General features: G+C 75.0%; 387 protein-coding genes, 5 tRNA genes, 1 other RNA gene, 1 pseudogene and 2 riboswitches (2 of these 396 cut by a window edge). Of the genes and pseudogenes, 215 read left to right on the plus strand and 179 right to left on the minus strand.

Annotated features, from left to right (window positions below; all coding sequences use genetic code 11):
• The 12 genes from FBY24_RS09340 to FBY24_RS09395 all read left to right on the plus strand — a co-directional run.
• Nucleotides 1–527, plus strand: partial view of an ABC transporter ATP-binding protein gene (locus tag FBY24_RS09340; RefSeq protein WP_142160036.1) — the 3' portion only. Its footprint begins 352 nt before the window's first position; only the last 527 of its 879 coding nucleotides appear in the window; its start codon lies off the left edge, out of view; the stop codon is at nt 525–527.
• Nucleotides 524–1453 (plus strand): ABC transporter permease, encoded by a 930-nt coding sequence (locus FBY24_RS09345; RefSeq protein WP_142160038.1) that lies wholly within the window; start codon nt 524–526, stop codon nt 1451–1453. The genes FBY24_RS09340 and FBY24_RS09345 overlap by 4 nt, the downstream gene beginning before the upstream one ends.
• Before the next feature lie 114 nt (nt 1454–1567).
• Complete coding sequence (locus FBY24_RS09350; protein WP_142160040.1) at nt 1568–2731, plus strand: ABC transporter substrate-binding protein; 1164 nt, start codon at nt 1568–1570, stop codon at nt 2729–2731.
• Between the two features lie 45 nt (nt 2732–2776).
• A complete protein-coding gene (locus FBY24_RS09355) occupies nt 2777–3886 on the plus strand; it encodes an LLM class flavin-dependent oxidoreductase (RefSeq protein ID WP_142160042.1) in 1110 nt (369 codons plus the stop codon).
• Nucleotides 3883–4566 carry a cysteine hydrolase family protein gene (locus tag FBY24_RS09360; protein ID WP_142160044.1) on the plus strand — a complete coding sequence of 228 codons (684 nt, stop codon included), beginning with the start codon at nt 3883–3885 and terminating at the stop codon, nt 4564–4566. Before FBY24_RS09355 ends, FBY24_RS09360 begins: the two co-directional genes overlap by 4 nt.
• Complete coding sequence (locus tag FBY24_RS09365) at nt 4563–5903, plus strand: NtaA/DmoA family FMN-dependent monooxygenase (protein ID WP_142160046.1); 1341 nt, start codon at nt 4563–4565, stop codon at nt 5901–5903. Before FBY24_RS09360 ends, FBY24_RS09365 begins: the two co-directional genes overlap by 4 nt.
• Nucleotides 5900–7171 carry an MFS transporter gene (locus FBY24_RS09370; protein ID WP_142160048.1) on the plus strand — a complete coding sequence of 424 codons (1272 nt, stop codon included), beginning with the start codon at nt 5900–5902 and terminating at the stop codon, nt 7169–7171. The genes FBY24_RS09365 and FBY24_RS09370 overlap by 4 nt, the downstream gene beginning before the upstream one ends.
• Nucleotides 7172–7204: 33 nt before the next feature.
• Nucleotides 7205–7301, plus strand: an RNA gene (gene ffs, locus FBY24_RS09375) — signal recognition particle sRNA small type.
• A 128-nt stretch (nt 7302–7429) separates the two neighbouring features.
• Nucleotides 7430–9118 carry a hypothetical protein gene (locus FBY24_RS09380; RefSeq protein ID WP_142160050.1) on the plus strand — a complete coding sequence of 563 codons (1689 nt, stop codon included), beginning with the start codon at nt 7430–7432 and terminating at the stop codon, nt 9116–9118.
• A gap of 103 nt (nt 9119–9221) precedes the next feature.
• Nucleotides 9222–11705: a DNA polymerase III subunit gamma and tau gene (locus tag FBY24_RS09385; protein WP_142160052.1), complete on the plus strand. Its 2484-nt coding sequence runs from the start codon at nt 9222–9224 to the stop codon at nt 11703–11705.
• 95 nt (nt 11706–11800) lie between these two features.
• Nucleotides 11801–12400 carry a recombination mediator RecR gene (recR, locus tag FBY24_RS09390; protein ID WP_142160054.1) on the plus strand — a complete coding sequence of 200 codons (600 nt, stop codon included), beginning with the start codon at nt 11801–11803 and terminating at the stop codon, nt 12398–12400.
• Between the two features lie 47 nt (nt 12401–12447).
• The gene (locus FBY24_RS09395) at nt 12448–13023 is read left to right on the plus strand and encodes a DUF5063 domain-containing protein (protein WP_140457757.1); all 576 of its coding nucleotides are present in this window, start codon (nt 12448–12450) and stop codon (nt 13021–13023) included.
• Between the two features lie 5 nt (nt 13024–13028).
• Here the strand turns inward: FBY24_RS09395 and FBY24_RS09400 are convergent, their stop codons facing one another.
• The 3 genes from FBY24_RS09400 to FBY24_RS09410 all read right to left on the minus strand — a co-directional run bounded on the left by FBY24_RS09400 (nt 13029) and on the right by FBY24_RS09410 (nt 15959).
• Nucleotides 13029–13538, minus strand: coding sequence for a GNAT family N-acetyltransferase (locus FBY24_RS09400; protein ID WP_255432313.1), 510 nt, complete (start codon nt 13536–13538; stop codon nt 13029–13031).
• A gap of 142 nt (nt 13539–13680) precedes the next feature.
• Nucleotides 13681–14823: an ABC transporter permease gene (locus FBY24_RS09405; protein ID WP_142160056.1), complete on the minus strand. Its 1143-nt coding sequence runs from the start codon at nt 14821–14823 to the stop codon at nt 13681–13683.
• A gap of 5 nt (nt 14824–14828) precedes the next feature.
• Nucleotides 14829–15959 (minus strand): ABC transporter ATP-binding protein, encoded by a 1131-nt coding sequence (locus FBY24_RS09410; RefSeq protein WP_142160058.1) that lies wholly within the window; start codon nt 15957–15959, stop codon nt 14829–14831.
• Between the two features lie 199 nt (nt 15960–16158).
• On the opposite strand from FBY24_RS09410, the gene FBY24_RS09415 reads away from it, so the two are divergent.
• Nucleotides 16159–17436 carry an aspartate kinase gene (locus tag FBY24_RS09415; RefSeq protein WP_142163362.1) on the plus strand — a complete coding sequence of 426 codons (1278 nt, stop codon included), beginning with the start codon at nt 16159–16161 and terminating at the stop codon, nt 17434–17436.
• A gap of 2 nt (nt 17437–17438) precedes the next feature.
• The gene (locus tag FBY24_RS09420) at nt 17439–18497 is read left to right on the plus strand and encodes an aspartate-semialdehyde dehydrogenase (protein ID WP_142163364.1); all 1059 of its coding nucleotides are present in this window, start codon (nt 17439–17441) and stop codon (nt 18495–18497) included.
• Nucleotides 18498–18527: 30 nt separating this feature from the next.
• Here FBY24_RS09420 and FBY24_RS09425 read toward each other — a convergent pair whose 3' ends face one another.
• The 3 genes from FBY24_RS09425 to FBY24_RS09435 are packed head-to-tail and all read right to left on the minus strand — an operon-like array spanning nt 18528 to nt 22469.
• Entirely contained in the window at nt 18528–19184 is a 657-nt protein-coding gene (locus tag FBY24_RS09425) for a response regulator transcription factor (protein WP_142160060.1), read from the minus strand.
• Nucleotides 19181–20443 carry a sensor histidine kinase gene (locus tag FBY24_RS09430; RefSeq protein WP_160158478.1) on the minus strand — a complete coding sequence of 421 codons (1263 nt, stop codon included), beginning with the start codon at nt 20441–20443 and terminating at the stop codon, nt 19181–19183. Before FBY24_RS09430 ends, FBY24_RS09425 begins: the two co-directional genes overlap by 4 nt.
• Before the next feature lie 25 nt (nt 20444–20468).
• Nucleotides 20469–22469, minus strand: a complete 2001-nt coding sequence (locus FBY24_RS09435; protein ID WP_142160064.1) for a serine hydrolase — start codon at nt 22467–22469, stop codon at nt 20469–20471.
• A gap of 586 nt (nt 22470–23055) precedes the next feature.
• Between FBY24_RS09435 and FBY24_RS09445 the strand changes: the two genes are divergently transcribed.
• From FBY24_RS09445 to FBY24_RS09500, 12 genes are all read left to right on the plus strand, one after another.
• Nucleotides 23056–23673: a GTP pyrophosphokinase family protein gene (locus FBY24_RS09445; RefSeq protein WP_142163366.1), complete on the plus strand. Its 618-nt coding sequence runs from the start codon at nt 23056–23058 to the stop codon at nt 23671–23673.
• Nucleotides 23674–23846: 173 nt separating this feature from the next.
• Nucleotides 23847–25391, plus strand: a complete 1545-nt coding sequence (locus FBY24_RS09450; protein ID WP_142160066.1) for an AAA family ATPase — start codon at nt 23847–23849, stop codon at nt 25389–25391.
• Between the two features lie 157 nt (nt 25392–25548).
• Complete coding sequence (locus FBY24_RS09455; RefSeq protein WP_142160068.1) at nt 25549–25941, plus strand: GntR family transcriptional regulator; 393 nt, start codon at nt 25549–25551, stop codon at nt 25939–25941.
• On the plus strand, nt 25938–26873 hold the full coding sequence (locus FBY24_RS09460; protein WP_142160070.1) for an ABC transporter ATP-binding protein: 936 nt from the start codon (nt 25938–25940) through the stop codon (nt 26871–26873). Before FBY24_RS09455 ends, FBY24_RS09460 begins: the two co-directional genes overlap by 4 nt.
• A complete protein-coding gene (locus tag FBY24_RS09465; RefSeq protein ID WP_142160072.1) occupies nt 26870–27610 on the plus strand; it encodes a hypothetical protein in 741 nt (246 codons plus the stop codon). Before FBY24_RS09460 ends, FBY24_RS09465 begins: the two co-directional genes overlap by 4 nt.
• A 17-nt stretch (nt 27611–27627) precedes the next feature.
• Entirely contained in the window at nt 27628–28371 is a 744-nt protein-coding gene (locus FBY24_RS09470; protein WP_142160074.1) for a hypothetical protein, read from the plus strand.
• 247 nt (nt 28372–28618) lie between these two features.
• Complete coding sequence (locus FBY24_RS09475; protein WP_142160076.1) at nt 28619–29647, plus strand: ABC transporter ATP-binding protein; 1029 nt, start codon at nt 28619–28621, stop codon at nt 29645–29647.
• 1 nt (nt 29648) lies between these two features.
• Nucleotides 29649–30455: an ABC transporter permease gene (locus FBY24_RS09480; protein WP_142160078.1), complete on the plus strand. Its 807-nt coding sequence runs from the start codon at nt 29649–29651 to the stop codon at nt 30453–30455.
• 295 nt (nt 30456–30750) lie between these two features.
• Nucleotides 30751–33297, plus strand: a complete 2547-nt coding sequence (locus FBY24_RS09485; protein WP_142160080.1) for a glycoside hydrolase family 48 protein — start codon at nt 30751–30753, stop codon at nt 33295–33297.
• A 185-nt stretch (nt 33298–33482) separates the two neighbouring features.
• Nucleotides 33483–34922: a histidine kinase gene (locus FBY24_RS09490; RefSeq protein WP_142160082.1), complete on the plus strand. Its 1440-nt coding sequence runs from the start codon at nt 33483–33485 to the stop codon at nt 34920–34922.
• Complete coding sequence (locus FBY24_RS09495; RefSeq protein ID WP_142160084.1) at nt 34910–35593, plus strand: response regulator transcription factor; 684 nt, start codon at nt 34910–34912, stop codon at nt 35591–35593. The genes FBY24_RS09490 and FBY24_RS09495 overlap by 13 nt, the downstream gene beginning before the upstream one ends.
• Nucleotides 35590–36516, plus strand: a complete 927-nt coding sequence (locus FBY24_RS09500) for a DUF4097 family beta strand repeat-containing protein (protein WP_142160086.1) — start codon at nt 35590–35592, stop codon at nt 36514–36516. The genes FBY24_RS09495 and FBY24_RS09500 overlap by 4 nt, the downstream gene beginning before the upstream one ends.
• Before the next feature lie 233 nt (nt 36517–36749).
• On the opposite strand, the gene FBY24_RS09505 is transcribed toward FBY24_RS09500, so the two are convergent.
• The 3 genes from FBY24_RS09505 to FBY24_RS09515 form a co-directional block, all read right to left on the minus strand.
• Nucleotides 36750–36823: transfer RNA gene (locus tag FBY24_RS09505), tRNA-Pro, on the minus strand.
• Between the two features lie 78 nt (nt 36824–36901).
• Entirely contained in the window at nt 36902–37864 is a 963-nt protein-coding gene (locus FBY24_RS09510) for a metallophosphoesterase (protein ID WP_142160088.1), read from the minus strand.
• A 4-nt stretch (nt 37865–37868) separates the two neighbouring features.
• Complete coding sequence (locus FBY24_RS09515) at nt 37869–40319, minus strand: penicillin-binding protein (protein WP_142160090.1); 2451 nt, start codon at nt 40317–40319, stop codon at nt 37869–37871.
• Between the two features lie 421 nt (nt 40320–40740).
• Here FBY24_RS09515 and FBY24_RS09520 point away from each other — a divergent pair, with 421 nt between their 5' ends.
• From FBY24_RS09520 to FBY24_RS09530, 3 genes are read left to right on the plus strand one after another with little or no spacing between them, the layout of a single operon-like run.
• On the plus strand, nt 40741–41046 hold the full coding sequence (locus FBY24_RS09520) for a WhiB family transcriptional regulator (protein ID WP_142160092.1): 306 nt from the start codon (nt 40741–40743) through the stop codon (nt 41044–41046).
• A 21-nt stretch (nt 41047–41067) separates the two neighbouring features.
• Entirely contained in the window at nt 41068–41229 is a 162-nt protein-coding gene (locus tag FBY24_RS09525; RefSeq protein ID WP_174243478.1) for a DUF4177 domain-containing protein, read from the plus strand.
• Nucleotides 41229–41720 carry a RidA family protein gene (locus FBY24_RS09530; RefSeq protein ID WP_142160094.1) on the plus strand — a complete coding sequence of 164 codons (492 nt, stop codon included), beginning with the start codon at nt 41229–41231 and terminating at the stop codon, nt 41718–41720. Before FBY24_RS09525 ends, FBY24_RS09530 begins: the two co-directional genes overlap by 1 nt.
• Nucleotides 41721–41804: 84 nt before the next feature.
• Here the strand turns inward: FBY24_RS09530 and FBY24_RS09535 are convergent, their stop codons facing one another.
• Nucleotides 41805–42482, minus strand: coding sequence for a Crp/Fnr family transcriptional regulator (locus FBY24_RS09535; protein WP_140457733.1), 678 nt, complete (start codon nt 42480–42482; stop codon nt 41805–41807).
• A gap of 200 nt (nt 42483–42682) precedes the next feature.
• Nucleotides 42683–43105 carry a hypothetical protein gene (locus tag FBY24_RS09540; protein ID WP_142160097.1) on the minus strand — a complete coding sequence of 141 codons (423 nt, stop codon included), beginning with the start codon at nt 43103–43105 and terminating at the stop codon, nt 42683–42685.
• A 138-nt stretch (nt 43106–43243) separates the two neighbouring features.
• Between FBY24_RS09540 and nth the strand changes: the two genes are divergently transcribed.
• On the plus strand, nt 43244–43957 hold the full coding sequence (nth, locus tag FBY24_RS09545) for an endonuclease III (RefSeq protein WP_174243479.1): 714 nt from the start codon (nt 43244–43246) through the stop codon (nt 43955–43957).
• A gap of 7 nt (nt 43958–43964) precedes the next feature.
• Here the strand turns inward: nth and FBY24_RS09550 are convergent, their stop codons facing one another.
• From FBY24_RS09550 to FBY24_RS09560, 3 genes are all read right to left on the minus strand, one after another.
• A complete protein-coding gene (locus FBY24_RS09550) occupies nt 43965–44900 on the minus strand; it encodes an alpha/beta fold hydrolase (protein WP_142160099.1) in 936 nt (311 codons plus the stop codon).
• Nucleotides 44901–44911: 11 nt separating this feature from the next.
• The gene (gene nhaA / locus FBY24_RS09555; RefSeq protein WP_142160101.1) at nt 44912–46252 is read right to left on the minus strand and encodes a Na+/H+ antiporter NhaA; all 1341 of its coding nucleotides are present in this window, start codon (nt 46250–46252) and stop codon (nt 44912–44914) included.
• Nucleotides 46253–46382: 130 nt separating this feature from the next.
• Nucleotides 46383–47111 carry a response regulator transcription factor gene (locus FBY24_RS09560; protein WP_140457729.1) on the minus strand — a complete coding sequence of 243 codons (729 nt, stop codon included), beginning with the start codon at nt 47109–47111 and terminating at the stop codon, nt 46383–46385.
• A gap of 207 nt (nt 47112–47318) precedes the next feature.
• Between FBY24_RS09560 and FBY24_RS09565 the strand changes: the two genes are divergently transcribed.
• The 3 genes from FBY24_RS09565 to FBY24_RS09575 all read left to right on the plus strand — a co-directional run bounded on the left by FBY24_RS09565 (nt 47319) and on the right by FBY24_RS09575 (nt 49164).
• Nucleotides 47319–48104, plus strand: coding sequence for a hypothetical protein (locus tag FBY24_RS09565; RefSeq protein ID WP_142160103.1), 786 nt, complete (start codon nt 47319–47321; stop codon nt 48102–48104).
• A 30-nt stretch (nt 48105–48134) separates the two neighbouring features.
• On the plus strand, nt 48135–48608 hold the full coding sequence (locus FBY24_RS19465) for a thioredoxin family protein (RefSeq protein ID WP_255432314.1): 474 nt from the start codon (nt 48135–48137) through the stop codon (nt 48606–48608).
• A gap of 94 nt (nt 48609–48702) precedes the next feature.
• A complete protein-coding gene (locus tag FBY24_RS09575) occupies nt 48703–49164 on the plus strand; it encodes a DUF4395 domain-containing protein (RefSeq protein ID WP_142160105.1) in 462 nt (153 codons plus the stop codon).
• Nucleotides 49165–49170: 6 nt separating this feature from the next.
• Here FBY24_RS09575 and FBY24_RS09580 read toward each other — a convergent pair whose 3' ends face one another.
• Entirely contained in the window at nt 49171–49572 is a 402-nt protein-coding gene (locus FBY24_RS09580; RefSeq protein ID WP_255432315.1) for a DsrE family protein, read from the minus strand.
• 252 nt (nt 49573–49824) lie between these two features.
• Between FBY24_RS09580 and FBY24_RS09585 the strand changes: the two genes are divergently transcribed.
• From FBY24_RS09585 to FBY24_RS09615, 7 genes are all read left to right on the plus strand, one after another.
• On the plus strand, nt 49825–50406 hold the full coding sequence (locus tag FBY24_RS09585) for an FABP family protein (protein WP_142160107.1): 582 nt from the start codon (nt 49825–49827) through the stop codon (nt 50404–50406).
• A complete protein-coding gene (locus FBY24_RS09590; protein ID WP_142160109.1) occupies nt 50403–51641 on the plus strand; it encodes a folate-binding protein YgfZ in 1239 nt (412 codons plus the stop codon). The genes FBY24_RS09585 and FBY24_RS09590 overlap by 4 nt, the downstream gene beginning before the upstream one ends.
• A gap of 6 nt (nt 51642–51647) precedes the next feature.
• Nucleotides 51648–52763, plus strand: a complete 1116-nt coding sequence (locus tag FBY24_RS09595; RefSeq protein WP_174243480.1) for an aromatic acid exporter family protein — start codon at nt 51648–51650, stop codon at nt 52761–52763.
• Between the two features lie 107 nt (nt 52764–52870).
• Nucleotides 52871–53215, plus strand: a complete 345-nt coding sequence (locus tag FBY24_RS09600) for a DUF2516 family protein (protein ID WP_142160111.1) — start codon at nt 52871–52873, stop codon at nt 53213–53215.
• Nucleotides 53212–54210 (plus strand): asparaginase, encoded by a 999-nt coding sequence (locus FBY24_RS09605; protein WP_142160113.1) that lies wholly within the window; start codon nt 53212–53214, stop codon nt 54208–54210. Before FBY24_RS09600 ends, FBY24_RS09605 begins: the two co-directional genes overlap by 4 nt.
• The gene (dtd, locus tag FBY24_RS09610) at nt 54207–54644 is read left to right on the plus strand and encodes a D-aminoacyl-tRNA deacylase (protein WP_142160115.1); all 438 of its coding nucleotides are present in this window, start codon (nt 54207–54209) and stop codon (nt 54642–54644) included. The genes FBY24_RS09605 and dtd overlap by 4 nt, the downstream gene beginning before the upstream one ends.
• Nucleotides 54645–54894: 250 nt before the next feature.
• Nucleotides 54895–55434 carry an O-acetyl-ADP-ribose deacetylase gene (locus FBY24_RS09615; protein ID WP_255432316.1) on the plus strand — a complete coding sequence of 180 codons (540 nt, stop codon included), beginning with the start codon at nt 54895–54897 and terminating at the stop codon, nt 55432–55434.
• Nucleotides 55435–55592: 158 nt separating this feature from the next.
• Here FBY24_RS09615 and FBY24_RS09620 read toward each other — a convergent pair whose 3' ends face one another.
• A complete protein-coding gene (locus FBY24_RS09620; protein WP_142160117.1) occupies nt 55593–56453 on the minus strand; it encodes an aldo/keto reductase in 861 nt (286 codons plus the stop codon).
• Nucleotides 56454–56490: 37 nt separating this feature from the next.
• Nucleotides 56491–57567, minus strand: coding sequence for an aminotransferase class V-fold PLP-dependent enzyme (locus FBY24_RS09625; RefSeq protein ID WP_142160119.1), 1077 nt, complete (start codon nt 57565–57567; stop codon nt 56491–56493).
• A gap of 81 nt (nt 57568–57648) precedes the next feature.
• Between FBY24_RS09625 and FBY24_RS09630 the strand changes: the two genes are divergently transcribed.
• A complete protein-coding gene (locus tag FBY24_RS09630) occupies nt 57649–58629 on the plus strand; it encodes a LysR family transcriptional regulator (protein WP_255432317.1) in 981 nt (326 codons plus the stop codon).
• On the opposite strand, the gene FBY24_RS09635 is transcribed toward FBY24_RS09630, so the two are convergent.
• The 5 genes from FBY24_RS09635 to FBY24_RS09655 form a co-directional block, all read right to left on the minus strand.
• On the minus strand, nt 58626–59489 hold the full coding sequence (locus FBY24_RS09635) for a Cof-type HAD-IIB family hydrolase (RefSeq protein ID WP_142160121.1): 864 nt from the start codon (nt 59487–59489) through the stop codon (nt 58626–58628). The two genes, FBY24_RS09630 and FBY24_RS09635, sit on opposite strands and share 4 nt — an antisense overlap.
• Nucleotides 59486–61567 carry an ABC transporter permease gene (locus tag FBY24_RS19765; protein ID WP_142160123.1) on the minus strand — a complete coding sequence of 694 codons (2082 nt, stop codon included), beginning with the start codon at nt 61565–61567 and terminating at the stop codon, nt 59486–59488. Before FBY24_RS19765 ends, FBY24_RS09635 begins: the two co-directional genes overlap by 4 nt.
• A 22-nt stretch (nt 61568–61589) precedes the next feature.
• Nucleotides 61590–62399 (minus strand): molybdate ABC transporter substrate-binding protein, encoded by an 810-nt coding sequence (modA, locus tag FBY24_RS09645; protein WP_222117226.1) that lies wholly within the window; start codon nt 62397–62399, stop codon nt 61590–61592.
• Between the two features lie 69 nt (nt 62400–62468).
• Nucleotides 62469–63068: an alpha/beta family hydrolase gene (locus FBY24_RS09650; protein WP_255432318.1), complete on the minus strand. Its 600-nt coding sequence runs from the start codon at nt 63066–63068 to the stop codon at nt 62469–62471.
• Entirely contained in the window at nt 63065–63787 is a 723-nt protein-coding gene (locus FBY24_RS09655) for a Sir2 family NAD-dependent protein deacetylase (protein ID WP_142160125.1), read from the minus strand. The genes FBY24_RS09650 and FBY24_RS09655 overlap by 4 nt, the downstream gene beginning before the upstream one ends.
• A 64-nt stretch (nt 63788–63851) precedes the next feature.
• Here FBY24_RS09655 and FBY24_RS09660 point away from each other — a divergent pair, with 64 nt between their 5' ends.
• Nucleotides 63852–64310, plus strand: a complete 459-nt coding sequence (locus FBY24_RS09660) for a thioesterase family protein (protein WP_255432319.1) — start codon at nt 63852–63854, stop codon at nt 64308–64310.
• A gap of 28 nt (nt 64311–64338) precedes the next feature.
• A complete protein-coding gene (locus tag FBY24_RS09665) occupies nt 64339–65028 on the plus strand; it encodes a YoaK family protein (RefSeq protein ID WP_142160127.1) in 690 nt (229 codons plus the stop codon).
• A 31-nt stretch (nt 65029–65059) separates the two neighbouring features.
• Here FBY24_RS09665 and FBY24_RS09670 read toward each other — a convergent pair whose 3' ends face one another.
• Both FBY24_RS09670 and FBY24_RS09675 read right to left on the minus strand, forming a co-directional pair.
• Nucleotides 65060–66340 (minus strand): glycoside hydrolase family 1 protein, encoded by a 1281-nt coding sequence (locus FBY24_RS09670; RefSeq protein WP_142160129.1) that lies wholly within the window; start codon nt 66338–66340, stop codon nt 65060–65062.
• Between the two features lie 34 nt (nt 66341–66374).
• Nucleotides 66375–67658: an MFS transporter gene (locus FBY24_RS09675; RefSeq protein WP_142160131.1), complete on the minus strand. Its 1284-nt coding sequence runs from the start codon at nt 67656–67658 to the stop codon at nt 66375–66377.
• A 156-nt stretch (nt 67659–67814) separates the two neighbouring features.
• Between FBY24_RS09675 and FBY24_RS09680 the strand changes: the two genes are divergently transcribed.
• Nucleotides 67815–68642 carry an IclR family transcriptional regulator gene (locus FBY24_RS09680; RefSeq protein ID WP_142160133.1) on the plus strand — a complete coding sequence of 276 codons (828 nt, stop codon included), beginning with the start codon at nt 67815–67817 and terminating at the stop codon, nt 68640–68642.
• Between the two features lie 13 nt (nt 68643–68655).
• Here FBY24_RS09680 and FBY24_RS09685 read toward each other — a convergent pair whose 3' ends face one another.
• Together FBY24_RS09685 and FBY24_RS09690 are read right to left on the minus strand one after the other, a co-directional pair.
• On the minus strand, nt 68656–69438 hold the full coding sequence (locus tag FBY24_RS09685) for an aspartate/glutamate racemase family protein (protein WP_142160135.1): 783 nt from the start codon (nt 69436–69438) through the stop codon (nt 68656–68658).
• Nucleotides 69439–69462: 24 nt separating this feature from the next.
• Nucleotides 69463–71103 (minus strand): NCS1 family nucleobase:cation symporter-1, encoded by a 1641-nt coding sequence (locus tag FBY24_RS09690; protein ID WP_142160137.1) that lies wholly within the window; start codon nt 71101–71103, stop codon nt 69463–69465.
• A 198-nt stretch (nt 71104–71301) separates the two neighbouring features.
• Here FBY24_RS09690 and FBY24_RS09695 point away from each other — a divergent pair, with 198 nt between their 5' ends.
• Nucleotides 71302–71943 carry a helix-turn-helix domain-containing protein gene (locus FBY24_RS09695; protein WP_222117227.1) on the plus strand — a complete coding sequence of 214 codons (642 nt, stop codon included), beginning with the start codon at nt 71302–71304 and terminating at the stop codon, nt 71941–71943.
• Nucleotides 71944–72065: 122 nt separating this feature from the next.
• Here the strand turns inward: FBY24_RS09695 and FBY24_RS09700 are convergent, their stop codons facing one another.
• Nucleotides 72066–73436 (minus strand): hypothetical protein, encoded by a 1371-nt coding sequence (locus FBY24_RS09700; protein ID WP_142160141.1) that lies wholly within the window; start codon nt 73434–73436, stop codon nt 72066–72068.
• Nucleotides 73437–73675: 239 nt separating this feature from the next.
• Nucleotides 73676–74149: a PPOX class F420-dependent oxidoreductase gene (locus FBY24_RS09705; protein WP_142160143.1), complete on the minus strand. Its 474-nt coding sequence runs from the start codon at nt 74147–74149 to the stop codon at nt 73676–73678.
• 151 nt (nt 74150–74300) lie between these two features.
• On the opposite strand from FBY24_RS09705, the gene FBY24_RS09710 reads away from it, so the two are divergent.
• Complete coding sequence (locus tag FBY24_RS09710) at nt 74301–76049, plus strand: ATP-binding protein (RefSeq protein WP_142160145.1); 1749 nt, start codon at nt 74301–74303, stop codon at nt 76047–76049.
• 16 nt (nt 76050–76065) lie between these two features.
• On the opposite strand, the gene FBY24_RS09715 is transcribed toward FBY24_RS09710, so the two are convergent.
• The 11 genes from FBY24_RS09715 to FBY24_RS09765 form a co-directional block, all read right to left on the minus strand.
• Nucleotides 76066–76713, minus strand: a complete 648-nt coding sequence (locus FBY24_RS09715; protein ID WP_142160147.1) for a vancomycin high temperature exclusion protein — start codon at nt 76711–76713, stop codon at nt 76066–76068.
• Nucleotides 76710–77495: an FHA domain-containing protein gene (locus FBY24_RS09720; protein WP_142160149.1), complete on the minus strand. Its 786-nt coding sequence runs from the start codon at nt 77493–77495 to the stop codon at nt 76710–76712. The genes FBY24_RS09715 and FBY24_RS09720 overlap by 4 nt, the downstream gene beginning before the upstream one ends.
• Nucleotides 77492–78769 carry a VWA domain-containing protein gene (locus tag FBY24_RS09725; protein WP_142160151.1) on the minus strand — a complete coding sequence of 426 codons (1278 nt, stop codon included), beginning with the start codon at nt 78767–78769 and terminating at the stop codon, nt 77492–77494. The genes FBY24_RS09720 and FBY24_RS09725 overlap by 4 nt, the downstream gene beginning before the upstream one ends.
• Before the next feature lie 74 nt (nt 78770–78843).
• Nucleotides 78844–79911: a PP2C family serine/threonine-protein phosphatase gene (locus FBY24_RS09730; protein WP_255432321.1), complete on the minus strand. Its 1068-nt coding sequence runs from the start codon at nt 79909–79911 to the stop codon at nt 78844–78846.
• On the minus strand, nt 79908–82247 hold the full coding sequence (locus FBY24_RS09735; protein ID WP_142160155.1) for a serine/threonine-protein kinase: 2340 nt from the start codon (nt 82245–82247) through the stop codon (nt 79908–79910). Before FBY24_RS09735 ends, FBY24_RS09730 begins: the two co-directional genes overlap by 4 nt.
• Complete coding sequence (locus FBY24_RS09740) at nt 82244–83374, minus strand: hypothetical protein (RefSeq protein WP_142160157.1); 1131 nt, start codon at nt 83372–83374, stop codon at nt 82244–82246. Before FBY24_RS09740 ends, FBY24_RS09735 begins: the two co-directional genes overlap by 4 nt.
• On the minus strand, nt 83371–84318 hold the full coding sequence (locus FBY24_RS09745) for a glutamate ABC transporter substrate-binding protein (protein ID WP_142160158.1): 948 nt from the start codon (nt 84316–84318) through the stop codon (nt 83371–83373). Before FBY24_RS09745 ends, FBY24_RS09740 begins: the two co-directional genes overlap by 4 nt.
• Nucleotides 84315–85589 (minus strand): hypothetical protein, encoded by a 1275-nt coding sequence (locus tag FBY24_RS09750; protein WP_142160160.1) that lies wholly within the window; start codon nt 85587–85589, stop codon nt 84315–84317. Before FBY24_RS09750 ends, FBY24_RS09745 begins: the two co-directional genes overlap by 4 nt.
• Nucleotides 85586–86923: an AAA family ATPase gene (locus tag FBY24_RS09755; protein ID WP_142160162.1), complete on the minus strand. Its 1338-nt coding sequence runs from the start codon at nt 86921–86923 to the stop codon at nt 85586–85588. Before FBY24_RS09755 ends, FBY24_RS09750 begins: the two co-directional genes overlap by 4 nt.
• Complete coding sequence (locus FBY24_RS09760; RefSeq protein WP_142160164.1) at nt 86920–87429, minus strand: hypothetical protein; 510 nt, start codon at nt 87427–87429, stop codon at nt 86920–86922. The genes FBY24_RS09755 and FBY24_RS09760 overlap by 4 nt, the downstream gene beginning before the upstream one ends.
• Before the next feature lie 43 nt (nt 87430–87472).
• Entirely contained in the window at nt 87473–88690 is a 1218-nt protein-coding gene (locus FBY24_RS09765; protein WP_142160166.1) for a toxic anion resistance protein, read from the minus strand.
• 307 nt (nt 88691–88997) lie between these two features.
• Here FBY24_RS09765 and FBY24_RS09770 point away from each other — a divergent pair, with 307 nt between their 5' ends.
• Nucleotides 88998–91577, plus strand: coding sequence for an ATP-dependent Clp protease ATP-binding subunit (locus FBY24_RS09770; RefSeq protein ID WP_142160168.1), 2580 nt, complete (start codon nt 88998–89000; stop codon nt 91575–91577).
• Between the two features lie 151 nt (nt 91578–91728).
• Here the strand turns inward: FBY24_RS09770 and FBY24_RS09775 are convergent, their stop codons facing one another.
• Nucleotides 91729–92202, minus strand: coding sequence for a MarR family winged helix-turn-helix transcriptional regulator (locus tag FBY24_RS09775; RefSeq protein WP_142160170.1), 474 nt, complete (start codon nt 92200–92202; stop codon nt 91729–91731).
• A gap of 130 nt (nt 92203–92332) precedes the next feature.
• Here FBY24_RS09775 and FBY24_RS09780 point away from each other — a divergent pair, with 130 nt between their 5' ends.
• Together FBY24_RS09780 and FBY24_RS09785 are read left to right on the plus strand one after the other, a co-directional pair.
• Nucleotides 92333–92794, plus strand: coding sequence for a redoxin domain-containing protein (locus FBY24_RS09780; protein WP_142160172.1), 462 nt, complete (start codon nt 92333–92335; stop codon nt 92792–92794).
• Nucleotides 92795–92907: 113 nt separating this feature from the next.
• Nucleotides 92908–95268 (plus strand): pectinesterase family protein, encoded by a 2361-nt coding sequence (locus FBY24_RS09785; RefSeq protein ID WP_142160174.1) that lies wholly within the window; start codon nt 92908–92910, stop codon nt 95266–95268.
• Between the two features lie 80 nt (nt 95269–95348).
• On the opposite strand, the gene FBY24_RS09790 is transcribed toward FBY24_RS09785, so the two are convergent.
• Nucleotides 95349–96494: a hypothetical protein gene (locus FBY24_RS09790; RefSeq protein WP_142160176.1), complete on the minus strand. Its 1146-nt coding sequence runs from the start codon at nt 96492–96494 to the stop codon at nt 95349–95351.
• 235 nt (nt 96495–96729) lie between these two features.
• On the opposite strand from FBY24_RS09790, the gene FBY24_RS19670 reads away from it, so the two are divergent.
• Entirely contained in the window at nt 96730–102540 is a 5811-nt protein-coding gene (locus tag FBY24_RS19670; protein ID WP_304515641.1) for a fibronectin type III domain-containing protein, read from the plus strand.
• Between the two features lie 76 nt (nt 102541–102616).
• Here FBY24_RS19670 and FBY24_RS09800 read toward each other — a convergent pair whose 3' ends face one another.
• The gene (locus FBY24_RS09800) at nt 102617–103135 is read right to left on the minus strand and encodes a PIN domain-containing protein (protein ID WP_255432322.1); all 519 of its coding nucleotides are present in this window, start codon (nt 103133–103135) and stop codon (nt 102617–102619) included.
• Between the two features lie 61 nt (nt 103136–103196).
• Nucleotides 103197–103577 (minus strand): helix-turn-helix domain-containing protein, encoded by a 381-nt coding sequence (locus FBY24_RS19770; protein ID WP_142160180.1) that lies wholly within the window; start codon nt 103575–103577, stop codon nt 103197–103199.
• Between the two features lie 297 nt (nt 103578–103874).
• Between FBY24_RS19770 and FBY24_RS09810 the strand changes: the two genes are divergently transcribed.
• On the plus strand, nt 103875–104141 hold the full coding sequence (locus FBY24_RS09810) for a YrhB domain-containing protein (RefSeq protein ID WP_160158480.1): 267 nt from the start codon (nt 103875–103877) through the stop codon (nt 104139–104141).
• Nucleotides 104142–104231: 90 nt separating this feature from the next.
• Here FBY24_RS09810 and FBY24_RS09815 read toward each other — a convergent pair whose 3' ends face one another.
• The 4 genes from FBY24_RS09815 to FBY24_RS09830 form a co-directional block, all read right to left on the minus strand.
• Nucleotides 104232–105551 carry an ABC transporter substrate-binding protein gene (locus FBY24_RS09815; RefSeq protein ID WP_142160184.1) on the minus strand — a complete coding sequence of 440 codons (1320 nt, stop codon included), beginning with the start codon at nt 105549–105551 and terminating at the stop codon, nt 104232–104234.
• Between the two features lie 149 nt (nt 105552–105700).
• A complete protein-coding gene (locus FBY24_RS09820; protein WP_142160186.1) occupies nt 105701–106042 on the minus strand; it encodes a hypothetical protein in 342 nt (113 codons plus the stop codon).
• A 94-nt stretch (nt 106043–106136) separates the two neighbouring features.
• Nucleotides 106137–107066 (minus strand): carbohydrate ABC transporter permease, encoded by a 930-nt coding sequence (locus tag FBY24_RS09825; protein WP_370510978.1) that lies wholly within the window; start codon nt 107064–107066, stop codon nt 106137–106139.
• Between the two features lie 7 nt (nt 107067–107073).
• On the minus strand, nt 107074–108018 hold the full coding sequence (locus tag FBY24_RS09830) for a carbohydrate ABC transporter permease (RefSeq protein WP_142160189.1): 945 nt from the start codon (nt 108016–108018) through the stop codon (nt 107074–107076).
• Nucleotides 108019–108237: 219 nt separating this feature from the next.
• Here FBY24_RS09830 and FBY24_RS09835 point away from each other — a divergent pair, with 219 nt between their 5' ends.
• Both FBY24_RS09835 and FBY24_RS09840 read left to right on the plus strand, forming a co-directional pair.
• A complete protein-coding gene (locus tag FBY24_RS09835; RefSeq protein ID WP_255432324.1) occupies nt 108238–110370 on the plus strand; it encodes a DUF6807 family protein in 2133 nt (710 codons plus the stop codon).
• A gap of 5 nt (nt 110371–110375) precedes the next feature.
• Nucleotides 110376–111638, plus strand: coding sequence for a Gfo/Idh/MocA family protein (locus FBY24_RS09840; protein ID WP_142160193.1), 1263 nt, complete (start codon nt 110376–110378; stop codon nt 111636–111638).
• Between the two features lie 72 nt (nt 111639–111710).
• Here the strand turns inward: FBY24_RS09840 and FBY24_RS09845 are convergent, their stop codons facing one another.
• A complete protein-coding gene (locus FBY24_RS09845; protein ID WP_142160195.1) occupies nt 111711–113999 on the minus strand; it encodes a cellulose binding domain-containing protein in 2289 nt (762 codons plus the stop codon).
• 230 nt (nt 114000–114229) lie between these two features.
• On the opposite strand from FBY24_RS09845, the gene FBY24_RS09850 reads away from it, so the two are divergent.
• Nucleotides 114230–115204, plus strand: coding sequence for a hypothetical protein (locus FBY24_RS09850; RefSeq protein WP_142160197.1), 975 nt, complete (start codon nt 114230–114232; stop codon nt 115202–115204).
• On the plus strand, nt 115201–116103 hold the full coding sequence (locus FBY24_RS09855) for a hypothetical protein (protein ID WP_142160199.1): 903 nt from the start codon (nt 115201–115203) through the stop codon (nt 116101–116103). The genes FBY24_RS09850 and FBY24_RS09855 overlap by 4 nt, the downstream gene beginning before the upstream one ends.
• Nucleotides 116104–116112: 9 nt before the next feature.
• Here FBY24_RS09855 and FBY24_RS09860 read toward each other — a convergent pair whose 3' ends face one another.
• Nucleotides 116113–119787 carry a glycosyl hydrolase 115 family protein gene (locus FBY24_RS09860; protein ID WP_142160203.1) on the minus strand — a complete coding sequence of 1225 codons (3675 nt, stop codon included), beginning with the start codon at nt 119785–119787 and terminating at the stop codon, nt 116113–116115.
• Between the two features lie 77 nt (nt 119788–119864).
• Nucleotides 119865–121076 carry an alpha-hydroxy acid oxidase gene (locus FBY24_RS09865; RefSeq protein WP_142160204.1) on the minus strand — a complete coding sequence of 404 codons (1212 nt, stop codon included), beginning with the start codon at nt 121074–121076 and terminating at the stop codon, nt 119865–119867.
• Nucleotides 121077–121227: 151 nt separating this feature from the next.
• On the opposite strand from FBY24_RS09865, the gene FBY24_RS09870 reads away from it, so the two are divergent.
• From FBY24_RS09870 to FBY24_RS09885, 4 genes are all read left to right on the plus strand, one after another.
• Nucleotides 121228–122541 (plus strand): ABC transporter substrate-binding protein, encoded by a 1314-nt coding sequence (locus FBY24_RS09870; RefSeq protein ID WP_142160206.1) that lies wholly within the window; start codon nt 121228–121230, stop codon nt 122539–122541.
• A 115-nt stretch (nt 122542–122656) separates the two neighbouring features.
• Nucleotides 122657–123550 (plus strand): carbohydrate ABC transporter permease, encoded by an 894-nt coding sequence (locus FBY24_RS09875; RefSeq protein ID WP_140458382.1) that lies wholly within the window; start codon nt 122657–122659, stop codon nt 123548–123550.
• Entirely contained in the window at nt 123547–124479 is a 933-nt protein-coding gene (locus tag FBY24_RS09880) for a carbohydrate ABC transporter permease (RefSeq protein WP_370510979.1), read from the plus strand. The genes FBY24_RS09875 and FBY24_RS09880 overlap by 4 nt, the downstream gene beginning before the upstream one ends.
• Nucleotides 124480–124572: 93 nt before the next feature.
• The gene (locus tag FBY24_RS09885) at nt 124573–125217 is read left to right on the plus strand and encodes a hypothetical protein (RefSeq protein WP_255432325.1); all 645 of its coding nucleotides are present in this window, start codon (nt 124573–124575) and stop codon (nt 125215–125217) included.
• Nucleotides 125218–125248: 31 nt separating this feature from the next.
• Here the strand turns inward: FBY24_RS09885 and FBY24_RS09890 are convergent, their stop codons facing one another.
• Together FBY24_RS09890 and FBY24_RS09895 are read right to left on the minus strand one after the other, a co-directional pair.
• Nucleotides 125249–125620 carry a DoxX family protein gene (locus tag FBY24_RS09890; protein ID WP_142160208.1) on the minus strand — a complete coding sequence of 124 codons (372 nt, stop codon included), beginning with the start codon at nt 125618–125620 and terminating at the stop codon, nt 125249–125251.
• Nucleotides 125621–125659: 39 nt separating this feature from the next.
• Nucleotides 125660–126562 carry an NADP-dependent oxidoreductase gene (locus FBY24_RS09895; RefSeq protein ID WP_142160210.1) on the minus strand — a complete coding sequence of 301 codons (903 nt, stop codon included), beginning with the start codon at nt 126560–126562 and terminating at the stop codon, nt 125660–125662.
• Nucleotides 126563–126674: 112 nt separating this feature from the next.
• Here FBY24_RS09895 and FBY24_RS09900 point away from each other — a divergent pair, with 112 nt between their 5' ends.
• The 6 genes from FBY24_RS09900 (at nt 126675) to FBY24_RS09925 (ending at nt 133316) form a co-directional block, all read left to right on the plus strand.
• Nucleotides 126675–127175: a MarR family winged helix-turn-helix transcriptional regulator gene (locus FBY24_RS09900; RefSeq protein ID WP_142160212.1), complete on the plus strand. Its 501-nt coding sequence runs from the start codon at nt 126675–126677 to the stop codon at nt 127173–127175.
• A gap of 99 nt (nt 127176–127274) precedes the next feature.
• Nucleotides 127275–128378, plus strand: coding sequence for a LacI family DNA-binding transcriptional regulator (locus tag FBY24_RS09905; RefSeq protein ID WP_142160214.1), 1104 nt, complete (start codon nt 127275–127277; stop codon nt 128376–128378).
• 213 nt (nt 128379–128591) lie between these two features.
• Nucleotides 128592–129569, plus strand: a complete 978-nt coding sequence (locus tag FBY24_RS09910) for an ABC transporter substrate-binding protein (RefSeq protein ID WP_142160216.1) — start codon at nt 128592–128594, stop codon at nt 129567–129569.
• A gap of 74 nt (nt 129570–129643) precedes the next feature.
• Nucleotides 129644–131182: a sugar ABC transporter ATP-binding protein gene (locus FBY24_RS09915; RefSeq protein ID WP_142160218.1), complete on the plus strand. Its 1539-nt coding sequence runs from the start codon at nt 129644–129646 to the stop codon at nt 131180–131182.
• The gene (locus FBY24_RS09920) at nt 131179–132270 is read left to right on the plus strand and encodes an ABC transporter permease (protein WP_174243481.1); all 1092 of its coding nucleotides are present in this window, start codon (nt 131179–131181) and stop codon (nt 132268–132270) included. Before FBY24_RS09915 ends, FBY24_RS09920 begins: the two co-directional genes overlap by 4 nt.
• Complete coding sequence (locus tag FBY24_RS09925; protein ID WP_142160220.1) at nt 132267–133316, plus strand: sugar ABC transporter permease YjfF; 1050 nt, start codon at nt 132267–132269, stop codon at nt 133314–133316. The genes FBY24_RS09920 and FBY24_RS09925 overlap by 4 nt, the downstream gene beginning before the upstream one ends.
• Before the next feature lie 61 nt (nt 133317–133377).
• On the opposite strand, the gene FBY24_RS09930 is transcribed toward FBY24_RS09925, so the two are convergent.
• Nucleotides 133378–134331: a glycoside hydrolase family 43 protein gene (locus tag FBY24_RS09930; protein WP_142160222.1), complete on the minus strand. Its 954-nt coding sequence runs from the start codon at nt 134329–134331 to the stop codon at nt 133378–133380.
• 92 nt (nt 134332–134423) lie between these two features.
• A complete protein-coding gene (locus FBY24_RS09935; RefSeq protein ID WP_142160224.1) occupies nt 134424–135962 on the minus strand; it encodes an alpha-N-arabinofuranosidase in 1539 nt (512 codons plus the stop codon).
• A gap of 367 nt (nt 135963–136329) precedes the next feature.
• On the opposite strand from FBY24_RS09935, the gene FBY24_RS09940 reads away from it, so the two are divergent.
• Together FBY24_RS09940 and FBY24_RS09945 are read left to right on the plus strand one after the other, a co-directional pair.
• Entirely contained in the window at nt 136330–137712 is a 1383-nt protein-coding gene (locus FBY24_RS09940; protein WP_370511024.1) for a Gfo/Idh/MocA family protein, read from the plus strand.
• Entirely contained in the window at nt 137709–138686 is a 978-nt protein-coding gene (locus FBY24_RS09945) for a PmoA family protein (RefSeq protein ID WP_142160228.1), read from the plus strand. The genes FBY24_RS09940 and FBY24_RS09945 overlap by 4 nt, the downstream gene beginning before the upstream one ends.
• A 42-nt stretch (nt 138687–138728) precedes the next feature.
• Here FBY24_RS09945 and FBY24_RS09950 read toward each other — a convergent pair whose 3' ends face one another.
• The 3 genes from FBY24_RS09950 to FBY24_RS09960 all read right to left on the minus strand — a co-directional run bounded on the left by FBY24_RS09950 (nt 138729) and on the right by FBY24_RS09960 (nt 142105).
• Nucleotides 138729–139940, minus strand: coding sequence for a PrsW family intramembrane metalloprotease (locus FBY24_RS09950; RefSeq protein ID WP_255432328.1), 1212 nt, complete (start codon nt 139938–139940; stop codon nt 138729–138731).
• A gap of 43 nt (nt 139941–139983) precedes the next feature.
• Nucleotides 139984–141705, minus strand: coding sequence for a bifunctional 3'-5' exonuclease/DNA polymerase (locus FBY24_RS09955; RefSeq protein ID WP_142160230.1), 1722 nt, complete (start codon nt 141703–141705; stop codon nt 139984–139986).
• A 76-nt stretch (nt 141706–141781) separates the two neighbouring features.
• The gene (locus FBY24_RS09960) at nt 141782–142105 is read right to left on the minus strand and encodes a hypothetical protein (protein WP_142160232.1); all 324 of its coding nucleotides are present in this window, start codon (nt 142103–142105) and stop codon (nt 141782–141784) included.
• Between the two features lie 215 nt (nt 142106–142320).
• Here FBY24_RS09960 and gnpA point away from each other — a divergent pair, with 215 nt between their 5' ends.
• Both gnpA and FBY24_RS09970 read left to right on the plus strand, forming a co-directional pair.
• The gene (gene gnpA, locus FBY24_RS09965; RefSeq protein WP_160158481.1) at nt 142321–144489 is read left to right on the plus strand and encodes a 1,3-beta-galactosyl-N-acetylhexosamine phosphorylase; all 2169 of its coding nucleotides are present in this window, start codon (nt 142321–142323) and stop codon (nt 144487–144489) included.
• Between the two features lie 84 nt (nt 144490–144573).
• Entirely contained in the window at nt 144574–146868 is a 2295-nt protein-coding gene (locus FBY24_RS09970) for a glycoside hydrolase family 3 N-terminal domain-containing protein (RefSeq protein WP_142160236.1), read from the plus strand.
• 191 nt (nt 146869–147059) lie between these two features.
• Here FBY24_RS09970 and FBY24_RS09975 read toward each other — a convergent pair whose 3' ends face one another.
• Both FBY24_RS09975 and FBY24_RS09980 read right to left on the minus strand, forming a co-directional pair.
• Nucleotides 147060–148178: a Gfo/Idh/MocA family protein gene (locus FBY24_RS09975; protein ID WP_142160238.1), complete on the minus strand. Its 1119-nt coding sequence runs from the start codon at nt 148176–148178 to the stop codon at nt 147060–147062.
• A gap of 93 nt (nt 148179–148271) precedes the next feature.
• Nucleotides 148272–149315, minus strand: a complete 1044-nt coding sequence (locus FBY24_RS09980) for a LacI family DNA-binding transcriptional regulator (RefSeq protein ID WP_142160240.1) — start codon at nt 149313–149315, stop codon at nt 148272–148274.
• Between the two features lie 206 nt (nt 149316–149521).
• Between FBY24_RS09980 and FBY24_RS09985 the strand changes: the two genes are divergently transcribed.
• From FBY24_RS09985 to FBY24_RS10020, 8 genes are all read left to right on the plus strand, one after another.
• The gene (locus tag FBY24_RS09985) at nt 149522–149956 is read left to right on the plus strand and encodes an L-rhamnose mutarotase (RefSeq protein WP_142160242.1); all 435 of its coding nucleotides are present in this window, start codon (nt 149522–149524) and stop codon (nt 149954–149956) included.
• Entirely contained in the window at nt 149953–151158 is a 1206-nt protein-coding gene (gene rhaI / locus FBY24_RS09990; protein WP_142160245.1) for an L-rhamnose isomerase, read from the plus strand. Before FBY24_RS09985 ends, rhaI begins: the two co-directional genes overlap by 4 nt.
• A gap of 5 nt (nt 151159–151163) precedes the next feature.
• Entirely contained in the window at nt 151164–153239 is a 2076-nt protein-coding gene (locus FBY24_RS09995) for a bifunctional aldolase/short-chain dehydrogenase (protein ID WP_142160247.1), read from the plus strand.
• A 22-nt stretch (nt 153240–153261) separates the two neighbouring features.
• Nucleotides 153262–154809 (plus strand): rhamnulokinase family protein, encoded by a 1548-nt coding sequence (locus FBY24_RS10000; protein ID WP_255432329.1) that lies wholly within the window; start codon nt 153262–153264, stop codon nt 154807–154809.
• Between the two features lie 283 nt (nt 154810–155092).
• Entirely contained in the window at nt 155093–156496 is a 1404-nt protein-coding gene (locus tag FBY24_RS10005; protein ID WP_142160249.1) for an endo-1,4-beta-xylanase, read from the plus strand.
• A 93-nt stretch (nt 156497–156589) separates the two neighbouring features.
• Nucleotides 156590–158599, plus strand: a complete 2010-nt coding sequence (locus FBY24_RS10010; protein ID WP_142160252.1) for a cellulose binding domain-containing protein — start codon at nt 156590–156592, stop codon at nt 158597–158599.
• 22 nt (nt 158600–158621) lie between these two features.
• Nucleotides 158622–159056, plus strand: a complete 435-nt coding sequence (locus FBY24_RS10015; protein WP_160158482.1) for a DUF4870 domain-containing protein — start codon at nt 158622–158624, stop codon at nt 159054–159056.
• A gap of 123 nt (nt 159057–159179) precedes the next feature.
• Nucleotides 159180–160112 (plus strand): diguanylate cyclase domain-containing protein, encoded by a 933-nt coding sequence (locus FBY24_RS10020; protein WP_142160256.1) that lies wholly within the window; start codon nt 159180–159182, stop codon nt 160110–160112.
• Here FBY24_RS10020 and FBY24_RS19775 read toward each other — a convergent pair.
• Entirely contained in the window at nt 160042–160359 is a 318-nt protein-coding gene (locus FBY24_RS19775) for a transposase (protein WP_142160258.1), read from the minus strand. The genes FBY24_RS10020 and FBY24_RS19775 overlap by 71 nt on opposite strands.
• A 1923-nt stretch (nt 160360–162282) precedes the next feature.
• A complete protein-coding gene (locus tag FBY24_RS10030) occupies nt 162283–163068 on the minus strand; it encodes an ATP-binding cassette domain-containing protein (RefSeq protein ID WP_142160259.1) in 786 nt (261 codons plus the stop codon).
• 203 nt (nt 163069–163271) lie between these two features.
• Between FBY24_RS10030 and FBY24_RS10035 the strand changes: the two genes are divergently transcribed.
• The 3 genes from FBY24_RS10035 (at nt 163272) to FBY24_RS10045 (ending at nt 165903) form a co-directional block, all read left to right on the plus strand.
• Nucleotides 163272–163928: a class II aldolase/adducin family protein gene (locus FBY24_RS10035; RefSeq protein WP_142160261.1), complete on the plus strand. Its 657-nt coding sequence runs from the start codon at nt 163272–163274 to the stop codon at nt 163926–163928.
• A gap of 109 nt (nt 163929–164037) precedes the next feature.
• Complete coding sequence (fucO, locus tag FBY24_RS10040) at nt 164038–165186, plus strand: lactaldehyde reductase (RefSeq protein WP_142160263.1); 1149 nt, start codon at nt 164038–164040, stop codon at nt 165184–165186.
• A gap of 87 nt (nt 165187–165273) precedes the next feature.
• Nucleotides 165274–165903 (plus strand): hypothetical protein, encoded by a 630-nt coding sequence (locus tag FBY24_RS10045; protein ID WP_142160265.1) that lies wholly within the window; start codon nt 165274–165276, stop codon nt 165901–165903.
• Nucleotides 165904–165909: 6 nt separating this feature from the next.
• Here FBY24_RS10045 and FBY24_RS10050 read toward each other — a convergent pair whose 3' ends face one another.
• Complete coding sequence (locus FBY24_RS10050) at nt 165910–166866, minus strand: AEC family transporter (protein ID WP_142160267.1); 957 nt, start codon at nt 166864–166866, stop codon at nt 165910–165912.
• Nucleotides 166867–167033: 167 nt separating this feature from the next.
• On the opposite strand from FBY24_RS10050, the gene FBY24_RS10055 reads away from it, so the two are divergent.
• The 4 genes from FBY24_RS10055 (at nt 167034) to FBY24_RS10070 (ending at nt 173296) form a co-directional block, all read left to right on the plus strand.
• Nucleotides 167034–167828, plus strand: a complete 795-nt coding sequence (locus FBY24_RS10055; protein WP_142160269.1) for a 3-ketoacyl-ACP reductase — start codon at nt 167034–167036, stop codon at nt 167826–167828.
• 56 nt (nt 167829–167884) lie between these two features.
• Nucleotides 167885–170005 carry an FAD-binding protein gene (locus FBY24_RS10060; RefSeq protein WP_222117228.1) on the plus strand — a complete coding sequence of 707 codons (2121 nt, stop codon included), beginning with the start codon at nt 167885–167887 and terminating at the stop codon, nt 170003–170005.
• Complete coding sequence (locus FBY24_RS10065) at nt 170002–171252, plus strand: GDSL-type esterase/lipase family protein (RefSeq protein ID WP_222117229.1); 1251 nt, start codon at nt 170002–170004, stop codon at nt 171250–171252. The genes FBY24_RS10060 and FBY24_RS10065 overlap by 4 nt, the downstream gene beginning before the upstream one ends.
• 487 nt (nt 171253–171739) lie before the next feature.
• Nucleotides 171740–173296, plus strand: a complete 1557-nt coding sequence (locus tag FBY24_RS10070; protein WP_160158484.1) for a M23 family metallopeptidase — start codon at nt 171740–171742, stop codon at nt 173294–173296.
• Nucleotides 173297–173496: 200 nt separating this feature from the next.
• Here FBY24_RS10070 and FBY24_RS10075 read toward each other — a convergent pair whose 3' ends face one another.
• From FBY24_RS10075 to FBY24_RS10095, 5 genes are all read right to left on the minus strand, one after another.
• Nucleotides 173497–174015, minus strand: coding sequence for a septum formation family protein (locus FBY24_RS10075; protein ID WP_142160272.1), 519 nt, complete (start codon nt 174013–174015; stop codon nt 173497–173499).
• Nucleotides 174016–174167: 152 nt separating this feature from the next.
• Nucleotides 174168–175109 carry a sugar phosphate isomerase/epimerase gene (locus tag FBY24_RS10080; RefSeq protein ID WP_142163399.1) on the minus strand — a complete coding sequence of 314 codons (942 nt, stop codon included), beginning with the start codon at nt 175107–175109 and terminating at the stop codon, nt 174168–174170.
• A 20-nt stretch (nt 175110–175129) separates the two neighbouring features.
• On the minus strand, nt 175130–176293 hold the full coding sequence (locus FBY24_RS10085; RefSeq protein ID WP_142160274.1) for a Gfo/Idh/MocA family protein: 1164 nt from the start codon (nt 176291–176293) through the stop codon (nt 175130–175132).
• A gap of 156 nt (nt 176294–176449) precedes the next feature.
• Complete coding sequence (locus FBY24_RS10090) at nt 176450–177937, minus strand: mannitol dehydrogenase family protein (RefSeq protein ID WP_142160276.1); 1488 nt, start codon at nt 177935–177937, stop codon at nt 176450–176452.
• Between the two features lie 65 nt (nt 177938–178002).
• Nucleotides 178003–179004 (minus strand): LacI family DNA-binding transcriptional regulator, encoded by a 1002-nt coding sequence (locus FBY24_RS10095; protein WP_142160278.1) that lies wholly within the window; start codon nt 179002–179004, stop codon nt 178003–178005.
• Nucleotides 179005–179196: 192 nt separating this feature from the next.
• Here FBY24_RS10095 and uxaC point away from each other — a divergent pair, with 192 nt between their 5' ends.
• From uxaC to FBY24_RS10110, 3 genes are all read left to right on the plus strand, one after another.
• Complete coding sequence (uxaC, locus tag FBY24_RS10100; protein WP_255432330.1) at nt 179197–180675, plus strand: glucuronate isomerase; 1479 nt, start codon at nt 179197–179199, stop codon at nt 180673–180675.
• Nucleotides 180672–181334, plus strand: coding sequence for a bifunctional 4-hydroxy-2-oxoglutarate aldolase/2-dehydro-3-deoxy-phosphogluconate aldolase (eda, locus tag FBY24_RS10105; RefSeq protein WP_142160281.1), 663 nt, complete (start codon nt 180672–180674; stop codon nt 181332–181334). The genes uxaC and eda overlap by 4 nt, the downstream gene beginning before the upstream one ends.
• A gap of 118 nt (nt 181335–181452) precedes the next feature.
• Entirely contained in the window at nt 181453–182556 is a 1104-nt protein-coding gene (locus FBY24_RS10110; RefSeq protein ID WP_142160283.1) for a sugar kinase, read from the plus strand.
• Between the two features lie 50 nt (nt 182557–182606).
• On the opposite strand, the gene FBY24_RS19115 is transcribed toward FBY24_RS10110, so the two are convergent.
• Entirely contained in the window at nt 182607–182780 is a 174-nt protein-coding gene (locus tag FBY24_RS19115) for a hypothetical protein (protein WP_174243483.1), read from the minus strand.
• Nucleotides 182781–182885: 105 nt separating this feature from the next.
• Here FBY24_RS19115 and FBY24_RS10115 point away from each other — a divergent pair, with 105 nt between their 5' ends.
• A complete protein-coding gene (locus tag FBY24_RS10115) occupies nt 182886–183089 on the plus strand; it encodes a hypothetical protein (RefSeq protein ID WP_142160285.1) in 204 nt (67 codons plus the stop codon).
• Nucleotides 183090–183128: 39 nt separating this feature from the next.
• Here FBY24_RS10115 and FBY24_RS10120 read toward each other — a convergent pair whose 3' ends face one another.
• Nucleotides 183129–184706, minus strand: coding sequence for a UxaA family hydrolase (locus FBY24_RS10120; RefSeq protein ID WP_142160287.1), 1578 nt, complete (start codon nt 184704–184706; stop codon nt 183129–183131).
• Nucleotides 184707–184836: 130 nt separating this feature from the next.
• Between FBY24_RS10120 and FBY24_RS10125 the strand changes: the two genes are divergently transcribed.
• From FBY24_RS10125 to FBY24_RS10135, 3 genes are read left to right on the plus strand one after another with little or no spacing between them, the layout of a single operon-like run.
• Nucleotides 184837–185862: a LacI family DNA-binding transcriptional regulator gene (locus FBY24_RS10125; RefSeq protein ID WP_142160289.1), complete on the plus strand. Its 1026-nt coding sequence runs from the start codon at nt 184837–184839 to the stop codon at nt 185860–185862.
• A gap of 4 nt (nt 185863–185866) precedes the next feature.
• Nucleotides 185867–186781, plus strand: a complete 915-nt coding sequence (locus FBY24_RS10130; protein WP_142160291.1) for a hypothetical protein — start codon at nt 185867–185869, stop codon at nt 186779–186781.
• Nucleotides 186778–187284: an HAD domain-containing protein gene (locus FBY24_RS10135; RefSeq protein ID WP_142160293.1), complete on the plus strand. Its 507-nt coding sequence runs from the start codon at nt 186778–186780 to the stop codon at nt 187282–187284. Before FBY24_RS10130 ends, FBY24_RS10135 begins: the two co-directional genes overlap by 4 nt.
• Here FBY24_RS10135 and FBY24_RS10140 read toward each other — a convergent pair.
• From FBY24_RS10140 to FBY24_RS10155, 4 genes are all read right to left on the minus strand, one after another.
• On the minus strand, nt 187263–187727 hold the full coding sequence (locus FBY24_RS10140; protein ID WP_142160295.1) for a TM2 domain-containing protein: 465 nt from the start codon (nt 187725–187727) through the stop codon (nt 187263–187265). The genes FBY24_RS10135 and FBY24_RS10140 overlap by 22 nt on opposite strands.
• A gap of 79 nt (nt 187728–187806) precedes the next feature.
• A complete protein-coding gene (locus tag FBY24_RS10145; protein WP_255432331.1) occupies nt 187807–188526 on the minus strand; it encodes a FadR/GntR family transcriptional regulator in 720 nt (239 codons plus the stop codon).
• On the minus strand, nt 188523–189389 hold the full coding sequence (locus FBY24_RS10150; RefSeq protein ID WP_142160297.1) for an amidohydrolase: 867 nt from the start codon (nt 189387–189389) through the stop codon (nt 188523–188525). Before FBY24_RS10150 ends, FBY24_RS10145 begins: the two co-directional genes overlap by 4 nt.
• Before the next feature lie 150 nt (nt 189390–189539).
• Nucleotides 189540–191333 carry a gamma-glutamyltransferase family protein gene (locus tag FBY24_RS10155; RefSeq protein ID WP_142163403.1) on the minus strand — a complete coding sequence of 598 codons (1794 nt, stop codon included), beginning with the start codon at nt 191331–191333 and terminating at the stop codon, nt 189540–189542.
• 154 nt (nt 191334–191487) lie between these two features.
• Between FBY24_RS10155 and FBY24_RS10160 the strand changes: the two genes are divergently transcribed.
• Entirely contained in the window at nt 191488–192099 is a 612-nt protein-coding gene (locus tag FBY24_RS10160) for an ATP-binding protein (RefSeq protein WP_142160299.1), read from the plus strand.
• On the opposite strand, the gene FBY24_RS10165 is transcribed toward FBY24_RS10160, so the two are convergent.
• From FBY24_RS10165 to FBY24_RS10175, 3 genes are read right to left on the minus strand one after another with little or no spacing between them, the layout of a single operon-like run.
• Nucleotides 192091–192606, minus strand: a complete 516-nt coding sequence (locus tag FBY24_RS10165) for a GNAT family N-acetyltransferase (RefSeq protein WP_255432332.1) — start codon at nt 192604–192606, stop codon at nt 192091–192093. The two genes, FBY24_RS10160 and FBY24_RS10165, sit on opposite strands and share 9 nt — an antisense overlap.
• The gene (locus tag FBY24_RS10170; RefSeq protein ID WP_142160301.1) at nt 192603–192785 is read right to left on the minus strand and encodes a hypothetical protein; all 183 of its coding nucleotides are present in this window, start codon (nt 192783–192785) and stop codon (nt 192603–192605) included. The genes FBY24_RS10165 and FBY24_RS10170 overlap by 4 nt, the downstream gene beginning before the upstream one ends.
• 52 nt (nt 192786–192837) lie before the next feature.
• Entirely contained in the window at nt 192838–193302 is a 465-nt protein-coding gene (locus FBY24_RS10175) for a tRNA (cytidine(34)-2'-O)-methyltransferase (protein ID WP_142160303.1), read from the minus strand.
• 96 nt (nt 193303–193398) lie between these two features.
• On the opposite strand from FBY24_RS10175, the gene FBY24_RS10180 reads away from it, so the two are divergent.
• The gene (locus tag FBY24_RS10180; protein ID WP_160158485.1) at nt 193399–195963 is read left to right on the plus strand and encodes a glycoside hydrolase N-terminal domain-containing protein; all 2565 of its coding nucleotides are present in this window, start codon (nt 193399–193401) and stop codon (nt 195961–195963) included.
• Between the two features lie 46 nt (nt 195964–196009).
• Here the strand turns inward: FBY24_RS10180 and FBY24_RS10185 are convergent, their stop codons facing one another.
• The 6 genes from FBY24_RS10185 to FBY24_RS10205 all read right to left on the minus strand — a co-directional run bounded on the left by FBY24_RS10185 (nt 196010) and on the right by FBY24_RS10205 (nt 203705).
• A complete protein-coding gene (locus FBY24_RS10185) occupies nt 196010–198259 on the minus strand; it encodes an RNA-binding domain-containing protein (RefSeq protein ID WP_160158486.1) in 2250 nt (749 codons plus the stop codon).
• Between the two features lie 517 nt (nt 198260–198776).
• On the minus strand, nt 198777–199823 hold the full coding sequence (locus FBY24_RS10190; RefSeq protein ID WP_142160310.1) for an NAD(P)-dependent alcohol dehydrogenase: 1047 nt from the start codon (nt 199821–199823) through the stop codon (nt 198777–198779).
• Nucleotides 199824–199963: 140 nt separating this feature from the next.
• Nucleotides 199964–201232, minus strand: coding sequence for a type II toxin-antitoxin system HipA family toxin (locus FBY24_RS10195; protein WP_160158487.1), 1269 nt, complete (start codon nt 201230–201232; stop codon nt 199964–199966).
• Nucleotides 201229–201492, minus strand: a complete 264-nt coding sequence (locus tag FBY24_RS18995; protein WP_160158488.1) for a helix-turn-helix domain-containing protein — start codon at nt 201490–201492, stop codon at nt 201229–201231. The genes FBY24_RS10195 and FBY24_RS18995 overlap by 4 nt, the downstream gene beginning before the upstream one ends.
• Nucleotides 201493–201612: 120 nt before the next feature.
• Entirely contained in the window at nt 201613–202596 is a 984-nt protein-coding gene (locus tag FBY24_RS10200) for an acetylxylan esterase (RefSeq protein ID WP_142160314.1), read from the minus strand.
• Between the two features lie 74 nt (nt 202597–202670).
• Nucleotides 202671–203705, minus strand: coding sequence for a LacI family DNA-binding transcriptional regulator (locus FBY24_RS10205; protein WP_142160316.1), 1035 nt, complete (start codon nt 203703–203705; stop codon nt 202671–202673).
• 255 nt (nt 203706–203960) lie between these two features.
• Between FBY24_RS10205 and FBY24_RS10210 the strand changes: the two genes are divergently transcribed.
• From FBY24_RS10210 to FBY24_RS10250, 9 genes are all read left to right on the plus strand, one after another.
• On the plus strand, nt 203961–206321 hold the full coding sequence (locus FBY24_RS10210) for a glycoside hydrolase family 3 N-terminal domain-containing protein (protein WP_142160318.1): 2361 nt from the start codon (nt 203961–203963) through the stop codon (nt 206319–206321).
• Between the two features lie 5 nt (nt 206322–206326).
• A complete protein-coding gene (locus tag FBY24_RS10215) occupies nt 206327–207382 on the plus strand; it encodes a sugar ABC transporter permease (RefSeq protein WP_142160320.1) in 1056 nt (351 codons plus the stop codon).
• On the plus strand, nt 207376–208308 hold the full coding sequence (locus FBY24_RS10220) for a carbohydrate ABC transporter permease (protein WP_222117231.1): 933 nt from the start codon (nt 207376–207378) through the stop codon (nt 208306–208308). Before FBY24_RS10215 ends, FBY24_RS10220 begins: the two co-directional genes overlap by 7 nt.
• A 71-nt stretch (nt 208309–208379) precedes the next feature.
• Nucleotides 208380–210023, plus strand: a complete 1644-nt coding sequence (locus FBY24_RS10225) for an extracellular solute-binding protein (RefSeq protein ID WP_142160324.1) — start codon at nt 208380–208382, stop codon at nt 210021–210023.
• Nucleotides 210020–211582: a xylan 1,4-beta-xylosidase gene (locus FBY24_RS10230; RefSeq protein ID WP_142160326.1), complete on the plus strand. Its 1563-nt coding sequence runs from the start codon at nt 210020–210022 to the stop codon at nt 211580–211582. The genes FBY24_RS10225 and FBY24_RS10230 overlap by 4 nt, the downstream gene beginning before the upstream one ends.
• A 5-nt stretch (nt 211583–211587) precedes the next feature.
• Entirely contained in the window at nt 211588–212424 is an 837-nt protein-coding gene (locus tag FBY24_RS10235) for a glycosyl transferase (protein WP_186343257.1), read from the plus strand.
• A 34-nt stretch (nt 212425–212458) separates the two neighbouring features.
• Nucleotides 212459–214567 (plus strand): beta-galactosidase, encoded by a 2109-nt coding sequence (locus tag FBY24_RS10240; RefSeq protein ID WP_142160328.1) that lies wholly within the window; start codon nt 212459–212461, stop codon nt 214565–214567.
• Between the two features lie 182 nt (nt 214568–214749).
• Complete coding sequence (locus FBY24_RS10245) at nt 214750–215811, plus strand: TerC family protein (protein ID WP_255432333.1); 1062 nt, start codon at nt 214750–214752, stop codon at nt 215809–215811.
• Nucleotides 215812–215920: 109 nt separating this feature from the next.
• Complete coding sequence (locus FBY24_RS10250; RefSeq protein WP_142160330.1) at nt 215921–216961, plus strand: aldo/keto reductase; 1041 nt, start codon at nt 215921–215923, stop codon at nt 216959–216961.
• Nucleotides 216962–216991: 30 nt separating this feature from the next.
• Here the strand turns inward: FBY24_RS10250 and FBY24_RS10255 are convergent, their stop codons facing one another.
• Nucleotides 216992–219169, minus strand: coding sequence for an alpha-glucuronidase (locus tag FBY24_RS10255; RefSeq protein ID WP_174243484.1), 2178 nt, complete (start codon nt 219167–219169; stop codon nt 216992–216994).
• Complete coding sequence (gene manD, locus FBY24_RS10260) at nt 219166–220455, minus strand: D-mannonate dehydratase ManD (protein WP_255432335.1); 1290 nt, start codon at nt 220453–220455, stop codon at nt 219166–219168. Before manD ends, FBY24_RS10255 begins: the two co-directional genes overlap by 4 nt.
• Before the next feature lie 173 nt (nt 220456–220628).
• On the opposite strand from manD, the gene FBY24_RS10265 reads away from it, so the two are divergent.
• On the plus strand, nt 220629–221630 hold the full coding sequence (locus FBY24_RS10265) for a LacI family DNA-binding transcriptional regulator (RefSeq protein WP_255432336.1): 1002 nt from the start codon (nt 220629–220631) through the stop codon (nt 221628–221630).
• Nucleotides 221631–221664: 34 nt separating this feature from the next.
• Here FBY24_RS10265 and FBY24_RS10270 read toward each other — a convergent pair whose 3' ends face one another.
• Together FBY24_RS10270 and recQ are read right to left on the minus strand one after the other, a co-directional pair.
• Nucleotides 221665–222618, minus strand: coding sequence for a TM2 domain-containing protein (locus tag FBY24_RS10270; RefSeq protein ID WP_255432337.1), 954 nt, complete (start codon nt 222616–222618; stop codon nt 221665–221667).
• Between the two features lie 368 nt (nt 222619–222986).
• Complete coding sequence (gene recQ / locus FBY24_RS10275; RefSeq protein WP_370511025.1) at nt 222987–224855, minus strand: DNA helicase RecQ; 1869 nt, start codon at nt 224853–224855, stop codon at nt 222987–222989.
• A gap of 431 nt (nt 224856–225286) precedes the next feature.
• Between recQ and FBY24_RS10280 the strand changes: the two genes are divergently transcribed.
• Both FBY24_RS10280 and pyrE read left to right on the plus strand, forming a co-directional pair.
• Nucleotides 225287–226066 carry an SDR family oxidoreductase gene (locus FBY24_RS10280; protein ID WP_142160336.1) on the plus strand — a complete coding sequence of 260 codons (780 nt, stop codon included), beginning with the start codon at nt 225287–225289 and terminating at the stop codon, nt 226064–226066.
• 28 nt (nt 226067–226094) lie between these two features.
• Nucleotides 226095–226670 carry an orotate phosphoribosyltransferase gene (gene pyrE, locus FBY24_RS10285; protein ID WP_142160338.1) on the plus strand — a complete coding sequence of 192 codons (576 nt, stop codon included), beginning with the start codon at nt 226095–226097 and terminating at the stop codon, nt 226668–226670.
• Between the two features lie 36 nt (nt 226671–226706).
• Here pyrE and FBY24_RS10290 read toward each other — a convergent pair whose 3' ends face one another.
• The 3 genes from FBY24_RS10290 to FBY24_RS10300 form a co-directional block, all read right to left on the minus strand.
• Complete coding sequence (locus FBY24_RS10290) at nt 226707–227735, minus strand: AAA family ATPase (RefSeq protein WP_160158489.1); 1029 nt, start codon at nt 227733–227735, stop codon at nt 226707–226709.
• Between the two features lie 97 nt (nt 227736–227832).
• Complete coding sequence (locus tag FBY24_RS10295) at nt 227833–228606, minus strand: HAD-IIA family hydrolase (RefSeq protein WP_140457617.1); 774 nt, start codon at nt 228604–228606, stop codon at nt 227833–227835.
• Entirely contained in the window at nt 228603–229442 is an 840-nt protein-coding gene (locus FBY24_RS10300) for a VTT domain-containing protein (protein WP_142160342.1), read from the minus strand. The genes FBY24_RS10295 and FBY24_RS10300 overlap by 4 nt, the downstream gene beginning before the upstream one ends.
• Nucleotides 229443–229541: 99 nt before the next feature.
• Here FBY24_RS10300 and FBY24_RS10305 point away from each other — a divergent pair, with 99 nt between their 5' ends.
• The 3 genes from FBY24_RS10305 to fbaA all read left to right on the plus strand — a co-directional run bounded on the left by FBY24_RS10305 (nt 229542) and on the right by fbaA (nt 232838).
• Nucleotides 229542–230252, plus strand: coding sequence for a TrmH family RNA methyltransferase (locus FBY24_RS10305; protein ID WP_142160344.1), 711 nt, complete (start codon nt 229542–229544; stop codon nt 230250–230252).
• A 416-nt stretch (nt 230253–230668) separates the two neighbouring features.
• Nucleotides 230669–231538: a hypothetical protein gene (locus FBY24_RS10310; RefSeq protein ID WP_142160346.1), complete on the plus strand. Its 870-nt coding sequence runs from the start codon at nt 230669–230671 to the stop codon at nt 231536–231538.
• 280 nt (nt 231539–231818) lie between these two features.
• Nucleotides 231819–232838, plus strand: coding sequence for a class II fructose-bisphosphate aldolase (fbaA, locus tag FBY24_RS10315; RefSeq protein WP_142160348.1), 1020 nt, complete (start codon nt 231819–231821; stop codon nt 232836–232838).
• Between the two features lie 103 nt (nt 232839–232941).
• On the opposite strand, the gene FBY24_RS10320 is transcribed toward fbaA, so the two are convergent.
• Complete coding sequence (locus FBY24_RS10320; protein WP_370510980.1) at nt 232942–233370, minus strand: STAS domain-containing protein; 429 nt, start codon at nt 233368–233370, stop codon at nt 232942–232944.
• A 115-nt stretch (nt 233371–233485) separates the two neighbouring features.
• Here FBY24_RS10320 and FBY24_RS10325 point away from each other — a divergent pair, with 115 nt between their 5' ends.
• Entirely contained in the window at nt 233486–235576 is a 2091-nt protein-coding gene (locus FBY24_RS10325; protein ID WP_255432338.1) for a SpoIIE family protein phosphatase, read from the plus strand.
• Nucleotides 235577–235599: 23 nt separating this feature from the next.
• Here the strand turns inward: FBY24_RS10325 and FBY24_RS10330 are convergent, their stop codons facing one another.
• Nucleotides 235600–235965: an STAS domain-containing protein gene (locus tag FBY24_RS10330; RefSeq protein WP_142160352.1), complete on the minus strand. Its 366-nt coding sequence runs from the start codon at nt 235963–235965 to the stop codon at nt 235600–235602.
• Between the two features lie 204 nt (nt 235966–236169).
• On the opposite strand from FBY24_RS10330, the gene FBY24_RS10335 reads away from it, so the two are divergent.
• Together FBY24_RS10335 and FBY24_RS10340 are read left to right on the plus strand one after the other, a co-directional pair.
• Nucleotides 236170–236586: a DUF3151 domain-containing protein gene (locus tag FBY24_RS10335; protein WP_142160354.1), complete on the plus strand. Its 417-nt coding sequence runs from the start codon at nt 236170–236172 to the stop codon at nt 236584–236586.
• Nucleotides 236587–236760: 174 nt separating this feature from the next.
• Nucleotides 236761–238047, plus strand: coding sequence for an adenylosuccinate synthase (locus FBY24_RS10340; protein ID WP_142160356.1), 1287 nt, complete (start codon nt 236761–236763; stop codon nt 238045–238047).
• A 27-nt stretch (nt 238048–238074) separates the two neighbouring features.
• Here FBY24_RS10340 and FBY24_RS10345 read toward each other — a convergent pair whose 3' ends face one another.
• Complete coding sequence (locus FBY24_RS10345; protein ID WP_142160358.1) at nt 238075–239337, minus strand: MFS transporter; 1263 nt, start codon at nt 239335–239337, stop codon at nt 238075–238077.
• Between the two features lie 77 nt (nt 239338–239414).
• On the opposite strand from FBY24_RS10345, the gene FBY24_RS19250 reads away from it, so the two are divergent.
• From FBY24_RS19250 to FBY24_RS10360, 3 genes are all read left to right on the plus strand, one after another.
• Nucleotides 239415–240017 (plus strand): transcriptional regulator, encoded by a 603-nt coding sequence (locus FBY24_RS19250; protein WP_222117233.1) that lies wholly within the window; start codon nt 239415–239417, stop codon nt 240015–240017.
• A 50-nt stretch (nt 240018–240067) separates the two neighbouring features.
• Nucleotides 240068–241372, plus strand: coding sequence for a phosphoribosylamine--glycine ligase (gene purD / locus FBY24_RS10355; RefSeq protein WP_142160360.1), 1305 nt, complete (start codon nt 240068–240070; stop codon nt 241370–241372).
• Between the two features lie 167 nt (nt 241373–241539).
• Nucleotides 241540–242868 carry an LCP family protein gene (locus FBY24_RS10360; protein WP_142160362.1) on the plus strand — a complete coding sequence of 443 codons (1329 nt, stop codon included), beginning with the start codon at nt 241540–241542 and terminating at the stop codon, nt 242866–242868.
• 18 nt (nt 242869–242886) lie between these two features.
• On the opposite strand, the gene FBY24_RS10365 is transcribed toward FBY24_RS10360, so the two are convergent.
• From FBY24_RS10365 to FBY24_RS10395, 7 genes are read right to left on the minus strand one after another with little or no spacing between them, the layout of a single operon-like run.
• Entirely contained in the window at nt 242887–244560 is a 1674-nt protein-coding gene (locus tag FBY24_RS10365) for an ABC transporter ATP-binding protein (RefSeq protein ID WP_142160364.1), read from the minus strand.
• Nucleotides 244561–244568: 8 nt separating this feature from the next.
• On the minus strand, nt 244569–245126 hold the full coding sequence (locus FBY24_RS10370) for a GbsR/MarR family transcriptional regulator (protein ID WP_140457603.1): 558 nt from the start codon (nt 245124–245126) through the stop codon (nt 244569–244571).
• Nucleotides 245123–246616 carry a serine hydrolase gene (locus FBY24_RS10375; RefSeq protein WP_142160366.1) on the minus strand — a complete coding sequence of 498 codons (1494 nt, stop codon included), beginning with the start codon at nt 246614–246616 and terminating at the stop codon, nt 245123–245125. Before FBY24_RS10375 ends, FBY24_RS10370 begins: the two co-directional genes overlap by 4 nt.
• 23 nt (nt 246617–246639) lie before the next feature.
• Nucleotides 246640–247551: an ABC transporter permease gene (locus FBY24_RS10380; RefSeq protein WP_142160368.1), complete on the minus strand. Its 912-nt coding sequence runs from the start codon at nt 247549–247551 to the stop codon at nt 246640–246642.
• Nucleotides 247544–248476 carry an ABC transporter permease gene (locus FBY24_RS10385; protein ID WP_142160370.1) on the minus strand — a complete coding sequence of 311 codons (933 nt, stop codon included), beginning with the start codon at nt 248474–248476 and terminating at the stop codon, nt 247544–247546. Before FBY24_RS10385 ends, FBY24_RS10380 begins: the two co-directional genes overlap by 8 nt.
• Nucleotides 248473–249879: a M14 family zinc carboxypeptidase gene (locus FBY24_RS10390; RefSeq protein WP_142160372.1), complete on the minus strand. Its 1407-nt coding sequence runs from the start codon at nt 249877–249879 to the stop codon at nt 248473–248475. Before FBY24_RS10390 ends, FBY24_RS10385 begins: the two co-directional genes overlap by 4 nt.
• A 5-nt stretch (nt 249880–249884) precedes the next feature.
• A complete protein-coding gene (locus FBY24_RS10395; protein WP_142160374.1) occupies nt 249885–251489 on the minus strand; it encodes an ABC transporter substrate-binding protein in 1605 nt (534 codons plus the stop codon).
• A gap of 287 nt (nt 251490–251776) precedes the next feature.
• On the opposite strand from FBY24_RS10395, the gene FBY24_RS10400 reads away from it, so the two are divergent.
• On the plus strand, nt 251777–252445 hold the full coding sequence (locus tag FBY24_RS10400) for an FMN-binding negative transcriptional regulator (protein WP_142160376.1): 669 nt from the start codon (nt 251777–251779) through the stop codon (nt 252443–252445).
• Nucleotides 252442–253926, plus strand: a complete 1485-nt coding sequence (locus FBY24_RS10405; RefSeq protein ID WP_142160378.1) for an amidohydrolase — start codon at nt 252442–252444, stop codon at nt 253924–253926. Before FBY24_RS10400 ends, FBY24_RS10405 begins: the two co-directional genes overlap by 4 nt.
• Before the next feature lie 21 nt (nt 253927–253947).
• On the opposite strand, the gene FBY24_RS10410 is transcribed toward FBY24_RS10405, so the two are convergent.
• Nucleotides 253948–255381, minus strand: a complete 1434-nt coding sequence (locus FBY24_RS10410) for an ATP-binding protein (protein ID WP_255432339.1) — start codon at nt 255379–255381, stop codon at nt 253948–253950.
• A gap of 99 nt (nt 255382–255480) precedes the next feature.
• Here FBY24_RS10410 and FBY24_RS10415 point away from each other — a divergent pair, with 99 nt between their 5' ends.
• Nucleotides 255481–256398, plus strand: a complete 918-nt coding sequence (locus tag FBY24_RS10415; protein ID WP_255432340.1) for a phosphoribosylaminoimidazolesuccinocarboxamide synthase — start codon at nt 255481–255483, stop codon at nt 256396–256398.
• A 20-nt stretch (nt 256399–256418) separates the two neighbouring features.
• Here FBY24_RS10415 and FBY24_RS10420 read toward each other — a convergent pair whose 3' ends face one another.
• Both FBY24_RS10420 and FBY24_RS19495 read right to left on the minus strand, forming a co-directional pair.
• Nucleotides 256419–256673 (minus strand): hypothetical protein, encoded by a 255-nt coding sequence (locus FBY24_RS10420; protein WP_142160382.1) that lies wholly within the window; start codon nt 256671–256673, stop codon nt 256419–256421.
• A 20-nt stretch (nt 256674–256693) separates the two neighbouring features.
• Nucleotides 256694–257524: a DNA/RNA non-specific endonuclease gene (locus FBY24_RS19495; protein ID WP_142160384.1), complete on the minus strand. Its 831-nt coding sequence runs from the start codon at nt 257522–257524 to the stop codon at nt 256694–256696.
• Nucleotides 257525–257690: 166 nt separating this feature from the next.
• Between FBY24_RS19495 and FBY24_RS10430 the strand changes: the two genes are divergently transcribed.
• From FBY24_RS10430 to FBY24_RS10450, 5 genes are all read left to right on the plus strand, one after another.
• Entirely contained in the window at nt 257691–259964 is a 2274-nt protein-coding gene (locus FBY24_RS10430) for a fibronectin type III domain-containing protein (protein ID WP_142160386.1), read from the plus strand.
• Between the two features lie 109 nt (nt 259965–260073).
• Entirely contained in the window at nt 260074–260361 is a 288-nt protein-coding gene (gene purS, locus FBY24_RS10435) for a phosphoribosylformylglycinamidine synthase subunit PurS (protein WP_140457595.1), read from the plus strand.
• Entirely contained in the window at nt 260361–261056 is a 696-nt protein-coding gene (gene purQ / locus FBY24_RS10440; protein WP_142160388.1) for a phosphoribosylformylglycinamidine synthase subunit PurQ, read from the plus strand. Before purS ends, purQ begins: the two co-directional genes overlap by 1 nt.
• A 4-nt stretch (nt 261057–261060) precedes the next feature.
• A complete protein-coding gene (locus FBY24_RS10445) occupies nt 261061–262059 on the plus strand; it encodes a GNAT family N-acetyltransferase (protein WP_142160390.1) in 999 nt (332 codons plus the stop codon).
• A gap of 171 nt (nt 262060–262230) precedes the next feature.
• Complete coding sequence (locus FBY24_RS10450; RefSeq protein ID WP_160158490.1) at nt 262231–262800, plus strand: LLM class flavin-dependent oxidoreductase; 570 nt, start codon at nt 262231–262233, stop codon at nt 262798–262800.
• A 63-nt stretch (nt 262801–262863) separates the two neighbouring features.
• Here FBY24_RS10450 and FBY24_RS10455 read toward each other — a convergent pair whose 3' ends face one another.
• Nucleotides 262864–264123: an O-succinylhomoserine sulfhydrylase gene (locus tag FBY24_RS10455; protein WP_174243485.1), complete on the minus strand. Its 1260-nt coding sequence runs from the start codon at nt 264121–264123 to the stop codon at nt 262864–262866.
• Entirely contained in the window at nt 264120–264557 is a 438-nt protein-coding gene (locus FBY24_RS10460) for a rhodanese-like domain-containing protein (RefSeq protein ID WP_142160395.1), read from the minus strand. Before FBY24_RS10460 ends, FBY24_RS10455 begins: the two co-directional genes overlap by 4 nt.
• Before the next feature lie 287 nt (nt 264558–264844).
• Nucleotides 264845–264958, plus strand: a riboswitch (SAM riboswitch).
• Between the two features lie 35 nt (nt 264959–264993).
• Between FBY24_RS10460 and FBY24_RS10465 the strand changes: the two genes are divergently transcribed.
• A complete protein-coding gene (locus tag FBY24_RS10465) occupies nt 264994–266448 on the plus strand; it encodes an aminotransferase class V-fold PLP-dependent enzyme (protein WP_142160397.1) in 1455 nt (484 codons plus the stop codon).
• Between the two features lie 156 nt (nt 266449–266604).
• Nucleotides 266605–267696, plus strand: a complete 1092-nt coding sequence (locus tag FBY24_RS19780; protein WP_370510981.1) for a GNAT family N-acetyltransferase — start codon at nt 266605–266607, stop codon at nt 267694–267696.
• Between the two features lie 81 nt (nt 267697–267777).
• Here FBY24_RS19780 and FBY24_RS10480 read toward each other — a convergent pair whose 3' ends face one another.
• The 4 genes from FBY24_RS10480 to FBY24_RS10495 form a co-directional block, all read right to left on the minus strand.
• Nucleotides 267778–268386 (minus strand): pentapeptide repeat-containing protein, encoded by a 609-nt coding sequence (locus tag FBY24_RS10480; RefSeq protein WP_142160399.1) that lies wholly within the window; start codon nt 268384–268386, stop codon nt 267778–267780.
• Between the two features lie 75 nt (nt 268387–268461).
• Nucleotides 268462–269340, minus strand: coding sequence for a MaoC/PaaZ C-terminal domain-containing protein (locus FBY24_RS10485; RefSeq protein ID WP_142160401.1), 879 nt, complete (start codon nt 269338–269340; stop codon nt 268462–268464).
• Nucleotides 269337–270737: a 3-oxoacyl-ACP reductase gene (locus FBY24_RS10490; protein ID WP_142160403.1), complete on the minus strand. Its 1401-nt coding sequence runs from the start codon at nt 270735–270737 to the stop codon at nt 269337–269339. The genes FBY24_RS10485 and FBY24_RS10490 overlap by 4 nt, the downstream gene beginning before the upstream one ends.
• A 40-nt stretch (nt 270738–270777) precedes the next feature.
• A complete protein-coding gene (locus FBY24_RS10495) occupies nt 270778–272118 on the minus strand; it encodes an acetyl-CoA C-acetyltransferase (protein ID WP_142160405.1) in 1341 nt (446 codons plus the stop codon).
• A gap of 269 nt (nt 272119–272387) precedes the next feature.
• On the opposite strand from FBY24_RS10495, the gene FBY24_RS10500 reads away from it, so the two are divergent.
• Both FBY24_RS10500 and FBY24_RS10505 read left to right on the plus strand, forming a co-directional pair.
• Nucleotides 272388–273161, plus strand: a complete 774-nt coding sequence (locus FBY24_RS10500; protein WP_255432514.1) for a TetR/AcrR family transcriptional regulator — start codon at nt 272388–272390, stop codon at nt 273159–273161.
• Nucleotides 273158–275239 (plus strand): acyl-CoA dehydrogenase, encoded by a 2082-nt coding sequence (locus FBY24_RS10505; RefSeq protein WP_142160409.1) that lies wholly within the window; start codon nt 273158–273160, stop codon nt 275237–275239. Before FBY24_RS10500 ends, FBY24_RS10505 begins: the two co-directional genes overlap by 4 nt.
• A gap of 23 nt (nt 275240–275262) precedes the next feature.
• Here FBY24_RS10505 and FBY24_RS19260 read toward each other — a convergent pair whose 3' ends face one another.
• The 3 genes from FBY24_RS19260 to FBY24_RS10520 form a co-directional block, all read right to left on the minus strand.
• Nucleotides 275263–276105 (minus strand): DUF2599 domain-containing protein, encoded by an 843-nt coding sequence (locus tag FBY24_RS19260; protein WP_222117236.1) that lies wholly within the window; start codon nt 276103–276105, stop codon nt 275263–275265.
• Nucleotides 276106–276181: 76 nt separating this feature from the next.
• Nucleotides 276182–276466, minus strand: coding sequence for a hypothetical protein (locus tag FBY24_RS10515; RefSeq protein ID WP_142160411.1), 285 nt, complete (start codon nt 276464–276466; stop codon nt 276182–276184).
• A 14-nt stretch (nt 276467–276480) separates the two neighbouring features.
• Nucleotides 276481–277563 carry a sodium-dependent bicarbonate transport family permease gene (locus FBY24_RS10520; RefSeq protein ID WP_142160413.1) on the minus strand — a complete coding sequence of 361 codons (1083 nt, stop codon included), beginning with the start codon at nt 277561–277563 and terminating at the stop codon, nt 276481–276483.
• A 124-nt stretch (nt 277564–277687) separates the two neighbouring features.
• Between FBY24_RS10520 and FBY24_RS10525 the strand changes: the two genes are divergently transcribed.
• Complete coding sequence (locus FBY24_RS10525) at nt 277688–277972, plus strand: winged helix-turn-helix domain-containing protein (RefSeq protein WP_142160415.1); 285 nt, start codon at nt 277688–277690, stop codon at nt 277970–277972.
• Nucleotides 277973–278103: 131 nt separating this feature from the next.
• Here FBY24_RS10525 and FBY24_RS19120 read toward each other — a convergent pair whose 3' ends face one another.
• Entirely contained in the window at nt 278104–279204 is a 1101-nt protein-coding gene (locus FBY24_RS19120; protein ID WP_186343258.1) for a hypothetical protein, read from the minus strand.
• Between the two features lie 301 nt (nt 279205–279505).
• Between FBY24_RS19120 and purL the strand changes: the two genes are divergently transcribed.
• The 5 genes from purL (at nt 279506) to FBY24_RS19000 (ending at nt 292586) form a co-directional block, all read left to right on the plus strand.
• Nucleotides 279506–281899 (plus strand): phosphoribosylformylglycinamidine synthase subunit PurL, encoded by a 2394-nt coding sequence (purL, locus tag FBY24_RS10535; RefSeq protein ID WP_142160417.1) that lies wholly within the window; start codon nt 279506–279508, stop codon nt 281897–281899.
• A 153-nt stretch (nt 281900–282052) separates the two neighbouring features.
• Nucleotides 282053–282868, plus strand: coding sequence for a M15 family metallopeptidase (locus FBY24_RS10540; protein ID WP_142160419.1), 816 nt, complete (start codon nt 282053–282055; stop codon nt 282866–282868).
• 69 nt (nt 282869–282937) lie between these two features.
• A complete protein-coding gene (gene rsgA, locus FBY24_RS10545) occupies nt 282938–284014 on the plus strand; it encodes a ribosome small subunit-dependent GTPase A (protein WP_255432341.1) in 1077 nt (358 codons plus the stop codon).
• A gap of 139 nt (nt 284015–284153) precedes the next feature.
• On the plus strand, nt 284154–285563 hold the full coding sequence (locus tag FBY24_RS10550) for a glycoside hydrolase family 6 protein (protein WP_142160421.1): 1410 nt from the start codon (nt 284154–284156) through the stop codon (nt 285561–285563).
• Between the two features lie 279 nt (nt 285564–285842).
• Complete coding sequence (locus FBY24_RS19000; RefSeq protein WP_160158491.1) at nt 285843–292586, plus strand: S-layer family protein; 6744 nt, start codon at nt 285843–285845, stop codon at nt 292584–292586.
• Between the two features lie 4 nt (nt 292587–292590).
• Here FBY24_RS19000 and trpS read toward each other — a convergent pair.
• A pseudogene (trpS, locus tag FBY24_RS10590) lies at nt 292591–293669 on the minus strand (tryptophan--tRNA ligase).
• 226 nt (nt 293670–293895) lie between these two features.
• On the opposite strand from trpS, the gene FBY24_RS10595 reads away from it, so the two are divergent.
• The 4 genes from FBY24_RS10595 (at nt 293896) to purM (ending at nt 297504) form a co-directional block, all read left to right on the plus strand.
• The gene (locus FBY24_RS10595; protein WP_142160423.1) at nt 293896–294279 is read left to right on the plus strand and encodes a sterol carrier family protein; all 384 of its coding nucleotides are present in this window, start codon (nt 293896–293898) and stop codon (nt 294277–294279) included.
• A gap of 9 nt (nt 294280–294288) precedes the next feature.
• A complete protein-coding gene (locus FBY24_RS10600; RefSeq protein WP_255432343.1) occupies nt 294289–294741 on the plus strand; it encodes a histidine kinase in 453 nt (150 codons plus the stop codon).
• Between the two features lie 85 nt (nt 294742–294826).
• Entirely contained in the window at nt 294827–296374 is a 1548-nt protein-coding gene (purF, locus tag FBY24_RS10605; protein WP_140457575.1) for an amidophosphoribosyltransferase, read from the plus strand.
• Nucleotides 296371–297504: a phosphoribosylformylglycinamidine cyclo-ligase gene (gene purM, locus FBY24_RS10610; RefSeq protein ID WP_142160425.1), complete on the plus strand. Its 1134-nt coding sequence runs from the start codon at nt 296371–296373 to the stop codon at nt 297502–297504. The genes purF and purM overlap by 4 nt, the downstream gene beginning before the upstream one ends.
• A 273-nt stretch (nt 297505–297777) precedes the next feature.
• On the opposite strand, the gene FBY24_RS10615 is transcribed toward purM, so the two are convergent.
• The gene (locus FBY24_RS10615; protein WP_140457573.1) at nt 297778–297984 is read right to left on the minus strand and encodes a DUF3073 domain-containing protein; all 207 of its coding nucleotides are present in this window, start codon (nt 297982–297984) and stop codon (nt 297778–297780) included.
• 681 nt (nt 297985–298665) lie between these two features.
• Here FBY24_RS10615 and FBY24_RS10620 point away from each other — a divergent pair.
• Nucleotides 298666–298878 (plus strand): BldC family transcriptional regulator, encoded by a 213-nt coding sequence (locus FBY24_RS10620; RefSeq protein ID WP_140457572.1) that lies wholly within the window; start codon nt 298666–298668, stop codon nt 298876–298878.
• A gap of 209 nt (nt 298879–299087) precedes the next feature.
• On the opposite strand, the gene FBY24_RS10625 is transcribed toward FBY24_RS10620, so the two are convergent.
• The 6 genes from FBY24_RS10625 to FBY24_RS10650 form a co-directional block, all read right to left on the minus strand.
• Nucleotides 299088–299393: a DUF3618 domain-containing protein gene (locus FBY24_RS10625; protein WP_142160427.1), complete on the minus strand. Its 306-nt coding sequence runs from the start codon at nt 299391–299393 to the stop codon at nt 299088–299090.
• Entirely contained in the window at nt 299390–299815 is a 426-nt protein-coding gene (locus tag FBY24_RS10630; protein WP_142160429.1) for a phage holin family protein, read from the minus strand. Before FBY24_RS10630 ends, FBY24_RS10625 begins: the two co-directional genes overlap by 4 nt.
• Before the next feature lie 130 nt (nt 299816–299945).
• Entirely contained in the window at nt 299946–300134 is a 189-nt protein-coding gene (locus FBY24_RS10635; RefSeq protein WP_142160431.1) for a hypothetical protein, read from the minus strand.
• Between the two features lie 267 nt (nt 300135–300401).
• Nucleotides 300402–300474, minus strand: a tRNA-Phe gene (locus FBY24_RS10640).
• Nucleotides 300475–300513: 39 nt separating this feature from the next.
• A tRNA-Asp gene (locus FBY24_RS10645) sits at nt 300514–300587 on the minus strand.
• Between the two features lie 55 nt (nt 300588–300642).
• Nucleotides 300643–300715 (minus strand) — tRNA-Glu (locus FBY24_RS10650).
• 139 nt (nt 300716–300854) lie between these two features.
• Between FBY24_RS10650 and FBY24_RS10655 the strand changes: the two genes are divergently transcribed.
• Nucleotides 300855–301199 (plus strand): metallopeptidase family protein, encoded by a 345-nt coding sequence (locus FBY24_RS10655; protein WP_142163427.1) that lies wholly within the window; start codon nt 300855–300857, stop codon nt 301197–301199.
• A gap of 75 nt (nt 301200–301274) precedes the next feature.
• Here FBY24_RS10655 and FBY24_RS10660 read toward each other — a convergent pair whose 3' ends face one another.
• Nucleotides 301275–302426 (minus strand): S1 family peptidase, encoded by a 1152-nt coding sequence (locus FBY24_RS10660; RefSeq protein WP_142160433.1) that lies wholly within the window; start codon nt 302424–302426, stop codon nt 301275–301277.
• Nucleotides 302427–302516: 90 nt separating this feature from the next.
• Complete coding sequence (locus FBY24_RS10665; RefSeq protein WP_142160435.1) at nt 302517–303428, minus strand: LysR family transcriptional regulator; 912 nt, start codon at nt 303426–303428, stop codon at nt 302517–302519.
• 126 nt (nt 303429–303554) lie between these two features.
• Between FBY24_RS10665 and FBY24_RS10670 the strand changes: the two genes are divergently transcribed.
• The gene (locus FBY24_RS10670; protein ID WP_142160437.1) at nt 303555–304499 is read left to right on the plus strand and encodes an LLM class flavin-dependent oxidoreductase; all 945 of its coding nucleotides are present in this window, start codon (nt 303555–303557) and stop codon (nt 304497–304499) included.
• 60 nt (nt 304500–304559) lie between these two features.
• Here FBY24_RS10670 and galE read toward each other — a convergent pair whose 3' ends face one another.
• Nucleotides 304560–305534 carry a UDP-glucose 4-epimerase GalE gene (gene galE, locus FBY24_RS10675; RefSeq protein ID WP_142160439.1) on the minus strand — a complete coding sequence of 325 codons (975 nt, stop codon included), beginning with the start codon at nt 305532–305534 and terminating at the stop codon, nt 304560–304562.
• A 153-nt stretch (nt 305535–305687) separates the two neighbouring features.
• On the opposite strand from galE, the gene FBY24_RS10680 reads away from it, so the two are divergent.
• From FBY24_RS10680 to FBY24_RS10725, 10 genes are all read left to right on the plus strand, one after another.
• A complete protein-coding gene (locus tag FBY24_RS10680) occupies nt 305688–306914 on the plus strand; it encodes a polyprenyl synthetase family protein (protein WP_160158492.1) in 1227 nt (408 codons plus the stop codon).
• Between the two features lie 111 nt (nt 306915–307025).
• Nucleotides 307026–307958, plus strand: coding sequence for a squalene/phytoene synthase family protein (locus FBY24_RS10685; RefSeq protein ID WP_142160443.1), 933 nt, complete (start codon nt 307026–307028; stop codon nt 307956–307958).
• On the plus strand, nt 307955–309622 hold the full coding sequence (gene crtI / locus FBY24_RS10690) for a phytoene desaturase family protein (protein ID WP_142160445.1): 1668 nt from the start codon (nt 307955–307957) through the stop codon (nt 309620–309622). The genes FBY24_RS10685 and crtI overlap by 4 nt, the downstream gene beginning before the upstream one ends.
• A 72-nt stretch (nt 309623–309694) precedes the next feature.
• Nucleotides 309695–310564 carry a prenyltransferase gene (locus tag FBY24_RS10695; protein ID WP_142160447.1) on the plus strand — a complete coding sequence of 290 codons (870 nt, stop codon included), beginning with the start codon at nt 309695–309697 and terminating at the stop codon, nt 310562–310564.
• 131 nt (nt 310565–310695) lie between these two features.
• Nucleotides 310696–311433 carry a LytTR family DNA-binding domain-containing protein gene (locus tag FBY24_RS10700; protein ID WP_142160449.1) on the plus strand — a complete coding sequence of 246 codons (738 nt, stop codon included), beginning with the start codon at nt 310696–310698 and terminating at the stop codon, nt 311431–311433.
• Complete coding sequence (locus FBY24_RS10705) at nt 311430–312791, plus strand: ATP-binding protein (protein ID WP_142160451.1); 1362 nt, start codon at nt 311430–311432, stop codon at nt 312789–312791. Before FBY24_RS10700 ends, FBY24_RS10705 begins: the two co-directional genes overlap by 4 nt.
• Nucleotides 312792–312957: 166 nt before the next feature.
• Complete coding sequence (locus tag FBY24_RS10710; protein WP_255432345.1) at nt 312958–315912, plus strand: glycoside hydrolase family 3 N-terminal domain-containing protein; 2955 nt, start codon at nt 312958–312960, stop codon at nt 315910–315912.
• 90 nt (nt 315913–316002) lie between these two features.
• The gene (locus FBY24_RS10715; protein WP_142160454.1) at nt 316003–318420 is read left to right on the plus strand and encodes a glycoside hydrolase family 3 C-terminal domain-containing protein; all 2418 of its coding nucleotides are present in this window, start codon (nt 316003–316005) and stop codon (nt 318418–318420) included.
• A gap of 35 nt (nt 318421–318455) precedes the next feature.
• Nucleotides 318456–319079 (plus strand): hypothetical protein, encoded by a 624-nt coding sequence (locus FBY24_RS10720; protein ID WP_222117238.1) that lies wholly within the window; start codon nt 318456–318458, stop codon nt 319077–319079.
• A complete protein-coding gene (locus FBY24_RS10725) occupies nt 319076–320146 on the plus strand; it encodes a glycosyltransferase (RefSeq protein ID WP_142160456.1) in 1071 nt (356 codons plus the stop codon). The genes FBY24_RS10720 and FBY24_RS10725 overlap by 4 nt, the downstream gene beginning before the upstream one ends.
• Here FBY24_RS10725 and FBY24_RS10730 read toward each other — a convergent pair.
• From FBY24_RS10730 to FBY24_RS10755, 6 genes are read right to left on the minus strand one after another with little or no spacing between them, the layout of a single operon-like run.
• Nucleotides 320139–320894 (minus strand): glucosamine-6-phosphate deaminase, encoded by a 756-nt coding sequence (locus tag FBY24_RS10730; protein WP_142160458.1) that lies wholly within the window; start codon nt 320892–320894, stop codon nt 320139–320141. The genes FBY24_RS10725 and FBY24_RS10730 overlap by 8 nt on opposite strands.
• Entirely contained in the window at nt 320891–321979 is a 1089-nt protein-coding gene (locus tag FBY24_RS10735) for an SIS domain-containing protein (RefSeq protein WP_142160460.1), read from the minus strand. Before FBY24_RS10735 ends, FBY24_RS10730 begins: the two co-directional genes overlap by 4 nt.
• Nucleotides 321976–323679 carry a hypothetical protein gene (locus FBY24_RS10740; RefSeq protein WP_142160463.1) on the minus strand — a complete coding sequence of 568 codons (1704 nt, stop codon included), beginning with the start codon at nt 323677–323679 and terminating at the stop codon, nt 321976–321978. The genes FBY24_RS10735 and FBY24_RS10740 overlap by 4 nt, the downstream gene beginning before the upstream one ends.
• Nucleotides 323680–323681: 2 nt before the next feature.
• Nucleotides 323682–324581, minus strand: a complete 900-nt coding sequence (locus FBY24_RS10745) for a carbohydrate ABC transporter permease (protein WP_142160465.1) — start codon at nt 324579–324581, stop codon at nt 323682–323684.
• Nucleotides 324571–325527 carry a carbohydrate ABC transporter permease gene (locus tag FBY24_RS10750; protein ID WP_142160467.1) on the minus strand — a complete coding sequence of 319 codons (957 nt, stop codon included), beginning with the start codon at nt 325525–325527 and terminating at the stop codon, nt 324571–324573. Before FBY24_RS10750 ends, FBY24_RS10745 begins: the two co-directional genes overlap by 11 nt.
• 58 nt (nt 325528–325585) lie before the next feature.
• Complete coding sequence (locus FBY24_RS10755) at nt 325586–326839, minus strand: ABC transporter substrate-binding protein (protein ID WP_142160469.1); 1254 nt, start codon at nt 326837–326839, stop codon at nt 325586–325588.
• A gap of 337 nt (nt 326840–327176) precedes the next feature.
• Between FBY24_RS10755 and FBY24_RS10760 the strand changes: the two genes are divergently transcribed.
• From FBY24_RS10760 to FBY24_RS10775, 4 genes are read left to right on the plus strand one after another with little or no spacing between them, the layout of a single operon-like run.
• On the plus strand, nt 327177–328334 hold the full coding sequence (locus FBY24_RS10760; protein ID WP_142160471.1) for an ROK family transcriptional regulator: 1158 nt from the start codon (nt 327177–327179) through the stop codon (nt 328332–328334).
• Nucleotides 328327–329283 (plus strand): BadF/BadG/BcrA/BcrD ATPase family protein, encoded by a 957-nt coding sequence (locus tag FBY24_RS10765; protein ID WP_142160473.1) that lies wholly within the window; start codon nt 328327–328329, stop codon nt 329281–329283. Before FBY24_RS10760 ends, FBY24_RS10765 begins: the two co-directional genes overlap by 8 nt.
• Nucleotides 329280–332213, plus strand: a complete 2934-nt coding sequence (locus tag FBY24_RS10770) for a glycoside hydrolase family 2 TIM barrel-domain containing protein (protein WP_142160475.1) — start codon at nt 329280–329282, stop codon at nt 332211–332213. The genes FBY24_RS10765 and FBY24_RS10770 overlap by 4 nt, the downstream gene beginning before the upstream one ends.
• On the plus strand, nt 332210–333463 hold the full coding sequence (locus tag FBY24_RS10775) for an MFS transporter (protein ID WP_142160477.1): 1254 nt from the start codon (nt 332210–332212) through the stop codon (nt 333461–333463). Before FBY24_RS10770 ends, FBY24_RS10775 begins: the two co-directional genes overlap by 4 nt.
• 71 nt (nt 333464–333534) lie before the next feature.
• Here the strand turns inward: FBY24_RS10775 and FBY24_RS10780 are convergent, their stop codons facing one another.
• On the minus strand, nt 333535–334836 hold the full coding sequence (locus FBY24_RS10780) for a family 16 glycosylhydrolase (protein ID WP_255432346.1): 1302 nt from the start codon (nt 334834–334836) through the stop codon (nt 333535–333537).
• A 176-nt stretch (nt 334837–335012) separates the two neighbouring features.
• Here FBY24_RS10780 and FBY24_RS10785 point away from each other — a divergent pair, with 176 nt between their 5' ends.
• Nucleotides 335013–337250 carry a bifunctional diguanylate cyclase/phosphodiesterase gene (locus FBY24_RS10785; protein WP_142160479.1) on the plus strand — a complete coding sequence of 746 codons (2238 nt, stop codon included), beginning with the start codon at nt 335013–335015 and terminating at the stop codon, nt 337248–337250.
• A gap of 68 nt (nt 337251–337318) precedes the next feature.
• Entirely contained in the window at nt 337319–338500 is a 1182-nt protein-coding gene (locus FBY24_RS10790; protein WP_142160481.1) for an RtcB family protein, read from the plus strand.
• A gap of 59 nt (nt 338501–338559) precedes the next feature.
• Here FBY24_RS10790 and FBY24_RS10795 read toward each other — a convergent pair whose 3' ends face one another.
• The gene (locus tag FBY24_RS10795; protein ID WP_142160483.1) at nt 338560–338994 is read right to left on the minus strand and encodes a VOC family protein; all 435 of its coding nucleotides are present in this window, start codon (nt 338992–338994) and stop codon (nt 338560–338562) included.
• A 133-nt stretch (nt 338995–339127) separates the two neighbouring features.
• On the opposite strand from FBY24_RS10795, the gene FBY24_RS10800 reads away from it, so the two are divergent.
• Nucleotides 339128–339526, plus strand: a complete 399-nt coding sequence (locus FBY24_RS10800) for a DUF4259 domain-containing protein (RefSeq protein ID WP_142160485.1) — start codon at nt 339128–339130, stop codon at nt 339524–339526.
• A gap of 21 nt (nt 339527–339547) precedes the next feature.
• Here the strand turns inward: FBY24_RS10800 and FBY24_RS19500 are convergent, their stop codons facing one another.
• Nucleotides 339548–339676, minus strand: coding sequence for a hypothetical protein (locus FBY24_RS19500; RefSeq protein ID WP_255432347.1), 129 nt, complete (start codon nt 339674–339676; stop codon nt 339548–339550).
• 147 nt (nt 339677–339823) lie between these two features.
• Between FBY24_RS19500 and FBY24_RS10805 the strand changes: the two genes are divergently transcribed.
• Together FBY24_RS10805 and FBY24_RS10810 are read left to right on the plus strand one after the other, a co-directional pair.
• Nucleotides 339824–340729, plus strand: coding sequence for a helix-turn-helix transcriptional regulator (locus FBY24_RS10805; protein WP_142160487.1), 906 nt, complete (start codon nt 339824–339826; stop codon nt 340727–340729).
• 98 nt (nt 340730–340827) lie between these two features.
• Nucleotides 340828–341814 carry an aldo/keto reductase gene (locus tag FBY24_RS10810; protein WP_142160489.1) on the plus strand — a complete coding sequence of 329 codons (987 nt, stop codon included), beginning with the start codon at nt 340828–340830 and terminating at the stop codon, nt 341812–341814.
• A gap of 16 nt (nt 341815–341830) precedes the next feature.
• Here FBY24_RS10810 and FBY24_RS10815 read toward each other — a convergent pair whose 3' ends face one another.
• On the minus strand, nt 341831–343477 hold the full coding sequence (locus FBY24_RS10815) for an MFS transporter (RefSeq protein ID WP_142160491.1): 1647 nt from the start codon (nt 343475–343477) through the stop codon (nt 341831–341833).
• Between the two features lie 210 nt (nt 343478–343687).
• On the opposite strand from FBY24_RS10815, the gene FBY24_RS10820 reads away from it, so the two are divergent.
• Genes FBY24_RS10820 through FBY24_RS10855 form a run of 8 tightly spaced genes read left to right on the plus strand, consistent with a single transcriptional unit; the run spans nt 343688 to nt 351431 of the window.
• The gene (locus FBY24_RS10820) at nt 343688–344926 is read left to right on the plus strand and encodes an RCCLKC-tail radical SAM protein (protein ID WP_160158493.1); all 1239 of its coding nucleotides are present in this window, start codon (nt 343688–343690) and stop codon (nt 344924–344926) included.
• Nucleotides 344927–344936: 10 nt separating this feature from the next.
• Complete coding sequence (locus FBY24_RS10825) at nt 344937–346214, plus strand: peptidogalycan biosysnthesis protein (protein ID WP_142160496.1); 1278 nt, start codon at nt 344937–344939, stop codon at nt 346212–346214.
• 1 nt (nt 346215) lies between these two features.
• Entirely contained in the window at nt 346216–347325 is a 1110-nt protein-coding gene (locus FBY24_RS10830) for a GTP-binding protein (RefSeq protein ID WP_142160498.1), read from the plus strand.
• A gap of 10 nt (nt 347326–347335) precedes the next feature.
• Complete coding sequence (arsM, locus tag FBY24_RS10835; RefSeq protein ID WP_142160500.1) at nt 347336–348058, plus strand: arsenite methyltransferase; 723 nt, start codon at nt 347336–347338, stop codon at nt 348056–348058.
• Nucleotides 348055–348837 carry an MIP/aquaporin family protein gene (locus tag FBY24_RS10840; RefSeq protein WP_142160502.1) on the plus strand — a complete coding sequence of 261 codons (783 nt, stop codon included), beginning with the start codon at nt 348055–348057 and terminating at the stop codon, nt 348835–348837. The genes arsM and FBY24_RS10840 overlap by 4 nt, the downstream gene beginning before the upstream one ends.
• Nucleotides 348834–349184, plus strand: a complete 351-nt coding sequence (locus FBY24_RS10845; RefSeq protein ID WP_142160504.1) for a helix-turn-helix transcriptional regulator — start codon at nt 348834–348836, stop codon at nt 349182–349184. The genes FBY24_RS10840 and FBY24_RS10845 overlap by 4 nt, the downstream gene beginning before the upstream one ends.
• A 19-nt stretch (nt 349185–349203) precedes the next feature.
• Nucleotides 349204–350295, plus strand: coding sequence for a permease (locus FBY24_RS10850; protein ID WP_142160506.1), 1092 nt, complete (start codon nt 349204–349206; stop codon nt 350293–350295).
• Nucleotides 350286–351431, plus strand: a complete 1146-nt coding sequence (locus tag FBY24_RS10855; RefSeq protein WP_142160508.1) for a GNAT family N-acetyltransferase — start codon at nt 350286–350288, stop codon at nt 351429–351431. Before FBY24_RS10850 ends, FBY24_RS10855 begins: the two co-directional genes overlap by 10 nt.
• Before the next feature lie 47 nt (nt 351432–351478).
• On the opposite strand, the gene FBY24_RS10860 is transcribed toward FBY24_RS10855, so the two are convergent.
• The 4 genes from FBY24_RS10860 to FBY24_RS10875 form a co-directional block, all read right to left on the minus strand.
• The gene (locus FBY24_RS10860; protein ID WP_160158494.1) at nt 351479–351733 is read right to left on the minus strand and encodes a PTS transporter subunit EIIB; all 255 of its coding nucleotides are present in this window, start codon (nt 351731–351733) and stop codon (nt 351479–351481) included.
• Entirely contained in the window at nt 351730–352596 is an 867-nt protein-coding gene (locus FBY24_RS10865) for a PRD domain-containing protein (RefSeq protein WP_140457535.1), read from the minus strand. Before FBY24_RS10865 ends, FBY24_RS10860 begins: the two co-directional genes overlap by 4 nt.
• A gap of 153 nt (nt 352597–352749) precedes the next feature.
• A complete protein-coding gene (locus FBY24_RS10870; protein WP_142160510.1) occupies nt 352750–354159 on the minus strand; it encodes a glycoside hydrolase family 1 protein in 1410 nt (469 codons plus the stop codon).
• 73 nt (nt 354160–354232) lie between these two features.
• Nucleotides 354233–356134 (minus strand): beta-glucoside-specific PTS transporter subunit IIABC, encoded by a 1902-nt coding sequence (locus tag FBY24_RS10875; protein ID WP_255432348.1) that lies wholly within the window; start codon nt 356132–356134, stop codon nt 354233–354235.
• A 303-nt stretch (nt 356135–356437) separates the two neighbouring features.
• On the opposite strand from FBY24_RS10875, the gene FBY24_RS10880 reads away from it, so the two are divergent.
• The 5 genes from FBY24_RS10880 (at nt 356438) to FBY24_RS10900 (ending at nt 361267) form a co-directional block, all read left to right on the plus strand.
• Nucleotides 356438–357142, plus strand: coding sequence for a histidine phosphatase family protein (locus FBY24_RS10880; protein ID WP_142160514.1), 705 nt, complete (start codon nt 356438–356440; stop codon nt 357140–357142).
• 195 nt (nt 357143–357337) lie between these two features.
• Complete coding sequence (locus tag FBY24_RS10885; RefSeq protein ID WP_142160517.1) at nt 357338–357610, plus strand: HPr family phosphocarrier protein; 273 nt, start codon at nt 357338–357340, stop codon at nt 357608–357610.
• A complete protein-coding gene (locus tag FBY24_RS10890; RefSeq protein ID WP_142160519.1) occupies nt 357607–359358 on the plus strand; it encodes a phosphoenolpyruvate--protein phosphotransferase in 1752 nt (583 codons plus the stop codon). Before FBY24_RS10885 ends, FBY24_RS10890 begins: the two co-directional genes overlap by 4 nt.
• Nucleotides 359359–359509: 151 nt before the next feature.
• A complete protein-coding gene (locus FBY24_RS10895; RefSeq protein WP_142160521.1) occupies nt 359510–360622 on the plus strand; it encodes a diguanylate cyclase in 1113 nt (370 codons plus the stop codon).
• A 99-nt stretch (nt 360623–360721) separates the two neighbouring features.
• Nucleotides 360722–361267 carry a YqgE/AlgH family protein gene (locus FBY24_RS10900; RefSeq protein ID WP_142160523.1) on the plus strand — a complete coding sequence of 182 codons (546 nt, stop codon included), beginning with the start codon at nt 360722–360724 and terminating at the stop codon, nt 361265–361267.
• Between the two features lie 39 nt (nt 361268–361306).
• Here the strand turns inward: FBY24_RS10900 and FBY24_RS10905 are convergent, their stop codons facing one another.
• Together FBY24_RS10905 and FBY24_RS10910 are read right to left on the minus strand one after the other, a co-directional pair.
• Entirely contained in the window at nt 361307–361900 is a 594-nt protein-coding gene (locus FBY24_RS10905) for an MOSC domain-containing protein (protein WP_142160526.1), read from the minus strand.
• 43 nt (nt 361901–361943) lie between these two features.
• Nucleotides 361944–362474, minus strand: coding sequence for a MarR family winged helix-turn-helix transcriptional regulator (locus FBY24_RS10910; protein WP_142160528.1), 531 nt, complete (start codon nt 362472–362474; stop codon nt 361944–361946).
• A 124-nt stretch (nt 362475–362598) separates the two neighbouring features.
• Between FBY24_RS10910 and FBY24_RS10915 the strand changes: the two genes are divergently transcribed.
• A complete protein-coding gene (locus FBY24_RS10915; RefSeq protein ID WP_222117239.1) occupies nt 362599–363885 on the plus strand; it encodes a Bcr/CflA family efflux MFS transporter in 1287 nt (428 codons plus the stop codon).
• 98 nt (nt 363886–363983) lie between these two features.
• On the plus strand, nt 363984–364421 hold the full coding sequence (locus FBY24_RS10920; protein ID WP_142160530.1) for a hypothetical protein: 438 nt from the start codon (nt 363984–363986) through the stop codon (nt 364419–364421).
• Between the two features lie 59 nt (nt 364422–364480).
• On the opposite strand, the gene FBY24_RS10925 is transcribed toward FBY24_RS10920, so the two are convergent.
• The 3 genes from FBY24_RS10925 to FBY24_RS10935 form a co-directional block, all read right to left on the minus strand.
• Nucleotides 364481–365923, minus strand: coding sequence for a hypothetical protein (locus tag FBY24_RS10925; RefSeq protein ID WP_142160532.1), 1443 nt, complete (start codon nt 365921–365923; stop codon nt 364481–364483).
• 141 nt (nt 365924–366064) lie between these two features.
• Entirely contained in the window at nt 366065–366316 is a 252-nt protein-coding gene (locus FBY24_RS10930; RefSeq protein ID WP_142160534.1) for a hypothetical protein, read from the minus strand.
• A gap of 108 nt (nt 366317–366424) precedes the next feature.
• Nucleotides 366425–367171: an SDR family oxidoreductase gene (locus FBY24_RS10935; RefSeq protein ID WP_142160536.1), complete on the minus strand. Its 747-nt coding sequence runs from the start codon at nt 367169–367171 to the stop codon at nt 366425–366427.
• A gap of 211 nt (nt 367172–367382) precedes the next feature.
• Here FBY24_RS10935 and FBY24_RS10940 point away from each other — a divergent pair, with 211 nt between their 5' ends.
• Together FBY24_RS10940 and FBY24_RS10945 are read left to right on the plus strand one after the other, a co-directional pair.
• Nucleotides 367383–368294, plus strand: a complete 912-nt coding sequence (locus FBY24_RS10940) for a helix-turn-helix domain-containing protein (protein ID WP_142160538.1) — start codon at nt 367383–367385, stop codon at nt 368292–368294.
• A 92-nt stretch (nt 368295–368386) separates the two neighbouring features.
• Nucleotides 368387–368869, plus strand: a complete 483-nt coding sequence (locus tag FBY24_RS10945; RefSeq protein WP_142160540.1) for a GNAT family N-acetyltransferase — start codon at nt 368387–368389, stop codon at nt 368867–368869.
• Here the strand turns inward: FBY24_RS10945 and FBY24_RS10950 are convergent.
• Together FBY24_RS10950 and FBY24_RS10955 are read right to left on the minus strand one after the other, a co-directional pair.
• Nucleotides 368841–369173 carry a PGPGW domain-containing protein gene (locus FBY24_RS10950; RefSeq protein ID WP_255432349.1) on the minus strand — a complete coding sequence of 111 codons (333 nt, stop codon included), beginning with the start codon at nt 369171–369173 and terminating at the stop codon, nt 368841–368843. The two genes, FBY24_RS10945 and FBY24_RS10950, sit on opposite strands and share 29 nt — an antisense overlap.
• Before the next feature lie 130 nt (nt 369174–369303).
• Nucleotides 369304–371103: a glycoside hydrolase family 6 protein gene (locus tag FBY24_RS10955; RefSeq protein ID WP_142160542.1), complete on the minus strand. Its 1800-nt coding sequence runs from the start codon at nt 371101–371103 to the stop codon at nt 369304–369306.
• A 111-nt stretch (nt 371104–371214) separates the two neighbouring features.
• On the opposite strand from FBY24_RS10955, the gene FBY24_RS10960 reads away from it, so the two are divergent.
• Both FBY24_RS10960 and FBY24_RS10965 read left to right on the plus strand, forming a co-directional pair.
• Entirely contained in the window at nt 371215–371562 is a 348-nt protein-coding gene (locus tag FBY24_RS10960; RefSeq protein ID WP_142160544.1) for a hypothetical protein, read from the plus strand.
• A gap of 111 nt (nt 371563–371673) precedes the next feature.
• The gene (locus tag FBY24_RS10965) at nt 371674–372876 is read left to right on the plus strand and encodes a Fic family protein (RefSeq protein ID WP_142160546.1); all 1203 of its coding nucleotides are present in this window, start codon (nt 371674–371676) and stop codon (nt 372874–372876) included.
• A 16-nt stretch (nt 372877–372892) separates the two neighbouring features.
• Here the strand turns inward: FBY24_RS10965 and FBY24_RS10970 are convergent, their stop codons facing one another.
• The 3 genes from FBY24_RS10970 to FBY24_RS10980 all read right to left on the minus strand — a co-directional run bounded on the left by FBY24_RS10970 (nt 372893) and on the right by FBY24_RS10980 (nt 376942).
• Complete coding sequence (locus FBY24_RS10970; protein WP_370511026.1) at nt 372893–373879, minus strand: RNA polymerase sigma factor; 987 nt, start codon at nt 373877–373879, stop codon at nt 372893–372895.
• A 331-nt stretch (nt 373880–374210) separates the two neighbouring features.
• A complete protein-coding gene (locus FBY24_RS10975) occupies nt 374211–376169 on the minus strand; it encodes an ATP-dependent helicase (protein WP_160158495.1) in 1959 nt (652 codons plus the stop codon).
• A 47-nt stretch (nt 376170–376216) separates the two neighbouring features.
• Nucleotides 376217–376942, minus strand: coding sequence for an MBL fold metallo-hydrolase (locus tag FBY24_RS10980; RefSeq protein WP_142160552.1), 726 nt, complete (start codon nt 376940–376942; stop codon nt 376217–376219).
• A gap of 83 nt (nt 376943–377025) precedes the next feature.
• On the opposite strand from FBY24_RS10980, the gene FBY24_RS10985 reads away from it, so the two are divergent.
• Nucleotides 377026–377556, plus strand: coding sequence for a TetR-like C-terminal domain-containing protein (locus tag FBY24_RS10985; RefSeq protein WP_142160554.1), 531 nt, complete (start codon nt 377026–377028; stop codon nt 377554–377556).
• A gap of 35 nt (nt 377557–377591) precedes the next feature.
• On the opposite strand, the gene FBY24_RS10990 is transcribed toward FBY24_RS10985, so the two are convergent.
• The 3 genes from FBY24_RS10990 to FBY24_RS11000 form a co-directional block, all read right to left on the minus strand.
• On the minus strand, nt 377592–377810 hold the full coding sequence (locus FBY24_RS10990) for a hypothetical protein (protein ID WP_142160556.1): 219 nt from the start codon (nt 377808–377810) through the stop codon (nt 377592–377594).
• A gap of 214 nt (nt 377811–378024) precedes the next feature.
• Entirely contained in the window at nt 378025–379563 is a 1539-nt protein-coding gene (locus tag FBY24_RS10995) for a non-reducing end alpha-L-arabinofuranosidase family hydrolase (RefSeq protein WP_142160558.1), read from the minus strand.
• A gap of 340 nt (nt 379564–379903) precedes the next feature.
• Nucleotides 379904–379976: transfer RNA gene (locus FBY24_RS11000), tRNA-Lys, on the minus strand.
• Nucleotides 379977–380187: 211 nt separating this feature from the next.
• Here FBY24_RS11000 and FBY24_RS11005 point away from each other — a divergent pair.
• From FBY24_RS11005 to FBY24_RS11015, 3 genes are all read left to right on the plus strand, one after another.
• Nucleotides 380188–382479, plus strand: coding sequence for a LuxR C-terminal-related transcriptional regulator (locus tag FBY24_RS11005; protein ID WP_142160560.1), 2292 nt, complete (start codon nt 380188–380190; stop codon nt 382477–382479).
• A gap of 95 nt (nt 382480–382574) precedes the next feature.
• Complete coding sequence (locus tag FBY24_RS11010) at nt 382575–383432, plus strand: class I SAM-dependent methyltransferase (RefSeq protein ID WP_142160562.1); 858 nt, start codon at nt 382575–382577, stop codon at nt 383430–383432.
• Nucleotides 383429–384022, plus strand: a complete 594-nt coding sequence (locus FBY24_RS11015; protein ID WP_142160564.1) for a carboxymuconolactone decarboxylase family protein — start codon at nt 383429–383431, stop codon at nt 384020–384022. The genes FBY24_RS11010 and FBY24_RS11015 overlap by 4 nt, the downstream gene beginning before the upstream one ends.
• A 40-nt stretch (nt 384023–384062) precedes the next feature.
• Here the strand turns inward: FBY24_RS11015 and FBY24_RS11020 are convergent, their stop codons facing one another.
• On the minus strand, nt 384063–384458 hold the full coding sequence (locus tag FBY24_RS11020; protein ID WP_142160566.1) for a hypothetical protein: 396 nt from the start codon (nt 384456–384458) through the stop codon (nt 384063–384065).
• 133 nt (nt 384459–384591) lie between these two features.
• Here FBY24_RS11020 and FBY24_RS19675 point away from each other — a divergent pair, with 133 nt between their 5' ends.
• Together FBY24_RS19675 and FBY24_RS11030 are read left to right on the plus strand one after the other, a co-directional pair.
• A complete protein-coding gene (locus tag FBY24_RS19675) occupies nt 384592–385539 on the plus strand; it encodes a cold-shock protein (RefSeq protein ID WP_174243486.1) in 948 nt (315 codons plus the stop codon).
• 69 nt (nt 385540–385608) lie between these two features.
• Nucleotides 385609–386445: a hypothetical protein gene (locus tag FBY24_RS11030; protein WP_255432350.1), complete on the plus strand. Its 837-nt coding sequence runs from the start codon at nt 385609–385611 to the stop codon at nt 386443–386445.
• 56 nt (nt 386446–386501) lie between these two features.
• On the opposite strand, the gene FBY24_RS11035 is transcribed toward FBY24_RS11030, so the two are convergent.
• Both FBY24_RS11035 and FBY24_RS11040 read right to left on the minus strand, forming a co-directional pair.
• The gene (locus tag FBY24_RS11035) at nt 386502–387539 is read right to left on the minus strand and encodes an N-acetyltransferase (protein WP_255432351.1); all 1038 of its coding nucleotides are present in this window, start codon (nt 387537–387539) and stop codon (nt 386502–386504) included.
• A 102-nt stretch (nt 387540–387641) separates the two neighbouring features.
• Nucleotides 387642–388082 (minus strand): helix-turn-helix domain-containing protein, encoded by a 441-nt coding sequence (locus FBY24_RS11040; protein WP_142160572.1) that lies wholly within the window; start codon nt 388080–388082, stop codon nt 387642–387644.
• A 119-nt stretch (nt 388083–388201) separates the two neighbouring features.
• Between FBY24_RS11040 and FBY24_RS11045 the strand changes: the two genes are divergently transcribed.
• The gene (locus FBY24_RS11045; RefSeq protein ID WP_142160574.1) at nt 388202–389071 is read left to right on the plus strand and encodes an oxidoreductase; all 870 of its coding nucleotides are present in this window, start codon (nt 388202–388204) and stop codon (nt 389069–389071) included.
• 472 nt (nt 389072–389543) lie between these two features.
• Here the strand turns inward: FBY24_RS11045 and FBY24_RS11050 are convergent, their stop codons facing one another.
• Nucleotides 389544–390131: a hypothetical protein gene (locus FBY24_RS11050; protein ID WP_142160576.1), complete on the minus strand. Its 588-nt coding sequence runs from the start codon at nt 390129–390131 to the stop codon at nt 389544–389546.
• Nucleotides 390132–390261: 130 nt separating this feature from the next.
• On the minus strand, nt 390262–390585 hold the full coding sequence (locus FBY24_RS11055) for a DUF2277 domain-containing protein (protein ID WP_142160578.1): 324 nt from the start codon (nt 390583–390585) through the stop codon (nt 390262–390264).
• 219 nt (nt 390586–390804) lie between these two features.
• Between FBY24_RS11055 and FBY24_RS11060 the strand changes: the two genes are divergently transcribed.
• Together FBY24_RS11060 and FBY24_RS11065 are read left to right on the plus strand one after the other, a co-directional pair.
• The gene (locus FBY24_RS11060) at nt 390805–392832 is read left to right on the plus strand and encodes a glucose PTS transporter subunit IIA (RefSeq protein WP_142160580.1); all 2028 of its coding nucleotides are present in this window, start codon (nt 390805–390807) and stop codon (nt 392830–392832) included.
• A gap of 37 nt (nt 392833–392869) precedes the next feature.
• The gene (locus tag FBY24_RS11065) at nt 392870–393712 is read left to right on the plus strand and encodes a PRD domain-containing protein (protein ID WP_142160582.1); all 843 of its coding nucleotides are present in this window, start codon (nt 392870–392872) and stop codon (nt 393710–393712) included.
• Nucleotides 393713–393770: 58 nt separating this feature from the next.
• Here FBY24_RS11065 and FBY24_RS11070 read toward each other — a convergent pair whose 3' ends face one another.
• Both FBY24_RS11070 and FBY24_RS11075 read right to left on the minus strand, forming a co-directional pair.
• Nucleotides 393771–394457 carry a hypothetical protein gene (locus FBY24_RS11070; protein WP_142160584.1) on the minus strand — a complete coding sequence of 229 codons (687 nt, stop codon included), beginning with the start codon at nt 394455–394457 and terminating at the stop codon, nt 393771–393773.
• A gap of 100 nt (nt 394458–394557) precedes the next feature.
• Nucleotides 394558–395016 carry a DoxX family protein gene (locus FBY24_RS11075; RefSeq protein WP_142160586.1) on the minus strand — a complete coding sequence of 153 codons (459 nt, stop codon included), beginning with the start codon at nt 395014–395016 and terminating at the stop codon, nt 394558–394560.
• 99 nt (nt 395017–395115) lie between these two features.
• Here FBY24_RS11075 and FBY24_RS11080 point away from each other — a divergent pair, with 99 nt between their 5' ends.
• Nucleotides 395116–395679 carry a TetR/AcrR family transcriptional regulator gene (locus tag FBY24_RS11080; RefSeq protein ID WP_142160588.1) on the plus strand — a complete coding sequence of 188 codons (564 nt, stop codon included), beginning with the start codon at nt 395116–395118 and terminating at the stop codon, nt 395677–395679.
• Nucleotides 395680–395715: 36 nt separating this feature from the next.
• On the opposite strand, the gene FBY24_RS11085 is transcribed toward FBY24_RS11080, so the two are convergent.
• The 3 genes from FBY24_RS11085 to FBY24_RS11095 form a co-directional block, all read right to left on the minus strand.
• A complete protein-coding gene (locus tag FBY24_RS11085; protein WP_142160590.1) occupies nt 395716–396180 on the minus strand; it encodes a hypothetical protein in 465 nt (154 codons plus the stop codon).
• Nucleotides 396181–396539: 359 nt separating this feature from the next.
• Complete coding sequence (locus FBY24_RS11090) at nt 396540–397529, minus strand: type IV toxin-antitoxin system AbiEi family antitoxin (protein ID WP_160158496.1); 990 nt, start codon at nt 397527–397529, stop codon at nt 396540–396542.
• Nucleotides 397530–397726: 197 nt separating this feature from the next.
• The gene (locus FBY24_RS11095; RefSeq protein ID WP_142160594.1) at nt 397727–399298 is read right to left on the minus strand and encodes a polysaccharide lyase family 1 protein; all 1572 of its coding nucleotides are present in this window, start codon (nt 399296–399298) and stop codon (nt 397727–397729) included.
• Between the two features lie 254 nt (nt 399299–399552).
• Between FBY24_RS11095 and FBY24_RS11100 the strand changes: the two genes are divergently transcribed.
• A complete protein-coding gene (locus FBY24_RS11100; RefSeq protein ID WP_142160596.1) occupies nt 399553–399774 on the plus strand; it encodes an SCO4848 family membrane protein in 222 nt (73 codons plus the stop codon).
• Nucleotides 399775–399870: 96 nt separating this feature from the next.
• Here FBY24_RS11100 and FBY24_RS19785 read toward each other — a convergent pair whose 3' ends face one another.
• Nucleotides 399871–402372 (minus strand): GatB/YqeY domain-containing protein, encoded by a 2502-nt coding sequence (locus FBY24_RS19785; RefSeq protein ID WP_370510982.1) that lies wholly within the window; start codon nt 402370–402372, stop codon nt 399871–399873.
• Nucleotides 402373–402600: 228 nt separating this feature from the next.
• Nucleotides 402601–402675: riboswitch (cyclic di-GMP riboswitch) on the plus strand.
• Nucleotides 402676–402690: 15 nt separating this feature from the next.
• Between FBY24_RS19785 and FBY24_RS19005 the strand changes: the two genes are divergently transcribed.
• The 7 genes from FBY24_RS19005 (at nt 402691) to FBY24_RS11135 (ending at nt 412101) form a co-directional block, all read left to right on the plus strand.
• Nucleotides 402691–402837, plus strand: a complete 147-nt coding sequence (locus FBY24_RS19005; RefSeq protein WP_160158497.1) for a hypothetical protein — start codon at nt 402691–402693, stop codon at nt 402835–402837.
• A 5-nt stretch (nt 402838–402842) separates the two neighbouring features.
• Nucleotides 402843–403724, plus strand: a complete 882-nt coding sequence (locus FBY24_RS11110) for a sigma-70 family RNA polymerase sigma factor (RefSeq protein ID WP_255432352.1) — start codon at nt 402843–402845, stop codon at nt 403722–403724.
• A gap of 168 nt (nt 403725–403892) precedes the next feature.
• Nucleotides 403893–405896 (plus strand): TPM domain-containing protein, encoded by a 2004-nt coding sequence (locus FBY24_RS11115; RefSeq protein WP_142160598.1) that lies wholly within the window; start codon nt 403893–403895, stop codon nt 405894–405896.
• A 202-nt stretch (nt 405897–406098) separates the two neighbouring features.
• Nucleotides 406099–410007 carry a Pls/PosA family non-ribosomal peptide synthetase gene (locus FBY24_RS11120; protein ID WP_255432353.1) on the plus strand — a complete coding sequence of 1303 codons (3909 nt, stop codon included), beginning with the start codon at nt 406099–406101 and terminating at the stop codon, nt 410005–410007.
• Nucleotides 410004–411335: a M1 family metallopeptidase gene (locus FBY24_RS11125; RefSeq protein WP_142160602.1), complete on the plus strand. Its 1332-nt coding sequence runs from the start codon at nt 410004–410006 to the stop codon at nt 411333–411335. The genes FBY24_RS11120 and FBY24_RS11125 overlap by 4 nt, the downstream gene beginning before the upstream one ends.
• An 86-nt stretch (nt 411336–411421) precedes the next feature.
• Nucleotides 411422–411787 carry a lycopene cyclase domain-containing protein gene (locus tag FBY24_RS11130; RefSeq protein WP_142160604.1) on the plus strand — a complete coding sequence of 122 codons (366 nt, stop codon included), beginning with the start codon at nt 411422–411424 and terminating at the stop codon, nt 411785–411787.
• Entirely contained in the window at nt 411784–412101 is a 318-nt protein-coding gene (locus FBY24_RS11135; protein ID WP_142160606.1) for a lycopene cyclase domain-containing protein, read from the plus strand. Before FBY24_RS11130 ends, FBY24_RS11135 begins: the two co-directional genes overlap by 4 nt.
• A 7-nt stretch (nt 412102–412108) precedes the next feature.
• On the opposite strand, the gene FBY24_RS11140 is transcribed toward FBY24_RS11135, so the two are convergent.
• Nucleotides 412109–414298, minus strand: coding sequence for an EAL domain-containing protein (locus tag FBY24_RS11140; RefSeq protein WP_142160608.1), 2190 nt, complete (start codon nt 414296–414298; stop codon nt 412109–412111).
• A 288-nt stretch (nt 414299–414586) separates the two neighbouring features.
• On the opposite strand from FBY24_RS11140, the gene FBY24_RS11145 reads away from it, so the two are divergent.
• Nucleotides 414587–417256, plus strand: coding sequence for a diguanylate cyclase domain-containing protein (locus tag FBY24_RS11145; RefSeq protein WP_142160610.1), 2670 nt, complete (start codon nt 414587–414589; stop codon nt 417254–417256).
• Here FBY24_RS11145 and FBY24_RS11150 read toward each other — a convergent pair.
• Nucleotides 417240–418259, minus strand: a complete 1020-nt coding sequence (locus FBY24_RS11150; RefSeq protein ID WP_142160612.1) for an NAD(P)/FAD-dependent oxidoreductase — start codon at nt 418257–418259, stop codon at nt 417240–417242. The two genes, FBY24_RS11145 and FBY24_RS11150, sit on opposite strands and share 17 nt — an antisense overlap.
• Before the next feature lie 47 nt (nt 418260–418306).
• Between FBY24_RS11150 and FBY24_RS11155 the strand changes: the two genes are divergently transcribed.
• Nucleotides 418307–418894, plus strand: coding sequence for a helix-turn-helix domain-containing protein (locus FBY24_RS11155; RefSeq protein ID WP_142160614.1), 588 nt, complete (start codon nt 418307–418309; stop codon nt 418892–418894).
• On the opposite strand, the gene FBY24_RS11160 is transcribed toward FBY24_RS11155, so the two are convergent.
• On the minus strand, nt 418895–419968 hold the full coding sequence (locus tag FBY24_RS11160) for an LLM class flavin-dependent oxidoreductase (RefSeq protein WP_255432354.1): 1074 nt from the start codon (nt 419966–419968) through the stop codon (nt 418895–418897).
• Between the two features lie 115 nt (nt 419969–420083).
• Between FBY24_RS11160 and FBY24_RS19520 the strand changes: the two genes are divergently transcribed.
• Entirely contained in the window at nt 420084–420335 is a 252-nt protein-coding gene (locus FBY24_RS19520; RefSeq protein ID WP_255432355.1) for a hypothetical protein, read from the plus strand.
• Between the two features lie 122 nt (nt 420336–420457).
• On the plus strand, nt 420458–420886 hold the full coding sequence (gene arr / locus FBY24_RS19525) for an NAD(+)--rifampin ADP-ribosyltransferase (protein WP_370511027.1): 429 nt from the start codon (nt 420458–420460) through the stop codon (nt 420884–420886).
• Nucleotides 420887–420913: 27 nt separating this feature from the next.
• On the opposite strand, the gene FBY24_RS11170 is transcribed toward arr, so the two are convergent.
• The 3 genes from FBY24_RS11170 to FBY24_RS11180 are packed head-to-tail and all read right to left on the minus strand — an operon-like array spanning nt 420914 to nt 426671.
• On the minus strand, nt 420914–421897 hold the full coding sequence (locus FBY24_RS11170) for a hypothetical protein (RefSeq protein WP_142160620.1): 984 nt from the start codon (nt 421895–421897) through the stop codon (nt 420914–420916).
• Between the two features lie 48 nt (nt 421898–421945).
• Nucleotides 421946–422425 (minus strand): isoprenylcysteine carboxylmethyltransferase family protein, encoded by a 480-nt coding sequence (locus tag FBY24_RS11175; RefSeq protein ID WP_142160622.1) that lies wholly within the window; start codon nt 422423–422425, stop codon nt 421946–421948.
• 4 nt (nt 422426–422429) lie between these two features.
• Nucleotides 422430–426671, minus strand: a complete 4242-nt coding sequence (locus tag FBY24_RS11180; RefSeq protein ID WP_142160624.1) for an AAA domain-containing protein — start codon at nt 426669–426671, stop codon at nt 422430–422432.
• Nucleotides 426672–427166: 495 nt separating this feature from the next.
• On the opposite strand from FBY24_RS11180, the gene FBY24_RS11185 reads away from it, so the two are divergent.
• Entirely contained in the window at nt 427167–428837 is a 1671-nt protein-coding gene (locus tag FBY24_RS11185) for a glycosyl hydrolase family 18 protein (protein ID WP_142160626.1), read from the plus strand.
• 75 nt (nt 428838–428912) lie between these two features.
• Here the strand turns inward: FBY24_RS11185 and FBY24_RS19160 are convergent, their stop codons facing one another.
• The gene (locus FBY24_RS19160) at nt 428913–430676 is read right to left on the minus strand and encodes a hypothetical protein (protein WP_186343260.1); all 1764 of its coding nucleotides are present in this window, start codon (nt 430674–430676) and stop codon (nt 428913–428915) included.
• A 356-nt stretch (nt 430677–431032) separates the two neighbouring features.
• On the opposite strand from FBY24_RS19160, the gene FBY24_RS11195 reads away from it, so the two are divergent.
• Together FBY24_RS11195 and FBY24_RS11200 are read left to right on the plus strand one after the other, a co-directional pair.
• Nucleotides 431033–432688, plus strand: coding sequence for a glycosyltransferase (locus tag FBY24_RS11195; protein ID WP_255432357.1), 1656 nt, complete (start codon nt 431033–431035; stop codon nt 432686–432688).
• Entirely contained in the window at nt 432630–433778 is a 1149-nt protein-coding gene (locus FBY24_RS11200; RefSeq protein ID WP_142160628.1) for a hypothetical protein, read from the plus strand. Before FBY24_RS11195 ends, FBY24_RS11200 begins: the two co-directional genes overlap by 59 nt.
• A gap of 258 nt (nt 433779–434036) precedes the next feature.
• On the opposite strand, the gene FBY24_RS11205 is transcribed toward FBY24_RS11200, so the two are convergent.
• Nucleotides 434037–434813: an aldo/keto reductase gene (locus FBY24_RS11205; protein WP_142160630.1), complete on the minus strand. Its 777-nt coding sequence runs from the start codon at nt 434811–434813 to the stop codon at nt 434037–434039.
• A 273-nt stretch (nt 434814–435086) separates the two neighbouring features.
• Between FBY24_RS11205 and FBY24_RS11210 the strand changes: the two genes are divergently transcribed.
• The gene (locus tag FBY24_RS11210) at nt 435087–435362 is read left to right on the plus strand and encodes an adhesin (protein ID WP_142160632.1); all 276 of its coding nucleotides are present in this window, start codon (nt 435087–435089) and stop codon (nt 435360–435362) included.
• Nucleotides 435363–435515: 153 nt separating this feature from the next.
• On the opposite strand, the gene FBY24_RS11215 is transcribed toward FBY24_RS11210, so the two are convergent.
• Together FBY24_RS11215 and FBY24_RS11220 are read right to left on the minus strand one after the other, a co-directional pair.
• Nucleotides 435516–436136, minus strand: a complete 621-nt coding sequence (locus tag FBY24_RS11215; RefSeq protein WP_142160634.1) for a CE1759 family FMN reductase — start codon at nt 436134–436136, stop codon at nt 435516–435518.
• A 64-nt stretch (nt 436137–436200) separates the two neighbouring features.
• Nucleotides 436201–437379 (minus strand): LLM class flavin-dependent oxidoreductase, encoded by a 1179-nt coding sequence (locus FBY24_RS11220; RefSeq protein ID WP_142160636.1) that lies wholly within the window; start codon nt 437377–437379, stop codon nt 436201–436203.
• Between the two features lie 198 nt (nt 437380–437577).
• Here FBY24_RS11220 and FBY24_RS11225 point away from each other — a divergent pair, with 198 nt between their 5' ends.
• The gene (locus FBY24_RS11225) at nt 437578–438264 is read left to right on the plus strand and encodes an FAD-dependent oxidoreductase (protein ID WP_142160638.1); all 687 of its coding nucleotides are present in this window, start codon (nt 437578–437580) and stop codon (nt 438262–438264) included.
• Nucleotides 438265–438281: 17 nt separating this feature from the next.
• Here the strand turns inward: FBY24_RS11225 and FBY24_RS11230 are convergent, their stop codons facing one another.
• The 4 genes from FBY24_RS11230 to FBY24_RS11245 form a co-directional block, all read right to left on the minus strand.
• Complete coding sequence (locus FBY24_RS11230; RefSeq protein ID WP_142160640.1) at nt 438282–438599, minus strand: hypothetical protein; 318 nt, start codon at nt 438597–438599, stop codon at nt 438282–438284.
• A complete protein-coding gene (locus tag FBY24_RS19680) occupies nt 438580–439308 on the minus strand; it encodes a signal peptidase I (RefSeq protein WP_304515642.1) in 729 nt (242 codons plus the stop codon). The genes FBY24_RS11230 and FBY24_RS19680 overlap by 20 nt, the downstream gene beginning before the upstream one ends.
• 30 nt (nt 439309–439338) lie before the next feature.
• Nucleotides 439339–440100: a TasA family protein gene (locus FBY24_RS11240; RefSeq protein ID WP_142160642.1), complete on the minus strand. Its 762-nt coding sequence runs from the start codon at nt 440098–440100 to the stop codon at nt 439339–439341.
• 112 nt (nt 440101–440212) lie between these two features.
• Complete coding sequence (locus FBY24_RS11245; protein ID WP_255432358.1) at nt 440213–442225, minus strand: bifunctional diguanylate cyclase/phosphodiesterase; 2013 nt, start codon at nt 442223–442225, stop codon at nt 440213–440215.
• Between the two features lie 252 nt (nt 442226–442477).
• On the opposite strand from FBY24_RS11245, the gene msrB reads away from it, so the two are divergent.
• The 3 genes from msrB (at nt 442478) to FBY24_RS11260 (ending at nt 444345) form a co-directional block, all read left to right on the plus strand.
• Entirely contained in the window at nt 442478–442897 is a 420-nt protein-coding gene (gene msrB, locus FBY24_RS11250) for a peptide-methionine (R)-S-oxide reductase MsrB (protein ID WP_142160644.1), read from the plus strand.
• A gap of 133 nt (nt 442898–443030) precedes the next feature.
• On the plus strand, nt 443031–443765 hold the full coding sequence (locus tag FBY24_RS11255) for a nuclease-related domain-containing protein (protein ID WP_142160647.1): 735 nt from the start codon (nt 443031–443033) through the stop codon (nt 443763–443765).
• A 136-nt stretch (nt 443766–443901) separates the two neighbouring features.
• Nucleotides 443902–444345, plus strand: a complete 444-nt coding sequence (locus FBY24_RS11260) for a MarR family winged helix-turn-helix transcriptional regulator (RefSeq protein ID WP_140457464.1) — start codon at nt 443902–443904, stop codon at nt 444343–444345.
• A 33-nt stretch (nt 444346–444378) separates the two neighbouring features.
• On the opposite strand, the gene FBY24_RS11265 is transcribed toward FBY24_RS11260, so the two are convergent.
• Nucleotides 444379–445986 carry an MFS transporter gene (locus FBY24_RS11265; protein WP_142160649.1) on the minus strand — a complete coding sequence of 536 codons (1608 nt, stop codon included), beginning with the start codon at nt 445984–445986 and terminating at the stop codon, nt 444379–444381.
• 267 nt (nt 445987–446253) lie between these two features.
• Nucleotides 446254–447690: a sugar porter family MFS transporter gene (locus FBY24_RS11270; RefSeq protein WP_140457462.1), complete on the minus strand. Its 1437-nt coding sequence runs from the start codon at nt 447688–447690 to the stop codon at nt 446254–446256.
• A gap of 161 nt (nt 447691–447851) precedes the next feature.
• On the opposite strand from FBY24_RS11270, the gene FBY24_RS11275 reads away from it, so the two are divergent.
• The 3 genes from FBY24_RS11275 (at nt 447852) to FBY24_RS11285 (ending at nt 450553) form a co-directional block, all read left to right on the plus strand.
• The gene (locus tag FBY24_RS11275) at nt 447852–448496 is read left to right on the plus strand and encodes a hypothetical protein (protein WP_370510983.1); all 645 of its coding nucleotides are present in this window, start codon (nt 447852–447854) and stop codon (nt 448494–448496) included.
• Nucleotides 448497–448922: 426 nt separating this feature from the next.
• Nucleotides 448923–449543: a DUF47 domain-containing protein gene (locus tag FBY24_RS11280; protein WP_140457461.1), complete on the plus strand. Its 621-nt coding sequence runs from the start codon at nt 448923–448925 to the stop codon at nt 449541–449543.
• Nucleotides 449544–449548: 5 nt separating this feature from the next.
• Nucleotides 449549–450553, plus strand: a complete 1005-nt coding sequence (locus FBY24_RS11285) for an inorganic phosphate transporter (protein WP_140457460.1) — start codon at nt 449549–449551, stop codon at nt 450551–450553.
• 58 nt (nt 450554–450611) lie between these two features.
• Here FBY24_RS11285 and FBY24_RS11290 read toward each other — a convergent pair whose 3' ends face one another.
• Nucleotides 450612–451628 (minus strand): LacI family DNA-binding transcriptional regulator, encoded by a 1017-nt coding sequence (locus FBY24_RS11290; RefSeq protein ID WP_239072729.1) that lies wholly within the window; start codon nt 451626–451628, stop codon nt 450612–450614.
• A 196-nt stretch (nt 451629–451824) separates the two neighbouring features.
• Here FBY24_RS11290 and FBY24_RS11295 point away from each other — a divergent pair, with 196 nt between their 5' ends.
• The 5 genes from FBY24_RS11295 (at nt 451825) to FBY24_RS11315 (ending at nt 460596) form a co-directional block, all read left to right on the plus strand.
• Nucleotides 451825–453858: a beta-galactosidase gene (locus tag FBY24_RS11295; protein WP_142160651.1), complete on the plus strand. Its 2034-nt coding sequence runs from the start codon at nt 451825–451827 to the stop codon at nt 453856–453858.
• A 103-nt stretch (nt 453859–453961) separates the two neighbouring features.
• Nucleotides 453962–455197 carry a maltose ABC transporter substrate-binding protein gene (locus FBY24_RS11300; protein ID WP_142160653.1) on the plus strand — a complete coding sequence of 412 codons (1236 nt, stop codon included), beginning with the start codon at nt 453962–453964 and terminating at the stop codon, nt 455195–455197.
• 113 nt (nt 455198–455310) lie between these two features.
• Nucleotides 455311–456927, plus strand: coding sequence for an ABC transporter permease subunit (locus FBY24_RS11305; protein WP_142160655.1), 1617 nt, complete (start codon nt 455311–455313; stop codon nt 456925–456927).
• Nucleotides 456927–457811, plus strand: coding sequence for a sugar ABC transporter permease (locus tag FBY24_RS11310; protein ID WP_142160657.1), 885 nt, complete (start codon nt 456927–456929; stop codon nt 457809–457811). The genes FBY24_RS11305 and FBY24_RS11310 overlap by 1 nt, the downstream gene beginning before the upstream one ends.
• 130 nt (nt 457812–457941) lie before the next feature.
• Nucleotides 457942–460596 (plus strand): glycosyl hydrolase 53 family protein, encoded by a 2655-nt coding sequence (locus FBY24_RS11315; RefSeq protein WP_142160659.1) that lies wholly within the window; start codon nt 457942–457944, stop codon nt 460594–460596.
• Between the two features lie 373 nt (nt 460597–460969).
• On the opposite strand, the gene FBY24_RS11320 is transcribed toward FBY24_RS11315, so the two are convergent.
• On the minus strand, nt 460970–461373 hold the 3' end of the coding sequence (locus tag FBY24_RS11320; protein WP_142160661.1) for a toll/interleukin-1 receptor domain-containing protein. The gene runs 2023 nt beyond the window's last position; only the last 404 of its 2427 coding nucleotides appear in the window; the start codon falls outside the window, past its right edge; it ends in the stop codon at nt 460970–460972.

A 461373-nucleotide genomic window follows, 5' to 3' on the forward strand; every position in this document is an offset into this window, starting at 1 on the left:
ACCGCGGGGCCGAGCGGCGCCGGGCCGCCCGGTACGGCATGGGCGGCCCGGCGCGCACCGAGGGCGGGGTGTCCACGGCGGAGCTGCTCGACCTGGTGGGCCTGGCCGACAAGGCCGACGCGCACCCCGGGCACCTGTCGGGCGGCATGCAGCAGCGCGTCGCGATCGCCCGGGCGTTCGGCCTCGAGCCGGACGTGCTGCTGATGGACGAGCCGTTCTCCGCGCTCGACGAGTTCACCCGTGAGGCGATGCGCCTGCACCTGCTGAGCCTGTGGCAGCGCATGCAGACCACGGTCCTGTTCGTCACGCACTCGGTGCGCGAGGCCGTGACGCTGTCCGACCAGGTCGTGGTCATGTCCGCCCGGCCGGGGCGCATCCACGAGGTGATCGACGTCGACCTGCCCCGCCCGCGCGACCGCGACGTGCTCGCCGACGCGCACCTGCACGAGGTCGAGGACCGCGTGCGCGACTCCCTGCAGGACGCCTGGGAGCACGGCGCCAAGCCCGCGGACCTGGTGCCCGCATGACGCTCACCCCGGCCCGCCCCACGGGCGCCGAGCCCCGCACCCGCCCCGACCGACCGAGAAGAGGTGGCCAGATGGTCGTCGAGACCGCCGCCCCCGGACCGCTGCTCGTGCGCGGCACGCCCGCACCCGCCCGGGTCGCCGTGCCGCGCCGCCTGCCCGCCGCCGTCCGCCCCGCCGTCTGGCTGCCGACCCTCGTGGCCGTCGCCGTCGTCGGTGCCGCGTGGCAGCTCGTCGCCGCCGGCAACCCGTACGTGCTGCCGGACCTGCGCGAGGTCGGCACCGCGCTCGTCGACGACCCGCTGCTGTTCGTCACCAACGCGTGGGCGACGCTGCAGATCGCGCTGCTCGGCCTGCTCTACGGGTTCGTCGCCGCGTTCGTGCTGGCCGTGCTGGTCAGCGAGTCCGCGCTGCTGCGCCGGGCGATCATGCCGCTGGCGAGCGTGCTCAACGTGACGCCGGTCGTCGCGCTCGCCCCCGGGCTGGTCGTCGCGTTCGGGTTCGGGCTGGCGCCGAAGATCATCGTCACCGCGATCATCACGTTCTTCCCCGTGCTGGCGAACGTCAGCACCGGGCTGCGGTCCGTGCCGCTGCCCGTGCTCGACGTGTTCCGCACCCTGCGGGCGTCGCGCCTGGAGGTGCTGGCCCGCCTGCGGGTGCCCAGCGCCATGCCGTACACGCTCGCCGCACTGCGGGTCACGCTGCCGCTGTCCGTGGTGGGCGCCGTCGTCGCGGAGTTCGTCGCCGCCGGCTCGTCGTCGGGCCTCGGCACGATGATCAAGACGTCCGCCGCGAACTCCCAGCTGCCGCAGATGTACGCGGCCGTGACCTGCCTGGCCCTGCTCGGGGTGCTGATGCTCGCGGTGATCGCGCTGCTCGAGCGGCGCCTGCTGTTCTGGCACGAGTCCCAGCAGCGCCCCCGCACCTGACACCACCGCCGCTCCCCGCCCCACCCACCGTCGGCCCGTCCGACCGCTGCCGCCTGCCCGCACGCCCACGCCGCACCCCGTCCGCTCCCTCCTCCCCGCACCCCTGGAGCCGTCATGCACCCCAGCACCGCCACCGCCCCGACCCGCACCGCCCCGACCCGCACGGCACCCGTGGGACGGGCCGGCCGCCGCGCCGCCCGCCGCGTCGGCCCCGTCGCCGCCGGCCTGGCCGCCGTCCTCGCGCTCGCCGCCTGCTCGTCCGCCGAGGCCGAGACCGAGGAGACCGCCGCCGCGGGCGCCAGCGAGATCTCCGCCGAGCGGTGCGCCGCCAACGAGGCCGCCGGCACGATCACCTACATCACCGGGTACCAGTACCAGTCGTCGGCGGGCATCCTCGAGGCCGTCGCCGCCGACGCCCTCGGCTACTTCGACGCCCTGTGCCTCGACGTCGAGATCCAGCCCGGCTCCGGCGACACCGCCGCCAACGCCCAGCTCGTCGCCGCCGGCACCGCGCAGGTCACGTCGCTGGGCAACGAGGCCGAGGTGCTCAAGGCCGTCGCCGGCGGCGTCGACATCACCGGCGTCCTCACCTGGGCGCACGTGCCGATCGCGACCCTCATGACCGGCCCGGAGATCACCGACCTCACGCAGCTCGAGGGCCAGACCCTCGGCCACAAGGGCTCCCTGCCGGCCCCGCTGCGCGCGATGCTCGTCGCCGAGGGCGTCGACGTCGACGCGATCGAGCTCGTCGAGGTCGGCTACGACCCCAGCGTCCTGCCGCGCGGGCAGGTCCAGGCCCTCACCGGCTACAAGTCCAACGAGCCCCTGACGCTCGAGGCCATGGGCGAGGACGTCACCGTGTGGAACCCGGAGGACGTCGACGTCGTCGGCTCCTTCGGCGCCCTCGCCGTGAACCCGGCCTTCGCCGCCGAGCACCCGCAGGCCGTCACCGACTACCTGCGGGCCGTGATCCACGCGTTCGACCACTGCGTGGAGAACGGCGAGGAGTGCGTCGGCTATGCCGCCGAGCTCGCCGAGTCCGGGTACGACGCCGAGCACAACGCGAAGATCTGGGCCACCGAGGCCGAGCTCGCCCTGTCGTCCACCCCCGACGGCGAGCCGCTCGGGTACCTCGACGCGGCCGCGACGGAGGCCGAGGCGCAGACCCTCGTCGACTCCGGCGAGCTGGGCGACGTGCCCGCCGTCGAGGACGCCTTCGACGCCTCGTTCCTCGAGGCGGTCTACGACGGCACCGAGCTGGTGTGGCCCGGCGAGTGACGCCCCGCCCCGCCCGCACCCGCCCCACGACCCCGAGGTGACCCCATGACGCAGACCACGACCGCACCCACCACCGCACCCGCGACCACCGCAGCCACCGAGTACGGCATCTTCCTGCCCATCGGCAACGGCGGCTGGATCATGTCCGAGACCGCGCCCCACCCGCAGGCCACGTACGACTACAACAGGACCGCCGCGGTGCTCGCCGAGGCCCACGGCTTCGACTTCGTGATGTCGATGGGCAAGTTCCGCGGCTACGGCGGCAGCACCGACCACTGGGGCCGCACCCTGGAGTCGATCACCATGATGTCGGGCCTCGCCGAGGCCACCGAGCGCGTGAAGATCTGGGCGACGATCCACACCAACCTGTTCAACCCCGCCGTCGCGGCGAAGATGTACACGACCCTGCAGGACATCAGCGGCGGCCGGGCCGGCATGAACATCGTCGTCGGGGCCTACGCCGACGAGTTCGCGCAGATGGGGGAGTGGGACACCGCCCGCGACCACGCCGCCCGCTACCGGTACACCGAGGAGTGGGTCACCGCCCTCGAGCGGCTGTGGACCGAGGACTCCGTGACGATGGACGGCGAGTTCGTCCACCTCACCGACTGCCAGTCCCGCCCCCACCCGGCCGTGCGGCCCACCCTCATCTCCGCCGGTCGCTCGCCCGCCGGCCTGGACCTGCAGGCCCGGCACTGCGACGGGTCGTTCCTCACCGCCGACGACCTGCCCGGCCTGCGCGCCGCGTCCGACGACGTCAAGGCCCGGGCCGCCGCGCTGGGCCGCAGCATCAAGACGTACTCGATGCTCACGGTCGTGCTCGACGAGACCGACGCCAAGGCCCAGGCCCGCCGCAAGGAGTACGGGCGCGGCGCCGACGTCGAGGCCATCGTCAACATGAAGACGTCCTGGGGCCTGCCCCTCGACCGCGCCCTGTCCATGACGGCCGAGAACCCCGAGGACGAGGCCTTCCAGACCGCGGTCGTCGACGGCTCGCCCGAGACCGTCACCGAGCGCATCACCGAGCTCGTCGAGGAGACCGGCGTCGACGGCCTCATGGTGATCTTCCCCGACTACCACGCCGACCTGCCCGTCTTCGGCGAGGCCGTCATGCCCGCCCTGCGGGCCCGCGCCGGTGCGGCGGTGGGCGCATGAGCACCGACCTCGTCCTCCTCGACGGCAGCGTCCGCCCCCTGCCCGGTCCGCTGGCCGAGGGCGCGCTCGTCGTGATCGACGTCCAGCGGTCGTTCGCCGACCCCGCCCACCTGCCCTGGCTGGACGCCGCCGCGCTCGGGACCGTCGCCGCGGCCGTCGCCGCCACCGCGCACCTCGTCGACGTCGCCCGCGAGCACGGCGTGCCCGTCGTCTGGGTCGCCCTCGAGCAGGACCCCGCCGCGCCCTGGAGCACGTCGCTGTGGCTGCGCGGCGTCCCCGCCGACGCCCCCTGGCCCGGAGCCGACGAGCCCTGCGTCGCCGGCACCGCCGGCGCCCGGTGGTACGGCGTCGAGCCCGCCCCCGACGAGACCGTCGTCCGCAAGACCCGGTACTCCGGCTTCGTCGGCACCACCCTGGAGGACGAGCTGCGCGCCGCCGGCACCACCTGGTTCGTCGCCGCCGGGCTGACCACTGAGTGCTGCGTCGGCACCACCGTCTGGGACGGGTTCCAGCGCGGCTTCCGCACCGTCGTCGCGTCCGACGCCACCGCCGCCTACGACGCGGCCGTGCACACCACGACCCTGCGCGCGCTCGCCGAGAGCGCCGCCCTCGTGGCGACGACCGACGCGCTCGCGGACGCGTTCACCGCGGCGCGCCGGGCCGAGGCGGTGCCGGCATGAGCGGGCAGATGCGGATCGCGTTCGACCTGTCGTTCACGCACACCGAGGGCCGCTGGGCCGCCCCCGGCTCGTGGGTCGGCGCCGACTACCCCGACCTCGGCGCCTTCGTCGAGCTCGCCCTGGCCGCCGAGCGCGGCGGCGTCGACATGCTGTTCTTCGGCGACGGCGTCGGCGTGCCCGACACCTGGCAGGGCTCCATGGACGCCGCGATCGAGTACGGCATCCAGTGGCCCCGGCAGGACATGAGCCCGTTCATCGCCGCGATGGCGCAGGCCACCCGGCACATCGGCTTCGGGCTGACCTACTCCTCGACGTACATGCACCCGTTCTACGTGGCGCGGCTGCTCAACTCCCTCGACCACGTCACCGGCGGGCGCGTCGCGTTCAACGTCGTCGCGTCCGGCCGTGTCACCGACGCCGCCAACTACGGCCTCGACGGGCTGCCCGACCACGACGGCCGGTACGCGCGCATGGAGGAGTTCGTCGAGGTCTGCCAGGCCCTGTGGGACTCCGTCGAGCCCGACGCGATCGTCCGCGACCGCGTCACCGGCCGGTTCGCCGACCCCGCCAAGGTGCACCGCGTCGACCACGACGGGACCTACTTCAAGGTCGCCGGCCCCCTGCCGTCGGTGCCCAGCCCGCAGGGGCGGCCCGTGCTCGTGCAGGCCGGCGCCTCCCCGCGCGGGATCGCCGCGTCCGCGGCCTTCGCCGACGTCGTCTTCGGCATGGGCGGGCACCTGCCCTCCCAGGTCTCGCACCGCGAGCGCCTGGACGCGGCGCTCGTCGCCGCCGGCCGCGACCCCGCCGACGTCGGCATCCTGTGGGCGATCCAGGCGATCGTCGCCGAGTCCGAGGACGAGGCGAAGTCCCGCAAGGACCGCATGGCGCAGATGCTGCCGCTCGACGCCGTCGGGGCGTACCTGTCGTACAACTCCGGGTTCGACTTCTCGACGCTGCCGTCGTCGTTCGCGCTCGCCGAGGTCGCCGACGCGATCGCGGCCGCGCAGGCCACGCAGGCGGGGTTCGTGCAGCGGCTCATCGCCCTGCGCGGCGACGACGCGACGATGACCCGCGACGAGTTCTTCGACGAGGGCTGGCGCTGGGCCACCGGGTACGAGCAGACCGTCGCCGGCACGCCCGGCCAGGTCGCCGACGACCTCGAGGCGCAGTTCGAGGCCACGGGGCGGCGCGGCGGGTTCATGATCTGCAACCCGTCGACCATGCCGGGCTCGCTGCACGACGTGGTCGGGCTGCTCATGCCCGAGCTGCGCCGCCGGGGGCTGGTGCGCGACGGGTACGCGGGCGCGACCCTGCGCGAGAACCTGCTCGGGCGGTGACGACGGCCGCCCCGGACCGGGTGGCGGGTGCGCCCTCCCGCACCCGTCACCTGCCGCCGTGGATGCGCGAGCAGGTCGTCCTCGTGTGCTGCCTCGTGGCGACCGCCCAGGTCACGTGGGGTGCGCTGGTGCCGGCCCTGCCGGAGGTCGGTGCCGCGTACGGGCTGAGCGCGTCGCTGCTGGGGGTCGTCGTGGCGGCGTTCGGCGTCGGCCGGCTGCTGACGAACGTGCCCGCGGGCCTGCTGGCCGACCGGGTCGGGGCGCGCGCCCTGCTGCTCGGCGGCGGGGCCGGGCTGGTGGTCGTGACCGCCGCCACCGCCCTCGCCGACGACCTCGCGTCGCTGCTCGTGCTGCGGGTGCTCGCCGGTGCGCTCGGCGGCACGGTCGTCACCGTCGGCCTGGCCCTGCTCGCGGCCCGGGCGCCCGGCGACGCCCGCGGGCGGGTGATGGCGACCGCGCAGGCCGCGCAGCTGACCGGTGCGGCCGTCGGGCCCGTGCTCGGCAGCGCGGCCCTGGGCGTGGGCGGGGTGCCCGGCGTCTTCGTGGCCGCGGCACTGCCCGTGCTGGTCTGCACCGTCGTCGTGGTCGTGCGGCACGACCGGGCCTTCTGGGGGCGCGTGCAGCGGACGGTCCCGGTGCCGGGCGGCGTCGGAACCGGCACCGGTGCGGGGGTGGCCCGGTCCGCGCTCAGCCGTGCGGCGCTCGCCGCCGTCGTGGGGGCGAACGTCGCGGGCGCCGCGGTGTTCGTCGCACGGTTCGGCGGGGAGCAGACGCTCGCGCCGCTGCTCGCGCGCGACGCCGGGCTCGACGCCCGCGGCCTCGGGGTCGCGATGGCCGTCGTCACGATCGTCTCGCTCGCCCTGACGCCGCTGGTCGCCCGGGCCCTCGACGCGGGCTGGCGGCGGCGGGTGCTCGTGCCGGCCGCGCTGGTCGGTGCCGCCGCGATGGTGGCGTACCCGCTGGTCGGCTCCCCGGCCGCGTTCGCCGCGCTCGTCGTCGTCGCCGGCACCTGCGTGAGCACCGCCGGCATCGTGCCCGGGGTGGTGCTGGCCGAGCGCGTCGCGCCCGAGCGGCAGGGACGCGCGACGGGCGTGTTCCGCACCGTCGGCGACGCCGGGGCGGTGGTCGGCCCGCTGGGGCTGGGTGCGCTGCTCGACCACGCCGGCCCCACGGTCGCCGCCGTCGCCCTGGCCGCCGTCGTCGTCGCGGCCACGGCGGCGACGGCCCTCCTGGTCCGCCCCGTGGTCCGGCGCTCCCCGCTCGGGTGACCCGGCACGGCTCTCGCCTGGGTTAAGGTGGTGCCAGACCCCTCGTGCGGCGTCATCTCGCTGAACTCCCCCAGGGCCGGAAGGCAGCAAGGGCAGGCGAGCTCTGGCGGGTGTGCGGGGGGTCCTTGCTTGCCCGGAGCCCGTCGTCGCGGCCCGCGGCGCCGGATCGGGCGCAGAGTGTGAGCGTCGTGTGAGAGCCGGGCGGCAGAACGGTGCTCCGGCGGACGAACCGGACACACGTGCGTAGCCTTTCGGCGCATGGTCGACACCCCCGCTCCCCGGCCCGCCACCCCACCCACGTCGTCCGTCTTCCGTGGCCTGACGACCTGGCAGCAGCCCCTGGTCGTCGTGGTGCTCCTCGCGCTGGCCCTGCCGCCGCTCGCGACCGTGTTCGCCGCCCTCGTGACCCTCGTCGTGCAGGCCGCCGGCGCCTGGCTCGTCGTCGCCGCGGCCTGCGTGCTGCTCACCTCGCTCGCCGTCGCGGGCGCGCGCGTCGTCAAGCACGCCCCCGACCGGCGCCCCATGCGGCTCATGGTCACGACCGCCGCCGCGACCACGGTCGTGACGACCACGCTCGGCGTGGTCCTCGGCCTCACCCTCACCGGTCCCGCGCGCGCCGGGGTCGGCGTGCTGCTCGTGCTCGCCGGCGCCTACGCCCTCGTGCTGGCCGTCGTCCTCTGGGTCGCCGGCACCACGCTGCCCGAGCCGCCCGCGGACCCGACCGCCCCGCAGGACGGCACGCGCCCCGAGGCCGCCTCGGACCGCGCCGCCGGTGAGACCTCGCCCGCCCCGGACGCCGGGGCGACGCCCACGGGCACCCGGGCGACCGACGCGCCCACTCCCGTCGCCGCCGCGCCCGTCGCTGCCGTGCCCACGCCCGCTGCGCCGGTCGCTGCCGCCGTGCCCGCCGCGGCCCCCGCTGTCGCCGTCCCGACCGCGCCCCCGTCGCCCGTCGCGGAGCAGGCCCGCGTCACCGAGCAGGACGAACCGGCCTCCGGCTGGCCGACCTGGTCCAGCGCCCGCGCGCGTCGCACCGGTGCGACGAGCGAGGCTCCGACTGCGCCGCCCACGCTCACGGTCGTCCCCGCGGCCGACCCGACGCCCGCCGGTGCCGCCGAGCACGCCCCGGCCCCCGCGCCGGCAGAGCCCGCCGCCGACGAGCCCGGCGCAGTCACGTCCGGTGCGGTCTCGTCCGACGGCACCGCCGAGCAGCAGGCGGACGAGACGGCTCCCGAGGCGTCCGTCACCGCTGAGCCCGCTACCGCTGAGCCGGTCACCGCTGAGCCGGTCAGTGCTGAGCCGGTCACCGCTGCGCCCGTCGTCGCTGCGCCCGTCGTCGCGACGGCTGCCGTGGTGGGCGACGCCGACGACGAGCTGCGTGCGGACGACCGCGACGCCGTGACGCCGACCGCACCCGAGGCATCTGGTGCGCCTGCGGGCGAGCCGGTGACGGTGGTCGCCGTCGAGCCCGAGCCCGTCGGTGCCGTGCCCGCGGAGGCGGAGGTCGTGGACGCGGAGACCCCGGGCGCGGAGACCCCGGGCGCGGAGACCGCGGCCGAGACCCGCGTGCTCGGTGAGCGGCCCACGCAGCCGCTGCCCGCCGACCCCGCACCGGCGGCGGCCGTCACGGCAGACCCGGCGCCGACGCAGCGGATGCCCCGGCAGACCGCACCGCGCGGTGCGGCGCGCACCAGCCCCAAGCCGCGGTCGGCGTCCTCCTCGGCCCGCAAGCGCGCGGTGGGCCCGGACTTCGAGCCGGCCCTGCACGCGGTGCCCGACCCGGCACCGGTCATCCCGTTCGACACCCCCGCGGCCAAGGCGCGGCGCACCGCACCGCGCACGGTCCGGGCGCGCCGCGTGACCGACCCGGGGCCCGCGACCGAGCGGATCCCCGTGACCACCGACGACGACGGCTCGGCCACGCAGATCATGCCGCCCACCCGCTGACGCGACCGGGACCACGGCCCGCACCGCACGACGCGGTGCGGGCCGCCGCGTGCCGGGGGACGGCCGGTGCCGCGGGTCGGTGGGGGCACGTAGGGTGCGGAGCGTGACGACTGCCCTGTACCGGCGCTACCGACCCGAGTCCTTCGCCGAGGTCATCGGCCAGGACCACGTCACCGCGCCGCTGCGCCAGGCGCTGCGGTCCGGGCAGTCCAACCACGCGTACCTGTTCAGCGGCCCGCGCGGCTGCGGCAAGACGACGAGCGCGCGCATCCTGGCGCGCTGCCTCAACTGCGCGCAGGGTCCGACCGACACCCCGTGCGGGGAGTGCGCGTCGTGCGTCGAGCTGGCGCGCGGCGGCCCGGGCAGCCTCGACGTCGTCGAGATCGACGCCGCGAGCCACGGCGGTGTGGACGACGCACGCGAGCTGCGCGAGCGGGCCACGTTCGCGCCCGCGCGCGACCGGTACAAGGTCTTCATCCTCGACGAGGCGCACATGGTCTCGCCGCAGGGGTTCAACGCGCTGCTCAAGATCGTCGAGGAGCCGCCGCCGCACGTGAAGTTCGTCTTCGCGACGACGGAGCCCGACAAGGTCATCGGCACGATCCGCTCGCGCACCCACCACTACCCGTTCCGGCTCGTGCCGCCGGACGTGCTGCTGCCGTACCTCGAGGAGCTCTGCGCGACCGAGGGCGTGCAGGTCGGCTCCGGCGTCCTGTCGCTGGTGGTGCGCGCCGGGTCGGGGTCCGTGCGCGACACGCTCTCCGTGCTCGACCAGCTCATCGCCGGCGCGGGCCCGGACGGCCTCGACTACGAGGGTGCCGTCGCGCTGCTGGGCTACACGCACACCTCGCTGCTCGACGACCTCGTCGACGCGGTGTCCGCCCGCGACGGCGGCGCCGCGTTCCGGGTCGTGGAGCGCGTCATCACCACCGGCCACGAGCCGCGCCGCTTCGTCGAGGACCTGCTGGAGCGGCTGCGCGACCTCATCGTCATCGCCGCCTCCGGCGAGGCCGCCGGTGCGGTGCTGCGGGACCTGCCCCCGGACCAGCTCGAGCGCATGCGCGCCCAGGCCACCCACCTCGGCGCGTCGGAGCTGTCGCGCTCGGCCGACCTGGCCAACGCGGCGCTGACCGAGATGGTCGGGGCCACGTCGCCCCGCCTGCACCTCGAGCTGCTCATGGCCCGCCTGCTCCTGCCCGCCGTCGACGACTCCCGCACCGGGCTCGGCGCGCGCGTCGACCGGCTCGAGCGCGGGCTCGCCGGCGGTGCGGTCGCGGTGCCGGTGGCGTCCGCGGCGCCGGTGACCGCCGCCGTGCCGTCCGTCGACCACGACGCACCGTCCGGCGCCCGGCCCGAGCCGACGGTCGCACGCCCCGAGCCCGTCGCCCCCGCGCGCACCGCCCCGGCACCCGTCGCGACCGCAGGACCGGCCCGCACCGCCGAGGCGCCCCGGCCCGAGGTCCCGGCGGACCCGCCGACCGCAGCCCCGGCGGCCGCCGTGACGCCCGAGCCCGGCACGCCTGCGCCCGTCCCCGCGACGCGCCCCGAGCGGCCCGCCGCCGAGGCACCCCGCGCGGCGGACCCGCAGCCCGAGCCGGCGCCCGTCGCGCCCCCGGTCGCCCCCGCGCCCCCGTCGGGCGGTGCGGGGGCTGCGGCCGCGGACACCGAGATGCTGCGCCGCCGCTGGCCCGAGGTGCTCACCACCGTGCGGCGCCTGCGCCTGCCGTCGTGGGCGCTGGTCAACCAGCACGCGCAGATCCTCGAGCTCGACGCGACGACGCTGCGCCTCGGGTTCGCCCAGCCCGGTCTGGTCTCCACGTTCCGCAACAGCGGTCACGGCGAGGTCGTGGCCCGCGCGCTGCACGAGACCCTCGGCGTGCAGGCCCGCGTCGAGGCGGTCCTCGCGGGCCCGGCCGCCCCGGCGCGCGAGCAGGCGGGGACGGCGGCCGTGCCCGACGTGCCCGCGACGATCACGCCCGAGCGCGCCGCCGCGTCCTGGGACCTGCCCGCCGGAGCGGGGGACACCGCCCCGCCGAGTCCGCGGGGCGCCACCTCCGACGCGGCGGAGCCCGCTCCCCCCACGTCCGCGCCCGGTCCCCGTGCCCCGGAGCCGGACGGCGCCGCGCCCGAGGACGGCCCGTCGGGTGCCGCGGCGCCGACCGGTGCGTCCGGACGGTCGACCGCGCAGGCGCCGGTCGCCGCGCCCACCGCCGACCCGGGCCCCGTGCCGGTGGCCGCGCCGGACGACGACATCCCCCCGGGCGACGAGCCCGAGGACCCCTGGTCCACCGCTCCGTCCCCGCGGCACCAGGCACCCGCGCGCACCGCCCGACCGGCCGACCGGCCTGCTCCGGCGACCGCACCGGCCGCCGGAGCAGGGTCGACGGGTGCCGCGCCCACGACGGCCCGCGAGCGCGGCATGGCCGCGGCCGCCCGTGCCGCCCAGCAGCGTCCCGCGGTGCCGTCCGAGCCGGACGAGCCCAGCCCGGACGACCCGCTGATCTCGTCGTCCGGCCTCATCGGTGTGCCCCTGGTCGTGCAGGCGCTCGGGGGGCGGGTCGTCGAGGAGATCGTCGACGGCGCCTGACCGGCTGCCACGCGGGTGCCCGCGGGCCTGACCGGGCACCGGGTACGGTCGGCCTGCCGGACGGCGGGCGCCCGGGCGGCGACTACGCTGGCGGGGTGTACGAAGGCGCGATCCAGGACCTGGTCGACGAGCTCGGGCGGCTGCCCGGGGTCGGCCCCAAGAGCGCCCAGCGCATCGCGTTCCACGTGCTCGCCGCGGACCCCGCGGACGTGCGGCGCCTGGCGGACGCGCTGACCGAGGTCAAGGCCCGGGTGCGGTTCTGCGAGGTGTGCGGCAACGTCGCGCAGGAGCCGCAGTGCCGCATCTGCCGCGATCCCCGCCGCACCCCGACGGTGCTGTGCGTCGTGGAGGAGGCCAAGGACGTCGTCGCGATCGAGCGGACCCGGGAGTTCCGTGGTCGGTACCACGTGCTCGGCGGCGCCATCAACCCGATCGCGGGCGTCGGTCCCGACGACCTGCGGATCGCGCTGCTCATGCAGCGCCTCGCGGACGGCACGGTCACCGAGGTGATCCTCGCGACCGACCCGAACGTCGAGGGCGAGGCCACGGCCACGTACCTGGCCCGGATGCTCGTGCCCATGGGTCTGACGGTCAGCCGGCTCGCGTCGGGCCTGCCCGTGGGCGGCGACCTGGAGTACGCGGACGAGGTCACGCTCGGGCGGGCGTTCGAGGGACGCCGCCGCATCAGCGCCTGACGGGTGCGGCGACGGCGCCGGCACCCACGACGAGGGGGAGGACACCGATGAGCGACGGACGACCGGTGGTCGAGGCGGACGTGCGGGAGATCGCCGAGGCGGTCGCCGCGGAGTCGCGCGGCTTCCTGACGACGGTGACCGAGGTGGCGGCGGGCTCCGCGCCGGAGGCGTCGATGCCGCTGCTGCTGCTCGCGGTCTCGGACCTGCTGGCGGCGGGCGCGCGGCTCGGCGCGACGACGGACGTGGTGCCGCCCTCGCGCTTCGAGCCCGATGTGGGCCCCGACGCGGACCTGGAGCCGCTGCGCGTGAACCTGGCGAACCTGTTCGAGGGCATCGACGAGTACGTCGAGGTCATCGACCCGATCCTCGGCCCGGAGGTCGAGGAGTCGACCATCTCCGGCGACCTCGTCGCGATCGTCGGGGCCCTCACCCAGGGGCTCGCGCACCACGACCGCGGCAACGTCCTCGAGGCCCTGTGGTGGTGGCAGTTCAGCTACCTGTCCGACTGGGGCGAGCGCGCGGCCAGCACCCTGCGCGCCCTGCAGACGATCATCGCCCACGTCCGCCTGGACGTCGACGACGACGTGGCCGCCGAGGCGGAGTACGACGCCCTGCAGCCCTGACCGGCCTACCGCAGATCCTTGACCAGCATGAGCGTGGCGTCGTCGTCGAGCGGGACGAGGGCGCCCGGGGCGACCGGGCGGTCGTGGTGCATGACGCCGCGCCCGTCCGGCACGTAGCCGCGCTGCACGTAGAGCCGCTGCGCGGCCCCGTAGTCGGCGTGGAGGCCGACGCCGATGCCGACGCGGGGTCCGTGCGCGCCGGCCTCGTGCTCGAGCTCGTCGAGCAGTGCGGTGCCGACGCCCCGGCGCCGGTACGGCGGGAGGACGTTGAGGTCCGCGACCTCGGGCACGCGCTCCTGCCGGAAGGGCGGGTAGTCGGACTCCCGGCGCAGCGTCCCGTACCCGGCGAACGTCCCGTCCACCTCGGCGACGACGCACAGGCGTGCACCGGCCCGCTGCTCGGCCAGGTAGCGCAGGTACTGCCCCTGCGGCTTGTGCCACCCGATCGCGGCGAACGCCGCCTCCAGTAGTTCCGGGTCGGAGTCCTGCAACGGCCTCAGCGAGACGTGGTCCATGCCGTTACCCTCCTGCGCCCCGCCGCCGGTGCGCCACGGCATTCCGACCGGGCCGACTGGCTCAGAGCTCTGCCGGACGACCGCCGGGTGTTCCCGGTCGCGCGCCCACCCCTCCAGCGGGCGCGCGACCGGTGCTCGGGGGTCAGGCGACCCGGGTGCCGCGGGCGAGGGTGCGCTGCGGGATCCGCAGGCGGCGGACCGCGACGGCGAAGCCGAGGCCGCCGAGCAGCAGGTTCACGGCCAGGCCCCAGGGCCACACGGGGCCGCCGACGGTGACCTCCGGCCGGTCCGCGGGCGTGGGCTCGCCCTCGCCCCAGCTCCAGCACTCGTCGATCGCGGTCGGCGGGGCGGCCAGGTCACGCACGCCGCGGCTCAGCTCGGCCGTCGGGTCGACGCGGTACACCGAGCTGCGCGGGTCGTTGGCCGGGCCGGTCCCGGCGCCGTCGGCGACGACGACGAACGGGTTCACCGTGAGCAACCACGAGGTGCGCTCGGTGTGCGCGACGTCGCGGACGTCCTGGAAGTACGTGCACTGCGGGTAGCCGCTCGCGTCGTCGAAGTCCTCCCACATCTCGTCGGTCACGCCGAAGACCGTGACCTCCTCGGTGGACGTGATCGCGGGGTACGTGATCGCGAAGAACACCGGCGTGAAGATCGTCAGGCCCGCGACCGTGAGGAACGTCAGGACCGTCGACCCGGCGGGCCGTGCCGCGATCGTCGACCAGCCGAGGCCGATGCCGCAGACGGCGGCCAGCAGCAGCGCGATGAGCAGCACCACGCGCGGCAGCGCGAGCACGGCGACGTCGCCCATCGCGACGGCCAGGACGAGGAACGGCAGGCTCACCGCGAGGAACGCCAGCGCGGAGAACCACGCCGCCAGCAGCTTGCCGAGCGCGATCTCCGCGGGCGAGAGCAGCGTGACCTGCAGGGTCGCGAGGGTGCCGGCCGCGCGGTCGCCGTTGACGGCCGTCGAGGTCAGCGTCGGCGTGACGAGCAGGCCCAGGCCGAGCACGAGGAACGTGACGATCATGAACAGCAGCGGGCCGCGCGACTGGTCGTCGCCCGTGCCGCCGAGCATCCACGACAGCGCGCCCGACGAGAGCAGCGTGATCGCGCCGACCACGACGACCCACACGACCAGCGCGGTCTTCCACCGCGACGAGCGCACGCGCTGGCGCAGCTCGAGCGCGACGACGGTCCGCACGCCGTGCCAGGTCAGGGACCAGGTCCGCACGCCCGCACCGTCGTGGTGCGCGGGTGCGACCGGGGGAGCGTCCTGCGACATGCCCGTCACCGCCGTTCCTCGTCGAGGGCCAGGTAGGCCTGCTCCAGCGCGCCGCCCGCGGGGCTGAGCGCGGTCACGGGCACGCCGGCGGCGACCGCGTCGGCCAGGAGGCGTGCCGCACCGGCGTCGCCCTCGACCTCGATGAGCACGCCGCCGGGCGCGTCGGGCGCGCCCTCGGCGAGCGCCCCCGTGCCCGGGTGGCCCAGGGCGTCGTCGGGGCGCCACGCGGCGCCGGTCGTGTCGAGCCAGGCGGTCAGCGCCGTGCGGGACAGGGCCCGCACGTGCCAGGTGCGCCGTGCGGTGGCGGCGTCGACGGCCTCGTGCCCCGCGACGGTGCGCCCGCGCGAGATGAACACCGCGTCGTCGGCCATCTCCTCCAGCTCGGACAGCACGTGCGACGACACCAGCACAGTCCGGCCCTCGTCCGCGAGGCGGCGCAGCAGCACGCGCAGGTCGACGCGCGAGCGCGGGTCCAGCCCGCTGGCGGGCTCGTCGAGCAGCAGCACCTGCGGGTCGTGCACGAGCGCGCGGGCCAGGCCCAGGCGCTGCTTCTGCCCGCGCGACAGCACCGCCGCGGGGCGGTCGGCGTACTCGGTGAGGTGCACGGTGGCGAGCAGCTCGTCCACGCGGGTGCGGACCTGCGCGCGGGGCACCCGGTACGCGTCGGCGAAGGTCGTGAGCACCTCGCGGGCCGTCAGGGAGTCCCACGTGCCGAACGCGTCGGGCATCCACCCGGTGCGGGCGCGGGCCGCGGCGCCGTCGGCCACCGGGTCGGCGCCCGCCATGCGCACGTGCCCGGAGTCCGGCACGAGCAGGCCGGCGAGCACCAGCAGCAGCGTCGTCTTGCCGGAGCCGTTGGGCCCGACGAGCGCGGTCACGGCGCCGGCACGGGCGACGAGGTCGACCCCGTCGAGCGCCTGCACGGAGCCGAACGCGCGCCGCACGCCGCGGGCCTCGATGCCCGGCACCGCGCCGGGGGAGGCGGGCGTCGGGGCGAGCACGGCTGTCGTCGCGGCAGCCGGGGCAGCCGGGGCAGCCGCGGCCGCCGGTGCGGTCGGGTCGGTCGTGGTCGGGTCGGTCGTGGCCCCCGACGCGTCGTCGGGGGGAGTGCTCGCGGGTGCGTCGTCGCCGGACATGGTCGTCACGCTAGGCCTGCGGCGGACGGCGCCGCGTCCCCCCGGGGTCTGACGTCCGCACCCGTCGCGTCCTCCGTCCGGCGGGGCCGCGGGGCGCCCGCGGTCTCCTGGCGTCCGTCATGCGAAACCGCGGAGGTCCGCATCCTGGGCCCGTCCTAGACTCGCCAGGTCCATGACCCGCGACCTCGGGAGCCGTCCGGTGGCCCTCATCGTGCAGAAGTTCGGCGGCTCGTCCGTCGCCGACGCCGCCAGCATCAAGCGCGTCGCCCAGCGGGTCGTGGCGACGACGAAGGCCGGCCACGACGTCGTCGTCGTCGTGTCGGCCATGGGGGACACCACCGACGAGCTCATCGACCTCGCCCGGCAGGTCACGCCGCTGCCCCCGCAGCGCGAGATGGACATCCTGCTGACCGCCGGCGAGCGGATCTCGATGTCGCTGCTCGCGATGGCGATCCACAGCCTCGGCGTCGAGGCCAAGTCGTTCACCGGCCAGCAGGCGGGCGTCATCACCGACGAGGTGTACGGCAAGGCCCGGATCATCGACGTCTCGCCCAGCCGCATCCGCGACACGGTCGCCCGCGGCGAGGTCGCGATCGTCGCGGGCTTCCAGGGCGTCAACCCGTCGACCAACGACGTGACGACGCTCGGCCGCGGGGGCTCCGACACCACGGCGGTCGCGCTCGCGGCCTCCCTCAAGGCGGACGTCTGCGAGATCTACACCGACGTCGACGGCGTGTTCACCGCCGACCCGCGGATCGTGCCGAGCGCCCGCAAGCTGGACCGCGTCAGCTACGACGAGATGCTCGAGATGGCGGCGAGCGGCGCCAAGGTGCTCATGCTGCGGTGCGTGGAGTACGCGCGCCGCTACCAGGTGCCGGTCCACGTGCGCTCGTCGTTCTCGACGCACACCGGCACGCTCGTGACCGACGAGCCCGACCCGACCAAGGACACCACCATGGAGCAGCCGATCATCGCCGGCGTCGCGCACGACCGCAGCGAGGCCAAGATCACCGTCGTCGGGGTGCCGGACGTGCCCGGCAAGGCCGCGCGCATCTTCGAGGTCGTCGCCGGTGCGGGCGTGAACCTCGACATGATCGTGCAGAACGTCTCGGCCGCCGCGACGGGCCTGACCGACATCTCGTTCACGCTGCCCGCCGCCGACGGCGCGACCGCGACGCAGGCGCTCACCGAGCACCAGCCGGGCATCGGCTTCACGTCGCTGCAGTACGACGACACCATCGGCAAGCTCTCGCTCGTCGGTGCGGGCATGAAGTCGCACCCGGGCGTGTCCGCGAAGCTGTTCTCGGCGCTGTCCGAGGCCGGCATCAACATCGAGATGATCTCCACGTCGGAGATCCGGATCTCGGTCGTCACGCGCGCGGACTCGCTCGACGACGCGGTGCGCGCCGTGCACACCGCGTTCGACCTGGACGCCGAGCAGGACGAGGCCGTCGTGTACGGCGGGACGGGGCGATGACGATGGCGGGCAACGGGCTGCGGGTGGCGGTCGTCGGGGCGACCGGGCAGGTCGGCGCGGTCATGCGCCGGCTGCTCGACGAGCGGGACTTCCCGGTCGCGTCGATCCGGTACTTCGCGTCGGCACGGTCGGCGGGCACGACCCTGCCGTGGCGCGGCACCGACGTGGTCGTCGAGGACGTCGCGACGGCGGACCTGTCGGGCATCGACGTGGCGCTGTTCTCCGCGGGCGGCGGGACGTCGAAGGAGCACGCGCCGCGGTTCGCGGCGGCCGGTGCGGTCGTCGTCGACAACTCCTCGGCGTGGCGGCGCGACCCGCGCGTGCCGCTCGTGGTGTCCGAGGTGAACCCGCAGGCGCTCGACGAGATCGAGATCGGCATCGTCGCGAACCCCAACTGCACGACCATGGCCGCGATGCCCGTGCTCAAGGTGCTGCACGACGAGGCCGGGCTGCGCCGCCTCGTCGTCTCCACCTACCAGGCCGTGTCCGGGTCGGGGCTGGCCGGGGCGCGCGAGCTGGACTCCCAGGTCCGCGCGGCCGTCGAGCAGGACACCCTCGGCCTGGTGCACGACGGCGCCGCGGTGGCGTTCCCCGCGCCGGAGAAGTACGTCGCGCCCATCGCGTTCGACGTGATCCCGCTGGCCGGGTCGATCGTCGAGGACGGCCTGCACGAGACGGACGAGGAGCAGAAGCTGCGGCACGAGTCGCGCAAGATCCTCGACGTGCCGGACCTGCTGGTGTCCGGCACGTGCGTGCGCGTGCCGGTGTTCACCGGGCACTCGCTGTCGGTCAACGCCGAGTTCGAGCGGGCGATCACGGTCGAGCGCGCCACCGAGCTGCTGGCGTCCGCGCCGGGCGTGCAGCTCGCGGACGTGCCGACGCCGCTGGTCGCCGCCGGGCAGGACCCGTCGTTCGTGGGGCGCATCCGTCAGGACGAGGGAGCCCCCGACGGGCGCGGCCTCGCGCTGTTCATCAGCAACGACAACCTGCGCAAGGGTGCCGCGCTCAACGCGGTCCAGATCGCCGAGGCCCTCGCGTCCCGGCGGTTCGGCCTGGGCTGACCCGGTCGCCCGCCCGGCCCGGCCCCACGGTCAGGGCCGGGCGAGCCCGGTGCGGTAGGCCCACACGACCGTCTGCAGGCGGTCGCGCGTGCCGAGCTTGGTCATCGCCCGGCCCAGGTGCGACTTCACGGTCGACGGCTCGACGACCAGCGCCGCCGCGATCTCCGCGTTCGACATGCCCTGCGCCAGCAGGCGCACGATGTCGGTCTCGCGCGGCGTGAGCACCGAGCCGGCGTCGTCGGGCGTCGGTGCCGGGCGTCGTCGGGCGAACTCGACGAGCACCCGCCGGGTCACCGACCGGTCGACCGTCGCCTCGCCGCGGGCCAGGGCACGGATCGCGTCGGCGAGCTCGTCCGGGTCGCAGTCCTTGAGCACGAACCCGCTCGCCCCGGCCTCCAGGGCGCCGAACACGTACTCGTCCAGGTCGAACGTGGTGACCACGAGGACCGCCGGCAGGTCGGCCTCGCCGCGGTCGGCGACGATCTGCCGGGTCGCGGCCAGGCCGTCGCCGCCGGGCATCCGCACGTCCATGCACACCACGTCCGGGTGGGTGCGGCGCACCACGGCCACCGCGTCCGGGCCGCTCGACGCCTCGCCGACGACCTCGAGGTCCGGGTGCTCCTCGATCAGCACGCGGAACCCCGCGCGCACCACCGCCTGGTCGTCGACCAGCACCACCCGGGTCATGCCGCTCCTCCGGGCCCCGAGGGGCCGTCCGTGCCGGGTACGCGCAGGTGCACGCGCCAGCCTCCGTCCGCCGTCGGCCCCGCGTCGAGCGTGCCGCCCACCAGCGCCGCCCGCTCCCGCATGGCGAGCAGACCCGTGCCGCCGCGGTCGTCCCCGCGCACGGGCGTGGACGCGGGGCCGTTCTCGACGTCGAGCAGGACCACGTCGCACGTGCGGGTGACCCGGACGTGCACCGGTGCGCCGGGGGCGTGCTGGCGGGCGTTGGTCAGGGCCTGCTGCGCGACCCGGTACAGCGAGACGTCGGCGAGCGGCGGCAGCCCCGTGGCGTCGTCGTCGCGGACCAGCGTCACGTCGTCGCCCAGGGCCTGCGCGGTGCGCACCAGGTGCTCCAGGGCGTCGACGCCCGGCAGGGGGCCGAGGCCGTCGCGGTCGTCGGAGCGCAGCAGGCCGACGACCTGCCGCAGGTTGTCGAGCGTCTCGCGTCCCTGGTCGCGCAGCCACACCGCGCCCGCGCGGGCCGCGTCGGGGTCGCGGCCGACGAGCCGCTCGACGGCCGCCGCCTGGACGACCATCCCCGACAGGTGGTGCGCGGCGACGTCGTGCAGCTCGCGGGCCAGGTGGGCGCGCTCCGCGGCGATCGCGGCGTGCACCCGGGCGTCGCGCTCCCGCTCGGCGGCGTCGGCCCGCTCGCGCACGAGCGCCAGGTGCGCCCGCCGCGTCGCCAGGTGCAGCCCCACCAGCAGCGACCCGCCCCACACCACGAGCCCCGACAGCGCGTGCTGCCCGCCCGCGAGCAGGCCGTCGGCCAGGAGCAGGGCGCCGGCGGCCTCCACGGCGGCGGCGGCACCCACGAGCCGTGCCGCCGACCGGGCCGGCAGGACCGTGGCGGCGCTCGCCCCGGCGACGAACGGGGCGAGCGACCGCACCGACGCGTCCGGCGCGAGCGCCACCAGGGTGACCTGGCAGGCGACCACCACGGCGACGCACGCGACCACCTGCACGCGGCGCAGCACCACCGCGAGGCTCTGGAGCACCACGACCACGACGACCCAGGGGGCGACCGCGGGCCGGACGAGGTCCTCGCCGGGCAGCAGCGCCACCGTCAGCAGCATCCCCGCGAGCATGACGGCCGCCAGCGTCACGGCCAGCAGCGCGTCCCGGGCGACCGGGCTCCGCAGACCCGCCCGGGTCAGCCGCGAGTCCCACCACGCCCCCGGCGACGCGAGGACGCCGGGGGCGGGGGACGAGGGCGCTGCCACGGGGGACATCCTCGCGCCGGTCACGTCAGTACGTCAGGTCGGGCGTCAGCAGGTGGGAGGTCGCCGCGACCCAGGTCACGCCCCCGAGCGCGACGAGCACCAGCGTCGCCGCCGCGGCCCGGGCCCACCCCGTGCGGCCGCGGACCTCCGCGACGACCCGCCACACCGCCGCGAGCACCCCCGCGGCCGCGACCCACTGCAGCGCCAGCGCGCCGACGAGGACGCCGGTCGGCAGGTCGGCGAGGCTCGTGATCGTCGTGATCGCGACACCCCAGCCGACGAGCGCGAGCACCGCGGCGAGCGCGGCGGTCCGGGTCAGCGTGCGTGCCGTGCGCAGCCCGCGGGTACCGGCGGCCGGGACGACGGCGGGCGCCCCGGGGCCCGCCTCCTGGCCCGTGCGGCGACCCCGCACCCGCCGGACCACGGCACCCACGGGCCACGCGACCAGCGCCAGGACGAGCACCACGGTGCCGGCGGCCAGCACCGGGACGACCGCCTGCCGTGCCGGGGTGAGCGGCACCAGCGACATCGCCGAGTCGTGCCCCACGAGCCGGACCTGCCCGGCGTCGTCGGTGCGCACGGCCAGCAGGCGGTCGCCGCCGACCTCCTGGTACACCCACGGCTCGACCTCCTCGTACAGCCCGGCGCCGAGCGCGCCGGGGCCGGGGGTGAAGAGCACGCGGTCGCCGTCGACGACCTGCGCGCGCACGGGCTGGAGGGGACCGGTGACGGCGAGGAACGTCGAGCGGAAGCCGCGCGTGCTCTCGTACGGCCCCGCCAGCGCGCGGGCGTGCGCGGCGCGGGTGGCGTCGTCGACCGTGCCCGCGGCGGGTGCGTCGGCGGGGAAGTAGCGGTCGGCGAACGCGGCCAGCAGGTCGTCGCGCAGCAGGTACGCGGCACCGTCGGTGCCCGTGCTGGTCAGCGAGAGGAAGATGCCCGCGTCGTCGTCGGGCCACAGCTGCAGGTGCGAGTGGAACGCGGTGGTGTCGCCACCGTGCCCGACGACGCGGTGGCCGTGGCGCGACTCGTCGAACCAGCCCAGGCCCATCCGCGGCCCGGCGGCCAGCGCGCCGAGCGTGCTCGCGTCGAGGGCCGGCTGCTGCATGAGGGTGCGGGCGTCGTCCGGCAGGAGGGCCTCCCCGGTCACGGGGCTGCCGAGGTGGGCGAGCATGAACCGGGCCATGTCGGTGGTCGACGCGCTCAGCGCCCCGGCGGGCGGCTGCCCGACGACCTCGAAGCCGACCGGCGCGTCGTCCGCGGTGCCGGCGTACCCCTGCGCGACGCGGCCGGCCAGGGCGTCCGGCAGCGGCTGCGCGAACGACGACGACGTCATGCCCGCCGGGGCGAGCACGTGCTCGGCGACGTACTCCTCGAACGGCTGGCCGCTGACGGCCTCGACGACGTACCCGGCGAGCGCGTTGCCGTAGTTGGAGTACGCGGGCGTGGTGCCGGGCGCGTACACCTGCGTGGGCGGGTCGGTGACGAGCGACGCGCGCAGGTCGGGGACCGTGCCGGCGTCACCGATCAGCCCGGCGACCCGCTCCTCGTACCCGGCGGTGTGCGTCAGCAGGTGGCGCAGCGTCACGGGCTGCGCGTGGCCGAGGTCGAGACCGGTGTACCGCTCGACGTCCGTGTCGAGGTCGACGTCGCCCTGCGCCACGAGCTGCATGACGGCGGTGGCGGTGACCAGCTTGGACACCGACCCGGGGCGGACGAGGGTGCCGTCGGCGTCGACGGGCTCGCCCGTGGCGACGTCGGCGACCCCGAACCCGCGGGCCGTGACGATCTCGCCGTCGGCGACCACGGCGACGGTCGCACCCGCGATCCGGCCCTCCTCGAGGGCGGCGGGCAGGGTGTCGTCGAGCCAGGCGTCGACGTCGGCGGTCGTGAGGCCGGCCGTCGACGCGGGGTGCGTCGGTGGCGGCTCGGGCACCGTGGGTGCGGCCGTGCACGCGGTGAGCGTGACGAGGCCGGCGAGCAGCACGAGGGCGGCGGACGTGCGGCGGGCGGTGCGGTGCGTGCGCATGGGGCCTCCTGCGCCACGAGGCCCGGGTTGTCCCCGGGGCGGTGCTCGTGACCTGCGTCCATGCTGCTCAGCGGCCTGCCCGCGCGTCTTCGCCCGCACCGCCCAACCCCGCTTGCGACCTCCGGTGGATGCCCCTCCACCCCCGGACCCACCCACCCGCCCCCACCCGCCGACCCCCACCCCCGTCGCCACCCCCACCCGCCCACCCCCACCCCCGTCCCCACCCCACCCCCCGCCGACCCCGTGATCGGTGGCGCCGCCTCGGCGGAGTGCGCGAGGGATGACGGGGTCGGCGAGGTGGGGTCCGTGGCGCCCGGTCGTCGAGACCGTCATCCCTGGCCGATGTCCCGGTGGGTGCGCCATCGATGACGGGGTCGGCGAGGTGGGTGGTCCGGCGGGGAGCCGGCGGCGGGGGCGGAACGGGTGGGTGGGGTGGTGCGTTGGGCAGCGTGTGGGTGACGGATCGGTGGACGTCGGGACTGCGCACGACCCCGAGGGTGCGGGCGGCGAGCGGGCGCTCGCCCAGATCGTGGCGCGCCGCGCCCCGGACCTGCTCGGTCAGGACCCCGCGGCGTTCGCCGAGCGCATGCGCGCCCTGCAGCGCGAGCTGACGCGGTTCCTGCTGCACTACCAGTTCGGGATCGACGAGGTGCTGACCAAGGTCAACATCCTGCGCGAGGAGTTCGAGCACACCCACGACCACAGCCCCATCGAGCACGTGAGCTCGCGGCTGAAGTCGATGGACTCCCTGCTCGACAAGGTCCGCCGCACCGGCTGCGACCCCACGCTGCCCGCGATCCGCGAGCGCATCCGCGACGTCGCCGGCATCCGGATCACCTGCTCGTTCGTCTCCGACGCGTACTGGGTGGTCGACATGCTGGCGCGGCAGCCCGACGTCGAGGTCGTCGAGGTCAAGGACTACATCGCGCACCCCAAGGCCAACGGGTACCGGTCGCTGCACCTGATCGTGCGGATCCCGGTGTTCCTGTCGGACCGCACGGAGCACGTGCACGTCGAGCTGCAGGTCCGCACCATCGCCATGGACTTCTGGGCCAGCGTCGAGCACCAGCTGTACTACAAGTACGACCGCGAGGTCCCGGCGCACCTGGTGGCCGAGCTCGACGACGCGGCGCGGGTCGCGGCCGAGCTCGACGCGCGCATGGGCCGCCTGCGCGACGAGCTGCGCGGCACCGACCCGCGCTGACCCGGCGACGAGGGGGCCGCCGGACGAACACGTGGAGGTCCTGTGTCCGGATGCTCCCGCTTTGCCGTGTTCGGCTAGCCTGCCGGGGGCGCCTCGGTCCGGTGCCCATCCTCGTGAGGTCGGCGTGCGCCGTCCCGCGGGCGAGCGGGTGAGGCGCGGAAGAGGTGGCAGCGGTGGGACGTCAGCAGCGTGGGTCGACGGTCGGGCGGACGGACGGGCTCGAGCACGGTGATGATCTCGCCGACCTGGTGTTCGGCCTCGCGGGCGGCCCCGACCCGGAGGGTGCCGACGAGACCGGGGCCCGGCCGGCCCGGCCCCTCGCCGGGGAGACCGTGGTGCTCGAGGCGGTCCCGCCGCTCGACGCGGACGAGCCCGACGGCGCGGGTGCGGCCGCCGACGAGCCCGCCGTCGTGACGCCGCCGCGCGGCACCCGCGTGCCGCGGAGCCGGTTCGTGGGCCCGTCGCTCGACCAGGTCGTCGAGCCGGGCGTCCCGGCGACGATGGTGGTCAGCCCGGTCCCGCTCGGCCCGGTGCCCGAGCCCGCGCCCGTCGTCGGCCCGCAGCTCGGCCCGCACGCGCAGGGCCGCACGGCGGCGACCGACCACCCCGAGCCGGTCGTCGTGCCCGGGTCGTCGGTGCCGCTCGAGCCGGTGGTGGTGCCCGGCTCGTCCGCGTCCGGGGCGCCCGCGGAGCCCGAGGTCGTCCCCCCGGTCGTCATCGAGCCCGAGCCGGTGCGCGTGGTGCGCCCGTCCGCCGATCTCGTCGTCGTCGCCGACCCGGCGCAGCGCCGCCCTGCGGCCACGGGCTGGCGCGGGTTCCTGCGCCGCGCGACCCGCGGCGTCATCGACCTCGAGCCCGGTCCCCGCGAGCGCGCGGTCATCGAGGCCGCGACCGCGGTGCGCACCCGCTGGCAGGGTCCGCGCACGGTGGTCGTCGCCAACCCCAAGGGCGGCTCGGGCAAGACGCCCACGGCGATCGGGCTGGCGGCGACCTTCGGGCACGTGCGCGGCGGCGGCGTGCTCGCGTGGGACGCCAACGAGACGCTCGGCACCCTGGGTCTGCGCACCGAGGGGACCGCGACGCCCGCGACGGTCGTCGACCTGCTGGAGAAGCTCGACGAGTTCGAGAGCCGCGGCGCGCGCCGCGGCGACCTCGGTGCCGTCGTGCGCGCGCAGGAGTCGGGCAACTTCCACGTGCTGCCGTCGGACGAGGACCCCCGCCGCATGTCGCAGATCGACGCGGCCGGGTTCGCGCGCCTGCACGACGTGCTGCAGCGGTACTACGACGTGCTGGTGGTCGACACCGGCAACAACCCGCGCGCGGAGGGGTTCATGGCGGCGCTCGCGGTGGCGGACGCGCTGGTGATCCCGGTGTCGTGGGCGGAGGACAAGGTCGTCACGGCGGGGCGCCTGGTCGACCAGCTGCGCGAGATGGGCCGGGACGACCTCGTCGAGCGGGCTGTCACCGTGGTCACGGGCCCGTGGGGCGCGGGCACGACGCCGGCGCAGGTGCGGTCGTGGAAGGCGTGGTTCGAGGAGCAGACCGCCGCGGTGGTGCAGATCCCCACCGACGCGCGGATCGGTGGCGGCGGCCCGATCGTGTACGACGAGCTCGGGGCGGCGACCCGGCGGTCGTACCTGTTCGCGGCGTCGCACGTCAGCGGGGTCTTCTCCGCGCTGGGTCCGGCGACGTCCGACCTGCTCTCCGCGGAGCGCTGACCCGCACCTCGCCCGATCGACGACGCCCGTCGGGGCGGTCCCTGCGACCGCACCGGCGGGCGTCGTCGTGCGTGCGGCGAGGTCGCTCTTGTGCCGCCTCGGGTTCTGTGGTTCATTAGTCATGTAATGAACCACAGAACACGCAGGGAGGGTCGCCATGTTCGACGGTCGTGACCCCGTGTACCTGCAGATCGCGGACCAGATCCGGCAGGACGTCCTGACCGGGGCCCTGCAGCCCGAGGAGCAGGTCATGTCGACCACCCAGTACGCCACGACGTTCCGGATCAACCCGGCGACCGCGGCCAAGGCCTTCGCCCAGCTCGTCGACGAGGGCGTGCTCTACAAGCGGCGCGGCGTCGGCATGTTCGTCACGGCGGGAGCCCGCGAGCAGCTGCTCGCCGAGCGTCGCGAGTCCTTCTTCACCGACACGGTCGACCCCGTCGCCGACGCCGCGCTCGTGCTCGGCATCGACGTCGAGGACGTCGTGGCCCGCCTGCGCCGGCGCGCCGCCGCCGGTGCCCCCACCCTGGACGAGGAGGCCGCACGATGAGCACGCCCGGCTACGGAGTCACGCTCCACGGCGTCACGCAGCGCTTCGGCCGCACCGTCGCCCTCGACGGCGTCGACCTCGAGATCCGCGCCGGCACGATCACCGGCCTGCTCGGGCGCAACGGCTCGGGCAAGACGACGCTCGGCTCCCTGCTCGCCGCGTTCCGCCGCCCCACGTCCGGGCAGGTCCGCGTCGACGGCGAGGACCCCTGGGAGAACGAGCGCACCGCACCCGGCGTCTGCCTCGTCCGGGAGTCCGGCGACGTGCTCGACGACGTGCGGATCGCCGACAACCTCGCGTTCTTCGCCGGGGCCCGGCCCACGTTCGACCGCGCGTTCGCCGCCGAGCTGGTGGACCTGTTCGAGCTCGACCCCCGCAGCAAGCCCGCCAAGCTGTCCCGGGGCAAGAAGTCCGCGTTCGGCATCACCCTCGGACTCGCGAGCCGGGCGCCGCTGACGGTCCTCGACGAGGTGCACCTCGGCCTCGACGCCCCCAGCCGCTACGCGTTCTACGACACCCTGCTGGCCGACTACCTGGCCCACCCCCGCACGATCGTGCTGTCCAGCCACCTCATCGAGGAGATCGAGCGGCTCGTCGAGGACGTCGTCGTGCTGGACCGCGGGAAGGTCCTGCTCGTGCAGGACGCCGACTCGCTGCGCGCCGAGGGCGTCTCCGTCACCGGCCCCGCCGACGCGGTGGACGCGTTCGTCGCCGGGCGCACCGTGCTGGGCACGCAGCGGCTGGGCCGCACGTCGCAGGTCACGCTCCGCGGCGCGCTGGACGCGACCGACGTCGACCGTGCCCGCGCCGCCGGCCTCGAGCTGGGCCCCGTGCCGCTGCAGGACCTCTTCGTGCACCTGACCGACCCGCGCCGCCGCGACGGCGCCGCGCCCGCCACCCGCACCGACGCACCCGCCGGGGGGACGCGATGACCACCGCCGTCGCCACGCCCCCGGTGGTCCGCCGGTCGCCCGTCGGGCACGCGCTCGCCCGGCAGCTGCGCACCGCCGCCGTCCTCGCGCTCTGGTTCTGGGCGATCGTCCTCGTGGCCGTCGTCATCGTGAGCGTGTCGATCCTGCGCTCCTCGGGCTCGGTGGACGTCTCGGTCGTCGCGTACGCCCGCCAGGCCGCCACGTGGTTCCCGTTCTCGCAGGCGGTCCTGCTGGCCTCCCTGGTGCGCGTGCACGTGGCGGCCGGTCTGACCCGCCGGACCTTCCTCCGCTCCACGGTCGTCGCCGCGGTCGCGACCGGGCTGGTGCACACCGTCGTGATGGTCGCCGCGCTCACGGTCGAGCGGCAGGTCCACGCCGCGCTCGGCTGGGGCTTCGAGATCACCGAGCGCGGCCTGCCCGGGACCGGCGCCACCGTCCTGCCCCTGCTGGTCGAGTACGGCCCCGGCTTCGTCGTCGCCAACCTCGCCGGTCTGCTCGTCGGCACCGTCTACCAGCGCGGCGGGAGCTGGTGGGGGACGCTCACCCTGCCGCTGACCGTCGGTCCGGTGCTGCTCACCCTCGGCATCTGGAGCGGCTGGTTCGGCCCCCTGCCGGTGGGCCTGTGGGCGCAGACGTCCACGACCACCCACCTCGTCGGCGCCGCCGTCGCCGCGGTCCTGGTCACCACCGCCTACGCCCTCGTGGCCCGCACGGCGCCCGTGCGCACGCCCCGCTGACCCGTCAGGAGCGCCCGATGAGCACCGTCGCCCCGTCCCTCCCGCTGCCCGCGCGCGTGCCGTCCCCCGCCCGCCACGCGCTGCGCATGCCGCTGACGCTCACGGTCACCCTGGGCGCCTGGTTCTGGGTCGTCGTGCTCGTCGGCGCCACGGTCGGCACGGTCGTCGCGGCCCGGGTCGCCGGCTCCGTCGACGTCGCCGTGATCGCGTTCGCCCGGCAGGGCGCCATCTGGTTCCCGTTCTCCCTGACGATCGCCCTCGTGGCGACCTACCTGCGGGTGCACGTCGCGGCCGGGATGACCCGCCGCTCGTTCGTGCGCGCCACGCTGGTCGCCGCGCTCGTCGTCGGCACCGGCCACACCGTCGTGATGACCGTGCTCGTCCTGGCCGAACGGGCCCTGCACGGCGCCCTCGGCTGGGACGCGCGGATCACGGACACCCTGCTGCCCGGCCCGCACGCCACGGTCGGCGCGCTCCTCGCCGAGCTCGGCCCCGTCCTCGTGCTCGCCAACCTGTCCGGCCTGCTCGTCGGCATCGTCTACCTGCGCACCGGCGGCTGGTGGGGCACCCTCGCCCTGCCGCTGACCGTCGGCCCGCTGCTGCTCGCCCAGGCCCTCAACGGCACCGACGACGGCCTGCTCCGCGGGCTGCCCGAGGCGTCCGTGGCCCCCGCCCACGTGCTCGGCACGGCCCTCCTCGGCGCCGCCGTCGCGGCGGCGTACGCCGTGCTCGTCCGCGGCGCCACCGTCCGCACCACCTGACCGCACGACCCGACAGCACGACCCGACAGCACGACCCCGAGCGCGCCACCCCGACCGCACCACCCGTCGCACGGCCCTCCCCGCGCAGCACCGCCGCACAGCTGTAGCACCCGTCCCCACGGAGCCGCACCCCCGGCCCCGCAGCACCCCGCACCCGCGCGCACCCTGCCCCACGAGCCCCGCCCCACGAGCCCCGCCCCGCGCACGGTGCCCACCCGGGCCCCGCGCCCGTCCTGAAGGAGGACGCATGAGCACCACCGACCCCGCCGGCCCCGTCGTCCGGGCCGAGCACCTGAGCAAGTCCTACGGCCGCACCCGCGCGGTGACCGACGTCAGCCTCACGGTCGGCCGCGGCGAGATCTACGGTGTCCTGGGCCGCAACGGTGCCGGCAAGACGACGACCGTCGAGATGATCGCCGGCCTGCGCACCCCCGACGCCGGCACCGTCGAGGTGCTCGGCCTCGACCCGACGCGCGACGCCGCCGCCCTGCACGAGCGCGTCGGCCTCCAGCTCCAGGAGAGCGCGCTGCCCGACCGCCTGCGCGTGCGCGAGGCGCTCGACCTGTACGCGTCGTTCTACGCCGACCCCGCCGACCCCGCGGACCTGCTCGACCTGCTCGGGCTGCGCACCAAGGCCGACGCCGCGTTCAAGGACCTGTCCGGCGGGCAGAAGCAGCGCCTGTCCGTCGCGCTCGCGCTCGTCGGGCGCCCCGAGCTGGCGATCCTCGACGAGCTCACCACGGGCCTGGACCCGCACGCCCGCCGCGAGACGTGGGCGGTCGTCGAGGCGATCCGCGACGCCGGCGTCACGATCATGCTGGTCACGCACCTCATGGAGGAGGCCGAGCGCCTCTGCGACCGGATCGCCCTCATCGCCGGCGGCCGCGTCGCCGCCGTCGGGACGCCCGCGCAGATCGTCGCGCTCGCCCACGGCGAGCAGGTCCTGCGCGCCCGCCCCGACGTGCCGCAGGCGGACGAGGTGCTGCTCGGCGCGCTCGCCGGCGTGCCCGACGTGACCGACGCCGCCGTCGCCGACGGCGTGCTCACCGTCCGGGGCGGGGGAGCGCTCGTCCAGGACGTCCTCGTCGCCCTCGACCGGCGCGGCGTGCGCGTCGCCGACGTCCACCTGGAGCGCGCGTCGCTCGAGGACGCGTTCGTCACCCTCACCGCCACCGACGGCGCCCCGCCCGCGGGCGGCGCCGCCCCGGCCACGACCCGTGGCCGCCGCACCCCCGCCGTCGCAGGCGCCCGCCGCACGACCACCCCGGAGGCCTGACATGTCCACGCCCGCCACCGCCCTGCGCCCCGCCGGCCCCCGCACCGGCCGCGCCCGCCCGCTCGCCCGCATGGTCGCCGTCGAGGCCCGCCTGTTCGTGCGCGACCCGTCGGTGCTGTTCTTCGCGCTGGTGTTCCCCGCGCTCGTCCTCACGGTCCTCGGCCTGGTGATGCCCTGGGCGGACGAGCCGCTGCAGCCCGACGACCCGACGCTCTCGCAGTTCACGGCCATCGCCGGCTACACGCCGACGGTCCTGAGCCTGGCGGTCGCCACCGTCGCGCTGTCGACCTTCCCCTCCGTCGTCGCCACCTACCGGCAGCGGGGCGTGCTGCGCCGTCTGTCGACCACGCCCGTCGGGCCCGCGCGCCTGCTGGTGGCGCAGGTGCTGGTCAACCTGGTCGCACTGCTCGCGGCCGCGGCGCTCGCGGTGGTCAGCGGCCTGCTGGTGCTGGGCATCGCCCCGCCGCGGCAGCCGCTGCTGCTGGTGGGCGTGCTGGTCCTCGCGGTCTTCGCGGCGTTCGCGCTCGGCTCGCTCGTCGCCGCACGGGCCCCGACGGCGGCGGCCGCCAACGGCTGGGGCATGACGCTGTACTTCGTGTCGCTGTTCTTCGCCGGGGTGTGGCTGCCGCTGCCGATCATGCCGGACGTGGTGGCGCAGATCGCGGTCCTCACGCCGCTGGGCGCGGCCACGCAGGCGATGACGGCGGCCTGGTTCGGCCTGCCGTTCCCCGGGCAGGAGGTGCTCGTCATGGCGGCCTGGGCGGTCGTGGGGCTGCCGCTGGCGGCGCGCCTGTTCCGCTGGACGTGACGGCGGCCCCCGCGCGGGCCGCCTGACGCGCTCGCCCCACGCACCGGGAGGAGGGGCCCGGTGCGTGGGGCGCCGTCGCGCATGGGCACGCTCCCACCAGTTGCGGCTCCTTAAACGCTTCGCCCCTGGACCACCTGTGCGCCCGCTGAGCATCGTGGGCGCGTCCAGACGCACCGGCCCGCAGCGACGCGAGCCGGTGCGTCGAGCGTCCTGCACGACCGGCGACGAGGCCAGGTCCGCGGCTGCACCGAGGCAGCCGCGGCGCGTGGGGCCGCGCGCCAGAAAGGTACGGAACATGTCCTCATCGACCCGACGGCGCGCCGTCCGGGCGGCCTGGGCCGTCCTGACCGCCGCGTCGCTCGTGGGCGTCGCGGCCGCCTCGACCGCGACCGCCCTGGCGGGCCCCGCCACGACGACGGTGCAGTCGTCGCCGGTGCGCGCCGCCCTCGTCTCCGACGAGTACGCCCAGCGCTTCCTCGCGCAGTACGACAAGATCAAGGACCCCGACAACGGGTACTTCAGCCCGCAGGGCATCCCGTACCACTCCGTCGAGACCCTCATCGTCGAGGCTCCCGACCACGGGCACATGACCACGTCCGAGGCCTACTCGTACTGGATCTGGCTCGAGGCGCTCTACGGCCAGGTGACCGGCGACTGGGCGCCGATCAACGAGGCCTGGGCGACCATGGAGGAGTACATGATCCCCCAGCAGGCGGACCAGCCCACGAACTCCTTCTACAACGCGTCCAAGCCGGCGACGTACGCGCCCGAGTTCAACCACCCGAGCAGCTACCCGTCGCAGCTCAACACGGGCGTCACCGTCGGCCAGGACCCCATCGCCGGCGAGCTCGCGGCCACGTACGGCAACCGGGACATCTACCAGATGCACTGGCTCGCCGACGTCGACAACGTCTACGGCTACGGCAACGCCCCCGGGCCCGGCTGCCAGCTCGGCCCGTCGCACGACGGCGTCTCGCTGATCAACACCTTCCAGCGCGGGGCGCAGGAGTCCGTCTGGGAGACCGTCCCGCAGCCCACCTGCGACGACTTCACGTTCGGCGGGCGCAACGGCTACCTCGACCTGTTCACGGGTGACGCGTCGTACGCCAAGCAGTGGAAGTACACGTCCGCGTCCGACGCGGACGCGCGTGCCGTCGAGGCCGTCTACTGGGCCAACCAGTGGGCGACCGCGCAGGGCAAGCAGGCGCAGGTGGCGTCGATCGTCGAGAAGGCCGCCAAGATGGGCGACTACCTGCGGTACACGCTCTTCGACAAGTACTTCAAGCAGATCGGCTGCACGTCGCCGTCGTGCCCCGCGGGCAGCGGCAGGAGCAGCGCGCACTACCTGCTGTCCTGGTACATGGCGTGGGGCGGCGCGACCGACACCAACGCCGGCTGGGCGTGGCGCATCGGCTCCTCGCACGCGCACTTCGGCTACCAGAACCCCCTCGCGGCCTGGGCGCTGTCGACCGACCCGGCCCTGACGCCGGACTCGCCGACGGCCAAGTCCGACTGGGCGGCGTCCAAGACGCGTCAGCTCGAGTTCTACCGGTGGCTGCAGTCCGCCGACGGCCCGATCGCCGGTGGCGCGACCAACAGCTGGGACGGCGCGTACGCCACGCCGCCCGCCGGGACGCCGACGTTCTACGGCATGGGCTACACCGAGGCGCCCGTCTACCACGACCCGCCGTCGAACCAGTGGTTCGGCATGCAGGCGTGGGGCGTCCAGCGCGTCGCCGAGCTGTACTACGCGTCGGGCGACCCGCAGGCCAAGGCGATCCTCGACAAGTGGGTCCCGTGGGTCGTCGACCACATCTCCACCGACGGTGCGAGCTGGAAGGTGCCGAGCGAGCTGACCTGGAGCGGCAAGCCCGACACCTGGAACGCCGCCAACCCGGGCGCCAACGCGAACCTGCGTGTCACCGTCAAGAGCTACGGCCAGGACGTCGGCGTGGCGGGCGACGTGTCCCGCGCGCTGCTGTTCTACGCGGCCCGCTCGGGCGACACGGAGTCCCGTGACGCCGCCAAGGGCCTGCTCGACGCCATCTGGGCCCACAACCAGGACCCCCTGGGCGTCAGCGCCGTCGAGACGCGCGGGGACTACCTCCGCTTCGACGACACGTACACCGCCGGCGGCAACGGCATCTACATCCCGTCGACCTGGCGGGGCACCATGCCCAACGGTGACGTGATCCAGCCGGGCGTCTCGTTCCTCGACATCCGCTCGTTCTACGAGGACGACCCGCAGTGGTCCAAGGTCGAGACCGCCCTGGCCACCGGGGTCGCGCCGCAGTTCAGCTACCACCGCTTCTGGTCGCAGACCGCGATCGCCGCGGCGCTGGCGGACTACTCGCGGCTCTTCGAGAACGGCGGCCCGACGCCCACCCCGACGCCGACGCCGACGGTCACCCCGACGCCCACGCCGACGCCGACCGTGACGCCGACGCCGACCCCGACGCCGACGGTCACCCCGACGCCGACGCCCTCCGTGACGCCCACGCCCACCCCGACGCCGACCCCCGGCGCGGCGTGCCGCGTGACGTACACGGCGAGCAGCTGGAACACGGGCTTCACCGGCTCGATCCGCCTGACCAACACGGGCACGTCCGCGCTGAACGGCTGGTCGCTGCGCTTCACCTTCCCGGGCAGCCAGCAGGTGACCCAGGGCTGGAGCGCGCAGTGGTCGCAGTCCGGCGCGACCGTGACCGCGACGAACGCCGCGTGGAACGGCACGCTCGCCCCGGGGGCGACCGTCGACATCGGGTTCAACGGCTCCCACCCGGGCCAGAACCCGGCGCCCACGGCGTTCACCGTCAACGGCTCGACCTGCACGGTCGGGTGACCCGGACGGCCCGGGAGGCACGACCCGGGCCGACGACCCCCGGCACGACCCCATGACGTGACGGGAGCAGGGGCCGGTCCCTCGACGAGGGACCGGCCCCTCGCACGTCCGGGGGGGTAGCCCTACCCCCGGCCCGTGGGGGTGCGCGGTGTTCCGGGTGCTGTCGCGGCACCTACGTTCGGGGTATGGCGACGACGACCACGCACGCACCGGGTGCCGCACCCGCGACCGGCTCCGACGACCCGCCGTCCGCACCGACGGTCCTGCGTGCGGACGCCGCGGTGGTGGCCCCGGCGCTCGTCTCGGCGCGGCACCTGCGGCGCGCACCCGTCGACCCGGCCTCGGGCCGTGCGCTGGCCCAGGTCGTCCTCGGCTGGATGTGGCTGCTGGCCGGAGGGCTGGTCGCGCTCTGCTGGACGGTGACCGCCGCGGGCCTCGTCGTCGTGGGCGTCGGCATCCCGATGCTCGTCGTCGGTCTCGTCGTCGGCAGCTGGTGCGCGTCCGCCGAGCGGGCCCGGCTCGCCGCCCAGACCGGTGCCGTCGTCGACGCGCCCGCGTACCGGCGCGCACCGCGGCGCGGCTGGTGGCGGTGGTCGACCTGGTGGTCGGTGCTGGCCGACGGGCGCCGCTGGGCGCACCAGGCCTACGCGCTGCTCGCGACGGTCGTCTCGACGGCCGGGTTCGTGGTCGTCGTGGCCGTGGGCGGTGCGGGCCTCGCCGCCGTCGCCTTCCCCGTCTACGGCGCCCGCTCGTCGCTCGCGGGCCTCGGCGGCGTGGGCGCACCCGTGCTCGCGGGCGCCGCGGTCGTGGCCGGCATCCTGCTGGTGTGGTGCGCCGCGCTCGCCGCGCAGGGCACGTCGCTGCTGCTCGTCGTCCTGGCCCGTGCGCTGCTCGGCCCGGGGCCCCGCGACGAGCTGCGCCGGGCCCGCGCCGCGACCCACGCGGCGCAGGACGAGGCCGTGCACGCCCGGGCGCGTGCCGACGAGCTGCAGGCCACCCGGTCCGCGGCCGTCGCGGCCGCCGACGCCGAGCGCCGCCGCATCGAGCGTGACCTGCACGACGGCGCGCAGCAGCGGCTCGTCGCGCTGGGCGTCGAGCTCGGGGCGGCCCGACGTCGCGCGTCCCGCGACCCCGACGCCGCGGCCGGTGCGCTCGAGCACGCGCACGCGGAGGTCAAGGAGACCCTCGCCGAGCTGCGCGACCTCGTCCGCGGCATCCACCCCGCCGTCCTCACCGACCGCGGGCTCGACGCGGCGCTGTCCGCCCTGGCGGCGCGCTCGCCCGTGCCCGTGAGGGTCGTCGTGCCGGACCCGGGTGCACTGGCGCGGGCGACGCCCGCCGCGCAGGCCGCCGCCTACTTCGTCGTCGCCGAGGCGCTGACGAACGTGGCCAAGCACGCCGCCGCCGACCGCGTGGTCGTCGAGGCGGGGCTCGTCGAGCACGACGGCCCCTGCCGGCTGCGGGTGGCCGTGGCCGACGACGGCACCGGCGGCGCCGACGCCGCACCCGGGGGCGGCCTCGACGGTCTGCGCTCCCGCGTCGCCGCCCTCGACGGCACGTTCGACCTCGACAGCCCCGCCGGCCGCGGGACCCGGCTCACCGTGGAGGTGCCGTGCGCATCGTGATCGCCGAGGACTCCGTCCTCCTGCGCGAAGGCCTGACCCGCCTGCTCGTCGACGAGGGCCACGAGGTGCAGGGCGTGCCCACGGCCGACGCCCTCGTGGCCGCGCTCGACCAGCCTGCCACGCCCCTGCCCGACCTGGTCGTCACCGACGTGCGGATGCCGCCGACGCACACCGACGAGGGGCTGCGCGCCGCCGTGCACCTGCGCAGCGTGCACCCCCGGCTCCCGGTGCTCGTGCTGTCGCAGTACGTCGAGCAGCGGTACGCCGCCGAGCTGTTCGCCGGTGACGTCCGCGGCCTGGGGTACCTGCTCAAGGACCGGGTCGCCGACGTCGACGAGCTGCTCGGGGCGCTGGCCCGCATCGCGTCCGGCGGCACCGTCATCGACCCCGAGGTGGTGGCCCAGATCCTCGCCCGGACCCGCAGCACCGGCCTGGAGCACCTCACGCCCCGCGAGCGCGAGGTCCTCGCGCTCATGGCGGAGGGCCGCTCCAACGCGGCCGTCGCCGAGCGGCTCGTCGTGGGCCTGCCCGCCGTCGAGAAGCACGTCACGTCCATCCTCGCCAAGCTCGGCCTGCCGCCCGACGCCGACGACCACCGCCGCGTGCTCGCCGTGCTGCGCTGGCTCGAGCACGGCACCACGCAGGTCCCGCCGAACGGAGCACCCCGATGAGCACGCCCACCACCGACGCGACGCCCGCCCTCGTCGACGGCCCGCCTGCCGCCCCGACCCGGTCGCCGCTGGCGCGGGCCCTGACCGTCACCGGCGCCGGGCTGGGCCTGCTCGTCGTGGGGCTCGGCGGCGTGCAGCTCGCGGACCACCTCACCGCCACGACGACGAGCGCCACGGCCTCGTACGGCGCCGCCCCGGTCGTCGAGCTCGTCGCGGACGGCGACGTCGACGTGGTCGGCGGCGCCCCGGGGGCGCGCGTGGACGTCGCGCGCACCGCGCGGGCCGGGTTCACCGGACCGTCGTACACGGTGCAGGAGGGCGCCGACCGGCTCGTCGTCGAGCACCGCTGCACCCCGGGGTTCTTCGGCGGCACGTGCAGCGGGTCGCTGGCCGTGCAGGTGCCCGACGGCACGCAGGTCGTGCTCCGGACGTCCGACGGCGAGGTCCGGGTCGCGGGCGTGGTCGGTGACGTCGAGGCCCGCACCGGGGACGGCGGCGTCGACATCTCCGACGTGGACGGTGCCGTGCGGCTGGACACGGGTGACGGGGACGTCACGGTCGCCGAGGTCACCGGTGCGGTCGTCGCGCGCTCGGGCGACGGCGTGCTGCGCGTGCTGGGCGCCGGTGGTGACGTGGAGGCCCGCACCGGCGACGGGGACGTCCTGCTCGACGGTGCGCGCGGCGACGTCGTGCTGCGCACCGGCGACGGCACGGTGGACGTCCGAGCCGTCACCGGCGACGTCGAGGCGACCTCTGGCGACGGCGACGTGACGGTGCACGGCACCGGCGAGCCCGTCGCGCTGACCACCGTCACGGGCGACGGCCGCGTCGTCGTCGACGCCCCCACGGACCCGACGGCTTCCCGCACGGTCACGATCCGCACGGGCGACGGAGACATCACCTACCGCAACCCAGCCCCCTGACCCACCCGCCCCAGCCCCACCCACCCCCGGTGGGTCCCACCACCAGGTGCCGACCCCGTGATCGGTTGCGCCACGCCGACCGGCAGGTGCACTGATCACGGGGTCGGCGGGCGTGGGGTACCGGCGGTGCGGTGCGGTGGGAGCGGTCGGCCGGGGTGGGCGGCCGGCATGGTGTGGGGGAACGGCGAAGGCCCGTGATCAGCGTTTCCGCTGATCACGGGCCTTCTCGTCTGTCGGGGTGGCGGGATTCGAACCCACGACCTCTTCGTCCCGAACGAAGCGCGCTACCAAGCTGCGCCACACCCCGGTGGAGCCTGGCAAGGATAGCCGACGTGCCGCCCGGGAGTGAAACCGGAATGCGGTGACCCCGGTCGCACCCGCCCGGTCAGCGCGGGACGAGCGTGAGGAGGGTGGCCTCGGGGCGGCACGCGAAGCGCACGGGCGCGTACGGTGACGTGCCGAGACCGGCCGAGACGTGCAGCCAGGACGAGCCGGAACCGCCGCGGGCGTCGGGGCGCGGGCCCGGCCAGCCGTGCAGGCCCTTGGCGCGACGGGTGTCGATGTCGCAGTTGGTGACCAGCGCACCCCAGAACGGCACGGCGAGCTGGCCGCCGTGCGTGTGACCCGCGATCGTCAGGTCCACCGCGTCGGCGTGCATCGCGTCGAGCACCCGCCGGTACGGCGCGTGGGTCACGCCCAGGTGCAGGTCGACCGCCGGGCGGCCGTCGGTGACTGTGCCGCGCACGTCGTCCGGGCCGCCGGCCGGCGGGAACACGTCCCGGTTCATGTGCGCGTCGTCGGTGCCGACGAACGACAGGCGCCGCCCGTCGACCTCCAGCGCGCCCCGGCGGTTGTCGAGGTCGAGCCACCCGGCGGACGTCAGGCGCGTCACCAGCTCGCGCCACGGCAGCTCGGCGGGCTGGATGCTCCGGGTCACGCGCGCATCGGGCAGCAGGTAGCGGGCCGGGTTCTTCATCGACGGCGCGTGGTAGTCGTTCGAGCCGAGGACGAACGCACCGGGCACGGCCAGGAGCGGCTCCAGGGCGTGCAGGAGCGCTGGCATGGCGTCCAGGTGCGCCCAGTTGTCGCCCGTGTCGACCACCAGGTGCGGGGCGAGCGTGGCCAGGTCCCGCACCCAGGCGACCTTGTCGCGCTGCGACGGCGTCAGGTGCAGGTCGGACACGTGCAGGATCCGCAGCGGGTCCTGGCCGGGCGGCAGCACGGGCACGGTGACCTCACGCAGCGCGTACCAGCGCACCTCGACGAGGGCGCCCCACGCCACGGCGGCGGCGCCGGCCAGCGCGACGGCACCGGCCGCGCGCGCGGCCGTCCGGGGGAGCGACGTCACCGGATCAGTCGTCCCCGCCGCGGCCCTCGCCGGGCCCGGTGTCGCCGTTGCCGGGGAAGCCGTCGCCGGGGTTCGGGGTCTCCGCCTGCTGCGGCTGGCCGCTCGAGAGGGTGAGGGTGATCGAGGAGCCGCGGACGGCGCGGCTGGACGGTGACTGCTCGGCGACCGACCCTGCCTGGTACTGCGACTCGACCGGCTGCGACGCGACGCTCACGCGGAACCCGGCGGCCTCGAGGCGGCTGCGGGCCTGGCTCTCGGACATGCCGAGCACATAGGGCACGCTGATCCGCTCGCCGTAGATCTCCCGGTCGCCTGCCGCCGCGAACCCGGGGTTGTCGCCACCGATGAGCACGCGGTCCATGTACCGCTTCCAGGTCGGGGCGGCGATGGACGCCCCGTAGGGGCCGCTGTAGTACGTGGTCCCGTTGATCGTCGAGCCGCCCATGGAGCGGAAGTTCTGGCTGAAGCCGACCCACACCGCCGTGGCCCGCTTCGGCGTGTAGCCGACGAACCAGTTGTTCTCGTTCTGAGAGGTCGTCCCGGTCTTGCCGGCGGCGGGATAGGCGGGCGTGCCGAGACGCTTCGCCGTACCCGTCCACACGTTGCTCAGCGCGTAGTTCATCGCCGCCGCGATCTGCGGCTCGACGGCGCCCGCCCGGCAGTCGGCGGACGGCACCGGGAGCTCCGTGCCGGTCGGGTCGACGACCGACGTGATGGCGATGGGCTTGCAGTAGGTGCCGCCGGACGCGAACGCCGCGTACGCGGCAGCCATCTGCAGCGGCGACGTCGACTCCGAGCCGAGCACGTTGCCCGGCGTCGGGTTGAACGGGCTGTCGGCCGGGTTGCCGAACTGGTCGATCTTGTTGGGATCGCCCGCCTGTGTCACGCCGAGGTCGGCGGCGCCGTTCATGATGTCGCAGAGGTTGAGCTCCTTGGCCATCGCGGCGTACGCGGAGTTGACGGAGTTCCGCGTCGCGTCGAGGACGGTCTGCGTGGTCGCGCGCCCTCCCTCGGAGTTGCCGAACTTCCAGTCGCCGACCAGGTTGATGCAGCTCGCGAACTCGTTCTGCTGGTAGCTCAGGCGCGACCCGTTCACGGTCTCGTTCAGGGCGTGGCCCTTGCGCAGCCACTCCAGCAGCGTGAACGGCTTGAACGTCGAGCCGGGCGCGAAGCCTGCGGAGCCGCCGTACTGGAACGAGGTGTTGAAGTTGACCGCCGTCTCGCGGTCGGCGGTCTCCTGGAGCGCGGAGTAGTTGCGGTTCTGCGCCATCACGGTGATCTTGCCGGTGCCGGGCTCGACCGACACGATCGCCGAGGCGACGCCGGACGGGTCGTCGACCGGCACGCCCGCCTTGACCTCGGCGTCGGCGATGGCCTGCTCGCTCGGGATGAGGGTCGTGGTGATCCGCAGGCCGCCGCGGTAGAGCAGGTCGCTGCGCTCCTGGCGCGTCTCGCCGAAGGCCGGGTCCTGGGCGATGACCTTGGTGACGTAGTCGCAGAAGAACCCGGAGCCGGGGACCACGTCGCCGGCGGCCATGCAGCCGGTCTTGATGGGGGTGAGCTTCAGGGTGTCCTCGACCGGCGTCTCGATGCCGGTCTCGTACTCCTCCTGGGTGATGTACCCGAGCTCGCGCATGTCCTTGAGGACGACGTTGCGGCGGAGCTGGTTGGCCTCCGGGTCGAGGGCCGGGTCCCACTTCGACGGCGACTGGGTGATCCCCGCGATCGTGGCGGCCTCGAGGTACGTCACGTCCTTCGCGGACTTGCCGAAGTAGTACTGCGCGGCCGACTCCACGCCGTACACCGAGGCGCCGAACGCCGCGATGTTGAGGTACTTCTCGAGGATCTCGTCCTTCGTCATCGTCTGCTCGAGGCTGATGGCGATCTTGGCTTCGCGCAGCTTGCGGGCGATGCCCTCGGCGCCCTCGGCCTCGCGCGCCGCGTCGACGAGGGCGAGGCGCTCCTCCTCGGTCTCGGCGTAGTTCGCGGCCTCGATCAGCACGTTCTTCACGTACTGCTGCGTCAGCGTCGACGCGCCCTGGGTCGAGCCCATCGCGGTCGCGATCGCCGCGCGCGTCATGCCGGCCACGTCGACGCCCGCGTGCTCGTAGAACCGCCGGTCCTCGACCGCGATGACGGCCTTCTGCATGATCTCCGCGATGTCCTCCAGCGGCACGACCACACGGTTCTGCTGGTAGAACGTCGCCAGCAGCGTCCCGTCGGCCGCGAGGATCTCCGACTTCTCGGGCAGCGCCCGCTGCTCGAGCTCGGTCGGCAGGTCGTTGAACGCCGTCACGGACACGTCGGTGACGGTGTTCGTGGCGGCGACGGCGGGCAGCACGAGGCCGGCAGCCAGCACGCCGCCGACACCGGCGACCATGACGAACGACAGCAGGAGGGCCAGCGCCTGGAAGGCGTTGACCTTGCGTCCGCGGGCGCGGGCAGGGGTCGGCATGCCTGCCAGGGTACAAGCGACGTCCGCGTCGTCCCACGGCGGACGCACGCCCCGCACCCGCCTCCACGGGACCTGCACACTGCCGACGCCGACGTCCCCCGCGCGTGTGCACGCGTGACTGCTCGCACCAGGGCACGAGGTCCCGCGTCGTCGTCAGGGCTGAACGGGTGTCCGACGGGTGAACGTGCAGGTGCACGCGCTGGGAGCGGTCCCGGCCGTGGGCGAATTGACACGATTGGGGGCTGGGCACCAGCACCCATGTCGAGATAACGTCCGGCACGTACTCACGCCGGTGCTGCCCTTCCGTGACAGGGGGGCATGACAGCACCCGACGGTCGGGCGCGGCCTGCGAGCCGCTCGCGAGGGGCCATCGTCGGGGGCGCGAGTACCCGCACGGGTGAACCAGGAGAGGCAGGGGTCGATGTTTCCGGGGCAGGACGCGCACTGGACCGCCGAGGCGTCCTGCGGGTCGGGCAAGCTCGCGCCCGACGCGCTGTTCGTCGAGGGGTCGGCCCAACGCGAGGCGCGCAGCGTGTGCTTCGCGTGCCCCGTCCGCCTCGAGTGTCTGGCCGACGCGCTCGACTCGCGGATGGACTTCGGCGTGTGGGGCGGCATGACGGAGCGCGAGCGCCGCGCGCTGCTGCGGCGCCGGCCCGACGTGACGTCCTGGCGCGAGGAGCTCGTGGACGTCGAGCCGACCCTGGCGGCGCTCTCGGCCCGCGCGTGAGGCGGCACTAGGGTGGGCCGCATGGCCATCACCACGTGGGAGTACGCGACCGTCCCCCTGATCATCCACGCCACCAAGGCGATCCTCGACCAGTGGGGCGCGGACGGCTGGGAGCTCGTGAACGTCATCCAGGGCCCGGACGCCGGGCTCGTCGCCTACCTCAAGCGCCCCAAGGACGCCTGATGGCCGGCGAGGTCGCGGCGCGCCTGGCCGCCGCCGGGCTGACGCTGCCCGAGGTCGCGGCGCCCGTCGCCGCGTACGTCCCCGCGGTGCGCTCCGGCGCCCACGTGTGGACGTCCGGGCAGCTGCCGTTCGTCGACGGGGCCCTGCCGGCGACCGGCAAGGTCGGCGCCGACGTCGACGCGGGCACGGCCACCGACCTGGCCCGGACCGCGGCGCTCAACGCCCTCGCGGCGGTCGGCACGCTGCTCGCGCAGGAGCACGGCGGCACGCCCGCCGACGCCCTCGACCGCGTCCGGCGCGTCGTCAAGGTCGTCGGCTTCGTGGCCAGCGACCCGGCGTTCACGGGGCAGCCCGGTGTCGTCAACGGTGCGAGCCACCTGCTGCACGAGGTCCTCGGCGACGCCGGCGTGCACGCCCGGTCGGCGGTCGGCGTCGCGGTCCTGCCGCTGGACGCACCCGTCGAGGTCGAGGTCGTCGTCGAGACGGACTGACCCGCACGCGCGGCACGACGCACCGACGAACCCGGCACGACGAAGGCCCCGGCACCACGTGCCGGGGCCTTCGTGCGGGTGGGGTCAGCGCGCGCGGCGCTCGAGCCGGTCCACGTCCAGCAGCACGACCGCACGGCCCTCGCGCCGCACCCAGCCGCGCGCGGCGAAGTCCGCCAGGGCCTTGTTCACGGTCTCGCGCGACGCGCCCACGAGCTGCGCGAGCTCCTCCTGCGTGAGGTCGTGCGCCACGCGGATGCCGTCCTCGACCTCCTGGCCGAACCGCGTCGACAGGTCCAGCAGCGCCTTGGCGACCCGGCCGGGCACGTCGGAGAAGACCAGGTCCGCGAGCGCCTCGTTGGTGCGGCGCAGCCGCTGCGCGAGGGCCTGCAGCAGGTGCTCCGCGACGCCCGGGTGCTCGCCGAGCCACCGGATCAGGTCGCTGTGACCCAGCTCGAGCACGACCGCGTCCGCCACGACCGTCGCGGTCGCGGTGCGCGGGCCCGGGTCGAACAAGGACAGCTCGCCGAACATCTCGCCCGGGCCGAGCACGGCCAGGAGGTTCTCGCGGCCGTCGTTGGAGCGTCGGCCGAGCTTGATCTTGCCGTCCCGGACGAGGTACAGGCGGTCGCCGGGCTCGCCCTCGTGGAACAGCACGTCCCCGCGCCCCACGTCGATCACCTTCATCGACGCGATCAGCGCGTGGGACGACTCGGCGTCCAGGCCGACGAACAGCGGGGCCGTCAGCACGTTGTCATCCGCCACGGCGGTACCTTCCTCTTGCGCACACCGATCCTGCGTCCCGGGAGCACCGGGCGTCCCGCGGCCGCCTGTGCGGAGGAGCCGTCGCTGCGGGCGTCACGGTCAGTCTGCCGCATCCGCGCCCCTGCGCGCGGCACGGGGCCGGTCCGACGCGGCGCGGCGGGGCGCCGACGGGCCGGTCGTGGGGCGCACGAGGGCCCTGCTCAGGCCGTCGCGTGGTCGCGGACGGGGACGAGGACGCCCGCCGGGTCGCGCGCCACGCGGTCGACGAGCTCGGCCGTCCGTGCCGCGAGCTCGCGCGCGACGCCGGCCTCGTAGCGGGCCAGCCGGCCGTCGAGGTCGCGCAGGCGCAGGACGTCGCGCACGGCTGCCTGCCGGTCGTCGCCCAGGCACGCGCCCAGCTCGGTGGCGCGCGGCACCTGCACCGACACGTCGAGCGGCAGGAGGAAGGCGACGTCCTCGCCGAGCGGCTCCGGCGGCACGGTGGTGGCCACGGCCAGGTCCAGGTGCGCGCGCACCGCCCGGCGCCACCGCCCCACCCGGGCGTGCTCGGCGCGCAGGGCACGGCGCGCGAGGCGCAGGTCGGCCACCGCGGGTGCGGCCACCGGGTGCTCGACGGGCGTCATGTGCACGTCGTCGGCCGTCCGGGCGCCGACCTTGAGCCCGGGCGGCGTCCTGGTGCGCCCGTGTCACCCCGGGGGAGCACCGGCGGTCACCGGGACGGCGCAGGGCGGCGCGTCGGCACGGGCACGTAGCCTGCGCGGGTGGCCACCCGCACCCCCGCGCCGATCACCGACGAGACGCCGCTGGCGCGCACGCGCAGGGCGCGGCGCATCGACCGCGCGCTGGCCGTGCGGTACCCGGACGCGCGGTGCGAGCTGGACTTCCGCGACCCCTTCGAGCTGCTGGTCGCCACCGTCCTGTCCGCGCAGACCACGGACGTGCGGGTCAACCTCACCACGCCGGCGCTGTTCGCCCGCTACCCCGACGCCGCGGCGCTGGCGGGCGCGGACCCGACCGAGCTCGAGGAGATCCTGCGCCCCACGGGGTTCTTCCGCGCCAAGGCCCGGGCGCTCACCGGCATCGGGCAGGCGCTGCTCGAGCGTCACGACGGCGAGGTGCCGGGGCGCCTGGAGGACCTCGTGCGGCTGCCCGGCGTGGGCCGCAAGACCGCGAACGTGGTGCTCGGCGACGCCTTCGGGGTGCCCGGCATCACCGTCGACACCCACGTCATGCGCCTGTCGCACCGGTTCGGGTGGACCACGAGCGACGACCCGGTGGTCGTCGAGGCCGAGCTGGGGGCGTTGCTCGAGCGGCGCACGTGGACGCACGCGTCGCACCGGCTGATCTTCCACGGCCGGCGCACGTGCTTCGCCCGCCGGCCCGCGTGCGGGGCGTGCCCCGTGGCGGCGCTGTGCCCGTCCGCGGGCGTCGGCGAGCGCGACCCCGTGCGCGCCGCCGCGATGCTCAAGGGCTGACCGGCCGTCAGGCGGTGACGGGCGCGACCTCCGCGAGCCAGTCCAGCAGGATCTCGGCGACGTGCCCCGGGGCGTGGTCGGTGAGGAAGTGGCCCGCGTCCCTCAGCACCTCGAGGCGGTACGGGCGCGCGACGTGGGCCGTCTGCGCGTGCAGCGCGGCGTCCTCCAGCGGGCGCAGCCCGTCGCGCGCACCGTGGACCTGCAGCACCGGCACGGGCCGGGCGGTCCGCAGCGCGGCGCGGTGGCGGCGGCCGTCGGGCCGGGGCGTCGAGCGGACCAGCCAGCGCAGCTGCTCGAGCTGGCTGTGCGCGGCGAACGGCACGCGCAGCGCGCGCCGGTACGTCTCGAGGGCCTGCCGGTCGGGCCGCGTCGGGACGCCGCCCCAGTGCGTGAACATCCGCGCCACGAGGTCGCCGTCGGTCATCGCGCGCTCGGGCAGCGACGGGAGCTGGACGTACGCGAGCAGGGCCGCGGACGCGACGGGCAGCGGGCGCCGCGGCACCGCGAGCAGGTCGAGCGGGTGCGGGGCGGCGAGCACCCCGACGGCTCGGACGACCTCCGGGTGGCGGGCCGCCACGGCCCACGCCACGTCGCCGCCCGTGCCCTGCCCCACGACGACCGCGCCCGGCGCGCCCAGGGACCTCACGACGCCGGCCGCGTCCGCCGCGAGCGTCGGCACGTCGTAGCCCTGCGGGGGCTTGTCGGACCCGCCGGTGCCCCGCAGGTCCATGGCCGCGACGCGGTAGCCCGCGTCGGCGAGCGCGGGGATCTGGTGCCGCCACGCCCACCACAGCTGCGGCACCCCGTGCAGGAGCAGCACCAGCGGCGCGTCGTGGTCCTGCGGGCCGGCGACGGCGACGTGGAAGCGCGCACCGTTGGCGGTGACGAACCGGTGCTGCCAGGGGCCGTCGAAGAGCAGCGCGGCGGAGTCGACGGTGGTCATCGGCTGTGAAACTACCCCTTCGCCGGGTGGTCCGGGGCGGCCGGTGCCACCTCGGGCTCCCCGGTGGCCGCCGCGAGGGCCGTGTGGACGCGTCCGCGCCAGGACAGCACGACCCCGCCGCCGGCGGCCGCGAGCAGCGACGCCGTGAGCACGGCGACCACCACGTGGTCGTCGTGCGGCGTGCCGGTGCCGAACGCCAGGCGCCCGACCAGCAGCGACACCGTGAACCCGATGCCGGCGAGCAGGCCGACGCCCGTGACGTCCCACCACCCGAGCCCGGGGGCCAGCCGGGCGCGCGTGAAGCGGGTGAGCAGCCACGTGGCCACGACGATCCCGACGGGCTTGCCGAGCACGAGGCCCGCCAGCACGCCGAGACCCACCGGGTCGGAGAACGTGCCGCCCAGGGTCGCCGGGTCGATGGTCACCCCGGCCGCGAACAGCGCGAACACCGGCACGGCGAAGCCCGCCGAGACGGGGCGCCACAGGTGCTCGTAGCGCTCGGCCAGGGAGTGGTCGTCGCCCTCGCCGTCGTCGTCGGCCTCGGCGGCCGCCGCCCGGCGGGGGTCGACGGAGCCCGGCGACGCGGGCACCGCGAAGCCCAGCAGGACCCCGGCGATGGTCGCGTGCACGCCCGCGGCGTGCAGGAGGCCCCACGCGACCAGGGCGAGCGGCACGAGCAGCCAGGGCGAGCGCACGCCGCGGCGCAGCAGCACCGCGAACACCGCGACGGCGGCGAGCGACCCGGCGAGCAGGAGCAGCGCCACGTCGTCGGTGTACGCGACCGCGATGATGACGATCGCGAGCAGGTCGTCGACCACCGCGAGCGTGAGCAGGAACGCGCGCAGCGCCACGGGCACGCCCCGGCCGACCAGCGCGAGCACGCCGACGGCGAACGCGATGTCCGTCGCGGTCGGCACCGCCCAGCCCTGCGGCGCGCCGCCGGCCATGGTCGTGTTGAACGCGAGGTAGATCCCGGCCGGGACGACCATCCCGCCGACCGCGGCCGCGGCCGGCAGGGCGGCGGTCGCGACGTGCCGCAGCTCGCCGACGACCATCTCGCGCTTCAGCTCGAGGCCGACCACGAAGAAGAAGATCGCCAGCAGCCCGTCGGACGCCCAGTGCGCCAGGTCGAGGTCCAGGTGCAGCGCCGCCGGGCCGACGACCGTGCCGCTGACCGCGTCGTAGGAGTCCGGCCACACGTTCGCCCACAGCAGCGCCGCCACCGCGCCCACGAGGAGCAGGATCCCGCCCGTGCGCTCGTCGCGCAGCGTGTCGTTCAGGTTGCGGCGCGAGCCGGGGGAGAGGGAGGCCAGCAGCAGGCGGGGCGTGCGGGGCTTGTCAGGTGCGCTCACGAGGGACCTTCCGGTGGGGTCGTCGACGACGTTGCCGACCAGACTTCCCGGCGCACCGGGCGATCACGATACGGAAGGTCGGTCGGCCGCGCCCGCCGGGTCCGGCTCGCGGGCAGGTGACGTCCGTCGCTCAGGCGTCGGCGGTCTCCGAGACGTCACCCGACCGGTCGTCGCTCGAGCGGCGGTCCTTGGGCGGGTCGAACCGGTAGCCGACGTTGCGGACCGTGCCGATGAGCTGCTCGTGCTCCGGGCCGAGCTTGGCGCGCAGCCGCCGCACGTGCACGTCGACCGTCCGGGTGCCCCCGTAGTAGTCGTAGCCCCAGACCTCCTGCAGCAGCTGGGCGCGCGTGAACACGCGGCCCGGGTGCTGCACGAGGTACTTGAGCAGCTCGAACTCCTTGTACGTGAGGTCGAGCGGCCGGCCCCGCAGGCGGGCGGTGTAGCCACCCGCGTCGATCGTCAGCTCGCCGGAGGAGATCTCCTGCGGCGCGTCGTCGTACGACGCGGACGCCGCACGCTCCATGACGAGGCGGAAGCGCGTCTCGACCTCGGCGGGCGTGGCGTTCTCCAGGACGATGTCGTCCGCCCCCCACTCGGAGGTGACGACGGTCAGGCCGCCCTCCGTGAGGACCAGCACGAGCGGAACCGTCAGACCGGTGGCGCGCAGGAGGCGGCACGTGGTCCGGGCGGTGACGAGGTCCCGCCGGGCGTCGAGCACGACGATGTCTGCGTCCGGTGCGTCCACGAGAGCGGACGGCTCGACCGGCAGGACGCGAACCCGGTGGGACAGAAGCCCCAGAGCGGGCAGCACCTGCGCCGAACCACCGGACGCCGGAGTGAGGAGCAGCAGATCTGCCACCGATGACCTCCTGGCGCGAGTTGCCACACGCTACCGCGTGCGCCGTCCAGGTCGCGTCGGCCGGTCGGTGGGTGGGCGCGCGCCGGACCCGGGGGCGTCTGCGAGAATCCCAGCCGTGCCGCCCCGCTCCCGCCCGACCCCGCCCCGCGCCCCCGGTGCGGCCGGTCGCCGCCCCCGGCGCCGGACGCACCCGAGAGGGTCGGTCGCGTGACCCCGCAGACGCGCGCGGTCACGACCGCCGCGCTGGGCGCGCTGGTCGCCGTCGCCGGGTACGTCTCCGCGGCCGGCGGGCTCGGGCTCTACCCGCTCGCGGCCGTCTGCGCGGCCCTCGTCGTGGTCTTCGCGATCGGCTGGCCGGGGCTCGCGGGGCTGCCGTTCGTGCCCGGGTCGGCGGCCGTCGTGCTGCTGGGGGGCGTCGGGTCGGTCGCCGTCGTGACGCTCACCCCGCTGCCGCCCTACCTGCAGCACCTGGCGGTCGTGCTCGCCGGTGCCGTCGTGCTGGCGTTCGTCAACGAGCTGCTGCGCCGCGACGGCCGGCTGCGCCTCGTCGAGTCGGTCGCGGGGACCGTCGCCGGCACCGTGCTGGCGGTGTGCGTGACCGGCTGGGTCGCCACCGCCCGCGCGCCGGGCGGCGCGTCCGTGGTGGTCTCGGGCGCCGTCGCGCTCGCCGTCGGGTCGGCGGTCGTCGTGCTCAACGGGCGGGCGTGGCTGGTCTACGGCCTCGCCATGGCCGGCGCGACCGTCGCCGCGACGGGGGTCGCCTGGCTCCTGCCCGACGTCGGCACCCTCGCCGGCGCGTCGCTCGGCGTCGGCGTCGGCGTGCTCGTCGTCGCGCTGCACGCCCTGTTCGACCGGCTCGCCTCGCTGCGCCGCCGGCTGCCCTCGCTCGCTGTGGCCGTGCTGCCCGTGAGCGTCAGCGGCATCCTCGTGTACGTCGCCGGACGGGTCTTCGCCCAGGTGTCCGTGACCGGCATGATGGGTGTCCTGCCGTGACAAGACCCGTGCCGTGAGGAGGCCCCTGCCGTGACCGGTGGCGTGCTGTGGCTGCTCGGGGCGATCGTCGTGGCGACCGCCGTCGGGCTGGTCCTGCGCGCCCGCGCCGGCACGGTCCGCACGACCGGGGCGTCGGCCGCCGACCTGCTGACGCCCGCCGACCTCGGCGGGCACGCGCTCGGGCCTGCGGCCACCCTCGTGCAGATGTCCGCGCAGACCTGCACGACCTGCCGGGCGACCGCCCGTGTGCTCGGCGACCTCGCGGGTCGACGGCCCGGCGTGGTGCACGTCGAGCTCGACGTCGCCGAGCACCCCGCCCTGACGCGTCGCCTCGACGTGCTCCGCACCCCCACCGTCGTGGTGCTCGACGCGGCCGGTGCCGTGGCCGCCCGCGCGTCCGGCGGCGCCGACCGCGCGGCCCTCGTCGCCCTGCTCGACGGCCTCACCGGCCCGGCGCGCGCCGACGACGCGTCCGCGTGTCCGGGCGGGACCTCCGCGCGCTGACGACGGCGGCGGCGGTCCCGGCCCCGCCGACGCAGCCCCGCGTCACCCGCCCGGTCCGCCCGGGCGGCCGCACGCACACCCGCAGGAGACCGTCATGACCACGTCGTCCGACCTTCGCGACCTCGCCCCCACCGTCGACCCGCGCGGCCAGCGCGTCGTCGCCGCCCTCAACCTCGTGCTGCTCGCCGCGGTGCTGCTGCTCGGCGAGGTCCCCGCCGCCGCCACGGCCGTCCTCGCCGTCACCGCCGCCGGGTTCGCGCTCGGCACCGTCGCGGGCCCGGGCCGGACCTGGCAGGCGTGGCTGTTCCGCACGCTCGTGCGCCCGCGCATCGGCCCGCCCGCCGAGCTCGAGGACGCCCGGCCGCCGCGCTTCGCCCAGCTGGTGGGCCTGGTGATCACGGGCCTCGGCGTGCTGCTGGGCGTCGCGGGGGTGGCGGCGGCCGTGCCGGTGGCGGCGGCGGTCGCGCTCGTCGCGGCGTTCCTCAACGCCGTGTTCGGCCTGTGCCTCGGGTGCGAGATGTACGCGCTCGGCGTGCGGCTGCGCGCGGCCCGCTGAGCGGCCTCAGTACACCAGCGCCTGCGCCTGCGGGTGCAGGGTCTCCTCGACGAACACGGCGGCCCCGGCGATCCGCACGCCCGGCAGCAGGTCCGCCTGCGCCAGGCCCCGACGCGCCGCGCACTGCGTGCACACGGTGACGGTGCCCTCCGCGAGGAGCAGGTCCAGCAGGTCGGGCAGCGGCGTGGCGTGCTCGAGCGCCAGCCCGGCGGCCCGTCCCGGCACCGCGAACCACGACGCCTCGCCGGTCAGCCACAGGCTCACCCGGGCGCCGGCGGCCACCGCGGCGGCGGCGACGGTGAAGGCCTGGTTCGCGGCCTCGGGGCGGTCCAGCCCGCTGGTGGCCTTGACCACCAGGGGGCGCAGGGCCGGGGCGGACAGGACGGGGGCAGGGGCGGCGTCGGTCACCCGTCACAGCGTAGGCGGGAAGCCACCGGCCACCGCGGTCGTTAGGATCGGTGCATGACTGCGCTCGAGGGCTTCTTCATCGGTCTGCTCGTGCTCGCCACGCTGACCATCGGATGGTTCGCGTGCTTCGTCGTGTACCGGCTCTTCAAGGGCCAGCGCTGACCTGTCACCCGTCGACGGCCGGCCGCGAGCCGCCCGTCCGGTTCCGCGACGGTCCTGATCCCGCCTGAGCCCGTCCCGAGGAGGTCCCCCGTGCCGTTCGTGCTGCCCGAAGGTCTGGCGCCCGAGGTCTACCCGCTGGCCTGGCTCGTCGGCCGGTGGCGCGGCGAGGGAGTCGTCGGGTACCCCGGCATCGAGGAGAGTGCCTTCACCCAGGAGCTCGACGTCACCCACGACGGCGGCCCCTACCTCGCCTACACCACCACGATCCGCCTCGTCGTCACCCCCGACGACCCGGCGGCCCTCGTCGCCGAGGCCGACGGGACGGCGGAGCCGCCGGCAGAGCCCGGGCCGGTGTGGTCCACGGAGTCCGGGTACTGGCGCATCCCGCCGGAGCGCCCCGAGGGCGTCGCGCCGGACAAGCACCCCGTCGAGCTCCTGGTCGCCGACCCGTCGGGCCACGTCGCCGTCTACGTCGGCCAGGTCGGCAACGGTCGGGCCGACCTCGCGTCCGACCTCGTCGCGCACACCGCCACCGGGGCGGCCGTCAATGCCGGCACCCGGCTGTACGGGCTCGTCGAGGGCGACCTCATGTGGGCCCACGACCTCGCCGCATTCGGGCACCCCATGCAGTCGTACGCGTCCGCCCGCCTGACCCGCGTGGACGCGTCGTGACCACGGCCCCCGCCGCCGGCCCGCTCGACGCGGCAGCAGACGCCACCGAGCCCGCCCCGCCGCGGCACCGCAGCCCGCTGCTGGGCCGGCACGGGGCCGTCGCCGCCGCCGGACCCGACGCCGGCGTCGCGTGGCACTACGGCGACCCGACGGCCGAGCAGCGCGCGCTGGCCCGCGGCGGCGCCGTCGTCGACCAGTCGCACCTGGGTGTCGTCACCGTCACCGGCCCCGACCGGCTCACGTGGCTGCACTCGCTGACCACCGCCGCCGTGGACACCCTGCCGCCGCGCACGTCCACCGAGCTGCTGGTGCTCGACCCGCACGGGCACGTCGAGCACGCCGCGGGCGTCGTCGACGACGGCACCACCACGTGGCTGCTCACCGAGACGGCCCCGGCGCTGGCCGCATGGCTCGACCGCATGCGCTTCATGCTGCGGGTCGAGGTCGCCGACGTCACGGACGACTGGGCGGCGCTCGCCGAGCCCGTCGACGCGGAGGGCACCGCCGACGAGCCGGTGACCTGGCGCGACCCCTGGCCGCGGACCGCGCCGGGCAGCACGCGGTACGGCCCGGACGACGCCGAGCACCCGGCCGCCGACCGGCGCTGGCGGCTCGTCCTCGTGCCGCGCGCCACGCTGGCCGACGAGGTCCGGGCCCGCGAGGCCGCGGGCTGGCCGCTCGTCGGCACCTGGGCCGCGGAGGCGCTGCGCGTCGAGGCCTGGCGCCCGCGCGCCGCGCACGAGGTCGACAACCGCACCATCCCGCACGAGCTCGACTGGCTGCGCACGGCGGTGCACCTGCACAAGGGCTGCTACCGCGGCCAGGAGACCGTGGCGCGCGTCCACAACCTCGGCCGGCCGCCGCGTCGGCTCGTGATGCTGCACCTCGACGGGTCGGGGCACCTGCTGCCCGCCGTCGGCGCGGCGGTGCGGCTGCCCGCGGCTGGTGCGGTGCCCGGCGACCCGGCGGCGGGCGGCCCCGGGGGAGACCCCGTGGGGCGCGAGGTCGGGCGCGTCACCAGCGTCGCGCGGCACCACGAGCTCGGACCGGTCGCGCTGGCCGTGGTCAAGCGGTCGGTGCCGGCGGACGCGGTGCTGCTCGTCGACTGCGACGGGGGTGCGGTCTCCGCGGGCCAGGAGGTCGTCGTGCCCGGCGAGGGCGTCTCGGTCGACCGCCCCGCGGCGCGCGGCCCGCTGACCCGCGGGCTCGGCGGCCACCCGATGCTCGGCGGCTGACCACCTGTGGACGCGCACCCCGGCACCGGTCGGCTGCGGGGCCGGGCGGCCGCGCGCGTCCTGGTCGAGGCGCGCGTCCGTGCCGGCTGGGGCCGGGTGCGGGCCTCGTGGCTGCTGATCCTGCAGGCGTCCGTCGCGGCCGGCGTGGCGTACGCCGTGGCCCGGCACGGCCTCGGGCACGCGGCCCCGTTCTTCGCCCCCGTCAGCGCGTGGCTCGCGCTCGGGTTCTCGCGCGACCGGTCCGTGCGGCGCGTCGCCGAGCTCGCCGCCGGGGTGGCCGTGGGCGTGGGGGCCGGCGACCTCGTCGTCCACGTCATCGGCTCCGGCGCCTGGCAGATGGCGCTGGTCCTGCTCGTCGCCGGGCTGGTGGCGCGCCTGCTGGACCGCGGGCAGATGCTCACCACGCAGGCCGGGGTGCAGGCCATCGTCATCGTGGGCCTGCCGCAGGTCGCCGGCGGGCCCGTGGGGCGGTGGCTCGACGCGGTCGTCGGCGGGCTCGTCGCGCTGGCGTTCGCGCTGCTCACCCCGTCGGACCCGCGCCGGCACCCGCGCAGCCTGGCCCGCACCGCCACCCAGGAGCTCGCGGGCGTGCTGCACCTGCTGGTCCGCGGGGTCAGCGCGCGGTCGGTCGACGACGTCGAGGCCGCGCTGCTCGCGGGCCGGGCGTCGCAGCCGGCGCTCGACGAGTGGCGCGACGCCGCGCGGTCCGCCGCCGAGCTGGTCCGGCTCGCGCCGCAGCACCGCCGGCACCGCGGCGAGCTCGCGCGCATGGTGGACGAGGCCGTGCTGCTGGACCGCGCCATGCGCAACGCCCGGGTGCTGGCCCGCCGCACCAGCACCGCCGTCGAGGACGGGCACGTGGTGCCCGCGCTGGCCGACGCGCTCGCCGCCGTGGCCCGCGCCACCGACGACCTGGCCGAGGCGACCGGGTCCGGGCGCGACGCGCGGGGCGTGCGGGCCCGGCTGACGGACGTCGCCGCGACCCTCGACCCCTTCGTCGTCGCCCCCGACGACTGGCAGGCGCAGTCGCTCGTGCTGCTGCTGCGCTCGCTCGTCGTCGACCTGCTCCAGATGGCCGGTGCCGGTCCGGGCGAGGCGCGCGAGGCGCTGCCGGAGATCTGACCCCCCGGCGCCGGTCGGACCCCGCGTGCCCGTCCGGCCCGCGCCCGGTCGGGTCAACCGGGCGCCTCGGACGCGTCGCCGTCGGTCACGTCTCGTACGCTCGTCGCGTGAACTTCATCGGGTCCATCCAGCTGGTGCTCCTGCCCCTGTTCTACGCCGTGATCTTCGTCCTCTCGGCCTGGGCGCTGGTGGACTGCCTGCTGCGCCCCGCCGCCGCGTTCGTCTCGGCCGGCAAGCGCACGCGGACGTTCTGGACGTGGGTGCTCGTCGCGGCGACCGTCGTGTCCTTCCTCAGCATCCCGATCCCCGGCTTCCCGTCGGCGTTCCCCCGCTTCCTCGCGCTCGCCGCCGCGGCCGCCGCGATCGTCTACCTCGTCGACGTGCGCCCGGCCGTGGCGCCGTACTCGCGTCGCCGGGGCGGCGGCCGGGGCCCGCAGCGGGGCGGCTGGTGAGCGCGGTCCCGTCCGCGCAGGTCGACGTCGCCACGGCGGCGGTGCCGCTCGCGCGGGTGACCCGCGGCGACCTCGTCGAGTCCGTGCACCTCGGGCACCTCGTGGTGCTCGCGCCGGACGGGTCGGTGCGGCTCGCGCTCGGCGACCCCGACGTGACGATCTGGCCGCGCTCGTCGCTCAAGCCGCTGCAGGCCGTCGCGATGCTGCGGCACGGGCTCGACGTCGACGGCGCCGACCTGGCGCTGGTGTGCGCGAGCCACTCCGGCGAGCCGGGGCACCTCGACGTCGTGCGGGGCCTGCTCGCCGGTGCCGGGCTGAGCGCCGACGCCCTGCAGAACACGCCGGACCGCCCGCTCGACCCGGACGCGGCGTGGGCGTGGCGGGCCGACGGGCACCCGGCGGCGTCGCTCACGCAGAACTGCTCCGGCAAGCACGCCGGCATGCTCGCGACGTGCGTGGCGGCGGGCTGGCCCACGGGGTCGTACCTGGACCCCGGGCACCCGCTGCAGCGTGCGGCGCGGGACGCGGTCGTCGACCTCACGGGCGTGCCCGTCGAGCACGCCACGGTCGACGGGTGCGGGGCGCCGCTGCTCTCGACGACGCTCACGGGGCTGGCGCGTGCCTTCGGGACGCTCGCCGCCGCGGGCGCCGGTGCGGCGGGCGAGGGCGCGACGCCCGAGGCCCGGGTCGCGCGGGCGATGGCCGGGCACCCGTGGCACGTCGGCGGCACGGGCCGCGACGCCACCGCGTTCATGACGGCCGTGCCGGGCCTCGTGGCCAAGGACGGGGCCGACGGCGTGTACGCGGCGGGCCTGCTCGACGGTGGTGCGGTCGCGTTCAAGGTGCTCGACGGGTCGGACCGCCCGCGGCCGGCGGTGCTCGGTGCCGCGCTCGTCGTGGCGGGCGTCGACCCGGGCGCGGTCGCGGACGCGGCGGCCACGCCGGTGCTGGGGCACGGCCGACCGGTGGGGGACGTGCGGGCGGTGTTCGCGTGAGGGCGGTGGTGCAGCGGGTCACGCGCGCCGCGGTGCGCGTGGACGGCGAGGTCGTCGGGGCGGTCGACCGGCCGGGGCTGCTCGCGCTGGTGGGCGTCACGCCCGGCGACGGGCCGGCGCAGGTCGAGCTGGTGGCGCGCAAGATCGCCGAGCTGCGGATCCTGCGCGACGAGCGGTCGGCGGTCGAGGTGGGGGCGCCCGTGCTGGTGGTCAGCCAGTTCACGCTGTACGGGGACACGCGCAAGGGGCGGCGGCCCACGTGGAACGCCGCCGCGCCGGGAGCTGTGGCCGAGCCGCTGGTGGAGGCGGTCGTCACGGCGCTGCGCGACCGGGGGCTGGAGGTCGCCACGGGGCGGTTCGGTGCGGACATGCAGGTCGAGCTGGTCAACGACGGTCCGGTGACGATCCTGCTGGAGTCGACGCCCGACGTCTGAGGCCGTGCACAGGCTGTCCGCCGTCCGGGTGGTTGTCCACAGTCGTCCACAGGGTTTGTCCACACCCTGACCTGCGATGACGGGTCCCTTTCCCCAGCATGGGGACAGAATCTGTGGACAAGTGGCGCGTGGTCCCCAGGCGGGGGACGCCCCGCGCACAGCCTGGGGACGGCCTGCGGCGCCTCCCGGGTCCCGCCTGTCGGTCTCGGCCCGTCCACCTCCGGCACCTCCCGCACGGCATCCTGGGTGCATGGCGACGGACCTGAGGATCGAGATCGTCCAGGGCGACCTCACCCGCGAGGCCACCGACGTCGTGGTCAACGCGGCCAACAGCGGGCTGCTCGGCGGCGGGGGCGTCGACGGCGCCCTGCACGCCGCCGCCGGTCCGGGGCTGCTGGCCGCGTGCCGGGAACTGCGCCGCACCGTGCTCCCCGACGGTCTGCCCGTCGGGCAGGCGGTGGCCACACCCGGGTTCGACCTGCCCGCACGGTGGGTGGTGCACACGGTCGGGCCGGACCGGCACCGCGGGCAGACCGACCCGGCGCTGCTCGCGTCGTGCTTCACGTCCAGCCTCGACGTCGCCGCCGGGCTCGGGGCACGGAGCGTCGCCTTCCCGGCGGTGAGCGCGGGCGTCTACGGGTGGGCGGCCGACGAGGTGGCGCGCGTCGCGCTCGACGCGGTCACGGCCTGGGCGCAGGCGCCGGGCGCGACGTCCGTGGACCTCGTGCGGTTCGTCCTGCTCTCGCCCCCGGTCCTCGCGGCGTTCACGGCCGCCCGCACGACGCCCTGACGGGACGCACGGGCCGCGACGCCCAAGCCGGGACGGGCGAGCCACGACGCGCGGACGGGCGGGGTCGGGCGCACCGGCGGGGCCGGGGGCACCGGCCCCGCCGGTCGTCAGACGTCGTCGGTCGTCAGACGTCGTCGGTCGTGAGACGTCGTCGGTCGTCAGGCCTCGTCGAGGTGGACGAGCTCCTCGGGGGAGAGCAGCAGGTCGGCCGCACGGACGGAGTCCTGGACCGACGCAGGCCGGGACGCGCCCGGGATGGGGACGACGACGTCGGCCTGCGCGAGCTCCCACGCGAGCGCGACCTGCTGCGGGCTGACGCCGTGGGCCTGCGCGACGGCGGCGAACGGGGCGAACCGCGAGCCCAGGTCGCCCGCGCGGGCGATCCCGCCGAGCGGGCTCCACGGCAGGAACGCGACGCCCATCTCGGCGCACAGGTCGAGCTCGGGCTGCGACGAGCGGAACGCGGGCGAGTACTGGTTCTGCACGGACGCGAGCCGCCCGCCCAGCACCTCCTGCGCGAGGCGGATCTGGTCGGGGTCCGCGTTGGAGATCCCGGCCAGGCGGATCGTGCCGGCGTCGAGCAGCTCGGCGAGCACGCCGACGGAGTCCGCGTAGGGCACGGCCGGGTCGGGGCGGTGGAGCTGGTAGAGGCCGATCGCCTCGACGCCGAGCCGCCGCGCGGACGCCTGCGCCGCCGCCCGCAGGTGCTCGGGCCGGCCGTCGATCGTCCAGGAGCCGTCGCCGGGGCGCAGGTGCCCGCCCTTCGTCGCGACCAGGACGGACGACGCGTCGCCGCCCCAGGTGCGCAGGGCGCCCGCGATGAGCTCCTCGTTGTGGCCGACCTCGTCGGCGTGCAGGTGGTAGGCGTCGGCGGTGTCGATCAGGGTGACGCCCGCGTCGAGCGCGGCGTGGATGGTGGCGACCGAGCGCTCGGCGTCGGGGCGGCCCTCGATGGACATGGGCATCCCGCCGAGGCCGATCGCGCTCACGGGGTGGTCGGCGACGAAGCGTGTGTGCATGCTCCCCATCCGACACCCCGGCCCGGGCGGACGCACCTCAGGGGCGCAGGGCGCGGAGCACGCGGTCGACGTCGTCCGTGCTGTTCCACACGTGGAAGGCCATCCGCACGCCGCCGCCGCGGGTCGCCGCGCGCACGCCCGCCGCGGCGAGGGCCGCGCCGACGGTGCCGTCCGGGTCGGGCAGCGCGACGAACGCCGTGCCCGTGCGGGGCAGGTCCAGGCCGTCGCACAGCAGGTCGGTCAGGCCGACGTCGTGGGCCCGCACCAGCTCGGGGTCGGTGCCCGCGAACGCCTCGAGCGCGGGCACGGCACCGGCCCAGCACAGCCAGGCGGGGGAGACGTCGAGCCGTCGCGTCGTGGTGGCCAGGTGCATGGCGGGCCCGTAGGTCGACGCCCAGCGCTCCTCGCCGGCGTACCAGCCGGCCTGCCCGGGGCGGACCCGCTCGAGCGCGTCGGGCGTCGCGGTGAGGAAGCCGACGCCGCGCGGGGCGGCGAGCCACTTGTACGCCGAGCAGACCGTCAGGTCGAAGGCGCCGGCGTCGACGGGCAGCCACCCGGCCTGGGTCAGGTCGGCGAGCGTCGTGGCGCCGACCTGCGCCGCCGCGGCGCGTACGGCGTCGACGTCGGCGACGCGTCCGTCGACGGACTGCACGAGGGAGAACGCCACGAGGTCGCAGCCGTCGGCGACCGCGTCGGCCAGGGCGTCGAGGGGCACGTGCCGGACCTGCACCCCGCGGTCCTGCTGGGTCATGAACGGCCAGGTCACCGACGTGAAGTCGCCCTCGACGGCCACCACGCGGGCCCCGTCGGGCAGCGACGCGGCCACCTGGCCGACCATCGCGGACGTCTGCGCGCCGACGGCCACGAGCGCGGGGTCGACGCCGACGAGGCGGGCGTACGCGGCGCGCGACGCCTCGACGGCCTCGTCGTACCGGGTGGTCGACGCGCCGCCGGCCGCCCACGCGTCGAGCTCGGTGCGCAGGACGTCGAGCGACCCGCGGGCCGGCAACCCGGAGGTCGCGGCGTCGAGGTAGCCGGGCACCGGCACGAACTGCGCCCGCAGCGCGTCGAGCGGGGCGGTGGCGGGGCGGGCGGTCGTGGCGGCGGACGTCATGCAGCGATCGTCCTGCCGTCCCGGTCATCCGACAACGGCCACTTCAGCACCGGTGGCATCACCCGCGGTTATGGTCGGCGGGTGACCGGACACGCCCACGTGCCGGCGGTGACGACCGACCAGGTCCCCGTCGGCGAGCCGCTCGACGTCGGTGCGCTGCGCCTGCTGCAGGCCGTCGGCGAGCACGGCACCCTCACGGCGGCGGCCGTCGCGCTCGGCATCAGCCAGCCCGCCGCCAGCCAGCACGTGCGCCGGCTCGAGCGCCGCCTGGGCACGGCCCTGCTCGACCGCGGCGGGCGGCGTGTGCGGCTCACCGAGGCCGGGCGGGTCCTGGCCCGGCACGGGGTGACCGTCAGCGCCGCCCTGCACGCCGCCCACGCGGAGGTCGCCGCGCTCACCGGGCTGCGCGCGGGCGTCGTGCGGCTCGTCGGCTTCCCGTCCGCCGCGGCCACGCTCGTGCCGCCCGCGCTCGCCCAGCTGCGCGCCGCCCACCCCGGTCTGACCGTCGCCCTCCAGGAGGCCGAGCCGCCCGCCTCGCTCGACCTGCTGCGCTCGGGCGCCGCCGACGTCGTCCTCGGCTTCACCTACGACGGCGCCGGGGCGGCCGACCTCGCGGGCCTGCACGTCGAGCCCCTGCTGGTCGACACCACGCACGTGGCCCTGCCCGCGGACCACCCCGCCGCCGCGCCGACCGGTCCCGACGTCGCTGGCCTGGACCTCGCCGACCTGGCCGACGCCGACTGGATCGCCGGCTGCCCCCGCTGCCGCGGCCACCTCGTCGACGCGAGCCGCGCCCGCGGCTTCGAGCCGCGCGTCGTGCACGCCACCGACGACTACCCGGCGGTGCTCGGCCTGGTCGCCGCCGGCCTCGGCGTCGCGGTGCTGCCCGGGCTCGTCGCCCCGGCCGCCCGCCGCACCGACGGCGTGGTGCTGCGGCGCGCCGCGGGCACCCGCGACCGCCGTGTGTGGGCCGCCACCACCCCGGACCTTGCGCGCGTGCCGTCCGTCGCGGCGACCACGGACGCGCTGCACCGGGCCGCGGCGGCCCTCGGCACGGTCTAGGGGCGGACCAGCGCGTCCAGGTCGATCCGCAGCGCCGACGCGACGGTGCGGACCACGCCGTTCGCCGTGTTGGCGGGGGCGACGTACCGGGCCAGCGCCCGGACCTGCGGGTGCGCGTTGTCCATGGCGAACGACCAGTGCGCCGCACCGAGCATGCCGACGTCGTTGAGGTAGTCGCCGAACGCCATGGTCTGCTCCGGGCCCACGCCGAGCGCGGCCTGCACGGCCCGCAGCGCCGTGCCCTTGTCCGCGGTCGGGCTCATCACGTCGACCCAGTGCTCGCCGGAGACGAGCACGCGGGCCGCGTCCCCGAGGTCTGCCAGGCGCGTCGCGGCCCCGGCCTCGGCGCCGCCGAAGTCGTACACCGCGACCTTGAGGACGGTGTCGTCGACCGCGAGGAGGTCGTCGACGACCTCCAGCCGGGCGTAGTACGGCGCGCACTGCGCGAGGAACGCCTCGTCCGTGCGCTCGACGTACGCCGACCCGATCCCGCACAGCACGGTGCCGACGTCCAGGTCGGCCGCGTCCCGCACCCGCTGCACGGCGGCGTGCGCCGTGGCGGTCGCCAGGCCGTCGACCGCGAGCGCGTGCCCGTCGCGCACCACGTACGAGCCGTTCTCGGCGACGTACACCAGGTCGTCACGCCCGAGCTCGCGGCGCAGCGTCGCGTACTGGCGACCCGACGCCGGCACGACCGCCACGCCCCGGCGCAGCAGCTCGTCCAGCAGCGGCCAGAACGTGGGGTGGATGCGCTTGTCGTCGTCGAGCAGCGAGCCGTCCATGTCGAGCGCCAGCAGCGCGAGGTCGGGGACGACGTCGAGCACGGGCGGCTCGAGGACCGGGGCGGGCGCGGGGGTCATCCCACGAGTGTCGCACCGGGCGCGGGGGCGGCCGGACGCGCGTGCACCGCGAGCTCGGCGGCCTTGACGGTGAACCACGCCTCCGTGCCGGGGGTGAGGCCGAGCGCCGCGACGGCCCGGGGTGTCAGGTCCGCCGCGAGCACCACCCCGCCCGCGGCCGTCCCGCGCACCCGCACGAGGGCGCCCGACGGCTCGACGCCCGTGAGGCGCACGGGCACGACGTTGCGGGGACTGCCGGAGGGGTGCGTGGTGTGCACGGCCACGGCCCGGGGCTCGACCACCGCCGCCGCCGGCTCACCCACCGCGAGCGGCTCGGTCGACGTGCCGACGAGCACCAGGCCCGCACCGGTGTCGACGGTGACCTCGTGCTCCTCGCCCGCCGCCCCGCCCGCCGCACGGCCCGCCGCGCCGCCCCGTGCGTGGCCGTCCGGGGAGGCCACGACAGTGCCCGTGACCAGGTGCACGCCCGCGAGCCGGGCCGCGAACGCCGACCGGGGCCGGGCGAGCACCTCGGCCACCGGGCCGTCCTCGACGACGCGGCCGTCGGCGAGCACCACGACCCGGTCGGCCAGCACCAGCACGTCCAGGAGGTCGTGCGTGACCAGCAGCGTCGTGCGCGGCTCCGCGCGCGCCAGACCCAGCAGCAGGGTGCGCGCGTGCGCCGCGACGCCGACGTCCAGGGCCGCGAACGGCTCGTCGAGCAGCAGCACCCGCGGGTCGGTCGCCAGCGCGCGGGCGAGCGCGACCCGCTGCGCCTGGCCACCCGACAGCGCGTGCCCCCGCCGCCCCGCCAGGTGCCCGGCCCCGACGCGGTCCAGCGCGACGGCCGCGCGATCGCGGGACCGCCGCCGGCTCGCACCGCGCGAGCGGGGGCCGAACGCGACGTCGTCGAGCACGGCGAGGTGCTCGAGCAGCAGGGGGCGCTGGGCGACCCAGCCGACGTGCCGGTCGCGCGGCGGGGCCCGGGTGACGTCGACGCCGTCGACGCGGACCTCCCCCTCGCCGGGCACGAGGCCCGCGACGGCGGCCAGCAGCGTCGACTTGCCGGCGCCGTTCTCGCCGAGCACCGCCACGACCTGGCCGGGCGACACGTCGAGCGTCACGTCGAGCCCGCGGTCCGGCACCCGGACGGCGACCCGCAGCGCAGCCGCCGGTCGGACGCCTCCCGCGGTGCCGTCCGGCCGGGGTGCGGGCGCGGCGACCACGCCCGGACCGTCGTCGGGGTCGGTCCTGCGCACGCCTGCCCCGTCCGCCGGCCCCGCACCGTCCGCCGGTCCGCCGTGGCGCCCAGGGCCTCGCCCGGGGGAAGCCGGTGCGCCCGTCGCGTGCACGCCGACGGTGACGGCGAGCGCGACGACGACGAGCAGCACCGCGAGCGCGACGGCCGCGTCGGGGTCGGCGCTGCGCTGGAGGTAGATCTCCAGCGGCAGGGTCTGCGTGACGCCCGGCAGGGCGCCGGCGAACGTGATCGTGGCCCCGAACTCCCCGAGCGCGCGCGCGAACGCCAGCACCGCGCCCGATGCGAGCCCGGGCAGCACGCGCGGCAGGGTGACCCGGCGCAGCACGGTCGTGGGGCCGGCGCCGAGGGTGGCGGCGACGTCCTCGACGCGGTCGTCGAGGGTGCGCAGCGCACCCTCGAGGCCGAGCACGAGGAACGGCAGGGCCACGAACGTCTGCGCGAGCACGACGGCGACGGTGGTGAACGGCACCTGCACGCCCAGCAGCTCCAGCGGGGTGCCGAGCAGCCCGCGACGACCGAAGGTGTGCAGCAGCGCGAGGCCGCCGACGACCGGGGGCAGCACGAGGGGGAGCAGCACGAGCGCGCGCACGACGCGCTGCCCGGGGAACCGGGTGCGCGCCAGCACGAGCGCGAGCGGTGCGCCGAGCGCGACGCACGCGACCGTCGCGACGACGGCGGTGCCCAGCGACAGCCCGAGCGCGTCGAGCGCGGCGGGCGAGGTGACTAGGGCGAGCGCGCCGGCCGGGTCGGTGCGCAGCACGAGCGCCACCACCGGCAGCACGACGAGGAGCGCCCCGAGCGCCGCGGGCACGAGCACCCAGCGGGGCAGCGTGCGCATCACGCACCCCGGCCGGGGAGCGTCACGGCGTGCCGAACCCGGCGGCGGTGAGCGCGGCGCGCCCGTCGGGGCCGGTGAGCAGGTCGACCCACGCGGCGGCGAGGGTGTCGGTGCCGCGGTCGCGCGCCGACGTCGTCACCGCGACGGGGTACACGTTGACGGCCGCGTCGGTCTCGGGCACGTCGACGACGCGCACGTCGGCGCCGGCCCGCGCGGCGTCGGTGACGTAGACCAGGCCCGCGTCGGCCTCGCCCGCGACGACCTTGGCGAGGACGTCGGTGACGGACTGCTCCTCGCCCACCCGGTGCACGCGTACGCCCGCGGCGTCCTCGACGGCGACGGCGGCGGCCCCGCAGGGCACGGCCGGTGCGCAGACGACGACGGCGACGTCCTCGCGGGCGAGGTCGGCGAAGGACCCGACGCCCGCGGGGTCGTCGGGCGGGGTCACGACGGTGAGGGTGTTGGTGGCGAACGGCACGGGGTCCGCGGCGTCGCCGGCGTCGACGACGCGCGCGAGGCTGGCCTCGTCGGCGAGCGCGACGACGTCCGCGGGGGCGCCGGCCAGCACCTGGTCGGCGAGGTCGGCGGAGCCCGCGGACGACAGGACGACGTCGACGCCGGGGTGGGTCTGCTCGTAGGTCGCGGCGAGGTCGGTGAAGACGTCGCGCAGCGACGCGGCGGCGAGCACGACGAGCGTCCTGGCCGGGGCGTCGTCGGTGCCGTGCGCCCCCGCGGCGGTGCACCCGCCCGTCAGGGCGACGGACAGGACGACGCCGGTGGCGAGGGCGCCACCGGGCAGGTGCCGGGTGCGGGCGGGACGGGCGACGGGCACGCCCCGAGGCTAGGGGCGCGCGTGCGGCACCACAAGGCGCCGACCGCCGCGCGTGCGGGTGATCAGGTGCTACGGGGCCGCGGCTGCGGCCGGGTCCGGCCACCACAGGCGCACGGCCTCGACGACCGCCCCGTCCGCCGGGGCGTGCGTGCCCGGCACGAGCGCGAGCGTCCACGGCCCGCCCAGGGCCGCCAGGTGGTGCGCCAGCTCGGTGGGCGACCCGAACGGGTCGCGCTCCCCGCTGACCGCCAGCACCGGCACCCGCACGTCGGGCAGGTGCGCCGTCCGCAGCTTCTCCGGCTCGCCCGGCGGGTGCAGCGGGTACGACAGCAGCAGCAGCCCCGCCACGTCCAGCCCCTCCGCGACCGCCATCGACGCCATCCGCCCGCCGAACGACCGCCCGCCCACGACCAGCCGCCCCGTCGGCACCCCGAGCTCGGCGGCGAACGCCTCCGCCTCCGCCCGCACCCGCGCGACCGCGGCCCGGCCCCGCGGCAGGTCGACCCTCCGCACCGGCACCTGCGCGGCCAGCGCGGCGTCCAGCGCCACGAGGGTGCTGTGGTCGCGGGTCGCGCTCGCCCCCGGCGTCAGCAGCAGCCCCGCGACGTCCACCGGGGCGGCGTCGGCACGCACCACCCGCAGACCCGTCCGTGGCACCGGCACGCTCATCCGTCGACCAGCTCGCGCACCAGCGCCGGCAGGCTCGTCTGGATCGGCTCGCGCACCACCCGCGCCGCCACGTCGTCGTACGGCGTCGGCTCGGCGTTGACGATGACGACCTCCGCCCCGTGGTGCGCCGCCAGCGGCACCAGCCCCGCCACCGGGTGCACCTGCAGCGACGTCCCCACCGCGATCATCACGTCGCACGTGGACGCCGCCTCCGCCGCCCGGTCCAGGGCGTCGCGCGGCAGGTCCTGGCCGAACATCACCGTGCTGGTCTTGAGGATCCCGCCGCACCGCTCGCAGTGCGGGTCCGGGTCGTCGACCAGCCGCTCCAGCACCGCCTGCGTGGCCCACACGCCGTCGCACGCCGTGCACACGGTCGTGAACAGGCTCCCGTGCAGCTCGACCACCAGCTCCGACGACGAGCCGGCGGCCTGGTGCAGACCGTCGATGTTCTGCGTCAGCAGCGCCGTCAGCACCCCTGCCTTCTCGAGCTCGACGAGCGCGCGGTGCGCGTCCGACGGGTGCGCGTCCCACATCGGGGAGTGCAGGCGCGCCAGCCACGAGCGGCGCCGCACGTCGGGGTCGGCCATGTACACGGGGTAGTCCAGCAGGTCCTGGCGCTCGGGGTGGAGCGTCCACGTGCCCTGCGGCCCACGGAAGTCGGGGATGCCGACGTCGGTCGAGATGCCGGCGCCGGTCAGCACCGTCACGGACGGGGTCATGCGCAGACTCTCGCACGGCCCGGCCCGTCGCGAGACCCGTCCGGCACGCGGCTAGGGTGCGCACGTGGACGACGGGACGGTCGAGCGGCGCGGACGCGTCGTCATGCAGGTGCGCTGGTCGGACGTCGACCTGTTCGGGCACGTCAACAACGCCGCGTTCCTGCGGTACCTCGACGACGCCCGCTTCACCCAGTTCCCCCGCATGGGCGTCGACGAGAACGGCACCATGACCGCGTCGCTGCTCGTCGTGGCCAAGCACGAGATCGACTACCTCGCCCCGCTGCGGTTCCGCCCCACCCCGTTCGTCGTCGAGGTCTGGGTGCCGCGCCTGGGCCGGTCCTCCGTCGACGTCGCGTACGAGGTCCTCGACGCCGACGCCCCCGGCGCCACCGTGTGCCTGCGCGCCCGCTCCCGCATGGTCCAGCTCGACTCCGCGACCCACACCCCGCGCCCCTTCACCGACGAGGAGCGCGCGACCTTCGCCGCCTACCCCGGTCCGGACCCGCAGCTGCGCGGCTGGTGACGCACCGGCGCAACACGCGCCTGCGACCATGTGCGCCGTGACGAACGCACGCCTGCACCTGGTCCTCATGCTCGCCCTGACCTTCACCACCGGGATCATCGACGCCGTCGGCTACCTCGGCCTCGACCGGGTCTTCACCGCGAACATGACCGGCAACGTCGTCATCCTCGGCATGGCGCTCGCGGGCGGTGACGACCTGCCCGTGGCGGGGCCGCTCATCGCCCTGGCGGGCTTCATGCTCGGCGCCGCGATCGGCGGGCGCGTCCTGCGCCGCGCCGCGCCGGGGTGGACGCACCTGTCGACGACGACGTTCGGCGCGACCGGCGTGCTGTCGGTGCTGCTCGGCGTCGCCGCGGTCGTCGCGCCGCCGCGCGAGGGTGAGGCGTGGGGCTTCGTGGTGACGGCGCTGCTCTCGATCGCGATGGGGCTGCAGGCCGCAGCGGCGCGCCGGATCGCCGTCAAGGACGTCACCACGGTCGTCGTCACCTCGACCCTCACGGGCCTGGCCGCCGACTCCCGCCTCGCCGGCGGCACGGGTGAGAACTGGGCCCGCCGCGCGCTCGCGGTCGCTCTCATCCTCGCCGGCGCCGGCGTCGGCGCCCTGCTGCTCCAGGCGGGCGGCGAGGCCGGTGTCGGCGTCGGGATGCTGGTCGCGGGCGTCCTCGCGCTCGTCGTCGCGACCGTCGGCCACTGGCGCCGCGAGCCCGCCGCGGCCTGACCGTGGCGGGCTCGCGGGCCGGTCGTGCCGGTCAGCGCACGAGGGCGGCCGCCCGCCGCCGGGCCACGGCCCGGGCGAGCACCGCGGCGCTGGGCTTCGCCGTCCGGCGCCCCGTCGCCCGGTCGACCTCGTGCAGCCCGAGCTGGTACCGGTAGCCGAAGATCCACTCGAAGTTGTCCATGAGCGTCCAGTGGAAGTACCCGAGCACCGGCACGCCGTCACGGACCGCGGCGTCCAGGCTCGCCAGCGCCGGCTCGACCAGGCCGGCGCGCAGCGTGTCGTCCTGCGTCGCGACGCCGTGCTCGGACACGAGCACGGGCACGCCGGTGGCACCGTGCACGTACCGGACCGCCCCGCCGAGCGACTCGGGCACCAGCGGCGTGCCCATCTGGTTGACGGGCCCGTCGCCCTCGCCCGCGTGCACGACACCCGTGCGGTCGTGCGCGATCTGCTCGTAGTTCTGCACCCCGACGAAGTCGTCGTCACGGACCAGGTCGAACCACCGCGCGTAGCACTCGGCGCGCTTGCGGTCCCGCAGCGCCGCCCCCTCCTCGTCGAGGGCGACGTCGTCGACGACGGCCAGCGACAGCCCGACGCGGGCGTGCGGGGCGAGGGCGCGCACGACGTCGCGCGCGGCGCGGTGCCCGCGCGCGGTGCCGTCCTCGACGGCCTCCCGCTCCTCGGGCAGCACGACGTTCGCGGCGCGGAACCGGGGCACGCCGGCCGCCGCCGACGCCGCCTCGAGGGTGCGGCGCTGCAGGTCGACGACGAACGGCGGCAGCCCGCCCCACAGGAGCGTCGCCGCGAGGTTCGGCTCGTTGAGGGTGACGAACGCCGGCACCCGGTCGCCGAGGCGCCCCACGACGCGGGCGCACTGGTCGGCGAAGCGGGCCGGGGCGTCGGTGGCCAGCCACCCGCCCGCGGCACCGAACCACCGCGGCGACGTGAAGTGGTTCAGGGTCACCACGGGCGTGAGGCCGCGGGCCAGGCACCCGTCGACGAGGGCGTCGTACCGGTCGAGCGCGGCGGGGTCGACGACGCCCGGCTCGGGCTCGACCCGCGCCCACTCGACCGAGAACCGGTACGCGCCCAGCCCCATCGCCGCGACCAGGTCCAGGTCCTGCTCCCACAGCTCCCAGCTCCGGCACGCGGCACCGCTGGGCTCGACGAAGACGCTCGGCTCGACCTGCTCGAGGAACGACGTGTCGCTCGTGGTGTCGTGACCCTCGATCTGGTGCCCGGCGCCGGCGACGCCCCACCAGAACGTCTCGGGGTACAGGCCGGTGTCGGGGGTGCGGTGCGGGGACGTCATGGTCGTGCCTTCCGGGTCGGGGAGGGGCGGCGGGTCAGCGCACGCCGCGGATGGGCAGCACCGCGGCGGCACCCAGCAGCGCCGCGAGGGCGCCGAGGCCGAAGAGCGCGGCGAAGTTCTGCTCGCCGGGCCCGGCGCCGATCGCCAGGACCGCCGGGGCCACCGCCGGCACGATCGACGCGGGCAGCGTGTTGGCGAGGTTCATGATCCCCAGGTCCTTGGCGGGGTTCGTGGGGTCGGGCAGCACCTGCGTGACGAGGGCGAAGTCGACGGCCAGGTACACGCCCTGGCCGGCACCCATGACGGCCATGGCGACGAGGAACTCGCCGAACCCGTCGGCACGCGTCACCAGCGCCAGACCGGCGGCGAACACGACCGCGGCGGACAGCACGAAGGGCTTGCGGCGCCCGATGCGGTCGGACACCCGCGCGGCGACCGGCGCGAGCACCAGCGACGTGCCGGTGACCACGGCGGTCGCGACGAAGATCTTGCCCGCCACCTCCGCGGGGGTCACGTGCTGGACCATGATCAGGTAGAACGCCTGGTAGGCGTTGACCGCGGAGACGCCGAGGAACAGCAGGATGCGGCTGAGCCACGCCCACGCGAAGCCGGGGGCCGTCCGCGGGTCGACCCAGAAGGTGCCGGCGAGGTCGCGCAGCGCGAACGCCGGGCGCTGCGCGCGGGCCAGCGGGGCGTCCTTCGTGCCGAACGCGAGCGCCAGGCTCCCGACCACGCCGAGCGCGCCGGGCACGAGGATCATCGCCGTGAGGTCGGGCGCCAGGAGCTGGGCGACGAACAGGCCCAGCAGGGCGCCGACGGGGGTGCTCAGGCCGACGATCGACGAGGCGGTGCCCCGCTGCTCGACCGGCACCTGGTCCGGGACCAGTGCGGACGCGGCGACCAGCGACGTCACGTACCCCACGCTGAGCAGCGCGTGCCCGACGACGAGGACCGGTGTGCTCGCCGCCTGCACCAGCAGCAGGCTGCCCAGCCCGAGCGCCACGGCGCCCCCGACCAGGTAGGGGCGGCGCCGGCCGAACCGGCCGAGGGTGCGGTCGCTCAGCCGGCCCATCAGCGGGTAGCCGACGATCGTGAAGACGGCGCCGACGCTCGCGGTGACCGACAGGATCGTCGTCGCCGCACCCGCGTCGATCGCCGTCGACTTCAGCGACAGCGTGAGGATCGTCGCCGTCAGGAGCGTGGCGTTGACGGAGAACGTCGCCAGCGCGAGCAGCAGGTGGAACGCGGTCCGGCGCCCGGGCGAGGGCGGGGCGAGGTCGGCGGGCCCGGCCGCGGGGGCGGGGCTGAGGTCGTGCATGGTGACTCCTTCGTCAGGGGCACCGGCCCGACGGTGGGCCGGTGCGGCGTCGTTGCCGTGACCCCTGGAGGCTCCACCCCGGACGGTCGTCCGGGCCGCCGTGGTTCCATTGAGCGGAAGAGCGGAGCCCACGATCACCCGGGAGGGTGGTGCCCGATGACGGACGGCGACCCGGCGGTGCTCCCGCCGCCGCGCAGCCACCGCCCGCCCCGCGGCGAGCCCGTGCTCCGGCGCGCGGTGCGCCTGCTCACGGCGTTCGACGACGACCACCGTCACCTCGCGCTCGGTGCGCTCGCGGCCCGCGCCGGCCTGCCGCTGAGCACGGCCAGCCGGCTCGCCGCCCAGCTCGTCGGCCTCGGCGTCCTCGACCGCGCCCGCGACGGCACGTTCGGCATCGGTCTGCGGCTGTGGGAGATCGCGTCGCTCGCCGAGACCACGGTCTCGCTGCGCGGTGCCGTCGCCCCGCTCCTCGACGACCTCGTCGCCGTGACCCGGCACCACGTCCAGCTCGTCGTCCGCGACGGCGAGGAGGGTCTCGTCCTCGACCGGCGCGACGGCCGCGACCCGCTGCCCGTCCACTATCACGTGGGCGGGCACCTGCCGTTGGTCCCCACCGCCGCCGGCCAGGTGCTCCTGGCGGCCGCCCCGCGGGCGCTCGTCGAGGAGATGCTGGCGCGCGGCACCTACGGGTGGCCGACGGTCGAGTGCCCGCGACCCGCGCCCGAGGAGGTCCGCGCGCAGGTCGCCGAGGTGCGACGCACCGACCTGGCCGTCGTGCGCCGCCCCGCCGCCCCCGTCGTCTCGCTCGGGGTGCCGGTGCGCGACCGCACCGGTCAGGTCGTCGCCGCGATCGGTGTGGTCCTGCCCGCGGAGGGGGCGTCCGTGCCGCGTCTCGAACCGGTGCTGCGTGCCGCGGCCCGGGCCGCGACGCGCGCGGTCGCGGCCGGCGAGAAGGAGCGCCCGCCGGACTGGTCGCGCGGCTGACCGGCCCGCGGTGTCAGCGGGACGGGACCGCGGGGACGGGCAGCCGGGTCGTGGACGCCTCGCGCGTGATCTGGAACGGGTGCAGGAGCCCGGTGACGGGCTTGGGCGGGGGCGGGGCCAGCTCGCCGCGGCCCGAGGGGCGGGTGCCCGTGCGCAGCAGGGCGGTGGCCAGGGTGGTCGCGGCGGCGACACCGTCGACCACGGGCACGCCGATCGCGTCGGCGATGGTGCCGGTGAACGCGGCCATGCCGGCGCACCCGAGCACGACCGCGTCGGAGCCGTCCTGCGCGACGGCGCGGGCGCACGCGGCGGTCACGCGTTCCAGCGCGCCGCCGGCGGGGTCGTCGAGCTCCAGCACGGGGATGTCGCAGGCGTGCACGCCCGCGCAGGCGGCGGTGAACCCGTACCGGTCGAGCAGCTCGTGCGCGCGGGGGACGGTGCGGCTCAGGGTCGTGACCACGCTGAACCGGCGCGCCACCAGCGCGGCGGCGTGGAACCCGGCCTGGGCGATGCCGAGCACGGGCCCGCGGGCGAGCTCGCGGGCCGCGTCCAGGCCGGGGTCGCCGAAGCACGCGACGACGTAGGCGTCGACCCCCTGGGCCTCGCCGAGCGCGACCTGCTCGAGCAGGCCGGGCACGGCGAGGACCTCCTCGTAGTGCGACTCGATCGACGCGGGGCCCATGGTCGGCTGCACCGCGTCGACGAGGACGCCGGGGCCCGCCACCGCCCGGGCGGACCGGCCGACGAGGTCGGTCATCGCCCGGGTGGTGTTGGGGTTGATCACGCGCACGTGCACGGCGGGCTCCGGTCGTCGGGGGGGTCAGGCCTGCTGGCTGACGACGGCGGGGACGTCGGTGCTGCCGACGGACACGTGCGGGTCGTCGGCGTCCAGCACGGGCATCTGCGGGTTGCGGCGCTCGAGCCAGACGAACATCGCGTAGCCCAGCCCGCAGCCGACGAACCACGAGTAGCTCGACAGCCAGGTCACGTCGACGAGCCCGAGCTGCGCCAGCGGGCGGGGCAGCACGGCGGTGGCGACGGCGACGAGGCCCGCGGTCCCCACCGTGGCGAGGGCGTTGCGGTTGTAGCCGCGCGAGTACCAGTAGCGGCCGGTCGGGGCCATCGTGAACATGTCGTCGACGTGCACGCGCTGGCGGCCGATCACGTAGTAGCCGGCGATGAGGATGCCGAAGAGCGGGCCGATGAGGGCGCCCAGCACGCCGAGGGTGTAGTGGATCGCCTCGTCGTTGTCGTACCAGTTCCACGGCGTCAGCAGCACCGACCCGACGGCGGCGATCATGCCGCCGGCCCGCCAGGAGATCCTCTGCGGCGCGACGTTGGAGAAGTCGAACGCGGGGGAGATGAAGTTGGCGACGATGTTGATGCCGACGGTCGCGGTGACGAACGTCAGGCCGCCGAGCAGGATCGCGAACGGGGTGTCGATGGCCCGGACGGTCGCGATGGGGTCGGTGATGAGCTCGCCGAACACCGGGACGGTGGCGGACGCGCAGATCACGGTCAGCACGGAGAAGAAGAGGAAGTTGATCGGCAGACCCAGCAGGTTGCCCTTCTTCACGGCTGCGAACGAGCGCCCGTACCGCGAGAAGTCGCCGAAGTTCAGCATGGGGCCGGAGAAGTACGAGACCACCAGCGCGATCGCGGACAGCATCACGGGGATCGACGCCGCGAACGTCATGGGCGGGCCCGCGGACAGGTTGAGGGAGATGTTCGACCAGCCGGCCTCCGAGACGAGGTAGACGGCCATGACGATCATCACCACGTACACGGCGGGCCCGGCCCAGTCGATGAACCGGCGGATCGTCTCCATGCCGTGCCAGAACAGGGCGGCCTGCGCGCACCACAGGATCGCGTAGGAGATCCACCCGAGCGCGTTCAGGCCGAGGAACGACGGCTCCAGCAGCGACTGGGAGGCGGGCACGAACTTGAGGAAGATGATGTTCAGCGACTCGGCGGCGAGGAACGTCTGCACGCCGTACCAGGCGACGGCGATGAGGCCGCGGATGATCGCCGGCACGTTGGCCCCGAGCACCCCGAACACGGCGCGGTTGATGACGGGGTACGGCACGCCCGTCTTCTGCGACGGCTTGGCGACGAGGTTGCAGAACACCTGCACGATCACGATGCCGACGACGAGCGAGACCAGCACCTGCCAGCTGGCGATGCCGAGCGCGAACAGCGACCCGGCGGTGACGTACCCGCCGACGGAGTGCACGTCGGACATCCAGAACGCGAAGATGTTGTACGACGACCAGGTCTGCTTCTTCAGCGGGGCCAGGTCCTCGTTGGTCAGGCGGGGGTCGTAGGTCGCCCGGACCTCGCCGTCGCCGACGGGCATGCCGGCGGCCTCGACGAGGTCGTTCGGTCGTGCGTCGGCGGGCGCGGGCGGCGCGGTGGTCGCGGTGGTGGCGGTGGGCGGGCTGTCGGGCTGCGGTGCGGTCATGGCTGTCCTCGCTCGGGGAGGCGTTCACCCTGGTCGGGTCGGGTGCGGGTCACGTACGGTGAAGCGATCACTGCAGGCGCATGACGCCGGAGGCTCAGTTGTGAATCTATGACTTCACAACGGGTGCCCGGTTTCGCGCGTGTGAACTTCCTGCTTCACCTGTGGGTCGTGGACTGGCGACCAGGACGGAGACCGCCCGTGACGACGACCTCCGGCGAGGACACCGGACGCCTCCTCGAGCACTTCGACACCGAGGTGCTCGGCGCCCGGCTGCGCGCGCTGCGCGAGGCCCGCGGGCTGACGCTGCGCGAGGTCGGCGGGCGGCTCGGCATCTCCGCGTCCGCGGTGTCGCAGATCGAGCGCGGCGTCCTGCGCCCCTCGGTCAACCGCCTCTTCGAGCTCGTCACCGCCGTCGACGCGACGCTCGTCGACGTCTTCGGCTCGGGCGGCACCGACCAGGTCGAGCTCTCCGCCCCCGCGCCCGACGGCTACGTCGTGCGCCGCGCCGTCGAGGCCGAGCAGGTCACCCTCGAGGGCGGCGTCACGTTCCGCCGCCTGTCACCGGGCGTCTCGCACGACGTCGACTTCTTCGAGTCCACCTACCCGCCGCACACCGTCGCCGGCCGCCAGCACGAGCTCATCACGCACCGCGGGTACGAGATCGGCACCGTCACCCGCGGCGAGCTGACGGTGGACTTCGCCGACGAGCGCGTCGTCCTGCGCCCCGGCGACACCATCTCCTACGCCTGCTCCAGCCCGCACCGCCTGAGCAACCGCTCCGACGACGTCACCGTCGCCACCTGGGTCATCGTCCACCCCGGCGCTCCCGCCCCGGCCTGACCCGCGGGGCCCGGAGCGTGAGGGCGTCGGCCGGCCGGCATGCGGCCGCAACGCCACGACGCTGCTGCCCGTGCCTCGCGGCGGAGGTCCGGGCAGCAGCGAGCGGGCGACGCCCAGAGCGGTCAGTGACCGGCGAGAGCCGGGCTGGTTCCTGCCTTCATGCCCTGCTCCAGATCAGCCGTTCCTGCGAGGGAGTCGTGCTGGTAGAGATGTCCGCTCTCGGCCTGGAAGAGGATGCGGAAGCCTCCGTCGGAGCTGGCCGCGATGGCGGGGCTCGTGCCGGCCTTCATGCTCTGCCCGGTGTTGCCGCGACCGGCGTCCCCGACGAAGACGAGGTCTCCGGTGTTGGCCTGGAACGCGATCTGGTAGCCGCCGTCCGGCAGGGCTGCGATCGACGGGCTCGTGCCTGCCTTCATGCCCTGACCCAGGTTGGCCGGGCCGGTCGTGGAGTCGTACTGGTAGAGGTCCCCGGTGTTCGCCTGGAAGACGATGCGGAACCCGCCCTTGGGTGACGCCGCGATCGCGGGGCTCGTGCCGGCCTTCATGCCCTGCCCGGTGTTGCCGCGACCGGCGTCACCGACGAAGACGAGGTCCCCGGTGTTGGCCTGGAACGCGATCTGGTAGCCGCCGCCCGGCAGGGCTGCGATCGACGGGCTCGTGCCAGTCTTCATGCCCTGACCCAGGTTGGCCGGGCCGGTCGCGGAGTCGTACTGGTAGAGGTCCCCGGTGTTCGCCTGGAAGACGATGCGGAACCCGCCCTTGGGTGACGCCGCGATCGCGGGGCTCGTGCCGGCCTTCATGCCCTGCCCGGTGTTGCCGCGGCCGGCGTCCCCGAGGAACACGAGGTCCCCGGTGTTGGCCTGGAACGCGATCTGCTGGCCGCCGCCCGCCAGGCTGGCAACCGCCGGGCTTGTCTCGGCGCGCATTCCCTGTCCAAGATTCGCATTTCCCAGGTCGCCCCACTGGTAGAGGTCGCCGGTGTTCGCCTGGAATGTGCCGCGGTAGCCGGTCGTCGACGTGCCGCCGTCAACGACGTTGTTGTACCTCAGTGGCTTGTAGGAGGATGTCGGAGCGCCATCGATCGTCGCCCAGTTGAGGTTGCCCGAAACGTGCTTGACCGGCGTGCTTCCAAATGAGTAGTAGTAGAAGGTGCCTGCTCCCTTGTCGATCCAGCGGTCGAAGAGCAGGGTGTGCCTGCCGGCGATGTTGAGGATGTCGCCGGGCATGAGGCTCGACCGGCTGGGCAGCTGCCAAGAGACGCCAGGCAGCCCGGACGTGGTGAGGCTCGTACCAAGGTTCCAGGCCAGCGAGACGTAGCCCGAACAGTCGCGGCGGTAGGCGCGCCCGTCTGGGCCCGGAGACGACGCGTTCTGGTTGTACTCCCCCGGTTGGTTGTCGACCCAGTACTGGGCTCTCTGGATGATCTCGGTGCGGCTGATCTGACCACCCGGCGTCGATGCCGCTTGTGCAGGCAGCGCGGTGAGCGGTCCCACGACGATCGCCGCCAGGACAGCGAGAGCAAGGGCTATGGACCTCGCGGCCGGGCGTTGTGATCCGGATGGTCCGTGCGTCGAACGAGTGTGCAAGGAAATAGCCTTTCAGTGCGTGAGTTTGTCTGGCACTTGGAGACTACTGACGCGCGCGCGCAGATGTTGCTTATTGGACGAGTGTCCTGCGTGAAGCGACTGCTCGGTCGCAGTATTGACGTTGTCCGACGGTAGCGGTGGGCTGCTCAGTCGAGGCGCTCGGCGACGTCGGCGGGGAAGCCGCCCGTGGCCAGGGGGCCCCAGTGCTCGGGGGTGAGACGCACCAGGCTCTTGCCCTGCAGACGCATCGCGGCGCGGTACTCGTCCCAGTCGGGGTGCTCGCCGGCGATGCAGCGGAAGTAGTCCACCAGCGCGTCCTCCGCCTCCGGCATGTGCAGCACCTGCGCGGACCCGTCGACCTGCACCCACGGGCCGTCCCACTCGTCCGAGAGCACGCACACGCTGACCCGCGGGTCCCGCTCGGCGTTGCGCGTCTTGGCCCGGCCCGGGTACGTCGAGACGACGATCCGCCCCTGCTCGTCCACGCCCCCGCTGACCGGCGAGACCTGCGGGCGCCCGTCGCGACGGGTCGTGACCAGCAGCATGCGGTGCCGCGGCCGCACGAAGTCCAGCAGCGCGGCGAGGTCGACGGGCGTGGTGGTGGCGATGGTGCGTCCCATCCAGGCACGGTACGTCGGGTCGGTGCGAGCGCGCAGCGCGGTGGCGGCTCGCCAGGGCGGCGAAACGAGGTGGGGAGGCGCCATCCGGCATCTGGCATGATGGTTTACGGAGAAAAACCATCGTGGGGTGAGCGCGGCGGAAGGAGGCGTGATGGTTTTCGGGGTCGACCCCGTTCACCAGGCAGTCGTCGAGGTGCTCGATCGACTGGAGCGTGGTGACGCCGCGGAACTTGAGAGCGTCCACGTCGACCTGAAGGAAGAGGCCGGCCGCCGTGGTCCCGGTGGCATCGTCAGGCCAGGGGCGCGCACCAACGAGGCGGCTGCTCAGAAGCTCGCCGCGGAGGCGGCATGCATGGCCAACACGGACGGCGGAGGTGCACTCGTCGTCGGTGTGTGCGACGACGGCTCGCTCATGGGCGCCGAACTCGACGGACAGTGGCTGCGCGAACGCATCTACGCGCTCACCGACCGCCGACTCACGGTGGATGTGAGTGAGGCGCTCGTCCGAGGCGTGCGACTCCTCGTCATCCGGTCGCCGCAGGCCATCGAGCCGGTGCGGGTGAACGGTCGCGTCACCTGGAGAGTGAATGATCGATGCGTCGAGGTCGACGCATCGACCTGGCACGCCCGGCGCATGACACGAGACCGCTACGACTGGTCGGAGCAGAGCTCCCACGTCCCCGTCGACCGGGTGCGACCGGAGGCGCTCAACCTGGCACGCCGGCACCTCGACCGTGCGGGCGGCGCGCGGGAGCTGGACCTGGCGCGTGCCACGGACCACGACCTCCTCCGGCGTCTCAACGTGGTGACGACCGACGGATATCTGACGAACGCAGGCGCGCTGGCGTTCGTCGGGCGCGGCGAGCCCGCTCTTGACTACATCCGACGCGCCGTCGCAGGCGGCGACAGCCGACGCCGCGTGCGTGAGGCTGGGATGTCCCTCCTGGAAGAGATCGAACGTGTCGAGGAGAACGTCGACGCCTTCAACGAGACGAGGCACGTCCAGCGCGGCTTCGTGATCGCGCGGGTTCCCGAACTGCCTGCGGCGGCCGTCCGCGAGGCGATCGTGAACGGCGTCGTCCACCGCGAGTTGGCGTCCGCCGGGCCCACGGTCGTCGAGCACGTCGGTCGCTCGCTGGTCGTGAACTCTCCCGGCGGCTTCGTCGGAGGAGTGACGCCCGAGAACATCATCACCCACCCGTCGCAGCAGCGGAACCGGGCGCTCGCACAGCTCTTCGCAGACCTGCACCTGGCAGAGCGGGAAGGTATCGGCGTCGACCGCATGGTGCGGGACATGATCGCCGTCGGATACCCGCCGCCGAGCATCAGTGAGATCCCAGGACCGTTCGTGCGGGCCGCTCTCGTCGGAGATCCCCTGGACGAGGCATGGATCGGGCTGCTCACCCGTCTGATGCCGAGCGAGGCGCGGAACGAGCTCAACGTCCTGCTCCTGCTGCGTCGACTCGTGGACACCTGGTGGATCGACGTCGCTGCGGCCAGCCCGATCCTGCAGATGAGCGACGTGGAGACGGAGGCCGCGTTGCACAGACTGCGCGGCGTGACCGTCGACGGGCGACCCGTGATCGAGCCGGTCAACGGGACGCCACCTGGCGCACCCGAGGCTTGGCGTCTGGCAGCCCCGACGTGGGCTGTGCTCCAGGAGGAAGCGGACGCGATCGGGGCACCGCGACGCGCGCCGGAACGTGCGGAGGTCGCGATGGCGTGGGCGCGCCACCGGGGGAGGGTGAGCACCACCGAGCTTGGCTCCATCGTCGGAACGAACGCGACGAACGTGAATCGCCTCTTGCAGAGCCTCGAAGAGGATGGCCTTCTCGCGCCGGGTCGGTCCGCGCGGACCGGCCGAGGATTCTTCTACGTGCTGGCTGCCCCAGAAGCCTGACCCGATCGACGCGGACCTACCTGCTGAGCGCGTCCCAGGCGGCGTTGGTGGAGGCGGGGAGCTCGCGGGCGTGCCAGAGCACGGCCTGCCAGGGGCGGGCGCTCTGCGCGGAGACGCCCACGCCGACGACGTCGATGCCTGCCGTGCGGCACGAGAACAGGGCCCGGCGCAGGTGGTAGTCCTGCGTGACCACCACGGCGGCGTCCACGCCGAGCAGGTCGTGGGCGCGTACGCAGCTGCTCACGGTGTCGAACCCCTCGTCGTCGCGGACCACGGCCTCGGCCGGGACGCCGTGCTCGACGAGGTACGTCAGCATGGCGCCCGGCTCGTCGTGGTCGGGGCCGGAGCGGTCGCCGCTGACCAGGACCGTCGTGACGACCCCGCGGTCGAGCAGGTCGACGGCCGCGTCGAGGCGGCGGGCGAGGTACGGGGTGGGGGTGCCGGCGGGTGTGAGCCCGGCGCCGAGGACGAGCGCGACCGGGCGCGCGGGGACGTCGGCCGGGTCGGGCACGACGTACCGCTGGCCGACCGCCTGCACCACCGTGAACGGCGCCAGCGCGAGCACCAGGGCGACGGCGAGGGCGACGAGCGCCCGGCGACGGCGCGCCGCACGCGCCGCCGGTGGGGTGCGGGGCGTCCGGGCGGCGGTGCGGGCCGGGCTCATGCCTCGCCGGGCAGGGCCCGCCGCACCACCAGGCGCGTCCACGAGCCGAGGTACAGCCGGTCGCCGTCCTGCAGCTCGTGGCGCTGACCCGGCGGGATCGGCGTGCTCGGCAGCGGTGCGCCGACGCGGGCCACGTAGGTGCCGTTGGACGACTGCAGGTCCTCCACCCACCAGCGCGACCCGTCGGTGTTGAGCTGGCAGTGCCGGCGCGAGACCCCCGAGTCGGCACCCGCGTCGACCTGGGGCCGGATGTTGCGCGACACCGACGGACGGCCGACCAGCACGCTGCGCTCGCGCAGCGGCACGAGCACCGGCAGGCCCACCGAGGGCATCGGGTCCTCGGGCTGCTGCTCGGCGTACCAGTCGGGGTCGATCCACAGCTCGGCCACCCAGGCGTCCTCGCCCGGCACGCGCGGGGCGGGCGACGGGACCGGTGCGGGCGGGGTCGTCGCCGCGGCGGGCCCGGGGGCCGCCGGGCCCGGGGTGCCGGACGGCGGCGTCAGGGGCGTCGGCGGGTTGAGCGGGGTCGGGGGAGCGAGCGGCGTGGGCCCGGCGACCGGGGTCGCACCGGTCGTGAAGTCGTACCCGCAACCCTCGCAGAACAGCGCCCCGGGCGCGGCGGGCGTGCCGCAGTGGGGGCACGTGGCGGGCGACCCGGAGGTGGTCGACGCTGCGGCGGGCGCGGCCGGGGCGGCGCCGCCGGCGGGCATCGGCGCGCCGCAGACGTCGCAGTAGTCGGTCGACGCGCTGACGTGCCCGTCGGGGCAGACGACCGTGCTCATCGACGCACCCGGCTCGTCTTGGTCGACGCGGTGTCCAGCGCCATCTCGTCGAGCTTCGACGCGCTGCGCTTCAGGCGCACGGTGCCGTGCTCCTCGTCGTCGATCTCGACCACGCGCCGCAGCCGGGACGTGGCCTCGGCGTTGCCGGTCTCCTTGGCGAGCTGCACGGCGCGGCCCAGCTTGACGGTCGCAGTGGCCTCGTCGCCCGCGGCCTTGGCGGCCAGGCCCTCCTGGATGACGTCGGCGAGCTCGGCCTGGCCGGTGTAGTGCGCGACCTCGGGGCTGATCCGGGCCGTCAGCGACGAGTCGTCCGACCAGACCGCCTTGACCAGGCCCGACGCGACGACCTCGTCGGCCACGGCGAGCTGCACGCGCGCGGCGAGCTGCTCCGAGCCCACCGGCTTCGACGGCAGGCGGACGGCCACGTGGTAGTCGCGGGACTCGTCCGCCCACGCCCCGGTGGGGTACGCGCCGATCAGCGGCGTGACCGCCGTGCGCCGGGCCGTGAGGTCCTCGACGGTCGGCGCGACCTGGCGGACGAACAGCACCTGGCCGCCCTGCGGCGTCCACACCCGCAGCTGGGCGTCGGCCACCCCGCGGGCCATCGACGCGGTCAGCAGGTCGCGGAAGTCGTCGGCGATGCCGGCGGGGTCGGCGATGAGCTCGACGCCGCCGAGCAGCGCCGTGGCGACCTCGCGCAGCTCGTCGACCTGCCAGTGCGCGCCCACGCCGCGCGCGTCGCACTGGAACCGGCCCGTGACGTCGCGGATCGCCGCGCTGAGCTCGGACCGCGGCTCGGACTCGTTCTTGCCGTCGGTCAGCAGGATCGCGTGCCGCTGCGTCGCGGCGGGCTGGGTGGCGAAGATCTGGTCGGCCAGCCGCAGCCACGTGCTCATCGCCGTGCCGCCCTGCGCGACGAGCCGCTCCACGGCCCGCTTGCCCTCCGCGCGGGCCCGGGGCTCCATCTGCACGATCGCGACCGGGGCGTTGGGGTACGGGAAGACGCGCTGCGCGACGTGGCTGCCGCCGACGATCGCGAACCACGTGCCGTCGGGGACGTGGTCGAGCGCGACCTGCGCGGCGTGCTTCGCCGCGGCCAGCGTCTGACCGGTCATCGAGCCCGACGTGTCGACCATGATGATCTCGGCGACGCCGCCCGCGGTGGTCGCCGCCCCGCCCACGCCCTCGGCGGTGACCGTGACGATCGCGTGCGCGTCCGTCCCGCCGTCGGGCAGGAACTCGTTCTGGAAGACCTCGGCGCGGAACGTGGCCACGGTGCTGGCTCCTCGGCGGTGACGGTGGGTGAGGACGGACGACGGGCGGGCGGGGTCGGCGGCGACGGCGCCGGTCAGGGCGTCGGCGGCCCTCCTGGGAGGCTACCGGGCGCCGCGCGGTCGAGGCGGGAGAGCGCGACGGTGACGTTGTCGTGGCCGCCCTGCGCGTTGGCCCAGGCGACGAGGTCACGGGCGAGGGCCGCCGGGTCCGGGCCGACCCGGGCCACGGCGGCGCGGACCTGCTCGGCGACCACCTCGGGCGCCGACGCGTAGTTCCACAGCCCGTCCGAGCACGCGAGCACCCACCCGGGCCCCGTGGGGCGCACCGCGACGGTCCGCGCCGTCGTGGTCGGCGCGTCCACGCCCAGCCAGCGCGTGATCGCGTGCGCGTCCCGCGCGGACTCGGCCTCCTCCCGGCTCATGCCCGCGGCGACGCGCTCGGCGGCCAGGGAGTCGTCCTCGGTGAGCTGCGCGGGCGTGCCGTCGTCGGGCAGCCAGTACGCGCGCGAGTCGCCCAGCCACCCGGCGACCACCAGGCCGGGGGAGGCGAGGGCCGCGACGAACGTGCACGACGGCGGGTCCTCGCGCGTGGCCGCGTCGGCCACGGCGTCGCGGACGGCGCGGTCCGCGGCCTCCCCGGCGAGCACCAGCAGCCGCGACCACGCGTCCGGGTCGGGCTCCGGGGCGGGGGAGGCCCCGACGCCGGTGACGAGCACGTCGCGGGCGGCGCGGGCCGCGGCCAGCGCCGCCTTGTCGGAGTCGGGCGCGGAGCCGACCCCGTCGCACACCACGAGCACGTCGACGTCGTCGACGACGCCGAGGGCGAGGGCGTCCTCGTTGCGGCGTCGGCGCACCCCCAGGTCGGTCACGCCGGCGACGTGCGCGGCGGCGCGCTCCTCGTACCTGTCCCGCGCCGACGGCGCCCGGGTGCCGCACGCGAGGCAGTAGCCGTCGGGTGCGACGGCACCGCCGCACGCGGGGCACGCCGCCGTGCTCGGGGCGCCGCCGTCGACGGCGGTCCCGTCGTCCGGCGCGGTCGGCGCCGAGGCCGCCGGTGCGGCCAGCGGCGCGCCGCAGGCCTCGCAGAACCGGGCCCCCGGCCCCGCGCCCTCGCCGCAGGCGGGGCACGTCGTCACGGTCACCACAGCGACCACCGGCGGACGGCGTTGGCGCGGTCCACGAGCGCGACCCGGTCGGCTCGGTCCGGCACGAGGGCCGCCTGCTCGCGCAGCGCACCCTCCAGCGCGGTGCGCAGGTCGCCCTCGGTCGCGGCGGCGCCGTCGAGCGTCACGCCCGGCACCGGCCCGCTCGTGGCGACCACGTCCAGGGCCGTGGTCAGCACCGCCGTGCGCAGCGCCGCGCGGGCCGCGGGGTCGAGCGGCACAGGGCGGACGGAGTCGAGCGCGGCCGCGAGCGACGGCAGGTCCCGGCGGGCGCCGGCGAGCACCTGGGCGCGCAGCAGGCGGGCGTCCGGGTACGAGCTGCGGGTCGCGGTCACCAGGTCGAGCGCACCGAGCGCACCGTCGACGTCGTCCGCCGCCAGCCGCAGCCGGGTCAGCCCGAACGCCGCGGGCGCCGTGTAGTTGGCGTCGGCGTACGCGCACGTCGCGTAGAGCTGCTCGGCCACGAACGGCTCGCCCGAGGTCTCGCACGCCACCGCCAGCGCCAGCTTCGGCGCCAGCTCACCCGGCACCTGCCCGTACACCGCGTTGAACGACGCCCGCGCCGCCACGGCATCGCCCGCCGCGAGCTGCGCCAGCCCCTGCGTCCACACCGCCCGCCACTCCCACGGGTCCTCGGCAAGCACCGCCTCGACGGCCTCGCGCACGACCTCCGGCCGGCCGGCCTCGACGGCCGTGGTCGCGCGCAGCAGGCGCACCTCGACCGTGTCGGCGGGGGCGTCCGCCAGCGCGGCCAGGCGCTGCACGGGGTCGGCCACGTTGACGCCCGAGAGCCAGCCCGCCGCCGGGTCGTCGGGGTCGACCTTGAGGGCCGGCAGCTCGTCCCACGCCAGGGGGCGCTCCACCTGGTCGGTCGTCGGCGGCTCGAACAGCACCGACGCGGCGCTCGTCAGCGGCGGGTCCCCGGCGCCGCGGTCGGCCGCGACGACCTCACGCAGCACGCCCAGCACCTGCGCGCGCATCTCGTCGACCGTCGCGAACCGGTCCGACGGGTCGGGCGCGCACGCCTTGGCCAGCAGCCGGTAGAAGGAGTCGTACCGCGCGAACACCGGGGTGTCCTCGACCGGGGGCAGCGCGGCCACGTACGTCGTGGTGTTGCCGCGGAAGTCCAGCACCAGCGTCGCCAGGGTCCGGCCGATCGTGTAGACGTCGGACGCGACCGACGGGCCGACCTCCGCGACCTCCGGCGCCTGGTACCCCACCGTGCCGTAGATCGCCGAGTGCTCGTCGTCGATGCGGCGCACCCCGCCGAGGTCGATGAGCTTGAGCGCGTCGCCCGCCTGGATGATGTTGTCCGGCTTGAAGTCGCAGTACAGCAGGCCCAGGTCGTGCAGGTACCCGAACGCGGGCAGCACCTCCAGCACGTACGCCAGCGCCTGGTCCACCGGCAGCGGGTCCACCCGCCCGGCGGCCTCGCGCCGGTCCGTCAGCAGCTCCTTGAGGGAGCGGCCGCCGACGAACTCCATGACGGTGTACCCGTCGCCGTCGTGCTCGACGAAGTTGTAGATCTCGACGACCAGCGGGTGCTCGACGCGCGCGAGGAACTGCCGCTCCGAGATCGCCGCCTGCACCGCGTCCGCGTCGCCCGTGTTCAGCAGGCCCTTGAGCACCACCCACCGGCCCGAGACGTTGCGGTCCCGCGCCAGGTAGATCCAGCCCATGCCGCCGTGGGCGAGGCAGCCGACGACCTCGTACTGCCCGCCCACGAGCGTGCCGGGCGCCAGGCGCGGGTCGAAGTCGAACCGCGCCCCGCACTGCGCGCAGAAGCCCTGGGTGCGCGCGGGCACGCCCTCGCGCCCGCGCCCCACGGGCTCTCCGCACGCCGCGCAGAACCGCTTGCGCTCGGGCACCTGCGGGTCGGCCATCACGGCCTGCAGCGGGTCCGCCACGGGGGCCGGCGGCACCGTCGTCAGGCCCGCGCCCAGGCGGGCCCGGCGCAGGCGGGTCGACGACGTGCCCAGCCGCCGCGTCGCACGCGTGCCCGTCGCCGTGGTGCGGGCCGACCCCAGGGCGGCCGACGCCAGCCGGGTCGAGCTCGTCCGCCCGGTGCGGGTGGACCGCTCGGCGTCCGGGTCGCCGGCGGCGCCCGGGGTCGGCACACCCGCGGCGATGCCGGTGCCGAGCATGGACGACGGGGTGCGCGCGGCACCGGTCGCCGTGCCCGTGGTGGCCGTGCTGGTGGTGCCCGTGCTGGTCGACGCCGCGCCGGCGGGTGCGGGCGAGCCGCACACGTCGCACCAGCCGTCCTCGTACCGGCCCGTGCACCCGGCCTCGCGGCAGGCGGTCGTGCTGGTCATCGGGCTCCTCCTCGTCCGCCCGGCAGCGGCCGGGCGAGGTGCTCGTACTGCTCGACGAGTGCGCGCGCCAGGTCGACGTCGCAGGGGGTGGTCTCCACGGCCGTGCGCGCCTCGTCGTGCGCGGCGCGGACCGTCGGCGACGCGTCCCGGCCGTTGCCCGCCGCCAGCGCCACCGCCTGGCCCAGCCGGTAGCGCAGGCGCGCCCGCTCCCGCAGCGGCTCGGAGTACGCCTCCTGGGCGGCGTCCAGCGCGCGCCGGACCGCGTCGAGGCGTGCCACGAACGCGTCCAGGCCGGCACGGTCGTCCGGCACCGGGCCCAGCCGCGAGACGTCCGGCACGGCGTTCCGCGGCGGGTGCGCGACCTCGCGGCGGCACCGGTCGGCGAGCTCGTGCAGCGCGGGCTCGCGGGCCTCCAGCGCCGCGGCCGTCGCCAGCGCGTCGGCCCGCACCCGGGTCAGGGACCGGCGCTGCGACACCGCGACCATGAGGTCGCGCTCCGCGTGCGCGACCCGCGTCTCCAGCTCCGCGAGCGGACCGGACACGTCGCCGCCGCGCGCCGCCTGCGCCGACAGCCGCTCCTCGCGCTCGCGCAGCGCCGCCAGCCGGCCCACCGCCTCGCCGTCGCCGGACGCGAGGTCCTCCGCCCGCACCAGCGCCGCCCGCAGCCCGCGCAGCCGCCCGACCACGTCCGCGGAGTCCGGGTCGAACGCCAGCCGGGTGCGCAGCGCCGCGACCATCGCGTCGCACAGCGTCACCGCCTCCGGCAGCGACACCGCCGACGACCCCGGGCGGGTGTCGACCCGTCCCCAGACCAGCTGCGACATCCGCTCGCGCTCCACGGCCGTCACCCGGCCGTCGTCCCACACCTCCAGCAGCTCGTCCGCGCGCGTGCGCACCGACTGCCACACCGTCAGCGCCAGCACCACGTCCGGGGTGTACCGCTCCGCGTCCGTCGCCGCCTGCGCCGCCGTGTCCAGCGCGTCCAGGCGGGTGCGCCGGTCGTCCAGCCACGCCAGCAGGCCGTCGAGGTACCGCATCAGGTCCGCCGCGGGGGCCGCCTCGCCCAGACGACCCGGGGCGACGGGCGCGACGACCTCGCTCGCGGCAGCCACGGCCGTGCCGCTCACGAGCGCCCGTACACGGACGCCGGCGGCGCCGGTGCCGGGCCGAGCGCGTCGCCGAGCCACCGGTCGTACGTCCGCTCCCACGTGCCGTCGGCCTTCGCCGCGTCCAGCACCGCGTTGACGTACCGCACCAGGTCCACCTGGTCGGCCGCGACGCCCAGGCCGTACGGCTCGGCGCTGAACGCCTCGCCGACCACCCGCGCGTACGGGTCCTGCGCCACGAACCCGGCCAGCACCGTGTCGTCACCCGTGATCGCGTCGACCCGGCCCTGCTGGAACAGCGCCAGGCACGCCGAGTGCGTCGGCGCCCCCACGGCCTCGACGTCGTACGCCTCCAGGCGGTCCAGCGTCGTCGTGCCCTCCGGCGCGCACACCCGCTGCCCGTCGAGGTCCTCGATGCCCGTCGCCTCGGACTCGGTGCTCACCAGCACCTTCTGCCCGGCCGTGAGGTACTCGGCCGAGAACGCCACGTCCTGCCACCGCTCGCACGTGATGCTGAACGCGCGCGCCACCAGGTCCACCTCGTGCGCCTCCAGCAGCGGGATCCGGTCCGCGGCCGTGATGACACGGAACGTCACCGCGTCGGCGTCGCCCAGCAGCTCGTGCGCCACCAGGCGCGCGACGTCGATGTCGAAGCCCTCGATCTGCCCCGTGAACGGGTTGCGGGCACCCATCTGCAAGGTGTCCGCCGAGACGCCCACCACCAGGGTGCCCCGCTCGCGGATCTCGGCCATCGTGCTGCCGGCGCCGACGTCCGTGCCGGACGTCGGCGCGTACGACGTCGTGGCGTCCTCGCACTCCTCCGCCGCGAGCACCGGACCGGCCTGGGGTGCCTCGGCCGCCGCGGGCGCTGCCGCCGGGGCCGCGGACGGGCCGGCCGCGCAGCCGGTGAGCACCAGTCCCACCAGCAGGGCCGCCGCGACCGTGCGTGTCGTGCGTGCGCTCACCGGTACTCCTCCCGTCGGGCCCGCAGGCCGGTCCACGCCAGCACGGCACCGACCACGCCGAGCCCCGCCGCGAGCCACCCGACGGCCAGCCCGCCGGGGCGCAGCCCGTCCGCGACCTGGGTGCCCCCGGCCGCCACGGCGTCGGACAGCGCCGCCGACAGCTCGTCGAACAGGGCCGGCGGTGCCTGCGGCTCCTCGCTCGTCACCAGGGCGACGGCCCCGTCCCAGTCGCCCGCGTCGTCCAGCACCCGCACCTCGCTGTGCCCGGCGAGCCACGCGTCGAGCAGCGCGGGCGTCGTCGGGTCCAGCCGCACGCCGTCGGTCTCGAGCGCCGTCCGGGCCTGCGCGACGCTGCCCTGGAAGGACTCCTCGTACTCCGCGCCCGAGCCGCGGCGGATCAGCGTGAACGCCTCGCGCGAGCGGGCGTCGTTGACCAGGGCGAACGCCTGCGACGTCGCGACCGTCGCGGCGTACTCGTCGTCGTGCACGCTGCTCGCGCGCGCCGCCGCGGACCCGGTGGCCGCACCGGCCGCGACGCCCGCGACCAGCACGGCCAGCGTCGCGCCCAGCAGCCCGAGGTTGACCCGGCGCCGGGTGCGCCGCGCCACCCACACCTGCACCGCCAGCAGCACGACCAGCGCGAGCACCGTGACGGCCACCACCAGCGGTGCGGCGGTGCGCACGGCGGCGAGCTCGGCGTCGACCCGGTCCTGCTCGGCGGCCACCAGCACGTCGAGCGTCGGCACGACGTCCTCGCGCAGCACCGTCGACGCCTGCTCCAGGTACGCCGACGCGACCGGGAAGCCCTGCCGGTTGTTGGCGCGGGCCTGCTCGACCAGCCCGGTGTACGTGGTCAGGTCCGCGGTCACGGACGCGAGCTCCTCGGCCCCGTCCGGCCCGCTGGCCGCCAGCCGCGCCAGCGCCTGCGCCCCGGCGTCGACCGACGCGTCGTACCGGGCCCGCAGGTCCTGCGGCTCGAGCCCGCCGACGAGGAACGCGGTCGTGGCGGCGGCGTCGGCCGCGACGAGCTGGTTGCGGGCGTCCTGCAGCCCGACGAGCTGCGCCGCGGAGTCGCGCGCCTCGTCGAGGGCCGCGACCTGGCTGGTGACGGTGGTCAGCGCGAGCAGACCCGTCAGCGCGGCGACGACCGCCGCGGTCGCGCCCCACACCCGCAGGCCCCCCGGCGTGGACCGCCACCCGCTCGTCGGGTGCCCCGCCGGGGCGCCGCCGGGCGCGGCGGGCGGGGACGTGGTGGCCACGGTCGTGCTCACGCGGGCTCCTCGGTCGGCGGGACGGGCAGGTCGGGCGCGACGTCGGCGACGTCGGTCGCGAGGTCCTCGGGCAGCAGCGTGCGCAGCTGCTCCACGGTCGGCGCCTCGACGTCGCGCAGGCGCCACGCGTGCCGCAGCACCGCGCGGTCCAGCAGGTTCCGCGCGAAGCGGCCGTTGCCGAACCCCTCGTGCCGGGGCTGCGCGGCGGCGATCTGCTCGACCAGGTCCAGCGCCGCGTCGGACGGCTCGAAGTCCGCACGCCGCGCGGCCAGGGCGAAGATCTCGCGCAGCTGCGCGTCGGTGTAGTCGTCGAACGTCACCGTCGTCGCGAACCGGCTCTGCAGGCCGGGGTTGGTCAGCAGGAACCGGGCCATCGGCACCGGGTAGCCGGCGACCACCACCACGAGGTCGTCGCGGTGGTCCTCCATGTCCTTGACCAGCGTGTTCACGGCCTCCGTGCCGTACTGGTCGTCGGCCAGCGCGTACGCCTCGTCGATGAACAGCACCCCGCCGAGCGCGCGCTGCACCACCTCCGTCGTGCGGGTCGCCGTCTGCCCCAGGTAGCCCGCCACCAGCTCGGACCGGTCGACCTCCACCAGGTGCCCGCTGCTCAGCAGCCCGAGGGCGCGGTACAGCCCGGCGACCAGGCGCGCGACCGTCGTCTTGCCCGTGCCGGGGTTGCCGACGAACACCAGGTGACGCGTCAGCGACGGCCGGGTCAGGCCCGCGTCGGTGCGCAGCCGCTCGACGCGCAGCACCTGCGCCTGCTGGCGGATCTCCTTCTTCACCGCGTCGAGGCCGACGAGCGCGTCGAGCTCGGCCAGCAGCTCGTCGTACGTCTTCTCCGGCGGCGCGGGCTCCGCCACGCGTGCCGCAGGTGCGGGTGCGGCGGGCGCGCCGACCGGGCGCGCGGCACGCGACGGCCCGGCAGCGCCCGTGCCCCCGGGGGCGGCCGCGCGCTGCACCGCCGCCGTCACCGACGCCGTGGCGACCACCTGCAGGTCGGGCGTCCCCAGGTCGCACGCGGCCGAGACGAGCACGGCCAGCGCGTCGGCGTACGCGGGTGCGTGCGGCGAGGCGTCCGCGACGAGCGCGCCCAGCAGGTCGGTGGGCGCGTGCCGCCACCGCCGCGCCGAGCCCGCCGCGGCGAAGAACCCCGTGAGGTCGTCGTCGCGCCGGCCCACCGCCGCGGCCCACGCGACCGCGGCACCCGGGGCCGACTCCGCGACCGCCGCGGCCAGCCGCTCGCCCTCGTCCCGCACCGCGTCCGGCGCCAGGCCCGCGGCGGTCCCGGCGGCGACCAGCGCGTCGAGCGACGCGGCGAGCGTGCTCACGGCGCACCCGGCCCGGGCTGGTCCAGCGACGACTGCCCGAACGTGTCCGCCAGGAACTGCCCGTGCGCGACCAGCGCCTGCGCGTCCGCCCGGTACACCGCGTCGCTGATCTTCTCCAGCGTGACCGCCAGCAGGTCGAGCTGGTCGCACAGCAGCATCAGCGACGTCTTCCCGCGCGAGACCACCCGCCGGTCGGCGAAGTCCCGCGGCAGGCGCAGGTACCCCTCGACCGCCTCGGGCAGGTAGCTCGTGGCCGTCGCGACCACCGTGTACGCCTGCCGGTCGCCGACCCCGAACCGGTCCAGGCGCGGCACCATGTCCTCGACCGTGCCGGTGATGCGGTGCACCCGCGCCGTCACCGCCGCGGGCACCCGGCCCTCGATGCGGGCCTCGACGTCGCGGACCGCATCGGCGATCTGCTCGGCCGTCGGCGGCGGGTCCTCCACCACCACCGGCGCGCGCGAGCGCCCGAGCAGGCGCGCGACGAGGTCGCCCAGCGCGCTCACCTGACGCTCACCGCCTGCTCACGCCCGTCGTCCCGCCGGCGGCTCAGCGCAGGCCCAGGTCGAGCGACCCGCTCGCGGCGCCGGTCTGGTCCCCGCGCGAGACGCGGTCCAGGTACTGCTTGGCCTTCGCCGTCTCCGTCTCCAGCACCCCGACGGTCTGCGCCATCGAGTCCAGGGCCTGCACCTTGAACGTGTCGATCGAGTCCATCGCGGCGAACACGTCGGCGAACGACTGCTGCAGCTGCGGCAGCCCGACGGTCGCGCTCGCGGCCTGCTGCTGGATCGTCGCCGACTGCTCGCGCAGCAGCTTCGCCGTCGACGCGATCATGTTCGACGTCGTGGTGTTCAGCGCCGTGATCTGGTCGAGCACGAGCTTCTGGTTGTTCAGCGCCTGGGCCACGAGCACGGCGGTGCGCAGCGCGGAGACCGTGGTCGTCGTCGCCCGGTCCACGCCCTTGATGAGCTCGAGGTTGTTCTTGATGATGATGTCGATCGCCAGGTACCCCTGGATCGACACCGCGAGCTGCGTGAGCAGGTCCTGGTGCTTCTGCCGCACGTAGAACAGCACGTCCTCGCGCAGCGCCCGCGCGCGCTCGGGGTCCGCCACCTCGGCCTGCGCGACCGCCGCCGAGATCTGCGTGTCCAGCGCCGAGGCCACGTAGATGTACTGGTTGAGCCGCCCCATGGTGTCCCACAGGTTCTGCTTCTCCAGGTTCAGCGCCGCGTTGTCCTTGCGCAGCTCGTCCTGCCCCCGGTAGAGCGCGTTGACGATCGCGTCGATCTGCTTCTGCGAGCTCTCGTAGCGGCGGAAGTAGTCGGTCAGGGAGTCCCCGAACGGCAGGATGCCGAGCAGCTTGCGGCCCACCGTGCGCTCGGACGGGTCGAGGTCCTCCACGGTGCGGCGCAGGTCCAGCAGCGACTTGCTCACCTGCGACGTGCCGGACACCCCGCCCTCGCGCAGCGCCCGCACCGGCAGCTGCAGCAGCCGGTTCGACGTGTCGGCCGCGGCCCGCACGTCGGAGTCGCCCATCATCCGCACGTCGTCGCCCTTGGCCGCGAACTCCGGCGACCCCGCCTGCGCCTGCTCCAGGCTCGCCACGTACGCCGCGACCTTGGCGTCCAGGCCCGGCAGCGCGGCCGGGTCGACGCGCGGTGCCATCGCCGGTGCGTCGTGCGTGGCCACCGGCGCGACGGGCGCGGGTGCCTCCAGCGCGAACGCGGCGCTGGGCGCCGGCGGCTGCAGGGGCGTGGGCTCGGTCATCGACGGTCCTCCCGGGAGCGCTCGCGGCGCGCGTGCCGTCGGACGCCGACGGCCCTGGTCACGCTACCGGAACGCCCGGTCGCGAAGGTCGCAACGCCCGGCCGCCGGCGCCGGTTCCACCCGGTCGTGCGGGCGGGTGCCCGCCGCGGCCGCCGCGCCGCGGCCCTCCGGCTCTCCGCCCGCGGCGAACACGCGCCTGTGCGGGGGTGGGCCGCCGTTAGCATCGAAGCCACGCCGCCCTGTCGGCACCGCAGCGACCTCCTGACGTGCGGTGCGAACCGGGGCTCGTCGCTCGTGAGGAGTGCACATGTTCGAGAGATTCACGGACCGAGCCCGCCGCGTGGTCGTCCTCGCCCAGGAAGAGGCGCGGATGCTCAACCACAACTACATCGGCACGGAGCACATCCTGCTCGGGCTCATCCACGAGGGCGAGGGTGTCGCCGCCAAGGCCCTGGAGTCGCTCGGCATCTCGCTGGAGGCGGTGCGCGCCCAGGTCCAGGAGATCATCGGCGAGGGTCAGCAGGCCCCGTCGGGGCACATCCCGTTCACGCCGCGCGCCAAGAAGGTCCTCGAGCTGTCGCTGCGCGAGGCGCTGCAGCTCGGCCACAACTACATCGGCACCGAGCACATCCTGCTCGGCCTGATCCGCGAGGGCGAGGGCGTCGCAGCCCAGGTCCTCAACAAGCTCGGCGCGGACCTCAACCGGGTCCGCCAGCAGGTCATCCAGCTCGTCTCCGGCTACCAGGGCAAGGAGCCCGTGGCGTCGGGCGGCCCCGCCGAGGGGCAGCCGTCGGGGTCGGCCGTGCTCGACCAGTTCGGCCGCAACCTCACGCAGGCGGCCCGCGACGGCAAGCTCGACCCGGTCATCGGCCGGGCCAAGGAGATCGAGCGGGTCATGCAGGTGCTCTCGCGCCGCACCAAGAACAACCCGGTGCTGATCGGTGAGCCGGGCGTCGGCAAGACGGCCGTCGTCGAGGGCCTGGCGCAGGACATCGTGCGCGGCGACGTGCCGGAGACGCTCAAGGACAAGCAGCTGTACACGCTGGACCTCGGCGCCCTCGTCGCCGGCTCCCGGTACCGCGGCGACTTCGAGGAGCGCCTGAAGAAGGTGCTCAAGGAGATCCGCACGCGCGGCGACATCATCCTGTTCATCGACGAGATCCACACGCTCGTCGGGGCCGGTGCCGCCGAGGGTGCGATCGACGCGGCGAGCATCCTCAAGCCGATGCTGGCCCGCGGCGAGCTGCAGACCATCGGTGCGACCACGCTCGACGAGTACCGCAAGTACGTCGAGAAGGACCCGGCCCTGGAGCGTCGTTTCCAGCCGATCCAGGTCGCCGAGCCGAACCTGCAGCACGCGATCGAGATCCTCAAGGGCCTGCGCGACCGGTACGAGGCGCACCACCGCGTCTCGATCACGGACGCCGCCCTGGTGGCCGCCGCGACGCTGGCCGACCGGTACGTCAACGACCGGTACCTGCCGGACAAGGCGATCGACCTGGTCGACGAGGCGGGCGCGCGCCTGCGCATCCGCCGCATGACGGCCCCGCCGGAGCTGCGCGAGCTGGACGAGGAGATCGCCAACACGCGCCGCGACAAGGAGTCGGCGATCGACGAGCAGGACTTCGAGAAGGCCGCGCGCCTGCGCGACCAGGAGAAGCAGCTCGGCCTCAAGCGCGCCGAGAAGGAGAAGGCCTGGAAGAACGGCGACCTGGACGCCGTCGCCGAGGTCGACGAGGAGCTCATCGCCGAGGTGCTGGCCAACGCCACGGGCATCCCGGTGTTCAAGCTCACCGAGGAGGAGTCGAGCCGGCTGCTGCGCATGGAGGACGAGCTGCACAAGCGCGTCGTCGGCCAGGAGCAGGCCATCAAGGCGCTGTCGCAGGCGATCCGTCGCACGCGTGCGGGCCTCAAGGACCCCAAGCGCCCCGGGGGCTCGTTCATCTTCGCCGGCCCCACCGGCGTCGGGAAGACCGAGCTGGCCAAGGCCCTCGCCGAGTTCCTCTTCGGGGACGAGGACGCGCTGATCCAGCTCGACATGTCGGAGTTCTCGGAGAAGCACACGGTCTCGCGGCTGTTCGGCTCGCCCCCCGGCTACGTCGGGTACGACGAGGGTGGCCAGCTCACCGAGAAGGTGCGTCGTCGGCCGTTCTCGGTGGTCCTGTTCGACGAGGTCGAGAAGGCCCACCCGGACATCTTCAACTCGCTGCTGCAGATCCTCGAGGACGGTCGCCTGACCGACTCGCAGGGCCGCGTGGTCGACTTCAAGAACACCGTGATCATCATGACCACGAACCTCGGCACCCGGGACATCGCCAAGGGCGTCCAGACCGGCTTCCAGGCCGGCGGCGACCTGTCGACGTCGTACGAGCGCATGAAGGCCAAGGTCAACGACGAGCTCAAGACGCACTTCCGTCCGGAGTTCCTCAACCGCGTCGACGACACGGTCGTCTTCCCGCAGCTGTCGCAGCCGGAGATCTTCGCGATCGTCGACCTGATGATCGCCAAGCTCGACAAGCGTCTGCGCGACAAGGACATGGGCATCGAGCTCACCCCGGCGGCCAAGAAGCTGCTGTCGGAGAAGGGCTACGACCCGGTCCTGGGAGCCCGGCCGCTGCGCCGTGCGATCCAGCGGGAGATCGAGGACGCGCTGTCCGAGAAGATCCTGTTCGGCGACCTGCGCGGCGGCCAGCTCGTCGTCGTGGACGCCGAGGGCGAGGGGATCCTCGGGGAGTTCACGTTCCGCGGTGTCGACCGTGCCGTGACGCCGAAGGAGCCGATCGGTGTCGGCGCCTCGTCGGGCACGCCCGGCTCGGGCGCGGACGTCCCGCCGGCCCCGCCCGCCGCCCACCGCGGCGACGGTGGCACGGGCCTGTCGCCCGCCTGACGCCCCGCAGCACCCACGGCCCCGGCCCCCGCGAGGGGGACCGGGGCCGTCGGCCTTCCCGCCTGCGGCGATCAGCGGTGCGGGCTCCTGCCCGACGATGCCGGGGAGTCGGCCGCCGGGATCCGGGAGGCGACGACGGAGACGCTCACGATCATCTGACCGGTGGGGTGTCCGCGGCGGCGGCGAGGCGGGCGAGCTGGCTGCGCAGGTGGGTGAGGCCCTCGTCGTCGAGCGTCTGCCCCCAGGTGGCGGAGCCCTGCCGCAGCACGCCGGCGGCGGCGTGGCACAGGTCCGCGCCGCGGGGCGTGAGGCGGACGACGCTCGCGCGCGCGTCGGCGGGGTCGGCGGCGGTCGTGACGTACCCGCCCGCGACGAGGTCGCGCACGCTCGCGGCGACGGCCTGCCGGGTGGTGCCGGTGCGGCGGGCGAGCTCGGCCATGTGCGTGCCGTCCTCGTCCAGCTGGGCGATCACCGCGGCGTGGGACGGGCGCACGTCGTCGTACCCGCGGGCGTGGAGCTCGACGAGGACGGCGCCGGTGACGGCGCGGGACGCGTGCAGCAGCAGGCGGCCCACGTCGTCGGCGGACGCCTCGGCGAGCGCGCGCAGGGCCTGGCCGACGTCCACGGCGAACCTCCGAGGTCCTGGCGCCGGTGCAGGCGCCGGTAGGCAATGCGGTTGACGATCTAGGCAGTGTGGTTGACGATATGAGCAACCAGGTTGCCCACTGTAGACCCGCCGACGTCAGGAGAGCCCCGTGGACCAGACCCTCACCGGCGCACCGATGCCCGACCTCGCCCTCCAGGCGCCCGACGGCGGCACCGGCACCCTGCACCAGCTGCGCGGCGGGCGGGGCGCGGTCGTGTACTTCCACCGCTCCGCCGGGTGCCCGGTCTGCGCGTCGCACGCCCGCGCGCTCGTCGCGATGCGGGACGCCGGCGAGCTCGGCGACCGGGCGCTCGTGCTGGTCGTGCCCGGCGGCCCCGACGAGGCGGCGGTCGTGGCCCGCCGGCACCCGGGCGCTCCCGCCGTGCGGGCCAGCGGCACCGCGCACGCCGAGGTCGGGCTCGGCACGTTCCTCGCGCTGCAGCACAGCGGGGTCTTCCTCGTCGAGGCCGACGGCACGGTCGCGTACCGGCGCCGCGCGGCCGTCCCTCTGCGCAGCTTCGACGAGGCCGAGCTGCGCGCCGCGCTCCGGGTGGCCGACGGGCGGGCATGAGAGGCCCGTGGCAGGGCCATGAGAGTTGCGTGAGGTGAATCCCTTCATCGTTGTCAGGCGCGGGTGCGCGCCGCCACCCTGAGGCGTCCCACCCCCTCGCGGAAGGTGCACCCGTGCCCGCACAGCCCACCCCGTCACGCGGACGACGCCGTCCGTCGTGGCGCGCCGGCCTCGTCGCGCTCGCGCTGACGGCCGCCGGCCTCGTCGTCCCGACCACAGCTGCGCACGCGGCCGACCTGCCCGCGGCCGGCGGCACGTACGTGCTGCGCTCGGCGGCGTCGGGCAAGTGCCTCGAGGTCGCGGGCGGCTCGACCGCGTCGGGCGCCCTGCTCACGGCGGCGTCGTGCGCCACGGGAGCGACCCGGCAGCAGTGGCGCCTCGAGGCGCAGGGGACGGCAGTCCGCATGGTCAACGTCGCCACCGGCCGCTGCGTCGACGTCCCCGGTGCCACGAGCACCTCGGGGACGCAGCTGCAGCAGTGGGGCTGCGCCGGGGCGCAGACCAACCAGGCGTGGACGGTGCAGGCGTCCGCAGCGGCGTCCGGCAAGGTACGGCTGACCAGCGTCGGCACGGCGCGGTGCGTGTCCGTCAAGGACGGCTCGACCGCCTCCGGCGCGCCTGTGGTCCAGGAGACGTGCTCCGACGTGGCTCGCATGCAGTGGACGCCGACGACCGTCGTCGCGCCGCCTGCTGCGACGGTGCCGGTCACGGGCGCGGCGGACGGGTTCGCGACGGGCACGACGGGTGGTGCCGCCGGTGCCACCGTCACGGTCAGCACGCTCGCCGACCTGAAGAAGTACGCGGCCGCCACCGAGCCCTACGTCATCCAGGTCTCGGGCACGATCACCGTGGCACCTTTCGGCGACATGATCAGCGTCGGGTCGAACAAGACCATCGTGGGGCTGGGGACGACGGGCACGATCGCCAACGGCGGCCTGCGGGCGGTCAACCAGAAGAACATCATCATCCGCAACCTCACCATCCGTGACACGCGGATGACGGACGACGACCCCGACGACAAGACGTACGACTACGACGGCATCCGGCTCGACACGGTGACGAACGCCTGGATCGACCACAACCGCATCGTGCGGATGAACGACGGTCTGGTCGACCTGCGCAAGGACACGACGAACGTCACCCTCTCCTGGAACGAGATCGGCGAGGGGAACAAGGCGATCGGGATCGGGTGGACGACCAACGTCACCGCGCGGATCACCATGCACCACAACTGGATCCACGACACGAACCAGCGCAACCCCAGCATGGACAACGCGCAGTACGCCCACCTGTACAACAACTGGCTGCAGAACATCACCTCGTACGGCAACCTCTCGCGCGGCGGCACGAAGATGCTGCTCGAGAACAGCTACTTCCAGAACGTGAAGAACCCCTACTACCCGACCGACAGCGCCACGCTCGTGCAGCGCGGTTCGGTGGTCACGGGCTCGTCCGGCCGGCAGGAGACCCGAGGCACCGCGTTCGAGGCGTCGACGTTCTACCCGTACACCCTCGACAAGGCCTCCGACCTGCCCGCCCTGCTGCGCGCGAAGACCGGCCCGCAGGGCTCGACCGTCGGCACGGGCCAGAAGGCCACGGTCGCCGCCGACGGCACGGGCACGTACACGACGGTCCAGGCGGCGATCGACGCGGCGCCGTCGAACAGCTCGACGCGGACGGTCATCACGGTCGCGCCCGGCACGTATCGCGGGGTCGTCACGGTGCCCAGCACGAAGACGAACATCACGCTGCGCGGCCTCGGTGCCTCCCCGGCCGACGTGCGGATCGCCTACGGCAACTCCGCCGCCACGCACGGCACGTTCAACAGTGCGACGGCGTTCCTCGACGGCAAGGGCGTCGAGGTCGAGAACCTCACCATCGCCAACGACTTCGACGAGACGACGACCGCGGACGGTCACCAGGCCGTGGCGCTGCACCTCAAGGCCGACCGGGCCGTGCTGCGCAACGTGCGGCTGCTGGGCGACCAGGACACGCTGCTGGTCAACGAGACGGCCCGTGCCTACGTGGTGGACTCCTACGTCGAGGGCACCGTGGACTTCATCTTCGGCGGCGGCGTCGCGGTGCTCCACCGGACGACCGTGAACTCCAAGCGCTCCACGGGCGGCCCGATCACGGCGGCGTCGACGCCTGCCACCCGTCAGTACGGCTTCCTCTTCTACCAGTCGACGATCACCGGTTCGGCGACCAACGCCTCGACGCTCGGGCGTCCGTGGCGCCCCGACGGGCAGGTGCTGTTCCGGGAGTCCACGCTCGGCGGGACCGTCCGCACGTCGCAGCCGTGGACCGACATGTCGGGCAACACGTGGCAGAAGGCGCGCTTCGCCGAGTACAAGAACACCGGCCCGGGCGCCGGCACGGGCACCAACCGCCCGCAGCTCGCGGCCGCCGACGCCGCGCGGTACACGCCGCAGGCGTACCTGGCCGGCAGCGACGGCTGGAACCCGGTGGGCTGACCGCGGCCGACCGCTGCGCCCGGCACCGCTCGGTGCCACCCGTGACGACGCCGCCGGTGACCTCGGCACCGGCGGCGTCGTCATGCCAGCTCGGCGACGGTCCACCACGCGTCGGGCGAGCGGGCGTCCACCAGGTGCGGTGCGAGGCGCCCGGGGTGCCGCACCGGCACGGGGACGAGGCGGCGGGGTCTGGCGGTGCCGAGGGCCCGCCCGGAGCCGTCGTCGACGAGGCGGACCCGGTCGCCCTCGCGCCACGGCCCGCCGCCCTCGACCTCGAGGCGCCAGCTGGGGGGCGCATCGGCGTGCAGGCGGACGCGGCCGCCGGTGCCGGCGACGAGCGCGCGCCCCGTCGCGGCGTGCCGCACGCGGACCGGGCCGCCGTCCGGAGCCGGGTCGACCCGCCAGCGGTCGCCGGCCGTGATCCGGACGTCGAGGACCGCCGCGTCGGGCGTGCCGGGGTCAGTGCGGTGCGGCGACCGGCCGGACCTGATGGTCCCGGCGCGCAGCGCCCGTCCGCTCGTCACGTGCAGCAGGCCCACGGGCCCGTCGACGCGGCGGGTGGGTCGCCGGGACGGGGTCGGCACGGGCGGTGGCGGGTGCGGCGCCCACCGGTGCACGAAGAACCCGCGCCACCGGGCCCCGTTCGACGCCTGCCACCCGTGCGGGGTCTCGTCCAGCTCGACCTCGTGGCCGGGGGAGTTGCTGTCGGCGAGGAGCAGCACGGTGCGCCCGTGGCGGCGCAGGTGGCCGTAGGCGACGACCTGGTGGTTGTCGCCGGCCCGTACGGGGCTGCGGGCGGTGACGAGGCCGAGGACGACGGGTCGGCCGGCGTCGAGCATCTCGACGGCGCGGTCGAGCTCGTGCCGGGTCCGCCGCCGGACGCCGGCGACCGGGCCGAGGTCCGCGTCGGGCAGCGCCGACCAGGTGAGGAACCGCACGGCCGACGGCGTGGCGAAGGAGTCGAGCTGGCGGGTCAGCACCGCGTCGGCGAGCAGGTGGCCGTCGGGCGGGACGTGCGCGGGGGCGAAGAGCCGCGCGTCCCAGCGGGGGACGGGCAGGTCGGCGGTGCGGTGGTCGAGCACGACGGCGCTGATGCCGCCGCAGCGCCCGGCGGTGCGGACGGCGCGGTCGCCGGGCAGGTCGAGGACCGTGTTGCTGAACCGGTTGGCGAACCCGAGGTCGGCGGACCGCGGGTCGAGCAGCCGGCGTGCGGTCCCGTCGCCCATCGCGCACCCCCTCCCGACACCTTTCCACCGGCGGGTGACCACCGCACCCGGGCGTGCGCCGGTTCGACGGCGAGCGTTTTCCCGAATCTCTCGACGCGGGCGACGTGCGTCCGGTAGGAATGTCGGAGCCGCACGGTCCCACCGTCATGAATCGATTCACACGCTGGTTCGGGGACGGGGCCGCCGGTGCGCCCCGTGGCGCGTACGCCTCAACGACGAGACGACGAAGGTGACCATGAGCCGATCCCACCCGGCCGCCCGTGCGGCCCTGCGCGCACCCGCCCCCGCGGCGGTGCTCGCCCTGCTCGTCGCCGGACTGGCCCCCGCGGCCGCCGCCGACGAGCCCACCACCTGGAGCTACGACCTCGGGACCGCCACCAGCGCGGTCGCCGACGGTCACACCCAGGTCACCGAGGGCACCCGCTACGACGCGGCCACCGGCTTCGGCCTGCAGCCCGCCGACGGCGTCACCCTCGCCTCGCGCGACCGCGGCGGCGACGACGCCCGGGGCAAGGACTTCGTGCTCGGCACCGGGTTCGCGTTCCTCCTCGACGTGCCCGACGGCACGTACGACGTGACCGTGTGGTCGGGCGACACGCTCGCCGGCACGAGCAGCACCCGCACCAACGTCACGCTGGAGGGCGCGGCCGCCGGCAGCCTCCTCACCCGGCAGGCCGTCGTCACCGACACGTGGCGCACGACCGTCGCCGACGGCCAGCTCACCGTCGGCTTCACCGGCTCCGGCGTCGGCGCGTACGTCAACGCCCTCGTCGTCACCGCCGTCGCACCCGACCCGGACGAGGAGCCCACGCCCGACCCGACCGCCGAGCCGACCGCGGAACCCACGGCCGAGCCCACCGCGGAACCCACGGCGGAGCCCACCATCGAGCCCGAGCCCGTCGGCTCCCTGCCCGCCCCGCAGTCCGTGCGCATGGCGCGCGTCGTGCCCGGTGCCGTCTCGCTGCGCTGGAACGAGGTCGCCGGCGCCACCGGCTACGTCGTCGAGCGCGCCGACGCCGTCGACGGCGACTGGGAGCAGGTCGCCCGCCTCACGGGCCGCGACGTGTTCACCACCGACGCGGACGTCGACACGACCGTGCCGCACTTCTACCGCGTGCGCACCACGGCCGCCGACGGCGACTCCGCCCCGTCGGCCCCGACCGTGAGCAGCCTCGCCGGCGAGGGCACCGCACCCACGCTGCCCGACAGCGGCGTGCTGACCTTCGACCTCGGGTCCGGCGCGCTCGCACCCGGGGCGCTGCGCCTCGACGCGACCAGCGCCTACGACGCCGAGCACCGCTACGGCTTCGTCGACGTCGACCAGGTCACCGCCACCGACCGGGGCGGTGACGACGCCGTGCGCTCCGACTTCGTCACCGTCGGCGACACCGAGCTCGTCGTCGACCTGCCGAACGGCGACTACACCGTCGGCCTCATCGCGGGCGACGCCGCCGAGGGCACCGACATCTCGCTGACCGCCGAGCAGATGGTCAAGGTGCAGCAGACCGCGCGCACCGCGGGCCAGTACCTGGAGATGCAGCTCGAGATCGCGCTCGTCGACGGCCAGCTCAACCTCGAGCTCGGCGGCACCGCGCCCAAGCTCAACCAGCTGGTCATCACGAAGAAGTCCGACCGCGGCGCGGGCGCCGAGCCGACCGTGTGGATCACGGGCGACTCCACCGTGCAGAGCTACACGGCCGACTACGTGCCGCAGGCCGGCTGGGGCCAGATGCTCGAGCGGTTCCTCAGCGACGACGTCACGGTCGAGAACAAGGCCATCGGCGGTCGGTCGTCGAAGAACTTCATCAGCCAGGGACGCCTCGACGAGGTGCTGCGGCAGATCCGGCCCGGCGACTACCTGTTCGTGCAGTTCGGCCACAACGACAACTCCTACGGCGTGGACGACCGGTACGCGGCCCCCGCGGACTACCGCAACTACCTGCGCACGTTCGTCGAGGGCGCCACGCAGCGCGGTGCCACGCCGGTGCTGGTGACGCCCGTCTCGCGGCGGTCGTTCGACGCCACGACGGGGAAGTTCAACGTCTCGTTCCCGGACTACGTGCAGCAGGCGAGCGCGCTCGCGGCCGAGACCGGCACGCCGCTGGTCGACCTGTCGGCGTCCAGCCGGGCCTACCTCGACGAGATCGGCCCGGAGGCGGCGAAGAGCGTCTTCCTGCACGTGCCGGCCGGGGTGTACGCCAACCGTCCGAACGGCACGGTCGACGACACGCACTTCCAGGAGTACGGCGCGATCCAGCTCGCCCGCCTCGTCGCCACGGACGTGCGCGGGCTCGACGTGCCGCTCGCGGACGAGGTGATCGACGTCGAGCCGCCGGCCGACGTGCCGGCCCGCCCGACGGACCTGGTGGCCGGCAGCGTCTCCAACGCCGGTGCGCAGCTGACGTGGGCACCGGTCGACGGCGCCGACGTCTACAAGGTGTTCCGCAAGGACGCCTCCGCCGGTGACGACGCCTGGGCGCTCGTCACGACGTCGACGATCCCGCAGGCCGCCGTCACGGGCCTGACGGAGGGCGCGTCGTACGACCTGCGCGTCGTGGCGGTGAACGGGCGCGGCGACTCCGAGCCGTCCGAGGCCGTGCGGGTCACGACCCGGGCCGCGCTGTTCCGGTTCGACGTGCAGATCGCCGGGGCGCCGGTGATGCCCGGGTACACGGAGGTCAACCAGAACAGCCGGTACACGCCCGAGCAGGGGTGGGGCTGGCTCGACCCGACGGGTCTGGGCGGCCGCGACCGTGGCGTGAACTTCACGACCCCGCCGAACGCCCTGCAGCGCGACTTCCTGCTGCCGGGGCCGTCCCACCAGTTCGTCGTCGACGTCCCGCCGGGCACGTACGCCGTGAAGACGTACAACGGCGACTGGATCGGCACCAGCCGGTCCAACGTGCAGATCGAGGGCAAGGACTACGGCGCCTCGAACGCCGGGGCGGGCGGGGTCTCGGAGAAGGTCAGCCAGCCCGTGCCGGTCACGGACGGGCAGCTCACGCTCGTCATGACGGGCTCGTCGTCGCGGCTCAACGGCATCGAGATCACGCCGCTGCTGCTCGCGCCGACGGACCTGACGCTCGCGGACGTGCGGATCGACGGCGCCGACGTCGAGGTCGAGCTCGCGTGGACGGGCACGGACGACGCCGCGGGCTACCGGGTGTACCGGCAGGCCGCGGGCCAGGACGCGCCGGTCGCGCTCGACGACGTCGACGGCACGTCGTACGTCGACACCACCGCCGACGTCGGCCTGACGTACGCGTACCACGTGGTCGCGCTCGACCCGTCGGGGGTGGAGTCCGTGCCCACGGACGCGCTCGAGGTCGTCACGGCCGACGCCGACGTCCCGGTGACCGACGCGCCCACGGGCGTCGAGGTCGTCGCGACGGAGAAGAACCTCGTCGAGCTCGCGTGGCAGCCTGTCGACGGCGCGCTGTTCTACCACGTGTACCGCAGCGAGACCCTCGGCGGCCCGTACGTGCTGGTCGGCCGGGCACCCGACGCCGGGTACGCCGACACCGACGTGCTGACCACCATCGCGTACCACTACCAGGTGGCCGCGGTGAACGCGGGCGGGGTGTCCGCCCGGTCGGCGACCACGTCGTCCGAGGCGGTCACGACCCTGGTCCGCCAGGCCGAGCGCCTCGACCGGTCGCCGGTCGCGGTGGCCACCGACGGCGGGGTGTACGTGGGCTGGCGCCTGCTGGGCCTGGACCCCGACACGATCGCGTTCCACGTGTACCGCGACGGCGAGCGGATCACCGACGAGCCCGTCACGGGCTCGACCAACGTGCTCGACGCCGACGGCACCGCGGACGCGACCTACCGCATCAGCTCGGTGGTGTCCGGGATCGAGCGCTGGGTCACCGGCGACGTCGAGGTCTGGGACACCCAGCACCTGGACGTGCCGCTCGACAAGCCGGCGGACGCCTACACCAAGGACGGCCAGCCCTACACGTACCGGGCCGGTGACGCGAGCGTCGGTGACCTCGACGGCGACGGGCAGTACGAGATCGTCCTCAAGTGGGACCCGTCCAACGCGAAGGACAACTCGCAGGGCGGGTACACCGGCACGGTCTACGTCGACGCGTACGAGCTCGACGGCACGCGGCTGTGGCGCATCGACATGGGCCGCAACATCCGCGCCGGCGCGCACTACACCCAGCTCCAGGTGTACGACCTGGACGGCGACGGCCGCGCCGAGGTCACCATGAAGACCGCGGACGGCACGGTCGACGGCGCGGGCACGGTGATCGGCGACGCGCGCGCCGACCACCGCAACTCCGGCGGCTACGTGCTGACCGGGCCGGAGTACCTCACGGTGTTCGCCGGGTCCACCGGCGCGGCCCTCGACACGGTGGACTACACGCCGCCGCGCGGGGACGTCGGCGCATGGGGCGACACCTACGGCAACCGGGTCGACCGGTTCCTCGCGGGCGTCGCGTACCTCGACGGGGAGCGCCCGTCGGTGGTCTTCTCGCGCGGCTACTACACCCGCACCGTCCTGGCGGCGTACGACTTCGACGGTGACGCGCTGAGCCTGCGGTGGGTGTTCGACTCCGACGAGGTCGGCGACGACTACGCCCACCAGGGCAACCACCAGATGTCGGTGGCGGACGTCGACGGCGACCAGAAGGACGAGATCGTCTTCGGCTCCATGACGGTCGACGACGACGGCGGGCCGCTGTACTCGACCGGGCTCGGGCACGGCGACGCGCTGCACGTGTCCGACCTGGACCCGTCCCGCGACGGGCTGGAGGTGTTCGCGGTCCACGAGGGCCCGGGCGCCAACGGTGGCATCATCGCCTCGTTCCGTGACGCGGCCACCGGGGAGATCCTGTGGAAGGTCGACGGGACGAAGGACACCGGGCGCGGGGCCTCGGCCGACGTCGACCCGCGGTTCCCCGGCGCCGAGGCGTGGAACATCTCCGACGGCGGGGCCTGGAACGCCCGCTCCGGCACGATGACCGCGGCGTCCGGCGAGCACATCGGCGACGCGATCCCGGCGGCGAACTTCGTCACCTGGTGGGACGGCGACCTCCTGCGGGAGATCACCGACCACGCCTGGACCGAGGTGACCCGCACGGGTGTGCCGACGATCTCCAAGTGGGACTGGGAGGCGCAGCAGGAGGTCGAGCTGTACCGGGCCACCGGCACGCTCACGGTCAACGACACCAAGGGCAACCCGTCGCTCCAGGCGGACCTCTTCGGCGACTGGCGCGAGGAGATCGTCACGCGCCTGGACGACTCGTCGGCCCTGCGCATCGCGACGACCGTGGACCTCACCGACCACCGGCTGCGCACGCTGCAGTCCGACCCGGTGTACCGCCTCGGCGTCGCGTGGCAGAACACGTCGTACAACCAGCCGCCGCACACCTCCTACTTCCTCGGCGAGGGCATGGAGGCGCCGGCCGCACCGTCGATCGCCTACACGGGCACCGACCCGGGCCCGGGCGAGCGCGTGCCCGGCCCGGCCACCGCGGCCCCGGGCAGGGCCCAGCTGTCGCACGACAACGGGGACGGCGACGGCAGCTACGACGTCGCGGTGAACCTCTGGTGGGGCCAGAACGCCCAGCGGGTGGTGCTGCTGGAGAACGGTGAGGAGGTCGCGGCGCAGGACGTCGTGGACGCCACGCCGAACGCCCAGCAGGTCACGTTCGGCATCGACGGCCGCCGCGACGGCAGGTACGTCTACACGGCGGTGCTGACCAACCAGCACGGGTCGACGACGACGCGCGAGCTCACGGTCGCGGTCACGAAGGCGGCCCCGGGCACCCCGTCGCTGTCCCACGACAACTGGGACGGTGACGGCGACTACACGGTGACGATGAACATGTGGTGGGGCACCAACGCCACCGCGTACCGCCTCTACGAGGACGGTGAGCTCGTCGACACCCAGGCCCTGGAGCCGGACGGCCGCAACGCCCAGCGGGCGACGACCCCGCTGGAGGGCCGCACCCCCGGTGTGCACGTGTACCGCGCCGAGCTGGAGAACGCGGCCGGCACCACGTCGAGCCGGGAGATCCGCGTGACGGTCCGCTGACCGCACCCCCACGACGAGGCCCAGGGGCACCACCCCTGGGCCTCGTCACGTCCGGCCGGTCGGGAGCGCTCTGCGATCACCGTGGGCCGAGGAACGGTCGCAGGTGTTCGACGAAGATCGGTGCACCTGCTGCGGTGATCCTGTCGGCCAGCTCGTGGACCGTCATCGGAGGACTCTTCCTGCCGGTGGCGGCACGGGTGAACGACTCGATGGTCGCATCGCGGTGCCGCTGGAGCAGATCGACGAGGAACTCGTCCGACGTCATGACCGCGACCTCCGCTGCGAGCACAGGCGCCGTCCGGAGGTGCTTCATGTTGCGCGTGAGCAGCACGTCGACGTCGCCGTAGATCGCGGCTGCGGCATGCACGCGGTCGTCGGGGTCGGGGGAGAGGGCAGAGGTGACCTTGTTGCGGTAGAGGGTGGGGTCGATGCGGTAACGCCCGAAATGCCGCCGCACGGCGGCACCGACCGATGCAGCCGACTCGGCGGACCGGTGCCCTTCGCGGACGATGACCCTCTCCCACTCGTCGAGCACCTCGTCGGTCCACACCCAGGTGTACAGAAGGTCTTCGGACAAAGTGAGCAGCACGTCCATGATCGTGAACGGGAAGAGCTCGCTGGTGTCGATGAAGACCCGCCTCAGGCGGGTCACCGGTCTACTCGCCGAGGGCCGCGCGCACGGCCTCCGCGCCGGACCGACGCTGCTCACGCTCGGCGGCAAGGTCCACGGCATCCTGCACCCGGATGCGGCGATGGCGGCTGCCTGGCAGGCGGCGGAACGGGAGGACGCCGTCCTCGCAGAGCCGGTCGACGAACTGCCGCGTGACCCCGAGGATCTCCGCAGCCTCGGCAGGGGTCACCTCGTCCTCGGCTCGCAGCACCACGACCCGCGCACCGTGGGCGACGTCGTCAAGCATCGCGCGCACGGCGGCCTCGACGGGTGTGTCACCCACGATCCGGTCAGCCAGCGTCTTGGCGCCTGATCGGACCGCGGGGTCGACGGGGTCGAGAGTCGTAGAGAGCAGGTGCGCGGGCATGGTCCCCACGGTACGACCTATGTGCAACAACGACAACCTCGCGCTGCACGCAAGCCCCGGGCGAGCCGCACCGGTCGCCGCGACGAGGAGCGTGTCCCCGGATGTAGGTAACACTCGGTGCGACCTGCATGGACCGCAACCAGGCGGTGAGCCCGCTCAAGGGTCGCGCCCTGTGGCGCGCCCCGTGAACGGGACCTGGCTCGCGGTCCCGAGCCCCGGGGCGCGAGCGGCAGCCCGTTCGGCGGCAGGTCTGCGAGCCTGTCGGGCGGCAGGTCAGGGGTGGGGGAGGGGAGTGGCGTGATCTTTCAGGACGCCTACGAGGCGGCACAGGCGTTCCTCGACGCCACCGTTCGGCTGCACCACACCGAGGAGGTGGTGATCATGGGGTGCGAGCGGCTCCCCGGGGCGTGGGTGTTCGGGTACAACACCCGGCGCTGGGTCGAGACCAGTGACCTCATGGCCTCGCTCGTGGGCAACGGGCCCGTGGTCGTGCCGCTCGACGGGGGTCCGCCGTACCTCGCGGGGTCGGCGACGCCGGTGGGGGACCAGCTGCGGGAGGGGTGACCGCTCCGGCGGTCGGCCGACGACGTGCGAGAGGCCCGGCCGGGTGGCCGGGCCTCTCGTCGTGCGGGGTCGTGCAGGGTGCGGTGCGGGTCAGCCGATGGCGGACTCGACCTCGGAGACGAACTGCTCCGCCGCCTGCTGCGGGGTGAGGCGCTCGAAGAGCACCTCGGTGGTCATGCGGGCGATGATCTCGGCGACCGAGCCGGCGCCGACGGGCGGGACGGCGGGGCCGTCGACGATCTCGTCCTCGAGGTCGGTGAGGAACTCGGCGGCCTTCTTGTCGGTGTCCGCGAACTTGTCCTGCACGGCGGCGCGGACCTCGGTGTTGGCGGGCAGGCCGCGGTCGGAGAGCAGGATCTCGCCCGCCGCCGGGTCGTTGACGAGGAAGTCGACGAGCAGGGCCGCGGCCTCGGGGTGCTCGGACTGCTCCGAGACGGAGTAGTACATGGCCGGCTTGAAGTACATGCCGGTGCGGTCGAACTCGGACTCGCCGGGCACGCGCAGCAGCTCCAGGTCGCGGCCCGAGGCGCTGGTGATGGCGGTCAGCTGGTTGGACCAGAACCACGCCATCGCGCCCTTGTTGGTGCCGATGAGCGACTGCTCGGGGCCTGCGGCGTTGACCTCGACCGTGGTCGCGGCGTCGGGGGTGCCGCCGCCGGCCTGCAGGTCGAGGGAGTGCTGCCACCACTCCGCGAGGGTCGCGGTGTCGAAGCCGAGCTCGCCGTCGGCGGTGTACAGGGACTGGCCCTGCTGGCGGGCGAAGATCGAGAACCCGGGCTCGTTGAAGCCGTAGTCCTGGGCGCCGCGGATGGCCCCGCCGCTGTTGGTGGAGATCTGGTTGGCGATGTCGACGTAGTCCTGCCACGTCCACGTCGTGTCGTCGGGCATCTCGACGCCCGCGTCGGCGAACGCCTGCGGGTCGGCGACGACGGCGTACACGTTGACGCCGGTGGCCAGGCCGTACAGGCCGCCGTCGAGGGTGCCGGAGGTGAGGATGTTCTCGTCGATCAGCGACGTGTCGATGTCGAGCTCGGACAGGTCGGCCAGCACGCCGCGCGACGCGTAGTCGGCGAGGTACCGCTCCTCCTGGGTGATGACGTCGGGGGCGTCACCGCCGGCCACCGAGACGGACAGCTTGTCGAAGTAGCTGTCCCAGTCGGTGTAGTCGGGCACGACCGTGATGTTGGGGTGCTTGGCCTCGAACGCGTCGATGACCTCCTGCGTGAGCTCGTGACGGGTGTCCGAGCCCCACCAGGACCAGCGGATCTCGACGGGGGCGTCCGGGTCGACCGGCTCGTCGGACCCGCCGCTGCTGCCGGAGCAGGCGGTCAGGGCCAGGGCGCCCGCCGCGAGGAGCGCCGCGGCGCGCAGCGGTGCCGTGGAGCGCGTACGGGGGTGAGGGGTGCGCATGTCTCTCCTTGGGGTGATCAGGACGACGTTGTCTTCTCACGTGCAGAAGGTGGAACAAGTGCTCGGTCGTGCGGGTCGTGACGAGGCGGTCGACCAGATGTCCGCGGCCGCCTTGTGCTCGCCACCGGTCGTGTGGAGCGGGGCCCCGCTCAGCCGCTCTTCTCGATGTAGGCGCTCCGGTAGAAGCCGCCCGTCTTTCCGCTGAAGCAGGACGTGGCCGACGGGCTGCCGATCGGCTTCCACGCCCCGTAGACCTTGTAGTCCGGGGTGTCGTAGATCCGGCCCTGGTTGCAGACGAGGACGATCCTGTGAGTCCCCGTTCCCGCCGTGCAGAGCGACACCCTTCCGTCAGCCGGACTCGTCTGGTGGGCGAGGATGGAGCACCCCTGCGGCCAGGCGCTCGCGGCGGTCGAGGTCGCGACGACCGTGGCCCCTGCGCCGAGGCAGGTCGCCACGGCGACCAGGGCCGCGGTGAGTCTCTTTCGAATCATCTTCGTGTCCAATTCATCTGGGTGGTGGTGTTTCCAGGGTGTTCGGAGGTGGCCTCTGCCCGTGACCGGCGGTGCGTGGTGGTGGCCGGCGGCGCTACTTGATTCCCGTCGTGGCAATGCCCTTGACCAGGTACTTCTGTCCGAACAAGAAGGCCAGGAAGATGGGAAGGACGGAGACGATAGACATGGCGAACATCGGACCCCACGCGCTCTGACCCGTGGGATCGATGAACGTGCGCAGGGCGACCGGTGCGGTGTGCATGTCGGGGTTGGTGAGGAAGATCAGCTGGCTGAAGAAGTCGTTCCACGTCCAGATGAAGGTGAAGATCGCCGTCGTCGCCAGGGCGGGCATGGCCAGCGGCAGCATGATCTGCAGGTAGATCCGTGCATGCCCGCAGCCGTCGAGGCGGGCGGCCTCGTCGAGCTCGCGGGGGATGCCGCGGAAGAACTGGACCATGAGGAAGACGAAGAATGCATCCGTGGCCAGGAGCTTCGGGACGATCAGCGGCAAGAACGTGTTGATCCAGCCGAGCTGGGAGAACAGCACGTACTGCGGGACGATGATCACGTGGATGGGGAGCATGATGGACATGAGCATGATGGCGAACCACATGTTGCGCCCCCGGAACTCAAGCCGCGCGAACGCGTAGGCAGCCATCGAGCACGCGACCAGGTTGCCTACCAGCGAGCCGAGCACGATGATCGCCGAGTTCATCATGTAGTGGCCGAACGGGTGCAGGAGTGCGTTCCATCCGGTGGTGTAGTTGCTCAGGTCGATCTCCGTCGGGATGACCGACAGGTTCCGAAAGATCGTGTCACTCGGTTTGAATGAGCTCGCGACCATCCAGATCAGCGGATAGATCATCGCTGCTGCGAGTGCGATCAGGACGATGTGCTTGGCCACGGATCGGGCGCGGGAACGCCACGGCGAGCGATGAGGTGCCCGAGGGGTGTCTGCGACGGGCACGTCGTTGTGGTCGGTCAGCCTGCCGGGGTGGGCGGGGGCGGGGGTGTCTGTGCGCACGCGGACCTCAGTCATCGTAGAAGACCCAGAACTTCGAGGCGAGGAAGTTGATCGCAGTGAGGGCGCCGATGATGAGCACCAGGAGCCAGGCGATCGCGGACGCGTACCCCATGTCGAAGTCGGTGAAGCCCTTCTGGTAGAGGTACAGCGTGATGAACATCGTGGAGTCCGCTGGTCCGCCGGTACCGCCGGAGACCACGAACGCCTGAGTGAAGGACTGGAACGCGCCGATCACCTGGAGGACGAGGTTGAAGAAGACGATCGGAGTCAGGAGGGGCAGGGTGATGTGCAGGAACTGTCGCACCTTTCCTGCGCCGTCGATCGATGCCGCCTCGTAGTACATCTCGGGGATCTGTCGGAGCCCGGCGAGGAAGATGATCATGGGAGATCCGAAAGTCCACACGTGCAGCAGCACGATCGTCCACAGGGCGGTGTCCGGGTCGGAGACCCAGCCTCTCCCTGGATGGTTGACAAGTGCGAGGAAGCCATTGACGAGGCCCTCGACGCCGAAGATCTGGCGCCACAGGATCGCGATCGCGACCGATCCGCCGAGCAGCGAGGGCAGGTAGAAGACTGAGCGGTAGAACGCGAGGCCGCGCATCCCTCTGTCGAGGATCATGGCGAGCGCGAGCGCGAGCATGAGCTGGAGCGGCACTCCGGTGAACACATAGGTGAACGTGACGCGCAGGGCGTTGTGGAGGCGGGAGTCCTCTGCGAGCCGCGCAAAGTTGTCGAGGCCCACCCACTCGGGGGGCGCCAACAGGCTGTAGTCGGTAAAGGCCAGATACCCCGACGCGATCATCGGGCCGATGGTCACGAGGAAGAGCCCGGCGAACCACGGCAGGAGGAACACGGCGGCCGCACGCCCGTCTCCGCGACGCAGCGGAGTGCGTGCAGCGGGCCGTTTGGGCCCGGAGCCTGCTGCGCGGCGCAGCTCGGAGACCACGGACATCGTCGATCACCTCTTCGTGCTCGGCGTGCCCCGCGCGTCGTCGCACGGGGCTGCACGGGAACTGGACAAGAAACCGGTTCCCGCCGGGTGACGCTAGCACGTGCAGGGGTCCGTGGGAACCGGTTTCTGATGGTGTACTGTCCCCAGCGGAGCGGGACGGGCGCCGGCACGACGACGTGCGGCCTGAAGGCCCGCCGGACCACGCAGGAGGCACGCAGGTTGTCCCACCAACGGCCCCAGCACCCCGGAACCGCGGCGCTCGACGCTGCGCTCGCGGCCCCTGCCGGCACCACCCCGGACGCCGGCACCACGACCGCGCTGCGCCCCGCGCCCGCCGACCGCCCCGCGCCCGCCGGCCGCCCGGCGCCTGCCGAGCGGCCCGAGCGCACGCGCCCACGACGCACCACGGCCACGATCGCCGAGGTCGCCGACGCCGCCGGCGTCTCGCGCGCCACCGTCTCGCGCGTCATGAACGGGCGCGACACCGTCGACGCCGACCTCGCCGCCCGCGTCCGCGAGGCCGCGGACCGCCTGGCGTACCGGCCCAGCAACGTCGCCCGCAGCCTGTCGCTCGGCCGCACGGAGACCGTCGCCGTGGTCGTCCCCGACCTCGCCAACCCCATGTTCCAGCAGGTGCTGCGCGGCGTCGCCGCCGCCGCCGGCGACGCGGGGTACCGCGTGCTCGTGGCCGACACCGCCGAGCACGTCGACGACGAGCAGACCGTCGTGCTCGACGCGCGCCTGCGCTGCGACGCGATCGTGCTGGTCAGCCCCCGCATGCCCGAGCGCGCCCTGCGCGCCCTGCTGCCGCAGCTGCGGCCCGCCGTGCTCGTCAACCGGGCCCCCGACGGCGGCACGCCGACCCTCGAGATCGACTACGCCGACGGTGTCGCGCAGATCGTCGACCACCTCGTCGGCCTCGGGCACCGGCACCTGCTCTACCTGGCCGGTCCGCCCGAGAGCGCGTCGCACCGGCGCCGGCTCGAGGCGCTGCGCGTCGCGGCCGCGCACCGCGAGGGCGTGCGGCTGTCGGAGATGCCCGCCGGCGCCAGCGTCGACGCGGGGTACGCCGCCGCGGCCGACGTGCTCGCGTCCCGGGCCACGGCCGTCGTCGCCTACAACGACCTCGTCGCGTTCGGACTGCTCGCCCGCCTCAACGAGCTCGGCGTCGCCGTGCCCGGCGACGTGTCGATCGTCGGGTTCGACGACATCGAGCTCGCGCGGTTCGCGACGCCGTCGCTGACGACCGCCGCCGTGCCGCAGGTCGACCTCGGCCGGCTCGCCTGGGCGCACCTGCAGCCCGGCCTCACCGGAGGTGACCCGATGCCCGACCCCGCCCCCATCGCCCCGACGCTCGCCGTCCGCGCCAGCTCCGGGCCCGTGCCGCCGTCGGTGCGGCTCGCGCGGGACACCGCCGGGGCGGCGCCCGCGGACGTCGTCCCGCTGGTCGACGTGCGGTGGGTGCTCGACGCGGCCGACGGCGACGGCGTCCCCGCCGCCGCGCTGGTCGGCCGCACCGCCGACGAGGACGCCGCCCCGGGCGTGCCGCTCGTGCGGTACGCCACCGGCGCCGACCTGCCGCCCGTGCACTCCCCGCGCCCGTACCTGCACCCCGTGCACACCGCCGCGGGCACCGCCGTCACCGACCTCAGCCCCGTGGACCACCGGCACCACTACGGCATGTCGTTCGCCGTGCCCGTGGTCAACGGCACCTCCTACTGGGGCGGGCGCACGTTCCTGCGCGACGAGGGCCCGACGCTGCTGCCCAACCACGGCCGTCAGGTCCCGCGCTCGCGCCGCGCCGACGCCGGCAGCCTCACCGAGCAGATCGCGTGGCTCGACGAGCGCGGCGCGGACCTCCTGCGCGAGGAGCGCACGCTCGACGCCGCCGCCTGGACCGACGCCGCGGCGTGGGTGCTGCGGTGGAGCTCGACGCTGCACGCGGAGCACGGCGACCTGCGCGTCGAGAGCCCCGCCACCAACGGCCGCCCGCAGGCGGGGTACGGGGGCCTGTTCTGGCGGCTGGCCGCCGCGGACACCACCGCCGTGCTCGGCGACGGGCTCGCCGGGGAGGCCGCCGTGCACGGCAGCACCTCGTCGTGGCTGGCGTTCGTGCAGCGCCGCGGCCTGGCGTCGACCACCCTGGTGCTCGTGCAGCCGCCCGCGCAGGTGCGCCCCTGGTTCGTGCGCGTCGCCGAGTACCCCGGCGCCGGGCCCGCGCTCGCGTGGGACGCACCCGCGCTCGTCCCGGCCGGCGGCACCCTGGCCGCCGGGCTCGCCGCGGTGCTCGTCGACCGGGCGCTCGACGCCGACGAGGCCGCGACGCTCGCGGCCCGGGCCTGGGAGGCGTGAGGGCGATGGGCGCGCCGGGCACCGTGCGCACCACCGCCGACCGGCACGGCCCGGCCACCGTCGCGGTGGTCGGCGTGCACGGCCACGGGGCCTCCCACCTGCGGACCGTGCGGGCGCTGGCCGCCACGGGGCACGCGCGCCTCGCGGCCGTCGTCGACCCCCGGCCCGTCGAGGGCACCGCGCTGACCCGTCCCGACGGCCCCGTGGGCCCCGGCACCGGCCCGGTCGCCCCGCTGGTCCCGCCGGGCACCGCGTGGTTCCCGGACCTCGACGCCCTGCTCGGCGCCGCGCGGCCCGACGTCGTCGTGCTCGCCACCCCCATCCACACGCACCTCGCCCTCGCGTCGGCCGCGCTGCGGGCCGGGTGCGACGTGCTGCTGGAGAAGCCGACCGTGGCGACCCTCGACGAGCACGAGCAGCTCGTCGACGTCGTGCGCGCGACCGGTCGCCGCTGCCAGGTCGGTTTCCAGACGTTCGGCTCCGGCGCCGTCACGGAGCTCGCGCACCTCGTCGCGTCCGGCGAGCTGGGCGAGGTCACCACCGTCGGTGCCGTGGGCACCTGGGTGCGCACCCGCGCCTACTACGCGCGGGCCGCGTGGGCGGGGCGGCGCACGATGGGCGACGTCCCCGTCGTCGACGGTGTCGTCACCAACCCCCTCGCGCACGCGGTCGCCACCGCGCTGGCCGTGGCCGGCGCGACCCTCGCCGAGCACGTCGCCGACGTGGAGGTGGACCTGCACCACGCCCACGACATCGAGGCCGACGACACGTCCTCGGTGGTGGTGACGACGACGAACGGCCGACGGGTCGCCGCGGGCCTGACCCTGTGCGCGCCGGAGCGCTCGCCCGCCCGCGTCCTGGTGCGCGGCACCGCCGGCGAGGCCGTGCTGCGCTACGAGCACGACGAGCTCGACGTGCGCAGCCCCCGCGGCTCGCGCAGCGTGCGCACGTCCCGGCGCGACCTGCTCGCCGACCTGCTCGACGCCCGCCGCGACCCGCACGCGCGGCTGCGCTGCGACGTCGCGTCGACCGGCGCGTTCATGCGGGTCCTCGAGGCTGTCCGCACCGCACCCGACCCCACGCCCGTCCGGCCCGAGCAGGTCCGCTGGGCGGGGGAGGGCGCCGACGCGCACCCCGTCGTCGCCGACGTCGAGGCCTGGTGCGCGCGCGTCGCGGACGAGGGCGCCACGTTCCGCACCCTGGGGGCGCCATGGGTGGCGCCCCTCCCGACGGCCGCGGCCGAGCCCGACCGGGCCGCCGTCGGCTGACCCGGGCCGGCCGTGTCTCCCGCGGCCCGCCCCCGACGGGTGCCCGCACGCCGGCGGGCACCCGTCGGTGCGTCAGCGCACGTAGATGCTCTGCTGCGGCGGGGCCACGAACGGGTCGCCGAGCGCGAACGACGGGTGCGGCGGCTGGTTGTACGCCGTGTTCTGCCACGCGATCGCGACCCGGTACATCGGGTCGTGCAGGAGCGTGGGCACCCGGTACGTCGTGGCGGTCGGCGTCGCGTAGATCCGCAGCGCCGCCTCGTCGGTCCGCGCCCAGACGACCTCCTCGCGCCAGTCGCCGAGGATGTCGCCGGACAGCACCGGCGTGGCCTTCGTGCTGTTGTTCGACCGCACCGAGGCCCCGGTCAGCAGGCGTGTGTCGCCCGACGGCCCGTACTTGTCGACGCGCGTCTGGTCGAGCAGCTCGCGCACCGGGTCGCCGTCCCACCAGAGGAGGAAGTTCGTCGACGACGGCTTGCGGCCGACCGCGGCACCCGTGGCGCCGTTGCGCAGGTCGGCGTCCGCCGACGACCACGCCTCGGCCCCGGCGCTGCCGGCCCAGATGTCACCGGCGACGCCGCGGCCGTTGTCCGCGCCCGAGGCCGTCTTCCACAGGAGCTGGCCCGTGCGGGCGTCGGCCATCCACATGTTGGGCTGGCTCGTCGACTCGGTGACCTTGAAGTACTCCAGCCCCGGTCGGGACGGGACCAGGTCGCCGGCGTGGCCCGCGTCGCCGTGACCGGTGCCGTTGGACCACAGGCCGCGGCCCTGGTCGTCGATCGCTGCGGCGCCGTAGAGGATCTCGTCCTTGCCGTCCGCGTCCACGTCCGCGATCGACAGCGCGTGGTTGCCCTGGCCCGCGTACGCGCTGTTGCCCGAGCTGTTCGAGTCGAACGTCCACCGCCGCGTCAGCGCCCCGTCGCGGTAGTCCCACGCCACGACCACGGCCCGCGTGTAGTACCCGCGCGCCATGATGATCGACGGCCGCTGCCCGTCGAGGTACGCCGTGCCCGCGAGGAACCGGTCGACCCGGTTGCCGTACGAGTCGCCCCAGCTGCTGACCGTGCCGCGCGGCGGCACGTAGTCCGTCGTCGCACCGATCGCGCCGGTGTCGCCCTTGAACACGGTGAAGTACTCCGGCCCGGACAGCACGTACCCCGCGGAGTTGCGGTGCACGGCCGTCGCGCTGCCGATGACCTGGCCCGTGCCGGACCGTGTCCCGTCGGCCGTCTTCACCGCGACCTCGGCCTTGCCGTCGCCGTCGTAGTCGTAGACCTGGAACTGCGTGTAGTGCGCCCCGGCCCGGATGTTCGGGCCCAGGTCGATCCGCCACAGCCGCGTGCCGTCGATCCGGTACGCGTCCAGGTACACGTTGCCCGTCACGCCGGACTGGCTGTTGTCCTTCGCGTTGGTCGGGTCCCACTTGACCACGTAGTCGAGGTCGCCGTCGCCGTCGAGGTCACCCACGGAGCCGTCGTTGATGACGTGGTCCGCCGACGGCCGCGAGACCGGCACGTCGAGGTACCCGGCCGTGAAGTTCAGCGACGCGGCCGACGCGGCCTGCTCGGCGCCGTTCACCACCGCGCGGACCGTGTACCGGGCGGACGCCGCCGCGCCCGCGTCGAGGTAGTTCGTCGAGCCCGTGACCGGCGACGACGTCACGCGCGTGCCGTCGCGGTACACGTGGAACCCGGTGGTCCGCGCCTCGTAGCCCAGCAGGCGCCACTGCACGAGGTTGCCGCTGCCCGAGCGGACCGAGATCAGCCCGCGGTCCAGGTCCTCGAGCTGCTTGGCGCCCGCGGCCGGGGTCGTCGGGACCGACGTCGGGGCCGTGGGGGTGGGCGTCGGCGCCACCGTGGGGGTCGCGCTCGCGGTGGGCGTCGGCGACGCCGTCGGGGTCGCGGTGCGCGTCGGCGTGGGCGACGGTGTCGCCGACGGGGTCGTGGTGGGCGTCGTCGCCCCCGTGCAGGTCGTGCCGTTGACGGCGAACGACGTCGGCGTCGGGTTGCTGCCGGTGTACGTGCCGTTGAGGCCGACGGAGAACGACCCACCGGCGGCCACCGACCCGTTCCAGCCCGCGTTGCGCACGGTCACCTGGGTGCCGGACTGCGTCGCCGTGCCGTTCCACGCCTGCGTCACCTGCTGGCCGGTCGCGTACGTCCAGGTCAGCGTCCAGCCGTTCAGCGCGTCGCCGAGGTTGTCGACCTTGACCTCGGCGCCGAACCCGCCCGGCCACGTGCTGCCGACCGTGTACGTGGCACGGCACGCGACGGCCGCCGACGCCGGTGGCGCCAGCGCCACACCCACGGTCGCCACGGCGAGCGTCGCCAGCAGGGCGCTCGTCGTCCGCTTGGCTCTCATCATCGATCCCCTTCTCCCGGGTGCCCGCGCACCGGTGCGCGATGGGCGGGCTGCGCGGTGCGAGGGGCACCGCGCCCGGGGCGAACCTAGGTGGCGCACAGGTCGCCCGTGACCGGTATGAAACGATTCTCACGATCGCCGCCCGCCCGACGGGTGCCCCGGGGCATCGTCATGCGGCCCTGGCGGTGCGATGCTCGACGTGACGTCGCCGCACCGGGCTGGGGGACCCCATGCACGACTCGACCACGCACGACCGCCGCACCCACCCGCAGCGCTGGACCAGGCGCCGGGGTCTCCTCGACCGCCCGCGCCGCTGCGGTGCGCTCGCGGCGGCGCTCGCGGGGCTCGCGCTCCTTACGACGGCCGTCGGTCCCGCGCAGGCCGCTCCGACCGCGACCGGCGGGCCGGTGGTCTGCGAGGAGGACACGCCGATCGCGCACCGGCAGGTCTACGCCGACGTGCGTGTCCCCGCCGGCGGGTGGTGCACGATCGAGAAGGCCGGCATCCACGGGGACCTGCTCGTCGACCCGGGAGCCGGGGTGTACGTCGCGCGCAGCTCCGTGCTGGGCGACGTCCTCGGCGCGGGCGGCGTCGACCTCGAGTCCTCCACGGTCGCGGGTGATGTCTGGCTCGACGGGTGGCGGGAGGTCGCGACACGTCCGGCCCTGTTCGCCGCCGGACGTGCCACCGTCCGCGGGGACGTGCGGGGCCGGGGTGTCCTGTGGTTCCGGGACGTGCACGTCGAGGGTGCCGTGAACGTGACGGCGCCGCACCGCCAGTACGCCACCCGCCGGGGCTCCCTGATCACGGACTCACGCATCGACGGGTGGGTCAACCTGCCGGTGCTGGGCGCGACGGTCGTCCACGTCGCCCGGTCCGACCTGCGCAGCGGTCTGACGTTCTCGGGGTACGGCAACGGCACCGTGTGCGGGACGACGGTCGCCGACGACCTCGTCCTGCGCACGACGGGCGCCCACATCCGCGTCGGGGCCGCGCCGCGGATGTCGAACAACCGGTGCGAGGTCGGGCCCGCGGCCCAGGCCGTCACGGTCGGCGGCGACCTCCTCGTGCGCTTCGCGGGCGACCTCGTCGCGATCTCGCAGGTGCACGTGCTCGGCGACCTGCGGTGCGACGCACCGGTCAGGCTCGGGATCGTCCAGGTCGACGGCGTCCGCACCGGCACGTGCGCCGAGGCGTCACCGTGAGCGGGCGTCGGGGGCTCCGGGCGTTCCTCCTCGTCGTCGCCCTGGTGCTCGCGCCGGCGGGCGCCGCGGTGGCCGCGCCCGCACCGGGCGGGCGGTTCGTCTGCGAGGACGGCACGCGGGTCGCCCGGCAGCAGATCTACGCCGACGTGCTCGTGCCGGCCGGTGCGACGTGCCGCCTGACGAAGGTCGGGGTCCACGGCGACCTGCTCGTCGACCCCGGCGGGTCGGCCGAGGTGCGGCAGAGCTCGGTGCTCGGCGACGTCCTGACCTCGGGGTACGCGTTCTTCGCCTGGTCGACGGTCGAGGGCGACGTGTGGCTCGACGGCTGGGCGCAGACCGCCCCCGTCCACGCCGCCCTGGACGCGCACGTGTCGACGGTCCGCGGCGACGTGCGTGGCCGCGGCTCGTTGACCTTCATCGAGGCGGAGGTCGACGGCACGGTCAACGTGACGACGACGTCCCGCACGCTCGTGACGGGCAGCCGCATCGGCGGCTGGGTGAACCTGCCCGTGCTCCGCAACGCCACGGTGGACGTCTCGTGGTCGGACCTGGGCCGGGGGCTGACGTTCTCCGAGCGCGGGACCAGCAGCGTGTGCGGCACGACCGTCGCGGAGGACCTCGTCGTGCGCTCCGTCGGCGGGCGTCTGCACGTGGGTACGGCGCGGCACGCGGAGAACTCCTGCTTCGGGTACTTCGAGCCGCCCCCGGGCCACCCGCTCGAGGGCCTGGACCCGCCCGAGGGGCACGTCGTGAGGGTCGGCGGCGACGTGCGTGTCGTCGACGCCGGTCGGCTGGTCTCCGTGGACCAGGTCGTGGTGGACGGCGACCTGCGGTGCGAGGACGACGTGCGCGTCGGCGTCGTGGAGGTGGCCGGCGTCAGGACCGGGGCGTGCGCGTGACCGTGCCGCTCACGCCGGCCAGGTGGCGTCCGGGGGTGGTCGGCGCTCGTCGCGGGTGAGCCAGAGGCGGTCCACGCGCAGGCCCGCGCGCCGGGCGAGCACCGAGAGCACGTGATCGCCCGGCGGCACGTCGAGGTCCGCGAGGAGCGCCCACACCCACACCTGCGTGGTGCCGAACGTGAACAGGTCGCCGCCGGACAGCTGCTCGGACGCCGGCTGCGGGGTGCCGTCGAGCGCGAGCCAGCACGCGTCGTCGCGGTCGTGGTCGTACTTCACCAGCGCCCACACCGCGAACCGCCCGCCGTCGGTGCGCACCCGCACGTGCACGCCGGGCGCCTCGTGCGGGTCGGTCCACTCCCGTTTGGGGGCGTCGACGTGCAGGGCCAGGCCCGTGCCGCCGGCGGTCTCGGCCTGCGTGTGCACCCAGCCGGTGCGCGGGGCGTCCAGGCTCGGGGTCGTCCACGCGTCGGCGGTGCCGCGCAGCGCCCGCGCGACGTCGACGGCCAGCATGCCGTCGCGCTCGACCACCGGGCCGCTCGGCAGGGCCGCGAGCCGGTCGTGGCCGCCGTCGGGCGCCGCGGCGTACCGGGAGGGGCCGAGCGCGTCCTGCTCGACGGTCTCGTTCGGCGTGAACGTCGTCGGGCCCGCCCACATCTGCCGGCCGACGTAGACGACCGGGTGCAGCGGGACGTCCGCCGGGTCGGTGCGCAGCACGTCGCGGGCGAACGCGTCCAGGCGGGCGAGCTCGGCCTCGGCGGTCGCGAGCGGGTCCGGGTCGGGAGCGGCGGACGCGGGCCGGTCGGTGCGGGCGCTGGTCGGCGGCCCGAGGGCGGTGCGACCCCGGGCGCCGACGGCGGGGACGGTGTGCACGACCACGCGGTGCAGGCCCACCCCGGGGTCGACGGCCAGCACCCGCAGCACGTGCGGGCCGGCGTCGAGCCACGGGAGGGTGGTGCGCAGCCGCTCGACGTGCTCGACGACCGCGGTCTCCCACGTGCCCCGGTGCTCGTCGGTCGTCGGGGACTCCAGCACGACGGGCGGGCGGTCGTCGGCCTGCACCGCCACCCGCACGCGCCCGGTGGAGTCCAGCGTGGGCAGCCGGTGCAGCTCGACCTCGTGCGCGCCGGGCGTCACGAGGTGGACGTGGAAGACGAGCGCGGCCGGGTCGGCCACCCCGTCCGCGGGGGTGTCCGCGGGGGCCGTGGTCGTCGCACCGTGCGGGCCGCCCGTGCGGCGCACCTCGACGAGCGCGCCGCCGCCGCGGCCCAGCCCCGGCACGTCCTGCCACCGGGTCGTGGCGCCGTCGTGGCGCTCGTCGGCCTGCGCCGCGGGCAGGCTGAGGGCGCCGTCCGCCTCGAGCCAGCCGTCCCAGCCCGCCGGGGGAGCGGGCACGTCGAGGACCTCGACGACCACGTCGACGCGGCGTCCGTCGTGCGGCGTGCGGACGGTGACGGTCGCGGACCGACCGGTGTGCGCGGTCGCGTCGTCGACCCGCACCGCCACGCGGCGCTCGACGTCGAGGGGGCCGCCCGTCCAGTCGGTACGGACCCATCCGGCGTCCACCGTGACCTCGACGTCGAGCGTGCCCGAGCCGGCGTTGCCGACGTCGAGCCACCGGACCGCGGGACCGTGCGGGGAGAACGTCAGGCGCGGGGCGTCGACGGGACCGGGGTCGCCCCACGCCACGACCACGAGCTCCGGTGCGCCGACGCGCAGCGCCGGCCGGGCCGCGGGGAACATCGCCGTCGTCGGGGGAGGGAAGCGTTCGGGCGTGACCAGGTCCCGCCACCTGCCGCCGGCCATGACCCGGTCGTAGAAGTGCAGCAGCGCGCGCTTGTGCGCGTCGAAGGCCCGCGACAGCGCCAGGTGGTGGTCGGCGGCGCGCCACCGGCCCTGGTCGTGCGCGAGCAGCGACCGGTCGGCGTGCGCGAACTGCGCCGCCACCAGCGCGGACGCCCACACCTTGAACGCGACGAGCTGGACGAACGCGTCCCGCTCGTCGGGCGGCAGCGCGGCGTGCACGTCCGCCACCTGTGCCGCGAGCCGGTGCAGCGCGGCCACGCGCCGGGCCGCCTCGTCGCCCCACGCCGTCTGGTCGAACGCGCGCGAGGACAGGTGCTCGACCTTGCGCACGTCGGTGACCTGCGCCCACTCCTCCAGCAGGGCGGCGACCCGTTCCCCGTGCCCGCCGCTGACGTCCCGGTCCACCCACGCGGCGGTCCAGGCGCGGGGGTCCGCGGTGGGCCGGTCCTCGCCGGCGGCCTCGTGCCCGACGTCCCACGCGTACCGCAGGAAGTGCTCGACGTCCTGCTCCAGGGGCTTGAGCGCGCCCACGTTGTCGACCCAGACCTCGCGGATGCCCGCGTCCCAGGAGCGGCGCAGCTCGCGGCGCACGTGCGGGAGGGGCATGGACGAGAGGAACAGGTAGCTGCGCGGCGGCGGCGACCAGTACGAGTGGTGGAAGTACAGGCCGTGCCCGCCGCGGCGGTCCCGCTCCGCGGGCGTCGGGAAGCGGCGTACGTGGCCGAACGAGTCGTCGGACCACAGCAGCGTCACGTCGTCGGGGAGGTCGAGCCCGTCGTCGTAGAGCGGCAGGACCTCCTTGTACGGCACGAAGACCTGCGGGGCGTCGGTGGCGCGCTCCGGTCCGAGGACCTCGGCGAGCACGTCGCGCTGCGCGGCGACGACGTCCTGGAGCAGCCGCAGGCGGGCGCGGTGCTTCTCCGGCTCGGACAGGCGCGTGTCGGCGTCGACGTGCGCGGTCTCGAACCCCGAGTCGTGGATCCCGCGCATGCCGAGCGTCCACGTCACCTCGTACCCCGCGTTCTGCCGCACGCTGCCGCGCCAGTACTCGCGGAGCATCTCGCGGTTGCGGCCCGGGACCGACCAGTCGTAGACGAGGTCGCCGCCGTGCGCGGCCGCCCAGGGCTCCCACTCGTGCTGGTTGGAGCGCAGCAGCATGTCGCAGTGGCTGGTGCCGACGACGACGCCGCGCTCGTGCGCCAGCCGGCCGTTCTCGGGGTCGGCGTTGAACGCGTTGACGTGCATCGCCGGCCACAGGTAGTTGCCGCCCAGGCGCAGCAGCAGCTCGCAGACGCGGGCGTACGTGGCGGGGCCGATCGTGCCGTCGTCGGTGTGCCGGCGGGCCCAGGCCTCGAGCTGCTCCTCGTCGTTGAGGAAGATCCCGCGGTACCGCACCGACGGGTGGTCGGCCACGTGCAGGTCGTGCGGCACGGTCACGTGCGGCCGCCGGCGCACGGGCACGTCCGCCCACCAGTGCCACGGCGAGACGCCCATCGCCTCGCACAGCGCGTACACGCCGTAGACGGTGCCGCGGCGGTCGGCGCCGACCACCCAGAGCCGTCCGTCGGCGACCTGCAGCGTGTACGCCTCCCAGCGGGGGGCTCCGTCGGCGGTGCGCAGCGGGTCCAGGTCGAGCAGGTCGGCGGCGTCGTCGACGAGCGCGCTGGTGCCGAGCGTGCCGACGACGACCTGCGCCCCGGCGACGGCCGCGGTGCGGGTCGTCGCGACGTCCGCGACGCGGGCGACGTCGGCGAGCAGGTCGTCGACGGCCAGGTGCACCGCCGGGGTCTCGGCCGCGTCGACGGCCACGTGGGTGCGTCGGCCGGGGGCGGCGACGCGCACCCCGTCGGTGGTGGGCAGCAGGCGGGGCAGACGGGGCACGCGGGGACTCCTTCGTCCGGGGCGTCGTGCGGGTCGGGACGGGCGGGCCCGGGGGAGTGCCGGGCCCGCCCGGACGGTCAGGGCAGGCGCACGTGCTGCGGGCCCAGCGACGCGACGTCGTTGACGCCCAGCAGCGCCATGGTGCGGCGCACCTCGCGCTCGAGGATCTGCACGGCGCGGTCCACGCCCCGCTCCCCGCCGGCCATGAGGCCGTACAGGTACGCCCGTCCGACGAGCGTGGCCCGGGCGCCCAGCGCGAGCGCCGCGACGACGTCCGACCCGTGCGTGATGCCCGTGTCGACCCACACCTCGGTGCGGTCGCCGACGGCCTCGACGACGTCGGGCAGCAGGCGCAGCGGCACGGGCGCCTTGTCGAGCTGACGCCCGCCGTGGTTCGACAGGACGACCGCGTCGGCCCCGGCGTCGGTGACGCGCCGGGCGTCCTCGACCGTCTGCACGCCCTTGATGATGAGCGGGCCGTCCCACGACGCGCGCAGCCACTCCAGGTCGGCGATCGTCATGGTCGGGTCGAACAGCTTGTCGAGCAGGTCGGCGACGGTGCCGCCCCACGAGCTCAGCGACGCGAACTGCAGCGGCTCGGTGGTGAGCAGGTTCATCCACCAGGCGGGGTGCATGCCGGCGTCCACCACGGTCTTGAGCGTGAGCGCGGGCGGGATGGAGAACCCGTTGCGGGTGTCGCGCAGGCGGGCGCCGGCGACGGGCACGTCGACGGTGAGCATGAGGGCCTCGTACCCGGCGGCCTTGGCCCGGGCCATGAGGTCCTCGCCGGCGGCGCGGTCCTTCCACACGTACAGCTGGAACCACCTGCGCGCGTCGGGCGCGGCGGCGGCGACGTCCTCGATGGACGTGGTGCCCATGGTCGACAGCGCGTAGGGGATGCCGCGGCGCTGCGCCACCCGCACGACCGCACGCTCGCCCTCGTGGTGCATCATCCGCGTGAAGCCGGTGGGGGCGAACCCGAACGGCAGCGCGGAGGGGCGGCCGAGGTACTGCGTCGTGGTGTCGACGTGCGAGACGTCGTGCAGCACGGACGGGCGCAGCTCGAGGTCGCGGAACAGGCGGCGCGCGCGGCGCAGCGTGACCTCGCCCTCGGCGGCGCCGTCGGTGTAGTCGAAGACCGACCGCGGGGTGCGGCGCTGGGCCACGCGTCGCAGGTCGGCGACGGTCAGGGCGTCCTCGAGGCGCCGGGCGGTCGGGTCGAGCCGGAGCGGCCTGGGCTGCAGCAACGGTTGCAGCTCGGACCACCTGGGCAGCTGGCGTCGGGTCACGTCACGGTCCCCTCGGTGCGCGTCGTCGGGCGGAGGTTGCCCCTGGGGGCCACAGGATTGTAACGTTTCATCGCGAGGCGTTGACACCCCGTCCAGGGCGCACCTAGCGTGCGGAATGCGCTTTCACCCCCGAGCAAGGAGGCTCATCGCAATGAAGCGACCCGTCCTGAAGGCAGCGACCGTCGTCGCCGTCGCCGCACTCGGCCTCGCGGCCTGCAGCAGCGGTGAGACCGGCACCAGCGGCGCCGGCGTCGACGACGACACCCCGGTCACCATCGACTTCACGTGGTGGGGGAACGACGACCGCGCCGAGCGGTACAACGAGGCCCTCGAGCTGTTCTCCGAGCAGTACCCGAACATCACGGTCAACGGCACGTTCGCCGCGTTCCCCGACTACTGGACGCAGCGCTCCACCGAGGCGGCCGGGCGCAACCTGCCCGACGTCATGCAGTTCGACCTGTCGTACCTGCGCGAGTTCAACCAGAGCGGCCAGCTCCTCGACCTCCAGGAGCTCGTCGACGACGGCACCATCGACACCTCGGGCTTCGACCCGACGCTCCTCGAGGCGGGCGTGCTCGACGGCAAGACCATCGGCATCCCGACGTCGACCAACACGCTCGGCATGTTCTACAACCCCGAGCTCCTCGAGCAGACCGGCACGGAGTTCCCCGACGCCGAGACGTACACCTTCGACGACTACAACGACTTCATCGCCGAGGTCGCGGCCGCCGGCGAGCAGACCGCCGACGGCTACGACATCTACGGCGCGGGCGACTACACCGGCACGTTCTGGTTCTTCATCCAGTGGCTGCTCCAGAAGGGCGTCACGCCCTTCGAGGAGGACGGCACCCTCGGGTTCGACGAGGCCGACGTCGTGGAGTTCCTCGACCTCACCGCCGACCTGCGCGAGGCCGGGGCGACCTACCCCGTCGAGCGCGGTGTCGCGCTCAAGCCGCTCGGCGGGTTCACGGCCAACGAGTCCGCGTCCGAGATGAGCTGGGACAACTTCCTCGCCGGCTACGTCGCGGACTCGGGCACCGAGACCATCGAGATCACGCAGATCCCGTCCATCGAGCCCGGTGACAAGGCCCTGTTCTTCAAGCCGTCGATGCTCTACTCCATCGGCGCGAACACCGAGGCCGCCGCCGCCTCCGCCACGCTGGTGAACTTCCTGCTCACCGACCCCGAGGTCGGCCGCATCTTCGGCACCTCCAAGGGCGTCCCGGCCGACGCCGACCAGCGCGCCGCCGTCGAGACCGAGGAGGGCTCGGTCGACGCGAAGGTCATCGCGTACGAGGAGGCCGTGGCCGACCAGGTCACCGAGACGACCCCGATCCCCGTCAAGGGCTTCGGCACCATCGAGGCCAAGTGGCTCGAGCTCGGCGAGAACCTGGGCTACGGCACCATCACCCCGGAGCAGTTCGCCGAGGAGTGGTTCGCCGAGGCCGACCTCGCGATCATGTGACACCCGGTGCGGCCCGGGCGACGCCGCCCGGGCCGCACCCCCGGACCGATCGGACACCACCGTGACCCTCACCGCCGAGGCGCCCACGACCGGGACGCCCGCGTCCCGGACCGGCATGCGCCGTCGCCGAGCCGCCGAGACCCGCGCCGGCTACGCCTTCCTCAGCCCCTGGCTCGTCGGGTTCTTCCTGCTCACCGCCGGCCCGATGCTCGCCTCGCTCTACCTGGCGTTCACCAACTACAACCTGTTCAACGCCCCGGAGTGGGTCGGGCTGGACAACTTCGTCCGCCTCTTCCAGGACCCGAACTACATCCAGGCGTGGAAGGTCACGGGCACGTACGTGCTGCTCGGCACCCCGCTGAAGCTGATCTCCGCGCTCGCGGTGGCCATGCTCCTCAACAACAGCCGCCGCGGCCAGGGCTTCTACCGGTCGGCGTTCTACGCCCCGTCCCTCATCGGCGCCAGCGTCTCGATCGCCATCGTCTGGAAGGCGATGTTCATCGACAACGGCATCGTCGACCAGGTCGGCCAGGTGCTCGGCCTGCCGGCCGGCGGCTGGGTGGGCGACCCCTCGCGCACCATGCCGATGCTCGTCCTGCTGACCGTGTGGCAGTTCGGCGCACCGATGGTCATCTTCCTCGCGGGCCTCAAGCAGGTCCCGACCGAGCTCTACGAGGCCGCGTCGGTCGACGGCGCCGGCCCGGTGCGCAAGTTCGTCAAGATCACGCTGCCGATGCTCTCGCCGGTGCTGTTCTTCAACCTGCTGCTCGAGACCATCCACGCGTTCCAGATCTTCGCGTCCGCGTTCATCATCTCGTCCGGCACGGGCGGGCCCGCGCGCTCGACGCTCTTCTACACGCTGTACCTGTACTTCCGCGGCTTCCGGGACTTCCAGATGGGCTACGCCTCGGCGATGGCCTGGATCCTCGTGCTCGTCGTCGGTGCCATCAGCTTCGTCCTGTTCCGCACCCAGAACCGGTGGGTGCACTACTCCGGGGAGGGCAAGTGAGCCCCACGACGACGGCGGACGCGCCGACCGTGACCGACCGCCCGCACGTCCCGAGCGAGGCCGACTCGGTCGCGCTGCGCCGACGCCACGTGGCCGCGCGCCGGGTGCGGTCGGTGGTCTTCCACACCGTCTCGCTCGCCGTCGTGGCGGTGATCCTCTACCCGGCCGTCTGGATGGGTGTCTCCACGCTCAAGCCCAGCGCCGAGATCATCGGCTCCGTCTCGCTCATCCCGACCAACCCGTCGTTCGACAACTTCGTCACGGCGTTCGAAGGCATCGCGGGCGTCTCGTTCTGGACGTTCTTCCTCAACTCGCTGCTGCTGGCGGTCGGGTCCGTCGTGGGCATCACCATCTCGTGCTCGGTGAGCGCCTACGCGTTCGCCCGCATCGAGTTCCCCGGGCGCAACGTGTTCTTCGCGCTCATGATCGGCACGCTGCTGCTGCCGTTCCACGTCGTGATCATCCCGCAGTACATCGTGTTCAACCAGCTCGGCCTGGTCGGCACGTACGTGCCGCTGCTCATCGGCAAGTTCCTCGCCTCCGAGGCGTTCTTCGTCTTCCTCATGGTCCAGTTCATGCGCAACCTGCCGCGCGAGCTCGACGAGGCGGCGCGCATCGACGGCGCCGGGCACGTGCGGATCTTCGGGTCGATCATGCTGCCGCTCATGAAGCCCGCGCTCGTGACGAGCTCGATCTTCGCGTTCATCTGGTCGTGGAACGACTTCTTCGGGCCGCTGATCTACCTGTCGTCGCCGAGCACGTTCCCGCTGCCGCTGGCGCTGCGCCTGTTCGTCGACCAGACCACCACGTCGGACTACGGCGCCCAGATGGCCATGGCCGTCCTCGCGCTGCTGCCCGTCCTGCTGTTCTTCCTGGTGTTCCAGCGCTACCTCGTCGAGGGTGTCGCGACCCAGGGCCTCAAGGGCTGACACCCCCCGCACGGACGGCCGGCCCGGGTGCGTGGTGGCACCCCGGCCGGCCGTCGCGCGCCCCGCCGTCGTCGACCGTGTGAGGCTGTGACCATGAGCGATCCCGAGGACCGCGAGCCCGACGCCCCGCGTGCCCCCACGCCGCCCGAGCTGCGGCCCGCGTTCGGCGGCGGACGCTTCGGGCTGTTCAGCGAGGTGCTGCTGGTGGGTCTCGGCGTCTCCGTGCTCGCGCTGCCCGTGGTGACGACCCTGCCCGCGCTGGCCGCGGGCGCGGCGCACGTGCGCCGCCACCTGAACGGCGAGACGGACCGCGTCGTGGACCTCTGGCACGACTTCGTCGCGACGCTGCGCGGCGTGTGGCCCTACGCCCTCGGCTCGGTGCTGCTGCTGGTGCTGCTGTGGTTCAACCTGGCGCTGGCGAGCACCGGCGACCTGCCCGGCGGCACCGGTGTGCGCGTGGTGTCGACGCTCGTGGCGGTGATGCTCGTCGTCGTGCTGCTGCGCGCGTCCGGCGGCTGGTCCCGGGGCGCCGTGTGGCGCGACGTCATGCGCGACGCCGGACGCCGCACGGGCGACGACCTGGTCGGCAGCGGGCTGCTGCTCGTGGCCGTCGGCCTGTGCGGCGTCATCGTGTGGATGCTCGCGCCCCTGGCCGTGCTGGTGCCGGGGCTGCTCGCCCTGGCGGTGGTGGCGGTCGAGCACCGCGCCCGGGCCCGTCAGGTGCCACCGGCCCCCTGACGGGCCCGGGCGCGGGCGGGTCAGCGGCGGGTCACAGCGGCCACGGCCCCAGCCGCCCCCACGCGACGAGCGCGGCGAGCAGCAGGAGGACGAGGCTCGGCACCGCGCCCGGGTTCTCGCCGCGGCGCAGGTGCAGCACCACGGCACCGGCCATCGTGACGGCGAGCCCGACCGCGGCCAGGGGCGTGAGCACGGTCGCGATGCCGGTCAGTCCCGGCAGCACCAGGCCGAGGGCGCCGAGCACCTCGACGGCGCCGAGCGCCCGCAGGGCGGGCGTGGACCAGCCGGCGCTCCACGGCAGGGCCGTGGCGAGCGCGTCCTTGGGCCGGGTGAGCTTCATGCCGCCGGCGGCGAGGAAGGCGAGGGCGAGCAGGGCCTGGACGACCCAGAGGGCGACGTGCACGGGGGGCTCCTTCGGGAGGTGCGGTCGGGGGAGGAGCGGTCAGAGGGTGACGACGACCTTGCCGCGGGTGTGGCCCTGCTGGACGTACGCGTGCGCGTCGGCGACCGCGTCGAGGCCGAACGTGCGCTCGACGCGGGGCGTGTACGCGCCCTGCTCGCCGAGCGCCGCGGCGGCCGCGAGCTGCGCGGAGTCGTTCTGGGCGCTGACCAGCTGCGCCCCGAGCGACGGGGCGCTGTAGTCGGCGACCGTGACGACGCGGGAGGCGTCCCCGACGATCGCGACCAGCTCGGCCAGCGAGCCCGAGCCGGCGGTGTCGAACACCGCGTCGACGCCCTGCGGCGCGACCTGCGCGAGGCGGTCGGCCAGGCCCTCGCCGTAGGTGGTGGGCACGGCGCCGAGCTCGCGCAGGAAGTCGTGGTTGCGCTCGCTGGCGGTGCCGACGACCGTCGCGCCGCGGGCGACGGCGATCTCGACGGCTGCGCTGCCCACGCCGCCGGCGGCGCCCTCGACCAGCAGCGTCCGGCCCGCGAGGTCCCCGAGCGCGTCGAGGGCGGCGGTGGCCGTGGCGGTCGCGAGCCCGGCCGCGGCGGCCTGCTCCAGGGTCCAGGTGGACGGGACGGGGGCGAACGCCGACAGCACGGCGAGCTCGGCGGTGGCGCCGCCGAGGCCGCCCAGGCCCCACACGCGGTCGCCGACCTGCACGCCGGTGACGCCCTCGCCGACCTCGTCGACGACGCCGGCGGCGTCCCGCCCGGGGATCGCGGGGAACGTCACGGGCATCGCGTCCTTGAGGTACCCGGCGCGGACCTTCCAGTCGATCGGGTTGACGCTGGCCGCGGCGACGCGGACACGGACCTCGCCCGCACCGGCGTGGGGCTCGGGGGCGTCCTCGACGACCAGGACCTCGGTGCCGCCGTACTCGTGGAAGCGTGCTGCGCGCATGGGTTCCTCCTGGGTGACCGGCCGCGTCGAGCAGCCTCGATGACTTGACGTGGAAAGTGATCCTGCTCCCGATGACTTTCCGTGTCAAGTCAGTGCGCGGTAGGGTGGGTGCATGGCCGAGACCGACCCCCGCTGGCTCACCGCCGACGAGCAGCGCGCCTGGATCGCGCTCGCCGGCACGCTCATCTGGCTGCCGGCCGCGCTCGACACCCAGCTGCAGCGCGACGCCGGCCTCAGCCATCCCGAGTACCAGGTGCTCTCGTGGCTGTCGATGAGCGAGGGGCGCACGCGCCGCATGAGCGAGCTCGCCGAGTCCTCCAACGTCACGCTCTCGCACCTGTCCCGCATCGTCGCCCGGCTCGAGGGGCGCGGCTGGGTGCGGCGCACGCCCGACCCCGACGACGGTCGCTACACGCTCGCGGCGCTCACCGCGGAGGGCTGGGACAAGGTGGTGGCCACCGCCCCCGGCCACGTCGAGGCGGTGCGCACGCACGTCTTCGACCAGCTCACCGCGGCCCAGGTCCGCCAGCTCGAGGCGATCGGCACGCGGCTGCTCGACCGCCTGCACCCCGGCTGCCGCCCGGGCGCGCCCCGCGGCGGCCAGGACGCGTGACCGCCGCGGGCCGGACGTCCACGTCGTCCCGCAGGTCCAGCGGCTAGGCTCGTCCGGGCGCCTGCAGGGGGCTCGCGGGTGACCGGCGGAGGTGGTGACGTGGACGTCGACGACGTCTCGGCCGTCGCGCCGGGCGCGGCCTCCGCCCCCGGCCGGGCCCGCCCGCGTCCGCCCGCGATCACCGACGTCGCCAGCGCGGCCGGGGTCTCGTACCAGACCGTCTCGCGCGTGCTCAACGACCACCCGAACGTGGCCCGCGAGACGCGCGCCCGGGTGCTCGACGCGGTGCAGCGGCTGGGGTACCGCCGCAACATCGCGGCCGCAGCCCTCAAGACGCGACGGACCGGGGTGCTCGGGGTCGTCGCGACGGGCTCCAACCTGTTCGGCCCCACCCGCACCCTCGTGGCCATCGAGCAGGCCGCCCGGGCCCGCGGGGTCTTCGTCAGCCTCACCACGGTCGACCTGCAGAGCAAGTCCGAGGTCGGCGCGGCCATCGAGCACCTGCTCGACCAGGGTGTCGACGGCATCGTGGTGATCGCCTCGCACGACGAGGCCGCGACCGCGGTGCTCGAGTCCCGCACCACGGTGCCCGTGGTCGTCGCGGGCCGGCCGGGGCGCGACGGGGTGCTGGCGGTCGCGGTCGACCAGGAGGCCGGCGCGACCATCGCCACGCGGCACCTGCTGGGGCTCGGCCACCGCGACGTGCTCCACCTGGCCGGTCCGTCGCCGTGGGTCGACGCCCGGGCGCGCGCGGTCGGCTTCCGCGAGACCATGGCGGCCGCCGGGCTCGCGCCGCGCACGCTGTGGGCCGACGGGTGGGACGCGGAGACCGGCTACCGGGTGGGCCAGGAGCTCCTCAGCCGGGTGCGGCGGCGGCGCAGCGTCCTGCCGACCGCGGTCTTCGCGGCCAACGACCTGCTCGCCCTCGGGGTCGTGCACGCCCTGGCGGACGCCGGGCTGCGCGTGCCCGCCGACGTCTCGGTGGTCGGCTACGACGACGGCGACGGCGCCGCCCACTTCGTGCCGCCGCTGACGACCGTCGCCCAGGAGCTCGACGAGCTGGGCTACCGGTGCGTGGAGCTCCTGCTGGCGGCGCGCGACGGCGTGCCGACCTCGACGTCGGTGTCGGTCTCCCCGCGGCTCCTCGTGCGCGAGAGCACGGCCGCGCCCCGGCGCCACGACCCGGTGCTCGCCCCGGACTGACGCGCGGGCGACGGGCGTCCGCAGCCCGGCGTGCCACCGCCCGGTGTGACCGCTCACACCGGGCGCCGGGCGTCGTTGGCCTGCGACGACACCGAGACCTCCTCGTGACCGTAGGACCGTTGACGCCGCTCGATGAGAACGTTCACAATCGTCGTCGTCACGCTTGCTGGACAACCGACGAGGACGTCGGCCCTGCGCTCAAGGAGGAGTTGCATGATGGGCATCACCCGCACCCGCACCCGCATCGCCGGTGCGCTCACGGCGGTCACCGTCCTGGCCCTGGCCGCCTGCGGCGGCGGCAGCACGGACGCCGGTGGCGACGACGGCGGCGACGACCTCATCCGCGTGGGCTTCTCCCAGCTCGGCGCCGAGTCGGGCTGGCGCACCGCCAACACCGAGTCCGTCAAGGCGAGCCTCAGCGAGGAGAACGGCTTCGACCTCACGTTCGTCGACGCCCAGCAGAAGCAGGAGAACCAGATCAAGGCCCTGCGCGACTTCATCGCCCAGGACGTCGACGTCATCGCGTTCTCCCCGGTCATCGAGACCGGCTGGGACGAGGTGCTCCAGGAGATCAAGGACTCCGGCATCCCGGTCGTGCTCGTCGACCGCACGGTCGACACCACGGTCGAGGACCCGTTCGTCACGTGGATCGGTGCCGACTTCAAGCAGGAGGGCACCACCGCGGGGGAGTGGGTCGCGGAGAACGCGCCCGACGCCAAGATCTTCGAGCTGCAGGGCACGCTCGGCTCCGGCGCCCAGGTCGACCGCGAGGAGGGCTTCGGCGAGGTCGTCGGCGACCAGATCATCGGCAAGGCGTCCGGCAACTTCACGCGCGCCGAGGGCAAGACGGCCGTCGAGGCCGCCCTCCAGGCGTACCCGGACATGACGATGATCTTCACGCACAACGACGACATGGGCCTGGGGGCCATCGAGGCCATCGAGGCCGCCGGCAAGGTGCCCGGCGAGGACATCCAGATCGTGTCCATCGACGGCGTCCGCGACGGGCTGCAGGCGCTCGTCGACAAGAAGTTCAACTACGTGGTGGAGTGCAACCCCGTGTTCGGCGACCAGCTCGCCGAGCTCGTCACGCAGGTCGCGAACGGTGAGGACGTCCCGAAGGAGACCATCGTCATCGACAAGGCCTTCGACCAGACGATCACCCAGGCCGACGTCGACGCCCGGCTGTACTGAGCCCTGAGCGACGCCCCCGGGCGGCCGGTGCCCCGTGCACCGGCCGCCCGGGACCGCCCGCAGGAAGGACACCGATGTCCGCACCCCCCGCCGCCCCCGTCGTCCAGATGAGCGGCATCTCCATCGCCTTCCCCGGCGTCAAGGCCCTCGACGACGTGTCCTTCCGCCTCGTCCCCGGCGAGGTGCACGCGCTCATGGGGGAGAACGGCGCCGGCAAGTCCACCCTCATCAAGGCGCTCACGGGCGTGTACGCCACGGACACCGGGCAGATCGAGGTCGAGGGCCGCGCGCAGCGGTTCGACGGCCCCGACCAGGCCCAGGCCGCCGGCATCTCGACCGTGTACCAGGAGGTCAACCTCTGCCCGAACCTCACGGTGGCCGAGAACGTCATGCTCGGCCACGAGCCGCGCCGCGGTCCGTTCATCGACTGGCGCGCCACCCGCCGCACCGCCGCCGAGTACCTGCGCCGCCTCAACCTCGACATCGACCCGCGCTCCATGCTCGGGTCGCACACCATCGCCGTGCAGCAGCTGTGCGCGATCGCCCGCGCGCTCGTCGTCGACGCCAAGGTGCTCATCCTCGACGAGCCGACGTCGTCCCTCGACAACGCCGAGGTCGCCGAGCTGTTCCGCGTCGTGCGCCGCCTGCGCGACGACGGCGTCGCGATCCTCTTCGTCTCGCACTTCCTCGACCAGGTCTACGAGCTCTGCGACCGCGTCACCGTGCTGCGCAACGGCCGGTTCGTCGGCGAGCACCGCATCGACGAGCTGCCCCGCCGCGACCTCGTCGCCGCCATGATCGGCAAGTCCCGCGACGCGCTCGCCGGGATCGAGGAGAAGGCCCGCTCGACCATCACGATCCACTCCGACAAGGAGACGCCGTTCCTCAGCGTCGTCGGGCTCGGCAAGAACGGGTCCGTGCGGCCCTTCGACGTCGACCTGTACGCCGGGGAGATCCTCGGCGTCGCCGGTCTGCTGGGCTCCGGCCGCACCGAGCTGGCGCGGCTGCTGTCCGGCGCCGACCGCCCCGACACCGGCGAGGTCCGCGTCCAGAGCACCCTGACCCGGCTCACCTCGCCGCTCGTCGCGCTGGCCCGCGGCATCGCGTACTCCACCGAGGACCGCAAGAAGGAGGGGATCGTCGGCGACCTCACCGTGCGCGAGAACATCGCGCTGGCGATGCAGGCCCGCCGCGGCACGTGGCGGCCCGTGCCCCGCCGCCAGCTCGACGACGTCGTCGACCGGTACATCACCGCGCTGCAGATCAGCCCGCCGAACCCGAACGCCCTCATCCGCAACCTGTCGGGCGGCAACCAGCAGAAGGTGCTGCTCGCCCGCTGGCTCGCCACCGCGCCGCGCCTGCTCATCCTCGACGAGCCGACCCGCGGGATCGACGTCGGCGCCAAGGCCGAGATCCAGAAGCTCGTCACCGAGCTGGCCCAGGACGGCATGTCCGTCGTCTTCATCTCCTCCGAGCTCGACGAGGTCCTGCGCCTGAGCCAGCGCCTCGTCGTCATGCGCGACCGCGAGAAGGTCGACGAGCTCGTCAACGCCGACGACGTCACGACGGCGACCATCCTCGAGACCATCGCCGGAAGCGGGGCCCACGCATGAGCACGACCGCAGCACCGGGGCGCACCACCGCCTCGCGGGGCGCCGAGATCTGGCGGGAGGTGACCCACCACGGGCTCTTCTGGCCGGTCGTCGCGCTCCTCGGCCTCCTGCTCGCGTGCGGGGTCGCCAGCCCCGGGTTCCTCGAGGTCACCGTCCGCGACGGGCACCTGTTCGGACAGCTCGTCGACCTCGCCCGCAACAGCGCGACCCCGCTGCTGCTGGCCCTCGGCATGTGCCTCGTCATCGCGACCGGCGGCATCGACCTGTCCGTGGGTGCCGTCATGGCGATCGCGCTGGCCGTGTCGCTGACCTACCTCGACGGTGCCGCCGACCCGTCCGACCTCGGCACCGTGCTGACGGCGGTGGCGCTCGGCCTCGCGGTCGGTGCGCTCGGCGGGGCGTTCAACGGGGCGATGGTCGCGGTGCTGGGCATCCAGCCGTTCATCGCGACCATGATCCTCATGGTCGCCGGCCGCGGCATCGCGATGCTCGTCACGCAGGGGCAGATCACCACCGTCTCGAGCCCGCCCTTCAAGACCATCGGGTCCGGGTACCTGCTCGGCATCCCCATGCCGGTGGTCATCGCGCTCGTCACGTTCGTCGTCGTCGCCGTGGTCGTGCGGCGCACCGCGCTCGGCATGTTCCTCGAGTCGATCGGCATCAACCGCGAGGCCAGCCGCCTCGCCGGGGTCCGCTCGCGGCGCACCACGTGGACCGTCTACGTCATCGCCGGGACGCTGGCCGCTCTCGCCGGCCTCGTGTACGGCGCGCCCACCATGGCCGCCGACGCCAACAACATCGGCCTGATGAAGGAGCTCGACGCGATCATGGTGGTGGTCCTCGGGGGCACCAAGCTCGACGGCGGCCGGTTCTACCTCGGCGGCCTGCTCGTCGGCGCGATGCTGCTCAGCACGCTCGAACGCGCGGTCATCATCTTCCAGCTGCCGTCGCAGACGACGCCGCTGTTCAAGGCCGTCGTGCTCATCGCCGTGTGCGTGGCGGCCTCGCCCACGCTGCGCGCGATGCTGCGGCGCACCCGCCGTGCCGTCGTCGCCACCCCCGCGCCCGCCGAGCAGGTGGCCGCATGAGCGCCGACCAGCTGGTCCGCCCCGAGCGGCCCACCGCGTCCGTCGTCCACCGGGCCCGCCGGGCCCTGGGCGGGTTCGACCGGCGCATGCTGCCCGTGCTGGGCACGCTGCTGACGCTGGCGATCATGCTGGGCGTCGGCCAGGAGCGGTACTCCACCGACCGCGTGGACTTCGTCAGCATGAAGCTGCTGTCGAACCTCCTGGTCGACAACTCCTACCTGCTGGTGCTGGCCGTCGGCATGACGTTCGTCATCCTCACCGGCGGGATCGACCTCTCCGTGGGTGCCGTGGTGGCGCTCGTCGGCCTGGCCATCGCGCAGATGTTCACCGCCGGGCTGCCGCTGGCCGTGGTGCTCGTCGCCGGCGTGCTCATCGGCACGATCTGCGGCCTGCTCATCGGCGTGATGGTGCAGGTGTTCGACATCCAACCCTTCATCGCCTCGCTCGCCGTGATGTTCCTCGCGCGCGGGCTGGCGAACGTCGTCAGCGTCAACTCCCTGAAGATCGACGACGCCGGGTTCTCCGCGCTCGCCGCGTGGAACATCACGTTCGGCGAGGGGCGCACGTCGTGGCGGATCAACGCGAGCATGCTCGTCGCGCTCGCGGTGCTGGTCATCGCGTTCGTCGTGCTGCACCACACCCGGTTCGGACGCTCCGTGTACGGCCTGGGCGCCGGCGACCAGGGTGCGGCGATCAATCTCATGGGTCTGCGCCCCGCCCGTACGCGCATCTGGGTCTACACGATCTCCGGCACCTGCGCGGGCGTCGCGGGCGTGCTGTTCGCGCTGTACACCAAGTCCGGGTTCAACCTCACGGGCATCGGCATGGAGCTCGACGCGATCGCCGCGGTCGTCATCGGCGGCACCCTGCTGTCCGGCGGCACGGGCTTCGTGCTCGGCACCGGGGCGGGCGTGATGGTCTACGGGCTGATCCAGGTGCTCATCGCCCGCGAGGGCCTGGACTCCTGGTGGACGCGGGTGTTCATCGGTGCCGTGCTGCTCGCGTTCGTCGTGCTGCAGCGCGTGCTCGCCGTGCGCCGGCGCTGAGACGTGCCGCCGGGCCCGCGGGGAGGTGCCGGGCCCGGCGGCGCACCACCGGGGTACCCCGTCAGGCGGGGTACGCCGCCGCGAGCCGGTGCCACCGGTCGCCGACGAGGGGGACGACGACCCCGTGCTTGGTGTTCGGCGGCAGCACCAGCTCCTCGCGCGGCACCGGGCGCCACACGCCCGACGCGAGGTCGTCGGTGCGCAGCGGCACGTACCCCTGCGGGCGGGTCGCGTACTGGTCGACCCACAGGTACCAGGTGCCGTCGTGGTGGCCCCGGAAGACCAGCGGGGCCTCGACGTGCGCGTGCAGGTCGTCGGCGATGCGGGACGCGACCACCGTGAAGTCGTCGGCGTCGAGCGCGGAGCCGACCTCGTGGAACAGGCGCAGCGAGCCGGGTGCGTCGTCGTCCTGCTTGGAGAACCGGTGCACGCGTCCCGCGTGGGCCACGACCGTGGTGTCGATGACGCCCGTGCCGCGGTCGATCAGCACGCGGGGGCTCGACGCGGTCCGGAAGTCACGCGTGGTCGCGACGAGGACGCGCGGGTAGGACGCGCCGGCGTGCCCGGGGTCGTCCTCGTCGTACAGGGACGCCGAGAACGTGACGGCGAAGGTGCCGGTCGCCCGGTCGTAGGTCGCCTCCGGCGCCCAGGCCATCCCGGCGGTCGGCGGTGCGACCTCGAGCAGCCACGGCGCGGACCACGTCACGAGGTCCGTCGAGCGCCACACGACGAGCGACCGGCTGCCGTGCCGGGTCCAGGCGTCCCAGCCGGCGTCGTCGCCGCCGTAGATGCGCAGGTCCGTGGCCAGCACGAACCACTCGCCGTCGCCGGCCACGAGGTACGGGTCGCGCACCCCGGTGGTGCCGAGGTCGGACGCGAGCACGGGGCGCCCGCCGTTCGCCCGCCACCAGCGCAGGGGCGTGTCCCCGTCGGACAGCGAGAAGAAGATCCGCTCGCCCCACCCGTCGGGGTCCTCCACGTGGTGCACCAGCAGGTACCCGTAGCCGTCGTCCACGACGCCCCTTCCCTGGTCGGCGGCCGTGCGCGGTGCACTCCGCGCACGGCCGCCGTGCCGTCCGTGCCGCCGGTCGACGACCGGCGGCGTGCTCAGGCCTGCGTCGCGGTGCCCGCCAGGGCGGTCCAGGACTCGGGGGCCAGGGTCAGCGTCGTGGTGCCGGCACCCGTCGCCGTGACCGGTGCGGTCGCCAGCTCGCTGACGTGCTTCGCCTCGACCTGCGCCGCGTGCTCCGGGCCGTGCACGGCCGGCTCGTGGTCGGCCGTCACCTGCACGCCGCCGCCGAGCGTCAGCGCCACCCCGGGGTGGCGCAGCTCGACCTCGACGGGCTCGGCGGTCCGGTTGACCAGGAAGACCCCGAGCGTGCCGGCCTCGCGGGGCCCGTCCCACGTGACCGCGGCGGTGACCGTCGGCACGTCGCCGTGCTCCTTCGTGGGCATGGTCGCGGCGTCGACGCGCACGTCGAGGCTGTCGCCCTGCGCGAGTCGGGCCGTGGCCGCGAACGGGTGGAACGTCGGCTGCTTCCACGCCGCGCCGCCGGGCTCGGTCATGATCGGCGCGATCACGTTGACGAGCTGGGCCAGGCACGCGACGGGCACGCGGTCGGCGTGGTTGAGCAGCGTGACGAGGAGGTCGCCGACGACGACGGCGTCGAGGCCGGAGTAGACGTCCTCGATGATGCGCTGCGGCGCGGTGCGCAGCGGGATCGCGGCCTCGCCCTGGAACCGGGTGTCGAGGTACCAGACGTTCCACTCGTCGAACGAGATCGTGATCTTCTTGTCCGACCGCTTGCGGGCGCCCACGGCGTCGGCCGACGCGACGACGCGGTCGATGAAGCGGTCCATCGACGTGCCGGACCCGAGGAAGGACGCCCGGTCGCCGTGCCGCTCCTCGTAGTACGCGTGCATCGAGATGTGGTCGACGAGGTCGTACGTGTACGAGAGGACGGTCTGCTCCCACTCGCCGAACGTGGGCATGCCCATCGAGGACGACCCGCACACGACCAGCGAGATGGTCGGGTCGACGAGCTTCATGGCCTTGCCCGCCTCAGCGGCGAGCTTGCCGTACTCGTGGGCGTCCTTGTGGCCGATCTGCCAGGGGCCGTCCATCTCGTTGCCCAGGCACCAGAGCTTCACGCCGTAGGGCTTCTCGCGGCCGTTCGCGATGCGCAGGTCGGCCCACCGCGAGCCGGCCTCGCCGTTGCAGTACTCGACGAGCGCGGCCGCCTCGGCGACACCGCGGGTGCCGAGGTTGACGGCCATCATCGGCTCGACGCCCTCGCGCTCGGCCCACTGCAGGAACTCGTCGGTGCCGACCGTGTTGGGCTCGATGGTGCGCCACGCGAGGTCGATGAACGGCTTTCGGTCCTCGACGGGGCCGACCGCGTCCTCCCACACGTAGTTGGACACGAAGTTCCCGCCGGGGTACCGGACCATCGAGACGCCGAGCTCGCGGGTGAGCGCGGCGACGTCCTGGCGGAACCCGTGCTCGTCGGCGGTCGTGTGGCCGGGCTCGTAGATGCCCGTGTACACGGCGCGGCCGAGGTGCTCGACGAAGGAGCCGAACACCCGGCGGTCGATCGTGCCGGTGCGGAAGTCGGGGTGCAGCAGGACGGTGGCGCGCTGGGTCATCGGTGCTCCTGGTCGGGCCGTGCGGCGGTGCACGGCGATGCACAACGTTGTAGAAACGACTGCAGCATACGACGCGAACGGCGTCCGCAGCGACGTGCGCCACACCGGTGGTCTAGTCTGGTCGCGTCGCGGAACGCGCTTTCCGTCGTCGCCACCGGTGGTCGGCGGTGCGTGCGCCGTCCCCGTTCGCCGATGTCGTCGAAGGACTCTCGTGACCGAGCAGCTCGACCAGAACCCCACCGCGCCCCGACCCGCGTCCAGCCGCGGCACGACCGCCGACCCGCGCGTCGTCCCCGCCTTCGCCGCCCCGCCGCCCGGCCGCCGTCGCCGCCGGCACGCCGTGGTGGGCACCGGGCACCGCGCGGGCATGTACGTCGGAGCGGTGACGGGCGACCACGCCGACGTCGCCGAGCTCGTCGCCTGGTGCGACACCAACCCCGGGCGCATGGACCACTACGACCGCGAGGTCGGCGCCGCGCTCGGCCTCGACGGCCCCGCCGGGCTGCCGCAGCACGGGCCCGACGACCTCGAGCGCATGGTCGACGAGGAGCGTGTCGACGTCGTCGTCGTCACCACCCCCGACGCCACCCACGCCGCGCTCGTGGCGCGCGCCCTCGACGCCGGCGCCGACGTCGTCGTCGAGAAGCCCCTGACCACCACCGTCGAGGGCTGCCGCACCATCGTCGAGGCCGTCGAGCGCACCGGCCGCGACCTCGTCATGACGTTCAACTACCGGTACGCCCCCCGCAACTCCACGCTGCGCGAGGTCATCGCGTCCGGCACGATCGGCACGGTCACCTCCGTGCACTTCGAGTGGGCGCTCGACACCGTGCACGGCGCCGACTACTTCCGCCGCTGGCACCGCGAGAAGCGCACCTCCGGCGGCCTGCTCGTGCACAAGTCCAGCCACCACTTCGACCTCGTCAACTGGTGGCTGCACGACGTGCCCGCCCGCGTGTACGCCTCGGGCGGGCTGCGGTTCTACGGCGACACCAACGCCGCCGCCCGCGGCATGGGCCCCCGGCCCGAGCGCGGCACCGGCACCGTCGGCGACCCGTGGACCCTCGACCTCACGCGCGACCCCCGGCTGCGCTCGCTCTACCTCGACGCCGAGCACCACGACGGCTACCGGCGCGACCAGGACGTGTTCGCCCCCGGCATCACCATCGAGGACAACCTCTCCCTCGTCGTCGACTACCGCGGCGGGGCGACCCTCACCTACTCCCTCAACGCGCACAGCCCCTGGGAGGGGTACCGGGTCACGGTCAACGGCACCGAGGGGCGCGCCGAGCTCGAGGTCGTCGAGCGCGGCGCCGTCGTCCTCGACGCCGACGGCCACGCCGTGCTCGACCCGTCGGCCACCCCCGACGCCGCGGCGGCCGCCGCGCTCGCGGGCTCCGTGCGCGCCGAGGGCGACCGCCTCGTGGTCCAGCGCCACTGGGAGGCCGCGCAGCGCTGGCCCATCCCCGCCGGGATCGGCGGGCACGGCGGCGGCGACGCGATCCTGCTCATGGACGTGTTCCGCCGCGACCTGCGGCTCGCGCCCGACCCCCTCGGCCGCGCCGCGGGGTACAAGGACGGGCTGCGGGCCGTCGCCGTCGGCATCGCCGCCAACCGCTCGCTGGAGACCGGCCAGGCCGTGCTCGTCGAGGACCTCGGGCTCGGTGCCGACCTGACCCTCCACGCGCCGGACCGCGCGGGGACCGCCGCCGCGGGTCGCCCGGCCGACGCGACGGCGGGTGCCCGGTGACGCCCGGGGGCGGGCACGCCACGCGCCGTCCGCGCCTCGACCCCCGCCCGGCGGCCCGCGCGCTGCACGACGTGGGCCGCGGCGTCGACGTCGAGCACGACGGCACCACCCTGCTGCGGTACGTCTACGTGCCCGACGACGTGCAGCTGGAGTCCCCGCGGCCCTACCTGCACCCGCTGCGCACCCGCCGCGGCGACGTCGTCACCGCGCTGCGCCCGCACGACCACGTGTGGCACAAGGGCGTCGCCTGGTCGCTGCCCGTGGTCGGCGACGAGAACTTCTGGGGCGGGCCCACGTACGTGCGCGACCAGGGCTACGTCCAGCTCGACAACGACGGGTCGATGGACCACCAGGCGATCGTGCGCCTCGACGTCACCAGCGGCCCCGACGCCGAGCGCGTGGACCTCGTGCACATCCTCGCCTGGCACACCCAGGACGGCGAGCACGTCGTCGACGAGGAGCGCGCCCTGGCCGCCGTCGTGCCCGCCGACCGCGACGACGTGTGGTTCCTGCTCTTCGACACGTCCATGACCAACGTCAGCGACAGGGCGCTGCCGCTCGGCTCGCCCACCACCCGCGGGCGGGAGAACGCCGGGTACGGCGGGCTGTTCTGGCGCGGGCCGCGCGACTTCACCGGCGGCACCCTGCTGGCCCCCGGGTTCGCCGGCGGCGAGGAGGTGCGCGGCACGCGCGCGCCGTGGATGGGCTTCACCGGGTCGCACGACGGCAGCGGCCGGCAGTCGACGGTCGTCGTCGTCGACGGTGCGACCAACCCCTCGCACCCGCCGCAGTGGTTCGCCCGCACCGAGTGGTTCGCCGGGGTCAACCCTGCGCCCTTCTTCAGCGAGGAGGTGCCGTTCGACACCGGGGCGACCCTGCGGTTCCGGTACGCCCTCGTGGTCGCCGAGGGCCCGGCCGACGCCGACGGGGCCGCGGCGCTCGCGGCCCGGGGCCGGGCGCTGCTCGACGGCTGAGGGCGCAGCCCCGACGGCTGAGCTCTGGGCCGGAGGGCTGCGTCAGCCGCCGACGGTCGTCAGCACTCGGTGCCGGTGCGCCACCACCGAGCCCAGCAGGTCGCGCTCGGTGGTGGCGTACGTGCGCAGGTCCGCCCGGCCCGTCAGCGCGATCTGCCGGCGCAGCGCCAGGGTCGTCGCGTCCCGCTGGAACGCGTGCATGGCCGCGCCCGCCGCCGCACCGCCGGTGCGCGCGGCCCACCGGCGCGCCTGGGTCCGCAGCCGGATCGACGTCAGCATCTGCACCTCGTGCGGCGCGAACCAGCCGGCCCGCCCGTACTCGTCCAGCCGTCCGGCGATGATGTCGCGCTCGCGCCGGCGCAGCCCGAACGCCAGTGCGACCACGCCGACGAACACCGGCACCTGCACCACCAGGTAGAGGGCCAGGAACGCCGGCCCGGCGAGCAGCGCGGTCGCGTTCCACGCCGAGTGCAGCGCCATCGCGGCCACGAGCCCGAGCGGCGTGGCCCACAGCACGGCGCCCCGCGACCGCGACCGGGCCGCCCACCCGATCGCCGCACCCGTGCACGCGGTGAACAGCAGGTGCGCGAACGGGGTCGCCAGGCCGCGCATCGCGAACGTCTGCGGCAGCAGCTCGCCCGCCTGACCGAAGTACAGGACGTTCTCGGTGAACGCGAACCCTGCCGCCACGACGCCCGCGTAGACGATCCCGTCGACCACGCCGTCGAAGTACCGGCGCCGTGCGAGGTAGATCACCAGCACGCCCAGGCCCTTGCCGATCTCCTCGACGACCGGTGCCGAGACCAGCGCGGTCGTGCGGTAGGCCGCGTCGGGGTCGCCGGTCGCGTGCGCGACGAACCACATCGTCAGGTCGTTGACGGTCACCGCGAGCAGCACGGCGACGCCCGCGCCCCACAGCAGCCCGAACAGCAGGGCGCCGCGCGGCTCGGGCTCCCACGTGTCGAGCCACCGCACGCCGGCGAGCACCAGGGCCAGCGGCACGAGCGCCAGGAGCAGCCCCACCGTGCCCGGGCCCATCCCGACCTCGAGCAGCACCACGCCGAGCCCCGCCAGGGCAGCGAGGCCCACGGCCGTCAGACCCAGCACCGTCACCACGTCGGTCCACGCGCTCGTGCGCCGCGCCCCGCCCGGCCACGACGTCGGCACCGCACCGGCACCCACCGGTCCCGGTGCTGCCGCAGGGGCGGTGCCCCACGCGGCGGAGGGGTGCGCGTCGGCGTGCGGGGTCGTCACGCGGGACACCCTAGCGACGCGCCGGTCCGCCACGCCGGGCCGCTCATCCCGCGTCCGCGTACGAGCCGACCACCGCCAGGTCCAGCGCGAACTCCACGGGCCGGTCGCCGAACAGCAGCCGGCCCGCCTCCGCCGCCGACTCCCGCACCGCGTCGGCCACCTCGTCCGCGACCTCCTGCGGCGTGTGGACCACGACCTCGTCGTGCAGGAAGTACACGAGGTGCGGGCGCCCCGGCAGCGCGTGCAGCCGCCGCCGCAACGACGCGAGCCAGCACAGCGCCCACTCCGCCGCGGTGCCCTGCACGACGAAGTTGCGGGTGAACCGGCCCCGGTCGCGCGCCCGGCGCCGCGCCTCGCGCACGTCCTGCGCGCTGGCGCCCTCGGACCGGGCGGCGGCGAGGTCGTCGAGCAGCGCCTGCGCGCCCGGCGGCGACGAGCGCCCGAGCCACGTCGAGACCACCTCCCCGCGCTCGCCGGCGCGCGCGGCCTCCTCGACGAGGGCGACCGCCCGCGGGTACGCGGCCGTCAGGCGGGGCATGAGCATCGCGCTCGCACCGGTCGTCGCGCCGTAGATCGCACCGAGCAGCGCGTACTTGGCGTCCTTGCGGGTGGGCACGATGCCCGCGTCGGCGATGCCCTGGTACAGGTCGCTCGCGCGGGCCGCGGCGGCCATCGCGTCGTCGCCGGACATCGCCGCGAGCACCCGCGGCTCGAGCTGGGCGGCGTCGGCGACGACGAGGCGCCAGCCCGGGTCGGCGCGGGCCGCGGCCCGCAGCGCGGCGGGCAGCTGGAGCGCCCCGCCGCCGTCGGTGGCCCACCGGCCGGTGACCACGCCGCCGACGACGTAGGTGGGCCGGAACCGGCCGTCGTGGACCCACGCGTCGAGCCACGCCCACCCGTTCGCGGACAGCAGCCGCGACAGGCGCTTGTACTCCAGCAGCGGTGCGACCACGGGGTGGTCGAGCGCGGCGATCTCCCACTTGCTGGTCGAGGCGAGGTCGAAGCCCTGCAGGCGCAGTGCGCGCAGCAGGTCGGGCGGGGAGTCCGGGTTCAGCCGCGGTGCCACCAGGGCGTCGCGCACCTGCGCCGCGAGGTCCTCCAGCCGCTGCGGCCGGCCCGCCGCCGGCCGCGGCCCCAGCAGCTCGGTGAGGAGCGCGTCGTGCACCGCCGGGTCCCAGGGCAGCCCGTCGTGGTGCATCTCCTCGGCCACGAGAGCCCCGCCGGACTCCGCGGCGAGCAGCAGGCGCAGCCGTCCGGGCGCCGTGGACCCCGCGACGGCGTCGAGCTGGGTGCGCAGCTCGGCGAGCAGGTCGACGGGGGAGCCCGCCGGGTGCGCGTCCTGGCGGGTCGGTGCGGCAGGCGCCTCGTCCAGCAGGTCGAACAGGGACGGGGCGTGCGCGGGTTCCGGGACGGGCGGGTCCTCCCACGCGGCCCGCGGCTGCCCCGCCAGCGCCGACCCGCCGGCCGCCACCGCGTGCCGCAGCAGGGTCCGGCACAGCCGCAGGTCGTGGCACCGCTCGACCCGCACGCCCGCGGCGAGCAGCGGCGGGTAGCGCCGCCGCGTGTCGTCCCAGACCCAGCGCACCGGTGCGCCGCCCGACGTGCCCGGGCCGGGTGCGGCGCCCGCCTCGACGCGCGCGACCTCGGCCGGGAGCCCGTCCGCCGGCACCGTGCGGGTGCCGAGCACGCAGGCGCCGTCGTCGAGGTCGGTCAGCGTGACGGTGCGCGCGTGCTCGTCGTGGTCGAGCAGCACGAACGCGGGCACGCCCCATGCTCGCCCCCGCCGCCCACAGCGCCGGGCCGCACCGCCGTCCGCGCGTCGTGAGTGCGTCAGCGCGCCGTCAGTGCGTCAGCGCGCTGCGGACCGCCCCGGCGGGAACCGCCAGCACGTCGTCGCCGTCAGCCCCGTCGAGCGTGACGAGGACGTCGCCCGTGGTCTCGTCGACGTGCACGGCGACGTCGGCGACGACCTGCGTGACGCCCGGCTCGAGCATCGCGTCCAGCACGACGGTCTGCGGCCAGGCGTGCCGCGTGAGGCCGGCCGGCTCGATGAGGTGGACGACGAGCGCGTCGTCCTCCAGGTGCAGGGTCGCGGTCAGGGTGCGGCCCGTCGCCAGGAGGACGCAGGACGCCCCCGTCAGCGCCGGCAGGGTTCGACTGGGCATCGGTGCCACCTCGCTCGTCCGTCGGATGATCGGTGGAGCGACCGGCGCGGCGTCCTCCCCAGGGCCGCGCCGGTCGGGTCCCCCCGATCGGACAGGAGCATCGAAGCCTCGTCCAGATACGTCCGATGGTCCTCGCGTCACGGGAGATCCGCGCGGAAGGCGTTTTCCGGTAGGGTTGAACCGATTCACGGTCAAGGATGACGCGGGAGGGCTCGATGACGACCACGGGTGGGTTCACGCTGCCGGGCGAGGCGGGCCACGAGGCCTTCACGCTCGCGATGGCGCAGCGGTGGGGCGCGGACGTCATCCGCGACTCCGACGGCACGCAGCTCTCGGACGAGATCCTGGGCTCCGGCCACGGCATCTACTCCACCCTGTGCCTCATCCGGGAGGACAACGCCTGGGCGAAGGCGCACCCGCGGCTCATGCAGCAGAACTTCCTCATGTCCCGCCCCGTCACCGCCGACGGCGACCGCGTCGAGATCCGGCTCCTCGACGGCTACTCCACCGACCAGTTCGTCCTCAACGACTGGGACGGGGTCGAGGAGTTCTGGCAGGTCCACGACCGCACCGCCGGCACCGAGGTCCCCGCCGGGCGGTGGACCCTCGCGGACGGCGTCGTCACCGTCACCGGCACGGTGCCCGGTCACACCTACACCGTGAACTTCCTGGTCATGCGGGTCTGGGAAGAGATCTCGATGTACAACCACGTCACCAACGACTGGGGCGACCGCGAGCACCTCATGGCCGTCGAGCCCCGGTACCCCGAGGTGGCCGAGCACATCCTCGACTGGCTCGACCGGTGGTGCGTCGAGCACCCCGCCACCACCGTGGTGCGGTTCACGTCGCTGTTCTACAACTTCGCGTGGTTCTGGGGCTCGGACGCGAACCTGCCCCACGTGTACGCCGACTGGGGCTCGTACGACTTCACCGTCAACCCCGTGGCGCTGCGCGCGTTCCGCGAGGAGACGGGTCTGACGATCACGTCCGAGGACTTCGTCAACGCGGGGCGCTACACCTCGACGCACAACCCGCCGTCGGACGTCTACCGCCGCTGGACCGCGTTCGTCGGCGACTTCGTCCGCGACCTCGGCCGGCGCTGCGTCGACGTCGTCCACCGGCACGGCAAGAAGGCGTACGTCTTCTACGACGACTCCTGGATCGGCCTCGAGCCCTACTCGGGCCGGTTCGCCGAGATGGGCTTCGACGGGCTCATCAAGGCGGTGTTCTCGGGCTACGAGGCGCGGCTGTGCGCCGGCGTCGACGTGCCCGTCCACGAGCTGCGGCTGCACCCCTACCTGTTCCCCGTCGACCTCGAGGGGCGGCCCACCTTCCAGCCCGGGGTCGAGGGCGCCGACCCGACCGCGGACCTGCGCCGCTACTGGGTCACGCTGCGCCGCGCGCTGCTGCGGGCGCGGATCGACCGGATCGGCCTGGGTGGGTACCTCTCGCTCGTCGAGCCGTTCGCCGACTTCCAGGACGAGGTGGCGCAGATCGCCGAGCAGCACCGGCGGATCCTCGCGCTGCACCGGGCCGGCGGTCCCGTCACGGCGCCCGTGCGCGTCGGCGTGCTCACCGCGTGGGGCGCGCTGCGCTCCTGGACGTGCTCCGGCCACCTGCACGAGAACCCCGACCTGTCGCTCCTGCACGTGCTGGAGTCCCTCGCCGGGCTCGGGTTCGACGTCGGCTTCCACCGGCTCGACGAGGTCGCGGAGCACGGTGTGCCCGCGGGCGTCGACGTCCTCGTCAACGCCGGCCCGCAGGGCACCGCGTGGTCGGGCGGGGGCGTGTGGGCCGACCCGCGCCTGGTCGCCGCGATCACCACCTTCGTGCGCGGCGGGGGTGGGCTGCTGGGCGTCGAGCAGCCCTCGGCCGCCGACGTGCCGGGGCGGCTGCACCGCTTCCAGCTGGCCGAGGTGCTGGGCGTCGACCAGGACGGCGGCGACCGGCACGTGGTCGCCCGCCGCCGGTTCGTGGTCGACCCGGACCACCCCGTCCTCGCCGCGGCGGGTGCGGCCGACGACCTGCCGCCGCTGACCGGGCTGCACGTGCTGCGCGACGACGTCCGCGTGCTCGCGGCCGCCGACGGGGTGCCCGTCGCGACGGCCGCGCAGGTCGGCCGGGGGCGGGCCGTGTACCTGTCCGGGCACCGCCACGGCCCCGCGTCGGCACGCCGCCTGGAGGACGCGCTGTGGTGGGCGTCCGGCCGGGAGCGCACGGGCCTGACGACGTCCGACCCCGGTGCGACCGCCGTCGAGATCGGCGGCGTCGTGCTGGTCAGCAACGACACCCTCGAGCCGCGGACCGTGCAGGTGCTGCGGGACGGGGTCGCCCTGGCCACCCTCGACCTGGCGCCGGCGGCCCTGCACGAGCTGCCTGCCTGAGCCCCGCGGGGTCGTGCGCGGCGGGACCGGTCCGGTAGCGTGGCCGGACCGGTCGAATCGTTGCGAACGTCGAAGAGGACTTCCGTGGAAACGCTCCCGTACCAGGACCCGACGCTGCCCGTCCCCGAGCGCGTCGGCGACCTGATCGCCCGCATGACCCTGCCCGAGAAGGTCGGGCAGATGCTCCAGCTCGACGCCCAGCCGGGCGTGGACGACCTCGTGGAGGACATCCACGTCGGGTCGATCCTGCACGCCTCGCCGCAGCGCGTGCTCGAGGCCCTCGACGCCGTGGAGCGCACGCGCCTGAAGATCCCGCTGCTCATCGCCGACGACGCCATCCACGGCTACTCGTTCTGGCGCGGCGCGACGATCTTCCCCACGCAGCTCGGCGCCGCGTCGTCGTGGGACCCGGCCGCGGCCGAGCAGATGGCCCGCGTCACCGCGGTCGAGGTCGCGTCCACCGGCCTGCACTGGACGTTCTCGCCCGTCGTCTGCATCACGCGCGACCTGCGCTGGGGCCGCGTCACCGAGACCTTCGGCGAGGACCCGTACCTGCTCGGCGAGCTCGCCGCGGCCATGGTGCGCGGCTACCAGGGCGACGGCCTCGACGACCCCACCGCGATCCTCGCCTGCGCCAAGCACTTCGCCGGGTACTCCGAGACGCAGGGCGGGCGCGACGCCTCCGAGGCCGACATCTCGCGCCGCAAGCTGCGCTCGTGGTTCCTGCCGCCGTTCGAGCGCGTCGCCCGCGCCGGGGCGCGCACCTTCATGATCGGGTACCAGTCCACCGACGGCGTCCCGATCGTCGTCAACGAGTGGCTGCTCAAGGAGGTCCTGCGCGGCGAGTGGGGCTGGACGGGCACCCTCATCACCGACTGGGACAACGTCGGCCGCATGATCTGGGAGCAGAAGATCGCCCCCGACCACGCGCACGCCGCCGCGCGCGCCGTCGCCGCCGGCAACGACATGGTCATGACGACGCCCGGGTTCTTCGAGGGCGCGCAGAAGGCCGTCGCCGACGGGCTCCTCGACGAGTCCCAGCTCGACGCGGCCGTCGCGCGCATCCTCACCGTGAAGTTCGAGCTCGGCCTCTTCGAGGACCCGCGCCGCCCCGACCCGGCGCGGCAGGCCGAGGTCATCGGCTCCGCCGCGCACCAGGAGATCAACCTGCAGGTCACGCGCAAGAGCCTGGTGCTGCTGCGCAACTCCGGCGTGCTGCCGCTCGGCGGCGACCTCGTCGCGGGCGCCGACGGCCGGGCGACCGGCCCCGCCGGCGACCCCGAGCCGCGCACCATCGCCGTGGTCGGGCCCAACGCGGACGACGTCGACGCCCAGCTCGGCGACTGGGCCGGCCGCTCCGGCCAGGTCGACTGGATGCGCGAGGAGGGCCACCCGCGCGAGATGACCGAGACCGTGCTCGACGGCCTGCGTGCGCTCGCACCGGCGGGCTGGACGGTCGCGTACGCGAAGGGCGCCGAGATCGGCGAGCTCGGTCCCGACCCGGAGGGCGAGTTCCACCCCGACGGGCAGCCGCGCATGCCGATCCTGCACGCGGCCGAGCCCGACGCGGCGATGATCGCCGAGGCCGTCGCCGCCGCGCGCGGCTCCGACCACGTCGTGGCGGTCGTCGGCGACACCATCGGTCTGATGGGGGAGACCCGCTCCACCGCGACGCTCGAGCTCGTCGGCGGGCAGGTCGCCCTCCTCGATGCGCTGGCCGCGACCGGGACGCCCATGACGGTGGTGCTCATCGCGTCCAAGCCGCTGGTGCTGCCGCAGTCGGCGCTCGACGCGGACGCGATCGTGTGGGCCGCTAACCCGGGCATGCGCGGCGGCCGGGCGATCGCCGAGCTGCTGCTCGGGCTGGTCGAGCCCGCCGGGCGCCTGCCGCTGACGTTCGCCCGGCACGTGGGCCAGCAGCCGGTGTACTACAACCAGGTCCGCGGGCAGCACGGCGCCCGGTACGCCGACCTCACGCAGGACCCGGCGTTCGCGTTCGGCGAGGGGCTGACGTACTCGACGGTCGAGTACTCGGGCCTGACGCTCGACCGGACGCAGCTGACGGCCGACGGCACCGTCCGGGGGCGCGTCACGCTGACGAACACCGGTGTGCGGCCGTCCCACGAGGTCGTGCAGGTCTACATCAGCGACCTCGTCACGTCCGCGACCTGGACGGACAAGGAGCTCAAGTCGTTCGTGCACGTCGACGTGCCGGCCGGCGGCTCCGTCGTCGTCGACGTCGCGGTGCCGGTGTCGGCGTGCACGATCGTCGACGCCCACGAGCGCCGCGTCGTCGAGCCGGGCGACTTCGAGCTCCTGGTGGGCCGCTCCTCCCGGGACGCGGACCTGCTGCGCACCCCCTTCACGGTCCTTCCCTGACGTGTCGGCCCCTCGCCGACCCCGTCATCCCTGCCGCCTCCGCACCCGGCGGCACCACGGACGACGGGGTCGGCGATCTGGCCATGACGCCGACCCCGTCATCATGACGCCGACCCCGTCATCGCTGGCGCCCCGGAGGACGCTGGCGCCATGGATGACGGGGTCGGCGGGGTGGGGGAGGGGCCGCCGGGTCAGGGGCGGATGTCGGTGATCGTCGCCTCCAGGGACGTGCGGAAGCGCTCGTCGCCGTCGAGGTCCGCCGGGGTGACCGGCTTGCCGTACGTGGCCGACGCGTAGATCGCCGTGACCAGCTCCAGGGGGCGGCGGGCGTGCGTCACCAGGTCCGGCATCGGCTCGCCGGCCCACAGGGCGTCGACGACGGCCCGCACGAGGGGCTCGTGGCCGCTCGGCTCGTCCTCGGCCGGGAACGCCCAGCCGGCGGCGACCTCCTCGGGCACCCCGCGGGCCGGGGTGATCCGCCAGTTCGGGCCGGCGTGGCCGTACAGGTGCTCCACCTCGACGGTCGCCAGCTCGCAGTCGATGCGCACGACCGAGGCCTCCCGCGGGCTGAGGACGCTCGACACGGCCTGCGCGACCACGCCGTTCGCGAACCGCACCACGGCGGTCGACACGTCCTCCATCTCGATGTCCCGCGCGACGCGCCACAGCCGGGCGTCGACCTCGGCCCAGTCGCCGAGCAGGTGCGCGAGCAGGTCCATCTGGTGGATGCCGTGGCCGAGCGTCGTGCCGCCGCCCTCGCCGTCCCACGTGCCGCGCCAGTCGACCGCGTAGTAGTCGTCGCCGCGCAGCCACAGCGTCTGGCACTGGGCGAGCAGCGGCCGCCCCAGGGCACCCGAGTCGAGCAGGTGCTTGACGTGCGCCGCGGCGGTGCCGGTGCGTTGCTGGAACACGATCGCGAACGCGAGCCCGGCGGCGTCGGCGGCCTGCTGCATGTCGTCCAGCTCGGCCAGCGACAGGGCCGGCGGCTTCTCGCACAGCACGTGCACGCCCGCGGCGTACGCGTCGAGGGTCTGCTGGCGGTGCAGGTCGGGCGGCGTGCACAGGATGACGAGGTCGAGGCGCTCGGCGGCGAGCAGCTCGGTGTGCGTGGCGTAGCGGCCCGGCACGCCGTACCGGTCGGCGAACTCGGTGCGCCGGGACTCGCTGCGGTTCGACACCGCGACGAGCTCGATGCGCGGGTCGGCCTCGACCGCCTGCGCGTGCAGGTGCGCGACCGCACCCGTGCCGACGATCGCGGCGCGCAGCGGCGCCCGTCCCGGGTCCTGCTGCTGCCCGTCCTGGTGGCTCACGACGACGCTCCCTCGCGCTCGCTGGTTGCCGGTCGCGGACAGCCTACGACACTCGGCAAGCGCTTCCCATCGTCGTGCAGGGCCGCGTCGGGCTCAGTAGCCGACGGTGCTCGCGCGCACGACGAGCTCGGGCTGGAACAGCACCCGCTGGTGCTCGGCGCCGTCGCCCGCCGCCGCCTCGCGCAGCAGCAGGTCCGCCGCGGTCCACCCCAGGGTGTGCGTCGGCTGGTGCACGCTCGTCAGCGGCACCGTGAGCATCGGCGCGATCGCGACGTCGTCGTACCCGACCACCGCCATCGACGCGGGCACGGGCACCTCGGCGCGGCGCAGCGCCCGCAGCGCCCCCAGCGCGGTGAGGTCGTTGACGCAGAACGTCGCGGTCGGCCGGCGGTCGGCGTCCATCGCGAGGATCTCGTTCATGGCCTGCTCGCCCGCGTCGGCGTTGAGCGAGCCGACCGCGACCTCGGTGAGCACGTCCTGCGGGTCCCGCCCGGCCGCGACGAGCGCCGCGACCACGCCGGCCCGACGGTCCACGCACTGACGGATGGTGTCGGGGCCGTTGACGAACGCCAGCCGCTCGTGGCCCAGGGCGAGCAGGTGCTCCACGGCGAGCTGACCGCCGCGCACGTCGTCGACGCCGACGCTGGAGACGTCCTCGACCTCGCTCGTCGCGTCGAGCAGCACCACGCCCACGCCGCGGTCGCGCATCGCGAGGATCACGTCGAGCGAGCCCTGCGACGGCGTCACCAGGACGCCCTGCACGCCGTGCTCCTCGTACAGGCGCAGGTAGCGGGCCTCGCGCTCCGGGTCCTCGTCCGACGACGACAGCATCAGCGTGTACTCGTCGGGCGCGAGCCGGTCCTCGATGCCGCGCGCGACCTCGGTGAAGAACGGGTTCGCGATGTCGAGCACGATCGCGCCGACGGTGCGGATCGTGCCGGCGCGCAGCTGGCGGGCCGACGCGTTGCGGACGAAGCTCATCTCCTCGATCGCGGCCTGCACGCGCTCGCGGGTGGCGGGCGTGACCTGGTCGGGCCGGTTGAGCACGTTGGACACCGTGCCGACCGAGACGCCGGCGCGCTTGGCGACGTCGGTGATCGACGGCCTGCGTGCGCGGCCGTTCTGCTGCGTCGCCATCGACCGTCCTCCTTCGTCCGCGCCCGTCGCGCGCGGACCTCGTGATCGTAGCCAGACCGCGCCGGGGGCGGCGCCACGCGCCACGGCGTCGGGTGCCATGATGGCGGAAAGCGCGATCCGGCAGCGGCGCCGCCTCGTTGACACGGCGTCCGGCTGCTCCCTACAGTGATCATGAATCGTTTCATGGACGAAAGCTGAGGTCGACGATGACCCGCGTGTGCTTCGTCTCGCGTGTGCGCCCCGACCGCCTCGACGAGTACCGCCGCCGGCACGCCGCCGTGTGGCCGGAGATGCTCGAGGCGCTGCGGGACAGCGGCTGGCGGGACTACCACCTGTACCTCACCCCGGACGGGCAGCTCGTCGGCTTCGTCGAGACCCCCGACCTCGCCGCCGCGCAGGCCGCCATGGCCGCGACCGCCGTGAACGCCCGCTGGCAGGCCGAGATGAGCGCGTTCTTCGTCGACGACGGCAACCCCGACGAGGGCTTCGTCGTCGTCGAGGAGGTCTTCCACCTCGAGGCCCAGCTCGCCGCCGCGGGCCTGCCGACCGCCCCCGCCGCCCCGACCGACGCCGACGTCGTCGCGGCGGCGCCCCCGACCCCCGCCGCACGGCACCCGCACGACCACCAGGAGCACGCATGAGCCAGACACCCGCCGGGCAGGACGCCGGCACGCGGGAGGAGCGGGCGCTGGCCGCGCTCGCCCAGCAGACCATCGAGCTGCCGTCCTGGGCGTTCGGGAACTCCGGCACCCGGTTCAAGGTGTTCGGGCAGGCCGGCGTGCCGCGCGACCCCTTCGAGAAGATCGCCGACGCCGCCCAGGTGCACCGGTTCACCGGCGTCGCCCCCCGCGTCTCCCTGCACATCCCGTGGGACAAGGTCGACGACTACGACGCCCTGTCCGCCCACGCCCGCGACCTCGGCGTGAGCATCGGCGGCATCAACTCGAACCTGTTCCAGGACGACGAGTACATGCTCGGCTCCCTCACGCACCCCGACGCCGCGGTCCGCAAGAAGGCGGTCGCGCACCACCTCGAGTGCATCGACGTCATGGGCGCCACCGGCTCGCACGACCTGAAGATCTGGCTGCCGGACGGGCTCAACTACCCCGGGCAGGACTCGATCCGCGCCCGGCAGGACCGCCTGGCCGACTCGCTCCAGCAGATCTACGCGGCCCTGACCGCTGCCGACCCGGACCACCGGCTGATCCTGGAGTACAAGTTCTTCGAGCCGTACTTCTACACGATGGACGTGCCCGACTGGGGCACCTCGCTGCTGCACTGCCTCGCGCTCGGGGACCGCGCGATGGTCGTGCTCGACACGGGCCACCACGCGCCCAACACGAACATCGAGTTCATCGTGGCCCAGCTCCTGCGCGTGGGGCGCCTGGGGGCGTTCGACTTCAACAGCCGGTTCTACGCCGACGACGACCTCATGGTCGGTGCGGCCGACCCGTTCCAGCTGTTCCGGATCATGCACGAGATCGTGCAGTCCGAGGCCCTGGCGCCCGACTCGGGCGTGAACTTCATGCTCGACCAGTGCCACAACATCGAGCCGAAGATCCCCGGGCAGATCCGGTCGGTGATGAACGTGCAGGAGGCCACGGCGAAGGCCCTGCTCGTCGACCCCGACGCGCTGCTGGCGGCCCAGCAGTCCGGTGACGTCCTCGGGGCCAACGGCCTGCTGATGGACGCGTACGCGACCGATGTCCGTCCGCTGCTGGCGCGCCTGCGCGAGCAGCAGGGGCTCGACCCCGACCCGCTGGGCGCGTACGCGCGCAGCGGCTACGCCGACACGATCGTGGCCGGGCGCGTGGGCGGCGCGCAGGCCGGATGGGGAGCCTAGAGACCATGACGACGCCGACTAGCTCCAGCCCGTCGACGCCTGCCGAGCAGCTGATCGCCCGGTCCAACCGCCTGGGCTCCGACCCGCGCGTGACGAACTACGCCGGGGGCAACACGTCCGCCAAGGGGACCGCGACCGACCCGGTCACGGGGCGCGACGTGGAGCTCCTGTGGGTCAAGGGCTCGGGCGGGGACCTGGGCACGCTCACGGAGAAGAACCTGGCCGTGCTGCGCCTGGACCGCCTGCGCTCCCTCGTGGACGTCTACCCGGGCGTGGACCGCGAGGACGAGATGGTGGCCGCGTTCGACTACTGCCTGCACGGGCGCGGGGGTGCGGCGCCGTCGATCGACACGGCCATGCACGGCCTCGTCGACGCGGCGCACGTGGACCACCTGCACCCCGACGCGGGCATCGCGCTCGCGACCGCGGCCGACGGCGAGGCGCTGACGGCCGAGGTCTTCGGCGACCGGGTGGTGTGGGTGCCGTGGCGGCGGCCCGGCTTCCAGCTCGGGCTCGACATCGCGCAGGTCAAGGAGAAGAACCCGCAGGCGATCGGGTGCGTGCTCGGTGGGCACGGCATCACCGCGTGGGGCGAGACCTCCGACGAGGCCGAGGCCCGCTCGCTGGAGATCGTCCGGACCGCGGAGGCGTTCATCGCCGACCGCACGGCGGCCCTGGCCGCGCAGGGCCGCCACCCGTTCGGGGCGGTGCGGCCCGGGTACGAGGCGCTGCCGGAGGCCGAGCGGCGGGCCCGTGCGGCCGCGCTCGCCCCGGTGGTCCGCGGCCTGGCGTCGACGGACCGCCCGCAGGTGGGGCACCTGACCGACTCCGACGTGGTGCTCGACCTGCTCGCCCGCGAGAAGCTCGGCCACCTCGCGGCGCTCGGCACGTCCTGCCCCGACCACTTCCTGCGGACCAAGGTGCAGCCCCTCGTCGTGGACCTGCCGGCGGACGCCCCGCTCGACGACGTCGTCGCCCGCCTGCGCCAGCTGCACGCCGCGTACCGGGAGGACTACGCCGCGTACTACGCGCGGCACGCGACCCCGGGCAGCCCCGCGATGCGCGGTGCCGACCCCGCGGTGGTGCTCGTGCCCGGCGTCGGCATGTTCTCGTTCGGCAAGGACAAGCAGACCGCGCGCGTGGCCGGCGAGTTCTACGTCAACGCGATCAACGTCATGCGCGGCGCCGAGGCGATCAGCACGTACGCGCCGATCGACGAGGCCGAGAAGTTCCGCATCGAGTACTGGGCGCTGGAGGAGGCCAAGCTCGCGCGGATGCCCGCACCCAAGCCCCTGGCCACGCGGGTCGCGCTCGTCACGGGAGCCGGGTCGGGCATCGGCCGGGCGATCGCGCAGCGGCTGGCGGCCGAGGGCGCCTGCGTCGTGGTCGCCGACGTCAACCTCGAGGGCGCCGAGCAGGTCGCCGCCGAGCTCGGCGGGCCCGACGTGGCCGTCGCCGTGCGTGCCGACGTCACCGACGAGGACGCCGTCGCCGACCTCGTCCGCGCCACGTGCCTGGCGTTCGGCGGCGTCGACCTGGTCGTCAACAACGCCGGCCTGTCGATCTCCAAGCCCCTGCTGGAGACCACGGCACGGGACTGGGACCTGCAGCACGACGTGATGGCCCGCGGCTCGTTCCTCGTGGCCCGCGAGGCCGCCCGGGCGATGATCGCGCAGGGCATGGGCGGCGACGTCGTCTACATCGCGTCGAAGAACTCCCTCTTCGCCGGGCCCAACAACATCGCGTACTCGGCGACGAAGGCCGACCAGGCGCACCAGGTGCGGCTGCTGGCCGCCGAGCTCGGCGAGCACGGCATCCGCGTCAACGGGGTCAACCCCGACGGCGTGGTGCGCGGCTCGGGGATCTTCGCCGCCGGCTGGGGCGCCCAGCGCGCCGCCACCTACGGCGTGCCCGAGGAGAAGCTCGGCGAGTACTACGCGCAGCGCACCCTGCTGAAGAAGGAGGTGCTGCCCGAGCACGTCGCGGCCGCCGTCGTCGCGCTCACCGGCCCCGACCTCGTGCAGACCACCGGCCTGCACGTGCCCGTCGACTCCGGCGTCGCCGCGGCGTTCCTGCGCTGACGCCCCCACCCAGGAGGACCTCGTGACCACCACCCCGCCCGTGCCGGCCTTCGCGGCCGTCGACCTGGGCGCGTCCAGCGGGCGCGTCATCGTCGGGCGCGTGCTCGACGCCGGCACGGACGGGGCGCGGGTCGACCTGCACGAGGTCACGCGGTTCGGCAACGGGCCCGTCGCGGTGCCGCGCGGCGGGCCCGACGGGGGCACCCGGCTGCACTGGGACGTGCTGGCGCTGTGGCGCGGCGTGCTCGACGGTCTGCGCGCCGCGACGCGCGAGGCCGGGACGCTGGCCGGCGTGGGCGTCGACTCCTGGGCCGTCGACCACGGGCTGCTCGACGCGGACGGCGCCCTGCTGGGCGACCCCGTGCACTACCGCGACGCCCGGACCGCCGGGGTGCCCGAGCGGGTGTTCGCGACCGTCCCGGCCGCCGAGCTCTACGCGCGCACGGGTCTGCAGGTGCAGCCCTTCAACACCGTGTTCCAGCTGGTCGCGGCGCAGGGGGAGGCCCAGCTCGCGGCCGCGCGCCGCCTGCTGCTGGTGCCCGACCTGCTGGGGGCGTGGCTCACCGGGGAGCAGGTCGCGGAGGTCACCAACGCGTCGACCACCGGGCTGCTCGACGCCACCACCCGCACGTGGGCGACGGACCTGGCCGGGCGGCTGGGCGTCGACGCCGCCCTGCTGCCGCCGCTGCGGGACCCCGGGCGCCTGCTCGGGCACGTGCGCCCCGCGCTCGCGGCCGATCTCGGGCACCACGCCCCGCTGCCGGTGTGGACGGTCGGCTCGCACGACACGGCGTCGGCGGTCGTCGCCGTGCCCGCGCAGGGCGAGGACTTCGCGTACGTCTCGTGCGGCACGTGGTCGCTGGTCGGCCTGGAGCTGCCCGCGCCGGTGCTCTCGGAGGAGTCGCGGGCGGCGAACTTCACCAACGAGGCCGGTGTCGACGGCACGGTCCGGTACCTGAAGAACGTCATGGGCCTGTGGGTGCTCTCGGAGGCGCTGCGCACGTGGCACGAGGCCGGGCTGCCGGCGCAGCTGCCCGACCTGCTGGCGGCGGCCGCCCGCGTCCCCGGCCTGACGACGGTGGTCGACCTCGACGACCCTGCGTTCCTGCCGCCGGGGGACATGCCGGCCCGCATCGCCGCCGCCGCGGCCGCCACGGGGCAGACGCCCCCGCAGTCGCAGGCCGAGACGGTGCGGTGCATCCTCGACTCCCTCGCGCTGGCGTACCGGCGGGCTGTCCGGCAGGCCGCCGCGCTGGCCGACCGCGACGTGCGCGTCGTCCACCTGGTCGGCGGCGGGGTGCGCAACACGCTGCTGTGCCGGCTCACGGCGGACGCGACCGGGCTGCCGGTCGTGGCCGGCCCCGTGGAGGGTGCCGCGCTGGGCAACGTGCTGGTCCAGGCCCGGGCCGCGGGCACGCTCGACGGCGACCTCGCGGCCCTGCGCGCGGTCGGGGCGCGGGGCCTGGACCTGGTCCGGTACGAGCCGGACCCGCAGGCCGAGGCGCGGTGGCGCGCGGCCGAGCAGCGCCTGGCGGGCGACGGGGTTGGGTCGGTCGCCCTCGTGCGCTGACACGCGGTCGACGCGCACGGCTAAACGATTCTGGGCCTCGACGGGCCTTCGCGGCGCCGCCGTGCTGTGCGAGTGTGAACGTACACATCGCCGGATCGGAGCGGTTCCCGCACCAGCCCGGCGTCGCCGCCGGTCGACGACGACCGCGCGCCGACGCCGCGCCGGACGTCCCGCGCAGCGTGCCCGCACCCCGTCCCGGGGCGCGCACGCCTGTGCCCGGGCCCCTCCCCGACCCGACGCCGCCCCACCCGCCGTGCGACGGGTGGCCGTCGAGAGGGTGGACATGCAGAACCCAGTGCGCAGAGGACGGCGGGCGACCCTCGTCGCCACGGTCGCCGTCGCCGCCATGACGTTCACCGGGGTGCTCGCCGCGCTGCCGGCGCAGGCCGCCGCGAGCACGCTCGGTGCCGCGGCCGCGCAGACCGGCCGGTACTTCGGTGCCGCGATCGCCGGGGGCCGGATGAACGACACGGCCTACATGGCGATCGTCGACCGGGAGTTCAGCTCGGTCGTGGCCGAGAACGAGATGAAGATGGACGCCACCGAGCCCCGGCAGAACCAGTTCAGCTTCACCGCCGGCGACCGGCTCGTCAGCTACGCCCAGAGCCGCGGCAAGCAGGTGCGCGGCCACACCCTCGCGTGGCACGCGCAGCAGCCGTCCTGGATGCAGGGCATGTCCGGCAGCGCGCTGCGCAGCGCGCTGCTCAACCACGTCACCCAGGTCGCCTCGCACTACCGGGGCAAGATCTACGCCTGGGACGTGGTGAACGAGGCCTTCGCCGACGGCTCCTCCGGCGGGCGCCGCGACTCGAACCTGCAGCGCACCGGCAACGACTGGATCGAGGCCGCGTTCCGCGCCGCCCGCGCCGCCGACCCGGGCGCCAAGCTCTGCTACAACGACTACAACATCGACTCGATCAACCCGAAGTCCACGGGCGTCTACTCGATGGTCCGCGACTTCAAGGCCCGCGGCGTGCCGATCGACTGCGTCGGCTTCCAGTCGCACTTCGGCACCACGATCCCCGGCGACTACCGCGCGAACCTGCAGCGGTTCGCCGACCTGGGCGTCGACGTGCAGATCACCGAGCTCGACATCGAGCAGGGCTCCAACCAGGCCAACGCCTACCGGCAGGTCACGCAGGCGTGCCTGGCCGTGAGCCGCTGCACGGGCATCACCGTGTGGGGCGTGCGCGACTCGGACTCCTGGCGCACGGGTGCGAACCCGCTGCTGTTCGACGCGTCCGGCAACAAGAAGGCCGCGTACACCGCCGTGCTCGACGCCCTCAACGCGGCGAGCCCCTCGCCGACGCCGACGCCGACGCCGACGCCCACCCGCACGCCGACCCCGACCCCGACCCCCACGCCGACGTCCGGCACCGGGGCCTGCCAGGTCGTGTACTCGGTGCCGTCCCAGTGGGGCGGCGGGTTCACGGCGAACGTCCGCATCACCAACCGCGGCCCGGCCGTCAGCTCCTGGACGCTGGCGTTCACGTTCCCCGGCAACCAGACCGTGCAGCAGGCGTGGAACGGCACGGCCACCCAGACGGGCAACCAGGTGACGATCCGCAACGCCTCGTACAACGGCACCGTGCCCACCGGCGGCACCGTGGAGATCGGCTTCAACGGCGGGTTCTCCGGGGCCAACCCCGCGCCCACGGCGTTCACGCTCAACGGCGTCGCCTGCTGACCGGCGCTCCCGTCCCGCACCCCGCGCCGGCCCCGCCTCAGGCCGGCGCGGGGCGCGCCCCACCGCTCGTCCGTCCGCTCGGAAGGAACGTCCATGCCGAACCGTCGTCGTCGCCCCCTCGCGGGCCTCGTCACCGCGGCGCTCGCGCTCGGGGCCGTGGGCCTCGTCGCGCCGCCCGCGGCCCAGGCCGCCGCCGGGTGCGCCGTCAGCTACACCGTGACGTCGCAGTGGTCCGGGGGTTTCGGCGCCGAGGTCGCCGTCACCAACCTCGGTGACCCGCTCACCCGGTGGACCCTGGAGTGGTCCTTCCCGGCGGGGCAGACCGTCACGCAGCACTGGAACGCGAGCCTCACGCAGACGGGGAGCCAGGTGAGCGCGTCGAACGCCGCGTGGAACGCCAACCTCCCGACGGGCGGGCGGGCCCAGATCGGGTTCAACGGCACGTGGGCGGGCGCGAACCCGGCCCCCACCGCGTTCCGGCTCAACGGGACCGCGTGCACCGGCTCCGTCGGCCCGACGGCCACCCCGACGCCGACCGCCACGCCCACCCCCACGTCCACGCCGCGCCCGACGTCCACGCCGACGCCCACCCCCACGGCCGGGCGCCCGCCCCTGAACAACCCGCTGGTCTGGCAGGACTACCCCGACCTCGACATCGTCCGGGTCGGCGACACCTACTACTCGTCCGCGTCGAGCTTCCACCTCTCGCCCGGGGCGCCCGTGCTGCGCTCGTACGACCTGGCGACCTGGGAGGTCGCGGGGCACTCGGTGCCGACGCTGGACTTCGGCGACCGGTACGACATGACCGGCGGCACCGCGTACGTCAAGGGCATCTGGGCGTCGTTCTTCACGTACCGGCCCAGCAACCAGACGTTCTACTGGGGCGGCTGCATCGACGGCCGGACGTACGTGTACCGGGCCCGCCAGGTCGGCGACACGTGGCAGCGGCACACGACGATCGACCGGTGCTACTACGACGCCGGCGCCCTGGTCGACACCGACGACACGATGTACGTGGCGTACGGCAACACGAGCATCTCGGTGGCCCAGCTCTCCGCGGACGGCACGCGGGAGGTCCGCAACCAGCAGGTCTTCCAGACGCCGTCGAGCATCGGCACGCTCGAGGGCGCGCGGATGTACAAGAAGGACGGCAGCTACTACATCTGGCTGACCCGCCCGGCGAACGGGCAGTACGTGCTGCGCTCGACGAACGGCCCGTTCGGCCCGTACACGGTGCGCCAGGTGCTGCTCGACCTGCCCGGGCCCATCAGCGGCGGCGGCGTGCCGCACCAGGGCGGGCTCGTGCAGACGCAGAAGGGCGACTGGTACTACCAGGCCTTCGTCGACGCGTACCCCGGCGGGCGCGTACCCGTCATCGCCCCCATCACCTGGACCGCGGACGGCTGGCCGCAGGTCACCACGGTGGGCGGGCGCTGGGCCACCCAGTACCCCGCGGCGGACCTGCCGCCGGCGCCGCGCCAGGTGACGCCGATGGTCGGCCCCGACACGTTCAGCACGCCGACCCTCTCGCACCGGTGGGAGTGGAACCACGACCCCGACACGACCCGGTTCACCACCGGCGACGGCCTGCGCCTGCAGACGGCGACCGTGACCACCGACCTGTACCGGGCCCGCAACACCCTCACCCACCGCACGGTCGGCCCGCAGTCCACGGCCACGATCGAGATCGACGTGTCCCAGATGCGGCCCGGCGACCGCGCGGGGCTGGCCATGCTGCGGGACTCCTCGGCGTGGGTGGGGGTGAAGAACGACGGCGGCCGGCTGCGCGTCGTCATGGCCAGCGGCATGGAGATGAACAGCTCCTGGCAGACCACGTCGACGGGCGCGGAGGTCGCGGGCGTCGACCTGCCCGGCACGAAGGTCTGGCTGCGGGCCACGGCCGACATCCGCCCCGGGGCGGGCCGGCAGGCGCTGTTCTCGTACAGCACCGACGGCCGGACGTTCACGCGGCTCGGCCCGGGCTTCACGCTGAAGAACCAGTGGCAGTTCTTCCTCGGCTACCGCTACGGCGTGTTCAACTACGCGACCCAGTCCCTGGGCGGCGCGGTCACGGTCGAGAGGTTCGACCTGACGACGCCGTGAGGGCGTGGTGGGATGGTCGGTCGTGAGCCACGACGACGCCGACCGTCCCGCCGCCCCCGCCGACCCGGGCCCCCTCGACGGGGCGCCCGCCTGGTGGTGCGGGCTCGTGACGCTGCTGTGCATCCCGGTGATCAGCAACGTCGTCGCGGTCGCCGCGGTGCTGGTGTACCGCTCGGCCGCGCGCGAGCGGCTGACGCCGACGGGTGCGGAGGTGGTCCGGCGGGCGGCGAACTGGCAGCTGAGCCTACTGCTGTACGTCACCGTGCTGATCACCGTGCACGTGGTGGTGCTGGCGAGCGGCGCGGTCGAGGGCGCCTCATTCCTGCCGTTCGGGCTCGTGATCCTCACGGCCCTGGGGCTGCTGGTCTACAACGCCGTGCTGTGCGTGCTCGGCGCGGCGCGCGCGTCGACGGGCCGCCTCGTCGCGGTGCCGCTGGCCCTGCCGCTGCTGCGCTGACCGGCTGCGCTGCGACGGGTGAGGTGACGACCCGGCCGCCGGTCGGTGAACTCTTCGCGAACGCTCGGCCGCGACCGTCACGAGCCGGACGGGCGTCCGGGTGAGCGGGTCGACGATGGCACCGTGACCACGTCGATGCCCACCGCGCCGGTGACCCCGGTCGCCCCCACCCTCCTGCGGGAGGTCGCCGCGCCGGTCCAGGTGGTGCGGGCGCAGGACGCGATGAGCGACGTCGAGATGCTGTTCCGCGCGCCGCGGCTGGACGCGGTCGCGGTGCACGACGCCGCGCAGGGCCGGGTCGGGCTGCTCACCCGGCACCGGTACACCGAGGTGATGACCGGGCGCCTCGGGTACGGCCGGGCCGTGATGACGCGCCGCGAGGTCGGGCAGGTCGCGGACTGGGACGCGCTCGTGCTGGACCCGTCGACGACGGTGGTCGACGCCGCCCGCACGGCGATGGCCCGGGACGCGGCCCGCCGGCACGACGACGTGCTGGTGCCGGGCCCGTCGTGGTCGGCCGCCAGCACCGCCGACCTGGTGTCCGCCCTGACGGCGGCGCTCGCGGACCGGGCGGCGCGCGACCCGCTGACGGGCCTGCTGACGCGGTCCCACCTGCTGGCGACGACGACGCGCTGGGCGGCCGAGGCGGTCGCGGGGACGCGGCGGCGCCTGCTGCTCGTGGGGCTGGACGTGGTCGCGATGGCCGACCTCAACGCGTCGGCGGGGTTCGCCGCGGGCGACGAGGTGCTGCGCGCGGTGGCCGCGCGCCTGCGGGGCACGATGCCGGACGGCTCGGTGGTCGCGCGGCTCGACGGCGACGCGTTCGCGGTGCTCGTGCTGCTGCCGGCGGTGTACGACGACCGGGCGGCCGAGCTGACGGCGGTGCTGCGGGACCGGGCCGTCGAGGCGTGCGCGGGCCTGGGCCCGCGGGTCCGGGCGGCCACGTCGGCGTCGCTCGCCGGGTGGGCCGACCCCGACCTGCTGCTCATGGAGGTCGAGCGCGGGCTGCGCTCGACGCCGCATGCCCCGCGCGGTCTACCACCCCGAGCATCCTGAGCGCACTCGTTGCCTGCGTGCTCGCGCAGCGCCCGCTCGGCATGTACAGCATCTGGCCTGGTGCGCGGTCGCCCGACCATCCTCCGGTGCCAGGAGGGCCGAACACCGGCGGCAGGTCACGCCAGGCGATCCTGCACCGATACCGGTAGACGATGCCGTGGATCATCACTCGCGCGTCCGAGAACGGCCGACCCCGCCGACCCGTGCGCTGCGGCAGCAACTCCTCGATCAACGACCCACTGAGCATCCGTGAGCACCCGATACCGCGACATCAGGCCAGCGTCCCCGATCCCGAGCCGAACCATCGTCAGACACAACCTCGGCAACCGCGCCCGAGGGCAGTGGGGCATCCGGGAATCGACCTGCCCGACGAGCGAGTCCTTCGCCTCGCCTTCGTCGCCGGCCGTCGCATACGAGAGACACGTACCGGCAGAGTTGTCATGGGTGCACGCGTCCCGCTGACTGCTATCAGTCGTGTACTGTGACAGCGAGCGTCGATCTGACGGCCAAGGCCTCAATTGCCTCAATGAGGGAGAGTTGCGCATGTATAGACTTCGATACGTCCCAGCCGCATAGCCGCCGTTGCTTGCTTCATTTTCTTCGGAGCATCTCCGGCGTCCACCTCTGAACTTGACAAAGGACTGGAAGACCTGCTCGTTCAGCCTGAACTGCAGTTGGCTTCTGTGGAAGACGGCACCTATACGTGGACAGAGTTTGCCAGGCCGACACAGGCAGGGGGCTCTACGATTCAAGCTTCCTGTCAGTTCAATAATGCCATCGACTCCATTCACTACTCGAGCACGCCGCCAGCAACTTTGTCTGTTCATGGATGGTGGATAAATGTCAACTGCACTAAAGACATAAAGGCTGTCGTTACGACACAGTTGCAGAAGAAGAATTCGATCGGCCTGTGGGTCGACGTCGGCTCGCGAGGAGTTAAGACCGTGTACTCGGGCGGCGGGTCCGCCAACCGCTCCACCTCCCGATATGCGTGCACTAGCGGTAGCGCACACAGTTTCCGCGCGTGGGTTGACGTCGACGTGGTCGGCATCCCCGATCTTCCGGACAAGTACTACCACCCCGAGGCCTCGTTCCCCTGCAACTAAGAGCATCCCACCTGGGCCAGTAGGTCAGGATCGTCCGTTCCAAGGGTCGCGTGCGATCCTTGGAATGGACGATCGAGCCAATTATGCAGTTCACCGTTCGGCAGGAGTGCACATGAGATTGGGTGACGGGTCGGCCTTTATAGACGTCTACGGAGACCTGAAAATCTTCCCAGACAATGCCCAAGGGCATCCTCTCGAGCCGCACGGACTGTTGGCATCGAAGGCGATCGGCTTGTCACTCAATGAGCCCAACGGGCACGACGCGGCGCATAGTCGTTGGGTTCCTTCCGACGCGAGCCCATCTGGCCTTGATGAAACACCAGGGCCGGTGGCGTGGTTTCAGGTCAGCGTGCTTGCGGAGAGCCCCCCGACGCGACCCCTGCCGACTCAGGCCCTCGTCGAGTGCGCCGGCGCCGTGACCGCACGGCTGGGCCGGCTAGAGCTGCAGGCCGTCCGGGCACTGCTTCCACTGGACCGACACGCAAGTGCAGCGTTCGCCTTGGCCGCCAGCCTGGCGTGGTTTCCAGTGGGAGTGGGCGCGTGCTCAGTAGTCTGCTCCCTGGATAGCGGCGGGGAGCCGTTCGCGACTCAGAGATGGCACGAAGTTCTCGACGTGTTCCAAAGCCGGGAGACGGGCGACTTCCAGCTTCACGGCCGGGCGCAGGAGGGTGAGACAAGCCAGCGTGCCACTGCTGTGCGAGACGAGATGTGGCTCGGCGCCGGTGACCATGAGGTGAAGTTGCGTGGCTCCTTGCCGGAGTGGTCCTTCGACGCTGTCGGCTGGATGATCGCTCAGCTAGCGGACTGCGCGTGGGAGTCGGGAGCGCGGGAGTCCCTCGCGATCGAGGTGGCAGCGGCGCCGACCTGAGTTGGTCGCCGCTGCGCGTGCCGCACGATCCGACTGATGCCGTGGGTGGCGAAGAAGGCTTTGGCGCGGTGGAAGAACCCGATCGTGGGTAGGTCTTTCGTGCAACTTGACGGTGGGTCGCACTTCCATCCTGCCGCCAGGGCCTACCACTCCGTCACACCCCGCCCGGCGTCACCAACCTCATGAGGCGCAACACCTAGGCATCGAGGGCGCGGGACCCGGCGACGGCGTCGGGCAGGGCCTCGGCGAGCTCGCGCGTGTGCGCGTGCTGCGGGTCGCGCAGCACGTCGCGCAGCGGGCCGCTCTCGACGAGCGTGCCGTCGGCGAGCACGTGCACGTGGGTGGTGAGCCGGTCGAGCAGCCGCAGGTCGTGCGAGGCGACGAGCAGCCCGATGCCCTCGGCGTGCACGAGCGCGCGGATGTCGGCGACGACCTCGTCGCGCATGCCGGCGTCGACGGCGGTCAGCGGCTCGTCGAGCAGCAGCAGGTCGGGGCGGGCGGCCAGGGCGCGGGCGATGGCGACGCGCTGCCGCTCGCCCCCGGACAGCGACCCGACGCGGCGCGTCACGAAGCGCACGGGCAGGCCGACGACGCCGAGCGCGGCCTCGACGTCGTGGTTGGTGGACCGGCCGGCCTTGCGGGCCTCGCCGAACGCGTCGTTCATGGTCTGCTCGACGCTGCGGTCGGGGTCGATGCCCGCCAGGCCGTTCTGGTGGACGGTGCGCAGCCGCGCCCGCAGGGCCTTGCGGTGGCGCATCGGCGTGCGTCCGACGGGGATGCCGGCGAAGGTCACGTGCCCGCGGCCGGGGCGCAGCCCGCCGCCGAGCACCTCGACGAGCGTGGACTTGCCGACGCCGGAGCGTCCGACCAGCCCGACGGCGTCGCCGGGGCGCAGCGTGAGGTCGACGCCCGCGAGCACGGGCGGGCCGCCGTAGCCCGCCCAGACGTCGGTGGCCTGGAGGACGGCGGGGGTGCTGCTCATGCGGTGGCTGCTCTCGTGGGTCGGCGTGCGCGGCCGGTGCGGCCGCTCCTGGTCCCCAACGTACGACGCGGCCCGGGGGATCCCGGCATCGGCGACCCGACCCGTGCTCGACGCGTGCCCGACCCGGGGACGAACGTCCCGCGACGACGGACCGCCGGGGGAGGACGCTGTGTTGAAAGGATTCAAACCGAGGAAGGCCACCGATGACGACGTCGACCGCCCACCGCGCGGACCACCAGCTGCGCGAGGAGATCCTCTACTGGTGCCGCGAGTCCGTGCGCACCGGGCTGAACTTCAACACCCAGGGCAACATCAGCGTCCGCCTGCCCGAGCACGAGGCGATCGTCATCACGCCGTCGGGCGTCCGCTACGACGTGCTGACCCCCGAGCAGATGGTCGTCGTCGGCTACGACGGGCGCGTCGTCGAGGGCGACCTGTTCCCCTCGACCGAGACCGACGTGCACCTCGCGCACTACCGGGCCCGGCCCGACGTGCACGCGATCGTGCACACCGAGTCCCCGTACGTGAACATGTTCGGCGCCGTCGGCCGCGCCATCGACCCCGTGCTGCTCAACATGGTGCTCTACGCCAAGGGCGCCGTGCCGGTCATGCCGTTCGAGTTCTCCACCAACGCCGACTTCGGCGAGCGCAGCGCCGCTGCCATGGGGGCGGACGTGAACGCCGTCGTGTGGGCCAACCACGGGCTGCTGTCCGTCGGGCAGGACCTCGCCGGCGCGTTCAAGGTGGCCGTCGCCGTCGAGGCCAACGCCCAGGTGCTGTTCGGCGCCCTCCAGCTGGGCACGCCCCGCCTGCTCGAGCTCGCCGACATCGTCATCCCCGAGGGCGCCCGCCTGCCCTGATGCCGACCGCGGGAGCCCTGCTGCACGGGTGCGCCCGCGGCCCGTCCACCGGGCCCGCCCGGGCCCCGACCACCCGCGCCGCCGCGGCGGCGCGTCGCGAGGAGGCGACATGGTCCACCGCATGATCTGGAACCAGACGGCGTACTTCGGCCCCGGGGCCGTCGACGTCGTCCCCGACGAGCTGACCCGCCGCGGGTTCACCAAGGCCCTCGTCGTGTCCGACCAGGTGCTCGTCGACGCCGGCGTCACGGCCCGCGTCACCGACCTGCTCGACGCCGCGGGCTTCCCGTACGAGACCTTCTCCGACGTCGCGCCCAACCCGCCGATCGAGAACGTCCAGGCCGGGGTCGCCGCGTTCGCCGCCGCCGGCGCGGACGTGCTCGTCGCCGTCGGGGGCGGGTCCCCGCAGGACACGTGCAAGGCGATCGGCATCATCACCGCCAACCCCGAGTTCGCGGACGTCCGCTCGCTCGAGGGCGTCGCCGCCACGCGCAACCCGTCGGTGCCGATCGTCGCCATCCCCACCACCGCGGGCACGGCCTCGGAGACGACGATCAACTACGTCATCACCGACACCGAGAACCAGCGCAAGTTCGTCTGCGTCGACCCGCACGACATCCCCGTCCTCGCGGTCGTCGACCCGCAGATGATGGCCGCCGCCCCGCGCGCGCTCAAGGTCGCGACCGGCCTGGACGCCCTCACGCACGCCATCGAGGGGTACGTCACCGCCGGCGCCTGGGAGCTGTCCGACCTGTTCCACCTCAAGGCCGTCCAGGTGATCGCGTCCTCGCTGCAGGCGTCCGCCGACGGCGACGCCGACGCGGCCGACCGCATGGCCCTCGCGCAGTACGTCGCCGGGATGGGCTACTCCAACGTGGGCCTGGGCCTCGTGCACGCCATGGCGCACCCGCTCGGCGCGTTCTTCGGCGCCCCGCACGGCGTCGCCAACGGCATCCTGCTCGCCCCGGTGATGGCGTTCAACGCCCCGGCGACGGGGGAGAAGTACCGCGACGTGGCCGCGGCCTTCGGCGTCGACACCACCGCGATGCCCCTCGACGAGGCGCGGGCCGCCGCCGTCGCGGCCGTGGCCCGCCTGACCGCGGACCTCGGCAACCCCACCCGCCTGCGGGACGTCGGGGCGACCGAGGGTGACCTGCGCGCGCTCGCGGAGGCCGCCGCCGCGGACGTGTGCGCGGGCGGCAACCCCCGCCCGGCGACGGTCGACGAGATCGAGGAGCTGTACCGCTCGATCCTGTGACGGTCCCGTGCAGCCGGTGTGCAGACCGCCTGGGCCCGACCGGGATCCGGGCGGTCGGCCACCGGCCCGGTCGTAGGCTTCGCCGGCATGACGAACCGCCTGCCCGCCGTCGTGCCGGCCGCCCTCGTCCTCGCGCTCGTCCTGGGCGGGTGCGCGGGCACCGGTCCTGGGGCGTCGGACCTCACCGCGAGCACGGCTCCGGCGGTGGTGCCGGACGCCGGCGACGTGCTCGAGGCCCCGACGGACGCGCCGACCTCCGGGGTGCCGATCGCCCGGCACATGCGTGACGTCGGCACGTGCGACGAGGTCGCGAAGGTCGTCGGAATGCTCGTGGAGGACCTGCCGCTCGTCCGGTCCGCCTCCCGGTTCGAGAAGTCGCGGTTCGTGTGCGTGTGGGGCGACGGCGAGGTGTCCCAGCGGTCGGACCTGGTGCAGGTCACCGTGACCGGTGCCGTCGGCGACCTCAGCACGGGCGTGCTCACGCTGGAGGAGATGGACGCGGCCGGGGTCGAGGAGGTGCCGGACGCGGACGTCGCCGCGGCGGCCGGGGCGGCGTACACCCTGACGTCCGAGACCGATGCCGCCGATGAGGTGACGGTCACCGTCGCCGTGCCGCGTGCGGAGGTCACGCTCACGGTCGCGCAGTGGGGCGAGCTGCCCGACCTCGACCCGGAGCGCGGGGTGACGATCGTCAAGCGCCTGCTCGAGCTCGGCTGATCGCCCTCACCCCAGGGTGGCGGTGACGACCAGCAGCACCGGCACGCACATCACGGTGGTGACGAGCCCCGCGTCGCGGGCCAGCGCCTCGCCGCGGCCGTACTGCATGGCGTAGACGAGCACGTTCTGCGCGGTCGGCAGCGACGCCATCGCGACGACCGCGAGCAGCGCGGGCGCGGGCAGCCCGAGCGCCGCGCCCAGCGCCCACGCCAGCACGGGGTGCACGACGCTGCGCAGCCCCACGGCCAGCGCGAGCTCGCGGCGCGGGGCCCGGGACGCGGCCGTGCGCGGCACCGCGAGCGACATGCCGAACGTCAGCAGCGCGAGCGGGGCCGCGGCCGCGCCCACCAGGGCGAACGGCTGGTACACGACCTCGGGCAGCCGCCACGGCAGGGCGGCCAGGACCAGCCCGGTCAGGGTGCCGACGATGATCGGGTTCGACAGCGTCCGGCGGACGACCGCCCGGACCCGCAGCGTCCAGGCGCGCCCGGACCGCGGGTCCTCGTCCGGCGCCGCCGCCGTGGCACGGGCGTCGAGCACCGCGAACGCCACGGGCGCGAGCACGAGCAGCTGGAACAGCAGGGCGGGCACGACCGCGACCGCGTCGCCCAGCAGGTACACGGCGAGCGGCAGCCCGAGGTTGCCCGCGTTGACGTAGGACGAGGCGAGCGTCCCGACCGTCACCTCGGCCGCGCCCCGGCGCCAGACCAGCCGCAGCACGAGCACCGCGGTGAGGGCGACGAGCACGGTCGAGGACCAGGTGACCACGGCCGTGCGTGAGAGCAGCAGGTGGAGGTCGGCGTGGGCCACGGTGACCAGCAGCAGCGCCGGGGTGGCGACGGCGAACACGACGCGTGCGAGGACGGGCGCGGCCCGCTCGCCCAGGGTGCCGGTGCGGCCGAGCAGCCAGCCGACGGCGATGACGGCGCCGAGGGTGCCGAGCGCGCTGAGCACGGCTCCCATCAGCGGCGCGTCCTGGTCACCGGCCGATCCTCCCACGGCCCAGCGAGAGGGGAAAGCGCTTGCCAACCGCGCCGGGACCGTGGCACGATCGCCCTGCCGCCGCAGCGCGCGGCACCGTCACCGCCGACGGCACGCGTCGGCGGCACCTCGCACGGAGGAAGGCACCGATGCCCGCAGTCGCACTGGTCACCGGAGGCAACCGCGGGATCGGCCTCGGCATCAGCCGCCGCCTCGTCGCCGACGGGTACGCCGTCTCGATCCTCGCCACCCGCGAGGAGCCCGTCGATGTCCTCGCCGAGCTGCGCGACGCCGCCGGCGACCCGGCGCTGGTCCGGTACGTGCGCGGGTCCGTCGCCGACCTCGACGACCACCGCCGCTACGTCGACGACGCCGTGGACGCGTGGGGCCGGCTCGACCTGCTGGTCAACAACGCCGGCGTCGCGCCCAGCGTGCGCGCCGACCTGCTCGACGCCGACGCCGAGTCCTTCGACCGCGTGCTCGGCATCAACCTGCGCGGCCCGTACTTCCTCACGCAGGAGTTCGCCCGCCGCGTCATCGCGCTGCGCGGCCCGCTGGAGGCCCTGCCCGAGCCGCCCGCCGGTCCGGTCGCCACGATCGTCAACGTCTCGTCGATCTCGGCCACGACCGTCTCGACCAACCGCGGCGACTACTGCATCTCCAAGGCGGGCGTCGGCATGGCCACCCAGCTGTGGGCCGCACGCCTGGGCCCCGAGGGCGTCGTCGTCTACGAGGTCCGCCCCGGCGTCATCGCCACCGACATGACCGCGGGCGTGACCGGCAAGTACGACGCGCTCATCGAGCAGGGCCTGGCCCCCGTCAACCGCTGGGGCCGCCCGGCCGACGTCGCGGGCGCCGTCGCGATCCTGGCCTCGGGCCAGACGCCGTACTCGACGGGCGAGGTCTTCCACGTCGACGGCGGCATGCACATCCCCACCCTCTGAGCCCGACGCCCCCGCCCGACCTCGCCACCACCCCTGACGCCTGCACCGGAGCCGACGTGACGCACCACGACCCCCAGGACCTGCGGATCGACGGGCACGTCGTGCCGGTCGTGACCGCCCAGACCGTCGTCGTCGGCACCGGCTCGGCCGGGTACTGCGCGGCCGACCGCCTCGTGCAGATGGGCCACGACGACGTCGTCATGGTCGCCGACAAGATCGGCGCCGGCGCGTCCCGCAACGCGGGCTCGGACAAGCAGACGTACTACAAGCTCACGCTCTCGGGCGGCGACGACGACTCCGTGCGCGAGATGGCGCAGACGCTGTACTCCGGCGGTGCCATGGACGGCGACAACGCGCTCGCCGAGGCCGCGCTGTCCGCGCGCGGGTTCCTGCACCTGGTCGACCTGGGCGTGCCGTTCCCGCAGAACCGGTACGGGGAGTTCATCGGCTACAAGACCGACCACGACCCGCGCCGGCGGGCGACGTCCGTGGGGCCGTACACGAGCCGGACGATGGTCGAGAAGCTCGAGGCCAAGGTGCAGCGCGACGGCACCCGGGTGTTCGACGAGTGCCGCGTCGTCGACGTCGTCACCGTGCCCGACCCCGACGGCGGCCCGGGTGCGCGCCGGGTGGCGGGCCTGCTCGTGCTGCGCACCGACGTGCCGCACGACGGCGCCGCGAGCCCGTGGCTGCTGTTCCGCTGCACCAACCTCGTCTACGCGACCGGCGGCCCGGCGGGCATGTACGCGACCCGGGTGTTCCCCAACGGGCAGTGGGGCGCCTCGGGGGCGGCGTACCGCGCGGGCGTGCACGGCAAGAACCTCACCGAGTGGCAGTTCGGGCTCGCGTCGACCAAGCCGCGGTGGAACGTCTCGGGCACGTACATGCAGGTGGTGCCGCGGTTCGTCTCGACCGACGCGGACGGCGGCGACGAGCGCGAGTTCCTCACCGAGGCGGTGCCCGACTACGGGCGGCTCATGTCGCTGGTCTTCCTCAAGGGCTACCAGTGGCCGTTCGACATCCGCAAGGCGCTCGACGGGTCCTCGCTGATCGACCTGCTGGTGTACCGCGAGACGGTGCTGCGCGGGCGGCGCGTGTTCCTCGACTTCCGCCGCAACCCGGTGCAGGACGCGTTCGACCCGAGCGCGCTGAGCCCCGAGGCGTACGCGTACCTGGAGAAGGCCGACGTGCTGTTCGGCACCCCCGTGCAGCGGCTGCGGCGCATGAACGAGCCCGCGTACCAGTTCTACCTGGACAAGAACCCGTACGTGGACCTCGAGAAGGACATGCTCGAGGTCGACGTGTGCGCCCAGCACAACAACGGCGGCCTCGTCGTCGACGCCTGGTGGCAGTCCAACGTCACGGGCTTCTACCCGGTGGGCGAGGCCGGCGGCGCGCACGGCGTCTACCGGCCCGGCGGTGCCGCGCTCAACAGCGGGCAGGTCGGGGCGACCCGCGCGGCGCAGCACGTGGCCGCGCACGGCACCACCCCGCCGCTCGACGACGCCGCGTTCGCCGCGGCCGCGGGCCCGGTGCTGGGTGCCGCGCTCGACCTGACGGCCCGGGCGACCGGCCGCGCCGCCGCGGGGGTGCCGGACAACACCGGCGACCTGCTGCGCGAGGTCCAGGTGCTCATGAGCGCCAAGGCCGGCCCGGTGCGCTCCGCGGAGTCGATCCACGAGGCGCTCGTGCAGGTGCACGCGTGGCTGCGCGACTACGACGACCTGGTCACCGCCGACGCCGGCTCGCGCCGCGCCGTCAACCGCACCTTCCTGGTCCGCGACATCCTCACCAGCGCCTACGTGTACCTGTCGGCCATGGCCGACTACGTCGCGCACGGCGGGCGCTCGCGCGGCTCCGTGCTCTACACCGACGCCGCCGGGGCCCTCCCGCACGTCGGGCACGGCCCGGACGCCGAGGCCGAGCTCGACCTGCCGGAGATCTTCCGCTTCACGCTCGACGGCGGCGCCCTCGACGAGGAGGTCCAGGAGACCGCGTGGCTCGCCCCCGGCGAGACCGCGCCCGACGGCGCCTGGGCCCCGGTCGTGCCCCGCGACGGCGACGACCCCGCCGGCACGCCCGTGTTCCGCTGGCGCCCGCGCCGCCCTCTGCCGGAGGACGACGACTTCTTCGAGAACGTGTGGCGCGAGTTCCGCGAGCACGGGAACGTGCTGTGAGCGCCGCGACCGCCGCCGCCCATGCGAGCGCCGGCCTCGACGCGGTCGTCCCGCTGCCCGACCCCCGGGTCGAGGTCCGCGGCGCCGCGTGGCTGGAGGAGACGACGGGCGGGCTGCTCCCGCACCGCCTGCCCGCCGCCGCGCGCCCCCGGTTCCCCGACGACTTCGTGCGCCTGTGCGACGAGCAGCCCGCCGGCGTGCGGCTGCGCCTGCGCACGGCCGCGACCCGCCTGGCCGTCGAGGTGCGCGTGCACCGCGTCGCCGTCGACCCCCAGCCCGTCGGCCCGCCGCAGCGCTGGGACGTGGTCGTCGACGACGAGGTCGTCGAGCAGCCCGCCGGCTGGGGCGTCGCCCCGGTGTGCGGCGTCATCGCCCTCGACCCGCTGCGCGGCACCACCACCGAGCACCCCGGCCCCGTCACCACCGTGCTGCTGGACCTCGGCCCCACCGACCAGGAGCGCCGCGTCGAGGTGTGGCTCCCGCACGGCGAGACCGTGCGCCTGCTCGCCGTCCGCGCCGACGCCCCCCTGACCCGCCCCCGCCCGCCGCGCCACCGTCCCCGCTGGGTGCACCACGGCTCCTCGATCAGCCACGGCGCCAGCGCCGACCGCCCCACCGGCACGTGGGTCGCCACCGCCGCCCGCGCCGCCCGCCTCGACCTGGTCAACCTCGGCATGTCCGGCAACGCCGTGCTCGACCCGTTCGTCGCCCGCGCCATCCGCGACCAGCGTGCCGACCTCATCACCCTCAAGCTCGGCATCAACGTGGTCAACCACGACTGCTTCACGCGGCGCTCCTTCGCGCCCGCCGTCCACGGGTTCCTCGACACGGTCCGCGAGGGCCACCCGCAGACCCGTCTCGTCGTGATCTCCCCGCTGCTGTGCCCCCTCGTCGAGGACGTCCCCGGCCCCACCTCCATCAACCCGGCGTCCCCGCCCGGAGCCCCCGTGTTCCGCACCGCTGGCCGCCCCGAGGACGTCGCCGCCGGCCGACTCACCCTCTCGGCGATCCGCGACGAGCTCGCCGCCGTCGTCGCCCGGCGCCGCGCCGAGGGCGACCTGGCCCTCACCTACGTCGACGGCCGCGACCTGTGGGGTGAGTCCGACGAGGCCGAGCTCCCCATGGCCGACCGCATGCACCCCGGCCCCGCCGCCCACCGCCGCATCGGCACCCGCGCCGCCGCCCTCCTGGCCGGCACGGCCGACCTCGGCCTCCCGGTCCCGCTGCTACCCGGCGACCCGGGCTAGTCGCGAGCGGTCAGGTCTGGCATCGCCACGCAGAGGGAGAGGGGATGATGCGCCGATCGTCGCGCGGGTTGGCCGTCGCCGGCTCGGGTGACGCGGTGGGAATGGGCGCCGCGGCGGCTCCTCGGCGGGCAACGCGCCGTCGCCCGTCTGCTTCGCCGAGCTCCTCCCGCCAGCGCCCTCGATGCCAACGCGTCTTCCGTTTCCCAGACACAGCCGACTTCGTGGGGATAGCGTCGACGTGCGTCAGTTGCCAGGCGACCCCAAGCGCCGGTGCAACGCGTAGATCTTGTCCAACGGATCGGAGAATGTCTTGCTGAAGCAATCGTTGCGTGTTTCGACGAGTCGCGGGCGGGGGTGGCAAGAAGGGGGAAGGGTCTTCAAGTCTATCGCATCTGTGGGTGTTTCAGCGCTCTTGCTCAGCACCTTTGCGGCGCCGGCCGGTGCCATGTCGAGAAGTGATTTCGAGTTGCCTTTTCCGTGCGGGCAGGTGTGGGGTGGTGGCACGCGGGTCGACCATCCTTCCGGTAGCGGGTCATATTTTGCGATCGACTTCAACCGGTCTGGCGACGAGGGCGATATCGTCGTAGCCAGCGCCGCCGGAAGGGTCACGGTTGCCGGGGGCGGCACCTACAACACCGTGATCATTGACCATGGTGACGGGTGGACGAGTCGGTATCTCCACATGTCTGTCGTTCTCGTCACGGCCGGCAGCTACGTGGAGAAGGGTGATGACATCGGACGCGTAGGTGACGTCGGCTCCGTCGGTGCGAGGCACCTGCACTACGAGCAGAGACTCAACGGAGTTCTCCAGCCGACAAGCTTCCACGGTGTCGCCACAGGACTCACGCCCGTCAACACTGTCAAGAACCCCCTCATCTTCACGAGCCAGAACTGCCAGCCGGTCGTGAACCCGGTGGTCGTCACTGCCGGCTTCTACCGGGTGCCTGACGGGACTGTCTATCAGGTCACCGGCGGTGCCGCCTACGCGCTCAGTGCTGCTGAATATGCAACACTCGGCAGCCCGGTTTTCACCGATGTCGCGGCTGACGCTCTCGAAGGCTTTGGTACGATCCCGGAGAGTGGCACATTCATGAGGGATCCTTCGACCCAGACGATCTACCTGATCGTGGGGAAGACGCGCTACGCGCTGAACAGTGAAGAATACGCCAGCCTTGGCCGGCCTCCGGCAGCGGACTCCGCGTACCGGTTTATCCGGAAGGCTCCGGAGGCCCCGGTCCAAGGCAGGGCTTACGTCAAGACCCCGACCAGCGATCAGGTGTTCCAGATGATCGGCGGCGCCCGGTACGCGCTCAGCGCCGACGAGTACGCCACTCTGGGACGGCCCGAAGTTCAGGTCGTGCCGTCCGGGCTGATCAAGCGGACGACGCTGGAGGCCCCCACCACTGCGGTCGTGATGAAGAGCATGTCCTCCGGAGCGATCTATCAGATCGTGGGGGGAACTCGCTACGAGCTCTCGAACGCTGAGTACGTGGACCTGGGGAACCCTCCGGTCTACCTCGCACCGTCGGCCTTCATCTCGCGGGCGCCCAACACGAAGGTCGGAGGAGTTCTCTTCCTCAGGAGCTCCGCCAATGGGCAGCGCTATCAGGTGGTCGACGGCGTCCGGTACCCGCTCACCGACGAAGAGTGGGCAGCACTCGGCTCGCCGACGACGACGAAGGTGCCTTCCGGGCTCTTGCAGCGTACGGCGAGCGGCGCCCCGAACGGACCGGGTCTGCTCCGGAGCGTCACGACCGGTGCCCTGTACCAGGTCCTCGGTGGGGCACGCTTCCCGCTCTCGGACTCCGACGTCGCGGCACTGGACGACCCGTCGTTCACAGACGTGCCGTCTCTCTTCCTCCAGAAGGCTCCGACCGGACTCCCGGCGGGTTCGTGGTACGTCGTCAACCCCGCCACCGGCGACATGTACGCACTAGTTGACGGGGTCAAGACCGCTCTCACCCCGAGCGAGTACGAGGCGCTGGGCTCACCTGCGCTCGTCCCGGTCGCCCCGGGATGGCTGGCGAAGATCGCCGACGCGTAGAGCCGGTGGGCACGGGGTTCGCCACCACTCGGTGGACCCCGTGCCCCCCAGCACCGGTACCAGCGCGCGTGGGGCTGCATATCCCGGTTGCCAGGCGTGCGCCTCAAGGCTCCACCGGCTGCCGATCATGTGGAGGCCAAGGTCGTCGGCCCGTGCCGCATCGGCCGGCCCTTCCGCAGGGTGAGGGGCCGGTCGGGGCGTCAGCGGGCGGCGCCCTCGAGGGTGCCCGTGGTCGGCTTGCCGTCGGGGGTGATGACCAGGCACTGGAGGACGTCGTCGCCCTGCTCCCAGCTCGTGGGGGTGGGGAAGAAGTAGGAGTAGGTGAGCTCCGACTCCTCCAGGGGGACGCCCACGAAGAGGGCGAACTGGTCGTAGCAGTACGAGGCCGCGACGGTGTCGAGGTCGTCGAACTCCTCCTGCGTGAGCGTCTTCTCCGCGTAGACCTCGGAGTCGTGCTCGTCCGCGCACGGCACGATCGGCAGCGTCGTCAGCTCGGTCTGCTCCTCGACGGCGCGGTAGTCGAGGCAGTCGCCCAGGGCGAGCGTGAACACGTCGGCGTCGGCGGAGGCGGTGACCTCGCCGCCCGGCTCGTCGCGCTGGGCCGGCGGGGGCGCCTGGCCGAGCACCTGGTCGAGGATCGATCCGCAGCCGGACAGGGTGGCGACGAGGGCGAGGGCGGTCACGGACAGGAGCGCGGTGCGGCGCACGGGGGAGGTCACCGGCGTACTCAACCAGCGCCTGACCAGGCAGGTCATCACCTTTGCGGGTGGTGCGACCGGTGACCTCGCTCACGGGTGGCGCACAGGGTCCCGGCCGGCGCGGTCGCCGTGACGCCGGGGCCGGTCGGTGGTGACCGGCCCCGGCGCGGGGCTCACAGGTGCGGCAGGACGTGCCGCACGTGCCGCTCGGCCATCGTCGCGAGCGTCTGCTCGGCGGGTGCCGCCCAGATCTGCTCGTTGAAGATCTCCACCTCCACGTCGCCGGTGTACCCGGCGTCGCGGACCCAGCGGGTGACGGTCGCGAAGTCCACGTACCCGTCGCCCACGTGCCCGCGGGAGTTCAGCGGCTCCGCCGCCAGCGGCAGCACCCAGTCGCACACCTGGTAGCCGGCGATCCGCCCGGCCGCCCCGGCGCGCGCGACCTGCCGCTGCAGGTCCGGGTCCCACCACACGTGGTACGTGTCCACGACGACGCCCACGACGTCCGCCGGGAACGGCTCCGCCAGGTCCAGCGCCTGCCCGAGGGTCGAGATCACCGCGCGGTCCGCGGCGAACATCGGGTGCAGGGCCTCCAGCACCAGGCGCACCCCGTGCCCCGCCGCGTACGGCGCGAGCTCGGCGATCCGCTCGGCCACGCGCTCGCGGGCGGCCACGACGTCGCGCGCCGGGTCATCCGGCCCCGCACCGGCGGGCGTGCCCGCGGGGTAGGGGAGGGCGGGGCCGCCGGGGGCGGAGCACGCGGGCAGGCCGCCGACGACCATGACGAGCTCGCGCGTGCCGAGGGTCGCGGCCTCGCGGATCGCGAGCCGGTTGTCCTCGAGCGCCACCTGCGCGGCGTCCTCGTCGGGCGTCGTGAGGAAGCCCCCGCGGCACAGCGACGAGACGCGCAGGCCGTGGTCGGCGACGATCCGGGCGGCCTGCTCGGCGCCGATCTCCTGGACGCGGTCGCGCCACACGCCGATCGACGACAGCCCTGCCGCCGCCGCGGCTGCGGCCGCCTCGGGCAGCGTCAGGTGCTTGGTCGTCGCGGTGTTGAGCGAGAGCCGCGCGAGCTCGGGGCGGCGCCCGTCGGCGGCCTGCCCGACGGGCGCCACGCGGGTGCCGGTCGGGGTGCTCACAGCGCGATCTCGGGGACGTCCAGGCGCCGGCCCTCGTCGGACGAGCGCTGGCCCAGCTCGGCGAGCTGCACGCCGCGGGCGGCCGAGAGCAGGTCGAACCGGTGCGGGCGGCCCAGGGCGACGTCGACGAGGAACTCCTCCCACTGCGCCTTGAAGCCGTTGTCGAGCTCGGCGTTGGCGGGGATGTCGATCCACTGGTCGCGGAAGCGCTCGGTGGTCGGCAGGTCGGGGTTCCACACGGGCTTGGGGGTGGCCGAGCGCGGCTGGGCGACGCAGTGGAACAGCCCGGCGACCGCGGAGCCGTCGGTGCCGTCGACCTGGAACTCGACGAGCTCGTCGCGGTGCACCCGCACGGCCCACGAGGAGTTGATCTGCGCGACCACGGGGTCGCCGGCGGGGGTCTCCAGCGTGAAGATGCCGTACGCGGCGTCGTCGGCCGTGGCCGTGTAGGGCTCGCCGTGCTCGTCCCAGCGGGTGCCGATGTGCGTGGCGGTCTGCGAGGTGACGGTGCGGACCGTGCCGAGGATGCCCTCGAGCACGTAGTTCCAGTGGCAGTACATGTCGACGGTCATGCCGCCGCCGTCGGCCTTGCGGTAGTTCCACGACGGGCGCTGCGCGGTCTGCACGTCGCCCTCCCACACCCAGTACCCGAACTCGCCGCGCAGCGAGAGGATCCGGCCGAAGAAGCCCTCGTCGACGAGCCGGCGCAGCTTGACCAGGCCGGGCAGGTAGAGCTTGTCGTGCACGACGCCCGCGGTGACGCCGGTGGTCTCGCGCAGCCGCGCCAGCTCGATCGCCTCGTCGAGGGTCTCGGCCGTGGGCTTCTCGGTGTAGACGTGCTTGCCGGCCTTCATCGCCTCGGTGAGGGTGGCGGCGCGCAGGCTGGTCATCGACGCGTCGAAGACGATGTCGGTGGCGGGGTCGTGGATCGCGGCCTGCAGGTCCGTGGTCCAGTGCTCGACGTCGTGCTTCTCGGCGAGCTCGCGGACCTTCTCGGCGTTGCGGCCGACGAGCACGGGCTCGACCTGCACGCGCGTGCCGTCGGGCAGCGTGACGCCGCCCTGCTCGCGGATCGGCAGGATCGAGCGGACGAGGTGCTGGCGGTAGCCCATGCGCCCGGTGATGCCGTTCATCGCGATGCGCAGCGTGCGGGTGGTCATCGTGTCTCCTGTCGTCGTCCCGGCGCCGTCGCCGGGCCCCGCGGCCAGGGCGGGGAATGCGCTTTCCGACAGCGTAGCCGACGGCCGCCCACCTCCGTCAACACCCGCCCGCAGGATGCGGTGCGCACGGGTGCCGACGGGGCTGGGCCGGGCCGGTCAGGACGTGTGCTCGTGCAGGGCGGAGACGACCTCGGCGCGGAAGCCCGGGTGCTCGCCGACGGCGGCCGGGACGACGTCGCGCAGGGCGAGGACCCCGTCGACCGCCTGCTCCGGGGTGCCCCGGGTGGCCTCGGCCAGCACCGCGGCCGCCGGGTCGTCGAGCGGCACGGTGCGGCCCGCGACGACCAGCTCGCCGGCCGACGCCGCACGCACGTACGCGACCCACCCGGCCAGCACCACCGCGGCCACGTGCGGCACCGCACCGGCGGCGAGCCGGTCGGCGGCGGTCGAGAGCAGGCGCAGCGGCAGCTTCTGCGACCCGTCCATCGCCACCTGCACCGTCGTGTGCCCGGTCGCGGGGTTGGCGAACCGGGTGAGCACGTCGTCGCGGTACGCGGCCAGGTCCGTGCCGTCGGGCGCCACGAGGGTCGGCAGCACGTCGTCGTCGACGTACCGGCGGGCCAGCTCGGCCAGGTCGGGGTCGGCGACGGCCTGGGCGATGGTCGCGTGCCCGCGCAGCGCGCCCAGGTAGGCCAGCGCCGAGTGCGTGCCGTTGAGCACGCGCAGCTTGGCGCGCTCGTACGGGGCGACGTCGTGCGTCAGCGTCGCGCCCGCGCGCTCCCACGCGGGACGCGGCCCGGCGAAGCGGTCCTCGACGACCCACTGCGTGAACGGCTCGCCCACCACGAGGCCCTCGTCGTGCAGCCCGAGCAGGTCGGTGGCCCGCGCGCGGTGCGCGTCGGTCGTCGCCGGGACGATCCGGTCGACCATCGTGCAGGGGAACCGCACGGCGTCCTGTGCCCACGCGCCGACCGGGGCGAGCGCGGGCGAGGCGTCCAGCGCCTGTGCGACCAGGCGGGCCAGCACGCGGCCGTTGTCGACGAGGTTGTCGCAGCACACCACCGTCAGCGGCGTGCCGGCGCCCTTCGCGCGGCGCACCAGCCCGCGCACCAGCAGGCCGACGGGTGTGCGGGCGGGCTCGTCGGAGTCGGCCGCGGCGGCGGCGAGGTCGGCCTGCACGTCGGGGTCGGTCAGGTCGAGCCCGCCGTCCGGCCCGCGCCGGTAGCCCTTCTCCGTCACCGTCAGGGTCACGACGTGCGTGGTCGGCGCCGCGAGGGCGTCGAGGACCACCGGCGTCTGCCGCCCGGGGAAGGCCACCTGCCGCAGCGAGCCGACCAGGCGCAGCGACGTCGCGTCCGCGCCCGCGGTCAGCACGCCGTACAGGCCGTCCTGGGGGTCGAGCTGCTCGGCGACGCGTGCGCTGCGCTGCGTCACGCCCAGCACGCCCCAGCCCGTCTCGCCCGTGGCGGCCGCAGCGTCCTCGGTGTACACCGACTGGTGCGCCCGGTGGAACGCGCCCAGGCCGAGGTGCACCTGCCCCACCGTCAGGGCCGCGGGGTCGACGGCGGGGCCGCGCACGTGCTCGGGCAGCGGGCTGCGCTGGCGCTCGTGCCAGGTGGCCAGGGACAGGCGGGGCGGCGTCATCGGTGCTCCGGTGGGTCGTCGGGCGGGTCGGGCGGGTCGCGTGCGGGGTGCCGGGCGCGGCGGTGTCAGGTGCCCGGCGTGGTCGGGGCCACGGCGTCGGCGGGGGCCTGCGCGGACGACCCGCGCACCACCAGCTCGACGGGGAGCACCACGTGCGGGGTGACGTCGGGCGGGTCGAGCAGCAGGTCGACGGCGGTGCGGCCGAGCAGGGCGAGCGGCGCGGCGACCGTGGTCAGCGGCGGCGTCACGAGCGTGGCGACAGGCCCGTCGTCGAAGCCGACCACCGAGACGTCCTCGGGCACGCGGACCCCGCGGGCGCGCAGGCGGTCGAGCACGCCGAGGGCCACGAGGTCGTTGTGCGCGACGACGGCCGTGGCGCCCGCGGCCAGCGCGAGGTCCGCCGCCGCGACGCCGCCGGAGAACACGGGGGCGTGCGGGCCCAGCTCGACGACCTCCAGCCCCGCGGGCGAGGTGTCGGCCAGCCCTTCGCGCCGGCGCGCGTCCGACCACGAGCCGTCCGGGCCGCCGACGTGCGCGACCCGCCGGTGCCCGAGCGCGTGCAGGTGACGCAGGGTCTGGCGGATGCCGTCGCGGTCGTCGATGACGACGGACGGCAGGTCGGCGCCCTCCCGGTTGACCAGGAGCACGGGGGTGGGGCCGGCCGCGACCGTGGCGAGGGCGGTGGCGCTCATGCGCGGCGAGCACAGCAGCACCCCGTCCGCCTGCGCGCCGAGCTGGGCGACGAGGTCGGCCTCCAGGCGCGGGTCCTCCTCGGAGTCCGCGATCATCACCGCGTACCCGGCGGCACGGGCGCGCGACTGCACGGCCTTGGCGACGGCGGCGAAGAACGGGTTGCCCAGGTCGGGCACGACGAGGCACAGGTGGCCCGAGCGGCCGGTGCTCAGGGCCCGGGCGGCGCGGTTGGGCCGGTACCCCAGCGCCTGTGCCGCGCGGAGCACGGCCTCGCGGGTGTCAGGGGCCACGACGTCGGGCGCCGAGAGGGCGCGGGACGCGGTGGCGGGGGAGACGCCGGCGGCCTCCGCGACGTCGCGCAGCGTCACGGGCACGCGTCCTCCTGGTGTCTGATGAAACGATGAATGCGATTGCAGCACAGGTCGTGCCCGATGTTCAAGGTGCTGACGACCCCTTGTGAGCGTCCCTCGCGGCATGGCAAGGTCGCTGCTGCACGCGCATTCATCGCACGTCCCGTCCGCCCCCGGGCCCCGCGGGAGCGTGCCGCCGACGAGGAGGACGGCACCGTGACCGACCCGTGGACCCTGCACCCCGACCGGGCCCTGCCCGCCGACCCGGCCACGCGCCCGCTCGCGCGCCGGATCCTCGACGCGACGCGCGACCTGCCGATCGTCTCCATGCACGGGCACGTCGACGCGAGCGTCTTCGCCCGCGACGAGCCCTTCGGCGACCCGGCGTCGCTGCTGGTCGTGCCCGACCACTACCTGGTGCGCATGCTCGTCTCGCAGGGCGTGCCGCACGACGCGCTGGGCGTGCCGCGGCGCGACGGCGGCGCGGTCGAGACCGACCCGCGCGAGATCTGGCGGACGTTCGCCGCGCACTGGCACCTGTTCCGCGGCACGCCGACGCGGTTCTGGATGGAGCACGTGCTCGTCGAGGTGCTCGGCGTGCGCGACCGGCTCTCGGCGGCCACGGCCGACGCGGCGTACGACACGATCGCGGCGCGCCTCGCGGAGCCGGGGTTCCGGCCGCTGGCCCTGCTGGACCGGTTCGGCATCGAGATCATCGCGACCACCGACCCGGCGACCGCCACGCTGGCCGACCACGCCGACCTCGCCGCGCGCGGCTGGGGCGAGCGGGTGGTGCCCACGTTCCGGCCCGACGCGGTGCTGCACGTGGACCGCCCCACGTGGCGGGACGACGTCGCGCTGCTGGGGAGGCGCGCTGGCGTCGAGATCGGCGGCTACCGCGACCTCGTGCGCGCGCTGGAGCTGCGGCGGTGGGCGTTCGTCGACGCCGGTGCCCGCGCCACGGACCACGGCCACCTGCGCGCGGACACCACGCCCCTCGACGAGGCGGACGCCGAGGCCGTGGTCGCCGCTGCGCTGCGCGGCGAGGCGACGGCCGCCCAGGCCGACGCGTTCAGCGCGCACATGCTCTTCGAGATGGCGCGGATGTCCACGCAGGACGGCCTGGTGATGCAGCTGCACCCGGGCTCGCTGCGCGACCACGACCCGCGGGTCTTCGCCGAGCGCGGCCCGGACGTCGGCTACGACATCCCCGTCGCCACGGAGTACGTGCGCGCGCTGCGGCCGGTGCTCGAGGCGTTCGGCCACCACCCCGCGCTGCGGCTGGTGCTGTTCACGCTCGACGAGGACGTGTTCAGCCGCGAGCTCGCCCCGCTGGCCGGCGTGTACCCGGCGGTGCGGCTGGGGGCGCCCTGGTGGTTCCTCGACACCCCCGACGGCATGCGCCGCTACCGCGAGGCCGTCACCGACACGGCCGGGTTCTTCAACACCACGGGCTTCGTGGACGACACCCGGGCGTTCCTCTCGATCCCCGCGCGGCACGACCTGGCGCGCCGCGTGGACGCCGGCCACCTGGCCCGGCTGGTGGCCGAGCACCGCCTCGAGCTGGACGAAGCGGTGGAGACGGCGGTGGACCTGGCCCTGCACCTGCCCCGGCAGGCGTATGCTCGGAGCCAGGCAAGCGCTTTCCGCCGCGACGACGCGGTGGATCCCGTCCCCCAGGAGGCCCGGCCGTGACCGCCACGACCACCCGCACCACCGTCCTCGACCGGCTCGCCGCGCACCGGCTCGTGCCCGTCATCGTCATCGACGAGGCGAAGGACGCCGACGCCCTCGGCGCCGCGCTCGTCGGCGGCGGCCTGCCCGTCGCCGAGGTGACCTTCCGCACCGCGGCCGCCGCCGACGCGATCCGCGTGCTGCGCGACCGCGGCGACGTGCTCGTCGGCGCCGGCACCGTCCTGACCCCCGCCCAGGTCGACGCGGCCGTGGACGCCGGCGCCGACTACGTGGTCTCGCCGGGCACGAGCCGTGCCGTGATCGAGCGGTGCGCCGAGCGGGGCGTCCTCGCGCTGCCGGGCGCCGTGACCGCGACCGAGGTGCAGGCCGCGCTCGAGCTCGGCGTCAGCACCGTGAAGTTCTTCCCCGCCGGCACCTCCGGCGGCGCCCCGGCCATCGCCGCGCTGGCAGCACCGTTCGGCGGCGTGCGGTTCGTGCCCACCGGCGGCGTCGGCCCGAAGAACCTCGGCGACTACCTCGCGCTCGCGTGCGTGGCCGCCGTCGGCGGCTCGTGGATGGTCCCGCGCGACCTGGTGCGCGCCGGCGACCTCGCCGGCGTCCAGCAGCTCGTCGCCGACGCCGTCGCCCTCGCGCGCTCCCTGCGCCCCGACGCAGCCTGACCGCGCCGACCGGTCCGCCGACCGGCCGCGCGGCCGACCACCGCCGCCCGACCGCCCGACCCGCGACGGCCACGCCCCACCCGACCGCCAGACCCCGCACGTCCCGAAGGAGCCGACGATGCCCGACCTGACGATCCGCCCCGCGTCCGAGACGACCTTCGACGCCGTGTCCCTCGGCGAGGTCATGCTCCGCCTCGACCCCGGCGAGGGGCGCATCCGCACCGCGCGGCAGTTCCGCGCCTGGGAGGGCGGCGGGGAGTACAACGTCGCCCGCGGCCTGCGCCGCGCGTTCGGGCTGCGGGCCGCGATCGTCACGGCGCTCGCCGACAACGAGGTCGGCCGGCTGGTGGAGGACATGATCCTCACCGGCGGCCTCGACACCCGGTTCGTGCGGTGGGTGCCCTACGACGGCGTCGGCCGGTCGGTGCGCAACGGCCTGAACTTCACCGAGCGCGGCTTCGGGGTGCGCGGGGCCGTCGGCGTCTCCGACCGCGGCCACACCGCCGCGTCGCAGCTCAAGCCCGGCGACGTCGACTGGGAGCACCTGTTCGGCGAGCTCGGCGTGCGCTGGTTCCACACCGGCGGCATCTTCGCCGCGCTGTCGGACACCGCGGCCGAGACCGTCATCGAGGCCGTCACGGTCGCCCGCCGCCACGGCACCGTCGTCTCGTACGACCTCAACTACCGGCCGTCGCTGTGGAAGGCCGTCGGCGGGCAGGCCCGCGCCCAGGAGGTCAACCGCACGATCGCCCCGCACATCGACGTCATGATCGGCAACGAGGAGGACTTCACCGCCTCGCTCGGGTTCGAGGTCGAGGGCGTCGACGAGAACCTCTCCGACCTGGAGGTCGGCACGTTCGCGGCCATGATCGAGAAGGTCGCCGCCACGTACCCGAACTTCGGGGTCATCGCGACGACGATGCGCACGGTCCGCAGCGCGACCGTCAACGACTGGGGTGCCATCGCGTGGTCGCGCGCCTCGGGCCTCGTGCAGTCCACGCACCGCCCGGGCCTGGAGATCCTCGACCGGGTCGGCGGCGGAGACTCCTTCGCCTCCGGCCTGGCGTTCGGCCTGCTCGACGGCCAGGACCTGCAGACCGCCGTCGACTACGGCGCCGCCCACGGCGCGCTGGCCATGACCACGCCGGGCGACACGACCATGGCGACCAAGGCCGAGGTGCTCAAGCTCGCCGGCGGCGGCTCGGCCCGCGTCGACCGCTGACGCACGCGTGGGACCGCCGGTCGGCGGTCCCACGCGAGGTGAAGACGAGATCAGGCCTGCGTGCTGCTCGTGGTCGCGGACCGCAGCTTGAACCACCCGTAGACCGCGGTCGCGACGAGCAGGAGGGCGCCGATCGCCGTGAGCCACAGCAGGCCCTCGATGATCGCGCCGAGCACGGACAGGGCGAGCCAGGCGAGCAGCAGGACGACGACGAGAGTCTTCATCGATTCACTCTCGCACGGCCGCGCCTCCGGGGCGCGGCGAGCGCTCGACGGACGGCTCTGTCTGTCGTCAGCCCGACTTGGGTGTGCCGCGGTAGCGTGCGCCGCATGATCGAAGACGGTGTCGACGACGTGGTCGCTGCGCCAGAGGTGAAAGCGAACCTCGAGGCGGCGGCGCGCGGACACCGGTCCCAGCCGGCTGTTCCCGCCGGGGCGACCGGGGCATCCACATCGACGGACGCCACCCGAGTCAGCGACGCTGCGGTGCGGATCGTCGAGCGTGATCGCGCCGTCCTGACGCGACTGGCGTGACGGCCCAGGGGGCCTGACCGTCGGCTGGGTCGCGACGGGTCAGGTGACGGCGCCGAGCTGCCAGGGGATGAACTCGTCCGTGCCGAGGTCGAGGTCCTCGGAGACCGTCTGCTCGCCGGACGCGACGGCGACGATCTTCTCGAACAGCTCGGCGCCGACCTGCTCGACGGTGGCGGTGCCGTCGACGATGCGGCCCGCGTTGAGGTCCATGTCCTCGCGCATGCGCAGGTAGGTCGGGGTGTTGGTGGCGACCTTGATCGACGGGGTCGGCTTGCAGCCCAGCACCGAGCCGCGGCCGGTGGTGAAGACGACGACCGTCGCACCGCCCGCGACCAGGCCCGTGACCGAGACGGGGTCGTACCCGGGGGTGTCCATGAAGCAGAAGCCGCGCTCGCGGACCGGCTCGGCGTACTCGTAGACGGCGCGCAGCGGTGCGGTGCCGCCCTTGGCGACCGCGCCGAGGGACTTCTCCAGGATGGTGGTCAGCCCGCCGGCCTTGTTGCCGGGGGAGGGGTTGTTGTCCAGGGTGCCGCCGCCGTGCGCCATGTACTCCTGCCACCAGTCGAGGCGGGCGAGGAGGCGGTCGGCGACGTCCTGGCGGACGGCGCGGCGCAGCAGCAGGTGCTCGGCGCCGAAGATCTCGGGCGTCTCGGCCAGCACGGACGTGCCGCCGTTCGCGACGAGCAGGTCGGAGGCGTGCCCGAGCGCCGGGTTGGCGGTGATGCCGGAGTAGCCGTCGGAGCCGCCGCAGTTGAGGCCCAGCACGAGCTCGGAGACGGGTGCGGGTTCGCGGCGCAGGTCGCTGATCTGCGGCAGCATCTCCTCGATCGCGGCGACGCCGGCGCGGACGGTGGCGCGGATGCCGCCGGTCTCCTGGATGACCAGGGTGCGCACGGGCTTGTCGGCGGGCAGGTCGAGGCCGTCGAGGAGGCTCTGCGCGGGCAGCATCTCGCAGCCCAGGCCCAGCACGAGCAGCGCCGCGATGTTCGGGTGGTCGGCGTAGCCGCGCAGCGTGCGGCGGGTGATCTGCGCGCCCTCGGACGTCGGCACCAGGCCGCAGCCGGTGTCGTGCGTCAGGGCGACGACGCCGTCGACGCCGGGGAACGCGTCGAGCACGCGGCCGCGGAACTGGTCGGCGATGAGCCGGGCCGTCGAGGCCGAGCAGTTCACCGACGTGACGATGCCGACGTAGTTGCGCGTGCCCCAGCGCCCGTCGGCGCGGCGGTACCCGGCGAACGTGCGGCCCGGGTCCGCGGGGGCGGGCAGGCCGACGAGGTGGGTGCCGACCTCGTGCGCGCGGCCCGCGTCGTCCATGCCGAGGTTGTGGGTGTGCACGTGGTGCCCGGCGGCGATGTCACGCGTCGCCCGGCCGATGGACTGCCCGTACTTGCGCACCGGCACCCCGGCGGCGACGTCGGCGACCGCGAGCTTGTGCCCGCGCGGGACGCCCTGGGTGACCGTGATCAGCCGGTCGGCGACGGCGACGGTGGTGCCCTCGGGCAGGTCGCGGGTCGCGACGGCGACGTCATCGTCGGGTCGGAGCAGGAGGACCGCGCCGTCGAGCGGGTCGGTGGGGCCGCCGTGCGCGGTGGGCAGCGGGGCGTGGCCGGTCGTCATCGTCGTCCTCCCGGGGTGGGGCGCCAGGATACCGGTTTCCCGAGCGACTCGGGAATCGCTTTCCACCCGGAGCGGGTGATCCTCGCCCGAGCGGGAACGCTCCCGCGCCCGTTCCCCTACGCTCAGGCCCATGGCCACGAGCGTCACCCTGAGCGACGTCGCGCGCGAGGCGGGCGTCTCGCTCGCCACCGCCTCCCGCGCGATCAACGGCAGCGCCAACCGCACGGTGCGCGCCGACCTGCGCGAGCGCGTGCTCGCCGCCGCCGAGAAGCTGCGGTACACCCCCGACGCGAACGCCCAGGCCATGGCCCGCGGCCGCACCACGTCCCTCGGGCTCGTGGTGCACGACATCGCCGACCCGTACTTCTCGACCATCGCCGCTGGCGTCTCGCGCGCCGCCGACGACGCCGACCTCCAGGTCACGCTCGCCAGCACGCAGCACCGCCCCGAGCGCGAGGTCTCGCTGGTCCGGCTCCTGCAGCGCCAGCGGGCCCGCGCCATCGTCATCGCCGGCGGCCGCCACGACGACGAACCCACCAACGCCGCCATGCGCGCCGCGCTCGCCGACTACCGCGAGTCCGGCGGTGCCGTGACCCTCGTCGGCCAGCCCGTGCTCGACGTCGACACCGTGGTCGTGGACAACGCCGCCGGTGCCGCCGACCTCGCCCGGGCGCTGCACGACCGCGGCTACCGCCGCCCGGCCGTGCTCGGCGGGCCGGAGCACCACCTCACCGCCCGCGAGCGGCGCGAGGCGTTCATGGACGCGTTCGCGCAGGCCGGCTCGCCCGTGCAGCCCGCGCACGTCGTCACCGGGGAGTTCACGCACGACGGCGGCGAGGCCGCGATGCGCGAGCTGTGGGCCACCGGCCCCGACGTCGACGTGGTCTTCGCCGTCAACGACGTCATGGCGCTCGGCGCGCTCGCCGCGTGCCGCGACCTGGGTGTCAGCGTGCCCGACGACCTCGCGCTCGCGGGGTTCGACGACATCTTCACGCTGCGCGACGTCGTCCCGCCGCTGACCACCGTGCGGGTCCCGCTGGAGGAGGTCGGCGCCCTGGCCACGCAGCTCGCGCTCGAGGAGCACACCGGGGCGCCCCGCCGGGCCTCCGTCGCCACCGAGGTCGTGCTGCGCGACTCCACCCCGGACCGCACCTGACCCGATGACCCGCCCGCCCGCCCCGTCGGCCGCGACCGCCGCGGCGCTGGGGGGTGCGTGCGTGCTCGCGCTCGTGGCCGGGTGCACCGCACCCGGGTCGGTGCCGATCGAGACGTCGGCCACCGGTGGGACGCCGGGTCCGGTGACGGTCGAGGTCGCGCAGGCCCGCACCGACCGCGTCGCCCGCGTCGTCGAGCTCCAGGTCACCAACGACGGCCCTGCCGACCTCACCGTCACCGAGGGGCGCCTGACGGCCGGCTCCCTCGACGGCGACGTCGTCACGCTCCAGGGGCGGGACGTCCCGGCCGGCTCCACCCGGCGCCTGCGCGCCGCGCTGCCCGCACCGCGCTGCGCGGGCGACCCCACCGCCGTGGCCGACCTCGACCCGTCGGTCGCGCTCGACGTCGTCACCCCCGACGGCACCGCCACCACCCTCCAGGTCGTGCCCACCGACGAGGACGACGACCTGCTCCGCGTGCGCGGCGAGGACTGCGCGGCGGCCGCCGTCGCGGCCGGGCTGGAGATGAGCCTCGACGAGACCCTCACGACCCGCACCCTCGACGGCGCCCCCGTCGCCGACGTCACGCTGCGGGTCCGGGCCGTGCCCGGCGGTCCGCGCGTGCAGCTCACGCAGGTGCTCGGCACCACGCTGCTGCGCGCCCCCGACGCCTCCTCCTGGCCGCTCGACGTCGACACCGCCACCCTCGGGCCCGGCGCGGTCGCGGTCACGCTGCCCGTCGTCCCGGCCCGGTGCGACCTGCACGCCATCGCCGAGGACAAGCGCGGCACGGTCCTCGGCGTCCGGGCCGTGGTCGACGGCGTGGAGCAGCCCGTCGTCTACGTCGTCTCCCCGCCCGCCCTCCTCGGCGCCCTCCACCGCTTCGTCGTCGACACCTGCACCACGGCGGACGGCTCGTGACGGTCCTGTACCTCGACGTCGACGGGGTGCTGCTCCCGTTCGGGGCCCCGTCGGCCCCTGCCCGTCCCGCCGCACCAGGGGGCAACCCGCTGACGAGTCGGCTCGACGTCGGGCCGGCGCGCGCTCTCGGCGCACTACCTGTCGAGCTGGTGTGGGCGACGACCTGGGGCCAGGACGCCAACGACCTCCTCGCTCCGCTGCTGGGGTGGTCGGCGCTGCCCGTCCTCGATCCCGCCGAGCCGTCCGCCGAGGACACCTGGTTCCGACTGCACTGGAAGACCCGCTCGATCCTCCGTCACGCCGCCGGCCGCGACCTCGTCTGGGTCGACGACGAGATCACCGACGCCGACGAGGAGTGGCTGCGCGCGCACCATCCCGGCCGTGCGCTCCTGGTGCGCGTCGAGCCGCACGTCGGACTGAGGCACGACGACGTCGAGACCCTCGAGGCGTGGCTGTGGGAGGGCTCGCCGCCGGCCGGTGGTCAGCGCAGGGGGCGGCCGTAGCTGTCGCGTCCGCCGCTCGAGAGCAGGACGATCCCGTCCACCACCGACCAGAGCCAGATCGCGGGTGCGACGACGAACCCGAGCAGCACGCCCGTCAGGACGACCCCGACGAAGAACCCGATGAGCTGCACCAGGCCGATCGCCGTCTGACCGGCGTACAGCCGGCCCACCCCGCACACCCCGACGAGAGGGAGCAGGAGCTGCAGCAGGCCCGCGGTCGTCCGGCTCTTGTCCGACCACGGCACGCCCGCGTACGGGTCGTAGGCCCCGTACGGGGCGGGGTGGCCGTACGCCTGGGGCGGGTACGGCTGGCCGAGGTGCGGCTGCGCCGGGTACTGCGGTGCCGGGTACTGGGGTGCCGGGTACTGCTGCGCAGGGTACGGCTGGCCCGCGTGCGGCTGCGGGGCGTCGCCCGGGACGGGGGGCTGGTGCGGGTCGCTCATGGCGCGGACAGTAGCGCGACCCGCGCCGGGGCTGGTCCGCGAAGGTCCCTGCCGGGACGGGAGGCGGACGTGCAGCCCGTCAGGCCGGGGCGGCGCCGTGGGCCGCGAGGATGCGCTCTGCACCGATGAGGTGCGCGGCCATGAGGATGCGGGCGCGGTCCGGGTCGGCGTCGGTCAGCGCGTCGAGGATCGCCGCGTGCTCGCCGACGACGCGGGTCGCGGTGTCCTCGTGCAGGTCCCGCCACGCGCGCTCGCGGGCCCGTGGTGCGGCGAGGGCGTCGACGAGCGCGGCGAGCACCCGGTTGCCGGACGCCTCGGCGACGGTGCGGTGGAACGCGACGTCGGCGGCGGCGACGCGTGCGGCGTCGAGGACGGGCTCCGCGAACGCGCCGGCCATGTCGTCCAACGACGCGCGGGCCTGCTCGAGGAGCGCGGGGCTCGCGTGCCGGGCGGCCAGGGCGGCGGCCTCCGTCTCCAGGGTGCGGCGCACGGCCAGCACGTCGGAGCGGTCGCCCGGCATGTCGCCGAGGAAGGCCAGGGGGGCGACGAGCCGGGTCGCGTCGAGCTCGGTGACGTACGTGCCGTCGCCGTGCCGGGCCTGGAGGATGCCGAGGGCGGCCAGCGCGCGCACGCCCTCGCGCAGCGAGCCGCGCGAGACGCCGAGGTGCACGGCCAGGTCCTTCTCCGAGGGCAGGCGGTCGCCCGGGCGCAGGGTGCCGTCGAGCACCATGCGGCGCACGTCCTCGACCACGTCGTGCGTGAGGGGGACGCGCGCAGGGGGTCGCTGAGGGCCGATCACGGGGTGACCGGCACGGGCGGCAGCCCGTACACGTCGACGGCGGTGCCCCCGCGGAGCCTGGCCTGCGCGGCCGGGTCCAGGCCGTCGAGCGTCGCGCACAGCTCCTGCCAGGTCTGGGACCAGGTGGCGTGGCCGTCGAGAGCCGCGGGCCAGTCGCTGCCGAGCATGAGGCGCTCGGCCCCGAAGGCCTCGAGAGCGACGTCGACGGCGGGGCGCACGTCCGCCGCGGTCCAGCCGGGCCCCGCGGCGCGGCCGAGACCGGCGACCTTGGCCACGACGTGCTGGGCCTGCGCGACGCGGTGCACGCCAGCCACCCAGGCGTCCCACGTGGCCGTGTCGCCGGCGGCGCGGGCGGCCAGCGGCGGGGACGCGAGGTGGCCGAGGACGATCGTGAGCTTGGGGTGCCGCTCGGCGACGCGGGCGACCTCGTCGAGCATCCGGGGCGTGGTGCGCGGCAGGTCGAGGGGGAGGCGCCGCTCGGTCAGCAGCGTGAGCCCCTCGGAGACGTCGGGGCGCAGCAGCCAGCCGCCGGACCCGGCCGCGTGGTGCGCGACGCCGACCACGGGCTCGAACCGCCACGCGTCGAGCCGGGCGGAGGCGTCGTCGGCGTGCGCGAGGGGCACCCAGCCGACGACGCCGACGACACGCGGGGAGCAGAGCGCCTGGAAGAGCAGGTGCTCGGTGTCGGCGGGGTTGTCGGCGCTCTGCACGAGCACCACGCCGTCCACGCGGTGCTCGTGCAGGTCGTGCCCGACGTCGCCGAGGCGCCGAGTCACCGGGAGGTGGTCGGCGTCCATCCACGGGTAGTGGACGTGCTCGGGGTCCCACACCTGCAGGTGGGAGTCCACGACGTCGTACGGCATGGTCGGACAGTAATGCCCCGCGCAGACGTCCGAGCCCGTCAGGCCCCGGAGTCTCATGGAATCCTCACGGGCGGGTCACAGAATCGATGACTTTCACCCGAACGGAGCAGTGACTGCGGTCAGTGCCGGACAGTGCCGGTCACGCACCGGTCAGCGTCCGACCGCGTACCCCTGCTGCCCGCGCGGGTTCGCGGCCCCGACGAGCAGACCGTCCGCGCGCACCCCGGCCGCGCTGATCCGCCCCAGCGACCAGGGCCCCGCGTCCTGCACGGCGTGACCGCGCGCGGCGAGCCCGGCCAGCACCCCGGCGCCCAGGCGCTGCTCGACCACCAGCCCGCGCGGCGTGTGCGTGCGCGGGGCGAACGAGGACTGCACGGCCGACGAGTGCCACGACGGTGCGTCGATCGCGGCCTGCAGGTCCAGCCCGCCCAGCAGGTGCCGGAGCAGGAACGGCACCGTCCACTGGTCCTGCTGGTCGCCGCCCGGGGTGCCGAACGCGAACCCGTGCCCGGCGCCCAGCACCATCGCCGGGCTCAGCGTCGTGCGCGGGCGCCGGCCCGGCACCAGCGACGACGGCAGCCCGGGCTCCAGCCAGAACATCTGCGCACGCGTCGGCAGCGCGAACCCCAGGCCCGGCACGACCGGGCTGGACTGCAGCCACCCGCCCGACGGGGTGGCCGAGACGCGGTTGCCCCAGCGGTCGACGACGTCGACGTGGCAGGTGTCTCCGGGGGTCAGCCCGGCGGGGGAGACCGTGGGCTCGCCCAGCCCGCCGGCGGACGCCGCGACCCCGCCGCCGCCCGCGCGGTCCGCCAGCACGCGCGACGGCAGCACAGGGGCCCGCCCGCCGGGGGAGCCCGGCCGCAGGGTCGCGTCCGCGTCGTCGCCGACGAGCCGCGCCCGCTCGGCCGCGTACTCCCGCGAGAGCAGGGCGTCGAGCGGGACGTCCGGGGCGTCCCCGTAGTGGGCCTCGCGGTCCGCGAACGCGAGCGCCGCGACCTCCGTGACCAGGTGCACGAGGCGGGTCACCGGCCCCGTGCCGTCGTCCGTGCCGCCCGACGCCTCCAGCGCCACCGCGTCGCGCACCAGCGGGGCCACGTCGAGCGCCTCGAGCACCCGCAGCTGCTGGAGCAGCACCGGGCCCTGGCCCCACGCCGCGGTCTTGTGCACCTGCACGCCCAGGACGTCGGCCGCGACCGTGGGCTCCTCCGTCGCCCGCCACCCCGCCAGGTCCTCGCCGCGCAGCAGGCCCGCGTGCGCGCGGCCCGTCGCGTCGACGACCGGCGTCTGCACGAACGTGTCGACCGCCTCGGCCACGAAGCCCTCGTAGAACGCGCGCCGGGCCGCCTCCACCTGCGCGTCCCGGTCCGGCCCGGCCGCCGCGGCCTCGGCCAGGAGCCGCTCGAACGTGCGCGCCAGGTCCGGGTTGGTGAACCGTGCGCCGGCCGCGGGCGGCTGCCCGCCGGGCAGGTACACGGCCGCGCTCGTCGGCCAGTGCGCCGCGAACATCTCCGCCACGGTCCCGATCGTGCGGGCCGCCGACGGCAGCAGCGGGTACCCGTCCCGGGCGTATCCCAGCGCCGGGCCCAGCACGTCGGCCAGCGGCAGCGTGCCGTACCGGGCCAGCAGGTCCAGCCACGCGCCGAACGCCCCCGGCACGACGGCGGCCAGGTGGCCCGTCCCCGGCACCTCCTCGACGCCCAGGTCCCCGAACGCGCCGAGGGTCGCCGCCGCCGGCGCCGTGCCCTGCCCGCAGACGACGAACGTGTGCCCGTCGCGCGCGCGGTGCCCGATGATCGGCACGTCACCGCCGGGACCGTTGAGGTGGGGCTCGACGACGCTCAGCGTGAACCCGGCGGCCACGGCCGCGTCGAACGCGTTGCCGCCGGCCTCCAGGACGCGCATCCCGACGGCGCTGGCGAGCCAGTGCGTCGAGGCGACCATGCCGAAGGTGCCGGTGAGCTCGGGGCGCGTGGTGAACACGCCTCGATCCTCACACCCGACCGGGTGACGCGGACGCGTGCGTGTCGCCCGTTCGGCCTAGGGATCGACCCGTCGTCCGCCCACGTCAGCGCCTTGCGAGGACCAGGATGGACCGGTGACGGGACCCCGGGGCAGCTGGCGGACGACGACCCACGCGTGGGCGTCCGACGTGGACGAGGAGCACCTGGCCGACGTGCGCGCCCGCGCCGACGCGCTCGCGCCCGACGGCGCGCTGCACCTGGTGCTGGAGGTCCTCGCGTACGCCGACGAGGAGGCCGCGGCCACGGGGCGGCGCGGGCAGGTCGAGGTCGTCCTCGACGGCAGCCGGGTCGTGGTCGCCGACGACGGGCGCGGCACCGACACCCGCGTCGACGAGCACGGCGCGGTCGTCCGCAAGCCCGTCATGGCGACGCAGGACGTGCGGTTCTTCGACGTCGACGACGCCCCGCTGCTGCCCGACGGCCACCCGCGCCGCGGCATGTCCGTGGTGTCGGCACTGAGCCCCGCGCTGGTCCACGAGAACTGGCGCACCGACGGCGCCTGGTCGCAGACGTACCGCCATGGCGTCCCCGACGCCGCGCTCGTGCCGCTCACCCCGCGCGGCGGCACGGGCACCACCGTGACGTTCCGCGGCGTGCCCGGCGCACCGGTCGACGCCGACGCGCTGCGCGCCCTCGTCGGCGGGTTCGACCACCTCGACGTGACGGTCCTCAGCGCGTCACGCTGACGCCGGCCGCCCGCCGACGGGCATCTGCAGCAGCGTCGCGCTGAAGGTCGGGAAGTCCCGCACGCCCACCGCCGTGAAGCCGTACCCCTCGTAGTACGCGCGCAGCGCGGGGTTGCTGGTGCGGCAGTCCAGGCGCAGGACGTCGACGCCCGCCGCACGGGCCTGGTCCTGGGCCCAGTCGAGCAGCGCCCGCCCCAGCCCGGTGCCCGCCCGGCGGCGGTCGACCATCAGCCCGTGCACGTACACCGCGGGCGTCGCGTCGTCGCCCCAGAAGTCCGGGTCGGTGCGCAGCAGCCGCAGCGACCCCGCGACGCCGATCTCTGGGTCCCGCACGACCCACCACTCGCCGCCCGCGAGCTGCGCGGCGACCCGCTCGCGCGGCAGCGACCCGCGCGGCCACTGCACCAGCCCGGTCTGCGCCATCCAGTCCTCGAGCGACCCGCGCAGCGCGAGGATCGCGTCGAGGTCCGACGCGTCCGCGGGCTCGGGCGCGACGGCCCCGCTCACGCGGCCGGAGGACCCTGCACCGGCGGCACCTGCTGCTCCGCGGCCTCCCGCCGGCGCGCGTCCGTCAGCCCGTCACGGATCCCCCACCGGACCACCAGGTACAGCAGACCCGCCACGGCCAGGGGCACCAGCACCCACAGGAGCAGGGCGAACACGTGGAAGAAGGCGAGGTTCCGCATGCTCCCGACCCTAGACCCGGGCACTGCCGCGACGGCCTGCGGCGGTCAGGAGTCAGCTCCCGCCGGGGAAGCCCAGGACGCGCCAGGCCTCGTAGGTGGCGACCGCCGCGGCGTTCGACAGGTTCATGGAGCGGCGGCCCGGGAGCATGGGGATGCGGACCTGGTCGGTCACGCGCGGGTGCGCGAGGACCTCGGCGGGCAGGCCGGTGGGCTCGGGGCCGAAGAGCAGCGCGTCGCCGTCGCGCCAGTCGACGTCGGTGTGCCAACGCGTGGCCTGCGTGGTGAACGCCAGGAGGCGGGCGTCCGGCAGGGCGTCGAGCGCGTGCTCCAGGTCGGGGTGGACGACCACGTGCGCGAGGTCGTGGTAGTCCAGCCCGGCGCGGCGCAGCTTGGCCTCGGACATGTCGAAGCCGAGGGGCTCGACGAGGTGCAGGGTCGCACCGGTGCCGGCGCACAGGCGGATCGCGCTCCCGGTGTTGCCGGGGATGCGGGGCTCGAAGAAGACGACGTGCAGCACGCGCCGATCCTCGCACCGTGCGCGCGGGTGCCCGACCGGGCGGGGCGGCGCTGCTACCTTCGCGGCGTCGTCCCGCCGCCGTCGAGAGGTCCGCCCGTGACGTCCCCGTCCCCGCCCGCTGCCCTGCCCGCGTCGGACCGCCCGCGGCTGCTGCTGCGGCTCGGCGCACCCGCCGAGGAGTGGACCGACGCGTTCCCCGTCGGCAACGGGCGCCTCGGGGCGATGTGCTTCGGCGGCACGCGTACCGACCGGCTGCAGGTGAACGACGACACGTGCTGGTCGGGGGCGCCCGGCGACCCCGACCTCGCACCCGCGGCGGCGCCCGAGGGGCCGCAGGCCGTGCTCGCGGACGCACGCCGGCTCCTCGGTGCCGGCGACGTCCCGGGCGCGGAAGCCCAGCTGCGGCGGCTGCAGAGCGGGTTCAGCCAGGCGTACCAGCCGCTCGTCGACCTCCTGCTGACCGACCCGTCAGCCGTCGACTCGCCAGGGACGAACCCGCAGGTGGACGGGGTTGTGGCCCCCGGTGCGGACCTCGGGACCGCGGCGGGGTACCGGCGCGAGCTCGACCTCGACGACGGCCTCATGCGCACCGCGTGGACCCGTGCCGACGGCACCCGGCTGCGCCAGACGGTGCTCGCCTCGCACCCCGACCAGGTCCTCGTGGCCGAACGCGTCGCGGACGACGGCACCCTCGACCTCGACGTCGGCATCGCCGCCGCCCACCCCTGGGTCCGCGCCCTCGCGCCTGCCCGCGACGGCGCGGCGGCGCCCGGAACCGTGGCGGCCGACGGCGCCGTGCACCTCGTCGGCCTCGTGCGGATGCCCACGCGCGTGTGGCCGGACTACTCGGGGGTCGCCGAGCCCGTCGAGCGGGGCGACGGCCCGTCCGTGCTGGCGTCCGTGGCGCTCGCGGTGCGCGCCGACGGCGGCGAGGTCCGGGTGGACGTGCGCCCCGACGGTCCGGTGGTCGTCGTGCGCGGGGCCGCCCGCGTCCGGGTGCTCCTCGCGTCCGCCACGGACCACGACGTGGCGACCGGGAGCCTGCACGGCGACGCGGACCGGGTCGTCGCCGAGGCGACGGCCACGCTCGCCGCGGCGGCCATCCGGGCCGACCTGCACGACCGCCACGTCGCGGACCACCGCGCCCTCATGGGCCGCGTGCACCTCGACCTCGGCGGGGACGCCCCCGACCTGCCCCTCGACGCCCGCCTGGTCCGGCACGCCCACGGCGAGCCCGATCCCGGTCTGGCCGTGCTCGCGTTCCAGCTCGGCCGGTACCTGACGATCGCCGGCTCGCGCCCGGGCACGCTGCCCATGAACCTGCAGGGCATCTGGAACCCCTGGCACCAGCCGCCGTGGAACGCGAACTACACGACCAACATCAACGTCGAGATGAACGCCTGGCCGGCGCTCGTCGGCGATCTCGCGGAGTGCCACGAGCCCCTGCTCGACTGGCTCCACCGCCTGGCCGCCGCGGGCCGGCGCACCGCCCGCCAGCTGTACGGGGCGCGCGGCTGGGTCGCCCACCACAACAGCGACGCCTGGGGCTTCTCCGCGCCCACGGGGCTGGGGGAGGACTCGCCGAGCTGGTCGTGCTGGCCCTTCGGCGGGGTCTGGCTGGCCACCCACGTCGCCGACCACCACGACTGGACCGGCGACGCCGCCGCCCTGCGCCGGCACTGGCCGGTGCTGCGCGACGCCGCCGTGTTCCTGCTCGACTGGCTGGTCGAGCGGCCCGACGGCACGCTCGGCACGGCGCCGTCGACGAGCCCCGAGCACCAGTACCTGCTGCCCGACGGCACCCCCGTCAGCGTCGGCACGTCGACCACGGCGGACCTCGCCATGGCCCGCGACCTGCTCGACCACCTGCTGCGCCTCGCGCCCGTCGTGGGCGAGGACGACGCCGACCTCCTGGCGCGCGCCGCCGACGCGCGCGACCGGCTGCCCGCCGAGCGCGTCCTGCCCGACGGCCGGCTGGCGGAGTGGTCGGCGGACGTCCCCGACGCGGAGCACGACCACCGCCACCAGTCGCACCTGTTCCGCGTCTACCCCGGCACGGCGATCGACCCGGACACGGCCCCCGCGCTCGCGGACGCGGCCCGGGCGACGCTCGACGCGCGCGGCCCGGACTCCACCGGCTGGTCGCTGGCGTGGCGGCTGGCGCTGCGCGCGCGGCTGCGGGACGCGGACGGCGTGGCCGCGCACCTGGCGGCGTTCCTGCACCCGGTCGACGCGGACCCGGCGGACCTGCCGCCGACGCCGCTGGGTGTGGAGCCCACGCACCGCGGCGGGGTGTACCGGTCGCTGCTGTGCGCGCACCCGCCGTTCCAGATCGACGGCAACCTCGGCGTCACCGCCGGCATCGCGGAGGCGCTCGTGCAGGCGCACCGCGTCGGCCCCGACGGTGCGCGCGAGGTGCACCTGCTGCCCGCGCTGCCCGCCGCCTGGCCGACCGGCCGCGTCCAGGGTCTGCGTCTGCGGGGCGGCCTGCACGTGGTCGACCTGCGCTGGCGCGACGGCCGCGTCGAGCACGTCGAGCTGACCGCGCGTCGCGAATGCGTAGTGGTCGTCAAGAATGGCCCGGGCCCAGCTTGCGACGAGCGGCTACTAATCGCACAACGAGAGGTGCGGCTCGAAAATGCGTTGCGCCGACCGAGATGAGATTCTGCGCCCCGCGTGCGTCAAGCGTCCTAGTGTTGCAAGTGGCCTATCTTGTGCTCAGCGCGCGTCGCAGTTCCGCTTCCTTGATGGGTTCGTTCGCCTTTTGGTACGCCTTCAGCAAGAGAGGTAGCGACTTCTCCCGGGTCTTTGAGTTGCTTGTCTCCCTTACCGGCTCAAGAAGTTCGATCACGAGGCGGTATGCGCCCCTCCTGTCGTAGCACGTGGCCAGTGCATGCCTGGCTATAGGATCGGAAGGGTTTTCTTCGTGAGACACGAGGAGTTTCTCTTCCGCGGATGAGACGGCGTCGGGTCGTCCGCTATCTCGCAAGAGTATTCCCCATTCGCGGTATATGACTGCCCGCTCGCTTCCTTGCTTGGGCGCATTCGAGCCCGCGACCTCGTATAGCGCTAGCGCCTGCAAATGGTCCCTGCGGCAGTGCCGGTAGAACTCTGCGCTGACGCGCGCTGCTCGCCAGCTCCGCGGATTTCGAGCCCGTGCCTGTTGGTAGAGTTTCTCCGCCCCGTCGTAGTCTCCTCTTCGTTCAGCAGCGATCGCGAGGTCGACCAGCGCCGTGTCGTCAGAGTTCTTTCCGGCTCGAACCTCGCGAACAAGTAGGCGCTGTTCCTCGTTTTCGATATCAGTGGCTTCAAACCAGCTAGAGAGTCGTCGCTGAGCAGCGCGCGAGGCCCCGGGATGTTTCTGAAAGTCATGACGAACAAAGGCGCGTGTTATCGGTAGGATCGTGAAGCAGAAGTCATTCCTGTCCGAGTCGAATACTCGTTGCGCGAGCCCATCGTCCACCAGTTCTTCCACAGCATCAAGTGCGCGATCGTCTGCCACGCCCGCCCCCGCCACCACGGCCTCGGTAGGTAGCGGTTGCTCAAGAATAGCGAGAGTCTCGAGGACCGCGCGTTCTGCAGGAGTCAGCCGCTCGAAGACGCGACGGAAACTGAACTCCAGCAACTGGTCTCCATGTAGACGCTGACCCGTTGAAATGGACGCCTGCTGCACAAGCTCCGCGACGCTTTTTGTCCGCGAGAGGGCCCACCTGAGAGCGAGAGGGATCCCATCCCACGCACGCCCGAACTCAACGGCCTGCGCGTCGGACATCGCGGCCGCGTGCTTGAAGGCCTGCTCCGTAGCCAATAGCCGAACGAATCCTACGAGTTCCTTGTCGGTCAGTGCAGGGATGTCAATGGGGCGCGCTGCTGTCCTTACGCTGTTTCTTCTGCTCGTCACGAGAGCGCGGACGCCGAGCGGAAGATCATCAAGGAACGAGATGAGTCTCTTGTCGTCGATAGTCTCAAGATTGTCCACGAAGAGTAGGCCATTTGACTCAGAGATGACGGATCTAATGACCGATTCCCTGGCCTGGGTCGAATTCTCTTTCTCTTCGGGAAAGCCGAGGACGTCGCAAATTTGGTCTAGGAGGTCCTCAAAACTCGTTAGAGGAGCTGACAGGCCGAGGATGCCTGACGCGCTGAGTTCTCGATCCTTTGCGGTCGTCGAGACAATGAACGAGAAGTCACCACTTGCATACGCGCGGTTGGCGGCCCAGGTTGCTAAAGCGGTCTTCCCCATCCCCCCAACCCCAATTAGGGAAGTCACCGATATGCGTGGATCGCGCAGACTCTTCTCGATCCGATTCCCAATGTCGGGGCGCTCGAGAAAGTGAAGATACTCTGGCGCGAGTACGCGAAAGAAGGGCTCATCGACGGAGTACTTTTCGCCGTACACGGGTGCGGCCTGATCGCGCGCGAAACGATCGGCGGCGTTCGGCGAGAGGATCATTGTGCTGTCGTGCTCGCGGAGGGAAGAGCCCCCGCGCTCGAAGTGTCGTTTACCGCCGATACTTGGGGCACTCGCCTTGAAGCGGGCGACGGATGGACCTCGCGGCGGAATTAGTGCGACCCCTAGGTATTTTTGGTCAGGCTGAATATATTCCCGATAGTAGTCAACCCAGAGCGTGTCGCCCACGTAGCGGCGAATCCTGTCGTTAAACTTCTTGCTGTCCAGTATGCGAGTCGCACCGACAAAGTTGTGACTGTCGTCGAGGCCAAATATGAGCAGCCCCCCGCGATTATTGTGGAATGCAAGAACGTCCGCCGCAATGTGCGCCCACGCGTTTTCCGTTCGCTCATCGTGCAACTGGGATGGGCAGTCTGCCTTAAAATCCCAGAGATCATTCTCCGTGCCACGACCAAGCCTCGGTCGTGGAGGATTTCCGCCCAACAGCAACCGTATTGCAATCGGTGCATTCTTTTGGCTAATCGCGTTCGCTATGTCATCGTGCACCATTGCACCCCTGCCTGGCTCCCGGTAGGACGCTCCGATGGTAGTCCGCTGGGTCCGTCCGGCCCAGCGCTCTGGCAGGACCACCGGGTGATCTTTGGGGAACTGGTAGTTGGGGTCCGTGGTGCCGGGCGGCTAGCACCTGGTGCCGGGATCTGTGAGTGACGTAAGTGGTGTCGTCGGCCGGGGCGGCCGATGGCCATCTACCTCGAGTTCCGGTGGTCCCCCAGGATTCACGAAAAGCGCTCGACGGGTAATGCCTTGTCTTTCTGGGTTGCTTTCTAGAGAAATTTTCACACGCAGGGGCGGCATGTCTGTAGATTGGCGCAGGGATTCCAGCGTCGAAGGGTTGGCGTCCCATTATTGTTTCAAATTGGGCTATGTACGACATGGTAGAGAAGGTTCGATGGGTGAGAACATGGCTCTTGGAAGTGGCGCGGGGGTCTCGCGCAGCTCGATCTGGAACCGATCTTGCACTTGTGCGGCTTGCAACCGTGGGCGAGCCGCGGATGACGGAGGATCAGGCCAGCGTCGAGGTGTCGATCACGAAGCGGTAGCGCACGTCGGACGCGAGCACCCGCTCCCACGCCTCGTTCACCTGGTCGGCACCGATGACCTCGACGTCCGCGCCCAGGCCGTGCTCGGCGCAGAAGTCGAGCATCTCCTGCGTCTCGGCGATCGAGCCGATCGACGACCCGGCGAACGACCGGCGGGCCGGGATCAGCGAGAACACCTGGACGGGCAGCGGCTCGGCGGGCGCGCCGACGTTGACGAGCGTGCCGTCGACGGCCAGGAGCGACAGGTACGCGTCGAGGTCCACGACGGCGCTGACGGTGTTGATGATGAGGTCGAACGAGCCGCGCAGCGCCGCGAACGTGTCGGGGTCCGACGTCGCGTGGTAGTGGTCGGCGCCCAGGCGCAGGCCGTCCTCCTGCTTCTTCAGCGACTGCGACAGCACCGTGACCTCCGCGCCCATGGCGTGCGCGAGCTTGACGGCCATGTGCCCGAGCCCGCCCATGCCGACGACCGCGACCTTCGTGCCCGGGCCGGCACCCCAGTGCCGCAGCGGGGAGTACGTGGTGATGCCGGCGCACAGCAGCGGCGCGGCGACGTCGAGCTCGAGGGCGTCGGGGATCCGCACGACGAAGTCCTCGACCACGACGACCTGCTGGGAGTAGCCGCCCTGGGTGGTGCTGCCGTCGCGGTCGACGGCGGCGTAGGTGCCGGTCATGCCGTTCAGGCAGTACTGCTCGTTGCCGGCCTGGCACTGCGCGCACTCCCGGCAGGAGTTGACCATGCAGCCCACGCCGACGCGGTCGCCCACGGCGTGCCGGGTGACCTCGGCGCCGACCTCGACGACGACGCCGGCGATCTCGTGGCCGACGACCAGCGGGTACGCGACGGGTCCCCAGTCGCCGCGGGCGGTGTGGATGTCGGAGTGGCAGATGCCCGCGTAGCGGATCTCGATGCGCACGTCGTGCGGGCCGACGTCGCGGCGCTCGATCGTGGTGCGGACCAGCGGCTGGTCGGCGGCGGGGGCGGCGTACGCGGTGACGGTGGTGGGCATGGTTCTCCCTCGTCGGGGTGGGGCGGGGTGCCGCGGGGCAGCGGCTCGTCCACGATCCTGCGCGCCCACCGCCACCCGCGCCACCGAGGAGAGGGGCCCTGCTGTGCCCCGTCACCCGGCTGTCAGGATCCGCTGCCAGGTCACCGTCCGGACCTGGCGTCCCGGCAGGAGCGGACGACGGGGTCGAGCATGCGGCTGCGCAGCTCGTCGATGCCCGGTGTGCCCGACTCGGCGGCGAAGGCGTCGGACATGGCGTCGGGGATCCTGCTCGCGAGGTCGTGAACACGGGTGGTGACCCGGTCGGGATCGAGGTGCGCCTCACGGGCGAACCGCTCCCAGCGAGCGGTGTCGATCTCGGCGAAGTCGCGACGGCCGCCGATCGCCATGGCGGCCTGGCGCAGGCCGCGCTGCTCGGTGGCGTCGTAGGGCGCGCCGGAGGCGACGTCGTACAGCGGTGCGAGGCGGACGGTGCCGTCGAGGAGAAGGATCGAGTAGTTCTTGGCGTGGGCGTCCGGTGCCTGGATCAGCACGTTGAAGGCCAGGGCGTCGACGAACCGGTCGAGGTTGTTCTCGCGCTGCGCGCGCGTGCTGTGCCGGCGCAGCAGGTCGACGACGTGGACCGCGCGAGGTCCGCCGTCCGACTCGTACTTGTCGCCGGGGTAGGTGCTGGTGGCCTGACACAGGTCCTCCTGGTGCAGACGCGTCAGGCGTCCTGACCGGTCGGGACGCCTGTCGTAGCGCTGGACCACCAGGGCAGGTTCGTCGCCGAAGTGCCTGAAGTCGGATCGTGCGGCGGCGAGCCCGGCCCGGCGGGCGGTCTGCAGGCTGATGTGCTCGTTGAGTGCCTGCAGGCGGAAGCCGTCGACGCCTGGCTTCACGATGTGGGTGGTCGGCTCTGCGCCGGTGGCCTCGTACCAGTGGCCGTCCTGGTGGCGCAGGGCGAACTTGGCCTGTGCACCCGCGAGGGACCACCGCTCGCGCGGCGCCAGCCAGGTGGCACCCGGGTCGGTGCGCAGGACCCGGAGGCGCTGGGCGATCTCCCGCTCCGTCAGGGGCTCCACGGTGCCGGTGCGGGCGAGGACGTCGGTGATCTCGGACTCCGCGCAGAACTGCACGGCGCCGGCGCAGTCGAGGCCGATGCGGGTGAGCAGGGCGAAGGGGTTGCGGGCGGACACCTCGAGCTCGCGGGCCATCGCCTCGCGCGCAGCTTGTCGCTCGGGGAGGAGGCCCTCGAGGAACGGCCGGACGCGTTGGTGCTTGAACGGCCCGCCACCGAGCGGTAGCGACAGCGACAGCGGCGTGGTGCCGGGGTCCTCCCGGTAGTGCAGGAGGTGCTGCCCGCCGGTCGTCTGCTCCAGGTCCGCGACGTGCTTGCCGTAGAGCAGGACCGCGAGGCGCTGGGCGCTCACAGGTCGTCCAGGAGCTCGGCGAGCGGGTTCGGCCGGGACGCGCCGTCCGTCGCGCTGAGCGCGAGCCCCACCGCGTCGAGGGTGTCCAGCACCTTGCCGAGCTCGGCGCGCTGGCCGTTGCCCGCCTCCAGGGCGATGAGCCAGCGACGGCTCACCCCGGCACGGGACGCGAGCTCGGTCTGGGTGATCCCCGCCCGGGTCCGGGCGCCCCGGACCGTCGCCCCGACCTGCGCGGGTGTGGACAGGGGGATCGTGGTCATGCTGTGACCGTACGTGCACTTCCCTCCGATGTGCAAGATCCGTGACATCTGCGCGATGTGCACGATCGGTGACACTCGCAGAATGTGCACGATCCGTCACACCCGCGGAGCGGACGAGCCTCAGAGGTGGTTGCGGAGCCAGGTCAGCTGGCGGGTGAGCTGGAGGGCGTCGCCGCCGTCGTGGCCGTTCCACGGGTACACGACGATCTGCCGGTCGACGTCGGCGTCGACGCGCTCGCCCCACGCGTTGTACGCGGCGAAGACGGTCGACGGCGGGCAGATGGCGTCGCGGAGCCCGACGGAGAACAGCGTGGCGGCGCCGGCGCGGCGGGCCAGGTGCACGCCGTCGAGGTGCGCGAGCGTGCGCAGCACGCGGTCGGCGTCCTCGCGGCGGACGGACAGGTGGCGGGCGATCTCGCCGTACGGGTCGGCGTCGGTGATCGCCAGGGCCCGCTCGACGTGGCACATGAGCGGCAGGTTGACCATCGCGGCGCGCACGTGCGGGTGCAGGCCGGCGACGGCGACGGCGAGTCCGCCGCCCTGCGACGTGCCGGACACCGCGACGCGCTCGGCGTCGACGCCCGGCAGGGTGCGTGCGGTGTCGACGGCGCGGACGGCGTCGGTGACAAGGCGGGTCCAGTACGCGGTGGCGGGGTCGTCGATGCCGCGGGTGAGGAAGCCGGGCGTGGCCGGTCCGGAGCCGACGGGGTCGGGGGTGTCGCCGCCGGTGCCGTGCTGGGCGCCCTGGCCGCGGGTGTCCATGAGCAGGTGCGCGTACCCGGCGGCGGCCCACCACAGGCGTTCGTGCACCTGGCCGCGGCCCCGGCCGTAGCCGAGGTACTCCACGACCACGGGCAGCGGCTCGTCCCGGCCGGCGGGGCGCGTGAACCAGCCGCGCACCGGGTCGCCGCCGTGGCCGCTGAACGTCACGTCCCACGTGTCCACGAGCTCCAGCGCGGTGGTGACGCGGGCGGCGTGCGGGGGTGCGGCCGCGGCGCGGGCGGCGGCGAGGGTGCCGGACCAGAAGGCGTCCAGCCCCTCGGGCTCGGGCACGTGCGGGTGGTAGCGCTCGAGCTCGGCGAGCGGCAGGTCGACGAAGGGCACGGCGGCTCCGTTGCGGGCGTGGTCGTCAGGGCGGACGGGTCGGGGCGGGCGGGGTGGTCGGACGGGCGGTGCCCTCAGGCCGGTGGGTCGGCGGGCGGGGCGGTGGACTCGCGCACCACCAGCTCGGTGGCCAGGTCGATGCGCGGGTTGGGCAGGGTCGCACCGCCGGCGAGGTCCAGGAGCATCTGCGTCGCGGTCGATGCCATCTCGCGCAGCGGCTGGCGCACGGTGGTCAGGGACGGGCCGAGCCACTGCGAGATCGGCAGGTCGTCGTAGCCGACGACGGACAGGTCCTCGGGGATGCGCAGGCCGGCCTCGCGGGCGGCGCGCATGACGCCGAGGGACTGCAGGTCGGACCCGGCGAAGATCGCGGTCGGGCGGTCGGGCAGCGCGAGCAGGTCGCGGGCGTGCCGGTACCCGCCGTTGACGGCGAAGTCGCCCCACCGCACCAGGTCGAGGTCCCACGGCACCCCGGCCTCCTCGAGCGCGGAGCGGTACCCGTCGACGCGCGCCCGGCTGCACAGCACGTCGTGCGGGCCGGACACGACGCCGATGCGCCGGTGCCCGAGCGCGAGCAGGTGCCGCACGGCGCTCAGGCCGCCGTTCCAGTTGTTCGAGCCCACGGTCGGCACGCCGGCGGGCGGCTCGCCCGCGGTGTCGACGACGACGAAGGGGATCGAGCGGGACTCGAGCTGGTGGCGCTGCGTCGCGTCGAGGGACGACAGCACGAGGATCACGCCGAGCGGCTTGCGGGCCAGGATGTCGTCGATGAGCTCCTGCGGCGGCCGGTGCGCACCCCCGAGCTCGGACAGCACGACGCCGACGCGGTGCAGCGACGCGGTGTCCTCGACGCCCTTGATGACCTCCTGCGCCCACGCGGAGTCCAGCTCGTGGAACACGAGGTCGAGCAGCCCCGGGGCCTGCGAGACGCGGGCGCGGCGACGCCGGTAGCCGTGCTCTGCGAGCAGCGACTCGACGCGGGCGCGGGTGGCGGGCGCGACGTCGGTGCGCCCGTTGAGGACCTTCGAGACGGTCGGCACGGACACCCCGGCGAGCGTCGCGACCTGCGCGATCGTCACCTGCCGGGTCCCGTCGGTGGATGTGGCCACGCGTCTCCTCGCAGGCTGGCGGGCCGCCCGGTGCGACCGTCCGCAACTTTCGACGCCGACGCTAGCACCGATGCTGCCCGGTGGGGCGGGTGCGCGCGATGTCCGTCCGTCCGCGTCTTCCCGGCTGCCCGACCCCGCGGAAGGCGCTGTCACACGAAGGCTTGACGGGCTGGCGGCGGACTGCCTAACGTGACCGCCACCACCTTTCGGCAACGATGCCGAAAGTTTCCGACACCACGAGGATGTGGGACGTTCATGGGGGCAGGACTGCACGGGTCCGCGGGCACGCTGGCCGAGGCGACGGGCGACGCGCACCCGGGGCTCGCCGCCGAGCGGGCCGCCCGGGTCGACGCGCTCGTCGCGGCGATGACCCTCGACGAGAAGGCCGCCCAGCTCGTCGGGCTGTGGGTCGGCGCGGACGCCTCCGGCGGGGGTGTCGCCCCGCACCAGGCCGACATGACCGGGTCGGTGCCCGCCTGGTCCGACGTCATCGCCCACGGGCTCGGGCAGCTGACGCGGCCCTTCGGCACCGCGCCCGTCGCCCCCGTGCTGGCCGCGCGCTCGCTGGCCGCCTCGCAGCGCGAGATCGTCGCCGCCAGCCGGTTCGGCATCCCCGCGCAGGTCCACGAGGAGTGCCTGACCGGGTTCGCCGCCTGGCAGGCCACGACCTACCCGACGCCGCTGGCGTGGGGCGCGACCTTCGACCCCGACCTCGTCGAGGAGATGGCCGTGCGCATCGGCACGTCCATGCGCGCCGCCGGCGTGCACCAGGGGCTCGCGCCCGTCCTCGACGTCACGCGCGACTACCGCTGGGGCCGCACCGAGGAGACCATCGCCGAGGACCCGTACCTCGTCGGCACGGTCGGCGCGGCGTACGTGCGCGGCCTGGAGAGCACCGGCGTCGTCGCCACGCTCAAGCACTTCGCCGGGTACTCCGCCTCGCGCGCCGGGCGCAACCTCGCCCCCGTCTCGATGGGGCCGACCGAGCTGGCCGACGTGATCCTGCCGCCGTTCGAGACGGCCCTGCGACACGGCGGCGCCCGCGCCGTCATGCACTCGTACGCCGAGATCGACGGCGTCCCCGCCGCGGCCGACCCGTGGCTGCTGACCGACCTCCTGCGCGACCGGTGGGGCTTCGAGGGGATCGTCGTCGCCGACTACTACGGCATCGCGTTCCTCCAGACCCTGCACGGCGTCGCCGGGTCGCGCGCCGACGCCGCCGGCCTGGCGCTCGCCGCCGGCGTCGACGTCGAGCTGCCGTCGCTCGACGCCTACGGCGCCCCGCTCGTCGCGGCGGTCCGTGCCGGCGACGTCGACGAGGCGCTCGTCGACCGGGCCCTGCACCGCGTCCTGACGCAGAAGGCCGCCCTCGGGCTGCTCGACCCGGGCTGGACGCCCGAGCCCGCCGACGTCGAGCAGCTCGTGCTCGACGACGCCGCCGGCCAGGACGTCGCGCTGCGGCTGGCGCGCGAGTCGCTCGTGCTCGTGGCCAACGACGGCGTGCTGCCGCTGGCCCCCGGCGCGCGCGTCGCGGTGGTCGGTCCGCTCGCCGACGCGGCCGACGCCATGCTCGGCTGCTACACGTTCCCTGCGCACGTCGGCAGCCACCACCCCGACGTCCCGCGCGGCGTGGACGTGCCCGGCGTCGCGAGCGAGCTGCGCCGCCTGCACGGCGAGGTCACCACGGCCCGCGGCTGCGACGTCGACACCGATGACCGCTCGGGCTTCGCCGAGGCCGTCGAGGCCGCCCGCGGCGCCGACGTCGTGGTCGTCGCGGTCGGCGACCGGGCCGGGCTGTTCGGGCGCGGGACGTCCGGCGAGGGCTGCGACGTCACCGACCTGCGGCTGCCCGGCGTCCAGGAGGAGCTCGTCGACGCCGTGCTCGCCACCGGCACACCCGTCGTGGTGCTCCTGCTCACCGGGCGGCCCTACGCGGTCGGCGGGTTCGCGGACCGTGCCGCGGCGCTCGTGCAGGCGTTCTTCCCCGGCCAGCGCGGCGGCCAGGCGGTCGCGGAGGTGCTCACCGGGGCCGTGTCCCCGTCGGGCCGGCTCCCCGTCAGCCTCCCGCGGCACGCCTCGGGGCAGCCCGGCACCTACCTCACCCAGCCCCTCGGGGCTCGGTCCGGGGTGTCGAACATCGACCCGACGCCCCTCCACGCCTTCGGGCACGGCCTGGCGTACACGTCGTTCGCGTGGGCCGACGCCCGGGCGCTCGACGGCGACGTCTGGCCCGTCGACGGCACCACCCGGGTCGCGGTCGACGTCACCAACACCGGCGACCGCCCGGGCACCGAGGTCGTCCAGGTCTACCTGCACGACCCCGTCGCGAGCGTCGTGCGGCCCGTCGTCCGCCTCGTCGGGCACGCCCGGGTCGACCTCGCGCCCGGGCAGACCCGCACCGTCGAGGTCGAGGTGCACGCCGACCTCGCCTCGTTCACGCGCCGCGACGGCACCCGCGTCGTCGAGCCGGGCGACGTCGAGCTGCGTCTGGCCCGGCACAGCGCCGACGCCTCGCACACCGTGCCCCTGCGCATGACCGGGGCCGTCCGCGTCGTCGGCGACGGCCGGCACCTGCTGAGCACCACCCGCGTGCTCGACCCCACCCGAGGGCGGTGAGACCCATGACCGTGCACGACCCCCTGCCCGTCGGGCAGCCGGCGGCCGGCTCGCCCGTGGCCGGCTCCGGCCCGGCAGCGGCGACCGCGCTCGGCACCGTCGCCGGCGGCCCGCCGCGCGGCCCCGTCGACCGCGCCGCCCGGCGCCGCGCCGCCGGCAAGGTCACGTGGCGGCAGGCGCTGCGCCGCGACTGGCAGCTCTACACGCTGCTCGTGCTGCCCGTCGTGTTCTTCGCCGTGTTCCGGTACCTGCCGATGGCGGGCAACGTCATCGCGTTCCGCCGGTTCCGACCCGGCGGGTCGATCTTCGGCGAGGAGTGGGTGGGCCTGCACTACGTGCAGATGTTCATCGCCGACCCGGCGTTCTGGCAGGTGTTCCGCAACACCCTCGTGCTCGGTGCGCTGTCGCTGCTCATCATCTTCCCGCTGCCCGTGGTGCTGGCCCTCATGCTCAACGAGCTGCGGTCCCGCCGGTTCAAGCGTGTGATCCAGACGATCTCGTACCTGCCGCACTTCATGTCCGTCGTCATCGTCGCCGGGCTCGTCTTCCAGCTGACCGCGGTGCGCGGGTCGGTCAACCAGGCGATCACCGCGCTCGGCGGCGAGGCCGTGCCGTTCATGCAGCTCGCCGAGTGGTTCCGCACCATCTACATCGGCTCGGAGGTCTGGCAGACCGTCGGGTGGGGCACGATCCTCTACCTCGCCGCGCTGACGACCATCGACCCGCAGCTGTACGAGGCCGCCCGCATCGACGGCGCCAACCGTTGGCGGCAGACGTGGCACGTCACGCTGCCGGGGATCCGGCCCACGATGGTCGTGCTGCTCATCCTCAACATCGGCACGTTCATGGCCGTGGGCTTCGAGAAGATCCTGCTGCTGTACAACCCCCTGCTGTACCCGACGGCCGACGTGATCTCCACCTACCTGTACCGGGTCGGGATCCTCTCGTCGAACTTCTCCTACGCGACGGCCATCGGCCTCTTCGAGGCGCTCATCGGCCTGACGCTGATCCTGTCCGCCAACGCGATCTCGCGCCGAGCCGTGGGGACGAGCCTGTGGTGACCACCGACAGCCCTGCCCGGACGGACCGGCGCCCGGCCGCCACCGCGCCGCGCGTCGTCAAGGACTCCCGCGGGACCACCGTGTTCCGCGCCCTGAACGCCACCGCCCTCGTGCTGATCGCCGCGATCACGCTGTACCCCTTCGTCAACCTGGTCGCCCAGGCGTTCAGCTCCGAGGGGTACATCAACGCGGGCCAGGTCAACCTGTGGCCCAAGGGGTTCAACACCACGACGTTCCAGGTCGTCATGGCCGACCCCATGTTCTGGCGCAACTACCAGAACACCGTGGTCTACACCGTGGTGGCCACCGCGATCGCGATGGTGCTGACCACGACGTTCGCCTACGCGATCTCCAAGCACCACCTCAAGGGCCGGTCGGTGTTCATCGGCATCGCCGTGTTCACCATGTTCTTCAACGGCGGCCTCGTGCCCAACTACGTGCTCATCAACGAGCTGGGCCTGAAGAACACCCTGTGGGCGATCGTGCTGCCCAACGCCATCAGCGTCTTCAACCTGCTCGTCATGAAGTCGTTCTTCGAGAACTTCTCCACCGAGCTCGAGGAGGCCGCGGAGATCGACGGCCTGGGCACCTACGGCAAGCTCGCCCGGATCGTGCTGCCGCTGAGCAAGGCCGTGATCGCCACGATGGTGCTCTTCTACGCGGTGTCGTTCTGGAACTCGTGGTTCTCCGCGTTCCTCTACATGGACCGCGCCGAGCTGTACCCGGTGACCGTGTACCTGCGGAACCTGCTCGCCGCCGCCACCAGCCTCGACGCCATGGGCGGCGGCTCGGGGGAGTCCACGCAGATCGCCTCCAACGTCAAGGCCGTGACGATGCTGCTCACGGTCCTGCCGATCGTCTGCCTCTACCCCTTCATCCAGAAGTACTTCGTGTCGGGCGTGATGCTCGGCGCGGTCAAGCAGTGACGGGCCCGCGCCCGCACGACGCACCACCCGCACCACCCCCCACGGACGACGAGGTTCACGGAGGACCCACCATGCGGACCACCCGGAAGTACGCGACGACGGCCACGGCCGCGGCGCTCGTGCTGGCGCTCGCCGCCTGCTCCGGCGGGGGCGACGACGCCCCCGACGCGGACGAGATCGGCGACGTCGGCGCCATGGCCGACTACGGCGTCGGCACGACGTTCCGCGCCACGGAGCCGGTCGAGATCGGCCTGCTGTACCGCGACCACCCGAACTACCCCTTGCAGGAGGACTGGGACTTCCTCACCAAGCTGGAGGAGAACCAGAACGTCACGTTCGACATCGTCAGCGCCCCGCTGGCCGAGTGGGACCAGCGCAAGGGACTGCTCATCGGTGCCGGCGACGCGCCCGACGTCATCTCCGTGACGTACCCGGGCCAGGAGGTCCAGTTCGTCGCGGGAGGGGCGATCCTGCCCGTCTCGGACTACCTGGAGCACATGCCGAACCTCCAGCAGAAGATCAAGGACTGGGGCCTGGAGGCCGACCTCGACCAGCTGCGCCAGGAGGACGGCGAGTTCTACCTCCTGCCCGGGCTGCGCGAGTCCGTGCGGCCCATGTACACGTTCGCCGTGCGCTCCGACGTGTGGTCCGAGCTGGGCCTGAGCCTGGAGCCGGCGACGTTCGACGAGTTCGCCGACGACCTGCGCACCGTCAAGGAGGCGTACCCCGACGCGTGGCCGCTGTCGGACCGGTGGTCCGCGAACGGACCCCTCGAGGCGACGCTCAACATGGCCGCGCCGAACTTCGGCACCGCGGCCGGGTGGGGCTACGGCGAGGGTCTGTGGTGGGACGAGGACGCCGGCGAGTACGTGTACACCGGCACCACGCCCGAGTACCGCGAGCTGCTGGAGTACTTCGCCGGCCTCGTCGAGGACGGGCTGCTCGACCCCGAGAGCCTCACGCAGGACGACGACCAGGCGATCCAGAAGCTCGGCTCGGGCCAGTCCATGGCCATCGGCGCCAACGACCAGGAGATCCTGCGGTACCGCACGACGTTCGAGGAGCTCGGCACCGACGCCGAGGTCGCGCTGCTCCGCGTCCCCGCCGGACCCGCCGGCGACCACCTGGCCGCGGGCGGGCGCCTCGTCTCGGGCCTCATGCTCTCGGCCGACCTCGCCGAGTCCGAGCACCTGCTCGCCACCCTCCAGCTGCTCGACTGGCTGTACTACTCCGACGAGGGCCTGGAGTTCGCCAAGTGGGGCGTCGAGGGCGAGACGTACACGAAGGCCGCCGACGGCACCCGCACGCTCGCCGAGGACATCGACATCAACGGGCTCAACCCCGGCGCGCCGACGGTCCTCAACACCGATTACGGGTACCACAACGGCGTCTGGATGCTCGAGCACGGCTCCTCCGACGAGCTCGACCGGTCGATGCTGCGCCCCGAGGTGCTGGAGTTCCTCGACCAGATGGCCGGCAAGACGTCGCTGGAGTACGGCCCGCCGCGCCCCTTCGACGAGCTCGAGCGCGAGCAGGTCTCGCTGTGGCAGACCGCGCTGCGCGACCACGTCATGCAGAACACCGCCCGGTTCATCCTCGGCCAGCGGTCCTTCGACGAGTGGGACGCCTACGTCGCCGAGCTCGAGGGCATGAACCTGCAGCAGTACCTCGACGTCGCCAACGAGGCGCAGCAGCGCTACGCCGACGCCGGATGACCGTCCGCACCGTCGTCCCCGCCTCCCCGCGGGGTCCGCTGCCCGGTGCCTGGCGCGCGTGCGTCGGCACCGGGCGGCTGAACCTCGCGCTGCGGGCCGACCACCAGGCCTCGTTGGCCCGGGTCCAGCAGGACGTCGGCTTCGGCCACCTCCGCGGGCACGGGCTTCTCTCCGACGACATGGGCGTGCACCGCACCTCGACGGTCGACGGCCGCACCCACGTGCGGCACGCCTTCACGTACGTCGACCAGGTGCACGACCGGTTCCTCGAGCTGGGCGTGCGGCCCTTCGTCGAGCTCGGCTTCATGCCCACCGCGCTGGCGTCCGGCGACCAGACCGTGTTCTGGTGGAAGGGCAACGTCACCCCGCCGCGCGACCACCGCGAGTGGACCGACCTGGTGACCGCGCTCGTGCGGCACCTCGTCGACCGGTACGGCCTCGACGAGGTGCGCCGGTGGCCGATCGAGGTGTGGAACGAGCCCAACCTGCCGGACTTCTGGCAGGGCGCCGACCAGGCCGCCTACCTGCACCTCTACGAGGTCACCGCGCGGGCGATCAAGGACGTCGACGCGTCGTTGCAGGTCGGCGGGCCCGCGATCTCGCCCGGTGCCGACGACTGGTGGGCGCCGTTCGTCGAGCACGTGACGACCCGGGACGTGCCCGTGGACTTCGTCAGCCGGCACGCGTACACGTCCGGCCCGGCGCAGCACGTGCCCTTCGGCACCTACCAGACGCTCCAGCCGCCGCAGGCGCTGCTCGACCAGCTCGGCGCCCCGCGCCGGCACCTCGCCGGCACCCCGCTCGCGGGCCTGCCCGTGCACGTCACCGAGTTCAACACCTCCTACCGCCCCGACAACCCCGTGCACGACACCGCCTACAACGCGGCCTACCTGGCGCCCGTCCTGGTCGGCGGCGGCGACCTCGTCGACTCCTTCTCGTACTGGACGTTCTGCGACGTCTTCGAGGAGGCCGACGTGCCGACGTCGTTCTTCCACGGCGGGTTCGGCCTGCTCACGCACCGGCAGGTGCCCAAGCCGACGTACCACCTGTACGCGTTCCTGGCCCGCGCCGCCCGCGACGTGCTCGCCCGCGGCGCCGACCACCTGGTCGGCGCCGACCCCGACGGCCGCGTCACCGTGCTGGCCTGGCAGCCCGTCGGCGGCACCGACGCCCCGCCCGCCCCCGCCACCCACCGGCTCGCGCTGTCCCTGCCCGTCCCCCCGGGCACGCCGGCGGTCTTCGTGCGGCGCGAGCGCGTCAACGAGCACGACGGCAACGCGTTCGCCGCGTGGCGCGAGCTCGGCCGGCCGTTCTCGCCGACCGCCCGCGAGCTCGCGCACCTGCACGACTGCGCCCGACCCGCGCTCGAGCACCGGCACCTGCCCGTCGTCGACGGCCGCGTCGACCTCGACCTCGAGCTGTCCCGGCACGAGGTGACGTTCGTCGAGATCCTGCCCGTGCGCTCCACGCACCACGAGGGCCTCGACGACCGGCGCCTGCTCGGCGGGCACGACGACCGTCTCGTCGCCGACCACGAGCGGACCGGTGCGGCACCATGACGGCCATGACGCACGACGCGCGCCCCGACCGCGAGGACCCGTGCGACGCCGGCCCCCGGCGCCGCCCCGTCGACCGTCCGCCCGTCGACCGGCACGACGGACCACGCCCGCCCGCCGCCGTCCCGGCACCGGCGCCCACCCGCCCCCGGCCCGACGACGAGGTCGGCGCGGGACCGCTCGCCCGCGCGTCCGCGGCCGTGTGGTGGTTCCTCGTCGTCTCCGCGCTCGTCGTGGTCACCGGCGGGCTGCCCCTCGGGCTCCTCGTCGTCCTGGCCTGGGACCCCGGCAACGCGCCGCTGATCGCCGCCGCGTTCGTGCCCCTCGGGCCCGCGCTGGCCGCCGCCGTCTTCGCGTGGCGGCGCTTCCTCGCCGACCGCGACCTGCAGCCCGCCCGGCACTTCTGGCGCGGGTACCGGCTCGACGCGCTCGACGTCCTGCGCTGGTGGGTGCCGACCCTCGCGGTGCTGGCCCTGCTCGTGCTGGGGATCGGCGTCGTCGACGCCACGGGCATGCCCGGCGCGTACGCCGTCGTGCTGCTCCTGCTCGCCGTCGCCCTGCTGCTGTGGGCCGCCCACGCCCTCGTGCTCTCCGCGACGCTCAGCCTGCGCACCCGCGACGTCGCACGCCTGGCCGCGTACTACCTGGCCGCCCGGCCCCGGGTCACGCTCGGCAGCCTCTCCCACCTGGTGATCAGCGGCGGCGTCGTGCTCCTCACCTCGGACTGGGTGCTCGTCGCGCTCGCGGGCACCCTCGCGTTCGCCGTCACCGTCAACGCCGAGCCCGTGCTGCGCGACGCCGCCGAGCGCTTCACGCGCGACGGCGCGGGCGCGGCCCCGTCCTGACCCCTGCCCCCCCCCGACGCTCGAGGTGCCCCGCATGCCCCTGCCGACCGGTGACCACGTCCGCTACGGCGGCGACCACAACCCCGAGCAGTGGCCCCGCGAGGTGTGGGACGCCGACCACGCCGCGTTCGACCTCGCGCACGTCACGACCCTGACGCTCGGGGTGTTCGCGTGGGCGCACCTGCAGCCCGCGCCGGACGTCTACGACTTCTCGCGGCTCGACGCGATCGTCGAGCACACGGCCGCGCAGGGGCGCGACGTCGTCCTCGCGACGCCGTCGGGCGCCATGCCGCCGTGGCTGGCCGCCGCGCACCCGGACGCGTGCCGGGTCGACGACCAGGGCCGACGGCACCTGTACGGGCAGCGCCACAACCACTGCCCGTCGTCGCCGGCGTTCCGGCGCCTCTCGGTGGCGATGGCCGACCGGCTGGCCGCCCGGTACGGCGACCACCCCGCGGTCGTCGCGTGGCACGTCGGCAACGAGTACGGCGGCGCGTGCTACTGCGACCTGTGCGCGGCGGGGTTCCACGACTGGCTGCGCACCCGGTACGGCACCCTCGACCGGCTCAACGACGCGTGGAACGCCACGTTCTGGTCGCACACGTTCACCGCGTGGGACCAGGTCCCGCCGCCCACGATGCTCTCGGAGCACTGGCGGAGCCCGAACCACACCGCGTTCCAGGGCATCACGCTCGACTACCGCCGGTACATGTCCGACCGGCTGCGCGAGGGCTTCGTCGCCGAGAAGGCCGCGATCCGCGCGCACGTGCCGACCACGCCGGTGACGACCAACCTCATGGGCTTCTACCAGCCCGTCGACTACCACCGCTGGGCCGACGACCTGGACTTCGTCTCCTGGGACAACTACCCGCCGCTGCCCGACGACCCGCGCCGCACCGCCGCCCGCATGGCCGCCACGCACGCCGCCATGCGGGGCCTGAAGGGCGGGCAGCCGTTCTGGGTGATGGAGCAGACGCCGTCGACCACGGCGAGCCGCGACGTCAACCCCGTCAAGCGCCCCGGGGTGCTCGCGCTGTGGACGTGGCAGGCGGTCGCGCACGGCGCGGACGCGACCCTGTTCTTCCAGATGCGGCAGTCCCGCGGCGCGTGCGAGAAGTACCACGGCGCCCTGATCGACCACTCCGGGCGCACCGACACCCGGGTGTTCCGCGAGGCCGCCGCCCTCGGTGCGGCGCTCGCCTCGACGGGTGACGCCCTGCTCGGCGCCCGCACGCCCGCCCGGGTCGCGCTCCTGCTCGACTGGGACGCGTGGTGGGCCGTCGAGATGACCGACGGCTACAACCGGCACGTCTCGTACCTGCAGACCCTGCTGCAGCACCACCGGGCCCTGTGGTCGGCCAACGCAGCCGTCGACGTCGTGCCCGTGACCGCCGACCTCGCCCCGTACGACGTCGTCGTCGCGCCCGCGCTGCACCTGCTCAAGGGTGACCTCCCCGACCGGCTGACCGCGTTCGTCGAGGCCGGCGGCACCCTCGTCACGTCGTTCTACGGCGGACGCGTCGACGAGAGCACCAACGCGTTCCTCGGCGTCCCGCCGCTCGACCCGCTGCTCGGCGTGCGCGTCGAGGAGACCGACTCCGGCGTGCCCGGCGCGACCAACCCGGTGACGCTCGTGCTCGACGGCGAGACCACGACGCACGACGCCACGCTCGTCTTCGAGCTGCTCGTCCCCGACGAGGGCACCGACGTGGTCGGCACGTACGGCGCCGACTTCTACGCCGGCCGCGCCGCCGTCACGCGGGCCCGGCGGGGGAGCGGCGAGGCGTGGCACGTCGGCACGGGCCTCGACGACGACGGCGTCGCCCGCGTCCTGCGCCACGTGCTCGACCGGCACGGGCTGGCCGGCCCGCACGCCGACGAGCCCGACGTCGAGGTCGTCGACCGCGTCGCCCCCGACGGCACGACGTACCGGTTCGTGCTGCACCACGGCGCCGCACCGGTCGCCCTCGCCGCGCAGGTCGGCGGCACCGACCTGCTCACGGGCCGCGTGGTGCTCCCCGGCGACCGGCTCACCCTGGCCCCGGCGGAGGTGCTCGTCCTGCAGCAGCCGGCGCCTGCGTCCGCCCCCGCCGTCCGTCCGGTGGCCCGAGGGCGGCAGCGCGCCCGACGCACGTCCGCCTGATCGGGTGCTGTCGCCGACCTCACGATGCGGGACCTCGGTCCCTTGCCGTACTGTCGCACCCGACGAGGGGAGTACTTCCCCGCACCGACCCGGTCAGTACGGCGCACCCGCGACCTCGGGCGGTGGCCCTCCCCCCGGAGGGTGAAGGAGACCTCGGAGCCACTGCTGAACCAGGAGACTCCGTGCCCGCGTACCTCTCTGCCGTCCTGCCGACGGCCACGGCCCCCGCCGGCGAAGGCATCACGACCATCGCCGACCCGCTCATGTGGGGCCTGACGATCGCCGCGGTGATCGGTCTGCTGGTCATGGACTTCGTCGTGACGCGCAAGCCGCACGAGGTCTCGATGCGCGAGGCGATCGGCTGGTCGACGTTCTACATCGCGCTGCCGCTCGCGTTCGGCGGCTGGATCTGGTCCCAGTTCGGCCAGCAGACCGGCGTGGAGTACCTCACCGGGTACCTCGTCGAGAAGTCGCTGTCCGTCGACAACCTCTTCGTCTTCATGCTGCTGCTCTCGGCGTTCGCCGTGCCCGCCGTGCTCCAGCAGCGCGTCCTGCTGTTCGGGATCGTCGGCGCGCTCGTCCTGCGCGGCATCTTCATCGCCGTCGGCGCGGCCGTGCTCGCCAACCTGTCGTTCGCGTTCCTCATCTTCGGCGCGATCCTGCTGGCCACCGCCGTGAAGATCCTGCGCGACCAGACCAGCGGCGCCAGCCACGACGTCGACGTCGCGAACATGCGCTCGGTCAAGCTGATCCGCCGGTTCATGCCCGTCACCGACGACTACCGCGGCCCGCGGCTGAGCGTCGTGGAGAACGGCAGGCGGATGCTCACGCCGCTCGCGGTCGTCGTCGTGGCCGTGTTCGCCACCGACGTCGTCTTCGCCGTCGACTCCGTGCCCGCCGTCTACGGCATCACCGGCGACCCGTACCTGGTGTTCGCCACCAACGCGTTCGCGCTGCTGGGCCTGCGTGCGCTCTACTTCGTGCTCCAGGGCGCGCTGAGCAAGCTCGTCCACCTCGGCTACGGCCTCGCCGCGATCCTCGGCTTCATCGGCGTCAAGCTCGTCCTGCACTGGGCCCACGGCGTCTGGCCGGGCGTCCCCACGATCCCGACGCTGTGGTCGCTGCTCGCGATCGTCGCGATCCTCGGCATCGTCACCGCGACGAGCCTGTACGCGACCCGCGGCGGCACCGGCGACGCGGAGGAGTCGGCCCACGTCGCCGAGCCCCCCGCCCGCCAGCACTGACCGCACGGCAGCACCGCGAGAGCCGCACCCGTCCGACGGGTGCGGCTCTCCGCATCCCTGGGCAGCAGTAGCCTGACGGCGACCCTTCCCCCTCCTGAGGACGTCATCGATGCCGAGCCTGCAGCCGTACCGTGCCGACGACCACCGGTACGACACCATGACCTACCGCCGCACCGGCCGCTCCGGCCTGGACCTGCCCGCGCTGTCGCTGGGGCTGTGGCACAACTTCGGCGACACCTCCGCGTTCGACACCCAGCGCGCGATCCTGCGCCGGGCGTTCGACCTGGGCGTCACGCACATGGACCTCGCCAACAACTACGGCCCGCTGCCCGGTGCGGCCGAGGAGAACTTCGGCCGGCACCTGGCGCGCGACCTGCGCCCGTACCGCGACGAGATCGTCGTCTCGACGAAGGCCGGCTACGACATGTGGTCCGGCCCGTACCAGAACGGCGGGTCGCGCAAGTACCTGCTGTCGTCCCTCGACGCGTCGCTCGACCGCATGGGCCTGGAGTACGTCGACGTCTTCTACCACCACCGTCCCGACCCCAGCACGCCGCTGGAGGAGACGATGGGGGCGCTGCACCACGCCGTGACCAGCGGCAGGGCCCTGTACGTGGGGGTGTCGAACTACACGCCCGCCCAGACGCGCGAGGCGCACGCGATCCTCGCCGAGATGGGCACGCGGCTGCTCATCCACCAGCCCAGCTACTCCATGTTCAACCGGCACGTCGAGATGGTCGGCGAGGGGCAGCGCGAGTCGCTGATCGACGCCGTCGGCGACCTCGGCGTCGGCATGATCGTGTTCTCCCCGCTCGCGCAGGGTCTGCTCACCGGCAAGTACCTCGGCGGCGAGGCCCCGAGCGGTTCGCGCGCCGCGGGTGCGAGCCCGTTCCTGTCGTCGCGGGCCCTCTCGGAGACGTACCTGACCCGTGCGCGGGCGCTGAACGAGATCGCCGCCGACCGCGGGCAGACCCTCGCCCAGCTCGCGCTGTCGTGGGTGCTCCGCGATGAGCGCGTGACCTCGGCCCTCATCGGTGCGTCGTCCGTGGCGCAGCTCGAGGACAACGTCGCCGCCCTCGAGGCCGGCCCGCTGACCGACGACGAGCTCGCGCGCATCGAGGAGCACGCCGTCGACGGCACCGGGCGCTGACCCGGGTGTGACCCCCGTGGGGGCGGCCGGTCAGTAGATCGGTCGCCCCTGCGCGTCGGGGACGCCGGACTTGCGGTAGACGTAGGTGCGGACCTGGTCGCGCCACTCGACGGCCGAGCGGAGCTGCTCGTCCAGGCGTTCGCCGACGCGGGCGTGCCAGTCCGCGGGGAACACGTCGGCGGCGTCGGCCCAGTGCTGACGCAGGCGCTCGACGACGTCGACGGCGTCGGCCCGGGAGTCGTAGACGTGCTGCACGACCGTCGTCCCGGAGTGCAGGCGGTGCTCCCACGGCACGTGGTGGAAGAACAGCAGCAGCTCGTCGGGGCAGGTGGCCACGTCCTCGTAGAGGTCACGCCACGGCGCCGCGTACTGGCCGGTGAAGCCCGTGCCGGTCGCGCGCGTGCGGTCCACGCCGATGCCGTCGCGGTCGGCGAAGTGGTACGTCCCCCAGCGGGAGTACTCGTAGCCGTCGACGTTCGGGCCGTAGTGCCCGCGCAGCGGGTCGACCATGAAGCCGACGCCCAGCGGGGCCGTGTACGCCTCGTAGGTGCGCCACGAGTCGTCCATCAGCGCGTGCAGGGTGCTGCGCACGCGCGGGTCGGCGCCGGGGAACGTGAGGTCGACCCACTCGTCGAGCAGGGCGACCGGGTCGGCGTCGGGGTCCCACGCGAGGCGCCCGAACGCGTACAGGTTGGCCTGGGCCAGCGGGTGCCCGGTCCAGAAGACGTCGTCGCCGACGTTCGATACCGCGACGACGCCCGCGGCCGGGAGCGGGTCCGCGTCGGGGGGACCTGAGGCCGGCGAGCCCGGCAGGCCAGACACGATCTGCGCGACCGTCCGGGTGCCGTCCTCGGCCAGGCCGAACCGCAGGATCTCGCTCCACGACGGGCCGAGGTAGCACACGTGCTGCTGCTGGCCGGTGTACTCCTGGGTGACCTGGAGCTCGACGGCCACGCGGGTGCGGGGCATCGCGGCCAGCACGGGAGAGACGGCCTCACGGGTCTGGAAGTCCAGGGGGCCGTGCTTGACCTGCAGCACGACGTTCGTGTCGAAACGGCCGTCCAGCGGCGTGAAGTGGTCGTGGGCGGCCCGCGCCCGGTCGGTGCGCCGGTCGCGCCAGTCCTGCTGGTGGTCGTACACGAACGCCCGCCAGAACACGGTCCCACCGTGCGGGGCCACGGCCCGCGCGAGGAGGTTCGCACCGTCGGCGTGGTCGCGCCCGTACGCGAACGGGCCGGGCTGCCCCTCGGAGTCGGCCTTGACCAGGAACCCGCCGAAGTCCGGGACCGCCGCCCACACCCGGTCCGCGGCCTGCGCCCACCACCGCTGCACGTCGGCGTCGAGCGGGTCGGCCGTCGCCAGACCGCCGAGGGCCATGGGCGAGGCGAACGACACCGACAGGTACGCGCGCACCCCGTGCGGGCGGAACGCGTCGGCCAGCCGGGCGACGTCGCCCAGCCCGTCGGTGAGCAGGCGCGCCTCGGTGGCGTGCACGTTGACGTTGTTGAGCGCGACCGCGTTGACGCCGATCGAGCCGAGCAGCCGGGCGTACGCGCCGACGCGCGTGAGGTCGTCGCGGACCTCGCCGGCGTCGTAGAACAGCGACCCGCCGGCGTACCCGCGCTCGACCTGCCCCATCACCGGGTGCACGTCGACGTTGTCCCAGTGGTCGAGCATCCGCACCGGGGCGACCGGCAGGTCGTGCTGCGGCCCGTGGTCCGTGCCGAACGCGCGCTCGCCGTCCCGCACCACGGCGTGCAGACCGTAGAGCAGTCCCGCCGCCCCGCCCGCGACGACGACCGACCTACCGTCCTGCCGGATCCGGAGGAAGGCGTCGGTACCGATCTCGGGGCCCGACGTGCCGTCCAGCACTCCGTCGGTCGCGAGCGCGACCAGTGGGGCGTTCGTGCTCGACGAGGGGTGGACGCGGCCGCCGGAGGTCGGAGCGGCGCGACCGGCGCGGGGAGCGACGAGGAGGACGAGGTCGTGCGCGCGCACGATCGCGCCGTCGGGCAGCTCGGCGGACGGGTCGAGGACGGTGAGGGTGCCGCCGTGCTGCGCCGTCGCCGTGCGCAGCTCGTCGACGACCGTCCGGCCGACCGGACCGGCGTCGGGTCCGGGGGCGACGAGGACACGCCTCGACCCGACGGGGCCGAACGCGGCCTCTGGCAGCCAGGCGGGGTGCCAGGTGCTGTGGTCGGCGCTCACCAGTCGTGCACCGTGCCGTCCTTCAGCCGGTTGAACGGCAGGTACGCCGCCTGGTACGGGAAGTGCGCCGCCACGTCGTCGTCGTACTCGACGCCCAGCCCGGGCTGCTCGCCCGGGTGCAGGTACCCGTCGGCGAACGTGAACGACGTGCGGAACACCTCCAGCGTCGCCGCCGAGTGCGGCATGTACTCCTGGATGCCGAAGTTGTGGATCGCCAGGTCCAGGTGCAGCGCGGCCGCCATGCCGACGGGGGAGATGTCGGTGGGTCCGTGGATGCCGCTCTTGATCTGGTGCTGGGCGGCGTGGTCGAGGATGCGCCGCAGCGCGGTGATGCCGCCGGTGTGGGTCACCGCGGAGCGGACGTAGTCGATGAGCTGCTCGCGGATCAGCGTCTGGTAGTCCCACACCGTGTTGAAGACCTCACCGATCGCCAGGGGCGTCACCGTGTGCTGGCGCACCAGGCGCAGCGCCTCCTGGTTCTCCGCCGGGGTGCAGTCCTCCAGCCAGAAGAGGTCGTACGGCTCGAGGTCCTTGCCCAGGCGCGCGGCCTGGATCGGCGTCATGCGGTGGTGCCCGTCGTGCAGCAGCGGCAGCTCGGGGCCGAACTCGTTGCGGACCGCCTCGAAGACCCCGGGCAGGTGGCGCAGGTACGCGCGGGTGTCCCAGTCCTCCTCCGCGGGCAGCGGGGCGCGCTGGGCGGGCTCGTAGTCGTACCGGCCCGACGTCGAGGGCTGCGCCGCCACGCCGTACACCGCGTCGATGCCTGGCACCGACGTCTGCACCCGGATCGACCGGAAGCCCTCGTCCAGGTGCTGGCGGATCGAGTCGAACAGCTCCGGCAGGTCCCGGCCCGAGGCGTGCCCGTACGCCATGAGCCCCGTCCGCGACGCCCCGCCCAGCAGCTGGTACAGCGGCATGCCCGCCAGCCGCGCCTTGATGTCCCACAGCGCGACGTCGACCGCGGCGATCGCGGCCATGGTGACCGGCCCGCGACGCCAGTACGCGCTGCGGTACAGGAACTGCCACGTGTCCTCGATGCGGTGCGCGTCGCGGCCGACCAGCAGCGGCACCACGTGGTCCGCGAGGTAGCTGGCCACGGCCAGCTCGCGGCCGTTGAGCGTCGCGTCGCCCAGCCCGACGACGCCGTCCTCGGTGGTCAGGCGCAGGGTGACGAAGTTGCGCCCCGGGCTGTGCACGAGGACCTCGGCGGAGCGGATCGCCGTGCCGGGGGCGGGCGCGGCGACCGCCGGCTCGGGGGCCGGGGCGGCGGCGGTGGTGCCGGTCATGGGGTGCTGCTCCCTCCGCCCGGCGCGACGGTGCGCGGGCACCCTCGACCCTAGGCGGGCCCCGACCCGCACGGCAACCGTTTGCCGCAGTTTGCCAAACCGGTGCGCGGCGCGCGAGCATGGGGCCGGACACCGGCGTCGACCGACGCGGGCGACCTGACGGGAGGAGCCCGGTGGACGACAGGCAGCCGACCCTGCGCGACGTCGCCGAGGCCGCCGGCGTCGCGGTCTCCACCGCCTCGCGCGCCCTCAGCCGCCCCGGCCGCATCAGCCCGCGCACCGAGGCCCGCGTGCGCGACGCCGCCGAACGCCTCGGCTACACGCCCAGCGCGTCCGCCCGCGCCCTGTCCTCCGGCCGCACCTCGACCGTCGCGCTCGTCGTCCCCGACGTCACCAACCCCTTCTACTTCGGCCTCGTGCGCGGCACGGGCGCCCGCCTGCGCGAGACCGGGTACGTCCAGGTGCTCGTCGACACCGAGGAGTCCGCCGAGGCCGAGGCCCGTGCGCTCGCCGGCCTGCGGGGCACCGTCGACGGGGCCGTCCTGGCCTCGTCCCGCCTCGACGACGACCGCCTCGTGCGCCTCGCCGCCGAGCTGCCCGTCGTCACCGTCAACCGCACCGTCCCCGGCGGGGTCGCACCCGGCGTCGTGCTCGACACCCCGAGCGGCATCGTCCAGGCCCTCGAGCACCTCGCGTCCCTCGGGCACACCCGCGTCGCCTACGCCGCCGGCCCGCGCACCTCCTGGTCCGACAGCCGCCGCCGCGCCGTGCTCGAACCCTCCGCCGCACGCCTCGGGCTCGACGTCACGGTCCTCGGCCCGTACGCACCGCTGCGCACCGCCGGCCCCGCCGCCGCCGACGCGGCCCTCCAGGCCCAGGTCACCGCCGTCATCGCCTTCAACGACCTGCTCGCCTTCGGAGTGCTCGAACGCCTCGAGGCACGCGGTGTCCCCGTGCCCGACCAGCTCAGCGTCGTGGGCTGCGACGACGTCTTCGGCGCCGACCTCGTCCGCCCCCGCCTCACCACCGTCGCCCTGCCCATGGAACGCGCCGGCCGGCACGCCGCCGACCTGCTCGTCGCCCGCCTGTCCGGCCTCGGCGCGCCCCCCGGCGACCCGGTGGTCCTCCCCACCCACCTGGTCATCCGCGCCTCCACGGGCCCCGCCCCCAGATGACCTGCTGCCCGCGGTGGCGTCGAGATCCTCACGGTCAGCCAAGCGTCAGTGTCCAGGCCCCGTTCGCGGTCACGCTGAGCACCGACGGGCCCGCGGACATCGGGACCGTTCCCTCGTAGGCGCCGATCTCGTTCACGAGCAGGCCGAATTCCAGCATCGCGCCCGTGTCCTCGACCACGGCGAAGTTGCCGTCGCCGGCGTGCGTGGCCGTGAGCGTCGCCGCACCGCCCTCGTAGAGCATCACCGCATCACCGCTGCCCGACGCTGCCAGGGGCGCCGCGGCCGACACCGGCGAGACCGTGATGCTCCACGGGCCGTCGGCGGTCACCTGGAGCGTGACGCCCTCGCCGAGGGCGCGCAGCCCGAAGACCGTCGTCCCGCTGTAGGCGCCGATCGTGTTGACCAGGAGCTCTCCCGTGGACTGGTTCGCAGCGTCCAGCACGTTCACGGCGAAGTTCGCCTGCCCCTCGTGCGACGCCGTCACGATCCCGACGGATGCTCCCGACGGGAGCGGGACGACCGAGTCGCCGCTCCCGGTGGTCGTCGCGGGCTCGAAGGCACCGAATGTCTCGTCGGCCCAGGCCTGGACGGTGGGTGTCTCCGGCTCCTCCGCCGGCTCCTCTTCCGCCGGCTCCTCCTCGACGACCTCCTCCGGCGTCGGGTCGGCCGGGGCATTGGCCGCCGGCTGCTCGACGACCGCGTCCACGTCGCCCTGCAGAGCGCCGGCGGTGCCGCCGAACACCGCGCCCAGCGCCACCGCGACACCAGTCACGATCCACGCGACCTTCTTGTGCTCGTCGTACCCGGCGAGGGGACGTCCAGCCTTGTCGCGCTGCGCGCCCGCCAGCACCAGCACCAGGTCGACGAGGAACCAGATGCCCGCCCCGCCGCACGTCACGAGCTTGAGCAGCCCCGTGCCGACCTTGCCCAGGTAGAACCGGTCGACGCCGAGGTAGCCGAGGAACCAGGCGAAGAGCCACGTCACCACGAACGACTTCGGCGCACCGGGCGCCACCGGGGGCGGCCCTGCGGCGTAGGCGCCCGCGGGTGGCGGGTACGCTCCCGCGGGCGGCGGCGGGTAGGGCGTCGGAGCGGCCGGCTGGGCACCGCCATGAGCCGGCGGTGCCGCATGAGCAGGCGTACCGGTTGGCGGACCAGGTGCCGGTGCCGCGGGTGGCTGCCAGGTCCCAGGCTCCGGACGTCCGTCGGCAGGGTCGTTCGACATGTGTGCGCGCCCCCTTGCGCGGGGAGCACGAGAAGCGGCCCTGCCCGGCACCGCCCCCCGAGGCGCCCGGCGATCGCGACGTTACTCGCGGGTCTCCCCAGGTGCTGTCGGGCAGCGGGTGAATCCCCCGGTCAGGCGCCGGTGTCGAGGGCGGCCAGCGTCGCCAGGACGCCCTCCGCGTAGCGGTCGAGCTTCGCCGCGCCGACACCGCCGATCTGCCCCAGCGCCTCCCGCGACGACGGCCGGGCCGCGACGATCTCGCGCAGCGTCGCGTCGTGGAAGACGACGTACGCCGGCACGCCCTGCTCCTTGGCCGCGCCCGCGCGCCAGGCCCGCAGCGCCTCGAACGCGGTCGCGTCGGCGCCCGTGAGGTCCGCCGCCGCCGGGCGGGCGGCACCCGCGCGGCGCTCGCGGGGGGCGCGGCCCGTGCGCTCGGGCTCGCGGCGCAGCCGCACGGGGCGCTCGCCCCGCAGCACCGCCGCCGACGCGGGCGTCAGCCGCAGCGTGCCGTAGCCCTCCGCGTCGACCGCCAGCAGCTCGGCCGCCAGCAGCTGGCGCACCACCCCGCGCCACTCGCCCTCCGACAGGTCCTGCCCGATGCCGAACGTCGAGAGCTCCTCGTGGCCGAGCTGGCGCACCCGGGGCGTGACCTTGCCGCGCAGCAGGTCGACCAGGTGCCCCACGCCGTACCGCTGCCCGCGCTGGTCGAGGCGGACCACGGTCGAGAGGAGCTTCTGGGCGGGCACCGTCCCGTCCCACGACTGCGGCGGCTCCAGGCACGTGTCGCAGTTGCCGCACGGTCCGTCGGACGGCTGGCCGAAGTACGCCAGCAGCTGCCCCCGACGGCAGTCGATCGTCTCGCAGAGCGCCAGCATCGCGTCGAGGTGCTGCGTGAGCCGCCGCTTGTGCGCGTCGTCGCCCTCGGACGTGTCGATCATCCGTCGCTGCTGCACGACGTCGTTCAGGCCGTACGCCAGCCAGGCCGTGGAGGGCAGCCCGTCACGGCCCGAGCGGCCCGTCTCCTGGTAGTACCCCTCGACGGACTTCGGCAGGTCCAGGTGCGCGACGAACCGCACGTCCGGCTTGTCGATGCCCATGCCGAACGCGATGGTCGCGACCATCACGACGCCGTCCTCGCGCAGGAACCGCGCCTGGTTGCGGGCGCGGACCTGCCGGTCCAGGCCCGCGTGGTACGGCATCGCGTCGACGCCCTGCTCGACGAGCCACGCGGCGGTCTGCTCGACGGAGGCCCTCGACAGGCAGTAGACGATGCCCGAGTCGCCGGCGTGCTCGGCGCGGAGCATCGCGAGCAGCTGGGCCTTGGGCCCGTCCTTGGGCACGATGCGGTACCGGATGTTCGGGCGGTCGAAGCTCGCGACGAACTGCCGGGCGTCGGCCAGGTCGAGCCGCTCGCCGATCTCCCGGTGCGTGGCCCGCGTCGCCGTGGCCGTGAGGGCCACGCGCGGCACGTCCGGCCAGCGCTCGTGCAGCACCGCCAGCCGCAGGTAGTCGGGCCGGAAGTCGTGCCCCCACTGCGACACGCAGTGCGCCTCGTCGATCGCGAACAGCGCCACGTGCCCCCGGCCCAGCAGGTCGAGCGTCTCGGGCACCCGCAGGCGCTCCGGCGCCAGGTAGAGCAGGTCGAGCTCGCCCGCGAGGAACGCGTCCTCGACCGCGCGGCGCTGCGACCACTCCTGCGTCGAGTTGAGGAACCCCGCACGCACGCCGACGGCCGACAGCGCGTCGACCTGGTCCTGCATCAGCGCGATCAGCGGCGACACCACGACCCCGGTGCCCTCGCGCACGAGGGACGGCACCTGGTAGCACAGCGACTTCCCGCCGCCGGTCGGCATGAGCACGACCGCGTCCTCGCCCGCCACGAGCGCGTCCACGATCGCGGCCTGGTCGCCCCGGAACGCCTCGTACCCCCAGACGCGCCGCAGCACCTCCAGCGGCGTGCCGTGCGACGGCGCCCCGGCGCCCTGCTGCACGACCGGCACGGGTCGCGTCGCGCGCGTGCCGGCCCGCACGGCGTCCTGCAGGGCCGCGTCGTCCAGCGACCCGTCCCGCAGCGGCGCCGCGTCCGCCCGCGGACCGCCGGACGTGACGTCCTCCGGCGGCGGGGCGTCCCACGGGTCCGGGGGCGGCTCCTCGTCCCACCACGGCGGGTCGGACGGACCGTCCCAGGTGTCGGGGACGTCGGGGGCGGCGTCGTGGGGGAGGCGGGGCACGCGCCCACCCTACGAGCCCCGGGCGGGGCCGCGGGCTCGGACCGCCCGGGCGTCGGCACGACCGTGCGCGCCGGCCGCTGCACCGGGGCTGGGGGCGGCTCGGCGCCGGGCCGCTGCTCCACGCGACGCGCACGAGACGTCCCCACCTCGCGGCGTGGACGGGCGGCGCGCGGCCCGCCGAGTTCCGTAGGGTGACGGTCATGGGAACCGCACTGGTCACCGGCGCGAGCGCCGGACTCGGTCTGGAGTTCGCCTGGCAGCTCGCCACGGCCCGGCACGACGTCGTCCTCGTCGCACGCGACGAGGAGCGCCTCACCCGCCTCGCCCGCCAGCTCGAGGCGGCCGCGGGCGTGCGCGCCGAGGTGCTCGTCGCCGACCTGTCCGACCGCGCCGACGTCGAGCGCGTCGCCGAGCGGCTGCGCAGCCCGCAGCGGCCCGTCGGGCTCCTCGTGAACAACGCCGGCTACGGGCTCAACCAGGAGTTCGTCGACGGCGACGTCCACGCCGAGGAGGTCGCCCTCGACGTCATGGTCCGCACCGTCATGGTGCTCTCGCACGCCGCCGCCGGTGCCATGGTCCCGCGCGGGCGCGGCGCGATCCTCAACGTCGGCTCGATCGCCGCCCTCATGGCGTCCGGCACGTACTCCGCGCACAAGGCCTGGGTGCGGACCTTCACGGAGTCCCTCGCGGTCGAGCTGCGCGGCACCGGCGTCACCGCCACGGTCGTGAACCCGGGCTTCACCCACACCGAGTTCCACGAGCGCGGCCGCATCGACATGTCGGCCATGCCGGACGCGGTGTGGCTGAACGCCGAGGACGTCGTCGCCGCCGCGCTCGCCGACGTCCGTCGTGGTGCCGTGATCTCCACGCCCAGCCTGCGCTACAAGGCCGTCTCGGCGATCGCGCGCCTGGCGCCCCGGGGCGCGGTCCGCTCCGTCGGCCGGTACCGCCGCCCGACGGACGAGCCCGTCGCCGACTGAGCCGGCCGGCCTCGCTACCCTGTCGGGCGTGACCACCGACCTGTCGCCCACGCCCCGCGAGCAGCTGCGGGACCTCGTCGTCGAGCTCGCCGTCGTGCGCGGGCGCGTCACCCTCTCGTCCGGGCGGGAGGCCGACTACTACGTCGACCTGCGCCGCGCGACGCTGCACCACCGCGCGGCCCCGCTGATCGGCCACCTCATGCTCGACATGCTCGAGGAGGCCGGTCTGGGCACCGCGGAGATCGACGCCGTCGGCGGCCTCACGCTCGGCGCCGACCCTGTCGCGACGTCGCTGCTGCACGCCGCGGCGTCCCGCGGGCAGGACCTCGACGCGTTCGTCGTCCGCAAGGAGGCCAAGGCGCACGGCATGCAGCGCCGCATCGAGGGCCCGGACGTCGCCGGCCGACGGGTCGTCGTGGTCGAGGACACGTCGACGACGGGCGGCTCGCCGGTCGCGGCCGTCCACGCGGTCCGCGAGGCGGGCGGCGAGGTGCTCGGGGTCGCCACGATCGTCGACCGCGCCACCGGTGCCCGGGAGGTCATCGAGGCCCTCGGGGTGCCGTACCACCACCTCTTCGGGCTCGCCGACCTCGGCCTGGACTGACCCGCGCCGCGCCGGGCGGGACAGCCGTCCGGCGCGTCAGCAGGACGCGTCGGCCAGGTGCGTGGTGCTGGGCGGGTCGAAGGTGCCCGGGTCGCGCAACGACGGCAGCCGGTGCAGCAACGGGTCGACGAGCCCCCGGCGCGGGTCGAGCACACCCGCGCCCACGAGGCGCCGGACCAGCGCGGCGGCCTGCTCCGACGAGATCGTCAGCCGGGCCGCGAGCGCCGCGGGCTCGACGAACCGGCCCGTCGTCGCGCACAGGGTGTCCAGCAGCCGCTCGACCGTGGTGCCCGCCGGCAGCAGGCCGGTCGGGCGCAGGTCCCGCTCCAGCCCGGCGACGAGACGGTCCACGAACGACGCGCTCACGGCACCGGTGTCGCGGTGCTCGGCGATCGCCCGCGGCAGACCGCCGTGGACCAGGAACCGGTCGCGCACGACGGCCGGCGGCACCTGCGGGCACGCCATCAGCAGGTCCGTGAACGACGCGGGCTGCAGCCGCACGACGCGGGCACCGGGCCACGCCTGCACCGCCGTCACGTCGTCCGGCTGCGCGGCCGAGGCGGTGACGACCACCCGGGCGCCCCGCCGCACGGCCCCCAGCACGGGCTCGGTCCAGCCCGGGACGCCCCCGACCTCGTCGACGACGAAGAGCCGCTCGCCGTCGCACGCCGGCGCGCCCGTGCGGGTCGGGCGGCGCAGCACCTCGTCGACGTCCTCCGCGCGCAGGACCGGCCGGTCGGGAGCGGCGACCGAGACGTCCGGCTCCACCGGCACGAGCACGACGGCCCGCGGGTCCACGTCCGGCTCCGCCACGACCCGTGCGACGAGGTCCTTCACGGCGGTCGTCTTGCCCGTCCCGCGCGGCCCGAGGACGAGCGTCAGCGACCCGGCCCGCAGGTCCGCGGGAGCCCCGAGCGCGTCCTGCGCGGTGCGTGCCGCGGGAGCCCACCCGTGCGCGGCGCGCGCGGCCAGCTCGGGGTCGTCGAGCACCCACGACGAGCGGCGGCGGCGCGACCACCACGGGGCGGCCGCGCGCAGCACGGTGGCGAGCTCGGTGTGACGCACGGCACCAGCGTCCGCCCTGGTGGTGGCGGCGGCGCAGGACAAAAGGCCTCGCGCCGGTGAACGACTCGTGCAGGTCCGCCCCGCCCGGGCCGGTGGTTCAGACCAGGTCGACGAGGTCCGCGATGGAGTCGAGCACCGCCGTCGGACGGAATGGGAACCGCTCGACGTCGCCCGCGCGGGTCGACCCCGTCAGCACCAGGTAGGTGCGCAGCCCGGCCTCGATGCCTGCGATCACGTCGGTGTCCATGCGGTCGCCGACCATCACCGTCGTCTCGGAGTGCGCGTCGATGCGGTTGAGCGCCGACCGGATCATCATCGGGTTCGGCTTGCCCACGAAGTACGGCTCACGACCCGTCGCGGCGCGGATCATCGCCGCGACCGCCCCCGTCGCGGGCAGGTCGCCGTCCGCGCTCGGGCCGGTGACGTCGGGGTTCGTCGCGATGAAGCGCGCACCGCCCTGGATCAGCCGGATCGCCTGCGTGATGGCCTCGAACGAGTAGGTGCGCGTCTCGCCCAGCACCACGAAGTCCGGCTTCGCGGCCGTCAGCGTGTAGCCCGCCTCGTACAGCGCCGTCGTCAGTCCCGCCTCGCCGATGACGTACGCGGAGCCGCCCGGCATCTGGTCGGTCAGGAACTGGGCCGTCGCCAGCGCGGACGTCCAGATGGACTCCTCCGGCACGTCGATGCCCGTCGCCGCGAGGCGGGCCCGCAGGTCCCGCGGCGTGAAGATCGAGTTGTTCGTCAGGATGAGGAACGGCCGCCCGGCCGCCCGCAGCGCCTCGACGAAGTCCGCCGCCCCCGGCAGGGCCGTGCCCTCGTGCACGAGCACGCCGTCCATGTCGGACAGCCAGGAGCGGATCTCGCGGGTCACGGGCGCGGCGCCCCGTCCGGCCCGGGAGCGGTGACGGCCGGGAGGGCGGTCGTCGGGGTCTGCGCGTGCCCGAAGACCTCGCGCTCGACCTCGGCCCGCTCCTCCGGCTCGTCGAACGACGGGTCACGCCCGTCGACGGTCGCGCCGGCGGCCTCGGCCCGGCGTGCGCGCCACAGCTCGACGCCGACCGGGATCACCGAGACGAGCACGATGAGGATGAGCAGCGCCTCGATGTTGTCCTTGATGAACGCGACGTTGCCCAGCGCGTAGCCGAGCAGCGTGACGCCCACGCCCCACAGGAGCGCGCCGACCACGTTGTACGAGACGAAGTGCCGGTAGCTCATCTTGCCGACGCCGGCGGCGACCGGGGCGTAGGTGCGCACGAACGGCACGAACCGCGCCACGATGATGGTGCGGCCGCCGTAGCGGTCGAAGTACGCGTACGTCTGGTCGATGTACTTCTGCTTGAAGAAGCGCGAGTCGGGGCGGCTGAAGACCTTCGGGCCGAGCGTGCGACCGATGAGGTAGGCGACCTGGTCGCCCGCGAACGCGGCCGTGAACAGCAGTGCGCACAGCACCCAGATGTTCAGCTGCAGCGAGTCCTGCGCCACGAGCGCCCCGGCCGTGAACAGCAGGGAGTCGCCGGGCAGGAACGGGAAGAGCAGCCCCGTCTCGATGAACACGATCGCGACGATGCCGAAGAGGGCCGCCGTCCCGAACGACTCGATGAGCGTCTCGGGCTGCAGGAAGTCGGGCCCCAGGGCGGGCAGCGGGCCGGCGGCGAGCAGCGGGACGTCGGACGCGAGTGCGGCGGCGAGGGCCGTCGTCGTGAGCATGGCGACCAGCGTACGACCCGGGCCGTGCCCGTCCCGCCCGTTCGTGCGGAAGATCCTGTGGAGGTCGGCCCGGCCCGGCGCGGCTGGGAAGATGCGCGGATGAGCGACCACGAGGCTGACCCGCGCGTCGGCGCCGCGTCGGACGAGGTCGGGGTCGGTCCGTGGCCCGGGGGCCCTGACGCGTGGCCGCGTGCCGAGGGTCCGGGGTCGGCGCTCGACCCCCGGTACGACCCGGAGCTGCTCGCCCTCGGCGACCGGCGCAACGTCGTCGACCGGTACCGGTACTGGACGGTCGAGGCCGTCGTCGCCGACCTCGACACGCGCCGGCACCCGTTCCACGTCGCGATCGAGAACTGGGCCCACGACCTCAACATCGGCTCCGTCGTGCGGACCGCCAACGCCTTCAACGCCGCGGGCGTCCACGTGGTGGGCCGGCGCCGCTGGAACCGGCGGGGGGCGATGGTCACCGACCGGTACCTGCACGTCCACCACCACCCGGACGCCGACGCCCTCGCCGCCTGGGCCTCGACCGCCGGCACCGACGGCGGACGCCTGCCGGTCGTCGGGCTGGACAACGTGCCGGGGTCGGTGCCGATCGAGGGGTACGCCGTGCCGCGCGCGTGCGTCCTGCTGCTCGGCCAGGAGTCCACGGGCCTGTCCGAGCAGGCCCAGGCGGTCTGCGACGTGGTCCTGCACATCACCCAGCACGGCAGCACCCGGTCCCTCAACGCCGGCGCCGCCGCCGCGATCGCCATGCACACCTGGGCCCTCCACCACGCCGCCCCCCCGCTCGCGCACCCCACCCCCTGACCCACCACCTGCGCCCCACCCCCCCGGCCGCTCCGCCCCACGCCGTCCTCCCACCTGCACCGCCGGCCACCCTGCCCACCGGCGTCCCGCCAGCCCTGCCGACCGGCGTCCCGCCACACCCTGCGCACCGGACGCCCGCCGCCTCCTGGCCGTTGAGGGGGCTCTGGCTCGCGGATCCTGCACCCGACGCGTGAGCCAGAGCCCGCTCGGCGCGGGGGCGGCGGGGGGCCGGGCGGGGTCGGGGTGCGGCGGGGCACCGGGGCGTGAGGCGTCCACAGGTGTCGTCACCGAGCGGTGCGTCCCGGGCTGGGGGCGTGCCGGGCGGTCGGGCGGCCCTGGCGCGGGACGGTGCGCGGGTGCGCCGCCATCCTGTTCCTCAGGCCCTGCTCCGGACCGCCCGCCGGCAGGCCGGGCTGGTGTCGGCCGCGCAGTGCGACGCCCTCGGGGTCGACCGGTCGCGGCGCGGCCGGCTGGTCGCCGCGGGCATCTGGGCGCGGGTCGTCGTCGGTGTGCTCGACGTCGCGCCGGTGGACCGTCTGCACCCCGAGGAGCGGCGTCGTCGGGCCGCGTTCACCGGGCTGCTGGCGTACGGGCCGCACGCGGTGGCCGTCGGCTCCGCCGCCCTCGTGCTGCACGGGGTCGCCGGTCTGCCCGTGGCGGTCGTCCCGCAGGTCGCGCTGCCGGGCGCCCCGCACGTGCGGGGCCGAGGGGGCGTCCGGGTGCGGCGCTTCGGCATCGACGGCATCGCGGCGGTGGGCGGCGGCCGTGCCGTGCCGCTGGTCCACGCCCTGGCGCAGGCGGTGCCCGAGCTGCCGAGGGATCACGCGGTGGCGGTCCTGGACGACGTCCTGCGCCGCGGGCTCCTCGACGCGGACGGGCTCGACCGTGCGCGCGGGCTCGCGGTGGGCAGGCGCGGGGCGGCCCGGGCGCGCCGCTGGTGGGACCTCGTCGACGCCCGTGCCGAGTCGCCCCTGGAGACGTTCGCCCGGCTGCAGTGCGTGGACGACGGCGTCCCGCCCGACGTGCTCCAGGTGGCCGTGCGCGGGCCCGGCGGTGCGTTCGTCGCCCGGTGCGACATGGGCTGGCGCACGACGGACGGGCGATGGCTGATCGGGGAGATCGACGGGCGTGAGTTCCACGACGTGGCCGCGGCGCTGCTGCACGACCGTCGCCGCCAGAACGCGATCAGCGCCCTGGGCCACACCGTCCTGCGCTTCACCTCCGCCGACGTCGGCGCACGGACCGTCCCCCGCACCGTCCGCGCCGCCCTCACCCGCCCCCGCTGACCGCCCCGCGGGCCCCACCCGCTTCACCCGCTCCACGTCGTGCCCCCCGCCTCGCCCCCTCCCATCCCGGGATCGCCCGACGTCGAACGGGACCTGGCTCGTGGACCGGCAGCCCCACGCGTGAGCCAGGGCCCGTTCGGCGGGGTGGTGGGTGGCGGGGGAACAGGTGAGGGGGCGGCGGAGGGAGGGGGTGGGCGGGGCGGACGTCCCGGACGCGGGGTGCTGCGGTGGTGGCAGACTCAGGTCGTACCGCATCCGACTACGCGCAGGAGATGCCGCGATGCCTATCGCAACCCCCGAGGTCTACGCCGAGATGATCGACCGGGCGAAGGCCGGCAAGTTCGCCTACCCCGCTGTGAACATCACGTCGTCCCAGACCGTGACCGCCGCCATCCAGGGCTTCGCGGAGGCCGAGTCGGACGGCATCATCCAGGTGTCCGTCGGCGGCGCCGAGTACGCGTCGGGCTCCACGATCAAGAACCGCGTCGCGGGCTCGCTCGCGCTGGCCGCCTACGCCACCGAGGTCGCCAAGCACTACGGCGTCACGATCGCGCTGCACACGGACCACTGCGTCAAGAAGAACCTCGACTCCTGGGTCAAGCCGCTGCTGGCGCTCGAGGCCGAGCAGGTCAAGCGGGGCGAGAACCCGACGTTCCAGTCGCACATGTTCGACGGCTCGGACATCCCGCTGGACGAGAACCTCGTCGTCGCCGCGGAGCTCCTCGAGCTCTCGCAGGCCGCGCGCACGATCCTCGAGATCGAGGTCGGCGTCGTCGGTGGCGAGGAGGACGGCCACGAGGCCGAGATCAACGAGAAGCTCTACACGACGTCCGAGGACGGCCTGGCCACGGTCAAGGCCCTCGGCGCCGGCGAGAAGGGTCGCTACCTGACGGCCCTGACGTTCGGCAACGTGCACGGCGTCTACAAGCCCGGCGCGGTCAAGCTGCGCCCGTCGATCCTCGCCGAGATCCAGAAGACGGTCGGCGACTCGATCGGCAAGGCGAACCCGTTCGACCTGGTCTTCCACGGCGGCTCGGGCTCGACCGCCGAGGAGATCGCCGAGGCTGTCGACAACGGCGTCATCAAGATGAACATCGACACCGACACGCAGTACGCGTTCACGCGCCCGGTCGTCGGCCACATGTTCACCAACTACGACGGCGTCCTGAAGATCGACGGCGAGGTCGGCAACAAGAAGGCGTACGACCCGCGCGCCTGGGGCAAGCTGGCCGAGGCCGGCATGGCCGCGCGCATCGTCGAGGCGTGCCAGCAGCTGCGGTCGGCGGGGCACAAGCTCTGACCTGACCCGTCACGCACGACGGCCCCGGCCCTCCACGCGGAGGTCCGGGGCCGTCTGCCGTCGGGGCCTGCGCGGCCGTCGGCCGCGCAGCGCGGCGGCTGCGTCAGGGCGCGGTCGAGTCGACCGGCTCGAACGGCTCGCTGCTGTCGTCGTCGACGACGTCCAGCAGCTCGCCGATGCGCGTGACCTCGAGGAGGAAGCGCACGGTCGGGGGCACCCGCAGCAGGCGCACGCGGTGCTCGCTGCGGATCGACAGGCGCGCGAGGAACGCGACGCCCGACGAGTCCATGAACGTCACGTGGTGCGCGTCGACCTCGATGGGCAGGCCGCGCTGCTCGGCCTCGCTCGTCGCCTCCTGCAGCTCGGGGCCCAGGTCGGCGTCGACCTCGCCCGAGAGCACGATCCGGGTGCGGTCGGCCCCGACGATCACCTGCACGGCTCCGGGCTCGCCGGCGGCGGGTGCCGCGACGTCGCGCTCCTCCGGGGCGGCCGTGGAGGGGTCCCCGTGGGAGGGGCTGTTACCGTCTCGCACGATGCTCCTTCCGGCACGGGGGAGGGGCTCGCCGGGTGGTCGAGGCGTCCGTCCGTCCGTTCGGCACGGTAGACGATCGGAGGTGGTGGTGGTCAACTCCCACGCGAGGTCGGACGTGTCGTCCGTCGACCGGACCCCCTCCGCCGGGCCGTCCACCGCCCTCCTCGCCCGTGCGCTCGACGCCTCCCCGGTGCCGACGGCCGTGCTCGACGCGGGCGCCGGCCTGCGCGTCGTGTGGTCGAACGCGGCGCTGGACGCGGCGACCGGGTACCGCCCCGGGGACCTCGTCGGCGTGGACGTGCTCGCCGACCCGCGCGTGCGCGTCCCCGACCCGGCCACGCTGCGTGACGCCCTGCGCGGCGGTGCCGCGTTCTCCCCCCGGGTGGTGCTGCGCCGCGCCGACGGCGCGCACGTGCCGTGCGAGGCGCACCTGGCACCGGTGGACGGAACCACCTGGGTCGTCGCGCTGGAGGACCTGCGGGCGCTGCGCAGCGAACGGGCCGAGCACGTCGCGCGCGTCGCCGCCGAGCAGCGTGAGCGCCGTGCCCTCGCCCTGGTCTCCCGGGTCTCGGACCTCGTCATGGACGTCGACGAGCCGCACGCGCTGCGGGAGATCGCGGCGCTGCTGGCCGGCGAGGTCGTCGCGTGGGCGGGGTTCTACCTCGACGACCGGGGGCTCTGGGCGGCCGACGGGCTGGACCCGCGGCGTCCGTCGGTCCGGCCCCGGCCCGCGTCCGTCCACGCGCCCGGCACCGACCCGGTGGGTGGCCTCCTGGCGGGCCGGGTGACCGGGCCGGTCGAGCTCGACCTCGGCGCACCCTGGGCGGCCGGCTCGTCCACCGCCTGGCTGGTCGACCAGCTCGTCGACCGGCTCGCAGGCGTGGGCGGCGGTGCGGCGGGCGGCGCAGCGCCGCTGGTGATCGCCGTCCCCGGCCGGCGGCGCACCGTCGGGCTGCTCGTCGTGCTCCCCCGGGACGACGGCGGGGTGGCCGGGCTCGACGCGCCGACCCGGACGGTGCTCGAGCTGACGGCGCGCCGCGTCGGGCTCTCGGTCGACAACGTGCGGCTCTACGACCGCGAGCACCGTCTGGCCGAGACGCTGCAGCGCTCGATGCTCCCCGAGCAGGGCGAGGTCGACGGGCTCGACGTGTGGACGTACTACTCGCCGAACGCCGACGACGCGCAGGTCGGCGGCGACTGGTACGACGTCCTCCAGCTCGGGCCCGACACCGCCGGTGTGGTCGTCGGCGACGTCGTCGGCCACGACGTCGAGGCCGCGGCGGCGATGGGGCAGCTGCGCTCGGTGGTGCGGTCGTCACTCGTGGACGCCACGGACGCCGGCCGTGCGCTCGACCGCGTCGACCACCTCGTGGCCGGCATGCGCGTGCCGCGCCCCGCCAGCATGGTGCTCTCGGTGCTCGAGCGGACCGCGGGGGCCTGGCGGGCGGGGCTGGCGCGCGCGGGGCACCTGCCGGTGCTGCTCGTGCGGGAGGGGCAGGCGTCGCTGCTGCAGGGCACCGGCGGTCCGCTCGTCGGCTTCGGCGGCGCCGGCAGGTCGGCGGACGTCGTCGACCTCCTGCCCGGTGACGTGCTCGTCTACTACACCGACGGCCTCGTCGAGCGCCGCGACCGCAGCCTGCGCGACGGGCTCGCCGTGCTCGTGGGGGTCGCGGCGCAGGTGACGGCGCGCGACGCCGCGGGGATCGGCGAGGAGCTGCTCGCGCGGCTCGCCGACCACCCCGAGGACGACGTCGCGGTGGTGGTGGTGCGGGTGCCGCACGACCACGACGACCGGCGCACGTGGCCCAGCCCGCGGCAGCGGCGCTGGCGCCTGCCGAGCGAGCCGGCGTCGATCGCGCGGGCCCGCCACGCGGTCCTGCGCACCTGCCAGGCGTGGGACCTGCCCGACGCGGCGAACGCCGAGCTCGTCGTGTCCGAGCTGGTCGCCAACGCCGTGCTGCACGGGTGGGGGCACGTCTCGCTGCAGCTCCACGACACCGGCGACGGCCTGCGCGTCGAGGTCGAGGACGCCAACCCGACGCCGCCGGTGACGACGGACGGGCACCCGGGCCGGGTCGGCGGGTTCGGCATGACGATCGTCGAGCGCCTGGCCGACTGGGGGTGGCGGCCCTCGCGTGCCGGGAAGGTCGTGTGGGCGCGGGTGCGCCCCGGCGCCCTCCCGCGGCCGGGGGCCGACGGCCGCTGACCCCGTCGGCGCAGGGCCCGGGCTCAGGCGGGTGCGGGCGCCTGGTGCGGCTCGCGGACCTCGGCACCGTCGGACTCGCACCGGTGGTCCGCGTCGATGCGGAACAGGTCGAGGGCGCCGCAGATCTCCAGCACGAACAGGTCGCGGTCGGCGGTGCCCCGCAGCACCGTCGCCCCGCCGCGACGCCGGCCCGCGTCGGCGAGCGAGATGAGGAACGCCGCACCTGTCGAGTCCATGAACGTCACCCGGCACATGTCGATGACGAGGAGCTGGCGGCGCAGCCCGACGACCCGCGCGGTCACCTCGGGGAACTGCTCGCGCTCGGCGAGGTCCAGGTCGCCGGCCACGACGAGCGTCGTGGTCGTCGAGGACGTCGAGATCTCGATCATGGGCCGTCCTGTGCTCCGTGACCGACCGTGAGGGAGGGGGAGTGCTGGCGCGGGGACGCCGGGTTGGTCGGCCGTTCGACTGTAACCGTGCACACCCGGGCCCGCACGCCGGGGGAGCGCGTTCACCCGACGGGCGGGACGCGGTGCGACGGCCCGCCGCAGGGCCCCGCCGGGACCGTCGCCGCGGGGTGCGAGACTGCGCGCATGACGCACCACGACCTCCTGGGCGGTCCCGCCCCCACGCTCCTGCCCGCCGACGGCCCCGACGCCACGGTCCGTGCCGCGCTCGCGGCGGACGGCGACGCCCGCTCCGCGGCCCGGGCGACCCCGGCGTCCTCGCTGGCCTGGGCGCTGCTGGCCGAGCAGGAGACGGACGCGGTGGCGGCCTACGCGTACGCGCGGACCGGGTACCACCGCGGTCTGGACGCGCTGCGCCGGGCGGGGTGGCGCGGCCAGGGCCCCGTCCCCGCGTCGCACCAGCCCAACCAGGGGTTCCTGCGGGCGCTGCTGGCGCTCGCCGAGGCCGCGGACGCGATCGGCGAGCAGGAGGAGGCCGAGCGCTGCGCCCGCTTCCTCGTGGACAGCGCGACGTCGGCGGACGAGGTCCGCGCGCTGCGCTGACGGGCTCCGGCCGACCGGTGGGCGGAGCTCCCGGTCCCGGCGGGTGCGGCTCGGGTAACCTGCACCAGGCCCCGGGTCACTGCCGCCCGGGCCCGGGTCACCCGCGCCGCGAGCCCGCTCGCGCCCGTCTGCGGGCGGAGCCGCACCGCAGGGCAGCAGGAAGTGGTGATCCGCATGCCGGCCGTCGTGGTGCTCGGGGCCCAGTGGGGCGACGAGGGCAAGGGCAAGGCGACCGACCAGCTCGGTGAGCGCACCGACGTCGTGGTGAAGTTCAACGGCGGCAACAACGCCGGCCACACCGTGGTGATCGAGGGCGAGAAGTACGCGCTGCACCTGCTGCCGTCCGGCATCCTCACGCCCGGCGTCGTCCCGGTCATCGCCAACGGCGTCGTCGTCGACATCGACGTGCTGTTCGAGGAGATCGACGCGCTCGAGGCCCGCGGCGTCGACACCTCGCGCCTGCTGGTGTCCTCGGCCGCGCATGTCATCGCGCCGTACCACCGCACGCTCGACAAGGTCACCGAGCGGTTCCTCGGCAAGCGCAAGATCGGCACGACCGGGCGCGGCATCGGCCCGACGTACGCGGACAAGATCAACCGCATCGGCATCCGGGTGCAGGACCTGTTCGACGAGAAGATCCTGCGACAGAAGGTCGAGGGTGCCCTCGACCAGAAGAACCACCTGCTGGTGAAGGTCTACAACCGGCGCGCGACGACGGTCGACGAGACGGTGGACGAGCTGCTGCGCCACGCGGAGCGGCTGCGCCCGATGGTCGCGGACACGCCCGTCTACCTCAACCGCGCGCTGGACGAGGGCAAGACGGTCGTGTTCGAGGCGGGTCAGGCCACGATGCTCGACATCGACCACGGCACCTACCCGTTCGTCACGTCCTCGGCGTGCACCGCCGGCGGCGCGTGCACCGGCTCCGGCGTCGGCCCGACGCGGCTCGACCGCGTGGTCGCCGTGGCCAAGGCGTACACGACCCGCGTGGGCGAGGGCCCGTTCCCGACCGAGCTGCTCGACGCCGACGGGGAGTGGCTGCGTCAGGTCGGCGGGGAGTTCGGCACGACGACGGGACGACCGCGCCGCACCGGCTGGTACGACGCGGTCGTGGTGCGGTACGCGTCGCTCGTCAACGGCCTCACCGACCTGGTGGTGACCAAGCTCGACGTGCTCACCGGCCGGGACCGCATCCCCGTCTGCGTGGCCTACGACGTCGACGGGCGCCGGGTGGAGGACATGCCCGTGGACCAGTCGGACTTCCACCACGCCAGGCCCGTGTACGAGTACCTCGACGGCTGGTCGGAGGACATCTCGCAGGCGCGCGACGTCGACGACCTGCCGAAGGCGGCCCAGCGCTACCTGCAGTTCCTCGAGGACGTCTCGGGCACCCGCATCTCGTCGGTCGGCGTGGGCCCGGGCCGCGAGGCCACGATCATCCGCCACGACCTGCTGGCCTGAGCGCCCCGGCCCCGGCCCCGTCCCGCGTCACCGCGCGCCGGGGCCGGGCAGGTCGCGCTGGCGGACCTGGGACGCGAGCGCGCCGACGGCGAGGACGCTGAGCCCGACGGCGCCGAGGAGCGCGGTCGCGAGGCCGGCGCGTCCGGCGACCAGTCCCGCGAGCAGCGCCCCGACGGGCATGAGGCCGTGGACGAGCGTGCGGCCCGCTCCCGCGACGCGGCCCAGCAGGTGCGGGGGCGTGACGCGCTGCCGGACGGTCTCGTTGACGACGTTGCCGACCGCGCTCAGCGCCCCGACGGCGACGAGCGTGCCGGCGACGGCGGCCGGGTGCGGGGCGAGCACCGGGACGAGCAGCAGCATGAACGCCACGCCGTACGCGCCGACCATCGCGCGGACCTCGCCGGTGCGCCGCGCGACCCCGGAGGCGGTGAGCGAACCGGCCACCGCACCGACGGCCAGGCCCACGAGCAGGAGCGGGAACGTCTGCGGCGTCATGCCCACCGGTGAGCCGGGGCCGACGACCCAGAGCGTGAAGACGGTGAAGTAGGCGGTGCTGGCCATGTTGACCACGGCGCCGGCGAGGACGACGGGCCGCAGGACCGGGTGCCGTGCGACGAACCCGAGCCCGGCCCGGGCCTCCTCCCACGCCCGGGCGGCGGCACGGGGTGCCCGGGTGCGCGCGTCGTGGGGCGCTGAGCGGACGGTGCCCCGGACGCCGCGCACCAGCACGACCGCCGCGACGGCGGCGAGCACGGCGGGGGCCCCGAGCGCCCATCCGGTCCCGAGCACCAGCAGCCCCGCGGCGAGCGGCCCGCCGAGGAACGCGTTGGCGACCTGCTGGACCGCGACGAGGCGCCCGTTGGCGACGGGCAGCAGGGTGGGGTCGACGAGCTCGGGGACGAGAGCGGTCGCTGCGAGGTCTGCGAGGACCTCCGTGACGCCGTAGGCGAGGACGACGACGACGAGCAGGGGAAGCGTCAGCCGGCCGGTGACGGCGAGCGTGGTCGCGCCCGCGAGGAGCACGGCGCGAGCGGCGAGCGCGGCGGTCTGGGTGAGGCGTCGGTCGGAGCGGTCCACGACGACGCCCGCGACGAGCCCCAGCACGAGCCACGGCACCCAGGCGGCCGCGGACACCAGCGCGACCTGGCCGGGTGCACGGGTGAGGCCGAGCGCGAGGAGCGGGACCGCGACCTGGACGATGCCGTCGCCGAGGTTGGCCGCGCCGCTGGCGGCGACCAGGGCGTGGAAGCGGGGGCCGAGCCGGGGCGGCGCGGGTGCGGCGGTGCTCATGCGGACCTCGTTAGGGTGGGAGGGAGTCTTTGCAAGGAAGTCTCTGCAAAGTAACGACTGCAAAGGTATCTCTGCACATGGCTGCCGACAACACCCCTGCGCCGACCGACCGGCTCGGCGCCTCCGCGCTCAAGGCCTTCACCCACCCCCTGCGCATGGCCCTGCTCAGCGCGCTGCAGGAGGGCCCCGCCACGGCCACGATGCTGGCCCGGCGCCTCGGGGAGTCCAGCGGGCAGACCAGCTACCACCTGCGCCAGCTCGAGCGGCACGGCCTCGTCGAGGACGACCCCGCGCACGTCGGCGGGCGCGAGCGCTGGTGGCGCGCCGTCGGCTTCACCGTCGACGGCGGCGCGATGCTCGCGGACCCCGCGACCACGACCAACGCCCAGGACCTCGTCGCCTTCGCCGTGGCCGACCAGGCCCGCACGCTGGGGGAGTGGGCGGCGCGGCTCGGCACCGACCACGCCCGACGGGGCCAGGCCGCGCTGAGCGCGACCCTGGACCTGACCGAGGAGGAGGCCGTCGACCTCGTGACCCGCGGCCAGCGCCTGCTCGACGAGGTGTCCGCCGAGGCCGAGGCCCGCGCCGCGGCAGGGGCCACCGGCGACCGGCGGCGCGTGCGGGTCTACTTCAACGTGCTGCCGCTGCCCGCGCCCGGCACCCCCGGCGCCGACACCTGAACGCGGACGTCGGCGGGCGGGATCCGGGGCGGCCGGTACGCTCGACCGCCGTGGAGATCCTCGTCGTCGGCACCGGTGCCCGTGAGCACGCCCTCGTCCGCACGCTGTCCCTCGACCCGGACGTGAGCGGGGTGCACGCAGCCCCCGGCAACCCCGGGATGGCCCGGCAGGCGCAGCTGCACGACGTCGACCCGCTCGACGGTGCCGCGGTGGCCGCGCTCGCGACGTCCCTGGGCGTCGACCTCGTGGTCGTGGGGCCGGAGGCGCCGCTCGTCGCCGGGGTCGCCGACGCCGTGCGCGCCGCGGGGCTCCCCGTGTTCGGCCCGTCGGCGCAGGCCGCGCGCCTCGAGGGCTCCAAGGCGTTCGCCAAGGAGATCATGGCCGCCGCGGGCGTCCCCACCGCCGAGCCGCGCGTCGCGACGACGGTCGACGAGGTCGCCGCAGCCCTCGACACGTTCGGTGCCCCGTACGTCGTCAAGGACGACGGGCTGGCCGCGGGCAAGGGCGTCGTGGTCACGTCCGACCGCGACGAGGCCCTCGCGCACGCGCGTGCCTGCCTGGAGAAGGACGGCGCGGCCGTCGTCGTGGAGGAGTACCTCGACGGCCCCGAGGTCTCGCTCTTCGTGCTCAGCGACGGCACCGACGTGGTGCCGCTCGTGCCCGCGCAGGACTTCAAGCGCGCCTTCGACGGGGACGCCGGGCCCAACACCGGGGGCATGGGCGCGTACTCGCCGCTGCCGTGGGCGCCGGACGACCTCGTCGAGCAGGTCGTCGAGACCGTCGCCCGGCCCACCGTCGCGGAGATGGCGCGCCGCGGCACGCCCTTCGTCGGTGTCCTGTACTGCGGGCTGGCCCTGACCAGCAAGGGGCTGCGCGTCGTGGAGTTCAACGCCCGCTTCGGCGACCCCGAGACGCAGGTGGTGCTCGCGCGGCTCGGCACCCCGCTCGCAGGCGTCCTGCTCGCCGCGGCGACCGGGCGCCTGGGTGAGCTCGAGCCGCTGCACTGGCGTGCGGACTCCGCCGTCACCGTGGTCGTCGCCGCGCACGGGTACCCCGCGGACCCGCGCACGGGTGACCCGATCACGGGCCTGGAGGCCGCCGACACCGCTCCCGGGGTGCACGTGCTGCACGCCGGGACCGCGTGGCGGACCACGGACGCCGCCAGCGTGAACCCCCTCGACGACCCCCTGCTCGTGTCGGCGGGCGGCCGGGTGCTCTCGGTCGTGGGGGTCGGCGAGACGCTCGCGGAGGCGCGCCGCGCCGCGTACGTGGCCGTCGACCAGGTCAACCTCGCGGGCTCGCACCACCGCACCGACATCGCCCTGGCGGCGGCCGAGGAGCAGCAGCCCGTCTGATCGCGGGCGCACCGTGCCCCGGGCGGGGGGTTGTGGTGCACCCCCTGTGAACGTCCGGTGGACCGGGCCCGCGCGGGCCCCCGGCCCGGCACGGTGACGTCCGGGGCCGACGGCCCCGCGTCCCGCGCACGCGGGACGGCGACCGGGAGCGGCAGGGGTGCGCGGGCATGGGCGAGGACGAGCAGCGTCGGCACGACCGACGCCGGGGCGCGCGGACCCCGGCCCACGCCCGGAGCGTCCACGAGCGGCGCTGGCCGCGCGTCGCGGGGCTCGCCCTGGTCGGCGCCCTCGCCGCCGGTGCCTCCGGGGCGGCCGCCCTCGCGTCCCAGGTCGGCACGAACGTCACCACCGTCGGCTCCGTCGCCGACGTCCTCGCCGAGGCGGCGGGCGAGCAGACGGACCAGGCGCCCGACCCGTGGGACGGCCGCGCCGTCGACCTCCTGCTGCTCGGGTCGGACGACCGGTCCGGCGAGAACGCCGCGATCGGCGGCGCCGAGGACGGCATGCGCGCCGACACGACGCTGCTCGCGCACGTCTCCGCGGACCGCACGCGCATCGAGATCACGTCGCTGCCGCGGGACACCCGCGCGCGCATCCCCGCGTGCCCGGTCGACACCGCCGGCGGCCTGTCGAGCCCGCGGGAGGACAAGTTCAACGCGGCCTTCGCGACCGGTGCGCTGTCCGGCGACGTCGGGCTGGCCGCCGCGTGCACGGCCCTCACGGTCCGGGAGATGACCGGTGTCGAGGTCGACGCGTTCATGATCGTGGACTTCGCCGGGTTCCAGGGCATGGTCGACGCCGTCGGCGGCGTCGAGGTGTGCGTCCCCGAGCCCCTCGTCGACGGGCGGTACACGGCGCTGAACCTGCCTGCCGGACGGCACGTGCTGCTGGGCCAGCAGGCGCTGGACTACGTGCGCGCCCGTCACGTCGAGGGCACCGACGGCACCGACCTGTCGCGCATCGAGCGGCAGCAGAACTTCCTCGGTGCGCTCGTCCGCAAGGTCACGGGTTCCGACGTGCTCACGTCCCCGGCGGCGACGCTGTCGTTCGTCGACGCCGCGACGTCCTCGCTCACCGTGTCCTCCGAGCTGTCCGGCTCGCAGGTCATGGGTCTGGTGTGGAGCATGCGCGAGCTGCGCCCGCAGGACGTCACGTTCGTCACCGTGCCGTGGCGGTACGACGCGCAGGGGTGGGTGGAGTGGACGTCGGACGCCGACGTGCTCTGGCAGCGGCTGCTGGCCGACCAGCCGCTCGTCCCGCCTGCGCCGGAGCCCACCGCGACGGCGACCGGTGCACCCGGCGGGCCCGGCGGGGACGGCACGGCGGACGACCCCGTGGACGATGGCACACCGGACGACGGCACGGCGGACGACGGAGCGACCGACGACGGCACCGTGGACGACGGCACGACCGACGGCACCGCCCCGCAGGCCCCGGCTCCTCCGGTCCTCGGCACGACCACGGCGGTCGACACCGACGCGGCCGTCTGCGGCTGACCGCCCCGGCGTCGCAGGTCAGGACGCGGCGGCGAGCCTGCGCTCGCGGCGCACGGCCTGCTCGACCGGGTCGGGCACGGGCGCCGCGTCGAGCAGCCGGCGCGTGTACTCGTCGTTCGGGGCACCCAGCACCTGCGTGCGGTCGCCCGTCTCGACGACCTTGCCGCGGTGCATGACCGCGACCCGGTCGGCGAGCGCGTCGACGACCGCGAGGTCGTGGCTGATGAACAGGCACGCGAAGCGCAGCCGCTGCTGCACCTCGCGCAGCAGGTCCAGCACGGTGGCCTGCACCGAGACGTCGAGCGCGGACGTGGGCTCGTCGGCGATGAGCAGGTCCGGCCCGAGCGCGACGGCGCGGGCGATCGCGACGCGCTGGCGCTGCCCGCCGGACAGCTCGTGCGGGTACCGCGACGCCCACGCGGCCGGCAGCTCCACCTGCTCGAGCAGCTCGCCGACCCGTCGCTCCAGGGCGGCCCCGCGCACGCCTGCGTGCACGCGCAGCGGCTCGCCGACGGACTGCCCGACGGTGTACCGCGGGTTCATGGATCCGCCGGGGTGCTGGAACACCACGCCGATGCGGGTGCGGGCCTGCCGCACGGCCCGGCGCGTGCTCTGCCCGAGCCGCACGCCGACGACGTCGACGACGCCGGACGTCAACGGGGCGAGCCCCAGGGCGCAGCGGCCGAGCGTGGACTTGCCGGACCCGGACTCGCCGACGAGGGCGAGCATCTCACCGGGCTGCACGTGCAGGGTCACGCCGTCGACGGCCCGCACGGTGCGGCCGCGCCGGTTGCGGTACTCCACGACGAGGTCCTCGACGGACAGCACGGGCCGCTCGCGGGCGTCGACGCCGGAGGCGCGGTCGGCCGCACCGATGCGGGGCACGGCGCCGAGCAGCTCACGGGTGTAGGCGGCGGCGGGCGCGCCGAACAGGTCGTGCACGGGCGCCTCCTCGACGGCCTCGCCGTGCCGCATCACCACGACCCGGTCCGCGAGGTCCGCGACGACGCCCATGTCGTGCGTGATGAGCACGATCGCGGCGGACGTGCGGGCCCGCAGGCGCCGCAGGACGTCGAGGACCTCCTGCTGGACGGTCACGTCGAGGGCCGTGGTGGGCTCGTCGGCGACGAGCACCTCGGGGTCGCACGCGAGGGCCATCGCGATCATCACGCGCTGGCACTGCCCGCCGGACATCTGGTGCGGGTAGAACCGCAGCCGGTCCTCCGGGTCGGGCAGGTCGACCATGCGCAGCAGCTCGACGCAGCGGGCGCGGCGGGCGTCGCGGTCGAGGTCGGTGTGCCGGCGCAGCATCTCGTCGAGCTGGTAGCCGACCGTGAACACGGGGTCGAGGGCCCCCGTGGCGTCCTGGAACACCATCGCGATCCGGCGCCCCCGCACCTCGCCGAGGTCGGTCGCGGGGTCGAGCAGGTCCACGTCGCCCAGCATCGCGGACCCCTGCACGCGGGCCGTGCGGGGCAGCAGCCCGAGCAGGGCCATCGACGACACCGACTTGCCCGAGCCGGACTCCCCGACGACCGCGAGCACCTCGCCGGCGTGCACGTCGTAGGACAGGCCGCGCACGGCGTGCACGTCGGGGGTGCGGCCCCCGTCGACGGTGAACACGACGTCGAGGTCGCGCACGCGGAGCACGGGTGCGGCGGGGCGGGCGGGGGGAGTCGCGGTGGTCTGCACGGGGGTCCTCAGGGGGTCGGGTGGTCGGGGTAGAGCGGACCGGTCGGGGCGAGGCTCGGGTCGGCGGCGACGGCGTCGCGGTACGCCTGCCAGTCGGCGAGCATCTTGCGGTGGTAGCCCGCGAGCCAGTGCATGTAGTTGCGGGCGTTGGTCAGGCGTCGCTGGGGCCCGTCGGCGTCGTCGTCGACCGCGGCGAAGCCGAGCGCGATGGCCTCGGACAGGCGCACGAGGTACCCGCGCTCGCCGGCGAGGAAGCCGCCCCAGATGTCGTCCTCGACCTTGAAGTAGTGGTTGCGGTCGCCCGGCACGACGTGCCGCTTGACGAACCCGACGTCGACGAGGGCCCGGCACGCGGTGGACACCGCGCCGGCGCTGGCGCGCAGCAGGCGGGCGATCTGCTGCGACGACAGGTACGGGGCGTCGGTGATCATCAGCAGCCCGACGATGCGTCCTTCCATGCGGGGGCTGCTGGCGCTCTCCCAGACGAGGCCGAACTGCTCGACGAAGGTCGAGGCGGCCTCGTCGAGCGCGTCGGGCACGGGCACGGCGGTGTGCTGTTCTGTCACGGGCCAACCCTAGGGTCGCCGACCCGCGTCATCGCGGGCCGTCGGGCGAGGAACTCCTCGACGGGCCACGCGGTCATGCCGCCGATGCGCACCGAGGTCAGGGCGTCGTCGGGGCCCCGCTCGAGGTGCACGACCTCGCCCGCGGGGCCGAAGCTCGTGCGCGCGGGCAGCCGCAGCCGCAGGGCGTCGAGCACCTCGAGCTCCTCGAGGCTCGCGCGCGGGTCGGGCAGCGTGGGGCGGACGAGCACGAGCCGGTCGCCGAGGACCACGAGGTCCTGCAGCCCCCACAGGGCGGCGAAGCGTCCGGCGAACGCGTCGAGCGGCGGCACGTCCGCGGGGCGCGGCGGGACGGTCGACGGCGCCAGGGCCGTGTCGACCAGCCCGAGCAGGCCGACGGCGATCTGCTCGGCCGGCCCGTCGACGGCGTTGGTCAGCACCGTGACGACGAGCCGGTCCTTCGGGTCGACGTAGGTGCGCGTGATGTGGCCGGGGTAGCCGCCGGAGTGCCCCACGAGGTCGCGCGCGCCGATGGTGCGGACCTCCATGCCGACGCCGTAGCGGCCCTGCTCGGTGCCGTCGTGCGTGACGACCGACTCCAGCCGCTGCATGAGCCGCTTGGAGCCGTCGCTGATCAGCCGCTCGTCGCCGAAGCAGTGGGCGTCGCCGTACGCGGACAGCTCGGCGGCGGTGGAGTAGAAGCCCGTCGCGGCGGCCAGCGCGCGGGTGTCGACGTGCTCGACGGTCAGGCGCTGGGACTCGCCCGGCAGCAGCCCGGTGTGCCCGGCGGCGTACTCGTCGGCACGGGACGGGTCGAGCTCGGCGCCGGTCCGGGTCAGGCCCAGCGGTGCGACCACGTGCTCGTGGACGTAGTCGGCGTACGGCTGCCCCGAGGCGGCCTCGACCACGAGCCCGAGCAGCCCGTAGCCGATGTTGGAGTACTTGAAGTGCTCGTTGCGGCCGAGCACCGCACCCTCCTCGCGGGCGACGGCGAGCAGCCGCTCCCGGTCGGGGAACGCGTACTCCAGCTGCCAGAAGTCGGCGTGCACGCCGTCGCGCACCACGCCGGCCTGGTGGCCGAGCAGCTCGCGCACCGTCGCGGCGCCGACCTCGGTGTCCGCGAGCTCGGGCACGTGCTGGGCGAGCGGGTCGTCGAGCCGCAGCCGCCCCGCCTCGAGCAGCTGCATGACGGCGGTGCCGGTGAACGTCTTGGAGTGCGACGCGATGCGGAAGAGGTGGTCGGTGCGCAGCGGCTCGCCGGTCGTGACGTCGGCGACGCCCACGGCGAGGTCGAGCACGAGCTCCCCGCCGGAGCGGACCGCGACCTGCACGCCGGGCACGCGCAGGTGCGCGGCCTGGGTGGCGACCCACTGCGCGAGGTAGCCGGCGGCCGACCGGATCGTCGCCGTGCGCGTCGCGAGGTCGTCGCCGCCCGGGGTGGCGGGCGTCGGGGCGGCCTCGGGGGCGACGGGGTGGTCGGCGGTCGTGCTCATGGCGGTGGTGCCTCTCTGGTGGGTCAGCGGCCCTGCGGGTCGAGGGTGTCGCGCAGCACGTCGCCGAGCGTCACCATCGCCAGCACGGTCACGGTGAGGAACAGGCTGGGGAAGACCAGCATGTGGGGTGCGGTCTGGAAGTGGGACTGCGCGCTGGCCAGCTGCAGGCCCCACGAGATGGACGGCGCCCGCAGGCCGAGGCCGAGGAACGTCAGGGTCGCCTCGGCGACGATGACGCCGCCGACCATGGTCGCGACGACGGCGACCACGGGGCCGACGGCGTTGGGCAGCACGTAGCGCAGCAGGATCCGGTGCGTGGGCAGGCCCATGGCGTGCGCGGCCTCGACGTGCTCGGCGTGGCGGACGGTGCGCACGGAGGTCCGCACGAGCCGGGCCAGGCCGGGCCAGGAGAACAGGGCCAGCACGAGCGCGACCGTGACGGCCGATCGGGTGCCGACGCTGGTGAGCACGACGACGGCGCCCAGCAGGAACGGGAAGCCGAGGAACACGTCGGTCAGCCGGGACACGAGCCGGTCGGCCCAGCCGCCGCAGTAGCCCGCGAGGGTGCCCAGCGCGAGGGCGACGGCGAGCGCCACGGCCGTGCACAGCAGCCCGACGACGAGGGAGTTCCGGGTGCCGTGCACGACGTTGGCGTACACGTCGCAGCCCTGCAGGTCGGTGCCGAACACGTGCGCGGCGCTGGGCGGCTGCGCGCTGAGCGTCAGGTCGCAGGCGCGCGGGTCGGGCTGGCCGAACCAGCCGGCGATCCACCCGGGGGCTGCCGCGACCAGTGTGATCGCGGCCAGCACGACGGCGCACGCCCAGAACAGCGGGCGGCGGCGCAGGGTGCGCCACACGCCGCGCCGCACGAGCGTCGCGGCGGGCTCCGCGGCGGCGGGGGTCGTGGCGAGGGCGGTGGTCGTGGGTTCAGGCATGACGGATCCTCGGGTCGAGCAGGGAGTGCGCGACGTCGACCAGCGCGTTCGTCACCAGGAAGATGACGATGAGCAGGGTCGAGATGCCCACGACGGTGGGTCCCTCGTGGGCGCGGACGGCCTGGAACAGCAGCTGGCCGACGCCCGGCAGGTTGAAGATGCCCTCGATGATCACGGTGCCGCCGAGCAGCACGCCGACGTCCACGGCGAGGATCGTCAGCACGGGGATCGCGGAGTTGCGGACCACGTGGACGCCGACGATCTGCCGCGGCCGCAGGCCCTTGGCGCGCAGGGTCCGCACGAAGTCCGAGTGCAGCGTGTCGATCACCGACCCGCGCATGAGGCGGGCGATCGACGCGAGCCCGAACATCGCGATGCACAGCGCGGGCAGCAGGTAGGCCGTGGGCCATCCCGCCGTGGTGCCCGCGACGGGGAACCAGCCCAGCCGCACGCTCAGCACGAGCTGGGCCGAGACCGCGACGACGAACACCGGCACGGACGTGGCGAGGATCGTGCCCGAGAGCACCACGCGGTCGGCCGCGCGGCCCTGCCGCAGCCCGGCCCACAGGCCGAGCGCGACGCCGACGACGACCTCGATCGCCCACGCCGTCAGGGCGAGCGTGATCGTCACCGGCCAGCGGTTGGCCATCTTGTCGGCGACGGACTGGCCGGTGAACGTGGTGCCGAGGTCGCCCTGCAGCACCCCGGTCAGCCAGTACAGGTACTGCCGCCACACGGGCTCGTCGAGGTGGAACTGCTCGCGCAGCTGCGCCACGACGTTGGCCGGCAGCGGCCGGTCGCCGCCGAGCGCCGCGATCGGGTCGCCCGGCAGCGCGAACACCATCGCGTGGATGATGAACGAGACGCCGACGAAGACGAGGACGAGCTCGACGAGGCGGCGGGCGACGAGCCCGGCGACCTTCATGGCCGGCCCTCCGCCCCGTCGCGGGCGGCCAGTGCGAACGACGCCGCGAACGTGGCCCCGAGCTGCACGCCGACGAGGTGCTCGACGGGCAGGACCTGCAGGCCCTGCACGGCGGCGGCCTCGGCGGTCCACGCCTCCCACAGCCGGAGCATCCGCCCGTGCGCGGCGCGGGTGCGTGCCGTGGCGACGCCGGCCGTGACCTCGGCCCCGAGCGCCCGCAGCAGCATGCCGCCGTACCGCAGCCGGAAGCACCGCACGACGTCCTCGTTGCCGAAGACCTCCGCGACGGTCGCGGGCCGGTCGCACCCGGGCAGGTCGGCCCGGGTGCGCTCGTGCTCGGCGTTGCGGCCGAGGAACGGGACGAACGCCTGCGACGCCCGCAGGAACGGCGAGCGGATCGTCGCCGCGGCGCCCGCGTCGTCGAGGATCTCGCCGAGCGCTGCGGCGGTCGCGGCGAGGCCGTCGGCCTTGGTGCGCAGCACGTCGGCGTACACGGCGGTCGTCGGGGTGTCGTCGCCGGCCGCGGGGTGCGACCAGTAGGGCAGCTCCGCGACCAGGCTGAACGTGCCGTGCCGGGCCGCGTAGGCGCTGGACGAGTCGCCGGACATGAGCGGCCCGGGGTCGACGCCGAGGGTCTCGAGGTACGCGTACTCGTCGGCGACGGACCCGGTGAGGTACACCGCGGGTGCGACCTGCGTGAGCGCGGGGGACTCCGGCTCGCCGGTCTCCAGCGGCAGGCCGAACGACGCGGGCACGGCGTGCAGGGCGTCGACGAGGCCGGGCAGCACGGAGCTGAGGTAGTAGTAGACGCCGCCCATCTCCGCGTTGTGCAGCGACACCATGAGCTGGGGGCGGACCTCGTCGATGACCCGCATGAGTGCGAGCGTCTCGGGCATGACCCGGTCGAACCACAGGTCCTTCCACGCGAACGGGAACGTCCACTCGACCTGCTCGTCCGGCGCGGGCCGGTAGAAGCCCCGCGCGTAGTGCACGCGGTCCGCAGGCTCGGCGTACCAGCCCTCGTTGAGCCGGGTGCCGTCGGGGTCGATGCACGGCACGAGGTGCCACGTCGCGTCGTGCGCGGCCCGCAGGTCGGCGTCCGTGCACAGCTGCTCGGCCAGGTGCTGCAGGGTGCGGAACCCGATGGGCTCGTTGGGGTGCACGCCGGCGAACATCAGGTGCCGGCGCGGGCCGTCGCCGATCGAGTACATCCAGATCGGCTCGTCGAGCCGGGACGTGCCGATGCGGGTGCGCCGCACCAGGTCGGGGTGCCGGTCGGCCAGCGCGTCGAACGACGCGACGAGCTGGTCGACGGTCGGGAAGTCGTGCAGGGGGCCCACCCGGTGGGCCCGCTCGAGGACGTCCTCGAGCGAGCCCACCCGGTGCTGGTCGGTGGAGCTCATCCGCGTCAGGCGCCCTCGGCCAGGACGGTCTGCGCGAAGTCCGGGTTGCCCGCGGCCGAGGTCTTCAGCTCGGCGACGCGCTCGGACACCACGTAGGAGTACGCCTCCCAGAACAGCGGCGGCGCGGGGAACTCCTCCTGGATCCGCTCCTGGACCTTGGCGTAGCCCTCGGCGGCGCCGTCGGCGTCGACCGTGGCGTCGGCCTCGGCGATCAGGTCGGCGACCTCCGGGTCGTACCAGGGGATGCAGTTGGTGCAGCCGCCGTTCTCGACGAAGAACACGCGCAGGGTGTTCTGCTGGCTCGGGTACAGGGCGCCCCAGCGGGAGAAGAACGGTCCCGGCGCCTCGCCGGCCAGGCGGGTCTCGTAGAACTCGGCCCAGTCGGTCGACGGGGTCGCGACCGCCTCGATGCCGAGGTTCTGGCGGATGTTGTTCGCGATGGCCTTGTAGAGCTCGTCGAGGCCGACGCCGCCGGGGTAGTAGATCTCCATGTCGCCGTCGAAGCCGCCGGCCTCGTCGAGCAGGGCCTTCGCGGCGTCGGGGTCGTACTCGCAGTACTCGCCGCAGATGCCCTCGGGGGTGCCGGGCTCGATCGCCGGGGTCCAGGCGGTGGCCGGGGTGTACAGGCCGCCGTAGATGACGTCGTTGATGGTCTCGCGGTCGATGGCCATGGACAGGGCCTGGCGCACCCGCACGTCCTGGTAGCGCTCGTCCTGCAGCGGCAGGCCGAGGAACGAGATGCCGGGGGCCTCGAACGAGTAGACGCGGTCGCCGAAGTCGGTGGCGGCCTGGGTCATCTTGTCGGCGGGCAGGCTCGCGATGTCGAGGTTGCCGGCCAGGACGTCGGTGTACGCGGTCGCGGTGTCGGTGTACGGGACGAAGGAGATCTCCGAGACCGTCGGCGCCTCGCCCTGGTAGTCCTCGTACGCGGTGACCACGAGGGGCTCGCCCTCGGCGTAGTCCTCCGTCAGCGCGAACGCACCGTTGCCGACGGGGTGCGTGTTGTAGGCCTCCAGGTCGTCGGCCGCGCCCTCCGGCATCGGGAACATCGCGGTCTGCGCCTGCGAGACCTGCATCGGGAACTGGCTGTCGGGGCCGACCAGCTCGACCGTGAAGGTCAGGTCGTCGACCACCGTCAGGCCCGACATCTCGGTGGTCTCCGGCTCGCCCTCGGCGGGGTTGAGGTCCGCGTAGCCGACGACGTTGGCCAGCTGGCCGCTGTTCTCGAACGCGTTCGGGCCGTAGGCGACCGTGTTCCAGGCGTCGACGTAGCTCTGCGCGGTGACGGGCGTCCCGTCGTGGAACGTCCAGCCGTCCTTGAGCGTGATGGTCCAGGTGGTCGCGTCGTCGGACTCGATCTGCTCGGCCTGCACGTAGGTGAGGGTCGACTCGTCGTCGATGTACGTCAGGGGCGCCCAGACGGCCATCGCGAAGTCGTAGGCGACGGTCTGGCGGCCGGGGATGAGCTGGCCGGGGTCGGTGACGCCGACGCTGATGGCGCCGCCGGTGGTGGGGGCGTCGGTCGAGGCGGTCTCGCCGCCGCCGCTGCAGGCGGTGAGGGTGAGCGCTGCGGCGATGACGCCGGCGGTGATGCGCAGGGTGGGTCTCACGGGGTCGTCCTCCGTCGTGAGGCCGCGCCGACGGCAGGGGAGGACGTCGGCGCGGTGCGGGGTGCTGGGGGAGGTGGTGCGGGCGGGCGTGCGGTGGGCCGGGGTGACCGGCCTCGTCGCGTCCGACGGGGTGAGGTGGTGCCAGTCGACCCCCGGCCGCGCATCGCGTCAATACGGAACTCGCGGAAAGTTCAGTAGGAAATGAAACTTTAACGAGCCCGTGACACACGACCCCCGGTGCCGCGTGCTTCGATGAGCCCCGACCCGCCCCACCCCGCGAGGACCGGATGATCGACACCCCCGAGTACGCGTTCGACGACGTGCACCGCGCCCGCCGCCTCGTGCACGACCAGCCGTGGGCGCTGCTCGTCAGCACCACCTCGCACGGACCCGTCGCGTCCCACGTGCCCGTGCTGCTCGAGGGCGACCCCGCCGACGACGGTCCGTTCACGCTGGTCACCCACCTGGGGCGGCCTGACGACCGCCTGCACGAGCTCACCGACGGCGACGACGTCCTGCTCGTCGTCGAGGGGCCCTACGGCTACGTCTCGCCCGGCTGGTACGGGTTCACGCCCGCCGTGCCGACCTGGAACTACGTCGCCGTGCACCTGTGGGCCCGCGTCGAGATGCTCGACGCGACGACGACGCTCGGCGTGCTGTCCGACACGGTCGACCGGTTCGAGGACGCCATGCCCGCCCCCGTCCGCATGGACGACGTCGCCGACTACGCCCACCGCATCGCCCGCGGCACCTGCGGCCTGCGCCTGCACGTGCAGCGCTGGCAGGGCAAGGCCAAGCTCTCGCAGGACAAGCCCGACGCCGTGCGCGAGCGCGTCGTCGCCGCGCTGCGCACCGACCCCGTCTACGCCCGGCCCGCGCTCGCCGACGCCGTGCAGGCCGAGCTCGACCACGACCGCGCCGCCCGACCCGACCGCACGCCCGAGGAGACCCGGTGACCGGCACGACCCTGCTGCGCGCCGCCCGCCGCCACGGCGACGCGACCCCCGTCGACCTGCTGGTCCGTGACGGCGCGCTCGCGCAGGTCGCCCCGCACGGCGCGCTCACGGCCGGCGCAGGCGTCGACGTCGTCGACCTCGACGGGCGGTGGGTCGTCCCCGGCCTGTGGGACCAGCACACGCACCTCACCCAGTGGGCGCTGGCCCGGGCGCGGCTCGACCTGTCCGCCGCCACGTCCGCCGCCCAGGTCGTCGCGCTCGTCCGCGAGCGCGTCGCCACGGCCCCGCCCGCCCCGGGCATCGCGCTGGTCGGGCACGGCTTCCGCGACGGCCTCTGGCCCGACGTGCCGACCGCCGCCCTGCTCGACGCCGTCGCGGGCGACGTGCCCGTCGTGCTCGTGTCCGGCGACCTGCACTGCGCGTGGCTGTCGACCGCCGGCCTGCGGTTCCTCGGCGTGCACGAGCACCCCACGGGCGTGCTGCGCGAGTCCGAGTGGATCGGGCGCATGGGCGTGGTCGACGCGGTGGCACCGGAGGTGACCGACGCGATGGTCGCCGACGGGCTCGCGCACGTCGCCACGCTCGGCGTCGTCGGCGTGCTCGACCTCGAGGTCGCCGACAACGTCGAGGCGTGGCGGCGCCGGGCGCGCCCCGACCAGCCCGTCCGCGTGCGGGCCGGCGTCTGGGAGCAGCACCTGGACCGGGTGCTGGCCGAGGGGCTGCGCACCGGCGACCGGCTCGACGACGCCGGCCTGGTCACGCAGGGCCCGCTCAAGGTGGTCACCGACGGCTCCCTCAACACCCGCACCGCCTACTGCCACGACCCGTACCCGGGCAGCACGGGCGCCGGGGCGTGCGGCGTGCTGTCGGTGCCGCCGGAGGAGCTCGTCCCGCTCATGGCCCGGGTGACCGCGCACGGGCTGACCTGCGCGATCCACGCCATCGGCGACGCCGCCAACACCCTCGCGCTGGACGCGTTCGCGGCCACGGGTGCGCGCGGCACGATCGAGCACGCCCAGCTGCTGCGGTGGTCGGACGTCGCCCGGTTCGCCACGCTCGGCGTCGTCGCCAGCGTGCAGCCCGAGCACGCCATGGACGACCGGGACGTCGCCGACCGGCACTGGGCGGGGCGCACGGCGCGGGCGTTCGCGTTCGGTGCGCTGCACGCCGCCGGGGTGCGACTGTCGCTGGGGTCCGACGCCCCGGTCGCACCGCTCGACCCCTGGGCGGCCGTCGACGCGGCCGTGACCCGCACGCGGGACGGCCGCGAGCCGTGGCACCCCGAGCAGCGCGTCGACCTCGACGTGGCGCTCGCCGCATCGGTCGACGACGTCCCGCTGGCCCTGCGGGTGGGCGGGCCGGCGGACCTCGCCGTCCTCGACGAGCACCCCGCCGACCGGCTGGCCGCCACGGGCACGGTCCGTGGGATGCCCGTCGCGGGCACGATGCTGGCCGGGCAGTGGACCCACCGCACCTGGTGAGGCCGGTGCGGCCCGCTGCGGCTACCCGAGCTCGTCGGCCCCCGGGAGCCCGGCGCCCACCCCCAGCAGGGACCGGGTGATCCGCTCGGCGTCGCCCGTCATCTCCCGGACGGCGTCCGCCAGGTCGTCGTCGGTGACGGCCCGCCCGGCCTCGGCCGCGAGCAGCACGGCGCGGCGGATCGCCTCCTTGACGAAGGACGCCGTCATCCCGTCCGTGGCGTCGGCGGCCGCGTCGAGGGCGGCCGGGGTGAACGGCAGCGCACCGCCGTACAGCGTGAACAGGCGGCGGCGCCCCGCGGCGTCCGGCAGCGGCACCTCGACCGCCAGGTCCACCCGGCCCGGCCGCTGGGCGAGCGCGGGCTCCAGGACGTCGGCGCGGTTCGTGGTCAGCAGGAACGTCACGTCCGCGTCCGCGGCCAGCCCGTCGAGGGCGTCGAGCACCTCGAACAGCAGCGGCCCGCTGCCGTCGTGCGAGCGCTCCTCCGCGACGAGGTCGCAGTCCTCGAGCACGACGAGCGCGGGCTGCAGCGCCCGCGCCGTCTCGGCCGCGACGGCGACGAGCTGCAGCGTCTGCCCGGACAGCAGGATCACGGTGACCCCGGCGCTCGCGCCGACGAGGTGGCGCACGGTGTGCGTCTTGCCCGTGCCGGGCGGCCCGTACAGCAGCACGCCACGCTTGAGGTGCTGACCGGCCGCGCGCAGCGCGTCCCGGTGCCGGGCGACCCCGAGCACCTGCCGCTCGACCCGCTCCAGCGTCCCCGCGGGCAGCACCACGTCCTCCCGCGCCACCCGCGGGCGCGGCACGTGGACGACGCCCGCCTCGCCGGGGTCGAACGGCGAGCCCGAGAACGTCACGACCTGCCCGCGCAGCGATGAGCGCGCGTCCATCTCGGCCCGCACGCGGTCGAGCAGGCGCGCGGCGACCTCGTCGTCCGGGCACAGGACCTCCAGGATCGGCGAGCCGTTGTGCCGCATCGACGCCCGGCGCTGCACCAGCACCACGGGCACGTCCTCGTGCGTGAACAGGTGCAGCCCGAACGCGACCATCTGCCGCGTCGTCGTCGGACCCGTCGCGGCACGGTGGTAGTCCACCGGGCCGACGGGGAACTGCCCGCCCCAGATGCCGGCGTGCTGCAGGATCTCGGACAACGACATGTGCGCCCGCTGCTCCCCGCCCCCGAGACCCAGCAGCCGCCCGCCGCCCGCGTCCTGCACGACCGCCTCGACCGCGATGTCCACGTCCACCCGGCGCAGCACGGGCAGCTCGGCGGTGTGCACCGCGAGCGCGCGCGGGTCCTGACCCAGGTGGGCCTCCAGCACGGGCAGGACGGGCTGGGTGCCCTCCCGGCCGGCGGCCTGCTGCTCGGACGCCGCGGTGGCCAGCGCCTGGAACGCCCGCAGGAAGGACTCCAGGTCGGGGGTGCCCGTGAGGGCGGGCGTCGTGCTCTCGGACATCGTCGCTCCCGTCGTCGGTGGCCCCAACCTAGGACGCCGCGCCCACGCGGGCCGGACAGGTGCCCCGTCGACGCCCGGTCTCGCGCCACACTGTGCTCCGTGACCGACACGACCCCTGCCCTGCCCGGCTGGCGCCACGTCTACTCCGGCAAGGTGCGCGACCTGTACGAGCCCGACGCCACCGCCGCGGGCGCGGCGCTGCGCGAGCGGCACGGGGACGTCGTCCTCGTCGTCGCCACCGACCGGGTGTCCGCCTACGACCACGTGCTGTCCCCGGGGATCCCCGGCAAGGGCGTCGTCCTGACGCAGCTGAGCCTGTGGTGGTTCGCGCAGCTCGCGGACCTGGTGCCGAACCACGTGGTCAGCACCGACGTGCCCGAGGCGGTCGCGGGGCGTGCCATGGTGTGCCGGCGCCTGGAGATGTACCCCGTCGAGTGCGTCGCCCGCGGCTACCTCACCGGCTCCGGGCTGGTCGAGTACCGCGCGTCCGGGCAGGTCACCGGCATCCCGCTGCCCGCCGGGCTGGAGGACGGCTCGCGCCTGACCGAGCCGGTGTTCACGCCCGCGACCAAGGCCGCGGTCGGGGAGCACGACGAGAACGTGCCGTTCGCGGTGGTCGCCGAGCAGCTCGGCGAGGACGCCGCGACGACGCTGCGCGACCTCACGCTCGCGGTGTACGCGCGCGCCGAGGCGGTCGCCCGCGGGCGCGGCGTGATCCTCGCCGACACCAAGCTGGAGTTCGGCGTCGACCCGACCACGGGTGCGGTCACGCTCGGCGACGAGGTCCTCACGCCCGACTCCTCGCGGTTCTGGCCCGCGGATGCGTGGCAGCCGGGCCGCGCGCAGCCGAGCTTCGACAAGCAGTTCGTGCGGGACTGGCTGACGTCGTCCGCGTCGGGCTGGGACCGCACGTCCGACGCGCCCCCGCCGTCACTGCCGGCCGACGTGGTCGAGCGCACCCGAGCCCGCTACCTCGAGGCCTACGAGCGCCTGACGGGCGATGCGCTGACCGTCTGAGCGAGCGGGAGAGCCCGCGCTCAGCGCAGGTACTGGGCGGTGGCCTCGCGGAGCACCGCGTCGGCGCGGTGGCGCAGCGGCGTCGTCGGGGTAGGCGTGGGCGAGCCGTCGCGGGCGGCCGCCCACGCCTGCCGGAGGGCCTCGCGGGCGTCGGCGGGCGTCGCGGTCGGCACGTCCGCGAGGACGGCGGGGACGAGCCAGTCGACGTCGAGCGTGCCGTTCGGGGGTCCGAAGACGCGTTCGCCGCTGACCCAGTCGGTCGGTCCGGTGCTCATGCCCCCATGGTGCGCCGTCGTCAGGTGCGGTGCAGCCGGACGTCCTCGGGGCGGGCGAGGAGCGTCCAGCCCGGTGCGCTCTGCGCCGTGACGGCCGGCAGGAGGTCGGCGGCGGGCAGCGGACCGAGGTCGAGGCCAGTCAGGTCGGCGACGTCGTCGAGCGGGACCTGGAAGGTGCGGAACGGTCCGAGGGGTGGGGGAGCGTCGGCCGCGGCGGCCGCCACCAGCGCGACGGCCAGCGCGTCGTCGTCGAGCTGCGGGGACTGGTCGAGCACGAACGCGGTGGCGGCGAGCGCCCGGCCGGCGTCGACGGCCCACGCGACGACCTTCCAGTACAGCCGCGGGATGCCCACGCCCCGGTAGACGGGGTCGTCGCCGGCGAGCACGGGCCCGGTGAGCACGACCAGCCGCAGGCGCTGGGCGCGCGCGTGCTCGAGCACGTGGTCCTCCAGCCCGAGCCACAGGGCGGCGCCCTGGTTGAACCCGGACGCCTGCGGGGCCGCGTTCGGGTACGCGAACGTCTCGCGCTCGGCCTGGGCGGCGACTCCCGGCTCGCCCCACACGGGGTCGCGGCGGCGCACGAGGTGGCCGCGGTCGAGGTCGTTGCGCGCGTACAGCTCGGGACCGGCCTGCTCGTGCGCGGGGACGCGGGGGTCGAGGAACCAGTCGTCGGACCGGGGGACGTCGCGCAGGGTCGTCCCGTCGACGTCGACGACCGTGGCGGCCGCGAGCCGGCGCACGGGGTGCAGCAGCACGGTGAAGTGCGTCGACGTCAGCGTGCGGACGGGGCCGGGCGCGACGGGCAGCGGGACCGTCGGGCCGAGGAAGGACGGGTCGTGGCCATCGCTCACACCGCCGACGCTACGCCGTGGCGGGGTCCGTCGCGGCCCGGCGGACCTGGACGGGGGACTTTCACCCGTGTCACCGGTGGGCGGGACAAAGGTCGGGTGGAAGCGTTCACGCAGGGGCGTCCTGTGCCGATGGGGCGCGGAAACCCTTCCCGACAGGAGCACCAGAATGCCCGTAGCCCCGCAGCACCGCTCGGCCCCGCCGTCCGGCACCTCGACCGCCCGCCGGTGGACAGGTGCAGCGGCGACCGTCGTCCTCGCGCTGCTGGCGGTGCTCGTGCCGACCGCGGCCCAGGCGGCGACGCCCGGCGGGTCGAGCCGCGCGACCGCCGTCCCCCTCCCGGTGGCCGACCTCGACTCCTCGTTCGAGGCCAGCAACGCCGGGGTGACGTCCGGTCCCGGCACGGACGGCCAGACCTGGTACAACGTCACCTGGTACTCCTGGACGCCCGCCGAGGACGTCCGTGTCTTCATCCGCGCGACGTCGACCGACCCGGTCGGGTGGGACAACACGCTCGAGGTGTGGTCCGGCGGGAGCCAGCTGGGGCAGAACGACGACTTCTACGGCCTCGACGCCTCGCTGACCGTGAACCTGCAGGGCGGCACGACGTACCAGATCGGCCTCGGCGGGTACCGCAGCAGCTCCAAGGGCACCGTCGAGATGCGGTTCGCCACGCGCGTGCCCTCCCCCCCGCTGGACGTGCAGGCCACGCGGGGCAGCGGGTCCGCGACCGTCTCGTGGTCGACGCCCGCCGACGTCGCAGGTGGCGTCACGCAGTACCGGGTGCTGTGCACGCCGGACGGCGGGTCGCAGACCACGTGCGCGACGCTGAACGGCACGCCGCCGTCGACGTCGACCGTCGTGAACGGCCTGCAGAACGGCACGGCCTACACGTTCCACGTGGTCGCGGCCAACGTCATCGGCGACTCCGACCCGTCCGTGCCGGTCACCGACGTCGTCCCGCAGGGGCCGTCGACGACCACGCTCTCGCTCGACCCGGCGGCTCCCGTGAGCGGCGAGCCGTTCGACGTGCGCGTCGAGGTGGCGTCGGCCGGTGCGCCCGTCGCGGGGACCGTCGACGTCACGGTGGGCTCCACCTCCTACGACGACCTCCCGCTCGTCGGGGGCACCGCCGTCGTCGAGGACGTCACCCGCCTCGCGGGGGACGTCCGTGTCGAGGCCTCCTTCGGCGGCACCGTCGCCGTCACCGCCTCGTCCGCGTCCCTCGACGTGACCGTCGCCAAGCGCCCGCAGACGGTGACGGTGGAGGCCCTGCCCGACGACCTGGTGTACGCGGGCGAGCCCGTGCAGCTCGCGGGGACCAGCTCGGCCGGTCTCCCGCTGACCTTCGTCGCCGCGGGCTCGTGCTCCGTGCGGGGCACGCTGCTCGACCTCGTCGACGTCGGCACGTGCACCGTCACCGCCTCCCAGGCCGGCGACGCGCAGACGCTCCCGGGCGAGGCGACCACGACGGCCGAGGTCGGCCGCAGGTCCCAGCAGGTGACGTTCGGCGAGCTCCCGGCCCTGGTCTACGGCCAGGCGTCGGTCGCCGTCAGCGCGTCGTCGAGCGTGGGCCTGCCCGTGGTCCTGACCGGCTCCGGGGCGTGCACCGTGACCGGTGGGCGACTCGTCGTCACCGACGTGGGCACCTGCACCGTCACCGCGACGCAGGACGGCGACGTGCGCACGACGCAGGCATCCGCCGTGGTGCGCGTCGGGGAGGTCGCCCGTCGTGCGCAGACGGTCACGATCGCGTCCTTCCCGGCGCCGACGCTCGGCCAGCCCACGCCCGACGTCGTCGCCCGGTCGCAGTACGACCTGCCCGTCACGCTCGAGGCCGCGGGTGCGTGCGTCATCGAGGACGGCGCGCTCGTCGCGATCAGCGCCGGGGAGTGCACCGTCACCGCCACGTCCGTCGGCGACCGGCTCACGCTGCCCGCCAGCGCGTCCGTCACCGTCCAGGTGTCCGGCCCGCCCGGGGACGTCGACGCGACGCTCGACGGGACGCTCGGCGAGCGCGCCGCGGGTGCGGAGGTCTCGGCCCGGGGCGTCGGGCTGCTGCCCGGCAGCATCCTCACCCTGACGGTGTACTCGACGCCGCGGGTCATCGGCACCGCCGTGGTCGGCGCGGACGGCACGGCCGTCGTGAGCGGCGCCCTGCCCCCGGGCCTGGAGACCGGTGCGCACCGCCTGGTGGCGACCGGCACGGCGTTCGACGGCACCCCGGCGGAGTTCGTCCTGACGTTCACGCTCGCCGCGGACGGGTCGTTCGTGCAGATCGCGGACACGCGCCTGCCCCGGCCGGCCTCGGGCACGCCGCTGGCCGAGACGGGCGTGGGCGACGCGCTCGCCCCGACGTTCGCGCTCGGCGGCGCGTGGGTGCTGCTGGGGGTGGCGCTGCTGCTCGTGGCCCGTCGGCGCGGGGCCCGCGCGGCCCGCTGACCGGCACACCGGCCCGACCTGTGGCGCACCTCGGACGAGGTGCGCCACAGGCGTTCTCGGCCCCGTAGGATCGGCCCTGAACCCCGCCGCCGTGAACCAGGGAGCACCTGTGGGACGAGTCGTCGTCGACGTCATGCCGAAGCCCGAGATCCTCGACCCGCAGGGCAAGGCCGTCGCCGGTGCGCTGCCGCGGCTGGGCTTCGCGCAGTTCACGTCCGTGCGCCAGGGCAAGCGGTTCGAGCTCGAGGTCGACGGGCCGGTGACGCCCGAGGTGCTCGCCGCCGCCGCGGCCGCCGCCGAGCAGGTGCTGTCGAACCCCGTCATCGAGGACGTCGTGCGCGTCGCGGACCTCGAGGCGGACGCCGCCGCGACCGTCGTCAGCCAGGGCCTGGCCTGATGACCCGCGTCGGCGTCGTCACGTTCCCCGGCACGCTCGACGACCGGGACGCCGCACGCGCGGTCCGCCTGGCCGGTGCCGAGCCCGTCGCGCTGTGGCACGCGGACGCCGACCTGCACGGGGTCGACGCGGTCGTGCTGCCCGGCGGGTTCTCCTACGGCGACTACCTGCGCGCCGGGGCGATCAGCCGGTTCGCGCCCGTCATGGGCGAGATCGTCGACGCCGCCGGTCGCGGCCTGCCGGTGCTGGGCATCTGCAACGGCTTCCAGGTGCTCACCGAGGCGCACCTGCTGCCCGGGTCGATGATCAAGAACGACCACCTGCACTTCGTGTGCCGCGAGCAGGTCCTCTCGGTCGAGAACGTCGACACCGCCTGGACCCGCGACTTCACGGCGGGCGAGCGCATCACGATCCCGCTGAAGAACCAGGACGGGCAGTACGTCGCCGACGAGCGGACCCTCGACGAGCTCGAGGGCGAGGGCCGGGTCGTGTTCCGCTACCAGGGCGTGAATCCCAACGGCTCGCGCCGCGACATCGCCGGCATCGCGAACGCCGCGGGCAACGTCGTCGGCCTCATGCCGCACCCCGAGCACGCCGTCGAGCCGGGCTTCGGCCCCGACGGGCCCGCGGGACCGCGCAGCGGCACCGACGGGCTGCGCTTCTTCACCTCCGTCCTGCACGCGCTGGTCGGCTGACGCCGTGAGCACCGCGACGTCGGCACCGGGGACCGCTCCGCGGCTCGTCCACGTCGCGTGGGACGGCCCCGACGCCGCGGTGCTCCGGGCCGCCCAGCAGGCCGAGCTGCGCGAGCGGTACGGCGAGGACGACATCGGCCACGCCATGGGCGCCGACACCGTCGTCGTCATGGTCCTGCTGCGCGACGGCGACCACGCCCTCGCCTGCGGCGCCCTGCGCGACGCGACCGTGGACCTGGGCGCCGGCGTCGCGGAGATCAAGCGCATGTACGTGCGCCCCTCGGCGCGCGGGCGAGGGCTGTCGCGCACGATCCTCGCCGAGCTCGAGCGCATCGCCGCCGAGCGCGGCTTCACGCGCCTGGTGCTCGAGACCGGGATCCTGCAGCCCGAGGCCATCGGCCTGTACCTGTCCGCGGGTTTCCTGCCCGTCGACAACTACGCCGAGTACGCGGGCGTCGTCGACTCGCGCTGCTTCGGCAAGGACGTGACGCCGGCACCGGTGGTGCGGGGCGTGCCGGGGCCCGCGCCGGTCGTCACCCTCGTCGCGGCCGACGACCCGGACGCGGTCGCGCTGCGCCGGGCGCTGCTCGCCGAGGTCGCCGCCGACGACCCCGCGGACGCCCTCGCCGGGGCGGACGCCGCCGCCCTCGACGCCGCGGCCCGCGCCACCGACCTCGGGGCCACGTTCGTCGCCCGCGTCGACGGCCGCGCGGTCGGCTGCGTCGGGGTGCGCCGCGCGGACGCGCCCTGGCCCCGGGAGTGGGCCGAGGTCCGGCGTCTGCACGTCACCCCCGACGCCCGCCGCACCGGCGTCGCCTCCCACCTGCTGCGCGCCGCCGAGGACGCCGCCCGCGCGGACGGCGCCACCCACCTCCTCGTCGACACCCGCGTGCGCCTCGCACCGGCCGTCGCCCTGGTCACCCGCGCCGGGTACCGCCCCGTCCGCCCCGCTGGCGACTGGGCCGCCCACCCCACGACCCTCTGGTTCGCCCGAGCCCTGTGACCCCGGTGGCGCTCGTCCTGCGATGCGGGACGGGGCTGGCCGCCGTCGTGGCGCTGCGGCTACCCTGACCTGCATGTCCTCGACCCGGGTGTGTTGTCGCTGAGCTGACGACCCGCGCGCGTGCGGCCACCGGCCCCGTGACGCACCCTGCTCGACCCGAGGACCCCACCCGTGGCCACGTCCACCCTCACGCCTCCCCGCACCCGCGCGTCCGCCCTCGGACGGACCGTGCCCCCGCACCACCTGCGGTCCGGCGCACCGACCGTCGAGATCGTCGGCCGGACCAGCCCTCGCCCCGGTGCCGTGGAGCACGTGCTCGACACCGCGACGCCCGACGACGCGGCTCTCGCCCTCGCGGCCGCCCGCGCCGACGTCGTCCGGCTCGTCCCGTCCGCCGCCCTGCCCACGCCCGGGCACGTGCGAGCGCTCGTCCGCCGGGTCGAGCAGGAGGTCGCCGCGCTGGGTCGCCCCCGCGCGGACGTGCGGGTGGTCCTCGAGGTCGAGACCGTCGTCGCCGCCGACGCCGCGGACGCCCGCCGCCGCCGCAGCCACCTGGCGTACGCGGAGGCGTTCGCCGGGCTCACGTGGTCGCCCTCGGCGTCCTGGGTGGTCGCACCGCTCGACGCCGTCCTCGACACGGCCACCGACCTCGCGCGCCGCTCGGGCGTCGACGCGGTCGCCCTCAGCCTGGTGGGTGCGTCCGCCGCCCACGCCCCGACGCTCGTGGCTGCGGTCGCCTGAACGTCCGACCCGGTGCCCCGGGACGACGCCCGGCGCTGAGCCGGGCGTCGTCGTCGCGAGGCGTCAGACCGGGAGCGTGGCCAGGGCGCGGGCGAGGTCGTCGCGCAGGTCCTCGACGTCCTCCAGGCCCACCGACAGGCGGACCGTGGACTCGGCGATGCCCACCGCGGCGCGGCCGGCGGGGCCGAGCTTGCGGTGCGTCGTCGTCGCGGGGTGCGTGACGATCGACTTCGCGTCGCCGAGGTTGTTGGAGATGTCGACCACGCGCAGCGCGTCGAGCACCCCGAACGTCGCCTTCTTCGCCACGTCCGCCGGTGCGTCCGCGGGCACGGCCAGGTCGAACGTGACGACCGTGCCGCCGCCGGACTGCTGCCGCAGCGCCAGCGCGTGCTGCGGGTGGGAGGGCAGGTACGGGTACCGCACGCGCGCGACGCCAGGCTGCTGCTCCAGCCAGCCGGCCAGCTCCAGCGCCCCGGCGGCCTGGTGACGCACCCGCACGCTCAACGTCTCCAGGCCCTTGAGCAGCACCCACGCGTTGAACGGCGAGAGCGACGGGCCCGTGTTGCGGATCAAGGTCTGCACCGGTCCGCGCACGTAGCCCGCGCTGCCGAGGATCGCCCCGCCGAGCACGCGGCCCTGGCCGTCGATGTGCTTGGTCGCCGAGTACACGACGACGTCGGCGCCGTGGTCCAGCGGCCGGGAGAACACGGGGGTCGCGAAGACGTTGTCGACGACGACGGTCGCGCCGGCGGCGTGCGCGAGACGGCTGACCTCCGCGATGTCGACGAGGTCCTGCACGGGGTTCGACGGCGTCTCGAAGAACACCACGTCGGCGGGTGCAGCGAGCGCGGCCTCCCACTGCTCGGGCACGTGCCCGTCGACGTAGTCGGTGCGCACGCCCCAGCCGGCCAGGATCTCGTCGAAGATCACCAGCGACGAACCGAACAGCGCGCGGGACGCCACGACGCGCGACCCCGAGCGCACGAGCGCGGCGAGCGCGGTGAACACCGCCGACATGCCGCTCGCCGTGGCGTAGCAGGCCTCCGCGCCCTCGAGCAGGCGCAGCCGCTCCTCGAACGTGGTGACGGTCGGGTTGCCGTACCTCGAGTACAGGAACCGGTCGACCTCGCCGGCGAAACCGGCCTCCGCGTCGGCCGCGGACCCGTACGTGTAGCCCTGGGTGAGGAAGACGGCCTCGGACATCTCGGCGAACTCGCTGCGCACGAGCCCGCCGCGCACGGCGAGCGTGTCGGGCCGCAGGGCGTCGCGGTCGACGCGGCGGGCGTCCCAGTCGCCGGGCCCGGGGACGCGGGGGCCGGTCACGGCTGGACCCAGGGCAGCCCGTCGGCGCGCCAGCCCTCGTGGCCGCGGTGCCCGTCGGGGCCGGTCGCGCCCTCGAAGCCCTCGAGCACGTTGTAGGCCGGGCCGAGCCCGGCGGCCGTCGCGGCCTGCGCGGCGCCGATCGACCGCTGGCCCGAGCGGCACAGGAACACCACGGGGGTCTGCTCGGTGACGCCCGCCGCCCGGAGCTGGTCGAGGAAGCGGGGGTTGAGCTGCCCGGTCGGGTACTGCGACCACTCGACGAGCTGCGCCTGGCGGCCGAGCTCGCGCAGGTCGGGCACACCGACGTAGCGCCACTCGGCGTCGGTGCGGACGTCGACGAGCACGGCGGACGCGTCGTCGCGCAGCAGCTCCCAGGCCTGCGTCGCGGTGATGTCCCCGGCGTAGCCGTCGGCGGGTCGTGGCTGCACGCTCATGCGGTTCCTCCATCGGCCTGGCGGTAGCACCCTCGTCCGGTCCGGTGCCCGTCGGGGACGGTGCGGGGACCGCGGGTTGCTGCGGCGTCGTCGAGCCAGGTCTCTCGGCCGCTCTGGATGGTCGAGGCCGATGCTAAGGCACGACGCGTGGGCCGCGGCGGACGGATCTCACGCCTCGGCCGCCGACCAGGACGGACCGGACGACATGAGACCGCGCGTCTTGCATCGCGAGATTCGTCCGCGCGGCGCGTTGACACCCGTGCGCGCGCACGCCGATCCTCGTGCCAGGTCATGAGCGCCAGCGACAAGCCCCGGCTCGCTGGCCGGCAACCCTCCTCCGCGGTGGGGTGCCCCGGGTGACGACCTGGCCGTGCACCGACCGGTGCCGGCAAGCGCGGGGTCCGTCGGCCGGGTCCCGGGACGGACGGAGCGACCCATGACCACCATCACCGAGCTCTTCGCGTGTGCGGACGAGACGACCGGCACCGCCGTCACGGCCCGTTCCGCCGCGCCGGCGCCCGCGCCCGGCGAGCAGGCGCTCCTGCCCGTCGTCGGCGCCGGCACCCGGGTGCCGCTCGTCGACGGCACGCAGCGCACGTACGCGAACCTCGACTGCGCGGCGAGCGCCCCGGCGCTCGAGGCGGTCGCCGCCCGCGTCGCCGAGGTGCTGCCGCTGTACGCGTCGGTGCACCGCGGCGCCGGGTACCTCTCGCAGGTGTCGACCGCGCTCTACGAGGCGTCGCGGCAGGCCGTCGCCCGGTTCGTGGGCGCCCGCGAGGACGACGTCTGCGTCATCACCCGCAACACCACGGACTCGCTCAACCTGCTCGCCGGCGTCGTGCCCGCGGGCGGGCGGGTCCTCGTCCTCGACGTCGAGCACCACGCGAACCTGCTGCCGTGGGTGCAGCGCTCGGGCACCGCGCAGCGCGGCACCGGGCGCGTCGCGACCGTCCTGCCCCTGGAGCCGACGGTCGCCGCGACCCTCGACGCGATCCGCGCCGAGCTCGCCCGTGGCCCGTACGCGCTGCTCACGCTGACCGGTGCCTCGAACGTCACCGGCGAGGCCCTGCCGCTGGACGAGGTCGTGGCGATCGCGCACGCCGCGGGGACGCGCGTCGCGGTCGACGGCGCCCAGCTCGTCCCGCACCGCGGGTTCTCGCTCGCCGCGACCGACGTCGACTACGTCGCGTTCTCGGGCCACAAGACGTACGCGCCCTACGGGGCCGGTGCCCTCGTGGGCCGCCGCGACTGGCTCGACACCGGCACCCCGTACCTCGCCGGCGGCGGTGCGGTGCGCGACGTGCGCACCGACCGCACCGTCTGGCAGCCGGCACCCGCCCGGCACGAGGCCGGCTCGCCCAACGTGGTCGGCGCGATCGCGCTCGCGCAGGCGTGCGACACCCTCGCCGCGCTGCCCGCCGGGGCGCTCGAGGCCCACGAGCAGGCGCTGCGGGCGCGCCTCGTCGACGGGCTCGCGGCGGTCGACGGCGTCGAGGTCGCGCGCGTGTGGCCCGACTCGGCCGACCCCGTCGGCGTCGTGACGTTCACGGTCGCCGGCCGCAACCCCGGCCTGGTCGCCGCGTACCTGGCCGCCGAGCACGGCATCGGCGTGCGCGACGGCCGGTTCTGCGCGCACCCGCTGCTCGCGCACCTCGGTGCCGAGCAGGGAGCGATCCGTGCGTCGGTGGGCGTGGGCACCACCGCCGAGCACGTCGACCGGCTGGTCGCCGCCCTCGCCGCGCTGCGGGCCCACGGCACGCAGGCGCAGTACGAGGTGGTGGACGGCTGCTGGACCGTCGTCGACGACACGCGCCCGCTCATCGAGGTCCGCGGCCTGGACCACCTCGCGGCCACCGCGGCCGCCGCCTGCGGCCCGGCCCTCGACGACTGACCCCGCCAGCCCTGCTCGCCCGCGCACCCGCCGCCCCCGTCATCGGTGGCGGATCAGGCGGGTGGTGCGCCACCGATGACGGGCTCGGCGGGTCGGGGTGGATCGGGTGGCGCCGATGACGGGGTCGGCGGGTGGTCGGGCTGCCAGGATCGGGGGGTGGAACACGATCTGGTGCTGGAGGGGTCCGGGGTGCGGCTCGTGCCGCTGGCGGTCGAGCACGCGGGCGCGCTCGCGGCGTTCGTCGACGAGCGGGTCTGGCGGGGGATGACGTCACCGACACCGGTGGGCGAGCAGGCCCTGGCCGACGTCGTGCACGTGGCGCTCCGGACGCCCGCCCGCTACGCGTTCGCGGTGGTCGACCGGGCGAGCGGACGCGTGGTCGGCTCGACGTCGTTCTACGACGTGGACCGTGCGATGGGCCGCCTCGAGATCGGCCACACGTACTACGACCCGGCCGTCTGGGGCACCCACGTGAACCCGGCGTGCAAGCTTCTCCTGATGACCCACGCGTTCGAGACGTGGGGCGTGGCGCGGGTCGCGTTCCGCGTCGAGGGCCGCAACGCCCGATCGGTCGCGGCCGTCACCAAGCTCGGCGCGGTGCCGGAGGGGCGGCTGCGCGGTCACCGCGTCGCCGCCGACGGCACCCGTCAGGACTCCCTGTACTTCTCGGTCCTCGCCGAGGAGTGGCCCGCGGCCCGCGCGCGCCTGGAGGCGCGCCTCGCCGGAGCTCCGGACGTCGACGACCGCACGTCGGTGCTGCTCCTCGGCGGCCGCTCGGGCGTCGGGAAGTCGACCGTCGCGGCGGCCGTGCACGACCTCCTCGTCGAGCGGGACGTCGCGCACGCCGTCGTCGAGGGGGACGCGCTCGACCTCGCGCACCCGACGCCCTGGGAGCACGGCGTCGCGGCCGCCAACCTGGCCGACGTGTGGCGTCGGTACCGGGCGCTGGGGCACCGGCGGCTCGTCCTGGCGAACACGGTGAGCGTGCTGGAGGCGGACGTCCTGGCCGCGGCGGTCGGCGACCGTCCGCAGGTGACGTCCGTGCTGCTGACCGCGAACGACAGCACCGTCCGCGAGCGGCTGGCGCGCCGGGAGGTCGGTGCGTCCTACGACGCGCACGTCGCGCGTTCCGACGCTGCGGCCCGCCGCCTGGAGGCCGAGGCGGGCGCCCGGGTCCACCGTGTCCCGACGGATGCCCGCCCGCCGGCCGACGTCGCGGCGGACGTGATCGCGCTCGCCGGCTGGTGACCGTCCCGCGCGAGCCCGTGGTCCGTGGCGTCTGCGGCGCCGATGCCGCCACGGATGACGGGCTCGGCGGGGGAGGAGCGGTCAGGGGTCGACGAGCAGGCCCAGGTGGGCGGCGAGGAGCGGGGCCAGCTCGAGGACCTGCGCGGGGCTGACCGTCGCGCCCGCCAGGCCCGCGACGCCGTCGACGGCCCGCCAGCGGGCGCCCCGCAGGTCGGCGCTGGCCAGCTGTGCGCCGTTGAGGTCGACGCGGCGGACGTCGCAGTCCACGACCTCCAGGTGCCGCACGCGGGCCTGCGCCAGGTCGAGGTCGCCGATCGTGACGCCCTCCAGCCGCAGCCGGTCGATCGTCGCGCCGCGCAGGTCCAGGTAGTCGACCTTGCCGCCGTGCACGTGCCCGCGGGTCCACCGCGACGCCGTCGCCACGAGGGCGCCGATCCGCGAGTCGCCGATCGTCACGTCCTGCCACGACGTGCCGGGCGCCCGCCACGTCCCGGCCCGCACCCCGGTGAAGGTGCAGTCGACGAGCCGTGCGCCGTCGACGTCGAGGCCGTCGAGGTCGCAGCCGGTGAACGTGCAGTCCATGATCCGGGCGCCCGCGGCGGTGAGGCCGGCCAGGTCCACGCTGTCGAACGCCAGGTCGTCGAGGTCGCCCTCGGGCTCGAGGTCGGCCGCGGTCCCGGGTGACGTCATGGCGCCACCCTGCCACGGGCCGCCGACGCCCGGACTCCCCGCCGGGGCGTCGGCGGGCACCGAGGGCGGACGGTCTCAGGCGAGCGGCCGGACCTCGCCCTGCAGGTGCAGGCGGCCCGAGCGGGGGCTCCACGCGGTGAACCGGTGACGGTCGTCCTCGCGGGCGACGCGCACGTCCACGCTCGCCGGCAGCAGCACGGGGGACGCGAACTCGACGTCCCACGTGAACGCGTCGCCCCGGGCGGCGCCGACGTCGGCCAGCGCGCGCGAGGCCGTGAGCATGCCGTGCGCGATCGCCCGCCGGAACCCGAGCAGCCGCGCCGTCACGGGCGACAGGTGGATCGGGTTGACGTCCCCGGAGACCGCCGCGTACCGGCGGCCGGTGTCCGCGGCCAGCTCCCAGCGCCCCGTCCGCACGGGTGGCACGAACGCGGGCCGGTCGAGCTCGTCGGCCGGCGCGTCGACCAGCCGCACGCCCTTGGCGAGGTACGACGAGACCCCGCGCCACGCGACCTCCCCGTCGGCGGCGACCTCGGTGACCAGGTCGACGGCGGTGCCGGCCCGGTGCGCTCGCAGGCCCTGCGCCCGGGCGCGCACGTCGAGCACGTCGCCCAGGTGCAGCGGCCGGGTCTGCGTCACGTGGTTGGCCACGTGCACCAGCCCGAGCAGCGGCAGCGGGAAGTCGTCGCGCACCATCAGCGCGGTCGCGACGGGGAACGCGAGCACGTGCACGTACCCCGCGGGCAGGGTGTCGGAGGCGGTCTCGTGCACCAGCCGCTGGTAGCGCGTCAGGTGGTCGGCGTCGACCCGCACGCCGTCCGCCGCGTACGTGACCTCGGGCAGCGCGTGCGGTGCCCGGCGCCCCGGCAGGGCGGCGCGGGCGGCCCCGGCCAGGCCCCGCGCGTACAGCCCGCCGAGCCCGGGCACGCCGGGCAGCTGCACCGTGCCGGTCACCGGCCGACCATGTTCTGCCCGCACACCCGCAGGGTCCGCCCCACGACCCCGCCCGCCGCGGGCGAGGCCAGGAACGCGACGGCCTCGGCGACGTCCACGGGCAGCCCGCCCTGCTGCAGCGAGTTCAGCCGCCGGGCGACCTGGCGGGTCACCGCGGGGATGCGCGCCGTCATCTCGGTCTCGACGAACCCCGGCGCGACCGCGTTGGCGGTGCCGCCGAACGGCACCAGCAGGGGCGCCGTCGCCCGGACCATGCCGATCACGCCGCCCTTGGACGCCGCGTAGTTCGTCTGCCCGCGGTTGCCGGCGATCCCGGACGTCGAGGCCAGCGCCACGACGCGCGGCGAGTCGACGAAGTCGCCGGACGTCAGCAGCACCTCGTTGATGCGCAGCTGGGCGGACACGTTGACCGCGAGGACGGACTCCCAGCGGTCGGGCGTCATGTTGGCCAGCAGCTTGTCGCGTGTGATCCCGGCGTTGTGGACCACGACGTCGAGACGGCCGTGCCGGGCGCGCGCGTGCGCGAGGATCCGCTCACCCGCGTCGGGGGCCGTGACGTCGAGCTGCAGCGCGGTGCCGCGCACGCGGTTGGCCGTGGCGGCGAGCTGCTCGCCGGCGGCCGGCACGTCGACCGCCACGACGGTCGCGCCGTCGCGGGCCAGCACGTCGGCGATCGCGGCACCGATGCCGCGGGCCGCGCCCGTGACGACGGCGACGCGCCCCGCGAGCGGGCGCTCCCAGTCGGTGGGCAGCTCGCCGGCGTCGGAGTCGACCTCGAGGAGCTGGCCGTCGACGAACGCCGAGCGGGCCGACAGGAAGAACCGCAGCGTGGCCACCACGGACGGCGCGGTGACCGGCACACCGTCGGCGACGACGACGCCGTTGCCCGTGGCCCCGCCGCGCAGCTCCTTGGCCAGCGACCGCAGCAGACCGTCGACACCCTGCCGCGCGGCGGCCACGGCCGGCGCCTCGTCGGCGGTGGCAGGCCGGTGCACGGTGACGACGCGCCCGCCGGGGCGCAGCCCCTTGAGCGTGGACGCCGCGGCCAGCACGGGACCGGCCAGGTCGTCGGGGTGCGCGACGTCGGTGAGCACGAGCACGACGGCGGCGTACCGCACGTCCGGGGCGGGGTGCCGGTGCACGTCCAGGTCCCAGCCGTCCAGCACGGCGGGCGCCGCGTCGTCGAGGTGCGGGTGCGCCGGACCCCCCGCGGGGGACGCGAGCAGCGCGGCGACCGCGTCGGCGTCCGGGCCGCGGCCCAGCACGAGCGCCGGGCCGTCGAGCAGCGGGACGCCGGGGCGGTGCCGGCGCAGCCGGGCGGGGCGGGGCAGGCCGAGCTGGGCGGCCAGCTTCTTCGTGAGCCCGCTGTTGACGAGCTCGAGGTACGTGTCGGTCATCGCTGCTCCTGCGTCGGTGGGGGCGCGGCGGGGAAGGGGGTCAGGCAGCCTCGAGCAGGGCCGTCAGGCCCAGGCCGCCGGCGGCGCACACCGAGACCAGCGCCCGGACGGGGCTGTCGTCGCCTGCGGCGACCTGCGCGGCGCGGCGGGCGTGGAGCTCCTTGGCGATGGTGGCGACGATGCGCCCGCCCGTCGCGGCGAACGGGTGGCCCGCCGCCAGGGACGATCCGTGGACGTTGAGGCGGTCGGGGTCGACGGTGCCGAACGCACCGTCCAGGCCCAGGCGCTCGCGGCCGAAGTCGGGCGACGCCCAGGCGGCGAGGGTGGTGAGCACGGTCGACGCGAACGCCTCGTGGATCTCCACGTACTGCAGGTCCTCCAGGCCGAGCCCGTGCCGGCCCAGCAGCCGGGGGACGGCGAAGACCGGGGCCATGAGCAGCCCGTCCTCGCCGTGCACGAAGTCGACGGCGCCCGCCTCGGCGTCGACGACCGCCGCGAGCGGCACCAGGTCGTGGTCGGCGGCCCACTCCGCGGACCCGAGCAGCACCGTCGACGCGCCGTCGGTCAGCGGGGTGGAGTTGCCGGCCGTCATCGTCGCGGGCGTGTCCAGGCCCAGGCCGAAGGTGGGGCGCAGGCCGGCGAGCTTCTCGAGCGAGGTGTCGGCCCGCAGGTTGCCGTCGCGCGTCAGGCCCCGGTAGGGGGTGACGAGGTCGTCGAAGAACCCGGCGTCCCACGCGGCGGCGAGGCGCTGGTGGCTGCGCAGCGCGACCTCGTCCTGCGCCTCGCGGGTGATGCCCCACTGCGCGGTGGTCAGCGCCTGGTGCTCGCCCATCGACAGGTGCGTGCGCGGCTCGGAGGTCCGGGGCGCGGACGGGGCGAGGTCCTTCGGGCGGATGCGGGCGGCCGCGGCCAGCCGCTGGGGCACGGTGCGGGCGCGCGAGAGGTCGAGCAGCGCCCGGCGCAGCCGGTCCGAGACGGCGATCGGGGCGTCGGACGTGGTGTCGACGCCGCCGGCGACGGCGGACTCGAGCTGGCCGAGCCGGATCTTGTTGCTCAGCGAGACGACCGTCTCGAGGCCGGTGGCGCAGGCCTGCTGGACGTCGTACGCGGGCGTGGTGGCCGACAGCGCCGAGCCCAGCACCGACTCACGCGTGAGGTTGAAGTCCCGGCTGTGCTTGAGCACGGCGCCGGCCGCGACGGCGCCGAGGCGCTCGCCCTGCAGCCCGAACCGCGCGACGAGCCCGTCGAGCGCGGCCGTGAGCATGTCCTGGTTCGACGCGTGCACGTAGGCCCCGCCCGCGCGGGCGAACGGGATCCGGTTCCCCCCGAGCACGTACGCGGGTCGGGCGGTTCCGGTGGGGCTCTGCCGGGTCGCTGCCATGGGGCGGTCCTCTCGCATCGGCGCTGATGACGGGTCCGGGACGTGTCCGAGGAGGTCGGCCGGCGCAGCCATCGCGTAGCGCGCGTCGCTGCGTCGTCCGAGGGACGTTCGTCCCGATCTCGTTCCCGAAACCCACAGTACCTGATACCTTCGGTTTCGTGAGCCCCGTCACTTCGGGACCGTCGACGACGACGGCACCCGCCCGAGCTCGCGGCGCCGGACCCCACCCCGGCGTCGCGCCGGACGCGCGCCACGAGCCGTCGCCGCCCCTGCGCCCCGCACCGCCCGCCGGGCCCGACGCGGACGACGAGCCCGCCGCCGACGGCCGCTCCACCCGGTGGGCCGACCACCGCGAGGCCCGCCGCGCCGAGCTCCTGCGCGTCGCCCGGCGCACCGTGCACCACCGCGGCCCCGACGTCTCCATGGACGAGATCGCGGCCGCCGCCGGCACGTCCAAGTCCATCGTCTACCGCTACTTCACCGACAAGACCGGTCTGCAGATCGCCGTCGCCGAGGCCGTCGTCCTGCAGATCCAGGGCGCCCTCGAGGGCGTCCTGCGCGTCGCGCCCACGCCGCGCGACGGCCTGCGCGCGATGGTCGCCGTGTACCTGGAGATGATCGAGTCGTCCCCCCACGTGTACGCGTTCGTCACGCGCGACGGGTCCGTGGAGTCCGGCGGCCCGCTCGGCCACTTCCTCGACTCGGTGACCGCGCTGGTCGCCGCACCGTTCGCCCGCGGGCTCACCGAGGACCGCGACGGCACCCGCGTCGCCCGGCGCCCCGAGGCCGTGCGGCGCCCCGCCGACGACCCGCACGCCGCCGCGCTCGCAGCCGCCGAGGTGTGGGCCGCCGGCGCCGTCGGGTTCGTGCGCGGCACCGGCGAGTGGTGGCTCGCCCACCGCGGCCAGCCCGGCGTGCCCGACCGCGAGACCCTCACCGCCCAGGTCGCGGCGTGGCTGTGGGCCGGCCCCGTCGGCCTGCTCGCCCGCGACCGTGCTCGCCGTACCGACGACGTCGTCCCCACCCCGACGGAGGAGCCATGACCACGACCGCCGCCCGCCCGGCCCCGAGCCCGGCGCCTGCCCCCACCGACGCCGAGCCGCGCGTCGACGTCGCCGCGCTCGAGGAGCAGCTGCTCGGCCGCTACGCGCAGCTGCGCCGCGAGGCCCGCGCCATCACCGCCGACCCCGACTTCCAGAAGATCGAGGGCATGCCCGTCGCCGAGCACCGCGAGCGCGTGCTCGCCCAGCTGCGTCGCCTGGAGGCCGACCACGACGTGCTCCGGGCGTTCCCGACCCGGCTCGGGGGCGCCGACGACCACGGCGGCTCGCTCGCCCGGTTCGAGGAGCTCGTCGTCGGCGACCCGTCGCTGCAGATCAAGGCGGGCGTGCAGTGGGGGCTGTTCGCGTCGGCGATCCTGCACCTGGGGACGACCTGGCACCACGACACGTTCCTCGCCGACGCCATGCACCTGCGGGTGCCGGGGGCGTTCGCGATGACGGAGACGGGCCACGGGTCGGACGTCGCGTCGATCGGCACGACCGCCGAGTACGACGCGCAGACGCAGGAGTTCGTCATCCACACCCCGTTCCGCGGGGCGTGGAAGGACTACCTCGGCAACGCGGCGCTGCACGGCACCGCCGCCGTCGTGTTCGCCCAGCTCGTCACGGCCGCCCCCGGGGGGCCGCGGGTCGACCACGGGGTGCACGCGTTCTACGTGCCGATCCGTGACCCGCAGACGGGTGAGTTCCTGCCCGGCGTCGGCGGGGAGGACGACGGCGTCAAGGGCGGGCTCAACGGCATCGACAACGGCCGGCTGCACTTCGACCACGTGCGGGTGCCGCGCACGCACCTGCTCGACCGGTACGGCTCGGTCGCGCCGGACGGCACGTACTCCTCGCCGATCGCCAGCCCGGGGCGTCGGTTCTTCACGATGCTCGGCACCCTCGTGCAGGGCCGGGTCTCCCTGGACGGCGCCGCGGTGAACGCGTCGAAGGTCGCGCTCGCGATCGCCGTGACGTACGCCAACCAGCGCCGGCAGTTCACGGGCGGCGACGCCGAGGAGGTCGTGCTCCTCGACCGCGGCCAGCACCAGCGCCGGCTGCTGCCGCTGCTGGCCGAGACGTACGCGGCGACGTTCGCGCACGAGGAGCTGCTCGCGGCGTTCGACGACGTGTTCTCGGGCCGCGGCGACACCCCCGAGCAGCGCGAGGACCTCGAGACGCTCGCGGCCGCGCTCAAGTCGTCGTCGACGTGGCACGCGCTGCGCACGGTCCAGACGTGCCGCGAGGCCTGCGGCGGGCAGGGGTTCCTCGCCGAGAACCGGCTCACGGGCCTGCACGCCGACATGGACGTGTACGCCACGTTCGAGGGCGACAACACCGTCCTGCTGCAGCTCGTCGGCAAGCGTCTGCTGGGCGACTACGCGGCGTCGTTGTCCGCGCTGCAGCGCGACCGGGGCGACCTGGCCCGGTTCGTCGCCGAGCGCGTCGCCGACGCCGCCCTGCACCGCACGCCCCTGGTGCGGGCCGTGCAGACCCTCGGCGACCTGGGCGACGCCCGCCGCTCGGTGGGCCAGCTGCGCGACGAGGCCACGCAGCGCGAGCTGCTCACCGACCGGGTCGAGGCGAAGGTCGCCCAGGTCGCGCAGGCCCTGGCGCCGGCGCGCAAGCTGAGCCCCGACAAGGCGGCCGCACTGTTCAACGCCCACCAGCACGAGCTGGTCGAGGCCGCGCGCGCCCACGCCGAGCGCGTGCAGTGGGAGGCGTTCACGCGCGGCCTGGCCCAGGTGCAGGACCCGGGGACGCGGCAGGTGCTCACGTGGGTGCGCGACCTGTTCGGGCTGTCGCTGATCGAGCGGGACCTCGCCTGGTACCTGATCAACGGCCGGCTCTCGGCGGGGCGGGCCCGCACGGTGACGTCGTACATCGACCGGCTGCTGGTGCGCCTGCGCCCGCACGCGCAGGACCTCGTCGACGCGTTCGGCTACCGCCAGGAGCACCTGCGCGCACCGATCTCCTCCGGCGCGGAGCGTGCGCGGCAGGACGAGGCGCGCGCGCACCAGCGGGCGCTGCGTGCGTCCGGCGCGGCCCCGGTGCCCGAGAAGCACGCGAAGGCCTGACCGCCCGGGGCGACGGGCGCGGGTCAGCCCGCGTCCGTCGCCGTCGGGTTGCACCGGGTCGCGAGCATCGTCAGCCCGTCGACCTCGGGGCGCCACGGCTCGAGGTTCCACGTCTCCTTCTCGGGCGCCCCCAGGGCGTGGCAGCCGAGCTGGTCGCGCATCGACGCCGACGCGGCCTCCGGCTCCGCGGCCGCGAGCTGGGTCGCGACGGCCTCCTGCGCCGCGATGCCGCCGCCGCGGGCCCAGGCGGCCGGGTCGACCGCGAGCGAGCGGCCGCCCTCGTTCTCGCCCCAGGTCGCGCTGTCGACCGCGGTGCCGCCGACCACGAACGTCACGGGTGCGGCGCTCGCGGCCCCGGTGCCCGCCGGTGCCGTCAGGAGCGCCAGGCCCGTCGGTGCGTCGGCCGTCCACCGCGGGGCTCCCGCCGCGCCGCGGGCCGCGCCGACCGCCGCGACCGTCACGCCCGTGGCGTCGCGCACCGCGACGGTGCCGTCGGCGAGCACGTGCAGGGTCGTGCCGGCGGGCGCGGCGAGCCAGGCGGAGGTGGTCCCGTCCGTCGTCGCGACGGTGACGTCGAGAGCGCCGTCGTCGCGGGCGGCGACCCCGGGCGCGTCGGCGGCGAGCAGCGCGAGCGTCGGTCCGCCGCGGGGCTCGAGGGGCGCGCCGCGCTCCTCGACGGCCGCCGCGTCCGGCGCGGGCGCGGGCGGCGACGGTGCCGCGGACGACGCTGCGGCGGACGAGGTCACCGGCGACGCGCCGGTCGGGGCCGGCGGAGCCGTGCAGCCCGTGACGACCGCGACGCCGACCACGGCCGCGGCGAGCCGCCTGCCGCGGCGGGCGGGGGCTGAGGGGTGACGGGCGGGCACGGCACCGACCGTAGCAACGGTGCGCCGGGGGACCGGCGACGCCCCGGGGGAGCGGCCGGGGTGGTGGGTGGCCCGCTCACACCCACTGCGCGTCCTGCACGAGGCACATCCCGCCGACCTCGTGCAGGAGCCCGCGCAGCTGATCCACGACCTGGTCGACCCGGTCCGGGGGGACGGCGACGATCACGTAGGTGTTGTCGAAGGTCGCGAAGGGGTCGGTCCCCCGCGCACCGTGCTGGCCCGTCCCGTACACGCCGGGGACGACGGTGCGGTGGGGCAGGCCCAGCGCGTCCAGCGCGTCGAGGAACCTCCCGGCGGTGCGGGACTCGACGACGAGGTCCAGCCGCTTCACGTCCTGCATGGCGTCTCCTCGGCTCAGCCGACCAGGGCCTGGGCGGCGGCGTGGTATAGGGGGATCCCGATCACGATGTTGAACGGGAACGTGACGGCGAGCGCCATCGTCAGGTAGCGCGACGGGCGTGCCTCGGGGATCGCGTAGCGGACGACGGCCGGCACGACGATGTACGACCCGCTCGCGGCGAGGACGGTGAGCAGCGTCAGGTCGCCCACCGGGAGCCCGGCGATGCTGCCGAGGGTCAGGGCGAGCGACGCGCCGACGAGCGGCATCCCGAGGGCGAACCCGATGAGGAAGGGGCCGACGTCGCGGGCCTCGCGGAGCTGGCGCGCGACGAGCAGTCCCATCTCGAGCAGGAAGAACGCCAGGAGGCCCGTGAAGACGTGGTCCACGAACGGCGTCATCGCCGCGCCGCCGGCCGGCCCCGAGACCGCGCCGACCACGAGCGAGCCGATGAGCATCAGGTGGGGTCCGCCGGTGAGCGCCTCGTGCAGGATCCCCCTCATCGACAGGGGTGGGGCGGGCGGCGACGCGGTCGCCACCGGCGCGTGCGCGGCCGCGGTGCCGGGCAGCGGTGCGGGTTGCGGCTCGCCGTGCGCGACGGCGAGCGACGTGCCGGTGGACGTCTCGGCGGCCCGCTGGCGCGACCGCGCCCAGGAGGCCAGCAGGACCGCCATGATGATCGCGGGGGACTCCATGAGCACGAGGGCGACGGTGAGGTACCCGCCGGCGTCGTCCCCGCGGGCGGCGAGGTACTGGGACCCCGCGATGAACGTGACGGCGCTGACCGACCCGTACGTCGCGGCGACGGCGGCGGCGTCGAAGGCGTTGACGCGGCGCCGCAGGACGACGAAGCCGATGGCGGGGATCAGCAGGGCGAGCGTGACGCCGAGGGCGACGACACGGACCGCGGAGCCGGTGACGCCGGTCTCGGCCAGCGCCTGGCCTCCCTTGAAGCCGATCGCCACGAGCAGGTAGAGCGACAGGAACTTGGCGACGGGCGCCGGGATCTCGAGGTTCGAGCGGACCGCTCCGGCGAGCAGGCCCAGGAAGAAGAACAGGATCGCCGGATCCGTGAGGTTGCTGACCGTGCTGAGGTCCACCGGGCCTCCTGGGGCTTCCCGACCGTGAGCGCGCGCGGGTGCGCCACTCGTCGGAAGCAAGATACCGGTAATGGAGTGCCGGTAAAGAGTGGGCCTCGTCACGTGACGCGCTAGGGTGCGGCGGGTGGCCGGGGACGAGCGCGCGTGGACCTTCCTGAGCAACCACGGGCACGTCCTCGTGCTGGTCGCCCGCGAGCCGGGCGTCCTGCTCAGCGAGCTGAGCCAGCGGGTCGGGATCACCGAGCGGGCGGCCCGCAGCATCCTGCGCGACCTCGAGGACGCCGGCTACCTCAGCCGCACCCGGGTCGGCCGGCGCAACCGCTACGAGGTGCACCCGGACGGGCCGCTGCGGCACCCGGAGGAGTCGACGGCCCTGGTCAGCGACCTGCTCGCGATCTTCCCCCGGTAGGTCCGCGACCCTCGGGCGACCCCGGGGTCGCGCGTGGCCGGGTGCGCCGCAGCCCCACGGAGGCGGCCGGGCCGGGCTCCGTGGGGCTGCAGACGTCACGCGCGTGGTGGTGGCCCGGGCGGGCCGGTCGTTCAGCCCTGGCGTCGGGCCCGACGCCGCAGGACCAGCAGGACCCCGCCGACGGCCACGGCCGCGACGGCCGCGAGCAGGATCGGCAGCGCGCGCGCCCCGGTGTCGGACAGCGCGGCGGCCTGCGTCCCGGTGGTCGCCGACAGCACGTCCGACGTGGAGCTCGGGCTCGGCGTCGGGGTCGACGCCGCCGCGGCGGGCGTCGGCTCGGCCGACGGCTGCTCCTCGGGCGCGACCGTGGGCTCGACCGTCGGCTCCTCGACCGGCTCGGGGCCGACGGTCTCCTCCGGCGTCACGGGTGTGGGCTCCGGCGCGGGCGTGGGCTCGACGGTGGGCTCCGGAGTCGGCGCGGGCGTGGGCTCGGCCGTGGGTGCCGGGGTCTCCTCGGGTGCCACGGGCGTGGGCTCGGGGGTCGGCGTGGGCTCGGGCGTCGCCTCCGGGGTGGGCTCCGGGGTCGGCTCGGGCGTCACGTCGGGCGTCGGGGTGGGCTCCGGCTCGGGCGTGACCTCGGGCGTCGGCTCCGGGGTGGGCGTGGGCTCGACCGTGGGCTCGGGCGTCGGCTCCGGCGTGACCTCGGGCGTCGGGGTGGGCTCGGGCGTGGGGGTCGGCTCCGGCGCGGGCGTGACCTCGGGCGTCGGCTCCGGGGTGGGCTCGGGCGTCGGCGTCGGCGTCGGCTCGGGGGAGGGGGTCCGCACCGGCGTGGGCGTGGGCGTCGGCGTGGGCTCCGGGGTGCGGCAGACGGGGGCCTGGCCGCCCTCGCCGAAGTGCTCGTCGAACCCGTGCACCTGCACCCACGTGATGCACGCGTCCGCGGGCAGCGCGGCCCGCGACCACGTCAGCGTCGACGTGCCCTCGAGGTCGGCGTTGAGCCCGCCGTCGACGTGCACGTTGCGCGTGGTGGAGCCGCCCCCGTCGGGGCGCGTGTAGCGGATGTTCACGTCGAAGTGCTCGGCGAAGGTCCGGCCCGCGGGCAGGACCAGCGCCTCGTCGGTCACCCGGTACGGCGGGGGCGAGTCCGAGCCCCCGGCGAGCGCGGTGGTGCCGACGGCGGCGACGACGACGGTGGAGGCGGCTACGACGACGACGACGTGACGCGAGTGCATGGGACCTCTGGTCTCGGGCGTGCGGGTGCCGGCGATGACGTCCGTGCACGTCACCCGGCATGGAGGGGAGTGTCGGCAGGGTAGCGGGCAGACCGGGCCGAACGGGGTCGATCGGTGACGAAGCGTGGCGAGCGGTGCATCTCGGACGGCGCGTCGTCGGCGTGTCGTCGCGTGCGGCTGCCGCGGACGGGCGGGTCCGGGCCGCGCGCGGCGCCGGTAGGCTGCTCCCGTCTGCCGACCCCGGCGCGGGACCGGCCGGGCCCCGCCCGTCCCCGGGACCGAGCCCCCACCGAGGGAATCGATGACCACCGCACCTGCGCGCCCCGACGCCCCGCACCACCGGACCGACACCGTCGAGCAGGCTGCGGCCACGCCGGACGCCGAGCAGCCCTGGGCCGAGCTCGGCCTCAAGGCCGACGAGTACCAGCGGATCCGGGACATCCTGGGCCGCCGCCCGACCGCCGCCGAGCTCGCGATGTACTCGGTGATGTGGTCCGAGCACTGCTCGTACAAGTCCTCGAAGGTGCACCTGCGCCAGTTCGGCGACAAGACGACGCCCGCGATGCGCGAGCACCTGCTCGTCGGCATCGGCGAGAACGCCGGCGTCGTCGACATCGGCGACGGCTGGGCCGTCACGTTCAAGGTCGAGTCGCACAACCACCCGTCGTACGTCGAGCCCTACCAGGGCGCGGCGACGGGCGTGGGCGGGATCGTGCGCGACATCATCTCGATGGGTGCCCGCCCCGTCGCGGTCATGGACCAGCTGCGGTTCGGCGCGGTCGACCACCCCGACACGGCCCGGGTCGTGCACGGCGTCGTCGCCGGGGTCGGCGGGTACGGCAACAGCCTCGGCCTGCCGAACATCGGCGGCGAGCTCGTGTTCGACGCGTCCTACCAGGGCAACCCCCTGGTCAACGCGCTGTGCCTGGGCGTGCTGCGGCACGAGGACATCCACCTGGCCAACGCCTCGGGCGTGGGCAACAAGGTCGTGCTGTTCGGTGCACGCACGGGCGGCGACGGCATCGGCGGGGCGTCGATCCTCGCGTCGGAGACGTTCGACGACACCAAGCCCTCGAAGCGGCCGTCGGTGCAGGTCGGCGACCCCTTCATGGAGAAGGTGCTCATCGAGTGCTGCCTCGAGCTGTACGCGGCCAAGGTCGTCGAGGGCATCCAGGACCTGGGCGCCGCGGGCATCTCGTGCGCGACCAGCGAGCTGGCCTCCAACGGCGACGGCGGCATGCACGTGGACCTCGAGGCCGTGCTGCTGCGCGACCCGACCCTCACCGCGGGCGAGATCCTCATGTCGGAGTCGCAGGAGCGGATGATGGCGGTCGTCCGCCCCGAGAAGCTCGACGAGTTCCTCGCGATCACCGGGCGCTGGGACGTCGAGACCGCGGTCATCGGCGAGGTCACCGGCACCGGGCGCCTCACGATCGACCACCACGGCCAGCGCATCGTCGACGTCGACCCCCGCACGGTCGCGCACGAGGGCCCCGTCTACGACCGTCCGTACGCGCGGCCCGCGTGGCAGGACGCGCTCGTCGCGGACTCCGTCAGCACCCCCGAGGGCAAGGCGCGGTACGCGCGCCCGTCGACCCCCGCCGAGCTGCGCGAGACGGTCCTGCGGCTGCTCGCGTCGCCCAACCTCGCGTCGCCGGCGTGGGTGACGGACCAGTACGACCGCTACGTGCAGGGCAACACCGCCCTCGCCCAGCCCGACGACGCGGGGGTCGTCCGCGTCGACGAGCAGACGGGGCTCGGCGTGGCCCTCGCGACCGACGCGAACGGCCGCTACGGCAAGCTCGACCCGTACACGGGCGCCCAGCTCGCGCTCGCGGAGGCCTACCGCAACGTCGCGACGACCGGCGCGCGCCCGCTCGCGGTCACCGACTGCCTGAACTTCGGCAGCCCGGAGCACCCCGACTCCATGTGGCAGCTCGTCGAGGCGATCCGCGGGCTGGCCGACGCGTGCCAGACCCTCGAGGTGCCGGTGACCGGCGGGAACGTCTCGCTGTACAACGGCACGGGCGAGCCCGGCCAGGTCGACTCCGCGATCCACCCGACGCCCGTCGTCGGCGTGCTGGGTGTGATCGACGACGTCGCCGACGCCGTGCGCTCCGGCTGGCGCGCACCGGGGCAGGCCGTGTACCTGCTGGGCACGACGCGCCCCGAGCTCGACGGGTCCGCGTGGGCCGACGTCGTGCACGCGCACCTCGGGGGGACGCCCCCGCGGGTCGACCTCGACGCCGAGCGCCGCCTGGCGCAGGTGCTCGCGCAGGCGGCACGGGACGGTCTGGTCGACGCCGCCCACGACCTGTCCGAGGGAGGTCTGGCCCTCGCGCTGCTCGAGTCGAGCCTGCGGTACGGCGTCGGCGTCCAGGTCGACCTCGACGCGCTGTGCGCCCGGGACGGGCTGACGCCCTTCGAGGCCCTGCTGTCGGAGTCGACGGCCCGCGTGCTCGTCGCCGTGCCCCGGTCCGAGGAGGTCCGCCTGCTCGACCTGTGCACCGCGCGGGGCGTGCCGGCGCTGCGCCTGGGCGAGACCGCCGAGACGTGCTCCCCGGGTGCGGGCACGCCCGCCGAGGACGGCGACCACGCGCACGTCCCGGCGGTCGAGGTGCGCGGGCTGTTCACCGTGCCGCTCGACGAGGCCCGCGAGGTGTGGGAGGCGACGCTGCCGCGCCTGTTCGGCTGACGGCACGTCGGGGCTCGTTCGGGGCACGGCCCGCCGGCGCCGTGCCCCGACGAGCCCGTCCGTCGCCCGGGAGGGTGCACCGGCGCACCGCCGGACGGGTGGACATCCGTCCGGTTCGGGCCAGATCGTCCCGGTCCGCCCTAGCATGCAGCCGTGGCTCAGCGACGCGGATCTCGACGCACGGCGGTGGTGAGCGTGCTCACGGTCGCGACCCTGGCCGCGGTGGCCTTCGTGACCTGGGGGATCGCCGGCGGTGGGCAGGGCGGCGGCACCACGCCCGTCGCGCAGGTCGAGGCGTGGGCCGGCGCGCTCACGCACACGGCCCCCGAGCCCGAGCCGGAGGCCGAGCCGACGACCGCCGAGGTCGGGTTCGACCTCACGGCGTACTCGACGACCGACCCCGCCAGCCCGTGGGTGATCGTCAACAAGCAGCACCCCCTGACCCCCAGCGACTGGGCTCCCGACGACCTGGTGGCCGTCGACGGCGTGCAGGTGCGCGCGGACGTCGCCGCGGACCTCGAGGCGATGCTCGCGGCCGCTGCCGCCGACGGCGTCGAGATCCTCCCGCGCGACGGCTACCGCTCCTTCGCCGGCCAGGCCGCGGCGCGGGCCGCCGTGGAGCAGCGGCGCGGGTTCGAGCACGCCGAGCGGTACTCGGCCCGCCCCGGCTTCTCCGAGCACCAGACGGGCCTGGCGCTCGACGTCGACTCCGGCTCGAACCCCTCGTGCGACCTGCAGACGTGCTTCGCGCAGACCGCGGAAGGGCTCTGGGTGGCCGAGCACGGGCACGAGCACGGCTTCCTCGTGCGCTACACGCCCGAGAACACCGAGACGACCGGGTACTCGCCCGAGGGGTGGCACCTGCGCTGGGTCGGCCGCGACCTCGCGGGCTGGATGCACGCCGAGGGTCGCACGTCGTTGGAGGACGTCTTCGGCGTGCCGGGCGGGTCGACGTACCTCGAGCAGTGACCGCGGGCCCGCGGCGGCGCCGGCGAAAAGGCGTCGCCTGGCGGACCGGGCGCGCCTAGCGTCGGGCGGGTGCAGCCCGTCCCGTCGTCCGCCCCAGCCCCCGACGCCGTGCCCGTCCCGCCCGCCGGCGCGACGTCCGCCGGCGTCCACCTCGTCGTGCGCGTCGACCGGGGCGCCGTGCTCGTCGTCCCCGTCGACGACGTGACGACCGAGCCGCGCCGGGCCGTCGTGGACCGCGACGGTGCCGCGCCCCTGCCGGACGGCACGCGCAGCCCCCTCGCGGTCGGCGACCGTGTGGACCTCGCCGTGGCGGGCCACGAGCTGCACGTGCTGGCCGTGCACGCCCGGCGCAGCGTCCTCGTCCGTGACTCGGCGGGCCGCACCTCCCACGAGCAGGTCCTCGCCGCGGGCGTCGACGTCGTCCTCGTCGTCGAGCACCTCGACCCGGACCCCGACCTGGGCCGTGTCGAGCGCCTGCTGACCCTCGCCTGGCGGTCGGGAGCCCGGCCCGTCGTGGTGCTCACCAAGGCCGACGCCGTGCCCGACCCGGCCGGCATGCGCCACGACGTCGCCGCGGTGGCCCCGGGCGTGGACGTCCACGCCGTGAGCGTGCAGGAGGGCACGGGCCTGGAGCCCGTCCGGGACCTCCTCGCCCCCGGCGTCGTGCTCGTCGTCGTCGGGCCCTCGGGTGCGGGCAAGTCCACGCTCGTCAACGCGCTCGCCGGCGCCCCGGTCATGACGACGTCGCAGGTGCGCGCCGACGGGCGTGGGCGCCACACCACGACGCACCGCGAGCTCGTGCCGCTCGCCGGCGGGGCGATGCTCGTCGACACCCCCGGCATCCGCGGCGTCGGGCTGGTCGCCGACGCGGGCGGCCTGGCCGCGGCGTTCGCCGACGTCGCGGGCCTCGCGCAGCGGTGCCGGTTCGCCGACTGCGCGCACGACGCCGAGCCCGGGTGCGCCGTCCTGGCCGCCGTCGAGCACGGCGACCTGCCCGCGCGGCGGCTGGACAGCTGGCGGCGCCTGGAGCGGGAGGCGGCCCACCACGCGCGCCGCGCCGACGCCCGGCTGGCGGCGCTGGAGCACGCCCGGGTGCGGCGGGTGCAGCGTGCCCGGCGGCGCAGCCCGGGGAACCCGCGGGCCTGAGCCGGCGGGCGGTGCGGCCGGGCCGCGCACATGACAGATCTGTGAGGACTTGCTCGGAGGGGTCGCCAGGACGCGTCGGATCAGGTTCCCTGGGGGTGAACCGCCGGCCTCGCCCTGCACCCGAACCTGAGGAGCACCCATGTTCACCCGCCTCACGACGACACGCCGCAAGGTCGCGGCCGTCGCCACGGCCGGCGCCCTGCTGGCCGGGGTGGTCACGGCGGCGTCGGTGACGGCGGCCCAGGCCGCGCCCGGATGCCGCGTCGACTACACCGTCACCAGCCAGTGGCCCGGCGGCTTCGGCGCCGACGTCAAGATCACGAACCTGGGCGACCCGCTCACGTCGTGGAACCTCGCCTGGTCCTTCCCGGCCGGCCAGGGGATCACCCAGCTGTGGAACGGCTCCGTCATGGGGACGGGCTCGCAGGTCCAGGTCTCCAACCTCGGGTGGAACGGTCGCCTCGCCACGGACGCGTCGGTGTCGTTCGGCTTCAACGGCTCGTGGTCGGGCAGCAACCCGGCGCCGACGTCCTTCACGCTCAACGGGACCCCGTGCACGGGCGCGGTGACGTCGCCGACGCCGACCCCCACCCGGACGGCGACGCCCACGCCCACGCCTACGCCCACGCCGACCCCGACGCGCACGGCGACGCCGACCCCGACCCCCACGGCGACGCCCACACCCACCCCGACCCCCACGGTCCCCGCGACGAGCGCCTTCTACACCGACCCGACCACGGCCGCGTACGCGGCCTGGCAGGCCGCGTCAGGCACGAACAAGACGCTGCTGGCCAAGATCGCGCAGACGCCGCAGGCGTTCTGGATCGGCGACTGGGCTCCCGCGGCGACGATCCAGCAGGACGTGCGCAGCTACACCGGACGCGCGCAGGCCGCCGGTGCGACGCCCGTGATCGTGGTCTACGCGATCCCCGGCCGTGACTGCGGCTCCTACTCGGGCGGCGGCGTCGCCGAGTCCGAGTACGCCCGGTGGATCGACACCGTCGCCGACGGGATCCAGGGGCGTCCCTGGATCGTGCTCGAGCCCGACGCGCTCGCCCAGCTGGGCGACTGCCAGGGCCAGGGCGACCGGATCGGGTACCTGCGCTACGCGGCACGCGTGCTGACCGAGCACGGCGGTCGCGTGTACATCGACGCGGGCCACTCGGCGTGGCTGTCCGCGCAGGAGACGGCGCGCCGCCTCCAGCTGGTCGGTCTCGACTACGCGGAGGGCTTCGCGCTCAACACGTCGAACTACCGCACCACGGCCGAGACCCGCACGTACGGCGAGCAGGTGTCCCGGCTCGCCGGCGGCGCGCCCTACGTGATCGACACGTCCCGCAACGGCAACGGCTCGAACGGCGAGTGGTGCAACCCCCGGGGTCGCGCGCTCGGTGAGCGGCCCACCGTCGTGAACGACGCGACCGCGCTCGACGCGCTGCTGTGGATCAAGCGCCCGGGCGAGTCCGACGGCACGTGCAACGGCGGCCCCACCGCCGGTGCGTGGTGGCAGGAGATCGCGCTGGAGATGGCGCGCAACACCACCTGGTGACCCGGTCGCCCGGGGCACGACCCGGGCGACCGTCCGACGGCCGCACACCCCCCGTGCGGCCCCGCGAGGCCGCGGACGTCCCTCCCCCCCCGACGTCCGCGGCCTCGCCCGTGCCCGGGCCGCGGCCGCCCCGGCGGCGACCGGTTCCGCCCGGTGCGTCCGCCACGCGCTCCGACTTCACCCCGCCGGGGCGGGTGATCATCTGGTCGGTCGTCCATGTGAGGCGGGGCGGCGGTCGATGAGGACGAGGACACCCCCTCGTCCTCGGGAGCCCCACGCATGCCCGCTCGGCAGCACGTCCGTCGGGGCAGCCGTGCCCTCCTCGCGGCCCTGGCCGCCGCGGTGGTGGTGCTGACCCAGCTCGTCGCGGCCGCCCCGGCGCGCGCCGACGTCGACGACCCGTTCGTGCCCGTGTACTCCACGAACGAGCACGGCGCGATCGTGATGACGGGCAACACGCTGATGACGTGCAGCTCCCGGGTGCGGTCCTGCCCGGCGGCGCAGCAGGACGCCGGCGGGTCGGCGGACAACTCGGACTTCTCCTCGAGCTCGTCCGGCGCGTACGTCGACGTGCTCGCCGACGGGTCGACGACGTTCAGCTCGTCGAGCGCGTCGCTGCACATCGCCGACAGCTCGACGGTGCGGTTCGCGGCGCTGGTCTGGGGCGGGCGCACGTCGCAGACGAGCGCGACGGGCAGCAACCCGGACCTGCGGCACCGGGCGTGGCTGGCGGTGGACAGCGAGTCCGGCACGGACCTGCCCGGGCGCACGGTCACGGCGGACCACCTCGCGCAGACGTCCCGCACGGAGGGCTACCAGGGGTACCTCGACGTCACCGACGTCGTCACGTCCGCCGGGTCCGGCACGTACACCGTGGGCAACGTGCAGTCCACGCGCAACGACATCGGCCGGTTCGCCGGCTGGTCGCTGGTCGTCGTGGTCGCCGACGAGTACCAGCCGATGCGCAACCTCACGGTCTTCCGGGGGTTCGCGGAGGTCGAGGCCGCGGCGTCCAGCGACGTGCAGTTCACGGTCGACGGGTTCCGCACCCCGCTGCACGGCGAGGTCCGCTCCACGCTGGGCGCGGTCACGTACGAGGGCGACCGGGGCATCTCCGGCGACAGCTTCTCGGTCGACGGCCACGCGCTGACCGACGTGCTGGGCGACCCGGACAACGTCTTCAACTCGACGATCAGCCAGCGCGGCTCCATGGTCGACCAGGGCCGCGACCCCCTGTACTTCAACCAGCTCGGCCTCGACATCGACACGTTCGACGCGGACGGCGTGCTGGCGAACGGTGCGACGAGCGCGACCCTGCGGGCCACGACCACGCAGGACCAGTACTGGGTCGGCATGGTCACGTTCGAGACCGAGCTCTACGAACCCAGCGTCTCGCTCGTGAAGTGGGCCGCGTGGGACCCGGAGGCCGACGCGGACGGTGTCGTGGGGGCCGGGGACACGATCGAGTACGGGATGGTGTTCCTCAACGAGGGGCTCGACACGGCGGTCGACCCGGTGCTGCGGGACGCGGTGCCGACGGGCACGACGTACCTGCCCGGCAGCATGTCGCTCGACGGCGTCCCGCTGACGGACGAGGACGACCGCGGGGCGCCGGACGGCGACGGCGGTCGCTACCGGTCGGCCGGCGGGGGCGACCTCGAGGTGCACGTCGGTGACATGCCGGGCACGGACGGCGAGGGTGACCTCGAGTTCCGCTGGTTCACGTTCTCGGTCGTGGTCGACGACGACGCCGCCCTCGACCAGGACCTCGTCAACGTCGCCCAGCTGTCGTACACGGGCGCGGTCTCGGGGACGGTCGGCGGCTCGGTGAGCAACACCGCGCTGCTGCGCGTCGGCGACGAGGACGGATACCCCGAGGAGGGGCAGGAGACGGTCGCCCCGACGCTCGTCGACCACCTCGTGGAGCTCACGCCCGCGCCGGGCCGGCCGGGCGCGGACGTGGCGGTGCTCGACGGCGCGTCGGCCGCCGGCGGAGGTGCGCTCACGGTGGTCGGCGTGACCGCGCCGGCGCACGGCACGGCCACGGTCGTCGGGGACACGGTCCGGTACGTCCCGGACCCGGACTTCTCCGGTCGGGACGCGTTCACGTACACGGTGTCCGACGCGGACGGGAACGTGACGTCGGCGGTCGTGCGCGTCGACGTGCTCAACGACGCGCCCGTCGCCGTCGACGACGCGCTCGACCTGGACACGGACGTCCCGGTGGGCACAGCGACGCCCGTGGACGTCCTGGCCAACGACACCGACCCCAACGACGAGGTGCTCGCGGTCCGGGGCGTGGCCGTCGGCAACGACGTCGTCATGTCCGGCGGCCTGGCGACGCCTGCGGGCGGCACGGTCTCCGTGGCCGACGGCCGGGTGACGTACACCAAGCCGCCAGGCGGTCTGCCGGCGGGTGCCACGGACACGTTCGGCTACCTCGTCGTCGACCAGCGGGGACGCACGTCGGAGGCCGTGGTCACCGTGACGTCGGTGGATCTCAACCAGGACCCGGTGGCGCACCCGGACACGGCGACGGTGCCCGCCGGTGGCGTACCCGTGACGGTCGACGTCGTCGCGGACGACACGGACGCCGACGGGGACACCCTGACCGTGACCGGCGTCGGTAGCCCCACCGGCCCGGGCGGCGCGGTGCGCGGGTCGGCGTCGGTCACGCCCGAGGGCCGGGTCCGCTACACCCCGCCGACGGGTTGGGACGGCCTCGTCACCCTGCCGTACACGATCAGCGACGGCCGCGGCGGCACGGCCGTCGGCGTCGTCGAGGTGACGGTGACGAACACCGCCCCGACGGCCGGCGACGACGCGGCGACCACGGGCCACGCCACCCCGGTGGACGTGCCGGTGCTGACGGACGACGCGGACGCGAACGGCGACACGCTGACGGTCGTCGGCGTGGACCGGCGCACGGCGACGGGGGCGGTCGCGGTCGCGACGGTCGGCGGCGTCCAGGTCGTGCGGTATACGCCGGCGACGGGCTTCGTCGGCACCGAGCAGGTGGGGTACACGGTCGCGGACGGCCGGGGCGGCACCGCGACGGCGACGGTCACGGTGACGGTGACGAACGCCCCGCCGGTGGCGCGCGACGACACGGCCAGCACCCGGGCCGGCGTGCCGGTCGCCGGTGTGCCCGTGCTCGCCAACGACTCCGACCCGAACGTGACGGCGGGCTCCGGCGGGCAGGCGCTGGCCGTGCTGGACGCCACGGCGGACCAGGGGGCGACGGCGACGGTCGCGCCCGACGGCACGCTGACGGTCGCACCCGCCGACGGGTTCGTCGGCACGGTGCAGGTCACCTACCGGCTGACCGACGGCGTGGCCGTGGTCGACGGCACGCTGCGCGTCGAGGTCCTCAACAACGGTCCGGTGACGGTCGCGGACCTGCTGACCACGCCGACGTCGGCCGTCGACGTCCCGCTCGACGTGCTCGCGAACGACCTCGACCCGGAGGGCGACCCGCTCACGCTGGTCTGGGTGACGAACCTCGTGGACGCGCAGGGCGCGGCCCGCGGGACGGCACGCGTCGACGGCGGCGTCGTGCTCGTCACCCCCGCCGCGGGCTGGGCCGGCACCGCGACGTTCACGTACCTCGCGGGCGACGGGACGGACACCGCGGCGGGCACGGCCACGGTCGTCGTGCTCAACGACGTGCCCGTCGTCCCCGAGGCGCTGGCCAGCACCCCGACGGACGCACCGGTGACGGTCCCGGTGCTGGACGCGGTGCAGGACGCCAACGTGGCTGCCGGCCACCAGACCCTGCAGGTCGTGCACGCGACCGCCGACCAGGGGGCCACGGTGCTCGTCGACGACGACGGCCGGCTCGTGGTCACGCCGGCGCCGGGGTTCGTCGGCGAGGTCCGCGTGGACCTCGAGGTCTCCGACGGGCTGGACGCCGTGCCGGGCGTCCTGCGCGTCACGGTGCTCAACGCCGACCCGCAGGTCGCGGACCTGAGCCGGAGCACCGGCCCCGCCGAGGCCCTCGACGTCGACGTGCTCGCGTCCGTCGTCGACCCGAACGTCGCGGCGGGCCACCAGCAGCTGTCGGTGGTCGCCACGTCTGCGGACCACGCGGACGTGACGGTGCTGCCCGACGGGCGCCTGCGCGTGACGCCCCACGCCGGGTACGCGGGTCCGGTCACGGTGCACGTCGACGTGTCCGACGGCGTCGCGACCGTCCCGGGCACCCTGACGGTCACCGTCGCCAACGCCGGGCCCGTGGCGGTCGACGACGTCGCGACGGCCGGTCCGGCGCAGCGCGTCGTGCTGGACGTCCTGGCCAACGACACCGACGCCAACGCCGACGACCTGGCGATCTCGTCGGTCGACGTGGACGCGGCGCTGGGCACCGCCGAGGTCACCACCGACGCGGGCGGCCGGCCCGTGGTCGCGTTCACGCCCGCGCCGGGCGTCGTCGGCCTCGTGGAGCTGCGGTACGTGGTCGACGACGGCCAGGGCGGGTCCGCGGCGGCGACGGTGGTCGTCGACGTCGCGAACGCGCTCCCGCAGACCGTCGACGACGCCGCGACCACGTCGGTGGGTCGGCCGGTGGCGGTGGACGTGCTCGCCGACGACAGCGACGCGAACGCCGACGCCGGGTTCGGGGACCAGGTGCTCGTGGTGGTCGGCGCGGTCGTCGACCACCCGGGTGCGACGGCCGTGGTGACCGCGGACGGCTGGGTCGAGGTCACGCCCCCGCCGGGCTGGGTGGGCGACCTCGTCGTGACGTACGAGGTCGGCGACGGGACGGGCACCGCGACCGGCACGCTGCACGTGACGGTCACCAACACCGTCCCCGTGGCGTCGGACGACGCGTTCGACGTCGTGGCCGGCGGCGCGCCGCGAACGCTGCCGGTGACGGCCGACGACGTCGACGACGACGGCGACGACCTCGCCGTCACGGCCGTGACCCCCGCCGTCGAGGGGTTCGCCGACGTCGTCGACGGCGCGCTCGTCTACACGCCGCCCGCCGCGGGCTGGACGGGGCAGGAGCAGCTGACGTACACGGTCGCCGACGGTCGCGGCGGCACCGCGACCGCGACCGTCGTCGTCACGGTCCGCGCCGGCCTCGTCGCGGGCGACGACACGGTCACCACCCCGTCGGGGACGGCCGTCGACGTGGACGTGCTGGCCGACGACGCCGCACCCGTCGGCGGCGCCCTCGAGGTCACGGACGCGGTGCTGCAGGGCGCGTCGGGCGCGACCGTGCAGGTCGTCGGGCCGGTCGGCGCCCAGCGGGTCCGCTACGCGCCCGCCCCCGGCTTCGTCGGCACCGACGAGGTCGCCTACACCGTCGTCGACCGCACCCACGGCGGCAGCGGCACCGCGACGCTGCGCGTGCAGGTGGCCAACGCCCCGCCCGTCGCGGTGCCCGACACCGCCACCACCACCCGGGGCGCGTCCACGGGCCCCGTCGACGTCCTCGACGACGACTGGGACGCGAACGTCGTCGCCGGCGTCGGCGGCCAGGTGCTCGCCGTGCTCTCGGCCGCCGCGGACCACGGCACCGCCGAGGTCGAGCCCGGCGGCGCCGTCGTCGTGCAGCCCGCCGCCGGGTACCTCGGCGACGTGGTCGTCACCTACCGGCTCTCCGACGGCGTCGACGTCGTCGACGGCACGCTCGTCGTGAGCGTCGTGAACACGGCCGTCGCCGCCGCCGAGGACGTGCGGGCGACCGCGACGTCGACCACCGTGACGATCGACGTCACGCGCAACGACGTCGACGACGACGGCGACCCCGTGCAGCTGGTCCCCGGCTCCGTCACGGCACCCGTCGACGCCGACGGCACGACCCGCGGCGACGCGCAGGAGGTGCGCGGCAACGTGCGCTACACCCCGCCGCCGGGCTGGACGGGCGTCGTCACGTTCGACTACGCCGTGACCGACGGGGTCGACGTGACCACCGGCCAGGTCACCGTGGACGTGCAGAACGCCGAGCCCGACCTGTCGGCCGTCGCGACGTCGGCGTCCGCCGCACCCGGGCAGGCGGTGACGGTGCCCGTGCGGGCGGACGTCGTCGACGCGAACGCCGCGCTCGGGTACCAGGTGCTGACCGTCGCCGACGCGACCGCCGACGGTGCGGACGTGCACGTCGACGCCGACGGTGCGCTCGTCGTCATCCCCCGCACCGGCCGGTCCGGCACCCTCACAGTGAGCTACGTCGTCAGCGACGGCGTCGTCGACGTGCCGGGCACGCTGGAGCTCACGGTGCTCAACGTCGCACCGCGCCTGGACGACGCCACCGTCACCGCCGACCCCGTGCGCGGGGTCGACGTGCCCGTGCTCGACGGGGCCGCCGACGACAACGGCGACGACCTCGCCCTGGTGGCCGGTGCGCCGTCCCACGGGTCGGCGCGCGTCGTGACCGTCCGCGGGACCCCGGTCGTGCGCTACCGCTCGACCCCCGGGTTCCTCGGCGTCGACCAGCTCACCTGCACGGTCGACGACGGCCACGGCGCCACCGCCACGGCGACGCTCACGGTCACGGTGCCCAACACGCCGCCCGTCGCCCGCGCCGACGCGGTCACGGTCGTGGCCGGTGCGTCCGCCACCGGCGTCGACGTGCTCGCCAACGACTCCGACGCCAACGTCGAGGCGGGCTACGGCGACCAGGTGCTCGCCGTGACGTCCGCGACCGCCGACGCCGGCGCGCGCGTACGCGTGCGCCCCGACGGCTTCCTCGACGTCACCCCGGCAGCCGGGTACGTGGGCGTCGTCACGGTGACGTACGTCGTCTCCGACGATCTCGCCGACGTCGACGGCATCCTGCGCGTGACCTTCCGCGGGGCGTCCGGCGACGCGTCCGACCAGCCCTCGGGACCGTCCGTCGAGGCGTCCCGCGACCCCTCCGGCGGCGGGACGGACCGCAGCCCCGGGACGGCAGGCGCCGCCGTCGCCGCCGCTCTCGCGCGCACCGGCCTCGACCCGTGGCGCGTGCTCGGCGGCGCGGTCGGCGTGGTCCTGCTCGGCGTCGTCCTCGCCCTCGTCGGGCGTCGTCGCCGCGGCTGACCGTTCAGGGCGTCTGCCGCATGGCACGGCGGACGTCGGCGAGCGTCGCGCCGGCCAGAGCGGCAGCGCGCTCCGCTCCGCGGGCGAGCACCTCGTCCACGACCGACGGGTCGCGCGCAAGCTCGGCGCGCCGGGCCCGCAGGGGTGCCAGGTGTCCACCAGGGCGTCCGTGACGAACCTCTTCAGCACGCCGGCGCCAGCCGCGCCGACCTCCGCGGCGAGGTCCTGCGGCGTCCGGCCCGACGCCAGCGCTCCCAGAAGCACGAGGTTCGCCACCTCGGGCCGCCGGTCGGGCTCGTAGGTGACGACCCGCTCGGAGTCCGTCCGCGCGCCCCGCAGCGCGGCGGCCGTCGTGTCGGCGTCGGCGCGCAGCTCGATCGCGTTGCCGCGGCTCTTGCTCATCTTCGTCCCGTCGGTGCCGAGCACCAGCGGGGCGTCCGAGAGCAGCGCGCTCGGCTCGTCGAACGTGCGGCCGTACCGGCGGTTGAAGCGTCGCGCGACCGTGCGCGTGAGCTCGAGGTGAGGGAGCTGGTCACGGCCCACGGGCACGAGCGTCCCGCCCACCGACAGCACGTCCGCCGCCTGGTGCACGGGATAGGTGAGGAGCAGTCCCGACAGCGCCCGCCCCGAGGCCGCCTGCTCGGCCTTCACGGTCGGGTTGCGGTCGAGCTCGGCCACGGAGACGAGCGACAGGAACGGGAGCATGAGCTGGTGCAGCGCCGGCACGGCCGAGTGCACGAAGAACGTCGTCGCCTCGGGGTCCAGGCCTGCGGCCAGCTGGTCCAGGACGACGTCGCGCACCGCTGAGGGCAGGTCGCCCACGTCGTCGCGGTCGGCGACCGCCTGGTAGTCCGCCACCACGACGACGGTGTCGACGCCGTGCCGCTGCAGCGCGACCCGGGTCTGCAGGGTGCCGAAGAGGTGGCCGACGTGCAGCGCGCCTGTCGGCCGGTCCCCGGTCAGGACGCGGTGACGGCCGGGGTCGGCGGCCAGCACGTCGTCGAGCGTGAGGACGTCGGGGCGGCCGAGGTCGGACGTGCGGGGGGCGGGCGACGAGAGGGCCGGTGGCGTCGGGACGGGCATGGGGACTCCTCGGGGCGGGAGCCGCCCGCGCGAGGACGCCGGTACCACGAGGGACCCGCCGAGCCGCGTGAGCAGCTCGGGGTCGGTGACCTACGGCTGCGTCAGAGCAGCCGCCACCACGCGACGCGGGTGCAGGTCGAGGTCATGGCGTGCACCGTAGCGGGACGTCTGCCCGGCCGACCAGCCCTTCCCGGTGCTCTCCTCCACCGTGGGGCAGGATGTCGGGGTGCCACCGCGTCGTCGTACCGATCCCGCCGAGGGGCGCGCCGCGCTGCACGCCTGGCGGGCGGACCCCGCGGGAGCGCCGACGGCGGTGCGTCGCACCGCCGTCCGGTTCACGCTCGAGGAGCTCGCGCACGTCGCGCCGGGCAACGCCGTCGAGGTGCGGGTCCCGCCCGACGGCGCCGTGCAGGCCGTCGCCGGGCCGCGGCACACCCGCGGGACGCCGCCCAACGTCGTCGAGACCGACCCCGGCACGTGGCTGGCGCTGGCCACGGGGGCGCAGACGTGGGCCGACGCCGTCGCGACCGGCCGCGTGCACGCGTCGGGGGAGCGGGCCGACCTGACGGACCTGCTCCCGCTGCAGGCCGCGCGCCCGCGCCTGACCTAGGATCGCGGCGTGCCCGACGACCGCGACCCCGCCGCAGCGGCCCCCGAGGTCCCCGAGGCGACCGGCACCGGCCCCGACGCCACCGTCGCGGACCAGCCTGCCGTCGCGGACCAGCCCGGCGCCGCCGCCGAGCCCGCCGCCGGGGCGGAGGTGACCGCCGGTCCGGTGCCCACCGAGGAGGAGCTCCTGCGCGTGGCCACGCCGGCGCGGGTCCGTCGCGCGCCGCGCTACCGCGCCTTCGTGGTCACCGGCGCCCTGCTCGGCCTCCTCGTCGCCGTCGTGCTGGTCGCCGTGCTCGGCGACGACCGTGCCCTCGAGGGCGTCGGCGGCGGGATGCTGCCGCTGCTCGACGGCGTCGGCGGCGTCCGCGCCGTGGTCGGCACCGGCGGTGCGATCCTCGGCGCGCTCGCGGGCGGCGTGGTGGCGCTCCTGGCGGACCGGCGCAGCCGCCGCGCCCGCTGACCGTCGTCCCGCGCACCGCCGCCGACGCGCCGCCGTCCGCGGGACGGGTTCGGGTGCCGCGGGGCACGTGTGCAACCATGGTCACGTGGCCCCCCGCGCAGACGGACGTCTCAACCACGACCTTCTTCCCGGCGAGAAAGGCCCGCAGGACGCCTGCGGAGTCTTCGGCGTCTGGGCACCCGGCGAGGAGGTCGCCAAGCTCGCCTACTTCGGTCTGTACGCGCTGCAGCACCGCGGTCAGGAGTCGGCGGGCATCGCCACCTCCAACGGCCAGCAGCTGCTCGTGTACAAGGACATGGGGCTGGTCTCCCAGGTCTTCGACGAGACGGCGCTGAACGCCCTGCAGGGGCACATCGCGATCGGGCACGCCCGGTACTCGACGACCGGCGGCTCCACGTGGGAGAACGCCCAGCCCACGCTCGGTGCCACGGCGGCCGGCACGGTGGCGCTCGGCCACAACGGCAACCTCACCAACTCCGCCGAGCTGGTCGACCTGGTCGCGGAGCGGTACGGCGCCCAGCGGCGCGGCGAGCTCGCGCGCGGGAACACCACCGACACGGCCCTGGTCACGGCGCTGCTGGCGGGCGACCCCGACCACACGCTCGAGGCGACGGCGCTGGAGGTCCTGCCCCGGCTGCGCGGTGCGTTCAGCCTCGTGTTCATGGACGAGCACACCCTCTACGCCGCCCGCGACCCGCAGGGTGTGCGCCCGCTCGTGCTGGGCCGCCTCGAGCGCGGCTGGGTCGTGGCGTCCGAGACGCCCGCGCTGGACATCGTCGGCGCGTCCTTCGTCCGCGAGGTCGAGCCGGGGGAGTTCCTCGCGATCGACGCGGACGGGCTGCGCTCGACGCGGTTCGCCCCGGTGGACCGTGCGGGCTGCGTGTTCGAGTACGTCTACCTGGCCCGTCCCGACACGTCGATCAACGGGCGCTCCGTGCACGCGGCGCGGGTCGCGATGGGCCGCCGTCTGGCCGTCGAGCACCCCGTCGAGGCCGACCTGGTGATCCCCGTGCCGGAGTCGGGCACCCCCGCGGCCGTCGGGTACGCGGCCAAGTCGGGCATCCCGTTCGGGCAGGGGCTGACCAAGAACGCGTACGTCGGCCGCACGTTCATCCAGCCGTCGCAGACGCTGCGCCAGCTCGGCATCCGGCTCAAGCTCAACCCGCTCAAGGACGTGATCCGCGGCAAGCGCCTCGTGGTGGTCGACGACTCGATCGTCCGCGGCAACACCCAGCGCGCGCTGATCCGGATGCTGCGGGAGGCCGGTGCGGCCGAGGTGCACGTGCGCATCAGCTCGCCACCGGTGAAGTGGCCGTGCTTCTACGGCATCGACTTCGCCTCGCGCGCCGAGCTCATCGCCAACGGCCTCGGCGTCGCGGAGATCGCGTCGTCGCTCGGCGCGGACTCGCTCGGCTACATCTCGGAGGAGGGTCTCGTCGCCGCCACGGAGCAGCCCGCGAGCCAGCTGTGCACGGCCTGCTTCAGCGGGCGGTACCCGATCGAGCTGCCCTCGGCGGACCGGCTGGGCAAGCACCTCCTCGAGCAGAACGAGCTGCCCCTGGGGCCGCCCGAGGACGGGCTGATGACCATCGCCGCGGCCACCGGTGGCGCCGGCGCGCTGGAGCACCCGTGAACGCGGCGACGCCCGCCGGGGCGCCCGTCACGTACGCCGCCGCCGGTGTGGACACCGAGGCCGGCGACCGCGCCGTCGAGCTGATGAAGGACGCGGTCCGGGCCACGCACGGGCCGCAGGTGCTCGGCGGGGTCGGCGGCTTCGCCGGCCTGTTCGACGCGAGCGCGCTCACCGCGTACCGCCGTCCCCTGCTGGCGACCTCCACCGACGGCGTCGGCACGAAGGTCGCGATCGCGCAGGCGATGGACGTGCACGACACCATCGGCTTCGACCTCGTCGGCATGGTCGTCGACGACATCGTCGTGGTCGGTGCGACGCCGCTGTTCATGACCGACTACATCGCCTGCGGCCGTGTCGTGCCCGAGCGGATCGCGGACGTCGTGCGGGGCATCGCGGCCGCCTGCTCGGTCGCCGGCACGGCCCTGGTCGGCGGGGAGACCGCCGAGCACCCCGGGCTGCTCGGGCCCGACGAGTACGACGTGGCCGGTGCCGCGACGGGCGTCGTCGAGGCCGACGGGCTGCTCGGGCCGGAGCGGGTCCGGGCCGGGGACGTGCTGGTGGCGCTCGGCTCGTCCGGGCTCCACTCCAACGGGTACTCCCTCGTGCGCGCGGTCGTCCGCCAGGCCGGCTGGGCCCTGGAGCGCCACGTCGACGAGCTGGGCCGGACCCTGGGCGAGGAGCTGCTCGAGCCGACCCGCGTGTACGCCGCGGACTGCCTCGCGCTCGTGGAGCGCTTCGGGGTGACCGGCGTGCACACGTTCAGCCACGTCACGGGTGGCGGGCTGGCGGCGAACGTCGCGCGCGTGCTTCCGGCGGGTCTGGTGGCCGACGTCGACCGGGCCTCGTGGCAGCTGCCGCCGGTGTTCGGGCTGGTCCAGCAGCTGGGCCAGGTGCCGTGGGGCGACCTGGAGGCCACCCTCAACCTGGGCGTCGGGATGGTCGCGGTCGTCGCGGCGGACGTCGTCGACGACCTCGTGCTGGCCGCGCGCGACCGGGGGATGCCCGCGTGGGTGCTCGGCACCGTGCGCGACGCCGCCGACGCGGATCTCACCGCTCCCGACGTCGTGGCGGGGACCAAGGGCGTCCAGGGCGGCGCCGTGCGCCTGCACGGCGCCTACCGCACGTCCTGACGGCGTCACCCGGTCCCCCGCGCCGTCGCCGGTGGGACCGGGCGACGGGCCTGGTGCGCGAGGCGGGCAGACGGTACCCGTGCGGGAACAGCCCGGGGGAGCGCCGTATGCCGCGACGTCAGAACGCGGGGAACGGCAGCAGACAGCGACGCGTCCCCGCGGTGCGGACGGCCGTCCGGTACGGAGGCGTCGCACCACGGGGACGCGAGCACGTGCGCCGACGGGCGGAGCCGCCGTGACGCTCAGGTGCGCTGGGGTCGCCGAGCCGGAGGCTCAGCGGTCGTCGTCCCCCGGCGACCAGCGCTCCCAGTCAACGGGGTCGTCGTCCGTGTCCACCGCGCTGCGGCGTCCCGTGACGAGATCGTTGCGGCTGTGCGACGAGAGCTCCTGCTCGAGGGCCCTGTAGTTGGTGTCCGGGCTGAAGTACTTCAGCTCCCGGGCGACCTTCGTCTGCTTAGCCTTCTGACGGCCGCGCCCCATGGCATCGACCCCCTCTAACGTGGAAGCGGGGCGGCTCCGTGCTCACACGTGCGGCCCCGGGGTGCTGTTCAGTCTGTTCGTGGGGCAACGGTACATGGTCAAGATCCATTCCGACCACCGACCGGGGAGCGGCGTACGTCTCATCGGGTGGTGGGGCCGGTGCCGTCGGGCGGGTCCGTGGGGCGTCCCGAGGGGCGAGACCGGCTGTCCGGACATTGAGTGTGATGCAGATCACATGTGAGTCCTCACGGGTCGTCGCCGCGTGCCGGTCCGCGCGGGCGCTGCCGCTCCCGGTCGCCCCGTCCGCCGTCCCCGCAGGTCACCCGGCCAGGCTCGACGCGCCCCCGACGCCCGTCGGGTGTCGGGGGTCGTGTGACGACACCCTCGACGACTGTGACGATTCACCCGTGCGGCCGATCCCGCGTGGCCGGCGTCACCCGGACGCGCGTCCGTGTTGTCCGGATTTGTGGCGGGTCTACCCTGGAGGAGAAGGCGGACGGAGAAGGCATCCGGGGCCCTGGGAGCGTCACCACGACGTCGCCGTCGTGACCGAGATGTGTCCCGGAGTGCCCGGTGTGCGAGATTCGTCCATGCTAGTCAGCGACAGACTGTCGCAAGCCGGCGCAGACCTGACCCGGGGGGGCGTGGAGCGTTCCGGGCCGCACACGAAGGAGGCAGCTGATGTCCGTCACTCACTCGTCCGACAGCGAGACCCTGCTCACACCGTCCGAGGTGGCGACGCTCTTCCGCGTCGACCCGAAGACCGTGACGCGCTGGGCCAAGTCGGGCAAGCTCTCGTCGATCCGCACGCTCGGCGGCCACCGTCGCTACCGGGAGTCCGAGGTGCGCGAGCTCCTCACGGGCGTCCCGCAGCAGCGCGCCGACGAGCGCTGACCGCGCGAACCCTCGCAGGCCGTCGGTCCGACGGGCACGTGCGCACCTGGCGCGTGCCCGCCGGACCGGCGGCCTGCGTCGTCCTGCGGGCTCTGACGTTCTCCCTGCCCGGCTGACCTGAGGCCTCTCCGGTCGCACCGGCGGGCGAGGCCGAGCGGGCCGTTCGGCGCGCGCCCGAGCGACCGAGGCCCGCGGGCGTCGAGGGCGCGTCAGCCCCGCAGCCGGCGGACGAGCCCGACCGCCAGGAGCGCCGCCACGCCGCCGGCGACGGCGAGCACCGTGCGCGCCCGAGCGCGCTCCTCGGGCAGCGCGTCCGGGTCCCGGGCGTCCTGCACCAGACGGCGGCCGCCGTCGACCGCGCGCTGGGCCTGCACGCGCGGGTCCACGCGCGTGGACAGCGCGTCGACCGTCGCCGCCAGCTGCTGCCGGGAGAGCGCGACCTCGGCCTCCAGCGCCGCGATCCGGGGCGTCGTGAAGCGTGTCTCGTCCGACGAGGCGCCGTCGTGCCCGCTCATGCCCCGAACCCCTTCTTCACGGCCGCCACGTCCTCCTGGACGTTCTCCACCGCGTGCTCCGGCGTCGGCGGGACGCCCTTCTTGAGCCGGTTCACCCCGACGGCGGCGAGCGCCCCCGCGAGCAGCAGCAGGGCCACCGTCACCAGCAGCGCGGCGAGCCACGGGGCCACGGCGTTGGACAGGGCGATGATCGCGGTGGCGACCAGGGCCCCGAACGCGTAGAGCGCCAGCACGCCGGCCCCGGCGAGCAGCCCGGCGCCGATGCCGGCCTGCTGCGCCTTGGCGGTCACCTCGGCCTTCGCCAGGTCGATCTCGGCGCGCACGAGCCGCGACGCCTGCTCGCTGAGGTCGCTGACGAGCTCGCCCAGGGACCGTGGGTCCCCGGTGCTCGTGTCGCTCGACCATCCGGTGTGCGTGACCATGACCGACCTTCCTCGCCGACGGGTGCTGCGAGCATCCAGTCTGCTGGTCAGACGCGCACGGCGCGAGGCGGGGCGGGTGCCGCGCGCCGGCCGGTCCCGCTGGGCGGCGCGGGTCGCCGGACAGGTGGGGTCAGTCGACCCAGGGGTGCACGAGCTCGCCGGCGGGGTGCGTCGGGGCCGGCACGGGGATGATCACGTGCGTCGCACCCGAGAGCTCGTGGTCGACGCAGGGTGCCGGCCGCCGGTCCGTCGTGGTGGGTGCGGGGAGGGTGTCGAGGGTCCAGGTGCCAGGCCGGTGCGGCGTGGTCGTCGTGGTCACGGTCGTTCCTTCGTCGGTGGAGGGTGACTGCCCTTCCACGGTAGGAGCGGGGGCGTGCCGGCGTGCGGGACGATGGGCCCGTGCGACGCGGTGCGGGTGCCGCGGAGCGGGTGATCCTGCGACGCGACGGGCGCGGAGGGCCACCTGCTCGTCGGGGCGGGCCGAGGCGGTGGCTCCGACGGTGCGGGGCTCTGTGCTGGAGACGCTGGGCTCGGTGCTGGAGACGGCGACGGCCCCCGCGGACGAGTCCGCGGGGGCCGTCTGGCGTGGCTCCGACCGGCGTCGATCCGGTGACCTTTCGATTTTCAGTCGAACGCTCTACCAACTGAGCTACAGAGCCCGGAGACGAGAACGCCGGTCTGACGACCGGCTTCTCGAGCGACCCCGACGGGACTTGAACCCGCGACCTCCGCCGTGACAGGGCGGCGCGCTAACCAACTGCGCTACGGGGCCTCGTGGCGACCATGGTCGCACAAGGTTCCAGCAGATCTTGCATCGCACGAAGTCGTACCCCCAACGGGATTCGAACCCGTGCTACCGCCGTGAAAGGGCGGGGTCCTAGGCCGCTAGACGATGAGGGCGATGTCCGCCCCTGCGACGAGGCGCCGGACCGGGAATGAGCATACGGGGTCGGGGCCGGATCGCCAAAGCCGGTCCGCGTGACGTCCGTCGCCCGCCGCGTGCCGCCCCCGGGCGGGGCAGGATGGGGTGGTGGTCGAGATGACGCGCGAGGAGTTCGAGGACGCGGTGCGCGACGCCCTCGACGAGGTGCCGGAGGAGCTCGCCGCGATGATGGACAACGTCGTGGTGCTCGTGGAGGACGAGCCGCCCCCGGACGAGCCGGACCTGCTGGGGCTGTACGAGGGGACCCCGCTGACGGAGCGTGGCGAGGCCTGGGCCGCGGGCTCGCTGCCCGACCGCATCTTCGTGTTCCGCAACCCCACCCTGGCGCTGTGCGAGGAGCGGGACGAGGTCGTCGAGGAGGTCACGATCACCGTGGTCCACGAGATCGCCCACCACTTCGGCATCGACGACGACCGGCTGCACGACCTCGGCTGGTCGTGACGGCGGGAGCGGTGCTGCTCGGGCATGACGGTGCGGACCGGGGCCGTGCCCCGGTCCGCACCGTCGCGCCCGGTGTCAGCCGCGCACGAGCGTCAGCCCGTAGGCCGAGAGGATCTCGTTGACCGGCTGGAAGTAGGTCGTCCCGCCGGTGCGGCAGTTGCCCGATCCGCCCGAGGTCACGCCCTGCGCCTGGTTGCCGGCGATCAGCGAGCCGCCCGAGTCGCCCGGCTCGGCGCAGACCGTGGTGCGGATGAGGCCCGTGACGGTGCCCTGCGCGTAGTTCACCGTCGAGTTGTAGGCCTGGACCGTCCCGCAGCGCCAGCCGGTCGTGCTGCCCGACCGGCAGACGTACGCCCCCACGGACGCCTGCTGGGAGCCGAGCACCGCGACGCGGCCGCCCGAGTAGTTGTTCACCGCGCCGATGAGCGCGTTGCCCGACGCGACCTGGACGTAGGCGTAGTCGTTGCCGGGGAAGGACGAGCCGCGGAACGTGCCCGTGGGCGAGGACGTCGTGGCACCGGTGCGGCCGCAGTGGCCGGCGGTGACGAACCCGCCCTGGACAGCGAAGCCGACCGAGCAGCGGGAGCCGCCGATGTAGTACGCGTTGCCCCCGACGACGTCGATGAACGTGCGCGGCGCCTCCGTGGTGGTGGTGTACGTGACGGCCGAGGCGGGCACCCCCGCCGCCTCGACGAGCGCCTCCGCGGCGGCCGTGCTGGACCCGACGGCCTCGACGACGACCGTGTTGGTGGTCACGTCGACGTAGGACGACGCGATCGTCGTCGGCACGGCCTCGGCCGCGATGTCGGCGGTCCAGCCCTCGAGCTGGTCGAGCGTGCGGGTCACCTTGACCGCGGTCGTGCCCTGGGCGGCCGGGCCGCGCACGAGGGCGGGCTCGGTGGTGGCCACGTGCAGCGTGCCGGCCTCCGGGTCCACCCACGAGCCGGCGAACGAGTCGCCGAGCGTGCGCTCGAGGGAGCGTGCCCGGGTGGCGGCGTTCGCCTGGAACGTCAGGCGCTGGGCGGCCTCGGCGCGCGGGACGCCGAGGTCGCGCTCGAGCGCGTCGAGGACCTGCTCCGGCAGCCCGCTGGCGGCGGCGGTGCCGCCCGCGGCGCTGGCCCCTCCGGCGAGGGGGGCGAGCAGGAGCGCGCAGACCGCGGCGCCGACCGCGGCGGTGCGGCGCAGGCGTGAGGTCCGTGCTGGTGCGTGAGTGCGGTGGGTCGACATGGTCAGCCTCTCCGTCGATCTCGTCCGGGTGTCTCCCGACAGCCGTCAAAGTAGAGGGTGACCACAGTAACTTCACAGATAACGCTTAGGTCATACCGCCCGAGGCGTACCGACCTCGGGGCGGCGGCGCGCCTCGCGGGTCGCGTGCAGGACGGCCTCGCGCACGTCCGGCGGCGTCGACGCGTGCCACGCCACCCACGTGGCGCGGCGCACCGGGTCGCCCTCGATCCGCAGCGCGCGCACGCCGCGCCCGTGGGCCGCCGCGGCCGGGCCCAGCGCGACGGCGAGGCCGGCCCGGACCAGGTCGAGCGCCACGGACGGCTCGCACTCGCCCCTGCTGCGCGGCGTGAACCCCGCCCGGGCGCACGCGGCCGCGAAGCACCGGGCCCCGCAGTCGTCGGCCGGGTGCGCGACCCAGTCCGCGTCGGCGAGCTCCGCCAGGTCGACCGTGCCGTCCGGCGCGACCGGCCGGCCCGCGGCGACCAGCGCGTGCAGCGGGTCGGTCCCCACGCGCTGCCACTGCACGCCGGGCGCCACCGGCGGGAGGGCGTCGGCGCACATCCCGGCGACGAGCGCGTCGGCGGCACCGCCCACGACGTCGTCGGCGCCGTCCTGCGCGCACCAGCGCGAGCGCAGGGCGACGCGCCGGTCGTCGTCGTGGAGCACGCGCGCCACCCCGGCCACGAGCGCGGTGCCCACCACGGCGAGGCGCAGCTCGCGGGTGTCGGCCCCCGAGGTGGCCGTCCGGCGGGCGTCGTGGTGCAGCGCGTCGATGGCGGGCAGCAGCGTCGCCGCGCGGTCGAGGACGAGCCGGCCCAGTGGCGTGGGCCGCACGCCGCGGGGCTCACGGACGAACACCGGCCCGCCGAGGGCGCGTTCGATCCGGGCGAGCTGGGCGCTCAGGGCCGGCTGGGCGAGGCCCAGCGCGGCAGCGGCCTTCGTGACGCTGCCGTGCGTCGCGACAGCGACGACCGTCCGCAGGTGGCGGACCTCCAGGTCCATCCGGGGACCGTAGCCCGATCGTGTGCCGCCTGTCACGCCCTCCGATGACTTGGTCGACCGGTCAGGGTGACGGGCGGTCCTGCACGGGACGGCCTGCGACGGGCCCTGTGCCGCTAGCCTGCGGGGATGGTGCGCATCGGGATCGTGCTGCTGCCGCAGGAGCGCTGGGCCGACCAGCGCCGGCGCTGGCGGCAGGCGGAGGAGTGGGGCGTCGACCACGCCTGGACCTACGACCACCTCGCGTGGCGCTCGCTGGCGGACGAGCCCTGGTTCGCGACCGTGCCGCTGCTCGCCGCCGCCGCCGCGGTCACCGAGCGGATCGGCCTGGGCACCTGGGTCGCGTCGCCGAACTACCGGCACCCGGTCCCGTTCGCCAAGGACGTCATGGGGCTCGACGACGTGTCCGGCGGCCGGTTCCTGCTGGGCGTCGGCGCCGGTGGCGAGGGCTGGGACGCCGGCGTCCTCGGCGCACCCCCCACCCGGGGCGAGCGGACGCGGCGGTTCGCGGAGTTCCTCGAGGTGCTCGACCGGCTGCTGACCCAGCCGGTGACCGAGCACGTGGGGGAGTTCTACGAGGCGCACGGCGCCCGCATGCTCCCGGGCACGATCGCCCGGCCGCGCACGCCGTTCGTGGTCGCCGCCAACGGGCCCCGCGCCCTCGCGCTCGCCGCGCGCCACGGGCAGGGGTGGGCGACCTACGGGCCCTCCCTGGCCGACGCGCTCGACGGCGCCGACGGACCGGCAGCGGGCCGGGCCCTCGACGCCGCGCAGGAGCAGTGGTGGGCGGGCCTCGCCGACCTCGTGGGGGCGTTCGAGGCTGCGCTGGCGACCCGCCCGGCGGGGGCGGCGCCGGTCCGGCGGTACCTCAGCGTCGACGGCGCCCCGAGGTTCTCGCTCGTGTCGGCCGACCACGCGGTCGAGGTCGTCGAGCGTGCCGCGACGCTCGGCTTCGACGACGTCGTGCTGCACTGGCCGCGCGAGCACGGCGTGTACGCGGGCTCCGAGCGCGAGCTGGAGCGCTTCGTCACCCACCTCCCGCGCCTGCAGGCCCTGGAGCCGGCCGGTCGTTGACGACGCCGCGCCCGCCGCCCGGGTTCCGGGCGACGGGCGCGGCGGGTGCCCGACGAGAGGTCAGGCGGGCGTGCCGTGCGCGCGGCGGTGGGCGTCCCACGCGCTCGCGACCATCTGCTCCGCGGTGTGCCGCATCCGCCAGTCGAGGTCGCGCGCGGCCGCCTCGCCGGAGGCGACGATCCGGGCGGGGTCGCCGGGGCGCCGGTCGGCGGTCTCGGGCTCGAAGTCGATGCCGGTGACCTGCGCGACGGTCGTCATGATCTGCCGGACGGACAGCCCGTCGCCGGAGCCGAGGTTGTAGACCGGGTCCAGCGCGGTGCCGGACGCCAGGGCCTGCGCGGCGGCGACGTGCGACGTGGCCAGGTCGGCGACGTGCACGTAGTCGCGCACGCACGTGCCGTCGGGCGTCGCGTAGTCCGTGCCGTTGATGCGCGGCGTGCGGCCCGAGGTCAGGGCGTCGAGCACCAGGGGGAAGAGGTTGTGCGGGCTGGAGTCGTAGAGGTCGGGCGCGCCCGAGCCGACGACGTTGAAGTACCGCAGCGACGTGTGCCGCAGCCCGGTCGCGCGGCCCTGGTCCCGCAGCAGCCACTCGCCGATGAGCTTGGACTCGCCGTACGGCGACTCGGGCGAGGTCGCCGTCTGCTCGGTGACGGTGTCCACGTCGGGCGTGCCGTAGACCGCCGCCGACGAGGAGAAGACGATCTGCTCGACGCCCTCGGCGGCCATGGCCTCGAGCAGGTGCGCCGTGCCCGTCACGTTCTGCTCGTAGGTGTGCAGGGGCCGCTGGACGGAGACGCCCGCGTACTTGAACCCGGCCAGGTGCACGACGCCCGTCACCCGGTGCTCGGCGAGCGCCGCGCGGACCGCGGCGGTGTCGACCACGGACGCGCGCACGAGCGGCACGCCCTCGGGCACGAACTGCTCGTGCCCGCTCGACAGGTCGTCCAGCACGACGGTGGGCAGGCCCACCTCGCCGAACGCGCGCACCACGTGCGCCCCGATGTATCCCGCTCCGCCTGTCACCAACCATGTCATGGGGCCAGCGTAGCGCGGATCGCACGCGTTCGCACATGAATGCACAAACTCGAACATCGTGGTGGCGGGCCACCGGTGGCGCGGCGACCGACGCTCAGTATGCTGAGCATTCCTCGGCGGGCCGCCGGGACCTCGGCGACGGCGGGAGACGGCATGGCACAGGGCGCGGGCGAGAGCCCCCACGGTCGTGACCTGCGCACCTCCGCCGGAGCGCACCCCGGCGAGAGCGGCGGGCACGTCCTCGACCTGCCCCCCGACCGCACCGCGCCCGGGCGTCCCGCGGCGCTGCACGGCGGGACCCCCGACGACCTGCACGACGTCGCGGCCCTCGCCCACCGCGTCGAGGCGACCATGGGCCACGTCGAGCGCGTGCTGCACGCGGCCGTCGCCGAGCGGGTCGCCCGCGCCGGCGTCGTCTCGCCCGTGCACGGCGACCTCTGGGCCGACACCGCCGCGATCGTCGGGGGCAAGCTCATGCGCCCGCGGCTCACCGTCACCGCGTACCTCGGGCTCGGCGGCGCCGACGTCGACGCCGTCGCCCCGGTCGCGGCCGCGCAGGAGGTCCTGCACACCGCGATGCTCGTGCACGACGACCTGCTCGACCACGACGAGGTCCGCCGCGGCCGGCCCAACGTGGCCGGTGCCACCCGCGCCCGCCGCGCCGCCGGCGGCGTCCGCGGCCGTGCGCTCGACGACCAGGTCGCCGCGGCCGCGGTCCTGGCCGGGGACGCCGCGATCGCCGAGTCGTTCCGCCTGATCACCGCGTCCACCGCACCCGCCGCGACCCGCGTCGAGCTCGTCTCCATGCTCGCCGCCGGCATCGAGACGACCGTCGCGGGCGAGCTCCTCGACGTCACCGCCGAGCTCCTGCCGCCCGCCGACGTCGACCCCCTGCTCGTCGCCGAGCTCAAGACCGCCGCCTACTCCTTCCGCATCCCGCTCGAGTGCGGCGCCGTGCTCGCCGGCGCGCGCCCCGAGCTGCGCACCGCCCTCGCCCTCATCGGCACGGCCCTCGGGCTCTCGTACCAGCTCACCGACGACGACCTCGGCGTCTTCGGCGACCCGCAGGCCACCGGCAAGTCCGTGCTGTCCGACCTGCGCGCGGGCAAGCGCACCGAGCTCCTGCGCCTCGGGCTCGCCCGTGCCGACGCCGCCGGGCAGACCGTCCTCCAGCGGCACGTCGGGCGGCCCGACCTCGACGAGGACGGGGCCCGCGAGGTCCGCGCCGTGCTCGTCGACAGCGGTGCCCTCGACGAGGTGCGGGCGCTGACCCGCCGGACCGCGCACGTCGCGCGTACGCTCGCCACCACGACCCTGCCCGGGCCCCTCGCGGGGTACCTGGCCGGCGTCGTCGACGACCTGGTGGGCCGTGGGCACTGACGGCACGCGCAGGGCCGGGGCCACCGACGTGGACCGGGACGGGGCGAGGACCGGTGGGCACCACCGGGTCGGGCACGACGTGGGACGAGGGCGAAGCGCACGGTGACGGCGATGCAGGACGAGACCAGACGCGCGGCGCGCCTGTACGACGCGACCGCGGTACGCGCCAGCGGGGTGGTGCTGCGCGCCTACTCCACCTCCTTCGGGCTCGGCACCCGGCTGCTCGGCGGGCCCGCGCGGCACGACATCGAGTCGGTGTACGCCCTCGTCCGGCTCGCCGACGAGGTCGTCGACACCTACCGCGGGCCCGACGCCGGCGAGCAGCTCGACGAGCTCGAGGCGCAGGTCGCCCGCGCGCTCGTCACCGGCTACTCCACGAACGTCGTCGTGCACGCCTTCGCGCGCGCCGCCCGGCGCACCGGCATCGGGCCGGCCGAGATCGACCCGTTCTTCGCGTCCATGCGCGCCGACCTCACCGTCCAGGAGCACGACCGCGCCTCCTACGAGCGGTACGTGTACGGGTCCGCCGAGGTCGTCGGCGTCATGTGCCTGCGGGTGTTCCTCAACGCCGACCGCCGGCCCGGCGACCCGGTCGTCGAGCCGCCCGCGTCGACCGTCACGGGCGCCCGGGCCCTCGGGGCGGCCTTCCAGAAGATCAACTTCCTGCGCGACCTCGGCGCCGACGGCGGCGAGCTCGGACGCAGCTACTTCCCCGGCGTCGAGGCCGGCACCCTCGACGACGCCGACGTGCGCACCGTGCTCGCCGAGGTCGAGCAGGACCTGGCGCTCGCGCGCGCCGCGCTGCCCGACCTGCCGCCGCGGGCGCGCTGCGCCGTCGAGGCGACGCTGGCGCTGTACGCGCGGCTGCTCGCCGACCTCGCCCGCACCCCCGCCGACCGGCTCGCCACGCAGCGCGTGCGCGTGCCCGGACCGGTCAAGGCCGTCGTCGTCGGCGGCGTCGTCGTCAGAACACTCGGGCGCCAGGCGGTCGCCGCAGCCCGACCCGTCGTGGGACGCGTCACGTCCCGGAGGAGGCAGGCATGAGCGCGCCCCTGCGCGTGGTGGTCGTCGGCGGCGGCATCGGCGGGATCACCACCGCCGCGCTGCTGGCCCGCGGCGGAGCCCAGGTCACGCTGCTCGAGCGCCACGACGCGCTCGGCGGGCGGGCCGGCCTGTGGGAGCACGAGGGGTTCCGGTTCGACACCGGGCCGTCGTGGTACTTCATGCCCGAGGTCTTCGAGCACGCGTTCGCCCTGCTCGGGCGGCGCATCGCCGACCACGTCGACCTCGTGCGGCTCGACCCCGCCTACCGGCTCTTCCCCGAGCCCGGCGCCGTGCCGCACCTCGACCCCTTCGACGTCGTCGCCGACCCCGCGGCCAACGCCGCCACGTTCGACGCCATCGAGCCGGGCGCCGGCGACGCGATCACCCGGTACGTGGAGGAGGCCGGCGACGCCTACCGCATCGCCCTCGACCACTTCCTCTACACGACCTTCGACCGCCCCGACCGCGCGCTCTCCGCCGACGTCGTCCGCCGCGCCGGCACCCTCGCGCAGCTGCTCACCACGACCCTCGCGCAGCGCATCGAGCAGACCGTCACCCACCCCGTGCTGCGGCAGGCCCTCGGCTACCACGCGGTGTTCCTCGGCTCGTCGCCCTACCGGGTGCCCGCGCTCTACACGCTCATGAGCCACCTCGACCTCGGCGAGGGCGTCTACTACCCCCGCGGCGGCATGTACACCGTCATCGAGGCCCTCGCGAAGGTCGCCGCCGAGGAGGGCGTCGACGTGCGCACCGGCGCCGACGTCGCCGCGATCGAGGTCGACGACGCCGCCCCGGGGCTGCGCCACCCGCGCCGCACCGGCCGGGCCCGCGGCGTGCGCCTCGCCGACGGCACCTTCCTGCCCGCCGACGTCGTCGTCTCCGGCGCCGACCGCCACCACACCGAGACGGCGCTGCTCGACCCCGCGCACGCGGACCTGCCCGCCGAGCGCTGGGACGACAAGGGCCCGGGCATCTCCGCGCTGCTCGTCATGGCAGGCGTCAAGGGCGCGCTGCCCGAGCTCGCCCACCACTCGCTGTTCTTCACGCGCGACTGGCCCGGCAACTTCGAGGCGATCCTCGGCTCCGGGCGCGCCGACCGTGCCAGCGCGCTGCGCGTGCCCGACGCCGCCTCGCTGTACGTCTCGCGCACCACCGCGACCGACGCCGACGCCGCACCCCCCGGGCACGAGAACCTCTTCGTGCTCGTGCCGTTCCCCGCCGACCCCGCGATCGGCACGCGCCCCGGCGAGCTCGACGCGCACGCCGACCGCTACCTCGACCAGATCGGCTCCTGGGCCGGCGTGCCGGACCTGCGCTCGCGGGTCGTGGTGCGCAAGGTGGTCGGCCCCGCCGACCTCGCCCGGGACATGTCCGCCTGGCGGGGGACCGCGCTGGGGATGGAGCACACCCTGCGGCAGAGCGCCCTGTGGCGCCCCGGCGTGGCGTCGCGGCACGTGCCGAACCTGCTGCACGTCGGCGGCGGCACGGTGCCCGGCGTCGGGCTGCCGATGTGCCTCATCGGCGCCGAGCTGGTGGTCAAGAAGCTCCTCGGGGAGACGTCCGCCCGCCCGCTGCCGTCGCCCCTGCGGCCCGGGTTCCTCGCCGCCGCGCGCCCGCGCGGCACGTGGTCGCAGGCGGCCGCCGAGCAGGCCCGGACCGCGTGAGCGGGTCCGCCTGCCCGGGTGCCCTGCTCCTCACGTCCCGCCGGGACCCCCGGCGCGGGTCGGAGGTCGCCGGTGCGTGAGGTCCTGGCCGCGTCGCGGCCGTTCTCGTGGGTCAACACGGCCTACCCGTTCGCGGCGGGCTGGCTGCTCGCGACCGGGGGGCGGGTCGACGCGACGTTCGTGGTCGGCACGCTGTTCTTCCTCGTGCCGTACAACCTGCTGATGTACGGCGTGAACGACGTCTTCGACTACGCCTCCGACCTGCGCAACCCCCGCAAGGGCGGGATCGAGGGCGGCCTGGTCGACCCCTCGCGCGCGCGGGCCGTGCACCGGCGCATCCTGTGGTCCTGCGTCGTGTCGACCGTGCCGTTCGTCGTGTGGCTGCTGGCCGTCGGGTCCCCGGCCGCCGGGCTCGTGCTGGCGTTCGTGGTCTTCATGGTCGTCGCCTACTCCGCCCCGGTGCTGCGCTTCAAGGAGCGGCCGGTGCTGGACTCGTTCACGTCCGCGACGCACTTCGTCGGCCCGCTGCTGTACGCGCTCGTGCTCGCGGACGCCGACCTCGCGGCCGTCACGACGTGGCCGGTGCTGGCGGCGTTCACCCTGTGGGGGATGGCCTCGCACGCGTTCGGCGCCGTGCAGGACGTGCGCGCGGACCGCGCGGGCGGCATCGCGTCCGTCGCGACCGTCCTCGGCGCACGCCCGACCGTGCTCGCCGCCACCGCCGGGTACGTCGTCGCGGCCGGTCTGCTCCTGGCGCTGCCGTGGCCCGGGACGCTCGCCGCGGTGCTCCCGCTGACCTACGCCTGGAGCACCTGGCGCTTCCGCGCGGTCACGGACGCCACCTGCGAGTCCGCCAACGCCGGCTGGCGCACCTTCCTCTGGCTCAACCTCGTCACGGGCTTCCTGGTGACGATGCTCCTGCTCGCCGTCGCCCTGACCTGACCGGTCTCACCCCGCGCTGGTCCGGGAAGGCCCCGCAGCGCCCGTTATCCTCGACGGGCAAGCGGGCGGCGGGGGCGCGCCTGGCGGTCAGGACGAGATCGGCGGCCCCGGGTCGTCGGCGGGGGACCGGTGTGATCCGAGTCGGCATCGCGGAGGACGACGCGGGCAGCGTGGAGCTGCTGCGCAGGCACCTCGACAGGTACGCGGACGAGCACGGCGAGACGTTCCACGTCACCACGTGGTCCGACGGCGCCGCGCTCGTCGACGCCTACCGCGGCGACGTCGACGTGCTCCTGCTCGACGTCGAGATGCCCGGGCTCGACGGGTTCACCGCCGCCGGGCGCATCCGCGCCGTCGACCGCGACGTCGTCATCGTGTTCATCACCAACATGGCGCAGGACGCGATCCGCGGGTACGAGGTCGAGGCGCTGAGCTACCTGCTCAAGCCCGTGCCGTACTTCGCGTTCTCCCAGCAGCTGCGCCGCTCGGTCGGGCGCGTGCGGGCCCGCGCGGCCGTCGACCACCTCACCCTGACCACGCAGGGCGAGGTCGTCCGGGTCGACGTCGCGCAGGTCGTGTACGTCGAGAGCGTCAAGCACCGGCTCGTCGTGCACACCCTGGACGGGAGGTACCCGCTGGTCGGCGCGCTGAAGAACATGGAGGCCGACCTGGCGGGCAAGGGCTTCTTCCGGTCCAACTCCTGCTACCTGGTCAACCTCCGGCACGTGCAGGCGGTGCGGCAGAGCTCGTGCCTGCTCACCGGCGGGCACGAGCTGGTGGTGAGCCGGCCCCGCAAGAAGGCGTTCCTCGCCGCGCTCACCGACCACCTGGGCGGGCGCGTCGGCGGCGACGCGCCGGGGCCCGCGTGACCGGCGCCGAGACGCTGCCCGACATCCCCAGGGTCCTCACGGCGGTCGCGGAGTGGTCGGCGTGCGTGGTGTACCTCGCGGCCGTCGGGTGCCGGGCGCCGTGGGCGCGGCTCGTGGCCGTGTGCCTCGGCGGGCTGGGGGCGCTCGTCGCGGTGCAGGTCGTCGCCGGGCGGCTGCCCCTGCCGCTGTGGGCGGTCGGGATGGCGTCCGCCGTCGCGGTGATGCTCGCGCTCACCTGGCGGGCCGGGCGGCTGCCGCTGCGCGCCGCGGGGTACCTGACGGCCCGGGCGCTCGTGCTCGCCGAGCTGGTGGCCTCGTTGCACTGGCAGCTGCACTGCTTCTTCTTCCCGGGCAGCGTGCTGCCCACCACGCCCGCCCAGGTGGGCCTCGTCGTGCTGCTGTACGGCGCCGGGTTCGCGCTCGCGTGGGCGCTGGAGCGGCGCACGTTCCCGTGGGGCACGCTCGCGGACGTCGGCCCGCGGGAGATCGCGCAGGCCGCCGCGATCGCGCTGGCGACGTTCTTCATGAGCAACCTCTCGTTCCTCGGCACGTCGACACCGTTCACGGGCCGGCTCGGGCCCGAGGTGTTCTACATCCGCACGCTCGTGGACCTGTGCGGGCTCGTGGCGCTGCACGCCCAGCAGGGGCAGCGCCTGGAGGCGCACGCGCGGGCCGAGGTCCAGGCCGTCGACGGCGTGCTGCGCGCGCAGCACGAGCAGTACCTGCAGTCCAAGCGGTCCATCGAGGCGGTGCAGCGCACCTACCACGACCTCAAGCACCAGATCGCGGTGGTGCGGGCCGAGGACGACCCGGCCCGCCGGCAGGCCCACCTGGACGAGATCGAGCACGCGATCCGCGGGCACGGCACGTACGTGCGCACCGGCAACCAGGTGCTCGACGTGGTGCTGACGACGAAGAAGGCGATGGCCGTCGAGCGGGGCGTCGAGCTCACCTGCGTGGCCGACGGCTCGCTGCTCGACTTCGTCTCCGTGGTCGACATCTGCTCGGTGCTCGGCAACGCGCTCGACAACGCCGTCGAGGCGGCCGGTGCCGTGCCCGCCGCGGACGAGCGGCTCGTGCGGCTGGCGCTGTTCGCGCAGGGCGACCTCGTCATGGTCGTCGTCGAGAACCGGTACCACGGCCACCGGCGCGTCGAGCAGGGCCGGTTCGCCACCACCAAGGCCGACCGTGCCCGCCACGGCTGGGGCCTGAAGAGCATCGCGCACACCGCGGAGAAGTACGACGGGTCGGTGACGACGCACGCCGCCGACGGCTGGTTCACCCTGCGCATCCTGCTCCCGCGCCCGACGCCCGCCGGTGCCGGGCGACCGGGCGCGCCGGCGACCGCCACCCGGTGAGCCGGACCGTCGGGACGACAGGTTGTGCGTCCACGACGACAGGTTGTGCATCCGGACGGGGCCCGCACGGGGGCCGCCGGTTGACTCGGCGGACGTGCCGGACCCGGTCGCGGGCGACCGTCGGGGGCGGGTGCCACGGCGCGCACCTCATCGTCGAAGGAGAACCGTGAGCAGCAAGGCGGCAAAGACGCCGATGTCGAACAGGCGGTACCTGGGGATCTGGGTACCCGTGCTGTCGCTCGCCCTCGTGCTGGTCGTCGCGGCGAACGTCGCGCTCGGCGTCTACAGCAACTGGGTGTCGTCACAGCTCGGCACCGGGACGTACGACCTCGTCAACGACGAGTCCACCGCGGGGTGGGACACGCAGTTCAGCACGGCGGACTTCGCGACGGCCGACGACGCGGAGGCCGCGGCCGCCGAGCTCGTCGAGCAGATCGCGGCCGAGGGCGTCGTCCTGCTGAAGAACACCGACGCGGCGCTGCCGCTCGGCGACGCGCCCCGCGTGACGCTCCTGGGGCGCGGCGCGGCCGACCCCGTGTACGGCGGCGCGGGCTCCGGCTCGGTCGACACGTCCACGGCGGTCGACATCCGCGGCGGCCTGGAGAACGCGGGCGTCGAGGTCAACGCGACCGTCTACGACGAGCTCGCCGCGTTCGCGCAGGACGCGCCCCGGGCGAACATCGTCATGGACAAGCCCGCGGAGTCGAGCTACGAGGTCGGCGAGATGCCGGTCGACGAGTACTCCGACGAGGCGGTCGCGTCGTTCGGCGACTACGCCGACGCCGCGGTGGTCGTCCTCGGCCGCGGCGGCGGCGAGGGCGGCGACCTGGCGCGCGACATGGAGGGCTCCGACGAGAACTACGAGCCCGGTCAGCACCAGCTCGAGCCGAACGTCGACGAGCGCGAGCTTCTCGCGCTCGCGACCGAGCAGTTCGACACCGTCGTCGTGGTGGTCAACGCGTCCACCAGCATGGAGCTGGGCCTGGTGCAGGACGACCCGGGCGTCGACGCGGTGCTCCAGGTCGGCTCGCCCGGCCAGAGCGGCTTCAACGCCCTCGGCGCCGTGCTCACCGGCGAGGTCAACCCCTCGGGCCGCACGGTCGACGTGTTCGCCCGGGACTTCACCGCGGACCCGACGTTCGTGAACTTCGGGTCCTTCCAGTACTCCAACATCGCCGACCTCGGCACCGACGCGTCGCTGGGCGTCGACGGTGGCGCCTACTTCGTCCAGTACGAGGAGGGCGTCTACGTCGGGTACCGCTACTACGAGACCGCCGCGGCCGAGGGCTTCCTCGACTACGACGAGGCCGTCGTCTACCCGTTCGGGTTCGGCCTGAGCTACACGACGTTCGACTGGGAGGTCACCGGCACGGAGCTCGGCGACGTCGACGGGCAGGTCGTCGTCGACGTCGAGGTCACCAACACCGGTGACGTCGCCGGTAAGGACGTCGTCGAGCTGTACTACTCCGCGCCGTACACCCCGGGCGGCATCGAGAAGTCCTCCGTGGTGCTGGGCGACTTCGCCAAGACCGACCTGATCGGGCCGGGGGAGTCGCAGACCGTCACCCTCGGGCTCGCGGTCGAGGAGATGGCGTCGTACGACCACGAGGACGCCGCGGCGTACGTGCTCGAGGAGGGCGACTACGACCTGACGGTGCGCAGCGACTCGCACACCGTCAAGGCGGGCACCGAGGCGATCACGTACACGGTCGACGAGACCGTCACGTACGCCGGCGAGGACCACCGAGCGTCCGACGCCACCGAGGTCACCAACCGGTTCGACGACGTGTCGGCGGCGTTCGTCGACGACCCGCAGGACGGGCAGGCGCGCACGATGTCCCGCGCGGACTTCGCGGGCACCTTCCCGACGGCGCCCACGGAGGCCGACCTGGTCGCCTCCGACGAGACCGTCGCGGCGTTCGGCGAGTACGACGCGGCCGCGGTGAACGCCGCCGCCGACGTCGAGATGCCGACCACCGGCGCGGACAACGGGCTGGGCCTGGTCGACATGCGCGGCCTGGACCACGACGACCCGCAGTGGGACGCCCTCCTCGACCAGCTGACGGTCGACGAGATGACGAACGTCATCCTCAACGGCGCCTACAACACCGGTGCGATCAACTCGATCGCCAAGCAGGCCACCGGCGACTACGACGGCCCGGCCGGGTTCAGCTCGTTCATCAACGACGCCATCTCCGGCGTGGCCTACCCCTCGCAGTACCTCGTCGGGCAGACGTGGAGCACCGAGCTGGCGTACGCGATGGGCGTGTCCATCGGCAACGAGGCGCTGACCCTCGACGCCAACGGCTGGTACGCGCCCGCCGTGAACCTGCACCGCTCCCCGTTCGCGGGCCGCAACTTCGAGTACTACTCGGAGGACGGGCTCCTGTCGGGCGACCTCGCGGCGCAGGTCGTCTCCGGGGCGGCGAGCAAGGGCGTGTACGCCTACGTCAAGCACTTCGCGATGAACGACCAGGAGACCAACCGCGTCAACCACGGCGTGGCCACCTGGGCGGACGAGCAGACGATCCGGGAGATCTACCTCAAGCCGTTCGAGATCGCGCTGAAGGACGCGTCGGCCGAGATGACGTACGTCGCGGACGACGAGGGCACCCTCGCCACCCGCGAGACCGGCGCCACGGCGGTGATGAGCTCGTTCAACCGGATCGGCTCGACGTGGGCCGGCGGGTCGACGGCGCTGATGTCCGACGTCCTGCGCGACGAGTGGGGCTTCCGCGGCGTGGTCATCACCGACTTCAACCTGTACGGGTACATGTCGCCCGACCAGGGGATCGCGGCCGGGTCCGACCTCATGCTGACGTTCCAGCCGACCAAGCAGCTCGCCGACACGACGAGCGCCGCCGCGGTGACGAACATCCGCGAGGCCACCCACAACATCCTGTTCACGGTGGCGGGCTCGAACGCGATGAACGGCGTCGCGTCCGGGGCCGAGATCCACTACACCCCGCCGGTGTGGCGGTACGTGCAGGTCGCGGCCACGGTGCTGCTGGGGCTGCTGCTGGCGTTCGGCGCCTTCCGGGTCGTGCGCCGCGTGCGGCGGCACGGTGCGGCGGGGGCACCGGACGTGCCGGACGCCCCGGAGCAGCCGGCGCAGGCCTGACGCTCCCTCCGCGGCGCCGGCCGGACACCGTCCGGCCGGCGCCGCGGTCCCCGACCCGCCCGTTCCCGCCCCGACCCGAAGGCTGACGACATGAGCGACCCCCGAACCGTCCTCGACCGGCTCACCGTGCTGGAGAAGGCCGCGCTGCTGAGCGGCGAGAACGTGTGGGAGACGCGGGCCGTGCCGCGCCTGGGCGTCCCGTCGGTGTACCTCGCGGACGGGCCGCACGGCGTGCGCAAGCAGGTCGGCGCGTCGGACCACCTGGGCCTGCACGGCTCGGAGCCGTCGACGTGCTTCCCGACCGCGGCGACCGTCGCGAACAGCTGGGACCCGGCGCTCGCCGAGCGCGTCGGGCGGGCGCTGGGCGTCGAGGCCGCCGCGCTGGGCGTCGACGTGCTGCTCGGCCCGGGTCTGAACATCAAGCGCAGCCCCCTGTGCGGGCGCGCCTTCGAGTACTTCTCCGAGGACCCCCTGCTGTCGGGGCGACTCGCGGCGGCGTACGTGCGGGGCATCCAGGAGGCGGGCGTGCTGGCCTGCCCCAAGCACCTCGCGGCCAACAGCCAGGAGCTGCGCCGCATGGCGTCGGACTCCGTCGTCGACGAGCGCACCCTGCGCGAGCTGTACCTGACGGCCTTCGAGATCACGGTCCGCGAGGGCCGGCCCGGCGCGATCATGTCCAGCTACAACCGCGTCAACGGCACCTACGCGCACCAGAACGCGCACCTGCTGACCGAGCTGCTCCGCGAGGAGTGGGGCTTCGACGGGCTGGTCGTCAGCGACTGGGGCGGTGCGGACGACTCGGTCGCCGCGGTCCGGGCCGGCGGCACCCTCGAGATGCCCGCGCCCGGCCTGCACGTCGTGCGCCGCCTCGTCGCGGCCGTCGCCGACGGCGAGCTCGACGAGGCGGACCTCGACGCGCGGGCGGCCGAGGTGCTGGCCGTCGCGCTGCGCGAGCGCGCCCCGCGACCGGTCGTCGACCACGACGCCCACCACGCCCTGGCCCGCGAGGTCGCCGCCCGCAGCGCCGTCCTGCTGCGCAACGAGGACGACCTGCTGCCCCTCGCGGCGGGCACGCGCGTCGCGGTGGTCGGCGACTTCGCCCGCACGCCCCGCTACCAGGGCGCCGGCTCCTCGCAGGTGAACCCGACGCGCCTGGAGACCGTGCTCGACGTCGTCGACGCCAGCGGTCTGGTGATGACGGGGTACGCCGCCGGGTTCCGCCGCGACGGCACCCCCGACGACGCGCTCGTGCGCGAGGCCGTCGAGGTCGCCCGGGGCGCGGACGTCGTGCTCGTGCACCTCGGGCTGGCCGAGAGCGCCGAGTCCGAGGGCGCCGACCGGGCGCACCTGCGGCTCGCCGACGCGCAGGTGCGGGTGCTGCGCGCCGTCGCCGCGGTCAACCCCCGCGTGGTGGTGGTGCTCGCGGCCGGCGGCGTCGTGGAGACGCCGTGGGTGGAGGACTGCCGCGCCCTGGTGCACGCGTACCTCGGGGGGCAGGCGGGTGCCAGCGGTGTGCTGGACGTGCTCACCGGGTGCGTCGAGCCCGCGGGCCGGCTCGCCGAGTCGTCCCCCGTGCGCCTCGAGGACACCCCGACGGCCGCGACGTTCCCCGGCACGGGCCGCACCGTGGAGTACCGCGAGGGGCCGTTCGTCGGGTACCGCTACTACGAGACCGCGGGCGTGCCGGTGGCCTTCTGCTTCGGGCACGGGCTGACCTACACGTCGTTCGCCTACGCCGACCTGACCGTCGGTGACCGCGAGGTGACGTTCACGCTCACGAACACCGGTGAGCGTCACGGCGCCGAGGTGGCGCAGGTGTACGTCGGGCGGCGCGGGGACGGCGTGCTGCGCCCCGCCCGCGTGCTCGCCGGCTGGGCCCGCGTCGAGCTCGCCCCCGGGGAGCGGCGGACGGTGACCGTCCCGGTGGACCCGACGGCGCTGCGCCACCACGACGTGGTCACCGGCACGTGGCAGGTCGAGACCGCGACCTACGACGTGCTCGTCGGGGCGAGCGTGCGCGACGTGCGCCTCACCGGCGCGCTCGACGTCGCCGGGACCGTCGAGCCCGACCGGGCCGCGTGCGACGCCCTGCCGTCGTACCGGGTCGGGCACGTCGGCAGCGTGCCCGACGCGGAGTTCGAGGCGCTGCTCGGCCGCCCGGTGCCGCGCGCCGCGGCCGGTCCGCTGCTCGACGTGAACGACACCCTCGGGCAGATGGGGTCCGCACGCTCCCCGCTCGCGCGCCTCGTGCACCGGGCGCTCGTCGCGGTCCGCCGCCGCGCGGACCGCCGCGGCACGCCCGACCTCAACGTGCTGTTCATCTACCACATGCCGTTCCGGGCGCTGGCGAAGATGACGAACGGCGTGGTCAGCGCCGAGGTCGTGGACGCGCTGCTCACGGCCGTCAACGGGCGGACCCTCGTCGGGCTCGGGCGCACCGTGCGCGCCGTGGTCGCGACGCGGCTCGCGGACCGCAGGACCAGGCACGCGCTGCGGGCCGGCCGCTGAACCGCCCGCCCACCCCTCGAGAGGACCTCCCCGCCGTGATCTCCCGCCTGCGCCAGCTGTGGTCGTCGTTCGCCGAGCGCCACCCCGGCACGGCCCAGTTCGTCGTCTTCTTCGTCCTGAGCAACGGCATCACCGTGCTCCAGCTCGCGCTCATGCCCGCGTTCCGTGCGGTGCTCGACGCGACGTCGCTCGTCGACGTCCCGTTCCAGGTGTGGGCGGTCGGGACGAACATCGACGGAACGGCGTACCACGTCTTCGACTACGCGGCCGGATCGCTCCCGGAGGGGGGAGGCGGGCTGGCATACTTCCTCGCCGTGCAGATCACGCTGCTGATCGCGCAGGTGATCAACTTCTTCGCCCAGCGCACGATCACGTTCCGGTCGAACAGCTCGATCCTGCGCGCGGCGTCCTGGTACGCCCTGGCCTACGTCGTCATCACGCTCGGTGCGGCCGCCGCCCAGGGGTTGTACAAGACGCCGCTGTACACGCTGCTCATCGACTCGTGGGGCCTGGGCCGCACGGGCGAGACCCTCGCGGACGTGCTGACCATGGTCATCAACGCGGCGATCTCGTTCTGGGTGTTCTTCCCGATCTTCAAGCTGATCTTCACGCGCGAGCCCGACCCTGGGCCCGCCCTGGACGACGCGAGGACCGCATGACCCAGCTCGCCCCGCTCGCGCCGCAGCACGGCGCGGGCACCCCGGCGGTCGCGACGCCCGTGCTCACGGTCGTCGTGCCCGCCTACAACTCCGACGCCTACCTCGACCGGTGCCTCGACACCCTCGTCGGCGTGGGACCGGCCGTGGAGGTCGTCGTCGTCGACGACGGCTCGACCGACGGGACGGCCGCGCTGGCGCAGCGGTACGCGGAGCGGCACCCGGGCGTCCGGGTGGTCAGCAAGGCCAACGGCGGCCACGGCTCGGCCGTCAACACGGGCCTCGAGCACGCCACGGGCACGTGGTTCAAGGTCGTCGACTCCGACGACTGGGTCGACGTGGACGCGTTCGCCGAGCTGGTGCGCACCCTGCTCGCCTTCGTCGAGGGCGGCCAGGACGTCGACCTGGTCGTGTCGAACTTCGTCTACGAGAAGACCGGCAAGCGGACGAAGACGGTGGTGCGGTTCGGCAGCGCGCTGCCGCGGCGGACCGTGACGACGTGGTCCGGCACGCGCCGGTTCCGCCGCGGGCGGTACATGCTCATGCACGCGATGGTGTACCGCACGCAGCTGCTGCGGGACGTGGGGCTGCGCCTGCCCGAGCACACCTTCTACGTCGACAACCTCTACGCGTTCGTCCCGCTCGCCCGGGTGCGCACCCTGTACTACCTGGACGTCGACCTGTACCGGTACTTCATCGGCCGCGAGGACCAGTCGGTGCAGGAGGCGGTGATGCTGCGCCGCCTCGACCAGCAGCTGCGCGTCAACCGCGCGATGCTGCGCCACCTCCACGACACGCCGGTGACGGACCGGCGCCTGCGCCGCTACCTGCTGCACCACCTGGAGATCGTCTGCGCCGTGTCGTCGGTGCTGCTGCTGCGCTCGGGCACCCCGCAGGACCTGGCCGCCCGTGACGCCCTGTGGGCCGAGCTGCGCGCCGAGGACTGGTGGCTGTACCGCCGGGTGCGCTGGTCGGCCGTCGGCGCGCTGAGCAACCTGCCCGGCCGGCCGGGGCGGCACGTGTCGCTGCTGGCCTACCGTCTCGCGCAGCGGGTCGTCGGGTTCAGCTGACCGTCGCCGCACGGCGCCCCGCGGGCAGCAGGGCGGCGGCCGCGGTGTCGAGCACGACCGTCACGTCGGCGTGCAGCTGCACGACCGACGCGGGCACCTGCCGGCCCACGGGCCCGGTGAGCGCGGCGGCCACGGCCGGCGCCTTGTCCTCGCCCGTCGCCACCAGCAGGAGCCGACGGGCCGACAGGATCGTCGCCAGGCCCTGGGTGATCGCGCGGGTCGGCACGGCGTCGACGTCCCCGCCGAAGAACCGGGCGTTGGCGGCGCGCGTGCGCTCCGTCAGCGGCACGGCACGGGTGCGCGACGCCGGGTCGGAGCCCGGCTCGTTGAACGCCAGGTGGCCGTTGTGCCCGATGCCCAGCACCTGCAGGTCCACGCCGCCGGCGGCGGTCAGCGCGGCCTCGTACGCGCGCGCCGCGGCGTCCGGGTCGCCCGCCGAGCCGTCGGGGACGTGCACGCGCGCCGGGTCCAGCCCGAGCGGCCGGGTCACCGTGCGGTCGACGACGGCCCGGTACCCCTCGGGGTGGTCGGGCGCCAGGCCGACGTACTCGTCCAGCGCCCACGCGCTGACCTGCCGCACGTCGAGCCCCCGGCGCACGTGCGCGACGAGCGCGGCGTACAGCGGCTCGGGCGACGACCCGGTGGCGACGCCGAGACGCAGCGCCGGCCGGTCGCGCACCGCGTCCGCGACGAGCGCGGCGGCGGTCGTGCCGACGGCGGCGGGGTCGGTGACGACCTCGATCCTCATGCGGGTCCCTCCGGGGTCTTGCTGCCGAGCCGGGTGTGGAAGCCGGGGTGCACGTCGTCCTCCGGGGTCAGTCCGCGGGCCGAGGTGAGCGCCACCGCCAGGAGCTGCAGCGCCACGACGGCGACGAGCGGCGCGGCCGGCCCGTCGCCCACCCCGACGCGGACGTGCCGGTCGCCGGTGGTGCCGGGCGGGTCCGTGGGCGGCCCGCCGGTGCGGACCTGCAGCACGCGGCCGCCGATCTCGACGACGAACGCCGCCAGCGCCTCGGCGTGGGCCGCGGGGGCGTCGTCGTCGCCGACGACGACGAGCATGCTGCCGGGGCCGAGCCGTCGGTGCGGGCCGTGCAGGAACTCCTCCACGTCCCACACGTCGACCGGCACGCGCGCGGTCTCGAGCACCTTGAGGGCGCCCTCGTCCGCAGCGGGCCGCCACCGCCCCCACGTGACGACGTGCACGGACTCGGGGGCGGGGCGCGCGCACACGGCGGCGACCGCGGGGGCGGCGTCGGCGAGCACCGCGCGCACGCGGTCCGGGAGGTCGTCGAGGAACGCCAGGGACGCCCCGGCAGGGTCGTCGAGCGCACGCAGCAGCAGGTGGAGCGCCACGACGGTGGCCGTGAACCCCTTGGTCTTGGGGCCGACGCGCTCGGGCCCGCACGCGACGTCGAGCACCGCGGACCCGCCGCGGCCACCGGGCCCGGGGTCGCCCGTGACGAGGAGGGTCGGGGACCCGGCGGCCCGGGCCCGGTCGAGGACGGCGCGGGTGCCGGTGCTGCGTCCGCTCTGGGACACCCCGACGACGAGGAGGTCCGGGCCGAGGCCGAGGTCCTCGTCGCCGTGCAGCGCGTCGCCCGGCACGAGGACCCGGACCGGGCGGGCCGCGGACGGCCGCGCGAGCCGGGCGGCGTGGTGGGACGTCCCGGATCCGACGAGCAGCACCCGGGTCGTCCCACCGGCGTCCGCCGCCGCCAGGGCGGCCCGGACCGCGGCGGGCAGCACCGCGCGCTGGTGGGCCAGCACCGCGGGCTGCTCGTGGAGGTGCGCGGCCACGGTGCCGGGCGCGGGGGTCGCGGGTGCGCGGCTCACCCGACGGCCTCCACGTCGACGTGCAGCGGCCGGTCGGTCCAGCCGCCGACGAGCACGCGCGTGCCCGGCACCCGGTCGTGCCCGTGCACGTAGCCGAACACCTCCCCGTCCTCGAACGCCGGCGGCACGGTCGCGTCGTGGCCGCGCACGCGCACGCGCAGCACGTCGTCCCCGGCGCGGACCGTCAGCGCGTCCCCGCGCAGGACCCACGCGTCCGGCACGTCGGGGTGCGGCTCGATCCCGTCGACGTCGCCGTCGCCGAGCACGAGCTCCAGGCCCAGGCGGGTGCGCACACCGCGGCACGCGACGTCGACCGTCGGGCCCTGGGGGCGCAGCCCGACCTGGACCGTCGTCGACAGACGCAGGTCGCTGCGGGGTCGGTCGCCGAACGACATCTCGGCGAAGAACCGCCCCTCGTCGGTCAGGGCGTACCGCCCGCCGGGGTCGCGGTCCGCCGGCGCGAGGGGCTGGTAGTAGCCGCTGACGCGCTCGCCGGTCAGCGTGACGGTGCGCCCCTGGAGCGCCAGCGCGTCCGGACGGAACGCCCCGGTGTCGAAGAACGCGGGGGACACCCGCAGCGCCCGCAGGCGTGCGGCACCGTGGCGGACCTGCACGAGGGTGGCGCTGTTGGCCAGGCCCGACGCGATCCGGCCGGTCCGCGGGTGGTCCGAGCCGCCGAACACCGTGGTCGTCGTCGTCCCCGCGCGGTGCCGCACGAGCCCGACCGTCGGCAGGTGCGTGGTGCCGTCGACGGCCGGCAGCTCCGGCGGCAGCACCGCGAGGCGCGCGGGGTCGAGCAGGGCGTCGACCAGCTCGCGCGCGTGCTCCACGTGCGGCGAGGCGCACGCGACGCGTGCGAGGCGGGCGAGCCGACCGTCGCCCGTGGTCACGGCCGCCCACCGGAGCTGGCCGGCGAAGCCGTGCAGCGCGAAGGTCTCGCGCTGGTCCTGCCGCCGGGAGTGGACGGAGACGACCTCCCCGTCGTCGTCGCTCAGCGCGACGAGCGTGCGCAGCGAGGCCAGCACCGGCTCCCGCAGCGCCGGGCGGTCGAGGAGCCGGGCGACCGTCAGGAGCGCGGGGTGCGAGACGTACGCGGCGTAGTTGGGGCTGCGCTCGGAGTAGAACCCGTCGGCGTCGACGTCGACGCCCTCGGCGAGCCACTCGTCGACCCGGTCGACCAGGCGCGTGTCCCCGGTGAGCCGGTGCAGGCCGGCGAGGGCGGCGCACAGCTCCCACCGGTGGTTGGGGGTGTGCACGCCGCCGACGAGCAGGTGCTCCAGCGACCGCAGCGCGACGGCCCGCAGCCGCGGGGCCACGCCGCCCGGCCCCGGCGAGCCGTGCGCGGCGAGCACCTCCAGCGTGGCCGCGACGTCGTTCAGCGTGAACGAGGAGTCCGGCGGCGAGACGAGGTTGTCGCCGTCGAACAGCCCGGTGGGCCCCTGGAGGCGCTCGAGGTGGTCGACGAGCGCCGTGGCGGCGGTGGCGCGCCGGGCGTCGGCGGGGCCGACGAGGTCGGCCACCGCCAGGACGAGGACGGAGCGCATCGTGGCGCGGTGCGGCAGGGCGGCGGGGACCGCGCCGTCCGGCACGGCGGCCAGGACGGCCTCGGCCTCGGCGACGGCGCCGGCGACGAGGCGGTCGCGCCAGGCGGTGTCGACGCCCCTGCCGGCGGGCGTGCCTGCGGGTACGGGTGCGGGCACGGTCAGTCCTTGAGGCCGGAGCTGAGGTCGGCGCTCATCACGTACCGCTGCGCGACGAAGAACAGCACGACGAGCGGCACGATCGAGATCACCGAGGCGGGCAGCAGCAGCGTCCAGTCGATGTTCTCGGCGCCCAGGAGGCTGCGCAGCGCGACCTGCAGCGTGAAGCGGTCCGGGTCGGACAGCACGATCAGCGGCCAGATGTAGTCGTTCCAGCGCCACTGGAAGCTGAAGATCGCGAGGGTGATGGCGATCGGTCGGGACAGGGGGAGCATGATCCGGAAGAACGTCGTCAGCTCCCCGGCCCCGTCGATCCGGGCCGCGTCGAGCAGCTCGTCGGGCACCGTGAGGAAGAACTGCCGGAACATGAAGATCCCGCTGGCCGTGATCACCGACGGGATGATGATCCCGGCCAGCGAGTCGTAGAGGCCGAGGTCGCGGATCACCGTGAACGTCGGGGTGAGGATCACCTCGGTGGGCAGCATCGTCGTGGCGAGGATGCACACGAACAGGGCGCTGAGCCACCAGGAGCGGTACTTGGCCAGCGCGTAGCCCGTCGCCGCGCTGAAGAACACGGTGAGCACGGTGGTGACGGTCGCCACGAGGGCGGTGTTGCGGAAGTACAGGCTGAAGTCGACCCGCTCCCAGGCCCGCGCGTACCCGTCGAACGTCCAGGTCTCGGGCCAGATCGTCAGCGGGAAGCGGAACAGCTCGCCGCCGGGCTTGACCGAGCTGAGCACGAACCACACCAGCGGGAACAGGAAGAGGACGACGAGCACGGCGAGCGCGAGCGTCGAGGGGGTCGCGCGCGCCACGCGCACGCCGAGCGGGGTGCGGCGGGTGCGCGGCCGCGGGCGGTCCGGCGACGGCGCGGCCGGCGCGAGGGCGGGCTCAGAAGGCATCGCGGATCCTCTTCTCGAAGCGGAGCTGGACGAGGGCGATCACCAGCAGGATCACCATGAGCACCATCGACACGGCGCTGGCGTAGCCGATCTGGGCCCGGTTGAAGCCGGTCTCGTAGATGTACTGGACGATCAGGCGGTTCTGGGTGCCGGGGCCGCCGCCGTTGAGGGCCTGCACCATGGCGAACTCCTTCATGGAGCCGATCGTGGAGAGCAGGACGACCATGAACGTGGTCGGCGCGATGCCGGGCAGCGTGATGTGCCGGAACCGGTGCCAGGCGTTGGCGCCGTCGAGCTGCGCGGCCTCGTAGTACGACGGGGGCACGTTCCGGATCGCGGCGACGAACAGCAGCATGTTGAACGCGACGTTCGCCCACGCGGACGCGACCACGACGACGGCGAGCGAGAGGTTCGCGTCGGACGACCACGGCAGGGGGTCGGCGCCGGCGCGCCCGAGCACGTAGTTGACGAACCCGAAGCTCTCGCCGAACAGCCACCGCCACACGACGCCGGTGACGATCGGCGAGATGAGCCAGGGCAGGAAGAAGACGACCTTCGCGACCGAGGTGCCGCGCGCGAACCGGTTGGTCAGGAGCACCGCGATGCCGAGCGCGAGCGCCACGGTGAGCGGCACGGACAGCGCGACGTAGAGGAACGTGCGCGTCAGCGCGCTCCAGAAGTCCGCGTCGCCGGCGAGCTGCTGGTAGTTCTCCAGGCCGACGAGCTCGAGGTCGCCGATGCCGCGGTAGTCGGTGAAGGAGTAGATCAGCCCGAGCGCGCCGGGCCACACGAAGAACAGCGCGAACAGCACGATCACGACGGACGTGAGCGCCAGCGGCGCGAGCGTGTGCCGCCCGTAGGGCCGCCGTCGGCGCGGGCGGGCGGCCGCGGCCGCAGGGGCGTGCGCCGGGGCCGGTCCGCGTTCGGGCGCGTGGGCCAGGGTCATCGGGTCCTCCGGGGTGGGGACCGGGGGCCGGCCCGGGCGGGCCGGCCCCCGGGCGGGGTCAGTCGGCGTAGGCCTCGGTGGTCTGCTCGCCGATCTCGCGGACGGTGGTCTCGAGGTCCTGCTCGCCGTTGAGGTACTTCACGGTCTCGTCCTTGAGGGGCTCGTAGTCGAGGATCCGGCCCTCGTACCCGTTCTTCAGCGCGGTCGTGGCCTGGTCGCCCGCGATGGGGTCGGAGGCCTCGATCTCGGCGTAGAACATGTCGAACGCCTCGGCGTCGGCCTCGTAGGTGACGTCCAGGCCCTCGACCGCCGGCAGGAAGCCGGAGATCTGCGACAGCTCGGCGTAGTTCTCGGCGCTGTAGAGCCAGTCGACGAACGCGAGGGTCTCCTCCTCCACGCCCGTGCCGTCGAACGCGACCATCCAGTTGGTGCCGAGGTTCGTGGCCCGGGTGGGCTGCGCGGGCATGAGCGCGGTCGTCCACTCGAAGTCGGTGATGTTCTGCGAGAAGTCCGTCACCTGCCACACGCCGGAGTAGTACGCGGCGACCTGCCCGGACTTGAACATCGCCGACGGGTCCTCGTCCGACAGCCAGACCGAGCGCGGCATGAGGTCGTCGTCGTTGAGCCCGGCGAAGTACTCCAGCGCCGTGGCGCCCTCCTCGTCCAGGGCCCACGTGCCGTCCGCCTGCGGCTGCACGCCCTGCGAGCCGAACTGGTACAGGAAGGACCGCAGGCGGTGCGCGGACGCGTCCATGACCATGCCGTACCGGGCCCCGGTCGCGTCCTTGACCTCGTGCAGGGCCGCGGTCAGCTCGTCCCACGTCCAGGGCTCGTCGTCGACGCCGGGGTACTCGACGCCGGCCTCGTCGAACAGGGTGGTGTTGAGGAACAGGCCGACGGCGGTCAGGTCGGACGGCAGCGCGAGGACCTGGTCGTCGGCGTTCGGCACGAGGAGCGACTCCATGACGTCGCGCTCCTCGGCGACGGTCGTGAGGTCCAGCAGCTGCGACTCCCAGAGGGGGTCGACCTCGGACGCGCGGGCGAGGGCCGGCAGGTCCCCGGCCTGGGCGCCGGAGCGCAGCCGGGTGACGAGGTCCTCGTAGGGCACGTCGACGATCTCGACGTGGACGCCGGTCTCCTCCTCGTACCTGTCGGCCATGGCCTGGTAGCCGCCGCCCTGGTTGGCGTCGCCGGACAGCACGAACTCCAGGGTGACGGGGCCGTCGTCGTCGGCGCTGCCGCCGGAGCAGGCGGTGAGCACGAGGGCGCCGACGACGAGCGTCGACGCCGCGGTGAGGGTGCGAAGCTTCACGGTTCTCCTGACCTCTCGGAGGGCCCCGCCGGAGGCGGTCGGGGCCGGGGGTGACGCGGGTGAGGTGGTGCTCGTGCGGTGCTGCGCCGTCGGGCGGCTGCCCCTTCCGCCGACGTCGTGGTGGCCTTTGCTATCAGTGCGATAGGAAAGGGGTCAAGACCCCCGGAGCGGACTGGTACCCGCATGAAACAAGGAATTTACGTGGGACGACTCGGCGCAGATCGCTGGTCACCAGCCTCTTGCCGGACCTCCTGAAGGGTGGTTCTATCTCGCACTGATAAGAAACTCGGCGGCCCCGCAGGGCCGTCCCGGGCACCCGCACGGACGAGAGGCGACCTTGGCCAGGACCGCGGCACGCACCGCCACGACGCGCACCGTCACGGACATCAACCGCACCGCCGTGCTCGACGCCCTCGCCCAGCACGGGCCGCTGTCCCGCTCCGCCCTGCGCGAGCGGACCGGCCTGTCGTCCGCGACCGTCGAGCGGCTGTGCGCGGCGCTGCTCGACGAGCAGCTCGTCGTCCGGGCGGGCGTCGACCGCTCCTCGGGCGGACGCCCCTCGACGCTGCTGCGGTTCGCCGGCGAGCGCCGCGTGATCGTCACCGCCGAGGTCACCGCGGCCGGGCCGCGCGGCATGCTCGTGGGGCTCGACGGGTCGCGCACCGACCGCCTCGCGCACGCCGGCGCCCCCGACGTCGACGCCGCCGGACGCCTCGAGGACGTCCTCGACCTCGTCACGACCCTCGTCGCGCGCGCCGAGGCCGACGGGCGCGTCTGCCTCGGCGTCGCGCTGAGCGTCCCCGGCGTCGTGCACGCCGACGGCCGCGTCTCCAACTCCGCCGAGCTGGGCTGGCAGCAGCTCGCCGTGGGCCAGATCGTCGAGCACCGCACCGGGCTGCCCACGCTGGTCGAGAACGACGCCAACGCCATCGCCTTCGGCGAGTGGGCCCACGGCGCCGGGAGCGGCTCGCACAGCCTCGTCGCGGTGGTCCTCGGCGTCGGCGTCGGCGCGGGCATCGTCTCCGACGGCGCCCTGGTGCGCGGGGCGCGCTCGGGTGCCGGCGAGATCGGCTACCTGCTCGCCGACCGCGCGGCCCTCGGGCGGATCTTCGCCCAGCAGGGCGACCTCGAGTCCCGCATCGGCGCCGTGCCGCCCCGCTACCGCGGCGCCGCCGGCCCGCTCGACGGCGCCGGGCTGCTCGCGGCCGCCGCCGCGGGGGACGTCGACGCGCGCGACCTCGCCGCCGAGGTGCTCGACCACCTCGCGCTCGCCGTGGTGGCGCTGGCCACCGTCATCGACCCCGAGGCGGTCGTCCTGCAGGGCCGGCTGCCCGCCGACGCGGGGTGGGTGGTGCGCGAGATCGAGCAGCGGCTCGCCGGGCGCATCCCGTTCCCCCCGACCATCCGCACCGCGCTGCTCGGCGCCGACGCCGCCCTCGTCGGCGTCGGCGAGCTCATGGCCCGTCGCACGAAGGGATCGGTCTACCTTGCCTGAGGAGATCGCCGTGCTCGACGCGGCACCCGCGCCCACCTCCGGGGGTGCGTCGACGCGCGTCGGCGTCGACGTCGGCGGCACGAAGACCCACGTGGCCGTCGTGCTGCCCGACGGTCGACGGCTCGACACGGTCGTGCCGTCCGACACCTGGCGGCAAGGGTCGCTGTTCTCCACGCCCGCGAACTTCGACCGGCTCGCCGCCGTCGTCGACGCGGCCGTGCCCGGCGGCGGCGGCCTCGACGGCCGTCTCGTGCTCGGCCTGCACGGCGTCGACACCCCGGCCCAGCGCGACGCCGCCTCCGCCGAGCTCGCCGGGCGCGCCCGCGGGCCGGTCCTGGTGCTCAACGACGCCCAGCTGCTCGGCCCCGCCGCGGGGCACCGGCACTGCGTCGCGCTCATCGTGGGCACCGGTGCCGTCGCGGTCGGCACGGACGCCGACGGTCGCACGATCAGCGCGGACGGCCACGGCGCCCTGCTCTCGGACCACGGCAGCGCCCCGGCGCTCGTGCGCGAGACCGTCCGCGCCGCGCTGCGCCTGGCCGACTGGGAAGGGCCCGACGCGGCGTTCGCCGACCCCGCCGTCCGGTCGCTGTGCGACGCCTACGCCGTCGGCACCGTGCAGGACCTCGCGCTCGCGGTGTCCGAGCAGCGGCCCTTCGCCTGGGGGGTCCACGCGCCCCTGGTGTTCGACGCCGCCGCGGCCGGCTCGTCCCTCGCCGCCGAGGTGCTGCACGGCGCCGCCGACGTCCTGGCCGCCAACGTCGCCGCCGTGCACCGGCGCGGCGCGCGGGGGGACGCGGTCGTCGCCGCCGGCGGGGTCGTCACCGCCCAGCCCCTCCTGCAGGACCTGCTGCGCGCCGGCCTGGCCCGGCACGCGCCGCACCTGACCCTCGACGTCCTGACCGTGGCGCCCGTGGAGGGCGCCCTCGCCCTGGCCGGAGCACTGTGAGCACCACCGACCCCACCCCGGACCTCGTCGCGGCCCTCGTCGACGACCTCGCCTCGACCGCCCCGGCGCGCGGCACGCTGCCGCCCCGCGCGCACCTGCGCACCGACGCCCCCGCCCAGGTGCTCGACGGCACGTGGCGCCTGCGCACGTGGCCGTCGCCGCGGCACGTGCGCGACGACGGCTGGCAGCGGCCCGACGCCGCGCTCGACCCGGACGCGTGGGACGACGTGCAGGTGCCCGGCCACTGGGTGCTGCAGGGCCACGGCGCCCCGGCGTACAGCAACCTCCAGTACCCGTTCCCCGTCGACCCGCCGCACCCGCCCGACGAGAACGTCGTCGCCGACCACCGGCTCGAGCTCGTCGCCGACGACGCGCTGCTCACGCACCCCACGCTCGTGCGGTTCGAGGGCGTCGAGGGCGCGGCGACGGTGTGGCTCAACGGTGTCGAGCTCGGCACCCTGCGCGGCAGCCGCCTCACGCACGAGCTCCCCACCACGGGGGTGCTGCGCCCCGGGCGCAACGTGCTGGCCGTGCGCGTCGCGCAGTGGTCCGCCGTCAGCTACCTCGAGGACCAGGACATGTGGTGGCTGCCCGGCGTCTTCCGGTCCGTCACGCTCCTGGCCCGGCCCGCCGGCGGCGTCCGCGACGTCTTCGTCCACGCCGGCTACGACCACGAGGACGGCTCGGGCACCCTGCGCGTCGACGTCGCGCTCGAGGACGGCGCCGTCGCACCCGCGCGCGTGAGCGTGCCGGGCCTCGGGCTGCAGGGCGTCGCCGCGGACGTCGTGCACCACCTGCCGGCGGTGCGGCCGTGGTCCGACGAGGACCCGCACCTGTACGACGCCACCGTGAGCACCCCGACGGAGACCGTCACCCTGCGCCTCGGCTTCCGCACCGTCCGCGTCGAGGACGCGACCCTCCTGCTCAACGGGCGCCCCGTGCTGCTGCGCGGCGTCAACCGCCACGAGTACCACCCCCGGCACGGGCGGTCCGTGACCGACGAGGACACCCGCGCCGAGCTGCTGCAGATGCGCCGGGCCAACCTCAACGCCGTGCGCACGTCGCACTACCCGCCCGCCGCGTCGTTCCTCGACCTCGCCGACGAGCTCGGCCTGCTCGTCGTGCTGGAGAACGACCTCGAGACCCACGGCTTCGAGCTGGTCGGCTGGCGACGCAACCCGTCGGACGACCCGGCGTGGCGCGACGCCGTGCTCGACCGCGTGCGCCGCACCGTCGAGCGCGACAAGAACCACCCGGCGGTGCTGATGTGGTCGCTGGGCAACGAGGCGGGCACCGGCGCCAACCTCGAGGCCGCCGGGCGCTGGACCGCCGCGCGCGACCCCGAGCGGCTCGTCCACTACGAGGGCGACCGGGCGTCCACCTACGTCGACGTGCACTCGCGCATGTACGCGACGACCGACGAGGTCGCCGCGATCGGCGCCGAGCCCCCCGGCGGGGCCACGGACGCCGAGCGGCACCGGGCCGCGCTGCCGTTCGTGCTCTGCGAGTACGCGCACGCCATGGGCAACGGCCCGGGCGGGCTGACGGAGTACCAGGAGCTGTTCGAGGCGCACCCCCGGCTGGCCGGCGGGTTCGTGTGGGAGTGGGTCGAGCACACGCTCGCGGTCGACGGCCCCGACGGGACGACCCGGTGGCTGTACGGCGGGGACTTCGGCGAGGTCGTGCACGACGGGTCGTTCGTCGTCGACGGGCTGGTGCACGCCGACCGCACCCCGGGCCCCGCGCTCGCCGACCTCGCGGCGGTCGTCGCCCCCGTCCGGCTCGACCTCGACGAGGACCTCGGCGCGCTGACGGTGCGCAACCTGCGGCACACCCGGACCACCGACGACCTCGAGGTCGTCTGGTCCGCCGACGTGCCCGGTCACGAGCAGCCGGCCGTGCTGGACGTGCCCGCCGTCGGCGCAGGGGCCGCGACGACCGTGCCGCTGCGGCTGCCCGACGCCGTGCGCGACGCGAGCGTGACCGTCCGGGCACGGACCCGCCACGACCTGCCGTGGGCACCTGCGGGGCACGACGTCGCGGTCGTCCAGCGCGTCGCGGCCCCCGCCCCCGTCCGTGTCGACGGGCCGCTCGTCGCCCCGTCCGTCGACGACGCGGTGCGGCTCGGCCCGCTCGTCCTCGACCGGGCCACCGGCATGCCGACGGCTCTCGGGGCGCTCGCGCTGCACGACGTCGCCGTGGGCCTGTGGCGCGCGCCGACCGACAACGACCGCGGCGTCGGCTGGGACGAGCCCGACCTGCCGCCGGTCGCCGACCGGTGGGCCGCCGCCCGCCTGGACGACCTGCGGTCCCGGCTCGTCGGCCTGCACGTCGGGACGGACGCGGTCGTGGTGCGCACGCGCGTCGCCCCGCCCGTCCTGGACGCGGGCCTCGACTGCACGTGGCGGTGGACGTCCGACGGCACAGGCGTCGCGCTCGAGCTCACCGTCGACCCGACCGGCCCGTGGCCGTGCGACTGGGCGCGGCTCGGGCTGGACCTGCGCCTCGACGGCGCGACGCGGGACGTGCGCTGGACCGGGTTCGGGCCGGGCCCGCAGTATCCCGACACCGGCCAGGGCGCGCGCTGGGGCACGTACACCGCCGACCGCGACGACTACGCCGTGCGGACCGTGCGCCCGCAGGAGCACGGTGCGCGCGTCGTCGACGAGGCCACCGTGACGCTCGCCGCCGGCCCCGCGCTGCACGTGCAGGGGGCGAGGGTCGCCCTCACCGTCCGCCCGTGGGACCGGCGCACCGTCGCCACCACCGCGCACGACCACGACCTGCCGCCCGCCACCGCGACCCACGTCTCGCTCGACGCCGCCCGCAGCGGTGTGGGCACCGCGTCGTGCGGGCAGGGGGTGCTGCCCCGGTACCGGCTGCGCCCCTCGCACCAGGTGCTGCGGGTCGTGCTCACCGCCCTGCCGTGAGCGGGCGGGTCGTGGACGCACCCGTCGGCCGGGCAGCGGCCTCCCCGGGTGCGTGGCGGCTGCGCGCCGTGGTCCTCGCCGCGTACTGCGTCAACGGGTTCAGCCTGGCCGCCTGGACGGTGCGGCTGCCCGCGATCGGCGCCGAGGCCGGCCTCGACGCGGGCGGCCTCGGTCGCCTCCTCATGGCCAACGCGCTCGGCACGCTGGTGACGATCCCGCTCGCGGGCCGGTGGGTGCAGCGGTCGGGCGCGCCGCGCGTGTACCTCGCGGCGACCGTCGGGTTCGTGCTCGCCTACGCCGGGCTCGCGGCGGCCCTGCACGTCGGCACCGTGGCCGGGCTCCTCGGCGCGGCCGTGCTGCACGGCGCCGCGTTCGCCCTCACCAACGTGCCGCAGGCCGTGCTCGGCACCGAGGCGGAGCGGCGCGTCGGGCGCACGGTGCTGCCGCAGTTCCACGCCGCGTACTCGATCGCGGGCGCGGCGGGTGCCGCCCTCGGCGGCGTCGCGGCGGCGGCCGGCGTCGGGCCCGCCGCCCAGATCGCCGCGCTCGCCGCGCTCGCGGCGCTCGGGCGGGGCGCGGTGAGCCTGCTGCTGCGCGGCGACCACGCGCACGCACCCCGGGCCCACCTGGAGCGTTCCGGGGAGCACCCCGCGGCGGTCGCCCCCCGCGCGCGACGGCGCACCGGCGTGTGGTTCGAGCGCCCGACCGTGCTGCTCGGGGTCGTGGTGTTCGGCGCCGCCCTGTCCGAGGGCGCCGCGAACAGCTGGATGGCGCCGCTCGTCGTCGAGGCCCTCGCGGTCGACGAGGGCGCCGCCGCCACGTTCGTCTCGGTGTTCCTCGTCGCGCAGACCGCGGGCCGGCTGCTCGGCGGCCGCCTCGTCGACCGGGTCGGGCGGGGTGCCACGCTCGTCGCGTCCGCCCTCGTCTCGGCGGCCGGCGTGCTCGTGCTCGTCACCGCGCCGTCGGTCCCGGTGGCCTACGCCGGTGCCGGGGTGTGGGGCCTGGGCGCCGCGCTCGCCGTGCCCGTCGCCGTGAGCCTGGCGGCGGCCCAGGGCGACGCCGCCGCACGGATCGCCGCGGTCACGTCGCTGGCGTCGCTGGCCAACGTCGCCGGGCCCCCGGCGATCGGTGCGGCGGGCGACGCGGTGGGGCTGCCGTGGGCCGTCGGGGGCGTCGCCGTGGTGCTGCTCGCCGGCGCGGTGGCCGGTCGTGCCGCCGCGCGCACCGCGCCCCCCGGCGCGCGGGCCTGACCGGGCGGACCGTCCCGGACGCGACGACGGGCGCCCACCGGTGCGGCGGGCGCCCGTCGTCCTGCGTCGGGTCAGACGGTCCAGCGCTGGTTGCCGGCGCCCGTGCAGTCCCAGACCTGCACGCGCTGCCCGTCGCGCACGGGCAGGCCGCCCACGGCGTCGAGGCAGCGTCCCGACTGCGGGTTGCGCAGCGCCCCGGTGGTGGCGTCGTACGTCCAGCGCTGCGCGCCCGTGCCGTTGCACGTCCACAGCTGCACGACGGTGCCGTTGGCGGTGCCGCCGCCGGCCACGTCGAGGCACTTGCCCAGGGCCCGCACGGTGCCGTCGGCGGCGCGGGTCCACTGCTGGGCGACGTTGCCGTTGCACGCGACGACCTGCGCCGGGTTGCCGTCGCGGGCCTCGCCCCACGGCACGTCGAGGCAGAGCTGGCCGTTGACGCGCAGCGTGCCGGTGCCCGTGCCGCCGGTGCCGGTGCCGTTGTCGAGCACCCGGATCCAGTCGACCTTCATCTGCTGCGGGAAGCTCGTCGTGGCGTCGGGGTAGCCGGGCCAGCCGCCGCCCACGGCGACGTTGAGGATGAGGAAGTACGGCTTGTCGAACACCCAGGCGTTGGAGCCGACGGACGCGCGCGTGACCTGGTGGTACTGCGTGCCGTCGACGTACCAGGTGATCTGCCCGGGCTTCCAGTCGACCGCGAAGGTGTGGAAGTCGTCGGCGAACGACCAGCCCTGCGGGTGCATGGAGCTGCCGGTGATGCCGCTGCCGCCGGAGTACCCGGGGCCGTGCACGGTGCCGTGCACGAGGTGCGGCTCCTTGCCGACGTTCTCCATGACGTCGATCTCGCCGGACGACGGCCACGACGTGGCGGGGAAGTCGGCGCCGAGCATCCAGAACGCGGGCCAGATGCCCTGGCCGCGGGGGATCTGCATGCGGGCCTCGATGCGGCCGTACTGGATCTCGACCTTGTCGTTGGTCTGCAGGCGGGCCGACGTGTAGCCGCCGTCGGCCTCGCGGCGGGCGGTGATCACGAGGTTGCCCGCGCCGTCGAGCGCGGAGTTCGCGCGCGACGTCGTGTAGTTCTGCAGCTCGGCGTTGCCCCAGCCGTTGGCGCCGGTGTCGTAGCTCCACACCGAGCTGTCGGGGGCGGTGCCGGCGGCGCCGTTGAACTCCTGGGACCACAGGACGTCGCCGACGGACGTCGGCAGCGTCGCCGCGTCGTTGGTGCCGGCTCCGGTGCCGGTCACGGCGGCGTGCGAGGCGGTCGCGGTCGCGGCGAGCAGGATCACGCCGACGAGCGCGGCGGCACGTCGTCGTGCGCGCGGGTCGGCGGGCCTGCGGGTGTGATGGCGGGGTCGTACGGGTGCAAATGTCACGTTTTGTCTCCATTCGACGGACCCGACCGACCGTAGTCCCGCCCATGACGGATGGACAACCCCTCGATGACAGGCGTCCGTGCAGGCCTCGTGCGGGGAGGGTGAACGTCGCGCGCACGCGGGGGACACGTCGGACGACTCCTCACCGGGGTCGGCGGCCGGTCGATCCCGCCGTCATGCACAGGTGGTGGGCCCCGTACCAGACGGTCGCAGCAGCGGCCCTCGTGGTGTGGTCCCTGCTGCCCGTCGGTGCGCCGCGCGACGTCGCGTTCGTCGTCGTCGGGCTGATCGGCGTCGCGGCGATGGTCGTCGGCATCCGCATCCACCGCCCTGCCGCGGCCCTCGCGTGGTACCTCGTCGCGGCCGGGCAGCTCGTCATGGTCGCGGGCGACGCGATGTTCTCCTGGTACCGCCACGTGCTGGGCGTCGAGCCGTTCCCGTCGCCCGCCGACCTCGTCTACCTCAGCGCGTACCCGCTGCTCGTCGGCGGCCTCGTCCTGCTGGTCCGGGCCCGCCGCGCCGGCCCGGACCCGGTGGGCCGGCTCGAGGCCGCCATCGCCACGTCGGCGCTCGGGCTGCTGGTCTACGTGTTCGTCGCCGAGCCGATCCTCCTCGCGGGCGACCCCCCGGTCCCCACGGCCCTCGCGCTGGGCTACCCGCTGGTCGACGTCGTGGTCGTCGCGGCGCTGGCCCGGCTGAGCCTGGCCCCGGGCGCCCGGCCGGCGGCGTACCAGCTCCTCGTGACCTCGACGATCCTCCTGCTCGTCGCGGACGTCGTCTTCTCCTTCACGTACGGCGAGAGCCTGGGCAGCTGGCTCGACGCGCTGTGGCTGATGTCGTACCTGCTCGCCGGGGCCGCCGCCCTGCACCCGTCGATGCGGCACGTCGGACGGCCGGCCACGACGTCCGCGCGCCTGACGCGTTGGCGCATGGCGGGCATGGTCCTCGCCGGGCTCGTGGCACCGTCGATCGAGAGCGCCGAGATCCTCACCGGCCGCGAGCACGACACCTGGCCGGTCCGGGTCGGCTTCCTCGTCGTCGTCGGCCTCACGCTGCGCCGGATGTACGTCGCGGTGCAGCACTCCGAGCGCGCCGTCCGGCAGCGGCAGGCCGTGCAGGTCGCCCTCGCCCACCAGGCCTCGCACGACGACCTCACGGGCGTCGCCAACCGCTCCGCCACCATCGCGACCATCGAGGAGGCGCTGGTCCGCGCGCAGGCCGACGGCGGCATCGTCGGGCTGCTGTTCCTCGACATCGACCACTTCAAGGCCGTCAACGACACGTACGGCCACGCGGCCGGCGACCAGGTGCTCCAGCACGTCACCGAGCGGGCGAGGGCGTCCGTGCGCGCCACCGACCTGGTCGGCCGGGTCGGCGGCGACGAGATCGTCGTCCTCGTCGACGCCCCGCCCTCGGAGGAGGTGCTGCACCAGGTCGCCCAGCGCGTGCTCGACGCCGTCCGCTCGCCGCTGCGGGTGCGGGGACGCGACCTGGTCGTGTCCGCGTCCGTCGGCGTCGCGCTCTGCCACGACGGCGCCGTCGCCGCAGACGTGCTCCTGCAGGAGGCCGACGCCGCCGCCTACCGGGCGAAGTCCGCGGGCCGCGGCCGCGTCGAGGTCTTCGACGACGAGCTGCGCCGCCACCTGCGCGAGACGGCCGAGCTCGAGGTCGCGATCCGCCACGGCCTCGCCGCGGGCGACTTCGTCATGCACTACCAGCCGATCGTCGACGTCGGCTCGGGCGACGTCGTCGGGTACGAGGCCCTGGCCCGCTGGGACCGGCCCGGGCACGGCGTCCTCGCCCCCGCGGAGTTCATCCCGCTCGCCGAGCAGTCGTCGCTGATCCGCGACGTCGGGCGCTGGGGCCTGGTCGAGGCGTGCGGGCAGATCGCCCGCTGGGACGCTGAGGGCCGCTCGCCCGTCACCGTCGCCGTCAACATCTCCGGCCGGCACCTCGCCTCGCCGGCCGTCGTCGACGACGTCGAGGTCGCGCTGTCGATGACGGGCGTGGACCCGCGCCGGCTCGTCCTGGAGATCACCGAGACCACGTTCGTGCACCACCCCGAGGCGCCCGCGCGCCTGCAGGCCCTGCGCGACCTGGGCGTGGGCGTCAGCATCGACGACTTCGGCACCGGGTACACCTCGATCGGCCGCATGCAGGACCTGCCGGCGTCGACCCTGAAGATCGACCGGTCCCTCGTCGCCCCCGCGACCGAGCGCGGCCGGCGGCTGCTCGAGCTCGTCGTGCACGCCGCCCACGCCACCGGCCTGGCCGTCGTGGCCGAGGGCGTCGAGACCGCCGAGCAGCTCGAGGCCGTGCGCGCCACCGGCTGCGACCTCGTCCAGGGCTTCCACCTGGCCCACCCGCTGCCCGTCGACCGCCTCGACGTGCCGCGGGCCCCCGTCCCGGCCTGAGGCCGGGCCCGTGGCCGGGGCGGATATCAGGTCGGCACGGCCTCGCCCGGGCTGGCACGCTCGCCCGCATGTCGTTCGAGAAGATCGGTGCGCGCCTCGTCAGCTGGGCCTCGGTGCTGGACGCCGCGACCCGGGAGCAGGCGCTGCGCACCTCCGCCCTGCCCTTCGTGCACCCGCACGTGGCCCTCATGCCCGACGCCCACCTGGGCAAGGGCGCGACCGTCGGCAGCGTGATCCCCACCGAGCGGGCGCTCATCCCGGCGGCCGTCGGCGTGGACATCGGCTGCGGGATGATCGCGGTCCGCACCCAGTGGACGGGCGAGCAGCTGCGCGGCACGGGCCGCCCGCTGTCCGCGCTGCGCCAGGACGTCGAGCGGCGCGTGCCGCTGTCGGCGGGTGCCGCCAACGCGACCCTCACGGCCTCGGCCGCGGCGCGCGTCGCGGTGCTGGAGGAGGCGGCCGCGGCCGCAGGCTTCGACCCCGGCCGGTACGCGTCGCGGTGGGCCCTGCAGCTCGGCTCGCTCGGGTCCGGCAACCACTTCATCGAGGTGAGCGTCGACGAGGCGGACACCGTGTGGCTGTTCCTGCACTCGGGCTCGCGCGGCGTGGGCAACAAGATCGCCCAGCACCACATCCAGGTCGCCGCCGAGCTGTGCCGCCGCTGGTGGATCGAGCTGCCCGACCGCGACCTGGCCTACCTCGTGGAGGGCACCGACGAGTTCTGGGCGTACGTGCGCGAGCTGCGGTGGGCCCAGGACTACGCCCTGGCCAACCGCGAGGAGATGATGGACCGGGTCGTCGAGGCCCTCGCGCAGTTCATGGGCGAGCCCGTGCAGGAGCGCGAGCGCGTCAACTGCCACCACAACTTCACCGAGCTGGAGGAGCACTTCGGCCGGAAGGTGTGGGTGTCCCGCAAGGGGGCGATCCGGGCCCGGGCCGGCGACCCCGGCCTCATCCCGGGCTCGATGGGCACGGCGTCGTACGTCGTGGTCGGCACCGGCGACGCGATGTCGCTGTGCTCGAGCCCGCACGGCGCCGGGCGGCAGTACTCGCGCACGGCCGCGCGCCGCACGTTCACCCACGAGCAGCTGCGCGAGGCCATGGTCGGGATCGAGTACCGGGACACCGACGCGTTCCTCGACGAGATCCCCGCCGCCTACAAGGACATCGACCAGGTGATGGCCGACGCGAAGGACCTTGTGGAGGTCCGGCACGTCCTGCGCCAGGTCGTCAACGTCAAGGGCGACTGACGGCCGCCGCCACCCCCGGGCACGTCGCCCGGGGGTGGCGGTCGTCGGGCGGGGCGGCCTCAGTCGAGGCAGAACTCGTTGCCCTCGACGTCCGCCATGACGAGGCACGACTCGTTCTCCTCGTCGGCGAGCATGAGGCGCAGCCGGGTGGCGCCGAGCGCGAGCAGCCGCGTGCACTCGGCCTCGAGCACGGCCAGGCGGGCCTCGCCGACGAGGCCGGCGCCGACCTTGACGTCGAGGTGGACGCGGTTCTTCACGACCTTGCCCTCGGGCACCCGCTGGAAGTACAGCCGGGGACGGGCGCCGGCGGGGTCGCTGCACGCGAACCACGCGCCCGGGTCGGACGAGCCCCACCCGTGGGCGGCGTCGTCCCAGGTGGCCGCGTCGTCCGGCGGGGCCGCCGGGGCGTACCCGAGGGCGGCGCACCAGAACAGCCCGACCCGGACGGGGTCGGCGGAGTCGAACGTCACCTGCACCTGCGGCGGCTGCGTCACGGGACGACCGTAGGGGAGCCGCCGGCCACGCGCACCGCTGCCGGCACGGTGCGTCCCGTCGTCCGTGCCGGCTGCTGCTGGCAGGGTGCTGCGCAGCACGCGGGTGCGTGGCCCGCGGCGGGAGGAGCCGACCGTGGGCGCTTGGGGTGCGGGGCCGTGGGAGAACGACGGGGCGCTCGACCTGCGCGCGGAGATCGAGGACGGCGGACTGGTCGTCGAGGACCTGGCCTGGGCGTTCGAGGACGAGTACCTCGAGGTCGACGGCGGGCAGATCGCGCTCGCCCTGGTCGACCTCGCGCTCGCCGTGCGGGGGCTGCGGCCCGCCCCCGGGGACCTCGACCTCGGCCGGGTCGCGCCGGCGTTCACGCCGGAGGTCGTGGCGTGGATCGCCGAGCAGGCCGACCGGACGCTGGCGGGCCCGGAGACGTCCGAGGCGTACGAGCTGTGGGAGGAGGCGGGCAGCCTCGACGAGTGGCGGCTGCCGGCCGTCGCGGCGCTCGCGGAGCTCCGCGCGTCGACGCCGGCGCCCTGAGCCCGGCCGCCGCCCGACCGGTCAGGGCGCGTCTTCGGGGGCCCGCACGGGCGGGCCGTCGCACGGCGCGGGGCGGCGCGGGCGGGTGGCCGTCGCGGCGTGGCCGACCACGGCGGTGAGGGCCGTCAGGCCCAGGACCTCGAGCAGCATCTGCGGTGCCTCCTCGTGGACGACGGGTGCGGTACGCCGGCGGCGCCCCACCATCAGACCCCCGGCCGGGAGCCCGCGGGAGTCCCTGCCGTGACGGGTACTGGCAGGGCCTCGTCCGCGCGGCCCGCCGGTCGTAGCGTGGCGGGCATGGACAACCGGGACGAGGTGCGCGACTTCCTGCGCTCGCGGCGGGCGCGGATCACGCCCGAGCAGGCGGGGCTGCCGGCGTACGGCACCCACCGCCGGGTGCCGGGGCTGCGCCGCGAGGAGGTCGCGATGCTCGCGGGCGTCTCCTCGGACTACTACGTGCGGCTCGAGCGGGGCAACCTCGCCGGGGTGTCGGAGAGCGTCCTGGAGTCGCTCGCCACGGTCCTGCGGCTCGACGAGGTCGAGCGTGCGCACCTGCGCGACCTCGCGCGGGGTGCGCGGCCCCGTGCCGCCCGGGCCCGTCGGTCGGCGCCGGCCGCGCGGACCGTGCCCCTGAGCGTGCGCGTGATGCTCGACGCCCTGACCCAGGCGCCCGCCGTGGTGCGCGACGAGCGGCTGGACATCCTCGCCGCCAACGCCCTGGGGCGTGCGCTGTACGCGCCGCTGTTCGCCGACCCGTCGCGTCGCGCCAACCACGCGCGGTTCGCCTTCCTCGACCCGGCCGCCACGCGCTTCTGGGCCGACTGGGAGCGGGCGGCGGACGACACCGTGGGCGTGCTGCGGTTCGCGGCCGGGCGCGACCCGTTCGACACGGCGCTCACGGCGCTCGTGGGCGAGCTGTCGACACGCAGCGAGGAGTTCCGCTCCCGCTGGGCGGCGCACCACGTGCACGTGCACACCGGCGGGCGCAAGCGCATCCACCACCCCGTCGTCGGCGACGTCGAGCTCATGTACGACTCGATGACCATCGCCGCGGCGCCGGGGCTCACGCTGCTCGTCTACACGGCCGAGCCGGGCTCGCCGACGGCGGACGCGCTGCGCGTGCTCGCGAGCTGGGCGGCCACCACCGACGCGTCCGGTGCCGTCGCCGCGCACGGCAGCCCGGCGTCCACGACCAGCCCCTGACGGTCCCGACCCGTCCCCGACGGCCGGGCCCACCCCGATCCGCCTCTGCGCCGCACCGGCCCCGGCGGGCACCGCACCACGCACGGAGGGACACGCACATGCACACCAGGACGCTCGGCGAGGGGCTCGAGGTCAGCGCTGTCGGCCTCGGCGCCATGGGCATGTCGATGAGCTACGGGCCCAACCCCGGCACGCGCGAGGACATGGTGGCCGTGCTGCGCGCGGCGGTGGACCTCGGCGTCACGTTCGTCGACACCGCGGAGGTCTACGGGCCGTACGTCAACGAGGAGCTGGTCGGCGAGGCGCTCGCCCCGGTGCGCGAGCAGGTCGTCGTGGCGACGAAGTTCGGCTGGCGCATCGAGGACGGCCGGACGGTGGGGCTCGACAGCCGGCCCGAGCAGGTCCGGCGGGTGGCCGAGGCGTCGCTGCGGCGCCTGCGGACCGACGTGATCGACCTGTTCTACCAGCACCGCGTCGACCCCGACGTCCCGGTCGAGGACGTCGCGGGGGTCGTCGGCGAGCTGGTGCAGGAGGGCAAGGTCCGCCACCTCGGCCTGTCCGAGGCCGGCCCGGAGACGATCCGCCGGGCGCACGCGGTGCACCCGGTGACGGCCGTGCAGAGCGAGTACTCGCTGTGGACCCGTGACCCCGAGCGGGGGGTGCTGGCGACGTGCGCGGAGCTCGGCATCGGGTTCGTGCCGTTCAGCCCGCTCGGCAAGGGCTTCCTCACCGGCACCGTCGGCACCGCCACCCGGTTCGCCGAGGGCGACATCCGGCGCCGGGTGCCGCGGTTCGAGGCCGAGAACCTGGCCGCGAACGAGGCGCTGCTGCAGGGGGTGCGCGACGTCGCGGCGGTGCGGGGTGCCACGCCCGGGCAGGTCGCGCTCGCCTGGCTGCTGGCGCAGCACCCGTGGGTCGTGCCGATCCCGGGCACACGCCGGGTCGAGCGGGTGGCGGAGAACGCGGGGGCGACCGGTGTCGCGCTCAGCGCCGACGACGTGGCCGCGCTCGACGCGCTGGCCGCCCGCGTCGGCGTGCACGGCGACCGGTACGACGCCGCGGGCATGGCCATGGTCGGCCGCTGACGCCCGCGGCGCCGGGTCAGCGGGCCGGGGCGGGCCGCGGCCGCCGCGCCCGGCCGGGCGCCGGGCCCGCACCGGCGGCGGCCGGCACCCGGCCGGTGGCGAACAGCGCGCCCACGGCCACGAGGGCGAGCGTGGCGAGCGCGGCGTCGAGCCCCTCGACCCGCGCCGCCCGGTTCTCCGCCACGATGGCCCGGGCGGTGGCCCCGGCGACGTCGGCGTCGGCGAGGGCCTGCTCGAGCGCGGTGTCGGAGAGGAACGGGACGCCGGCGGCGAGCTCGACCCCGGCCCGGTCGCGCACGGCCTGCGGCACGTCGGGGTTGTCGTGCACGCCGGCGGCGAGCGTGGCCGAGAGCGCGGCGATGAGCACCGATCCGGCCAGCGCGGTGCCGAGGGACGCGCCGAGGTTGGTCGCCGTGTTCTGGAGCCCGCCGACCTCGCCGCCCTGCTCGACGGGCACCGCGGACACGGTGACCGCGCCGAGCTGGGAGGACAGGGCCCCGACGCCCAGGCCCACGAGGGAGAGGGGCACGGCGACGACGGCGGCCGACGAGTCGAGGCGGATGCCGCTCATGAGGACGAGGATCCCGAGGAGCAGCAGCGCGACGCCGACGCGCACGACCCGGCGAGGCGAGGCCCGCGGCCACAGCCGGGGGATCCCGGCGGCCGCGAGCAGCAGCGTCACCGACAGCGGCAGGATCCGCAGGCCGGTGTCGAGGGCCGGGAGCTCCAGCACCACGCTGAGGTAGAGCGGCACGACGAAGAAGACGCCCGCCTGCAGCAGGAACTGCAGGAAGAACATCAGCAGCCCGCCGGTCAGCTCGGGGTGCGTGAACATCTCGAGCCGGACCAGGGGGTCGCCGCCGCGGCGGGCGAGCAGAGCCTCCCAGCGCAGGAAGACCCACACGACCAGGGCGCCGACGACGAGGCACCAGAACGTGGGGGACAGGCCGGCCAGCTCGGGCCCCCCGGGCTTCGGTGCGACCCACCCCCACTCGCTCGACCGCAGCACGCCGAGCACGGCGGTGCCCAGGCCGAGCACGGACAGCACCGTGCCCACCAGGTCGAGGCGCGCCGCCCGGTCGCCGGGCACGTCCGCGACGGCGCGGGAGAGCACGAGGACCAGCGCCACGACCACCACCTCGGCGAAGAACACGACCCGCCAGGACAGGTAGGTGGTGGCGGCCCCGCCCACCAGCGGGCCGACGGCGACGGCGACCGCCCCGGCCGCCGCGACCGTGCCGTACGCGCGGGGCCGGTCCCGCTGCGTGAAGTTCGCGGCGACCAGGGCCACGACGGCGGGCATGATCAGCGCCGCGCCGAGCCCCTCGAGCAGCGACCACCCGAGCAGCAGCACGGCCAGGTTCGGCGCGAGCCCGGTGACGAGGGACCCCGCGCCGTAGATCACGCAGCCCAGGGCGAAGGCCCGGCGGCGGCCGATGATCGTGCCGATCTTCCCGCCGGTGAGCATGGTGGTGGCCATCACCAGGGTGTACAGGGTGATCGCGGTCTGCACGCCCGTGATGGTGGTGCCGAGGTCGGCGGCCACGGTCGCCATCGACACGTTCATCACCGAGCTGTCGAGCGTCATGAGGAACTGCGAGGCCGCGAGGGTCACGAGCACCCCGCGTGCGGCCGTCGTCGCGCCCGCCGTCTGCGTCCCCATGCCGGCCCCCGGTGGCGGCCGGTCCCGCGCTGGACGCGCCCCGCCGCGCCCATGATGGCACCGTCGGGCGTCGACGGGACGGAAACGGGGCACAACCGGCGTCTTGACGGGGTGGATCCGCTCCCACCATCATCGATCCATCGCGGTCGATCGATGGATCGACCGGCGTCCGTGCAGGTCGTCGGGGGGATGGCTGTCGTGTCGTCATGCGTGGTGGTGTCACCGTACGAAGCAGGGCTCCAACCCCTCGCGGCGGCCTGCGCCGCCGCCGGGGTGCGCGGGGCCGGGGTCGACGAGGTGCACGGGTGGGACCAGGACCTGCGCCCCGGCGCGGCCCCGGACGCCGACCCCGACCTCGTGCTCCTGTCCGTCCAGCAGTTCGAGGCCCTCGAACGGGCGCTCACCACGCTCCCGCACCTGCGCGAGGCGTACCCGCGGGCGACGGTCGTCGCGTTCGGCCAGTACGCGCAGATGAACGCGTCCCGCTTCCTCGGCACCACCGACGCGGTGCTCTTCGAGGAGCCCGAGCGCGTCGCCGAGGACCTGCGCCGCGTCGCCGAGGGCGGCGACGTCAGCGCCGTCCCGGGCGCGATGACCCGGGCCGGCCTCACGCCGCGCGGCGCCCGCCGCAAGCTCGCGTTCACCGCACCGGCGCGCGACCTGTTCCCCTCGATCGTCCACTACCCCGCGCACCACGGTGCCCGCGGGCTCGTCGGCAACATCGAGACCACCCGCGGCTGCCACCACCGCTGCACCTACTGCTCGGTCTACGGCGCCTACGACGGCGGCGTCGCCGCCTACGAGGTCGAGCCCGTCGTCGCCGACGCGCTCGCGCTCGCGGAGCAGGGCGTGCGCCACTTCGTCTTCATCGACGCCGAGTTCTTCAACTCCCGCACCGCCGGCGAGGCCGTCATGCGCCGCGTGCGAGCCGAGGTCGGCCCGGACGTCACGTTCGAGTTCACCACGCGCATCGACCACATCCTCGACTACCGCGACGAGCTCGCCCGGCTCGTCGAGCTCGGGCTGGTCTCCGTGACGTCGGCCCTGGAGTTCCCGTCCGACCGGATCCTGCGGATCTTCGACAAGGGCATCGACACCCAGGACATGCGGCGCGCGATCGCCGCGGCCGGCGACCTCGGGATCGTGCTCCAGCCCACCTTCATCCCCTTCACGCCCTGGGTCGAGTACGACGAGCTGCTGACGTTCGAGGACTTCCTCGTCGAGACGGGCCTCGCGGCCGTCGCGCACCCCACCGTGCTGCAGACGCGCCTCCTGCTCTTCAAGGGGTCCCCGCTGCTGGCGTCGCCGTGGATCCAGGACGTGCGCCTGACCGACAAGGGCTTCTGGTTCGACTGGGAGCACGCCGACCCGCGCGTCGACGCGCTCTGGCAGGACCGGCGCGACGACGCCGTCGACGCCGGTGCCGTCCGCTGCTGCGTGAAGTGCTGAGGGGGAGACGATGACCGGGACCGCACGCGTGCGCACCGCGACCTCGGAGGACGTCGCGGTGCAGGGCTGGGCGCAGGACGTCGCCGCCGCGCCCGACACCTGGCCGTTCCTCAGCGGGGCCTGGCTGCGCGGGACCACCGCTGCGCTGTCGGGCACGGCCGCACCCCTGCACGGGGTCGCGACCCGGGCCCGCGGCGAGGAGGCGTGGCTGCCGGCGTACCTGTTCAAGGAGCCGCCCGCCGTCGACTGGGACCCGCGCACCTACCTGGGCTGGGAGCGGCCCGACGGCATGCAGGTCTGCTGCGGCGTCGAGACCGCGTGCGGCGTCAGCGACGAGGTCGCCGCGTGGGGCGTCGAGGCGTTCTTCCCCGCCGTCGTCGTCGGCAGCCCGCTGGGCTACCGCAGCGAGGCCGCGTACAACTTCTGGTCACCCGGGCTGCTCGGGCGCCTGACCGACCAGGTGCTCGCCGCCGCCCACGAGCAGGGCGCCCGCGCCGTCGTCGCGCCCTGGGTGCCCGACCGGCGGGGCAACGAGGAGATCCTCGACGCGTTCCGCGGGGCGGGCGGGTCGGTCGGGTACTGGGGCCTGGACGACCACCTCGAGCTCGACGCGGACTCCTACGCCGACCACGTGGCACGCCAGCCCCGCAAGCGCCGCCAGCGCATGACCGCGGACCAGACGGCGCTGGCCCGGGCGGGCCTGCAGGTGCGCCGCGTCGAGGGCGCGGGCCTGGAGCCGTACGTCGACCGCATCGCCGAGCTGGTCTGCCTCAACCGCGAGAAGAACGGCGCCGGAGAGGAGCCGCACCACATCAGCACCGTGATGCGCGAGGTGCTCGCCGCAGGCGCCGAGCCGTGGGGGTACCTGGGGCTGCTGGACGGGCAGGTCGTGGCCGCGTGCGTCGCGATCCCGCGGGGCCGGCGCCTGTTCGTCAAGTGGGCCGGGTTCGACTACGAGGCCCTCGGCACCCGGTCGGGGCTGTACTTCTCGTTCTGCTTCGACATGCCGCTGCGCGACGCGTACGGCGCCGGGATGCGCTGGATGGAGCTCGGCTCCGGGGCGCACGAGGCGAAGGCGCTGCGCGGCTGCGCGAGCCGGGAGGTCACCACGGCCCTCTGGCTCGCCGACGAGGCGCTGCGCCCGCGGGCGGCCGAGCTGCTCGCGGACTTCGGCGAGCGCCGCCGCGCCGCGTTCGACGACCCGGCGCCCACGGCGTCGACCCCCGTGCTGCTCCCGCTCGCGGGCGCCACCACCCCCTCGACCGACTCGTGCTGCGGAGGTAGCTGAGATGAGCCTGACCCTGATCCCGCTCTCCGGCTTCCTCGGGGCCGGCAAGACCACCGCGATGGTCGCGGCGGCCCGCCTGCTCGAGTCGTCCGGCCGCACGGTCGCCCTGATCACGAACGACCAGGGCACCGACCTCGTGGACACCGCCACGGCACGGTCGCGCGGCGCGCTGGTCGACGAGGTGACGGGCGGCTGCTTCTGCTGCCGGTTCGACGACCTCGCCGCCCTGGTCGACCGCATCGCGGCCGGCGGCACCGTCGACACCGTGATGATCGAGGCCGTCGGCAGCTGCACCGACCTGCAGGCCACGGTCGTGCGCCCCCTGCGGCAGATCTACGGCGACGCCCTCGTGGTCGCACCGCTCACCACGGTCGTCGACCCGTTCCGCCTGCAGGCGTTCTCCGCCGCGTGGGCCGCCGGGGAGGACTCCGAGCTGGCGTACCTGTTCGACCACCAGCTCGCCGAGGCCGACGTGATCGCCGTGAGCAAGACCGACGTCGCCGGCCCGGCGCGCACCGGGTCCGCCGTCGAGGCCGTGCGGGCGCGCTACCCGCGGGCCCGGGTCGTGCCGTGCTCGTCGGTCACCGGCGACGGGCTGGACGCGCTCGTCGACGCGTGGGCCGAGCCGTCCGCCGCGGCGTGGGACGTGCCCATCGACTACGACCGGTACGCCGCCGCCGAGGCCGGGCTGGCCTGGCTCAACCAGCGGTTCGTCGTGGCCGGCGTAGACGGCGACGCGTTCGACGCCGAGCTCTGGTCGCGCACCCTCATGGAGACGCTGCGCGAGGCGTGCGACGCCGCCGGGCACGTCGTCGGCCACGTCAAGCTCCGCACCACCACCCCGGCGGGCGACGTGAAGATCAGCCTGGTCGGCGGGGGGAGCGTGCTCGACGAGACCGTCGACGAGCCCGCGACGCAGGCCACCGCCGTGCTCAACACCCGGGTGGAGTGCGAGCCCGAGCAGATGGACGCCATGCTCACCGCCGCCGTGCAGGCCGCCGACCTGCTCGCCGTGAGCACGACCGTCCGCGACGGTGCCGCCGTCTCGTTCAAGCCCGGGTACCCCACCCCCGTGCACCGTGTCCCCGCCGCCGCGTCGGCGCACGCCTGAGGAGGCGACCATGACCACCAGCCGCGTCCGCGACGACGTCCGCGAGAAGTACGCCGCCGCCGCGACCGCCGCCCTCGACGGGGCCTGCTGCGCACCCACCGCGCCGCAGGTGATCGGCGCCGCGCTCTACACCGACCTCGGCCCGGGCACGGTCCCCGACACCGCGCTGCTCGCCAGCCTCGGCTGCGGCAACCCCACGGCCGTCGCCGACCTGCGCGCGGGCGAGGTCGTCCTCGACCTCGGCTCGGGCGGGGGGCTCGACGTGATCCTCTCGGCGCGCCGGGTCGGGCCGACGGGCCGGGCGTACGGCGTCGACGCGCTGCCCGAGATGCTCGAGCTCGCGCGGCAGAACGCCGCCGAGGCGGGTGTCGACAACGTCGAGTTCCTCGAGGGCGATCTCGAGGAGCTGCCGCTGCCCGACGCGAGCGTCGACGTCGTGATCTCCAACTGCGTGATCAACCTCAGCGAGGACAAGCCGGCGGTGTTCGCCGAGATCGCCCGCGTGCTGCGCCCCGGCGGCCGCGTCGGGGTCTCGGACGTCGTCGCCGAGGACCACCTCGACGCCGCCGAGCGCGCCCGGCGCGGCTCGTACGCGGACTGCGTCGCCGGGGCCCTGTCCGCCGCCGAGTACCGCGACCTGCTGCACGCGGCCGGGTTCGGCGGCGTGGAGGTCCGGTTCACGCACGAGGTCGCCGACGGCATGCACGGCGCGATCGTCCGGGCCCGGCGATGAGCGAGGTCCCGCTCGCGCGCCGCGCCCTGGCCGAGCTCGTCGGCACGGGCACGCTCGTCACGGTCGTCGTCGGGTCCGGCATCGCGGCGACCCGGCTGTCCCCGACGGACGTCGGCCTCCAGCTGCTGCAGAACAGCACCACGACGGCCCTCGCGCTGGTGGTGCTGATCGCCGTGCTCGGCCCCGTCTCCGGCGCGCACCTCAACCCCGCGGTCACCCTCGTGCTGGCGGCGACGGGCGAGTGGCGGGCGCGGACCGCCGACGTCCTCGCGTACGTCGCGGCGCAGGTGCTGGGTGCGGTCGGCGGGACCGTCCTGGCCCACCTGATGTTCGACCTGCCGGCCGTGCAGCTGTCGTCCACGGTGCGGACCGGGCCGCCGCTGTGGCTGGCCGAGGTCGTCGCGACCGCGGGGCTGGTGGTGGTGATCCTCGGCCTGCTGCGCTCGCACCGCCAGACCTGGGTGCCGGCCGCCGTCGGCTGCTACATCGGCGCCGCGTACTGGTTCACCGCCTCGACGAGCTTCGCCAACCCCGCGGTCACGATCGGCCGCGCCTTCACCGACACGTTCGCCGGCATCGCCGTCGCCTCGGTGGCGCCGTTCGTGGTCGCCCAGCTCGTCGGTGCGGCCGTGGGTGCCGTGCTCGTCACCGTCCTGCACGGGCGCCCGGTCGCCGTGCCGGGCCAGGACGTGGCCCGCGAGCACGTCCCCGGCCCTCCGGAGGGTGCGGTCGACGCGCCGGTCCCGGACAGGGGGAGGCGCATAAACTTGGACGCATGAATGACACCGTCCGGCTGACCGAGGAGCAGGCCGAGCTGTTCGCGACCTGGTTCCACTCGTTGGCCGACCCGACACGGATGCGCATTCTCAATCTCCTCGCCTCCGGGGAGCACGAGATGAATGTCGGCGACATCGTCGCCGCACTCGGTCTGAAGCAGTCGACCACCTCGCACCACCTCAAGGTCCTGCACGACGTGGGATTCGTCCTGCGGCGCCGCGAGGGCACGCAGACATATCACTCGGTGAACCGGAGCTGCCTCGAGCGGTTCCCGACCGCGGCCGACATGGTCATGGGTCGGTTCCGGGCCCGGTCCGAAGCGGTCAGCCCCGGGTGGCTCGCCGGCTGACACGAAGGAGCGCACGACCATGGCGACGGTGTGGGAAGAGGTGTCGCAGGTCGTGTCCTTCGTGGTCATGGCTGCGCTGGAGCTCGCCCCCTGGTTCCTCCTCGCGGTCGTGCTCGGGGTGCTCGTGCAGCACCTGAACCTCGACGTGCTGGCCAAGCGCGCGTTCGCCCGGCACGGGGTCGTCGCCGTGCTCACCACGGCGGCCGTGGGGGCGCTCAGCCCGTTCTGCTCGTTCACGGTGATCCCGCTGATCAGCCGGCTGCTGCGCTCGGGCGTGCCGCTGTCCGCGGTCATGGCGTTCTGGGTCGCCTCACCCGCGATGGACCCGGAGATCTTCGCCCTCTCGGCCGCCGCGCTCGGCATCGACGTGGCCACCGCCCGCCTGGCGGGCGCCCTGCTGCTCAGCGTCGGTGCGGGCCTCGTCGTGCTGGTGCTCGAGCGCCGCGGGCTGTTCGCCCAGCCCCTGCGCCCCTCCGTCGCCCGTGCCGAGGCGGCCGTCGCCCGGCCGGTCCCCGTGCCCGCCACCGCCGGGGCGCCGGTCGACGCCCCGGCCGCGTCCGGTGCGGCCCCCGGCACGGGTGTCGAGGCGCCCGACGTCGCCGCGGCCGCCTGCGACCCCGACTGCGCCGCACCCGCCGAGGACCCGTGGGCCGACGACGACGGCACCCCGTGGCGCACGATGATCGCCCGCAACGCCCGCCTCATCGACTGGCGCCGGTTCGGTCGCGACGTGCTGCGGGACGCCCGCGGGCTCGGCGGGTGGCTGCTGCTCGCGCTCGTCGCGATGGCGCTCGTCGTCCGCTACGTGCCGACCTCGCTCGTCTCGTCCCTGCTCGGCGCCGACGGGGTCGCCGCGATCCCGCTCGCCGCGGCGCTGGGCACGCCGCTGTACCTCAACGGGGTCGCCGCGATCCCGGTGGTGCAGGGTCTGCTCGCCCAGGGCATGCTCCCGGCCGCAGGCGTGACGTTCCTGCTCGCCGGCGCCACCACGACCGTCCCCGCGATGGTCGCCGTCCGCTCCGTCGTCAACGGACGCGTCTTCGCGTTCTACCTGGGCGTGGCCTTCCTCGGCAGCATCCTCGTCGGCCTGCTCGTCTCGCCGTGGCTGTGACGGACGTCGGCCCCGGCCTCGACGCCGCGTGGGACGCGCTGAACGCCGAGAGCTTCTACACGGGCGGACCGTGGCTGCGGGCGTTCGCCGAGCGCGGCGGCATGCATCCCCACGTGGCGTGGTCCGACGACGGGTCCGCCGCGGCGCTGGCCTACGACGCCCGGACCGACGCCACCAACCCGCGCTACACGCACGCGTGGCTCTACGAGGACGCCCTGCGCGCGCCCGTCGGGGCGTTCACGCTGCTCGGCGGCTGCTCGGGGTACGCGGGCCACCTGCCGGCCGTGCCCGGGGCGTCGCCGGCCTCGCGCCGTGCGCCCGTGCGCGCCCTGCTGGACGCCCTCGGCCACGACGCCGCGCTGCTGCCGCACCTGACCGGCGAGGAGGCAGCCGACGTCGTCGCGGCCGGCGTGCTGCCCGGGCGCCCCGTGCCGGTGCTCGGCATGGTCACCGCGGCGATCGACCTGCGCGGCATGTCCACCCCGGAGGACCACCTCGCGTCGCTGTCGCGCACCAGCCGCTCCGGCGTGCGCCGCGACCTGCGGCGGATCGAGGCGTCGGGCGTCCGGGTGACCACGTCGGGGCTGGCGGAGGTGGTCGACGAGGTCGCGCCCCTGCTGGGGCAGGTGCAGGCGCACCACGGGCACGACGGCTCCGCCGAGGGTGCCGCGGCGTACCTGCGGCTGTGCGCCCACGGCGACCTCGCCCGGCACGCGTTCGCCGTCGTCGCCCGGCTCGACGGCGAGGCCGTGGCGTTCGCGCTCGGCTACCGGTGGGGCTCGGGGGTGGCGATGCGCGTGAGCGGCCTGCGGTACGACGTCGCCGCCGCGACCGGTGCGTACTTCGCGACGTACTTCTACGAGCCCGTGCGGATCGCGCTCGAGGCCGGGTGCACGTGGGTCGACCTGGGCGGCGAGGCGCTGGAGAGCAAGACCCGGCGCGGCGCGCACCTGGTGCCGCGCTGGGCGCTGTCCGTCGGCGCGGACGTCGACCCCGCCGCTGCGCGGGAGGTCACCCGCGCGCGCCTGGCGGACCTGCACGCGCAGGTCGGCGACCGCGCCGACCAGGCACGGCTCGACGCCTGGGACGCCTGGCACGCCCGCCTCGCCGGGACGAGCCCCTCACCGGCGCGGTGACGGCCGTGGCGGACCATGAGCCGACGACCCACGCCCCGGGAAGCGGCTCAGCGTGCGTCCGCCAGCAGTGCGGCGACCGCGGCGTGGGTCTCGAGGAGGCCCGTGCGCAGCGCGACCTGGAGCTCGCCGGCCGCGTCGACGACGAGCAGGACGTCGTCGAGCGCGGCCAGCCCCGCGCGGTCGGCCGCCGCGGGGTCGACGAGGTCGAGCCGCAGCCGGCTCCAGCAGTGCGACACCGCGCGCACGTTGCCCGCGCCCCCGGCCAGGCCGACGATCGCGGCGCCGAGCGCGTCCGCGCTCACGCCTGCCCCGCCTGGGTCTGCTCGGCGCCCGCGGCGCGCAGCCGGGCGATGTGCAGCGTGAGGTAGACGCGCTCCTCGTCGCCGACGTCCCAGCCGAAGCGCTCGGCGAGGAGCTCGGCGACGTCGCGGGCGACCTCGTACTCCTCGGGCGCGCCGTCGCGGACCGCGTCGAACATCCCGGCGACCTTGTCGGCCATGGTCTGGCCGCGCCGCTGCCGGACGATGAGGTACCGCAGGTGCAGCACGAACCGGGCGACGGCGGGGGAGTCCTCGTCCAGCTCCAGGCCGAACCGCTCGTGCACCAGGGCGAGGGTGCGGGTCAGCACCTGCGTCATCTCGACCGTCGTCTGCATGTCGGGCGACGCGCCGAACTGCGCGTTGACCAGGTGCAGCGCGATCGGGACCGCCTCGCCCGGGGGGAGTCGCACGCCGCGCTCGGCCTCGATCGTCCGCAGCGCACCGCGGGCGAACTCCAGCTCGGCGGGGTAGAGCCGCGCGACCTCCCACCGCAGCGGGTAGTCGACGTCGGCGGTGCCCTCCGCGGCCCGGCGCAGCGCGAACACCAGGTGGTCGGCCAGCGGGATCAGCACGGCGTCGGTCACGTGCTTGCCGAGCTGCTCGCGCGCGTCCGCGACGATCCGGACGGTGAGGTCGACCTCCTCCGCGGGGATCTGCTCGACGAACGCGGCGATGCGGTCGATGCCCGCCGCGCTGGGCGTGAACCGCCGCTCGACGCGCTCGAGGTCGACGACGTCGCCCGCCCGGGCCTGGAAGCCCACGCCGCGGCCGAACAGCACGACCTCCCGGCCCTGCTCGTCGACGCCGAGCACCACCGAGTTGTTGAACACCTTCGCGACCTTCACGCCCGCACCTCCTGTGCCGTCCGCACCGCACCGTGCGGCTGCCGGCCCCGCGCCACGCTGCGCGGGACCACTCTCGCGGACGGCGGCCGCGCGCGCACCGCGCCACGGCCGCCGTCCCCTCCTCGCCCCCTGCGTCGACCCGGGTGCCCCGGGTCAGCCGTCCTGCAGGCTCGCGCCGTCGGTGGCGATCACCTGGCGGTACCAGTCGTACGAGGCCTTGGTGCGGCGGGTCAGGGTGCCGGTGCCGTCGTCGTCGCGGTCGACGTGGACGAACCCGTACCGCTTGCTCATCTGGGCGGTGGACGCCGACACGAGGTCGATGCAGCCCCACGGGGTGTAGCCCATGACCTCGACGCCGTCCGCGATCGCCTCGGCCACCTGCCCGAGGTGGTCGCGCAGGTAGGCGATCCGGTAGTCGTCGACGACCGTGAGCCGGCCGTCGACCTCGACGAGCTCGTCGCGCGCGCCGAGGCCGTTCTCGACGATGAACAGCGGCTTCTGCCACCGGTCCCAGAACTGGTTGAGCACCACGCGCAGGCCCTGCGGGTCGATCTGCCAGCCCCACTCCGAGGCAGGCAGGTGCGGGTTGGGCACGCCGCCCATGATGTTGCCCTCGCCGGCGTCGACCTCGGCGGCGGTCTCGCAGATGCTCATGTAGTACGAGAACGACACGAAGTCGACGGTGTGGGTGAGGGCCTCGCGGTCGGCGTCGGTGATGTCGAGCTCGATCCCGCGCTCGCGCAGGTCGCGCAGCACGTACCCGGGGTAGCGGCCGCGCACGTGCACGTCGCCGTAGAAGAGGTTGCGGTGGTCGGCGTGCATCGCGGCCACGACGTCGTCGGGCGCAGGCGTGAGGGGGTACACCGGCATCGCCAGGACCATGCAGCCGACCTGCGCGGCGGGGTCGACCTCGTGGATCACCTGCGTGGCCAGCGCCGACGCGACGAGCTCGTGGTGCGCGGCCTGGTAGAGGTCGGCCTCGGTGAGCTGGTCCTTCGGTGTGGCGATGCCCGCGCTCATGAACGGGGCGTGGAACAGCGAGTTGATCTCGTTGAACGTCAGCCAGTACGTGACCCGCCCCCGGTACCGCTCGACGAGGGTGCGCGCGTACCGCACGTACAGGTCGACCATCTCCCGGCTGCGCCACCCGTCGAGCCGCTCGGCCAGCGCGAGCGGGGTCTCGTAGTGCGAGATCGTCACCAGGGGCTCCATGCCCAGGCGCAGGCACGTGTCGACCACGCGGTCGTAGAACGCCAGCCCGGCCTCGTTCGGCTCGGCGTCGTCGCCGTGCGGGAAGATCCGCGACCACGCGACCGAGAACCGGAACGTGCGCAGGCCCATCGCGGCCAGCAGCTCCAGGTCGTCCTCGTACCGGTGGTAGAAGTCGATGGCCTGCAGCTTGAGGTTGTCCGGCGTGGGCGCCTCGGTGCGGGGCCCGAAGATCCCGCGCGGCAGGACGTCCTGCACGGACAGGCCCTTGCCGTCCTGGTCGTACGCGCCCTCGATCTGGTTCGCGGCGGTCGCGCCGCCCCACAGGAACGTGGGCGGGAACGGGGTGGTCATGGGTCCTCCTGGGTCGGGGTGCGCGGGCCGGCCCGGTGGGGCCGGCCCGCGCGGGTCGGGTGCGGGCGCCGGGTCAGGCGGGGACGGTGGCGGGCTCGACGGTCACGAGCAGGTCGCCCGCGGCGACGGCGCCGGTGGTGAGCGCGACCGCGGCGTAGGCGGCGCTGTTGGTCACCAGGACCACCGTCGTCGGGTCGTACCCGGCGGACCGCAGCACCGCCAGGTCGACGTCGACGAGCGGCTGGCCGGCGGCCACGCGCTCGCCCTGCCGGACGGCGGGGGAGAAGCCCCGCCCGTCGAGCTTCACCGTGTCGATGCCGACGTGCACGAGCACCTCGACCCCGTCGTCGCCGCGCAGCCCGTAGGCGTGCGGCATCGCCGAGACGACGAGCCCGCTGACGGGGGCGACCACGTGGCCGTCCGACGGCACGAGGCCCACGCCGGTGCCGAGCGCCCCGGACGAGAACACCTTGTCCGCGACCTCGCCGAGCGGCACGGCCGTGCCGGCGACGGGCGCCAGCACCCGGGCCGGTCCGCCGTCGGTGCCGGCCCCCTCGGGGGTGCCCGCCTCGGGCGCGGCCTGCTGCGGGATGTCGGTGAAGCCGAGCGTCAGGGTCAGCACGAACGCGATGACCATGGCCGTTCCGGTGCCGATGAGCTGCATCGCGAAGCTCCCGACGCCGATGGTCGCGGCGATGGAGATGCCGCCGGGCACCACGAAGCCCTCGGCCGCCGAGCCGCCGGCCGCGGCGATGGCACCGCCGACCGCGCCGCCGATGCACGCGTAGACGAACGGCTTCTTCAGGCGCAGCGTCACGCCGTAGATCGCCGGCTCGGTGATGCCCGCGAGGATCCCGGACAGCGCCGCCGGGCCGGCGACGCCCCGCAGGTCGGAGTTCTTGGTCTTGATCGCGACGGCCGCGGCGGCGGCGCCCTGGGCGAGGACGGCGGCGAACAGCGGGCCGGTCAGCAGCGAGTAGCCCTGCATCGAGATGTCCTGCACGAACAGCGGCACCAGGCCCCAGTGCAGGCCGAAGATCACGAAGATCTGCCACCCGGCGCCCAGCAGCGCGCCACCCACGACGGGGCTGAGCGACCACAGCGAGTTCACGACCCACGACAGCCCCTGGCCGAGGTAGTCGGCGGCCGGGCCGATCGCCAGGAACGTCGCGGGCACCACGACGGCGAGGGTGATCATCGGGGCGACGAAGTTGCGGATCGCGTCGGGCAGGACCCGGTTGGCCAGGGCCTCGACCTTCGACTGCGCGTAGACCGCGAGGATGATCGGGATGACGCCCTGCAGGTAGCTGATGAGCACGACCGGGATGCCGAGGAACGTCAGCTCCCCGCCCCCGGCCACGAAGGCGCTGAGCGTCACGTCCGCACCGTCGGGGCCGGCGACGACCGCGACCGTGTCGGAGTACACGAGGGCCGCGGCGATCGCGACGGACACCCACTGGTTGGCCTTGAACTTCTTCGCGGCGGTGATGGCCAGGAAGAAGGGCAGGAACTGGAACACCCCGTCGGCGGCGACGAAGAAGATCTCGTACGTCGTCGTGGCGGCCGCGCCCGGGCTGACCTCGGCCACGACCGCCAGCAGGGCCTTGAGCAGGCCGGCACCGGCGAGCACCCACAGGAACGGGGTGAAGATGCTGGTGACGAGGTCGATGATCCGGGCCATGACGCCGCCGCCGGAGCCGCCGTCCGACGACGTGCTCAGGTCGCCGTTCCGGGTCAGCGCCTCGTACACCTTGTTGACGGTGTTCCCGATGACGACCTGGAACTGCCCGCCGGACTCCACGACGGTGATGACGCCCGGCGCCTGCTCGACGCGGGCGCGGTCCGCCGCCGCGGCGTCCTTGAGGCGGAAGCGCAGGCGCGTCGCGCAGTGGGTCACGGACTCGACGTTCCCCGGCCCGCCGACGGCGGCCAGGACCGCGTCGGCGGTCGTCTCGTACTTCGATGGTGCTGCCACGATTCCTCCTTGAAGGTGACACCGGTCCTGCGTCGTCGCAGGGGAGCCGGCGCTGCACCCGTCCGGAGAAACAAAAAAGACCCAAACCTCGCCGCACCGAGGAAGGGCCGACCACGTGACGAGCACGTGCGGATACCTGGTGCGCCAAAGTCTGGGTCTTGCCTGTGACGTCACAATCCCGAACTTCGCAGCGCCTTGACTGCTGGGCCGGAACATAGACCCGTCCACGGGCGGTTGTCCAACATCCCAGGTCAGCGCCGTGCGCAGGGCCGGCGTCGGCGCGGGTGCCTATGCTCCGGAACCATGCCCGCCGCCCCGCACCCCGCCGACGCCCCCTCGACCGACGCCGAGCTGCGCCTGCACCTGGTGCGCCACGGCCGCACGGTCTACAACGTCGAGCGGCTCATGCAGGGCTGGTCCGACTCGCCGCTGACGCCCGACGGCGAGGAGGGCGTCGTGGCCACCGCGCGGTGGCTGGCGCCGGTGCCGTTCGTCGCGGCGTACACCAGCCCGCTCGGGCGCACCGTCCGCACCACCGAGCTCCTGCTCGCCGAGCACCCGACCCTGCGGCCCGTCGCGCTCGACGGGCTGCGGGAGTTCGGGTTCGGCGACTACGAGGCGACCTCCGAGGTGGAGCTGTTCGCCACGGTCGACCCGTTCACGATGTTCGGGTCCATCGTCGGAGGCACCTTCGAGGGGCTGGCCGGCGGCGAGACCGGGCCGGCGTTCCGGACGCGCGTCGACGACGCCTTCGCCGAGATCGTCGCCCGGCACCCCGACGGCGGGGACGTCCTCGTGGTCAGCCACGGCGTCACGCTCGCCGCGTACCTCGCGGTCGCCTCGGGCCTCGACCTCGCCGACGTCGACCCGCTGCGGCACGGCCCGCTCGAGAACGCGAGCGTCTCGCTCGTCGCGGTCGACGGCGCGCGGCGCACCCGGGTGCTCGACGTCAACGCCGGCCCGTGGACGGGCCGCGCCCCCGGCGTCGCGGGCGCCCTCGGGGCGTGACTTGACTGCCCGGGCGGCGCGGGTGCACGATCGGCGCACCGCAGTGGATTGTGACTGACGCGATCAGGCAAGACCCGAGGAACCGCACCGGTGGTGCGTGTTCTCGGGTCTTTTTCTTTTCCCGCCCGGAACGGTCCCCAGAGCATCCCCGGGCCGACGTGGTGGTCTGCCCGCCGACGACGACGGAGTGTCCCCGTGCTCGAACGACGAGTCATCATCGCGTCCGCCTCCGGCCTGCACGCCCGGCCGGCCTCCCGCTTCACGCAGGCCGCGGCCGACTGCGGCCACCCCGTGACGGTCTCCCGTCCCGGCCAGCCCGGCGTCGACGCGTCCAGCGTCCTCATGGTCATGTCGCAGGGCCTCGGGCACGGCGAGGAGGTCGTCCTGGCCAGCGACGACGCCGCCGCCGGGCCGGCGCTCGACGCGCTCGTCACGCTCCTCGAGCAGGACCTGGACGCGCAGGAGTGAGCACCGACGTCGCCCCCGCGCCGCGCACGGTCGCGACGCCCGACCACCGGGCCGCCGCGCCGGCGCCCGGCACGGTCCTCACGGGTGTCGGTGCCGGACGCGGGGCGGTCGTCGCCCCGCTCGCCGTGCTGCGCGCCGCCCCGGCGGCCCCCGCCGACGAGCCGGCGCCGGCCGACCCGGCCGCCGCGCGTGCCGCGATCGACGACGCGTTCGCGCAGGTCGCGAGCACCCTCGCCGCCCGCGCCGCCGCCGCCACGGGTGCCGCCGCCGGTGTGCTTGGCGCGGCCGCGAGCATCGCCCGCGACCCCGCGCTGCGGGCCGACGCGCACGCCCGCGTCGACGCCGGGCAGGGTCCGGCGACCGCCGTCGAGGGGGCGGTCGACCGGTTCGTCGAGATGTTCGCCGCCGCGGGTCCGCTGATGGCCGAGCGGGTCACCGACCTGCGCAGCGTCCGTGACCGCGTCGTCGCCCGGCTGCTCGACGCGCCCGAGCCGGGCGTCGCGCTCGAGCGTCCGTCGGTCGTCGCGGCCCTCGACCTGTCGCCCGCCGACACCGCCGCGCTCGACCTCGACCTCGTCGTCGGCATCGTCACCGAGCTCGGCGGCCCCACCGGGCACACCGCGATCGTCGCCGGCCAGCTCGGGCTGCCGTGCCTCGTGCGCGCGACCGGGGTCACCGCCCTGGCCGACGGCACGGTCGTGGCCCTCGACGCCGGAGCCGGCACCCTCGTCGTCGAGCCCGACGCCGCCACGCGGGACGCCGTCGGCCGCCGGGCCGCGCGCGAGCGCGCCCTCGCGCAGGACACGGCCCCCGGCGCCACGGCCGACGGGCACCCCGTCGCGCTCCTCGCCAACATCGGCACCGTCGAGGACGCGCGCCGCGCCGCCGCCTCCGCGGTCGAGGGCGTCGGCCTGTTCCGCACCGAGGTGCTGTTCCTCGGGCGGGCCGACGCGCCGGGCGTCGAGGAGCAGGAGCGGGCCTACCGCGACGCGCTCGACGCGCTCGGCGGCCGCAAGACGGTCGTGCGCACGCTCGACGCGGGTGCCGACAAGCCGCTGGCGTTCGCCACCCAGCCCGACGAGGAGAACCCGGCCCTGGGCGTGCGGGGGTACCGCCTCGTGCGGACCAGCCCGGCGCTCGTCGACGGCCAGCTGCTGGCCCTCGGGCGCGCCGCGGCCACGGCCGACGGCCCGGACCCGGCCCTGTGGGTCATGGCCCCCATGGTCTCCACGCCGGCGGAGGCGCGCGACGTCGCCACGCGGGCGCGTGCGGCCGGGGTCGGCACCGTCGGCGTCATGGTCGAGGTCCCCGCGGCGGCCCTGCTCGCCCGCGAGATCCTCGCCGAGGTCGACTTCGTCTCGATCGGCACCAACGACCTCGCGCAGTACACGATGGCCACGGACCGGCTCCGCGGCGAGCTCGCCGACCTGCTCGACCCCTGGCAGCCGGCCGTCCTGCGGCTCGTCGCGCAGACCGCCCGCGCGGGCCTGGACGTCGGCAAGCCCGTCGGCGTCTGCGGGGAGTCGGCGTCCGACCCGCTCATGGCGCTCGTCCTGGCCGGGCTGGGCGTCACGAGCCTGTCGATGTCGCCCGGTGCGGTGCCCGCGGTGCGGTTCGCGCTGCGCCGGCACACGCAGGAGCGGTGCGCGGCGCTCGCCGCGGCGGCCCTCGGTGCCCCCGACGCGGCCGCGGCGCGCGCCGCCGTCCTCGCGGGTGCGGACCCGGAGGTCGCCGACCTGGTGGGCTGAGGTCCCGCCGCAGGTGGGGCGGGCACCCGCACGGGTGAAGCACCGGGTGAAGAGGGCCGTTCTGGGCCGGTATGTCCCCCGGGGGTCGACAGACTGGGCCCGGGCCGCTCGCCCCCGGTGGTGACGGCCACCACGAGCGGCCGGTGCCGGGGTGACGGTGGACGTGCTCTTCGCGGTCGGGCGGGGCGAGGACCTGACGGTCCTCGCCCGCCGCGTGCTCGCGCTGGGGATCGTCGTGTGCGTGCCGGCGCTCGTCACCGTGTGGGTCGTCGAGCAGGCCCACGACCCCTGGGTGCGGTGGGGCTACCCGGTCCTGCTCGTCCACCTCGCCACGCTCACCTGGATCCTGCTGCGCCGGCCCCGGTGGGTGTCCGCCGCGATCCTCGGCACCCTCGCGGTGCTGGAGACCTGGTGGATCGTCGTGGCCGTGGCGCGCGTGGCCGCGGCGCCCGACCCGGTGACGGCCTGGGCCGAGCTGTTCCCGATGCCCCTGCTCGGCACGGGGATCGTGCTCGTGGTGGCGTTCCTGTTCCAGCGCACGCGGGCCGCGCTCGTGCACGGCGGGATGCTGGTCGCGACCACGACCCTCGCCCTCGTCCTCGCGTTCAGCACGTTCCCCGACGGTGCCGAGCAGGTGGGCTGGTCGGTCCGGTTCGGCGTGTACCTGGGCGTGCAGCTCTTCCTGCTGCTCATCCTGTCGCGCGCCAAGGAGCACGTCGTGACCGCGCGGGCCGACGCGGAGCGTGCCGCCCGTGCCGCGCTGCGGATGCGGGACATGGCGTACCTCGACGACCTCACCGGCATCGCCAACCGCCGGCGCCTGCTCGAGGAGCTGCGGCACCAGGCCGGGCTGGTCGGGCCGTCGCACCCGGTGTCCGTCGTGTACTTCGACCTCGACCACTTCAAGCGTCTCAACGACGACCACGGGCACGACGTCGGGGACCAGGCCCTGCGGGCCGTCGCCGACGTCGCGAGCCGCGCCGTGCGCGACGACGACCTGCTCGCCCGGGTCGGCGGCGAGGAGTTCGTCGTCGTGGCGCCCGGTGCCGACCGTGCGCGCGCCGTGCAGCTCGCGGAGCGGCTGCGGCAGACCGTGCCGCACGAGCTCGGGATGACGGTGGGCACGGTCGTCACCGCGAGCTTCGGGGTCACCGAGCTGCTGCCCGACGAGGCGCCCGAGGACGTGCTGCGTCGCGTCGACGCGCTGATGTACCGGGCCAAGGGCGAGGGCCGCGACCGGGTCCGCTCCGAGCTCCCGCGCTGACCGCCGACCGCCGCCACGGGTTCACCCGCTGCGGAGGGGCTCGCGCGGTCGCGGCCGACCGCGCGGGCGACCCATGATGGCCGCGTGCCGGGTGAGGGGATGGTCGGACGCCTCCTCGTCGCGCGCCCGCGGCTGGTCGACCCGCACTTCCGCCGCGCCGTCGTCCTGCTGCTCGACCACGGCGACCACGGCACCCTGGGCGTGGTCCTGGACCGCCCGATGCCCGTGCCCGTCGAGCGGGTCCTGCCGCCCTGGCACGACCGGGTCGCACGCCCCGCGACCCTCTTCCAGGGCGGGCCCGTCGGCCTGGACTCCGCGATGGGCGTCGCGGTGCTCGACCCCGCCCAGCCGCCGCCGCGCGGCGTCGCCCGCCTCGTCGGCCCGTTCGGGCTCGTCGACCTCGACGCGGACCCCGACGTGGTGCTGCGCGGGGTCGTGGGTGTGCGGATCTTCGCCGGGCACGCGGGCTGGGGCCCCGGCCAGCTGGCCGCCGAGCTGGCGGAGCGCTCGTGGTTCGTGCTGGCGTCCCGGGCGTCCGACGTGCTGACGCCGACGGCGGACGGTCTGTGGCGGCACGTCATGCGCCGGCAGGGCGGCGACCTCGCGCTGCTGTCGACGTCCCCGGCGGACGTGCGCCTGAACTGACGGGCCCACCGGGCGGGACGGTGCCGCTGCGGGACGGGGTCAGCCCCGCAGGACGTCCTCGACGGTCGGGGTGCCGTCGGGGGCGGGCTCGACGACCACCGCGTCGCCCGCGGCCACCTCGCCGCCGTGCACGACCCGCAGGTACGCGCCGACGCGCCCTGCCTCCGTGAACCGGCGGACCCAGCCGCGCTCGTCCGCGCCGCCGACCCAGCGGGCGAACGTCGCGCACGGTCGCCGCGGACCGGTGACCTCGAGCACCACCTGCGCGCCCACGTGCCACCGGTCGCCGAGCCGCGCTGCCGTCGGGTCGAGGCCCGCCACGCGCAGGTTCTCGCCGAACCACCCGGGCGGCAGGTCGCGGCCCAGCGCCTCGGCCCAGTGCCGGGCGTCGTCCTCGCCGTACGCGTACACGGCCTTGTCGAGCCCGCCGTGGTGGCGGCGCGACGCCTGGACGTCGCCGCGCAGCCCGTAGGGGCCGACGCGCACCGGCCCGTCGACGGGCCGCTTGTCGATGGCGGTGACGCCCTCGGGGCTCTCGTCGGGGCGCAGCGCGTGCACCACGCAGGCCGCGACGACCGTGCCCGTGGCGGCGGGTGGTGCGGGGGCGGCGGCTGGCGCGGGCTCGGGCGTCACAGCCCCAGCCTAGGCGGGGCGTGCCCGGCCCGGACCTGGGCGGTCAGCGGTCCGGGTCGGGCGGCGCGTCGCGCAGGCGCGCGTCGGACCACTCCTGCGCGATGCGGTCCAGCGCCGCCGCGGACGCCAGCAGCGCGGCGCGCTCGTCCGGGGCCAGCCCGGCGAGCAGCGACCGCACGTCACGGGCCCAGGCGGCGTCGATGCGTGCGCGGTCCGCGCGCGCGCGGTCGGTGGGGTGCAGCAGGGCGCGGCGGGCGTCGTCCGGGTCGGGCCGGCGCTCGAGCAGCTCGCGGCGGACCAGGCGTGCGACGGTCGCGCTGACGTTGGAGTGCTGCAGGCCCAGCGCGCGGGCCGTGCGGGTCACGGTGGTGCCCGGGTGGGCGGCGACCCAGGAGAGCACCTCGACCTCGGACATCGGGAGCAGGTCGAGCCCGGCGCCGTGCTCGCCGAGCCGGCGCAGGCGCACGACGACGGTGTGCAGGGCGGCGGCGAACGCGTCCTCGGCCGGCGAGGAGGCGGTCGGGTCGGGCGTCGCGTCGGACGGCGGTCCGGGGGGCGGGGGAGCGGCGGGCACGGCACCACCCTACGCGTCTGGCATCATAGGTATGTCGACATACCGAAACGCCGCACCGTCGCCGCGCCGGCCCCCGCCCGTCGCCGACGCGCGGGCCTGCGCGTCGGCCCCACCAGGAGATGCCGTGCCCCCGCACCCGAGCGACCCCGTCGCCCCCGCCCGCCCCACGACCGACGCCCCCGCCGGCCCCACCACCGCCGCCGACCACGGCCCCCGGGGCCTGCCCGGCCGCCTGCTGCTCACCCTCGCCCTGCTCACGTCCGTCGCGCCCTTCGCGACGGACATGTACCTGCCCGCGTTCCCCACCATGGCCGCCGAGCTCGGCACGTCCGCGTCGGGTGTCCAGCTCACGCTCACCGCGTTCCTCGTCGGTCTCGGCCTCGGCCAGCTGCTCGTCGGGCCGCTGTCCGACCAGCGCGGGCGCCGCGGGCTGCTGCTGCTCGGCACCGCCGTCACCGTGCTCGCCGGCGTCGTGTGCGCGCTCGCCCCGAGCATCGCCGTCCTGACCGCCGGACGGTTCGTGCAGGGCCTCGCCGGTGCGTCGGGCATCGTCCTCGCCCGCGCGGTCGTCACCGACGTGTCCCGCGGAGCAGCGGCTGCCCGCGCGTTCAGCCTGCTCATGGTCGTCCAGGGCGTCGCGCCGGTGGTCGCCCCGCTGGTCGGGTCCGCGCTCTTCACGAGCCTCGGCTGGCGCTCGGTGTTCTGGGCGCTCACCGCGCTCGCCCTGCTCATGCTCGTCGCCGCGGCCCTCGTCGTGCGCGAGACCCTGCCGCCCGAGCAGCGCTCCACCGGCGGCGGCGCCCGCCTGCGCGCCGACGTCTCCCGCGTGCTGCGCACCCCCGGGTACGTCGCCCACCTGCTCGTCTTCGTGTTCTCCTTCGGCTCGTTCTTCGCGTACATCTCGGCCTCGCCCTTCGTCCTGCAGACCATGCTCGGGCTGAGCACCACGCAGTACTCGGTCGCCTTCGCGGTCAACGCCGTGGGGATCATCGTCGCCAGCGCGACCGCCGGACGGCTCGTGGGCCGGACGGGCCCGCTCGTCCTCGTGCGCACCGGTGCCGCGGCCATGGGGCTCGGCGGGCTCGTGCTCCTCGTGCTCGCGCTCACCGGTGCGGTGACCCTGTGGCCCGTCCTCGGCGCGCTGCTCCTCGTCGTCGTGGGCCTCGGCCTCGTCGCCGGCAACGCGACCATGCTCGCGATGGCCCAGGTGCCGGGCGCCTCCGGCTCCGCCTCGGCGCTGCTCGGTGCCGCGCAGTTCCTGCTCGCCGCCCTCGTCTCGCCGCTCGTCGGCGTCGCGGGCGAGAGCACCATGACGCCGATGGCCGTCGCCATGGTCGCGTCCTCCGCCGTCGTCGGCCTGGGGCTGCTGCTCGCCCGGCGCGCCGACCGGGCCGCGCAGGCGCGCGACTGACGCCGGCGCGGGGTGCCCCGGCCCGGAGGGGCACCCCGGCCCGGGCGTCGGAGGGGGCGCCCGGGCCGTGCCGCAGCCGGGCGTGGCACGCTGGCCCCATGGCACCCCTGCGCCGCCGCACGCCCGTCCCCGGTCACGTCGCCGAGGGGTTCCTCGCCGCGGAGGCGCCCGCGCTGCAGCGGTCCTTCGAGGCGGCGCTGCGCGCCCCCGAGCGCGCGGTCCGCACGCCCGTCCGGGCCCGCCTCGAGGTCGGGCACGGACGCCCCGGCGTGCTCACGCTCGCGTGGCGCAACGTCGTGGTCGGGTTCGTGCCGCCCGCGCACGTGACCGCCCTCGCCGCCCAGGTCGACGATGCGGCACCGGCCGCCCTCGAGGTCGACGGCACGGTCCACCGGCACGACGGTCTGTGGCGCGTCTGGGTCGGTCCTGTCCCCGAGGCCGGGCCCGAGCGCGCCGCCGTGGACCTCGACGTCCTGCCCGCCCCCGTCGACACGGTCGCCGGGGTGCCGTTCCACGGGCTCGGCGGACCCGCCTGACGCCCCGCGCCGGCGACGGCCGGCGGTGCCGGCTCCCCGGTGGCGCGCCGCCCCGGCCGTCAGGCGCCGCGCACCCAGCGCAGCAGGCGGGTCGCGTCCCGCACCCGCTCCCACGGCCGGTGCCGACGTACGCGTCCCAGCTCCCCTGCCGGCGTCGCGTCGACGGCCCGCAGCACGCGCTCGACGGCCGCGACCTGGTCCTCGGCCAGCCCGGGGTCCACGCGGGCGCGCCACCGCGGGTCGCCGGGCTCGGCGCGCTGGAGCAGCCGGCGCGGCACGGCCAACGACGCCACCGCCGGGATCCGGTGCTCGTGCAGCGGCTCCCCCTCACCCAGGTGCACGAGGCTGCGCGGGGCGGCGAGCAGCGCCCGGTGCGGGCGGGCCCGGCCGGCGAACGCGGCCGCGGCGAGGGCGGCCAGCGGGGCGGTGGTGGTGTGCACGAGCTCGATCTCGGGCGCCCCGTCGTCGTCGACCGCCCCGACGTGCTCCACCACCACGCCCGCGACCGCGCGCCGGTGCCCGGCGGCCCCGTCCCACCAGGGCCGGTGCCCGGCCAGCCAGGTCGCGGTGCACTGCCCGCGGTGCGGCAGCTGGGGCATGCGCAGGTGCCCGGTCGCGGCGACCAGCACGTGCGTGCGGCGCGGCCGGTCCGCGACGAGCGCGCGGGCCAGCGCGACCAGCGCCACGGGCCCGTTCTCCTCCAGCGGGTTCGGGCCGTCCGTGTGCGTCGTCACCAGGACCGTCTCGTCCTGCGCGTCGGTCCCGTCGACGACGCACCACACCGACCCGCCGCGGGCCGGCCCCGTCCCGGTCGCGGTGACGGTGACGTGCGCGTCGCCGTCGCCCAGGGCGTCCGCGTGCTCACCCGCCACCCAGACCACGGGGACGGGCAGGTCCGGCAGCGTGAAGGGCAGCCACTGGCCGGCAGCCACGTCCTCGGGCAGCCCGCGCCACACGAGCACCACCGCGGCCGCGCCCCCTCGCACCAGGGCGCGCAGCCGGCGGCCCAGCAGCTCGGCGGGGATCACGGGGTTGACCAGCGAGGTCGGCGCTGCCCAGGTGGGCGGGGACGTGGCCAGGGCCCGCACCAGAAGGTCGACCGGCACGGGTCGAGCGGCGACGTCCACCACCGCGACCCCGCCGCGCAGGGCACGTCGCGCACCGCGACCCCCGCCGACGCGCACGACCGGCCCGCGCACGCCCTCCGGGGGCGTCGGGCTGGAGCACGGGGCGACCGACGCGACGGGCACGGGCACGGCTGCCGCACCGGGGCGCGCCGGGCGCACCGTCAGCGTGCCCGAGGTCGCCGCCCAGCCGGTCAGCGGCACGGGGTCGTGGTGGACCTCCAGGCCCAGCGCCGACCACGCGTCCGCGACGACGGCGGTGAAGGCGTCGAGCTCCGCGGTGCCGGGCAGGCGCGCCCCCTGGTCGACCAGCCAGGCCAGCAGGTCGGCGAGCGACGCGTCGGCGGGCGGTGCTCCGGCGGGCGAGGGCGTGGGCACGGCCCGAGCGTAGGTCCGTCGCCCGACGGGCCGGGGTCACCCGCGCCGAGCCGGTGACGCACCTCACGTCCTGCCCGTTCCTGCCGATGTGAGGGACCTCAGGACGGTCGCGCGGCTCCGACGCCGCCCGGCCGCCGACCGTCAGCCCAGGAGGTGCCCGTGCCGTACGTCGCCGTCGTCGACCTGACCCGTGCCGGGGCCCCGGACGGTCCGCCCCTGCGCCTGCGCCGCGAGTCGTTGACCGCGGTCCGCCAGGCCCTCGGCGAGCTCGCGCAGCGCCTCGGCACGTGCGGGGCCGTCCGCGTCGGCGGGGTCCACGTCCTCGAGGTCGACGCCGAGGACCACGTGGTGCGCACGCACGACCTCGACGCCGGCACGCACGTCGCCGGACACCGTCGGGGGACGTTGACGACCGTCCCCACGCCACGAGGCGTCCGGGCGCTGCACCGCTGACGGCGCCCGGACGCCCGCCTGGCGAGGCCTCCCGGCCGCGGGACGGGCCTAGAAGATGCTCACGCCCCCGTCGACCACGAGGTCGGCGCCGACCGTGAACCGCGACTCGTCCGAGGCCAGGTACACCACGGCCTTGGCGATCTCCACCGCCTCGCCCAGGCGCCCGAGCGGGATGCCGGCACGGATGCCCTCCATGACGCTCTCGTGGTGCTCGGCGGGGATGCCGTCGTACAGCGGCGTCGCGATCGGCCCGGGGCTGACGGCGTTCACGCGCACACCGTGCGAGTGCAGCAGGTCCGCGTTCCACGAGCGCATGAGCGCCGAGACCGCACCCTTGGTCGCGGCGTACGCGTTCGCCGTCGCAGCCGCCGTGTGCGCGCTGGCGCTCGAGTTGAGCACCACGGACGACGGGTTCGCGAGGACCGGGACCAGCGCCTGCATGAGGAAGAAGACGCTCTTGACGTTGATCGCGAACAGCCGGTCGAAGCTGGCCTCGTCGTGAGCCTCCATCGGGCGCCAGTCGGAGACGCCGGCGTTGAGGAACGCGATGTCCAGCTCGCCGAACCGCTCCTGGACGGTCCGGGCCAGCGCCCGCTGGGCCTCGAGGTCCAGCGCGTCGACCGCCAGCACCTCGGCGCCGTCGCCCAGCTCCACGCGCGCCCGCTCGACGTTCGCGGGGGTCACGCCGGTCACCACGACCGACGCGCCCTCGGCGATGAACTGCTTCGCGGTCTCCAGGCCGATGCCGCTGGTCCCGCCGGTGATGAGGGCGCGCTTGCCCGCCAGTCGTGCCATGAGTGAGCTCCACAGGTGTGAGGGGATCCGCCGGAGACCATCCGGCGGCACCGTTGCGGCGGTCGGGCGTCTGCCCGGCCTGCCGTCGACCGGCAGACGCCAGCGTGCCGCCCCGGCCCGGGCGCACCCAGACCTCCCTGCTGCCTACGACCGCTGAACCTGCCACCAGCAGGGGCAGGATCACGCGGCGCGGCCGGGGGATACTCGGACGATGGTCGACCTGACGTCCCCCGCCCGGGAGCGTGGTGGCGCCCGCCCGGGCACCCGGGCCGAGATCAGCGAGTTCCTGCGCAGCAGGCGGGCCCGGCTCAAGCCCGCGGACGTCGGCCTGCCGGACTTCGGCAGGTACCGCAGGGTCCCGGGGCTGCGCCGCGAGGAGCTCGCGCAGCTCGCGGGCGTCTCCGTCGCCTACTACACGCGTCTCGAGCAGGGCGACGGGCGCAACGTCTCGACGGAGGTGCTCGACGCGGTCAGCCGGGCGCTGCAGCTCAGCGACGTCGAGCGGACCCATCTGAGGCACCTGGTCAGGCCCGGCGCGCGGCGGCAGCGCGGGGGTGCCGGGCAGCAGCAGGTGCGCGCCTCGGTGCGGACGCTGCTGGACGCCATGGACGGCGTCCCGGCGCTGGTGATCGGCCGACGGTCGGACCTGCTGGCGTGGAACAGGGCCGCCGCGGCGCTGCTCGGCGACTGGTCCGACCTGCCGCAGCGGCAGCGCAACTGGGCTCGGCTGGTGTTCCTCCGGCCCGAGTACCGCGAGCTGTTCGTGGACTGGGAGCAGAAGGCCGCCGACACGGTCAGCCAGCTGCGGATGGACGCGGGCGCGCACCCGGACGACCCGGCCCTCGCGGCCCTCGTGGGCGAGCTGTCGGTGAAGAGCGAGGAGTTCCGGCGACTCTGGGCGACGCACGACGTCAAGGGGCGGTGCGACGGCCCCCAGCGGCTGCGGCACCCCCTCGTGGGCGAGCTCGACCTCCGGGTGGACAGCTTCCGCACCGAGGGTCACGACCAGTCGCTGCTGACCTACCACGCCGAGCCGGGCTCGGCGTCGGCGGAGGCGCTGCGCCTCCTGGCCAGCTGGGGTGCCGACGCGACGCGGGCCGGGGCGGGTGCCGCGCGGCAGTAGAACGCGGCGTCAACCTGTCGCCCCCGGGCCGCAGGTCGTCCCGGCGCGGTGGACCGGGCGATGATGGGCCCCCACCTGCGAGGAGGCCCCGCATGACCGTCGTTGTCGCGACCGACGACCCGCACCGCCCCGACGTGCTGGCCCTGCTGCACGAGCACCTGGCCGACATGTACGCCACGTCGCCCGCGGAGTCCGTCCACGCGCTCGACCCCGCCGCGCTCACGGGCCCGACGATGACGTTCTGGACGGCCCGCGCGGCGGACGGCGCGCTGCTCGGCTGCGTCGCGCTCCACGAGCTCGCCCCCGACGCCGGGGAGCTGAAGTCCATGCGGACCGCCGCCGCGTCCCGTGGCCGCGGTGTCGGCGCGACGATGCTCGCGCACGTCGTCGCCGACGCCACGGCCCGCGGCTACCGGACCCTGCACCTGGAGACGGGGTCGGAGCCGTACTTCGCCGCCGCGCGCCGCCTGTACGAGCGCGCCGGGTTCACGACCTGCGGCCCGTTCGCCGGGTACGGGCCAGACCCGCTGAGCGCCTTCTACCGGCTCACGCTGCCGGCGGCGCCTCCCGCCTGACCACCGTCGCGTCGACCACGACGACGTCCGCGGGCGCCTCGCGCTTGCGGCGCAGGGCCTCCTTGCCCTTGTCGACCCCGGCCTGCGCGGTGCTCTTCGCCCGGTCGAGCCAGCGCTTGGCCCACACGAACTCCGTGGCCAGCAGCGCCAGCCCGGCGAAGATCACCAGCACCCCCGGTCCGGGAAGCACCAGCATCGCGACGCCCGCGAGCACCACGGTCCCGCCGATCGTCGCGACCGCGACCACCCGTACCGGTCGCGGCAGCATCGCCACCTGCGCCCGCACCCGAGCCCACCTGCTCACACCGGCTCCCGTCCGTCTCTCGTCACGGCGCCGTCCCCGCGGCCCCGCGTGGCATGGTCAACGCTCGGCACCCGCCGGGCGTTTCCGCGTCCGTGTGCCGGACGGGTGAAGTTCTCGTGCGCGGCAGGGCTCACCACGCGGCGCGGGCCGCCAGGCCGAGGAGGTACGGCTCCCAGAACGTGCCGGCCGCGGGGCCGCCGGCGCACGCGCCGTCGGAGCGGCCCGGCGTCTTCACCCACAGATCGGCGACGTGCGGGCCCGTGCCCGTCGCCGAGGGCCGCGCGCCCAGCGCCCGCCCCTCGGGGTTGCACCACACCGTGCCGTCGGGCCCGACCTGCGGTCCGAGACCGTTGCGCGAGGTGTCCACCACGAACGCCGGACCGCCCAGGAGCGCCGACAGGTAGGTCCCGTACGCGACCTCGTGCGCGGTCGGCTGGAAGTTCGACGTGTTCAGCGCGAAGCCCGCCGCCCGGTCGACGCCCGCGGCCCGCAGGCGCAGCGCCATGTCCTCCAGCTGGTCCGCGCTCCAGCCGAAGCTGTTGCTGGTCGCGGCGTCGAGGTACACCTCGGCGCCCGCCGCCGCGTACGCGGTCACCGAGTACCGCAGCAGCGCGAGCCGCTCGGCGCGGTCGCCGCACCGCTCGAGCTGCAGCAGCGCGTCCGGCTCGACGACGACCACGGCCGCGGAGCCGCGCAGGCCCGCCGCGACCGCGTCGACCCAGGTCCGGTACTCCGCGGCCGTCGCGAACCCGCCCGCCGAGTGGTTGCCGCAGTCGCGGTCCGGGATCGCGTAGGGCACGAGGACGGGCGTGCGGCCGGCTGCCGCGGCGGCCGTCGTGTACGCCCGCACGCTCGCCGTGCCGTCGGCGGTGCCGAGCCAGCGGGCGGCGCCGCCCGAGGCGGCCTTCTCCAGCAGCGCCGCGTCGGCGGTGCGGCCCTGCGACCGCGCCGCGCGCGCGGCCCGGGCCGCGTCCGACGACGGGTCGGCGTACTGAGGCGCACCCTGCAGGACCGTGCGGTAGACCCGCTCGGTCCCGGTCGAGCCGTCGAGCGTCGCGCCGGAGCCGGGGCCGCCCACCACGGGCAGGGGCTCGGGCAGCGGCATCGTCACCACGGCCGGCACCCGGACGACGGGCGCCGCCGGCGACGACCAGACGCTCGCACCGGCCTTCGAGATCACGTAGGCGCGCCCGTGGTCCTTCACGACGAGCCGCGCGCCGGCCGACACCGTGCCCGACGACCACAGCACGGTGGTGCCCGTGACGACCTCCAGGGCACCCCCGGCGGTCACCCGGGCGGACGCGCCCGCCCGCGAGGTGCCGGTCCGCCACAGCACGGTGGCGTCCCGCGTGAGCACCAGGTCGCCGTCGGCGCGCATCGTCAGCCGCACGTCGCCCTGCGCCACGTGCTCGCCCGCGAGCAGCAGCCCGCCCGACGGCACGCGGTCGGCGGCCGCGCCCCGGCGCAGCGCCGGTCCGTCGGTGGTGCTCTTCCACACCGTCGCCCCCGCCTTGCTGATCGTGTACACCCGCCCGTCCGGCTTGATGATCGACCGCGCGCCCGCGGACCGCACGCCGGTGCTCCACAGCAGCGCACCCGCCGTCGACCGCACCTCCAGCGCCCCGGACGCCTGCTGCACCAGCCGCGCGCCCGGGCTGCCGGTCGTGCCGGTGTGCCACAGCACCGGTCCGCTGCCGCGCCGCACCGTCACGTCGCCGTCCGCCCCGACCGTCAGCCGGTACGTGCCCGACGTCGACGTCAGCGTGCGGCCCGTGGCCAGCGTCTTCCCGGCGGCCAGCCGGTCCGTCGGGGTCCCCGCGAAGGCAGGCACGGGCCCGAGGACCACGAGCGCGAGCAGCGCGGCGGTCGCGAGCGCGACGAGGGACGTCAGCGTCCGGGCGGCACGGGGGAGCGGGGCGTGGCGTGGCATCGTCAGGTCCTCGTCGCAGGGATCGCGTCACCCGTCCGATCGGCCGGGCACCGGAGCCGGGTCACGGGCGATCGGGTGAAAGCGCATCCCGCGGCCCGCTACGGTCAGCCCGTGCCGCGTAGCGTCCGACCCTTCCCCCTCACCCACCGCGCCGTCGCCCTCGGGCTCGCGGTCATGGCGCTGTCAGCATGCGCCACGTCGGACGCCGGCGTCGAGGCGGTCCCGCCCACCGCAGCCGCGGTCGAGGCGTGCCTCACGGCCGCCGCCGTGCACCTGGACCTCCCGCTGGACGAGTCCGACGCCGTCGACATCAGCGTCGAGCGCGACGACCAGGGCTGGTGGGCGGTGCGCGCCACGGTCGAGCTCGCCGCGGGCTCCCGCCTCCTGACCTGCACGGCGGTTCCCGACGACTCCCCGGCGGGCGCCCGCGCCGCCTCCTTCTCCGTCGAGGACGCCTGACGTCCCGCGTCTGCTGATCGGCACGAACAAGCGAGAACAACGCATCGCTTGTTCTCGCTTGTCGCGATAAGCGAGAATAAGGAGTCCGCTCTTCCTGCTTGGAGTCCTGCCATGCCCGGCACCGCCGTACACCCCGAGCCCGGCGCCCCCGCGGCGCGGGTCCCGGTGCACGGGTCCGAGGTGCTGCCGTGGACGTCCCGCAGCGGCCGGCGCGCGGAGATCGAGGAGTACGTCGCCTCGATCCCGCCGATGATCGCCACGCTCGACCTGCCGGCCTCGCCCGGGCTGCTCGAGGCGTCCCAGCAGGCCCAGGTGCGGATCGGCGTGCTCGAAGAGGGCTACGCCGGGCAGGTGTCCACCCTGGAGCCGTTCCTCCTGCGCACCGAGGCCATCGCCTCGTCCCGGATCGAGGAGGAGCTGACCACGGTCGACCAGCTCGCACGTGCGCAGCACGGCATCCGGGCGCCGCGGTCCGCGCGCACCGTCAAGGGAGCCATCGACGGGCTCGCCCTTCTCGTGGCGCGCTCGACCGACGGCATCGCGCTCGACGACGTCCTCGCCGCGCACCGTCCGCTGATGGCCGACGACCCCGACGAGCGCTGGGACGCCGGCGCGCTGCGCACCGTGCAGAACTGGATCGGGGGGTCGCACCGGTCGCCGCGCGGGGCCGTCCACGTCCCGCCGGCGCCCGAGCGGGTCCCCGCGCTCATGGACGACCTGCTCACGTTCATGCGGAGGACGGATGTCGACCCCGTCCTGCACGCCGCGGTCGCGCACGCCCAGTTCGAGAGCATCCACCCGTTCACCGACGGCAACGGGCGTCTCGGGCGCTCGCTCATCAACGCGCTCTGGCGGTACCGCGGTGTCACCCGCTCCATGGCGGTGCCCCTGGCGACGGCGATCGTCACGGATCGTGACCGGTACTTCCACCTCGTCAACGACTACCGCGACGGTGACGTCGAGGCGTTCGCGCTCTACCTGGCCGACGCCGCCACCCGAGCGACCGCCGCGGCGACCGTGTCCGCGCAGCGGCTGGTGGCGCTCCCGGCCGAGTGGGCGGAGCGGGTCGGCGCGCGGGCGGGCTCGGCCGCCGCGACCCTGCTCGCACTGCTCCCCAGCCACCCGGTCGTCGATGCCTCCGACGTCGCCCGGCTCACCGGCGTGACGCTCTCGCGTGCGTACGCCGCGGTCGAGCGCCTCGTCGAGGCTGACGTGCTCCGCCCGATCACGCAGTCCCGGCGGGACATGACGTGGGCGGCCGGTGACGTCCTCGACGAGGCCGACCTCATGGTCGACCGCCTCCGCGTCGGGTGAGCGGCCGAAAGGCCTGTCAGTCGAGGTAGTCGCGGAGGACCTGGGAACGGGACGGGTGCCGCAGCTTCGACATCGTCTTGGCCTCGATCTGACGGATCCGCTCGCGCGTGACGCCGTAGACCTTGCCGATCTCGTCCAGCGTGCGCGGCTGGCCGTCGTCCAGGCCGAACCGCATGGACACGACGCCGGCCTCACGCTCGGACAGCGAGCCGAGGACCTGCTGCAGCTGCTCCTGCAGGAGCGTGAAGCTCGCGGCCTCGCTGGGGGCCACGGCCTCGGAGTCCTCGAGCAGGTCGCCGAACTCGCTGCTGCCGTCGTCGCCGAGCGGCGTGTGCAGGGAGATCGGGTCGCGCCCGTACCGCTGGACCTCCACGACGCGCTCGGGCGTCAGGTCCAGCTCCTTGGCCAGCTCCTCCGGGGTGGCCTCGCGGCCCGACTCCTGGAAGATCTGCCGCTGCAGGCGCGCGACCTTGTTGATGACCTCGACCATGTGCACCGGGATGCGGATCGTGCGCGCCTGGTCGGCCATGCCGCGGGTCACGGCCTGGCGGATCCACCACGTCGCGTACGTCGAGAACTTGAAGCCCTTGGTGTAGTCGAACTTCTCGACCGCACGGATCAGGCCCGCGTTGCCCTCCTGGATGAGATCCATGAAGAGCATGCCGCGGCCCGTGTACTTCTTCGCGATCGACACCACCAGGCGCAGGTTCGCCTCGATGAGGTGCGCCTTCGCGCGTCGCCCGTCGGCCGCGATGAGGTCGAGCTCGCGCCGCGTCGTGCCCGGGTGCTCCTGGTCGTGCGCGATCAGGTACGCGGCGAACTCCCCGGCCTCGATGCGGCGGGCGATGTCCACCTCCTGCTCCGCGTTGAGCAGCGCGACGCGGCCGATGATCCGCAGGTAGTCCTTGACGGGGTCGGCGGTGGCGCCGGCGTTGACGACGATCGCGGCGGGCGCGTCGTCCTCGTCCGGGGTCAGCACGAACGACGCGTCGGCGGTGTCCAGCTCGAGGGGCTCGACGGGGGCGGTGAGGGTGGCGGGCACGGGCTCTCCGTTCGGTACGGCGGGCAAGGCGCAAGACGGTGCACGATCGGGGCGGACCGGGTCCGTGGCACGGGCCGGTCGGGCGCCCCCAGGGGCGTGGCGCCGCAGCAGGCGGGGACGTCGGCGCGGCGGCCGGGGGAGGAGTGCTGCGGTCGTGCACGGGCGGGCGCGGTGCTCGCGGGTGCGTCGGGATCCTGACCATTGTCGCACGCGACGTCAGCACGTGCCGGTGGTCGGGCCCAGGACGGGCCCCGCACGGCGCCCCCACCGCCCGCCGACCTGCGGTTCCACCTCAGAGTGCGACGAGCCGACCGTCCGGCGTCAGCGTCCGTCGGCCGTCCGCACCGAAGTCCACCGTCACCCTCGCCCCGCGGACGTCGACGACGCGGCCGAGCCCGTGCCGGTCGTGCGTGACCCGCTGCCCCGCGGTGAACGCCGCACCCGCCGCGGCGCGGGCCGTCCCCGCCCGGCCCGGGGAGACGGACCGAGCCGCCACCGGCGTGCCGTCCGGACGCGTCGGAGCGGCCTCGAGCGCGTCGAGGTACGGCGACCGCCGGGCGGGCCTGCCGCCGCGCCGCCCCGCCGACCACGTGGCCACGAGGTGCCGCCGCGCCCGCGTCGTCGCGACGTACACGAGCCGGCGCTCCTCGGCGAGCTCCGCGGGCGTCGTCGCGTACACCGAGGGCAGCGAGCCGTCGGCCGCGCGGGCGATCACGCACGCCTCCCACTCCAGGCCCTTGGCGCGGTGGATCGTCGTGACCGTGACGGCCCCGCGTCCCGGCGGCGCGTGGTCCTCGGCGGCGCGACGGTCGAGGTCGGCCGACAGGGCTCGCAGCGTGCGGCTCAGGTGCGCCGGCAGCCCCGCCACCAGCGCGCCCAGGGCGTGGAGGGCGTCCCAGCGCTCGCGGGCGGCGCCGGTGCCGTCCGGCGGGTCGTCCGGGTCGTAGCCGGCGCGGGCCAGGGCGGCGTGCAGTGTCGGGGCGGGGTCGTCGTCGGGCGCCTCCGACGCCTGCCGGCGCACCGCGGTGAGCACCTGCGCGATCTCGCGCCGCTCGAAGTACCGCGTGCCGTCGCCGGCCGTCACGGGGACGCCGGCGTCGCGCAGCGCGGCGGTGATCGGGACGGCCTGGGCGTTGAAGCGGTGCAGGACCGCGATCTCGTGCGCGGGCACCCTGGCGCGCAGCCAGCGCTGCACGGTGGCGACGATCTGCGCGTCCTCGTCGTCCTCGTCGTCGCACCGCAGGACCACCGGGGCGGGCCCGTCGCCGCGCATGCCGACCAGCGGCGGCCCGGCGGCCTCGGGACGGCCGGCCATGAGCCGGTTGGCGGCGTCGACGACCTGCGTGGTCGAGCGGTGGTCCCGCACCAGGTCGACGGTCACGGCGTGCGGGAACCGCACCGTGAAGTCCCGCAGCAGCGCGGTGTCCGCGCCCTTGAACGCGTAGACGGCCTGCCGGGCGTCGCCGACGACGACCAGCTGGTCCCGCCCGCCGAGCCACGCGTCGAGCAGCCGCTGCTGCGCCGGGTCGGTGTCCTGGTACTCGTCGACGGCGAACGCCGTGTACTGCCGGCGCACCGCGGCCGCCACGTCGGCGTCCTCCTCGAGCAGCCGGGCGCAGCAGGCGAGGAGGTCGGCGAAGTCGAGCACGCCGGCGTCGCGCTTCGCCGCCGCGTACCGGCGCATCGCCCCCGCGGCGGTGGGGATCGCCATGCCCGGCCGGCGACCGGCCGCAGCCGCCTGCGCCTCGTACTCCTCGGGCGTCAGGTCGCGCGCGGCGGCCCACGTCAGCTCGGTCGCCAGGTCGGTGACGAGGGCAGCGTCGACGTCCCGGGCCGGGGTGCGCAGCACGGCACCCAGGGCGGAGCGCAGGTAGCGGTAGTAGGTGGCTCCGCCGTCGGCGTCCAGCAGCACCGGGCCGTCGCCGGGCAGGCCCGTCGCGCGCCAGAAGTAGCGCAGCTGCCGCAGCGCGGCGGCGTGGAACGTGCGGGCCTGGACGGCGCCGACCCCCAGGCGGCCCAGCCGGTCCCGCAGCTCGCCCGCGGCCTTGGTCGAGTGCGTGAGGGCGAGCACGGTGCCGGCCGGCACCGTGCCGGTCAGGTGCTGGTAGGCGATGCGGTGCGTGAGGGTGCGGGTCTTGCCGGTCCCCGCGCCGGCCATGACCCGCACGGGACCCGGGCGCGCCAGGACGGCAGCGGTCTGCTGCTCGTCCAGGCCCGCGAGCACGCGCTCCGCCGCCGCGTCGTGCACCACGTCCCTCCGCCCGGTCGTCCGTCGAGGACACATCGTGCCCCGTGGCGTCAGTCTGCGTGACCGGCCGCGGCGCGGCGCACCTGCTCGTGGACGGCGGCCAGGTCGCCGCGCCACGGTGCGCCGTGCCCGGGCAGGACCCAGCTCGCCCCGAGGCCCGCGAGCCGTGCGAGCGAGTCGAGCGCCTGCGCCGGGTCGTCCGTGAAGGGCGCCGGCTGCAGCCCGGTGCGTCCGGTCAGCACGTCGCGCGTGGTGAGCGCGTCGCCGACCATCACGGCATCCGCGACGGGCACGTGCACGGCGATGCTGCCGGGGGAGTGCCCGGGCATCCCGACCACGCGCGGCGCGCCGGGCAGCGGCAGCACGTCACCGTCGCCCACCTCGACGACCTGCGTGAGGTACGTGGTGCGCAGGCCGCCCTTGCGCAGGCTGTAGGCGAGGAACCCCGCGACGGCGCCGAGCCGCCACGGTCCGAAGGCCGGTCGCGGCTTGTCGCCGCCCCGGGCGCGGTCGGCGTCGGCGGCGTGCACGTAGACGGGCACGCCGTGCTCGCGGCGCAGGCGCTCGGCGAAGCCGAGGTGGTCGGTGTCGCCGTGGGTCAGGACGACGCCGCGCACGTCGGCGGGCGTGCGACCCATGGCGGCGAGCTCGCGGAGCAGGTCGTGCCAGTGGCCCGCCAGGCCGGCGTCGACCACGGTGACGCCGTCCTCGGTGTCGACCAGGTAGGCGGCGACGACGTCGTTGCCGATGCGGTGCAGGTGCGGACCGAGCTTCATGGGGAGGCCTCTCCGGGCGCGTGGTAGGAATGGCTACGGTAGTTAGCCATCATGGCTAACGTCAATAGCCATCAGGAGCGCCGATGCCCACGCCGGAACGCACGTCCCTCGAGCAGATCGTCGCGGCCGGTCGCGACCTGCTCGAGGCCCAGGGGGAGGCGCGGCTCACCATGCAGGCGGTGGCCGCCGCGGTGGGGGTCCGGGCGCCGTCCCTGTACAAGCGGGTGCGCGACCGCGAGGCCCTGCTCGCCCTCGTCGCGGGGGCCACGGCCGACGACCTCGCCGACCGTCTGACGGCCTCGGACGCGACCGTGGCCGGGGTCGCGCGGGCCTACCGCGCGTTCGCGCACGAGCGGCCCCGGGGGTTCCGGCTGCTGCTGGCCGGCGGCGCGGACGCCGAGCACCTCGCGCGCGTCAGCGACCCGGTGCTGCGCGTGGCGGCGGACCTCGTCGGGGAGGACGATGCCCTCGAGGCCGCCCGGCTCGTCACGGCGTGGGCCACGGGGTTCCTCACCATGGAGCTCTCCGGGGCGTTCCGCCTGGGCGGGGACCTGGACGAGGCCTTCGAGTACGGGCTCGCGCGGCTCGCCGTCGCGCTGCGACCGGCCGGCTGACGCCCCGCACGGGGCGCCGGCCGGCCGGCGGTGCGTCAGTCGCGCTCGTCGATGCGGTGCCGCTCGTCGAGGATCGTCGCGCCCGCGGCGACCAGCTTGAGCTCGTGGGCACGGAAGTGGTGCCCGCAGAAGTGCAGCGCGGTCCCGTCGGCGCCGCCGAGCGTGGCGCGGACGAAGGCCTGGGCGCCGCAGCGGTCGCAGCGGTCCTCGCGGGTGAGCGTGGCGGTGGGGGCGTCGGCGGTCGTGGTGCTCATGGGCGGACTCCTCGTCTCGCTGGTCGGCGAGCGACGCTCGTCCGGATGACGGCACCGCGCGTTCTGCCATCTGAACCATCGGCCACCGCCGGCACATTCCGAGCATCTGTTCGCCCACTGCTGAACCGGTCGCCCGGCACCGGCGCTCCCCGCGCAGCACGACGCCCCCCGCGCACCGCCGGACGGGACGGTGCGCGGGGGGCGTGCGGTGCGGCTAGCGCTGCAGCGTCAGCAGGCCCGGCCGGTACGGCAGGCGGCCGTAGTCGCCGCCCGAGCTCGGGTCACGGCCCTGGTAGAGCAGCTGCAGGTTGCACGGGTCGACCGTCATGGTCTGGTCCGCGCTGACCCGCAGCAGCTCACCGTGGCTGATGTCGTTGGTCCACGAGGCGCCGCTGTTGGCCTTGCCGGCGAACGGGTTGCTCTCCGTCGCGGCCTGCGGGGTCCACGTGCCGCCCAGGCTCGTGGCGGTGAAGGACCGGAAGTACCGGCCCTGCGCGCCGATCGCCTCGACGATCATCAGGTACCGCTGCTGGCCCTGGATCTTGTAGACCTGCACGGCCTCGAACAGGTTGTTCGTGGTGTCGGTCATGATCGTCTGGTACGCCGACCCGAAGCTGCCCGGGAAGTTCCCGATCGGCATGCTGGCCCGGTAGATGCGGCCGTTGTCGCCGGCGAAGAACAGGTACATGTTCTGGTCGTCACCGATGAGCGCCTGGTCGATCGGCCCGGTGCCCGAGTTGGTGATCGTGCCGGTGAACAGGGTCTGGTGCGCGGACCAGCCGTTGACGTTGTCGGGGTTCGTCGACGTCCGGTACGAGAACGACGGGCCGCCCCACTGGTACGCCATCACCCAGATGTTCTTCGGGGCGAAGTAGAACAGCGACGGCGCGACCGCCGTGAACGGCATCGAGTTCTGGCTCGCCGAGCCCATCTGCGAGTAGTTCGAGAACAGCCCGAACTTCATCGAGCCCCACGAGGACCCGTTGTCGTGCGTCGTGGCGTACACGAGCTGCTGCCCGTTGTACGGCGCGACCGTGAAGTCCTTGAGCGACGCCCAGCCGGACCGGGGCTGCGCGAGCGGGCCCGACGAGGTCCACCGGTACGACGACGGCAGCGTGCAGGTGCCGCCCGGCGGGGGAGTCGTGGTCGTCGGCGACGGCGTCGGCGTGGAGCCGCCCCCGCCCACCTGGACGAGCTGCCACTGCTGGTTGGCGCCGCCCCAGCTCGTGTACTGCACGATGTTCGCGCCGTCCGCCGTGGACGCGCCCTGCACCTCGACGGCCTTGTTCGACTGCCGGTTGATCAGCGTGACCGTGCCGTTGGCCGAGTCCTGCAGCCGGAACTGCTGGTTGGCCTGGTTGCGGTCCGTGTACTGCAGGATCGACGCGCCGTCCGCGGTCGACCAGTTGTAGACGTCGAGCACCTTGCCCGAGTGCCGGGACTTGATCCGGTAGTACCCGTCGCCGGAGTCCACGAACTGCCACTGCTGCTGGGCCTGGTCGTTGCGCGTCCACTGCGTGATGCGCCCGCCGTCGGCGGTCGAGAGGTTGTACACGTCGAGGGCCTTGCCGCTGCCGCGGTTGACCAGCACGTAAGACGCGTTGGTGTCGACCGTCGCCGCCGACGCCGCCGGTGCGGCGACGACCGCCAGCGCTCCCGCCGACAGGGCGGTGGCCGTGGCGACGAGGGCCGCGGTCAGTCTCCGCCGGCCCCCCACCCGGGCGGAGCCCCCGGGGGCACGTGCTGGTCTCATGGTGCTCTCCTTCGAGTCATCAGAGCGGACGCAGGCGGCGCTTCCCGGGCGCGGGTGGTCGGCACCGTTGCGGACCACCCGCCCCGCAGCGTGCTGCGGTTGTGAACCTTCACACTGCCAGGCTGCTGAGTCGGGGTGAAGACTGCTGAAACGATTTGGGAGAACGTTCTCCGGACGCTGCGGACGCGGGCACGCAGGAGATGCCGCGTCGGCCGACCACCGACCCCGACGACTGCTGAGCGGCTCAGCGAGGGCCTCCGCCGCGGAGCCGCCCGCTCCACATCTGCCCCCACGCGCGACGCCAGAGGCCGGGCCTGCGAGAGAGGTGCAGGTCAGGCGGTGGGCCCCGTGGGGATCGAACCCACAACCCGCGGATTAAAAGTCCGCTGCTCTGCCGGTTGAGCTAGAGGCCCCGGGACGGGCAGGAGCCTGCTGGGCCCAGGTGGACGACGAGATCGAAGGGCCCTGAGGTCAGCACTGCGCATCCGGGTGCCCAGGGTACGCGGAGCGCGACCCCGCGGGCGGGGCTGCGGGGCGCAGCGGATGCCGGTCGGGCTCGGGATCCCACGTCGACGGATGCGAGCCGACCGGTCCGGTGCCGGTGGCCGGATCTAGACTCCGGACGTGCGAGGAGCCCGGCTCACCCGCCGCGAGCAGGAGGTCCTGCACGCTGTCTCGCGACGCCTCACGAACGCCGAGATCGCCGACGCGCTCGGCATCTCGGTGCGGACCGTGGAGTCCCACGTCGCGGCGCTGCGGCGCAAGCTGCTCGTGGAGAGTCGCCGTGGGCTGGTCGATGCCGCGCACGCGCAGCTCGGACGACCACCGCCGGCCGCGGTCGACGCGTTCGTCGGGCGCGCGGCGGACGTCGACGCCACCGAACGGATGCTGCGGCACCAGCGGTGGGTCACCGTCACGGGAGCGGCCGGCGCGGGCAAGTCCCGCCTCGCGCTGGAGGTCGCCCGCCGGCGACCGGCGGTGATGGTGCCGCTCGACCGGGCCGAGCCGGGCGGCGTCCTGCTCACGCTCGCCTCCGCGCTGTCGATCGACCACGTCGCCCCCCGGACCGCCGTCGCGACCTGCGCCGCCGCGCTGTCTGCGGGCGACCTGCTCCTCGTGCTGGACGACGTCGACCGGGTCGCGGACGAGGCCGCCGACGTCGCGCAGGTGCTGCTCGGCCGGGTCGAGGCGCTGCGGGTGCTCACGACGTCCCGGACACCGTCGCACCGGTCCGGCGAGGGGGTCGTCGAGATCGGCGGGCTCCCCGAGGGCGACGCCGTCGCGCTGTTCGTCGACCGGTCGCGTGCCGCCGCGCGCCACGCGGACGTGTCCGACCGGGCGCTCGTCGCGCAGGTGTGCCGACGGCTCGACGGTGTGCCGCTCGCGATCGAGCTCGCGGCCGCGCGGATGCGCCACACGACGCTCCCCGAGCTCGACCGGGTCCTCGCCGGCGGGTTCGCGGCGCTCGGCGCCGGCACAGGGGCGTCGTCGCCCGCGGGCACGCGCCGGCACGCAGCCCTGGGGGCGGCGTTCGCCTGGACCTGGGACCTGCTCGACCCGCCGCTGCGCGAGGTGCTCGCGCACCTGGCGGCGCTGCCGGGCCCGTTCGACCTCGCGCTGGCCGGGGCGGCGGTCGGCCGCCCGGCGGACACCGACGTGGTGGCGCTGCTGGACCGGTCCCTCCTGCTCCGCGAGCCGGCCGCGACCGGCGGGCCCGCGCGGTTCCGCGTCCCCGGCGCGCTGCGGGAGTTCGTCGCAGGCCGCACCGCGTGCGACGTGGCGGAGCGGGTCGCCGAACGGCACGCGCACCATCACGCCGCCCTCGCCGTGGAGATCGCGGCGGCGGCCCGGACCGACGACTCCCCGTCGACCGCGGCGCGCGTGCACCGGCTGCGAGCGGACGTGGCCGTCGCGCTGCGCTGGGCGGCACGCACCCGGTCCCCGCTCGCCGGCGCGCTGGCCGAGGCCGTCGCCGTGACGGTCGAGCAGTACGGCCCGGAGCCCGCGACCACGCAGGCGCTCGCGGGGGCCGCGGCGGACGCAGGGCTGCGACGCACGTGGTCCGCGACGGTTCTCGGCTCGGTCGGCCGGGCCCTGGCCTTCACCCACGTCGACCTCGTCGGGGTGCTGGCTGCCCGGGCCCTGGACCTGGCCGGACGCACGGGTGCCGCGGCGGACGTGCTCGCCGCCGAGCAGCTCCGGGCCACGGCGCTCCTCTACGGGGGCCGCCCCCGCGAGGCGCTCGGGCACCTGGCCGTGGCGGCGCGGGTCGCCGACACGCTCGGCGACGCGTGGGAGCGCGGCTCCGTGCAGCAGCTGCGCGGGTCGGCGCTGCTGCGGCTCGACCCTGTCGACCTCGACGGTGCGCTGGACGCGCTCGAGCACGCGCGGCGCGCGTACGCGGCCGCGGGGGACGCCATGCACGTGGTCAACGTCCGCTACATGATGGCCGGCGCCGCCGTCGCCGCTCCCGGCCTCGAGCTGCGGCGACGGGCCGCCGCGTGGGCCGACCGGTGCGTCGCCTACGCCGAGGAGCACCGCAACGACGTCGAGCTCGGGCACGCCCACCTGGTGCGCGCGCAGGCCGTGGTGCTCGGGCGCGAGCACGGGCTGGCGGTCGCCGAGAGCTGCTTCCGCCGGTCGGGCGACCTGCGGTGCCTGAGCCGGACGCTCACCACGCTGGCCGAGACCCGCGGCGACGCCGCAGAGCCGCTCCTGCGGGAGGCCGTCGACGTCGCGCACGCCAGCGCGGACGGCACGTGCCACCGGGACGCGGCTGTCGCGCTGGTCCGCTGGTTGTGGGGGCACGGCCGTGGCGACGAGGCGTCGGCGGCGCTCGGTGCTGCGGTCCAGGTGCTGGGCTCGGCGGCGCTCCTCGGGCGGGTCCCGGCGCCGCTGGTCGACGAGCTCGGGTGACACGGGTGCGCGATCCCTGAACGCGCCCGGCGCCTCCCGGGATCTGCGTGCCGGGCACGGATGTGCGCGCGCTCGGGCGGGGGTGTGATCGGGGCATGACCGAGACGACGATGCCCGCAGCCCCCGGCGCCGTGCCCCACCGGACGCTGCCGGCTGGCGCGCTCCCGCACGACTGGCGGGCCGTCGACGAGGGCTGGGGCCGGCGCGGCCCGGACTTCGCGACCCTGTCCGAGCCGTCGGCGTGCCGCGAGTACGTCGCCCTCCACCACGCGCTGGGCGTCGACCACGGCGACCACCTGCTCGACGTGGCGTGCGGTGCGGGGCTCGCGGTCGAGCTGGCCGCGCTGCGCGGCGCCACGTGCGCCGGTGTCGACGCGTCCGCGCGGCTCGTCGACGTCGCCCGGGTGCGCAGCCCGGAGGCCGACCTGCGCGTGGGCGACATGCACGACCTGCCCTGGCCGGACGCGACGTTCACGGTGGTGTCGAGCTTCCGCGGCGTGTGGGGCACGACGCCCGGCGCGCTCGACGAGATCCGTCGCGTCCTCGTGCCGGGCGGCCGCCTCGGGCTGACCGTGTGGGGGCACGTCAAGGCGTCGCCGGGGGCGTGGGCGCTCGCCCCGTTCCGGCTCGCGGCCGAGCCGCAGGTCCGCAACCAGGCGGCGATGACGAGCCTGGGCCGCCCGGGCGTCGGGGAGGCGGTGCTCGAGGCCGCCGGGTTCGTCGACGTGCGCCGTGTCCGCATCCCGTTCGCGTGGGAGTTCGCGGACCCGGCGACGTACGCGCGGGCGCTCGCCTCCACCGGGCCTGCCTTCGTGGCGATCCAGGAGGTCGGTGAGCCCGCGTTCCTCGCGGCGGCGGAGCGCGGTGCGACGGCGCACGTGCGCGCCGGGCTGCCGCTGCGCGCCGAGGTCGACGTCACCGGGTTCCTCGCCCGGACGGCGGCCGCACGATGAGCACGGGTGCGGGCTTCCTCGCACCGGCGGAGCCGGACGCCGCGGCCGAGGAGCTGTTCGACGACGACGTCGCCGAGCGCGGGTTCGTCATGAACGTCTCGCGGCTGTGGGCGTACGACGCGACCGCCCTCGACAGGATCTTCGCGGTCGCGCGCCGTGTGGCCGGGGCCGCGGGCCTGAGCATCCGGCACCGGCTGCTCGTGGTGCTGGCCACGTCCGCCGCCCGCGGCAGCACGTACTGCCCGCTCGCGTGGGGCTCCCGGTTCCCCGACGAGCTGCCGGGCCCCACCGCTGCCGCGGTCGTGCGCGGCGACGTCGCGCCGCCCGGCCTCGACGCGGCCGAGACCGCGCTCGTGCACTGGGTGCGCGCCGTCGCGACAGGCCCGACGACGACCACGTCCGCCGACGTCGCCGGGCTGCGCGCGGCGGGGTGGACCGACGGACAGGTGTTCGCGGTCACGGTCTTCGCGGCCCTGCGCGTGGCCTTCGCGAGTGTCAACGACGCCCTCGGGGCGCTGCCGGACGACGAGCTCGCCGCGGTGACGCCCCCAGACCTCGTGGCCGCGTTGCCTCCGGTCGTGCGGCGCTGAGCGCACCGGGGAGCCGTGAGCTCGTCGTCGCCGGAGCCGGCTACCGCCACAGCAGCGGGTTGTGCCACCACGGGCCGTCGGCGTCGCCGTTGATGCGGACGTCGGTCGCGCGCAGGAGGCGGCTCACCTCGCGGGCGGGGCGGGGTGGCAGGGCCCTGACCATCTCCTCGAGACGGTCGCGGGTCTCCGGGGTCGGCCGGTAGTACTGGCAGCACTCCCATTCGCAGCCCGGGAACGTCGGCTCGACCACGTGGTCGGTCAGGCGCCAGGTCTCGAGGGCGGTGAGGATCATGCTGGTCGCGGGGTAGAAGCGCAGGATCGCCGCTCGGGCCGATCCCGAGAGCCGTGCCCCGCCGCGCGGTCGGTGGCGGTACGGGTGGTGCCTGCGGTGCTGCGGCGCCTCGGCGCGCAGCTGGTGGGGGCGCCTACGCGGCATGCCCCTTCGTGGTCGTGTGCATGTGCTCACACTACGAGCGGTGAGGCGGGCTGTGGGGGCCCGTGCGGTGCTGCCGGCCGCGCGGTCCTGCGAGACTGGGGGGACCATCCGCAGTCTTGACGAGGAGTTCACCGTGCCCCAGGGGACCGTCCGCTGGTTCGACGCCGAGCGAGGGTTCGGCTTCCTCGCTCTCGAGGACGGCGCCGACGACCTGTTCGTGCACGCGTCCGAGATCGTCGGGGGTGACGGCACGCGCGTGCTCCGCGAGGGGCAGGCCGTGGAGTTCGCGATCGGTGAGGGCGACCGCGGGCCGCAGGCGCGCAACGTGCGGATCACGGGCGACGTGGCGTCCGACGCGCCGCTGGGCGTGCTCGGCACGGTGTCCTGGTACGAGCCGGCCAAGGGGTACGGGTTCATCACGCCCGACGGCGGCGACGCGGAGATCTTCGTGCACAGCTCGGCGATCGTCGGCGGCGGCGTCATCGCGGAGCGGCAGCGCGTCGCGTTCCTCGTGGTCGACGGCGAGAAGGGCCCGCAGGCGGACCACCTCCTGCCGCTGGGCGCCGACGCCGGCCGGCCCGCGGCCGCGGAGGCCGACGGTGCCGACGGCACCGTGACCTGGTACGACGCGGACAAGGGCTTCGGGTTCGTCACGCCCGACGCACCCGGCGAGGACGTGTTCGTGCACGCCCGGACCCTGCCGCGCGGCGTCACCGAGCTGGTCGAGGGCGACCGGATCGCGTTCGACGTCGTGCAGGGCGAGAAGGGCCCGCAGGCCCAGAACGTCGAGCTGGTCCGCGGCAACGGGCCCCGGCGGGCACCGGCTGCGCCGGCCCGGGGGCGCGGGGCGGCCCGCCCGTCGCGCTCCGGTCCGCCGGCGCGGGGCGGCCACGGTGTCGTGGCCCGCTACGACGCGGACCGCGGGTTCGGGTTCATCCGCCCCGACGCCGGGGGCGACGACCTGTTCGTGCACGTCTCGGTGGTCCGTGGCGTCGACGCCCTCGAGGAGGGCGACCGCGTGCGGTACGAGGTGCGGCAGAGCGACCGCGGCCCGCAGGCCGACCGCGTCGAGCTCGCGTGACCGGGCCCGGTGCGGTCCGGGCGCCGCGCGCCTGACCGCACCGGGGCCGTGGCACGGCAGGCTGGGGCCGTGAGCGGCAGCTGGATGGACGGGGTGACCCAGCGCTGGGTCCGTGCGACCGGGCGGCGGGTCGATCTCGCCCGGGCGGAGTGGTTGCAGGGGCCGGTCGGACGGCCGGACGTCATCGGCGACTCGTGGCTCGCCGACGAGGCGGCTCGGCTGGGCGCGACCGTCGGTGACGACGCCGGCACGGCGGGCCTGCTGGCGTCGATGGCGGCGCTCGACGGCCCCGGGTTCGCCGCGGCGGACCTGGCCCCGCAGGTCCGGGACTTCTACGAGCGGACCAGCCGGTGGCGGCTCGACGCGTGGGTGGCGTGGTCGCCGTGGGCGTGGCCGTTCGGCTGGCTGGTCGGCACCCTCTTCTCCCGGCGGCTGGAGCAGCTCGCGCTGCCGCTGCGCCCGCTCGACGTCGCGCACGGCATGACCAGCGCCGTCACGCCGCTGCACCGCGACGGCGCGCAGGTCGGTGCGCTGTGGCTGCGTCGCCTGCGCGCGACCGGCGCGGTCGTGTTCAGCGGCCTCTACGGCACCGTGCCGCTCGGCGACGGGCAGGGCAGGGCGGTCCGGGTCGCGTTCCCGCTGCCGCACGGGCGGCTGGTCGTCCTGCTGTCTCCGCGCGTCGGCGCGGGCGGGGCGCTGGAGCTGCGCTCGGCGCGCGCCGGGTGGGGCGGGCAGGGCGCGTACCTCGTGGTCGAGACGGCGACGGGCTGCTGGGCGCGGCGCATCCCCGTGCACGAGCGCTTCCACGTGCACGTCGACGACGAGGGCGTGCTGCGCACCGACCACGACCTCGCGCTCGGGCCCCTGCCGGTGCTGCGCCTGCACTACCGGCTCACCCCGGCCTGACCGCGGTCGGGCACCGGGGACGCCCGGCGGCGTCGTGCCGGACGTCCGGTGCCCCGTCAGGGCGTCCCGAGCGTGATCTCGCGGTGCCAGGACTGCGTCACGTACTTCGTCTCGAAGCCCAGCGACCGGTACAGGTCGGCGGCGCCCGTGGGGGAGTCGGCGTCGACCTCCAGGCCCACGGTCCGGCGGCCGCGCTCGGCGGCGTCGGTGACGACGGCGTCGAGCAGGGCGCTGGCCAGCCCGCGGCCCCGGGCGGTGCGCAGCACGCCGAGGTACTCGACGTAGCTGCCGACGGGCGTGCCGTCGGCGTCGAGGCTTGCGCCGGCCACCAGGGCCCCGGCGGGCCGGTGCACGTCACCGTCGACGAGCTCGCCGAGCCACCAGTGGTCCCACCGGTGCCCGGGGTCGGCGCGGAGGCGGTCGCAGAACTCGTCGAAGGTCTCCTCGTGGTGGTTGAAGTGGTCGGCGAACGCTTGCTCCAGCACGTCGTGCACGGCCACGAGGTCGGCCTCGTCCGGCATGCCGTCGGCCGCGCGCCGCACGGGCCGCACGACGGCGCCGGCCGCGGGCTCCGCGGCCGGTCCGCGGTCCTCGTCCTGCACCGGACGGGTCATCTGCAACCACGTCCGCACGTGCGTGTACCCGGCGGCGGCCAGCCACCGCTGCTGGCGGGTGTCCGGCTCGAAGGCCCCGCTGTCGAGCTGCGTGGCCGTCAAGTCGCGACCGCGGGCGACCTCGGCGGCGGTACCCTCGGCCCACGCGAGCAGCGCCGCGGCGAGCCCGTCGGCCTCGGGGCCGTCGAGCGCGGGGTCGACGAGGGCGGCGACCAGGACGCGTCCGGCGGCGCGGTCGTGCACCGTGGCCCAGCCGCGGGCGGTGCCGGCGGCGTCCCGGACCAGCAGGTGGCTGCGCACGGCGGACCCGTCCCCGATCACCTCGGTCTCGACGTCGGCGAGCCCGGCGCCGGTGGTGCCGCGGGCCGCGGTCTCGTGCGCGGCGCGCAGCGCGTGCAGGTCGGGCACGTCCGACGGCCCGGGGGTCAGGGCGTGCCACCCGACGGGCAGGGCGATCGTCTGGTCAGCGGGGTTCTCCACGCGCAGCATCCTCGCGCGACCACGGAGGCGGTGCATGCGCGCCGGAGCGGAACCTGTAGACACGTTTACTGTAAGTACGTCTACAGGCACCGGCTCCGCCGGTCAGGTCGCGGCCTGCTCCTCGAGGCTCGCGCGGTGGGCGGCGACCTCGTCCATGTGGGTCTGCGCCCAGGTGCGCAGCGGGCGGACCGCCTGGTGCAGGGACAGCCCGAGGTCGGTCAGCGCGTAGGTCACCGTGACCGGGACCGTCGGGGTGACCGTCCGGGTCACGAGCCCGTCGGCCTCCAGCGCCCGCAGGGTCTGGGTGAGCATCTTCTGGCTCGCGCCCGCCAGCAGGCGCGACAGCTGCGAGTAGCGCATCGGCGCCGGCCCCGTGCCGCCCTCGCCGTCGCCGGGTGCGGTGTCGCCCGCCAGGCCGCACAGCACCAGGGTGACCCACTTGTCGGAGATCCGGTCGAGCAGCTGCCTGCTCGGGCACACCGCGAGGAACGCGTCGTACTCGACCCTCGCCTGCTCGCGCCGCTGCGCCGCCGTCGTCGTCAACTGCCCTCCCGCGTGGTGCGTTACGCACTTCCAGGTGCCTACTCCCCGACGGGAAGCGCCTCGGTCAGTGTGGTCCACGGCGCCGGTGCGGCGCCACCCTCGACCACGAGAGGACCACCATGACCACCCTCACCGCACTCCCCGGCGGCACCTGGACGCTGGGGGACCGGACCGTGACCCGCTTCGGCTACGGCGCGATGCAGCTCGCCGGGCCGGGGGTCGTCGGCCCGCCCGCCGACCCCGACGGTGCGCTGGCCGTGCTGCGCGCCGCGGTCGACGCGGGCATCACGCACGTCGACACCAGCGACGCCTACGGCCCCCGCGTCACGAACACCCTCATCCGCCAGGCCCTGCACCCCTACCCCGCGTCGCTGCTGATCGCCACCAAGGTCGGCGCCACCCGTGACGCGCAGGGCGGGTGGCCCACGGCCCGCCGCCCGCAGGACCTGCGCCGGCAGGTGCAGGACAACCTCGACGGGCTGGGCGTCGAGACGCTCGACCTGGTGAACCTGCGCATGGGCGATGCGCGTGGCCCGCAGCCCGGGCCGGTCGCCGAGGCCCTCGAGACGCTCGCCGAGCTCCAGCAGGAGGGGCGCGTCCGGCACGTCGGGCTCAGCAACGTCACCGCCGAGCAGGTCGCCGAGGCGCGGACCGTCGTGCCGGTCGTGTGCGTGCAGAACATGTACAACCTGGCGGTCCGGCACGACGACGACCTCGTCGACGACCTCGCGCGCGACGGCATCGCCTACGTGCCGTTCTTCCCGCTGGGCGGGTTCAGCCCGCTGCAGTCGTCCGCGCTCTCGGCGGTCGCCGGCCGGCTCGGCGTCACGACCATGGCGGTGGCCCTGGCCTGGCTGCTCCAGCGGTCGCCGAACATCCTGCTGATCCCCGGCACGTCCTCGGTGACCCACCTGCGGGAGAACATCGCCGGGGCCGCGACGGTGCTGTCCGAGGAGGACCTCGCCGACCTCGACGCCATCGCCGGCTGACGGGCCGCCGCGGCGATCCGGGCGCGATCGTGCAGCAGGACCAGCACCACCGCCGCGCACGCCACGACGGCCGGGACGTCGGTGGGGTCGGGCTGGACGACGACGGGCACCGGTGCGCCCGCGCCCGCGAGCAGACCGTCGGCGGGGAGGCGCAGGACGCTGACCACGTCGACGTACAGGCCACGGACCGCGGGGGAGAGCTTGACCGCGGCGAACACGCCTGCGGTGAGCGTCGCGGCAGCGGCGGCCGACCGGAGGGTCGGCCGCCGCTGGAGCAGGACGTCGCGGCCCGCCAGCAGCAGGAACGGGAAGAACGCCAGCCCGGCGAGGTCCGAGAGCTTGCCCGTCACCCACCCCGGGGCGGCCGCCTTGAGCACGTGGTCGTTGAGGAGCAGGACCGCGAGGCCGACCAGGGCGACCGGGTGCAGCACCAGGTCCCCCCGCACGTGCCCGGGCGCCCGGGGATCGGCGGTCACGACGGGCTCGACGTCGGCTCGTCCAGCGACAGCTCGCCCAGGGGTGCGCCGTCCAGGCTGCCCCACCCGCCCAGGTGCAGCGACACCGGCGGCTCGACGTCCACCGGCAGCGCGAAGGTGATCGTCGCCGTCGACGGCGACGGGTCGCCGCCCTCGGAGCGCGGAGCCGGGCGCTCCTGCGCGCGGACCTCGCCCGGCGACCAGGTCCGGCCCCGGCCGTCCCGCACGGTCAGCGCGCCCAGCACGTCGTCCGGGACCGGGCCGGGCTCGTCGACGTCGAGGACGAGGTGGACGTGCACCTCCACGGTCTCGTCCTCCGCCGTCACGCACGAGGGCCAGGTCACGTCCGCCTGGTCGACGTCGGACCCGTCGAGGCTGAAGCGCCCGGGCGCCGCCGACCGGGTCAGCCCGACGTCGTAGTCCTGCGGACCGTAGAAGTCGCTGACGGCCCCGTCGGCCGGCGGCGAGGGGCAGCGTTCCAGCGGTGGCGTGGTCGCCAGCGTCGCCCCCGCACCGGTCAGCAGGACGAGCGCGACCGCCGCGTGGCGCCACCGGGTGCGCGCTGCGGGCGCGGTCGTCGACATCTGCGCACCGTAGGCGCCCCGTGCCACCCGCCGCGGTGCCGTTGTCGTTCCGTCACCACGGCGTGGCCGATCCGACGCCCGCGGTCATCCGTCCGGCGGACGCCGACGCTCGCGCGACCGCCGGGCGCGCTCAGTGGGTGTGCGGGACGCCCAGGGCGTGCTGGCGCTCGTGCTCCTCGCGTGCGGCCACGCGGGCCGCGACGCGGGCGGCGACGTCCTCGCGGCGCAGCGGCGGCACCGTCGGCGGTGGCGTGCGCCGCTCCGGCAGGTCGGCGAGCACCTGGGTGGTCGCGGCGACCACGGCGGCCACGGCGGCGTCGAACGCCTCCTGCGTCGCGGCGCTGACCTTCGTCACCCCCGTCACCTTGCGGACGTACTGGACGGCGGCGGCCTCGATCTCGTCCGCCGTGGCGGGCGGCTCGAGCCCGCGCAGGGTCGTGATGTTGCGGCACATGCTCCCGACCGTACGCGGCGGGTCGTCGGCCGTCACGGGGCGACGAAGGTCCCGGGGGAGGGGGCGGGGGCGCGGTGCTACCGTCTTCCCCGAGCGAGAGCTCATCCCAGGGTTGTTACCCGCCACCGTTGCGGGGCAAGGCCTGAGTCGCAGTGATGCGGCTCAGGCCTTTTTTCGTGCCCCGACACCGGTGGTCCCCGTCCCCCGAGGAGAACCAGCATGACGTCCGCGACGACGCGTGACAGGGCCGAGGAGATCGTGGCCGCCGTCGGTGGCCCCGCCAACGTCCTCAGCCTCACCCACTGTGCGACCCGCCTGCGCTTCGAGCTGAAGGACGCGTCGGTCGTCGACCGCGCGACCCTCGAGAAGGTGCCCGGCGTCATGGGCGCCGTGCCGCAGTCCGGCGACCGGTACCAGGTGGTGGTGGGTGGCGCCGTGCAGTCCGTGTACACCCAGATCGTCAACCTGCCCTCGATGAAGGGCGTCGGCGCCGCCGGGCAGTCCGACGCCGACGTCAAGGCGGCGGCGCGCTCGAAGGCCCGCGGCAAGGTCGCCTGGCTCGACGCGTTCTTCGAGTACCTGTCCGACTCGTTCCGCCCGCTGCTGGGCGTGCTGCTCGGCGCCTCGCTGATCATCGCGTTCACCGCGGTGCTCGACGCGCTCGGCGTGGTCGACTTCCGGGCCGCCGACAAGCCCGCGGGCTGGGTGTTCGTCGACGCGATGTGGCGCTCGGTCTTCTACTTCCTGCCGATCATGGTCGCGTACAACGCGGCGAAGAAGCTCGAGATCGACCCGTGGGTCGGGGCCACCGTCATGGGTGCGCTGATGACGCCGAACTTCATCAGCCTGTCGGACCCGACGGCCTTCGCCGGCACGGTCTGCACGACCAACGCGACCCTGGGCACCGACTCGTGCGTCGCGGACGTCTTCGGGCTGCCGCTGCAGCTCAACGACTACGGCGGCCAGGTCTTCGTGCCGCTGATCATGGTCGCGGTGCTCGCACTGGTCTACAAGATGCTCAAGCGGATCTTCCCCGAGAACATCCAGATGGTCTTCGTGCCGTTCTTCTCGATGGTCGTCATGATCCCCGTGACCGCGTTCCTCATCGGCCCGCTCGGCATCTGGCTCGGCTCGGGCCTGGGCAGCGGCCTGGCGTGGCTCAACGGCAACGCGCCCATCGCGTTCGCGATCATCATCCCCCTGCTGTACCCCTTCCTGGTCCCGCTGGGCCTGCACTGGCCGCTCAACGCGCTCATGCTCGTGAACATCGGCACCCTCGGGTACGACTTCATCCAGGGCCCCATGGGTGCGTGGAACTTCGCGTGCTTCGGCGCCACGGCCGGCGTGCTGTTCCTCGCCTGGCGCGACAAGGACGTGCAGATGCGCCAGACCGCGACCGGTGCGCTCGCGGCCGGCCTCCTCGGCGGCATCTCCGAGCCGTCGCTGTACGGCATCCACCTGCGCTACAAGCGGATCTACCCGCGCATGCTCGTCGGCTGCCTCACCGGCGGTCTGATCATCGGCATCTTCGGCGGGGTGAACACCAGCATCTTCGCGTTCACGTCCCTGCTGACGATCCCGGTGTTCGAGCCGATGGCGCTGTACGCGATCGCGGTCGCCGCGGCGTTCGCGGTCTCGATGGTGCTCGTGATCGTCTCCGACTACCGCACGGCCGAGCAGAAGGCCGAGGCGCTGGAGGCCCGACGCCAGGCGGAGGCCGACCTCGCGCTGGAGGCGTCCGCCGGGGCGCCGGCCCCGACCCCGCCCGCCGACGCCGCGCCCACCGCGACGCTCCTCGCGCCGCTGGCCGGCACCCTGGTGCCGCTCGCCGAGGTCAAGGACGCGGTGTTCTCGTCCAAGGCCCTGGGCGACGGCGTGGGCGTCGTGCCCGCGGACGACGCGACCACGCTCGACGTGCTCGCACCCGTCACCGGCACGCTCATCACGCTGCCCGACAGCCGGCACGCCTACGGCATCAAGACCGACGACGCGGTCGAGGTGCTCGTGCACGTCGGCATCGACACCGTGAACATGGCCGGGGACGGCTTCACGTCGGCCGTCACCAAGGGCGACCGCGTCACCGCCGGCGAGGTGCTCGGCACCGTCGACGTCGCCGCCGTGCGCGCCGCCGGGTACGACACCACGACCCTCGTGACGGTCATCAACACCCGCTCCCTCGCCGGGGTGACGCCGCGACCCGCGGGCCCCGTGGTCCCGGGTGACGCCGTCGTCGACGTGGTCCCCTGAGGGTCCCGACCCCGACGGAGCGAGCCAGGCCTGCCCGATGAACATCCTGCGCGTCTTCAACAACAACGTCGTCCTCGCCCGCGCGGACGACGGCACCGAGGTCATCCTCACCGGCCGGGGTCTGGGCTTCCAGACCCGGCCGGGGGACCCGGTGGACCCCGCGAAGGTGGTGCGCACCTTCCGTCCGGTCGACGACCACGACCCCGACCGGATGGCCGCCCAGCTCGCCGGTCTGCCCCCGGAGACCGTGCAGGTCGTCGGGCAGGCCCTCGCCGACGCCGGCCTGGACCGCCTCGCGGCCAACGCGGCCGTCGTCGTCGCGATGGCCGACCATGTCGCGGCGGCCCTGGCCCGGGCCGCCGCGGGCCAGCACCTGGAGTACCCGCTGCTGGCCGAGGTGCAGCACCTGTACGCCCAGGAGTACGCGCAGGGGCAGGACCTCGTCGCCTCGATCAACGCCCAGGTCGACGTGCCGCTGCCGGCGAGCGAGGCCGTCGGCCTGACCCTGCACCTGGTCAACGCCGGGTTCTCCGCGGGCGACCTGTCGTACAGCTACACCATGACGGGGCTGATCCAGCAGTTCCTCGACGTCATCGCCCAGCAGTTCGACCGGCCGCTGGACGCGGGCAGCGTCAACGTCGGCCGGTTCGTGACCCACCTGCGGTACCTGTTCGTGCGGATCCACCAGCGGCGCCAGCTCGCGGACCAGCGGCACTCGGCCGTGGGCGCCGCGATCCGGGAGTCGTACCCGGACGCGGCGCGGTGCGCGGACCTGCTGGGCTCCCTCGTCGAGCTGCGCCTCGGCGCCACCCTCACCGAGGACGAGCTGTCGTACCTGGCCCTGCACGTCGCGCGCGTCACCACCGACCCCGTGCCCTGACGACCTGTGTACTGACGACCCCGTGCCCTGACGGGCGGGCGCCTCCACGGGCTCCGTGTCAGGGGCGGTTGAACACGCAGCCCGACTGCGCCAGGCCCAGCGCGGTGCGCAGATCCTCGCCCGCAGCCGCACGCTCCCGGTTCACGGCGGCATCCTCGTCGCGGTGCGCGTCGAGGTACCCGGGCTCGTCGATCGCGCGCTGCACGAACGCCTGGTAGTCCTCCACCGCCACCACCATCCGCCGCGCCGCGGGCTGCGACGCCGGGGCGAACGTGATCGCCCGCAGGTCGGCGAGGAAGAGGTCGTCCAGCTCCACGGCCGTGACCAGGTCGTCCGTGCTCATCCTCATGCCGGCGTCGGCGATCGTGTCGCTCAGCTCCTGCCGCGCCGGCGTGGTGCGGTTCACGGCCTCGACGTAGGCGATCGCATCGGCACCCGCGCCCGGCGGCGCGGTCTCGGTGCCGCACGGCGCGAGTGCCGTCCGCTGCGACAGCGCCACGGGCAGCACCACCGCGGCGACCACCGCGCCCAGGACGAGCACGACGACCACCACGACGAGCGCGACCACGACACCGAGGCCGCGTCGCCGCGGGGGCGGCGGCGGTGCGAACCCGTAGCCGTACGGCGCGGGCGGCGGCCCCGGGACGCCGAGGCTCGGGCCGTACGCCGGCGGGCCCGGGTACGGGTGCGGCGGGGAGGCAGGCGGAGGGGGCCCGCCCGGCCAGCGGCCCGTGCTGTCGCTCATCCGGACGACGCTAGGGCCCCGCCTCCGCCGGCGGCGAGGGGCCGGGCCCGTGTTCGCCCGGGTGGCGCAGCGCGGGCCGGCGCCGTGCGGTCCTGCCCGGTCAGGCGGACGAGACGGCGACGGTCGCGGCGGCCGCGAGGAAGACCACCTGCATCGCCGTGCGCCGACCGAGCGGGGTGTGCGGCGCGTCGGGGTGGCGGCGCTCCCGCGCGGCGTGGACGTTGGCGGGGAAGAGGGCGACGAGCAGCAGGGCGAGGCCGACGGCTGCGGCGCTGCGCAGCCCCGGCACGACCGTCGGCGGCACCAGCAGCCCGACCGCACCGAGCGCCTCGAGCACCCCGGTGAGCGTCACGGCTGCCGCCGGGTGCGGGACGCCGGGCGGGACGATCGCGACGAGGCCGGCGCGGCGCCGGGAGAAGTGCGCGCTCGCGGTCAGCGCGAACATCGCGGCCAGGCCGACCGCCAGCGCGCCCGGCCACGTGGCGGTGGGTCCGAGCCCGGCGGCGCCGGCGACCCGCGCGACCAGGGTGGTGACGACGAGGGTGAGCAGGGGTGCCACGACGGGCTCCGATCTAGTCGGTGACAAGTCTTCGTACCCGGCAAGACTGCGCGCGCGGCCACATCTTGTCAATGCCTAGACCGCGGGTAGGCTGACGGCATGAGCCGGCCGTACCACCACGGAGACCTGCGCGCGCAGGTGCTGCGCAGCGCGGCGGACCTCGTCGCCACCGACGGGCCCGACGCCCTCTCGATGCGCGACCTCGCCCGCCGCGCCGGTGTCTCGCACGCCGCCCCGGCCCACCACTTCGGCGACCGCTCCGGGCTGTTCACCGCCCTGGCCGCCGAGGGGTTCGACCTGCTCGCGTCCGCCCTGGCAGCGTCCGTCGGGGACGGTCGCTTCGACCGGACCGCGGTCGCCTACGTGCGCTTCGCCGTCGCGCACCCCGGGCACTACGCGGTGATGTTCCGCGCCGACCTCGTCGACGCCGCGTCGCCGCTCCTGCTGGCCGCGCGGACCCGTGCCGGCGACCTGCTCGCGGACGGTCTGGCGTCCGTACCCGCCGACCGTGTCGTCGTCGACCCGGAGGACGCCCGCCGGGCCGCCTGGGCGCTCGTGCACGGGCTGTCGACGCTGTGGCTCAGCGGTGCGCTGCCGGGTGTCGACCCCGAAGTGACGGCGCTCGCCGCGGCCCACCAGCTCTTCGGATCTCGCGACGGTTGATCGAGGCCTGAGTCGTCGTGCCCTCGGTGCTCGTGGTCACCGCTCGCCGAACACCTCGCTGACGATCGCGGCCAGCCGCTGGAGGCGACGGGCGTCGGCCGGCCAGCCCGGCAGGTGCGGCGCGCGCAGGGTCTGCGCGAGCAGGTGGGTGCACGCGCCGGCGCCGCTGCTCATCCAGAGGGCGAGCAGCACTCGGCGATGGTCGGCGTCGAGCGTGCGGAGCGCATCACGGACGAGCAGCTCGACCGCTGCCGTCTGGTGGTCGAGCTCGTGGCGCAGCAGGAGCTCGAGGTCCCCTTCCGGGTCGTAGAGGCGCTCTGTGACTCCGGCGTCGACCGTGTACCAGTACATCGCGCAGGCGATGTCAGTCCCGTCGCGGTACTCGCCGAACGCGCTGCGCGACGCCCAGGCGGACAGCTTCAGGGCCGCGAAGCCGGGAACTGTCGGCACGCATATCGTGAGTCCGTCCATGAGCGCGACGACGGCAGAGGCGTCTCGCACGGGTCGAAAGCCGACGACGTTCATGGTGTCGTCGCCCGAACGGGCCGGGCACCGCGCCCGACGGGTCCTCGATGGAGCCGAACGGCACGAGGTCGACGACGGAGCCTGCGACGAGGAACCGGATCCGGGACGGTGAGGGGGCCCGTTGAAGGCGGCTCGCCACAGACCGGTACCTGTCCCACCCGTCCACCGCGATGGCGATGTCCAGGTCGCTCGTCCTGCGGAGCATGACGTCGTGACCGAGCGACTGGTGGAGGACGTCGCGGCACACGGCGCCGACGAGCATGAGACTGGACGGGTCCGCCCCGACGTCGGTGAGGGCGCGGACCACGGGTGCCACGGCACCCTGCAGGAGGTCGTCAGCTCTCGTGAAGTCCAACGACCGACTCCTTGAGGTCTCGGGCGGCCTCGCGCTGGCGCGGGTCGCCCGACGCGATGAGGTCGGCGTAGACGAGAGGTGCGGGCGCGGGCACGGCGCGCACCGGCGCACCGGGCGCAGCGCTACCGACCTCGCCGACCAGTGGTGGCGACCAGAAGCGACGGCGAACCACGATGTTGGCACCCCCGTCCCGGGGCGAGCGCCATCGGCTGGCCGCCGCTGACCGCAGGTCGAGCTCGGGGACGTAGAGCACCAGATCTGGCCCGACCAGGCTGTTGACGGCCGCCTCGCCGCTGACGTGCACGAGCGTGCCGGCGCGCTCCCATGCGCTCAGGTCGGGGGGGCCACTGAACCTGCCCAGCTCGATGCTGCGGCCCAGCCCGCGCGCGTAGGACGTCGCCCACTGGTCGAGCAGCCCGCCGACGTCGAGGAGGCGCTCGCGGCCAGCCGTCAGGTGACGGTCCGCCTCGAGCGCGGTGACGACCTGGCCGGCGAGGCCCGACGAGGCTCCTGCCGCGGCGGCGATGGTGCGCACGGGCTGTGCGCTGAGCCCTGGCCAGGCGAGCAGTGCGAAGACGACGCGGGCGCGACTGGGACTCATGAGGTTGGACGGTGTCCGGGCCGTGGCCTGGGATGCGTCCGCACGCCCCGTCCGGCGCGCGGTGAAGACGTCGATGAGCACCCCGGGCGCCTGCACGAACATGCGCCCCTCGGTGTCGACGAACCAGGCGTCTGACCTGCGCAGCGCATCCGCCCGCCGGGCATCGACGTGGTCGGCCAGCACGGTCGTGCCACGGAGGACGTCGAGCTCGGGGTAGCTGTCGTTGACGACCTCCACCACGGGCCGGCTCAGCCGTCGACCCGCGAACTCGAGCACCGCCGTGTCGCCGTCGAACGTGAGCATCCCACCCCGCTCGACCACTCGGCGCGCCGTGCTCGTGCGCAGGGTGCCTGGTGCGCTGACTGTCACGCTCACCACCTCCGTGTCCAACCATAGTGGACGTCCACTATTCATGGACAGGCGCGGTGAGGGGGCGGTCGTGACGACGGCCGCGGGCGGGACGCGGGGCCGGTGCGCGGCTCCCGCAGGTCCCGCCCGCGGCTGTCAGGGGTGGCTGCCGTCAGCGACGGCGGCCGGGGTCGGCGCCCGCGCGGGGCGCCGACGGGTCACTTCGCGTAGGTCTCGACCTCGGCGACGCGCGGCGTGCCGCTGGCTCCGGTGATCTCGAAGTTGACCTTCTTCAGCGACGTGGCGGCGAACGTGACGGTCGACGGGGTGCCGGTGCCCGAGGCGAGCACCGCGCCGGTGTCGTTGTTCACCACGCGCCACGCGGTGATCGTCCCGCCGCCCGACGCCTGCTTCACGACCACGCGCGACACCGTCTTCGCTGCGTCCCACTTGACCGAGACGCGCCCGGTCGAGGACGACGGCGACCAGTAGGTGCTGGCCGAGCCGTCCGTCACGTTGGCGTAGCTCGTGCCGGACGCGCGGCCCGACCCGTCGGCGCCGGCGCCCAGGCTGAGGTTCGCGCCCGTGGCGGGCGTCGTCGGCGCGGCGGTCGCCGTCGCGGTGGCCGTCGGCTTCGGGGTGGCCGTGGCCGTGGCGGTCGGGGTCGGTGCCGTCGTCGTCGGGCTGCACGCGCCGTTCGAGACCGCGAGGTTCTTGCCCGCACCCGCCGTCTGGCGGACCGTGGTCGGCACGCAGCTGCCGGCGTCCATCGTGTACGCGTAGGGGATCGTCACGGTGGTGGTCGACGTCGGGTTCGGGCCCGCCGGGTTGTTCTCGGCGCTCTTCGCCGTCCACGTCACGTTGTCGAAGATGTTGCCCGCGACCTGCCAGGTGCCGGCCTCCGAGGTGTAGAACGTGCCGAGCACGTCCTTCGAGTCCTCGAAGTAGTTGTTCTCCACCTTGGCCTTGGCGCCGGCGCGGGAGTTGATGCCCGACTCGTTCAGCGACACGTAGTGGTTGTTGTACATGTGCGCCACACCGCCGCGCAGCAGCGGCGCTCGCGAGTCGATGTTCTCGTACAGGTTGTGGTGGAAGGTGATGAACGTGTTGGTGCGGTCGGTCTCCGAGGAGCCGATGAGCCCGCCGCGGCCCGAGTTGCGCAGGATCGAGTACGACAGCGTCACGTACTGCGTGTTCGCCTTCATGTCGAACAGGCCGTCGAAGCCCTCCGACTCCCCGCCCGACGCCTCCAGGGTGGCGTGGTCGACCCACACGTTGCGGACGTTCGTCTCCATCGAGATCGCGTCGCCACCGTTGGAGATCGGCGAGCCCGACTTCTTGACGTTCTTGACCGTGACGTTCTGGATGATGATGTTGCTGGACTCGCGGATGTGGATCCCGATCTCGTTGAACACCGCCGAGGTGCCCACGCCGACGATCGAGACGTTGCTGATCTGCTTGAGCTCGATCACGCCGGCCGCCGTGTTGCAGCTGCTGCCCGAGACCTTCGCGGTGTTCGCCGGGGTGATGGTCCCCGCGACCTCGATGATGATCGGCGTGCTGGCGCTGGCCCGCGAGCACAGGGCCTCGTGGATCTGCGTGCCGGTGGTCGCGCGGACCGTCTTCCCGCCGGCGCCGCCGGTGGTCCCGCCGTTCTGGGAGGCGTAGCCGGTGGCGCTGCCCGGGGCGGCCTGCGCCCCCGTGGCGACGAGCGTGCTCACGCCCACGCCGGCCACCACGGCCATCGTGGCGCCCGTCGCGAGGAGTCGCAGGGCAAGGGGTCGTCTCATCTGGGTGTCACCTTTCGTCGAACGGACCACCCGGTGCGCGGGCGTCCGTGCGCGTCACGGCAGAGAGGGGATCTGCCGGCACCCGCCCCGGGTCAGTGCGACGTCCGGAAGGCGGTGGTTCGACCGTAACCGTGCACAGGCGTGCGTCGGCGGCTTTGCCGATGAGGGTCTGATGAGGGTCTGACCTGCGTCGTCGCGGTCGTGCCGCGGGCCGCCCACGCCGACCGTGCACGGGTGTGCCAGCATCGGCGCCTGTGGAGCTCCCTGTCGCGTGGTCGTCCCTGCTCGTCGTCGCCGGGGTCTGGAACCTCGTCGTGTGGCCCCGGTTCCTCCAGCGGGTCGCCCAGGACCCGCGGGCGCGCGACGCGGGCGGGCGCCCCACCCGCTTCCTCGTCGTGCACGTGGTGCTGGTCGCCGTCTCGGTGGTCCTCGGCGTGGCCGTCGCCGCGCTGGGACTCCTCACGGTGACCGCCTGAGCGGCCTGCCGCTCGGGCGGTCAGGCCGACCGAGGGTGAACGCGGCACCGGCGCCGCCCGCGAGGTCGGCCTCGCGGGCGGCGCCGGTCGCGGCGGTCAGCCGGCCAGGGCCTGCCGGACCAGCGCCGACAGCGTGCGCCCGTCGGCGGACGTGCCCGCACGCTCGGTGGCGACCTTCATCACCGCGCCCATGTCGCGCATGCTCGTCGCGCCGACCTCGGCCACCGCGTCGCGGACCAGGGCCTCCAGCTCCGCCTCGGTCAGGCGGGCGGGCAGGTAGGTCGAGATGATCTCCGCCTCCGCGGTCTCGCGCTCGGCCCGGTCCGTCGCACCGACCTGCGTGTACGTCTCGGCGGTGTCGCGGCGCTTCTTGACCTCGCGCGCCAGGACCTGCAGCACCTCGTCCTCGCCGAGCTCGCGCTCGACGTCACCGGCCTTCGCCTCGGTGCGCACGGCCGCGATGACCTGGCGCAGGGTGTCGCGGCGCAGCTCGTCGCGGGCCTTCATGGCGGTGGTGAGGTCGGCGGTCAGGGTGCTCAGGGTCTGGCTCATGGCCCCATCGTCCCCCGCGGGGGCCGCGGGCGCGGCGTCATTTCCGACAGCCGTCCCGTCCGCTGCGCCGACCTCGGCGACGACGGCGCCCGCTGCGCCGACCTCGACCCCGGCGCCCGTCGCGGGGGCCACGGCGCGCCGGCGGCGGCGCACCACGACGACCGACGACGCCGCGGCGGCGAGGACCACGAGCAGCAGCACCAGCAGGCCGCCGTCGCGGGCGGCGCCGGACGCACCGGCGTCGGCGGCGTCGGCTGCCCGGGTGGCGCCCTCCCAGTCGCCGGCGGCGAGCGCGGTGCGGGCCGCGGCGGCGTCGCCGTCGACGTCGTGCAGCGCGAGGCCCACCACCGCCAGCGGGCCGGCGTCCGCGCGGGCGGCGTCGGCCCGGGCGACGGACCGCGCGGCGTCCCGCACGTCGGCGAGCGTGCGGTGCAGCGCGGCGAGGTCGGTGCTCGTCTCGAACGTCCGCCGCAACGCCGCCGGGGCGGTCAGGTCGATCGCGGCCAGGTCGGCGTCGAGGGCCTCCCGCGCCGACAGCAGCTTGCCGACCCGCGGGGTCAGGGCCTGCGCGTCGTCGAACTCCCAGGCCGCCATGGCGTCCCGCAGCGCCGCCGGCGGCGCCCAGCCGGCGCCGCGCTCGACCAGCGCGGCGTACGCCTCGCGCGCCTGCGCCCGCTCGTCCAGCAGCGCCTGCTGCTCGTCGGTCACCACGAGGTCCCGGTACAGCTGCGTCGCACGGGTCGAGCCGCCGACGCCCTCGAGCAGGTCGAGGAAGCCCTGCCAGCCGATCGCGTGCGGGTGGCGCGACTCGTCCGTGGCGGCCGGGTACGTGGGGTCGCGGTCCCAGGCGGCGGCCAGCACCTGTCCGGTCGTCTCGACGCCGATCTCGTCGACGAGCGCGTGCCCGAGCCAGAACGACGCGCCGTACCCGTACTCCTCGGTCTCCTCCGCGTCGGGGGCCCCGAGGTCGACGTCCTCCCACGCGTTCAGCGGCAGCGCGGCCGCCGACCCGGGGTCGACGGGGTCGGGCACGGGGCGGTCCATGCCGATCTCGGTCATCGTGACCGCCGCGAGCTCGTCGGCGAGGGCCTCGTTGATCCACCGGCCGTCGAACAGCTCGTGGTTGAACCACGCGTGCGACATCTCGTGCAGCACGACGTGCGCGTCGAGGGCGTCGCCGACCTCGATGAGGGACTCCTCGTGCTGGTACCAGCCGCCGTAGCCGTACACGTACGGCGTGGAGGTCTCCCGGACGGTCAGCTGCCCGTCCGTGCCCCACGGCCGGCCGATCGTCTCGCGCAGCACCGGCAGGCCCCGCTCGACCAGGTCGGTCGTCAGGTCGAGCCACGCGGTGTCGCCCGGCCAGGCCTGCACCTTGACGCCGATGTCGTTGAAGAACACCAGCTCCTGCGCCAGCTCGGCGTCGTCGTGCGCCACGACGTTCGCCCACCAGGTGCTGTCCTCGATCCCGTCGGCGGTCCACACCTGCGTGCCGTCGTCGTCGACCGTGCGCTCCAGGCCGTCGCCGACCACGGACGCGTCCACGCCCGCGGGGACCTCCACCCGCACCGAGCCGAGCCCGGGATCGGCCGCCGTGAACAGCGGGAACGTCGCGTACGCGGGGTTGACCTGCGCGAACGACGGGTTGCGCGGCTCCTGCGCGGGCAGGTCGTACGTGACGCGCACCGTCCGGGTCTGCCCCGCCTGCAGGTCCGGGCGCAGGTCGACGGCCGCCCAGCGGACCACGTCGTCGCCCGGCTCCATGGTCACGGGCAGCACCGTGCCGTCGTCGGCCGTGGCCGTCACGCCCACGGCCCCGGCCATCACGGGCACCCAGTGGTCGGGGAAGTAGTACTGCGCGGACATCTCGTGCGTGATCGTCGCGACGTGCTCCACGTGCACGACCGACCCCGCCAGGTCCAGCCGGTACGTGGTGCCGTCCTCGACGCGCAGGCCCTCCGTGGCGTCGATCGCGGAGGCCGCGGTCCCCGGCACGACGACCACGAGGCCGACGACGAGGGCGCAGCCGAGGACGTGTCCCAGCATGCGGGCGGGAGCGGGTGAAGGTTGCCAGGACCGGTGTGAGGGGGCGCGCACGGGAGCATCCTGGCATCGGCGCAGGTCCGAGGGGCGCGGTACGTCCGGAATTGCTCAGGCAAGCGATTTCACGGACGTCTGTCCAGGTCATCGAGTTGAGGATTTTCGCGAGATTCGTGGGTGGTTTCACCCAGGGGGGGTTGGCGCGCCCGACCGTGTGCCGTACGTTGATCGAGCACTGCGAAACGGCAAACCCATCGCGAGGTGGGGACGCAAAGCCACGGGACCCCAGAGGTCAGCCGGGCTACCGAACAGAGGGAGACTCCGATGGAGCTGCACCCGGCCGCTGGCCACCCCCAGAACTCCGCGCAGAACGTCCTGCGCCCCTCCGCCGAGCGTCTGTCCGCGTGGGCCGCCATGGCCGCGTCCCGCGCCGCCGGCACCTCGCTGCCCACGCCGAACCGCGGGGCGTGATCGCGATGACCACGACCACTGCCTCCGCCATGCCCGCAGACCTCGAGAACCTCGTCGTCACGACGATGCCCGTGGTCACGCACGAGGTGAACGCCCTGCTCAGCCGCATGCCGGCGCACGTGCAGCGGCAGGACCTCATCTCCGCCGGCCACCTGGCGCTCGTCCGGGCCGCCCGGGCGTACGACCCGTCGACGAACGTCCCGTTCGCCCGCTACGCCGCCCTGCGGGTCCGCGGCGCGCTCATCGACGAGCTCCGCTCGATGGACTGGATCTCCCGCGGCGCCCGCACCCGGGCCAAGACGGTCGTGCAGGCCGCCGACGTCCTGTCGAGCACGCTGGGCCGCACGCCCACCCGTGAGGAGGTCGCCCAGGCCACCGGCATGGCCGTCGACCAGGTCACGGCCGCCCGCGACATCGCGCAGACCCGCCTGCTGAGCATCGACGCGATCGTCACCGAGGAGGCGTACGACCCGGTCGACGACGCGCTCCTGCCCGAGGACGTCGCCATCCAGGGTGAGCGGCTGGAGTACCTGCGGGCCGCCGTGACGAGCCTGCCCGAGAACCTGCGGGTCGTCGTCGAGGGCCTGTTCTTCCAGGACCGCACCTGCGCCGACGTCGCCGACGAGCTCGGTGTCACGCAGTCGCGGATCAGCCAGATGCGCTCGCAGGCGCTGAGCATGCTGCGCGACGGCATGAACACGCACCTCGACCCGCACCTGGTCGAGAAGTCGGACCGCCCCGGCGGTGTCGCCGACCGTCGCCGCCAGGAGTACTTCGCCGAGGTCGCCGCCCGCGCGGCCCGTGCCGCCCGCGGCCCGCTGGTCGGCTTCGTCCCGACGCAGGCGTCGGCCGTGCGCACGACCGGGGAGCTCGTCGCCGCCGGCTGAGCAGCACCCTCTCCCGTGGGCCCGTCGACGTCGTCGGCGGGCCCACGGTCGTCCTCGGGCACCGCGGGCCGAGGACGGTCCGCGGCGGGTTTGGCAGCCGGACGTCGGGGCGGGATCCTGACGGCGGTCGCGCACCGCGCGCGCTCGTCGACCCGGAGGTCCGCCCCCATGCGCCCAGCGACGCCCGCCCCGCCGGCGGCCCGCACGTCACCGGCCCGGACGTCCGGCGGCACCTGGTCGGCGCGGGTGCTGCGCGGCGGTGCCGTCGCGGTCGCGGCCGGTGCGCTGCTCGCCCCCGGCGCCGCGGTCGCCGCGCCGCCCCTCGACCTCGTGGACGAGGTCACCGACGAGGCCGGCGTCCTCGGCGACCGCACCGACGAGGTCCGGTCCGCGGTCGACGCGCTCGCCGACCGGACGCCGTACCAGCTGTTCGTCGTCTACGTCGACACGTTCGACGACCTCGACCCGGCCGCGTGGGCCGACGCGACCGCGCAGGCCTCGGACCTGGGCCGCGACGACGTGCTCCTCGCGGTCGCCGTGGAGTCCCGCCGCTACCAGGTGTCCGTCGACGACGCGATCGGGCTCACCGACGCCCAGCTCGACCGCGTGCAGACCGACCGCATCGAGCCCGCGCTGCGCGAGGACGACTGGGCGGGCGCCGCGGTCGCCGCCGCGCAGGGGTACGAGGAGGAGGTCGCGGGGGAGGGACGCGCGGGCCGGGTGCTGCTCGGGATCCTCGCCGGTGCGGTCCTGGTGGCCGCTGCCGCCTGGGGGTTCGTCGCGTGGCGCCGCCGGCGCGCCGCCGCGGCCGACCTCGACGCCCTCGCGGGCCGCGCCGGGCAGGCTCTCGTCGCGGCCGACGACGCGGTGCAGGCCAGCGCCACCGAGCTCGGGTTCGCCGACGCGCAGCTCGGACCGGACGCCGTCGGCCCGTTCGTCGCGGCCCTCGACGAGGCGCGGGCGCTGCTCGCGCAGGCGTTCGAGGCGCAGCACGGCCTGGACGACGGCGCGGACCTGCCCGACGCCGAGCGGCACGCGCGCCTGACGCGGGTGCTCGCGCTGTGCGACCAGGTCGACGACGTCCTCGACGCCCAGACCGACGCGCTCGCCCGGCTGCGCGACCTGCACGCCCGCGCCCCCCAGGTGCTCGACGAGCTCGCCGCCCGCGCCGACGCGCTCGACGCGCGCACCGCGACCGCCCGCACCGTGCTCGACCGCATCGCCGCCCACCACGCCGCGAGCGTCGTCGCCCCGGTCGCCGACCACGCGGGCACCGCCGCCGCGCAGGTCGCGCACGCCCGCGACGCCGTCGCGCAGGGCCGTGCGGTCCTCGACGCCGACCGACCGGCGGCCGTGCTCCGCGCCGGGGACGCCGAGGGCGCGCTCGCCGGCGCCACCGCGCTGCTCGACGCGGTCGACCACCTCGCCGCCGAGCTGGCCGCCGCGCCCGCCCGCATCGACGCGGCCGTCACGTCGATCAGCTCCGACGTCGACGACGCCGCGCGCCTCGCCCCCACGGACCCGCAGGTCGGCGCTGCCGTCGCCGACGCCCGCGCAGCCGTCGCGCACGCGCAGGCGTCCCGCACCGCCGGCGACCCGCCCGCCGCCCTGCACCGGCTGGCCGACGCCGAGGCCCGGCTCGACGCGCTCCTGGCCCCCGCCCGTGCGCAGGCCGAGGCCCTGGCGCGCGCCCGGGAGCGGCTGCCCGTGCTGCTCGCGCAGGGCGACGCGTCGGCGCGCTCCGGGGCCGACCTGCTCGCCACGCAGCGGTCCGCCGTCGGTGCGGGTGCCCGCACGCGGTTCGCGGAGGGCCAGCGCCTGCTGACCGAGGCGCACGCCGCCGCACCGGTCGACCCCGTGACCGCCGCGACGCTGGCGGACCGGGCCGTGGCCCTGCTCGCCGAGGCGCACCGCGCGGCGCGCGCGGACCTCGACGCGGCCCGGCGCGCCACCGCGCCGAGCAGCGTCGGCGGCTGGTCCACGGGTGCCACGTGGGGCGGGTCGGGGGGCGGCTGGAGCGGCGGCGGGTCGTCCCGCCGGTCCTCCGGCTCGGCGCGCCGCACGTCGAGCACGTCGCGCCGCTCGTCGTCCTCGTCGTCGCGCCGCAGCACCCCGGGCCGCAGCGCGTCGAGCCGGAGCAGCGGCCGTCGCGGCGGCGGCGGCCGTTTCTGACCGCCGCTCGCACGTCGACGTGCTGGGGTGACCACCGTCCTCGACGACGACGGCCTGCTGTCCCACCTGCGCACCGGCCCGCTCGTCTCCCGCGCCGGTGGGGCGACCCCGCGTGTTCACCGGGGCGTAGCGGCCGTTCACCTGGGATCGTCACCATGCGGCGGCGCACGCGGCACGTGGTCGCGGGCCGGGAGGGGTGGGCGTGAGCAGCGAGGACGGTCGGGTCAGGGGCGGGGCGCTGCGCGCGGGGGACCGGGCGGCGGACGCCCGCACCCTCGTGGACGTGTTCGCCGCGACCGTGGCCGCCCACCCGTCGGCCGTCGCGATCGACGACGGCGACGAGGAGCTGACGTACGCGGCCCTCGCCGAGGCCGTCGCGGCACGGGCCCGCCGGCTCGCGGCGGTCGGGGTGGTGCCGGGTGCACGCGTGGGGGTGCGGGCGTCGTCGGGGACCGTCGGGCTGTACGTGTCGGTGCTCGCCGTGCTGCACGCGGGCGCGGCGTACGTGCCGGTGGACGCCGACGAGCCCGACGAGCGGGCCCGCGCGGTGTTCGCGGAGGCCGGGGTCGCGGTGGTCCTGGGCGACGGGCCCGAGCCGGTGGGCCCGGACGGTCGGGTGCTCGGCCCGCCGCCGCGGCCCGTGCGCGGGGGCCGCCCGACGCCGCCGACGCCCGCGCACGACGCCTGGGTCATCTTCACGTCCGGGTCGACGGGCCGGCCCAAGGGGGTGGCCGTCTCGCACCGCAGCGCGGCGGCGTTCGTCGACGCCGAGGCGCGGCTGTTCCTGCCCGACGCGCCCCTCGGCCCGGGCGACCGGGTGCTGGCGGGACTGTCGGTGGCGTTCGACGCGTCGTGCGAGGAGATGTGGCTCGCGTGGCGCTCGGGCGCGACCCTCGTGCCGGCGCCGCGCGCCCTGGTGCGGGCCGGCCTCGAGCTCGGGCCGTGGCTCGTCGAGCGGGAGATCACCGTGGTCTCGACCGTGCCGACGCTCGCCGGCCTGTGGCCCGTCGACGCCCTGGACGCCGTGCGGCTGCTGATCTTCGGCGGCGAGGCCGTGCCGCCCGAGCTCGCCGAGCGCCTGTGGCGCCCGCACCGGCAGACGTGGAACACGTACGGGCCCACCGAGGCCACGGTCGTGGCGTGCGCGGCCCTGCTCAAGCCCGACGGGCCTGTGCGGATCGGCCTGCCCCTGGACGGGTGGGACCTCGCGGTCGTCGGACCCGACGGCACCGAGGTCGACGACGGGCAGACCGGTGAGCTCGTCATCGGCGGCGTCGGCGTGGCCCGCTACCTCGACGCCACGCTCGACGCCCAGCGGTTCGCCCCGCACCCCGCGCTCGGGCCGGGCCGGGCCTACCGCACGGGCGACCTCGTGGTCCGTGACGAGACCGGTCTGCTGTTCGTGGGCCGCGCCGACGACCAGGTGAAGGTCAACGGGCACCGCATCGAGCTCGCCGAGGTCGACGCCGCGCTGGCGTCCCTCGACGGGGTCGTGGCCTCCGCGGCCGCCGTGCGCCGCACCGCCGCGGGCACGGCGCTGCTCGTCGGGTACGTCGTGCTCGCGCCCGGCACCCGGGCCGGCGACCTGCCCGCCCGGCTGCGCGAGCTCCTGCCCGGCTCCATGGTCCCGCTCGTCGCGGCCGTCGACGAGATCCCCACCCGCACCTCCGGCAAGGTCGACCGCGACGCCCTGCCCTGGCCCCTGCCCGACCTCGGCACCCCCGCCGGGACGCTCACGGGCACCGCGGCGTGGGTCGCCGAGCAGTGGGCCGGCGTCGTCGGGGTGCCCCCCACCGACCCCGACGACGAGTTCTTCGCCCAGGGCGGGTCCTCGCTGACCGCCGCCCAGCTCGTGTCCGCGCTGCGCACGCGGTACCCGGCCGTCACCGTCGCCGCCGTCTACGAGAACCCCACGCTCGGCGAGCTCGCCGCGCACCTCGACACGCTCGCCCCCGCCGACGCCACGCCCGGTGCCGTCCGCGCGGTGGCCCCCGTGCCCCGCACCACCCAGGTGGTCCAGCTCCTCGTCGTCCTGGCCGTGCGCACCCTCGTCGCCCTGCGCTGGCTGACCGCCCTCGCCGCGCTGAACCTCGTGGCGACCTGGGCGTGGGCCCCCGCGTGGGCGCTGCCCGTGCCGTGGTGGGCCGTGCTCGCCGGGTGGGTGCTCACCGTCAGCCCCCTCGGCCGGCTCGGCGTGCCCGCCCTCGTCGCCCGCGCCCTGCTGCGCGGCGTGACGCCCGGCACCTACCCCCGCGGCGGGTCCGTGCACCTGCGCATCTGGGCCGCCGAGCGCGTCGCCGACGGCGTCGGCGCCCTCACCCCCGCCACCGCGCCCTTCGTCGGCCTGTACGCCCGCGCGCTGGGCGTGCGCGTCGGCGCCGACGTCGACCTGCACGCCGCCCCGCCCGTCACCGGCCTGCTCACCCTCGGCCCCCGGTGCGCGGTCGAGCCCGAGGTCGACCTCGCCGGGCACTGGGTCGACGGCGACGTGCTGCACGTGGGCCGCATCGAGATCGGCGCCGACGCGACCGTCGGCGCCCGCAGCGTCCTCTACCCCGGCGCCCGCGTGGGTCGCGGCACCGACGTCGCCGCCGGGTCCGCCGTGCACGGGCGCACCGGCGACGACGAGTACTGGTCCGGCTCGCCCGCCCGACGCGTGCGCGAGGCCCGGCACCCCTGGCCCGCCCACCGGCCCGACGGCCTGCCGCCCGCGCTGTGGCTCGTCGCCATCGCCGCCGCCGGAGCCCTCGTCGCGGTGCTGCCCGTGCTGGCCGTCGGCGTCGGCCTGCTCGTCGTGGGCGCGGCCGTGCACGACGCCACGACGCTCGCCGACGTCGCCCGCGGCGCCCTCGTCGCGCTCGTCCCCGCGCTGCTGGCCGCCTACGCCACCTACGCGCTGCTCGTCGTGGCCGCCGTGCGCGGGGCCGGCGCCGGGCTGCGCGAGGGGTTCCACTCCGCGCGCTCGCGGGCCGCGCTGCAGGCGTGGACGGTCGAGCGGCTCATGGACGCGGCCCGCACCGTCCTGTTCCCGCTGTACTCGTCCGTGGCGACGCCCGCGTGGCTGCGGCTGCTCGGCGCGCGCGTCGGGCACGGCACGGAGATCTCCACCGTCATCGGCCTGCCGTCGATGATGCGCCTCAAGGACGGGGCGTTCCTCGCCGACGACACGATGGTCGCGCCCTACGAGCTCGGCGGCGGCTGGGTGCGGGTCGCGGTCGCGAAGGTCGGCCGGCGGGCCTTCGTCGGCAACTCCGGCATGACCGCACCCGGTCGCACGGTGCCCAAGAACGGCCTCGTGGCCGTGCTGTCCGCGACGCCGCGCCGCGCCCGCGCCGGCTCGAGCTGGATCGGCTCCCCGCCGGTGCTGCTGCCGCGCGCCGCGACCCTCGACGACCCCGGGCGCACCTACGAGCCGCCGACCCGGCTGCGGGTCGCGCGCGGCGCGGTCGAGGCGGCCCGCGTGGTGCCCGCGGCCGTGGTCGCGCTGCTGGGCCTGGGCGTGCTGCTCACCCTCCAGGTGCTGGTGCGCGAGGCCGGCTGGGGCGTGGCCGCGGCGCTCGGCGGCGCGGTCCTCGTCGGCGCGGGTGCACTGGCCGGGATCGTGACGATCGTCGCGAAGTGGCTGCTCGTGGGCCGGTTCCGCACCGGCGACCACCCGCTGTGGAGCGGGCCCGTGTGGCGCGGCGAGCTCGCGGACACCTTCACCGAGCTCGTCGCGGCGCCGTTCCTGGCGGACCCGGGCACCGGTACCGTCGCCCTGGTGTGGTGGCTGCGAGGGATGGGTGCGCGCATCGGGCGCGGCGTGTGGTGCCAGAGCTACTGGCTGCCCGAGGCCGACCTCGTCGAGCTCGGCGACGGCGCGACCGTCGGCACCGGCTGCGTCGTGCAGACCCACCTCTTCCACGACCGGGTGATGAGCCTGGACGTGGCCCGCCTCGATGCCGGCGCCACCCTCGGCCCGCACGGCGTGGTGCTGCCGGCGGCACGGGTGGGCGCCGGCGCGACCGTCGGCCCCGCGTCGCTGGTGCTGCGCGGCGAGCACGTGCCCGCCGGGTCGCGGTGGGTCGGCAACCCCATCGCCCCCTGGACATCCGACCCGTCCGCCGCATGACGGCAGCCCGCACCGACCCCTACCGCCCCTGGCGCGGGTCGCCCGACGTGCACGTGCAGCACTACGACCTCGACCTGCGCTACCGCGTGGCGACCAACCGGCTCACGGCGCGGGCCGTGCTGACGGTCGTGCCGCTGGCCGACGTCGACGAGGTCGTCCTCGAGCTGCGGGGCCCGCGGGTCGGCGGGGTCACGGTGGCCGGTGCCGTGCTCGCCCGCTCGGCGCACCGCGACGGGCTGCTGCGCCTGCGCCTGGCCGGCCCCGCCCCGGCCGGCGAGCCCCTGACCGTGACGGTCGACTACGCCGGCCGGCCCGCCCCCGTGCGCAGCCCGTGGGGCCCCGTCGGCTGGGAGGAGCTCGACGACGGCGTGCTCGTCGCGAACCAGCCCACCGGCGCCCCCTCGTGGTTCCCGTGCGTCGACCGCCCCGACCTCGCCGCCACCTACCGCACGGCCGTCAGCGTCGAGAAGCCGTACCGCGCGGTCGCGCACGGCGCCCTGACGTCCGTGACCGCCCGTGCCGGCACCACGACCTGGGTGTACGAGCAGCGCGTGCCCACCGCCACCTACCTGGCGACCGTCCAGGTGGGCCGGTACGACGAGCACCGCCTCACCGACGGGCCCGTGCCGCAGCTGCTGGTCACCGCCGGCCCGTGCGCCGCCGAGGCGCGTCGGGCGTTCGCCGGGCACGGCGCGATCATGGACCACCACGTGCAGGTGTTCGGGCCCTACCCGTTCGACGCGTACACGCTCGTCGTCACGCCCGACACCCTGGAGATCCCGCTCGAGGCCCAGGGCATGGGGATCTTCGGCGCCAACCACCTGCACGCGCGCGGCGAGGACGCCCGGCTGGTGCCGCACGAGCTCGCGCACCAGTGGTTCGGCAACAGCGTCCGCGTGGCGTCCTGGCAGCACATCTGGCTCAACGAGGGGCCGGCCTGCTACGCCGAGTGGCGGTGGTCGCAGGCGTCCGGCGGCGACGGCGTCGACGCGCTCGCGCGCGGCTGGCACGCGCGCCTGCGCCGGCGTCCGCAGGACCTCGTGCTGTCGGACCCCGGGTACGACCGGATCTTCGACGACCGCGTCTACAAGCGCGGGGCCCTGACCCTGCACGCGCTGGACCACCTGCTCGGCCGGGCCGCCGGCGACGCCCTCCTGCGCGGGTGGACGCGGGCCCAGGCCGGGCGGGCCGTGACCACCGACGACTTCCGGGCGCACGCGCTCGCGGCGGCCGGGCCCGGCCGCGCCGCGGACGTGGCGGACCTGCTGCACCGGTGGCTCGACGAGCCGGCGCTGCCGCCGCTGCCCGCCGCGGGCGCCGGGGCCTGACCTGCGCGGCAGGCCGGCCCGGCACGGGTTACGGTCTGTCCGGCAGGACGCCCGTCCTGCGGGTCGTCGACGGAGGAGGACGCGGGGTGGGTCTGGTCTACCTGACGTGCCTGCTGGTCTCGCTCGGGTGCCTGGGGCTCGTGGACCACCGGTGGCGGCTGTTCGTGTGGCGCGACCCGCGCCGGGCGCTGGTCGTGCTGGCCGTCGGCATCGGGTTCTTCCTCGCCTGGGACGTCGTCGGCATCACCACGGGGATCTTCTTCCGCGGCGTGGGCTCGCACCTCATGACGGGTGTGCTGGTGGGCCCCGAGCTGCCGCTGGAGGAGGTGTTCTTCCTGCTGCTGCTGTGCTGGTGCACGATGCTGTCCGTCAGCGGGGCGCACCGGGTGCTCACGCTCCGGCGGCGCGCGCAGGCGCCCGGGAGCGCGACCGGGAAGGTGCGCGGCGCATGACGTACCTGCTGGTCAACACGCTGTTCTTCGTGCCGGTGCTCGTGGTCGCGGCGCTCGCCGTGCGGCGTGCCCGTCGGCGCGGCGCCCGCCCGCACGTCCCGGCCCTGCTCGTCGCCGGCGCGGTCATGCTCGCCCTGACGGCCGTGTTCGACAACGTGCTCGTCGGCGTCGGCCTGGTCGGCTACGACCCGGACCTGATCCTCGGCTGGCGCATCGGCGTGGCACCGGTCGAGGACTTCGCGTACACGGTGGCCGCGCTGCTGCTGCTGCCGTCGGTGTGGGAGCTGCTGCGCCGCGAGCCGCCGCCCGGGTGAGCGGTCCTCACGCCGCCAGAGGGGCCGGGCGCCCCAGGTGGTACCCCTGGCCCAGGCCGACGCCCATGGTCCGCAGGTAGTCCAGCTCGTCGGCCGTCTCGATGCCCTCGGCCACGACCTGCGCCCCGGTCTTGTCCGCGAACGCGAGCATCGACGCCGCCAGCGCCTGCCGCGAGGAGTCCGTCGCGATGTTGCGCACGAGGCTGATGTCGAGCTTGAGCACGTCCGGCACGAGCTCCAGCACGTGCCGCATGCTCGCGAAGCCCGCGCCGACGTCGTCGACGGCGATGCGCACGCCCGCCCGCCGCAGGGGGGCGAGGGTGCGGCGCAGCGCCGCGTAGTCGTCGACCGGGGTGTGCTCGGTGAGCTCCAGCACGACGCGCGCGGGGTCGCAGCCGCCGACCACCCGGCCGAGCGCCGGCAGGCCCGCGGTGCGGGCGGACACGTTGACGGCGAGGAACCCGGGGACGTCGTCCAGCCGGGCCAGCGCGGACCGCACGGCGGTCAGCTCGAGGTCCTCCTCCAGCCCGGCGCTGCGCGCGGTGGCGAACCACTCCGCCGGGTCGCCGGTGGGGAAGCGGCTGAGCGCCTCGTGCCCCACGACGCTCCCGTCGGCGAGCGCGACCACGGGCTGGAAGACCATGCGCGGCCCGCCGGCGGCGGCGAGCCCGTCGAGCCGCTCGAGCAGGTCGTGCCGGAGCCGGTCCTCGCGGTCGTGCTGCTCGACGATGCTCATGACGAGCCCTCCGACGACCCGCAGCACCCCGGCGTCGCGGTCGCCGAGCGCGGGCTCCGCGTCGTGCGCGTAGGCGCAGAGGGTGCCGTAGAGCGACCCGTCGCTGCGGTGCAGCGGGGTGCCGACGTACGCGGTGATCGCGAGGTCGTCGGTCGCGGGCAGCGCGGCCAGCGCCGGGACGTCGTGGGAGTCCTGCACCGCGGCCGGGATCTGCCGGGTGACCAGCAGCTCGCAGTAGCTGTTCGTGGTCTCGGACAGGTCGCCGGGCTCGAGGTCCGTGGTCGGGTCGGCGTGCACGTTGCGGATGCGCCAGTGGTCGTCGCGGCGCTCGTTGACGTACGCGACGTCGAGGCCGAGCTGGGCGGTGACGAGCTCGAGGAGCGCGTCGACGTCGCCGGCGGTGCCGCCGCGCGGATCGGTGCGCAGCGCGCGGACGACCGGTTCGTGGTTGCCGAGCCGGGGCGCCCGGCCCTCGGGTGCGCGGGGCACGGCGGGTGCGGCGCGCCGTGCGGCGGCGCTGCGCCTGCCCTTGTCCGCGTACATCGCCGCGTCGGCCACCCGCCACGCGTCCCGCAGGCCCCGCCCCGCGTCGCGGACGGCCCAGCCGACGGACACGTCGACGCCCGCGTCGTGCCAGGCGGCCCGCAGGCGCTCCACGACCTCGGCCGTGCGGGCCGCGTCGGCCTCGGGCAGGAGCAGGCCCAGCTCGTCGCCGCCGAGCCGCGCGGCGAGGTGCTCGGCCGCGGCGACCGCCTGGAGCGCGTCGGCGGCGGCCCGCAGCGCGGCGTCCCCGGCCGCGTGGCCGTCGGCGTCGTTGAGGTGCTTGAGGCCGTCGAGGTCGGCCACGACGACGCCCACGGGTGTGCCGAGCACGGCGGCCCGGGCGTCCTCGGCCTCGACGGCGTCGTCCCAGGTGCGCCGGTTGCCGAGCCCGGTGAGCGGGTCGGTGCGGGCGGCGCGCTCGGCCTGCTCGGCCCGGCGCCGGTCGCGCATGACGTGCCGCTCGAAGGCCATGAGCGAGCCGATGAGCGCGGCCTGCAGCTCGACGGCCTCCCGGTGCTGCTCGAGGTCGGGCACGGCGTGCGTGCCCAGGCCGCACAGGTCGCCCACCAGCTCGCCGTCCGGCGAGACGACGGGGACGGTGACGACCGCGCGCACCTCGGGGGTGCGGCGTGCGGCGAGGGACGCGTAGGCGGGCACCTGGCTGACGTCGCCGGCGACGCTCGGGGCCCCGGCCTCGGCCCGCAGCGCGCAGAACGTCTCGGCCCAGGGGACGGGGGTGCCGGGGGCCGCGAGCGCCGCGCCGACGGCGTGCAGCACCACCTGCTGGTCGCCGTCGCGGTGGGCGAGCATCCAGCTGTCGAGGCCGCTGCGGCGGCGCAGGTCGTCGAGGGCGCGGACGACGACCTCGCGGACGTGCTCCAGGGCCGCGTCCGTCGCGCGGGACCCGGGGGCGCTCACCGGTCCTGCCCGGGAAGGTGGCCGGTGTCCTCGGATCCGTCGACGACGTGCATCGGTGACCCCTTCCAGGCTTCGCCGCGAGATGTCAGGTCGATCATGCGTCCCGTCATAGCCCTGTGCACCCGCGGAACCGCTCTCCTGCCCCAGGTTCACCCGCCACGTCACCCGTCGACGTGTCCAGGTCCTCTGCCGGTCGCGCGTCCGTGGTGGGAGACTTCACCCGGACGGACGCGCGCCGCGGCGCGTCGGGCGGGTCGGTGCAGGGGCGCACCCGGACGGAGGTGGGCCATGGGCGAGCCCGCCCCGGACCCTGCCCCCGCGGTCGTCCCTGCCGACGTCGCGGACCCCGTCGTCGCCCCCGACGGCGTCGACGCCGCGCTGGACTCGCCCTTGGCGCACCTGGTCGACCGGTCCCGGTCGCTCGTGCTCTCGGCCGACGCGGGCCTGCGCCTGCGCTACGTGGGCGGCCGGCTCGCCCACGAGCGGGTGCCGGACGACGACCGGACGTGGGACGCGCTCCGCGGCGAGGTCCTCACCCGGCCCGCGCTGCTCGTCGAGGCGGCCCGGGCGGTGCTCGCCTCCGCGCAGGCACGACGGTTCGACCTCGTGGACGCCGGGACGGTCGTCGACACGGTCGTGCTCCCGGTGCTGGACCGCCCCGACGGGCCCGCCGGCGGCGTGCTCGTGCTCGGCTCCGACGTCTCGGCGCGGGGCCTCCTCGACCGGCGCGTGGCCGCGCTCGCCGCCGTCGCCGGCGACGGGACGCTGCGGGGCATCGGCCTCGGCGAGCTGGTGGCCGACGCGATGGCGGTCTACGCGCGCACCCTCGTCGTGGTCCGCATCGGGACCGGGGCGCCCTTCGACGCCGGCAGCGCCCACCACCCGGACGCCGAGGTCCGCGACCGGTTGCAGGACGCGCTCGACGCGGCGGGCCCCGACCTCGACCTCGGCCTCGCCGAGCTGGCCGCGGGCCTCGCCGTCGGGGCGGCCGCGGCGTTCACCGTGCCGGACCTGCTGCGGGTCGTCGGCTCACCGCACGCACTGCGCCACGTGCTGGGCGGGCTCGACGCGCACGGTGTGCTCGTCTGGTCCCTGCAGGGCGTCTACGGGCCGCTCGGCGTGCTCGTGATGGTCCTCCTGGGCGGTGCCCGCGTGCTGCCCGACCCGGACGCCGGCGAGCGGCACTTCCTCGGCGGGCTGGTGGCGCGCGCGGCGATGGGGGTCGAGCTCGGCGTGCTGGCGGAGCAGGTCGACGTGGCCACCGAGGCCCTGTTCGAGACGCAGGCGCGGTTCCGCTCCGCGTTCGACGACGCCCCCGTCGGGATGGCCGTGGCGCTCGGGGGCGGTCCGCGCGCGGGCACGCTCGTCGAGGTGAACGCCGCCCTGCAGGTGCTGCTGGACCTGCGCTGGTCCGACCTCATGGGCGCCACGCTCGTCGACCTCGTGCACCCCGACGACCGGCCCGTGTGCGCTGCCCTGGTCGAGCGGCTGCTCGCCGGCGAGGAGAGCCGTGGCGTGTGCGAGGCCCGGCTCGTGCGCGGCGACGGCGACGTCGTCTGGGTGCACCTGGCCGTCCAGGTCGCCGACGGCGGTGGCGGGCAGGGCGACCTCATCGTGCACGCCGAGGACGTCACGTCCACCCGGGCCGTGCGCGAGGAGCTCGCGCACCAGGCCATGCACGACACCCTCACCCAGCTGCCCAACCGGCACCTGGCGGCCGACCACCTGCGGCTCGCCCTCGCCGACCTGGCGCGTCACGACGGCGGCCGGGTCGCGGTGCTGTTCGCCGACCTCGACCGCTTCAAGGAGGTCAACGACACCTACGGGCACCCCGCGGGCGACCAGGTGCTGGTCGAGGTGGCGCGTCGGCTGCGCTCGATCGTCCGCGAGGGTGACACGGCGGCCCGGTGGGGCGGTGACGAGATCGTCGTCGTCTGCCCCCACGTCGCCGACGTCCCCGCCGCGCGACGGCTCGCCGAACGGCTCCGCGACGCCCTCGGCGCGCCGATCGTGATCGACGTCGACGGGCTCGAGGTGCAGGTCCGCGTGGGTGTCTCCGTCGGCGTCACCGTCACCGGCGAGGGCACGCACGACGTGGACCGCGTGCTGCGCGAGGCCGACGCGGCGATGTACGAGGCGAAGCGGCGCGGGCGCGGGCGCGTGGAGGTGTTCGACCCGGCCTGGGGTGCCCGGGCCGAGGAGCGTGCGCGCGTCCTGCGGCAGGTGCGGCGGGCGCTCGGCGACGGCCGGCTCACGCTGCGCCACCAGCCCGTGGTGGACCTCGGGTCCGGGCGGGTGCTGGGCATCGAGGTGTCGGTCGCGCTCGACGAGGTCGGGGCGGACGACGTCGTCCGGGACGTCGAGGACTCCGCCCTGCTGCACCCCGTCGGCGAGTGGCTCGTCGCGTCCGGGCTGCGCCAGCTCGGGCGGTGGCGCAGGTCGGGGCTGGTCGACCGGTCGACGTTCGTGCTGGCACGGGCCCCGGGACGGCTGCTGGAGTCGCTCGCGGGGACCGGTGCGCTCGTGCGCGCGGCGCGGGCCGCGGGGGCGCCGCGGGCGAACCTCGTGGTCGCCGTGCCCGCGTCCGCGGTGCTCGTCGGCGACGTGCGCGAGGCGCTCGTGGGTGTCGCGCGCCAGGGCATCGGCGTGTGCGTCGACCTCGAGGCGGACGTCCGCAGCCCGGAGGGCCTCGGCGCGCCGGTCCGGGTGGTGCGTGCCCCGGCGGACCTGCTGGCCTCGGGCGGGCTGCGGCACGACCCGCTGCTCGCCGTGGGTCGGCGCCGCCAGGGCGGCGCCGACCGGCTCCTGGTGGCCGTGGGCGTGCGGACGGCCGACGAGGTCGTGGCCGCGGCCGCCCACGGGTTCCACGCCGGGCAGGGCCCCTGGTTCGCCGACCCGTCGTCGCCCGAGGACCTCGAGCGGCGGCTCGGGGACGGCCGCGTCATCCCGTCCGGCTGACCCGCTCCCGGGCGGCCGCCCGGCGGGCCGCCACCGCGGCGTCGGCCTCCTGCGCCACCAGGTCCCCGTGCAGGGCGGCGCCCGCCTGCACGCCCGCGGCGGCGGCGACCGCCACGGTCGCGGTCAGGTCGCCGACGTTGCCGACGGCCCACACCCCCGGCAGGTCGGTCCGCCCGCCCGGCTGGGTCGGCACGTGCGTGCCGAACGGCGTCGTCACCAGCGTGCCGCCGAGCTGCTCGTACAGCGCACCCCGGGCCGCGAACCGCGGGGCCACCACGAGCGCGTCGAGCGCCACCGTGCCCCCGTCGGCCGTCCGGACGCCCCGCAGCGCGTCGTCGACGACGTCCAGGCCGACGACCGGGCCGTGCACGGTGCGCACGTCGAGCGCCGCGAGCCGCTCCTCGTCGTCGGCCGTGAGCGGGTCGCCGGTGTGCCGGAGCAGCGTGACATCGGGCGTCAGGGCCCGCATCAGCAGCGCCTGGTGCGCCGCGGCGGGGGACGTGGCCAGCACCCCCACCCGTGCGCCGCGCACCTCCCACCCGTGGCAGAACGGGCAGTGCAGCACGTCCCGACCCCACCGCTCGTGCAGCCCGGGCACGTCCGGCAGCTCGTCGACCAGCCCGGTGGCCAGCAGCAGGCGCCGGGCGTGCAGGGTGCCTCCGCACGCCAGGTCGACGGCGAACCCGTCGGCCGTGCGCCGTGCGGCGACGACCCGGCCGTCGACGACCCGGGCACCGTAGCCCTCGGCCTCGCGCCGCCCCGCGGCCACGAGGTCGCGGGGCGGCGTGCCCTCGCGGCCCAGCAGGTTGTGCACGCCCGCGGCGGGGGCGTTGCGCGGCGCACCGGCGTCGACGACCGTGACCGTGCGCAGCGAGCGGGCCAGGACGACGGCGGCGGACAGGCCCGCGGCGCCGCCACCGACCACGACGACGTCGAGGACGTCGTCGGGCGTGCGGGCCGTGGTGCCGGGGTGCGGGGCGGGGGGAGCGGGGGGCGTCGTCATGCCTCCACGGTAGGCACGGCATGCGCCAAAGGCATACAGTCTTGCGCATGACGCAAGAAGAGGATCTCGACCAGGTCGTCCGGCACCGCATCCGCAGCCTGCGCGTCGCCCGCGGCTGGTCCCTCGACGCTCTCGCCGCCCGCTGCTACCTCAGCCCGTCCACGCTCAGCCGCATCGAGACCGGGCACCGCCGCATCGCCCTCGACCAGCTCGTGCCCCTGGCGCGCGCGCTCGGCACCACCATCGACGCCCTCGTCGAGCGGGACGACGACGACGTCGTGATCCGCGCCGAGCCCCAGAGCACGCCCGGGCTGACCACCTGGCTGCTCTCGCGCGAGCGCGACCTCAACGGCCTGTCCGTCGCGAAGATGCGGATCACCGCCGAGCGCCCCCTCGAGGGCCCCCGCGTGCACCCCGGCCGCGAGTGGTTCACCGTGCTGCACGGCACCGTGCGCCTGCACCTGGACGACCGCGTCGTCCTCGTGCACGCCGGCCAGGCCGCCGAGTTCTCCACGATGCTGCCGCACGCGATCCTCGCGCACGACGGCCCCGTGGAGATCCTCAGCATCTTCGACCGCGACGGGCAGCGGGCCCACCTCGCCGGCGACGCCCGCCCCGAGCCCCCGCCGGCCTGACTACCCCTCGGCCAGCAGCTCGCGCACCCGCGGCAGCACCCGCGTCCCGTACAGCTCGATCGCGTGCGCCAGCTGCGCGTGCGGCATCGGCCCGTTGGAGTACTTCAGGTCGAAGCGCTGCACCCCGAGCTCGCGCACCGTCGACGCGATCCGCTGCGCCACCGTCTCCGGCGACCCCGCGAACACCGCCCCCTCCGACGCCTCGCGCTCGAACTCCGCGCGGCTCGTGGGAGGCCACCCGCGCTCACGCCCGATCCGGTCCCGGTTGGCCTTGAAGTGCGGGAACATCAGGTCCAGCGCCTCGTCGTCGGTGTCGGCGACGAACCCGGGGGAGTGCACCCCCACCGGCGGCACCACGGCGTCCTCGCCGTGCAGCTGGCGGATCGCCCGCGCGTACAGGTCCACGTACGGCGCGAACCGCGCCGGCGCACCGCCGATGATCGCCAGCATCATCGGCAGCCCGTGCGTCGCCGTCCGCACCACCGACTCCGGGCTGCCGCCCACGCCCACCCACACCGGCAGGGCACCGCGCTCCGTCGTCGGGTACGCCCGCTGCCCCCGCAGCGGCGCCCGCGTGCTGCCCGTCCACGTGATCGGGCCCTCGTCGCGCAGCCGCGCCAGCAGGTCGAGCTTCTCCTCGAACAGCACCTCGTAGTCGCCCAGGTCGTGCCCGAACAGCGGGAACGACTCCGTGAACGACCCGCGCCCCACCGTGATCTCCGCCCGACCCGAGCTGATCGCGTCGAGCGTCGCGAACCGCTGGTACACCCGGACCGGGTCGTCCGAGCTCAGCACCGTCACCGCCGAGCCCAGCGTGATCCGCTCCGTCCGCGCCGCCACCGCCGCCAGCACCACCTCGGGCGCGGAGATCGCGTAGTCGTCGCGGTGGTGCTCGCCGACGCTGAAGTGGTCGATGCCCACCGCGTCGGCCAGCACCCCCTCGGCGACGACGTCCCGCAGCACCTGGTGCGCGGGCACCGGCGCCCCCTGCGCGTCGACGGTGACGTCGCCGAACGTGTCGATCCCGAACGTGACGGCGGGCGGGTCGGCCTGGCTGCTGGTGGGTGTGCTCACGCCCGCCCCAACGCGCGGGGCGCGGCACCGTGTTCCCACGGTCTGCGGCGGGAGCGGCGTTGTCCGACCGGGCTGCCGATGAGAGGGTCGTCCGGACCGACGACGAGGGCGTGCCATGACGACCGGCGACATCCCGGAGGTGCTCCGTGCACCCACCCGCGCGGGTGCTGCCCGCTTCCCGTGGCTCGGCTACCCGTTCACGTCGGTCGGGTCGACGGCGGTGCACGTCGACTGGGAGGAACGGCCGGTGACGTTCCGCCTGGTGTCCGAGGGCACCCTCTTCTCCCGGGCCCGGGTCAACGACCGCGAGGTCTTCGTCGACCGGCGCTGCGGACGCGCTCTGGAGAAGCTGTGGGCGCACGGGTAGCGTCGCGCCCGCGGATCCGACCCCGATCGGCCTCGTCGACGGTCGACCGAGCACGGCGGTGCGGTCGCGCCGGGGAGGGGGTCGACGTGGACGAGGACGAGCCGGGCGACGCTGTCAGCCCGGTGACGTACGAGCGGTGCGGGCACGTGACCGGGCCGTTCCTGCACGGCACCGCGGCCGTGCTCGACGTCGGGGACCACCTGGCGCCCGGGCACCGGTCCCACTTCCAGGACCGGGCCCTGCGGCACGTGTACTTCACGACGCTCGTGAGCACCGCCGCCTGGGGTGCGCAGCTCGCCGCCGCGCTGCGCGACGTGCCCGGGCCCGGGCGGATCTACGTCGTCGAGCCGCAGGGGCCCTTCGAGGACGACCCGAACGTCACCGACAAGCGGTTCCCCGGCAACCCCACCCGGTCCTACCGCACGCACCACCCGCTGCGCGTCGTCGACGAGCTGCGGGACTGGGAGCGGCACCCGCCGGAGGCGGTCGAGCAGATGCTGACCAGCCTGGCGCGGCTGCGCGAGCAGGGGCTGGACGTCGTCGAGGACTGACGGTGGGGCAGCGTCCGGCCTGGCCGGTCAGCGGGCGCGGGCCACGCCCGACGGGCCCGTGACCCCGGCGACGAGTCGTGCGGCGGCGGAGTCCTCCGGGACGACGAGGGTCGTGGTGACGGCGGTCGTGTGCAGGCCGATCACCACGGTCTCCTCGTACCGGGGGTCCGGGCCCGCGTCGAGGCGGGTCAGCGTGGACAGGGGAACGACCAGGCGGGACGAGGACACGACCGGTGCGGTGCCGCGGCTCACCTGCTCGCGGCGGCCGAAGACCTCGAGCGCGCCCGCGCCGCCGGCCAGCACGGCGCCCTGGAGCGTCGCCGGCGAGAGGCTGTGCGCCAGCCGGTGCACGAGACCGTCCCACCCGGTGCCGCGCGGCACGAGGCGGCGGCGGCCGTGCGCCGCCCAGACCGTGAGCCGCGCGCCCACGCCCGCGACCTCGCGGAAGTCGGCCTCCAGGGCCTGGTCGTCGCGCCCGAGCGCCCGCGTCGGGCTGTCCGTCACCGCGGCGCGAGCGCCCTCGGCGAGCAGGGCCCCGACGGTGGAGGCCGGCGCGGACGCGGCGGCGTCGCGCAGCGCACCGACCAGGCGGGTGATGTGCGCGCGGGCCGACCCGTTGTAGCTGACCGTCACGTCGGTGCCGGTCGTCGTGCGGACCGTCAGGCGGCCGTGGAGCAGGTCGACGACGTCGTGCACCACGGCGATCTCGTGCAGCGGGACGGTCTGCTCGGCGTAGCCGGCGCCGTACGGGGTGGCGCGCCGGTCCGGGGTGGTGCGGCTGAGCACCGTGAGGTTCTCCGCGCCGAGCACGAGCAGGTGGTCGTACAGGTCCATGTCCGGCGTCGCGTCCCGGCGGGCGATGCTGCGGGGGACCTTCAGCACCAGGCGCACGGCGTCCAGGTCGAGAGCGTGCCCGCGGAACAGGCGCGGCACGTCGTCCGGGCTGCGCACCTCGTCGATCCACGGCCCGAACCGGTCGTACTCGCTGGTGCCCGTGCGGATGGTGTCCACCTGTCGCAGTGTCCTCCGCGTGCGGCGGGCCCGGCAAACGGCGGTACGTCAGCCGCGGCGGCGCGGTGACGGCACGAACCGCGGCGTGCGGGCCGCGTACGCGGCGTAGCCGTCGAACCGCTCCGTCAGGTGCCGCTCCTCGAACCGCGCCTTGACGTGCAGCAGCACCACCAGCGCGACGAGCACGCCCACGCGGACGGCGCTCCCCGAGACGGCGACGACGCCCGCCGCGGCGAGCATCAGCCCCGAGTACACGGGGTGCCGCACCCACCGGTACAGCCCGCCCGTGCGCAGCACCGCGTGCCGGTTGGGCAGCGGCACCGCGGTCAGGCCCCGGCCGAGCGCGGTCGCGGCGACGAGCACGACCACCAGCCCGCCCGCCACGGCCGCCAGGCCGAGCACCCGCAGCCAGCCGGGCACCGGCCACGCCTCGCCGGCCGGGAGCAGGACGAGGGCCGCGAGCAGCAGCATCTGCCCGGCGACGAGCAGCCAGGCGGTCGGCAGCGCGGGGTGGGCGCGGGCGGGCACGGGCCTATCGTCGCGCGTCGGCGTCCGCCAGGCGGCGCGCCACGGCGGCACCGATGCGGGCGACGATCGCCGACCCGTTGCGCTGGAACCCGAGCTCGCGCTTGACGGCCTCGTACACCTCGGCGTTCGTGCGCACCACGTCGTCGCTCGTGACCCACCGGACCATCGCGTCGAGCTCGACGTCCGTGTACGCGGCCAGGTCGTGACCGGGCGGCACGAGCGGCCGGGGGCCGCGTCGCCCGGTCGGCGCGGGCGAGGGAACCCCGGCCGTGCCCGTGAGCTCCTCGGCCTGTTCCCCCGCGCCCGGCCGGGGCGTCCCACCGGCCCGACCGGGCGTCGCGGCGTCCTCGTCGAGCGCCGCCCGGTAGGCGCGCAGCACCCGGTCGACCTGGGCGTCCGGGTCGCGGAACCAGTCCGTCGACCACACGCGCACGAACCGCCAGCCCCGCGCCTCCAGGGCCTCCTGGCGCAGCCGGTCGCGCTCACGGGCCGTGGTGCCCGAGTGGTACGACGCGCCGTCGGCCTCGACCGCGAGCAGGAAGCGACCCGGCCGGTGGGGGTGCCGCACCGCGAAGTCCAGGCGGTACCCGCCGACCCCGTACTGCGGCGTCACGTCGAGGCCTGCGTCCTGCAGGCGGCGCAGCACGTCGTGCTCGAACGGGTTCAGCGGCGTGCCCGTGGGTCCCTCGTCGCCGAACGACGCCCCGGCCGTCGCGGCGAACGTGATGAACCTGCGCATCAGTGCGAAGCCCTCGGCGTCGCTCGCGCGCTCGTCGACCTCGTCGGCCCGGAAGCTCGTCACCAGCAGCAGGTCGCGCCGGGCCCGGGTGATCGCGACGTTGACGCGTCGGTGCCCGCCGGCCTGCAGGACCGGGCCCCACGCGTGCCGCAGCCGCCCGTCGTCGCCGTGCCCGTAGCCGACGGTGAGGATGATGCGGGACCGCTCGTCGCCCTGGACGCGCTCGATGTTCTTGAGGAAGAACGCCTCGTCGCGGTCGGGGGCGAACCAGGCCCGCACCGCGTCCGGGGCGTCCTGCAGCTGCCGCTCCAGCTCGTCCGTCAGCCGCTGGGCGTGCCGCTGCCCGAACGCGATGACGCCGAGGGACTCCTCGGGCCGGGTGCGCGCGTGCTCCAGCACGAGGTCGACGACCGCGAGCACCTCGGCTCGCGGCGACAGGTTGTGCCGCCCGACCCCGCGCGACCGCGGGACCACCAGGTGCTGCAGCGACGTCGGCCCGTCGGCGGCGGGGAACGTCGTCATCTGCCGGCCCACGGGTTCGTACACCCAGCGGTTGGACGTGGCGATGAGGCGCTCGTCGCGCGAGCGGTAGTGCCACGACAGGTGACGCGACCGCTGCGGGCCCAGGCGCACCTCGACCGCGTCGAGGATGCTCTCCGCATCCTGCACCGCCAGCGCCGGTCCGTCCTCGTCCGGCTCGTCGTCACCGTCGAGCGTCGTGGTGAACACGGTCGTCGGGGGCAGCTGGAGGCTGTCGCCGGCGACGACGACCTGCCGGGCCCGCGCGATCGACGGCAGCGCCGCTGCCGGCTGGATCTGGCTGGCCTCGTCGAAGATCACGACGTCGAAGACCTGCTCCTGCGGGAGGAGCTCGCTGACGGTCTGGGGGGACGCCGCCCACACGGGCTTGGCCGCGAGCAGCACGTCCGGGGCCTGCGCGAGCAGCCCGCGCAGCGGCAGCAGCCCGCGGCGCCGCCGCAGCTGGGCGGCCAGCAGCTCGGCCTGCCGCGGGTGCGCGTCGAGGGCGTCGGCGAGCCGTTCGGCCGCCGCGCGGGCGATGCGGCGGGCGTTGAGCTCCCGCGCCCGGGCGTCGCAGGCCGCGTACCGCTCGGCTGCCCGGTCGCGCACCGTCGCGTCCACACCCAGCAGGCGGGGGTCCTGCCCCTCGACCTGCTCCAGCACCGTCGTCGCGAAGGCGTGGCTGAGCCGGTCGGCGGCCTCGTCACCGTCCGCGGGCGGGTCGTCGTGCAGGTCCTGCACGAGGGCGGCGCAGCCGAGGGCCACGAGCTCGTCGCGCAGCGCGTGCAGGCGGGGGAACCGGCGGTGCACGGGGTCGGCGGCGAGCCGGCGCGCGGTGGCCGCGAGCTCGGCGGGCGCGGCGTCGTCGACGGGCACGTCCCGCACGGCCGCGCGCAGCCGGTCGACCGCGACCCGCACCTGCGCCCACGGCCCCGCGAGGTCGGCGAGCGCCGCGTACGGCGGCGGTGCGGCCGCCGGCCGCCGCTCGCGCAGGGCGACCGCCTCGAGGAGGGCGGCGGCCAGCGTCGCGTCGTCGTGGCCCGGGTGCTCGGCGCGGGCGCGCCGGACCAGCGCCCGCGCCTCCCAGGCGCCGACACCGGCGTCGCGTCGGGCGGGCCGGCCGCCGAGCGCGGCCGCCGTGCGCACCAGCTCGGCGACGTCACGGGCGGGGTCCAGCGCGGCGCCGAACCCGCGGCGGGCGAGCGCGTCGGCCGCGCCTGCGTCGGTGACCAGCGCGTCCGCCGCCGCCCACGTCGCGGGCGTCGGCGCCCCGACCTGCGCCGCCAGCGCCTCGACCTGCCGGGCCAGCGGTGGCAGCCGTGAGGCGACGGTCGTGGCGGCCCCGTGCGCCGCGGTGACGGCCTGCGCGGTGCGCAGGTGGGGGAGCGACCACCCCGGCCCCTGCAGCCCGGGCCCGACGCCCCCGAGGTCGACCAGCGCCCGGGCCGCGGACCGCAGGCGCTCGTGCGTCGTGGCGTCCCACCGCGCCAGGGCGTCGGCGTCCAGGCGGGTCGGCCGGCCGGCGTGCGCCTGCGTGGCGACCGCCCAGTCCAGCAGCCCCCACGTGCCGTCCGGCCCGCCCGCCAGCGCCAGGCCCCACGGCTCACGGACCTCGTGCGTCGCGTCGTGCGCGTCCACCAGCACGGCGCGGTGCTCGACCAGCTCGTCGTGCAGCGCCTCGACCCGGGGCCGGCCGACCTGGGTGCGCCGCTGCATGGCCTCGTGGACCTCCTGCGCCACGGCGGCCCGCGAGGAGCCGGTCGTGAACAGGTCGAGCACGAGGTGCCCGAGGTCGGTGCGGTCGAGCCGGTCCAGCACGGCCTCGATCGCGGCGCGCTTCTGGGCGACGAACAGCACGGTGCGCCCGCGGGCGACGAGCTCGGCGATCGCGTTCGCGATGGTCTGGGACTTGCCCGTGCCGGGCGGCCCCTGCACGACGAGGTTCTGCCCGGCCGCGATCGCGTTGACCACGTAGCTCTGCGAGCCGTCCGCGTCGAGCACGAGGTGCTCGTCCCCCGGTGGGGTGGTGTCCGGCGCCGCGTCGCTGACGGGGGCGCCCGCGGTGCGCACCGCGGACAGCGCCTGCGGGTCGCCGGCGAGGGCCGCCACGAGGTCGCTCGCGGCGAGGAAGTCCGCGGCGTCGTCGGCGAGGTCCTCGACGAGCGGCCGCTCGGCGTAGGTCACGTTGCCCAGGACGAGGCGGCGCTCGACGCGGAACCCCGGCACGACCCGCGCGCACGCCCGCTCGACGGCGTCGAGCACCGCGTCGTCGTCGGTCGCGTGCTCCAGCAGCGCGGTCTCGTCCAGGTCGACGCCGAACCGGTGCCGCAGCAGGTGCAGCAGCACCGCGTTGACCTCGGGCTCGCCCGTCACGGTCAGCTCGAACCCGTCGGCGGTGCCCGCCCGCGGCACGACGTCGACGCGGCGCATGAGCACCGGTGCCCGCGGCTCGCGGCGCGTCCCGTGGCCGGTGCGGCCCTCGTCCGCCTCCTCGGTGGCGGCGTCGGCGGTGCCCGCCCCGTCCGGGTGCGCGGGGTCGAGGTCGGCCGCGGGGTCGTCGGGCAGCCCCGCCGTGACCGCGTCGTCCGCGCCCGGGCCGGCGTCGGTCGCTGCGACGTCGTCGGGGTCGAGGGCACCGGTCGCGTCGGCGTCCCACGTCGCGAGCCCGACCACGAGGTACGTCACGTGGATGCCCAGCTCCTCGGCCGCCGTGCGCCCACCGGCCGCGACGCCCCGCAGCGTCCGGGCGGCCACCGCGCGCGCGCCCGCGGCGGGGAACAGCTGCGGCACGCGCACGGTCGACCCGGCCCGCAGCGCCGCCACCGCGGGGGCGTGCGCGGCGTCGAGGTCGAGCATCGTGGCCGACCGGTCGTGCAGGTGCAGCAGCCTGTTCGTGCCCGAGACGTTGAGCAGCGAGCGGCGCCACGCGGCGGCCGCGGTGCGCACGCGCCGGACGGCCTCGGCCGAGGGCCCGGGTTCGACGGTCATAGAGGGGCATACTGCCTCACCCCACCGACACGACGTCGCAGGTCAGCGCACAGGTGCTGCCAGGTGGGGATGCTGCTGCCCCGATCTGCCGGACGGGCCGACCGGGTGGGGGTTCGACCGGTCCGACGACCCCGCGTGCGACGAGCGCACCGCTTGCCGGACGACGGTGGCGTCGGCCGGGGGTCTGCGACGTGGGCGTGACCTCCTCGCCGAGGCTCGTGGACGTCGCGCTGGTCCACCTGTGGTCATCCATCCGATGACTTGGTCGTCGGTGCTCACGGCCGTCGTCGTGCTCCGGCGGGGTGAGGTGCACCCGATCGTGTGACCTGGTGGCCTCTGACCTGCGCAGATGTGGGTTCTCCTTGACCGGTCGAGCGCTGTGCCGGGCGCGGTCCTCGGTCATCTGATGATTGACCACTTCCCAGCGACGGGGCTAGCGTCGTACCTGTCCGATTTGTACGTCTTCCTTACATATTCGACGACGGGAGCCGCCCCATGCGACGGAGCACGGACGAGAAGAGGACCGACCACCCGCCCCGACGGCGCACGCGAGGGTTGGCCGCCGTGGTCGCCGCGCTCGCGGTGGTCGTCGGCGGGCTCGCCGCGGCACCGGCTGCCACCGCCGCAGGCGCCGTCACCGTGACGTTCACGTCGCAGGGGGACTGGTTCACCGGGCACCAGGTCGCGGTCACGGTGAAGAACGGCACGGGCTCGTCGATCCCGTCCTGGGCGATCGAGATGGACCTGCCCGCCGGGCGTGCGATCACCAGCGCCTGGGACGCGGACATGGTCCGCACCGGCCAGCACTACGTGCTCCGGTCCAAGTCCTGGGCCGGTGCGCTCGCCCCGGGCGCGAGCCAGAGCTGGGGCTACGTCGCCTCCGGTCCCTACGGCGCGCCGACCGGCTGCACGGTCAACGGCGCGTCCTGCACCGGTGACGGCAGCACGCCGACGCCCACGCCGACCGTGACGCCGACGGCCACGCCCACCGCGACGCCGACGCCCACGAGCACCCCGAGGCCCACCAGCACCCCGACGGTGCCGCCCGCGACGGACGGCCGCGTGGTCGGGTACTTCGCCGAGTGGGGCGTCTACGCCCGCAACTACCACGTCAAGGACATCGACACCTCGGGCGCGGCCGACCAGCTCACGCACATCCTCTACGCCTTCGGGAACACCACCGGAGGGCGCTGCTCCATCGGGGACTCCTACGCCGACTACGAGAAGGCGTACACGGCGGCGCAGTCCGTCGACGGGGTCGCGGACACCTGGGACCAGGAGCTGCGCGGCAGCTTCAACCAGCTGCGCGAGCTCAAGGCCAAGCACCCGCACCTGAAGGTCATCTGGTCGTTCGGCGGGTGGACCTGGTCGGGCGGCTTCACGCAGGCCGCGGCCGACCCGCAGGCGTTCGCGAAGTCGTGCCACGACCTCGTCGAGGACCCGCGCTGGGCGGACGTGTTCGACGGCATCGACGTGGACTGGGAGTACCCCAACGCGTGCGGGCTGACCTGCGACACCAGCGGCCCGCAGGCCTTCGACCGCGTCGTCACCGCGCTGCGCGACGAGTTCGGCGACGACGCACTGGTCACGGCGGCGATCACCGCCGACGGCAGCACCGGCGGCAAGATCGACGCCACGGACTACGCAGGCGCCGCCGACCAGCTCGACTGGCTCATGCCGATGACGTACGACTACTTCGGCGCGTTCGCCCCGCAGGGCCCCACGGCCCCGCACTCCCCGCTGACGTCGTACGCGGGCATCCCGCAGGCGGGCTTCCACTCCCAGGCGGCGATCGACAAGCTGCTCGCCAAGGGCGTGCCGGCCGACAAGCTGCTGCTCGGCGTCGGGTTCTACGGGCGCGGCTGGTCGGGCGTCACGCAGTCCGCGCCCGGCGGCACCGCGACGGGTGCGGCACCGGGCACGTACGAGCCCGGGATCGAGGACTACGAGGTGCTCGTGCAGCGCTGCCCGGCCACCGGCACGGTCGCCGGCACCGCGTACGCGCACTGCGGCACCCAGTGGTGGAGCTACGACACCCCGGCGACGATCGCGTCGAAGATGGACTGGGCCCGTGACCGCGGGCTCGGCGGGGCGTTCTTCTGGGAGCTGTCCGGCGACACGGCGGACGGCGACCTGGTCCGGGCGGTCGGCTCCGGCTGGCACTGACCCCCGCGGCACGACCCGGACGGCCCGGGCGGCGAGGAACCCCTCCCGCCGCCCGGGCCGTCCGGGTCGTCCGGCTCAGGCCGGCGCGATCGTCGTGACCGTCCCGCGCGACCCGCGGTAGCGCAGCGCCCCGTCCTGGACGAACAGCACGCCGCCGGTCGACGCGGTCGCCGGGGTGCCGCTGCTGCGCAGGAACACCCCGCCGTCCGTGCCCACCTGGTTCGGCGACCGCCGGTACAGCTGCGTGTCGCGGGCGGCGGCGCCGTCCCCCCACTGGTGCGTGCCGTCGGCGGTCACGACGAACCGCCGCTGGGTGTCCCCGACCACGTCGGTCTGCACCGCCGTGGCCTGCAGGTCGCCCGCCGCGGACCGCACGAGCACGCCCTGCCCGCCCCGGGCGGCCAGGGTCTCCACCATGACCGCGGGCGCCGCGCCGTTCCGCCGCACGAGCAGGCCCGCGGCGGTGCCGTCGTCGCCGCCCACCGTGACCCGGCCGGACTCGCGGTCGAGCTGCAGCGGGGCGTCGACGAGCCGGGCGTCGGACAGGTAGCGCAGGAACTGGAAGTTCGCGCCCTGCGGCGTGGTGCGCAGCACCCACCGCGGCTGCGTCGGCCCGTGCTGGAGGCTGAACGCGAGGTCCTTGGGGCGGGTGTCGTTGCCGACGATCCGCATCTGCTCGTGCTGCGTGCCGACGCCCACCTCGAAGTCGGCCATGTTGGTCCGCACGGCCGACCGGTCGGTGCCGATCTTGCCGGTCGTGGTGTCGATGATCTTGATCTCCAGGCGGGTCTGCAGATCGCCGCGGGAGTCGGGCACCTCGAAGTTCAGGTGCCCGTGCTTGAGGTTGTTCCGCAGCAGGCTCGGGTCGTCGTTGTCGAGGAAGTGCGCGCCGATCCACGCGATCGTCACGGGGAAGCTCGGGTGCGTGGGGCGGCCCGTGAAGTCCCCGTCCGGGTAGTGCGGCTGCGGCCAGTGCGCCTGGTACGTGAGCATGCCCTTGGCGCGCGGGTCCTTGAGCTGCACCCGGATCGACTCCCCGTACCAGCGGAAGTGCGGCTGGTACGCCTCCAGCACGATGCGCCCGGTGGAGTCGTAGTACGACGGCCCGGACTCGGTCCCGCCGGCGCCCGAGGACTTCACGGTCAGCGTCCGCGGTGTCGCCGTCGAGCCGATCACGAGGTCGTCGTTGATGGTCTGGGCCAGCGGGAGCACCCCCGCGGGCCGGGCCGGGGCGGGGCCGTGGGCCGCCGACGCGGACGCGGACGCGCTGATCGCCGCGCCCGCGCCCAGCGCGACCATGCCGGCGCGGAAGGCGTCGCGGCGCGACACCCCGCGCGCGGGCGGGACGTCCGGGACCGCCGGGACAAGGGCCAGCGCGGTGCCCGCGGACGGCCCGTCGGCCCCGGCCCGGCGCGCCCGTCCCGTCGGTCCGGGCGCGGCGCCGGGGGAGCCCGCACCCCGCGCACCGACGGTCGCGGCGCCCGGCAGCAGGTCGACGTGCACGCCGTCCGACGACGCGAGCCGTGACGGCAGCGCGAACGTGTGCCGGGCGTACTCCTGCCCGTCGAGCGTCAGGGCGAGCGTGTACGTCCACCCCGTCAGCGCGCGCCCGGCGCCGTCGGTGAACCCCGGCTGGTCGGTGAACGGCAGCCTCAGCGTGGCGCGCCCGTCGTCGTCGAGCGGCACCGGTGCGGCGCGCGGCGCGACGACCGCGCCCGTCGCCGCCCAGACGCGCGGCGTCGAGGAGGTCACGGTGACGCGCCCGGGCCACGGGGCCCCGACGTCGTCGACGAACGGTCCGAGCGTGACGGTGGTGGTACGGATCTGGTTCGGCAGCACGAGCAGCCCCCTGGGTGCGGCACGGTGGTGGGCGCACCCCGCCGCACGGCCCGGACGCCGCGCGGCGCGCCGGGCGTCGAGGTGTGGCACCTGGGCCCTCGGACGGTGCCGGGCAGGACGTCGGACCTCGATCATGGCGGCCGGGCGCAGGGCCCGGAAGGGGGTGCGGCACCGCCGGACCGGCGACGGGGCGGGTGAAATCCGCGCGCGCGCCCGGTCGACTCGTCCCCTTCGCCCCCGTCTGCCGGGGTGCCCGGCGGCCACCCCGGCGGGCGGCACCACCGCTCGCGCCCCGGCACTGGTTAGCGTGCCGGGCAGGGCCGGACGGGTGATGCGGCCGGGACGGGGTGGGTGACGTGGAGCTGAGGCTGGAGACCGCGCTGCGGGCGCGCCTCGTCGTGCTCCCGCCCGCGGCCGACGGCACGCCGCGCGTCGGCGTCGACTCCAGCGTCGGGCGCGCCCGCCGCGGCTCCGCGCTGCGGGCCCTGCGCCTGCCGCCCGACGCGGACGTCGTCATCGAGGAGATGGCCCCCGCCGACCTCGACGCGGCGCTGCTGGCCACCTACCGCGACGAGGTCCTCGACGACGCGACCCTCGGGCTGTGGCGGCGCGCGCCCGAGCAGTCCGCGCGCAGCGTGCTCGTCGGGTGGCAGAAGCCCGCGGCGGTCGCGCTGCTCCTCGTCCTCGTGCTGGTCCTGGTCCGCTGGCCCGGCCAGACGCTCGTCGCGACGTCCGTCGTCGTCGGCGCCGCGTTCCTCGTCGGCGTGGCCTTCAAGTTCTGGACGTCGTTCCGGGGCGCGCGCATGGAGGAGCTCATCCGGCTCGCGCCGCCCCCGCAGGACCGCGTCGCCGACGAGGACCTGCCCCGCTACACCGTGCTCGTCCCGGTGTACAAGGAGGCGAACATCGTCGCCCGCCTCATCGAGAACCTCGGCGCCCTCGACTACCCGACGCACCTGCTCGAGGTGCTCGTCCTCGTCGAGGAGGACGACGACGAGACCCGGGACGCCGCGCTCGCCGCGCACCCGCCCGAGCACATCCGCGTCGTCGTCGTGCCCGACGGGCAGCCCCGCACCAAGCCGCGGGCCTGCAACGTCGGCCTCATGCTCGCCACCGGCGAGATGCTCGTCATCTACGACGCCGAGGACCGGCCCGACCCCGACCAGCTGCGCAAGGCCGTGGCGGCGTTCCGCGCCGGGTCGGACCGGCTGGTGTGCGTGCAGGCCGCCCTCAACTACTTCAACGCCGACGAGAACCTGCTCACGCGCATGTTCACGCTGGAGTACTCCTACTGGTTCGACTACATGCTGCCCGGCCTGGAGTACGGCACCCTGCCCATCCCGCTCGGCGGCACGTCCAACCACTTCCGCACCGACGCCCTGCGCCGGCTCGGCGGATGGGACCCGTTCAACGTCACCGAGGACGCCGACCTCGGCATCCGCGCCTCCGCCGAGGGCCTGAGCGTCGGCGTCATCGACTCCACGACGTACGAGGAGGCGAACTCCCGGTACGGCAACTTCGTGCGCCAGCGCTCCCGCTGGATCAAGGGGTACATGCAGACGACGCTCGTGCACGTGCGCCACCCGCTGCGCCTCGTGCAGGTCGCCGGGCTGCGGCAGGTCCTCGCGTTCCTGTTCCTCGTGGCCGGCACCCCCGCCGCGTTCCTCGCCGTCCCGGTGCTGTACCTCGTCTTCGTCGCCTCGCTCGCCCTCGGCCCCGGCGGGCTCGCCGTGCTGTTCCCCGGCTGGGCGCTGTGGCTGAGCCTGGCCAACCTCGGCGTCGGCAGCGTCCTGATGACCTACGTCTCCATGATGGGCGCCTTCAAGCGGCGCCGGTACGAGCTCGTCCTGTGGGCCCTGCTCAACCCGTTCTACTGGCTGCTGCACGCGGTCGCCGCCTACAAGGCGCTCTGGCAGCTCGCCTTCCGCCCCCACTACTGGGAGAAGACCGACCATGGCCTCACCCGCGTCGACGCTGCCGGCCTCGACGATCCGGTACCGGCAGGCCGCTGACGCGTGGCCCGTGCGCCCCGCGCACCGGTGGGCGCTGCGCCTGGTCTACTTCGTGCCGCTCGCCGCGCTCGCGTGGTGGGCCCTGCCCGGGCCCGAGCCCGTCGGGCCCAACGCCGCGCTCGCGGCACGCGGCGCCCTCGTCGTGTGGGGCGACACCGACCTGGCGTGGGTCGGCGAGGTGTGGCCGCCCCTCGCCGCGGGCCTCGCCGCGCTGCTCGGGCAGAGCGGCCTCGGGTACGTCCTCGTCGCGGCGGCCGTCGTCGCGTTCAGCCTCCAGGGGCTGGCCTCGACCATGGTCCGCGAGGGGTTCGGCGGATGGGCCACGTCGGCGGTCGTCGCCACCGTCATGCTCGCCCCGCCGACGACGTACCTCGTGGCGACCGACCTGCAGTCGGTCCTCGGCCTGGCGCTCCTCGTCACCGCGCTCGCGGGGATCGCGTCGTTCGTCGAGCGGGGCTCCACCGAGGCGGGGTTCCGCGCCGGGCTGGCCCTCGGCGTCGCGGTGATGGTCGACCCCGCCGCGTGGCCGTACGCCCTCACCCTCGGCCTGGTCGCCCCGTTCTTCGCCCGGCACGCCGGACGGCGCGGCCCGTCGGCGCAGCTGGCCACGGTCGCCGTGCTGCTCTTCCCGCCGGCGGCCGCGATGGGGTTCTGGTGGTACCTGTCGTGGTGGTTCTCGCCCACGCAGTTCGGCGGCCTGCTCGAGGCGGGCGCCACGTGGTTCCCCGGCGGGGTCGGCCCGGCCGCGCAGGCGGCGACCGGAGCCGTGCTGCTCAGCATCGCGGCGTCCCCGCTGTTCCTCGTCGCGGCGTGGGCGCGGGCCGTGCGCGAGCCGTGGTCGCTCATCGCCCCCGCGATCGCGGTCGTCGGTCTGTGGACGTCGTTGTGGCTGGGCGTGCGCCAGCCGGGCGGGCAGACGTACCTGCTGCTCGTCGTCCTGTACGTGATGCTGCTCGCGGTGCGTCGGCCGACCCGGCGGCGCCAGGTCGTCATCGTCGTGACCGCCGCGGTGCAGCTCGGCCTGATCTGGTGGGTGTCGCTGACGTCCGGCACGCCCCTGACGTCGTGGCTGCTGGGCCTGCTCGGCTGACCGCGACGCGGCGCTCTCGGCCCCGGGGGCACCGGGGCGACCCGTTTCGTCCGATGTGGTTGACGTCACTCCCGCCGGTCCGGTAGACCTGCGGAAGGCGGCACAACGGCGTGACGCCGATCACGCAGGACGCGGTGGTGGTTCTCGGCCGACCCCCGCCCGACGTGCTCGTCGACCTCCGGGTCCGGCGAGCACGTGCGCCGTGGGAGCGCAGCCACCGGCCGCAGCGACGGGCATCCCGACGCCACGCCCGCCGGCTCAGCCCGCCAGCGCGTCGATCGCCGCCACCTCGTCAGGCGTCAGGGTGAGGTCGAGCGCCCCGAGGTTCTCCTCGATCCGCTCGCGGCGCACCGACTTCGGGATCACCACCACCCCGTGCTCGACGTGCCAGCGCAGCACCACCTGCGCCGGTGTCGCGTCGTGCGCCCGGGCCGCCGCGACGATCGCCGGCGCCGACAGGTCCGTCCGGCGCAACGGGCTGTAGCCCTCGACGACCACGCCGCGCTCACGGTGGGCGGCCAGCAGCGCCGGGTCGTGGTCGACCGGCGACCAGGGGATCTGGTTCACGGCCGGTGCCTCGCCCGTCGCCGCGACGAGCTCGTCGATCTGCGCGACCGAGTAGTTCGACACCCCGATCGACCGGGCCAGCCCCTCGTCCCGCGCCCGGCGCAGCTCCTCCCACACGTGCGGGCTCGCCTGACCGGACGGCGGCCAGTGGATCAGCCACAGGTCGACGTGGTCGGTGCCGAGGGCCGCGAGCGACTCGAGCAGCGTGCGCCGTGCCCGGTCGCCGTGGTCGGGCGGCAGCTTCGTGGTCACGAACACGTCGTCCCGGTCGATGCCGACCTGCGCCAGGGCGCGGCCGATCTGCGCCTCGTTGCCGTAGCCGGTCGCCGTGTCCACGTGCCGGTAGCCGAGCTGCAGCGCGGTGCTGACGGCGCGCTCGGCGTCGGAGCCGTCGGCCTGCCACGTGCCGAGGCCGAGGAGGGGGATCGCGCCGCCGGGCAGCGCGAGGGGAGCGGGTGCGTGGTCCATGGGCCCATCGTGACCACACCGGCGAGGCATGCGCCCGCCGGCCGGCGACCCCGGCCGACGACGACCGGCGGGGCGGAGCGTAGGTGGCTCGAGCGGCACCCGCCTCTGGGGCGTCCGGCGTGTCGGGAGAGGTCTCACGAGCCGGACCTGCGTTTGCGGACGGGTGCCGGGCGTGCGCACGGTAGGGGCGACCGACGGGCACCTCGTCCGCCCCGGTCCGGCGGAGACCCCGCCGGCGCGGGGCCGTGCCCAGGCGACCGAGAGGAGACTCCCGTGCTGACCCTGACCGAGAACGCCCGCACCGCCGTCCAGACGCTCACCGAGCGCGCCGGGCTGCCGCAGGAGAGCGGCGGCCTGCGCATCGCCGAGCAGGAGGCCGGCGGGTTCGAGCTGGCCCTGGTGGCCGGGCCCACCCCGGGCGACGACGTCGTCACGGAGGGCTCCGCGCGGGTCTACGTGGACGAGCGGGCGGCGACGACGCTCGCCGACCAGAAGCTCGACGTGGAGCCCACCGGCACGGGGACGGCGTTCACGCTGCTCCACCAGTGAGCCCTGCCCCACCCGTGGGGCTCGTGCCTGCGCACCGGCGCGGACCCCGCTGACGCGTCGTCGGACGCGTCGCTGCACGCGACGAGGGCGGACCCGCCGACCGGTGGGTCCGCCCTCGTCGTGCGTGCCGCCGACCGTGACGGCCGGCGGTCGTCAGGCCCCGCCGAGCAGGTCCTCGAACGACGGGACCGCGTCGTACAGCCCCGCACGGCGCGTGGGCGGCCGCCCGGCCACGCGGGCCGCCAGCTCGCGGCCCGCGCGGCGCACCCGGTCGGGCAGCGGGTGCACGTCGTCGCCACCCGCGTCGGCCCAGTCGTCCGTCGCGGCGAACACCGCGGTGGGCACGACGTCGGCGCCGAGGTGCGCGAAGAGCGGGCGCAGCGCGTGGTCGAGCACGAGCGAGTGCCGGGCGCTGCCGCCGGTCGCCGCCACGAGCACCGGGGTGCCGCGCAGCGCGTCGGGGTCGAGCACGTCGACGAAGGACTTGAAGAGCCCGGCGTAGGACGCGGCGTAGACCGGCGTCACGGCGATCACGGCGTCCGCCGCGGCGAGCGCCTGCTGGGCGTCGGCGAGGTCGCCGCGCGCGAAGCCGGTGAGGGTCTGGTCCACGACGTCGTGCGCGAGGTCGCGCAGCTCGACGACCCGCACGTGCGCGGTGATCCCGTGCTCGTGCAGCTCGCCCGCGGTCGCCTCGGCGAGGCGGTCGGCGAGCAGCCGGGTCGACGACGGCTGCGACATGCCGCCGGAGACCACGACGATCTGGCGTTCGTCCATGAGAGCACCTCCTGGGTGCGCCCGTCGCTGACGGCGGGCCGGGATGGGTCGGGGGGCGTGCGGGTCAGGCGACGGTCGCGGCGTCGGCCGCGGCGAGGTCGTCCTCCGCGGTGCGGCCGGTCCACCGGTCCGCCGCGACCTCCGCCGCGTGCGGCACGGTGCCCGCCGCGCGGGCGGCGGCGACACGCTCGGCGTGCGACGGCGGGGCCGCGGGCACGTCGGCCGGACGCCGGGACTCGGCCTCGGCGCGCAGCACCGGCACGATCTGCTCGGCGAGGATGTCGATCTGCTCCAGCACGGTCTTGAGCGGCAGGCCGGCGTGGTCGATGAGGAACATCTGGCGCTGGTAGTGCCCGACCTGCTCCCAGAAGGCGCCGTAGCGGTCGATGACCTGCTGCGGGCTGCCCACCGTCAGCGGGGTCTGGGCCGTGAAGTCCTCCATCGACGGCCCGTGCCCGTAGACGGGGGCGACGTCGAAGTACGGGCGGAACTCGTTCCACGCGTCCTGGCTGTTCGGGCGCACGAAGACCTGCCCGCCGAGCCCGACGATCGCCTGGTCGGCGCGGCCGTGCCCGTGGTGCTCGTACCGCTGCCGGTAGAAGTTCACCATCTGCGCGGTGTGCTCCATGGGCCAGAAGATCGCGTTGTGCAGGAACCCGTCGCCGTAGTACGCGGCCTGCTCGGCGATCTCGGGGGAACGGATCGACCCGTGCCACACGAACGGCGGGACGCCGTCGAGCGGGCGCGGCGTGGACGTGAAGCCCTGCAGCGGCGTGCGGAACTTCCCGCTCCAGTCGACGACGTCCTCCTCCCAGAGGCGGCGCAGCAGCGCGTAGTTCTCGATCGCGAGCGGCAGGCCCTGGCGGATGTCCTTGCCGAACCAGGGGTACACCGGCCCGGTGTTGCCGCGGCCCATCATGAGGTCCATCCGGCCGTCGGCGACCACCTGGAGCATCGCGTACTCCTCGGCCAGGCGGACGGGGTCGTTCGTGGTGATCAGCGTCGTGGCGGTGGAGAGGATGATGTTCTTCGTCCGGCCGGCGAGGTAGCCGAGCATCGTCGTGGGCGACGACGGCACGAACGGCGGGTTGTGGTGCTCGCCGGTGGCGAAGACGTCGAGGCCGGCGGCGTCGGCGTGCTCGGCGATGGTGAGCATCGCCCGGACCCGCTCGGTGTCGTCGGGCGTGCGTCCCGTGGTGGGGTCGGTGGTGACGTCACCGACGGAGAAGATCCCGAACTGCATGGTGCACCTCGCTGTCGTCGTGGACCTGAAGTCTATGCGTTTGCATCGATCTGGTGCCGTCAACACCACCCCCCGACGGGCTATTCCGAGGCTTCCCGCCGAGACGGCCGACCCCGCGACGTATCACCTGCGCCGCTGCGCGCTCCTCTCCCGCGCCCCCGCCGGACGGCGGGGCGAAGGACCAGCGGAGGACGCCCCATGACGACCGCCACGCCCGCCGACGCGGAGCCCGACGTGCTCGACGCGCTCGCCTCCTGCGCGGCAGCGGTCCACCCGCCCGCCACGCCCGCCTACGACCGGCACTGCCGCACCCGGGGCGTGCTGCGCCCCCTGCGCCCCCTGCGGCCCGTCGCCGTCGTCGAGGTGCACCGCACCCACGAGCTCGTCGCCGTCCTGCACGCCGCCCGGGCCCACGGCGTGCACGTGGCCACCCACGGAGTCGGGCACGGCGGCGCCGGCGACCTGGCCGGGGCCGTGCTCGTCGTCACCGGCTGGCTCGACGGCGTCTACGTCGACCCCGGCACCCGGACCGCGCAGGTCGGCGCCGGGGTGCCCTGGGGCGAGGTCGTCACCGCGGCCGCCGCGCACCGGCTCGTGCCCGCGTGCTCCGGGCCGCCGACCGTCGCGCTCGCCGGCTACCTCACCCCGGGTCCGGGGCCCTCGGCCCGGGCCCTCGGCGTCGCGCCGTCGGCCGTCCGCTCCGTCGAGCTGGTGACGGCGGCCGGCGACGTGCGCCGCGCGAGCCGCGACGAGCACCCCGGGCTGTTCCGCGCCCTGCACGACGGTGTCGGTGCGGTCGGCGTCGTGACGGCCGTCGAGGTGGACCTCCTGCACCAGCCGCCGACCCTCGGCACGGGGGAGCGGGTGCGCGCGCTGGGGCTCTGAGCGCGGGGCGGGCGCCGTCAGGGGGCGACGGCGGTCACGGTCGGCGGCGTCGGGTCGGCCGTCGGCGCGGGCCCGGGGTCCTGCGCGTCGGTCGGGGCCGGCGCGGGGTCGGACGTCGGCTCCGGGGCGGGCCAGCGCGGGTCCTCGGCACCCGTCGAGCGCACCTGCCACGTCGTCGACGTGCGGTCGACGAACACGGCGCCCGTGCGGCCCAGGGCGGGCCCTGCCGCCACGCAGGCCGCGAGCAGCAGCGCGACGACGAGCCGCCCCCGCAGCCCTCGGGCGTCCGGCGTGGCGGCGGGACCGGCGCGCCGGTCAGTCGAGGAGGAGCGCATCGAGCCTCCGGTCGTCCTCGCGCCCCGGGACGCGCCGGCGCCGGGCCCTGCGGGCGTCGAGCAGCGAGAGCCCCTCGAGCAGCGCCAGCGCCAGCAGCGGCGGGGCCAGGAGCGTCGCGCGGCCCTGCGCCGACGTGGCCCAGGCCAGCGGCTCGCCCCACCCCCGGTGCACGGCCAGCAGCACCCCCCGCACCCGCTCGAACGGCGTCGCGTTCGGGTCGGGGTCGGCGTTCGCGTCGCCCTGGGTGCGGATGTACCCCTGCAGGGTCGGCTCGCCGGTCGCGTCGACGACCTCCGCCATCTGCCCGTCCGCGGCGACCTGCTCCATCGCGGGCAGCTGGTGCAGCGAGACGATCCGGTGCGTGACGAGGTTCTCGGACCCGACGGGCTGGAACGTCACGACGAGCCCCGGCCGCAGCTCCGACACGTCCCGCACCGCGCGCAGCACCACGACGTCACCGGCCTGGAACCGTGGCGCCATCGAGCCGGACGTGACGACCAGCAGGCGCTGGCCCTGGGCCTGGAACCACAGGGGCGCCGCCAGGCTGGCGGCGTACAGCACGACGCCGGCCACCACCACGACCCACAGCGCGACGCCCGCGGCCCGGCGCCACAGCGGCAGGTGGACCCGGGGCCTCGCCGGGGCAGGGCGAGGCGTGCGCCGGTCGGCCCCGGGCCACCGCCCGAGCGTCGACCGCGCCTGCGCCACCCCCGCCCCGGGCACCCGCGCGCCCGCCCGTCAGCCGTCGACGGGCGACGGCCCGGTCAGCGCGCCCCCGTTGTTCACGGTCTGCTCGGAGCTGAACGTCAGGGCCACGTCCGCGGCCCGGTTCTGGTACTCGTTGCCCGCTGCGGGGTCCATGTCGACCCGCAGGCACAGCGCCTCGGTGCCGCTCGCGCCGGCCAGGCCCCGCTCGTCGGCGAGCCCGCCCGTGCCGGCGGGGTCCTGCGCGTCGCCCGGGGAGCCCAGCACCGGGACCGGGGTCGCGCCCGTCGGCAGGCCGAAGGTCGCGCCGCCGCCCAGCAGGGCCGCCGAGTCCGCGACGGGCTCCGTGCCGTCGACCGAGGCGTCGCAGGTCGCCGAGACGTAGACGCGCAGGCGCAGCACGTCCGTCAGGGCCGCGGGCGTCACGTCCGACGGCGGGCTCGGCATGGGGTCCGCCGGGTCCGTCGCGTCCGCGCGCAGCGAGATGCCGTACCGCAGGTGCAGCGACCCGCGGTTCTCCACCGTCAGCGGCGCCCACGTGGTGCCGCCGGGGGCCAGGCCCTCGGTGGGCACGTCGAACGCCACCGACTGCGCCGCGGCGAGCTGCAGCGTCCCGCTGGTGATGCTCCCCGACGACGTGTCCTGGTCGGTGAACACCGCGGCGGTCGTCAGCGAGGCCACGCCCACGGCGGCGAGCGTGAGGATCCCGCCCGTCGTCCACAGCCGCCGCCGGCGCATGACCTCGGCGCGCGGGGGCTCGGGGTCGATCATCTCCTCGAGCAGGTCGTCCATCATCCGGGTGTCCCTCGTTCGTACGCGTCACGGCCTGGGATGGCGGAGAGGGTGCACCTCTCCCCATCGCCCCCTTCGGCAGGGCGCGGGCCGGACTTGAGGAGTTCCGCCAGATTCACTCGGACGAGTGACGGACCGTCGGTGCCGCGCCCGCCGCGACGTGCGCCGCGGGCGCCGGTCGTGCCCACAGGAAGCCCTGGGCGCGGTCCACCCCGAGGCGTCCGAGGACGGCCGCCGTGGCCTCGTCCTCGACACCCTCCGCCACCACCGTCAGGCTGAACGAGTGCGCCAGGTCGACCATGGCCTGCACGACGACCTCGGACCCCTCGCGCGCACGCTCGCCGAGGTCCTGCACGAACAGGCGGTCGATCTTCAGCTCGTCCACCGGCAGGTCCCGCAGCTGCGAGATCGACGTCGTCCCGGTGCCGAAGTCGTCGATGGCGACGCGCACGCCCAGCCCCCGCAGCCGGTGCAGCACGGGCACGACCCGCGAGCGGTCCGCGACGATGGCGGTCTCGGTGATCTCGACCTCCAGCAGGCGCGCCGGCAGGTCGTAGGTCGCCAGCAGGTCCTCGACGGTGTCGACCACCGCCGGCGTGGCCACGTCGTGGGCCGACAGGTTCACGGCCACCGGCAGGTCGCGGCCCTCGGCGCGCCACACGGCGAGCTGGCGCACGGTCTCCGTCAGCGCGAGCTCGGTCACCTCGTGGATGAGTCCCGACTGCTCCGCGAGCGGGATGAACGTGCCGGGCGCGAGCACGCCGCGCGTCGGGTGCCGCCAGCGCAGCAGCGCCTCGAAGCCCACGGTGCGGCCCGACGCCAGCTCGATCTTCGGCTGGTAGTGCATCTCGAGCTGCGCGTGCTCGCTCGCGCTGCCGGGGGCGCCCGTCAGGTCCGCCGAGCGCCCCGCGGCCTGCGCCTCGATCGCCGCGTGCAGCTCGCCCAGCAGCACCAGGCGGGCCGGCGAGGAGTCGTCCACGTCGGGGGAGTACACCGCGACACCCGTGCGCTGGTGCTTGGCCACGTACATCGCGATGTCCGCGGTCCGCATGAGGGCCGACGCGTCGCCCGCGTGGTCCGGCAGGCACGCGACGCCGATCGACGTCTCCACGTGCAGCGCCATGCCGCCGAGCTCGAACGGCCGGGCGAACAGGCCCCGCACGCGCCGGCCCAGGCGCTCGGCGTTCGCGACCGTGCGCACGTCCGGCAGCAGGATCGCGAACTCGTCGCCGCCGAGCCGGGCCACGACGTCCTCGTCGCGCAGCGCGCCGCGCAGCCGCTCGGCGACCTGCTCGAGGAGCTCGTCGCCGTGGTCGTGGCCGAGCGTGTCGTTGATGTCCTTGAACCGGTCGACGTCCAGCAGGATCAGCCCCACGCGGGTGCCGTCGACCTCCGCGCGGGCGATCGTCTTGCGCATCTGGTCGGCCAGCAGCCGCCGGTTCGGCAGGCCCGTCAGCGAGTCCAGCATGGCCAGGCGGGCGTTCTCCAGCGCGGTGTGCCGCAGCCGCCGCGACGTGCTGGTCACGATGCGGAACAGCAGCAGCCACAGGACCACCAGGCTCGACGCGACGACCAGCGTGACGTCGCGCACCGCGCGCGCCAGCGTGCGCTGGTTCGCCGTGTGGTCCAGCACGACCTCCGCGACGCCGACCTGCTCGCCGGGCGCCGCCGCGCCCGCCGACCCCCCGTCCGCCGTCTGCGACGCCTGCACCGGCACGTACACGTCCAGCACGGTCGTCTCGGCCGCCGCGCCGGCGGCGCCGCGGCGCACCTCGCGCTGCACGACGGCGTCGGCCGCCCGCCCGCCCATGACGGCGTCGAACCGCTGGGCGTGCGGCAGCCCGCTCGTCGTCGTCGGGTCCGAGCTGTGCATCAGGCGCCCGTCCAGGCTCCACAGCCGCAGCTCGACGAGCGCGCCGGCGAACCCCGCGGTCTGCGACGTCACCCGTGCGTGCGTCTCGTCGGTGAGCACGCCCGTCACGAATGCGCTGCTGGGGACGCTCCCGGCGGCGTACCCCGCGACGACCCGCGCGAGCGTCGTGCCGTCCGCGGCGGCCTGCCGCTGCATCTGCGCCGACGTCACGAGGACGAGCGCGACCCCGAGCGCGGCCATGCCGACGAGGCTCACGACGGCGAAGGTGCGCGTGAAGCTCCTGCGTCGGCGGGACGTTCGGGGCACAGGACCTCGCAGCGTCGGGGTGACGGGCGTCAGGTCACACTAAGTCGTCCGTCCGGGTGAGCGACACCTCGGCGCGCCGGACAGTTGCCCCGGCCTCACGACGGACGTGCTCGGGCGGGCCGGCGGACCCCGTCCTCGCGGTGGGAACGCCCGGCGTCCCCACCGTGTTGTGCCCATCGCCACCGACACCAGGAGGACACCGTGAGCACCCCCTACCCCGTGCAGAAGTCCGACGAGCAGTGGTCCGCCGAGCTGGACCCGCAGGAGTTCGCCGTGCTGCGCCGTGCGGGCACCGAGCGCGCCTGGACCGGTGCCCTGCTCGACGAGCGCCGCGAGGGCGTCTACCGCTGCCGCGCGTGCAGCAACGAGCTGTTCCGGTCCGAGACGAAGTTCGACTCGCACTGCGGGTGGCCGAGCTTCTTCTCCCCGCTCGCCGGCGACCGCGTCGAGCTGATCACCGACCGCAGCCACGGCATGGTCCGCACCGAGGTGCGCTGCGCCCGCTGCGGCTCGCACCTGGGGCACGTCTTCGACGACGCGCCCCAGACGCCGACCGGCGACCGGTACTGCATGAACTCCGTCAGCCTGACCTTCGAGCCCCAGCCCGACGACGCCCGCTGACGACCCGCCGGGGCGCGACGCGCCGCGGCGGCCCGACACGCCACGACCCTGGCGTCCCGACACGCCAGGGTCGTGACGAAACTGTGCTGTTCACCCGCTGCAGTTCGGGCCCGCCGCTGCCGATAATGCGGAGGTGGAGGAGGTGCTGACGGTCCGACGATGGCGACGCTACGGCGCCGACCGGTTGTACGTGACCCTCGAGACGGGTGCGGCCCTGGGGTCCGTGGACCTGCAGTCCGGCGAGGTCACGGTCGAGGACCCGCTGCTGGAGGCCGGTGTGCGGCGCGCCGCGCAGGCGTACCTGCGCAAGGACGTCGCCGAGCTGGTCCTGACCGTCGAGCAGCCCCTCGGCTCGCTCGACACCTTCGAGACCGACCCCGTGCCGCGCACCGGCGAGAGCACCGGCTCGGTCGCCGCCCGGCTGGACCGGCTCGCCGAGGAGGGCTGGCAGGTCCTGCACGACGTGCCGCTGGGCCGCCAGGGCACCGTCGTCGAGCACCTGCTCGTCGGCCCCGGGGGCATCCTCACCGTCGCCGAGCGGCGGCACCCCGAGCAGAGCGTCACCGTCTCCGGGCGCTCCATGCGCGTGGACGGCCGGGCCGTGGCGCACCTGCGCGACGCGCGCCTGGAGGCGTCCCGCGTCCAGGGGCTGCTGCAGGCCGCGGGCTGCGCAGGCGTCACCGTGCGGGCCGTCCTGGTCATCCACGCCATGCTCGACCGCGACCCCGACGCCCCCGCGCAGGACGCCCTGGTGCTGTCCCGCCACGAGGTGCCCGGGGCGTTCCGGGCGATGCCGGTGCGCCTGGAGCCCGCGCGGGTCTCGGCGATCGCGCAGGTGGCCCGGCGCCGCCGCACCTGGGCGCACTGACCGGACCCGCCCGCCGGGCCCGTTCCTCGGACCCGACGCGCCGGGTCCGCCGTGCCCGACCCGGTGCACGGGATCCGCTGCGCCCGGCCCGGCGCGGGCGATGCGCAGCCGGTGCCCGCTGGGCCAGGATGAGCCCATGACCACGGACCCGTTGCTGCGCGTCGAGCAGGAGCTCGGGCTGTTCATGCGCCGGGCCCGTGCGGCCTCCGCCCACCTCGCGCGGGACATCCACCCCGACCTCGACGCCGGCGCGTACACGCTGCTGACGACGGTGGCCGCGACCCCCGGCATCCGGGCCTCCGACCTCGCCGGGCACCTGGGCGTCGGCCGCGGCACCATGTCGCGTCAGCTGGCGCGCCTCGAGCAGCTCGGTCTGATCGCGCGGGGCACGGACCCCCTCGACTCGCGCAACCACCCGCTGGGCCTCACCGAGGAGGGCGCCCGTCGGCTCGCGCACGCGAAGAAGGCGCGCCACGCGTTCTTCGCGACGTCCCTCGGGCACTGGGGCGAGCCCGACCTTGCCGCGCTCGCCGACCTGCTGGGTCGTCTCAACTCCGACATCGGCCGGCTGCCGCGCTGAGGCGTCGGCGGGCCGGGCGGGCCCGCCGACGCGTCAGGCGGTCGCCGGGGCGTCCTGCTCGTCGAGCAGACGGTCGAGGTTGGACCGGTCGCCCAGCGGCACCTCGCGCAGCAGCAGGACGGCCACCAGCGCGAGCAGCGCGACGGGCGCACCCACGAGGAACAGCTCGGCCACCCCCACGCCGAACGCGTGCTCGACGACCGTGCGCACCGGCCCCGGCAGCGTCGCCAGGTCCGGCAGGCTGCTCGCGCCCGACCCGGTGGAACCCAGCGCCCCCGGGTCCACGCCGATGCCCGCGAGCCCGTCCGCGGTGAGCGTGCCCACCCGTGACGACAGCAGCGCACCGAGCGCGGACACCCCGATCGTGCCGCCGAGGGTGCGGAAGAACGCGACCATCGCCGTGCCCGCGCCCACGTCGCGCAGCGGCAGGGTGTTCTGCGCGGCCAGCACGAGGTTCTGCATCAGCATGCCCACGCCCACGCCGGTGACCAGCAGGTAGGCGCCGACGACGACGAACGACGTCGTCTCGTCGATGGTGCCCATGAGCCCGAGCCCCGCGACCAGCAGCACGGCACCGGCCACCATGAACCGCTTGTACCGCCCGGTGACGGAGATCGCCCGCCCCGACAGCGTCGACGACAGCAGCATCCCCACGACCATCGGGACGGTCAGCAGGCCGGACTCGGTGGGCGTGCGGCCCCGCGCGAGCTGCATGTACTGGCTGAGGAACACCTGCGTGCCGAACAGCGCCACGCCCACCGCGACGGACGCGACCACGGCCAGCACGACCGTGCGGTTGCGGAACAGCCCCAGCGGGATGATCGGCTCGGCCGCCCGGCGCTCCACGAGCACGGTGACGACGAGCAGCGCGACCGCGCCGCCGAGCATCGCCGCGCTCGGCCAGGACGCCCGGTCGAACGAGGACCCGGCGAACGTGACCCACAGCAGCAGCAGCGTCACGCCCGCGGACAGCAGCACCGCGCCCGCCCAGTCGATCCGCACCGTGCGGCGGGCGACGGCCGGCAGGCGCAGCGTGCGCTGGAGGACCACGATCGCGGCGATCGCGAACGGCAGGCCGATGAAGAAGTTCCACCGCCACCCCGCCGTGTCGGTGATGACGCCGCCGATCAGCGGCCCGCCGACCATGCCGACGCCCATGACGGCGCCCATGAGGCCCATGTACCGACCGCGCTCGCGGGGGCTGATGATGTCCGCGATCAGCACGGTGCCGAGGGCGGTGAGTCCGCCGGCGCCGATGCCCTGCAGCGCACGCATCCCGATGAGCATCGAGGTGCTGTGCGCGAGGCCGGCGAGCGCGGCGGAGACCACGGACACGACGAGCGCGACCTGGATGAGCAGCTTGCGGTCGACGAGGTCCGCGAGCTTGCCCCACAGCGGCGTGGAGACCGTCGTCGTGAGGAGGGTGGCGGTGACGACCCAGGTGAACGCGGACTGCGAACCGCCGAGGTCGGTGATGATCCGCGGCAGCGACGACGACACGACGCTCGTCGCGAGGATCGAGACGAACATGCCGAGGAGGATCCCGGAGAGCGCCTCGAGGACCTCGCGGTGCGACATGCGCGGCGCCGGTGCGGCGGGGGCGGCGTCGTCGACGGGCGGACGGGTGGGGACGGTGGTCATGGCAGGGCTCGCTTCCGGACGGGGAGGGGGCTCGACCGGGCGTCGTCGACGGTCGGGAGCGGCGGGCGCGGGCGCCCGAGACTGTTGCTTCGGGCAACGCTACGTCAGGTCTTTACCCGAGGCAACCGTTCGGCCGGGTGAGGAACGGTGAGGTGCGTCGCACCCCGCCCGGACGACGCCCACGGCGGCCCCCACGACGGCCCCCACGACGGCACGACGCGACGACGCCCGCCGCACCAGGGGCGCGACGGGCGTCGGGGTGCGCGGTCAGCCGCGGCCGCGCCGGTGCACCTGCAGGCCCTCCATGTCCTCCAGCTCCACGCCCTTCGTCTCCGGCACCTTCGTCAGGACGAACACGAACGACAGCGCCGCGAACGCCGCGTACATCAGGTACGGCGCCGTGGCGCCGAACCGGGCGAGCATCTCCGGGAACGACAGCGTGATGAGGAAGTTGGCGACCCACTGCGCCGACGCCGCCACGCCGAGGGCGGCGGCGCGGATCCGGTTGGGGAACATCTCGCCGAGCAGGACCCACACCAGCGGGCCCCACGTGGCGCCGAAGAACACGACGAACGCGTTCGCCGCGACGAGCGCGACCACGCCCCACGCACCGCCCAGCGTGAGCTCCTCGCCCGTCCCGGTCGACTGGGTGAACGCGAGCGCCATCGTGCCGAGCGCGACCGTCATCCCCGCCGAGCCGGCGAGCAGCATCGGGCGCCGGCCCACCCGGTCGACGAGGGCGATCGCGACCAGCGTCACCACGACGTTCGTCACCGCCGTGATCGTGGAGAACGTGAAGGACTGCTCCTCGGCGAACCCGACGGCCTGCCACAGCGTCGTGGAGTAGTAGAAGATCACGTTGATCCCGACGAACTGCTGGAAGACCGACAGCAGGATGCCGACCCAGACCACCGGCAGCAGGCCCAGCACCGGCCCGCGCAGGCTGGCCTGCTGCGCCACCTGCTCGTCCTGGCGGATGGTGCGCTCGATCTGCTGCACGCGCGCCTCGGGGTCCTCGTCCGGCCCCAGGACGTCGCGCAGCACGTCGACGGCCTCGTCGCGGCGGCCGGTGGCCACCAGGTACCGGGGGGACTCGGGGATGCGCAGCGCGAGCACCCCGTACACGACCGCGGGCACGGCGCACACGAGGAACATCCACCGCCACGCCTCGAGCCCCAGCCACAGCGTCTCGGCCGCCCCGCCGGCGGTGACGGCCAGCAGCTGGTCGGACAGCAGCGCGGCGAAGATGCCCAGCGTGATCGCGAGCTGCTGCAGCGACCCGAGGCGCCCGCGGATCGCGGCCGGCGCGATCTCGGCGATGTAGGCGGGGGCGATGACCGACGCGATGCCGATGCCGACGCCGGCCATCACGCGCCACAGGGCCAGGTCCCAGGCGCTGAAGGCGAGGCCCGACAGGATCGAGGACACGAAGAACAGGACGGCGCCGAGCACCATCACCCGCGTGCGGCCCCACCGGTCGGACAGGTGCCCCCCGACCCACGCGCCCACGGCCGAGCCGAGCAGCGCGACCGCCACGACGAGGCCCGTGACGACGCCCGACAGCGCGAACTGCCCCTGCACCGCCTGGACGGCGCCGTTGATCACCGACGAGTCGAACCCGAACAGGAACCCTCCGACGGCCGCGGCCACCGCCAGGCCGACCGCCCTGCCCCGGTACCGGCCGGGCGCCCCTGCATCGGACATCGATCCACCTCCGTGTCGTCCCTGGTCCTGCACCCGTCCGTCCTGCGGCGGGCCCGACCACCTTCGCCCCGGTGCGCGGGGTCCGCACGCGGGGCGGGCGTGACGTGGGTCGCGGCAGGGCGCAGGTGCGCCGCGTCGGAGGTCGGGGGCATCATCGCCGGATGACGACAGACGACTCGCGCGCGGGCGGGCGCCCGCACCGTCCCGTGCTGCGCGACCCGGCGGCGATGGCCGCCGTGCCCGGCCCGGACCCGGTCCTGCGCGAGGAGGTGGCGCACACCACGGCGGCCGCGCTCGTGCGCGCCGGCCGGCAGGCGCAGGACCCGGACGTCGTCGCCCGGCTGGTCGCGCTCGTCGAGACCGAGGGGCTCGACGTGGTCGCCGAGCTGTGGTCGGACAGCCCCGCCGGCACCCTCCCGGGCGCGCTGTGGCGGCTGTACCTGCTGCGCGAGTGGGTGGTCCGCGACCCCCAGGTGGTCGCCGACCGGTACCGCCAGGGGGTGGCCGCGGCGCCCGTGCACGACGCGGTCGCGGGCGTCGTGAGCCCGCCCGGGCCGGCGGACGTGCGCGCGGTCGCCGACGCCGTGCTCTCCGGGGTCTACACCGGCGACCTCGCGGTGGCGCTCGAGCGCGCCGCGGCGTTCTGCCAGGTGCTGGCCACCGGGACCGCCTTCGACGCCGACCACCTCGACGTGCTCGACCCCGGTGCTGCGCGCCGCACGACGCGGGGCGCGGCGTCGCTCGTGCGCACCGCCGAGGAGCTGGCGGAGGCCGCCCACCTCTGGCGCGCCGACCGGCTCGTCTGACCGGCCGGCCCCGCCCTCGCGTCCGGCCGCCCCGTCCGGCCCTCGGCACGGAGGGCCCCGGCGCGTAGACTGGTGCCGACGCCGGGCCGCGGTAGCCCCGGGCTCCATCACCAGCCGCTTCGAGCGGCCACGCGCCGAGAGGCGCTCCCGGCCCGGCGTCGCCCCACCTCCGGCAGCCCCGCCGCGCTGCCGCGGGACTGCCTCGGGACTGCCTCGGGCGTGCTCCCGGCGCCCCTGTCCGCCCCCTGTGCGCGGCGGGCCGACGTCACAGCCGATTCATGCCCAGGGGGGACCCTCGTCGGTCCATCCTCCGTTCACCGGCCGTTAGGCTGAGCGCGGCCCGAGCCCCCCGGGGGCAGAAGGCCGGGGCCCCGCACCGCGGCGAGCCCCGCACCGTCCCCGTCCCTCTCGCACCGGGAGAGTTCCGTGCGCCTGCGCCTGACACCGCGCGACACGTCCTACTTCGACCTCTTCGCCGACTCGGCGACGCACCTGGTGACGGGGGCGAACCTGCTGGCCGAGATGCTGGGGGCCGACCGGGCCACCCGCAAGGAGATCAACAAGCGGATGGCCGCGGCCGAGCACGCCGCGGACGAGGCGACGCACACGATCATGCGTCGCCTGAACAAGACGTTCGTCACCCCGTTCGACCGCGACGACATCTACATGCTCGCGTCGAACCTCGACGACTGCATGGACTTCATGGACGAGGCCTCCGACCTCATCGTGCTGTACAAGGTCGACGAGCTGCCCGCCCGGGTCTCCGACCAGGTCCAGGTGCTCCAGCGCGCGGCCGAGCTCACGGCCGAGGCCATGCCCCGGCTGCGCTCGATGGACTCGCTCTCCGAGTACTGGGTCGAGGTCAACCGCCTCGAGAACCAGGCGGACAAGGTCCACCGCAAGCTCCTCGCGCAGATGTTCGACGAGATCTCCGACCCGATCCTGCTGATGAAGCTCAAGGAGATCGTGGAGAAGCTCGAGGACGCGGCCGACGCGTTCGAGAAGGTCGCGAACACCGTCGAGACCATCGCGCTCAAGGAGTCCTGAGCGCGGTGGAACCTGTGCTGGTCGTCTTCGTCGTCGCGCTCGCCCTCGGGTTCGACTACACCAACGGCTTCCACGACGCGGCGAACGCGATCGCGACCTCCGTCTCGACGCGCGCCCTGACGCCCCGTGCGGCGCTCGTCATGGCCGCCGTCATGAACTTCACCGGTGCGCTGCTCGGCACCGAGGTCGCCGAGACCATCGCGACGTCGATCGTCGACCTCGAGGGGGCGCCGTCGCACAGCGCGCTCGTCGTCATCGTCTGCGCGCTCGTCGGCGCGATCACCTGGAACCTCATCACCTGGTGGTTCGGGCTGCCGTCGTCCTCGACGCACGCCCTCATCGGCGGGCTCGTGGGTGCGGGGCTGGCGGCCGGGTTCGGCGTGTTCGGGTCGGCGATCGTCGAGAAGGTCGTCCTGCCGATGATCGTCTCGCCGCTGGTCGGTTTCGGCCTGGCGTTCCTGCTCATGGCCGGCCTGCTCTGGCTCATCAAGGACAAGGCGCCCTCGCGCGTCAACCGCCGCTTCCGGGTGGCCCAGACCGTCTCGGCCGCCGCCATGGCGCTCGGGCACGGCCTGCAGGACGCCCAGAAGACGATGGGTGTGATCTTCCTGGCGCTGCTGACGGTCGGCTGGGCGACGCCGGAGGACGGCATCCCCCTGTGGGTCAAGCTCTCGGCGGCGGCGGCGATCTCGCTCGGCACGTACGCCGGCGGGTGGCGCATCATGCGCACCCTGGGCCGCAAGATCATCGAGCTCGACCCGGCGCGCGGCTTCGTCGCGGAGTCGGTGTCGGCGGTCGTGCTCTACCTCAACGCGTTCTGGCTGCACGCCCCCGTCTCGACGACGCACACGATCACGTCCGCGATCATGGGCGTGGGCGCGACCAAGCGGCTGTCGGCCGTGCGGTGGGGCGTGGCCAAGAACATCGCCGGCGCGTGGATCCTCACCATCCCGGCCGCGGCGTCCGTCGCCGCCGTCGTGTTCTGGGTCCTGCACCCGCTGCTGGGCTGACGGGCCGGACCCGCCGGGCGCCGGGCCCCGCCGCCGCGGGTCGCCCGGCGTCCGGCGTTCAGGCGCTGGCGCGGGCGACCAGGCGCGCGGGCATCGTCACGGACGTGCGGGGCGCGCCGGCGACGACGTCGAGCAGCAGCCGCACCATCTCGGCGCTGATGAGGTCGAAGGGCTGGTGCATCGTCGTCAGCGGCGGGTCGAGGGTCGCGGCGAGGCCCGAGTCGTCGAACCCGCCCACGGCGACGTCGTCGGGGACCCGGCGCCCGTGCCGGCGCAGCGCGGTCAGGGCGCCGGCGGCCATGAGGTCGGACGCGGCGAACACCGCGTCCACGTCGGGCACGCGTGCGAGCAGCTCCTCCATCGCGGCCTCGCCCGACGACGCGCTGTAGTCGCCGTGCGCGACGTAGCGCTCGTCGTAGTCGTCGCCGAGCTCCTCGCGGTACCCCGCGAGCCGGAACCGGCCGCCGGGGGTGTCCAGCGGCCCGGCGATCATCGCCACGTGCCGGCGGCCCTGCGCGCGCAGGTGCCCGACCATGGTGCGCGCCCCGCCGACCTCGTCGACGGACACGGACGCCACGCGCCCCGACCAGCCCAGGGGGATCCCGCACGCCACGGTGGGGATGCCGCGCTCGACGAGGTCGCCGAGCAGGGGCTCGTCGGCGTGCGACGAGATGAGCAGGACCCCGTCGACGTGCCCGTCGGAGACGTACGCGGCGGCGTTGACGCGCTCGGTCTCGGTGCCCGCGACGAGCAGGATGAGCGTCATGCCGCGGGCCGCGGTCGCCTCGGCGGCGCCGCGCAGCAGGATCGCGAAGTTGGGGTCGGCGAAGAGCAGGTGCTGCGGCTCGGTCAGCAGGAACGCCACCGAGTTGGAGCGGCCGGTGGCCAGGCTGCGGGCGTGCAGGTTCGCGCGGTAGCCGGTCGAGCGGATCGCCTGCTCGACGGCCTTGCGGGCCTCGGGGGACACCCAGTGCCCGCCGTTCATGACGCGGGAGACCGTGCCCCGCGAGACGCCGGCCTCGGCCGCGACGTCGCGGATGGTCGGTCGGCGACGGCCCCCTGCGGTGCTCTCCACGGAGCACGACTCTAGCCCGCCGGCAGGCGGGAGCGCTGCCATTCCTGGGACGACATCCTGTGCGCGGTCACAGGTCCATAACGACCCGTATCGGGCGGTGGCGCTGCCCACCCGACGTGTGCCTATGCTGTGCACGGTCACAGGCTGTGACCGTGCACAGGCCGAGCGGCCGTGCAGCACGACCCGACGGAGCGTCATGAGCGACACGAGCTGGTTCCCGCGCGAGGCGATCGCCTTCGGGGGTGACTACAACCCCGAGCAGTGGCCCCGCGAGGTCTGGGACGAGGACGTCGCGCTGATGCGCGAGGCCGGCGTCAACCTGGTGAGCGTCGGCATCTTCTCCTGGGCGCTGCTCGAGCCGCGCGAGGGCGAGCACGACTTCGCCTGGCTCGACGACCTGCTCGACCTGCTGCACCGCAACGGCATCGCGGTCGACCTCGGCACCCCCACGGCGTCGCCGCCCGCCTGGTTCTTCCACGCCCACCCCGAGGCCCGCGTCGTCACGCGGGACGGCACCGTGCAGGGCTTCGGCTCGCGCGGCATGGCGTCCCCGAGCTCGCCCGCCTACCGCGAGGCCGCCGTGCGGATCGCCTCGGCCCTGGCCGACCGGTACGCCCAGCACCCCGCCGTCGTCATGTGGCACGTGCACAACGAGTACGGCGCCCCCGTGGGCGAGGACTTCTCGCCCGCGTCGGTCGCGGCGTTCCGCGCCTGGCTGCAGGAGCGCTACGGGTCCCTCGACGGGCTCAACGCCGCGTGGGGCACCGCCTTCTGGGGCCAGCGGTACGCCGAGTGGGAGCACGTCGGCGCCCCCGCGGCGACGCCCTCGGTGGCCAACCCGGCCCAGCGGCTGGACTTCGCCCGGTTCACCGACCACCAGCTGCGTGCGTGCTTCGTCGCCGAGCGCGACGCCATCAAGGCCCGGGCCACCCAGCCGGTCACCACGAACTTCATGGCCAACGAGTGCGCGACCACGGACCTGTGGGCCTGGGCGCGCGAGGTCGACGTCGTCGCGAACGACCACTACCTCACGGCCGCCGACGAGCGCGGCCACGTCGGCCTCGCCCTGGCCGCCGACCTCACGCGCTCGGTGGCCGGCGGGCGCCCGTGGATCCTCATGGAGCACTCCACGTCGGCCGTCAACTGGCAGCCGCGCAACGTGGCCAAGCGCCCCGGCGAGATGGCCCGCAACTCCCTGACGCACCTCGGCCGCGGCGCCGACGCCGTGCTGTTCTTCCAGTGGCGCGCCTCGCGCTCCGGCGCGGAGAAGTTCCACTCGGCGATGCTCCCGCACGCCGGGACGACCTCGCGGGTGTGGCGCGAGGTCACCGCGCTCGGCGCCGACCTCGGCCGCCTCGCGGAGGTCCGCGGCTCGCGCGTGCACGCCGACGTCGCGCTGCTGTGGGACACCGAGTCCTTCTGGGCGCAGGATCTGGAGTGGCGGCCCTCGGTCGACGTGACGCACCGCGAGCGCGTGCGCGCGTACTACGAGCGGCTGTGGCGCGACGGGCTCACGGTCGACATGGCGCACCCGGGTGCGGACCTGTCCGGCTACCGGCTCGTCGTGGCCCCCGCGTCGTACCTGCTCACGCAGGCCTCGGCGGAGAACCTGCGCCGGTACGTCGCCGGCGGCGGGACCCTGCTGGTGTCGTTCTTCTCCGGCGTCGTCGACGAGAACGACGCCGTGCACGCCGGAGGCTTCGGCGCACCGCTGCGCGACGTCCTCGGGCTGACCGTGGAGGAGTTCCTGCCGCTGCGCGCCGGGGACGCCGCGCGCCTGCTCTGGACCTGGGGCGAGGAGCGCGAGATCGTGGCCGACGTGTGGGCCGACGACATCGCGCTCGAGGGGGCCCAGGTCGTGGCCTCCTACCTCGACGGCCCGGCGGCCGGCGGTCCCGCGGTGACGCGGAACCGGTTCGGCGACGGCACCGCCTGGTACGTCTCGACGCGGCTCGGGATCGACGAGCTCGCGCCGGTGCTGGCGGCCGTCTACGACGACGCGCGCGTCGTGCCCCCGGGCCACGCGCACGACGTCGAGGTCGTCACGCGCCGCGGCGCGGACGCGGACTACGTCGTCGCCCTGAACCACTCGGGCGACGACGCGAAGGTACGGCTCGGCGACGGCGTCGAGCTGCTCACCGGCACCCGGGTCGCGGGTGCGCTCGACCTGCCCGCCGGCGCCGTCGCCGTCGTCCGGCGGCCCACCGGGGGTGATGGCCCGCAGGAGTGACCCCCGCCGGGCGACACGGAGGTCGCCCGGCCGCATTCCCCTCCGTCGCAGCGCAGCGATCCCTCCGGGCGCGCGCTGCGGCACCTCACCGGAAGGAACGTCCATGCGCAAGACAGCAGCACTCCCGGTCGCGATGGTCGCGACGGTCGCCCTCCTCGCCGCCTGCAGCGGCGGCGACGCCGAGCCCGCCGCGTCCGAGTCCGCCGGCGCCGGCGGCACCGGCACCCTGACGATCTGGGTCGACGAGAACCGTCAGCCGGCCGTCGAGGCCGCCGCGGCGGACTTCGAGGCCGCGACCGGCGTCACCGTCGAGCTCGTCCAGAAGAACTTCGAGGACATCCGCGCGGACTTCCTCGCGCAGGTCCCCACGGGCGAGGGCCCGGACATCACGGTCGGCGCCCACGACTGGCTCGGCTCGTTCATCGTCAACGGCGTCGTCGACTCCGTGGACCTGGCCGACGCCGACGCCTTCGAGGCCGTCGCGACCGAGGCCTTCACGTACGACGGCCAGCTGTACGGCCTGCCGTACGCGCTGGAGACCGTGGCCGTGGTCCGCAACACCGAGCTGGCGCCGGAGCCGACGCCGGACACGTTCGACGCGATGATCGAGGCGGGCCGCGCCTCGGGCGCCAAGCTGCCGTTCGTCATCAACACCGCGGGCACCACGGGTGACGCGTACACGTACTACGGGCTGCAGACGTCGTTCGGCGCACCCGTGTTCGAGCAGAACGAGGACGGCTCGTACACCACGGACATCGGCATGGGCGGCGAGGAGGGCCAGGCGTTCGCCGCGTGGCTCGGCGAGAACGGCATGGCCGGCACGGGGCTGTTCAGCACCGACTGGACGTACGACATCGCCGTGCAGGAGTTCGCGGACGGCAACGCGCCGTACACGATCGCGGGCCCGTGGGCGATCGCCGCGTTCGAGGAGGCCGGCATCGACGTGGCCGTCGACCCGATCCCGTCCGCCGGTGGCGAGACCGCGGCGCCGTTCGTCGGCGTGCAGGGCTTCTACGTCTCCGCGCAGAGCGAGAACGCGCTGCTCGCGAACGACTTCCTCACCAACTACATGGCCACGCCCGAGGCGCAGACGGCGCTGTACGAGGCCGACCCGCGCATCCCCGCGCTGAGCGAGGTCGCGGAGTCCGTCGCCGAGGACCCGATCGTCGCCGGCTTCCTGGCCGCGTCGCAGAACGGCACGCCCATGCCGTCCATCCCCGAGATGGCCGACGTGTGGGAGTACTGGAACGCGGCGCAGTCGTCGATCATCTCCGGCTCCGCGGAGCCGGCGGCGGCCTGGGACAAGATGCTGGCGGACCTCGAGTCCAACCTCGGCTGATCCCGACCTGATCCCGGCGGGGCACCGGCCGCCCCCACGTGGCCACCCCTCCGGCACCGTCCGGCCGGTGCCCCGCCACCCCTCCACGCAGCGTCCCTTCCCTCGGAGGACACATGTCCACGCACGTGCACCCCGCGCCGGCCGATCCCGGCGGCACCGTCCGCGAGCCGCACGCGCGGCGCTGGGACGGCACCGGGTGGGGCTTCCTCGTCAAGCTCGCCCTCATGGCCGTCGTCAACGCCGTCGGCGTCGGGGTCGTGTGGGCGGCCTGGGTGCAGGGGGCGTGGGGGATCCTCGCGGCGTCGCTGGTCCTGCTGGTGCTCGCCGACTGGGCGTACTTCAGCAAGCGGGCGCTGCCGATGAAGTACATCCTCCCCGGCCTGGTGTTCCTGCTGGTCTTCCAGCTGTTCTCGATGGGCTACACCGCCTACGTGGCGATGACCAACTACGGCACGGGCCACAACACGACCCGCGACCAGGCGGTCGACGCGCTGCTCATCCAGAACGAGCGCCGCGTCGAGGACGCACCGAGCTACCCGCTGACGATCGTGCAGCGGGACGGCGCGTACGGCTTCGCGATCGTCGACGAGGGGGTCGTGCGGGTCGGCTCGGCCGACGAGCCGCTCGTGGCCGCGCCCGACGCGACCCTCGACGGCACGCGCGTGAGCGCCGTGCCCGGCTGGGAGGTCGTCCCGTACGCCACCCTGATGAGCGACCAGGCGCTGCAGCAGGAAATCGTCGACCTGCGCGTGCCGGTCTCCGACGACGCCGACGCCGGCTCGATCCGCACCCGTGAGGGCACCACCGGCTCGGTGTACCGCTCCGCGCTGGTCTGGGACCCCGACGCCGTGACGATGACGAACACCGAGACCGGTGTCGTGTACTCCGCGAGCGACGAGGGCAGCTTCGTGGCCCCCGACGGGACCGCGCTGCCGGTCGGCTGGCGCGTGGGTGTCGGGTTCGACAACTTCACGCGGGCGTTCACCGACGACGACTACTCGGGCCCGCTGCTGCGGATCACCGTGTGGACGTTCGCGTTCGCGATCCTCACGGTCGCGACGAGCTTCCTGCTGGGTCTGCTGCTCGCCATCGTGTTCAACGACCCGCGCGTGCGCGGCCGCAAGGTGCTGCGGACGCTGTTCATCCTCCCGTACGCGTTCCCGGCGTTCCTGTCGGCGTTGCTGTGGCAGGGCATGCTCAACTCCAACCCCGACTACGGGATCATCAACCAGCTGTTCTTCTTCGACACCCGCATCCCGTGGCTCGAGGACCCGCTGCTGGCCAAGCTGGCGATCATCGGCGTGAACCTGTGGCTGAGCTTCCCGTACTGGTTCCTCGTGTGCACCGGTGCGCTGCAGTCGCTGCCCGACGACGTCATGGAGGCGGCCCGCATCGACGGAGCCGGCCGCTGGCGGACGTGGCGGTCGATCACCATGCCGCTGCTGCTGGTCTCGACCGCGCCGCTGCTGATCTCGTCGTTCGCCTTCAACTTCAACAACTTCACGATCATCTACATGCTCACCGGCGGCGGGCCCCGGTTCACCGACACCGCGGCCGTGCTCGGGCACACCGACATCCTGATCTCGATGATCTACCAGATCTCCGGGGTCGCGGGCGGCCGGGCGGACTTCGGCCTGGCCAGCGCCCTGTCGATCATCATCTTCGTCATCATCGGGACCATCTCGGCCCTGGCGTTCCGACGCACGCGCAAGCTGGAGGAGGTCCTCTGATGGCCACCGTGACGACGACCCACGACCGGTCCCGCGTGCGCCGCTCGCGCTGGCTCGCGGAGGTCGGGTGGAAGTACCCGTTCGCCGCGCTGATCGTCTTCTACGCCGCGTTCCCGCTGGTCTACGTGCTCTCGGCCGCGGTCGCGAGCTCGGGCACGCTGACGGGGTCCACGTCGCTGTTCCAGTCGTTCTCGACCGCGAACTTCGAGGCGCTGGGCGCGACCCGGTTCTGGTCGTGGGCGGTCAACAGCCTCGTCATCGGCGGGGCCACCGCGGTCGGCTCGGTGCTCATGGGTGCCGCGGCCGCGTACGCGTTCTCGCGGTTCTCGTTCCGCGGCCGCCGCGGCGGGCTCACGGCGCTGCTGATCATCCAGATGTTCCCGCAGATGCTCGCGTTCGTGTCGATCTTCCTGCTGCTCATCGCGCTGGGCGAGGTCGTCCCCGCGCTCGGCCTGAACAGCAAGCTCGCGCTGATCGCCGTGTACCTCGGTGGTGCGCTCGGCACCAACACGTTCCTCATGTACGGGTTCTTCAACACGATCCCGCGCGAGCTCGACGAGGCCGCCAAGATCGACGGGGCCACGCACGCCCAGATCTACTGGACGATCATCCTGCGCCTGGTCACGCCGATCCTCGCGGTCGTGGGCCTGCTGTCGTTCATCGCGACGTTCGGCGAGTTCATCCTCGCCCGCGTCATCCTCACGTCCGACCGCAACTGGACCCTCGCGGTCGGCATGTACGGGTGGGTCTCCCAGCAGCTCAACGCCAACTGGGGCCTGTTCGCCGCCGGTGCGGTCATCGCCGCGCTGCCGGTCCTCGTGCTCTTCCTCGTCCTGCAGAAGTACATCGTCGGCGGCCTGACCGCCGGCTCCGTCAAGGGCTGACCCGCACCACCACGCACCACCCCGCCGCGGCCCCACCCCTCCCCGGGCCGCGGCGGGTGCGGCGCCCTGCCGCCCCGGCCGGGCGCCGCCCATGCTCGAACGACGACGATCGACATGAAGGGACACCCACGTGCGCGCACGTCATCCACGCAGGACCGTCGCGGTCGCCGCGGCCTGCGGCCTGGTCCTCACCCCGCTCGCCGCCCTGCCCGCCGGGGCCGCCGACGGGCCCGTCGAGGCCGGCATCGTCGTCGACAAGGTCGACGGCCTCGCCGCGGACTTCGTCCAGGGCGTCGACGTCTCCTCGGTGCTCTCCCTCGAGGAGTCCGGCGTCGTGTTCCGCGACGCGTCCGGCCAGGAGGCCGACCTGTTCGACGTGCTCGCCGGCTCCGGCGTCACGCACGTGCGCGTGCGGGTCTGGAACGACCCGTTCGACGCGGACGGCAACGGCTACGGCGGCGGGAACGTCGACGTGGACCGGGCCGTCGAGATCGGCGAGCGGGCCACCGCCGCCGGGCTCGGCGTGCTCGTGGACTTCCACTACTCGGACTTCTGGGCAGACCCCGCCAAGCAGCAGGCGCCCAAGGCGTGGGCGGACCTCACCGTCGAGCAGAAGGCCGCCGAGGTCACCGACTACACGACGGCGAGCCTGCAGGCGTTCGAGGACGCCGGCGTCGACGTCACCATGGTCCAGGTCGGCAACGAGACCAACAACGGGATCGCGGGCGTCACCGGGTGGGACGGCATGGCGCAGATCTTCTCCGCCGGCAGCGCCGCCGTGCGCGACGTCCTGCCCGACGCGCAGGTCGCCCTGCACTTCACCAACCCCGAGACCGCCGGCCGGTACGCCGGGTACGCGGCCGCGCTGGACGCCCGCGACGTCGACTACGACGTCTTCGCCACGTCGTACTACCCGTTCTGGCACGGCACGACGACGAACCTGACGGCGGTGCTCGGCCAGGTCGCCGACACCTATGGCAAGCAGGTCATGGTCGCCGAGACGTCGTGGGCCACGACCCTCGAGGACGGCGACGGTCACGGGAACGTCATCGACCTGGCGTCCGAGGCCACGCAGTACCCGGTCAGCGTCCAGGGCCAGGCCACGGCGTGGCGCGAGGTCGTCGCCGCCGTGCACGCCCTCGGCGACGCCGGCGTGGGCGTCTTCTACTGGGAGCCCGCGTGGCTGCCCGTCGGCCCCGCGAGCGAGGTCGAGGCCAACCGCCTCCTGTGGGAGGAGCACGGCTCCGGCTGGGCGTCGAGCTTCGCGGGCGAGTACGACGCCCACGACGCCGGCCAGTGGTACGGCGGCTCCGCGTGGGACAACCAGGCGATGTTCGCCACCGACGGCACGCCCCTGGAGTCCCTGCAGGTGTTCCGGTACGTGCGCACCGGCGCGACCGCGCCCCGCGAGGTCGTCTCCGTCGAGCAGGTCCACGTCACGGTCGAGGACGGGCAGGACGTCACGCTGCCCGCCACCGTGGAGGTGACCTACAACGACGGCTCCGTCGAGGACGAGGCCGTCACGTGGAGCGGTGCGACGGACTGGATCCGCGGCCCGGGGGACTACACGGTCCGCGGCACCACCGCCGCCGGGCGTGCGGTCACCGCGACCGTCGAGGTGACGGCCGCCAACCTGCTGCGCAACGGCGGGTTCGAGGACGACGACCTGGGCATGTGGACCATCACCTGGGACACCGCCAAGGTCGCCGAGGGCTCCGACGCCCCCGCCGGTGCCCGCGCCGTGAACTTCTGGCTCGGCACCCCGTACACGCTCGGGGTCGGGCAGACCGTCGCCGACGTGCCCGCGGGCACCTACACCCTGAGCGCCACCGGGCACGGCAGCCTCGAGGGCGGCGAGGGCGCGGTCACGCTGTCCGCGACCACCGCCTCCGGCACCCGCTCGGCCGAGCTCCCGCTCGCCGGCTGGCAGCAGCTGCGCACCGCGACCGTCGAGGACGTCGTCCTCACCGAGGCCGGCACCGTGACCGTCGCGCTCGAGGGCGAGCTGCCCGCGGGGGCGTGGGGCTGGGTCGACGCGTTCGTGCTCACGCCCGCCGCCGGGGCGCCCGCCGACACCTCGGCGCTGGTCGCGGTGCTCGACCGTGCCGACGCCGTCGACCGGTCCGCCTGGACGCCCGCGTCGCTGGCCGTGCTGGACGACGCCGTCGAGGTCGGACGTGTCGTGCTGGCCGGCTCGCGCACCACCGCCGACGACGTCGACGCCGCCGTGGCGCTCGTCGAGGCGGCGCTGACCGGCCTGGTCGCGCTCGACAGCGAGCCCACGCCCACCCCGACGCCGACCGCGACCCCGACGGCGGGCCCGACCACGGAGCCCACCGCCGAGCCCACCGCAGGGCCGACGACCGAGCCCACGGCGACGCCGACCCCCGGCACGAGCGCGCCGAGCATGACGCTCGACCGCACGCGTGTCCGCCCCGGCGAGCCGGTGACGTTCCGCCTCACCGGGCTCGCGGTCGACGAGGTCGAGATCGGCGTGGCCAGCACGTACCGCAAGCTCCTCGACGTCGAGGTCGTCGACGGCGCGGCGACCGCGACCGTCGTGGTCCCGACCGACCTGGAGCCCGGCGTGCACCACCTGCAGGCCCGTGACGCCGACGGCGAGGTGCTCGCGCAGGTCGCGTTCACCGTCGCCGGCAGCCCGGTCGACCGGCTCAGCGACACCGGCGCCTCCGTGGGCGTCGCCCTGGGCGTCGTCGCGCTCCTGCTGGTCTCCGGAGGTGCGGCCCTCGTGGTCAGCCGCCGACGGCGGGCGCTCCAGGCCTGACACCCGACCGGCACCACCGCGCACGAAGTCGGGTTGTATCTCGTTCATAGACGATTGCGCAGATCACTCTCGACAGGCCGCAGGGTGAGAGCAGGCCGGGGCCGCGACACGGGCCCTGCCTGCTCTCGCACTGTCATTACGACCGGCCTCAAGCGGCGCGGGGCTTAGGTCTGGCTTAAGTGGAGAATTCAGGGTTATCTCTACCGTCCGCGGTCAGCGCTCACCGACGTCTTCATGCTTGAATTCGACAGCGCTTGGATAGATTAGCGGCGACGCGTCGAGAATGGCCTCGCCAATATCAGACATTTTGCGATCCTGTCGCGCCCTGAGACGGTGGGCCGCAACTAGCGCCCGGTCGCGTCTACGGCAGGAGTCAAGCAGCGTAGCCGAGTATGGTCATGCGCTTACGAACATCCTCTATGGCCGCGTCGGTGCTGGATGGGTCCAACTTGAGAATCTCGACCATCACCATTGGTGAATGTGGATGCCTCGTCGAGATATTGTCAAGAATCTCTAGACTCCTGAATAGGCACTTCCGTGCGGCTTCCGATCGCCCCAGCGCGTGGTGGATCGAGCCCATATTCGCAAGGATCGCGGCGTACTCGGGATGCTCATCTCCAAGTATTTCTCTAGCCATGGCTTCAGACTTTTCGATAAGATCAAACGCTACTTGACTGTCGCCCAGATGGAGATGGACAAGCGAAAGATCGTTGAATCGGCGCGCAAGGGGTCGACTACGAGGGCCTAGGGCTTCCTTCGTAATTTGAATAGCCTCCT

This window comes from Cellulomonas sp. SLBN-39 (assembly GCF_006715865.1).
Taxonomy (GTDB): domain Bacteria; phylum Actinomycetota; class Actinomycetes; order Actinomycetales; family Cellulomonadaceae; genus Cellulomonas.

Coding starts and splice junctions, on each gene's coding strand:
- FBY24_RS09345 (WP_142160038.1), top strand. CDS start 524: ATGACGCTCACCCCGGCCCGCCCCACGGGCGCCGAGCCCCGCACCCGC.
- FBY24_RS09350 (WP_142160040.1), top strand. CDS start 1,568: ATGCACCCCAGCACCGCCACCGCCCCGACCCGCACCGCCCCGACCCGC.
- FBY24_RS09355 (WP_142160042.1), top strand. CDS start 2,777: ATGACGCAGACCACGACCGCACCCACCACCGCACCCGCGACCACCGCA.
- FBY24_RS09360 (WP_142160044.1), top strand. CDS start 3,883: ATGAGCACCGACCTCGTCCTCCTCGACGGCAGCGTCCGCCCCCTGCCC.
- FBY24_RS09365 (WP_142160046.1), top strand. CDS start 4,563: ATGAGCGGGCAGATGCGGATCGCGTTCGACCTGTCGTTCACGCACACC.
- FBY24_RS09380 (WP_142160050.1), top strand. CDS start 7,430: ATGGTCGACACCCCCGCTCCCCGGCCCGCCACCCCACCCACGTCGTCC.
- FBY24_RS09395 (WP_140457757.1), top strand. CDS start 12,448: ATGAGCGACGGACGACCGGTGGTCGAGGCGGACGTGCGGGAGATCGCC.
- FBY24_RS09400 (WP_255432313.1), bottom strand. CDS start 13,538: ATGGACCACGTCTCGCTGAGGCCGTTGCAGGACTCCGACCCGGAACTA.
- FBY24_RS09405 (WP_142160056.1), bottom strand. CDS start 14,823: ATGTCGCAGGACGCTCCCCCGGTCGCACCCGCGCACCACGACGGTGCG.
- FBY24_RS09410 (WP_142160058.1), bottom strand. CDS start 15,959: ATGTCCGGCGACGACGCACCCGCGAGCACTCCCCCCGACGACGCGTCG.
- FBY24_RS09420 (WP_142163364.1), top strand. CDS start 17,439: ATGGCGGGCAACGGGCTGCGGGTGGCGGTCGTCGGGGCGACCGGGCAG.
- FBY24_RS09425 (WP_142160060.1), bottom strand. CDS start 19,184: ATGACCCGGGTGGTGCTGGTCGACGACCAGGCGGTGGTGCGCGCGGGG.
- FBY24_RS09435 (WP_142160064.1), bottom strand. CDS start 22,469: ATGCGCACGCACCGCACCGCCCGCCGCACGTCCGCCGCCCTCGTGCTG.
- FBY24_RS09445 (WP_142163366.1), top strand. CDS start 23,056: ATGCGCGCCCTGCAGCGCGAGCTGACGCGGTTCCTGCTGCACTACCAG.
- FBY24_RS09455 (WP_142160068.1), top strand. CDS start 25,549: ATGTTCGACGGTCGTGACCCCGTGTACCTGCAGATCGCGGACCAGATC.
- FBY24_RS09460 (WP_142160070.1), top strand. CDS start 25,938: ATGAGCACGCCCGGCTACGGAGTCACGCTCCACGGCGTCACGCAGCGC.
- FBY24_RS09465 (WP_142160072.1), top strand. CDS start 26,870: ATGACCACCGCCGTCGCCACGCCCCCGGTGGTCCGCCGGTCGCCCGTC.
- FBY24_RS09470 (WP_142160074.1), top strand. CDS start 27,628: ATGAGCACCGTCGCCCCGTCCCTCCCGCTGCCCGCGCGCGTGCCGTCC.
- FBY24_RS09475 (WP_142160076.1), top strand. CDS start 28,619: ATGAGCACCACCGACCCCGCCGGCCCCGTCGTCCGGGCCGAGCACCTG.
- FBY24_RS09480 (WP_142160078.1), top strand. CDS start 29,649: ATGTCCACGCCCGCCACCGCCCTGCGCCCCGCCGGCCCCCGCACCGGC.
- FBY24_RS09485 (WP_142160080.1), top strand. CDS start 30,751: ATGTCCTCATCGACCCGACGGCGCGCCGTCCGGGCGGCCTGGGCCGTC.
- FBY24_RS09490 (WP_142160082.1), top strand. CDS start 33,483: ATGGCGACGACGACCACGCACGCACCGGGTGCCGCACCCGCGACCGGC.
- FBY24_RS09500 (WP_142160086.1), top strand. CDS start 35,590: ATGAGCACGCCCACCACCGACGCGACGCCCGCCCTCGTCGACGGCCCG.
- FBY24_RS09515 (WP_142160090.1), bottom strand. CDS start 40,319: ATGCCGACCCCTGCCCGCGCCCGCGGACGCAAGGTCAACGCCTTCCAG.
- FBY24_RS09520 (WP_142160092.1), top strand. CDS start 40,741: ATGTTTCCGGGGCAGGACGCGCACTGGACCGCCGAGGCGTCCTGCGGG.
- FBY24_RS09525 (WP_174243478.1), top strand. CDS start 41,068: ATGGCCATCACCACGTGGGAGTACGCGACCGTCCCCCTGATCATCCAC.
- FBY24_RS09530 (WP_142160094.1), top strand. CDS start 41,229: ATGGCCGGCGAGGTCGCGGCGCGCCTGGCCGCCGCCGGGCTGACGCTG.
- FBY24_RS09540 (WP_142160097.1), bottom strand. CDS start 43,105: ATGACGCCCGTCGAGCACCCGGTGGCCGCACCCGCGGTGGCCGACCTG.
- FBY24_RS09550 (WP_142160099.1), bottom strand. CDS start 44,900: ATGACCACCGTCGACTCCGCCGCGCTGCTCTTCGACGGCCCCTGGCAG.
- FBY24_RS09575 (WP_142160105.1), top strand. CDS start 48,703: ATGACCACGTCGTCCGACCTTCGCGACCTCGCCCCCACCGTCGACCCG.
- FBY24_RS09615 (WP_255432316.1), top strand. CDS start 54,895: ATGGCGACGGACCTGAGGATCGAGATCGTCCAGGGCGACCTCACCCGC.
- FBY24_RS09620 (WP_142160117.1), bottom strand. CDS start 56,453: ATGCACACACGCTTCGTCGCCGACCACCCCGTGAGCGCGATCGGCCTC.
- FBY24_RS09625 (WP_142160119.1), bottom strand. CDS start 57,567: ATGACGTCCGCCGCCACGACCGCCCGCCCCGCCACCGCCCCGCTCGAC.
- FBY24_RS09635 (WP_142160121.1), bottom strand. CDS start 59,489: ATGACCCCCGCGCCCGCCCCGGTCCTCGAGCCGCCCGTGCTCGACGTC.
- FBY24_RS19765 (WP_142160123.1), bottom strand. CDS start 61,567: ATGCGCACGCTGCCCCGCTGGGTGCTCGTGCCCGCGGCGCTCGGGGCG.
- FBY24_RS09650 (WP_255432318.1), bottom strand. CDS start 63,068: ATGAGCGTGCCGGTGCCACGGACGGGTCTGCGGGTGGTGCGTGCCGAC.
- FBY24_RS09655 (WP_142160125.1), bottom strand. CDS start 63,787: ATGACCCCGTCCGTGACGGTGCTGACCGGCGCCGGCATCTCGACCGAC.
- FBY24_RS09665 (WP_142160127.1), top strand. CDS start 64,339: ATGTGCGCCGTGACGAACGCACGCCTGCACCTGGTCCTCATGCTCGCC.
- FBY24_RS09670 (WP_142160129.1), bottom strand. CDS start 66,340: ATGACGTCCCCGCACCGCACCCCCGACACCGGCCTGTACCCCGAGACG.
- FBY24_RS09675 (WP_142160131.1), bottom strand. CDS start 67,658: ATGCACGACCTCAGCCCCGCCCCCGCGGCCGGGCCCGCCGACCTCGCC.
- FBY24_RS09680 (WP_142160133.1), top strand. CDS start 67,815: ATGACGGACGGCGACCCGGCGGTGCTCCCGCCGCCGCGCAGCCACCGC.
- FBY24_RS09690 (WP_142160137.1), bottom strand. CDS start 71,103: ATGACCGCACCGCAGCCCGACAGCCCGCCCACCGCCACCACCGCGACC.
- FBY24_RS09705 (WP_142160143.1), bottom strand. CDS start 74,149: ATGGGACGCACCATCGCCACCACCACGCCCGTCGACCTCGCCGCGCTG.
- FBY24_RS09710 (WP_142160145.1), top strand. CDS start 74,301: ATGGTTTTCGGGGTCGACCCCGTTCACCAGGCAGTCGTCGAGGTGCTC.
- FBY24_RS09715 (WP_142160147.1), bottom strand. CDS start 76,713: ATGAGCCCGGCCCGCACCGCCGCCCGGACGCCCCGCACCCCACCGGCG.
- FBY24_RS09720 (WP_142160149.1), bottom strand. CDS start 77,495: ATGAGCACGGTCGTCTGCCCCGACGGGCACGTCAGCGCGTCGACCGAC.
- FBY24_RS09735 (WP_142160155.1), bottom strand. CDS start 82,247: ATGACCAGCACGACCGCCTGCCGCGAGGCCGGGTGCACGGGCCGGTAC.
- FBY24_RS09765 (WP_142160166.1), bottom strand. CDS start 88,690: ATGACCGAGCCCACGCCCCTGCAGCCGCCGGCGCCCAGCGCCGCGTTC.
- FBY24_RS09770 (WP_142160168.1), top strand. CDS start 88,998: ATGTTCGAGAGATTCACGGACCGAGCCCGCCGCGTGGTCGTCCTCGCC.
- FBY24_RS09790 (WP_142160176.1), bottom strand. CDS start 96,494: ATGGGCGACGGGACCGCACGCCGGCTGCTCGACCCGCGGTCCGCCGAC.
- FBY24_RS19670 (WP_304515641.1), top strand. CDS start 96,730: ATGAGCCGATCCCACCCGGCCGCCCGTGCGGCCCTGCGCGCACCCGCC.
- FBY24_RS09800 (WP_255432322.1), bottom strand. CDS start 103,135: ATGGACGTGCTGCTCACTTTGTCCGAAGACCTTCTGTACACCTGGGTG.
- FBY24_RS19770 (WP_142160180.1), bottom strand. CDS start 103,577: ATGCCCGCGCACCTGCTCTCTACGACTCTCGACCCCGTCGACCCCGCG.
- FBY24_RS09815 (WP_142160184.1), bottom strand. CDS start 105,551: ATGCGCACCCCTCACCCCCGTACGCGCTCCACGGCACCGCTGCGCGCC.
- FBY24_RS09820 (WP_142160186.1), bottom strand. CDS start 106,042: ATGATTCGAAAGAGACTCACCGCGGCCCTGGTCGCCGTGGCGACCTGC.
- FBY24_RS09830 (WP_142160189.1), bottom strand. CDS start 108,018: ATGTCCGTGGTCTCCGAGCTGCGCCGCGCAGCAGGCTCCGGGCCCAAA.
- FBY24_RS09840 (WP_142160193.1), top strand. CDS start 110,376: ATGGGCGCGCCGGGCACCGTGCGCACCACCGCCGACCGGCACGGCCCG.
- FBY24_RS09845 (WP_142160195.1), bottom strand. CDS start 113,999: ATGAGAGCCAAGCGGACGACGAGCGCCCTGCTGGCGACGCTCGCCGTG.
- FBY24_RS09850 (WP_142160197.1), top strand. CDS start 114,230: ATGCACGACTCGACCACGCACGACCGCCGCACCCACCCGCAGCGCTGG.
- FBY24_RS09870 (WP_142160206.1), top strand. CDS start 121,228: ATGAAGCGACCCGTCCTGAAGGCAGCGACCGTCGTCGCCGTCGCCGCA.
- FBY24_RS09875 (WP_140458382.1), top strand. CDS start 122,657: ATGCGCCGTCGCCGAGCCGCCGAGACCCGCGCCGGCTACGCCTTCCTC.
- FBY24_RS09885 (WP_255432325.1), top strand. CDS start 124,573: ATGAGCGATCCCGAGGACCGCGAGCCCGACGCCCCGCGTGCCCCCACG.
- FBY24_RS09895 (WP_142160210.1), bottom strand. CDS start 126,562: ATGCGCGCAGCACGCTTCCACGAGTACGGCGGCACCGAGGTCCTGGTC.
- FBY24_RS09900 (WP_142160212.1), top strand. CDS start 126,675: ATGGCCGAGACCGACCCCCGCTGGCTCACCGCCGACGAGCAGCGCGCC.
- FBY24_RS09910 (WP_142160216.1), top strand. CDS start 128,592: ATGATGGGCATCACCCGCACCCGCACCCGCATCGCCGGTGCGCTCACG.
- FBY24_RS09915 (WP_142160218.1), top strand. CDS start 129,644: ATGTCCGCACCCCCCGCCGCCCCCGTCGTCCAGATGAGCGGCATCTCC.
- FBY24_RS09920 (WP_174243481.1), top strand. CDS start 131,179: ATGAGCACGACCGCAGCACCGGGGCGCACCACCGCCTCGCGGGGCGCC.
- FBY24_RS09925 (WP_142160220.1), top strand. CDS start 132,267: ATGAGCGCCGACCAGCTGGTCCGCCCCGAGCGGCCCACCGCGTCCGTC.
- FBY24_RS09935 (WP_142160224.1), bottom strand. CDS start 135,962: ATGACCCAGCGCGCCACCGTCCTGCTGCACCCCGACTTCCGCACCGGC.
- FBY24_RS09940 (WP_370511024.1), top strand. CDS start 136,330: ATGTACGTCGGAGCGGTGACGGGCGACCACGCCGACGTCGCCGAGCTC.
- FBY24_RS09960 (WP_142160232.1), bottom strand. CDS start 142,105: ATGCCCAGTCGAACCCTGCCGGCGCTGACGGGGGCGTCCTGCGTCCTC.
- gnpA (WP_160158481.1), top strand. CDS start 142,321: ATGACGACCACGGGTGGGTTCACGCTGCCGGGCGAGGCGGGCCACGAG.
- FBY24_RS09980 (WP_142160240.1), bottom strand. CDS start 149,315: ATGGCGACGCAGCAGAACGGCCGCGCACGCAGGCCGTCGATCACCGAC.
- FBY24_RS09985 (WP_142160242.1), top strand. CDS start 149,522: ATGACCCGCGTGTGCTTCGTCTCGCGTGTGCGCCCCGACCGCCTCGAC.
- rhaI (WP_142160245.1), top strand. CDS start 149,953: ATGAGCCAGACACCCGCCGGGCAGGACGCCGGCACGCGGGAGGAGCGG.
- FBY24_RS09995 (WP_142160247.1), top strand. CDS start 151,164: ATGACGACGCCGACTAGCTCCAGCCCGTCGACGCCTGCCGAGCAGCTG.
- FBY24_RS10005 (WP_142160249.1), top strand. CDS start 155,093: ATGCAGAACCCAGTGCGCAGAGGACGGCGGGCGACCCTCGTCGCCACG.
- FBY24_RS10010 (WP_142160252.1), top strand. CDS start 156,590: ATGCCGAACCGTCGTCGTCGCCCCCTCGCGGGCCTCGTCACCGCGGCG.
- FBY24_RS19775 (WP_142160258.1), bottom strand. CDS start 160,359: ATGCTCAGTGGGTCGTTGATCGAGGAGTTGCTGCCGCAGCGCACGGGT.
- FBY24_RS10030 (WP_142160259.1), bottom strand. CDS start 163,068: ATGAGCAGCACCCCCGCCGTCCTCCAGGCCACCGACGTCTGGGCGGGC.
- FBY24_RS10035 (WP_142160261.1), top strand. CDS start 163,272: ATGACGACGTCGACCGCCCACCGCGCGGACCACCAGCTGCGCGAGGAG.
- fucO (WP_142160263.1), top strand. CDS start 164,038: ATGGTCCACCGCATGATCTGGAACCAGACGGCGTACTTCGGCCCCGGG.
- FBY24_RS10045 (WP_142160265.1), top strand. CDS start 165,274: ATGACGAACCGCCTGCCCGCCGTCGTGCCGGCCGCCCTCGTCCTCGCG.
- FBY24_RS10050 (WP_142160267.1), bottom strand. CDS start 166,866: ATGGGAGCCGTGCTCAGCGCGCTCGGCACCCTCGGCGCCGTCATCGCC.
- FBY24_RS10055 (WP_142160269.1), top strand. CDS start 167,034: ATGCCCGCAGTCGCACTGGTCACCGGAGGCAACCGCGGGATCGGCCTC.
- FBY24_RS10085 (WP_142160274.1), bottom strand. CDS start 176,293: ATGACCACCCGCACGCTGCGCATCGCGATGAACGGCATCACCGGGCGC.
- FBY24_RS10090 (WP_142160276.1), bottom strand. CDS start 177,937: ATGACGCCGCCCCGCCTGTCCCTGGCCACCTGGCACGAGCGCCAGCGC.
- FBY24_RS10110 (WP_142160283.1), top strand. CDS start 181,453: ATGCCCGACCTGACGATCCGCCCCGCGTCCGAGACGACCTTCGACGCC.
- FBY24_RS19115 (WP_174243483.1), bottom strand. CDS start 182,780: ATGAAGACTCTCGTCGTCGTCCTGCTGCTCGCCTGGCTCGCCCTGTCC.
- FBY24_RS10115 (WP_142160285.1), top strand. CDS start 182,886: ATGATCGAAGACGGTGTCGACGACGTGGTCGCTGCGCCAGAGGTGAAA.
- FBY24_RS10120 (WP_142160287.1), bottom strand. CDS start 184,706: ATGACGACCGGCCACGCCCCGCTGCCCACCGCGCACGGCGGCCCCACC.
- FBY24_RS10125 (WP_142160289.1), top strand. CDS start 184,837: ATGGCCACGAGCGTCACCCTGAGCGACGTCGCGCGCGAGGCGGGCGTC.
- FBY24_RS10130 (WP_142160291.1), top strand. CDS start 185,867: ATGACCCGCCCGCCCGCCCCGTCGGCCGCGACCGCCGCGGCGCTGGGG.
- FBY24_RS10140 (WP_142160295.1), bottom strand. CDS start 187,727: ATGAGCGACCCGCACCAGCCCCCCGTCCCGGGCGACGCCCCGCAGCCG.
- FBY24_RS10150 (WP_142160297.1), bottom strand. CDS start 189,389: ATGCCGTACGACGTCGTGGACTCCCACCTGCAGGTGTGGGACCCCGAG.
- FBY24_RS10155 (WP_142163403.1), bottom strand. CDS start 191,333: ATGGTCGCCTCGACGCACTGGCTCGCCAGCGCCGTCGGGATGCGCGTC.
- FBY24_RS10170 (WP_142160301.1), bottom strand. CDS start 192,785: ATGCGGAACCTCGCCTTCTTCCACGTGTTCGCCCTGCTCCTGTGGGTG.
- FBY24_RS10190 (WP_142160310.1), bottom strand. CDS start 199,823: ATGCCCACCACCGTCACCGCGTACGCCGCCCCCGCCGCCGACCAGCCG.
- FBY24_RS18995 (WP_160158488.1), bottom strand. CDS start 201,492: ATGACCACGATCCCCCTGTCCACACCCGCGCAGGTCGGGGCGACGGTC.
- FBY24_RS10210 (WP_142160318.1), top strand. CDS start 203,961: ATGGGGGCAGGACTGCACGGGTCCGCGGGCACGCTGGCCGAGGCGACG.
- FBY24_RS10215 (WP_142160320.1), top strand. CDS start 206,327: ATGACCGTGCACGACCCCCTGCCCGTCGGGCAGCCGGCGGCCGGCTCG.
- FBY24_RS10225 (WP_142160324.1), top strand. CDS start 208,380: ATGCGGACCACCCGGAAGTACGCGACGACGGCCACGGCCGCGGCGCTC.
- FBY24_RS10230 (WP_142160326.1), top strand. CDS start 210,020: ATGACCGTCCGCACCGTCGTCCCCGCCTCCCCGCGGGGTCCGCTGCCC.
- FBY24_RS10235 (WP_186343257.1), top strand. CDS start 211,588: ATGACGCACGACGCGCGCCCCGACCGCGAGGACCCGTGCGACGCCGGC.
- FBY24_RS10240 (WP_142160328.1), top strand. CDS start 212,459: ATGCCCCTGCCGACCGGTGACCACGTCCGCTACGGCGGCGACCACAAC.
- FBY24_RS10250 (WP_142160330.1), top strand. CDS start 215,921: ATGCCGAGCCTGCAGCCGTACCGTGCCGACGACCACCGGTACGACACC.
- manD (WP_255432335.1), bottom strand. CDS start 220,455: ATGACCGGCACCACCGCCGCCGCCCCGGCCCCCGAGCCGGCGGTCGCC.
- FBY24_RS10280 (WP_142160336.1), top strand. CDS start 225,287: ATGGGAACCGCACTGGTCACCGGCGCGAGCGCCGGACTCGGTCTGGAG.
- FBY24_RS10300 (WP_142160342.1), bottom strand. CDS start 229,442: ATGCTCACGACGACGGCCCTCGCCGCCGCACTCGCGTCCGACGTCCCG.
- FBY24_RS10305 (WP_142160344.1), top strand. CDS start 229,542: ATGAGCGACCACGAGGCTGACCCGCGCGTCGGCGCCGCGTCGGACGAG.
- fbaA (WP_142160348.1), top strand. CDS start 231,819: ATGCCTATCGCAACCCCCGAGGTCTACGCCGAGATGATCGACCGGGCG.
- FBY24_RS10330 (WP_142160352.1), bottom strand. CDS start 235,965: ATGATCGAGATCTCGACGTCCTCGACGACCACGACGCTCGTCGTGGCC.
- FBY24_RS10335 (WP_142160354.1), top strand. CDS start 236,170: ATGACGCACCACGACCTCCTGGGCGGTCCCGCCCCCACGCTCCTGCCC.
- FBY24_RS10340 (WP_142160356.1), top strand. CDS start 236,761: ATGCCGGCCGTCGTGGTGCTCGGGGCCCAGTGGGGCGACGAGGGCAAG.
- FBY24_RS10345 (WP_142160358.1), bottom strand. CDS start 239,337: ATGAGCACCGCCGCACCCGCGCCGCCCCGGCTCGGCCCCCGCTTCCAC.
- FBY24_RS19250 (WP_222117233.1), top strand. CDS start 239,415: ATGGCTGCCGACAACACCCCTGCGCCGACCGACCGGCTCGGCGCCTCC.
- FBY24_RS10360 (WP_142160362.1), top strand. CDS start 241,540: ATGGGCGAGGACGAGCAGCGTCGGCACGACCGACGCCGGGGCGCGCGG.
- FBY24_RS10375 (WP_142160366.1), bottom strand. CDS start 246,616: ATGAGCACGACCGCCGACCACCCCGTCGCCCCCGAGGCCGCCCCGACG.
- FBY24_RS10380 (WP_142160368.1), bottom strand. CDS start 247,551: ATGCCTGAACCCACGACCACCGCCCTCGCCACGACCCCCGCCGCCGCG.
- FBY24_RS10385 (WP_142160370.1), bottom strand. CDS start 248,476: ATGAAGGTCGCCGGGCTCGTCGCCCGCCGCCTCGTCGAGCTCGTCCTC.
- FBY24_RS10390 (WP_142160372.1), bottom strand. CDS start 249,879: ATGAGCTCCACCGACCAGCACCGGGTGGGCTCGCTCGAGGACGTCCTC.
- FBY24_RS10400 (WP_142160376.1), top strand. CDS start 251,777: ATGATCGACACCCCCGAGTACGCGTTCGACGACGTGCACCGCGCCCGC.
- FBY24_RS10410 (WP_255432339.1), bottom strand. CDS start 255,381: ATGTCCGAGAGCACGACGCCCGCCCTCACGGGCACCCCCGACCTGGAG.
- FBY24_RS10420 (WP_142160382.1), bottom strand. CDS start 256,673: ATGAGCACCGGACCGACCGACTGGGTCAGCGGCGAACGCGTCTTCGGA.
- FBY24_RS10430 (WP_142160386.1), top strand. CDS start 257,691: ATGCCCGTAGCCCCGCAGCACCGCTCGGCCCCGCCGTCCGGCACCTCG.
- purQ (WP_142160388.1), top strand. CDS start 260,361: ATGACCCGCGTCGGCGTCGTCACGTTCCCCGGCACGCTCGACGACCGG.
- FBY24_RS10460 (WP_142160395.1), bottom strand. CDS start 264,557: ATGAGCGTGCAGCCACGACCCGCCGACGGCTACGCCGGGGACATCACC.
- FBY24_RS10465 (WP_142160397.1), top strand. CDS start 264,994: ATGACCACCATCACCGAGCTCTTCGCGTGTGCGGACGAGACGACCGGC.
- FBY24_RS10480 (WP_142160399.1), bottom strand. CDS start 268,386: ATGACGTCACCCGGGACCGCGGCCGACCTCGAGCCCGAGGGCGACCTC.
- FBY24_RS10490 (WP_142160403.1), bottom strand. CDS start 270,737: ATGACCGACACGTACCTCGAGCTCGTCAACAGCGGGCTCACGAAGAAG.
- FBY24_RS10495 (WP_142160405.1), bottom strand. CDS start 272,118: ATGGCAGCGACCCGGCAGAGCCCCACCGGAACCGCCCGACCCGCGTAC.
- FBY24_RS10505 (WP_142160409.1), top strand. CDS start 273,158: ATGACCACGACCGCCGCCCGCCCGGCCCCGAGCCCGGCGCCTGCCCCC.
- FBY24_RS10515 (WP_142160411.1), bottom strand. CDS start 276,466: ATGCAGGACGTGAAGCGGCTGGACCTCGTCGTCGAGTCCCGCACCGCC.
- FBY24_RS19120 (WP_186343258.1), bottom strand. CDS start 279,204: ATGCACTCGCGTCACGTCGTCGTCGTCGTAGCCGCCTCCACCGTCGTC.
- purL (WP_142160417.1), top strand. CDS start 279,506: ATGACCACCGCACCTGCGCGCCCCGACGCCCCGCACCACCGGACCGAC.
- FBY24_RS10550 (WP_142160421.1), top strand. CDS start 284,154: ATGTTCACCCGCCTCACGACGACACGCCGCAAGGTCGCGGCCGTCGCC.
- FBY24_RS19000 (WP_160158491.1), top strand. CDS start 285,843: ATGCCCGCTCGGCAGCACGTCCGTCGGGGCAGCCGTGCCCTCCTCGCG.
- FBY24_RS10615 (WP_140457573.1), bottom strand. CDS start 297,984: ATGGGGCGCGGCCGTCAGAAGGCTAAGCAGACGAAGGTCGCCCGGGAG.
- FBY24_RS10620 (WP_140457572.1), top strand. CDS start 298,666: ATGTCCGTCACTCACTCGTCCGACAGCGAGACCCTGCTCACACCGTCC.
- FBY24_RS10625 (WP_142160427.1), bottom strand. CDS start 299,393: ATGAGCGGGCACGACGGCGCCTCGTCGGACGAGACACGCTTCACGACG.
- FBY24_RS10630 (WP_142160429.1), bottom strand. CDS start 299,815: ATGGTCACGCACACCGGATGGTCGAGCGACACGAGCACCGGGGACCCA.
- FBY24_RS10655 (WP_142163427.1), top strand. CDS start 300,855: ATGACGCGCGAGGAGTTCGAGGACGCGGTGCGCGACGCCCTCGACGAG.
- FBY24_RS10660 (WP_142160433.1), bottom strand. CDS start 302,426: ATGTCGACCCACCGCACTCACGCACCAGCACGGACCTCACGCCTGCGC.
- FBY24_RS10665 (WP_142160435.1), bottom strand. CDS start 303,428: ATGGACCTGGAGGTCCGCCACCTGCGGACGGTCGTCGCTGTCGCGACG.
- FBY24_RS10670 (WP_142160437.1), top strand. CDS start 303,555: ATGGTGCGCATCGGGATCGTGCTGCTGCCGCAGGAGCGCTGGGCCGAC.
- galE (WP_142160439.1), bottom strand. CDS start 305,534: ATGACATGGTTGGTGACAGGCGGAGCGGGATACATCGGGGCGCACGTG.
- FBY24_RS10680 (WP_160158492.1), top strand. CDS start 305,688: ATGGCACAGGGCGCGGGCGAGAGCCCCCACGGTCGTGACCTGCGCACC.
- FBY24_RS10685 (WP_142160443.1), top strand. CDS start 307,026: ATGCAGGACGAGACCAGACGCGCGGCGCGCCTGTACGACGCGACCGCG.
- crtI (WP_142160445.1), top strand. CDS start 307,955: ATGAGCGCGCCCCTGCGCGTGGTGGTCGTCGGCGGCGGCATCGGCGGG.
- FBY24_RS10715 (WP_142160454.1), top strand. CDS start 316,003: ATGAGCGACCCCCGAACCGTCCTCGACCGGCTCACCGTGCTGGAGAAG.
- FBY24_RS10725 (WP_142160456.1), top strand. CDS start 319,076: ATGACCCAGCTCGCCCCGCTCGCGCCGCAGCACGGCGCGGGCACCCCG.
- FBY24_RS10730 (WP_142160458.1), bottom strand. CDS start 320,894: ATGAGGATCGAGGTCGTCACCGACCCCGCCGCCGTCGGCACGACCGCC.
- FBY24_RS10745 (WP_142160465.1), bottom strand. CDS start 324,581: ATGCCTTCTGAGCCCGCCCTCGCGCCGGCCGCGCCGTCGCCGGACCGC.
- FBY24_RS10750 (WP_142160467.1), bottom strand. CDS start 325,527: ATGACCCTGGCCCACGCGCCCGAACGCGGACCGGCCCCGGCGCACGCC.
- FBY24_RS10785 (WP_142160479.1), top strand. CDS start 335,013: ATGCACAGGTGGTGGGCCCCGTACCAGACGGTCGCAGCAGCGGCCCTC.
- FBY24_RS10790 (WP_142160481.1), top strand. CDS start 337,319: ATGTCGTTCGAGAAGATCGGTGCGCGCCTCGTCAGCTGGGCCTCGGTG.
- FBY24_RS19500 (WP_255432347.1), bottom strand. CDS start 339,676: ATGCTGCTCGAGGTCCTGGGCCTGACGGCCCTCACCGCCGTGGTCGGC.
- FBY24_RS10805 (WP_142160487.1), top strand. CDS start 339,824: ATGGACAACCGGGACGAGGTGCGCGACTTCCTGCGCTCGCGGCGGGCG.
- FBY24_RS10810 (WP_142160489.1), top strand. CDS start 340,828: ATGCACACCAGGACGCTCGGCGAGGGGCTCGAGGTCAGCGCTGTCGGC.
- FBY24_RS10815 (WP_142160491.1), bottom strand. CDS start 343,477: ATGGGGACGCAGACGGCGGGCGCGACGACGGCCGCACGCGGGGTGCTC.
- FBY24_RS10825 (WP_142160496.1), top strand. CDS start 344,937: ATGACCGGGACCGCACGCGTGCGCACCGCGACCTCGGAGGACGTCGCG.
- FBY24_RS10830 (WP_142160498.1), top strand. CDS start 346,216: ATGAGCCTGACCCTGATCCCGCTCTCCGGCTTCCTCGGGGCCGGCAAG.
- arsM (WP_142160500.1), top strand. CDS start 347,336: ATGACCACCAGCCGCGTCCGCGACGACGTCCGCGAGAAGTACGCCGCC.
- FBY24_RS10840 (WP_142160502.1), top strand. CDS start 348,055: ATGAGCGAGGTCCCGCTCGCGCGCCGCGCCCTGGCCGAGCTCGTCGGC.
- FBY24_RS10845 (WP_142160504.1), top strand. CDS start 348,834: ATGAATGACACCGTCCGGCTGACCGAGGAGCAGGCCGAGCTGTTCGCG.
- FBY24_RS10850 (WP_142160506.1), top strand. CDS start 349,204: ATGGCGACGGTGTGGGAAGAGGTGTCGCAGGTCGTGTCCTTCGTGGTC.
- FBY24_RS10870 (WP_142160510.1), bottom strand. CDS start 354,159: ATGACCACCCCGTTCCCGCCCACGTTCCTGTGGGGCGGCGCGACCGCC.
- FBY24_RS10880 (WP_142160514.1), top strand. CDS start 356,438: ATGCCCGCCGCCCCGCACCCCGCCGACGCCCCCTCGACCGACGCCGAG.
- FBY24_RS10900 (WP_142160523.1), top strand. CDS start 360,722: ATGGTCGGACGCCTCCTCGTCGCGCGCCCGCGGCTGGTCGACCCGCAC.
- FBY24_RS10920 (WP_142160530.1), top strand. CDS start 363,984: ATGGCACCCCTGCGCCGCCGCACGCCCGTCCCCGGTCACGTCGCCGAG.
- FBY24_RS10935 (WP_142160536.1), bottom strand. CDS start 367,171: ATGGCACGACTGGCGGGCAAGCGCGCCCTCATCACCGGCGGGACCAGC.
- FBY24_RS10940 (WP_142160538.1), top strand. CDS start 367,383: ATGGTCGACCTGACGTCCCCCGCCCGGGAGCGTGGTGGCGCCCGCCCG.
- FBY24_RS10945 (WP_142160540.1), top strand. CDS start 368,387: ATGACCGTCGTTGTCGCGACCGACGACCCGCACCGCCCCGACGTGCTG.
- FBY24_RS10955 (WP_142160542.1), bottom strand. CDS start 371,103: ATGCCACGCCACGCCCCGCTCCCCCGTGCCGCCCGGACGCTGACGTCC.
- FBY24_RS10965 (WP_142160546.1), top strand. CDS start 371,674: ATGCCCGGCACCGCCGTACACCCCGAGCCCGGCGCCCCCGCGGCGCGG.
- FBY24_RS10980 (WP_142160552.1), bottom strand. CDS start 376,942: ATGAAGCTCGGTCCGCACCTGCACCGCATCGGCAACGACGTCGTCGCC.
- FBY24_RS10985 (WP_142160554.1), top strand. CDS start 377,026: ATGCCCACGCCGGAACGCACGTCCCTCGAGCAGATCGTCGCGGCCGGT.
- FBY24_RS10990 (WP_142160556.1), bottom strand. CDS start 377,810: ATGAGCACCACGACCGCCGACGCCCCCACCGCCACGCTCACCCGCGAG.
- FBY24_RS10995 (WP_142160558.1), bottom strand. CDS start 379,563: ATGAGACCAGCACGTGCCCCCGGGGGCTCCGCCCGGGTGGGGGGCCGG.
- FBY24_RS11010 (WP_142160562.1), top strand. CDS start 382,575: ATGACCGAGACGACGATGCCCGCAGCCCCCGGCGCCGTGCCCCACCGG.
- FBY24_RS11015 (WP_142160564.1), top strand. CDS start 383,429: ATGAGCACGGGTGCGGGCTTCCTCGCACCGGCGGAGCCGGACGCCGCG.
- FBY24_RS11020 (WP_142160566.1), bottom strand. CDS start 384,458: ATGCCGCGTAGGCGCCCCCACCAGCTGCGCGCCGAGGCGCCGCAGCAC.
- FBY24_RS11045 (WP_142160574.1), top strand. CDS start 388,202: ATGACCACCCTCACCGCACTCCCCGGCGGCACCTGGACGCTGGGGGAC.
- FBY24_RS11050 (WP_142160576.1), bottom strand. CDS start 390,131: ATGTCGACGACCGCGCCCGCAGCGCGCACCCGGTGGCGCCACGCGGCG.
- FBY24_RS11055 (WP_142160578.1), bottom strand. CDS start 390,585: ATGTGCCGCAACATCACGACCCTGCGCGGGCTCGAGCCGCCCGCCACG.
- FBY24_RS11060 (WP_142160580.1), top strand. CDS start 390,805: ATGACGTCCGCGACGACGCGTGACAGGGCCGAGGAGATCGTGGCCGCC.
- FBY24_RS11065 (WP_142160582.1), top strand. CDS start 392,870: ATGAACATCCTGCGCGTCTTCAACAACAACGTCGTCCTCGCCCGCGCG.
- FBY24_RS11070 (WP_142160584.1), bottom strand. CDS start 394,457: ATGAGCGACAGCACGGGCCGCTGGCCGGGCGGGCCCCCTCCGCCTGCC.
- FBY24_RS11080 (WP_142160588.1), top strand. CDS start 395,116: ATGAGCCGGCCGTACCACCACGGAGACCTGCGCGCGCAGGTGCTGCGC.
- FBY24_RS11095 (WP_142160594.1), bottom strand. CDS start 399,298: ATGAGACGACCCCTTGCCCTGCGACTCCTCGCGACGGGCGCCACGATG.
- FBY24_RS19785 (WP_370510982.1), bottom strand. CDS start 402,372: ATGCTGGGACACGTCCTCGGCTGCGCCCTCGTCGTCGGCCTCGTGGTC.
- FBY24_RS19005 (WP_160158497.1), top strand. CDS start 402,691: ATGGAGCTGCACCCGGCCGCTGGCCACCCCCAGAACTCCGCGCAGAAC.
- FBY24_RS11110 (WP_255432352.1), top strand. CDS start 402,843: ATGACCACGACCACTGCCTCCGCCATGCCCGCAGACCTCGAGAACCTC.
- FBY24_RS11115 (WP_142160598.1), top strand. CDS start 403,893: ATGCGCCCAGCGACGCCCGCCCCGCCGGCGGCCCGCACGTCACCGGCC.
- FBY24_RS11125 (WP_142160602.1), top strand. CDS start 410,004: ATGACGGCAGCCCGCACCGACCCCTACCGCCCCTGGCGCGGGTCGCCC.
- FBY24_RS11135 (WP_142160606.1), top strand. CDS start 411,784: ATGACGTACCTGCTGGTCAACACGCTGTTCTTCGTGCCGGTGCTCGTG.
- FBY24_RS11145 (WP_142160610.1), top strand. CDS start 414,587: ATGGGCGAGCCCGCCCCGGACCCTGCCCCCGCGGTCGTCCCTGCCGAC.
- FBY24_RS11150 (WP_142160612.1), bottom strand. CDS start 418,259: ATGACGACGCCCCCCGCTCCCCCCGCCCCGCACCCCGGCACCACGGCC.
- FBY24_RS11155 (WP_142160614.1), top strand. CDS start 418,307: ATGACGCAAGAAGAGGATCTCGACCAGGTCGTCCGGCACCGCATCCGC.
- FBY24_RS19520 (WP_255432355.1), top strand. CDS start 420,084: ATGACGACCGGCGACATCCCGGAGGTGCTCCGTGCACCCACCCGCGCG.
- FBY24_RS11180 (WP_142160624.1), bottom strand. CDS start 426,671: ATGACCGTCGAACCCGGGCCCTCGGCCGAGGCCGTCCGGCGCGTGCGC.
- FBY24_RS11185 (WP_142160626.1), top strand. CDS start 427,167: ATGCGACGGAGCACGGACGAGAAGAGGACCGACCACCCGCCCCGACGG.
- FBY24_RS11200 (WP_142160628.1), top strand. CDS start 432,630: ATGGCCTCACCCGCGTCGACGCTGCCGGCCTCGACGATCCGGTACCGG.
- FBY24_RS11205 (WP_142160630.1), bottom strand. CDS start 434,813: ATGGACCACGCACCCGCTCCCCTCGCGCTGCCCGGCGGCGCGATCCCC.
- FBY24_RS11215 (WP_142160634.1), bottom strand. CDS start 436,136: ATGGACGAACGCCAGATCGTCGTGGTCTCCGGCGGCATGTCGCAGCCG.
- FBY24_RS11220 (WP_142160636.1), bottom strand. CDS start 437,379: ATGCAGTTCGGGATCTTCTCCGTCGGTGACGTCACCACCGACCCCACC.
- FBY24_RS11225 (WP_142160638.1), top strand. CDS start 437,578: ATGACGACCGCCACGCCCGCCGACGCGGAGCCCGACGTGCTCGACGCG.
- FBY24_RS11230 (WP_142160640.1), bottom strand. CDS start 438,599: ATGCGCTCCTCCTCGACTGACCGGCGCGCCGGTCCCGCCGCCACGCCG.
- FBY24_RS11240 (WP_142160642.1), bottom strand. CDS start 440,100: ATGATGGACGACCTGCTCGAGGAGATGATCGACCCCGAGCCCCCGCGC.
- FBY24_RS11260 (WP_140457464.1), top strand. CDS start 443,902: ATGACCACGGACCCGTTGCTGCGCGTCGAGCAGGAGCTCGGGCTGTTC.
- FBY24_RS11265 (WP_142160649.1), bottom strand. CDS start 445,986: ATGACCACCGTCCCCACCCGTCCGCCCGTCGACGACGCCGCCCCCGCC.
- FBY24_RS11270 (WP_140457462.1), bottom strand. CDS start 447,690: ATGTCCGATGCAGGGGCGCCCGGCCGGTACCGGGGCAGGGCGGTCGGC.
- FBY24_RS11275 (WP_370510983.1), top strand. CDS start 447,852: ATGACGACAGACGACTCGCGCGCGGGCGGGCGCCCGCACCGTCCCGTG.
- FBY24_RS11295 (WP_142160651.1), top strand. CDS start 451,825: ATGAGCGACACGAGCTGGTTCCCGCGCGAGGCGATCGCCTTCGGGGGT.
- FBY24_RS11300 (WP_142160653.1), top strand. CDS start 453,962: ATGCGCAAGACAGCAGCACTCCCGGTCGCGATGGTCGCGACGGTCGCC.
- FBY24_RS11305 (WP_142160655.1), top strand. CDS start 455,311: ATGTCCACGCACGTGCACCCCGCGCCGGCCGATCCCGGCGGCACCGTC.
- FBY24_RS11310 (WP_142160657.1), top strand. CDS start 456,927: ATGGCCACCGTGACGACGACCCACGACCGGTCCCGCGTGCGCCGCTCG.